We start from the raw sequence: 395,756 nt of genomic DNA, 5'->3' as shown, positions 1-395,756 counted from the left end.
TGGTAGTACATTTTCCGCCAGCGCCTGAAAATACTGAAGGAGTGTGCGATGCTACTCGAGGATTTGATAGAGAAATCGACCCAAAAACCAGAGTATGACTGGGATGGTTATTACAAATGGTTGTTCAGTGAAGACGCCGGACAGAAAGTTGCAGGTTACACCTTCTGGGAATGCAAGAAATGCCTGACAATCAATCTGCTTTATCTCCCCGCCCGGTACGGCAAATGCCGTAACTGCTCACTCATCCACATGGCCCACTCAACCAGCTCATCCTGAACAGCGAACTATCTCCTTGGCCAGCGTCCCCAGGGTCTCTACTCCCCGTTCCGACTTTTCATCCCAAAAAGCAGATGAAAGGCGGACGTAATTGCGGTACTTGTCGGAGAGAGAGAATATGGCCCCCGGCGTGATGCCGATGCGATGCTCAAGTGCCCGGTGAAACAACTTCACCGAGTCTACCCCCTGCGGCATCTCCACCCACAGCATGAAGCTGCCGGCCGGCCGTGTCATTCGCGTCCCCTCCGGGAAGTACCTCGCCACAGCCTCCGACATCTGGGACATATTCTTCGCGTAGATGCGCCTGATGGCGCGCAGGTGGTGATCGTACCCGCCATTGGCGAGAAACTCCGCCAGGGCAAGCTGGGTCGGCGAGGCGACGGCAAGGTTCGTCATCATCTTGAGCCTCTCCATCTCGTCCTGGTAACGCCCGCCTATCGCCCACCCGACACGGTAGCCTGGAGCCAAGGTCTTGGAGAAGGAGGAGCAGTAAATCACCCCACCTTTTCTGTCAAAAGATTTTGCCGCTACAGGGCGCTGCTGCCCGAAGGTGAGATCGCCGTAGATGTCGTCCTCGATGAGAGGGATGCCATGCCGCTCCAGAAGCTGAACCAGCTCGCGCTTTCTCTCGTCCGGCATCAGGCTCCCCAATGGATTGCTGAAGTTGGGTATCACCAGGCAGGCGCTGATCTTGTTGTTCTCGATGGCGTACCTAAGCGCCTCGATCGAGATCCCTTCCCTTGGCGTCGACGGGATTTCCAAGGCCTTCAGCCCCATTTCAGCTATGAGTTGCAGGAAGTTGAAGTAGAAAGGGGATTCCACGGCGATGGTGTCGCCGGCGCGGCAGGTGGCGCGCAGGGCAAGCTGAACGGCCTCGACACAACCGGCAGTCACGAGGACCTCGTCCGGGGTGACGCTGATTCCGGAAAGAAGCGAGCGCTTGGCAATCTGGGTCCTAAGCCGCTCGCTTCCCGGCGGCATCATGTAGGAAACGCTCTGCGAGCCGAAGCGCCTCAATTCGGCAGACATGATCCGGTTCAGCTTCTCGAACGGCAGGTGCTGCGGATTGGGGACCGCGCTTCCCAGGGGGACCATTGCAGGTTCCATCATGTTGCGGATCACCAGCTGGCAGAGGTCGCTGAAGGTGACCGCGGTGGCGCGGAAACCTTGCCCGCAGGAAACCGGCGTGGCGGTGATTTCCGGCGCGCGGGGGCAGACGTAGTAACCCGACTGGGGGCGCGCCTGGATCACCCGGCGGTCCTCCAGGACCGCATACGCCTGCATCACCGTGTTGATGCTGACGCTCAGCTTTGAGCTGAGCTGCCTGATAGAGGGAAGTCGCTCCCCGACCCGGAAGGTACCCCCTTCGATGAGTGCAACGATCTCGCCGCCCACTTTCTCATACAGAGGCCTGCAGTCTCTTGCCGATTCCAGAGCCATCTTTCCCCCCAGCGCACCTCACATAGTTTACTTGAAGACATCCAGACTCTACTCCATCGGCCTGATGTCGCCAGACACAGTCTACACAATTTGAAATGGGTACAGTTAGCGGTTTCTGCCAATGCCACGATAACAATTATCACAGCTGCGCGCCCGAAAAGCAGCGGCCAACACATGCGGCCGGCGCCTTTTCGCTTGGACTCCCCCCTTGCTGCTGATATGGTGCCATCGTAACTACAGGCAAATGAGGACATAGCATGACTACGCTGAACCACATTCCGGCGGTCTCCATCCTGATGCCGGTGAGAAACGAGGAGCGGTTCCTGCCGGCGGCGCTCCGCTCGATCGAGGCGCAGACCTTTACCGATTGGGAACTGGTGGCGGTGGACGACGGCTCGACCGACGGCACACCCCGCATCCTCGCCGAAGCGGCTGCGGCCGACCCGCGCATCCGGGTGCTTCACTGCGGCGAAGGGCTGGTGCCGGCCCTGAACCTGGGGCTTAACGAGTGCCGGGCTTCGCTCGTTGCGCGCATGGACGGCGACGACGTCTCGCATCCCCGAAGGCTCGCCGCGCAGGTGGCGCTCCTGGCAGCCCACCCCGAGATCGGGCTTGCTGCCTGCTCTTTCAGGCATTTCCCGCGGCAAGGTGTCGGCATCGGGATGGCCGGGTACGAGCAATGGCAGAACCGGCTCATCACTCATGAAGAGATAGCCGCCGACCTTTTCGTGGAATCCCCCTTCGTGCACCCGAGCGTGATGTACCGCAGATGCTGCGTCGAGCGGCTGGAGGGGTACCGCGACAGGGGATGGCCCGAAGACTACGACCTGTGGCTGCGGCTTGCCGCCGCTCAAGTGAAGTTCGCAAGGCTAGCCGAGCCCCTGTTCTTCTGGAGGGAACGCCCCGAGCGTACCACGCGCACCAATCCGGCCTACGCCCCCGACGCCTTCCGGCGCTGTAAGCTGCACCACCTGATGAACGGCTTTCTCAAAGGGGAAACGGAGGTCATCCTCGCCGGAGCGGGGCTGGAAGGGCGGGCGTGGTACCGCCTCCTGCGGGAGGAGGGGATCCGTGTCGCCGCCTGGCTGGACGTCGATCCCCGCAAGATCGGGCGGCAGCTGCACGGAGCCCCGGTACTTGCCACCGGCCAAGTGACGGCATCCGGGGTAAAGCTGCTGATGACGGTAGGCGCCCGGGGGGCGAGGGCGCTGGTCAGGGAATCCTCGGCTAAATCGGGGTTCGTCGAAGGAATCGACGCCGCCTGCGTCGCCTAGAAAGCGCGCTGCGACGGCCGCTCATGGCGCACGCCTCAGGGCGACGGATAGACGGCTCCCGCCATCGGCCGCGGTCCGGGTGGAAACCGCCAGTTCCTTAAAGTAGGAGAGCTGCCCGTTGTAGCTCGGATCTGAAACGGTCGTCATCCCCCCTTGCTGATCCAGAGAAACGGTAAAGCCGGCGGGTGCCGTGCTAGCGCCCCCTGCATCGCGGAAGTTACTGAAACTCATCCCTCCCAAGGCGTCCACCGCCGCCCCGCCGTAACTCCAGCCGGGGGCACCCCCGTCCAGCTCATGGCAGCCGTAATCCCCCGTCAACCCGGAAAGAAGATAGTATGAGGCGGCAAGCGACACGGAAGGGGGATGCACGAGTTGCATGATCCTGAGAAGTGGCCTCCCCCCGCTGTCGGTCGCCGTTGCGACAACGGTCATCTTGTCCGCCGACATCACGCCATGGGTGATGAGCGCAGCAGGTTGCGGCACCACTCCCGGGTAAGGAGCCTCGCTGACGATCCCATCTGGGGTTATGGAAAGCCCGAGCACCTTGCTCCCCCCGCCGGGCAGCTCCCGCGGGGTAGGCCCCTTGATGGAAAGATAGGTCACCCCCTGGTCCTGGCCCACCTGGCAGCTCGCGTACTCCCACTCCTTGAGCCCGCCGCCGGACAGCTGATGGTACACGTAGGGCAGAGGCCCCGCCGCCAGCCGTCCCGTCCCCTTTACGTCAGCCGGGCTGTAGGTTATTCCCGGTACGCTCTTTTGCAGGATCACCAGCATCCCCGAACTTCCCGCAAGCGGCGCCGTTGCCACCAGCAGGTCCTTGAAGACGCCGGCAGAGAGGACGCCATGGAACCCTGCGGCGGCGCCGTTTTGCGAGACCGTGCCGTCGGGATGCATGGTCATGGCGGTGAAGAGTTCGGCAGGCGCCGCGCTGCTGCCGTTACTGTCAAGATACGAGGCAACCGTCACCGAGCCTGCGACGTCGATGGAGGCTACACCGCGCATCCACCTGGCCCCGGCGCCGGTTACCAGCGCCTGGAAGCGCCAGCTTCCCTCGAGGTCCGACTGGCGAAAGGCCCCGGGCACCGGTGTGGCGGATGCCTCATCGGAAAAAGCCCCCTCTCCTTTGGCGTTGACTGCGCTTACGGCCAGGTAGTAGCGGGTGTTGTTGAGCAGCCCCGGAAGGACAACGGAAGTGCCGGAGACTCCGGCCATTTTCTGTGCAGTCCCTGCTGAGACACCTGGAGCAGTGGCATAGTAGACGTTATATGTGGTGGCGCCGACAGCCGGAGCCCAGCTGAGCGCGACCGCCCCGTCCTGCGCCACGGCGACGAGACCAGCGGGCTTGGCGGGAACGCCTGCGTCGTAGCGCCATGGCGAGCCGCCGCAGGCCGACAGTGACAAAGCCATTAGCAGCAGGATGAAGATCAAGAAAGGGTTGCCCACTTTAGCCATCATGTTTTTTCCTCCAGCAAGCGCTGCACGCATCAACCTCCCTCCTAGAGACGGTACTCGAATCCGCCGTAGATGAAGCGGCCGGCCTGCGGGAAGCCGTAGCTCGTCTCGTAATTCTGGTCGAACAGGTTGTTGGCTCCCAGGTACAAGGTCACCCGCTGCTGCAGCACCCGCCGGCTCAGCTTCAGGTTGACCACCGTGTAGTCGTCGAGTTTCGCCTTTTGCACCACGGCGACGCTGTCCTTGGTGTAGAAGTACTGGTTGGCTACATGCAGCAGCGACAGGTATGCAGCGTAACCGGCGCCGAACTCATAATTGGCCTCCAGGGTCGCCTTGTCCCTCGGGGTGTACTGAACCTGGTCCCTCCCCTGGCGCGATTTGTCCTCAGAGTGGAGGTAGGCGTAGCTTGCGCGCAGCAAGAGCCCCGGGACGCAGTTCGTGGACGCAGCCGCCTCGCCCCCGGCAAAGCGCACCTCGGAGAGGTTCATGTTCTTCCCAGCCGCCTGGTCGTTCTGGATCAGGTTCTCCGCCCGTGTGTAGAAACCGGTGAGGGACAACTTGCTATGGGCCGGGAGTTCTCGCTCCACCCCCGCCTCGTAGCTCTTGGAACGCTCCACCTGCAAAGAGTCGTTGCCCTTGGAGAGATCGTAGAGATCCCCAAGGGAAGGGAAGCGAACGTTGCGCTTGAATGCGGCCTTGAGCCTGGTCTGTTCGGAGACGTCGTAGCTGGCGCCGGCCAGGAGGCTGAAATCGTCCCGGTTCTCCTCGCTTCTTTGCTGCCAGTAATGGCCGTAGCCGGCCACCAATCCCAGCCCCGGAAGCGGAGCGACCTCGTACTCGAGGGAAGCGCTATAAAGCGACAGCGACCGTTGTGCCGACAGCGGGGTGAAGGTGGCGGTCCCGCCGAGTACCGGGTTGACGGTGAGCTCGCCGCTGTTTTCCCAGCGGTCCCCTTCGGCGCTCAGGGAAAGGGTGAGCCCCCCCGCTGTACCGAATGAGTACCTGGGCTGCAGGGTCGCTCCCGTCACCTGCGTCTGCACCTGTTCCCTGAAGGAGCCGTCGGTCTGGAAGGAATTGAGGTTGCCGTTGTCGTACTGGTTCAACTCTTCGTCGTGGCGATTGGTGAAGGCCCACCCCCGGATGGTGAACTGCTCGCTCGCCGCATACTCCGCCGCCAACTGCAGGTAGAGCCCGGAGTAATCCTGCACCCGCGCGTATTTGGGGGGAGATGCGAAGGGATCGTTGGGGTCGCTGATGCTGCTGGCCGGTTTACCGTAGCTCCCCGTGGAGTAGTTGACCGTCACCCCCAGCGCGAGATCCATCGTCGGTGTGAAACCGATGCTCCCGAGGAGGTTGCTCCTCTCCCTGTCGCTGTTTTTGCGGTAGCCGCTCCCTTGCTCGGGCCCCCCTGGGAATTGTCCGGAAAGGGGGAACCCGTCCACACGGGAGGCGCTGCCGCTCAGGAAATAGTTCCACCGCTCCGTAGCCGCGGAAACAGTCCCCTTCGCCACGAACGGCTCGCGGTCGCCGGTTTCTGCGGCCAGCGCCCCCTGCACGCCGGGGCGCCCCTTGCGGGTGATGATGTTGATGACCCCGCCCAGCCCCCCCTGCCCGTAAAGGACCGAGCTTGACCCGGGGGTCAGCTTGATCTGGGCGATGTTTTCCGTGGGGATGCTGGTGGGATCGAACTGCATGTCGAACGAGGAGTTCATAGGGACCCCGTCCAAAAGCAGAAGAACGTGCCGGGTACGGAAGCCTCGGATGTCGATGCGCGGCACCCCCTCGGCTCCGGTCCTGACGTTGACGCCGGGAAGGAGGCGTATCGCCTCGTCAAGCGTCTTCGCGCCGCTGGCCCGGATCTCCTCCGAGCTTACCGTGTGCACCGTCTCGGTTGCCTGCACCCCTTGTTCCGCGCCGCCCCCGGAAACCACCACCTCGCCGAGGGTGTAGATCCCGGAAAGCTCCTCCGCCTGCACCGACGGCGCATGCTGCGCCAGGAGAAAAAGCGCGCCGGCCAGAAAGGACGCTGCTGTCTTCGAATTCATAGTTCAGGACCTTCAAAAAGATAATGTTAATGGCCGTCTTCCTTCGTTTTCCGCCCCGATGGGGGAAGAAAATAAGGGGGGCTTCAGGTGGTGACAGCCCCCCCTCCCGAAGTTACAGGGGGACTGCCTTCTTCGGGTTCGTCTGCCCGCCGCTCACTCCGGCGGCGTTCACCGCCGTGACGCTGAACCAATAGTTGGCGCCGGTGGTCAGCCCCTGGACCACCAGCGGCGAGTTGGTGCTGGTGAGCTTGGTGCCGGTGCCGATCACGGTCGCGGTAGTCGGCTGGGTGGGGGACAACAGGTAATAGACGTTGTACGAATCGGCAAGGGAAGGCTCCGCCCAGGAAACGGTGACCTGGCCGACCCCGGCGGTCAGCACGACGTTGTTCGGGCTCACCGGAGGCTGAAGAGCGGCCGCCGGAGTGGCCGGTTTCTCGTTCGAGGCCGGCCCCTCACCGGCAAGGTTCTCGGCCTTGACCACGAAATAATAGGTCTGCCCGTTGGTGAGCCCGGTAAGCGCCTGGCCGCTGGTGAAATTGGCGAGCTTGTTGCCGCTGGTCGCTGCGGTTCCTGCGGTGGTGCTCCAGTAGACGTTGTAGGAGGTGGCAGCGGGATCCGCGGTCCAGGTAAGGATGACCTCGCCGTCGCTGCCGACGGGGTTGAAGCCCAGCACCTTCGCGGGCAGCGGTGGCAAGGGGGTCACCGGCTTTTCGTCCGACAGCACGCTCTCGCCTGCGGCGTTGACCCCGGTGACCACGAAGTAATACGTGGTGCCGTTTTGGAGACCGGAGATGGTCCCGCCGCTGGCGGCCCCGGCAACCTTGGTCCCGGTGGCCGCGGTGACGCCGGCGCTGGCCGAGTAGTAGACGTTGTAAGAAACCGCATCCCCTGCGGCGTCCCAGGTAAGGCTTGCCTGACCGTCGCCGGAGGTGGCGGCGACCCCGGCGACCTTGGCGGGGGGCGGCGTAGAGGTGGACGCGCTCCCGCCGCCGCATCCGGCAAGGGCAAAGATGAACAGCGCCAGCAGCACGGCCGGCAACAAGGCCGAGAATATCCTTCTTTGTTTCATTCTTCTTTTCTCCTTCTTCTCACTGAAATGGGCCCGGGCGCGCCCGGGCTAACGAAAACTCTTCGTGTCACCCCTGGCTAGGGTGAAGGTGATGGTGACGCTGAAAGGTTCGTCCCCCCCGATCCCCTCCGGCGGAGGGGGAAAACTCCCCACAGCGGTGATGGCCCTTGTCGCCGCCGCATCCAGGAAGGGGTGACCGCAGGAACTGGATGTTTCGACCCGCTTCAAGGCACCGTCCCGCCCCAGCCGGAACCGGCGCTGGCAGCTCCCCTCGATTCCGGATTTGCGCGCCGCGAGAGGGTACTCCTTGCGGGCCTCGATCAGCTTTTTCACCAGGGCCAGGTAGGCGCCGCGCCGCTCACCCCCTGGTTCGGAGCCGGCGACGGCTTGTCCCCTGGACTGCCGCTCCATCCCGGCCTGCGGCAATAAGGCTCCCCTGTTGTCGGCATTCGCCCGGGCTCCCGCCGCCCCCTCCCCCCCGCTCGATGTTTGCCTCGTTTCCGCGGCGGCACGCCCGGTGTGGGCGGCCACAGAGGGGGGAGGAGAAACTGCCGCAGGGGGAACCGGCACGGTCGCTGCAGCCGGGCGCGGCGCAGTTCCCTTATTTTCCGCCGCCGGCAGAAGTAGCGGATGTCGAGCCGGTTGCGCCGCGGCTATTGGTGCCGCCGGCCGGCTCGGCGCTGCCCCGCTTTCCACCTGTTTGTCCCCGCGAAGGTCGAGGTAGGCAACCACCGGGTCGGCTGGCGCCTGGCCGCGGGGCGGCTGCCGGCGTAACAGGCCCGCCACCAGACCCGCCAGGGCCAAGTGCAGCAGCAGCGAAAAGACCAGTGCGGGGCGAAGCCGTGCCATCGCTACTCGATGAGCCCGTTGACGCGGAGCCGGCGTATGATCGAGGGGACGGCAAGCGCCCCCATCCCTCCCCAGGCGCCGTTAAGGAGCGCGGCGATCATCGCCTTTTTCAGCATGATCTCTTCGTCCATGCCGAGGAGCCACTCCACACCCGTGTTCGCCATGGCGCGGACCAGGGAGGCGAGCACCCCGACCACAGCGCAGGCGATCATGCTGGTGACGAAGGCGGGGGCGACGAAGCCCGCCAACTCGACCACGAGGGCAGGAAGCAGGAACTTGACCAGCACCATGGCTCCCCCCGCCCCCATGCCGAGCAGGATGCTCGCCAGGCTCGTGATCAGCCCGACCAGCGTCGCAGCCCCCACCTTGGGGACGAAACCGCGCGCCAGCAGGAAGAAGAACATGGTGAAGAACATCACGTGCCCCGGCAGATGGAGGTGCAGCCGCAGCCCCGCCCTGGTGAGGATGATGAGGGTGGCGCAAAAACAGAGGAGGACCGCCTCGCGCAGAGTGAAGCGGCTCCAGAGGTAGACCCGTTGCTGGTTGTTTTCCATCATGCGATTTTTCTCCTGTAAGGTTCGTGTTCCCCGGCAGCGCTCCCTGCCGGGACGAGGGGTGCTGCGGGCTCCGGTGGCAAAGGCTCGTGGAGCCTCGATGTGTCGAGAAAAGTCCTTTCCCGCTTCAACCCGAAAGCGCGCGCCTCGGCTGAACGGGAGACTTCGTCCGCCATCCTCAACGCCCGCACCATGAGAGGGAGCAGCAGGCAGTGGAACAGGTCGGGCCAGTTGCGCGGGTCGGCAAGCTGGCGCGGCGCAAGGCGCGCGCCGCGCAACTGCTGGGCCACCATGATCTCCTCCAGCTCGCGCAAAAAAAGCGGCACGAACCTGATGCTGACGAACACCAGGAAGGAGAGCCGGTAGGGGACCACCCTGCGCAGCCCCTTCATGGCGTCGACCGTGCGGGTGGTACGCAGGAAAACGGCGCCGGGGAGGTAGAAGAGGATGATCTGGGAAGAGATCCTCACCCCGGGCCAAAGCCCCTTAGCGGGCCCTTCGAGCAGGCAGTAAAGCGGGATCACCAGCGCCGCCTGAAAGGCGAACAGGCGGATGTCGCGCCACAAATCCCCCAGGGTCAGGCGGGCGGCGAAGTAGTAGATCAGGGTCGCCGCGACCAGAAGGGCCAGCATCCCCGGGGCACGTACCCCGGCGGCAAGGAAGCTCAGCACCATCCCCAGCACGATCTTCCACCCCGCCCCCATCCGGTGTACCGCCGAGTCGTGGCAGGTGAACTGGCAGGCGTAGTCACAGCTTCTAAGCGACCTGCGTGGGTTGGCGTTACTTTGCGGCAATCGTCCCCCCTTCCAGCACGAAGCTGCAGTCGGCCCAGCGCGGGTCGGGGAGCCCGTCATGAGAGGCGATCAGGACGGTGGTGTCGTACCTGACCGGCATCCTCCCCAGGATCGAGAGGAGGCTCAGGCGCTGCGGGAAATCGAGCCCGGCAAACGGTTCGTCCAATAAAAGCAGCGACGGGCGCGGCGCCATCGCCGCGGCGAGGGCGACGCGGTGCTGTTCTCCATAGGAGAGGGTAAGAGGGGCCCGCTGCGCCAGGTGCGCGATGCCGCAGAAGGAGAGGGTCTCGGCGACGATGCGGTCGATCTCCTCACGGTCCCACCCCAGCCGCTGCATGGTGAAGGCGACCTCGTGCCAGACGCTCTCGGTGAAGAGCTGGCGCGTCGGGTTCTGGAACAGCATCCCCACCTTCCCGGTTAGCGTTCCGGCACGGGGGTTCTGCATCCCGGCGATCCGGACGTTGCCGCCGTCGGGGCGAAGCGTTCCGGCCAGGCAGCGCAAAAAGCTCGACTTGCCGGCGCCGTTGCCGCCGAAAAGGTGCACCCGCTGGCCGCGGTTTACCCTGAGATCCACCCCCTTGAGCACCTCCCCGGTTTCCGGGTAGGAGAGCGAGAGCCCGGAAACGTCGAGTATGGGCCTTGTCCCGTAAAGGGAGGTGCAGTAGGGGAGCAGCCATGACTTCGGCCGGTAGTGTACCGGGGCGGGGGGTGAGGTTCCGTCGCCCACCAGCTTGCCGCGGTCCAGAGTCAGGTACCGGTCGATGAGGGAAGCGAAAGGACGCGGGTCGTGTTCCGCCATTATGATGGTGTGCCCTTTCCGCTTCAATTCCGACAGGGTGGCGTAAAGCTCCAGCTTTCCCCGGACATCGAGCTGGGCGCTCGGCTCGTCCAGAAGCAGCAGCGAGGGTTGCATCGAGAGCACCGAGGCGATGCAAAGCCGCTGTTTTTGCCCCGCGGAAAACCGCTCCGTGCTGCGCCCCTCCTCACCTTCCAAAAGTACCGCCCGCAGCGCCTTCTTCACCCGCAAGGCCACCTCGTCCGGCGGCAGGCAGAGGTTCTCCGGCCCGAAAGCCACCTCTTCCGCCACAGTGTCGCAAAGCATCTGCGCTTCCGGGTTCTGGAAGACGATGCCGACCTCCCGGCGCATGGCTGCGGCATCCGAAGCGATGAAAAGGGAGACGCTCCCATCGAGTGAGCCTTCCTGCAAGAGCCCGGCTAGGGCGAGCAAAAGGGTGCTCTTGCCGCTTCCGGAGTTGCCGGTAAGGGCCACGAACTCACCCTGGCCTACGCTGCAGGAAATTCCCGACAGTGCCGGTTCGCAAGCCCCCCGGTGGGTGTAGCCCAGGCCCTCGACTCTGAGAAAAACATGATCCAGAAAGCCTCCTTGTCGCCTGGCAGGCGCTTAAACGCGCTCCTTCAGGCAGTTAAAGGACGTGGCGCTCCAGCGCCGAAAGCGGCAGTTGTAGCAGGAGCGCTCCTCCTCGGCGACCAGCTCCTCGTCGACGTCGGCGGCAAAGGCGGCGCACTCCTCGGCCGCCCGGGCAGCTGCCTGCCACGCGTCCCTTCCGTGAAGAAATTCCCTTCCCCCCATGGCATCGGTGCGCCACATCGGTCAGTACCCCCTGAGCCGCTTTCTGTGCAGCGTCTGCCAGCGGGCCGCAGACGCGTCATCAAGCGGAGAGACCAGCAACACCGAGCTCCCGCCCAAAAGCACCGTCTTCGGCTTCTCGCCTATCGAGACCAGGTCATCCTCGTGCGGGGCACCGCCGTCGGCGCAGCGGACCGCATCCACCAGGGGATGCTGCAGCAGCTCCGCGACCCTCAGCGTCGGGCACGGCTGCGCGAACTCCAGCGCCCCCTTGAGCCGCCCGTCGTTCCCCCAGAGACGAAGCCCGGCCCCCGCCAGCGCGCCGATCACCCCCTGCCCGGTCCCTCCGTGCTGGGAGAGGTGCACCCCGAGCCGCCGGGCGAGGCCGTAGGCCTCGTCCATGGTGATCACTTCACGCTTCGCCCGCCGCCCGAAGGCCATCAGCTCGTCTTCCGACGTCACGCGCTCCGGCACGACCACGCAGAGGCCGGGATCGGACCCCGGCGCGGACTCCCGCCCGAGGAAATCCGATACGAACTCCGTCACCGGCGCCAGGGCCCCCTCGCCGATTTCGGCGTAAAAGCACATGGCGCTGTTGTGCGAAGTGTACGGGATGTCCGGGTGGACAAAGAGCTGGTGCCTGGTGACGAAGCTGCACGAGCCCCATCCCCGCTGCTCCAACCCGTCCGCGATCAGGGAAGCGATCTCCCCGGTCCCCCGGCTCTCCAGGTTGTCGGTATCGTCTATGGCTATCAATATCCGCATGCCTGCACTCCCATTCGCTATAACCACAGGTATACAACGGTGGACAAAAAAATGCCCCGTTCCGAAGATGGAAAGAGGCCGTAAGCAACCGGAATAATTACCGGTACTGCTTCAAGGCTCTCCTTTCCAAAAGAGAGGCGCCGCCGTTTCCAGCGACACCCGTTGGCTCGGCGCCATGGGGAAAAGACCCGGTAGGCGGCAGAGCTCGGAGAGTTCGATAAATTTGGCCCAGTGGAATAACACAGGAAAACGGTATACGCTAACGATTTTTTCGAAGGCGGTCATTTTTCTTCTTCCGTGCCAAGCGGCGCCTTTTCCGCCGTCTCCTGCTCCACCTGGTCCATGGTGTCGAGGACCTTTTCCGGCTGCACGTCCCTGGCAAGCTCCTCCAGCTCCGGGTTCCTCGACTCCTCCACCCCAAGGCGCTCCCCGATGGCGGTCAAAAGGGTGATGATCCTGGTCACCTCGTGCTCAGCCAGCAGATCTATGTGGAGGTTCAGTTCCGCGCGCCGGTCGGCCAATGCCTGCATCCGGTTCTGGCTGATGAGAACGAAGGTGGAGAGAAAGATCGCCTCGACCGAGGCCACCATGGCGAGGATGACGAGCGATGGGTCGAAGGGACGCAAAATGGGGAGCCACGACACGTTGATCAGAATCCAACCGCTGAACAGGAGCACGTGGATATAGACGAAGGTCATGCTTCCGGTGAAAGAGGTTATGGCATCGGCGACCCGCTCCTGCACGGGCTTTTTCCGCTCCTCGGCCTGGCGCCTCTCCAGCAGCGCGGCGATGTTGCGGTTCACCACGGCGGCCATCGCCTCTTCCCCCTCCGTCGTCGCCTTGCGCTCTTGTTCCTTCTTGCTCATCATCCCCTCCCGAACCGCGGGTCTGGAATCCAATGCTTTTTTGCATCAGCACATTATAGCAAGCCAATCTCCCCTTGAGGCTCAGCAGTTCAACCGCCCGAAAACCTTTTACAAAAGCGCCAGATCGTGTATAGTGCCGGAACCGCGTCCTTTTTTGACAGTCATACCCTTTTGAACGGAGACAACAGAGAGTATGAAAATGTTCCAACGCCTCCCCTTCCTTCTGCTCTCCTGCCTGCTGCTCTCCTGTCTGCTGTTTCCGGTGCTTGCGGTACCGGCGTCCTCTAAAACCGGTGCAGGGCCGGAGGCGCTGCAGCACAAGAAGATCCTGCTGATCAACTCATATCACGCCGGGTACAAGGGGTCGGACGGCATCATCGCCGGCTTCAGCGAGACCCTCCGCAAAACCTACCCCGCCGCAGAAATCACCATCGAGTACCTTGACTCCAAGAACTACAGCGGTCCGGAGTATGACCGCCGGGTGCTGGATACACTCAACTTCAAGTTCCAGAAAAAACAGTTCGATTTAATCGTCGCCACCGACGACTATGCCTTCAACGTCGTGGAGAAGCACCGTGACCGGCTCTTCGGCAACACCCCCGTGGTCTTTTGCGGCACCAACGATTTCGACGCAGGTCGCATCAAGGACCGCCCGGACTTTTCGGGGATAGACGAGACCCCGAGCTTTGCGGACACGCTGGAGCTGATCTTCAGGCTCCACCCCGACAGCAGGCGCATCGTGGTCATCCACGACGACTCCATCACCGGAACCCTCAACAGCGCGAGCTTCAAAGCCGCGGCGAGCCGCTTCCAGTCGCGCGCCGCGTTCAGTTACCTGGCAGGGAAAAGGCTCGAAGAGCTGATTCGCGAGGTGCAGCAGATTCCCCAAGGGAGCGTGATCGTCTACTTCGCCTCCTTCGTCCCCGACGAGAAGGGCGTGCGCATCTCCAGCGTCGAGGCGCTGCGCCGCATCTCGGACGCGAGCCGCGCTCCGGTGTACGGGGGGTGGGAATTCAACCTGGGGTACGGGATCGTCGGCGGCCGGCTGGTCAACCTGCGCCAGCATGGAGTGGCCGCCGCGGAGATGGCCGTAGCCCTGCTCAAGGGGGAGCGCCTCCCGTCGCGCCTGCAGCCAAGCCCGAACCAGTACATGTTCGACTACACGGAGCTCAAGCGCTTCGGCATACCGGTCTCGAAGCTGCCGTCGGATAGCATCGTCATCAACAAGCCGCAGACCTTCCTGTCGCGCTACGGTTTCACCATGATGGTGCTCCTTTCCGCGAGCCTGTTCCTGTTGCTGCTATTGGCCCTTGCCAAGCTGGTGATCAGCCGCAACGAGGCGCGCGCCAGCGAGGCGCGCTACCGCGGCATGGTCGAGGCATTCGACGGTTTGATGTACATCTGCTCCCCGGACTACCGCCTCGAGTTCATGAACGAGCGCCTGATCGAAAAAACCGGCCGCGACGCAACCGGCGGCATCTGTTACGAGGTCATCTACGGCCTCAGCGCCCCCTGCCCCTGGTGCCGGGGGACAGACAGCTTCCAGGGCAGGAGCGTGCAGTGGGAGTTGAACCTCCCCGAAGACGACCGGTGGTATCAGGTGTTCAACACCACCGTGGAGAACGTCCACGGCAAAGGCTCGAAGCTTGCGATGATCATCGACGTGACCGAGCGCAAGGAGGCGGAGGAGGCCCTGCGCCAGGCGATGGACGCAGCCGAGAGGGCCAACCGGGCCAAGAGCGAGTTTCTCTCCAACATGAGCCATGAGATCCGCACCCCCATGAACGGGGTCTTCGGCATGACGCAACTGCTGGAACTGACCGAGCTGAGCCAGGAGCAGCGCGAATACGTGCACTCCCTGAAGAGCTGCGGCAAGAACCTGCTGAGGCTGATCAACGACATACTGGACATCTCGAAGATCGAGGCCGGGATGATGACCCTGGAGTCCGAGCAGTTCAGCCTGCTGCAAAGCATCAGGGACGTGGTCATGACCCAGAACCCTGTCGCCAGGGAAAAGGGGCTCAGGCTCCAGGTCGACGTGGCGCCGGGGGTGCCCGACGCGGTCCTTGGCGACCAGCTCCGTTTCAAGCAGATCCTCCTGAACCTTCTGGGCAACGCGGTGAAGTTCACCGAGAAGGGAGGGGTCACCATCACCGTCTCTCTGCAGGAGCAACCCTCTCTCCCCGCTTCGTTCCTGATTGCGGTGCGGGATACGGGGGTGGGGATAGCCCCCGGGGCCCAGGAGGAGGTGTTCAAGCCCTTCGTCCAGGAAGACGGCTCGACCACGCGCAAGTACGGTGGAACCGGGCTCGGGCTCAGCATCAGCCGGCGCCTGGCGGAGATGATGGGGGGGAGCATCTCCGTAGAGAGCACGCCCGGGACGGGGAGCTGCTTCACTGTGGCCCTTCCCCTCACCCCGGCGAAGACGCCGGTAAAGGCGGCAGATGCGGCGCGCCAGCCCCCTCCGCTGTGGGCGGGGCGCCCCCTGCGGCTGCTGCTCGTCGAGGACGACCAGACCAACATCGTCTTCGCCTCGTCGCTTTTCAAAAAGCTCGGCCTGGAGACCACGGTGGCCGAAAACGGCAGGGAATGCCTGGCACACCTGGAGCGGGGGGATTTCGACGTGGTGCTGATGGACATACAGATGCCGGTGATGAGCGGGGAGGAAGCGCTGCGGGAGATCCGGGAGAAGGAGCGAGCGACCTCGTCCCGTCAGCCGGTGATAGCCCTCACGGCGTACTCGCTGAACGACGACAGGAGGCGTTTCCGGGAGGCTGGTTTCGACGGCTACCTGTCGAAGCCTCTGGAGACGGGAGAGCTGATCCAGGAGTTGCAGCGGGTGCTGGGCGCCCAGGAGGCGAGCCATGCCTAGGCCTTCGAGGGTACTGATAGTGGATGACGAGCCGGTCAACCTGCGGCTGATCTCGGTGACGCTCGGCAGCGACTACGAGGTCGTGACTGCGCTCAACGGGCACGAGGCGATCACCAGGCTGAAGGAGCTGGAGATCGACCTGATCCTGCTGGACGTGATGATGCCCGACATCAGCGGTTTCGACGTCTGCAAGATCATCCAGGCCAACTCCAGATTCATCGACATCCCGGTCATCTTCCTGACCGCCATGGACACCCCGCAGGCTGCGCGCCAGGGTTTCGATGCCGGCGCCATAGATTACCTGACCAAGCCGGTGGACCTGGAGCTTCTGAAGCTGCGGGTCCGCAACCTGGTCTCGCTTAAACAGCGCACGGACCTGGTGCGTGAGCAGCGCGACCTGCTGGCGCGGCAGAAAGAGGAGCTGGAGGCAGCGCTGGCGCGGGTGAGGCAGTTGGAGGGGATCATCCCCATCTGCATGTTCTGCAAGAAGATCAAGGACGACAAGGAGAGCTGGCGCCAACTGGAAGATTACGTAAGCCAGCACTCGGACGTGATGTTCAGCCACAGCGCCTGTCCCGACTGCTTCGAAAAAGAGATGAAGTCGATCAAGCAGGATCTCTCCAGGCTGGACCTCCCCCCCAAGTCGGGGGAGTAGGCAGGATGACAACGTCAAGAGAGGCGGAAGCGATGTTTGACAGGACGAAGGAGCTGCTGGATATCCCGCTGGAAAAGATCGCACTGTTCAGACATGTCGCTCCCGAATCGCTGCAGGGGATCATCGACTGCTGCGGCATCAGGACCCTCGAGCGCCAGGAGACGCTGCTCTTTCCGGAGCAGGTAAACCGCGAGCTCTACGTTTTGCTGTCGGGGAGGCTCAGGATCCACCTGCAAGACCCGCAGTCGGAGCCGATCGCCTACCTCGCCCCGGGCGAAGTGGCGGGGGAGCTCTCCGTCATCGACGGCTACCCCACCTCCGCCTACGTGATCGCCGATGAGGACTCCCGGGTCCTGGTGATGGAACAGGAGCTGGTATGGTCTCTGGCGACCGTCTCGCACGCGGCGGCTTACAACCTCCTCACCATGCTCTCGGGGAGGCTGCGCAACGCGAACCGCTGCATCGGCGAAAAGATGCTGCAGGAGCATGCCTATCACAGCTACGGCACCGTCGATGCGCTCACCGGGATGCACAACCGCTACTGGCTCGACGAGGCGCTCACCCGCATGGTGCACCGTGCAAGCCGCAGCAGGGCCCCACTCTGCGTGCTGATGCTGGACATAGACAATTTCAAGGAGTTCAACGACGCCCATGGCCACCTAAGCGGCGACCGCGCCATCCACACCGTCGCCCAGACCGTCCTGGAGAGCCTGAGGCCGACGGTGATGGCTGCACGCTACGGAGGCGACGAGTTCCTGGTCGCCATACCGGACGTCGCGGTTGAGACCGCGCTGGAGATAGCCGACAGACTGCGGCAGAAGGTAGCGGCCACAGAGATTCCGCACCTCGCGGCCCCACTGCCGCCGCTCACCGTTTCCATAGGCGTCACCGGCATCGTCCCGGGCCAAAGCGCGGAAGAGGTCATCGCCGCGGCCGACGCAGCGCTTTACCGTGCAAAACTTTTGGGCAGAAATACAGTCTCCTCGTAGGCGATCCCACCCTCCCCCTCCCCCCTACTCCCTCACCCATCCTCCATCTGCACTGCTGCGTTTTTTTCTTTCAAGTCCTCCCCACACGGCGGCGATAAGTGTAGCAGTAAATGAACCTGCCACCGGCAAGCCCAGAAGGAGAGGAGTATGAACTTTTCAGGCATGAGACTCAGCGTAAGACTTGGCATAGCGTTCGCTGTCATAGTCGTGCTCATGACAGTTGTGGGGGGATATGCCATAAACAGGATGCATGCCTTCGACAAGAAGATCGAGCTGATGATCAACGACAAGTGGCCCAAGACCGTGATGTTGAACGAGGCCAAGAGCCAGGCCAACGTCATCGCCCGGGCGATGAGGAACATGATCCTCGTTGACGACCCGCAGGAGGTCCAGAAGGAGAAGAAACGGATAGAGGACGCCCGCGCGGCCATCGGCAAACAGTTCGACGAGCTGAAGAAAATCGTGCAAAGCGAAAGCGGGAAGAAGCTCCTCGCCGCGGTGGTCGATGAGCGCGCCCAGTACATCGAGTCGCAAAAGCTGGTGATAGGTCTCATCGAGTCGGGGAACAAGGCGCAGGCGACCAGCGAGCTTATGACCTCGGTGCGCAAGACGCAGACCGCGTATTTCGCCGCCATCGACAAGATGCTCGAGCACCAGCAAAAAGGGCTGGAAAACGTGGGCAAGGAGTCCGATGCCATGATCCAGCAGTCGCGCCTTGTCGTGATCGGGCTCCTCGCCGCTGCCATCTTCCTCTCGGTGCTCCTGGCGGTCGTGATCGTCAGGAGCATCACGGTTCCAGTGCGGGAGCTCATCGCCGCGAACGACCGCCTGGCCGACAAGGACCTCACCGTCTGCATCACCCTCGCCGGAAACGACGAGCTGGGGCACCTGGCGGACTCTTCGCGCAGGGTGGTGGAGAGCCTGCGGGAGATACTGGGGCAGGTCTCCGACAGTTCCGCCCAGATCGCCGCTGCCTCGAACCAGTTGCAGTCGACCGCGGTGCAGATCGCCACCGGCGCCGAGGAGGTGGCCTCCCAGACAAGCTCCGTTGCGACCGCAAGCGAAGAGATGGCCGCGACCAGCGGCGACATCGCCCAAAACTGCATGCTGGCGGCGGACACCTCGCGCCAAAGCAGCGCTTCGGCCAACGAAGGTGGAGCGGTGGTCCAGGAGACCATTGCCGGAATGGCGAGGATCGCGGAACGGGTGAAGGACAGCGCCCGCACCGTGGAAAGCCTGGGGGAGAGGTCGGAGCAGATCGGCAACATCATCGAGACCATACAGGACATCGCCGACCAGACGAACCTCCTGGCGCTGAACGCGGCGATCGAGGCGGCGCGCGCCGGCGAGCAGGGACGCGGCTTTGCCGTGGTCGCCGACGAAGTCCGGGCGCTCGCCGAGCGGACCACCAAGGCCACCAGAGAGATCGGCGACATGATCAAGGCGATCCAGGACGAGACCAAGGCAGCGGTGGGCGCCATGGAGGAGGGGGTGGCCGAGGTGGAAAGGGGGACCGAATTCTCCCAGCGCTCCGGGGAGGCGCTGCAGACCATCCTGAAGCAGATAGGCGAGGTGACCATGCAGATCAACCAGATCGCCACCGCCGCCGAGGAGCAGACCGCAACCACCAGCGAGATCACCATGAACGTGCAGCAAGTGACCGAGGTGGTGCAGCAGACCGCCAGCGGCGCCGGCGAAACGGCGGCGGCCGCGGCCCAACTCGCCTCCAACGCCAAGGTCCTCGAGGGGCTGGTCAGGCAGTTCCGGCTTTAACAGGCTTCAACGGCAATAAAAAAGGGGCCGGGCTTTTATAGCCCGGCCCCTTTGCATGGAGTCGCGAAGCTTACTTGTTATGCCCCCTGCCGTGCCCTTTATTCCCCTTCCCCTTCCCTTTTCCCTTGCCGTCGCCCCCGCCCTCTCCCCCTTCATGATGGCCGCTGAAAGAGAGGTTTCCGGCTTTCAGGTCGTGGAATTCCCGCGATCCGGGCTTTATCCCCAGTTCCTTCGCGATGGCTCCCCACCCTTTGTTACGGTTGGGCTGGTACACCGCCATTACCTGGTCGGGCTGCCTCCCCGACATCCGCCCGAGTTCGTAGATCATGAACGCATCGGCAGGCTCCGGAACCGAGCGGATCACCGCCTGTACCTGGGGGACCGGCACGCCGAACTGCGCGCCTATTCTGGCCGAGAAACCGGGAAGGTCGGCGCGCGCCTGGACGTTGAGGCTGGCGAGGAAGCTGTCGAGCCCGCCGGCCAAAACCGAAAGCGGCGACAAAAGAACAAGGGACAGACAGATCAGGATCAGGCGCTTCATGTTTGCTACCTCCGTTAATTTGTTCTGGCAGCCGCCCCTTTGCGGCAGCAGCTATAAGCATAAAGCGTAAGTGCCGATCGTCAAAGAACGGCACTTCGGCAGTCATTCGGCAATGGAGCCTGTTGTAGTACCAGCGCCTGAGACAGCGAGCTGCGACAACGACAAAAGCTGCCGGGCGTTGTGCCATGGCAGCTTTTGTCGAGACGGTTTTCTGACTGTCGCCGTTTACCTGGTGAACTCTCCGGCTTCTCTCTGCAGGATCTCTGCGAACTCCAGGAACACCGCCTCCCGCACGGCATGGCGCTGCCAGTACCTGATCAGAGTCCGGGCGCACTGCAGCATGCCCACGAGCCCCGCGGAAGTTCCGGCTGCGACTATCCCGGTCGTTTCCCCGTAAAAAACCATGACCATGCCGGAAGCAAACAGCACCAGGCTGGAAAGGAACAGGGGGAGCTCCATGTGCTTGAAGGGCGAGCTGAACATGTGGTGCACGGAGGAGTAGACCGAGGCGTGCGCCCGCACTATGCGCAGGTACCTCTCCAATTCGGCGCCGTTGCAGCGGGAGACGGCACGCAGGTAGAAGCGCCGGATGGCTTCCCTGCTGCTGGTCGCCATGCGGTCGCCATAGTAGTGTTCCAGTTCGACATCGATTGTGTAGGTATCCATCTCAGCCCTCGAATCCTGGCCCCGTAAATCCGGGCCGTTAAAGTGATGCTGGTGAAATAGCAGGATACGTACCAACCTGACGCCGGCGTCGCCCAGCCGCGCCTGGCCCGCGCCGGCGCGGCTGGGCGGGCCGGCGCAGGCGCGCAAAAACGTCGCGTCTGCTCAACTTTCTGACACCTGCGCGCCACAAAGCTGAACATCGCCGCAGCTCCGGGAGGCGCGGCGCTTCCCGGGCATGCCTTGCGCCATAGCCCCCCATCGCCGCCATTTCGCGGACCCTTCGAAAAAAAAGACCCCGGCGGCCTTTCGGCTGCCGGGGTCCTTGGTGCTGATTTTCAGCCGGTGGCTAAACTGCGGCGGAGTCGCCGATGCTCGGCTGGCGCACCGGGCGCTCGGCCGCCGCGTCGCAGAGGTCGACCTTCATGTCCCAGTTCTTGATCTTCATGGTGCCGTTCGCGGCAAGGTTCAGGTGCATCTTGAAGGCGCGGTCCCAAAGCTGCGGCTCGTGACCGACGCCCTTAGCGAGGCACTGCTTCTCGGCGATGTCGAGGTACTCGGTGAGAATCGGCTTGTAGTCGGGGTGCGCGCACTTCTCGATGATGCGGCGGGCACGCTCTTTCGGCGCCATGCCGCGCAGGTCGGCAAGACCCTGCTCGGTGACCACGCAGTCGAGGTCGTGCTCGGTGTGGTCGATATGCGAGCAGTGCGGGACCACGCAGGAGATGCCGTTGGGATCGATCTTCGAGGGGCGGGAGGACGGGGTGTGCATGATCTTCAGGAACCCGTTCCTGAGGAAGTCGCCGGAGCCGCCCAGGCCGTTGATCATGCGGGTGCCCCCGACCAGCGTCGAGTTCGCGTGCGCGTAGATGTCGATCTCGACCGGGGTGTTCATCGCGATGCACCCCAAGCGACGGATCGGCTCGGGGGCGTTGGAGATGGAGAGCGGGCGCAGCACGATCTTGTCGAAGTACTTCTCCATGTTGTCGAAGAAGCGCGGGAAGCCCGGGGTCTCGGAGAGCGACAGCGAGCAGGAGGAAGCCATGTCCAGCTTGCCGGAATCGAAGAGGTCGAGCATGGTGTCCTGCAGCACCTCGGTGTAGACGGTGAGGTTCTGGAACGGGCCCTTGGCCAGGCCGCCGATGACCGCGTTGGCGATGGAACCGACCCCCGACTGCAGCGGCAGGAGGTTTTTGGGCAGGCGCCCCGCCTTCACCTCGTGGGTGAAGAAGTCGATGATGTTGTTCGCGATCGCCTCGGAGGTGTCGTCCTGCTCGGAGAAGGCGCGCCCCTTGTCGCGGTGCTTAGACTCGACGACGGCGATCACCTTGCTGGGGTCGCAGGGGACATAGGTGCTGCCGATGCGCTCGCCGGCGCTGGTGATCCCCAGGATCTGGCGCTTGGGGGGGTGGTTGCAGACCACGATGTCATGCATCCCCTCGAAGGAGGGCTGGCCGGTGTTCACCTCCAGGATGATCTTGTCGCAGATCATCAGGATCTCGGGGACGACGCCGCAGGAAGAGGTCAGCACCAGCCCGCCGTCCTCGGTGACGGCCGAGACCTCGATGATGGCGAGGTCGAGCTTGCCGCTCGGGGTGTCCTTGGTGTAGAAGCCGTAGCCCAGATCCTGGGCGAACAGGGAGAGGTGCTTGTCGCCCATGCGGATGCGGCCGGCGTTGATCCCGGCGGCGATGTTCTTCCCGGTCTGGTAGGGCCAGCGGCGGTCGATCATGTCCAGAGTTGCCCAGCGGTCTTCGGTCTCGGCGCCGACGGAGGCGCCGATGAAGAGGTTGAACCTCAGTTTTCCTTGCAGCCCGTTCTTCTCGACATGGTCGGCCAGGGCGATGGGGACCGCCTTCGGATAGCCGGCGGGGGTGAAGCCGGACCAGCCGAGGTTCATCCCGTCCTTGAAGAATCCGACGGTCTGTTCTGGGGACATCACCTTGTTCAGCAGCGACTTGCAGCGCACGCGGTCCTGCAGGGTTCCATAGTTCGACATCACGTTCCTCCTGTTTGATTTTGACGTATACGCCAGAGGCGCAAAAAAAAAGGTACTGCTCAACCCTTAAACCCTGGAATTTTTGCGCCGCTCGTCGATGTTCTTCCGTGCGGCCCTGATGTGGCGGCGCATCAAGAGATCGGCGAGCTCCGCATCCCGCTCCTCGATCGCCTCCACGATGCGGCGGTGCTCCTTGAGCGCCTGGTAGGGGCGCGGCCCCGAGGTGGAGAACTGGTAGCGGTACATCCGCATCAACTGGTACAGCCCCCCCTTCAGTATGCCGGTCACCTTGGAGTTGCGGCTCCCTTGGAGGATGCGGTAGTGGAAATCGAACTCGCCCTCCTGCTGATAGTAGGAGAGTCCCTTGTTCTCGTTTATGTTTTTTTCGTGCTCGTCCAAAAGCCGCTTGAGGTCGTCGATCTCCTCAGCGGTCATATGCTCCGCGGCAAGCCCGCAGGCCATCCCCCCCAGCGCCTCCCGGATCTGGTAGATGTCGACCAGCTCTTCATAGGTGAGCGTCACCACCCGCGCCCCGAGGTTGGGAGAGCGCACCACGAGGTAGCGCTCCTCCAGGCGGCTCAGCGCCTCCCGCAGGGTTCCCCGGCTGATGCCGTAGCTCTTCGCCAGTTCCGGCTCCGAGATCTTGCTCCCCGACGGCATCTCGCCCTTCACGATGGCGGTTTGCAGCTGCTCGAAAATGCGGTCGGACAAGCTGAGTGTTGCGGGGTCGGACTCTATCGGCATGTTTTTCATTAATTGTCGACACCTCTAAACGTATACAACGGACAGGCCCACAAAATACTCCCTTTTCCGCCGCTGTCAACACAAAAGTGTCGACAGATCGAGCGCAAAATTAACCATAACAAATCAGATATCTACGGGCTTCTTGCCGCTTCATCGATCCTTGGCTTCGCCTTGGCGGCCACATCCGGCAACCGCGGATAAAGAAAAACCCCGGAGGTTGTCCTCTCCGGGGTCTCGGTTCGCCTGGGGCAAACGGGGTCAGGCGATCGGCCGCAGCGCCTCCACCAGCGCGTTGAGCCGGTACGGCTTCTGGATGAAGCCGGCCAGCTGTTTTCCGCTCAGTTTTCGCGTCACCTCGTACTCGGTGTACCCGCTAGACATCACGACTTTCACGTCCGGTCTTATCTTTTGCAGCTCCACCAGGCAGCGCTCGCCGTCCATGTGCGGCATGGTGAGGTCGAGAAGGACGATGCCGACCTGGGGGTTGGCCGCAAAGAGCTCGATGGCGGTCCTGCCGTCTGAGGCGGTCAAAAGGTTGAACCCCAATTGCTGCAGCATCTCCGAGGCGATGCCGCGCACCGCGTCCTCGTCGTCCACAAGCAGCAGGGTCCCGCTCCCCTTCCAGCTCTCCTGGCTGCTGACCGCCTCGCAGATATCGGCTGTGCTGTCGGCCGCGGGGAAAAGTACCCTGAAGGAGCTCCCGCGCCTTGGCTCGCTGTCGACGATGATGGCCCCGCGATGCCCCCTCACGATCCCCAGGGCTGCGGCCATGCCCAATCCGCGCCCGGTGAATTTCGTGGTGAAGAAAGGATCGAAGATCCGGTTCCTGGTCGCGCTGTCCATGCCGCAACCGTTGTCGCTCACATCGAGGCAGATGTACTCCCCCTCGGGAACGTCCACCTCGAGCCAGGCCTTTTTGAGGTAGCTGCGGTCGCACTTAAGGCTGGAGGTCTTGATCGAGATGAAACCGTTGTCGTCGCCGATGGCCTCCGAGGCGTTGATGACCAGGTTCATCACCACCTGCCGGATCTGGGTGGCGTCGGCTTCCATCTGCGGGAGAGAAGGATGGAGGTCAATTTTCAATAAAGCCCTTTTGGAGATGGACACCTCGAGCATGTGAAGCATCTCCTGCAACAGGCGGTTCAGGTCGATGTTCTCAACCACGAATTTCCCCTTCCCGGAGTAGGCGAGCATCTGCCGGGCCAGATCGGCGGCGCGGGTGGATGCCTGCTCGATTTTCTGCAGGTTGTCCACCGCGGGGGACTCCTTGTTGATACGCATCAGGGCGAGTTCGGCGTTGCCCATGATGGCCATCAGGATGTTGTTGAAGTCGTGCGCTATCCCGCCGGCAAGGACACCGAGGCTCTCCAGCTTCTGCGCGTGCAGGAGCTGGCGTTCGAGCTGGAGCTTTTCCTCTTCGGCCTTGACCTTTTCGGTCACGTCCCGGGCGGTGCCATAGATGATGTTCCCATCAGGGCGCACCGAGTGCCACTCGATGGAGCGGTAGGAGCCGTCGGCGTGCAGGAAGCGGTTGGTGAAACTCTGGATATCCCCTCTCCTTTCCAGTGTCGCGACCGCATCGGCGGTGGCGGAGACGTCGTCCGGATGGACCAGGTCCAGGAAGTTCTGCCCCACGAGCCGCTCCAGGGGAAAGCCCAGAGCCGTTTCCCAGGCCGGGTTCAACCGCCGGAAGCGCCCCCCCGTGTCGGCAATGCAGAGCAGGTCCAGGCTGTTGTTGAAATAGCGGTCCAGCTCTTCCCCCTTGGCCAGAGCTTCAGCCTCGGCTCGCTTTCTCCTCTCGATGTCGACCGACAGCTGCTGAGCCATGCCGTCGAACGCTGTGCCAAGCTCGCCCAGCTCCCCTCCGGCGACGCAGTGGTTCACGCGCACGGTGAGGTCGCCCGCAGAGATCTTCTGGGCCGCCACTCTCAGCGCCCTCACCTTGTCCAGTATCGCCCGCTTGCTGATGTACAGCGCCATCAGTGCCGTGAGCAGCACTATCGCCCCCATGACGGCGATGTTCATCATCAGCGGCAGCGATGTCTTCTTGACCACCCACTCCTCGTCGATGCCGGTGCGGACGTACATGTAAGGTTCACTCTCCCCCTTGAGGTAAACCTTGCGGTAAGCGGTGACCTTCTTGATGCCGCTGTTGTTCCTGGCGATAAAGGTCCCCTGTTCCCCCTCTTTCATGGAAGCGAAGAGGTCGGGCCTGTCCTTTTTGCCGACCAGTTCCCGGGCTTTGTTGCCGTAGAGGATGGTTCCTTCATGGTCCAGCAGCAAAAGAGAGGTGTTGGGGGGGAGATTGCGGGAGGTTAGCAGCGTATCGTAGTTGGCGAGGGTGAAGGCAGCCACCGCGACGTCCTGGACCTTTCCCTGCTGGTCCAGTATTGGATAGCCGAAGCTCAGGGTCGGTTTGGAGAGGACCTTCCCTATGGTGTACTCCCCCGAAGAGAAGCGGCCGCTTCGCAGGGCGGCTTGGAAGAACCTCCTCTCAGCGGCTTTTATCGGTTTGTGAATCGGCAGGGCCGAGGCCCAGACGTTTCCGTCGGGAGCTATGATGAGGAGATTGCTGATCTGGGGAGATTTTTTCAGTAATCCTGCGAGGATCCGGTTCACCTCGGGGACATCCCTTAGCCTTACCGCCTCGACGTAGGAAAGGGTGGCAAGGAGCTGTTCTGCGCCCGACAACAGCACTTTCTGGTCGTTATGCACCGCGGTGGCGAGGTTCAAGGAGAGGTGTGCAGCTTCTCGGAAGTCGGCCTCACGCTGTCTCTGGGCGGAATATAGGATGATGCCCATGGATCCTATGGCCATCAGCAGGATCATGATCATCATCTGGGTGCGCAGATTAAGCGAGAGAAACCGATCCATGACAGCTCCTGGCAGACGCTGCAGCACTGTTTAGACGATACTTACAGTACTCCTCTTGTCTTCGGCATACAGGGGGAGAATTTGATATAAAAATTTACTATGAAATTTTACTTATATGCAAGAAAGATATAGTTAAAACAATTTAACACGCCATCAGCAGCCTCTTGACTGGCATTTCACGTTGCGGGCAGCGACCAAGCTTTCTGTAGCGCACATCCTCAGGGTCGAGCACTTTGCTCAGGATGACCTCCCTGGTGGCCACAGCCCCCGCCAAACTTGATGTAAGCAGATCCAGCCTCTTCCGTAGGGTCCGTCGTGTCCAAAAGGACGCGGTACTCCCTGATTGCCTTTCTTTTTTTGAGTTTGAAAGACAGGTTATCTTCTTGGGTTCTTAATTCCTCGAATGTTGCCACAACGTTCCCGACAACAACGCCTATGCGGATCATCTGTAACAGGTGGGCCCTGTCGGCCTCAGGCAGGGAAGCATCATCGAGAATCGCGACATACTCGGGGAGGTCATAGGGATTGACCCTGTCGCCCAGGCGCAGGATGAGTGTACATCCCCAACAATCGCTCCGTCCTTATCCCGTGTTCCTCAGCTTCGTCCACAACCCGCGCCACATCGATGCAAAGGGTGCTGAAGTCTTTGTCCCGCGAGACGGCTTCTGTTGAAATCAAGATCTCAGCAATTTTCTTCACGAACGCTATACGTGCCAGTTGTTCCATTTTTTCCTGGCGGATGTCCATACCTCCTCCAACTTTAAAAAAAATTAAGATACGTTAAAAAAATACCCGGCAAAGTATGGAGGTCAAATGACCGGGCAATGCCCCGAAGACCTGTCCGACGTTGACGAGGGCACTACACCTGTGACACATTGGCGCCGCAGGAATCCTTCCAGATCCAGAGGCGGCGTATGAACGAATCAAACAACAAGACAGCCATCATCGGGGCGGGGGCGCTAGGCGCGGTTTACGGGAGCCTCCTCTTCGAGATGTACCCGGACTGCGTCTACTTTGTAGCAGGCGGCAAGCGTTATGACAGGCTGAAAAAGGACGGGGTCACAGTAAACGGCAAGCGCCATGCGATAGAAGTTGTGAAGCCGGAAGAAGCAACGCCTGCAGAGCTCGTCATAGTGGCTGTGAAGCACCACCAGCTCGACGAAGCGATCGCCGATATGAGAAAGGCGGTGGGGCCTGAGACGGTCATCCTCTCGGTAATGAACGGCATCGACAGCGAGGAGCGCATCGGGGCTGCCTTCGGAATGGAGAAGGTGCTCTATGGCTTGTCCTTGGGAATAGACGCGGTGAGGGAAGGTGGCGCCGTGAGCTACAAGAACCTCGGGCGCATCCTGTTCGGGGAGCGGGAGAACAAAGCGTCGACCGAGCGGGTGCGCAGCATCAGCGCCCTTTTCCAACGGGCCGGCATCGCCCACGAAATCCCGCCCGACATGGTCCGCAGCCTCTGGTTCAAGTACATGATCAACGTCGGGGTCAACCAGGTCTCCGCCGTCCTCGGAGCAACCTACGGCGCGCTGAGAGAGTCAGCAGAGGCAAGGGAGCTGATGGATGCGGCCATGAGGGAAGTCATAGCCGTCGCCGTGGCGAAGCAGGTGAACCTCTCGGAGGATGATATCGGCCAGTGGTACCAAGTGCTCTCGACGCTGAGCGCCGAAGGGAAGACCTCGATGCTGCAGGACGTGGAAGCAGGAAGGAAGACGGAAGTCGAGATGCTGGCCGGCACCGTCATCGAATTGGGGGAGCGTTACGGCATACCGACGCTGGTAAACCGCAAGCTCTTCGACGACCTGAAACTTATCGAAATATCGCAGCAGAGGTAGCAGCCTCTCTGTCAGCGCAGCTAATCAGCAGTAACAAGGCGAGAGGATATATAAGATGCAACAGATCGTCGACTTCATACTGGAACTGGACAAACTGAAAAGCGTAACCCGCCAAAGCCGGTCAAAGGGGAGCGACCGCAACGAGAACTCCGCAGAGCACAGTTGGCAGATCGCCATGCTCGCCTATTCTCTCGAGCCATATGCCGCGACTCCCATAGACATCCAGCGCGTCGTCGCCATGCTTCTCGTACACGATATCGGGGAGATAGATACCGGCGACACCATCGTCTATGCCACCGAGGGGTGGGAGGAGCGCAAGGCGGCAGAGTTGGAAGCGGTGAAGCGGATCTTTGGCCTGGTGCAGGAACCGCAGCGCTCCCAGTTCCTGGAGTTGTGGCTGGAGTTCGAAGAGGCGGCGACCCCGGAAGCACGCTTCGCCCACGCCGCAGACCGCGCCATGCCGCCGCTGTTGAACCTCGCCAACAACGGCCAGAGCTGGCGGGAAAACGGCATCAGCTACGAGCGAGTGGTCGAAAAAATCGGTCCCCCGATCGAAGCCGGATGCCCGGCGATGTGGGAGTTCTTAAAAGAACGTCTCGATGAAGAGCATCGAAAAGGGTGGTTCAAGTGATCTGAAGGTGGGACATTACGCGGATAACATCTTAAAGAGGTTTATCTGAAGTTATCGGTTTTAGATCCGCGTAATCCGCGTGCGACGCTCCTTGGGCCACTATCAATTTCTAGCTTGACTTGAGTGCAGGCAAGGAAATATGATGTGAATGTCTATTTACATGGAGTGGCGGCAATGCTGGAAAAGAAAAGCACACGTATCAGGAAAGAAGAGATCATACAGGCCGCCTTGGACGTCGTTGGCAGGAAGGGGCTCCGTTCCCTGACCATTTCCGCAATAGCCGCAACAGCCGGCATGAGCGAGGCAAACATCTACCGGCACTTCAAAGGCAAGGACGAGATCATTTCCGCCATCGCCGACTTCATCGGGAGTTCGGTCATGGGCAAGGCGGCGACGATTGCCGACGGGAGCAGAAGGCCGCTTGAAAAGCTGGAAACTGTTTTCTTCTCTCACCTCGCGCTGATTGCCGAGCACCCGGGAATCCCGCGCTTCGTCTTTTCCGAAGACGTGCTCCTTGCCCACCCCGACATTGCACAAACCCTCGCCGCCCGCATCAACGGCTATGTAGAAACCATCTCCGGAATTATCGCTGCAGGCATACAGGAAGGAGAAATGAGGCAGGGGATCTCTCCGCGGGAGACCGCCCTTACCCTTCTGGGCATGATCCAGTTCACGGCACTGCGCTCCACGGTAGGCGGGTTGCCGGGGGGCATCGCCGATGAAGGGAAGAACCTCTGGCAGAATTTCGCGCTGCTGCTCCGCTGATTTTTTTTGGCCTGAATGTGAGCAAATATTCGCATAACATTTTACTTTTGGAATAATGCGAGGCGGACATGAAACAGCTCATCCTGGTTATCTGCACACTTCTTGTACCAGCGCAGCTGCTGTACGCAGCCGAGAGCCTGACGCTGGATGAAGCGCTGGCGACGGCGCTGAAAAACCACCCTCAGGTGGCCGAAGCCAGGGAAAACATCAACAGCGCCGAGGCGAGAACCGGCCAGGCATTGGCGAGCTACTACCCCCAGATCAGCATCGCGGCTGACTGGAACAAGGGGCAGTCGTACCTCACTGCCCTGGAGCGCGTCAGGAGCACGGAAGTCACTACCGGGGCGCTGTATCTGAAGCAGACCATCTACGATTTCGGGAGGACCGCCGGGGCAGTGGAAGCGGCCCGGTACAACCGCGAGGCGGCGGACAAGAACCTTGTAGTCACCCGGCATGACCTGGCCCTGAGAGTAAAGAGCGCCTTTCACCTGCTGCTGGCTGCAGAGAAGCAAGTGAATGCCGCCACGGAGACAGTGAAGGCAAGGGAGGCGGTATACCGGCAGGCACTCGAGTTCTTCAGGCAGGGGATCAGGCCGAAGGTCGACGCGACGAGGGCCGAGGCGAATCTCCTTGCGGCAAGGACGGCTATGATCCGTGCCGCGAACAACAGGGAGCTGGCACGGATCGAACTGGCGGCCGCGATGGGGACCGAGTCCCTGGAACGCCGCCCATTGGCTGAACCGCCGGCAGACGGCTACCCGTTGCCGCAACGGCAGCAGGTGCAGCTTGAGGCGATGCGCAGCCGCCCCGAACTGCAGCAGCTTTCAGCCTTGAAATCAGCAGCCCAGTCTGCTCTGAAAACCGCCAACAGCAGTTATCTTCCGGTCTTCTCCGGCACTGCGAGCATCGGTTATGCAGACCGGGATTTCCCCCCGGGCGCCGGCGTGTGGGGAGCGGGAGTCAACCTCACCGTGCCGCTTTTTTCCGGGTTCTCCTCGGTCGAACAGGTGCGGGAAGCAACGGCAAACATGCACGCCGTGGAGGCGAGGAACAGCAACCTCAGGCTGCAGGTCGCCAAAGAGGTCGAATCAGCCTGGCTCGGATGCCAGGAGGCATCGGCGCGCATGGCTTCCACGGCGAAAGAAGTCGAGGCGGCAGAGGAAAACCGCCGGCTCGCGGAAGGGCGCTATCAGGAAGGAGTAGGCAGCATCATCGAAGTGACCGACGCTCAATCCCAAGCCCTCGACGCCGAGACAGCCCAGATCCAGGCGAGGTACGACTACTACATTGCGCGGGCCGCACTAGACCGGGCCACCGGCAAAGAATGAGAAGAACAGTTTAAGGAGAATGCCACATGAACCTGCCGCAGGCCTTGGCGCCAAAGAAAAAATATCTGGTCTGGATCATCGTTTTCGCAGCGGCAGTCATCGCGCTCAACAAGACGCTCCTGGCGCCGCCGCGGGTCAAGGTCGCAGCCGTTCAAAAGCGCGATCTGGTCGCGCAGGTGTACGGCAACGGCACGGTCGAGGCAAAGGTGATGGTCGGCATTTCCAGCAAGATCACCGGCAGGATCGCTGAGCTGTACGCCGACCAGGGTGACCGGGTGAAAAAGGGGCTGCTTTTGGCGCGGCTGGAAAACGAAGACCTGCTCCACCAACAGCAGCAGTCTGAAGCGGGGCTGAAGAAATCTGCGGCAAGCCTTACCGCAGAGGAAGCGAACCTCCAGAAGGCCAAAGCGAACCTGGCCCTGGCGGAAACGAACGCCCAGCGCTTCAGGTCCCTGGCCGCAAAGGAGATGGTCTCCAGGCTCGAATCCGAGCAGTACGACACCGCGTTCCAGCTGGCGCGGGCGGAGGTAGCCCGCAGCCAGGCCGCCATAGAAGCGATGAAGATGGAACAACGTGCCACCGATGCCGCTCTTGGTTACGCACGGAGCAAGGCAGGCGATGCGCTTATTTACGCCCCGCAGGACGGCATCATCATCACCAGGGATCTGGAAAAAGGGGCCACGGTCACCGCCGGGGTGTCGATCTTCACCATGGCCGACCCGGCGGAGGTCTGGGTCAAGGCCAACGTCGACGAGTCGCAGCTCAAAGGTGTCGGCGTCGGCAATAAGGCTGCGATTTCCCTTCGCTCCTATCCGGGCGAAGAGTTCCCCGGCCAGGTAGCCCGCCTGGGACAGCAGAGCGACCGGGTAACCGAGGAATTGGAAGTGGACGTGGCATTCACCCCCCCGTTGCAGAACTTCCGCCTTGGGGAGCAGTCCGAGGTTTACATCACAACAGGTATGAAAAAAGACGCACCGGCCCTCCCCTCCGCTGCCATCGTCACCCGGGGCCAAAAGCGCGGGGTGTGGACCGTTGCCGACGGGAAGCTCGCCTTCAAGTCCGTGACCACGGGGATAGAGGACCGCGGCAACTTCACCGAAATCGTCGCCGGCCTCGACCCGGGGGACCAGGTCGTCGTGGCGACGCCGCAGGAGATGGGCAAATTCCGCGAGGGGATGAAGGTAAGGAGCACGCGATGAACCTGGCGCTTCGCGACATACGCTACCACCAGGGGCGGTTCATCCTGACCACCGTCGGGCTCGGGCTGCTCATCGGCGTCGTGATCAGCATGGGGGGGATCTATCGGGGGCTTTCCGCCGACGCCCTGGCCATCCAGGAGTCAACCAGGGCGGATCTCTGGGTGGTGCAGCAGGGGACCAACGGCCCATTTGCCGAGAGCTCGCGCATTCCGGAGGATATTAAGTACCGGATCAAGGGGGTGCCCGGCGTTGCCGAGGCGTCGCCCCTATCCTTCCAGACCATCCAGGTCGAGCGCCAGGGAAAGCCCTTCCGGTTCTTCCTGATCGGCCACGAGCTGAACGGCCTTGGGGGCCCGCCCGGCATCATCGAGGGCCGGAACATCCGCCAGAAGCATTATGAAATGGTGGCCGCGAAGGCGCTGAAGATGGAAATCGGCGAGAAGATCCGACTGGGGCGCCACGATTATACCGTGGTGGGGATAACCGGGAAGGTCGTCTCTTCCGGAGGCGACCCGGCGGCGTATGTGAGCCTTGCCGATGCCCAGGAGATCCAGTTCAAGAAAGACGACGACGCCATCCGCAACGACCGCGCCAGGATCAGCGCCAACCTCGCAGGGATCCAGGCTCTCCCCCCGGCCCAGGCAGCCAGCCTGCAGCAGAACATCGCCGGCATCACGGAATCGACGCATACGGTGAACGCCGTCGTGGCGCGCCTGGCGCCGGGCGCCGATCTTAAGGAAGTACAGGAGCGGATCGGCCGCTGGAACCACTACCGCGCCATCTCCGCAGAAGAACAGACCAGGATCCTCACCAAGGGGATGATAGAAAAGGCCCGCATGCAGATCGGGCTGTTCCGGGCCATCCTCCTCGTCATCTCCTCGGTCATCATCTCGCTCATCATCTACACCTCGACCATCGACAAGATCAAGTCCATAGCCACCCTGAAGCTCATCGGCGCGCAAAACCGGGTCATCGTGGGGATGATCCTTCAGCAGTCGCTCCTGATGGGGCTCTTCGCCTATGGGATCGGCTACCTTCTGATGCTCCTCACCTATGAGAGGTTCCCCAGGCGCGTGGTGCTGCAGGCCTTCGACCTGCAGCTGCTCTTCTTGATCGTGGTCGTGATCTGTGCCGTATCGAGTCTTGTAGGGATCAGGAAGGCGCTCAAGGTCGAGCCCGCCGTGGCCCTGGGGGGATGAATCCATGTATGCCGTCGAAGTGGAAAAACTGACCAAGATCTACGGCAAGGGAAACACTGCCGTCACCGCCATTGCCGACGCGAGCTTCCGGGTCGAGCCCGGCGAGCTGGTAGCGATCCTGGGCCCCTCCGGATCGGGGAAGACCACGCTCCTCACCTCAATCGGCCTGATCACCGAGCCGACGCACGGGAAAGTCGTCATCGACGGAGTCACCGTCGCCGATGAAGGATGGCAGCCGGGGCTCGACCTAAAGCGTGTGCGCCGGGAGAAACTCGGGTTCATCTTTCAGGCGCACAACCTCATCCCGTTTCTAACCGCCCTGGAAAATGTGATGGTGGCGCTAGAGCTGAACCACCAGCCCAAGAAGGAAGCGAAAAGGCGCGCCGAGGAGCTCCTCGTTTCGCTGAACTTGGGACACCGGTTCAACAACTACCCTTCGGGGCTCTCCGGCGGCGAAGCACAGCGAGTCGCCATAGCCCGCGCGCTGGCGAACAGGCCTAAAGTAATCCTGGCCGATGAACCGACTGCGGCGCTGGACACCGAGAACGGGAAAAACGTCATGTCCCTGCTCAAAAAACTCGCCGTGGAAAACCATTCAGCGATCATGGTCGTCACCCACGATCATCGGATGGTGGAAGGGTTCGACCGAATTTTCCACGTCAACGACGGCCGGATCGTTCTTTAAAGAAGCCCCGGCTCATCACCGGGGCTTTTCTCTTTCTGCTTTATTCTCTTGCCCCCTCAAAGGCCTTTCCTTCAAGGTCCCAGCGCCACAAAACTGAACAAACCTCCCTGCCCCCCGCGAACCGGCGTGCGGAATTGGCTTGCAGTCTGATGTCATTTTTACCCGCGCATTCTTCTGAAAAACCTATTTTTTTGACCTTTAGGGCCGTTGCAATAAGATGAGAAGGATTTGGCTAACCGATTCCAATCGGAGCTAGCAATACTGGCAGGTAAAGGAGAACGAAATGACAAAACGGTACACGTTGGTCCTTGCCCTCGTCGCCTTCGGCTATCTCCTGCTTCCAGGCCCCGGACTGGCCGCTCTGCAACCCGGTTTCGACCAGAAGCAGGTGGCGGTGATCGATTCCGGCGCTTACAAGACCCGGGCCTGGGGACTGGCCATCGCCGACTTCACCGGCGACGGCGTCCCGGACATCGTTTCAGGGAGCACTTCCGGTTATGTCCACCTTTATGCCGGCACAGGGGACGGCACCTACGCCTCCCCAAGCACCGTGCTCTTGAACCTTGGCGTCCACAATGCCTATGGCTTGGTCAGCGGTGACTTCAACGGCGACGGCATAGCTGATCTGGTGCTTTGTCCCATCAATGGCGACAATGGCCTGGACCCGGTTGGCGACAGCCTGGTGAAACTCTACCTCGGCATCGGCAACGGCGCCTTCCGGAGCCCGGTGACTATCGGCGACGCCGGTACCGACGCCATGGCGCTTGTGGCCGGCGATGTAGACGGTGACGGCCGGCTCGACCTCATCAGCGGCGACCAGACCAACAGCGCCGGTAATACGGCCGACGTGTTGCTGTTTCGCAACCTTGGCACCGACGTGAACGGAGTCCCTGCCTGGAGCTCCCCTACGACCATCATCTCTGCTCCCCGGCGTAACACAGTCGACCCTGAGCAGCCCCCCTACTTCCCTCCCAAGTACTATTTCCAGTCTTACGGGCTAGCGCTGGCCGACATCGATGGCGACGGGGACCTCGACCTGCTGGTTTCCGACCTGGCCACCTACCTCTATGTCTACAGCAACGACGGCCTGGGCCATTTCCAACCGGTGCGCTACAACCGGATCGCCACTCGTCCTTTCGCCTATGCCCAGCTCCACGGCGACATGGCCGAGAACCAGACGGCGATCGCCGCCGCCGATCTAAACGGTGACGGCCTGGTGGACATCGTGGCAGGCGGCGACCAGGCGGGGTACAACTACAACTGGGAAGGCAAAGTAGATCTGTGGCTGAACGAAGGCTTGGACAGCAGCGGCCGCCCCACCTTCGCCTCGGTCGGCATCATCGGCGGCGACGGCACCAACGTGCGCGGCCTGGCCGTGGGACAGCTGAACCCGAAACAGGACTCGACCACAGACGTTCTGTTCGGCAACAACGAGGGTCGCCTGTCTGCCCTCTTCGCGGACACAAAGGATAGTGACGGCGACGGCATCATCGACCGCTGGGACAATGCCCCGCTCATCTCCAACGCTCCCCGCCTCGACATCAATGGTGATGGCTTTGTGAACCGCTTCGACCAGCTCGACGCGGATCACGACGGAATCGGCGACGTGGCCGACGACGACAACGACAACGATGGCGTCCCAGACACCATCGACAACGCAATCTACGTCGCGAACCACGACCAGGCTGACAGTGACGGCGATGGCGTGGGTGATGTGAGCGATCCGCTCTTTAACCGCGACACGGACGGCGATGGTGTCCCCGACGCCCCCCTTGACCAGGTGCTCCAGGGCAAAGCGCAGCAGGCCAAGGCCATTTGGTCGCAAAACGACACCCACTTCATTATCCGGGTCGATTCCCTGGGACGGCTCTACCAGAACGAGTTTGTCCAGACTTTCCTCGACGCAGCCATCCTTTCCCCCGCTGAATGGGCGCTCCGGAAGGGGGAAAGCTACAATGGCAAGGGGGATGCCCCCGCTCCAACAGGGTACACCGTCCCGGCTGGCCTGGCAGGCGGCAAGGAAACTCCTGTGTCGGTTTTCGTAATCCCGAAACAGCTGTGGGCCACCAGCGGCGACCCCGACCCGATCAACTGGATCAACGCCCGCATCACTAACAGAAACCTGGAGGTGGCCCAGCATGGCACCTACCATGCCTACCTGACCAATACGGGGGACTGGAAGGACCAGGAAGACCGCAACTGGATGGCCGTCGAGACTGCCGGTTTCACCTTTCCGGAGATGTTCGAGTACCTGCGCATCGGCAAGGAGACGCTCCTCGGCGACTACGCAGATCCCTGGATCGTCCAGTCCGGAGCAACCCCCACCTCTGCAAGGATCGACTGGAGTCAAGCCGCCCACCCGCTCATCAGCTATGCTCCCCCCTACGACGCTTCCGACATTCCGGCTCGGCAGGCGGTAGCCCACTTAGGCTACATTGCTTTCAGCGCTTCTGTCTGGGAAGAGACCAACCCCATCTTTTCTCCGGAGGGTTCCCATCACCAGACGTTTGACCAGTTCGGCATGTACCACGCCAGCGCAGACCGCCAAGTCGACCCGGTCGGCACCGATGTCGCGGGCTTTCTTGAGTATCTGGACGGCATCACCCGCAGGGGCGCGCTCAACACGTTCCTTATCGAGCAGACCGAGTGGTCGGGGCGCTACTGTAACGACCTGCCCCGGCTGGGCCCCTGTGCCACTTCGCCCAGCAACATCAACGAGGAGAACAACACAATCGACCTCGGACGCTGGGAGAAATGGCTGGCGCTGCTCGACTTCGCTAAGACAAACGGGAGCGTCATGACTATGGGGGAGTATGCCCTCGCCATGAGCTTCGACAACGCTCCGACCGCCTATAACCCCAACCAGAAAGACGCCGACCACAACGGCATCGGCGATGCCATCGATGGCGCAGCCCTCTCCAGCGGCGAGATCCGCTTCGCCTGCGCCGAAACCGGTGCCACCGGCATCCTCGCTGCCACCCTGGCGACCCCTCTAGCGGGGGTTCCTCAACAGCTCGTCTCCTTCCGGACCGACGCCGACGGGGACGGCGCTACCGAAGGGTATGACGGCGCCACCGACGGTGCTGGAAAAGTTGCCGTACCGATTGCCGTTGCCTATCCGGTTGGGAGTGTCATCCCCTACACCGCCTCGTGGGACGGCATCCTCGCCAACGCTCAGGCGGAGGGGACCGTGCGGGTGACGGCGCAGGCAAGCCTCCTGCCGCCTCTGGCCAAACTGGTGAGCCTTACCGAGGACCCTCCTCTGCCGACAGCCGCCTACCGGCAGGGACGCACCGTGCCGCTGCGCCTCCAGCTTACTTGCGGCAGCAGAGCGCTTACCGCCGCGGACGTTGCTCCGCCGCGTATCGTCGCCATCGAGCGGGCCGGAGAGTCGGTCGCGCTCGCGACTATCGACCTCGATGCCGGCCAGGCGAACGACAATGGCCTTGATTTCCGTTTTGCCGGTGACGCCTGGATATACAACCTTGATACACGGGGGCTCAGCGCCGGCGCGTACCGCGTAACGATCCTGATGCCCGATGGCGTGGGCTACCGGGCGGCTTTTGTCCTCATGTAGGCGGGGAAACTGGATGTTAAATTAATCCGCATGTTACCTTCAGTATGACGGGCGTCGCTTCGGCGACGCCTTTTTTCGTGCAACTCTGCCTCGCCTTCACTATATTCCGGCGACATTTCGCCCGCTACCTCGCGCTTGCCTCCCCTATCGGATGCGGCGCATGCGGTAAATGAACCGCCGCCTTTGTCTACCGCAATAGCTTCCGTCGCGGCGTCTCAGATTTCCAGGCTGTCCCTTCTCCCGAATGCTTATCCCTGCACGCGTCAGACGTATCGTCCTGGGCGGTAACTGAGGCGAAGCGCCAGCCGGCATTTCCCGCCTTTTGTTAAACATGTTTTTTGTTTTGTCAGACATGTTTTTTCTTTTGTAAGACATGTTTTTTTCGACCGTCCGGAATCCGCTTTGATACCGGGGAGTTGCAGCCGTAGAAAACAGGCGCTTCAGGCAAAAAAACAAACATGTTTTTTTGTTTGGCGAACGGGTCTTTCCAAAAGGAAGGTTACTTCGCCGCTTTGCTATTCATGTGACCAGAGCAGGAAAGAGATTAATCTGTTTCGTGTAATTAGGAACTTGAAAAGATAAGAGTGGGGACTAGACTGGTCGACATTGCCCGGGACGAACTAAACCTTACGGAGGTAAAGTCACTATGCCCAAGCTCAAGACCGCCTTTCCCAGAAACGTCCTCGAACTTCTCATGTTGTCGCGCAAGGTAAAGGAAGGGATATACAACAGTCCACATTTCCAGCAGAGGTCGACAGAATTCGAGATGGATATGCAACGGCTGTCCGAAGGGGTCGACAAATTGCAAAAAGCGCAGGACGAGTCGCAAACCAGGGACATGCTGAAGATCGCCTTCCGTGACAAGACCCGCGACGAGGTCTGCGTCATATTGGGGAGGGTCGCCAAACATGTGGAATTGGTTGCCAACGGAGATGTTGCTGTTCTGCAGAGCTCCGGCTTCGAGCTCACCCAGGACAGGAGCAAGCGGCTTCACTCCGCGCAACCGCTCCCCGCGCCCGCCGTTATCTTGAAGCATGGCCCCTTGTCGGGGATACTGATAGCCAGCGCGAAGCCGGTGCCGGGTGCCGCCAGTTATGAATTCCACATCACCGATTCCGACCCGACCGTTTCCGACAACTACAAGCCTTTCGGCACCTTCGCCCACGGCACCCACATCACCATCCCAGACCGCACGCCAGGGCAGACCTACTCCGTCAAAGCCCGCTGCATCGGCAGCGCCGGCCCTGGTGCCTGGTCTCCCCCCTTCACGCTCATGTCGCTGTAGATGAAATAAGCCCGGATCCCCTCCGGGCTTATTGCTTGCCATCAGGTTCCAAATTCGGATAGATGGGTGTCGACAAAAGTGAGGGGGAAATGATTTTTTTCGAACCAAGGCGACGCCCTGAGCTTTGGTCCTCGATCGTGAGTCTTGCCATCCACAATAGGTTTTTGCCTGGCGCACAAAAAGGCTCTTGGTGGATGCCAAGAGCCTTCTCTGATAATTGCAGGTACCCCCGGAATACAAGCCACAGCACTCGCGCTGATCCGGATTTATTTCCGTTGTCTTCTTTTCCCTAATACGGCACTGGTCAGCCCGAGCCCCAGCAGCAGTGTGGAAGGCTCAGGAACCAGAGCGCCGGTGACAGTCAGCGTAGAAGTCTCAATTTCACCCCACAATCGGTTCCTACTGCTACTTCAATGGGCATGGTCCAGTCCAGAAGGGACGGGTCTACAGCGAAGAACTGGTGGTCAGGTCTCCGCCAGCCCGGGCGTGTAGCCCCAGTTGGTGTAACCCGGGAGTTGCGTAAGGTAGCCCAGGGAAGTGCCATTGATGAAAACCTGGGCCAGTCCTGGTCCACATCATCGGCACATTATCTTGTAAGGTATTCCGAAAGGAATTTACTGCAAATAAAGACGGGACAAACAGGTAAAGAGCCTCTTTTACAGGGATAATAGCTCCGCCGTATCGTAGGCCACAGGTGTTAACTTATGCAACGATGTCGGGAAAACTTCCTTCCTACCTATGAACAAGTCAACCGCAACCTCCCACTCAGCCAGCATCCTGCTTCCCACCTCCCTGAACGCCGAGAAGTCATGCATGTGTGTCGTCACGGTACCTCAAAACAGTAAGCAAGGAAAAATTCTGAGGACATCCGAGAAAACTGAGAGAGAGGAAAACCATTTGCCACGGACCGGAAATGAGGACAGGGGGCGCGGGTTCAGGCGAGACATCCTGATATTTATACTACCTACAGATAATGCTTCATGGAATTGCGGGGTCCGACTAGTTTGAAACGGGTACGGAATCAACAGTCAGCAGGATCAAAATGCCTTCTCTCACAGCAGTTAATTTCAGACTTGAATCTCTTCCGGCTTTAGCCAGACCATTTTACCATCACGCCAAACCACAACAGGATTTCCGGCCTGCTTGTGCTTCTTGAGCGCTTCGCGTACTCCGGCGGCCAAGGCCTCTGTTATTCTATCCGGGTCTGAAAGTACTTCTTCAATTTTATCGCTGTACTGTGCTCCCATCGTACTCCTCCGTAATCTGCTGCCATACTACCGTATTGTTAACGAGTGTTCCAGACTCTTTTTGTCCCGACGCCATCAGAAGAGGCCCTGTGCTTTGAGAGTTGTCGTAGAAGAACCAAGAATCGGCAAGGTGTCGATAGTGGGTGAAGAAGTTGCTTAGCCCGGCTTGATAGCGTCTTCTGATGGTATCTTCCGGTACATTATGCCCACCCATTTCCACTCGCTCTGCAACGCGGGCGACTGCGAATTCAGGAACGGGGAGCCAGAGGAAAAAGAGATGAAAGGCGTAGCCGGTACCTTTCAATTCTTGGATCCAGTGGGCAAAGGTACGGCTAGCGAGCGTTGTCTCAAAGGCGAAATCCTCACGCTCTTCAGCCAACTGCTGCAACCTTTTCAACATGACCCGACCAGCTTGAAACGCTGCTCGTTCAGGGTTAAAAGCTGAAAGACCTTGTGCAATCACATCGGCATTCACGAATTCCGTTACGCCAAGAGTTCCCTGAAGCAAGGTCTGGGCGGTCGTTGATTTTCCGGCGCCATTGGGGCCTGCGATAATTATAATATGAGGTTTTTTCATTGGGTCTTCGGCACAGCAGCCGTTAATAGCTGTAGCTGATCAGGTAACAGGTCCAAAAGGGGAGCGCTGCCTTTCCTTCCCTCCCAACATCTATCGGACATAGTAGCAAAGCAGATTAAGACACCACAGGGTGTCAAGTCAAATTATAAGAAGAGTCTTTGGGACTAGGCGCTCAATTTCTCCGGCGTATTCCCCTCATGCACTCCCTGTATGGGTACAGAAGTTATTGGAGAAGGAGCAGCGATGGCTACTTAAACCAACGATCACGAATGATGTCGTTGCAACGCCATGCAATAGTTCCCCAAGCCCATGATATCAAACCTTGAACGACCAAAATTGCAGAAAGGAGCCACCCCCTCCAGCCCCATCTGTAAAGCGGAAGATTGTTCGCCGTCCTCAGATAATCAGGAATAACGCGGGCAAGAGCAAAACTGAGATACCCAGCTACCAGGAAGCCGAAAATCCCCAAGACAGCGACTTGCCAATCAGACATGTCAGAAAAGCGTCTATATCTTTTACGTGTTTCCCATCTCTTGCGAATGGATTTAAGCATGTTCCTTGCCCCCTGTTGGCCAAGCTCATCGGCACTCTCTACTTGTCCCTTTAAATCTGGCGATGCCCCCTGTGCAAGAAACCACATCTATGGGTTCTTCCGGATCTTCTCATCAGCCTCGTCAGTAAACACGGACCGCCGGTCCTCGGGGTCGCGGAGTTTGCTCAGGATAAGCTCCCTCATCGTAAGCAACTCCCGCCATCCTTCTCGTACAGCAGGATTAGCTTCTGTTATTTTAAAATCAATTTCTCGTAGTGCCGTTTCACCACGCGGTCCACGTGCAGCGACATCAGCCCCTTTTGATATGAGATCACGAGCTTGTGGGAAGTCACTGCTCTCAACCAGATAGGTCAAAAGGGACTCACCATTTTTCCTTTGTACATTGATGTTCCCGCCGCGTTTTATCGCCAGTTCAAGTCCCGGCCAATGACTGTAATCGACGAAGTAAAAGAGGTATGGCGTCCCACGGCTAAGCAACTGGTTGGGGTCGTACCCTCCGTCGAGTAATGCTGAAACAGCTTTTGTGCGCGGCGGGTTGAAGTGGTGGGTTATAGCCAGAATCGCAGGAGATCCGGCGTTAGGAATGACTTGGTTAGGATTAGCTCCTGCACGCATCAAGTTTATAATTGCCGGCGTATCGGCGGTGAGAACAGCCAAACCTAGCAAGGTCATATCTTCCTTCCCTGGGAGGTTCAGGTCAACCCCCGCATTGACAGCTTGCACTAGACGCTCTGTTTCTCCTTGTTGCGCCAGTCGATAAGAGGTCAATTGCTTCTCTGAAAAAAATTGTTCAGCGTCCATCGGTCTCCCCCTCCAAGTAGAAGAACATGATAGCCCAAAGATGCAGGTGAGAAAGGTACCTAGCTGCAAGAGCAAAAGTCGTAAGTTCCACGCTTTCCCACGCATACTACCTCCTGGACACCAACCTTAAATTTTAGTGGCGGTGTAGTCGAGCAACGCCTTTTGATCTTCCTGTTTGTCTCTCTCCATAGCTTCGATTACTTGCAGCATCGAATGTGCCTCCGTATCAGATTGTTGCATAGAAGGAACACTCCGATTAGGATCGATGGGAGCTAGTTCACGAGGTGGCCCATTTGTGATGGGCTTCTTCATGATGAATCGTGTCACCCCTTCATGTTGAGCGTAATAAAGAGGATCCGTGCAAGGCTCGGTCGTCGACATAAGCAGTTTTCCGGTGCCGTCGCGCTTCACAACCGATGTACGGTCAATCCTCATTTCATCCGCTGAAACATTATGAGTTTCTGCATACTGCTTTGGATCGAATCCAGCAGGGTTGAAGACTCGCGCTGAACATTTACAGGCGGCTGCAAATGCCTGAGCTTCTGAGCCACCTTTTGAATGTCCTGTCGCACTGATTAAATCTTGAAGTGATTTACCGTTCTCCTTTGCCCCCTTACTGAGGAAAACTGCCAAACGAGCGGCGTTCTTTTGATGTGGTGCCTCGAACCCGGCTTCATTCCGCCCGTTGTTATTCCAATCGCGCTTGTCCTTTGTTGAACCACGAAATGCAACCGTGTACTTCGGCCCGGGCCCCATAAGTTCCTCATCCCGTTCGTAAAAGACGATTTTCTGGGCTGGGTTGTCTTTATTTGCAACGAGTTCTTTGAGTTTGCCCGGGTCCACACCAAAATCCTCCGCGACCTTATCCAGGGATGCGATCTTGAATCCCGGCGGGGCCTGGTCACGCAGGGGTTTCAGAAACTCTTCTTGCGGTCCATCTTCATTGGCGGTGTAGGTATGAAGCGACAACCTCGCATCCTCCACGCGATCCATGTCCTTGGACAGGCGGTCTGCTGTTTCCAGCATTCGCATCTGAACGACATGGTTCGGCTCCCCCGCTGCATCGTTATGAACCTTCCGAATCAGATCATGCCGCTCGTTGCGCCGCTTCCCCTTTTGCGAGCTCAGACACTCCATGCAAGGATTGCCTGCCGGTTCAGTGGGGTCGGTCCTGTCCAAAAGAGCGTTGTACTCCCGGATCGCCTGCCGCTTCTTGAATTCGGGAGACCCACGATCTTCAGGGGCCTGCAGCTCCCCAAGTTTTCCTGCGATTTTACCGGCAACAGTGGCCAGCCATCTCATAGCTCGCCGATTCGGATCATCTGTAACAGGTGGGCCTTGTCGGCTTCCGTCAGAGAAGGATCATCTAGGACCGCGGCATACTTGGGGACGTCATAAGGATTCACCCGGTCGCCCAGACGCAGGAGGACGTACATCCCCATCAGCCGCTCGGTCTTGATTCCGTGCTCCTCAGCTTCGTCCAAGACGCGCGCTACATGGTAGCAAACGGTCTGGAAGTCGTTGTCCCGCGAGACAGCCTCGGTCGAAAGCAACATCTCCGCGATCTTGTTCACGAACGCTATCTTTCCCAGTTGTTCCATTTTTTCCTGGCTGATATCCATGCGTCCTCCGAACCACAGAATTAAAAGACGCTAAAATATACCCGGCAAAACATGGAGGTCAAACTTAGCCAGGTGATAAGCCCGCAAGCCCGGAAATGCTCTGCGGCATTTACGAGAGGGGAAACCCTGGCTAGGCTAGTGGACCACTATTACTGAAGCTGCTGAAATGGGTGAATAGCAGGAAGAGATTACGGACATGGAGGTGGTTGAAGTCGAGCACCTGGAGATGAAATAGTCACCGACTTAATGGGGGGGATGCTACTGAGACGCCTCTGGCTTCTGGTTCAGGGCCGGTGATCATGCCGGCTTTGCCGCGTCAGTCGAGGTCGTTCGCTCCCGAGCTCCAGACCGCGAGCCACTGCTGCTGCGGCGTCTGGCTGTTGCCGAACTGCACGATGACACCGTCCTCCCGCTGGTAGCTGCAGAACCAGCCCGGCTTGTCCGCCCCCGGAAAGGTCGGGAACTCACCCGGGTGCTCCAGGGGATCGTAGGGGGCGGAGTAGTGCCCGTCGTCCCTTGGCGGGACGCAGCGCGCGTCCCCCGTGTACCACCCTTGCCCCGCGCCGGCCGGAGAAGCGCCGCAGCAAAGCGCGGCAAGCGCCATCACCATCGCCTTTCTCATTCGTTAGTTACCTCTTCCTCCCGGGATGCCGCCTTTTTCAGGACGGGATCCCTCCACCGGGCGTCACGCCCGGGCGGCGCCGGGCGCAGCCGCCCCCTTCTCACTTCATGACCAGCAGCAGGACCTGCACCAGCACGATCTTAAGCAGCATGCTCAAGGGGTATGCCTCCGCGTAACCTCCCTCGACCCGCTCGTTGCCGCAACGCCCGACGGCGAAGCCCAGTACGGCCGGCTGGGTCTGCACCCCGGCAAGGATTCCGCCGGTGAGGGGCCAGGAAGGGGCGGAGAGCGCCCGCGACAGGATGACCGTCACGAGGCAGGCGACCGTGGTGGTGAGTGCGCCGAGCAGGACCGGGGCGGGGCTTAAGGGGGCGGTGTGCAGGAGGTTCCCCGCCTTGATCCCCGCGCACGCAAGGAACATGACGAGGCCGAGCTGCCTGAGGGCCATGGAGGCGCCGTAGGGAAGGTGCCAGGTGAGGGTCCCGGTGCGCCCTAGGGTACCAAGGGCGAGCGCCACGAAGAGGCACCCCGCCACCGGGCCGATCTCGAAGGTGCCGAGGCCAAAGGGAAGCACCACGTCGACCGCACCGAGGGCGATCCCCATGGCGAGCCCAAGGCCGAAGGTGAGCACGTCGAACTCGCTCGCGTCGTGGTAGGAATCCCCGAGGAACTCGGAGATGGCGGAAAGATGCTCGCGCGGGGCGATGACGCGGAGCCGGTCACCGGGGAGCACCTTAGTCTCGGCGTTGGGGATGAAATCCCGGTCGCCCCGCCTCACCCTGGTGACGATCCCCTCGTAGTTCCGAAACAGCCTGAGCTCCCTGAGCGTCTTGCCGTAGACCTCGGGGTTCGAGACGAAGATGCGGCGGTAGTCGAGCTGGCTGCGGTCGTTCAGGACGGACTGGTCGCACTCCAGACCAAGCTTCCCCACCGCGTCGCAGACGTCCCGCGAGGGGCCCACCACAGTGACCACGTCGCCGTTTCTGATCACCGAGCTACCGGAGATGGCGAACTGCACGCCGTCGCGCACGCAGCGGGCAAAGCGCACCGACAGGGAAAGGCGCTCCAAAAGCCCCTGGATCGATTCGCCGGGCTCGTGCACGTGCTGCGCCAGGACCGCCGCATTCACGAGGCTGTCGGGCTTTTGCCGGGTCTCACGGCGCAGGGGGACGGCAAGGATCACGATGGGGATCAGGACCCCGAGGGGATAGGCGAGGGCGTAACCCAGGGTCGCCTCCGCCCCCCGTGGGCCGAGCACTGTGGTGGCGGCGGCAAGGGACGGGGTGTTGGTGAGCGCACCGGCGAACACCCCGGATGCGGTGGCGGGGGCTATGCCCAGGAGCCGGGAGAGGACGAGGGCGGCGAAAAATGCGGCACCGATGGCGGCAGGAGGGATGAAAAGGGAGCGCCAGCCGCCGTGCGAGCAGAGGTCCACGAGAAAATCGCTCGAGGAAAGCCCGATGGCGTAGACGAAGAGGGCAAGGCCGAAGGTGGCGAGGGCATCGGGGGGCTTCACGCCGGGCTCGAGGTACCCCCAGATAACCCCAGCGAAAAGGACTCCGGCCACGCCAAGCGAAACGTTGCGCAGCGCGACGCGCCCGAGCATCGCGCCGCAGCCGATGGCGAGGCAGACCAAAAGTAACGGGTTGTTCAGCATGGCTCTCCTCCCAGGGGACCGGTCGCGCCCCCGGCGCCTTCTCCCCTACGGGCTCCCGCCGCAGCAAAAGGCGCGGCCCCACGCGGCGCTCGATCTGGTAAATTCTACAGGTGTCGGCCGAGTTTACAATCGGAAGGGCCGACTGGGGAAAGGAGAGTTGAAGTCGAGAGACTGGAGATGAAATAGTCACCGACTTAATGGGGGGGATGCTGCTGAGACGCAAAGAAAATCCCCAGTCGCTTGTTAGCAACTGGGGATCCGTTTTTGTTTGGAGCGGGAAACGGGATTCGAACCCGCGACCTTCAGCTTGGGAAGCTGACACTCTACCACTGAGTTATTCCCGCTTAAATCGAGTGGTCTTTGTACCGCATTTTACCCGTCGCTGTCAATGGTTTTGTTTAGTTACCTGTCTATCCCTTCTCTTTCTTCCGCTCCTCCTGTCGGTTAGGCGGCGTTCGGCATCACGATCTTGGAAAGCATCTTCTCTGCTACGGCACGACCGGATACTGCATAGGTTCCAGCCTGTATCTGCGACTTCAATTCCTCGACCTTCTCGGTCCTGAATTCCAGATGTCGCGCTTTGGGTGCTTCGGGCATGTAACTGGAAAGCTCTACCTTGTCGGCTGCCGGCTGCTGCTTGGCAATTGCTTCCCTGTGCGCTTCGGCCACTTCGGGCTTGTCAGCCCTTACGATCGATACTTGGGTTGCTGCCGGTTTTGGATTGAGTTCTTCGATTTTCATCTTTTTCTTGCCCCCGATGAGTTAGGTACGCAGTAAGGTTTAGTTCTGTTTCGACAGCTTGGAAAATAACTTTAGCCTTTTTTCATTGCTCATAGCTTTTTTCGTGAAAAACGGCAAATGCAGCAAGGAGGGGAAGTCGGGCACCTGGTAATGGGCCCCGGCAAGCTCGCTCGCGTCGCCATAGCCGTAACTGCAGCCGACGGTGACTACTCCTGCCCCTCCTCCCGCCGCGATGTCGTTGATGCTGTCCCCCACCATGACGCACTGAACGGGTTCTATCGCGTACTCCTTCAGCACGGCCAGCACCGGCTCGGGAGAGGGCTTCCGATAGGGGAAGGAGTCGGCTCCGAACACCTCTGTGAAGGGCTCCCCGATCCCCAGCCTGACGAGGACCTCCTTGCAGAGGGCGACGTTCTTGTTGGAGAGGACGACCATGGGGAGGCCGAAGGTGCCCAACTCCTTCAGCGTTTCGGGAACGCCGGGATAGGCACGGGTCTTGTCGGCTATGTGGGCCAGGTTGTAGTCGAGAAATACGCCCAGCGCCTCGTCCACCTCCGCGGCAGTGGCACCGGGGAGCGCCCGCTCCACCAGATTGCGCGCCCCCTTCCCTACCAGCTTGCGGACGTCCGGAATCCCTATCTCAGGGAGGCCATACCTGCCGCGAATGAGGTTGGTGGCGTCGGTCAGGTCGGGGAGCGAATCGATCAGCGTGCCGTCCAGGTCGAAGATGAGCAGCCTGACAGTTCCCATTATTCAATCTCCAGATATGAAAGAACCGCGGCAACCGGCTTCTACCCGGCTACCGCGGCGTTTGACTGCAAAAAGCGACCCCCCGGAGGGAGGACCGGCTTATTCCCACTCGATGGTTGCGGGGGGCTTCTGGCTTATGTCGTAAACCACGCGGTTCACGCCCTTCACCTCGTTGATGATTCTTGAGGAAATACTGCCAAGTAGCTCGTAGGGGAGCTTGACCCAGTCCGCGGTCATGCCGTCCAGCGAGTTGACGGCACGAAGGGCCACGGTCCACTCGTAGGTCCTGGCGTCGCCCATGACACCCACGGTCTTGACCGGGAGGAGTACGGCAAAGGACTGCCAGATGTCGCGATATAACCCGGCCTTCCTGATCTCCTCGATGACGATGGCGTCGGCCTCGCGCAGGATGTCGAGCTTCTCCGCGGAGAGCTCGCCGATGCAGCGGATGGCAAGACCGGGACCCGGGAAGGGCTGGCGGTACACCACCTCGTCGGGCATGCCGAGCTCCTTGCCCAGAAGCCGCACCTCGTCCTTGAACAGTTCGCGCACCGGTTCCAGGAGCTTCAGGTTCATCTTCTCGGGGAGGCCACCCACGTTGTGGTGGCTCTTGATCACCGCGGAGGGGCCCTTGGTGGAGACGGACTCGATCACGTCGGGGTAGAGGGTCCCCTGCGCCAGGTAATCGACCTGCCCCAGCTTCTTGGCCTCCTCCTCGAAGAGGTAGATGAACTCGTTGCCGATGATCTTGCGCTTTTGCTCCGGGTCGGAGACCCCTTCCAGCATCCCCAGGAAGCGGTCGGCGGCGTCGACGTGGGTCAGGTTGATCTTGAAGTGCTTGGTGAAGAGGTTCACCACCTTGTCGGCTTCGCCCTTCCTCAAGAGGCCGTTGTTGACGAAGACGCAGTGCAGCTGGTCGCCGATCGCCTTGTGGATCAGCACGGCGACGACGGCAGAGTCGACCCCGCCGGAGAGGGCGCAGAGGACCTTGCCGGTGCCGACCTTCTCGCGGATGGCGGCAAGCTCGGTCTCGATGAAGTTGGCCATGGTCCAGGTGGGCTTGGAGCCGCAGACGTTGAAGAGGAAGTTGCCGATCATCTCGTCGCCGCGCGGGGTATGCACCACCTCTGGGTGGAACTGCACGCCGAAGAAGTTGCGCTTCTCATCCTTCATGGCGGCAACGGGGCAGCCATCGGTGTGGGCCATGAGCTGGAAGCCGGCCGGCATAGCCTCGATGCGGTCGCCATGGGACATCCAGACCTCGGCGCCGCCGTCGAAGCCGGCGAAGATCTCGCTCTTGCCGTCGAGCGCCAGGGTGGCGCGGCCGAACTCGCGCTTGTCGCAGCGCTCCACGCGCCCGCCCAGCTGCTGGGTCATGAGCTGCATGCCGTAGCAGATGCCCAAGACCGGGATGCCGAGGTCGTAGATGCCGAGATCGGAGTGCGGAGCGTCCTTGTCGTAGACGCTGGAGGGGCCGCCGGAGAGGATGATCCCCTTCGGGGCGAACGCCTTGATCTTCTCGAGCGTCATGTTGTAGGGGTGGATCTCGCAGTAAACGCTCTGCTCCCTGACGCGCCTGGCGATCAGCTGGGTCACCTGGGAGCCGAAGTCGAGGATCAGAACCTTTTCGGAGTGGATATCGATCGTCATTGGGTATTCCTTGTTAAGGGTTAAAAGCACTCACCACAGAGGAACACGGAGGAACCACAGAGGAAAACCGAAAAGCGTGCGGGACAGCCCCGGAAACCTTTTTGAATTTGCTCTGTGTGCCTCTGTGCCCTCTGTGGTGAAAGGCTTTGGTTCTCAGCTCAGGTTATTTCTCCACCCTGTAGTTCGGGGCTTCCTTGGTGATCATGACGTCATGCACGTGGGACTCTTTGAGGCCCGCGCCGGTGATCCTGACGAAACGACCGTTTTGCTGCAGGTCGACTATGGTCCGGCTCCCGGTGTACCCCATGCCGGCGCGCAGCCCGCCCATCAGCTGGTGCACGTTGGCGGAAAGCGGTCCCCTGAGCGGAACCATCCCCTCGATCCCCTCGGGCACGAGCTTCACGTCGCTGTCGACATCGCTTTGGAAGTAACGGTCCTTGCTCCCTTCCTTCATGGCGCCGATGGAGCCCATGCCGCGGTAGCTCTTGTAGGCGCGACCCTGGTACAGGATGGTGTCTCCCGGGGACTCCTCGGTCCCTGCGAAGAGGGAGCCGATCATGACCACGTCGGCGCCGGCGGCGACCGCCTTGGTGAGATCGCCCGAGTACTTGATGCCGCCGTCGGCGATGAGCGGTATGCCGTGTCTCTTGGCGACCCTGGAGCACTCGGCGATGGCGGTGATCTGGGGGACGCCGATGCCTGCGACCACGCGGGTGGTGCAGATGGAACCGGGTCCGATGCCGACCTTGATGGCGTCGACGCCGGCCTCGATCAGCGCCTCGGCCGCGTCCGCGGTGGCGATGTTTCCAGCTACGAGCTCAAGCCCCGGGAAGTCGGACTTGATGCGGGCTATGGTGTCGATTACCCCCTGGGAGTGGCCGTGGGCGGTGTCGATGACCACGACGTCCACGCCCGCCTTCATCAGCGCGTCGATGCGCGCGTCCACGTCGGGGGTCGGGCCGACCGCAGCGCCGACCCTCAGGCGCCCGAGGGAGTCCTTGCAGGCGTTGGGGTACTTCTTGATCTTCTCTATGTCCTTGATGGTGATCAGCCCCTTGAGGTTCTTCTCGGCGTCCACCACCAGAAGTTTCTCTACCCTGGTGTGCTTCAGGTGTTCCTTGGCCTGCTCCAGCGTCGTCCCCACGGGAACGGTGACCAGGTTCCGCTTGGTCATGCGGTCGGAGATGAGCAGGTCCAGGTTGGTCTCGAAACGGAGGTCCCTGTTAGTCAGGATACCGACCAGCTTGCCGTTCGCCTTGGTGATCGGCACCCCGGAGATCCTGTACTTCGCCATCATCTCCAGAGCCTCCCGGATGCGCTGGTTGGGGCGCATGGTGATCGGGTCCACGATCATCCCGGACTCGCTCTTTTTCACCTTGTCCACCTCCATCGCCTGCTCGGCAACGGTGAGGTTCTTGTGGATGAAGCCGAGACCCCCTTCGCGCGCCATGCAGATAGCCGCCCTCGATTCGGTGACGGTGTCCATGGCGGCGCTCACCAGCGGTATGTTCAGCTGTATGTTGTTGGTGAGCCTGGTGCTGAGATCGGTGTCGCGGGGGAGGATGAGCGAGTGGGCAGGGAGGAGCAGGACGTCGTCAAAGGTAAGACCTTCCGGAAGGCTGCTTTCTAACATTAGAGAGACTCCTTTTGTTGTTTGGGGCGCACGATATTAACCGGAAAACCTATTACAAGGGGCTATCCAAGTCAACTGAAATTTGCCTAATCAAGCGACCGAAAACCATATGATTTCCCAAATTTACCGTTTACATAAACAGAGTTAACGATGATCTGGCGCCACCTTTGGGGCTGCACTCTCCACCAGTTGGTCCAGCCAAAGCAAATCCCCCCTGTCCCCCCCTTATCAAAGGGGGGAACGTGAGGCTCGTGCAGCGCCTGGGGACTTTCCGGAGGGCTCCCCGAAGCGGCTTCCCGTGCTGTTAATCACATCGGGATGAAGGCTTCCTTATGTCCCATCTTGGAGAGCGACGCCACGATCAGCTCGACCGCCCCGTCCAGGTCGGCAAGCGACAGGGTCTCGACCGGGGTGTGCATGTAGCGCAGCGGGATCTTCACCAAAGCGGTGGCCACGCCGCCGCGGGAGATCTGCATCACGTTGGCGTCGGTGCCGGTCGCCCGGGCGATGCCGGTGTACTGCACGGCGATGCCGTTATTGGTAGCGGTGTCGGAGAGGAGGTCGAAGAGGACAGGGTTGATGTTGGCGCCGCGGGGAAGGATCGGCCCCTTGCCCAGCCCCACTTCGCCGTTGTGCTTTTTGTCCACGTCGGGCTGGTCGGTGGCGAAATCCACCTCGACGCAGATCCCTACGTCCGGGTTCACCGAGTAGCTGCTGGTTGTGCCGCCGCGGAGACCAACCTCCTCCTGGACCGAGGAGACGCCGTAGAGGTCGATGGGAAGCTGGTCGGGAAGCTCGGAGACGCGGCGCAGCACCTCGGCGACCACGAAGCTGCCGGCCTTGTCGTCGAGCCCGCGCGAACTGACGCGGTCCCCGAAGAGACGTTCCAGGTTCCCGGCGAAGGTGATGGGATCGCCCACCCGCACCCACTCCATGGCCTCCTTCTTGTTGGCGGCGCCGATGTCGATGTACTGGGCGTCCAGCTTGATCACCGTGTCGCGCTCCTTGGGCTCGATCAGGTGGATGGGGCGCTTGCCGATCACACCGTTCAGTTTCCCCTTCGCGGTGTGGACGTGAACCTTCATGCCCGGAGTTATGTGGGGATCGACCCCACCGATGGCGGAGAAATAGATGAAACCGTTGTCGTCCAGGTAGCGGACCTGGAGGCCGATCTCGTCGGAGTGGCCGACGATCATGACCCGGGGACGGTTGCTCCCTGCGCCCTGGATCATGCCGAAGACGTTCCCCATTACGTCGGTAGCCACCTGGCAGAAGGGCTCTATGTAGGAGCGGAAGACCCGCTGGGCAGGCTGCTCGTACCCGGACGGGCTGGGCGCCGCCAGCAATTGCTGCAGGAATTCGAAAGATGCGTCACGCATGGAAACCTCCAGGGAAAAACCTAGATTAAGATTAAGACTTAGGACCTAAGACTAAAATTAAGATTAAGACATGCCAGTCAAAAAGAAGGCCTTGGCTTGCATGCAGTTTCTCAATCTCAATCTTAATCTTTATCTTATGCAGTGAGCAGCCTTTTCTACATGGGGTACTTCCCCATGGCGGCGGGATCCATGTGGTCCAGGAAGTCGACGAACCGGCGGGCGTTGTTCTCCTCGGCCAGGCCGTCCTCTTTCAGGTCGAGGGTGGAGACCTGGGCAAGCACTTCGGGGTCCACCAGCACGGGCTGCTGGTACCTGAGCGAGAGGAGCATCGCCTCGGTCACGTGCACCTCCAGGCGGATCTCCTCGCCCTTCCTGGGCACGAGCCGCACGGACGCGATGAATACGCCGTCTTTGAGGCTTTCGACGACGATGCGTGAAAGCGTCAGCTCCATCTGTTCCACCAGGGCGGTGAAGACGTCCTTGCGGCGGGTCCTGGCGGTCGCTTCGCGTCCCACGAACTGGGCGGCAAAGGCAACGGAATCCTGCGCGTTGATCCAGACCGGCACCGCGTGCTTTTCCTCGGCATCCTTCAGTATGATCACCGGCATCTGCGCGATGGCATCGAGCGCGAAGCCGAACACCTTCATCTCCAGATACATCTTCGTCTCTCCCATTTTGGTTTCAGTCATGGACTATCTCGCCCTTGAGCAGGGTCTGCAACCCTTCTACAATTTTCACGTCCAGCACGCGCCCGGCGAGCGCGGGGTCTCCCGCGAAGATGGTGCCGCGGTTGCCGCCGGTCCTGCCGAAGAGGGACTCCCCGGAACTGCTCAATCCCTCCACCAGCACCTTTTGCACCGTCCCCTCAAAACTGCGGTTGCGTGCCAGGGTCGTCTTCTTCTGGGCCGCCTGCAACCGTTCCAGGCGCCCCTGTTTCTCGGCCCGGGTGGCGTCGTCAGCGTACTGTGCCGCCTTGGTGCCGGGACGCGCCGAGTAGATGAAGGAGAAGAGGTCTGCGTACTGCACCTCCTCGATCAGGGCCATGGTCTCCAGGAAGGCCGCCTCGTCCTCGCCCGGAAAGCCGACTATCATGTCGCCGGTGAACTGGATCGTCGGGCAGGCCTCTTTGAGCGCAGCCACCTTGGCCAGGTACTGCGAGGCCGTGTAGCCGCGGTTCATCCGCTCCAGCACCCGGTCGCTACCCGACTGGGCGGGAAGGTGGATGTGGGGGGCAAGCTTCGGGAGATCGGCGAAGCACTCTATCAGCCTCTGCGACATGTCTTTGGGATGCGAGGTGGTGAAGCGGATGCGCTCGATCCCGTCGACCTGCGCCACCAGCCGCAAGAGCTCCGGGAAATCGGGCTCCCCCGGTTGCTTGGAGGCGTACGAGTTCACGTTCTGCCCCAAGAGGTTTACCTCGGTGACGCCGGCTTCGGCCAAAACCCTCACTTCCTCCAAGACCTTGGCCGCGCTCCTGCTGATCTCGCGGCCGCGTACGTGCGGCACGATGCAGTAGGCGCAGAAATTGTCGCACCCCTGCATCACGGTGACAAACCGGGTCACCCCCCCTTCCGCCTCGGAGTGCGGGAAGAGGTCGAAACGCTTTTCGTCGTCGAGAAAATCGGTCTGGCTGCTCCTTTTCCCTGCTTCAGCTGCGGCGACCATCTTCTGCAAAAGGTGCAGGTTATGGGTGCCGAAGACCAGGTTCACGAAGGGGGCCTTCTTGAGGAGCTTTTCCCCTTCCTGCTGGGCCACGCACCCCCCGACCCCGATGATGAGCCCGGGCTTTGCCTTCTTGATCGATTTGAACTTCCCCAGGTGTCCGTAGACCCGCTGCTCGGCGGTTGCCCTGATGCTGCAGGTGTTCAAAAGAACAAGGTCGGCCTCAACCGGGTCCTGAGTCTGCTGGTATCCCATCCCCTTCATCAGGGTCACTATCTTTTCGGAATCGCTGACGTTCATCTGGCAACCGAAGGTTTCCAGGTAGAGTTTTTTCGCTTGGCTCACGTTTATATCCTGATGCTTAAATTGCTGAATAGTACGAGAATTGCCCTAGCCCAGTCAACACCTATTACCGGCCCTTATCACACCCTGCACGAGGCGCTCCCCCAGCATTAACCCCCGCAAATCATTGCCTCTGCGATATATGCAATAAAAAACATATTGACATATAGTCCTCTCTGGATTTATAAGTTTCCTGAGGATACGACCTACGGTCGGCTCCCCTACTCCGCAGGCTGACGCCATTCCCCCAAAATAAACCACCGTTAACTGCATTGGACATTTCGCGAAATTATATTTCTCAAACAAAATTGATTTCCACTCAAACTACCGGGCAATCAGCCGATGAGGACAGCAACGTCTAGTATTTAATGAGTTACATCGGCACGGCGACGTGCCACTGCAATATTCTCTGAAGAAAGTTGGTTCAACGCCAACGAAAAGAACAAAGGAGAAGTAAATGAAAAAACTGGAAAAGCTGTTGGTGGGCGCGGCAGTCTGCGCACTGGCCGTACCTGCGGTGGCGCAGGCAGACGAACAGGAAATGCAGAGGAAAATCGACGAACTGACCAAGAAGGTGCAGAAGCTCGAAGAGCAGAAAAACGCTCCCGACCAGAAGAAGATCGAGGACCTGACCCGCAAGGTGGACCGGCTCGAGGACAAATCCCTCGGCAAGTGGCTCACCATCGGCGGCGACTACCGCTTCAGGCTCGACAGCCTGAACGGCAGCACCAAAGCGTACACCGATGCTTTCGGCTCCCTCAATAACGCTCAGAACGCCCTTCAGGGCACCATCTTCAGCGGCGGTTCGGTAGCCGGAACCCCGCTTGCCGCCCTGATGCCGCTTGTACAGACCATGCAGGGAACCACAAGTTACGCCGCCGCCAACCAGATGGTGCAGATGCTGGGTATGAACCCCGCCCTGCTTCCCCCGCAGTACCAGGCCATGCAGCAGATGGCAGGCGCCCTGCAGACCCCGACCACCGCTGGCGGCTATGCCAAGCGCGTCCCGGCCTACAAGCCTAACAACGACACCCTGTACACCAACCGCTTCGGCCTGAACATGCACGCCAAGGCGACCAAGGACGTGACCGTGAACGTCCGCCTTCTGGCATACAAAACCTTCGGGGCCAATGACGACCAGGCAGTCACCAACGGCGGCGCCACTCCGTTCTTCGCCGACCGCGTTGGTGTCTTCGACGGCACCATCGGCAGGGTTCCTTCCAGCGACTTCCTGAACGTCGACCGCGCCTACGCCACCTGGTCCAACATCGCCGACCAGCCGGTCTGGTTCTCCGTTGGTCGCCGCCCCTCCACCGAGGGTGCGCCTTCCAACCTCCGTCTGAACAACGAGCGCCCGGGCAACGGCGGCACCCCCGCCCTTCTCGTCGACTACGCCTTCGACGGCATGACTATCGGCTGGGCTCCCGACGTCGAGGCACTTCCGGGCGCCTACGCGAAGATCTGCTACGGCCGCGGCTACGAGGCAGGCTTTGAGACCACCACCAACAACCTGAAAGACACCGACATGCTCGGTCTCGCCATCGTCCCGGTAGACACCGACCCGCTGCGCGTCTGGCTGCAGTACAACCGCGGCTTCAACATCTTCGACTTCCCGACCATGAACAGCACCTACTACGGCGACACTGCTCCTGCGGTCAACCTGGGTGCGATCGACTGGTACGGCCTCGGCGCCATGAGCACCATCAAGAAGGTCGGCCCGGGTAACCTCAACTTCTTCGGCGACGTCGGGATGAGCGTCACCCACCCGAACGACAACGTGTCCGGCAATGCCGGCTTCCAGGGTCTGATGACCGGCCGCTTCTTCGCCCCGGAGGCTCCGACCAGCAAAACCGGCTGGGCCACCTACGTGGGTGCTCGTTACGACTACGAACCGAGCAAGACCAAGCTCGGCCTCGAGTACAACCACGGCTCCAAGAACTGGATCACCTTCGCACCTGCAGCCGACGACATGTGGACCTCCAAGGTCGGCACCCGCGGCGACGTCTACGAGGCATACCTCATCCAGGAGCTCAACAGCAAGCCGGTTTCCTCCTACCTCGCGAAAGCCTTCTTCCGCATCGGCTTCCAGTACTACGACTTCGAGTACACCGGGAGCAACAACTGGGTAGGCGCTCCGGTGAAGATCTCCAGCATCCAGCCGGGCGACATGATGCTGATGGCGCCTGTTAAGAGCGCCCGCGACATCTACGCAACCCTCGAGGTTAAATTCTAAGTAACAGAGGTTGCACAACAAACGGCGGGGTGGCAAGCCAGAGGCAGCCACCCCGCCGAAAAGGAGAACGAAGATGAAAAAAGCAGTATCGGTAATGGTTCTGGTAGCAGTAGCGGCACTCTCCATCCTCTGCTTCAGCGGCATCGCAAGCGCCGGTGAAGAAATCAAGATGGTTGGCGTCATCACCAAGATCGAGATCGCCGGCAAGGACGCCAAGACCGCCACCGCCACCCTCAAAGACAACAAGACCGAGGCTCTGGTGGTGATCACCGTCAACGACGAACTCACCCTGGACAAGTTCAAGGATCACAGGATCGTCGAGGGCGACGAGATCCGCTGCAAGTACGAGGTGATCGACGGCAAGAACGTCTCCAAGCTGTTCAGAAAGACGGCGGGCTGCTAGCCCCTGCACTATCCTCGAAGGTGATGCGCTGTAGTTCAAGAATTGCAGCGCTTCTTTTTGCCTACAAGTATAGATTTTCTAATATATATTAAGCATCAAATGTTCATCTGGGCGGCTCGACCGCTTCAATTACGGGAGGTTTTATGAGAGGTTTGCTGGGAATTTTGGTGGGGGTTGCGCTCTTGGCGGCTGCCGCGCAGGGGATGGCTGCAGTAGACCATTCCGAGTTCGTCAAGGGGCCGTTCAAAAGCGGCATCGAGGTGACCAAGGTCTGTCTGGAGTGCCACGAGCAGCAGGCGGCTGACTTCATGAAGACGACCCACTGGACCTGGGCCGGCACGCCGAACATGGTCAAGGGGATGGAGAAAAGCACCAAGAAGTACGGCAAGTCCAACATGATCAACTCCTTCTGCACCTCCATCCAGGGGGGCAAGGACGGGGTGGTTCACGAGTCCTGCGGCAAGTGCCATGCAGGCTACGGCTGGACCCGCACCAACTTCGACTTCACCGACAAGACCAAGGTCGACTGCCTCATCTGCCATGCGCAGAAGGGGAACTACACCCGCGCGACCGTCGGGTGCGAGATCGACCAGAAGAGCATCGACAAGAAGAGCATGGACCTGAACGAGGCTGCCAAGAGCGTCGGGCTCCCCGGCCGCAAGAACTGCGGCGCCTGCCACTTCTACGGCGGCGGCGGCGACGCGGTCAAGAACGCCGGCCTCGACTCCACCCTTGAGAAGCCGAAAAAATCCCAGGACGTCCACATGGGGACCAAGGAAAGCGGCGGCCAGGACATGGCCTGCCAGGCCTGCCACGTAACCAAGAACCACAAGATCGGCGGCGCCTCCAGCATGATGGCGCACTACGACACCCGCGTTAACTGCGAGCAGTGCCACTCCGGCGCGAAGGCCCCGCACCAGAAGGCGAAAAACGGCGCGCTCATCAACAAGCACCTCGCCACCGTCGCCTGCCAGACCTGCCACATCCCGTTCTTCGCCAAAGGGCAGGCAACGAAGATGGCCTGGAAATGGTCCGATGTGGGGAAAAACATCACCGCCGAAGAGCAGTTCGACAAGGAAACCTATGCCAAGCACAAGGGTACTTTCACCTGGGGCATGAACGTGAAGCCGGTCTACGCCTGGAGCAACGGCATGGTCGAGCGTTACATGGTCGGCGACAAGGTTAAAGATCCCACCAAGCCGGTGGCCATGATGCGCCCGGTAGGCGACATCAAGGACAAGAAGGCCAAGATCTACCCGTACAAGCTCTACAAGGGCGACCAGCCGATGGATGCCAAGTTCAAGAACCTGATCATCTTCCAGCAGTACAAGTCCCTGTGGGTCGACTACGACTGGGATAAGGCGTGCCGGTTGGGCGCGGAAGGAACCGGCCTCCCCTACAGCGGGAAGTACCAGTTCGTGAACACCGAGGCCTACATCGCAGCACAGCACGAGGTGGCGCCCAAGGAAGAGGCACTTCAGTGCGGCGAGTGCCACATGGGCGGCAACCGCCTCAACTGGAAGGCCCTTGGGTACAAAGGCGACCCGATGCAAAACGGCGGCAGGTTTTCCAAGCCGGCCCAAAAAGTGGCTAAGAAATAATTGAACTAGAAAAAGGGGGCGGGTATCCGCCTCCTTTTTCGCGTCAAAAACAATATCGTCATAGCTTGAACCGCAACCAGCAGCCAATCGCGCAGTTTCCGATTGTTTCTTTACTGTTTTGGTTAAGTCCTTTTACTTACAATTAATTTTTGCACACGGCACATCCACGCATTAAACTCAGTGGATAAACATGCCGATAACAATATGTGCTGAAGGCAAGTGAACTGAAGTAGTGAAATTTCCGGATGTGTTCACGATAGGTACTAAATACGCACACAGGAGAGATTGGATGAACAAGAAAAATGTCATAGCGACACTCTTAGCTTTGGCCCTGGCATCGACCACGGCTCTTGCGGCAGACGAGCACCCGGGCAAGGAATCGATCGCCAAGAGCGGCTACAAAGGCCCCGAGACCTGCGAGGAGTGCCATCCCGGCAGCGCCAAGGGCTTCATGGACACGGTGCACTGGAAGCACGCATCCAAGGTGACCAACGTGGAGGGCCTCGACCCGAAGAAAGAGTACGGGATGAAGAACCGCATCTACGTCATGTGCAACGGCAACGACATCGTGAACAACCTGAAGGAAATCCCCAAGAGCCCGGAAACCGGCAAGAGCAAGTTCACCGGCTGCAACACCTGCCACCCCGGCAACCACATAAGCGACGTAGGGAGCACCGGCCCCGAGGCCGAGGCGGCCGTCGACTGCCTGGTCTGCCACTCGACCGACTACGACTTCCGCCAGAGAAAACCCTCGAGAAACGAAAAAGGGCAGGTGGTGATGGGGCAGGACAGAAGCACCAAGGCGGCGCTCGCCATCGGCAAGCCGACCGTGAAGAACTGCATGGTCTGCCATGAGGCTGCAGGCGGCGGCGTCATCGTGAAGCGCGGCTTCTCCTTCACCAAGGATACCGACGCGCATGCGGCCAAGGGGATGGTCTGCGTCGACTGCCATAAGGCCAAGAACCACAAGATCCCCACCGGGCACGATCCCAACAACTGGGCCAACGACAACGTCTTCGTCTCCTGTGCCGACACCTCCTGTCACGGCGTAAAGCCGCATAAAGACGCCGACCTGAACCGCCACAGCGCGAAGATCGCCTGCCAGACCTGCCATATCCCGCGCACCGGCGGCGCCTTCGCCAAGGATTTCACCGTTTGGGAGCAGACCCCGGACAAGTTCTACGAGCCGACCACGCTGAAGAAAGAGGCCAACGAGACCACACCGGTTTACGCCTGGTACAACGGCACCGTTAAGAACACCCCTCACTTCATCGGCCCCAAAGGTAGCAGGAAGGACGGTAAGAGCAAGATCACCCCGTTCAAGATCTTCCAGGGTAAAGCCTTCTACAACAAGCAGACCGGGGAGCTCCTCTCCATGGATTTCGCCCAGCCGATGTCCAACGGCGACACCCGCGCCGGCGTCCTCTCCGCGGCGAAGACCCTGGGGATGAAGAACCCGGAGAAGGTGGCCAAGGAGGCAGTCCCCGGTTGGCAGACCATCTACTTCGGCAGCAACCACCTGGTCACCAAGAGCAAGGCGCTCTTCTGCGCCAACTGCCATGCGCCGAACGGCGTGCTCAACTTCAAGGACCTGGGCTACAGCGACAAGGAAATCGTGAAGCTGACCAGCCCCGAGCTGTACATGAAGAAGCTGGCGGAGAAACAAAAAGAAGAGTGGTAGCGTCCACCTACGCCAAGGCTACGGTGGATCAGGATAGGAAGGAAGGAGAGCCCCCCTGCATCAGGGGGGCTTTTTTATTTACAGGACGGGGCCGGCTACTTGCGACCCAGGCAAAGGAGGACGGGATAGGGGCGGGAGGCGCCATCCTCCCCCTTTTTTTCGATGACTGCGGCGGTCACCACACGCACCTCGCGCAGCCCGTTTTTGGAGAACTCTCCGGCCAGAAACGCGCGGGAGAAGCCATGGTGCAAGACACCTTTTGAATCGCTATGAAAGCTGCCGTTTTCCGTCTCCAGGTCAGCCAGCGCGAGCCAGCCTCCGGGCTTCAAAGCAGCAGCAAGCGAAGCGACCAAGGCCGGCACATCCTGCACGTGGTGCAGCGTCATCGAACTCGTGATGAGGTCGTATGAAGCGTCGAGCGACTGCTGTTCCAGGTCCAGCAGCTGCAGCGTCACGTTTTCTATCTTCCCTTGCTCCAGCTTGCGCTCAAGCACCTCCAGCATCCCCTTGGAGCTGTCGGCGCCGGTTATCCTCCCCACCAGCGGTTGCAGCCCCAGGGTGACCAGTCCGCTGCCGCAGCCGTAGTCGAGCGCCTCCATCCTTCCATCGAGAGGGAGCTCGCGGCAAAGGGCGCTGACGATATCCTGGGCGAGCTTCACGCGGCGCGGTTCCTGGTCCCAAATGCCGGCAACGGCGTCGAAATCACGTTTGTTCCCTTGCAGCGTCATGTTGTCTCCTTGCAGGCTGAATGCGGGCGCGAGGTTACCCAATTGGTCCGGCCATGGTAGTATTCAGGAATGTATATGTCAACAGTTCTCTCGCTACTTTTCATCCTGCTCAATCGTCCCCCTACTGTCACAAAGGGTGCATTCCCGAGATCGGCAAAATCACCGCAATCGATAATGAGAATTTAGCTGGTCAGCCGTAAGCAACCGTGCTATGGTGACGAGTTCGCAAGCGCAGGATGTTTTTTTAGCAGTTCCTCGACTTTGCGGTTGACAGCGAGTCGTCCTAGTGTTATATAATTCCTCTTTCAAAAAACCCTAAAAAGCTACATTTTTAAAATACCCGGAGGTGCAGTTTGGCAAATCACAAATCGGCAATGAAAAGGATCAAGCAGACGGCTAAGAGAACGGAGCGCAACAAGCACGAACGTTCCACCCTGCGCACCTTCATCAAGCGCGTCCGCGAAGCGGTTGCCACCAAGGATCAGGAGGCTGCAAAGGCCGCTCTGGCCGTGGCCATCCCGGTCATTGACGGCGCTGCGACCAAGGGGATCATCCACTCCTCCAACGCTTCCAGGAACGTTTCCCGTCTCACCAAGCTGGTCAACACCCTGGGCTAGTCCCCGGCTCGACCAAGCTGAAAAAGCTGAAAAAGGGAATTCCCTAACGGGGATTCCCTTTTTGTGTTGATTACCAGCAGGTCTCACAGCGTGGCTATGCTGCGATGACCGAAGCGCTACGGCGCGCAGGCCCGGCCAGCGGGGTGAGGGGAATCTTTCGGCCGGGGTGAGGGAGCCTGTTACTTCCGGCACGCCTCCATTACGAAACGCTCGAAGAGCGGTTCCTCGAGTGCTCCCGACTTGAAGGCCAGGTCCAGCTCCAGCATCCGCTCGAAAACCTGCTTCAGTTCACCCACCGTGTAGTTTCTCGCCTGATCGGTCACCTTCTTTAAAAAATAGGGGTTGATCCCCGACGCCTTCGCCAGTTCGGCGGGGGGAAGCCTGCGGTCCAGAAGTTCCCGCACCTGCCACAACTGCCGGTAATGACGCGCCACGGCGCCAAGGATGCGCAGCGGCGCCTCGCCGTCCTGCAGCAGGGAGGTGAGCATCCTGAGAGCGCGCGGGAGCTCCTTGGCACCCAAGGCGTCGGTGAACTCGAAGACGCTCTCCACCTTGGTGTCCGAGACGATCGCCTTGACGTCGGCTACGCCGATCGATTCCTTCTTGCCGCAGTAGATGCAGAGCTTCTCGATCTGGGAGACCAGCTCCTGCAGGTTGTTGCCGACCAGGTAGGCCAGAAGCTCAGCGGCGGCGGAATCAATCTTCTTCCCCGCGGCGCGCACCTCGTCGCGCACGTAGGGCCCCAGCTGGTTCTCGTAAGGGCGCTTGAACTCGACCGCCTCGCCGCGCTTTTTCAGCTCGGCGTAGAACTTCTTGCGCCCGTCGACCTTCTCCGCCTGCAGGATCAGGCAGGTCCCGGGACAGGGGTCCTGCACGTAGGAGAGGAGGATCTCCATGGCGCCGGCGGAAAGCTCCCCACCCTTCTTCACCAGGACGACCCTCCGTTCGGCGAACATGGGAAGCGTCTGTGCGGCGCTGAAGACCTCGTCCCCCTTGCACTCGTTGCCGTAGAAGACGTTCAGGTTGAAGTCGCGGAAGGAGGGATCCACGGCGCGCTCCAGGAGTTTCTTCACGGCGCGCTCCACCAGGTACGGCTCGTCCCCGTACAAAAGGTAAAGGGGCGCAAGCTCCCCCTTTTCGACCGCCTTGTTGAACTCTTCCGGTTTCATCCCCGCCCCTCTTTCGTTTCCTTAAGCATTGATGCCATCCGCTATTGCCGCTCCATCTCTTTGCTGTAGAGCACAACGCCCAGCCGGTCTAGAAAAAACCGCCCACCAGCCTGAGGCTGAATGGGCGGCGTTGAGGTCATCTAAAAGAGCTCGTTCGGCTTCAGAAGCGCTCCCCGATCTTCTGCCAGATACGCTCGGCAAGACGGCGCGTCACCTTGGCGATGGCGGCCTCCTCCGCGTTTTGCTGCAGCGCGATGTTGGCGTTGACCGGGTAGACCTGCTGCTCGGTGAGCTCCCCCTTCCAGAGCACTTTCTGGGTGCGCTTCTCGCGCAGGGTAGCCTGCACGGTCAGCGCCGCCGCGTACTCCTGGATGGCATCGAAACGGTTGTAGGATACCGGCGTAGTGGTGTAGGAGAGCACGGTTCCGGAGAGGTCAAGTTGAGCCTTGTCCCCGGGAAGCACCCGCTGCCCTGTGCGCAGCGCGAACTCGTCGATGAGATCACGAGCAAGGACCCCTTCCACACCAGAACGGAACGATTTGTTGGTGAAGAGGACGATGTCGACGCCGTTGGCATCGGCAAGGGGCCCCCTCTGGACCACCGGGCGGTACCCGCAGCCGCCCGCCAGAACCAGGAGCAAAAGCGCCAGGACTATCGTTCTCAGGATCGTGCTCCTTGCCGGTTTGCCGCCACGGTTACGCAACGACAATGCTCACAAGCTTGCCGGGGACGTAGACGACCTTCTTGACGTCCTTCCCTTCGAGATACGGCTTGATCTTGTCGTCGGACAGGGCAGCAGCGCGGACCTCTTCTTCCTTCGCGTCGGGGGCGACGGTCAGCTTGCTTCTGAGCTTGCCGTTCACCTGGATCACCACGGTCACCTCTTCGTCCACCACGGCGTCGGCATCGTAGCCGGGCCAGCCGGAAGCTTCCAGCACGGTCTTATGCCCCAGCTGGGACCAGAGTTCTTCGGCGAAATGCGGCACGAAGGGGGCCAGAAGGCGCACCACCGATTCCACAGCCTCGCGCACCACGGCGACGTTTTCCGGCGCGTCCTTGCCGGCAAAGGCCTGGATGGCGTTCACGAGTTCCATGACCGCGGCGATAGCAGTGTTGAAGTGGAAGCGCTCCTCGACGTCCTCGCTCACCTTCTTGATGGTCTTGTGCACCGCGCGCCTGAGTTTCTTGGCTTCGGCGCCGAGGCTATCCGGCTTCACGGCGCCCGCCTCCCCGATCACGGGGAGCACGTCGTACACCAGGCGCCATACGCGGTTCAGGAAGCGGTAGCTCCCGTCGACCCCCTGGTCGCTCCAGTCCAGGTCCTTCTCGGGGGGAGCGGCGAAAAGCGAGAAAAGACGCGCGGTGTCGGCGCCGTAGCGCTCGATGAGGGCGTTGGGGTCGACCACGTTACCCTTGGACTTGCTCATCTTGGCGCCGTCCTTGATCACCATCCCCTGGGTGAGGAGGTTGGAGAACGGCTCATCCACGTTGCAGTAGCCCATGTCCCTGAGCACCTTGGTGAAGAAGCGGGCGTAGAGCAGGTGCAACACGGCATGCTCGATGCCGCCGATGTACTGGTCCACCGGCATCCAGGCCTCGACCTTTTCCCGGTCGAGTGGGCCCGCCGTGAACTTCGGCGAGCAGTAGCGCAGGAAGTACCAGGAGGACTGCACGAAGGTGTCCATGGTGTCGGTCTCGCGGCGCGCGGCCTCGCCGCACTGCGGGCAGGTGCAGGTGGTGAAGCTCTCCACGCGGGCCAAGGGGTTACCCCCCTCTCCGGTGAACTCGGCATCCATGGGAAGCACGACCGGGAGGTCGGCCTCGGGGACCGCCACCACGCCGCAGAGGTCGCAGTTGATCACCGGAATCGGGTTGCCCCAGTAGCGCTGGCGCGAGATGCCCCAGTCGCGCAGGCGGAAGTTGACCGTCTTCTTGCCGATCCCTTCCTTCTCCAGGAAGTCGGCGATGGCCTCCTTGGCGTCGGCGTTCGCCATGCCATCGAAACGGCCGGAATTGACCATGACGCCATCGGCGGTGTACGCCTCGGTCATGGTTGCCGGATCCAGGGCCTCACCTTCGGGCTGGATCACCACCTTGAGCGGGAGGTCGTATTTCTTCGCGAACTCGAAGTCGCGCTGGTCGTGGGTCGGTACCGCCATGACGGCGCCGGTGCCGTAATCCATCAGCACGAAGTTGGCGAGGTAGATCGGCATCTTCACGTTGGTGACCGGATTGATGCAGTAGGAGCCGGTGAAGACACCCTCCTTCTCCAGGTCCTCCGCCCCGCGCTTGATGCGGTCGGTCTTCTTCACCTTGTCGATGAAGGCCTCGACCTCGGCGCGCTGGGCGCCGGCGGCGAGTTCCAGCGCCATCGGGTGCTCGGCGGCAAGGGACATGAAGGTGGCGCCGAAAAGGGTGTCCTGCCTGGTGGTGAAAACCTTGATCTTGGAAAGCCCGCTCTCCAGGGGGAAGTCGATCTCGCAGCCGGTGGAGCGCCCGATCCAGTTCCTCTGCATGGTGAGGACCCGCTCAGGCCAGCCGGTGAGCTTGTAGGTATCGTCGAGGAGTTCCTGGGCGTAGTTGGTGATCCTGAAGGACCACTGCTCCAGCTCCTTCTGCTGCACCGGGGAATCGCAGCGCCAGCAGCAGCCATCCTCTACCTGCTCGTTGGCGAGCACGGTCTCGCACTTGGGGCACCAGTTGACGGCGGAGGATTTCTTGTAGGCGAGCCCCTTCTTGTACATCTCCAGGAAGATGCGCTGCTCCCACTTGTAGTAGTCGAGGTCGCAGGTGGCGAGCTCGCGGTCCCAGTCGTAGGAGAGCCCGAGCCTTTTCAGCTGGCCGCGCATGTAGGCGATGTTCTCGTAGGTCCACTTGGCGGGATGGCTCTTGTTCTGGATGGCTGCGTTCTCGGCCGGCATGCCGAACGCGTCCCACCCCATCGGGTGCAGCACGTTGTACCCCTGCATCCTCTTGAAGCGCGCGATGACGTCGCCGATGGAGTAGTTCCTGACGTGACCCATATGGATCTTCCCCGAGGGGTACGGGAACATCTCCAACAGGTAGTACTTCTTCCTGCTGGGATCCTCGTTTGCCTTGAAGCTGTGGTGCTCAGCCCAGTAACCCTGCCATTTCTCCTCAACCGCTGAGGGAGCGTATTTCTCTTCCATTTAAAACCCGCCTTCCAGGCGTCCGGTGGGACGCGCGTTATTTGTTGAATGAATTGCAGTTGCTGTAAAACCAGTTGTTCGTTTGAAAACCCAGGGCCGGGATGAACCTGGAGCCTTGGCGCCAGGCCGCCGTCACCATGAAGGCCGCCCGCCCTGCGCTACCGGAGCAGGTTTGCGGCGGAGCCGCTGAAGGGCTCCCGGTCTTCTGCGCCTGGGCCGGAAATGCCGCGGCAAGCCCTCGCCTCTAGGCGATCCTGAGCAGGCTCTTCGCCACGTCCAGTATCTTCGTGGGCTGGATCGGCTTGGTGATGTAGTCGTTCGCCCCGAGAGCCAGCGCGCGCTCCCGGTCTTCCTGCGCCCCTTCGGTGGTGATCACCACGATCGGGATCGCCTTGTAGTTGGCGTCGTTTCTCACCAGGCTCACCAGCTTCAACCCGTCCATGATCGGCATGTTGATGTCGGTGAGGATCAGGTCGAAACGCTCCGAGGAGAGCTTTTTCAACCCGTCGACGCCGTCGTTGGCCTCGACGATGCGGACCCCGCGGATCCTTTTCAGGGCAAAGGCGATGAGCTGCCTCATAGTCGGCGAATCTTCAACTATCAAAACGTTGTAATCTGACATCTGACCTGTATCCCCCATTTCAATAGCTGATTATTTGGTCAAGAGATCGATGAATCCCTGTATGGTCGACAGCTTGCGCTCCGAATCGCTGTAGAGCCTGGAGCTGAAGATGGCGGTCGCCGCGTGCCCGGCTAAAAGCGTGAACAGCTCGTAGTCGACCGGCGCGAATTCCTTTTTCTGCATCAGGAGCTTGTAGATGGCGAGGACGCCGATCACGTGTTCCTTGATCTTGAGCGGGATGCAGACCATCGGCGCGGTGAAGTCGCGCTCGTAGGCCTCGAAGTCGGAGGCGAAATGGCTCTCGCCGGAGGTAGCCACTTCGCCGATGACGCCCTTGCCCAGCCGCACCGGCGGGATCTCGCTCCGCTCCACCCCTTCGGTCGCAACCGCCTGGATTTCGTCGCTCTTCTCGTCCAGGAGCATGATGGCGAACTCCTCGGCGCCGATCAGGTTGATGATGATCTCCGTGATGATCTGGAGCACCTCTTTGAAGTCGAGCGTCGAGTGCAGCTGGTAGCTCGCGATGTAGAGGTTGGCGAGGTTGTTGTTCTCGTCCTCGATCTCCAGATAACGCGCCGCGAAATCCTGGTTCTCCTCCTCGACGTGCCTGATCCGGTCCAGGATCTCCTGCTTCTCGGCTTCGAGGTCGGCGATCCGCTCGGTGAGCTTCCTCACGTCGGCGCCGGACGCGGCCTCGCCCCCAGAGCTCTGGAACTTTTCGAGCTCGAGCACCCGGTACCGCAGCCGCTCGTTCTCCTTGAGCAGGTCCTGGGTGAACTCGGCCCCCTTCTTGAAGACTTGCAGGAACTCTTCGCCCCTGGTGTGAACCGTACGTTCCTCGTCCTTTTGCATGCGCACTCCGGTTTCTTCTTGTTGTCAGTCAAACCGCGGCATGAAGCCGCAGCGATGCATGATCTCGCGTGCCATGGCGTCCATGGGCACCACCTTGTCCACCAACCCCGTGGCTATCGCCTCCCGGGGCATGCCGAACACCACCGCGCTCTCCTCCGACTCCGCCACGATCTGGGCGCCGGCCCGCTTCGCCTCGCGCACACCGAGCGCGCCGTCGTTGCCCATCCCCGTCAGCACCACCGCCAGCATCCGCTTCTGGTAGATTTCCGCGCAGGAGCGGAGCATGACGTCTACCGACGGGACGTAGCGGTCCTTGGGCCCAGGCGCGACGATGCGGGCCACCACCTTGTCGCCCATCCTTGCGAAGACGAGGTTCTTTCCGCCCGGCGCTATCAGCGCCCGGCCCGGGAGCACCTCGTCGCCGTCCTTTGCCTCCCTCACCTCGAAGCCGGTGCTGCGGTTCAGCCTCTCGGCGAAGGCCGTGGTGAAGCCGGCGGGCATATGCTGCGAGATCACCATGGCGAAGGGGGGCGCATCCTTGAAGGAGGCGAAGATCCGCTGCAACGCGGGAGGCCCCCCGGTGGAGGCCCCTATGGCCACGATGTCGATGGCCGCGGCCTCCCCGGCAGCCGGAGCGGGGATGGTCAGTTCCGGGGCGGGAGGCTCCGGCTCGCTCCGTTTCTGCACCCGCGCCATGTTCAGCTTGAAGACGCTCAAGACCTTCTCGTGCAGGTCCTGCTGGATCTTCAAAAGCTCGTCGGAGATCACGCTGGTGGGCTTGGCGATGAAGTCCACCGCCCCAAGCTCCAGCGCCTTGAACACCTTCTCGTCGCCGCTGGTCGAGCTGATCACGATGACCGGGACCGGCGTGTTGGCCATCAGGATGCGCAGCATGGTGAAGCCGTCCATCCTCGGCATCTCGAGATCGAGGGTCACCAGGTCCGGGGTCAGGTCGATTACCCTGCGGATCCCCTCCTCCCCGTTGGTGGCGTACCCCACCACCTGGACCCCGGGAAGCTCTTCGAGCATCCTCGTGATGGCGCGGCGATTATATGCCGAATCGTCGACTACTACTACCCGTATTCTTTTCACGTCACTACTCCGCCGCTGGTTCTGTCTGTTTTCTGGTAGACCATGTCGTTTTTCAGGTGCTTCAAGGCGAAGCTCGTCGTGATGTTCATCAGTGATTCGGAGTGCCCCAAAAGAAGGTACCCCCCGCCCCTGAGCGTGTTGTAGAAGGCCTCGATCACCTTCTTCTTCGAAGTCTCGTCGAAGTAGATGATGACGTTGCGGCAAAAGATGACGTCCATCTTCCCCAATAGCGCCAGGCGGTTCTGGTCGAAGAGGTTCATCTGGCTTATGGTGACCAGTTCCCGCACCTCGTCGTTGATCCGGTATCCCCCCTCCGACTCGGTGAAGAAGCGCTTGATGTAGCGCTCCTCGGTGGCCCGGAACGAGGCCTTGCCGTAGACCCCCTTGCGGGCGTGCTGCACCACCCTGTGGCTGATGTCGGAGCCGACGATGTCTATGCGCCAGCCGTCAAAGCACCCAAGCTCCAGAAGGAGCATCGCTATGGTGTAGGGCTCCTCCCCCGTGGAGCAGCCGGCGCTCCAGATGCGCAAGGTGCGGTCGCGCTGTTTCAGCTTCGCCAGCTCGGGGACGATCTCGTCGGTAAAGGCCCGCAGCTGAAACGCCTCACGGAAGAAATAGGTCTCGTTGGTGGTGAGGAGATCCATGATGTCCGAGATCTCCTGCTCCTTCTTGCGGTCGTACTTGAGGAACTGGTAGTACTCCCTGAATCCTGAGAGGTTGTGCAGGGTGACCCTCTGCAAAAGGCGCCGGTCCAGGAGGTATTTCGAGTCCTCGTCGAAGAAGAGGCCGCAGTGATGGTAGATCAGGTCCCTGATCAGGCGGAATTCCTCTTCGGTCAGATGCAGTTCGGGTTCGAAGAACGGCATCAGCGCAGCCTGTCGAGCAATGCTATGATCTCGTCTCGCACCAACTGGTCCGACTCCCCCGCCAGCGCCCGGTCCAAAATGGGCACGGACTCAGCCCCCTTAAGCATCGCCAGGGCACGCACGAAGCTGCGCCTCACCATCCAGTGCGGATGAGCAAGAAGTGCGTCGCAGTGGGCCGCGATCCACCCGCCGCCGAACCCCGACAGAACCTCTATCGCCGCCTCGACCACCTCTTCGTCGCCGTGAGAAAGCGCCTTTTCGACCGGGGCGAGCGCCTTTTCCCCGCCAAGCGCCGCCACCGTCGAAAGTGCCGCGATCAGCACCGGTCCGCTGGCGTGGTCCAGCAGGGCGACTACGTTCTGAAGAGCGCCGCTCTCCCCGAGGGCGGCAAGACCCTTGAGCGCCGTCGTCTGCACCCAGGGATCCGTATCGTTAAGTGCCAAAAGCAGCGGTCCCAGCGCGTCGGGTCCCCCGCGATCCGAAAGGGCATGCGCCGCAGCAAGGCGCACCTCGGGTTCCTCGTCCGAGAGCGCGAGCGCCAGGTGCGAGACCACTTGGGGAAACTCGACCCGGGCCAGCGAGGAAACCGCCGCCTGGCGCACCGAGGCGTCCTCGTCCTTCACCAGCGGGGGAAGCCGCTCCCCGTCGGAAAGGGCCCCGAGGATCAAAGCCGCGTTGCGCCTCTTGGCGGGAAGCTGCGCGTGCATCAGTTCCGAGGCGAGCGCGCTCAAGGTGGCGGGTTCGGTGGCCGCAAAGCCCCGCAGCCCCTCCAGGGCCGCCTCGCGCACCTGCGGCTCGCCGTCGTCGAGCAGCTCTGCCAGGCGCGTCACGGCCCCGGCGGGCTTGAGCCGTCCCAAGGCGAGCGCGCAGCTGCGCCTGACCTCGGCACTGTCGTCGAGGAGCCCGTCGAAGAGGAGCTTTTCGCTGCCGACGTGGCCGAATTCGGCGATCAGCTGCGCGGTGACGCCGCGTTCGATGGGAACCGCAGTGGGGAAGTGCTCCAGGAGTTCCGGCATCAGTGAGGGGCCGACACGCCGGAACGCGTCGATGCAGACGCTTCTGAGCCGCTCGCTGCGGCAGACACGCAGAAGCGGGAGCGCCGCCCGTGCGTCACCGATGGTCCCGACGATGCGGACCAGCGCGTCGAGTACCATTGGGTCCTCGCTGTGCAGCGAATCGATCAGCTTCTTCGCTACCGGTCCCCCCTCAAGTCTCTGCAGGGGGAGGTCCACCAAAGCGCTCTGCTTTTCAGCCGGCAGGCGCTCTCTTACCCGCATCAGTGCCATGGCGGCCGCCTCGCGTGCGTTCTTCGCCTTCTCCTGGAGGCCCTGCAGCAGTATGGGAAGGCACTGGGCGTCCCCCAAGACGCCGAGGCAATCGTAGGTCGCGCGCCTGAGCAGGCTCTCCTTAAGCAGCGGGGCCAGCGAGACCAGCGGCACCGGGGCCCCGATGAGGGCCAGGGCGTCCAGCACCGTGAACTTGAGCCAGATCTCCCCCCCCTCCAGCACCGTCAAAAGGTGCGGCAGGGCGCGCTCGTCGCCGATTTTGCCCAGGTTCTCGGCGGCAGCGACCCGCACGTTCATGTCGTCGTCGTCGAGCGCCCGGACCAGGAGCGGGAGGCACTTGTCGCAGCCGATGTTTCCCAGGATGTCGATGATGAATTTGCGCAGGTCGGGGTCAGGGTCGTTCAGGTGCGCGCAGAGGTGTGGAACCGCGGCGGCGCCGATCTGCTCCAGCGCTTCCACTGCCGAATTCCTGAGCCCCGCGTTCTCCGAGGCGCGCAGGGCCCCGATCAGGGCTTCGAGCACCTCCGCTTCGTGCGGTTGCGCCTTAAGGACCGCCGTGACAGCCTCCTTCCTGACGCGCCAGCTTTCGTCCCCCATCGCCTTGAAGATGAGCTGCGTGCTGCTCGGGAAAGGGTGGGACCTCAGGGCCACCACGGCAAGGCGCCGTTCCTCCTCGTCGCGGCTGCCGAGTTTGATCGAGATATCTTCCAGGACAGTAGCCAGAGGTGACTCCTAGACGCTCAGTTCGGCGCGTTTTTTGGCGATAACTTCCTCGAAGGCTTCCTCGAGGAAAGAGGTGGTGTCGCGCACCTGCTGGGACACCCTTTGCCGGTAGAGGTTTTCCCCTTCCCGGATGTCGTCGGCTAGGAGCTGGTAGAACGTTCCCTCCCGCACTCCCTGCTCGACCTTCCCCTGGTTGTAGAGGACGATGTCGGAGACAATGATCCTCGCCAGGCGCCGCGCCTTCACATGCTCCGGCGAAAGCTCCGCGATAGCCGGGGCAGCCGCGGTAGCCGGCGCGCTGTCCGACCTCTCCGGCTGGACCGCCGCTGCAGGCTCTGCCGGTGCTGCCTCCACCGTGGAGGTTTCGTCCACCTCGCACTGACGGATCTCGCTGCGGGTCTCCTCCTGCGCGGCCAGCTCGGTCTCGGTCGGGCTTTGAACCTGCGGCTCGCTACCCGAGGTGAGGCGGTGAATCATGGGAACCAGCGAATCGGGGATGTGGTGCTTCTCGATGTAGTCGTCGGCGCCGTACAGCGAATTGGGGGACCTCTTGTAGCGGGTCTTGTCGTAGATGGAGGCGATGAGCACGATCTTCACGCCGGCAAGCGCCGGGTCCTGCCGCACCCGCTCGCAGACCTCGAAGCCGAACATGGTGGGAAGGGCTACGTCTAAAAGCAGCACCTCCGGCTTCACCCGCTGCACCGTCTCCAGCGCCTCTTTCCCGTCGGTGCACAGATAAAGCTGGAACGGCTCGCTGGCAAGCACCTTCTCGACGGCCTGGCAGAACGCCGCGCTCTCGTTGGCGACCACCACCTTTAGTTTCGCCGGCGCGCCCTCGCCACGCTCCCCCTTGCGCACCAGGCGGAACACAGCCCGGCAGTTGGAGCAGCGAAGCTTTTTAGGCTGACCCGGAGTTCCCGGATCCACATTGAACCTTTTCTTGCAATTGGGGCAGACAATCAGCATGCGGAGCTCTTTTTTTCAGTGGAAGTACCCCCCTTTTTGGGGGAGAAGATGCCGAGCTCGGCCTTTTCCTGGAAAGTAAGCAGAGCGTCTATGTTGAGCAGCATGACCGGCACCTCGCGCACCAGGCAAAGCCCGACCATGTATTCGCCGCCGACGATGCGCACTCCCCGCGGCGGCGCCTTAAGCTCCCTGAGCGGAATGGTGATCATCTCGGTCACCTCGTCCACCATGAGCGCTATGGGCTGGCCGGAGATGGAGAGTATCAAAAGGCGGGCGGTTTCGGTGTTTTCGGCAGGCGGCAGCCCGAACCTCTTCCTGAGGTCCACCACCGGAATCACGTTGCCGCGCAGGTTGATCACCCCCTCGACGAAGGGGAGCGCCCGGGGCAGCGGTGCGAGCTTAGGCACCCTTATGATCTCCCTGATCCTCATGATGTCGACGGCGTAGAGCCCGTCTCCCATCTTCAGGCAGGCCACCTGTATTTCCTGCAGCTCCTGTGTCGTCAAGAACGGTCTCCCCTGCCGGTCATCCGGTTCCCCAAAAGCCCCCCGATCACCTCGAGCACCTTAACCGACTTGAAGGGCTTGGTGATGTAGGCGTCTGCCCCGGCGACGCGGCCCGCCTCCAGGTCGCGGCTGCTCTTCTTCGCCGTCAGCATGACCACGGGTATGGACCTCGTGTCGGGGTCCTCCTTGATGCTGCGGCATACCTCGAACCCGTCCATGTCGGGAAGCATGATGTCGAGCACCACGAGATCCGGCCGATCTTGCGCTATGGAACGCAAGGCATCGAGCCCGCCCCTGACGCCGGTCACCTGGTAACCCTTTGAGGTGAAGAGGATGCTCTCCAGCTTGAGCAAGCTCTCTTCGTCTTCCACAACGAGGATCCTGTTCTTATCCATGCGATTGCCTCCCCGTCTGCTACAAAAGCCCTACGTCCAGCACCTTTTCCATGTCGAGCAGGATCAGCATCCTGCCGGCAACCCGGCCGATGCCGAGCACGAATTCACGGTCGATCCCTTCCAGCACCACCGGGGGTGGCTCGATCCCCCCCTCGGGTATGCGCACCACCTGTACCACCTCGTCGACCAGCACCCCCGCGAAGCCCCCCTGGCGATTCACCACGATGACCCGTTCGCGCTCCGACGGCGCGCCGCCGGAAAGGCCCAGCCGCACCCGCATGTCGAAGATGGGGATGATGTTGCCGCGTAAGGAGAGTATGCCGCGCACGAACTCCGGCACCCGGGGCACCTCTGTCACCTCGCGCGGCTTGATGATCTCCTTGATGTCCATGATGCTGATGGCGTATTCCTCGTTCGCCACCCTGAAGCAGAGGAGCTCCACGCTCGCCGCTGCCACCTCGTCCTGCTGGGAAATCTCGCCGTCGAAGGAAGCGGTTTCGCGTCCCCTGAGGATGACGGCGGCGGGGTCGAATTCATCCGGATCCTCGTCGTCGGCCGCCCCCTGGAACTGCGGGCTCGTCTCCGCCTGCCAAAGAAGCTGGCCACTTTGCTCCAGCGGCTCGTCGAACTCCGGCGCGGGAAACTCCTCGGCGCCGAAATCCTCGGCGGGAAAGTTAAGCGGCGGTTCGTCTTCCGTTGCAGCCGGGGACGGATCGATGACGGGGATCTGCCACGAGGCGACCGGCGCGGGGCTCTCTCCCCCGGCGCTGCCTTGCGTCTCTCCCCTGAGAGCCTTCTTTCTGATCTCGGCTAGATTCATAGTCCCAAACCCGTTTTGCGTTCTGTCTGCTGCATTTTCTAGGAGAGCAGCTCCGCCGCGGTCTCCTCGACGATGGAGGCGTCGATCCAGGAAGCGTCCCGCCCGAAGCCGATGAGAAGCGCGTTGGTGGCGACGGCGTTGATCCGCCGCGGCACCCCGCCGGAAAGCTCGTAGATCCTTTGCACCGCGTCCGGGGAGAAAAGCCCCGGCTCCCCGCCGGCCGCGACCACCCGGAAATCGAGGTACTCCAGTGTCTCCTCGAGTCCCAGGGGCTCCAGGTGGAAGTTGAGCGAGATGCGCTGGCGAAACGGCTCGTAAACCGGGGAGGAAAGCATGCCGCGCAGCTCGGGCTGCCCCATGATGATGACGCTGACCAGGTTCCTGTCGTCTAGCTGGAAGTTGGTCAAAAGCCGCAGCTCGTCGAAGAGCTCGCGGTCCGGTATCAGCTGCGCCTCGTCGATGACGACCACAGGGATGCGCCCCTCGCCGTGCATGCGGTACAGCGCCCCGGTGATCTCCTGCAAAAGGAGGTCTTTTTGCAGCGGGGGGCTCTCCACCTCGAGGCCGGAGGCGATCACGCGCAGAAGCTCGTCGGCGGTGAGCCTTGGGTTGAACACGAACAGGAAGTGGTAGCGGTCCCCCATCCGGTCCATGAGCGCCCGGGAAATGGTGGTCTTGCCGCAGCCGATCTCGCCGGTCAAAAGGGCGATCTCGCTCTCTTCCACCGCGTACTCAAGCCGCGCCAGGGCCTCCTGGTGCCCGGCGCTCATATAGAGAAAGCGCGGGTCGGGGGTCTTGCTGAACGGCTTTTCGGCCAGGCCGTAAAACTCCTTGTACATCAGGCACTCCCCCGGGTCGCCTCGCTGATCACACTCCCCACGTCGAGCACCAGGATGGTGCGCTGGTCCCCCAGGTCCGCCGCCCCCGAGATCCCCCGGAAGCCGGCGAAGGTGTCGCCGATGGATTTGATCACGATGTCCTGCTGCCCCAAAAGGTCGTCGACCACGACCCCCAGGCGCTTCTCGGCAACCCCTACCACCACCACGTAGCACGACTCGGGGGGCGCCTCCCCCCCCTTCAACTGGAAGAATTCGGAGAGGCGCAAAAGGGGCAGGGTGGCCTCGCGCAGCTGGATCACCTCCTTGCGCTCCACGGTCTTGATCTCCTTTTGCTCCACGATGATGCTCTCGAGCACGGAGGTGATGGGAAGCGCGTAGGTGCGGCCGGCCGCGGTGATGATGAGCGCCTTGATGATGGCGAGCGTGATGGGGAGCGTGATGATGAAGCGCGCCCCCTGCCCGGGGTAGTTCTCCACGTCGATCATCCCCGAGAGCGAGGCGATGTTAGTGCGCACCACGTCCATGCCGACGCCCCGGCCGGAGATCTCGCTCACCTTGTCGGTGGTGGAAAAACCGGGGCGGAAGATGAAGTCGAGCGCGTCGCGGTCGCTCACCTCGTCGACGGAGCCGATGATCCCGAGCTGCAGCGCCTTCTTTTTCACCCGGGAGACGTCGATGCCGCCGCCGTCGTCGTGCACCTCGATCACAACGTGGTTACCCTTCTGGTAGGAGGAGAGGGTTATGGTCCCCTTCTCGTCCTTGCCGGCGGCAAGCCGCGCCTCGGGGGTCTCGATGCCGTGGTCGATGGAGTTTCTCACGATGTGCATCACCGGGTCGGAGATGTCCTCGATAATCAGCTTGTCCAGCTCGGTGTCAGCCCCGAAGAGCTTCAGCTCCACCTTCTTCCCCTGCTCGCGCGAGATCTTCCTGACGATGCGGGACATCTTCTCGAAGAGCTGCCCCACCGGGATCATGCGGATCTCCATGACACCCTTCTGCAGCTCGGAGAGCTTCTTCTCCAGCCCCTTGGCCGACTTGGCGAGCTCCTGGGAGGGGACGATGAGGCCGTCGCGGTGCATCCTTGCCGCCACGTCGGCGATCATGGAGTGCGACAGCACCAGCTCGCCGACGATGTTCATCAGGAGGTCCAGCTTGCCGATATCGACCCGGACCGTGCGGCTCATGCTCTTGGCGCTGATCGCGCCCGGCTCCACGGCCGCCGGGTTCGGCGCCTCCTCCTCGGCAGGCTCCCGGGCCGGTTCGGCAACGGGGGCGGGGGCGGCGGCCTGAGCAACGGAGCGCTCTTTCGGGCCGAATTCGGTGAGTTCCAGGTTGTCGCGGTCGATGAGCGGCGCGAGCTCCGCGCTATCAAGGTCGCAGCCGAAGAGGATCTCGAAGTCGATCCCACCGGAAAGTCCCCCCGACGCCGAGGGGAGGGTGCTGATCACCTCGCCCACCTGCTTCAGCTGCTCGGTGAGCTCCATCAGCTCCGAGTCGAAGCTGGCAAGCTGCAGCGAGATGTGGATCGAGTAGATCCGGCGCCCCTTCTTGACGTTCTCCAGGAGCCGGTGCTCCTCGTACTCGGTCATGGAGGATAAGACCCGCTCGGGGAGGTTCAGCCTGGCAAGCGGCGAATCGCCTCCAGCGCCGGGCTTTTTGTTGAGGCAGTCGTTTATGCGCTGCATGATGCCGGTTAGGTCGACCGGCTCCAGCACCGACTCGCCCGCGTTTCTAACCAGCGCCCCCAAAAGCTCCGTCGACTCGAAGAGCGTGCTCACCACGCCCTGGTCCAGCTCCACCTTCCCGAGCCTCAGCGCGTCCAGGAGGTTCTCCAGGTGATGCCCAAGCTCGGCGATGTCGGCAAAGCCGAACATCCCGGCGAGACCTTTGAGCGAGTGGGCCCCGCGGAAGACCGAGTTCACCAGGTCCGGGCTGCATTCGCCGCCGTCGGCGCAGTCGCTCAAGGAGACAAGGTCCAGGCTCAGCTGGTCCAGGATTTCCTCGGCCTCGGCCAGGAAATCCTTCACCGCCTTCCCTATGTTTTCGTCAACGCTCATAGACCTTCCCAAACCGGTTCAACGTTCAATGTTCAACGTTCAGCTACTGCATCTCTTCTTTTCGAGTCCATTGCGACGGCACCGTCGCGGGGCAAGTGATACGGGCACGTGTTGGGTTTTTGAACCTTGAACTTTGAACCTTGAACAGCTCCTCGGTTCTCAATCCAGGTACTTGCAGACCAGCTCCTGCAGCCGGGCCGGGTCAAAAGGCTTCACGATGTACTCGTTCGCCCCCAGTGCCAGCCCCTTTTCCAGGTCTTTCTCGCCGCTTTCGGTGGAAACGATGAAGAGCGGGATCAACTGGTAGTTCGGATTGTTGCGCACGTAGCTGATCAGTTCCAGCCCGTTTATGTCCGGCATGTTGATGTCGGTGATGATCAGGTCCACATGCTCGCGCGGCAAAAGGCGCAGGGCCTCGAACCCGCTGGCGGCCTCCACGATGGAGTACTTCTCCAGCTCATCTATCGTCGACACCAACATGGAACGCATGGTGTTGGAATCCTCTGCTATCAATATCCTCTTCACGTAAATTCTCCCCGTACCTGGTCCTGCAGCCTGCGCTGCAAGAGGGCTTTCTCCATCGCTATGCCGGCCTGGCTCAGGAATATCTCCAGCGAATCAGTGTCACCTATCGGCTTCTCCTCCGGGAGGTTGTCGCCGTAGAGCACGGCTACCACCTTCCCCTCGCTCACTATCGGCCCCACGAAGACCTCGGCCGGCCGCCCTCCGCCCAGCTGTTCCAGGAAGTGCTCGCTCCAGTGGCAGGGCTCCACCTCCCCCTTCACGGGGAACCGGGTTTCCAGCACCTCGGTGAAAAGAGAAGGCTCTCCCTTGGGTATGCTGAGATTCCTGATCCTGTAATCGGCACTTCCATCCTTGTCCTGAAGGCCGAATTGCCCAAGTCCCTGCACTGATTCCTTTTTGACCAGCAGCACCACGGCGCGGTTCACGAACTCGGCTGCGAAACGGAGCACCAACAGGATGATGCCGCCGCCCAGCTGCGGGTTGTTCAACTCCTCCAGCATCCCGCGCAGCTGCGAGATCCCGGTGCTCTGGTTTCCATGCGGCGCAGCGAGCGCAGGTTCTTCCCCCATTTCGAGCCGCAGCTCGTCGCCTATGTTGACGCTGCTGAAGCCGATTTCCTCCACGGCGCACAGGTTCGCCAAAGCCTTCAAAAGCCTCGGCGCGAAGAGGTCCAGTGCTTCCTCGAGCTCCCCCTTGAGCGGCTTGATGAGGATGGGGATCCCCATGCTGCGCAGCTTTTTCTGCGCCTCGTCGTTTTGGAAGTCGGAAAGGCCCAGAAGCGGTATCTCCGGGAAGTTGTTGCGCACAAGCTCCATCAGCTCGAGCCCCCCGAGTATCCCGGTGCCGTCCATCCTCGGCATGATCAGGTCGACCACCACTGTCGGCTGCACCCCTTCGCGGAAGAGGGTGTCGACGCGGATCAGGGCGTCCTCGCTCTTCTCCATGGCGTCGACGCGGTACCCCTGCCGCTCCAGCAACGTGGCTAGCGCGGCCAAAGTCTCAGGATCGTCATCCACAAGGACCAGGTGTTTCGCCTGTTCCGCCTCGGCAGGCTCCGAGTCCTCGAAGTCACCGGCGGGCGCTTGGGCGCCGTCTGCAGGGTCCACCGGCTGAGGCTGCGTCTCTTGATGCTCTTCTGGTTGCTGGAAGGAAGGATTGTGCGTGGGAATCGGCGCTGCGGAGGCGGCGAAGGGTTCCTGCAGCAGGTCGAAGGCTAGGTCGAGGGTCTCCTCGGGCGCGGCCGGCGCCTCCCACTCTTCCCCCGACTCGCCGCGGTGGCGCTGTTCGTCGATGATGCGGGAGCCTTCCATGGCCAGGTACTGCGGGTTCAACCCCTGTTTCAGCATGAACTGCACGGGGTCGAGCCTGGCGTTGTCCGCCTCGTTCACCTCCTGCAGCTCGAACTCGAAGGTTCCCTCGGCCCAGGCGAACAGGGAGTAGACCACGTTCTCGATCTGCTCCCTGACCACGGCTTCGATGGCGTCGGCGCTCACCCCGAAGCGGTCGATCATGATGCCGCCCAGAAGCTGGGAGTAACCCTCGTCCGCCTGGATGCTGAGGGCGCGCTTCAGGATCGCGAGGTCGATGACCCCCTGCTGGATCAGCACTTCCCCCAGGTTTTGCTGGAAGGTGGTCGAGGTGGCGCGGATCACCTGCCCGTTTCTGAAGATAACCCGCGCCTCCCTCCCCCGGCTTTCGAGGGAGAGCACGCCGGATCTCCTGCTGAGGCTGACGATCTGCAGGATCTCACCAAGCCCGAGATCTTCCAAATTGCCGACAAGACTCATGGATGCCGCTCTCTCATGGGGGGTGGGTTAAAAATTGGCATATACTAAACCATCGTTTCGGGCAAGTAAAGAATGATTTAGGCGTCTTTCTTGTCCCTGCCGCGGAAAATCAGCTTCAGAGGAGTGCCGTTGAAGCCGAAGGCCTCCCTGAACCGGTTCATTATGTAGCGCTCATAGGAGAAGTGGATCCCCTCCGGGCAGTTGGTGAACACGACGAAAGAGGGGGGCTTCACCGCCACCTGGGTCGCGTAGTAGAACTTCACCCGCCTCCCCGCGGAAAGGGGCGCGTGGTTCTCGTCCACCGCCTGAGTGAAGACCCGGTTCAGCTCGCCGGTGGTGACGCGCTTGCAGTACTGCTCCATCACCTGGTCCACTTCGGCGATGATCTTGCCGGTGCGCTGCCCGGTTTGCGCCGAGACGAAGAGGATCGGCGCGAAGGGGAGGTACTTGAAGTTGCGCCGGATCTCCTCGGTGAACTTGGCGATGCTGGAGTTGTCCTTTTCCAGCGCGTCCCACTTGTTCACCACGAAGATGCAGGCGCGACCCGCCTCGTAGGCGTATCCGGCGATCTTCGAGTCCTGCTCGGTGACCCCTTCCTCCGCGTTCAGCACGATGAGGACCACGTCGGCGCGCTCGATGGAGCGCAAGGCGTCCATGACCGAATACTTCTCCACCTTCTGGACCGTCTTCCCCTTCCTGCGGATCCCCGCCGTGTCTATCAGCAGGTAGGGTTTCTTGTTCACCGTGAAGCGGGTGTCGACCGCGTCCCTCGTGGTCCCTGCGGTCGGGTTCGCCACCACGCGCTCGTACCCCAAAAGCCGGTTCACCAAGGTGGACTTGCCGACGTTCGGGCGCCCTACCACCGCGATCTTCGTGATCTCCTCTTCCGGCTCCTTCTCCCTGTTGTAGGGGAGGGCGGCCAGCACCTCGTCCATCAGGTCGCCGACGCCGCGGTTGTGCTCGGCGGAGATGGTGTGGATGTGATCGACCCCGAGGGAGTAGAAGTCCCCCGCCTCGGCCTCCTGCTTCTCGCCGTCCACCTTGTTGATGATGTAGAAGACCGGCTTGTTGATGCGCCGAAGCATGTCAACCACGTCGCGGTCGGCAGGGGTCAGCCCCCCGCGCGCGTCCATGACGAAGAGGATCAGGTCCGCCTCGTCCATGGCGAAGCGGGACTGCTCCCTCATCTGCTGCAAGAGCCTGTCCGAGGTCTCCGGCTCGAAGCCGCCGGTATCCACCAGGATGAAGGGGATGTCGAAGCGGTTCACCTCGGCGTAGTTTCGGTCCCGGGTGACCCCGGGCATATCGTCGACCATCGCCTTGCGGCGCCCGACCAGCCTGTTGAAGAGGGTGGACTTCCCGACGTTGGGACGCCCGACGATGGCAATAATTGGTTTCATTTCGTTCCGGCGGGAAAGGCGCCCGGCTAAACCAGGTTAAAAGGCGCAGCTTTCCTTTTTAATGTATTTGACAGCTAACCGCTATCTGTAACATTTTGCAGGAGAATAAGCAACAGTTACCAGCGGATACAAAACGTCCACCCCCCTCGCCCCGTCCCCCCCCTGCGCCAGCCCCCCCGCAGCAAAACCCGATTGACGCAATTGACATTGGCCTCGTCATCTGATACGTTGGCGCTCCGCCGGCAACAGGCATATGCCCGGCCCGAGCGGCGCCGCACCTCCTCTCCCACCAACGACGCCCGAGCTGCCGACCCAGATAAATCAAACGCGACAAAAAACGGAGCGACCATGCACAAGAAGCTGTTCATCCCGGGGCCGATCGAGGTCAGCCCGGAGATACTTAGGGCCATGGGTACGCCGATGATCGGCCACCGCATGCCGGAGTACGCGCAACTGCACAAGGGCGTGACGGACAAGCTGAAGCAGCTGATGTTCACCAAGGAGCGTGTTTTCCTCTCCACCTCCAGCGCCTTCGGGGCCATGGAAGGTGCGGTCAGAAACCTGGTGGGCAAGCGCTGCGCCAACTTCTGCAACGGCGCCTTTTCCGACAAGTGGCACAACGTGACGCTTGCCTGCGGCAAGGAGGCGGACGCATTCAAGGTCGCCTGGGGCGAGCCGATCACCCCCGAACTCGTCGACTCGGCGCTTGCCACCGGCAAGTACGACGCCATCACCCTGATCCACAACGAGACCTCGACCGGGGTCATGTCTCCGCTCCCCGAGATCGCCCAGGTACTCAAGAAGTACCCGGACGTGGTCTCCATCATCGACACCGTATCCTCGATGAGCGCGCTTAAGCTCCCCGTGGACGAGCTGGGAATCGACTGCTGCGTCTTCGGCGTCCAGAAGGCCTTCGCCCTTCCCCCGGGCCTTGCCGTCTTCACCGCCAGCGAAAAGGCGCTGGAGCGCGCCAAGGGGGTCCCCGGGCGCGGCTACTACTTCGACTTCCTCGAGTTCCTGGCGGCGGACGAGAAGAACAACACCCCGTCCACCCCCTGCATCTCGCTCATCTACGCCATGGACCTGCAGCTGGAGCGCATCTTCGCCGAGGGGCTGGAGAAGAGATGGGAGCGCCACGCGCAGATGGCGCAGTTCATGCGGGCCTGGGTGCAGGAGCACGGCTTCGGCCTCTTCCCGGCGGAAGGGTACCGCTCGGTCACCCTCACCTGCGCCTCGAACGACCGCGGCGTGGACCTGGGCCTTTTGAAGAAGCAGTTGGGAGAGCGCGGCTTCGCCTTCGACGACGGCTACGGCAAGATCAAGGGGAAGACCTTCCGGGTGGCCCACATGGGCGACATGCAGTTGGAAAATCTCAAGGAAATCACAACCGAGATGGAGGGGATCCTGCAGGGTCTCTAAAACGACGAGGGGGGGAGCTGTCTGGCTCCCCCCCTTTTTGCGGCTACTCCGGCTCGAAGGCCTCCTTGCCCACCCCGCAGACGGGGCAGACCCAGTCGGCCGGCAGGTCGGCAAACGGCGTTCCCGGGGGCACCCCGTTGTCGGGGTCGCCGAGATAAGGGTCGTAGACGTATTGGCAGACGGTGCAGATGTAAGGCTCCATGTAATACCCCCTAGTTTTGGTGCGTCCTGTCGTCCCGCGGCTTAAGGGCAGGCTCGCCGCCGTTGAGCGCGGCCGGTAAAAAGCGCCTCGCAATCTGGGTGAACTTTTTCAGCGGCCGCAGCCCACTGGGTCAAGAAAAACGCCACTGACAGCGCCGCCGCGGCAAGTCCGGCATTAGTCTAACAGACGAAGACAGCGTGTCAATTCCGGCGCAAGCTGCAATTTAAACTTGATTTTGAAACCCGTTGTGTTATTTTGCAATAATTAAAATTTGGCTCAGAGAGGGGACAGAACCGTCGTTCCATGACATCAAGAAGGTGCAGGTCTCTCAGGGGCAACCAAAGAGACAGTAACAGAAGCCGCACCACGATCTCAGAGAGCGAATCGTCATAAAGGGCGAGGGCCTCACTTCCCAATACCCGCACGCGACGTTCAAAAAATCCCACGTAACTGTGTCATCCCCATTTCCCGTCATCGAAACACTAGCCGAAGACCGGAATCAGCAGCGGACCCGGCGAGAGGGATCCCGTTCCGTCTCCTTTCGGTCTTCCTGCCGGATTACGGCAGAGGAGGGCAGCCAATGGAAACGATGGAAATCGGCAGCACCACGCAGACCGCAGTCTCTTCCAAGCATGTGATTGAGTCATACCCAAAGGAGGGAGTAAAAATGAGTTACGAGGTTAAGAACAAGCAGCTGCTCGCCTGGGTCAAGGAAGTAGCAGAGATGTGCCAGCCCGACAGCATCCACTGGTGCGACGGGAGCGAGGAGGAGTACAACAGCCTGTGCGAACTGCTGGTCAAAGGCGGCACCTTCCGTAAGCTGAACCCCGAGAAGCGACCCAACAGCTACCTCGCCTGCTCCGATCCGGGCGACGTCGCCCGCGTCGAGGACCGCACCTTCATCTGCAGCCTCGCCAAGCAGGACGCGGGGCCGACCAACAACTGGATGCCCCCCAAAGAGATGAAGAAAACCCTCACCGGGCTCTTCACCGGCTGCATGAAGGGTCGCACCATGTACGTCATCCCCTTCAGCATGGGCCCCTTGGGCTCCAACATCGCCAAGATCGGCGTCGAGATCTCCGACTCCGCTTACGTTGCCGTGAACATGAAGATCATGACTCGCATGGGGAAAAAGGTCGTCGACATCCTGGGCGAGAACGGCGAGTTCGTCCCCTGCCTGCACTCGGTCGGCGCGCCGCTCGCAGCGGGTCAGAAGGACGTGCCCTGGCCCTGCAACAAGGAGAAGTACATCGTCCACTTCCCCGAGGAGCGTTCCATCTGGTCCTTCGGCTCCGGCTACGGCGGCAACGCCCTTCTGGGCAAGAAGTGCCTGGCGCTTCGCATCGCTTCCAAGATCGCCAAGGACGAGGGGTGGCTGGCCGAGCACATGCTGATCCTCGGCATCGAGAACCCGGAAGGTGAGAAGACTTACCTCGGCGCCGCCTTCCCGAGCGCCTGCGGCAAGACCAACCTCTCCATGCTGGTCCCGCCCGACCACTTCAAGAACAGCGGCTGGAAGGTTTCCACCGTGGGCGACGACATCGCCTGGATCAAGCCCGGCGCCGACGGCCAGCTCTACGCCATCAACCCGGAAGCGGGCTTCTTCGGCGTGGCCCCCGGCACCTCGTTCAAGTCCAACCCCAACGCCATGCACTCCTGCGCCAAGAACACCATCTTCACCAACGTGGCGCTCACCCCGGACGGCGACGTCTGGTGGGAGGGGATGACCGACGAGGCCCCGGCGAAGCTGACCGACTGGCAGGGGAACGAGTGGACCCCGGGTTGCGGCAGGAACGCGGCGCACCCGAACTCCCGCTTCACCTCCCCGGCCAGCCAGTGCCCCTCCATCGACCCGGCCTGGGAAGACCCCAAAGGGGTGCCGATGAAGGCCTTTGTCTTCGGCGGCCGCCGCAACAACGTGATCCCGCTGGTGTACCAGTCCTTCAACTGGAGCTACGGCGTCTACCTCGCGGCCACAATGGGGAGCGAGACCACCGCGGCTGCGGTCGGCGCCATCGGCAACGTGCGCCGCGACCCGTTCGCGATGCTCCCCTTCACCGGCTACCACGTGGCCGATTACTTCAACCACTGGCTGCAGGTTGGGCGCACCACTCCGAACCCGCCGCGCATCTTCTCGGTCAACTGGTTCAGAAAGGACGCCAACGGCAAGTTCCTCTGGCCGGGCTTCGGCGACAACATGCGCATCCTGAAGTGGATCGCCGACCGCGCCAACGGCCGCGGGGCTTCCGTGGAGAGCCCGCTGGGATGGATGCCGCGCTACGAGGACATCGACTGGACCGGCCTCGACTCCGTGAGCCGCGAGCAGTACCAGGAGCTCATGTCCATCGACCGCGACGTCTGGAAGGAAGAGATCCTCTCCCACGAGGAGCTGTTCGTGAAGATGTACGACCGTCTCCCCAAAGAGTTCCTCCACATCCGTGAGATGATCCTCTCGGGCCTGTGGCGCTCGCCGGAGCATTGGGAGCAGTTCAACCCGATGTCCGCAGAAGGGTTCAACGACTAAAAAAGAAGTGAACATCAAATGAAACAAGCTGGGGCCCCGGTCTTAACCACCGGGGCCCTTTTGCTTTGCCGCGCCGGTTGCAAAGAGACCCGCCCCTGCTATCTTTTAGCCTGTTGCACATCCAATGAGAACGAAAAGGGGGGCGCCGTGAGATTCAACGACATCACACGGGGAAGCGGACTGGAGCAGCATGGCATCACCAACCCGAACTTAATCTACTGGACCTCCCCCACCTCGGTGCTTTACGAGCAGGTGGTGAGAAGGGGCGAGGGGCTCATCTCCCACCTGGGCGCCTTGACCGTCAAGACCGGGCACTACACCGGGCGCGCCGCCAACGACAAGTTCATCGTGGAAGAACCGGAAAGCAGCGGCCAGATCAACTGGGGCAAGGTGAACCGCCCCTTCCCGCCGGAAAGCTTCGACCACCTCTACAAGAAGATGACGAGCTACATGCAGGGACGCGACCTCTTCGTCCAGGACTGCTTCGCCGGGGCGAGTCCCGAGCACAGGATCCCGGTCCGGATCATCACCGAGCGCGCCTGGCACGCGCTTTTTGCCCGCAACATGTTCCTGCGCGCAACCCCGGAGGAGCTTCTAAGCCACCGGACCGAGTTCACCGTGATCGACCTCCCCGCCTTCCACGCACAGCCCAAGATCGACGGCACCAACTCGGAGGCCTTCATCATCATCAACTTCGCCCGCAAGCTGGTGATCATAGGGGGCACGAGCTACGCCGGAGAGATCAAGAAGTCGATCTTCACCGTCTTGAACTACCTTTTGCCGCAAAAGGGGGTGATGTCGATGCACTGCTCGGCCAACGCCGGCGAGGCGGGCGACGTCGCCATCTTCTTCGGGCTCTCCGGCACCGGCAAGACCACCCTCTCGGCGGCCCCGAACCGGCTTCTCATCGGCGACGACGAGCACGGCTGGGACGACGACGGCGTCTTCAACTTCGAGGGGGGGTGCTACGCCAAGGTGATCAACCTCTCCCCCAAGAGCGAACCCGAGATCTACCAGTGCACCAGGAAGTTCGGCACCATCCTGGAGAACGTCGCCATCGACACCATCTCGCGCAGGATCGACCTTGAGGACGCCTCCTTCACCGAGAACACCCGCGCTTCCTACCCCATCACCCATATCCCCAACATCGTCAGCGAAGGGTGCGGCGGGCACCCAAACCATATCGTCATGCTCACCTGCGACGCGTTCGGGGTGCTCCCCCCCATCGCCAGGCTGACACCGCAGCAGGCGATGTACCATTTCCTCTCCGGCTACACGGCCAAGGTGGCGGGAACCGAAGCCGGCGTCACCGAACCCCAGGCCACCTTCTCTGCCTGCTTCGGCGCTCCCTTCATGGCCCTGCGCCCGGCGGTCTACGCCGAGATCCTGGGGAGAAAGATTGCCTCGCGCCAGGTGAGCTGCTGGCTGGTCAACACCGGCTGGAGCGGAGGCGGCCCGGGCGTAGGGGCAAGGATGAAGATCGCCTACTCCCGCGCCCTGGTGGATGCCGCTCTCGAAGGAAGACTCGACGGCTCCAGCTTCAGCAGCGAGCCGAACTTCGGCCTCAGCATCCCGGAATCCTGCCCCGGAGTGCCTAGCGACATCCTCAACCCGAGAAACGCCTGGACGGACAAGGGGGCCTACGACGCCGCCGCGGCGAAGCTGGTGGATATGTTCAGGAAGAACTTCGAGCAGTTCAGCGCCGACACGACTCCGGAGATCGCCTCCGTGCTCTAGTTGCGCATCGCAAAGCCCGCTGCTATCATTAAGCCAAACGAAGGAGGTCAGTCATGAAGGGACCACATTCTGAGATATGCGACACCACCGAAAGAAAAGAGCAAAGGGTACAGGTGAGGAACAAGAAGACCGGCGAGACCGGCCTCTCCTACGGCTGCACCATAGAAGGGGACACGGTCCAGGTGGAACTGTCCGACGGCAGCCTGGACAGCTGGGCCGAGGACGACTGCGAGATGCTCTCGTAGTAGACGGCCGCGGGAGGACCGGCAGCGAGGCGAGGATTTCGCCGGCTTGACCGGCGCTCCTTCTGGAGCTACAAGCATAAAGGCAAAAGGCCGTCCTGCTTCAGGACGGCCTTTATCGTTTGGGACGATGCGTACCGCAATCCAACAAATCGTATAGGTATTCGGGAATATTAGCAGCCCATTTCGTCTTTGAAGATGCTGTTTCGTACCTAAAAAGGACTTTTCGTCTGTCAAGATGACGTTTTCCTTTCCAAGATAACGTTTCCCTTTCCAAGATAACCTTTACCTTTTCAAGATGACATTTCCCTTTTCAAGATGACATTTCCCTCTTCAAGATGACGTTTCCTTCTTCAAGAAGACGTTTCCCTCTTAAGATGACGTTTCCTCTCGCCGGTTTGACCTTCCTTCGAAAAGGCGTCACTTAATCGTGCAAGATGACCAGACAGATGACATATCTCGCGGCAATACGGCTATTCACCCTCCGATAAGCTGCTTCCTGCGAGGGAAAGGAGTAACCTGGCACCCGGATGACATCTCGCATGCGGAGACAAGGGAAAACTCACAGATTTTCAATTTTCACGATATTGGACCAGGGACCTACCTTGTTACCGCGCTTGCCTCTGACCCTGAGGAAGTTGGCGTTCCTGTCCAGTCCCGGAAGATAAATCTTCTTGCAGTTGGTCGACCATGCCAGCAGACTCCAATTGCTTTCGACTCCGGGGTCGCCACCGCAACACCATATCTCATACCCTTTTGCACCGCTTACTTTCGCCAGGGCAGCGTATGGCTTCCCACTAGGTTCGAATGCAATTCTCAAAGATCCGGGAGATCCCACGGCGGTCGCTGCCGCGGACTTTTTCGAGACTAGGTGATGGAGTGCAAGCTTGCCCAACACCCCCGGATCCTTAACGGCTGCCGCTTTGCCGAAACCGGAGAGAAGGGTGAGGACTTGGCTGACAGCTACGCGATCCTCCTCGCAGATGTTCGCCTGTTCGGGGTCTCCATTGAGGGAGGCGGCGAAGCTCTCTCGATATCTGCGGCAAAGTTCGGTAAGTTCCTCCGGTGTGGGGAGAAGCGACACCAAGTATGCGTAGAGCTCGGGAGTCAATGCCCGAGCCACCGCCGTCGCCTTGTTGATCATCTCCGGATGCTGCAGGTTATCTAAGGGCATGAGCGTTGCCTTCACGAAGTGATATGACTCAACGCCCACTATAATAGAACCGGACGGCCGTTTAGCAAGAAGCTGCGGTATCAGGGAAGCCGCAACCTCTGCGCACCCCCTCGATGACTCCAAAAGCATGCTCCGAGGACACCTTGCGGTTTCATCCCGGAGTCCCTTCGGCCTTTGGAACTGCAGGAGCGGTTTCCCCAGTGCTACAGCATGAACTGTTGCACCAGCCCTTCCAATTCCTTCGAGCTTCGGTTCAACTCGCCTGTGGCGGCGGCAGATTCTTGGGCATCCTGTGAGGTCTGCTGCACCAGCGTGGTGATCATGTGTATGTTGTCGGAAATCTCGCTGGTGGTGGCGGTCTGCTCCTTCGCGGCAACGGCGATGGTGTTGACCTGGGTGCTCGCGGCGTTGATGTAGTCCAGTATGTCGCGGATCGCCTCGCCGGAGCGCGCGGCCTCCTGCTTTCCGTTTTCAACCTGCTCTACTCCCATCTCCATGGCCACAACCGCGCTCCTGGTCTCTTCCTGGATCGCCTTGATCATCGCGCCGATTTCCTTCGTGGCGCCGGTGGTGCGCTCCGCTAGCGCCCTCACCTCGTCGGCGACTACGGCGAACCCGCGCCCCTGCTCGCCGGCGCGGGCCGCCTCGATGGCTGCGTTGAGCGCCAGCAGGTTCGTCTGGTCGGCGATGTCCTCGATGGTGCTGATGATGTCGCCAATCTGGTCGCTGCGCGCGCCGAGCCCCTCGACCGTGCGCGCCGACTCCTGCACCTTGTCGGCTATCTGCCCCATCACCGCCACGGTTTTTTCCACGACCCCGGCCCCGTCGCTTGCAGCCTGCGAGGCGCGTTGGGCCCCTTCCGCGGCCATGAGGCAGTTCTGGGCTATAACGCTCGAAGTCGCGGACATCTCCTCGCTGGCGGTGGCCACGGTTCCTGCCTGCATGGCGACCTCTTCGGCCCCCGTTGCGATGCGGTCCGAGGTGGCATGGAAACCGATGGCAGCGGACGACAGCTGGCTCGAGGTGCTGGAAATGTTGGAGACCGCGAGGTGCATTTTTTTTATGAACTGGTTCAGCATCGCGCTGACCTGCGCCAGTTCGTCGCTCCCCCTCGCATCGAACTCCCTGCTGAGATCGCCGTGGGTGAGGCACTCAATTTCATCGATCATCACGGCGAGCGAGCGGACGATGGAGCGGCGCATCAAAAACATCATCACCACTGCGAAGATCCCTATCGTCGCCGCGAACCCGCCGGTGCCAAACAGGCGCCCCGTCAGCGCATCCAGGTGGGCGTCCATCTCCTTCATCTGCAACGCCCCGTCCCCCCGGGCCTTCACCGACAGGGCGCTGGCATCCCGGATGGCGACGTCGCAGGCTTTGTCATATTCCTGCATCACGGCATTGCCCTCTTCACGGCTCTTGCCGTAGGCATCAAACATCCTTATGCCAACCTGCCACATGCCGGAAACCGCCTGCTCCATCTTCGCCAGGTTTGCTGTGTGAACAGCATCAGACTTTTTAAGTGCCTTCAGCTCTGACAGTATCTGCAGCGACCTGTCATAGGCAGGCTTCGCTTCCTTTTCGATTACTCCCCGGTCCCGGGTCAAACTTGCATCGGTGAAGAACTGCCATACATTCGCCACCTGCAACTGAAGCTCCTGGGCGAGAACGACGTCACCCTGAAGCTTTTCGTAGCTCGAAAACTGGCTTCTGAGAACTTTAAGCTCTTTCGAAGTGAGCATTGGGACCATGATGCAGATAAGCACTATCGCGCTCGTCATGCACAACGCAATCATCACTTTTCTTGCAATACTCATAGCAAAGCTCCTTGTCATGTCTATTTCAACATCACGCAATAGTGCGAACATGTCTGATTTAGCTCTATCCTGTATCAGTCTTCTTCATCGGCTAGTGGGTTGTTATCTTTAGGAGTTTTAGTGAAAGGGATTGCGGAGTTTCCTAGTGGGCGAATTCGTGGCTGCTTACAAAAGAAGACCGGCCCCCCTTTTATGGGAGGCCGGTCTCTTTATGCACATGGTTCATTGCCAGCCTTGCTTCACAACTTCCGCAGCAGCGGCCTTACCTCGCCGTCAATAACTGAACTGGAAGCAGCCGTAGTGGCTTCTGTCTGAGATGTCCTGCCAACCGGTCGCGCTGACGTCTACCATCTGGGCGGCGGCATCGGTCAGCCTGTCCACCAGGAAGCCGGTAGCCCCCTGTCTCAGTTCCAGGGCCAGTTGAGTGTCGAAGGTGGAATTTCCGAAAGCGCCGCCTGAACCTGAGTATCCTCCAGCACCCGAAAGGAAGTTCCCCACCGTGGACGGGATGGAAAGCCTGTAACCGGCAACGTTCATGCCGTTCATCTTCATCACCACGTCCTTTGCCAGAGGCAGCAGGCTCTTGATATAGTATGTCGACCTCTTCTCGTCCTCCTTGGGCTTTATGGCTCCCAATTGAATCTTGAGGTAAGTGGCAAAGACGTACTTGGCCCCCTTCACAGCTACCTGCACCCCGCTCTTCCAGGCGTTCTGATACCAGTGGATGTTCTTGTAGTCCCCCACCTGGTTGTGCAGGAACCACTCGGTCAGTATCCATTGTATCCCCCTGCCGAAGCGTTCGGTCCGTATCCGGGACGGGTAGTATGCCCAGTGCCCGCGATCATCCCTGCACGCGCCGCTTTTGGTCATAAGCACGGTCTTGGCCATGACCGCCTGGCTGAACTTTTCGCAGGCGGGAACCACGGCCCCGCTCGCGGGATCGATTATGGAAACTTTTCTACCAGTGCCGTCTACCATGCAGTAGTCCCGAAGCGGTTCAAGGGAGGATGGCTGCACCGTTTCGCCGGTCAAGGCCGCTGCCACCTTCGCCGTCAGCTCGCGGCTGAAGGAAGACGGAACCTGGTAGAAGACGTTCATGGCATCGCCCTTTTTTTGCACGCTGCGGGCAGCAGCAGGCGTCACCCGCCCGATTATGGCTGTACGGGGGTTCACATGCTGCTCTACCACCTCCTGGCAGGCAGAATCCCCTGCGTCCGAAGCCTCCTCGATCACCTGTCTGTACTCGTTGCTGATCAGATCTGCATCCAGCTGGAAGCTCAAGGTGTACTCTGTAGCCGATTCGGGGAGGTTGCCGGCGGAGCCGTAGACCCACTTGATGACGTTGGCGTCGAGGGCGTTGTTGATAGCCTCAGCTCTTTGGGCCGCTTCGTAAGCCTCGGGAAGAACGGCTGCATCAGCGGCTGCGGCAACTGGCAGAGAGACTTGTTGCCGCTGGGGCGCCAGGGAATCCAGGTGCACGTACGTCGTTACTTTTACGACGTAGCGGTCCACGATGTTTCCTCCGTACCTTTGAACGCATGCATCCAATGCCGGGGCCGGGCTCCTGTGGTAATTCAACGGCTTAGCCACCTCGGTGATCATGGTGGAGTGCCGGGCAAATCCGCCGTCGTTGACATAAGAGCTGCTGCCGTCGGTGACGACGACGGAATTAAGGGAGTAACCGGAAGGGTTGAACGGGTCGAGGGAAGCCAGGTCTAGATTAGCATGGGCTGCATCATCGTTGGTTAAGTCGGACAATCTGGCCACAATGGCGTCGCGTCTGGCCTTAATGACGTTGGTTGTCAGAGTCCTGATCGTTTTGCCTGCAATGGAATCGACGACCGACGGCCCTATCTCAATAGCCAGTGTTTGCGGGTCATGCATCGAGACATGGTCCGGCGGAACCGGCTCCTGCGGCGTCGCAGGCGCCGACAGCAGTGGCTCGACACCGAATTCCGCCAGGCACTCCTGGAATTCGTCACCGGTCAACTCCGCACAGGAGCCGGGGATGGCGTTTTGCCCCTTGAGGCTCGGAATCCCGGCCAGAGAAGAACCTGGCGTTGTCCCCGCGATTGCTGAGGCAAGGCTCTTGGACGCCGGCGCAGCAGGAGCATAGAGGGCGAAATCGGACATCAGCGACTTGGAAAGTTTTTTCTGGACCGTTTCCTGGTCGGCAGCGACGAGATCAAATACGCCGGTATTCTCGGAGAAAAGCTCCCCGCTTGCCGGAAATCGGGGCTGTGCAGCGGGAAGATCCACGTATTTTCCCTGTTGCAGATAGTTCTGATAGAGAAGGTTGACGTCGTCCGTGGCGCTCTGCTGGTTGTTCTTGCTGTCGGAGCATCCAGCAATGGATGAGGCCAGAAACAGCAGACATAGTATCAACAGAACCCTGGACATGCTCATGGTACACCTCGCTTTTCAGTTATAAAGATCGGCAAAGACTTTTGAATCAATCAGCTGCTTACACAGCTGAGGGATCGAACCATCCTCCACGCAATCCGGGTAGCTTACACTTTGGGAACTCCTTGTCAATAACCCGGAAGGTTCACCAGCGGCGTCAACGCTGCGTTGAAGACAGAGAAAACAGGTTTTGCAGAGAAAGCGGCGTCCTCAGTCATCGCAGCTAAAGTTGCGTAATGCCGCCCCCCTGTTATCATTAGCCCATAGGAAGAATCGTAATCATTAACAATACAACCTGTTGAGTCGCCCCTACAAGGTGCCGCTATATTCGCGGCGCCGGTCCGCCCCTGCTCAGACACTGAAGAACCTGCCCTATGCCATGACATGTGACCGAAGCTGCGCGAGCAGTAGACAGGCCGGGAACACCCCCCGCCTTTAACTACAAATCTCGGACCGGGGAGACCTTGATGCTGACGGACGATGGCAGGCTCTGTAGAGGTCGTACCTGCAACACCCTCACCTTTTTAGCCCTGGCAGCCGCCGGCCTGGCCGGGAATTATTTCAAGTTTTCCCTCTTCCTCAACATCGACTTCCTCTTCGGCAGCATCTTCGCGCTGCTCGCGCTGCAGCTTCTCGGTCTCCGCCTCGGGACTGCGGCCGCAGCCGTAATCGGAACCTACACCTACGTTCTCTGGAACCACCCCTACGCCATCATCATCCTCGCTGCCGAGGCCGCAGTGGTAGGCCTCCTCATGGAGCGCCACAAGTGCAGCATGATCTCGGCCGACGTCATGTACTGGATCTTCATAGGGGCACCGCTCGTCTACCTGTTCTACCACGGCGTCATGAAGGTCCCGCTCGGCAACGTCCATATCATCGTGTCGAAGCAGGCCGTGAACGGTGTCGCCAACGCCATCGTCGCCAGGCTTCTCTTCACCGGTTTCGCCCTCAGGTCGCGCTTTGCCATGGTGCCGTTCAGGGAGATGATATCAAGCCTGTTCGCGTTTTTCGTTCTGGCGCCGGCTCTTTTGCTCCTGGCACTCGAGGTGCGGAATGAATTTGCGGAGACCGACCACCTGATCCGCGCCGGACTGAAGCAGGACATCGAGCGCGAGGCGGCCCAGTTGGCAACGTGGCTGACGAACAGGAAGACGGTAATACAGAGCCTGGCGGTCCTGGCCGAGTCAAAGACCCCGCAGCAGGTGCAGCCGCACCTGGAACAGGCAACCAGGTCCGATCCCAACGTCCAGAGGACCGGCTTGCTGAACCGGAGCGAAACCGTCACTGCCTACTACCCCGAGCATGACAACCAGGGGGGGGAGAACGTAGGCCAGACCTTCTTAGACGACCGCTACATCGCGAGGCTCAGAAAGACGCTGAAGCCGATAGTCTCTGAAGCTGTCCAGGCCGAGGGAGATGGCGGCAAAATGCTGGTGACCCTGCTCGTACCGGTGGTCGTCCGGGGGGAGTACCAGGGATGCGTGACAGGAGTGCTGGACCTGACGCAGGTCAGGGACAGACTGGATAGAAGCTGCAAACTGAACGGGATGCTCTACACCCTTTTGGACGGAAATGGCGCGGTCATCATGAGCAACCGCCCTGACCAGACGCCGATGACCCCTTTCCGGCGCGGCAAGGGTACCGTAAAGATCCTCGACAACGGCATCACCCAACTGGTGCCGTACGCCCCCCCAAATACGCCCATGTCGGAGCGCTGGAAGAATTCCCTCTACAGCGCCGAGTCCCGCATCGGGGAACCGGTGGAGTGGAAACTGTTGATGGAGCAGCCAGTGGCGCCGTTCCAGAAGAAGCTTTACGACAAGTCCACCAACAAACTGATTGTGCTCTCGCTGGTCATGCTCATGTCGCTGGCGCTGGCATCGTTTTTGGCGCGCCGGATAATGGCCACCATAGAGAACCTGCGCCAGGTAACCAACGACCTTCCCGCAAAGCTCGCCTCCGGGGGATCTGTCGAGTGGCCGCAAAGCGGGATAACCGAAACCAACGACCTGATCCAGAACTTCCAGGTGATGAGTGAAACCATCGAGGAGCACCTGACCGAACTGCAGCGACTCAACGACTGCCTGGAGCAGCGAGTGTCGGAGCGGACGCAGCAGGTCGAACGGCTGGCAAGCGAACAGCGGACCATATTGGCCACGATGCCCATTGGCGCGTGCCTGCTCATGGACCGGAAGATACGCATGGCGAACCCCGCTTTCGACAGGATCACCGGGTACGAACCGGGTGAGACCCTGGGGATGGACGCGGCGCTGTTCCATCCGGACTCGCAGTCGTACGAGAAGTTCTGGAGCGCCGGAAGCAGCGCTGCCGCCGAAGATGGAATTCACAGTACGGACCTGGAGCTAAGGAGAAAGGACGGCTCCTTGATCTGGTGCAACACGGTAGGCCAGATGGTGAACCCGCAGGCGCCTGGGGACGGCTTCATCTGGATGGTTCAGGACATCTCGGAGCGGAAGATGATGGAATCCCAGCTGCGTGCAAGCGAAACCCATTACCGCCTGCTCACCGAGGATGTGGCCGATGTGGTCTGGAAGCTTGATGCCGGTTACCGCTTCACCTATATAAGCCCCGCCGACGAGCGCCTGCGGGGTTACCGCGCCGACGAGGTGTTGGGGCACACGGTCCTGGAACAGACGACAGATGAATGGCATGAGGTCGTCACGGACAAGATGCGCCCCGCAGGAGAGGAGAGTGAGACCCTCGAGATACAGCAGCGTTGCAAAAACGGACAGCTCATCTGGACCGAAATCTTCTTTACGCCGGAATACGACGCCAGCGGCGCCATCACCGGCTACCACGGCATAACCCGCGACATCACACAGAGGAAGCAGGCTGTGGAGCTGGAGCAGCAGCTCCTGCACGCCCAAAAGCTCGAGAGCCTGGGGGTTTTGGCCGGCGGGATCGCCCACGACTTCAACAACATCCTGATGGCGATCATCGGCAACGCCGACCTCGCCCAGATCCGGCTCGGCGCCGGTTCCCCGGCCAGTGAAAACCTGCAAAGGATCCAGGACGCAGCGTCGCGCGCCGCCGATCTGACCAGCCAGATGCTGGCGTATTCGGGCAAGGGGAGGTTCGTGGTGGAGCGGCTCGACCTGAACCACCTGCTGGACAACATGCTGCACCTGCTCGAGGTCTCCGTCTCCAAGAAGGCTGCGCTGAAGTTCAACCTGCAGCGTCCGCTCCCCTTGATCCTTGCAGACGCAACCCAGATACGTCAGGTCGTGATGAACCTGGTGATCAACGCCTCAGAGGCCATCGGCGACAGCAGCGGCGAGATAACCATCGCCACCGGTATTTCGCCCTGCGACTCCACGAAAGAGACCCGGCAAAGGCGCAACATGGGCAAGAGACCTTGCGTGTACCTCGTGGTCGCAGACACAGGGTGCGGCATGGACAGTGAAACGGTGGAAAGGATCTTCGATCCCTTCTTCACCACCAAGTTCACCGGCCGCGGCCTCGGAATGGCGGCAGTCCAGGGGATAGTCAAAGGGCACCACGGATCCATCGAGATATCCAGCGAGCCGGGGGTAGGGACGACCTTCACCGTGTTTTTCCCTGTCGCAGAGGAGCAGGGCCAGGTACCGGCCGAACCGGGCAGGGAGACCGGCGATGCCAGCTGGCAGGGGAGAGGGACAGTGCTTATGGTGGAGGACGAAGAAACAGTGCTGGATATAGGGGTGCAAATGCTGGAGACGCTAGGCTTCAAAACGCTGACGGCTAAAGACGGCGTAGAGGCAGTCGAGGTTTATAAAAGCGCGCCGGATGTTGCCTTGGTGATCCTCGACCTGACCATGCCGCGGATGGACGGGAGGCAGTGCTTGCGGGAGCTGCGCCGACTGGATCCGGCGGTCAAGGTGATCATGTCCAGCGGCTTCAACGAGCAGGAATTGGCCCGGGAACTCGAGGGAGCCCCCTGCGGCTTCATTCAGAAGCCATACGACCTGGCCAAACTGCAAGAGGCGATCAGGAAATATATCTAGCGGCGGCTATCCGAAACGAAACAATCGGCCACGGAGAAGGCCTGAGAGGGACTTTCTCCGTGGCCGACGCTTGTTGCCTCAGATGATCTTGTTGAGGGAGTACTCCACGATCCCTTCCGCGCCGAGCTTGAGGAGCTCGGGGACGATGCGGCGCACCTCCTGCTCGGGCATGATGCTCTCGATGGAGACCCAGTCGGAGTTGTAGAGGTTGGAAACGGTCGGGTTGTTGAGGCTAGGCAGGATGGCGGTAATGGCCGGCACCTTGGTGCCCGGGGCGTTCATCTTGAGCCCCACCATCCCCTCGGCCCTGAGCGCCGACTGGAGCAGGGTGGCGATCTGCTGGATCTTCGCCCGCTTCCAGGGATCTTCCCAGCTTGCCTTGTTGACCACCATGACCGGAACCGACTCCATCAGCTCGGTCACGATGCGCAGGCCGTTGGCCCTGATGGTTGAGCCGGTCTCGGTCACCTCCACGATCGCGTCGCAAAGCCCCTCGACCACCTTCGCCTCGGTCGCCCCCCAGGAGAACTCGACGTTGACCGGGATGTTCCTTTCGGCGAAGTAGCGTTTGGTGAAACCGACGAGCTCGGTGGAGACGGTGGCGCCGCGCAGGTCTTCAGGTCCCTTCACCTTCGAGTCGCCGTTCACCACCAGCACCCAGCGCGCCGGACGGCGGGAAACCTTAGAGTACACCATCTCGCACAGTTCGATGACGTCCGACTGGTTTTCCCGCACCCAATCGCGGCCGGCGATGCCGACGTCGATGGTCCCGCGCTCGACGTATTTCGCCATCTCCTGGGGACGCATCAGGGAGCACTTTATTTCCTCATCGTCTATGGTCGGGAAATAGCTGCGCGACGAGATGGATATCTGCCAGCCGGCCTTCTTGAAGAGATCTACAGTGGCGCTTTCCAGGCTTCCCTTCGGGATGCCGAGTTTCAACTGTTCCATTGGTGCCCTCTCTCGATTAAATAGAATAGAAGCAGAAAACAGAAAAGCGTGAACCGAAAAAGCGTAAGACCTTTAGCAACAGAGAACTCTGAGAAAGACGAAAAGCCTTAAGGTTAAACCCAGAAACCACTCTTTGAAGTTCTCAGATGTTCTTCATGGCTAAAGGTTTTTGTCTCCTATTTTTTGTACACGGCGTTGGGATCGAAGAGCGGGTTGGAGTGCTCTACCCAGGCGCCGTTTTCGTATCTCACGTAGAAGCAGCTGCGGTTGCCGGTGTGGCAGGCGGCGGGGCCGTTCTGCTTCACCTTGATCACGACGGTGTCCGCGTCGCAGTCGGTCAAAACCTCGACCACGTCCTGGGTGTTGCCGGACTCCTCTCCCTTCATCCAGTACTTGTTCCTGGTGCGGCTGAAGAACCAGGTCTTGCCGCTTTCCAGGGTCAGGTTCAGGGTCTTCTCGTCCATGAACGCGACCATCAACACTTCGCCGCTTTCGTTGTCCTGGATAACGGCAGGGATCAGTCCACCCATCTTCTCGAAATCGATCTTTATCATGGTTTCTCTCAGTCCTTCCGCAGCATTATTGATAAAAAAGTGTCTTTTAATACACCGAGGGAAAGAGATGTGTCAATGATTATGTAGACACCAAAACAATCAGCTATGGAGATAGTCTGAGGGGAACAAAAAGGTTTTCTTAGAAGTTGTGACATCTTCTCCGTGGGCAACGCTGCGGTTTTTAAAAGAAAAAGGCCCGACAGAACATGTCTGCCGGGCCTTTCGATTGTCTCTGTTCTCCTACGCCTAGTCCTCCGCGAGCAGGGTCCTGTCGTTCTCGAAGCTCTTGTGACGCAGTTCGTGGAACTTCTGGATCAGCTTCTCCACGGTGAGTGCCTTTTTCGCCTCCCCCTCGACGTCGAAGATGATCTCGCCGCCGTCCATCATTAGCAACCGGTTGCCGAACTCGATGGCGTGGCTCATGTTGTGGGTGATCATCATGGCGGTCAGGTTGTACTCGTTGATGAACTTGTCGGTCAGCTCCAGCACGATCTCGGCCGCCCTCGGGTCGAGCGCGGCCGTGTGCTCGTCCAGAAGGATCAGGGCCGGCTTGGAAAGCACCATCATCAAGAGGGTGAGCGCCTGTCTCTGCCCACCTGAGAACATCACCAGGTTCTCCTTCATCCGGTGCTCGAGCCCCATCCTGAGCTGCACCAGCTCCTGGCGGAAGATCTCGCGGCTCTTGGCGTTGAGGCTGCGCCTGAGCCACTTCATCCCCTTCTTGTGGGTGATAGCCATGTTGTCTTCCAGGCTCATGTTGCCGGCGGTGCCGAGCAGCGGGTTCTGGAAGATCCTGCCGATGTACTTCGCCCTCTTGTATTCCGGATCCCTGGTCACGTTCTTGTCGTTGGCAAAGATCTGCCCCTCGCTAGGAAGGTAGGTACCGGCGATGGTGTTGAACAGGGTGGATTTGCCGGCCCCGTTGGAGCCGATGATGGTGATGAAGTCACCTTCCTTCACCTTGAGGTCGATGTTGTTCAGGGCCTTGTTTTCGTTGACGGTCCCCTGGCCAAAGACGATGGAAACGTTTTTGAGCTCTATCATTTTGCCACCTTAAAGGGAACCTTCAGTTTCTTGGCCTGGGTCAAGACGAGCAGGACGATGATCAGCACGCCCTTGATGAGGTTCAGGTCGCTCGGGGTCATGTGGATCACGTAACCGTAGAAACGCCCGACGTACATGACGGCGTAAAAGCAGATGGAGCCGGCAAGCGCGCAGAAGGTGAGCACGCCGATGCGGTTACTCTTCAGCACCAGGAACTCCCCGATCATGACGGAGGCGAGGCCGGAAACGATGATCCCCTGACCCAGCCCCACGTCGGCAAAGCCCAGGTACTGCGCGGCGAAAGCGCCGGAGACGGCGACCAGGCCGTTGGAGAGGCCGACGCCGATGGTCTTCAGCGTCTTGGGGTTCACCCCCTGGGAGATGACCATCTGCTCGTTGTTCCCCATTGCGCCAAGCGTCATGCCGAGGTCGGTGCGGAAAAAGAGGTCAAGCAGCACCTTCACCACCAGGGCTACTACCAGGAAGAAGACCAGGAGTATGTAGTCGTCGGGGATGATACCGGTGAACTTCTCGGTGACCTGCTTCAGGATGGTCGGCTGATCCAGGATCGGAACGTTGGCCCGGTTGCCGAGGATGCGGATGTTGACCGAGTAGAGCATGGTCATGGTGAGGATCCCCGCCAGGAGGTTCGGCACCCTCAAGTGGTTGTGGATAAGAGCCGTCACCACGCCTGCCAGCACCCCCCCGGCAAAGGCGACGAGGAGCGCGAGCCAGCCGTTCATCCCCATGACGAGGCACTGCACCATGAGGGCGGCCCCCAGGGGAAAGGAGCCGTCGACCGTGAGGTCGGGAAAGTCGAGGACCCTAAAGGAGATGAACACCCCGAGGACCATGATGCCGTAAATCAGCCCTTCAACAAAAATGCCTTCGATCATAACAGGAACCGTTAACCCTTCTTGAAACCGGAATCAAAAGCAAAACCCTTGGCACGGAGAAAGTCTGAGCGAATCTGAGAAAGGTAAAAAACCTCTCTGCGGTTCTTCAGATTTTCTCCGTGGCCATTGGTTCTCTTGCTTATTTCTTGGTCAGCTTGCCGTTCTGGCGTATGGTCTTGGCGCTCTTCACGATGTCCGCCGGGACGGTGAGGCCGAGCTTCTTGGCGACGTCGAGGTTGATCAAAAGGTCGACGTCGGACGCCTTGGTCATGAAGCGGGTCGGGATCTGCTCGGGCTTTTTGCCCTTGAGGATATCGATCACCACCTTGCCGGTGGCGCGCCCCATCTTGTAGTAGTCAAAGCCCCAGGCGGCGAGGACGTCGTAGGTCTCGGAGGAGCTGGGATCGGCCGACATGATGGGGATCTTCGCCTTGCTGGCGACGTCCGCCACGGCACTCATCGCGGAGACCACGGTGTTGTCGGTGCTGATGTAGAAGGCGTCGACGCGGTGCGCGATGGCCTGGGCAGCCTGCTTCACCTCAGCCGACTTGGTGACGGTGGTCTCCACGAACTCGAGCCTCTTCTCCTTGCATACCTGCTTCACCATCCCGGCGAGAACCACGGCGTTCTCCTCGGAGCTGGTGTAGATGTGGCCGATGCGCTTGGTCTTGGGCTTGATCCTGAGCAGCATCTCGATCTGCTGCCTGACCGGGGTCATGTCGGACACGCCGGTGATGTTCTTGCCCCCCTTGGTGAGGGAGGGGACGAGCCCCGCCTTGACCGGGTCGGTGACCGCTGAGTAGACGATGGGGATCCCCTTGAGGGTGTTCTTGAGGGCCTGGGAGGTCGGAGTGGCGACGCCTACGGCGAGGTTCACCTTCTCGGACTGGAACTTGTTGGCGATGGAGGCGGCAGTGTTGATGTCGCCGTTGGCGTTCTGGACGTCGAAGGTCGCGTTGATCCGGGCGCTCTTCAGCTCGTCCTGGACTCCCTTCACCACCGAGTCGAGCGCCGGGTGGGAAACGATCTTAGAGATGCCGATCAGCACCGGCTTGGACGGGGCCGCCGCGAAAGCAGCCGCCGCGCAGACCAGGGACAGAGCGAAACAGAGCATCACGCTACGAAAATTCTTGTTCACCACACACCTCCAGTTACATTAAATTAGATTCTTTTGCTGTGACTACATATGGTAAGTACGGCAAGTATAAATAAGGGATGGAAATGACCTGAAAGGGGCGAGCTGCGCGCAAGAGGTCAGACCGGTTTCGGTGCAGCAGCATAACACTCATGAAGAGCGATCGTCAACGCCATAGTGCCAACAAGCGGAACAGAGTCTCGGCGCAAACCGAAAAAAAACTGACAGTGCAGGGGCGGAAACCGGTCATCAATTAGAATCAACTATAAGAACCAGGGCGCTGACTGTTGACACCGCCGCCGGAAAAAGGGTAAAGTACCGCGAGCTGCATGGTTTTGCCCTTTTTAGATACAGTACCAGGCAAGAAGAGCCCGCCCCTGCAACGGCGTAACCGGTCTCTGGACGCCGCCCCGCATTTCCCAGCAACCTCAGATACGAAGAAAGTTAGATTAGCGGCCCAAGTGACCGCTTTCAGGTCGTGCGACCACACGAGTTACACGCCGCTTGCGGCATTGACATACCCACTCAAGGAGATACTACGTGAAGCACCCGCACCTGCCCAACCGTCAACACCCCCGCGCCATGCTGCTTTTTGCCCTTTTGGCACTGCCCATCGGCCTTTGGGGATGCAAGGATAACAAACCCAGCGCCGCCACCGCGTCCGCACAGACCGTGGCCCAGGGGCAGGCGACTTCGGCCACGGCCCAGCCGCCGGCCGCGCCCCCTGCTCCCGCTGCTGAACCGGGGCAACCGGCAGCAACGACGCCCGCCTTCGACAACCAGACCGGCGCCGCCACCCCCGCCAAGGGGGGCAAAGGGAAAGCCGCCGGTCCCAAGGTGTCGTACCGCGCCGGGGAAGACCCCGATTTCGCCGCCAGGAAAGGTTGGCCGGTGAAGACTCCGGCCACGCTCCCCGGTTCAATCCTCCCCCAGAAGAGGATCGTCGCCTACTACGGCAACCCCCTCTCCAAGAAGATGGGTGCCTTGGGCGAATACCAGAAGGACGACATGCTGCAGCGCCTGAAGCGCGAGGCCGCCAAGTGGCAGGCCGCCGACCCGGCGCACCCGGCACAGCCGGCCCTGCACCTGATCGCTGTGGTAGCGCAGGGCGAGCCGGGGAAGGCCGGCCTCTACCGCATGGTGATGCCGGACAAGATCATCAACGACGTGTACAGCTGGGCCAAGCAGGCCAACGCCATCATGTTCATCGACATCCAGACCGGTCACGACAACATCCGCAACATCCTGCCGCGCTTCGAGTGGATCCTCAAGAACCCGGACGTGCACCTGGGGATCGACCCGGAGTTCAACCTGATCAAGAGCGGCAAGAAGCCGGGAACGAAGATCGGCACCTACGACGCGGCCGACATCAACTACGCCTCCAACTACCTGAAGGACCTGGTGAAGAAGTACAACCTCCCCCCGAAGGTCTTCGTCGTGCACCGCTTCACCCGCAACGGCGTCACCAACGCGAAGAACATAACGCTGCGCCCCGAGGTGCAGATCGTGATGAACATGGACGGCTGGGGCGCGCCCTGGCTCAAGCGCGACTCCTACAAGGACTACATCGTATCGGAACCGGTCGAGTACACCGGGTTCAAGCTCTTCTACCACAACGACACCAAGAAGGGTGACGCGCTGCTCACCCCTAAAGAGGTGCTGATGCTGCACCCGAAACCGCTCTACATCCAGTACCAGTAACAACCGGTTTCAATTTAAAAGGAGCGGCATTCCTCCCGCGTCGAGCCCAGGGCCGACGCGGCGGGTGCCGCTCCTTTTCGTTTCACTCCCCGTTCAGCACCGCGGACCAATCCATGGTCACCGCGGCCTCGCTCCACCGCCCCTGCTCCAAGCTCCTCTCCACGAACCTCGCCTCCCCGTCGCGCCCCACCAAAAGCACGCTGGAAGAGCACGTCCCGTAGCGCTCACTCTCGATGAAGATGGGGGATAAAAGCCGCTCCAGCTCCAGCCCGACCCCGGTGTCCGGAAGCTGGTCGTCGGGAGGGTGGGTGCGGTCCGCGAGGATGGCGAAGAGTTCTTCCAGGTCAGGTTCGCCTGCGCCAAGCGCCCGCTTAAGCGCCTGCGTCCCCCGCACCACCTTGGGCCAGGGGGTGTTCAAAAGCCGGTTGCTGAGCCCGTGGATCCCCGGCTCCAGCTGCACGGCCTCATCGGTCTTGCTGGAATAGCAGTGAAGGCGCATAGGCGTCCCGACGACCAGGTTGTAGCCTCCGAAGGGGCCCGCCGCCGCCCTCAGGCATTCAAGGTACCCTTCGGCATCCTCCACACCCTTCAAGAAGCCGCTCACCAGCCGGCCGCGCGAAAGCCCCTGCCGAACCAGGTCGGCGGGGTCGCGGTAGTTGGTCAAGGCGGCAATCCTCCCGGTCGTGGTGATGCCGAGCCAGGTGCCGCCATGCAGGAGGTCCCGCCCTCCGAAGAGTTGCGGCGCGTCCTCCCAGAAGGAGGCCCGTGCCGTGGGGCGCTGGTAGTATTCGTCCCGGTTGGCGAGAAGGACAAGGGGGTAACGTGGATGGGCCCGGTAGGCCAGAAGCAGAGTGCACATGGGGTTTCCTGCGGGGAATGTCAGAGGTTGACGATGCGCTCAAGGTCCTGTTTCTGGCTCTCCGAGAGCGCCTCGAACTTGACCCCGGCTCCCGGAATGCAGCGGGAGACTCCCCAGCTCAAGGACCAGCAGACGGTGGCCTCGATGGGGGCCTGATCGGCGAACTCCAGAAACCGCAGCCAGATCTTTTCGCCGAGCCGGAAATCCTCCATGGTGTGCAGGAAGGCCCCGCTCGAGCTGAGGTTGATGGTGAAAGACTTGTGGGCCTCCCCGTCCAGGAACCGGTCGTCGCGGCAGTAGAGCAGGTTCAGGTTGACCAGCTTGCGCTTGTCCTTGCGCAGGCTCCTGGCGGGAAAGGCCTTGCAGCGAGTCTGGATGAAAAACCTGAGCGCCGAATCGGTGTCGGGCGAGAAGCTCTGCTCCAGCGGGGTGAGCTTGATCTTCTTTTGCCGCGGCTCCCACTTGACCCGCAATACCGGGAAGAGGTTGATGATCTCGTAGGCTATGGCTTTCTCTTCCTTGCTGCAGCGCACCAGGGTCAATACGTCGACTACGATCCCGTTGTAAAGCCTCTCCGTGGCCAGTTCGGACATGTCCTGGAAAGAGTGTGCGACGTCACAGGCGGCCCCACTCCCGGTCACAGCATCAACGTAAGCACTCGCTGTCTCAGCATCCTTTACGACTATGAGTATCCTTATTTCTGACATTGGAGCTTTTCTTCCTTTGGCGCCTGGGACGCTGCTGAAGTAATGCACGGATCGTTTCTAAGGGCCGCTGCACGTCAACGGGGGGAAGTCACCCGTACCGGAATGCTACAATATAGCTATTAAAAAAAGAAGGTCAAATGCTTTCAAACGGGAAAGCTCGGTGAACGAGATCCTGAACTTTCCGTGTCCGCAGGATTTTTTGACGTTGACCCGCTGACGGCTAAACTCTAAGGCGTCCTTTGCCCCTTTATTCTGCCAACAGTTCAACAGCGGGAGAGCGATTATGCACATAGATCATGGACTGGTAACGCTAATCGACTTCATCAAGACCAAGCTGGGAAAGGGAAAGCACGTCCATCATCTGAGTGAAGGCGACGACCTGATAGAGGCGGAGGTGATGGACTCGCTGGCGGTGATGAAACTGATACTGTTTCTTGAGGATCAGTTCGACATCAAGATCAACGACGAGGACATAGCGCTCGACAACTTCAGGTCGGTGGAAACCATCTACGCGCTGGTAGATAAAAAGCGGAAGAAAAGGAACAGGGGGTAGCCCCCGGTCACGCAGGCCTCGTGGACGTGATGGCGACTATGGTCACGGTAAGGTCGCCTGCAGGGCGCCTGATGGTGATCTCGTCATCGACCCTGCGCCCCAAAAGCGCCTTGCCTACCGGAGAGTCGACGCTGATCTTTCCGGCTGCGACGTCGAACTCGTCCGGCCCCACCAGCTGGTAGCAGCGCTCCTCCCCTTCCTCGTCCTGATAGGTGACCCAGCAACCGAAGCTCACGGCGGCGGGGTTAAGCGGCGGGTAAACCACCTTCACCACCTTGAGCCTGTCCCCCAGGTGCTTCAGTTCGCGGTCTATCTCGCGCAGCCTCTTCTTCGAATAGATGTACTCCGCGTTCTCCGAGCGGTCCCCCTCGGCGGCCGCGTCCGCCATGTTCTTCACCATGCGCGGCCGCTCCGTCTCCCAGAGGAAGTCGTAGCGCTCCTGCAGCTTCTTGCGCCCTTCCGCGCTGATCATGTTGCTCGCCATTGTCCCCACTTCCTTCCTTAAGTTGCTCGCCCAGACCGATCGGGTCCGGCAGGGGGAGCATGATAATCGACTTTGGCGCGCAAGGCAACCGGGGAAGCCTTTTTGCGGCGGCTTTCTCCTGCGCCGGTGGCGCCGATGCCCGAATCCGGCAAGGCCGTAGCCGTAGGCCTTACTGATCCTGGTGCCGGTATTTCCTGATGGATTGCTCGTAGGTCTTCTGGATCTCGTTGGAGGGGGAGTAGTTGCTGCAATACCTGGTCAGGGCCCAGGCCAGCAGCAGCAAGAGCGCGCCCCAGGCGACCCGCGCCAGGATCTGCCGCCGGGTCAACGGCGCCCGAGGCGCCCGGTCGGCGTACAAGGGCTCGCGCTTGTCCGCTATCTTGCGCAGGTGCTCTATCTGAGCCACCGAGATCTGCTTGAAGATCAGGTCGCGGTCCCGTTCGTCCAAAAGGTCGAACTGCATCCCGGTGTCGTAACGCAAGGAGCCGTCCCTGAGTTCGCGGGGAGGCTTGATGTGGATCACCCGGGCCACGGTGTGCACCACCCGCGGAGGATCCAGGGGAAGATGGAGCTCGAGGTTCAAGATCTGCTCTGGCTGGACCTTATGCGGGATTCTAAGGCAAAGCCCCCCGCCGCTTAGGTTCAGCTGCGCCCTGAGGATGTCCTCCCACTGGATCACCCTCACCGGGGGAAAGCGCGCCATCTGCGAGGCGATGACGATGTCGTCGTACCCCTGGAACCTCATGTGCTCGTGCTCTTTGCGCACCTCCCAGTCCCTTTCCACGTCCCTGCGCAGCGATTCGTCGATGATGTCGTACTTGACCCTCATCCCGAGGTCGATCCTGAAGAACTGGCGGCGCTCGCGCAGCGTGAAGGCGCCGAAGAGACGGATGCGCAAGACCCGCCCCCCCAGCTTCTCGGTCACAATGCCGCCGCAGGTGTAGACGTCGGCCCTGACCCAGACGCTGACGTCGAGGATGAAGCCGACGTCGAAGCGGACCTCGGAGGGGAGGACGTCGCGCGAGATCTGCACCACCAGTTCGTCCCGGTTCCCCTCGCTGATGATGCCCCAGTCCCGGAACACGCCCCCTCCCGAAAGCGGGATCCCGACCTCGATGCGCATCCCTTCGCCAAGGTATTCCCTGTACTCGCTGTATTCGTCTTCCATGAGAACCCGTACGGCCTTTTAATAAGAGATTGAGGTACAGACACATTAAACTCGACTAGCGCTTGATTTGCAAGGGCGAAGGCGCAGAGAATCCGGCATTCAGCGGGCGGTGACGGGGGAAGGGCCGCGCCTTGACAACGCCTTCGCCTGTGTTATCACAGGTAGGGTTGTTATTAATGAGACATTAGAGGAGAGAAGCCTTATGAAGAAGATCGCCAGATCGGCAGCCGCACTTATCGTGTTATTCGCAGCGTCCCAGGCACTGGCCGTTGGCAACGGCAAGTCGGTGGAATGGAACACCTCCATGGGGAAAGTCGTTTTCAAGGGGGACGCCCACGCGGGCAAAGGGATGAAGTGCAACGAGTGTCACACGAAGATCTTCAAGATGAAGAAGGGTGCGGCCCAGATGAAGATGGCGGACATAAACGCCGGGAAGTACTGCGGCGAGTGCCACAACGGCAAGAGGGCCTTCAAGCCCGCCGGCAACTGTGCCAAGTGCCACAAGAAATAAGCTGCATCAGCTGAAATTCAGCAGCAAACCGATCACGGCAGCCCCAAGGATCACGGCCATAGGCGCTATGGCCGTGAACTGGAGCAGCAGGAAACCTGCGGCGAGGAGGATATAGTCGCGGGCAGAGGCCAGAGAGGTCCGGCCCAGCGTGAAGGCGGCGGCGAGAACCAGCCCCACCACAGCGGGGAGTATCCCGTTCAGGAAGTGCTTCACCGCCTGCACCTGGCTGAACTGCCTGTAGCGGCTGGAGATAAGAAGCATCAGCGCCGTGCAGGGAAGGAAGATGCAGACGGTCCCCGCCAGCGCCCCGGCGAAGCCCCCAGCCTTGAACCCGGTGAAGGTGGCCAGCATCGCCAAGGGGCCGGGGGTCAACTGGGAGAGCGCCACGCCGTCCAGGAACTCCTTCAGGGAGAGCCAATGCATCTGGTCCACCATGACCCGGTGCAAAAGCGGGATCAGGACGTACCCCCCTCCGAAGAAGACCACCCCGATCTTGAGAAAGACCCAGCAGAGTTTCAGCAGCGCCCCCATCAGTTCTTCCTCCCGGCACGCCACCCCTGGTACAGCCCCCAGCACCCTGCCAGGACGAGGACGGTGAGGCCGCTCACCCCGAAGAACGCGGAGGCGGCAAAGGCGATCAGGGCCACGGCCGCGCTGTCCCAGCGGGTGGCGTTCTTGCGCGCCATGCCGAGGGCCGCCACCAGGATCAGCGCGATAACGATCGGGTTGGAACCGAGCAGCGCCGACTTCAGCTCCGGGAGCTCGTGGTAGCGAAAGTAAAGCAGGCTCAAAAGGCAGACCAGCAGGAAGGACGGTGCGATGAACGAGGTGGCGGCGACGATGCCGCCGAGAGTCCCGCGCAGATAATAGCCGACGAAGGTGCAGCTGTTGAGCGAAAAAGGGCCGAGGATCTGGCTGAAGGCGAGCCCGTGCATGAACTCCGTATGCTCCAGCCACTTTTTCTCGTTCACGCAGCGCCGCTCGACCAGCGCCACCACCGCCATCCCCCCGCCGAAACCGGTTGCCCCTATCATGAAGAAGGTCGCCGCCAGCTCGGCCAGGGTCACTCTTTGCGCCTTGTTTTCCATCCGGGCTTTATAGCAGGATCCCCGCCTTTAGAAAAGATCGATTTTGTGTTGGTCAAAGAAGGCAAAAAACATTACAAAGGACCTTCGGGGGCCCGGGCGCCTTTGCCCCCCCGTTACCAAGACCGCAGTGACCACGGCGCCCTCGATCAGCGGAAGATCAGGGGCCCTTCCCCTAAGCCGAGTTAAAGGAGATAGAGATGAGCGTAATCACCAAGAGATCGGTCTGCCCCTTCGACTGCCCGGACACCTGCGGCATGCTGGTGGAGGTGGAGGAAGGGAAGGCTGTCGGCGTCAAGGGAGACCCGCTGCATCCCTTCAGCCGCGGCACCCTCTGCCCGAAGATGCGCCACTACGAGAAAAGCGTGCACTCGCCCTTGAGGCTCACCACGCCGCTCAAGAGAACCGGCGCCAAGGGAAGCGGCGAGTTCGCCCCCATCTCCTGGGAGGAGGCGATCACGACCATCGCCGGACGCTGGCACGCCATCATCGCCGAGCACGGGGCCGAGGCGATCCTCCCCTACTCCTACGCGGGGACCATGGGGATCGTGCAGAGAAACGCGGGGCACCCCTTTTTCCACCGGCTGGGCGCCTCCAGGCTGGACCGCACCATCTGCTCCCCGGCCAAGGGGGCGGGATGGCAGGCGGTGATGGGGCAGACGGCGACACCCGCCCCGGAGAGCGCCGGCAAGAGCGACCTCCTGATCCTCTGGGGGATTAACGCGGCCGCCACCAGCATCCATTTCCTGAACCAGGCGAAGGAGGTCAAGGCGAAAGGCGGCTCGGTGTGGCTCATCGACACCTACGAGACCCCGACCGCCGCGGCGGCGGACCGCACCTTCCTGGTCCGCCCGGGAAGCGACGGGGCCCTGGCGCTGGGGATCATGCACGTCATTGCCCGCGACGGGCTCACCGACACGGCCTTCCTCGACTCGCAGGTGCTGGGGTACGAAGAGCTCCGCCGCGAGGTGCTCCCCCTCTACCCGCCCGAGGCATGCGCCCGCATCACCGGACTTTCGGTTGAGGAGATCGAGCTCATGGCGCGTGCCTATGCGGCCGCCCGCGCCCCGTTCATACGCCTTGGGAGCGCCCTGTCGCGTTACGGCAACGGCGCCATGACCGTGCGGACCATCTGCTGCCTGCCGGCGCTTGTAGGGGCGTACGGCAAGGAAGGAGGGGGGTGCTTCCCCGACACCGCGACCGGCGCCGCCTTCCCGATGGCGCTTTTGCTGCGCGAGGACCTGATTCAGGGGGCGCCGCGCCTGGTCAACATGAACCAGCTGGGGCAGGCGCTGAACGAGCTCTGCGACCCGCCGGTCATGGGGCTCTACGTCTACCACTCGAACCCCGCCGCGGTCACACCGGACCAGAACGCGGTCTTGAAGGGGCTCTCCCGCGAGAACCTCTTCACCGTGGTGCACGAGCGTTTCCTGACCGACACGGCGCGCTACGCCGACATCGTGCTCCCGGCTACCTCTTCCCTTGAGCACAGCGACATCTACCGCTCCTACGGCACCTACTGCATCCAGAGGGCACAGGCGGCGATCGACCCCGTCGGGGAGAGCAGATCGAACTGGGAGGTGTTCTCACTCCTCGCGGCGGAGCTCGGCTTCGAGGAGGAACTCTTCACCCTGTCCGCGGACCAGGTGATCGACCGGCTTTTAGCCGTCCCCACGCCGCTTAGGCAGGGGATCGACGAGGGGGCGCTCGCCGCCGGGCTCCCGGTGGAGCTGGCAGCAAGAGAAGGGGGATACCGGACCCCTTCGGGTAAGATCGAGATCCTGAACCGGAAGCTTTCGCACCCGCTCCCCTTGTATCTACCCACCCACGAGGAGAACGGCGCCCTCCCCTTCCGGCTCATGACCGCCCCGAACCCCTACGCCCTGAACGCCACCTTCTATGAACAGGAGGAACTAAGGGCCCGGCAGGGGGGGATGCAGCTCAGGATGAACCCCGCCGACGCCGCGGCCAAGGGGCTTGCCGACGGCGAGCGGGTGGTGGCCTGGAACCAGTTGGGAGAGGTGACCTTCATCCTGAAGACGACGGACAAGGTCCCCGCGGGGCTCGTGGTCGCGGAGGGGGTCTGGTGGCTCGCCTACGCGCCGGGGAGCCGCTCGGTGAACGCCCTCACCTCGCAGCGCCTGACCGACGAGGGGGGAGGAAGCACCTTCTACGACAACCGCGTCGACGTGCGCCGGGAGCTTTAATGTACATTTTTGCCTCATGCTTTTAACTATCCTGCCGAAGTAAAAAGGAGAAAGCGGACAAAAAAGCGATGCGGGGGGCACATGGAACCGAGCAACAAGATCCTGTTGGAAAGCGGCACCAACGAACTGGAAATAGTTGAATTCAGAATAGACGAGCTTGACGGCAAGGGGAACGTGGTCCCGTGCTACTTCGGCGTCAACGTGGCCAAGGTGCGCGAGATAATCAGGCTCCCCAACACGCGCAAGGTGGTGAACGCTAACCCGTCGGTAAGCGGCATGATCAAGCTCAGGGACCAGGTGATCACGCTGATCGACCTCTCCCGGGCGCTCAACAAGAACTGCGACGGGATCCTGGCGGACCGCGTCATCGTCCTTGAATTCAACAGGATCATCGTCGGGATCCAGGTCCACTCGGTCTCCCGCATCTACCGCATCTCCTGGGAGCACGTGGAGCCGCCGGTGAAGGCGATCCACGATGCGAACATCACCGGCGTGGTCAAGATGGAGGACCGCATCATCCTGATCCTCGACTTCGAAAAGATCATCGGCGAACTCTCGTCCACCATGGCGCTCTCCGCCCCCGGCGAAGACCTCCTGCTCGCCCACTCGGCGATCAACCGGCACGAGAAGACCATCCTGGTCGCCGACGACTCCTCCTTCATCCGCAAGACCATGTGCGGGACCCTGCGCGACGCCGGCTACCAGGTGGTGGAGGCGGAAAACGGCGAGGAGGCTTGGGAGTACGTCTGCAGCGTGCGCCAGCAGTGCGCCGAAAGCGGCAAGGCGGTGACCGATTGCCTGAACCTGGTCATCACCGACATCGAGATGCCCCGGATGGACGGGCTGCACCTCACCTCCCTGATCCGGAAGGAAGGGGCTCTGGAAAAGCTCCCCGTGGTCATCTTCTCCTCCCTCGCCAGCGAGGACAACAAGCTGAAATGGCGCGACCTCGGGGCAAGCGGCATCCTCACCAAGCCCGACCTCCCCCACCTGGTCGAGAAGGCGGACACGCTTGTCCTTTGACGAAGTCCCCGAGCTGTCGGTCGTCGTGCCGGTCTACAACGAGGAAGGAAACCTGCTTCCCTTCCTGGAGACGATGGCTAGCCAGCGCGAGCTGCACTTCGAAGTGATCATTTCGGACGGGGGTGCCGGCGACGGCGGAGCGGCGCTCGCCCGCGGCTTCGCGGCGCAGGCCCCGTTTGCGCTGACGCTGATCGAGGGGGGAAAGGGAAGGGGAGCGCAGATGAACCGCGGGGCGGCAGCGGCGCGCGGGGAGTTGCTCCTCTTTCTCCACGTGGATTCCAGGTTCGACGATCCGCTGGCATTCAGAAAAGCTGTGGACGCGCTCAAGGAGGCACGCCGGACCGGGCCCAGGGTCGCCGGCCGCTTCTCCCTTTTTTTCGATTTCGACGGCCCCGCCCCTCTCCCCTACCGCTTCTACGGCGCCAAGGCGGCGCTGGACCGCCCCGGATGCACCCACGGCGACCAGGGTTTCATGCTGGGGCGCGACTTCTTCGAGGAGACAGGCCCCTTCCAGAGCGCGCTTCCGCTCATGGAGGACACCTTCCTCGCCGAGAGGATCAGGGAGCGGGGGAAATGGATCCTCTTCCCCTCCCGCATCGCCACCTCGCCCCGCCGCTTCCTTACCGAGGGGCTCCTCCCCCGCCAGAGCCTGAACGCCATCCTGATGAACCTGGCCACCCTCGGCCACCTCTCTCTGATCGAATCGCTAAAGGAAAGCTACCGCAGCCAGGACGCGGCCAAGACGCTCAAGTTGCGCCCCATCCTGCACCCCCTTTACCGCAAGATGGCGCAACTGCCGCGCCGGCAGCGGTGGCGGCTTTGGTACGACACCGGGAGCTACGTCAGGAGCAACGCCTGGCAGATCGCTTTTTTTCTGGACGTGGTGACGGGTGGTGCGGGGGAAGGTAAAGGGGGAAGGTTTCTCGCGCTGCACGACCGCCTTCTCGGGCGGCTCATCGACAACAGGGGCGGCAACTGCGCCGCGGCCCTTTTAACCTGGTTCTGGTTCCAGGCAACCATGCGTTTTTCCCGCTAGGAGGCCGGAGGCTCTTCCGGCCTGAGGGCGGCTAGGAAGGACTTCAGCACCGCCGTCTCCTCTTCGCCCAATTCCAGGAACTCCATCCCGAAGCCGACCGGCAGAGAATTGTGCACCCGTTTCCCCTCCTCGTTCAGCCAGGCCACCCATCCCTTCAGCTCCAACAGCCGCGGGCGCTCCCCCTGAAGGTAAAGCGCCAGGCGGAGTTTCTGGTGCAACAGCAGCCGCTCCCTTGTCGCCACGAACACGCCCCCGTCACCGATGTCGAGGACGACGCCGCCGACGGGGGTTTTGCCCTGCAGGAAAAGGGCCGGCAGGTGGCAGGGGATGCGCGGCTCGCGCCGCTCCACCGCGTCGGTGTACTTGCGGGCGAGATCTAGGAACAAGCGGCGGTCGAGCGGCTTGGTGAGGAAGTTGTCGCAACCGGCCAGCTTCGCCCGCTCCCGGTCTTCTTCCTTCCCCGCGGTGGTCAGCATCACCACCGGAATGCCGCATAAAAACGGGTCGGCTTTCAGCTCGGCGCAGCAGGCGACGCCGTCCATGACCGGCATGTGCATGTCCATGAAGATCAGATCGGGGGGGTCCTTCCGGATCAGCTCCAGCGCCTCGGCGCCGTTGCCGGCGGTGACGATGTCAACGTGCGACAGTTTGAGGAAACTCTTCTCCAGCTCCAGTATCAGCCGGGTGTCGTCCACCAGCATTATCTTCGGATAAGCCATGCCCACTCCCCCTGTCGATTGACCTCTTCCGCGGCGAGGTCCGGCCTCATGTTGAAGAGCTGCCCGCAAGCAAGCCGCCACGAGCCCAAGGCCCGGCAGACGGCAAGTGCCACATTAATCCAATATTGCAGCCATCGTCAAGTGGGAAAGATCACAGCGGATTTCGGCTACGGCGGCGCTCAGAGCACCAGGCGGACCAAGTCCGGGAGCGTCCTGATACGCAAGGGGGTGCAGCAGAAATAGTCGCCGTCCAACTGCACCGCCTTGTCACCGGAGAGCTCCAGTTCGGTCGCGGCGAAGGAGGTCACCGAGCCGGCAACCGAGGCCCCTCCGAAAAGGAGCATGAGGCCGAGCTTCAGGTAGGCCAGCCGCCCCCCCTTGATGCAGAGCACCTGGAAACCGGGGGAGAAGAGGTCCGCCTCCGGGGCGAGGACGAAGTTGCCGCCGTACTTGGCGGCGTTGCATACGATCACCCCGTGGCAGGAGAGGCTTCGCCCGGCAGCGGTGACGCTCAGCTCCGACCGGTCCCAGGAAAGGAGCACCCTGAGCGCAGAGAGCAGGTAGGCGCCCTTGCCTAAAATCCGTTTCTCGGAAAGGCGCACACCGCGCACCACCGCACCGTCCATCCCGGCGCCGGCCATGAGCAGGAAGCGTCTTTTCTCCCCGTCCCGCTCGATCTCGCCGACCGAGATGGGGCGGGTCGCCCTGCGAGCCAGTCGGTCCAGGGCGTCGTCGACGGAAGCGATCCCCAACTCCCGCGCCAGGACGTTGGCGGTCCCAAGCGGTACCACCCCGAGCGTCGCCTTACCCGGAACCAGGCCGTTCAGGACGCCGTTCACCGTGCCATCGCCGCCGGCAACGACCATCAGCGGATCGTCGTGCTCGGCGCAAAGGCGCGCCGCGAAGAGCGCGGGGTCGGCGGCGCTTGTGGTCGGCATCAGCTCGGGGTCTAGCCCCCTTTGTCTGAGCCCGGCCATGATCCGGTCGACGGTCTTCTGGGAATAGCTTCCCGAGGTGGGGTTCACGATGAGAAAGCAGCGGCTGGGCAAGCGAGAACCTCCACAGGATTAAAATAATGATCAGCCGCCCACGCGCCCGTGCGCGCTTTGTCGCTCCGCTCTCCTTCCCCCGGAGGGGGGAGGCCGGGAGGGGGGATAGGCGGAATCGGTTTCCCCCTCCCTGTCCCTCCCCCTCCGGGGGAGGGGACTCGTGAGGCAGCTGAGGAATCCTGGTAACCGGCAACGAAAAGGGCCGCGGCGTGCGGCCCTCGCGGAAGGTAGCAAATCGCCCTCCCCTTTTCAAGTTCTCGTTATCTTAGATCCCGCAACCTCTTTTTCTCATTCCTTCAAGGGGCCGGTCCCAGGGAGCGGGAGAGCCCCCTCCTCCTTCGCCGGATCCTTGTCCTGCTGCGCCAGCCGCCGCATGTTCTCGAACATCTGCTTCAGCCTCTTTTGCACCAGGAAGTTGACGCTCCCCTCGGGGTAGCTCCCATCCTCGGCCATCTTCCCCGCCGCGACTCCGGTCAGTATCTCGATCCCCTGGTCCACCTCCTGGACGCTCCAGATGTGGAACATACCGTCCTGGACCGCCTGCACCACCTCGTCGTTCAGCATCAGGTTGTGCTCGTTGATCTTGGGAATGAGGACCCCCTGTTCGCCGGTCAACCCCTTGGCCTTGCAGACGTTGTAGAACCCTTCGATCTTGTAGTTGACGCCGCCGATGGGCTGGATCTGGCCGAGTTGGTTCACGCTCCCGGTCACCGCTATCCCTTGCCGGATGGGAAGCCCGGAGAGCGCGGAGAGCAGGCCGTAGAGTTCGGCGCTGGAGGCGCTGTCCCCTTCGACCCCTTCATAGGACTGCTCGAAGCAGATGTGCGCGGAGAAGGAGAGCGGCTGGTCCTGGGCGAACTTTCCGGCCAGGTAGCCGGTCAGGATCAGCACCCCCTTGTCGTGGATCGGGCCGGAAAGCTTCACCTCGCGCTCGATGTTGACCATGCCGGCCCGACCCTGCGAGACCCGTATGGTGAGACGGGAGGGGCGGCCGAAGGTGTAATCGCCGAGGGTCATGACGGAGAGGCCGTTGATCTGCCCGACGACACTCCCCTTGGTGTCGCACAGGATCACCCCCTTCGCCAGGTATTCCTGGATCCGCTCCTCGATCCGGTTGGAGCGGAAGGTCTTCTCGTGCACCGCCCGCTTCACCCAGCCGCGGTCCACCACCTCGGCCCCCTCGCGCTGGGCCCAGTAGCTCGCCTCCCGGATCAGGTCGGAGAGCTCGGTGAACTGTGAGGAAAGCCGCTCCTGGTCCTCCACCAGGAGCGAGGCGTACTCCAGAAGGGCCGCGACGCCCGTGGTGTCGAAGGGAAGGAGCCCCTCCTTGCAGCAGTGGGCCGCGACGAACAGGGCGTAGTCCTGCATCACCTCGGGGGTCCGGTGGATCTGGTTGTCGAAGTCGGCCTTCACCTTGAAGAACTTCCGGTAGTCCGGCTCCATGTAGAAGAGGAGGTAGTAGATCCAAAGCGACCCGATCATGATGATCTTCGCGTTCAGCGGTATCGGCTCGGGCTTGAGCGAGACCACCGTCATGAAGCGGTACTGCTCAAGGACGTCCTCGATCTTGATCTCCATGTTCCTGATGCAGCGCTTCAAGGACTCCCAGGCGAAGGGGTTGATCAGCACCTCGCGGGCGTCCACGATGAGGTAGCCGCCGTTGGCGCGGTGCAGGGCGCCCGGCTTGATCAGCGTGAAGTTGGTGCTGGCCACCCCCCCCATCTGCATGATGTTCTCGATCCGTCCGAAAAGGTTGGTGTAGGTCGGGTTGGACTCGAACACCATGGGTGCGCCGTTGTCCGGGTTGTTCTCCACCAGGACGTTCACCTCGTAGCGTTCGAAGGTCGGCTCCTGCTTGGGCAGCTTCAGCCCCGGGATCTGGGGAGGCGCCACCTGCGGCTTGAAGTCCTCCAGGTTCAAGAGGAGGTCTTCCTGAACGTCGTCCAGGTATTTCTGGACCTTCTGGAAGCCGACGTACTTTTCCTTCAGGGGGTCGAGGTGGTGCCCCACGGCGGAAAGTCCCAACTCGCGGTCCAGCTGCGAGAGGGCGTCGCGCAGCAACTTCTCGTTCTCGCGCACCTGGCGCAGGCAGTCGTTGAGCCTCTCGGTGAGTTCCCGGCCGACGGAGTCGAGCTGCTCCCGCTCGCCCTTCTCCAGCGCCTCGTATTCCTCCTGGGTGAAGTTGCGCCCCTCCTTCTGGGGGACGATGACTAGGCCGGAGACGGTGCGCTGCAGCGCGAATCCCCTATCAGTCGCCTCCTTTTCCAGCTCGGAGAAGATCTCACCGTTTTTCTCCTGGAACTGCTCGATCAGGGTGACCCGGTTGGTCTCGTACTCCTTGCTCTCCAGGGCGGTAGGGATGTCGGAGCGCATGTAATCCAACAGCTCCCGCATGTCGGCGGCAAGCTCCTTACCCATCCCTGCGGGGAGCGCGAGCGCCAGGGGGGCGTCGGGGGCGTCGAAGTTGTGGACGTAGCACCAGTCGCTTGGGGGGGAGGTGCCTTTCACGTACTTCTGCAGCATCTGCCGGATCGTCGAGGTTCTTCCGGTTCCGGTATCCCCCGCCAGGTAGATGTTGAACCCGTTGTTGGGCATGCCGAGGCCGAAGTCTATGGCGGCGGTGGCCCTGTTCTGCGCGATGTTCCCCTGCAGGCCGGCGATCTCTTCGGTGGTCTTAAAATTGAACAGGGCGGGGTCGCACACCCAGCGAAGCTTCTCTACAGGTACCCGGCAGTCGGTTTCGGACATGGGGAGCCTCCTTGCCCACGTTTTGTTGGGCTATCGTGGCAGGTGCTGGTGCAGAAGCGGTTGGAAGCGCTCGGCGACCGTTTCTTTCAGGTCGTCGACGAAAAGCTCCTCCCCGAGCTCAAGACTCAGGGAGGTGATGCGACAGTCGGGCATGCCGCAGGGGTTGATCCGGGAAAAGGGCGCGGTGTCCGGGGAGACGTTGAGCGCAAAGCCGTGCATGGAGACCCAGCGCCTCACCCCTACCCCTATCGAGGCCAGCTTACCGTTGCCGGTCCAGACGCCTGTGCGCCCGGGAACGGTATGGCAGGCAACCCCGAGGTCGGCGCAAATCTCGACCAGGAAAAGCTCCAGGAAACGAAGGTAGCGATGCAGGTCGCGCCCGCGCCGTGAAAGGTCGAGGATGGGATAGCATACCAGCTGCCCCGGGCCGTGGTAGGTGACGTCCCCGCCGCGGTTCACCCGGACCGGCTCAAGTTCCGGGTCGAGAACGTTCTCCGTGCTCCCCCCCGCGCCGATGGTGTAGACGGGGAGGTGCTCAAGCAGCAAGAGGGCCTCCTCGCCCCCCTGTTGCACCTCCACCACCAGTTGTTCCTGTATCCGGAGCGCCTCGGCATAGCCGATGACGCCTACGTCTTTGCAGATCATACGCTATCACCGAAAGCTGGGATCAGCCGTGTATCGCCCTTTTGTCCACGTCCAAGGCCGCCTCCTTCATCGCCTCGGAGAGGGTCGGGTGGGCGTGCATGATGAGGGCGATGTCCTCGCTGCTGCCGCCAAAGCTCATCACCGTCACCGCTTCGGCTATCATGTCTGAGGCGCGCGGGCCGAAGATGTGCACCCCGAGAAGACGCGTCCCTTCGACGTCGGAGAGCACCTTGACGAACCCTTCGGTCTCGTCCATGCACTTGGCGCGCCCGTTGCCCATGAAGTTGAACTTGCCGCTTTTGTAGGGAATCCCCTCCTCCTTGAGCGCGTCCTCGGTTTTGCCAACCGACGCCGCCTCAGGCCAGGTGTAGCAGACGCCAGGGACGCAGCCGTAATCGACAAGGCTCGGCTCCCCGCGCATCCTCTCGACGCAGACCGCCCCTTCCTCCATCGCCTTGTGTGCCAGCATCGGACCCGAGATCAGGTCCCCTATGGCGTAGACGCCGGGGACGCTGGTAAGGTAATCCTCGTCCACCTTGACGCGCCCGTTTTCCAGGGCGACACCCAGCTCTTCCAGCCCGAGCCCCGCGGTCAGCGGCCTGCGCCCCACCGCGACGAGGACCTTGTCGCAGCCGATCTCCTGCACCCCTCCCTCGACCTCCACCCGCGCCAGCAGTGATCCTTCGCGCTTCTCGACGCCGGCCACCTTCGCCCCCAGCAAAAAGCGCATCCCCTGCTTCTTGAGCGAGCGCAAAAGCGCCTCCGCCACCTGGCCGTCGCTCCCCGCGATGAGCCGCGGGAGCATCTCCACCACGGTGACCTGGGCGCCCAGCCTGAGCCAGACCGATCCGAGCTCGAGCCCTATGTAGCCGCCTCCGACCACGAGCAGGTGCTCGGGGACCTTGTCGAAGCTGAGCGCCTCGCGGGCGCTCACGACGGATTCCCAGTCGAAGGGAAGGGAGGGAAGCTGCACCGGGTCGCTGCCGGTGGCAAGGAGGACTTTTTTGGCCCGGATTTCCTCCCCCCCCTGCACCTCGATCTTGTGCACCCCTGCGGCGTCGCTGCCGGCAAGCCTCGCTGTGCCGTTGACGCTTTTGATCTTGTTCTTCTTGAACAAAAAGGCGATGCCGTCGGTGAGCTTCTTGACCACGTCGTCCTTTCTGGCCATCATCTGCCCGAGGTTCAGGGTCGGAGGCGCCACCTCGATGCCGTGCGCTGAGAAGCGGTGCCCGGCCAGATGAAAGAGCTCGCTTGAGTCGAGCAGCGCCTTGCTGGGAATGCACCCCTCGTTGAGGCAGACCCCACCGAGAGTACCCCGCTTCTCCACCACGGCCACGGTCATCCCCAGCTGCGCTGCCCGTATGGCGGCGACGTAGCCTCCGGGCCCCGCGCCAATCACCACCAGATCGAATATCTCTTCGGACATCTCTCCCCCCGGCTACTCCCCCCGCCTCGTCGGCAGGAGGGTTGCGTTGTCCTACCCTTCGAGCAGCAACTCCTCCGGCTCCTCGATGTACTCCTTCACCAGCTTCAGGAACCCGACTGCCCCCTGCCCGTCCACGATGCGGTGATCGTAGGAGAGCGCCAGGTACATCATGGGGCGGATGACGATCTCGTCCCCCACCACTACGGCGCGCTTTTGGATCGCGTGCATCCCCAACACCCCGCTTTGCGGCGGATTGAGGATCGGGGTGGAAAGCATGGAACCGTAGACGCCGCCGTTGGAGATGGTGAAGGTCCCCCCCTCCAGGTCGGCGATGGCGATGCGGTTTTTGCGCACCTTCTCGGCGTACTCCGCGATCCGCTGCTCGATCCCCGCGAGCGTGAGGCTCTCCGCGCCCCTCAAGACCGGCACCACGAGCCCCCTATCGCTACCGACGGCGACCCCAATGTCGCAGAAGTTGTGGTAGACGATGTCGTCGCCGTCGATCCTCGCATTCACGTCAGGGAACTGGGCCAGCGCCTCGCAGCAGGCGCGGACGAAAAAGGACATCAGCCCGAGCTTCACGCCGTGGCGCTTCAGGAAGTGTTCGCCGTACTTCTGGCGCAGCAGCATCACCTGGCTCATGTCCGCCTCGTTGAAGGTGGTGAGCATGGCGGTCTGCTGCCGCACCGAGACCAGCCGCTGCGCGATCCGCTTCCGGATCTGCGTCATCGGCTTTCGGACCACGCGCTCCGCCTCTTGGGAAGGGGACGGGGCGGGACGTGACGGGGGAGCGGGTGCCGGCTCGGACTTCACAGCCGGCGCAGGCTGTGCCTGCACGGAGGGTTGGCCACCGGCGGGAGCGGGCCCGGCCCCCTCTGCCTTCAGAAGGTCCTCCCTGGTCACGCGCCCCCCACGCCCGGATCCCTGCACATCCTGTGGCTCCACGCCCAGCTCGCGCGCCAGCTTGCGCCCAGATGGCGAGATGGGAGGTGGCGCACCCTTTGGGGCCGTCTTGGCCGGGGCGGCCTCGGCGGCAGGGGCGGCTGCAGGCGAGGACTTCGCCGAAGCGGCAGCGCCTGCGGCGGGTGCGGACTCGGCGCCGCGGGCGTCTATGGTGGCGATCACCGCGCCGATCTTCACCGTCTCCCCCTCGGCCGCCAGGGTGGTCAAAACGCCGTCCGCCTCAGAGGTCACCTCCAGGGTCACCTTGTCCGTTTCGATCTCGCAAAGCGGCTCGTCCTTAGACACGACGTCGCCCGACTTCTTGAGCCACCTGGCGATCACCGCCTCATATACCGACTCGCCCACCGCGGGAACCTTGATTTCCATTTCCGACTCCTGGACCGGCTGCAAGGTAAGGTTCATGTCTGAACTTCACCGGGACCGGATTCTTCCTATCTTGATTAACCGCGCAGCAAAAGCATGGAGCTTGATTCGTTGCGATGCGATACCGCGGGGGGAGATGCTATGGGAACTGCAGCCTGTAAAACGAAGACGGCCAGCTAACGCTGCAGCGCGTCCTCTATGATGCGCTCCTGCTCCACCCGGTCCAGCCGGTGGGAACCGGAGGCCGGCGCCGCTGCTTCCGGACGCCCGACGTACCGGGGCACCACCCCGAGTATCTCGCAAAGAGGCTCGTGCAGGAATCGCCACCCTCCCATGTTGCGCGGCTCCTCCTGCACCCAGCTGTAACGGACGCCGGAGGGGTAGCGCTGCAACTCTTCCCGGAGCAGGTCCATCGGCAAAGGGTAGAGCTGCTCGATGCGCACCAGCGCGCGCCCCTGCACCTGGTCCTTCCTGATCCGCCCCAGAAGGTCGTAGTAGATCTTCCCGCTGCAAAGAAGCACCTCCTGCACCTCTCCTGCCGCGGGGGGGTCAGCGATCACCTCCTTGAAGCCGCCGGAGGAAAGTTCCTCCAGCTTGGAAACGCAGTCTGGGTGGCGCAAAAGGCTCTTGGGGGTGAAAAGGATCAGCGGCTTGCGGAAAGGCTGCAGCATCTGCCGACGCAGCACGTGGAAGAGCTGTGCCGGGGTGGTTGGGTAGACGACCTGGATGTTGCCGGCCGCCGCCAGTTCGAGGAAGCGCTCGATGCGGGCGCTGGAGTGCTCAGCCCCCTGCCCCTCGTAGCCGTGCGGGAGCATCAGCACGAGCCCGCTGGAGCGCCCCCACTTCGCCTCGCCACTCACGATGAACTGGTCGATGATCACCTGTGCGCCGTTGGCGAAGTCGCCGTACTGCGCCTCCCAGATGGTGAGCGCCTCCGGGGCTTCTATGGAGTAACCGTACTCGAACCCCATGACGGAGAATTCGGCCAGCATGCTGTCGTAGACGCAGAAGAACGCACTTTGCGCGCCGACTCCGGCAAGCGGCAGGTAGGAGCTGCCGTCTTGCTGGTCGAAGAGGACGGCGTGCCGGTGGCTGAAGGTGCCGCGCCTGACATCCTGCCCGGAGAGGCGGACCGGAACCCCCTGCGCCAGAAGTGTGGCGAAAGCTAGGCTCTCCACGTTCCCCCAGTCAAGCGGTCCCCCCTTCAGCACGGCCTCGCGCCGCTTCTGCAGGATGCCCGCAACCTTCGGATGCGGCTGGAACCCCTCGGGAATGAGGCTGAGCTTTTCCGAGAGCTCCAAGAGCGAAGCCGCCGCAACAGAGGTGGAGACCGGGACTTTTTCCGTCCCCGGCTTCATGCCGCTCCAGCGCGCCATAAATGCGCTCTCGACCGGTTCGGCGCTTTTCCCCCCTGCCTGGGAGAGGCGCTGCGCCACCTCGTTCTCGACCTCCTTCAGCTCCTCCTCGGCGAATCCCTCCCCCAGAAGCTCCATCTCGTAGAGCGAATGCAGCGGGGGGCGCAGCTTGATCTGCTCGTACATGAGCGGCTGGGTGAAGTAGGGCTCGTCCCCCTCGTTGTGCCCGTGCCTGCGGTAGCAGATCACCTCGACCACCACGTCCTTTCGGTAGCGGTCGCGATATTCCAAAGCAAGCTGGGCGATGTGGACCACGGCCTCGGCATCGTCGCCATAGACATGGAACACCGGCGCCCGCACCATCTTGGCCACGTCGGTTGCGTAGTGGCTGGACCTGGCGTCGGCGGCCGAGGTGGTGAAGCCGATCTGGTTGTTGAGGACCACGTGCAGCGTTCCGCCGGTGCGGTAGCCGGCAAGCTGCGAGAGGTTGAGCGTCTCCGCCACCACTCCCTGTCCCGCGAAAGCTGCGTCCCCGTGGATCAATAGCGGCAGCACGCGCCCCTCCGCCCCCTCCTCCATCCGGTCCTGGCGGGCGCGGCACTTCCCCTGCACCACCGGGTCGATGGCCTCCAGGTGGCTTGGGTTCGAGGTGAGGGTCAGATGGATGGCGCGCTCGCCGGGCAAGGCGAGATCGACGGAGTACCCCTTGTGGTACTTAACGTCCCCCTCACCGACGACGCCGTATTCCCTGTTGTCGCCGAACTCGGCGAAGAGGTTTTCGTAGGGCATGCCAAAGATGTTCGCCAGCACGTTGAGGCGGCCTCGGTGCGGCATGCCGAACACCACATCGGTGACCCCGAGCTCTGCGGCCTTGACGACCGCAGCATCCAGAAGCGGGATCAGGGCGTCCCCCCCTTCCAGCGAGAACCGGGTCTGACCCGGGAACTTCTTGTGCAGCTCGCGCTCGAAAAGCGCAGCCTCCTTGAGCTTCTTCAAAAGCCTCAGCCGCTTTTCCGCATCGAAGCGTCCCCGGTTGGCCACGGGCTCCATCCGGTCGATGAGCCACTGCCGCTCCTCGGGGTTTTGCAGGTGCATGAACTCGACGCCGACCGAGCCGCAATAGGTGCTGCGCAGCACCTGCAGGATCTCTTTCAGGGTGGCGCTCTGCCTCATGAAACGCTTGGTGTGGAAGGTCTTATCGAGGTCGGACGGCTCCAGGCCGAAGGCGTCCAGGGAGAGGAGCGGGTGTTCTATTTGGCAGGGGGAAAGCGGGTCGGTGCAGGCGAGCAGGTGCCCAATGTCGCGGTAGCGGTAGATGAGGGACTGGACCCCCGAGTGCTTCAGAGCCTCCGCGGGCCCAAGAGTGGCGGCCTCTTGGGGCGGTTGGTTCACTCCCAGCTCAAAGCCGTTGAAGAAGGCCCGCCATGCCTCGGAAAGCTGCTCCGGGTCCTTCTTCCATACCTCGTACTGGTTCTCGATCCAAAGCGGGCTCAGGTTGTCCAATATCCCCATCTTCAGCTCCCATTATCATGAATGGACAGAGTGTAGCAGAGGAAGATTTCGTTTCAAGCCGAAGGGCTAGCTGGAGCGCTTCTTGGCGTAGCGCAGCACCAGCACCTTTTCCATGGTGATGAGGCCGCCGTCCATCATCCCCTCCACGGTCGGAAGCACCGCCTCGATCCGCTCCCTCTGGTCCACAACTTCCAGCACGATGGGGAGGTCGGTGGAAAGCCGCAGCAGCCGGTCCGTGTGGTACATGCTGTGGGCGCCGAAGCCGGCGATCCCCCGCAGCACGGTGGCGCCGGCGAACCCTTCCTTGCGGAACAGCTCGACCAGGGCTTCGTAAAGGGGGATGTGCTTGTATTTGTCCCGTTCGCCTATGAAGATCCTGAGCAGCACTTGCTCGCCGAGCATCGTGTTTCTGTCTTCTTCCAGGGTCATGTTCCTGCTGTTCATTCGCTCTCCTATTTTTTTAAAGCTTTGATGGTAAAGCGTGTCCCGTTTCCTGCCAGCCGGCCTAAAGCGCCCGCGCCACCATGATCCCGATCCAGGTGCAGGTAAGGCAGGCGACGACGCTGACCAGGACGTTGGTGAAAGCGATCAGGAGCGCGCCGTCCTCCAAAAGCCTGAAGGTCTCGAAACTGAAGGTAGAAAAGGTGGTGAGCCCCCCGAGAAACCCTATGGTGATGGCAAAGCGCAGGGTGGGGGGAATGGCCGCGCTTCGGACGGAAAACTCCATCACCAGCCCGATCAGGAAAGCCCCGATCAGGTTGACGGCAAGGGTCCCATAGGGAAAGGAGGAGCCGAAAATCTGGTAGACGAATCCGGACAGAAAGTAGCGGCACAGACAGCCGAGGGCGCCTAAAAGCGCTATGTAGACCAACTGCTCCATCTGGGAAGCCTCTCCCGATTCAGTGTCTTGGAAGCTCCATCCGAGGCTCGCGCCGAAGATGTCGGAGGAGGATTCGGGCTGAAGGTAGTTGCCCTGCACCTGTTTCAGCGGCGACGTCGAAATACCGGAACCCTGAAATCCTGACTCGTGAAGAAGCAGGTCGGCTTCCAGGGTTCCGGCGGTGGCAAGGCAGAAAAGCTATTCTGCGGATGATTCTTCTTTTTTCTTCCGCGGTGCCCGCGGCTTCTTGGGCTTCTCCTCGACCGGCGTGGCCGGTGCTTGCTCACCCTCCGGCGCCGCCTTTTTGCGCGGGGCACGGGGGGCGCGAGCCTTGGCAGGCGCTTGGGCCTGGGCCGGAGCGGGGGTAGCTTCTGTCGCTGACGTCACGGCCTCCTGCTCCTTTTTCTCCTTGGGAGCCTTGGCTCTGCTACCCTTGGCGGCCTTGGCCTTGACCTCTACCTCTTTCCCTTCCGCCGCGGCGGCTTTCTTTCGGGCCGGTACAGCCTTTGCCTCCCCGGCTTCGGCGGCCGGGGCCGCTTCGGCCTCCTTGGCGGCCTTGCCCCCTCGCGGTTTCCGTTTGGCCTTGGCCGGCTCCGCGGGTGCCTCGGCGCCGGTTGCTGGCTCCGCAGCGCCACCGGTTGCCGCTGCGGCGACAGCCACCGTTCCCTGCTCCGCGGCCGCTTCCTTGGCTTTGCGGCCGGAGCGCGGACGCTTCGGCTTCGGGGCGGACTCCGCCGGCGCGAGCACCTCTGCCGGAATGGTTATCGCCTCGACCTCTCCTGCGGCACCGCCGGCGACGGCAGGCTCCTCGGCGCGCGCTTTCCCCCTTTTGCGCCCCTTTTTCACTGCTGCGCCAGGTTCGGCGGAAACGGGGGAGGCGGTTATCACGGGGGTCACTTCCTGCACCGGGATGTCGCCAGCTGCGGCGAAAGCCTCCAACTGCTGCGGGAATTCCGGCGCGCCCTCATGCAGCTGCGCCTCGTGCCCCCCCTTGCCGCGCCGCCTTTTGCGCCGGCGCTTCTTCTTCACTTCTTCTCCCGCCTCGTGGTGGGGCTGTTCCACCTCGCCGGCCGCCTGCTCCGTGACCGGTCCCGGCGCGGGAAGGGTCCCGGGCTCCGCGGCCGGAAGCTCGACTTCGGCCTCGGCGCCAGCTTCGGCTGCGCCCCCCTTGCCCCGCTTGCGCTTGCGGCGGCGTTTTTTCTTGTGTTCCTCCGGCTCGCCCTCGACGGTCAGCACCAGCTCGGCGCCGCCTGGCTCCTCCACGACGGCAACCGGCAGCGCCTCGGCGTGGGGTGCACCCTCCGGCTCCGGGGTCTTTTTCCCCTTCTTCTTTTTCTTGCGCCCTTCGGCCGGCTCCTGGGCCGCTTCTTCCTTCGGCAGCGACCGCCCGTGGACCGGCTTTTCCTGCGGCAGCTCTTCGATTGCGGGTTTTTCCCGCTTGATCAGCTCCAGGTCCATCTGGTTCAGGAGGTAGGACGGTTTACCTTTCACCGTCACCTCGATGTCGTAGTCGTTCTCAATCTGGGAAAGCTCGTGACGCTTGCGGTTCAGGAGGTAGTACGCTACCTCGAGCGGCAGCCCCCCCACCACCTCGCCGATGGTCCCCTTGGCTGCGGCCGCGTGCACCTTCCTGAGGAAGGAAAGCGCCATCGCCTCGACGGACTTAACCTTACCCCTGCCGTCGCAGTGCGGGCACTCCAGGGTGGAGGCCTGGTTCAGGGTCTGGCGGATGCGCTGGCGCGACATCTCCAAAAGGCCGAACTCGGAGATGCGCGAGACGTTCACCCGCGCCTTGTCCGCCTTGAGTGCCGTCTTAAGCGTCTTTTCCACCTCGGCGTTGTGCTTGCGATCACGCATATCGATGAAGTCGATAACGATAAGCCCGCCCAGGTCGCGCAGCCGCAGCTGCCGCGCAGCCTCCTCGGCCGCTTCCATGTTGGTCTTGAACGCGGTGTCCTCGACCCCCTTCTCGCCGGTGGACTTCCCCGAGTTGACGTCGATCGACACCAGCGCCTCGGTAGGCTCAATGAAGATGGACCCGCCCGACTTCAGGGGGACCTTCTTCTCGTAGATCAGGTCGATCTGCTCCTCCAGCTGGTAGCGCGAGAAGATCGGGCGCTTTTCCTGGTGCATCTTGACCAGCTTCTCGAACGCGGGGTCTATCTCCTTCAGGCAGTCGCGGACATCGTTGTAGACGTCCTTGCTGTCCACCAGCACCTCGTCTATGTCGGCGGAGAAGTAGTCCCGGATGGTCCTTATGATGAGCGCGGACTCCTGGTAGATCATCCCCGCACCCTTCATGGCCAGACCCTGGGTGCGGATCCCCTGGTAGGTGGCAATCAGGTTGTCCAGGTCCTTCTGGAGCTCCTCGCGGGTCCTCCCCATCGCCTCGGTCCGGATGATGTAGCCGTACCCCTCGGGGATGGTCATCTCGGCGATGATTTCCTTGAGCTTCTTGCGCTCCCCCTCCCCCTCGACCTTGCGGGAAATGCCGGCGGAGTCGCTTCCCGGCATCAGCACCATGTAGCGCCCCGGCAGCGAGACGTACGTGGTGAGCGCGGAGCCCTTGTTGTCCCGCTCCCCCTTCTCGACCTGTACGATCAGCTCCTGTCCCCGACGAAGCACCTCCTGGATGCGGGGGCGGCGGTGCCTCTGGTCCTCAGGGATGTCGTCACGCCACTTCCAGTTCTCCGGGTGCAGTTCCCCCATCTGCAGGAAACCGAGCTTCTTCAGCCCGATATCGACGAAGGCGGCCTGCAGCCCCTGCTCCACGCGAACCACGACCCCCTTGTAGATGTTGCCGCGGATCTGTTCGTTGCCGGCGATCTCCACATCCAGATCCACCAGGCGGCCGTCCTCGACGATCGCCACTCGCGCTTCCTCTGGGTGCAGCGCGTTAATCAGCATTTTTTTTGACATAAATCCTTATTTCCCTTTCGTTTAGGGGCTGCGGTGCCTGGTCGTAACTGACCGGCGGCACGCCTCGCGCCTAGTATTGTTCCCGCCGGGCAACCCGGCCTGAGACTTTCTTTATATCCATCCCCCCAGATTGGGGAGCGGTCAAGATTAATGAAAACCGAGTGATTATAACAGAGATTCTGTTGATCGCACACAAAAAAGCGCAATGCCCTCGCGGTATTGTGGTCCAGCCGCAGTTGCCCCGGTTCAAATGAGAATCCTTTCGCACCCCTCTAACCAGAAGTCGGCCTACCCTCGCAAGGGAAGCCGCATCTTCGGCGAAGGTCGCTTTGCCCCCATCCCCTTGCCTATGCGGGGCCAGTGCGCAGGGCACCCCGTCCCCCTCCGCTTTCGCGGACCGAAGCCGCTACGCCCCGCAAAATGCCTTCAGCTAATTAGCTGTTTATAGCTACGTTTATTTGTGGTATTGCATTGGCTTAAATTTTTCCCAGAGGATGTGCCATGCAGGGCGTCAAGATCGATACTTCAGCACTTAACCCGCTCTATCTAGAGATGGGAGCGGCCGTGCAGGACTGCCAGCGCCTGGAGCTTTACATCTCCTTCATCGTCACCCTGCTGACCGACCTAAGCGACGGCAACCTCTCCGATCAGGAGTTCCGCGGCTCCATGGAGAATTTGGGGAGCCAGACCCTGGGCCGCCTCATGGACGAGATCAAGAAGAGGGTAGGTTTCACCGACGAGGCGGTGCTGGCGCTACGCAAGGCCCAGCGTGGGCGGAACTTCCTGATCCACCGCTTCTACAACGAGCGCTCGGACCTCCTGCTGAGCCAGGAAGGGCGCGAAAAAGCTCTCAAAGAGATCCAGGAGAAACGGGGGGCGGTAAACGTCGCCAACGCCATGCTAGACCCGGTAATGAACGACCTGATCAGGCTGAAAGGGATCGACCTGGAACAGTTTCGGTCCGAGGTCGAGCAGAGATTCGAAGGTTCATAGAAAAGGAGCAACACATGCTGCGCGATACGCAATCGCTTGGGGCTGTCGCCCACGTCATCCAACTTTCGGTCGCCCCGGTCTTTCTCCTCACCGCGGTGGGGACCATGCTGAGCGTGATGACCAACCGGCTAGCGCGCATCATCGACCGCGCCCGCTACCATGAGGGGAAGCTCGAGAACGCCCCCGAAGACATCATCCCCGAGATTCACGCATACCTGCGGGTGCTGTCGCGCCGCGCGGACCTGATCGGGCACGCGATCTTCCTCTGCACCGCCACGGCGGTCCTCGTTTGCACAGTCATCGCCATGCTCTTTCTGGGGGACTACCTCCGCTACGACATTTCGCTTCCCGTCGCCGTCCTCTTCATCATCGCCATGATGCTGATGGTCGTTGGACTGATCAGCTTCCTGCGCGAGATCTTCATCGCCAAGGGAAGCCTCAAGATAGGACCCAAATAAGGGCAGCGCCGGGAGGCATCGATGTCGAAGGTACTGAAGCTAGCAGGGGGCATCCCCGTTTTCGACAGCCATTTTCACATCGTAGATCGCCGGTTCCCCCTGGTGCCGAACCAGGGTTATCTCCCCGACGATTTCGCCTGTGGCGACTACCTCGCGCGCACCGACGGCATGGCCCTTTGCGGCGGCGCCATTGTTTCCGGCTCCTTCCAGGCCATGGACCAGAGCTACCTGCTCGACGCCCTCGCCACCCTGGGGCCCGCCTTCGTCGGCGTGACGCAACTGCCTGCGACGGTGAGCGAAGCCGAACTGCTGCGACTGGACGCGGCGGGGGTACGGGCGGTCCGGTTCAACATCAAGCGGGGGGGATCCGAAGGGATCGAACACCTGGAGGAGATGGCGCACAGGGTCCACCAGATGCTGCGCTGGCACGTGGAGCTTTACATCGATTCGAGGGAGCTTGCGGGATTGGAGCGGACCCTGCTCACGCTGCCGGCGGTGAGCATTGACCATCTGGGGCTGTCAAAAGATGGGTTCAAGGTACTGCTGAAGCTGGTCGAGCACGGGGTGCGGGTAAAAGCGACGGGCTTTGGACGGGTGGACTTCGATGTGAAGGGTGCTCTGAAGGAGATCGCCTCGGCAAACCCCGAGGCACTCATGTTCGGGACCGATCTCCCCTCAACGAGGGCGCCGCGCCCTTACCGGGACGAAGACCTGCTCCTGGTGCTGGATGCGCTGGGGGAGGATCTGGCGAGAAAGGCCCTCTACCAGAACGCCCTCGCCTTTTACAGGCCGGCGGTGGATGGCTCCGCGGCCCTTACTTCCCATTAGGCTACAGCAAGACGCTGGCAGGCCTCCTGCAACAACTCCAGCCTCTTGCTGTTGGTGATCGCGAGGAACGACTTCTCGTAGGTTTCGTCCGCGAATTTCACCACGTTCTGCCTCATGAGCCGGTCCAGTCGGGTCTCCAGTTCCATCCCTGTCTGCAGCGCCTCCCTCAACGTGGGAGGTTTTTCCTTCAGTTCCGCCATCAACCCGCGGATGTGCTGCAGGGTGTCTTCCGCCTGCTCCATCTCCAAAACCACCGAAGCGATGATGTTGTCATGCCGCAGTTTGGCCATCAAGGCGAAGAGCCGGGCCCGGTTTTCCTCCTCCAGGGCCGTCCTCAGCCAGAGGTAAAAGATCTCCCGGTCGTCCTTGAAAAGATCAGCGAATAAGTGGTAGAGCTCGGCGCAGGCAAATTCCGCCTTCTCGCACACCCCCAACACCTCGACCATGCCAGCATCAATACTGAAAGGCATTTTTCCCTCTCCTGTTGCATTCCATCAAATAACTCATTTAATCACATAAACCAGCACCGTCCGCAGAAGCGGCAGTGGTGCAGGCAGGGGCAAAGCCTGGCCATACAAGCGCCTTTACCAGCCGGGGGAGCGTCTGTAATCAGACCGTTGCAAGAGAAGTGGCGGCTACTCCCCGGACAGGTGCAGGTAACAGTCCGCGCGGTAAAGGGAAGCGTCAGCCGCGTAGCCCGAGCGCGGAAAGTTTTTCAAGAAAGCGGAAAACAGCTCGAGCGCCCTCTGGTAATTCCGGTCCAGGTAAGCCTTGCGCGCCGCACTGTAGCTCTCCGCCTCTCCAGCCTGGACAGGCATGGCGACAGTTCTAGCGTTTCCGGCGGTGATCTTTGCGCGATGTTTGGCGTGGGGCGCACCGCGATGCGAGGCATGATGCGCTGCGCGATGCGAGCGCCGACGGGAGGCAGGGGCGGGCTCCGACGTAGACTTGCCGGGGCGCACCGGCACCAGCAGCTTGTCGCCCGGATAGATCAGGTCAGGGTTCTTGATGGTATTGAAGACGAGGACCTGCGGGAACCAGCTGGCGACGCCGATGTGCTTCCTGGAAAGGTCCTTCAGCGTGTCGCCACGCTTTACCGTTACCGTCTGGACCAGCACTCCGTCCTTGGGGTCGGCCGGAGCCTGCTCCCCTGCTGCAGGCTTGGGGGAGTAGAGAAGCATCTCCTCCCCTTGGCAAGGTACGGTCCCTGAGACTGTCAGCGCCAGCAGGGAGGTGACGATCAGTAGGTTGCGAGGTGTCATCTTAGTACCTGTTTCCGATGGGATCCTGGTAGTTCAGCAGGTTCTTGAGCTGCATGTTGGTGCCGACCGCTATGCCCGGCTTGACACGATAGGTTACCTTGATGTTGCGCTTCTCACCAGCGCCGAGCTCGTCGAAGCGCCAGGTATAGACGCCGTTGTCGGCCCGGGCAAAGCCGGGGTCGGCGGCTACCAGCTCCAGCTGGGCCGGGAGGAAGCTTTGCAGGGTGACCTGCTTCGCCAGGTTGGTGCCGCGATTGATGCAGTTGAGTTCCAGTGAAGAAACCTCGCCCGGCTTGAGCCGTCCACCCTTGGCAGCCATGGTGAGCTCGAGGATGGGCCGGGAATAGGTCAGCTGCAGGTTGACTGAGGCGAACCTGTCGGTCGCGTTCTCCGGCTGGAACTGCACCGAGGCCGCGGCCACGGCTCCGTCAGCGGCGGTAACCGGCGTGGTGATTTCAAGCACTATGTACGCCTCTTCCTTGGGAGAAAGCGGGCCTACGTGGTTGATGATCGGCTCGTTGGTCTGGCGCTTCCCGTCGCGGTTGACGTCATCGAAGAAGGTGTAGCTGGCGTTCGCCGGCACCGTCGACTTGATCAGGTAGAGGTCGCGGGCGTTTCCGGTGTTGGTGACGATCAACGGAATCGCCACGGTCTGGCCGGGGATGACCACAAGCTTCCCGGCGGTGCTCCTCGCAGCGACGGAGCTGACCTTCTGGACCACGCTGGTCGCGGATACGAAGGATTCCTTCTTGTCGAGGTCGTTGTTAACGACATCGGCGCGAACGAAGAGTTCCTGGTCGGCAAGCGCTTCCTCTTTCAGTTGGAAGGTGACGTTGAAATCCTGGCTCTCCCCCGACTTCAGCTGCATACCGTCTAGCACCAGGGCGGCTTTCGCCTCCTGCCTGAACCCGTTGGGGAGGAAGCTGACCGGCTCGTACTGCGGCGGATAATTGAGCCTCAAGGTGACCCCGCGCGCGGCGGCGGTGCCGATGTTCAGCAGGGAGATCCGATAGGATACCTTCTCTCCCGGGAGCAGTTTGGTCTTGTCGTTCTTCACCACGGCACGCAGAAGCGGCGCTGAAGCAACCAGCGTGATTTCCCTCGACTGGGACACCTCACGCGCGAACGCAGAGCCGATCTTCACCGGGAAGCTGCTCTTTTGGCCGTCTATGGCGCCGCGCGGCATGACCCCTACGGCTACGGCGCGGAACTTCTCCCCGACCTCGAGAGGCGGAGTGATGTTGATAGGGGTATCGGGAGAAATTGCGGCAGCGAAGTGGAAAGCGTACTCGGACGGGAACCCGGACTCGAGGTAGAAGCTGTCACTGCCGTTGCCGTTGTTGACGATGTCCAGGGGAATGATGAACTTCTTGCCTGCCTCCTGCGTTTCCGCCGCCGGTCCGAAGTTCACGTCGAGGTCGGCGTATTGAGCCACTTCCAGGTTGAACACCTGCGTGACTTCCGCTTGGGGAGCGGCACTTGCAGCGGTCTTCTGGGCTACCGGATACTCGATACCCATCTGCTGCAGTTTAGCTGAGGCATTCGCAGCGGCGGCAGTTCCGGGATAGCGGTCGATGACATCCTTGTACGCTGCAATCGCCTTCGCGCGCATGGCGTTGGCCGTCTTCTGCTCGCGTGTTTCCTTTTTCTTAGTCTGTTTTGTCTTCTGCTGCGCAACCTTCTGGGCGGCAGCCTTCTCCGCAGCAGCCTTCTCCGCAGCAGCCTTCTCCGCAGCAGCCTTCTCCGCAGCAGCCTTCTCCGCAGCAGCCTTCTCCGCAGCAGCCTTCTCCGCAGCAGCTTTCTCGGCAGCAGCTTTCTCAGCTGCGGCTTTCTCGGCAGCAACCTTTGCAGCAGCGGCTTTCTCGGCTGCGGCTTTCTCGGCGGCAGCTTTCTCGGCGGCGGCTCTATCTGCTGCAATTTTCGCGACAGCGGCAGCTTTGTCCGCGGCAGCCTTCTCCGCGGCAGCCTTCTCCGCAGCAACCTTCTCCGCAGCAACCTTCTCCGCAGCAGCCTTCTCAGCAGCAGCTTTCTCAGCAGCAGCTTTCTCAGCAGCAGCTTTCTCAGCAGCAGCTTTCTCGGCAGCAGCTTTCTCAGCAGCAGCTTTCTCGGCAGCAGCTTTCTCGGCAGCAGCTTTCTCGGCAGCAGCCTTGGCAATGGCAGCGGTGTCCGGCCCTGCAACAGGAGCCTTTTCGGCAGGCGCCGGCTTAGCCGTTACCTCAAGGGGCTCACCCTTTTCGTATTTGTCCGCCAACGACAAAAGGCCATCCTCGACCGTCGCTTTGAGCGGGCTATCCGGATATTCCCGCAGGAACTGCGCCATGTACTTTGCTGCGTCCTGCTGATGTCCGGCTTTGTAGTGCGCCCTCGCCAGCCAGAAGATAGCCATGTCCTTGAGCGGTGTGTCAGGATACTTCTTGAGAAGTACTGACATACTGTCAATGGCGGTCTTGTATTCCTTTTTCTGATAGGCATTGAATCCTGAGATAAAGATCTGGGAATCTTCTGAATCAAGAGCAAGGACGGGCGCCGGTACTGTGAGCGCAACCAAAAGCAGGACAACGAGGATCTTTGACAATGAAGCACGGAAAATATTATAAAAATGCACGTGTGAACCTTTCCGAGCGATAGGGTATAAAGCGTTGAACGTGTCGGAAAGTATCACTATAGACAACTATTGTCAACGCAGAATGGCGGGTTTGACACCCGTTTCGAGCCCCATTTCACGGCGTTTTTGCCGTATTTGCCTCATCCCCGCGCACATGAGTTTTCCCTTTACCTCGTAAGGGATTTCAGCTACAGATTTACCCCTAAGTGCAATTCGTGGTTCACAACATAGAGTTAAAATGACGCGACTGATAATAACCGGTGTATTTTCCGCCCTCTTCTTCAGCAGTACCTTCGTCCTGAACCGGGCTATGAGCCTGCAGGGAGGGCACTGGCTCTGGAGTGCAAGCCTCCGATACTTTTACATGTTCGTCATGTTGAGCGCCTGGCTGATGATTACCGGGAAGTCGCGCCTGCTTCGCGAGGTGTTCACCACCTACCGGGATAACTGGCGCTTCTGGACCGTTGCAGGAAGTACCGGGTTCGGCCTTTTTTACTCCCTGCTCACCTTCAGTTCGTCCTTTGCCCCCGGTTGGGTGGTCGCCACCACCTGGCAATCGACCATTCTGGCCACGCCCCTGGTGCTGCTCGTTTTCCGCAAGCGGGTACCGATGCGGGGCATCCTCTTCACGCTCCTAATCTTCACCGGCATCGTCCTTGTCACCTGCGAGCAGGCAAACGCCGCGTCGTTGAGGGAAACCATGCTCGGGATCCTGCCGGTCCTCGCCGCCGCCTTCGCCTACCCCCTCGGCAACCAGATGGTGTGGGAGGCCCGGCACGGGAGCATCGGCACCAAGCCGGGCGTGGAGGGGGGAGTGCTCGACAGCAGCATCGGCCGGGTCTTGATCATGGTGGTAGGGTCCCTCCCCTTCTGGGTGGTGCTGACCGTCGTACTGCGGCCTCCCCCGCCGACCGGGGGGCAACTGGTCAACACCGCCATCGTTGCTGTGTTTTCCGGCGTCATCGCCACGACGCTTTTCTACAAGGCGCGGCACTTGGCGCGGACCCCCTTGGAGCTGTCGGCAGTCGACGCAACCCAGGCCATGGAGGTGGTCTTTTCGCTTTTGGGGGAGATCGTTTTTCTCGGGGGCGCCTGGCCGGGCTACTCGGGGACCGCGGGGGTGGCGCTGTCGCTATTGGGGCTCGTGCTCTACGTGAGGTCCCAGGCAGCCGCCGATTAAGACAGCGCCCTCCGGAGGATTGACACCTCATCCGTTGTTGGCTACAGTCGCGTCCGTCGCACCTTTTTTTGTGTAAATCGATAAAACGGAGGAAAGGCTTATGAGCAGCAAACCGACCAGGGAAGCAACCTGGGAACTGATCAAGGAGTACCTGCCCAGCGACCAGATGCAGAGGCATTCGCTGTCCGTCGAGGCTGTGATGCGGCACCTCGCCAAGAAACATGGGGAAGACGAGGAGATGTGGGGTGTGATCGGGCTGGCGCACGACATCGATTATGAGCGCTACCCGGACCAGCACTGCCACCGGGCCCCGGAGATCCTCAGGGAAGCGGGTTGGCCCGAGGAGTACATACGCGCCGTCGTCTCCCACGGCTGGGGGATCTGCAGCGACGTCGAGCCGCTCTCCCTTTTGGAGAAGACTCTTTTCACCATAGACGAATTGACCGGGCTCGTGGCTGCCTCGGCGCTCGTGCGGCCGTCCAAGAGCATCCTGGACCTCCCGGTGAAGAGCGTCACCAAGAAGTGGAAGGACAAGGCTTTTGCCGCCGGCGCCGACCGCTCCGTCATCGAGAAGGGGGCTGCCATGATCGGCGTCGAGCTTCCCGAACTGATCTCCGACACCATCGAGGGGATGCGCACCGAAGCCGAAGCCATCGGGCTGAAAGGGAACCTGTAGGCCCAGGAAAGGAGGCAGAGATGAGCCCATCGTTTCGCCCGCGCGGGCCTAAGAGCGTTGAGCCCAAGAGCGCCGAGGAGATAGACGAGCTGGTCCGCAAGATGCGCGGAGAGCAGCAGCGCCCCGACAACTACCGGGAGCGCTCGCTCAAGCTGCACGGCTGGATCTGCGCCAAGTGCGGGAGGGAGTTCGAGCTTGCCAACCTGCACCTTTTGACCGTGCACCACAAAGACGGCAACCACAACTACAACCCGCCGGATGGAAGCAACTGGGAGAACCTCTGCGTCTACTGTCACGACGACGAGCACAGCCGCACCATCCTCGCCGACTACCTCGAGGGGAAGGAGAAGAAACCCTGAGACCGCTCACAAGGAGAACTTCTGGGAAAATCTGACTTTGGTTTTCTCAGATTTTCTCCGTGGCTAAAGGTTTTGAAGTCCTCAGAAGTCCTCCTTGCCAATGGTTTGTTTGAAGTTTGACAAACTCCCGCCTCACCACCTACAATACCCCGTTAATGTGCAGGGCTTGGCCCCATCTCTCATCTCCCAAAAGGAACCTCCAGACATGCTGCACCTGAAGAAACTCTCCAAGGATTTCGCGGGCAAACCGCTTTTCACCGAGATCAGCTGGCACCTGAAAAAGGGCGAGCGCGTGGGCCTGGTCGGCGAGAACGGCGCCGGCAAATCGACCTTGATGCGCATCATCGCGGGCGAGGTGGAAAGCACCAGCGGCGAGATACAGATAGCGCGCGGCGGAACGGTAGGCTACCTCCCCCAGGATGGGATCGTGGCCAAGGGACAGCCTCTCTTCGCCGAGGTGATGACGGCGCTCTCCGAACTGCAGGATATAGAGAGGGAGATTGCGCAGCTCACGGCGCGCCTGGAGCGCGAGTCCCACGACGCCCCGGGACACGACCAGCTGCTCGACCGCTTCGGTCACCTCCAAGAGGAGTTTCGCCTCAAGGGGGGCTATTCGATGGAGAGCGAGGTGGGGAACGTCCTCACCGGCCTCGGCTTCTCCCCCGCCGACTGGGAGAAGGAGTGCGGCGAGTTCTCCGGGGGCTGGCAGATGCGCATCGCGCTGGCGAAGCTGCTCTTGAAGAAACCGAACGTGCTTCTTCTGGACGAGCCGACCAACCACTTGGACATCGAGGCGCGCAACTGGCTCGAAGGGTACCTGCAGGGCTACCCGTACTCGGTCATGCTGGTCTCCCATGACCGCTTCTTCCTGGACCAGGTCTGCTCGCGCATAGCCGAGGTCTGGAACCACGACATCTCCGACTACCACTGCAACTACAGCCGCTATCTGGTGCTTAGGGAGGAGCGGGTCTCGGCGCTCAGGGACGCGAAAAAGCGCCAGGACGAGGAGGTGGAGAAGATCGAGGATTTCATCTCCCGCTTCCGCTACAAGACCGACAAGGCGGCGCTGGTGCAGTCGCGCATCAAGCAGCTGGAGAAGATCGAACGGATCGTGCTGCCGCCGGAGAGAAAGAAGATCCGCTTCAGCTTCCCCACCCCTCCCAAGAGCGGCAAGACCGTGATGGAGTTGACCAACGTCACCAAGGCCTACGGCAGCAACGTGGTCCTGAACGGCATCGACCTCACCGTGGAGAGCGGCGAGAGGATCGCGCTCGTCGGGCACAACGGGGCAGGCAAGTCGACCCTGATGCGGGTGCTGGCAAGCGCCGACGTGAGCTCGGGGAGTGTTAAGGACGGGCACAACGTGATCAAGGACTACTTCGCACAGGACCAGGCGCAGGAGCTCGAGGCCTCCAGGAGCGCCTACGACGAACTCCTGGCGGACGCCCCGTTCGACATGGTGCCGCAGCTGCGCGACATCCTTGGTGCCTTTCTCTTTTCCGGCGACGACATCCACAAGAAGGTCGGGGTCCTCTCCGGCGGGGAAAGAAACCGCCTGGCGCTCGCCAAGCTGCTCCTGCGCCCCTCCAACCTGCTCCTCATGGACGAACCGACCAACCACCTCGACCTCTTCAGCAAGGAAGTGCTCCTGGAGGCGCTCAAGAATTTCCCCGGCACCGTGGTCTTCGTCTCCCACGACCGCCACTTCATTGACGGCCTCGCCACCAGGGTGGTCGAGGTCGGCGGGGGGAAGCTGGAAAGCTTCTACGGCGACTACGAATACTACCTGGAGAAGACCTCCGGGATGGCTCCGGCATCGGCTCCCGACGGCGGAGGGCGCCTCACCCCGTCCCCAGTCGAAATGAAGATGACCGACTTCGCCGACGCCGGCGCCGGTGGGGACCGGCTGTCGCGGCAGCAGCAACGCGAGCAGGACAAGCAGCGCCAGAAGGAAGAGCGTGCCCGCGAGCGCAAGCAGGCGGAGCTGGAACAGAAGATCGCCGCGAAGGAGGGGGAACTGGCCGAACTGGAGCAGGCGATGGCCGCGCCGGAGTTCTTCTCGGACCATGAAGCGGCGCGGGTGGCGGGCGAGCGGCACGCCCTGCTGACCGATGAGATCGCCTCGCTGTACCAGGCTTGGGAGGCGGCGTAAACGGCGCTTGCGGTTGACAGGGCAAAGGGTTCCAGTACTCTATTAAAGTTTCAAAAACCCTAACAAAAGCACCTGGAAACCGCCATGACAGAGAACATCACCATTAATATGCCGGAGATTGTCCCGCTCTACCCGTTGCGGGAGATCATCGCCTTCCCGTACATGGTCTTCACCATCTTCCTGAAGCAGGAGGACATGCCTCCCTTCGAGGAGGCGGTGCTGTTCAACAACCTGGTGGCACTGGTCAAGCTGCGGGAAGAGCCGACCGGGGAGCTGTTCCCGGCGCTACACGAGATCGGCACGCTCTGCAAGGTGATGCAGATCAACAAGCTCGCCGGCGGCGGAGCCAAGGTCGTGCTGGAAGGGGTGATCAGGGTCCGGTTGCTGGCCATCGTGCAGCAGACGCCGGTGGCGCTCTCCCGGCTGGAGCCGGTGCGCGAATTCGCAGAGAAGTCCATGGTTTCCGAGGCGCTCGTCGGGAGCCTCAACGCGCTTTTGAAGATCGCCCTCTCCTACGGCCGCCCCCTTCCCGATGACGTGATGAAGATGATCGACTTCATCGACAACCCGGCGCGCCTATCCGACCTGGTGGCTCTCTACCTTAACCTCCCCATCGACGAACTGCAAAAACTCCTCGAAACCATAGATCCCCTGGAGCGGCTGAAAAAGGTCTACATGCACCTGACCAACGAGGTACAGCGCCTGCAGATCAAGGGCGAGGTGCAGGCCGAGGTCACCAAGAAGGTTGGGAAAAGCCAGAAGGAATTCCTGCTGCGCGAGCAGATGAAGCAGATCCAGGAGGAGCTGGGGGAGGAGGACTCCCGGCTGGGCGAGACGAACGAACTGAGGTCGAAGGTCGAAAGCGCGCATATGCCCGAAGACGTGCGCAAGATCGCTGAAAAGGAGATGCGCAGGCTGGAGCGGATCAACCCGGCCTCCCCCGAGTACACCGTCTCCCGCACCTACCTCGACTACCTGACCACCATCCCCTGGCAGATCAGCACCCCGGACAACCGCGACATCAACCAGGCCGAGACCGTCCTCAACGAGGATCACTACGACCTGAAAAAGGTGAAGGAACGCATCCTCGAGTATCTGGCGGTGCGGTCGCTAAAGGACAAGATGAAGGGACCGATCCTCTGCTTCGTGGGCCCTCCGGGCGTCGGCAAGACCAGCCTCGGCAAGTCCATCGCACGGACCCTGGGGCGCAAGTTCATCAGAATCTCTCTGGGTGGCATGCGCGACGAGGCGGAGATCAGGGGGCACCGGCGCACCTACATCGGCGCCCTTCCTGGACGCATCATCCAGGAGATCAACCGGGCGGGCTCCAACAACCCTGTCTTCATGCTGGATGAGGTGGACAAGATCGGCGCGGATTTCCGCGGAGACCCGGCGAGCGCGCTCCTCGAGGTGCTCGACCCCGAGCAGAACTTCTCCTTCACGGACCACTACCTGGACGTCCCATTCGACCTTACCAACGTGATGTTCATCACCACGGCAAACCAGCTCGACCCCATCCCCGCTCCGCTCAAGGACAGGATGGAGGTAATCACCCTCTCCGGCTACACCGACGAGGAGAAGCTGAACATCGCCAAGACCTACCTGGTCGCGCGCGAGGTCGAGGAGAACGGGCTCGCCAGCATGGCACCCCGGTTCACCGACGAGGCCATCTACCGGGTCACCCACGACTACACCCGCGAGGCCGGGGTCAGGAACCTCCAGCGCAACATCGCCTCGATCTGCCGCAAGATCGCCAAGGAAGTGGCTCAAGGGAAGAAGGTGCGCGCCATGGTCGATCCGGACACCGTCTCGGAGCTTTTGGGGGCGCCGAAGTTCTTCGACGAGGTCGCCTCCGAGAAGGACCGGGTCGGCGTGGCGACGGGGCTTGCCTGGACCGAGAGCGGTGGGGACATCATCTTCGTGGAAGCGACCAAGATGAAGGGGAAAGAGGATCTGATCCTCACCGGCTCGCTGGGCGAGGTGATGAAGGAGTCGGTTCGGGCCGCCCTTTCCTTCGTCAAGGCCAACTGCGCCGAGCTCGGCATCGACAAGAAGATGTTCGACGAGACCACGCTGCACATCCACGTCCCGGCAGGGAGCATCCCCAAGGACGGCCCTTCGGCCGGGATCACCATGGCGACCGCCATCGTCTCGCTCTTCTCCGGACGCGCCGCGAGAAGGGACGTGGCGATGACCGGCGAGATGAGCCTCACCGGGCGGGTCCTCGCCATCGGCGGGCTCAAGGAGAAGGTTCTGGCCGCGCGGCGCGCCGGGGTGAAGAAGGTCCTGGCTCCGGCCAAGAACAAGAAGGACCTCGAGGACATCCCCGAGAACGTGAAGAAGGAGCTGGAATTCTTCTTCGTAGAGGATATCCGCGAGGTGTTCGTGCAGGCTCTCAACCCGGCCTCCCCTGCCCCTACCCCCGCCGCTGCTGCCCGTACTCCGGCGGGAGCGCCGCCGCCACAGTGACTCGATCTCCCCCCTCCCCGCGCCAGCGGGCGAAGGGGGGATTCCCCGCCGTAGCCGAATCCCTTTCACTCCCCCGTCCCAACACAGCCCCTCCCCCTTGCGCTTCAACAGGACTAATGTTATCTTTTTGTTCGCTTCACATTAAACGGACCAAGCTGAGGTAGTCATGAAGACCATATCAAGATGCGTCGTCGTTCTCGTCATTGTCGCCGGCGCCGCCACCAGCTTCGCACAGGGGCTCGCGGAGCGGGTGCAGGAACATACCCTGAAAAACGGAATGAAGCTCCTCATGGTGGAGCGTCACACCTCCCCCACCGTCGCGGCCTGGATCCGTTTCAGGGTGGGGAGCGTGGACGAGCGAAGCGACGAGCGAGGCCTTGCCCACCTTCTGGAACACATGCTGTTCAAGGGGACCAAGACGCTCGGCACCCGGGACTACGCGGCGGAAAAGCCGGTTCTGGACCGGATCGAGGCCACGGCCCAGAAGCTGATGGCGGAAAAGATCAAGAGGGACCTGGCGGACCCCAAGCGGGTCGAGGAGCTGACCGCTGAGCTTGCGCGCCTGGAGAAGGAGGCGGAGAAGTACGTGGTGAAGGAGGAGTTCGCCGATATCTACTCCCGAAACGGCGGGGCGGGCTACAACGCCTTCACCAGCAAGGACGGGACCACCTACCTGATCAACCTCCCCTCCAACAAGCTGGAGCTCTGGGCCGCGATCGAGAGCGACCGGATGCAGAACGCGGTGCTCAGGGAGTTCTACACCGAGAGGAACGTGGTGATGGAGGAGCGGCGGCGCTCTTATGACGCGGAACCGGAGGGGAAACTCTGGGAGACCTTTCTCGCCGACGCCTTCAACGCTCATCCCAACGGGCAGCCGACCATCGGCTGGATGTCGGACATCGAGAACCTGACCCGGACCAAGGCGGAGAACTTCCTGCACAAGTACTACGCCCCCAACAACGCCATCATCGCGCTCGTGGGAGATATCGATCCCCAGAAGGCAGTCGCGCTGGTGGAGAAGTACTTCGGGGAGATCCCCCCCGGGACGCCGGTCCCGCCGGTTGCCGTGGTGGAGCCGGAGCAGGCGGGAGAGAAGCGGACCGAGGTGGTCGGGGACGCCGAGCCGGAGCTGATGATCGGCTTCCACAAGCCGACCCTTCCCGCCCCGGACGACTACGTGTTCGACGTGATCGACATGCTTTTGACCGACGGCCGCACCTCCAGGCTTTACAAGAAGCTGGTGCTGGAGAAGAAGCTCGCCACCTCGGTCTCCTCGTTCGGCGCACCCGGAAGCCGCTACCCGAATCTCTTCATCATCAACGCCACCCCCAGGGCGCCGCACACCGTGGCCGAGGTCGAGGCGGCGATCTACGAGGAGCTGGAGCGGCTGAAGACTGAGCCGATGACCAAGACGGAGCTGCAGCAGATCCTGAACCACCTGGAATTCGAGGAATCGCGCCAGATGGCGTCAAACGGCGGACTGGCCAGAAACCTCACCGAGTACGAGGCGATCGCCGGCACCTGGCGCTATCTGATCGAGCATCGCCAGAAGGTGGCACAGATCACCTCCGAGGACGTGATGCGGGTGTCGAAACAGTACTTCACCCGCGAGAACAGGACCGTGGGCTTCATCACCCCGAAAGCACAGTAACGACAGAGCCACTGCAATTCGACAAGGGGACCATAAGTAATGATTCCAATCAGGTTGTTTAACAAGAAAAGCCAGGCGAAGTTGACCCTCTTCGCAATACTGCTGGCCTTCATCGCCGGCTGCGGCACGATGCAGACAGGCGCGGCGAAAACCGTCACACCCGAGATGCAGCAGCTGGCCCAGCCGCGCGACATGAGCTTCCCCCCGCTTGACTTCCAGCTTCCAAAGAGCGACCGGGTCCAGCTCAAAAACGGGATGGTCGTCTACCTTTTGCAGGACCGCGAACTCCCAATCGTGAACCTGACCGCATACCTGAACGCGGGGGGCATCTACGAGCCCAAGGATAAGGTGGGGCTTGCCGCCCTGACCGGCGCGGTGCTGAGAAGCGGCGGGACGCTTAAGACCCCGCCCGAGAAGCTGGACCGCGAGTTGGAGTTCATGGCCTCCTCCATCGAGTCCGCTATCAACTCCGACCACGCCGGGGTTTCCTTCACGACACTGACCAAGAACCTGGACAAGACCCTGGCGCTTTTCGCCGAGGTCCTGAAAGAGCCGGCGTTCGATCCGGCGCGGGTCGAGATCGCCAAGGGGAATGCCCTTGAAGGGATCCGCCGGCAAAACGACGACCCGAAGGAGATCGCAGGGCGCGAACTGGCGCGGGCCATCTACGGAGATCACCCGCTGGGTCGCATACCCACCGTCGCCACGGTGAAGGCCATCACCCGCGAGGACATGGTCGAGTTCCAGAAGCGCTACTTCTACCCCGCCAACCTGATAGTCGCCGTCTCCGGAGACTTCGACCGGGAGAAGCTGCTGCAAAGCCTGGAAACGCTCTTCGCGGACTGGCCCAACCAGACTAAGCCTTTCCCGCCGGTACCCAAGCCTTCCGAGGAACTCACCCCCGCGGTTTTGCACGTGCAAAAGGACGTGAACCAGTCGGTGATCCGGATGGGGCACCTGGGCATCGACAAGAACAACCCCGATCTCTACGCGATCAAGGTGATGGACTACATCCTGGGGGGAGGTTTCACCTCCAGGCTCACCCAGGAGATCCGCTCGAACCAGGGGCTCGCCTACAACGTCGACAGCTACTTCGAGGTGGGGCGGCGCTTCAAGGGGTCCTTCGTGGCCGAGACCGAGACCAAGTCAGAATCGACCGCCAAGACCATCAAGCTCCTCGATTCCATCATAACCGGGATGACCAAGGCGGAGGTCTCTGACGAGGAGCTGAAGCTCGCGAAAGACTCGATCATCAACTCCTTCATCTTCGGGTTCGAGCGGAGCAGCGCGGTGGTGAACCAGCAGGCGAGGCTCGAGTTCTACGGCTACCCGAAGGGGTACCTGGAGAATTACCGCGACAACATCGCCCGCGTCACCCGCGCGGACGTGCTGAGGGTGGCGAGACAGTACCTGCTCCCTGACGCCATGAAACTAGTGGTGGTAGGAAATGAGAAGAAATTCGACCAGCCTCTCTCCCAATTCGGGAAGGTGCAGGAAATAAAGCTCAACAACAACAAATAGGAGGCGACAATGGCAAATTGGAAATGCAAAAGCTGCGGGTACACCAAGGAAGGAAGATGCAAGCCCCAGAAGTGCCCCCAGTGCCAGGAGAAAGGGAACTTCGAGAAAGAGGAGTAATCCGGATTATCCGTAAAAAAACCAAAAACAAAAGGGCCAGGCGATTCTGCCTGGCCCTTTTTGCGTTACCAGTGCGGCGAGCAGCTCGCCTTGGCGCCGCCCTCACCCCAGCCCATCTCCCACCGGGCGAGTGGGTCCGCCCCTTGGACCCGCTGGACGACAGGGGCCGCCCACGACTACTCGCCGCTGAACACCGGCGTCCTTTTTTCCAAAAACGCCTTGATCCCCTCCGCGTAGTCCTTGCTGTCGTACACGGTGCGGCGCAGCCCCTGCACCCTCTCGAAGGTGAGCGGTGAAAGCGGGTGGGCGCTCGCCAAGAGCCGGATCTGCTCCTTGATCACCCCGATGCTGAGCGGGCTGTTCCTGGTGATCTTGCCGGCCATGGCATAGGTGAATTCCTCGAGCTGTTCGCTCTCCACGAGATGGTTCAAAAGCCCCGCCCGAACCGCCTCCTCCGCAGAGAGCGGCTCGGCGGTGAAGAACATCTCCTTGGCGAAGTTGACCCCCATGATGTTCATGAAGTGCAGGATCCCCGAGACGTTGTAGGGAACCCCGATCTTTGCCGGTGTCATGCAGAAGGTGGAACTGTGGCAACCGATCAGGATGTCGCAGGAAAGGGCCAGGTCACAGGCCCCTCCCCAGACGCTTCCCTCTATCATGGCGATCACCGGTATGGGGAGGGACTGGATCGACCTCAAGACTGTGACCAGCGGGTCGTGGTACGAAAGCGGGTCGCGGCCGGGCATGGGCAGCTCGTGCACGTCGTGCCCTGCCGACCAGACCTTGGACCCCTTGGGCGCCCGGATCACCAGCACCCGCATCTTCCCCTTCTGCAGCGCGCCGATCGACTGCAGCATTTCGCTGATCAGCGTCCCGCTCAAGACGTTTCTGTGGTCCGGATCGTTGAACGTGATGGTCCCGATATTGTCCTGCAACTGGGTACTGATGACCGCCATGGTTTCCCCCTCCGCGTTGATATCCCCGTTAGATAGGACGCCCCGCGATGATCCAGCGCCAGCCTTAGATTTTATCAGGTCAATCCGAAAAATCAGGAAGTGGAGCCCAACAATTTAATTAGCTCATCGAGCCGGTACCCTGACGCCGCGGCGCTCTCCTTGAGCAGCCCGTGCAGCGCGAGATCCTCGTCCAGCTTTAGGAACCAGTCGAGCAGGAGCTCGAAGCGCTCCTTGTTGAACCACTGCACCCCGGCGCTTTCGTGCAGGTAGATGAACCCGGCCGCCGATGGATCGGAGAAAAGCGCCGCGCAGCTCTTCACAGCGCCCAGCTCACGGCAGCGCGAGAAGAAGCGGTCATGACGCAATAGCACCCGCAGAAGTTTCCCGTAGGCGTCCGGCGAGAGGGCGGCCTCCTCTTCCGGCTCGGCCGCGGGAAGCGCGTGGAAGGCGTGGACCACCGGGCGCACAAGGCCGAGCGCGTCCACCACCTCCTCCGACTCCTCGTTCAGGAGATCGCCGATCCGGTGCAGGGCGAGATAGGCGCAAAGGAGCAGCCAGTCCGCGATGGGACGAGCGGCTTCCGGCGGTTCCCTCCGCAGCGCGTCGCCCGCTTCGGTTCCGAAGGAGGCCACAAGCAGGCGCTGCACCTTTTCCGGGGCCTGCGGCGCGACCGCCTTGAAGAACGCTGCTAGAAGGGGCTCAAGGGGGGTAAGGAGCGTCTGAGCGGTTGCACCCGGCTCCTTAGCGGCAGCGGCCGCCTTGGTCAAAAGGGACTGCAGCGCGGCGTGGGCCTGGGCGTAGCGCACCTGTTTCACTTCCTCCTCGATGCTCTCCACCCCCGCTCCGTTCATGCGGTAGCAGAGGGCGCCCCAGGTCCCGAACTCGTCGTCGTAGATCTCCTCGAAGTCGAGGAAGGCGTGGTACTCGTACCCCCCCATCTCCACGTAGAGCCCCTGGTCGCAGAGGTCGCGGCCGTTTCTCAGGTAGCTGAGCCCCGAGGCGTAATCGCGGAAGGAGTAGTAATGACGACCGTCCCCCTTGAAGCCGAGCGCCTCCCCCAGGGTGGTCTGGACCAGTGAGGTCCCACCTGCCGCGTTCTTCCGGAGCACGGCGCACGAGCTCCTGATCCACCCGGCGGTGGAGGCGAAGGCGTTGTGGAACAGGATAAGCCCGCGCTCGCCGTCGTTGCAGTTTGAGTAGGCGAAGACGTTCTCGTTCACGCTGCTGCCGCTGAAAAAATCGTACAGGGTGAACTGCTCGCTCCCGGAGAAGATGTGGCGCCTGCGCATGAGCGGGAAGATGTCGCTCTCGTGGCGGGCCACCAGGTGCTCGTCCACCGGCTCGTCCCAATAGGCCCGCTTGTACTCCATGCCGTACTTCTCGTGGAACCCCTCGATCTGCCCGTGCCCGACCATGGGGAGCCCCGGCATGGTGACCAGGAGCACCGTGGCGCCGAAGTACTTCCCTTCCTTGCCGAACTGCTCCACCGCCGTGCGCTCGTCGGGATTGTTCATGAAGTTGACGAAGCGCTTCAGGATCTCCGGCTCGAACTCCAGCACGTTCTTCACCGTCTGCCGGTACTTGGCGTTCTCCTCCATCTTCAGCATGTTCATGAAGGCGCTGTTGTAGACCCGGTGCATGCCGAGGGTCCGCACGAAGTACCCCTCCATGAGCCAGAAAGCCTCGGCCAGAAGGAGCGTGTCGGGGGCCTCTACCGCGACCCGGTCCACCACCTCGCGCCAGAACTCGACCGGGAACACCTGGTCGAAGCTCGGGCGGTCCATGCCGTGCTCCGCCCTGGAGGGGACGCCGGAGCCGTGGCCTGGAAGCGGGAACCACAGGCGCTGGTAGTGCTTTTTGGCCAGGGTCATCGCCGCGTCGAAACGGATGATGGGGAACTGGCGCGCCACGTGGAGGATGGTTCCTATCACCGCCTCGCGCACCTCCGGGATCAGGTAGTTCAGCTGCGCCGTGTCGTTCCAGGGGGTGCTGGTGCCGTCATTGCCGTGGTAGATGTAGCGCACCCTGCCGTTGCCGCGGTCGAGATGCTTGAAAACGACCGCCGCGTCGCGCTTGTCCCAGTAGCCGTCCTCGATGAAGAGACCGATGCGGCCGTCGGGGGAGAGGTCGGGGCCGTTGAACTGGTAGTCGGGATAGGGGGGGTAGTCGAGCTGGATGAACCAGTCGGGGTGCTCCACGGTCCACTTGGAGTAGAGGCCGGTGTGGTTGGGGACCATGTCGCTCGCAAGCCTGATGCCGCGCGCGGCGCAGCGCTGCCTCAGGTTGTCCAGGGCCCATTCCCCCCCGAGGTCGTGGGCGATCACGTAGTCGTAGAGCGAGTAGGCCGAGGAGATCGCCTCCTGGTTCCCCGAGATGCGCTTGATGGTCTGGGAGGCGGGGGAGCGCTCCCAGATGCCGATCAGCCACAGGGCCGAGAAGCCGTAGCGCGCCAGCCGGTCCAGCTCAGCGTCCGGGATCTGGTCCAGGGTGCGCACCTCGGTCTGGTAGGTCTTAGCCAGCTGACCCAGCCAGACGTAGACCATCTTCGCGATCATCACCACGTTGGCCATCCAGTCGGCGTCCCGGGAAAAGCGCTCGTACTCCGGGTACTCGTCGCCGCCGCGCTGCGCGTTCCTGCCGAACTTGAGCACTTTCGGCTCGCCGGGGCCGCCGAAGAAGGCGCGCCCCTCCTGGGAGACGATGTCGAGGGCAGTCACCAGCTCGCCCAGGAGCTCCTGCGGCAAAAAGGAAGACCATTTGTCCCTGATGTAGGCGATCTGGCCGGCGAGGGAGTCAGGGGAGGCCTTCAGCGGCGCGCGCAGAAGCTCCGGGAGCGTGATGCCCACCGGCTCAAAGGGGGGGGCCTTGGCCAGGCGGCGGTCAAGTTCCAGGGTAACCGCGAGGTACGGGGAGGAGGAGGCGAGCTCGGACGCGTCGAAGATGCGCCGGAACTGGTTCAAGGCCCGGTTCTCCCCGTTCAGGAGCATGAGGAGCAGCTCCGCGGTCAGAGCCTGGCGGAGCGCCAGGTCGTCTCCGTCCTCCGCGAGATGCCCTTCAGGGGTCTGGTTCCCCAGGACCATCTGCCGGGAGGGGAAGAGCTCCATGAAACGGTAAAGGGCACGGCCGGCTTCTCCCGAGAACTCGGGGTAGCCCGCCTCCGCCATCAGCGCCGTCAGTACGCCCGGCTGCTGTTTGGAGCAGTACTGGCCGAGCACGTAACGGTAGACCCGGCTCAGGATAGAGTAGAGGTGCAAAAGGCCGGGCTGGACCGGTGTTTCCTGCGGAGCCAGCCGTCGGTTCAGCTTGGCCGCGATGCGCCTGGCGTAGATGATGCCGGGCACATCCCCCAGCTCCTCGAACAGGGCGCGCAGCTCTATCCTTTCGCCGCAGTCTGCCGAGATCTGTATCTGGAAGGGGAAGTAGTCGGGGTTAATAAACCTCTGCTTCATCGGACACCTCGTGGCCTCAGTATGGTAGTGGTCGGGTCCCGGCCAGGCGGGACAGTCAGATATGATACATTGGAATACCCGGACTGTCTTTAAAAAAAATATTATTAAATTATAGAAATGTATAATGTCGCTCCTTTCCGTTCAGGGATTTGCCCTTGACACAGTTGGAGATTTCCCCTAAACCTAGTCTCTGAATCAGCAATACCCCGTTTTTACATAGGATAAGCGCCATCGTACCTTCCAGCCTGACAAACGCCCTCAAGACGCACCGCAAGTTGCTCATTGTGTTGCTTGTTACAGTCGTACTGCTGCCCGCCTCCCGTTTCGCCCTGTTCCTGTCCCTGCCGGCAGGCGACGGCAGACGGGCTGAAATCGTCGAACTCGGCAAGGGGCGCCCTCTGCGCGCCGTGGCGCAGGAGCTGGAGCGCCGTGGCATCCTTTCCAGCGGCCGGCTCTTCACGCTGTACGCCCGCCTCATGGGGGGGGACTCCCGTGTCAAGGCCGGGTTCTACCTTTTCGACGACGGGATGCGGCCGGGCCGGATCCTCTCCATGATGCTCACAGGGGAGATCTACCAGCGCCTCTTCGCGCTCCCGCAGGGGTATTCGAGCTTCCAGGCGGCCGAGATGCTGGAGAAACGCGGCATCTTCACGAAGGAAAAATTCCTAGCGGCCTGCCGCGACGGCGCGATGCTTTCCGAACTGGGCATTCAGGCTCCCAGCGCCGAGGGGTACCTCTTTCCCGGCAGCTACAACATCCTTCCCGGAAAAACGGAGCAGGAGGTGGTGCGCGAGATGATCCTGCGGCAGCAGAAGTACCTAAAGGACGAGGTGAGAGACCGTTTGAAGGTCCGCGGGCTTACGGAGAACGAACTTTTGACCCTTGCCTCCATGGTGGAAAAGGAAGCGGTACTGCCGGCGGAGAAGCCGCTGATCGCCGCCGTGTTCCAGAACCGGCTCAAGCTCGGGATGCGGCTGCAAAGCGACCCTACGGCACTTTACGGCGTGCGCGCCTTCGCCGGGAAGGTTTCCCGCGACGACATCATGAAGCAGACCCCATACAACACCTACCAGATACCCGCACTCCCCCCGGGCCCGATCGGCAACCCCGGCAAGGATGCCATCGAAGCCGTGCTGGACCCGCCCACCGTCCCCTACCTCTACTTCGTGGGTCGCGGCGACGGCAGCCATCAGTTCTCGCGGGATCTTGCTTCCCACAACTATGCGGTGAACAAGTACCTGAAGGCGCCGGCTGCGGCCCAGAGAGGGACCAGGTGAAGCGGCGCATCCTTCTGGTCGAGGACAACGCCCGCTTGGCCGGGATGCTGCAAACCTTCCTCGAATCGCTCGGCCACGAGGTGCGCAGCTTGGCGGACGCCGAAGGTGCGCTTCTTCTCTTGGGCCAGGAAAAGATCGACCTGCTGGTCCTGGACCTGAAACTGGGCGCCATGAACGGGGTGGAACTGCTGCAGCGGGTGCGCAGGAACCCGGAGCTGAAGGAGCTCCCGGTGATCATCATGACCGGCGTCTTCCGCGGCGAGGGTTACGCCCGGGCAGCCGCCAAACTCGGGGTGAAGGCCTACCTGGAAAAACCTTTCGGAAAAGAGGCGTTTCTGGAGGCGGTAAAGGGAGCTCTCGCCCCGCCGCCTGTCAAAAGGGAGTTGTTCTCCATGCTTCTCGACCTCTACCATAACGGCAAAAGCGGCGTGCTCCAGCTGGGAGGGGGAACGCGCGTCGTCCTTCTCGCCGGCGAGCCCGCCTCGTTCTCCTCACCGCGGTTCGTCCCGTTCCTGGTGGCGGAGGGGCACCTTCTGCGCAGCGACCTGGAGAAATACCCTCTCAGCCGCCCGGGCAAGCTGCCGCTTTGCGAGGCTGGCCTTTTGAGCTACGACGAACTGCAGGAGCAATCGCGCCTGTTCCTCTCCCGGATCCTGATCGAGGCGGTGCTGCAGAACCAGCCACCGCAATTTCTCCCGGACCTTGGGGCCATCGAGCCCCCGCTCACCCCTCTTTGTTTGCCGCGCCTGCTCCACCAGGCGGCGAAGCAGGGGAGCGACCGTTTTGCCGCTGGCAGCTTCCTGGAAAAAGCCGCTCCCCTCTACCCCTTGAGAACGCAGCAGTACTACCGCCTGGCGAACCTGCTCGGGCTGGGCCCCGAGGAGATCGGGATACTGGAACAGTTGGGGCAGGGGAAAAAGGTCCGGGAGATTTTCGTCCCTGGGGGAACCGCGCGACAGGCATGGTTCCTCGACTTCCTGGTGCGCATGGGGATGGTCAACCTCGCCCTGGAACCGGGAGAGGACCTCGATACCGGTTTTCCCCAGAAGATGCTCTTCAACCGCCCGATCGAAGAAGTGGTCGAGGTCGAGGTCCAGGCCATGAGCTTCGACGACCTGGTGGACGAGGTTTCAGACTCCATCGACCTCGCTGTGGGCGACACCGGCATGGCCGCGCCGCTTTCGGCAAGCGAGATCGATTTCGAGCAGGAAGTCCAGCGCGATTACGCCGCCATCCAGAACAAAAACTACTACGAGATCTTCGGGCTCACCCAGGGGAACTTCAGCTTCGCGAGCCTGAAGGACTCCTACTTTTCGAAGACGCGCCAGTACTCACCGGAAAAGTTCATGCAGCTTTCCGGCGACACCCTCTCCCGCGCCCAGGACGTCCTTTCCCACTACGCCAACGCCTACAACACACTCTCCAGCGTCATCGCCAAGGAGCGCTACGACGAGATGCTGAACGCCAACGTGATCGGCCTCGCCGGGCGCCAGGACGACGCGCTCCAGGCGCGGATACAGTTCCAGTCCGGAAAGGTCTTCCTGGAGATGGAGGACTACAACAACGCCGAGCGCGCCCTGCAGGACGCCTACACCCTCGACGCCCAGGACTCCCAGACCAGCGCCTACCTCGCCTGGTCCATCTACAAGAACCCCGCCAACCACGGCTCCCAGGTCGCGCTGGAGAAGTGCCGCATGCTGCTCTCCAAGAGCCTGCAGATGGGGCGCAGCGCCGAGGCCTTCGCTTTCCGCGGCTGGATGCTCTTGGACGAAGGTAGGGACGGGCTCGCCGAGGGGGAATTCCAGAAGGCGCTCAAGCTGAACCCGCAGGAGCAGCATGCCCTTGGGGGGATGCGCCTGATCAGGGAGAGGCGCGAAGCCGAGAAGAAGGGGCTTTTCAAGAGGATCTTCGGCTAGCCCACCCTTGTTCCGTCACCGAAATTCGCCGTTCATTGGAAGCCTGCCCTGCGCAGGCTTTTTTTGTTCATGAAAAGCCACCCGCCCCGCCAGCAGCTCCCGATCCCCCCCTACCTCATCGCTCCCCTCATCAGCTGCGAAAGCCCCCTGAGGAACTGCGCATACGCCGAAGGCATGAGAAGGCCACGCCCCTCTTGCCAACCAAATAATTAGCGTGTATTATTTTGCAGTTTTTAATTGGAGGCACCAGCCGGCCCGTTCATTGAAAGCGTGGCGTGGCGGCCCAGGCGATGCCGCGCCCCAACACGCCCTAACAAAAACAAAGGAGGATGTCATGAAGAAGGGGATTTTCCTGACCATGATGCTGATGATGGCCGCCCCGGCCGCGCAGGCCGCGGAACCCGCCGGGAGAGTGATCAAGATCGGCATGGTGAACGACCAGACCGGCGCCAACAAAGGGTCCGGACGTGGGATGAAGGTCGGCGTCGAGGCCTACTTCAAGGCCGTCAACGAGAAGGGTGGGGTCAACGGCAGGAAGCTCGAGCTGGTTGCCGTCGACGACCAGATGGTCACCGACAAGACCATCGACGGGCTCTTGAACCTGATCGAGAAGCAGAAGGTCTTCGCCGTGGTCGGCTCGGTGGGGACTTCCAACTGCGTCGCGAGCCTTCCCGTGGTCAAGGAGTACAAGCTCCCCTACATCAACCCGCGCACCGGCGCAAGCGAGCTGCGCAAGCCGGTGCTGAAAGAGGTGATCCATATCAGGGCGAGCTACCAGCAGGAGGTGGACAAGATCGTCGACCAGCTGGTGCAGCAGGGGGCCAAGCGCTTCTCGGTCTTCTACCAGAACGACGGCCTCGGCACCGACATCCTCACCTCCACCGAGAACGCGGTCAAGCGCCACGGCCTGAGCGTCGTCTCCAAGGGCTCCTTCGAAAGGAGGACCGTAGCGGTCACCGCGGGGCTTGCCAGCATCATGGCGGGGAAACCCGATGCCATCATCGTCGGGGCGGTGTACCAGCCGGGTGCGGAATTCATCAAGCTGGCCAGAAAGGAAGGGGTCACGGCGCATCTGGCCTCCGGCTCCTTCGCCGGCGGCTACAACCTGGTCAAGGCCGCCGGCCCAGCGGCAGAGGGGATCATCATGACCCAGGTGGTGCCGGAGCTGGACGACCTGTCTCTGCCCATCACCAAGGAATGCAGGGAGGCGATCGCGAAGAGCCCGGAGGATGTCGGGTTCAACACGGTGAGCATGGAAGGATGCATGGCCGCAAAATCTATCGTCATGGCGCTGGAGAAGGCAGGGAACCCGCCAACGCAGGCCGCATTCCTCGACGCCTACGAGAGCATGAAGGGGGCCGACATGGGGGGGATCAAGCTGAGCTTCTCCCCCGGCGACCACCAGGGGCAGGACAACGTGTTCCTGCAGGTGGTAAAGGACAGCAAGCTGGTCTCCCTGAAGGCGAAGTAGCTTAAGCCGCAGGCAAGTACCGAGATGGATCCGGGGACCGGTGCCAGGCTCCACAGTCTGGCGCCGGTTTTCGCTGGGACTCGAAATCAATTATCCGGGGGCGTGGCAATGACCGTCAAAAGCAAGCTGCTGGGCAATATCGCGCTGACCATCGTGGGAATCTCAGTCATAGCAGGCATCGGCCTTTTCTCCATCGGCAAGGTGAAGTCGAGCATAGAGATCCTGACCGGCAAGTCGACCCCCTTGCACCTGAAGATGCTGGAACTGCAGCAGACGGTGGAAAAGGTCTCCGCCGACTTCATGCGGCTTGAGATGTCCGCGGAGCCCGCAGAGGTGGCGCGGCTGTCGGAGACCATCACCACCCGGATCAAGCGGATGGAGACCCTGAATGAGGAGATGCTAAAGGGAGGCGCCGCGTCGAGCGGGGTCGACACCGACGTGCTCAGGGAGATCGAGAAGACCGTGGTGCAGGTTGCTTCCCAAAGGCTAAAGGACATGACGCTCTTCAAAAACGAGATCGCGACGGTCAATTCCGAGCTGCAAAAGGCGGAGGCGAGCGTGAGCGGGATGCGCAAGCAGATCAGCCAGATGGGAAACAGCGCGCTGTCGGCCATCAACACCTCGCAGTCGGCTAACCTGCAGGTCAACAGCAGCATCAAGAAGCTCCTCACCCTGCAAAGCCGCCTGAAGGACATCAACATAATCCTTAGCGACCTGGAGCTGGTGAAGAACAAGTTCAAGATCGCCCCCCTGAAGGAGCGGCTCAAGAACACGGTGGAGCTGACCCGGAACATCGAGGTCGACCCCGGGGACAACCCGGCCATCCGGGAGGTGAAGGGGGTCGCCACGGACATCCTGAACCAGATCGGCGCCGAGGAGGGAGGGCTCGTGGCGCTCCGGCTCGAGATGCTGAACAACCCGGAAAAAGCCGATGGGGAAGCCTACGCCAACAAGAGCCGCGAGATCGTGAAGCCTTTGGAGGAGAACAGCAAGAAGATCTTCAACACCATCGACGCCCTGGAGCTGCAGATCGTCAAGGACCGCAACAACGTGGTCTCCTCGCTTTCGTTCCAGAACGCCGCCAACGCGGTGATGGAGGAGGGAAGCAGCATCAGCTCCGACGTAAAGGAGCTGAACGCCGGGGTGCGCCAGATCATGCTCAGTTCCACAGACGCCGAGGTCGCAAGGCTCGCCGCTTCGCTTGCGCAGACCCAGAAGCGGATCGAGGGGAACATCGCTGTGGCGAGGAAGCTCCTGCTGGAAAGCGGACAGAAGGAGCTGGCGCAGAACATAGCGCAGGTCTCCGGAACGGTGCAGCGGGCCGGGGCCTCGATCCGGAAGATAGAGGCCACCAAGCTGGGGGTTATCAGGAGCAACCTCGCCATGCAGAAGGCGCTCGCCTCAGCGCGCGGCATCTCGAAAGAGCAGGCGCAGCGCAGCGAGGAGCAGGTGAAGAGCATCGGCGAGAACCAGCAGCAGATCCTGACCGGGGTGCGCCGCGCCGTGGAAAACGCGACGCTCCTCTCCTTCGTCATGATCGGCGTCTCGCTCGCGGTGGCCCTGGTCTCGCTGCTGATCAGCCTCCGCATCATCGCCTCCATCACCAAGCCGCTGGCGCATGCCAAGCTGGTCACGGCGGAGATCGCCGCTGGGGATCTCACCAAGCGGATCGAGCTCGGATCCAGGGACGAGATCGGCGACATCTGCGGCAGCATCAACAACATCGTGGTCCACTTCCACGAGGTGATCTCGCGGGTGTCGCACAACACGGCCCAGGTCGCCTCCGCCTCGACCGAGCTCTCCTGCGCCGCCGACCAGATGGCCTCGGGAGCCGCTCTCGTTGCGGGACAGGCGGCGACGGTCGCCACCGCCAGCGAGGAGATGGCAGCCACCTCCAACGAGATCGCGCTCAACTGCACCCAGGCCGCGGCAGGCTCGCAGCAGGCCAACGACGCGGCGGTCACCGGGGCCGACGTGGTGAGAGAGACCGTTCAGGGGATGAACCAGATCGCGGTGAAGGTGCGCGAATCGGCGGTGACCATCGACGACCTGGGGAGGAAATCGCAGCAGATAGGCGCCATCGTCAGCACCATCAACGACATAGCCGACCAGACGAACCTTCTCGCCCTGAACGCTGCCATCGAGGCCGCACGCGCAGGCGAGCAGGGGCGCGGCTTCGCCGTGGTGGCCGACGAGGTGCGCGCACTGGCGCAGCGGACCAGCAGCGCCACCAGGGAGATCGGCGAGATGATCAAGGCGGTGCAGCAGCAGACCAGGGGGGCGATCATGGTGATGGAATCCGGGGTGACCCGCGTCGAACAGGGGACGATCGACGCCGCCAAATCGGGAGAGGCGCTGGAGGAGATCCTGCGGCAGATAGGGTCGGTCGCCCTCCAGGTGAACCAGATCGCCACCGCCGCCGAGGAACAGACGGCGACCACAGGCGAGATCAGCCACAACATCCAGAACATCAACGAGGTGGTGCAGGACACGGCGAAGAACGCGCAGGAATCGGCGGCATCGGCGCAGCTTCTCTCGCGCCTGGCCGAGGAGCAGCAGAAGCTCGTGGGGCAGTTCAAGCTGAGCTGAGATGCAAAAAACAGCAGCTTTGAGGTGAATCATGGTCAAGATACTCCTCGAGAACCCGTTGATGCTTCTGCTCATGGTCGCGGCCATAGGCTACCCGTTGGGAAAGATCAAGGTGTACGGCATAACGCTTGGGGTCGGCGCGGTCCTATTCGTCGGGCTTGCCTTCGGCATGCTCCACCCCGACATGAAGGCTCCCGCCATCGTCTACATCATGGGACAGGCGCTCTTCGTCTACACCGTGGGGCTTTCGGCCGGCCCCTCCTTCGTCTCCACCTTCCGCAGAAACGGGGTGATGAACAACCTTCTGGCTGGAGGGGTCCTCTGCGCCTCCGCCGCGCTCTGCGTCGCGCTGCAGAAATACTTCATGCTGAAGCCCGGCATCGCCGCCGGCATCTTCTGCGGCAGCATGACCGCCTCCCCGGCCCTCGGCGGCGCGCTGGAGTCGATCAGGCAGACCGCCCCGGAGGAGCTCCTGGAGACGCTCCTGGCCGAGCCGGTGGTCGGCTTCTCCGTCGCCTACCCTATCGGTGTGATAGGCCTTATGCTCACCATCAACATCTGCCAGAAACTCTGGAAGGTCGACTACCAGGCGGAGTACCGGGAGTTGAGAAAGCCGGAGGAGCGGGCGGCCCTGGTGCACTGCACCATCAAGGTGCAGAAGGTGGTACCGCCGGGCGCAACCGTTCAGGAATTGAACGAGGCGCAGGAGTGCAACGTGATCTTCAGCCGGATAAAGCGCGGCGAGGAGTTCTTCTTCGCGGCGCCGGGGACCGCGCTGCAGCCGGGAGACCTGATCATGGTGGCGGGACTCCCCAAGGAGATCGAGAAGATCGCGATCGCCCTGGGAGAGCGAAGAAGCAAGGACCGACTCGGGCTGGACCGGACCGAGTACGAGTACCGCAGGGTCTTCGTCTCCAGCCCGCAGGCCATCGGCCGCACCATAGGAGAGCTCGACCTCGACAAGCGCTTTGGCGAGGTGATCACGCTGGTGCGCCGCGGGGACAACGAGTTCCTGCCCGACGCGGAAATGGTGCTGGAGTTTGGCGACGTGATACGGGTCTTGGCACATAAAACAAACATGGAAGAGGTCACCGCCTTCTTCGGCAACTCCTACCGAAAGGTGAGCGAGGTGGACGTGATGACCTTCAGCCTGGGGCTCGTGATCGGGCTCATCCTGGGGCTCATGCCGTTTCCCTTTCCCGGAGGGGGGAGCATGCAGCTTGGATTTGCCGGCGGCCCGCTCATCGTGGGGATACTTCTGGGAACCTTCGGCAGAACCGGCAAGGTCGTCTGGAGCCTTCCCTACAGCGCCAGCATGACACTAAAGCAGGTGGGGCTCGTGCTGTTCCTGGCAGGAATCGGCACCCGCTCCGGATACAGCCTGCTCACCACGCTCAGCCACGGCGGAGGGGGGAGCATCTTCATAACCGGCGTCTGCATCACTGCGATCACCGCATTCCTTGGGCTCTACATCGGCCACAAGGTGCTGAAGATACCCATGTCGCTGGTGGTAGGGATCGTCGCGGGGATGCACACCTCGACTCCGGGGCTTGGGTACATAAAGGAGCAGACCGGCAACGACCTCGCCGATCAGGGGTACGCCTGCGTCTTTCCCTTCGCCACCATAGGAAAAATCATCCTGGTGCACATAGTGCTGGTGGTGACGGGCCAGGGTTGATATGTAAAGCCCCCCAAAAAAGCCTCACCCGGAGGCCCGTTGCAACTGCGAACGGGCCTCTTTTCGTGCGGTTTTTCAGCTTTTGGCACACGTATAGCTTTTCTATACATCTCCCGGCGAATCACTAAGCGTCTACCAATAGAGAACTTATGCGTTTTCAATCCCGGCGGCAGCAGGCTCGAGAGGCCCGGTGTATATCTCCGCTATACATTTCCGGCTCCACCTGAAAGATCGGCCTCCGGCGCATGCGATAGATACGCTGCAAAAACGGATAGTTGCAAGCTTAGAAGCAGGTATCCCCGGATTAGGCACGACTGATGCTAAGAGATCGGCGTGGAAATGTTTTCGGCTACCAGAGCATAGTGACGCGGAGGCTCATAAAAAGCATACAAGGAGGATAACCATGGGATTCAGCAAGGCATTCATCGTCATGGTCGCGCTCGCAGTCGGGTCATCCGGAGCATACGCCCTTGAGATCAAGGACGTCACCTACAACACCGATGGTGGCGGGAAGGTGGTATTCAGCCATCAACAGCACCTGAAAAAGAAGACGGCCAAGAGTCCCAACGTAAGCTGCAAGAGCTGCCATGAAAACCCACGCCAGACGAAGGTGAAGTACACCATGGCGGACATGGAAAAGGGTAAGTCGTGCGGCAAGTGCCACAACGGCCAGCGGGCCTTCAGCGTAGCCAAGTGCACCGGCTGCCACAAGGTGAAGAACGTCACTTTCAAGGTCAAGGAGACCGGGCCGGTGGTCTTCAGCCATGCGAAGCACCTGCAAAGCATGCAGTGCAGCGCCTGCCACAATGCACTGTACAAGACCGGCCCCAACAAGTCCGTGTCCATGGCCGAGATGGAGAAGGGAAAATCGTGCGGTGCCTGCCATAACGGCGGCAAGGCCTTCGCCCTCGCCAAGTGCGACGGGTGCCACCCCGCCCCCAAGCAGGTCGTGTTCAAGGTGAAGGAAACCGGCCCGACCGTCTTCAGCCACGCAAAGCACGTCGAGATGTACAGCTGCAGCGCCTGCCACACCAAACTCTACCCGCTGGGATCGGGCAAGGCGGTCACCATGGCGGCCATGGAAAAGGGGAAATCATGCGGTGCGTGCCACAATGCCAAGGAAGCGTTCGCTGTTGCTCAGTGCGAGAAATGCCACCCGGTGCAGGAGGTGAAATTCCGGGTCTCCCGGGTTGGGGACGTCAAGTTCAGCCATGCTGCGCACCTGGGGATGTACAAGTGCGGCGAGTGCCATACCCGGACCTTCCCCACGAAAAGCGGCGGGAAGCCCGTCTCCATGGCGGAGATGAAGAAGGCTAAGTCATGCGGCGCCTGCCATGACGGCAAGAGCGCTTTCTCGGTCACCGGCAATTGTGACTCCTGCCACACTCGCGGCTAGTCGGCAAAAACGAAACCGGCCGCTCGATGAGGAGTGGCCGGTTTCGTATCTGTCGCTTTGTTTCCAGGGTTTCTTCACTGGGGAAGGCGCTTGAGCCTTTCGGTGGCCTCGCGAATCACCTTGTTGGCGTAGCAAACGGCAAAGCCGTGTTCCAAAAGCAAAAGGACGAGCCCCGCGCAAAAGACCGCTGGAAAGTAGCCGCCGGTGGCATCGGAGAAAACGTAGAGCGGGTAGAATGCGGTGGGAAGCGCGATGTTGCACCAGTTGTAGCCAGGCTTGCCGTCCGCCCCCCTGCGCCCCAGGATCAGCACGAAACCCGAGAGCCAGGAAACGGCCAGCGCCACGTGCAGCAGGTCGCTCGGGGGAGGAGGCCCGAAGATCTCCTTCAACTGGAGATGAATCAGGCTCAAGGTCTCCATCTGGCTCAGGTAAAGGGCGGCTGCGCTCACCATGAGGAACAGAAGCAGTCCCCAGAGCCCCCTGCGGGAAAGCGCGTGCAGTTCGTCGATGTTTCTGGCCAGCTCTTCGCGGCAGCGGTTGGAAGCAAACGAATCCTGCACGCCCCGGTCCAAAGCGGTCGCCGGCTTGGTCTTTATCTGTTCTATCACATGGCCTGACATGGCGTTTCTCCTTTCCCTAAGGCAGCGGCCTGAAGGATCAGCTATCCCTGTCGCTGCTCATGCTGCATCACCTCGTACTCCGGGTAGTGGCGCACCGGGCGGTATCCCGGTATGGCGGCCGGCGCTGCGACTGGCTTCTCCTCGTGCTCTTCCACATCCTCCCACCCGACCAGCATGGGCTTTATGTAGTTGCCCAGGGTGGCGAGGTAGACATGGGTGCAGAGGAAGGCGAGCAGCGAGCAGGCCAGCAGGAAGTGCAGCGCGACGATGAACTTGATACCGCCCCACATGAGCACCAGGACGCGCAGCGGGGTTACGTTCAAAAGCAGGATCCCGGTCAGCCCCACCAGCGGCATCAGCACGAACATCACGGCGAGGTAGGCGGATTTCTGCATCGGGTTGAACTTGTGATCGGGTGTCGCGTGGTACGGGCTCGGTCTCCCCAGGAAGTACCAGAAGCAATAGTAGAGCAACTGGCGCACCAGGCCGTGCTTCAGGTCCTCCTCGTCGGGTATGTACAGCTTGTCGAGCGTGTTCTTCACCATCTTGTAGTAGAAGAACCAGAAAGAGAACGAGATGGAGACGACGAGCCCGGTGACGTTGTGGATGTCGATGGCGCTCTTGTAGTTCGGCAAGAGGGCGACGCTTTCCGGGAAGCGGATCTGGGCGCCGGTTACTATGAGGGCGATGATGCCGCAGGCGTTGATCCAGTGCCAGATGCGGACCGGCCAGGGCTGCAGGTAGATCCTATTTTTCTCGCTTGAGTTTTCGCTCATGACTTATGCTCCTTTGTGTTCCTGTTTTTGCGCGTCAAGAAGCGCACGAAGCCGTGGCCTACCGGCATGATCAGGCCGCCGCAGATGATGGCGAGGCCGATCTTGTTCAGGGCGTTGTTCTTGGTCGACCCCATCATGTAGAAGTCCGGGGTACCGTACAGGGCGTCCAGCACCGCTCCCTTTTCCACCGGCACCCGGCTGTAGCTGCCGTCTGCTTCCGGCACAGCTATGAAACTGGTCTGCATCAGCGCGGGGCCCGAGGTGTGGCAGAAGGTGCAGTTGCGGCGATCATCCAGGATCTCGAACTTGTGCGAGACGGCAACCGGCGTCATCATGCCATGCAGGCGCAGCGAGCTCTGGCTGCGGTTGAATAGGCGCAACTCCTCGAGCGAAACGTAGTTGTCGCGGTTCTTGTCGATCAGGGAGACGATCTCGTTTCCCCCCGAGATCCGCTTCAACTCGCCGTACCCCGCCACCTCCTGCTTGCCGAAAAGCGAGTCGTTCTTGCTCTTCACTATGTACATGCTGATGTAGTATTCCTTGGCCCCGGTATGGCAGGTTATGCACGGCAGCATCCGCAGGTGCAGCTCAGACTGGGGGAGCCATTCCCCGTGCTTGGCCGTCATCTCCAGGGCGTTGTGGCAGTTGGAGCACATGGCGTTGATCTCCTGTCCGGAGACCTCCTTGGGGCTATGCACCAGATGCGGGTTATGGCAGCCGTTGCAGCTGGTCTTTTTAACGTGCAGCCCGGTCGCGTACTCCTGGTCCACGTCTGCGTGGCACTCGCCACACCCGGCGCGCGACACCTTCCCGCCATCGGGATGGGCGGCCGGGACCTTGCCGTGGCAGGCTTCGCACCCGATCCGGGCGTGGGTGGTCTGGTTGAAGTGCTCGGTGTCGATGAACACTGCTTTGGAGACCTGGGCAGGGTCGCCATGGCAGGCAAGGCAGGCGTCGTTCTTGCCGGCCTCGGTCCCGTAGGAAAAAGCCGATGCGCCGGGTTCTCCTGAGACGCTCAGGCAGAGCCATGCGGCTATCGACAGCGTAATGAAACATATGGGTTCCCTGTATCTCACGTATCCCTCCTTTGCCACTGGGCTTGCCCCCGGTGGCTATGGGTTGTCTTTTTCGCCCTTCACTTGCTGTTTTTGCACCGATCCTTGCTGGCGCATCCGCGCCGGCAGCTTGACCCGGAAAACCGGCAGCAACTGCGTCACGAGAAGCAGCGCACAGAAAGCGAGGAACAACCAGATCGCCATGCTGCTTCCCTGCTCCATGCTTGCTGCCGTCGCCAGTGCGACCAGGCTCGTGCCGCAGATGAGAACCGAGAGGGGGGCCAGCCAGGAAAGGTAACCAGCTTCTTTTGCGCGCGGATCTGTCGGGGCGGCTTGGTATCCCGCTCGCTTCTTGTCGAAAGCACACTGCACGGCCAGTCCCAGCTCTTCGTTGTCGGCCGCATCGGCCGGTTTCAAGGCGTGATAGAAAATCCCTTCCTGGCGCACCTGTCGGGCCTGGGCCAGCGGCATCTCGTCGGAGACCAGGATGACATGCAGGTGGCGGTTGCACTTTTTCAAAAGGTGGATCAGGTCCGCTGACGAGATTTTCTGGTCGAAATCGTTTCCCAAAAGTAGGACCGGCGTCTGTTTCTCGAGAATGCTGCAAAGTACATGGACTGCCGAATCGGTCGTTTCCACCCGGTACCCCGCCTTCCGGAAGTGCTCAGCCACCTGGCTGCGGAACTCGGCGTCACGGTCAGCTATCATGATTCCCCGCTCGTCCATAACTCACCTCGCGCGCCCTAGCGCCGCACCTACTTCTTCTCTTCCACAGTCGCTTTCGCCTTCTTGCCGACAAGGCCGTAGATCCCTTTGATCATGGCGCTGAAGAGCATCACGCCCGGGATCACCTGGACCACGATGATGGCGCCTATGAAGAACAGGAAGAGTTTCGCCATGATCCCGCTCCCCTCGGAGACATCAGCTATGCCGGAGATGAGAAGGGTACCGGCCAACACGACGCCTATGATCGACCAACTTGTCACTTTCCCTGCCAGTGATTTTTCGGTTTCCTTTTTCATGGCTTCCTCCTTTTCCACCTGATTCCCCGTGGGGTTACCCAGGTATTAGCATAGAGGGTGCCAGAACTGCATTTCATAGTTTTTCCTTTGAATTTCAGTCATTTAGCCTCAACAGGCAAAACGAACACCGATATTGAGCCCAAAGAGCGACCACGGGGGGAGCACCAGAAAAACCGACGTCATTCCAGAGATTTGGCTAGGAGGAGAGCAGGTTTCAGCAGCCAACGCAGGTTTCCTGCCGCACAGGAATTTCTTGCGCCGCAAGAAAGAAGTGCGGCCCGAGAGGAAAAGGCGGCTAAGGATAGGCGGCGGACGAGCAGAGGGGTCAGGGAATGGCAGGGGAAAGGGGGCGGCGGGTATGACCGGGGTAATGGCGGGGCGCTACTGGGAGCGGTGCAGCTCGTGGGTCTTCAAAAGCGCGTACAGGCGCGACTGCGACAACCCCGAGAGCCTGCAGGCGGTGGAGATGTCGTTGCGGGAAACCGACATGAGGTCGGCAAGGTACTGCTTCTCTGCCTTGGCGTAGACGGTTTCGCGGAAGTCGTTCAGCCTGGGAAGCTCCCCGCCTGCTCCCACCGGTGCGTACTGCGCCTCTGGTGCCGGCATCGTCCGGTGTCCGACCACGCTCTGGACGACCTGCGCCCGGATGCCGGTGGGGAGGTGCTGCGCGAAGAGCACCGGCTCCTCGCGCGCGGAGATGACGGTGCGCTCGATGGTGTTGATGAACTCCCGGATGTTGCCGGGCCAGATGTACGCCATGAGCGTCGCCATGAACTCGGGGCAGCTCCCCTTGGGGGATAGGCCGTTACGCTCGCAGAACTTGTCCATGTAGTATCGCGCCAGCTCCTTTATATCGTCGCTGCGCTCCCGCAGCGGAGGGAGGTTGATGACTACCGAACTGAGCCGGAACAGGAGGTCGCTTCTGAATTCCCCGGATTGCGCCATGGCGTTCAAGTCCCTGTTGGTCGCCGCCACCAGCCTGAAGTCGCTCTCGATCTCGCGCGGGCTCCCCACCGGGCGGAAGCGCCTTTCCTGGAGCACCCTCAGAAACGCCTTCTGCGCGGCAAGGGGGAGCTCCCCCACCTCGTCGAGAAAGAGCGTCCCGCCGTGGGCCTCGGCGACGAGTCCCTCGCGTGCGCGTTCCGCGCCGGTGAAGGCCCCCTTGTCGTGGCCGAAGAGGATACTCTCCACCAGCGTTTCCGGCAGGCTAGCGCAGTCGACCACCACGAACTGCTTCTCCGCCCGCTTGCTGTTCTGGTGCACGGCCCGGGCGAAGAGCTCCTTGCCGGTCCCGGTCTCACCCATGATGAGGACCCCTGCCTCGCTCCCGGCGGCGCAGGCGACGAGGTCGAGGCAGGTGGTAAGGCTCGGACTGTTCCCGATGATGCTCTCCCGCTTCAGGGCCACCACCCCCCTGGCCCCGGTGAGGGTGAGCTTCTGCTTGCGATACTCCAGGGCGCGGACCAGGGTCAGGGTGATGTCCTTGGCGGAGCACCCCTTCTCGATGTAGTCCCAGGCGCCGCTGTTGATGGCGAGTTCCGCGCCGCGCGGATCGCCGTACCCGGTCATGATGATGATGTCCGGCCTGGACGGGGCCTGCGTCAGGCGGGGAAGGAGCTCCAGGCCGTTTCCGTCCGGCATCCTCACGTCGAGGAAGACGAGGTCGAACTCCTCGCTGTTGGCAAGCTCCAGCCCCGCCGCGAGGGTTCGGGCGCAGCTCGTCTCATGGCCGCTGCGCCTTCCTATCAGCGCCATCGAATCGCAGACGGTCTCTTCATCGTCGATGATCAGGATCTTCGCCATGGCCTCATCCCTGCGCCCTTTGCGCCAGCACCCGCCGTATGGTCGAGGCGAACTCTTCCCGGTCCAGCGGCTTCAGCGCCAGTTCCCGTACCCCCGCCTGTTCGGCTTCCTCCTTCAGGAGCGCTTTCTCCGCCGCGGCCCCAAGCCCGGTGCAGAGGATGACCGGGATGTCGGGGCGTATCTGCAAAAGTTCCCGTGAGAGCTCCGTCCCGGTCATGCGTGGCATGGTCTGGTCGGTGACCACCAGGTCGAACCCCTCGGGGTTGTCCCGGAAAAGCTCCAGCGCCTGCACACCGTCGGCGCCGGTAGTGACCTGGTAACCCAGCCGCTCCAGCATCTTCTTGCAGCCAAAGACCACGTCCTCCTCATCGTCGACGAAGAGGATGTTCCCGCTCCCGGACAGATCCACCCGTTCCCCCACCGTCCCCGCTGTGGTCCCCGCCTGGTCGATGCGGGGGAGGTAGACCTCGAAGGTCGCGCCCCCCCCGGGCTTGCTGCTCACCGAGATGGCGCCGCCGTGATTTCTCACGATCCCGTGCACCACGGAAAGGCCCAGCCCGGTCCCCTCCGAATGCCCCTTGGTGGTGAAGAAGGGATCGAAGATCCGCTCCATGGTCTTTTGGTCCATGCCGTGCCCGGTGTCCTTCACGGAGAGCTTCAGGTAACGACCGGAGGGGAGGTCCGGCGAGCCGGAGACCGCCGCGGTGTCGAGCCCCACGTTCTCGACGGCCACGTCGAGCATCCCCCCCTTGTGTCGCATGGCATGGCTTGCATTGGTGACCAAGTTCATGATGATCTGGTGGATCTGGGTCGGGTCCGCCATGATCAGGCCGAGGTTCTCACCCATCTCGGTCCTGACACTGATCGAGGAGGATAGGGAGGCGTGCATCAGGTTCAGGCACTCGGTCACGATCGGCTCGATCTGCACCGGCTGCCTCTCCTGCTCTCCCTGGCAGCAGAAGGTGAGGATCTGCTTCACCAGCTTTCGGCCGCGGTAGCTCGATTTGAGCACCACGTCCAGCAGTTCGCGCAGCGGGCTCTCCGGGGGGATGTCGTCCCGCGCCATCTCGGTGCAGGTGATGATCGAGGCCAGGTTGTTGTTGAAGTCGTGGGCGATTCCCCCCGCGAGCGTGGCGATCGCCTCCATCCGCTGCGCCTGGCGCAGCTGCCGCTCCAGCTTCACCTCATGGGTAACGTCCCGGATCAGCACCGCGTAGTTGCTCACCGCACCCGTGTTGTCCGAGATGGACCAAAGCGTCGCGTCTATCTCGTAGAAGTCGCCATCGTCGCCGATGTGGATGAAGTGGCCGGTCCTGCACTCCCCCTTGTCTAGCGCGTCGAGCAGGTAGCGGTAAAAACTGCCGTTCTCCTCGTCAGCGCCGAGCGTAGCCAGGTCGTGCCCCACGATGTCGACCGCATCGAGTCCTGTGATGATCTCGATGGCGGGGTTCACGTACTTCACGGTGCCGTCGCTGTCCAAAAGGAGCAGCCCCTCCATCGACTGCTCGATCACGGAAGCGAGCAGGAGGATCTCCTTTTCCGCCTTCTTGCGCTCGGCGTCCATGCGAAGCGCCTCGATCCCGTAAGAAAGGTCCGCCGACAGTTCCTCTAGAAGCTTCACCTCCTCCTTGCCGAATGCCCTTTTCTCCGCGGCGAAAATCACCAGCGCCCCCATGGCGCGGTCCCTCCCCACCAGGGGGAGCGAAATGGAGGAGGCGAAGCCATGCTGCACCCCGGCCTCCCGCCACAAGGCCCAGGAGGGGTCGTACTTGATGTTCTGCACGATTTGCGTGGTGCAGGTCCTGATCGCGGTCCCGGTGGGCCCCCGGCCGTGGTCGATGTCCGCCCAGCTCAGGTCCAGGTCGGTCAGGTAGCCGTCCCGGTCCCCCCACTGGGCCACAGGACGGACCGTCTTGAAGGTGTCGTGCTCGGCCACCCCCACCCAGGCGAGCCGGTACCCCCCGACCTCTACGATGGTGCGGCAGATCTCCTGCATCAGCTGGAGCTCGTCGCTTGCGCGCACCAGGGCCTGGTTGCAGCCGCTGAAGGTCTTGAGCGCCCGGTTCACCCTGGAGAGAGACTCCCGGCCGCGGGAGGCCTCGCCGGTGCTGCGGCTGATCAACAGGTACAAAAGGCCTGCCGTGCCGAGTACGAACAGGGCATGGTTCACCGTTTCGACTGCGTCGTACATGAAGGATTGATGTGCGAGGACGGCGGGAAACAGACAGGACGCGGCACCCCAGGCCACGCCGATGATGGCATAGGCCATGGTGATGTTCAAAGGGGTCAATCTTCTTCTGTTCTCTAGATGACTCATGGGTTGACCTCTGTCTGGGCAACAACCGTTAGAGAAGAACAATGGGACCCAGTGTAACACAGAGATCGAATCTTGCTATTGCAGCGGGTTTTTCTGTCAAGAATGAGGAAAGAGGGGGGCAGTAGCAGGGAGGTTCATGCCACGTATTATTCCTGCGAAGGCGGCGGCAGGTCCAGTGAGAGCGGCAGCAGGCTGCAGAAAAGGGAAGAGATGAGTGTGCAATCGGGGCCGCTGATTGCCAATCATAGATCCGGCTCCGGCTATTTGCCGAAGTAATCCTTCACCGAGATCCCCAGCCGCTTCAGCATGGTCTGGAAGTTGGGGCGCAGCATCCCGGTCTCCTCGGCGGCGCGCGAGATGTTCCAGTTGCTCCTTTTGAGCGCGTTGATGACGAACGCCTTCTCGACGCTCTCCACGGAGCGGTCGCGGATGTGGCGCTTCATCTCCTTCAAAGCCTCGGCGCTGGTGGGGACGAAGCCGTCGAACCCGGTGCTGCAAAGCTCGGCGGAATCCCCAAGCTCCAGGTTCTCCTTCTGGATCACGTCCCCCTCCGCCAGAACCACGGCGCGCTCCAGGGTGTTCACCAGCTCCCTCACGTTGCCGGGGTAGGAGTAGTTTTCCAGAAACTGCATCGCCTCAGGCGAAATGCCGCGCAGGTCCTTCCCCACCTCCTCCATGAACTTGTTCATGAAGTGGCGGACCAAAAGCGGGATGTCGCCCTTGCGCTCCCTTAAGGGTGGGAGGTCCAGGGGGATGATGTTGAGCCGGAAATAAAGGTCTTCGCGGAAGGTACCCTCCGCCACCATGGTCTTCAGGTTCCGGTTGGTGGCGGCGACGAGGTGGATGTTGAAGGAGACCGGCTGGGTCCCGCCGATGGGGGTCACCTGCCGCTCCTGCAACGCCCGCAGGAGCTTAGCCTGGGTGGCGAGGCTGATGTTGGAGACCTCGTCAAGGAAGAGGGTGCCGCCGTCGGCGACCATGAAAAGCCCCATCTTGGTCTGCATCGCTCCGGTGAAGGAACCCTTCACGTGTCCGAAGAGCTCGCTCTCCAAAAGGTTTTCGGCGAGGGCGGTACAGTCTACGGCGACGAAGGGGAAGTCCCTTCTGGAGCTGTTCTTGTGGATCGCCCGGGCCGCCAGCTCCTTTCCGGTCCCGCTTTCGCCGGTGATGAGCACCGTGCTGTCGGTGGCTGCAACCTGCATGATCCGGCGGTACACCTTCTGCATCTCTCGGCTTTCGCCGATGAACTGGTCGAAGCCGTGATGGCAGTCGATCTCCTTTTTCACGTAGAGATCTTCCACCGAGCTCTTCCTCTGCTCCAGTGCCAGATGCACCTTTTCCAGGATCTGATCGGGGGTGAAAGGCTTTACGATGTAATCGACCGTGCCGTTTTTCATCGCCTCGACCGCGGTTTCCACCGTGGCGAAGCCGGTGATCATGATCACCGGAGTGTCCGGCTGCAGGGTCTTCACCGCGCCCAGGACCTCGAACCCGCTCATCCCCGGCATCTTCAAGTCCGTTATGATCAGGTCGAACTCTTTTTGCTGGAGATGCTCAATGGCGACATGGCCGCTCTTTGCCGTCTCCACCGTAAAGGAGTCTCCTTCAAGGATCCTGGCAAGTCCATCCCTGATCACAGACTCATCATCAACCACGAGAATATTCATACGACCCACCGTTACCTGCTTCAGTTATAGATGCGCCACGTTGTCATGCGGTTATTGAGGGTGCTCTCAAGCCGGGTGAGGTCTTTGTGTCGCAGGCCTTGCCGCTGTGAGGAAGCCGCTGGCACAGACCCAGTCCATCGTGCTGCTATGAATAGCCCACAATAAATTGGATGTCAACAAAAAGACATGAAAAGACATTCACCTCCAGCATTCTCTTCTGTGCCGCCCCCGGACCAACCCTCTCGTGAGCCTGACCGGGGGGGATTTAAACGGGTGTATGGCACAAGCATACACCAACAGGGCCAACCTTACTGCCTGAAATCACACATTTTTTATCTCGAAGCTCCATTTTCGGCTCCGAAGGCGGCAAATCCCGTGTATATCCCTCCTATACAATCAGCCCTGCAAAGACCCGCCCTGCCGGATCCCCACCGTCATAACCTACTAATATCACAGCATTTTTAAAATTAAAATCCTCATGGCACGGTCGATGCTATTCAGGTGGTCAAGCCGGTAAAGCTGTTATTCGCTGTCTGGAAACCTGAAAGGAAAGGAGAATTATCATGAAACTTCTATCCGCAGCAACAGCGTCACTATTGGTTACCGGAACCAAGGCTCTGGCAGCCTCCGGAGCAAGTGACTCCTCCGGGCTCGGCCTTGCCGGTATCGTCTTCATAGCCTTCATAGCCGTCGTGATCCTGTTCCAGCTGCTCCCCGGCCTGCACATGTTCCTTGACATCGTTAAAGGCATCTTCTCCTCTGAGGCCGAAAAACGCGCCCAGGACGCCGTCAAGGAGAACAAGACCGGCCTTTGACCTTTTAAACCGCCGGGCGCAACCGGTACTGGCGGCCGGCTCCGGGTACCGGGCCTGCCCGCTTGCAACGTTCCAAGCCATGTGAGGGTAAAGCCATGCAAGGACTTCTCATAGTGGATGAAGATATGGATTGCAGAAAGCAGATGGCTGAGATGTTCATCGAGTCCGGTTACAACGTGATCGTGACCAATTCCGTGGAGAGCGCGCTCTCCGGAATACTGAAGAAGACGGCCCAGGTAGTGCTTTTAGGGACCAAATTCGACGAGTTCACCGCGGCGGAACTGATACCGCTCTTAAAGCAGTGCAACCGCAGGCTGACCATCATACTGATCGCCGCCGGCGCGTCGCTGCCGCTTTCCAGAAAGCTCAGAAGCGAAGGGATCTTCTACCACGCGCTGAAACCGGTGAACGCCGAGGACCGGGAGGAGATCCGGCAGGCGGTGCGCTGCGCCTTCGAAAGCCTGAGGCCGCAGCTCGCATGACCCCTGAGGCAGGAACAAACCGGGCATAGCGCCCGGCACGTCCTTTTCAACATCAACGAAAAAAGGAGGAACACCATGAAAACGAGAATGCGCATACCGGCGGCAGTCAACACTGCCATAGTTTTTCTCATGACGACAGCTAACGCTTTCGCCGCCTCAACCAGCAAGGTCTTCGTCAGCAAGCTGGGCATCTTCATCTTCCTGGGCTTTTGCGCGCTGGTGCTCGTGGTGCAGCTGATCCCGGCCATGATGACCCTTTACGGGATGCTGAAGGGGCTTGGCAAGGAGCGGGAGAAATCGCCGTCGCGCGTCAAGTCGAACTAGCCGCCAGGCTTTCACTACTTTTCTAAAGGAGCCACTACCATGGTCGAGCAATCACTGGGGTCAATTGGACAGGTCAAGGAGGTCTTCACGCTGGTCGACTTCTACCAGTACATCAAGGGTGTCGAATACCTGATCTGCGTGGCCTTCTTCATAGGCTTCCCCATTTTCTACCGCTACCTGCACCACAAGGGACAGGAAACGAAGGCGCAGCAGTCGCATCACTAGACGCCAAAAGCTGCACGGTTCAAGGGAGTCCGCCTCCCCAACTCTACCAGCCAGGAGAACATGACATGTCCTCTTATAAACAGCTCATAGTTGCTGCGCTTTCCCTGGGCGCGATCTCGGTTTCGAACCCTCCCGCGGCTTTCTGCGCGGCGGTTCCCGACTCCGTCACCCTCAATGAAAAAGGCACGCTGTACAAGCCCTTCTCCTTCAACCATGCAAAGCACATCCAGCAGTTGAAGGAATGCGCCGGCTGCCATCACCACACGACCGGCACCCTGGTCCTCGATCCCGAGTGCGCCAGGTGCCACCAGAACTCGAGCCCCACGGCCGTGGTCTCCTGCAAGGGGTGCCACTCGTCCAAGCCTTTCTCCCCGGAAACGCTGGCCGAAAAGCACGCCGACAAGCAGCGCTACCACAAGGACAAGATGGGGCTCAAAGGCGCCATGCATCAAAGCTGCATCGGCTGCCACCAGAAGGAAGGAGCCGGTCCGGTCGGCTGCCAGGAGTGCCATCCCCGCACGGCCGCGGGCGAGGCCTTTTACAGCTCTTCGCGACTGGGGGCCAAACCCGCCCATGCCAAGGAGCACTAGACGCGACATCGATAGCAGCTCATTCATGATTTGAGGAGGACGCTGATGAAACGAAGAAATTTCCTGAAGGCGTGCCTGATAGGCGGGACCACCATAGCGATGGGGAAGACCAACAAGGGGTGGGCAAGCGGTTCCTTCGAAGGATACCCGGAGTCCATGGGGGTCCTGGTGGATACCACCCGCTGCATCGGCTGCCGCAGCTGCGAGGCTGCCTGCAACAAGGAACAGAACCTGCCTGAGCCCGACACCTCGTTCGACGACAAGTCGGTGTTCGAGGAACCCCGCCGCCCGACGGCCAAGGCTTACACGGTGGTGAACCAGTACGAGAAACAAAAGCCCGGCGGCCCCGTGTACCGCAAGGTGCAGTGCAACCACTGCAACGAGCCGGCCTGTCTCACCTCGTGCTTCGTCAACGCCTACACGAAGACCAAGGAGGGTGCGGTCATCTACAACTCCAAGGTCTGCGTCGGCTGCCGCAACTGCATGATCGCCTGCCCCTTCAACGTCCCCGGGTACGACTACGAGAGCGTGACCAACCCGGTGATCAAGAAATGCATCCTCTGCTACGACACCCGGCTCAAGGTAGGCAAGCCCCCCGCCTGCGTCGAGATCTGCCCCCAGGAGGCGCTCACCTTCGGGCACCGGGCCGACCTGATCAAGGTAGCCCACGAGCGGATCCGCTCCAACCCCGACCGCTACGTGGACCACGTCTACGGCGAGAAGGAGGTGGGGGGGACCAGCTGGCTCTACCTCTCCGGAACCGAGTTCGACAAGATCGGCTTCGACCCTTCGCTCAGCAACGACCCGATCATCTCCAACGTGAAGGACTTCCTCGGCATGGTGCCCATGGTGCTTTCCATCTGGCCGGCGCTCTTTTCCGGGATACACCTCCTCTCCAAGCACGACGCCGGGAGCGAGGGGCATGACACCGAATCCAAAGAGGAGGACCGCTAACCATGAAAAACATGATCAAGCACGGTTTGGCAGTCGTCGATTCACCCTATGACGAGTCCGGCAGGAAGCGGACCGTGGTCGAGAAGCTCCTTCTGGGGCTCACCCCGAGCCAGTACCTGCTGCAGGCGTTCAGGAACCCCTTCAACTGGATCCTCGCCGCCATCTTCGCCATCGGCATCCCGATCCTTTTGGGACGCTTCGTCTTCGGGCTCGCCTGGGCCACCAGCGGCTCCAACGACTACCCCTGGGGGCTTTTCCTCGGCTTCGGCCTCTTCGCCATGGTGCCGCTCTCCTCCTCGGGGTTCCAGCTGGGAACCGCCTGCGAGATCTTCGGCCGCCACGACCTGGAGCCGATCGAGCGGCTCGCCCTTTTGAACGGGCTCTTGGGGTACTTCTTCGCCGTGGTCTACCTCCTGGCGGACCTGGGGCAGCCCTGGAGGCTCCCCTACCCCATGGTGGTCTCCTTCGGCCCGGCCGCGGTCCTGTTCCTGGTCGCCTGGCACGTCGCCACCTACCTCTCGGTGCAGGTCGCCGAGGTGTCGACCGCGTTCTTCGAGTGGATAGGGTTCCCCGCGGGCAAGCGCGGGGTGCGCAGGATCACCCTGGGGCTCACCGTCTCGGGGATCATCCTCTCCACCCTGCACCAGGGGGCGCTCGGCGCGCTCTTCACCTACGCGCCCGGCAAGGTGCACCCGCTTTGGTACTCCTCGTCCTTCCAGTGGCTGCACTTCTTCGTGTCGTCGCTTCCGGGCGGCCTCTGCATGGTGATCACGGTCAGCACCATCGCCTCCAAGTTCATGGGATGGCGCGCCGACAGAAGGTTCCGCGAAAAGCTCGACCGCTGCACCGTGAGCCTCGCCAAGGGGGCCTGCATGGGGATCGCCACCTACATCACCATCAAGCTCATCGGCATCGCGCATGACAACAAGTGGAGCTACCTGGACAGCGGCTGGGGGCAGTGGTTCATGCTGGAGATCATCCTGGGCTTCATGCTCCCCCTGGTGCTGATGACCTACGGCGTGCACACCCGCAAGGTGAACATCGTCCGCCTTGGCGCCTTCGCCACAGTCTTCGGCGTGGTGCTGAACCGGGTCAACACCGCCATCATCACCTTCAACTGGAAGCTGCCGGAAAGGGAGATCCCCCCCTGGCGCGAGGTCGTCATCAGCCTGACCATCTTCGCCATCTACATCGTGGTGTACCGCTTCATCCTGTACCGCCTCCCCATCCTCTACAAGTGGAGGCAGCAGGAGGAAGAGGTCCCGGTAACCGAGACGGTGACTGTTCCCGCCGCAGGCCGCCGCGAGGCGAGCCCCGTGGCCGTTGCCTCCTACAGCAACATGACCAAACTGGATTGAACCTCGTGATACGAGCGGCGGCCCGCTGGACACGAAGGTCCGGCGGGCCGCCAGGGAAAGGCGCGCGACGAGCGCAAAGATGGGAGATGGCGCCATGTTCGACAAGATCGCAGGAAGGGCCCTGGTCCCCGTTGGCATAGTGGTTACCGGATTTCTGGTGGTCTGCTTCGTGCTCCTCTACGCCGCCATAAAGCAGGTGGTGATCCGCGACTCGATACTGCAGGCGAACAACCTGGCCGGGATCGTGCTCAAATCCACCCGCTACGCCATGATGAAGTCGGACGCCGAACTGAACCGGGCCATCATCCAGAACATCAGTGCGCAAAGCGGCGTGCAGCACGTCAGGATCTTCAACAAGAAGGGTGTGGTCGCCTTCTCCTCCAAGCCCGAGGAGGTGAACCGCCAGGTGGACAAGAAGGCCGAAGGGTGCGTCATGTGCCACGAGAAGGAGGCGCCGGTCACCACCTTGGGGAGCATGCAGAAGGCGCGGCAGTTCAAGACCGCCGATGGGCTCGGGGTACTGGCGATAACGGCCCCGATCTACAACGACCCCGAATGCGCCAACGCCGCCTGCCACTTCCACCCCGCATCGCAAAAGGTCCTGGGGACCCTGGATATCGGGCTCTCCCAGGAGGCGACGCAAGGGGCGCTGGCCTCGATCAGGATCCAGATGCTGATCTTCTCACTTTTGACCCTGGTGCTGACAGTAGCCGGAGTGATAACTCTGTTAAAGATGATCGTGCTGGTGCCGATGAAGAAGTTACAGGAATACACAGAGAGAAGCGCGAAGAACTCGGAGGCTACGCGTCCTAAGAATCTGCCCTATGAGCTTGACAAGATCGCCCAGTCTTACTACTTTATTAGAGTAAAATTAAATGAGATCGAACAGGAATCGTTCAAGCCAGTCAACAGTGGGACCGTCTGCCAGAATAAGCAGCTGTAACTGCGGCCAGTGGAGTGTGTAGATGGAGCAGGCGGAGAACGATAAGACAGGGGTTATGGAACAGGCGCCGTGCGACTCGCAGGCCGCGCTGCGCCAGGGGCTGCTCGACGAGATAACGCGCCTGAAGAGGTTCTCGAACCGGGGACTCTGGGCGCTTTCCCTGTTTCTGGTGCTGAGCATGCTGGCCTGGCGCGAGTTCTGGTTCCTCCCCTCGCCCCAGACGGTGATCCAGGCGCTGGGAGCGCCCCCAACGCCGCTGATGATCAGCCTGGTGCTGGTGCTCTACACCTTTTCAGCCATCATCCTGAGCCTCTCCCGGATGATGGCGGGGCTCAGGCACCCGAGCAGCTTCTGCCACGTAGGCTACCTGGCCGGCTTCTACCTCTTCTACTATTTCGCCGATGCGCTGGCTGACAACTACTGGGCGGTCTTCGGCGCCGGGTTCACCATCCTCTGTCTGGAGAGCTACCGCATCTGGACCTTCTGCAGCGACCAAGTCGGGAAAAGGACCGAACAGCTCGCTTTCCTGGACCGAAACGGCCGACTCCCCCCCGAGGAAGAACCTCCCGAGATGTAACTACCTCGCCTCAGTTCCCCGTCGCTTGCCGCTTCTCGTAGCTCTTGCAGGGCTCACCGGTCTTCATGCGCGGCACGTCCAGCACCGTGTAGATGGTGCAGTGCCCATTGATATTGAGCTTGCAATCCAGGTAGTTGCAGACCAGGTAGGCGCGATCGTTGGGACCGGTGAGGACCTTGTCCAGAGTTTCGGCGACCTCGCCGTTGGTACCGGCCAGGGCCGCCACGCGTGCCAGTTTCTCGTCCATGGTACACCTCCCGTTAGATGCGGCTTGGTGCTGCGCCGGCAAACCCAAGCCAGCCTATCATTTGCCGTCGTCGCTTGCCAGCAAAAAGGCCCCGGTCGAAAACCGGGGCCTTTTTGGTTGTGTGTGCGGATGCGCGTGCAGGGGTTATCCCTTCTCCACCCTGACCTCGGCCAGGTTGCAGCCGCCGGACAGAAGCGCGTTGGCGTTAAGCTCCCTGAAGTGCGAGGGGGCGAAGAGCAGGCCCGGCTGCAGCTTGTCGCTGATCTTGGCCGGCGCGGTGAAGGAGGCGCTCGCCGAGACCACCTTGACGCTCCCCCCTTCGGCTACGCCCAACTGCGCGGCGTCTGCCGGGTGCAGTTCCACGAACCCTGCCGGTGCGACGCTCAGGTTGGCGTCGGAGCGGGTGGTGGAGGTGCCGTTGTGGAACCCAATCGGGCCGACCAGGAGCTGGAACTTCGGCTGCGCGGGGGCGGCCGGCTTGCCTACGGGGGCGAGAGCCGGAGCTGCCTTGCCGCTGGTCGACTTCACGAAGCCGTTCCTGGAGCCGTCAAACGGCTGGTAGGCCGGGACCTCGCTCTTGATCTGCGCCATTATGGTTGCCGGTGTGAAGGACGGGACGGTCCCGGTGACCTTGCCGTAGAGTTCGGCGAGTATCGCCCAGTCCTCACGGGCGGCGCCTGGGGCCGCGGTCGACTTGAAGATCGGCTGCACCCGGTTGTCGAGCGAGGTGAAGCTTCCGCTTTTCTCCGCGGCGGCGGAGGCGGGGAAGACCACGTGGGCGTACTCAAGGGAATCCCCCTGGAACACGTCCTGAACGATGAGGAGCTCCAGCTTCGCAAGCGCCTTCCTGATCCTCTGGTTGTCCGGGAAGGAGGCCAGATCGCACCCAAGGAGGTAGAGCGCCTTGATCGAACCCTGCTCGATCCCATCCACGATCCCCCAGAGGTCCTTCCCGTCTGCTCCCGGGACGACACCCATGTCCAAAAGCCCGACGGTGTTGTTCTTCGCGTCGATCGGGAAGAGCCCGCCGCCTCCCTGGGAGGCCGAACCGGTGAGGATGGCGAGGTCGGAGAGCGCGGAGATCTTCGCGGCGGCGTCTGCGCTTCTGATCAGGTCCGCGCCGAAGATGACGGAGACCCTCGTTTTGCCGGCTATGAGAGCGGCGGCGTCGGCCACGGCCTTTTCGGTGATACCGGCCTGCTGGCAGAGGTCCGCCATCGAAAGCTGGGCCAATGCTTCCTGGATCGCCTCGGAGCCCGCCGGGAGCGCGCCGCCTGCGGCGAGGATCCCCTTCATCAGGGCGTAGATCACGGAGAGCTCGCTCCCCGGAAGGTGTTTGAGGTGCGCGTTGGAGAACTTCCTGAGCTTCACGTCGCGCATGTTGACGAGGACAAGCCGCGCGTCCTTCTTGGTGGCGGCCTTGATCACGCGGTACTCGAGGCCGGTAGCCTCGGCGTTCAGGTCGCAGCCGAAGACCAGTATGGCCTGGGCGTTATCGAGTGCGTCGATGGTGGTGCTGGCGCCGGTGAAACCGAAGCGGCGGGTCATCTGGGCCTGAGCCTGGGCGAAGCCAAGGCGCGCCTCGGAGTCGAGGTTCGCGCTGCCGATTGCCTCGGTGAGGAACTTCTTGAACAGGAAGCTCTCCTCGTTGGTGACCCTGGGGGAGCCCAGACCCGCCACGGCCTTGCCGCCGTCTTTGGAGACGATCTGCTTGAGCTTCTCTGCCGCGGTGTTGAGGGCGGTCTCCCAGTCGGCTTTCGCCAAGCGGCCGGAGCCGTCACGCAGCATCGGGTCCGCGATCCGCTCCAGCGAGTGGAGGTAGCGGTAGCCGAAGCGGCCGTTGATGCAGAGGTTGCCGTTGTTGTAGCTGCCGTCGTCGCTGGTCACTCGCTCGACGCGGCCGTTCTTCGCGTGGTAGTCGATCTGGCAGCCGGCGCCGCAGAAGGCGCAGACGCTGGGGACCGTGCTGAAGGACCAGGGGCGCCCTTTGAACTTGAAGGGCTTGGTGATGAGCGCGCCGGTCGGGCAGGCGGCGACGCAGTTGCCGCAGAACTCGCAGTTGAGGGGCTTGCCGTCCACCGTGTCGATGATGGCCGCCTCCCCCTTGTTGACCACCTCGATGGCGTCGCAGCCGACGATCTCGTGGTCCACCTTCACGCACTTCTCGCACAGGATGCAGCGGTTGGGGTCGCTTTCGATGAGCGGCCAGTCGTAGCGGATCGGTCGGCGCTCGAGGACCGCCGAGTACTCCTGCTTGGTCGCGTCGAGGGCGTAGCAGGAATCCTGCAGGTCGCATTCGCCGCCGGCGTCGCAGACCGGACAGTCCAGCGGGTGGTTCACCAGCATGAGCTCCATGATCTTCTTGCGCGCTTCCCTGAGCGCCGGGGTGTCGGTGGTTACCGCTATCCCTTCCTTGACCGGCGTGTTGCAGGCGGTCATGGTGCGCTCCACGCCGGCGACCTCCACGGCACAGACGCGGCAGGCGCCGGTCGGGGAGACCTTCTGCAGCCAGCACAGGGTCGGGATCTTGATCCCGACTGTGGCCGCGGCCTCCAGTATGGTGGTACCTTTTTCGACCTGCACGCTTTTGCCATCGATGGTTAAGCTGACCATATAAGAAACCTCAATATTTCCGTGAAATAGAATTTAACAGGTCCTGCCGGGCGTCCCTCAGACCGCCACCATGGCGACGCGGTAGCAGCGCAGGCAGCGCTCCGCCTCGCGCACCGCCTGGCTGTTGGCGTAGCCGAGCTCCACTTCGCAGTAGTTCTTGTAGCTCGCCCGCTCCTTGCCGTGCACCTCTGCCTGGTGCTCGCGGGAGGCGCTGTCCAGCCACTGGACGTCCTCGTTTTTGTCGTAGACGCCGAAGTAGGTGAGGATGTCCTCCATCCGCTCCTGGTCGGTGAGTGAGACCCCCTTTCCTTCGAGGTAGCGGGCGATCACGTTGGCGGCGCGGTGGCCGCTTCCGATGCAGGCGACGACGGTGAGCGGGCCGATCTCGGCGTCCCCCCCGGCGAAGACGCCGTCGCAGTTGGTGATCAGCGTCCTGGAGAGGTCGTTCCCCATCCCGTCCTTCAAGGGCTTGCCGTCCGCCCCCGCCAGCGGGATGTGCTTGGTGACTATGGTGCTCCACTTGGTGGTGTCGATCCCCGCCTCGGCCGGGATGAAGGAGAGATCAGCATCCTGGCCGATGGCCGGGATGATGGTGTCACACTCGATGATGAACTCGGAGCCCGGTACCGGCTCGGGACGGCGGCGCCCGGAGGCGTCAGGCTCGCCCATGGCCATCCTGATCAGCTCGACCCCGGTGACCTCGTTCTTGTCGTTGGCGACCACGCGGGTCGGAAGCACCTGGAACTCGAAGCGCACCCCTTCCTCGTCCGCCCCGTCGACCTCCCAGACGTCCGCCGGCATCTCTTTCCTGGAGCGGCGGTAGACCAGGACCGATTCCTCGGCCCCTTCCCTGAGCGCCACCCTGACGCAGTCGATGGCCGTGTTGCCGCCGCCGACCACGAAGACCTTCTTCCCCATGCCGGTTGGAAGGCCCAGGTAGACGTTTCTCAGGAAATCGATGCCGCCGGTGAGGAAGCCCTTGTAACCCTTGTCCTCCCCCTCGACCCCCATCGGCTTCGAGCGGTGCGCGCCCGGGGCGAGGAAGACCGCGTCGAACTTCTTTCTCAGCTCGTCGAGGGTGATGTCCTTGCCGATCCTGGTGTTGTAGATGATCTCGACGCCGAGCGAAGAGATGATGTCGATGTCGCGCTGCAAGAGGTGGCGCGGCTGGCGGTAGGGGGGAATGCCGACCGCCACCATGCCGCCGCCGATAGGAAGCGCCTCGTAGATGGTTACCGGGTACCCTTCCAGCGCCAGGTAGTAGGCTGCGGCAAGGCCCGCAGGCCCGGCGCCCACGACGGCCACCTTCTTGGACTTCTTCGCCTTGGGGACCATGGGGGGGAGGTGGCCGTGCTGCCATTCGTAGTCGGAGGCGCTGCGCTTAAGCACCATGATGTTGATCGACTCGTCGACGTTCTTCCTGCGGCAGGCAGTCTCGCAGGGATGCGGGCAGACGCGCCCGCAGACGGACGGAAGCGGCATGGAGTCGCGGATGGTGGACAAAGAGTCGCCGAAGCGGTAATCCTTCACCGCCTCGATGTAGGCGGGGATGTCGATGTGGGCCGGGCACTTGTCCATGCAGGGCGCCGTGTACTTCTCGATGTAGCTGAACTCCTTGGAGAGGCTCTTGGCGCCGCGGATGTAGTTGACGAAGGCGTCGCGGAAGTGGGTGACGGCGTCGATCACCGGCACCGACGAGCTCGGGCAGAGGGTGCACTTGCAGTGCTTGAGCACCTCGCCCAGGTCGAGGATGGTGTCCAGGTCCTTCTCGCTGCCGCGCCCATCGACGACCGCCGCCAGGGCGTCCATCATGACCCGCGTCCCCTTCTTCCCGGGGGTGCACTTGCCGCAGACGTACTTGGTCTGCACCCGCTTCATGTACTCGGCGACCATGGCGGGGACGTCGACGTCCTTGTTGTACAGGATGATCCCGTCCCAGCCGATGAAGGCCGAAAGCGGACGCTCTCCGTCGTAGCTGACCGGGAGCTTGAAGCTGACCTCTTTGGCCTCGCCCCCCTTGCGGTTATCAACTATGTTTCTGCCCCAGCTGGAAAAAACAACCTCTGCCACTTAGGCCTCCGAAATAGCTGTTAGATTTCACCTTTTTAACGGCTAAATGTTTACATTTATTAAGCAAATCGTACGGGTCAGATTGTATACAGTATCCAGTTTTTACCACATCACTCCCCTCTAATCAAGCGAAAAATCGCTCGGATTATCGCCTGTGTAGCACGTATACGGCACCAGGGGGCGAGCCCCGCGCGCGGCCACTTTCCCCCCGCCGAATTTAATGGTTGTTTTTAACCTGATTCCGACCTAACATCCACCCACGCTAAGGCTTCGGCCGGAAGCGCCCCCCCTCTCCGGCAAAAAAACACCCTCCTGTTTGAGCAGAGATTAAACATTTCCCGCGCAATGCCGATAATATATTGCGACAGCGCGTATAAGAAAAACGCGAGCATGGGCGGAGGAGTTATGCAGAGCAACCATCTAGAAGGGACGGGTATCACACTCAAGTTGAACGCCGAGCAAAAAGCGCTCATCGCGTCGTTCGCACTCGTACCGAACAAGGGGAGCCTCACCGAGGAGCAACTGCGCGAAGCGCTGGTCCTGGAAGGGTACGGGGAACTCTTTGTCTCTCAGGAGGCGCTCGGGCAGTTCCTGAAGAAGTGGGAGGTGGCGCCCATGCCGTTCTCCCTGCAGATAGGCGAGCGGCGCGACGCCTCCTTCACCGTCAAGGTTTCCGATGACCTGATGCAGGCAACCATGACCATCAAGCCCGCCTACGGCGGCCGCCGGATCACGCTAGAGGAGGTGGAGGCGGAACTGGCTGCCCAAGGGGTGGTCTACGGCGTCCTCTACGACGAGATCAAGCACGCCTTGGAGGCCGGGGAGGCATCGAACCTCGTCGTCGCGGCGGGAACCCAACCTGTGCCGGGCGAGGACACCCAGTTCATCTCGCTGATACCCGAGTCGACCGTCCAGGCGCCGCAGCTCTCCGAAAACGACACAGCCGACTACCGCAACGTTGGGAACATCGTGAGCGTGAGCCTTGGGGATCCGCTTTTGCGCCGCACCCACCCCACCATGGGAATCCCGGGGATGGACCTGCACGGCACAGAGATCCCCACCACAGACGGGGTCGACTACCCCTTCGCCGAAAACCTCACCGGGATCGCCTGCGATCTCACCGACTGCGACCTGCTGATCGCCGCCATCTCCGGCCATCCCATGCTCGTCACGCGCGGGGTTATCGTCGATCCGGTTTACAAGGTGAAGCGGGTGGACCTATCCACCGGCAACCTCCATTTCAAGGGATCCCTCGAGATCGAAGGGGACGTGCTGGAAGGGATGGAGGTGAGCGCCACCCACGACATCACGGTCGGGGGGATCGTGGAAGCGGCGCGGATCAAGGCCGGAGGGAACATCGTCGTCAACGGCGGGGTGATCGGCCACGGCAAGGCGGCGCAGGGAAAGGTGGAAAACCTCAAGGATATGGCGCAGCTCGACGCTGAAGGGTCGGTCTGGGTGCAGTTCGCCGAGAACACCATCATCAACGCCGGCGGCGAGATCGTGGTCAAGGAACTGGCGATGCAGAGCGAGCTCACCTCCGGGACCAGCATCACGGTCGGCGAAAAAGGGGCGCGCAAGGGGCACATCATCGGCGGGATCTGCCGTGCCGTGTCGCTGGTGCATGCCCAGGTGATCGGCTCCCACGCGGGGGTCCCCACCGTCATCGAGGTCGGGGTCGACCCGGCGCTGAACAAAAAGCTCGAGATCGTGCAGGACGCGCTCGCCGAGAAGGGGCGCCTCATCGAGGAACTGGCGAAGACCCTAGCCTACGTGCGGGACAACCCCGGGAGCATGGAGCCGGGCCTTCTGGCCTTGAAGCAGCGGATCTACGTCAAGTACGAGGGCGACATAGCCGAACTGGTGAGCGAGGAGAAAAGGCTGCAAAAGAGGATGGAGATCAACGCCCAGGCAAAGGTGGTGGTGGAGCGCGACGTGTTCCTGGGCGCACAGATCAGGATCGGCTCGACGGCGCTGCAGATCGAGGAGGACCTGATGAACCCGACCTTCGCCCTGGGAGAAGAAGGGATAATCTACTCATGAAAATCGTTTCAACCAAACCGGGTACGTTTCCCGGTCCTGCGCCATGCGCGTCATAGGGCTCACCGGGGGGATAGCCTCGGGGAAAAGCAGCGTGGCCGCCATCTTCGAGCGGCTCGGCGCACAGGTGATCGACGCGGACCAGCTGGCCAGGGAGGTGGTGGAACCCGGAGAGAGCGCACTGGCTCAGATAGCGGAGAGCTTCGGGCGGGGGGTCTTGAACCCGGACGGGAGCCTGAACCGCGCGGCGCTGGGGGAGGTGGTATTCGCGGACCCGGCGAAAAGACGCCTTTTGGAGTCGATCACCCACCCCGCCATCAGGAAGCGTGCCGAGGAGAAGCTGGCGCGGCTGAAAAGGGCGGGGGTGAAGACCGCCTTCTACGTGGCGCCGCTTCTGATCGAGGCGGGAATCACCTCGCGGGTGCATGAGGTCTGGGTGGTCTACCTCGACCACGAGACACAGCTGGCCCGGCTCATGGCACGTGACGGGCTCTCGCGCGAAGGGGCGCTGGCGCGCATAGCGTCGCAGATGCCTATGGAGGAGAAAAGGCGGCTGGGAAGGGTCGTAATCGACAACCGGGGGAGCAGGGAGGAGCTGGAGGCTGAGGTGCTGAGGCTTTGGCGCGAGGAGATATTGGCCGCGGAGGGATCCCACTCCGACGAGCCCAAGAGCTAAAACAAGAAAAGGCCCCGCGGACGGGGCCTTTTTCTTTATTTGTGGTAACCGAGCTTCTGGGAGATCTCTTCGCCGGAGCGGATCACCAGCGGGATCAGCTCCTTCTCCAGGCGCTCGTCGGTGAAGCGCATCGAGGGGCCGGAGATGCTCACCGCGCCGATGATCCTGCGGGTGTAGTCGCGGATCGGGGCGCCGACGCATTTCACCCCCACATCCATCTCCTCGTCGTCTATGGCGTACCCCTGCTCAGCGATCACCTTGAGGTGCTTCTTCAGCTCCTCGCGGTCGGTGACCGTCTTCGGGGTGTAGCGCTTCATCTCCTTGGTCGGGAGGTAGTTCTCCAGCTCCTCGTCGGTCATGTAGGCGATCTGGACCTTGCCGGCCGCAGTGCAGTAGGCGGGGAGGCGGGCGCCGACCCTGGGGACAACCCTCACGGTCAGGTCGGTCTCCACCACGTCAAGATAGACGATGTGGAACTCCTTGAGGATCGCGACGTAGGTGGTCTCGTTGCACTCCTTCACCAGCGCTTCGAGCACCGGGCGGGACTGCCTCAAAAGACCCATCTGCTTGATGAAGGTCTGGCCCAGCTCCAGGGTCTTCAGCCCCAGCCGGTAGTTCTCGGTAACCTTGTTCTGCTCGATGTAGTTTCTCGACTCAAGGGTGGCGAGAAGCCTGAAAACGTTGTTTTTATGGAGCTTGAGCCTCTTGCTCAACTCAGTCACGCCAAGCTCGTCCACCTCGTCGTGAAACTGCTCCAGCAGGTCGAGCGCGTGCGAAACGGCCTGGATGATATACTCGGATTTCTCTTTTTTCGCCATTGGCTGCACCTATTCTGTTGTGGAAAAATTTCAAACAGTATTAACTAGGCCATTTAACAAAAGGTGTCAAGAAAATAAATAGCTTGATAATCGGTTTTAATGTGATTAAACTCGCGCTAGCCGTTACACCACCAGCCCCCCCTCCCCAGCCGCCGTCAAAACAGTGCAGGCCGCTGTCCCGGCGGGAGGAAACGGGGGAAAATCCGGACGCAGTGAAAATGTAGAATAATGTTCTAAATAAGTCAAGCAGCAAAAAAGCATGTAGCATTGCGATTTTATCCAGGACCAATACGACTGCGGCAGCTTCCCATATACGGAGAGCCCTGTGCGTCTCAACCTGATTTCCAAACTCGCCATCGCCACCAGCCTGGTGCTCCTGAGCACCATGGCCCTGTACGCCTATCTGAATTTCCGCAGCCTCCAGGGCCTGCTTTTGCAGGAGGCCATCTCCGAGGCGGACCGCATCAGCGAAACCATCCTCCGCGCCACGCACAACCAGATGCTCAGGGACGACCGCCCCCTGTTCTACAAGACCATCGAGGAGATGGGGAGCCAGCAGGGGGTCGAGCGGATCAGGCTGATCAACAAGACCGGCCGCATCATCTTTTCCACCGACGGGGCCGAAACCGGGACGCTGCTCCAAAAGGACGCGAAGGTCTGCTCCGTCTGCCACGGGGGGGCGCATCTCCTTCTCACCGCCTCATCCAAGCACAGGAGCCGGCGCTTTTTCAGGGCCGGCGGCGGCGAACTTCTGGGTATCACCAACGCCATTTACAACGAGGAGAGCTGCTACACGGCGAGCTGCCACTTCCACCCGGAGAGCTTCAAGGTGCTGGGGATCCTGGACGTGGTGGTCCCGCTGGACCGGATGTACTCCGTTTTGGACGCCTATCGCAACCGCAGCATCGCCCTCACCCTGCTGGTTCTCACGCTCACCGCCCTCTGCATCACCCTACTGACCCAGAAGCTGGTGAACCGGCCGGTGCGCGAGCTTTTGGAACACACCCAGATGCTCTCGCGCGGCGAGCTGGACGGCCTGGTGCACAGCTTCGCCAACGACGAGATGGGGGAGTTGGCCGAATCCTTCAACGCGATGACCCTGAACCTGAAGAGGGCACGAGAGGACCTGGAGGGATGGGGGCGGGACCTCGAGGAGATGGTTCAGCAAAGGACCTACGAGGTGACCCAGATGCAGGCGCAGCTGATCCGGAGCGAAAAGCTCGCCTCCCTGGGGGAGCTCGTTGCGGGGATCGCCCACGAGATCAACAACCCGCTCACCGGGATCCTGGTCTTCTCCTCGCTGATCCAGAGCAACCAGAAGCTGGACGAGACGCTCAAAAACGACATCGAGACGGTGATCCGCGAGACCAAGCGCTGCGCGGGGATCGTGAAGGGGCTCCTGGAATTTGCCCGCTGCTCCACGCCGCAAAAGGAGCTCCACTGCCTGAACGAGATTTCGGAGGCCGCCCTCACCCTGATCCAGCACCAGATACTGTTCCAGGACATAACCATCATCAGGGAGTACGACGAGGGGCTCCCCCTGCTTTTAATCGACGCGAACCAGATCGAGCAGGTGCTGGTCAACATGTTCGTCAACGCCGGCCACGCCATGCTGGGCGAGGGGGTGCTGCACATAGCCACCGGCGCGGACCCGGACCAGCGGCAGGCGTACATCGCCATTCACGACAACGGCTGCGGCATCCCGCAGGAAAACCTCACCAAGATCTTCGACCCCTTCTTCTCCACCAAGGCGAACAAGGGGACCGGCCTCGGACTCTCGGTCTCCTATGGCATAGTCCAGGAGCACGGCGGCCACATCGACGTCGTAAGCGAGGTCGGGGTGGGAACGTCGTTCACGGTGACGCTCCCTCTCCCTGAGCAAGCAGCTACTTCCCCAGCCCATACTTCCCGGCAAGCTTCGCTCGAGGAAAGCTCCTCCCCCCCCTGCGCCTGACCGCGTATACAGTGGAGGACACCCCCCTCTTCCCCACCCCGTGACAGCGCAACTGCGCGGAAGAAAACGATTGACAGCGGCAAGGCATATTGATAGTTTACGGCATTCGCCCCCTCGGCCTGCGGGCCCTGAGAAGGCCCCGGGGAGGGAGAACCGCCAACCGCAGCGCGCAACACCGGAGCAGCAGTGAACATCACCACCAACGGCGAAGCCGTATCCATCGATCCCCTTACCGTTCAAGAGTACCTCCTCTCCCTGGGCATCGACCCGCGCCGGGTCGCCGTCGAGCTGAACCTGGAGATCCTCCCCAAGGCACAGTACCCGACCACGCACCTCAAAGAGGGAGACACACTGGAGATCGTCCAGTTCGTGGGAGGGGGAAGCCTGCCGGCTTCCCTGCCCAAGGCAGGATAACGAGCGCCCGCCGCACCCGGCCCTGGGGGTCTCCCCGGAGCTTTCCGTACATACCAGATTGGAGAATCGAGATGACCCAGACAAACGACAAGCTCGTCATAGCAGGACGCGAATTCGACTCCCGCCTCATGGTCGGCACCGGAAAGTACGCCGACTTCCAGCAGATGGTGCGCGCCATCGAGGTCTCCGGGGCGCAGATCATCACCGTCGCTGTGAGAAGGGTCAACATCTCCGACCGCAGCAAGGAGTCGCTGCTCGACCACATCGACCTGAAGAAGTACACGCTGCTTCCCAACACCGCCGGCTGCTACACCGCCGAGGACGCCATCCGCACCTGCCGGCTGGCCCGCGAGGCGGGGCTTTCCGATTTCGTGAAGCTCGAGGTGCTCGGGGACGAGAAGACGCTCTACCCCAACAACGAGGAGCTCCTGAAGGCGGCCAAGGTGCTTCTGGCCGAAGGTTTCACCGTCCTCCCCTACACCAGCGACGACCCGATCATCTGCAAAAAGCTCGAGGACATGGGGTGCGCCGCCGTGATGCCTCTGGGGGCCCCGATCGGCAGCGGACTCGGCATCCGCAACCCCTACAACATCCAGATCATCCTGGAGACCGTCAAGGTACCGGTCATCGTGGACGCCGGCGTCGGGACCGCCTCCGACGCGGCCATCGCCATGGAGCTTGGCTGCGACGGGGTGCTCATGAACACCGCCATCGCCGGGGCGAAGGACCCGGTCGCCATGGCCGAGGCGATGAACTGCGCCGTGCGCGCGGGAAGACTCGCCTACCTCGCCGGACGCATCCCCAGGAAGCTCTACGCCAGCGCCTCGTCGCCACTGGCGGGGCTCATCGGGTGAAAGAGCTGGAATCCCCCTGGATAGACTTCAACCTCTACCTGATCACCGGGAGGGAGGAGACCAAGGGGCGCCCCCTCGAGCTGGTGGTCGAGGAAGCGCTCAAGGGGGGAGTGCGCGCAGTACAGTACCGCGACAAGGATGCCTCCAGCAAGGAGCTCTACGAGACGGCCCACGAACTGCGCCGCCTGACCTCGCGCTACGGCGCCAAACTCATCATCAACGACCGCGCCGACATAGCGCTCGCAGTCGAGGCGGACGGCGTCCACATAGGAAGCGCGAGCCTCCCCATCTACAAGGTGCGGCGCATCCTCGGGGAGCGCAAGCTGATCGGGGTCTCCTGCCACAACCAGGCGCAGGCCATCACCGCGCAGGAGATGGGGGCGGACTTCATCACCTTCGGCCCGGTCTACTACACCCCCTCCAAGGCCCCCTACGGCGACCCGGTGGGGACCGCGAAGCTCGCGGCCGTGGCCAGGACGCTGCAGATCCCGGTCTTCGCCCTCGGAGGGATCAAGCTGGAAAACTGCGTCGAGGCCGCAGGGTGCGGGGTGCGCGGCGTGGCGCTCATCTCGGCCGTCCTCTCGGCCCCCGACCCGCGCGAGGCGGCGAAGAGGCTCATCGCCCTTCTCCCTCCCCTGGAGCATGCCGAGTAAATGACCGATTCCCAGATCCATAGCGAACTCCGCATCAACTCCTACGGCTCCTACCTGAGAAGGCGCTTTTCCTGCCGTGTCTCCAAGGTGAACGTGGACGGCGGCTTCACCTGCCCCAACCGCGACGGCAGCCGCGGCACCGGCGGCTGCATCTACTGCGACAACAGCTCCTTCTCCCCCAAGGACACGCTGGCCGTCATCCCCATCGAGGAGCAGATGGCGGCGGGGATGGCCTACCACCGCGACCGGCTGGGGAGCCGGAAGTTCATCGTCTACTTCCAGAAGTTCACCAACACCTACGCCCCGGTGGAGAGGCTCTCCGAGCTGTACCGGCGCGCGCTTTCGCATCCGGACGTGGTGGGGATCTCGGTCGGGACCAGGCCCGACTCCATCGACGACGACGCCATAGATCTTTTGACCGAGCTGGCCCGCGACCGCTACGTCTGCGTCGAGCTGGGGCTTCAGTCCATCGACGACGCCATCCTCGCCGGGATCAACCGCGGCCACAGCTTCGCCGAGTACCTCGCCACGGTGGAGCGGCTCGCCGGCCGCGGCATGGACATCTGCACCCACCTGATCTACGGCTTCCCCGGCGAGAAGAGGAGCGGCTTCGTCAAGGGGGCGCGGCTCCTGTCGTCGCTCCCGGTGACCTCGGTGAAACTGCACCAGTTGCACGCGGTGGAAGGTACCAGGCTCGCCAGCATGTACCGCGACGGGAGCTACGTCCCCATCTCCCTTGCCGAGTACCTCGGGGGGGCCTGCGACTTCCTGGAGGAACTTTCCCCCAGGATCTCCATCCAGAGGCTCTACGGTTCCGCGCCCCTCTCCATCCGGGTCGCCCCCAACTGGAACCTGAAGAACAACCAGATGTGGTACGCCGTCGTGAACGAGCTGAAGAGGCGCGGCAGCTGGCAGGGTTGCCGGCTTGAGCGCGAGATGCGAGCGGCGAACGGCTAGCCAAAGCGAGGAGGACCATGAAGACGGCAAGGCTAAAGGGAGAGGCGAAGGAATACCGGATCGGCAAGATCCTCTGCATCGGGAGGAACTACGCCGACCACATCAAGGAGCTGGGCAACGAGACCCCGGAGCGCCCGGTGATCTTCATGAAACCTGCCTCCAGCGTCATCGGCGAGGGGGAGGAGATCGTCATCCCCCCCTACTCCAGCGACTGCCACCACGAGGCGGAGCTGGCGCTTCTGATCGGCACCGGCGGGAGCAATATCCCGGCCGCCGAGGCGCTCGGGCATCTGGCGGGTTACGGCGTCGCCATCGACCTCACCTTGAGGGACGTGCAGGCGGAGCAGAAGAAAAAGGGGCTTCCCTGGGAGATCGCCAAGGGTTTCGACACCGCCTGCCCCCTCTCCGACTTCGTCCCCAGGGACCAGGTGCCCGACCCGCAGGCGCTCAACATCACCTTGAGCGTCAACGGGGTCAAAAGGCAGGACGGCTCCACCGGGCTCATGATCCACCGCATCCCCGAACTTGTCTCCTACCTCTCCTCCATCTTCACCCTGGAGCCGGGGGACCTGGTGCTGACCGGCACCCCGGCCGGCGTAGGCCCCATCAAGAGCGGGGACCGGGTGGTTGCGGAGATCACCGGGGTGGGGAGACTTGAGGTGTCTGTAAAATAACAATTAAAGGAGAAAAAGAGGATGAAAAACGAACAGCAATGCCCCGACTGCCAGGGGCTCATGGTGCTGATACCCGGTTGAGGCGGCCTCTTCTGGCGGTGCCAGAAGTGCGGCAAGAAGGCCCCCCTGGATCCCAAATCCAAAGGATGCGGCTGCGGTGAATAAAAAAAAGGGGGGCTCTGAAGAGCCCCCCTTTTTCCGTTTTATCTGCCTCTATACGCGCCATCCGTCGCATCCGCGTGCGGCGCCCTTCACCTTGTCTCTAGGCCTGAAGCTCAAGCCACGATGCCTCTTCGCCGGGAGGAGCGCCGGCAGCAGCCTCGCTGGAAAGGACCTCCAGGAGCTTCTCCTCTGAGAGCGGGCGGTAGAAGTAGTACCCCTGGAACTCGTCGCAGCCGCGTCCTGCCAGGTACTCCGCCTGCTGCCTCGTCTCGACCCCTTCGGCTATCACATGGAGGTCCATCGCCTTCGCTATGCCGATGATCGCGTCGACTATGGCCCGGTCATCCGGGAGGTCGCAGAGTTTATTGATGAACCCCCGGTCGATCTTCAGGTGGTCGATGGGGAAGTTCTTCAGGTACTGCAGCGACGAGTAGCCGGTTCCGAAGTCATCGATGGCTAGCGAGACGTTCAGTCCCTTGAGGCGGAAGAGCTTTTTCACCGTATCCTCGACGTTGTGGATCAGGCAGGTCTCGGTGAGCTCCAGCTCGAGCCACGAGGGGTGGACCCCGCTTTGCTGCAGGGCCTCCTCCACCGTCTTCGAGAGGTCCCCCTGGGTGAACTGCTTCCCGGAGATGTTCACCGCCATCCGCACCGGCATGACCCCTGCGTCCTGCCACTGCCTGACCTTGGCGCAGGCGGTGCGGAGCACCCATTCGCCCAGGGGGAGGATAACGCCGGTTTCCTCGGCGAGCGGTATGAAGGAGTCGGGCATCACCCTCCCCTTTTCCGGATCGTTCCAGCGCAAAAGCGCCTCCACCGCGTTGATGCGCCCGGTTTTCCCGTCCAGTATGGGCTGGTACTCCAGGAAGAACTCCTCCCTATCCAGGGCGCGCCTGAGCCTGAACTCCAGCTGCATCCGCTCGTGCAGCCTCTCGTTCAGCTGCGCACTGTAGAAGCAGAAGTCGCCACTCCCCTTGCTCTTCGCGTTGTACATGGCGATGTCGGCGTTTTTCAGCAGGGTCTCCGGGACGTCGCCGTCATCGGGGAAAACGGAGATCCCCACGCTCGCCCCCACGTAAACCTCCCGGTCGCAGACCTCGTAGGCGGGAGTGATGCAGCCGATCAGGTTCTTGGCGATGCTGCTCGCGTTGTCGTCCTTCTCGAAGGTCGCCACCACCACGAACTCGTCCCCGCCAAGCCTCGCCAGCGTGTCCCTCTTTCGCACCGACTTCTGCAGGCGTTTTGCCACCTCGATCAGGATCTGGTCCCCCGCCTTGTGCCCCAGGGTGTCGTTGATCACCTTGAAGCCGTTCAGGTCCATGAACAGGGTCGCCACTTTCAACCCCTCCCGATGCGCCATCCCGATGGTCTGCTCCATGCGGTCCAAAAGCATGCTGCGGTTCAAGAGCCCCGTCAGGCTGTCGTAATAGGCGAGCCGCTCCAACTGCTCGGCGGTCCTCTTCTTCTCCGTGACGTCCTCGAGCAGCGTCGCCACCATGCCGTAACCCATGGGGAAGGCGGTGAGCGCGAAGATGCGCCCGGTGGTGTTTTGCTCAAGCTCCAGGGTCACCTCGCCCCGGGCCTGCAGCGCCGAAAAGATCAGCTCCGCGCTCTCCACGAAGAGCCCGTCCAAAAGCTCCGTGATCCAGCTGCCGATGTCGTCCCTGCGGAAGCCGAACACAGTGATGGCCGCGGGGTTCACGTCGGTAAGCACCAGATCGGCGGAGCCGTCCTCGCGCCTTGAGGCGCGGTAAAGCGCGAGCCCCTCGTTGAGCGACTCGTAGACCGCGCGGTACTTCTCCTCGCTCTGCTTCAGAACCTTGTACGCCTCGTCGAGGGCGCGCAGCGGCACGGTCCTCAGCCGGAAGAAGGCGTAGCCCCCCACCAGGGCGCCCCCCAGAAGGAAGAGCAGGGTCCTGAGCAGGATCGGGAAAAGGGAGCGGGAGACCTCGAGGAAGGCCACCTCGTGCCCGGCGTCGTGAACGGGGAAGGAGAGGGAAAAAACCGGACGCTGCAACGGCTCCCCGCTCTCCGCGATCACCTCGTGCTTCAGGTTGAAGAGCCTTCTTACTTCCTTCACGTCCGGCTTGGAGCGGCGCCCCAGCAGTTCCTTAAGGCGCAGCTCCTCGAACTCCCACATCCGTGGGTTCTCCACCACGAGGGCGCCGACGACGCGCGCGTTGATCTCCCCTTCGGCCTCGATGACGCCCCTCATATGCGAGAAGGACATGACGAAATAGATGGCTGGCGGGACCACCGTCAGCATCGCCGAAACGATTAAGGCGATGAACGTGGTCCTGCGCCTGATGTTTTGGCTCTCCTGGGTCATTTATTCCCGGCCGTCAGCAGTCCGTGCCTCGCTGCAATCGACTTTCCTTTCTTCGAATTGAGAAAACTTACGAATTTGTCCACCGCCGGCGCAGCCCCCTTCCTGGTCACCAGGTACAAGGGCTTCACGAAGGGGTACTTCCCTCTGGCCATGGCGGTAACGCTCCCCTGCCTGCCGTCCAGTTGCATGATCTTGATGCCGCCGGGCTGGGAGAGGGGAAGGGTGAGCGCCATGAAGGCAATGGTCCCCGGGGTCTTTTTCACCGACTCGAAGGCGTCGTTGTCGGTGATACCGAGCAGCATGTCCTTGCGCGCCTGAGCTGCGGTCACGGCAAGATCCATCTCCGGCGAAATGGCGCGCAGGATCTTGGTGTCGGAATCCTCGTTGGGCCGCAGCACCACGCGGACGTAGTCGCCGTTGGACCACTTGGGGATCTTCCCGGAGAACATGCCTGCCACCTCGTTCAGCGAAACGTTGCTTTCCTTGGTGCGCAGGTTGGTGACCACCACGAAGGGACTCTTTCCGTATTCGGACACTAACAGCCCCTCGGCGCTCTCCGCCGGCTTCAGCTGACGGCTTGTTATGGCGAGGTCCAGGGCGTTTTTGGCGACCGCCTTGATCGACGCCGAACTCCCGAGGCTTTTCTCCAGATGAACCCGGACCCCCCTGTTTTCTTTCTCGAAGGCCTCGATGATCGGCCCCATCAGGGCCACTCCTGCTCCGGTGCCGCTGACCCTGACGATCTCCTGGGCCGACGCTGCCCGCCCCCCCAAAAGCGACAGACAGAGCGCCAAAGCGATGGGGACAAACCGCTTCTCGAAAATGCTCATGCAACTTCCTCCGCAATTATCCTTTTATGAACAGGCGATAAACCGCCGCTCAACTTATCGGCCTTAAGGCCTCCGCGCTTGAGTTTTTTTGCTCATGAAAAGCCTCAAGGCCGACATTCATGAGCGGGCGAACTGCACGAAACTGCCCCCCTCCCCTACCTGGCGGCTGAGGTAAGCAACCCGTGCTTCTGCGCCAGAGCCCGCGCCTTCTTCGACTCGAGGAACTGCAGGAACGCCTTCACTCCAGGGGAGGGGTCCTTCCTGGTCACCAGGAAGATCCTTTTGGCGTAGCTGTACTTCCCGGCGGCGAGTTTGGGCAGGGTCGCCGGCACCCCGTTCAGGCGTGCGACGTTGACCGTGCCGGGCTCGGAGAGGGGCATGATGAGGGGGATGAAGGAGACGGTTCCTGCGGTCTTCTTGAGGTGTTCGAAGGTCTCCTGGTCGGTGATGCCCATCAGCATGTCCGGTCGCGCGTGCGCGGCGGTCACCGCCCGGTCCATCTCCGGGGAAAGCGAACGCAGCACCGTTGTGTCTATGTCGTCGTTCGGACGCAGAACCACGCGCACGAAGTCGCCGTTCCCCCATTTGCCCAGGGTCCCGGCGAACATGGCGGCGAGCTGTCCCGTCGTCACGTTGTCGAGCTTGGTGTCGCGGTGGGTGACGACCGCATAGGGAGTCCTGCCGTACTCGTACCAGGCCAGGGTGGGGAGCTTTTCTTGCGGCTTGAGGTCCCGCCCCGGGACGGCGATGTCCAGGGCGCCCTTGGCGATCGCCTTCAGCGAAGCTGCGGAGCCGACGCTTTTCTGAGCCTCGAAAGTCACGTCCGGGTGGCTCTTCTGGAAGGCAGCGATCAAGGGCTTCATCAGGGTCACGCCGCAACCGGTGCCGTTGATCCTGATGGTTTCGGCGGCCGAGGCTGACTGCCAAGACAAAAGGAGAAGGAGCAAGGCGGAAGCGACCCTGCGGGTGAGATGCGGGTGAGACATGATGCGCTCCTTTTTTGTTGGTTCACGGGATGCTTTTTATAGCAGGAAGTCCACCACGAGCCCCTTGATCCTGATGATCTGGGCGACGATGCGGATGTGGTCCTTTTGCTCCCGCATCACCAGGTGGTAGAGGAGGTCCGCCTCCTTGTCGATGACGGAAATAACCTCGTGGGCGCGCCCGGTCACCCCGCCGCTCAGAAGTTCGACCCGGTAAGCTTCGGCCGAGACCTTGCGGGCCATGGTGCCCAACAGTTCGCGGAAGGCCTTGAAGTTGGCGATGGTCGGCTCTTTCTCCAGGACCTCCCCCGCCTTTTCGATCTCCTCCTTCAGGCGCTGCAGCTCCCCTTCGTACTCGGTGCTGCTCTTGGCGATGGCGCTGAGCCGGCCGGCGAAGAGCTCGCCGGAGGAACCGGCAACCCCTTTGGCCGGCACCCCCTTCCCTTTCTTGGCGATGGAGCGTGATTCCGATTTTTCGTTGATGCGCATCAGGCGGCACTCCGCGCCCCCGGCGCCCGCGCCGGGAGGGAAATGAAAAGGGCCCCGGAGGTCCCGGGGCCCGAGGAAGGTAGACAGGGTGGCTAGTTCTTTACCACGTTGGCGGCCTGCGGCCCCTTGGCGCCCTGCACGACCTCGAAGGTGACCGAGTCCCCCTCGGTGAGCGACTTGAATCCGTCTCCCTGGATCGACGAGAAGTGCACGAACACGTCCACCCCGTTGTCCTGCTCGATGAAGCCGAATCCCTTAGCGTCGTTGAACCATTTCACCACACCGTTTGCCATTACTTTTTCTCCCCTTGCTGCTTCGTGTTATATGGGGCGGCGGGCTCGCGCCGGCCGCCCCTTTTGCGTCTTGGACGCATCTGCTGCCTGCCGTATTACACGTTTATGAAAAGCGTGTCAAGTTTGCCGGCTACAGGAGACGCCTTTGCCGGGTGCCGCCTGCCGGAGTCAGGCGGTCGCCGCGGGCTGCTGCAAGGCGTCACTCCCCTTTCCCGCGCAGCCGCATCCCTTGCCCGCGGAAGCGGCCTTGGCCTCGGCGTTCAGGGTCGCATGGGCGGCCGAGAGGCGCGCGATGGGGACCCTGAAGGGGGAGCAGGAGACGTAGTCGAGACCGACCGAGTCGCAGAAGATGACCGAGGCCGGGTCGCCGCCGTGCTCGCCGCAGATGCCGAGCTTGATCCCGGGACGGGTCTGGCGCCCCTTCTGGCACCCCATGCGCACCAGTTCGCCTACACCCTGCTGGTCCAGGGTCACGAACGGGTCGTCCTCGAGGAGGCCGTTCTCCACGTAGAAGGGGAGGAACTTGCCGGCGTCGTCGCGGGAAAGGCCGAAGGTGGTCTGGGTCAGGTCGTTGGTGCCGAAGGAGAAGAAGTCCGCCTCGGCTGCGATGGCGTCGGCGGTGATGGCTGCGCGCGGCAGCTCGATCATGGTACCGATCAGGTACTGCACCTTAACCGCGTAGCGCTTGATCACGTCCTCGCAGACGGTGACGGCGTTGGCGCGCATGACCGCGAGTTCCTTGGTGGTAGCCACCAGCGGGATCATGATCTCGGGGACGATCTCGAAGCCCTCTTCCTTCACCAGCTCGCAGGCGGCTTCCATGATCGCCTGGACCTGCATGTCGTAGATCTCCGGGAAGGTGATGCCGAGACGGCAGCCACGGTGCCCCAGCATCGGGTTGAACTCGTGCAGGAACTCCACCTTGTGCTTCAGGGTCTGCACCGACACCCCCATGGTGGCGGAGAGCGCCTCGATGTCCTTGTCCTCCTGGGGGAGGAACTCGTGCAGCGGCGGGTCGAGGAGGCGGATGGTGACCGGGAGCCCCTTCATCTCGCGGAAGAGCCCCTTGAAGTCTCCCTTCTGCATCGGGAGGATCTTGGCGAGCGCCTTCTTCCTTCCTTCGAGGTCCGCGGAGAGGATCATCTCGCGCACCGCGGCGATGCGGTCCGCTTCGAAGAACATGTGCTCGGTGCGGCAAAGGCCGATCCCCTCGGCGCCGAAGTCGCGGGCGGTCTTCGCGTCGTGCGGGGTGTCGGCGTTGGCGCGGACCTTCATCCTGCGGAACTTGTCGACCCAACCCATCAGGGTGCCGAAGTCGCCGCCGACCCCTGCAGCCACGGTCGCGACCGCCCCTTTCATCACCTCGCCGGTGGAGCCGTCCAGGGTGATCACTTCACCCTTCTTGATCACGCTGCCGTCCTTGGCCACGAACTGCGCCTGGGCGTAGTCGACCTTGATGTCGCCGCAGCCGGCGACGCAGCATTTGCCCATGCCGCGGGCGACGACCGCCGCGTGCGAGGTCATGCCGCCGCGGGCGGTGAGGATCCCCTGTGCGGCGTGCATGCCGTGGATGTCCTCGGGGGAGGTCTCGACGCGAACCAGGATCACCTTGTGCCCCAGCTTCGCCAGGGTCTCGGCCTCGTCGGCGGTGAAGACCACCTCGCCGGACGCGGCGCCGGGCGAGGCAGGGAGCCCCTTGGCGATCACCTTCTTCTCGGCGTTGGGGTCAAGGGAGGGGTGCAGCAGCTGGTCCAGCTGGCTGGGAGCCACGCGGAGCACCGCGGTCTTCTCGTCGATCAGCTTCTCGGCCACCATGTCGACCGCGATCTTGATGGCGGCTTTCGCCGTCCTCTTGCCGCTTCTGCACTGCAGCATGTAGAGGATCCCCTTCTCGATGGTGAACTCGATGTCCTGCATGTCCTGGTAGTGGCGCTCCAGGATGTCGCGGATCTCCGCCAGCTGCTTGTAGCAGTCGGGGAGCACCTCCTCCATGCTGGGGAGGTCGCCCGGCTTGTACTTGGCGCGGTTGATCGGCTGCGGGGTCCGGATGCCGGCCACGACGTCCTCGCCCTGGGCGTTCACCAGGTACTCGCCGTAGAAGTAGTCCTCTCCGGTCGAGGGGTCGCGGGTGAAGGCGACGCCGGTGGCGCAGTCGTTCCCCATGTTGCCGAAGACCATGGACTGGACGTTGACGGCGGTACCCCAGTCGGCGGGGATGCTGTTGAGCCTTCTGTAGGTGATGGCGCGCTGGTTCATCCAGGAGCCGAACACGGCGCCGATGGCACCCCAGAGCTGCTCTTTCGGATCCTCGGGGAACTCGACCCCGAGGGTCGCCTTGATCTTAGCCTTGAACTCGCCCACGAGCTCCTTCCAGTCGCTGGCCTTGAGGTCGGTGTCGAGGTGCACGCCGCGGGCGTCCTTCTTCTGCTCCAGAAGGTGCTCCATCTCGTCCTTGGGCATCCCCATCACCACGTCCGAGTACATCTGCACGAACCGGCGGTAGGCGTCGTAGGCGAAGCGCTCGTCGCCGGACTGCGCGATGATCCCCTGCACCGTGGTGTCGTTGAGACCCAGGTTCAGGATGGTGTCCATCATCCCCGGCATGGAGGCGCGGGCGCCGGAGCGGACCGAGACCAGGAGCGGGTTCTTGGCGTCGCCGAACTTCTTGCCCATGAGCGCCTCGACCTGGGCCAGGTTCTGCTCCACCTCTGCGGCCAGCGACGCCGGGTAGTTCCGGTCGTTCTTGTAGTACTCGGTGCAGACCTCGGTGCTGATGGTGAACCCGGCGGGGACCGGGAGGCCGATACTGGTCATCTCGGCCAGGTTAGCGCCCTTCCCCCCCAGGAGCTCCTTCATCTTGGCGTTGCCGTCCGCCTTGCCAGCGCCGAAAAAGTAGACGTACTTCGTTCCCATTGAAACCCTCCTTGGATGTTTTTAATAAGTTTGAAGCTTAGAGTATACACATTATTTTTTACAAAGGCAAACAGCCGCAGGCCTGTCTTTCCAGGCGCCTACGGCTGTTTACGTGAGCGTTATTGCTAGTCTTCTCTGCTGCGGATGTAGTCGTCATCTCTGCCTTCATCTGCTTCCGCTGCAGCTTCTTCATCAGGGCGACAACCTCGAGAAGTCCGCCAGGCGTCCGAAGAGCCTCGCTATCGCTGTGAGGAGCGCCAGGCGGTTCTGGCGCACCCGTTCGTCCTCGGCCATGACCATGACCTTTTCGAAGAAGAGGTCGACTGCCGGCTTCAAGGTGGCTATCTCGGTGAGCGCCGCGAGGTAATCGGCCTTTTCCAGCGCCCCTGCGACCTTGCCGGTCACCTGGTTCAGCGCCTGGAGCAGTTCCCCCTCGGCCGGTTCCTGGAAAAGCTCAGCCGAGACCGGGGCGTCCACCCCGTCCTTGACGATGTTGCAGACCCTCTTGAAGGCGACGGCCAGCGGGCCGAAGTCGTCGCGGTTCCTGAACCCGGCGAGCGCCTCGATCTTCGCGGCAGCCTCGACCAGGTCGTCGAAGGAGACCGACACCACCGCCTCGACCGCATCGGCGGGGAAGCGGTCCGCCATCAGGTTCACGAAGCGCCCGCGGAAGAAGTCGAGGACGTCCTTTTGCACCTCGGCAAGCGGCCGGGTCGCCTTGGCGGAGAGGAGATCGAGCGACGCCTTGACGAAGTCGGAGAGCGGCTCGCGGTACCCCTTGTCCAGGATGATGTTGATGATCCCCAGAGCCGAGCGCCTGAGGGCGTACGGGTCGGCGGAACCGGTGGGGATGAGCCCCACGGAGAAACAGCCGCAGATGGTGTCCATCTTGTCGGCGAGCGAAACGAAGGCGCCGATGTCGGAGGCGGGAAGCTCGCCGCCTGCCTGGGTCGGGAGGTAGTGCTCGGCGATGGCGTTGGCCACGGCCGGCTCCTCGCCGTCGTGAAGCGCATATTCGCGTCCCATGATCCCCTGCACCTCGGGGAATTCACCCACCATGCCGGAGACGAGGTCAGCCTTGCAAAGCGTCGCCGCGCGCTCGACCTGGCTCGTCACGGCCGGGTTCAGCCGCTGGGCCAGGCGCTTTCCGAGTTCCCGGAAGCGCTCCATCTTTTCGTAGGAGGTGCCGAGCTTCGCCTGGTACACCACGCTCTTAAGGGACTCGACACGGGACTCAAGCCTCACCTTGTGGTCCTCGTCGAAGAAGAAGCGGGCGTCGGAGAGGCGGGCGCGGAGCACCCTCTCGTTCCCCTTGACCACCACCTGCGGGTCCTCGGTGATGGTGTTGTTGATGGTGATGAAGCCGGGGAGGAGTTTCCCCTCATCGTCCACCAGCGAGAAGTAGCGCTGGTGCTCGCGCATCGAGGTGATCAGCACCTCGCGCGGCACCACCAGGAAGTCGGGGGAGAAGGTGCCGTGCACAGCGCTCGGGTACTCGACCAGGTAGCTCACCTGCTCCAGGAGCGCCTCGTCGGCAAGGACGTTCCCCTTGGCCTGCTTGGCCACCCGGTCGATCTCGGCGCGGATGATCTCCTTGCGCTTGTTGGGATCGGGGATGACGAAATGGCGCTCGCACTCCTCTAGGTAGTGGGCCAGGTCGCGCACCGGGAAGGAGGTGTTGGCCATGAAGCGGTGGCCGCGAGAGGCGCTGCCGCTTTCGATGTTGCCGAAGGAGAAGGGGACCACCTTGCCGTCGAAGAGCGCCACGATCCAGTGGATGGGGCGGGCGAAGCGGACGTCGAAGTCGGCCCAGCGCATCGACTTCTTGAACGGGATGTTCCCGATCAGGCGCGGCAGGATTTCGGGGAGGAGCTCGGCAGTCTCGCGGCCGATCTCGCTTTTCACGGCGGCGAGATACTCGCCTTTCTCGGTGGTCACGAGCTTCAGCTGCGAGACCTCGATCCCCTGGCCGCGGGCGAAGCCCTGCGCTGCCTTGGTGGGGTTGCCGTCGGCGTCGTAGGCGTGGCTTTTGGCCGGTCCCATCGCGGTCAGCTCCGCGTCGGGCTGCCTCTCGGCGACCCCCTTAACGGCCAGCACCAGGCGGCGCGGGGTGCCGAGCGTCACGATCTCGCCGTACTCAATGCGCGCGCTGTCGAATTCTTTCTTGATCAAGAGCTCCAGGTCGGCCATCGCCTTGGGGACGAAACCGGCCGGGATCTCCTCGCATCCTATCTCCAGAAACAGATCCTTAGCCATTAGCGCCCTCCTTTCAGAAGCGGGAAACCGAGCCGCTCGCGCATCTGCAGGTAACCCTCGGCGCAGAGCCTTGCCACGTTTCTAACCTTCCCGATGTAGGAGGCGCGCTCGGTAACCGAGATGGCGCCGCGGGCGTCCAAAAGGTTGAAGGTGTGGGAGCATTTCATCACGTAGTCGTAGGCGGGAAGGACCAGCCCCTTCTCCACCAGCCGCACGCACTCCTTCTCGTACATCTTGAAGAGCTGCAAGAGCATGTCGACGTCCGCCTCTTCGAAGTTGTAGGTGGAGAACTCCACCTCGCTTTCGTGGTGGATGTCGCCGTACTTGACCCCCTTGACCCACTCCAGATCGTAGACGTTGTCCACGCCCTGCAGGTACATGGCGATCCTCTCGCAGCCGTAGGTGATTTCGGCGGAGACCGGCTTCAGGTCGATGCCGCCTGCCTGCTGGAAGTAGGTGAACTGGGTGATCTCCATTCCGTCCAGCCAGACCTCCCAGCCAAGCCCCCAGGCGCCGAGCGTCGGGCTCTCCCAGTCGTCCTCGACGAAGCGGATGTCGTGCTTGCCCGGGTCGATGCCGAAGGCGCGCAGGCTGTCCAGGTAGAGGTCGAGGATGTTCATGGGCGAAGGCTTCATGATCACCTGGAACTGGTAGTAGTGCTGCAGCCGGTTCGGGTTCTCGCCGTAGCGCCCGTCGGTCGGGCGGCGTGAAGGCTCCACGTAAGCCACCTTCCACGGCTCGGGACCGAGCACGCGCAGGAAGGTCGCCGGGTTGAAGGTGCCGGCCCCTTTTTCCGTATCATATGGTTGCTGGATCACGCATCCCTGCCCTGCCCAGTACCCCTGCAGGGAAAGAATCAGCTCCTGAAATGTCAACACGCCGCCTCCGATGAACTCGTTATTTCAGTCTCTGCGCCATGGCAAAAAAAGTTTACTGTATCCAAACAGTTAGGCTCGCCAGATTACAATACCTGGGAAGGGGCTGTCAAGGAATATCGCCCGTCATTCCGGCAAAAACCACGCCTTTCCCCCCCGCCCAAAAGCAAAACGGGTGAAAACCTCGCTTATTCTTCCGGTTTACCCGAACAGGCGTTCACGGTACACTGAGGTGGGGGAAAATTCAAATGAGCCAGCAACCCGAAATCATCATCATAGGCTCGGGCTCCACCGCCTTCGCCGCGGCCCTCAGGGCGCAGGAGAGGGGTGCGGCCTCCATCATGATCGAGAGGAGCGCCCTGGGGGGGACCTGCATCAACTGGGGGTGCATCCCCAGCAAGACCCTGATCCATGCGGCCCTTTTCCGGCACGAGGCGAAGCTTGGCGAGCGGCTCGGGCTCGGAGCCCTGAGCCAGGCGCTCGACTTCCCGCTTCTGGACTCCCACAAGCTGGACGTAGTGCAAAGGCTCAGGGAAACCAAGTACCTGGACGTGCTCAACAATGTCCCCGGCCTCACCCTCATAAAGGGGATGGCCTCATTCACCGCCCCCGACGCGGTCCGGGTCGGCGAGAGGAAGTTCTCCGGGAGCCGGTTCCTCATCGCCGCCGGCGGTATCCCCCGCGTCCCCCCCATAGCCGGCCTGGACGAGACCCCCTTCTTGACCAGCAAGAGCGCGCTCATGCTGAAGAAGCTCCCCGCCTCGCTCACCATCATCGGCGGCGGCGTCATCGCCCTGGAACTCGGGCAGATGTTCCTAAGGCTCGGGGTCGAGGTGACCGTCCTGGAGCACGGCTTAAGGGTGCTCCCCGCGGTCGAGGCCGAGCCAGCACTGGCGCTGCAGGACGTGCTTGTCTCCGAAGGGATGCGCCTGGTCCTCAACGCCTCGGTGCTGAACGTCTGCCGGCACCGAGACGGGGTGAGGGTCGAGGCGCTGGTCGGGGGGGAGAAAAAGTGCCTTGAGTCGCAGCAGTTACTGCTGGCGGTCGGCACCGCTCCCGCAACCGAGGGACTAGGGCTCGAACAGGCCGGGGTCCAGGTGGACCAGCGGGGTTTCATCGTGGTGGACGAGCAGATGCGCACCTCCGCCCCCGGTATCTGGGCCGCGGGCGACGTCACCGGCCGCATGCAGATCGCAACAGTCGGCGCCCGCGAGGGGATCGCCGCCGTCGACAACATGCTGGAGACCGGCTGCAGTTGCGCCCTCGACTACCAGGCCCTCCCCATGGCCATCTTCACCGACCCCGAGGTCGGCATCGTCGGCCACTCCGAAGAGGGTGCGCGTCAGGCAGGGTTCCAGGTCGAAAGCCACACCATCCCCGCCTCCGCCATAGCCAAGGCCCACGTCACCGGTGCGCTCGCCGGCGCCGTGAAGATCGTGGCCGAGGCGGGAACCGGGAGGATTCTCGGGGTGCACCTTTGCCTGCACCGCGGGGCCGACATCATCAACGAGGCCGCCCTCGCGATCCGCTGCCGCATGACCGTCGCCGAACTTGCCGACACCCTGCACGTCTACCCCTCCATGGGTGAAGGTTTGCGCCTTTGCGCCCAGGCCTTCACCAGGAACCTGGACCAGCTCTCCTGCTGCGCCGAATAGCCCCACCCCCCTCCCCGCCCCAGGTTTCCCATTAGATTGAAATTGACAATAAATTCATGAAAGATTACCATGCTTCAAAATCGGCCGCGGCTAACGGACTTACCCGTCAGCCGCGGCCGCATCAGCGTCGCGCAGGCGGGGGCACGAACATGGCGGCAGAGATACTCTTCGTGGACGACAACAGGCTGGTACTCCAGGTGCTCGGCGACCTGCTCAGGTCGCACGGCATCGAGGTGCTCACCGCAAGCTGCGCGGAAGAAGCACTGGAGCTCTTCAAAAGGCATGAGATAGCGGTGGTGGTCTCGGACAACCAGATGCCGGGGATGTCGGGGCTCGAGTTCCTGCGCGAGCTCAGGAACGTTTCGCCGGACACGGTGAAGGTGCTCATCTCCTCCTATGTCGACCTCCCCACGGCGCTTGCCGCCATCAACAGCTCCGAGGTCTACCGTTACCTGCTGAAACCGTGGAAGGACGAGGAGATCGTCGAGGTGGTGCAGGAAGGTTTGCGCCGCTACCGCACCATCCACGACATACGGCGCGAGGACGAGGCGGTGCTCCGCTCCCTGGCGCAGACCATAGAGCTCAAGGACCCGAGCACCAAGGGGCACTGCGACCGGGTCGCCGTCTACGCGCTGCTGATAGCGGAATCCATGGGGATAGCCAAGGAGATGCAGCGGCAGATCAAGTACGGCAGCTGGCTGCACGACTGCGGCAAGATCGGGGTTTCGGAGTTCATACTGAACGGACCGGGCAGCTTGAGCGAGGACGAGTTCGAGACCATGAAGATGCACACCGACTGGGGCGTCGACGTGGCGGAGAAGGCCGACCTCTCCGAGGTGGCGCGCAACATCATCCACTACCATCACGAGAAGTACGACGGCAGTGGCTATCCTTCGGGGCTCAGGGGGGAGGAGATACCGATCGAGGCGCGCATCGTCTCGGTGGCCGACGTCTACGACGCGCTCACCATGGACCGCTCCTACCGCAAGGGGTACCCCTGCGAGAAAGCACGGGAAATGGTGCGCGAGATGGCGGGCACGGCGCTCGATCCGGCCGTGGTCGAGATGTTCCTGGCGGTGGTCCCGGACGGGCCGCTGCCGTCAACAGACGAGCTGCGGGAGTGCGACGCGCTCCCGGCAAGGGGGAAGAAGGCCCTGGGCCTGTTGTTTCCAGCCGCGAGCTGCTGACTGTCGCCGCGGTTAGGCTAGGGAAGCCAGCGGCGCACCACGAAGCTCTTCTCCCCCGCGCTCCCTTTCGGGTAGCGGTCCGCCGGCTCCCTGGTCCGCATCAGTTTCTTCAGGGTCTCCTCTCTTGGGGAGACCACCACGCCGCGCTTCCCGCCGCCGCACCCCATCACGCTCTGGATGATGGAATCCTCGTCCAGCACCATCATCACGTGCCCCCTGTAGACCACGAGGTCCAGCGGCTCCAGCTTCTTCGCGATCTCCGCCGCGGTCAGCCCCGCCACCTTCACCCCCTTTCCGTAGCGGGTAAGGTAGGAGCTGTTCCTCGGGGTGTAGCCGTCGGTCGCCTCGTAGAGGAGCCCGGTGCAGTCCACCCCGTAGAGCGGATCCCCCTTGGGGTAGAGCGTCCTTAAAAGCGGCACCCCCTCCTTGAAGTTCCCCCCCCAGACGTAGGGCCTCCCCACCGCGGCGAGGAGCCTTTTGCGTATCTCCGCCGGTTCGGGGAGGGTCCGTTGCCGCTCGCGGGGCGCACCCTCCACCTTTTCCAGGAAGCGCGCGTCGACGAAGAGGCCAGTCTTCGTCGGGTAGGGGTAGTCGTTGGTGGTGACCCGGTACACCTTGACGCCGTCCGTTTCCTGCTCCCCCTCGATCCGGAAGAGGGTGCCGGGGAAGGCCACGAACTCGACCGGGCGCACCCCCTTGCAGGGGTCGAGCTTCACCTTGCCGCTGAAGGTCTTGGCGAACTCTGGGGTGTTGAGGACGGGGGTGGCGGCAATGGCGACGGCGTAGCGGGGGAGTTCTGAGGCATGGGCTGCCGGGGTCAATATGGGAAGCGCCAAGAGCGCAAGGAGCATCGTCTTCATCTTTTTATCCTATAGGGCTCCGGTGTTCGGCCCGAAGGCGACCGGAAGCGGCAAAAGGCGCGGCGCCTTGTCCTTCAAGATCGGCAAGAGCAGCTTCACTCCTTTGGGCTCGTTGCCGTTGCCGTGCACCAGGATGAAGCTGCCCTGGCGCGGGACCTCTCCTTTGGCAAGCCAGGCGTCGCTTCCGACCGGGATCAGCGAGAGCTCCTTGAGCCGCTGCATCAAGCCCCCGTCCGACACTAGTCCCGGGAAGCGGAAAAACGGGGAAGGGACTAACCCCTGGGAGAGCAGGAGCTCTTCGGTCTGAAGCACCTCCTGCAGCGGGTCGGTGCCGGGCGCCAGGAGGAAGTTCTCCGGCAGCGGCACCTTGGGATCGTAGTGGTGGTGGTAAGAGTGGTTCACCCAGGTGACGGCCAGCCTCCCTGCCGCAATCTCATCTTTGAGATAGGCAAGCTCCTGCGGATGGGTCGACAGCCACACTCCTGAGATCATCACCGCCACCGGGACGGCGCGGCCACGGCCCAGCGCCGCCGCGGCCTCGAAGAGGTCCCGCTCGAAGGGGCGCTTGGAGGGGCAGAGATCGACGGTGAGGAAAAGGCCCTCCACCTCGGTCTCGGCGCGGACCGCCCCGCCGTTTTGCAGCCGGTACGGAGGCGAGTTGTACCTCTCCAGCGCCCGGGCGAGCCTCGTGGAGCGGAAGAGGTCGGCGCCGGCGTCGCCGCTTTTTTTCACCGAGTCTGCAGGAAGGTCGTAGCTTGCAAGCGTTTCCGGGTCGACGACCAGAAGGCGCGGCACGCCGTCGCGTTCGAAGCTGCGGACCGCGAGGAGCCTTTTGCCGGCGCGGTCGCAAACCGGTTCCCGGATCACGCGGTAGCCGGTTATGCGCGCGGCATGGGCCGGGAGGACGCAGAAAACAAGCAATAGTGCCAGGGAAAGGCAAAGGGGGGGGAGTTTCGCCAGGAGGGTTCTGCTCATCATTTTTATTCCAAAACGCTGCGTAGCGCTGCCTCTATCTTGTCGACGTCGACCCGCGTGTCGATGCAGGGGCCGTAGGGGCGATCGTTCAGGACCCCGATCACCGGGAGGGGGTAACAGTCCTTGATGCCGGAGGTTAAGTCGCGCTCGCAGGCGACGGCCAGAACCAGCTTGGGGCGCTTCTCGATGATGACCTTGCGGGCCAGCGTGCCGCCGGTGGCGACGGACATCTCCACCTGGTACTTCTGCGCCAGGCCGGCGAGCCCCGTGATGTCGCACCTGCCGCAACGCAGACACTTGTTGATGTCGCCGGTGACCTTGATCTCGCACTGGGAGAGCTGCAGGCAGTGCGGGAGCAGGATCAGGATCCGGTCCGGCTTGACCTTGAGGCGCTGCGAGAGGACCAGGGAGTTGTTCATGGCGACGAAGGACTGGCGGATGGTGTCCTTGGATATGCCGCAGAGTTTGCCGATCTGCTCGATGAGCGGCAAAAGGAACTTGATCACCACCCCGCGCATGAACCTGGTGCCCAGGATGTCCTTGCCAAGGGCCGTGGTGAGCACCAAAAGGAGCGTGCCGAGGACCGCTGTCCCCGAGAGGACGGCGAACACTGTGCCGACGATGCGCGGCAGGTCGGGGTGGATGTTGGTGAGCCCCATGGTCGGGATCCACCACCCCAGGTAGATGAGCCCCACCACCAGCAGGCAGGTCACCCCCATGAGCGCCACGAAGAGGCGCTTCTGGGGAGGCCTCTGGTATGGCCCCTTATACCCCAACCGCAGCTTCCTTCTTTCCGAGGAAGCCCCCCGGCTGGAGTTTGTAACCGGCGAGGAAGTCGCCGGCAGGCAGGCGCTTCTTCCCTTCGAGCTGCAGCTCGGTTATCACCAGGCTCCCCTTGCCACAGGCGACCTCCAGCCCGTCGCGGCCGCAGGAGAGGATCTCGCCCGGAGTGCCGCTGCCGGAAGCGGTCTGTACCCGGAAGACCTTCAAGAACTTGTCATCCAGGAAGCTGTAGGCGCCGGGCCAGGGGGTCATGCCGCGGACCTGGTTCTTGATGGACTGCGCGTCGCGGCTCCAGTCGATCAGCCCGTCCTCTTTCTTCATTATCGGTGCGTAGCAGGTGAGGGCGTCGTCCTGCTTCTCCGGGACCAGTTCGCCCCGGGCCAGCCGGTCCAGCGTCTCGGCCAGGAGCTCGGCGCCCAGCTGCGACATCCGGTCGTGCAGGCTCTGGGTGTCCTCGTCCGGGTCGATGGGGGTAAACCGCTTCAGGAGCATGTCGCCGGTGTCGAGACCCACGTCCATCATCATGGTGGTGACCCCGGTCTCGGTCTCGCCGTTGATGATGCACCAGTTGAGCGGCGCCGCGCCGCGGTAGCGCGGCAGAAGCGAGGCGTGCACGTTGATGCAGCCGTACTTGGGGATGTCGAGCAGCGCCTTGGGCAGGATCTGCCCGAAAGCGATCACCACGATCAGGTCGGGCTCAAGGGCCCGGATCTCTTCGATCGACTCCGGGAGCCGCACCTTCACCGGCTGCAGCACCGGGATCCCGTGCTCCTCGGCCACGACCTTCACCGGCGGGGGGAGGGTCTGCTGCCCGCGTCCCTTGGGACGGTCGGGCTGCGTCACCACGGCCACCACCTGCTCGCCGCGATCGATCAGCGTGCGCAGCGTAGGGCAGGCGAATTCGGGGGTCCCCATGAAGATGATGCGCATTCCGGTCATCGATCGAGCTCCTTTGCTTCGTCCAGGGCGCGCTGGTAGCGCTTGCGGAAGATCCCCTTCTTGAGCGGGGAGAGGTGGTCTATGAAGAGGATGCCGTCCAGGTGATCGATCTCGTGCTGGAAAGCGATAGAGAGGAGGTCGTCGGCGCGGAAGGTGATTTCCTCACCGTCCAGGTTGAGCGCCTTAACCACGATGCGGGCGTGCCGGCGCACGTTGGCCGAGAATTTCGGGACCGACAGGCACCCTTCCTCCTCGAACGCCTCCCCCTCGGCGTGGACGATCTCGGGGTTGATGGCCACGATCAGCTCGGGCTTCTCGTCCTTTCCCGATACGTCGATGACTATGATGCGCTGGTGCACCCCTATCTGGGGGGCGGCCAAGCCCACTCCAGGCGCGTCGTACATGGTCTCGGCCATGTCCTGTGCCAGCTCGCGTGTCTTTTCCGTGATAACTGTAACCGGCAGTGAGCGTTTTTTAAGCTCGGGGTCCGGATAGGTGAGTATTCTTCGTATCATACTGTCCTTCCTTTGTCTTCAGGCTGTCGCGCCACTATATAAACTTGCCGGCAAAAAATCAACGAGATACTCATGAGCAAGGCCGCTGCAGCAGGGGGGAATACGGAGGCCGCCGGCACCTTCCCTGCCCCGTTGAAAACCCTGCCTAGAGGATTCGGAAAGGGGATTACGAAATATCACATAGAAATTTTCCTGTTGCCGGAAGCCTGCAGAACTGTTAGTCTATAAATCGGCACCAATTCAACGCTTGTACGAAATGGTCACGAGTGCCCCACCCTCTGTGTGTGATATGAAGTAATACCTTCGGAGATAATGATGCCGTCAACTGACTACCATGCAGAAACCGGAGTGAGGATCAAGAAGGCAAGGCTCGCGCTTGGGCTCACCCAGAAGGAGTTCGCCGCCTCCCTGGGGATCGTCCAGGGGTTTCTGAGCGGCATCGAAACCGGCAGGAAGCGCCCCTCGGACACGCTGCTGATCGCCCTCTCGCACACCTTCGGCATCAACGCCCAGTGGCTGCGGGACGGCAGCGGCGAGAGCTTCAAGAACGATCTCGCAGCGGACCAGCCCCAAAGCTGCCGCGCTCCGCTGCTGGACGTGATACCGGACAGCTTCCCCGAAGACCCCGGCACCATACGCCGCTACGTCTCGGTGCCCGACCTGCCCGAAGGGTGCTACGCCATCGTCTGCTACGGAGATTTCATGTCCCCGACCATCCGTGACGGCGACGTGGTGATCTTCAAGCCTTATAGCGAACAGAAGAAAAGCGGCGACATCATCATCGTCCACAACCGATGGGGAGAGCCGATCCTGCGCAGGTACCGGATCAAGGACGACGAGGTGTACCTGGCCCCCGACAACCCCGCTTACGCCCCCTTCCGCCCCGACGACGGCACCCGCACCATCGGCATCGTGGTGGATGTCTGGCGCAAGGTGATCATCTAAACCATTGCCTCCAGGAGAGTCCGGGCGCACACTTTCGGCGCCCGGGCCTTCAACCGGCAAAGAGCCGGAACTCCACTCCAGACCATGGCGGCGAGGACGGCGGAAGCCGTCTCCCGCGTCAAAATCCCGTCTCACTCCCCATTAAAGTCAAAAAAACCTGCGCCGAAAAAGAGGGAACCCCCAACCGAACCCCTTCAATTCCAGCAACTTACCCAAAAGGAACGCATCTTGCTTCTCATGAAACGCTAAAGCCGGCATGACCGCCTGGAGGGTTTGCGTGAAACAGCAAGAAACCGTGGAAACTCTGAGATCTTTTGGAAGCAGCGCCCTTTTGGACGCCGATGCGGCGCTGCCGCGGCTCCTCGCCGCAGGGCGGGCCGACTCACCCTCAGCTGCCGTAAACCGCAGGCTTACCCGCTCGCGCCACCTCTGGACCCGCGAAGACGGCTTCACCATGGCCGGGGCCAGAAGGTAACCCTCCCACAGAATCCCCGTTACGACACCAGCTTCTTCCCCAAAAGGCGCGCCTTGGCCCGGATACCCGGACCCGGCTCCTGCCGTTTCTCCCGGGCCGCGAGGCCGACCATGATTACCCCAACCGTCCTCCCCCCCAGAAGTTCCGCAGCCTGACGCAGCACCTTCACGATCGGGGTCAGAAACCGCGCCATGAAGGCGGGCGCCGCGCTGGAAGCGATGAGCACCGCGCGCCGCGGCCTCTCCTTGCTGCGCAGCTTGGGCGCGGCCATCCCCCAGGGCCAGTAGGCATAGCAGACCAGGCGCTCAATGAAGCGCTTCATGAGCGCCGTGACGGTGCCGAAGTTCATGGGCGAGGCGAGCACTACTGCGTCCGCACTTTCGACCAGGTCCAGCACCCTCACCATCTGGTCCGCGATGGGGCAGATGCCGCGCGCCCCCTCCCTTTCCTGTGTGCAGAGCCGGCAGTTGGTGCAGAACTCGATCTGCGTGTCCAGGAGGTAAAGCTTCTCGACCTGGGCCCCTTCACTTGCGGCCGCAGCCAATAGCTCGTCCACGACCTGGTCGACCACGCCCCCCCTGCGGTAACTGCCGACTATGGCGACTACCTTCCTCTGGCCAGCCATGGCGCCTCCGGGGTGAAGCAAGGGATCTTCACTTGAGACCGCGTCCCTTCTATTGTCCCTGCTCCTCACGCGCCTTTTGCTCCTCGCGCGCCTTCTGCTCCAATTTCCGCCTGCGCCGGCCTCCGACAAACGACTCCTCGATCACGATGGCGACGAACAAAACCACGAACAGGGCGAAGATCACCCCGAGAACCTTGAACAGCAATGTCATACTGCGGCACTCCTTTTCCGATGAACCCTTTTGCCACCGGGAAAATCCGGGAAAGCAAGAAAGAGAAAAGCTCATGTCTTGCGGGTTCACCGGTTTTCTCAGATGTACTCAGAGCTTTTCCTTGCCAGTGATCCGGCTTTCCCGGCGCAAGCAAGGGACGTTAATACCCCGGCCCGGGAACGGTGTCAAGGCAAAGCGGCTAGGACCCTCCGGTGAGCTTCTTCCAGCCGTTTCCGGCAAGCTCCAGTACCCCGCTCATGCTTCTTTGGTAGAACTTCCGGACCGGGATCCGGTTCACCAGTATCCCCTCTTCGCCCTGCTCCAGGCTCACCTGGTCCCCGGACCTCAGCTGCACCACCTCCCGGTAATGCTCGCCGCCCACCCCGAAGAGGAAGGAGTGGCGGACAGCGTCCACCAGGCAGGAAACGATGATGATGATCCCCTCGGGGGCGCCGGTCTTGAAGTCGAAGCGGGTGGTGGCGGCGACGAAGCGTCCCTGCACCTCCCCCGCGCCTTTCAGGAGTTCGCCCACGGTCATCTGCTTTGGCTTCATGCGCCCGAGAGGCGGCAGCCCCCAGGGGGAGAGCGCCGGGCGGGGGCGCTGCCGGTAGTGGCTCGCCCGCTCCAAAAGCGTCACCACGTTGTTGTTGATCGGTCCGCCGATGGAGTGGGCGAGCCCCATGTCGAAGCGCCCCCCGGTGATGAGCCGGTGGTTCTCGACGATCTGGATCATGCCGGTCGCCCCCAGCGGATGGCCGCGCCCCTTGAGCCCCCCCGTTATGTTGGTCGGGAACGCCCCATTCTCGCCGGTCAATTCGTCGTTCAAGAGCCCTTCCAAGATCCGTCGCCGGTGCACGAAGCCGAGATCGACCATATTGATCGGCCCGAAACCGTTGAACGGATCGTGCATGTTCACGTGGATCTTCCCGGCGAAATCGGTGATCTTCTTGATCCCCGCCATGGCGTAGGCCTCGGCCGCGGCGCGCACCGTGGCGGGGAAGCTGTGGAAGTAGGGGCGGTCGGCGATGGTGGGGATGTCTGTGGCGCTTCCGACGCCCGAGACGATCACCTCGTGCGGGGTCGCTGAGAGGAGCACCGCCGCCACCCCGTCGGACATGGGGCAGAAGTCGTGGTAGCGCAGGGGCCACCAGTAGCGGTAGTTCTTGCCGGTGACGATCTGGCGGTAGTAATCCTCGAGCGGGATCTCGAAACCGAGGTGCGCCTCGGGGTTTTTCGCGGCAAAGCGGTGCGCCCGCTGGGTCAAAAGGGCGGAGAAGGCGGTCCACTCCTCTGTGGAGAGCTTCAGCCGCTCGATCAGGGAGCGCGCCACGAGCGCGCCGCAGGCCGGCATGGAGAGCCCGAACTCCGCCTCGTCCTTGTCGATCACCCCGGCGACGATGCGGGTGGCCTGCCCGGTGGGGACGTCGCTCATCTTCTGGATGCCGATGGCGAGGACGTGGTCGCAGCGCCCGGAGGCGATCTGAAGGTAGGCGTACTCGAGGGCCGACGCCCCGGAAGAGGAGGCGGTGTCGATGAGCACCGATTTGGCGCCGGAGATCCCGAGGACCCCGGCGATCTTCGCCGCGGTGTTGTCGACCCCGGAGAAAGCGACCGGGTTCTGGCAGCCGACTATGACGGCATTTATATCGGAGCGCTTGAGCCTGCTGCCGGCAAAAACCTCCCCCGCCTTTTCGGCCATCTCCAGAAAGCTCAGCCCCTCGCGCTCGCGCCCGTTGTAGCGCCCGACCGGAGCCATGAAAGAGGAGGCGACATAGACCTCCCGAGGCTTGAATTGCTGCGTCACATGCCCCCCTTTAAGCGGGCCCGCGGCCCGGCAAAACGGCCGAATACCGCTTGCCAGCGCCCGCCCACTCTGCTATGTATTGAAACGCTTTCGCACAATATCATCTAAGGCGGTTCCAATGGTAGAAAAAATTAAGAATATCGTGGTATTCGTCAACGACTTCCCGGCTGCGCGCAGGTTTTACCGCGAGCAGCTCGGTCTCGCCCCCGGGCAGGAGACCGAATACATGATGGAGTTCCTTCCCGCCGAGGGGACCGCACTCGGCGTAGCACTTGCCATGCACGAGGACGCGAAGAAGCTCGTCGGCCGCCACACCGGCATCACCTTGAACGTCAAGGGGCTCGAGGAGCTCTGCGCCAAGCTGAGCGCCGCGGGGGCCCGCTTCACCGAGCCGCTGATGGTGACCCCCTACGGGAAGATGGCCGTAGTGGCCGACCCGGACGGCAACGAGTTCGCTCTGGTGGAGATGTGAGGCTTTCCGCCTCTCTGCTCCTGATAGCGCTTGCCGCAGGCGCGGCCTACGCGGCCCCTCCCGCGCCGCGCCCCTATAGCGGCTGCGGCATCCTTAAGCTGAGGCAGTGGGGGGCGCTGGAGCCGGAGCCCCTTGCGCTTTACCGCGAGCCGGGGCTTTTGCGTGTCGCCGAAAAGAGCGCAGCTGCGCTGCCGCGGTTGGCGGGCGACGGACTGGAGCCGCTTCTGGCCGCAAGCGAGCGGCGCGGCAGATGGACAAGGCTCTCGCTCGACGACGCGGGACGGCAGGGGTGGCTGGAGCAGCAACGCGGCTGGGACTATGCGAGCTGGGACGAATTCCTTCCCGGCCGCACAGTCCGCGTGCTCCCTGGGCTCAAGAAGGGGTGGTACTCGCTGAAGGGTGCGCCCGCAGAAGATGCGGCGGAAATCGCCTCGCTTACCCGGGACCAGCTGGTGCAGGTTATGGAAGTCGAGGAGGACTGGGTGAAGCTGGAGCGTCCCTCCGGCTGGTTCAGGTGGCGCGACCCCGACGGGCGTCTCACCGTATCCTTGCAGAGCTCCCGCTAATCACCCTGAATCCCCCTTACGGAGAGGGACTTTTTTCGGGTCCTCCGGAGTAAGATCTCCAGATTCATGAAAAACATTGACATCCAGATATCCTCATGCTATTTGAGGCGTCATGTATACTAACAGCGTTACATCTCGTGGCTCCGTCCACGCGGCAGCAGCGGCCAGACCCTTCTAGAGCCGCCACTGCTGATTCAGAAAACAAGAAACTGAAGGCCGTGGGGGACCCCCGCGGCCTTTTTTTATACAAAATCCGGCTTCGGCTGTAATAAACGCATAACGTCCTAGGGGGAAAAAGAATGCGCAACGAGATCGTCGCTCCCGGCGCGGGAGAACTGACCTACGAAATCAGGAACATCGTTACAGTTGCCGAGAAGGTGCAACGCTTAGGGGTGAAGATCAACTGGGAGAACATAGGCGACCCCATCGTCAAGGGCGAGAACATCCCGCTCTGGATGAAGGAGATCGTGGCTGCCGAGGCGATGAACGACGACAGTTACGCCTACTGCCCGACCCGCGGCGTCCTGGAAACCCGCGAGTTCATCTGCGAGCTCACCAACAAGCGCGGCGGCGCGCAGATCACCCCCGACGACATCATCTTCTTCAACGGCCTGGGCGACGCCATCGCCAAGGTGTACGGCAACCTGCGCCCCGAAAGCCGCGTGCTCATGCCCTCCCCCACCTACACCACCCACTCCATCGGCGAGGCGGCCCACGCCAACGCGGTGCCGGTCTGCTACCGCTTGAAGCCCGAGGACAACTGGTACCCAGACATGGACGACCTCGAGTGCCACGTGAAGTACAACCCGCAGATCGCGGGGATCATGATGATCAACCCGGACAACCCGACCGGCATGGTGTACCCGGTGGAGGTGCTGAAGCAGATCGTCGAGATCGCGAGGAAATACGACCTGTTCATCATCGCCGACGAGGTGTACAGCAACATCGTCTACAACGGCGAGAAGACGGTCCCCATCTCCGACGTGATCGGAGAGGTCCCCGCCATCGCCATGAAGGGTATCTCGAAAGAGCTCCCCTGGCCCGGGTCCCGCTGCGGCTGGATCGAGGTATACAACGCCGACCGCGACGCGCGTTTCAACAAGTTCGTCAACGCCATCCTCTCCTCGAAGATGAACGAGGTCTGCTCCACCACGCTGCCGCAGCGCTGCCTGCCGGCCGTGATGAAGCACCCCGAGTACCACAACTACCTGAACGAGCGCATCACCCGCTACGAGCGAATGAGCAACATCACCTACGAGGCGCTCTCGAAGGTGCCGGAGCTGGCGGTGAACCGCACCAACGGCGCCTTCTACATGGCGGTCCCCTTCAAGCCGGGGGTCCTGAACGGCACCCAGACCCTCCCCATCAAGAACCCGGAGATCCGGGAGCTGGTGGAGGGGATCGTGAACCAGCCGGGGGTGGCGCCGGACAAGCGCTTCGTCTACTACATCCTGGCGCACACCGGGATCTGCGTGGTTCCCCTCTCCTCCTTCAACACGGAGCTTCTGGGGTTCAGGGTCACCCTTCTGGAGCGCGACGAGGCGGAATGCCGCAGGATCTACCGTACCTTGACCGAGAACATCGCCACCTACCTCGCCTCGTCGAAGTAGCCGAAAAAGCCCCGCCGCAAGCGGGGCTTTTTCTTTGCTGGACCAGCGACGGCCCTCCGCTAGTTCGTCCGCGAAGAGGCCAAAAAACAAATCCCCCCTGCCCCCCTCCCGCCTTCGCGGACCGAAACGCTACGGCGCGCAGGCCCGTCGCGAAGGGGGAACGTCAGGCCTGGCGCGCGCTTCGTGGGCAAAAGTGATCCACGTTCCTCACAATTACCGAAGAACCTTTTCAAGGAGGAATCGGCCCCTTTTCCCCGGGGGAAAAGAGGAGGTGGGAGCGTGCAGGAAGCGCCGGCTGGAGAAGGGGGACAAGGCTGCGTGTTGATTGACTTTAGCGGCGCAACTATGGTATTCCTTTTTCCATTTGCGCTCGCGTCCCACCAATTTCCCCAGCAGAGGTTCCAATGTCCTCGAGCAAGCGAGGCAGGCGGCAGTGCCCGGCAAAGGGCGACCCACGATGGTAGACGGTTTGAAAGGCGGCACCGAAGCCGACATCGCCCCGGAAACCTTCGACGTCATAGGCCGCGTCCTGAAGGCGCGCTCCGGCTTCACCCTGGACGGTTACAAGGACAAATGCGTCAAAAGGCGCATACACATCAGGGTCCGCGCCACCCAGTCCCCCTCCCCCGAGGCGTACGGCCTGCTTTTGACCGAGAGCCCAGCCGAGCAGGAGCGCCTGCTGCGGGTGCTCACCATCCACGTTTCCCACTTCTTCCGGAACCCCACAGTCTTCGAAAGGCTTGCCGTCGAGATCCTGCCGCAGCTCCTGGCCGAGCGCGGGGAACTCAACATACTGAGCGTCGGCTGCGCGGGGGGCGAGGAGCCGTACACGCTGGCCCTGATCCTCAGGGAGCGTTTTCCCCAGGCGCTGGAAGAGGGGCGCATCTCGCTTCGCGCCGTGGACGTCGACGCCTCGACCCTGGAGCAGGCAAGAGAAGGGCTCTACCACCCGGACCGGCTGGCCGAGGTCCCGCCCGAGCTCTTGTCGCGCTGGTTCACCCCGCACGACGGGCGCTTGCGCCTGGCCCGGGAGATCCGCTCCCTGGTAAGCTTCAGCCAGGCTGACCTGAACCAGCCGCAGGAGTGGCCGCGCTGCGACCTGGTGCTTTGCCGCAACGTGCTGATCTATTTCGAGAGAGAGCGCCAGGAGACCGTCCTGAACGGCTTCGCCGATGCACTGGTCCCTGGCGGTTACCTGGTGCTGGGGAAGTCGGAGACGCTTTTTGGCACCCCCCGCCACCGTTTCAAGACCTTCTGCCCCGTGGAGCGCATCTACCGGGCCATCGCCTAACCAGCAGAAAAAGGAGTTCGACCCAATGTACATTCAGATCGGGTACAAGTTCATCCTCGGATTTTTGACCGTCGTCGCGGCCGTAGCCTTTGTCCCCTCGTGGGTGGCTGCCTTGGAATACTCCCCCGAAATCACCAACGTGCTCTCCTACGTGGTCGCGCTCACCATAGGGCTCATCCTGGGCTCCTTCTTCTCCAAGAGCTTCACAAAGAACATCGCCCTTCTGCGCGGGGCCACCGAGTCGATCAGCGAAGGGGACCTCTCCAGCGACCTCGAATTCCCGGTCACCCGCTTCCCCGACGAGACCCACAGCATGGCCGTCTCCATCAACGCCATGCTGGCGAGCCTGAGAACCCTGGTGCTCCAGATCAGGGAGACGGCGGAAAGGGTGTCGGAATCCTCCAGGACCCTCAACTCCACGGCGCTGGAGATAAACGCCTCCACCGAAGAGGTGGCACAGGCGATCGAGCAGATCTCCGGCGGCGCCGAGACCCAGGCTGAAATGCTCTCCCGCAGCTCCAAGGTGATCCACGAGATGGCCATCTCGGTCGACCTCGTGGCGCGCCGGGCCAGGGAAACAGCCAAGGCCGCGCGCGAGACCAGCATCACCGCGCAGCGCGGCGGCGATCTCGCCAACGACTCGCTGGAGCGGATGAAGAGCTTCTTCGACAGCGTCGAGCTGATCGGGATGCAGTTCATGGACTTGAACGGCAAGCTGCAGCAGGTAGGGAAGATCGCTGACTTCATCGTGGACATGGCGCGCCAGACGAACCTCCTAGCCCTGAACGCCTCCATCGAGGCGGCCCGCGCCGGCGAATACGGCAAGGGGTTCGGCGTCGTGGCCGAAGAGGTGAGAAAGCTCGCCGACGGCAGCGCGAAGAGCGCCACCGACATCGTCGAGATGATCGACCTGGTGAAGATGGAAAGCCGGAAGCTCCAGGAGACCATCACCGACAGCTCGCGCGGCATCATCGCCGGCAAGAAGAACGTCGACACCACGGCGGAAGCGTTCCGGGAGATCCTCGCCACCGTCGTCGACACCGAGCGCAAGGCCAACTCCATCGCCGACCTGTCGCAGATGCAGACCACCGGCGCGGAAAAGATGGTGAGCATGGTCGACGAGATAGCCAAGGTGGCCGAGGACAACGCCGCCTCCACCGAGGAGGTCTCCGCCGCGACCGAGGAGCAGCATTCCGCCATGCAGGAGATGGTGTTCCAGACCCAGGAGCTCTCCAAGCTCGCCGAGGAACTGCTCCGCTCCGTGGAGAGGTTCCAGGTGCAAGGGGAGCCGGGGCTGTGATCCCGGAGCGGCTGATCCTTTTCACCCTGGGGGGAGAGGAGCTCGCCTTGAGCCTGCAGCAGATAGGCGAGGTGATGGAGCCCCAGAGAAGCTACCCGTTCGCGGGCGCCCCGGCGCATTACCTCGGGCTGATCAATTTCCACGGCAACCTCACCGCTCTCGTGGACCTGGCGCTTTACCTGGGCCTCAAGAGCCGGCCGCTTCCCGGCAAGCTCCTCGTGCTCGACCCGAGGCTCGCCCACCTGGCGCTCAAGGTCGACGCGGTGAGCGCCATCATCGCCTCCGACCTCGTCACCGGTGAAGAGCCCGGGGACGGCCCGCTCACCGAGGCGTACCTGGAGACCCCCAGGGGGCGCGTGCGCCTTTTGCAGCTGGAGGCGCTGATCAGCGGACTGGAGGAGGGACTTTCCCAGTCCCCGCCCCGCATGCAGTCGTAGTGGCTCAAGATTCGAAGCAACCAGGAGGAAAGCTATGGCCACGACGGTCATGATAGTTGACGATTCTTTATTCATGAGAAAGATGCTCCGCGACATCCTCAGCGAAGAGGGGTACGAAGTGATCGCCGAGGCGTCCGACGGCGACGAGGCGGTGGCAAAGTACCGGGAATGCCGCCCAGACCTCGTCACGCTGGACATCGTGATGCCCAATAAGACCGGCATCGAGGCGCTGCAGATAATCATGGCGCTCAACCCGCAGGCGCGCGTGGTGATGTGCTCGGCCATCGGGCAGGAATCGATGACCGAGGCGGCCGCCAAGGCCGGGGCCAAGGCGTTCATCCTGAAACCGTTCAACCCCGAGCTCGTGGCGCGCACCCTGAAGGAAGTGGCCGAGGGATAGCGGATGGACATGTCGCAGTACAAAAGCCTCTTCCTCTCCGAGAGCAGGGAGTACCTGAAGACCATCGCAGACCAGGTGGTCGCCCTGGAGCAGTCCCCGGTGGAGAGAAGCGCCGTCGACGCCCTGTTCAGGGGAGCCCATTCGCTCAAGGGGATGGCCGCCTCCATGGAGTACGGCGACGTGGTGGTGGTCGCACACAGCATGGAGGACCTGATGGCGCGGGTCCGTGAGGGGGCGCTCTCTTTCGAGGCGGGGGTGGCCGACCTGCTCCTTGAAGGGGTGGACCTGATCGACGCCATGCTCTCCGACGTGGAGGCGGACCGCGAGTGCACCCGCCCCCCGGGGGACTTCGCCGAGAGACTCAGGGGATACACGCCCGCGCCTGCGAAGCAGCAGGGAGCGCCGGCGGGAGAGCCCCCGGCGGAGCACCCGGCGCCCCAGGCGGGGACAGCGCCTGCGGCCGAGCCCGAGAAGGCGAAGGAGCCGGCGGGCGAGGCGAGCGGCACGGTGCGGGTGCATACCGAGCTCCTGGACCACCTGATCAACCTGACCGGCGAGCTGATCACCAACAAGCACCGGCTCTTGAACGTGGCGCAGGAAGTGGCTAGCCCAGCCTTGAACGACGCGGTCTCCGAAACGGGAAAGCTTCTGCGCGCCCTGCACGACGAGGTCATGAAGGTGCGCCTTATGCCCTTCGAGGCGATCTGCGACCGCTTCCAGCGCTCGGTCCGAAGCCTCGCCAAGAAAAGCGGCAAGGAGATCAACTTCGAGCTCTCCGGCCGCGAGATCGGCATGGACCGTGGCATGCTGGAGCAGCTGGTCGACCCGCTGAACCACATCCTCAGAAACGCCGTCGACCACGGCATGGAGGAGAGCGCCGAGCGGGCGACGCAGGGCAAGCCCCCGCGCGGGACGGTGAGGCTCACGGTCTCACGCGACCGGGACCGGATCTCGATCCAGGTAAGCGACGACGGCCGTGGGATGGAGCCGCAGAAGATGATCGAAGCGGCTATCGCCAAGGGGGTGATCACCCCCGAGGAGGGGGCGCTCCTGTCGCCGCGCCAGGCGCTGATGCTCTCCTGCATCCCCGGCTTCTCTACCGCCAAGGTCGTCACCGACATCTCGGGGCGCGGCGTCGGCATGGACGCGGTCAACGCGGCGATCCAAAAGCTTGGGGGGACCCTGGTGATCGAGAGCGAGCCCGGGCAGGGGAGCACCTTCACCCTCAGGCTCCCCATGATCATCGCCATCATCCACGGGCTGGTGGTGCAGTGCGGTCGGGTGAAGGCAGCGGTGCCGGTGACCGCGGTGCTGCGCACCGTGGAGCTCGCACGCCACGAGATCGAGACCATGGGGAAGCGGCAGATGTTCCAGCTGGAGGGCGAGGCGATCCCGCTTCTGAGCCTGAACCGGATCCTGGGACTCCCCCTGGGGCGCTTTCCCAGCGGGATCCTGCCGCTATTCGTGACCGAGGCGAAGGGGCGGCGGGTCGGCATCGTGGTGGACCGGTTCCTGGGACAGCACGAACTTTTCGTAAAACCGTTCGGCAGGCCGCTTTGCAAGATGGCCGGTCTTGCCGGCGGGGCGACCCTCGGCGACGGGGAGATCGTCACCATCCTCGACCTGGCGGGCCTTTTGTGATCCTGGCGGCGCAAAAACTGCCACCCCGCGGCTTCGGCCGGGGCAACGTCTAACCCGGAGGCTTACACCATGCCCAACCCCGCCCTGCAACAGGCCGAACTGGCCGCACTGACCGAGGTCTGCAAAATCGGGATGGAACATGCCGCGACCGCCCTGTCGCAGTTGATGGGGAAGGGGGTTTCCATCGAGGTCCCGCGCCTTAAGTTCGTGGACAACGCGAAGTTCGCCGGCCTGATCGAGGGGCAGGAGGTGACCGCGCTGCACCTGCAAATCCTGGGCAACGTGCGGGGCAGCATCCTGATCCTCCTCCCCCACAAAAACGCGCTGCGCGTCGTGGAGCTTTTGCTGGGGACCGCGCCTAAGCCGGGCGCCCCGCTCTCCGAGCTGGAGCGGGCGACCCTGATGGAGGTCGGCAACATCCTCGCCTCCGCCTGCCTGAACGCCTTGGGAAACACGCTGAAGATGACGCTGCTCCCCTCGGTCCCGACGCTTATGAGCGGCAGCGGCGAGGCGCTCTTCGCGCGGATCAAGGAACAGGGTGGTGAAAGCGAGAGCATCGTCATGATCGACACCATGTTCTCCGTTTCCGACGCCTTCTGCGGCGGGAGCATCTTCCTGGTACCGGCCACCTCCTCGCTGGAGGCGATGCTGGCTGCGCTGGAAAAGCAATGAAATGGTTGCGCGCCATCGGGTTGTGTGTCAAAATGCCCGGTCAAATCGCTGCCACAGCAACACACTGAGAGGTCCCGAGCCCTTGCCCGAGACCTTCACTACTTTTCAGAGGTCAACATGAAATCGATCAGAGTGTCGATGCTAGTCTTCGCGCTGGTTGTACTTTCCGCCACGCTCTCCTTTGCTGCCGAACTTTCGCAGGTGGTCCGCACCCTGGAGCAGGGTTACGCGAATCTGAACGACCTGCAGGCGGAATTCAGCCAGCGCAGCGTCATCAGGGCGATGCGGCGCGAGGAGAAGGGGGGAGGCGAGCTCCTGATCAAGAAGGGTAGCGGCAAGGACTCCATGTTCCGCTTCAACTACACGAAGCCCAAGCAGCAGATCGTCTCCAACGGCAAGACGGTGTGGTACTACCTTCCGGACCAGAAACAGGTGATGATCATGGACCTTTCCCAGCTCTTCGAGGCGGGAAACGGCATCGCCATGAACTACCTGGCCGGCCTGGGGCAGGTCTCCAGGGACTTCAAGATCGGCTTCGCCGACCAGCAGCGTGATAAAAACGGCAACTACCAGCTGGAGCTGATCCCCAACAGGAAGAGCCCGGCCATGGCGAAACTCCTGCTGGTCATAGACGGCAAGGCGGTGGAAACCTTCGTGGCCAAGGGGCGTCCCGGCACCCCGTTCCCCGTCGTCTCCTCCACCGTGGTGGACCAGGCCGGAAACAGCACCCGGATGGAGTTCAGCGACGTGAAGACCAACCGCGGCATCTCCAGCGGCAAGTTCAGCTTCAAGATCCCCGCGGGGGTCGAAGTGGTGAAGAATAGATAAAGAGATGAAGCAGATTGAGAATGAAACAGATTAAGATTGAGTAGGAACCAGGGAAGCCTTAAAGCGGGTTGGTTTTCTTAATCTTAATCTGATTTTAAGGAGGGGTTCTATGCCGTCTTTCGACATCGTTTCCAAGGTCGACATGCAGGAGGTCGACAACGCCATCAATCAGACCGTGAAGGAGATCTCCCAGCGCTACGACTTCAAGGGGTCGAAGTGCGAAGTGACCCTGGAGAAGGAAAGCATCAAGGTCCTAGCCGACGACGACTTCAAGCTGAAGGCGGTCATCGACATCCTGCAGTCCAAGTTCATCAAGCGCAACATCTCCCCCAAGGCGCTGCAGTACGGAAAAGCCGAGCAGGCTTCCGGCAGCATGGTGCGGCAGATCATCACCCTGCAGGTGGGGATCTCCAAGGAGAAGGCGAAGGAGATCGGCCAGGTCATCAAGGAGACCAAGCTCAAGGTGCAAAGCCAGATCCAGGACGACCAGCTCCGGGTCACCGGCAAGAACATAGACGACCTGCAGGAGGTGATCCGGGTGCTGAAAGGCAAAGACCTCGACATCGACATGCAGTTCGTGAACTTCAGAAGCTAGAAAAGTAAGAGGGGTTTTTTTTGAGCGAGAAGATTAAGGAAAAAGTGAGCCTGGTGAGCCTGGGCTGCCCGAAGAACCTGGTGGACGCCGAGGTGATGCTCGGGTACCTGTCGCAGGACGAGTACGAGGTGACCACCGACGAGACCCAGGCCGACATCATCGTGGTCAACACCTGCTCCTTCATAAAAGAGGCCAAACAGGAGAGCATCGACACCATCCTGGACCTGGCCGACAGGAAGCACGATGCGCGCTGCAAGCTCCTCATCGTCACCGGATGCCTGCCGCAGCGCTACCAGCAGGAGCTCGCCAAGGAGCTACCCGAGGTGGACATCTTCATCGGCACCGGCGACTACCCGCGCATCGCGGAGATCATCGCCGAGAAGAAAAAGACCGAGGAGCAGCTCTGCTACACCGGCGACCCCAACTTCGTCTACAACGACGAGGTCCCGCGGCTGCAGTCCTCGCCGCACTACACGGCCTACCTGAAGATAGCCGAAGGGTGCTCCAACAACTGCTCCTACTGCGTCATCCCGTCCTTGCGCGGCGCCCACCGCTCGCGCCCTCTGGCGACGCTCCTGGCCGAGGCCAGGGCGCTGGTCGAGGGAGGGGTGAAGGAGCTGAACCTGATCGCCCAGGACATCACCGCCTACGGACGCGACCTTGAGGACAAGCCCACGCTGGAGCTACTGATCAAGGAGCTGGCCAAGATGGAGAAGCTCAAGTGGATCAGGCTTCTCTACGCCTATCCTGACGGGGTGACCGACTCGCTGATCCAGCTGATCAAGGACGAGCCCAAGGTCTGCAAGTACCTCGACCTCCCCATCCAGCACATAAGCGACCCGGTGCTCACCAACATGAAGCGCAGAAGCGGCGAGAACCACATCAGGACCCTGATCGCCAAGCTGCGCCGGGAGATACCGGACATCGCCATCAGGACCTCGCTCATCGTCGGCTTCCCTGGCGAGACCACGGAGGACTTCAAGAAGCTGCTGCAGTTCGTCGAAGAGACCCGCTTCGACCGCCTTGGGGTCTTCTGCTACTCCAAGGAGGAAGGGACCCCCGCTGCCGATATGCCCGACCAGGTATCCGAGCGGGTCAAGAGGGAGCGCCACAAGAAGCTGATGCGGACCCAGGCGCGGGTTTCCTTCAAGCACAACAGGACGCTCGTGGACAGCGAAGAGGATGTACTTGTCGAGGGCTACAGCGAAGAAACCGAGCTCTTGCTCAAAGGTAGATCTTCAAGACAGGCACCCGATGTCGACGGTCTCGTATATATCACCGCAGGCAATGCCAATGTCGGTGACATAGTAAGATTGAAGATCACAGATTCCTCTGATTACGACCTGATAGGGGAAATCGTAGACTAGGCTTTCTACTTGACATGAACCTCTATTGCTGTATTATTGCGTCGCTTTGAGGGACACCAACAGTACGGAGTGTATTTTTACATGAATGAAAAACCGGAAGAAATGAAAGCGATGCTCCTCAAAATGAAAGAGGAGACGCTTAAAGAGATCAACAAGACTGTGAAGTCTGGTTCCGATATCCCCGTTAACGAACCGAGCGGCGATATCTACGACCAGGCTTCCAGCGAGCGCGACCGCGAGCTCGGCCTTTTGCTGGGGGACCGGGAGCGTGAAAAGCTGCGCCACATCGACGAGGCGCTGCTGCGGCTCGAAGAAGGTGAATACGGCATCTGCGAGGAGTGCGAGGAAGAGATTCCCATCGGAAGGCTCAAGATCGTCCCCTTTGCACGCCACTGCGTCAAATGCAAGGCAGATCTCGAGAAGCAGCAGGCACAGACCAAGCGTTTCGAAGAAGACCGCGCCTACCGCGAGATTGCACTGGGCGAGGAAGAAGAAGGTTAAACCAGACGAAAGGCTTTCACCACAGAGGACACAGAGGAGAATCTGAGGAAAGGCTTTAAAGCTTGAATAAACGAAGAGGGGACGGTAGCGATACCGTCCCCTCTTCGTTTACAAAGTCCAACTTTGAAAAGTGGGATCTAGGGGGATTTCCATCTGGCTCACCAGTGGTGGGTCAGGGATGCTCTATCGGCGGGCCGTTGTTGATCAGCCTCTGGTAGTCGGCCTTGGGGATCTCGCTGTGCCAGTGCCCGGTCACCCTCCCCACCAGGGTCCCGCCAACGAAAATCACTACCACCAGCGCCGCGAACACCATGCCCGGGACCACCTTCCCTCCCTTGACGCGCACCTGCAGCGCCTCGGGTTTCGGGCAGGAGCTCACGCAGCGCAGGCAGCCGATGCACTCCTCGGAGCAGACCCGCTTCGCGTTCATGACGTCGAGGTGGGACGGGCAGGCCTTGTTGCAGCTGCCGCATGAGATGCAGGCGCTCTGCATCCTTTCCACCTTGGCGGGAGCCAGGCGGGAGAGCACACCGAGGAGCGCGCCGTACGGGCAGAGGAAGCGGCAGAACGGGTTCCGGAAAAAGAAGGACAAGAGCAGGAAACCCGAGATGAAGGCCAGCGGCAGTCCGGAAAGGTTCAGGAAGAAGTCGAGCATCTTCACGTCGGCCGTCTTGTTGTAGTCGGAGACGATGAAGGAGGCGACACTGTCCGGCGCCATCAGCACCAGGATCGAGAAGAGGAAGAAGAGGACCAGCAGGTACTTTATGGGGCGCAAAAGCCAGTCAAGCCAGAGCCAGACCCGGAAGTTGCGCCCGAAGAGCTTGTGCCCCAGCTTCCAGCAGAGCTCAGTGATGGTGGATACCGGGCAGATCCAGGAGCAGAAGGAGCGCTTCAGAAGGACCGATACCGCGATGACGGAAAGGAGAACCACCAGCGCCGCGGGATGGACCGAGTTAATGGAACCTGAGGTGAGCCACCCCTTGAGGCTGACCAGGCCGGAGATGGGGAGAAAGGCCTCGACCCCGTCCGGGCGCTCCACGAAGGGGGTGGCGCCGCCGGAGCGGAAGTGCTGCACGAAGCGGTAGAAGGTCACCCCCAGGTAGAGAGAGAAAAGAAGAAAACCCCATTGAACCGCGATTCTTACCCGTTGTACTTTTTTCTCAGCCATTTCCTCACCTTCGCTTTTTATATAGAGGCCTACCCCGGAACACGGAGGTCCCGGAGGCACACAGGGGGCACAGAGGAAAACATCGCCTCCACCCTACGTTGCCACTTCGGCATTTGCGACTTATTTTGTCACTGCCCCCTGATATGGTTGCATCATCAAAGGATGGAGGTGCAAACATGGAACCGATGGTCATAGGAGCAGTTCCCATTGTCATCTACTGCGGTTACCTGACCGTGAAGGACATCGTCGCCGACCTGCGTCAGGAGGGCTTCCTGGTCAACCCCTTGTCCAGCAAGTGGCGCGGATGCACGTTGGAGAGCGCGGTCAAAAGGCTCTTCTTCACCAGGGGGTTGTCACGCTCCAGGGTCTCCAGCAACTCCTTCATCTTCTTTCGCTGCAAATCGGCGGTGCCGCAGACCGGGCAACAGCAGCAGACCACGGGGAAGCGGTTGTTGCGGGAGAACGGGATTATCTCCTTCTCGGGGACGTAGACCAAGGGCCTGATCACGGTGGTGACGCCGTTGTCGGCCAGCATGCTCGGCGCCATCGCCTTCAAGGAGCCCACGAAGAACTGGTTCAGGAGCAGCGTCTCGATGAAGTCGTCCATGTGGTGCCCGAGCGCCAGCTTGTTGCAGCCGTACTGCTGGGCCAGGGTGTAGAGCGTCCCCCGCTTGAGCCTCGCGCAGATGGAGCAGTACGAGGAGTTGGGGCGCCGCTTCTCCGAGATGATGTCGTAGTGGTCGGTCTTCTCCATGTGATAGGTGAAGCCGTGCTCGCGCAGGTGTTCCTCGATGATGTCGGCGCGGTAGCCGCGGTAGCCGGAGTCGATGTTGATCGCCACCAGTTCGTAGCGTACCGGCGCGCGCCTTCTCAGGGTCTCCAGCATGTGCAGCATGGTGTAGGAATCCTTCCCTCCCGATACCGCAACCGCGACCCGGTCCCCCTCGGAGATCAGGTCGAATTCAGCTATCGCCCTCCCCACCCGGTTCTTGATCCGGGTGAAGGCGGCGTCCTCAATAAGCGCCACGGCAACCTCCCGCGCATAACGCCTGGTTCTGCGTCATTGCGTCCATGTTACTTGGCGCTCCCTGCAGTCGCGGCAGCGGTTCCGAAAACCCTGGCGCGGAAGGCCTCGATCCCGATATCCTCGATGATCTTGCCGATGCGCCCCTGCTGCGGGTCGTTCTTGTAAACCTCGACGACCTTGGCGACGATCTCCAGCACCTCTTCCTCAGTCTGCACGTTGTCCACCAGCATCTCGCCCAGGCGCGGCCGGGGGCCGGCGTTGCCGCCCACGAAGATGCGCCATCCCTTGTTGTGCCCGACGATCCCGATGTCCTTGACGCCGGATTCCGAGCAGGAGAGGAGGCAGCCGGAGACCCCCATCTTCATCTTGTTGGGAAGTTCCATGGCGTGGTAGATCTGGTCCAGCTTGAGCCCGAGCGATGCGGAATCGAGGACCGCCCTCTTGCAGTGCTGGGTCCCCGGGCAGATCTTGACGCTCCTGACGCAAAGGCCGATGGCCGCGCCGGGGTTCTGCGCCAGGTCGCTCCAGATGGCGTCCAGGTCCTCTTCTTTCGCGCCGATCATGGCGATGCGCTGCGCCGAGGTGATCTTCAGCTCCAGTTTGTACTTGTCCGCCACGTCGCAGATCCTCCTGAGCGTCGCCGTATCGGTGAAGCCACCCGGGATGTGCGGCGCGATGGCGTAGGTTTCGCGGTCGCGCTGGAGGATTGCGCCTTTGTTGAGGATATCTTTCTTGATCATCGCTTCGGTCATCATCTGCTCCTTTGTCCGTTATTAAATTGATGCAGGTCAAATACGACAAAATTAAAGGCACTCACCACAGAGGGCACAGAGGTACACAGAGGAAAATCTGAGGAACGGCAAAAGCAAAAGGCCTTTTTGGTATAAACCAAAAGTCTTTCGGCTCTCTCTGTGCCCCCCCGTGAACCTCCGAGTCCTCTGTGTTCCGCAGTTGATTCAGCCTCTGGATTTTATGAACTTCACCAGCTCGACGGCGATCTCGTATTTCCCGAATGGGGGTATCAGGTAGTATCCACCCACCTTCCCCATGGTCGCCTCGATGAACTCGCGGGCGATGGCGAGCCCCTCGCGCACCCCTTCCTCCCCCACCTTCCCGGCCATCCGCTCCCGAATGCTGTCGGGGATGGTGATGCCGGGGACTTCGTTGTGCAGGAACTCGGCGTTGCGCCCGCTCACCAGCGGGAGGACACCGGGAAGTACCGGTATCCCCAGGTGCGCCGTCTGCTCCATCATCTGCTCGAACCGCTCCAGGTCGTAGATCGGCTGGGTCTGGGCGAAACAGGCGCCGTTGGCGACTTTTTTGGCGAGCCTCGCCACCTGCACCTCCATCTTCTGGGTGTTGGGGTTGAACGCGGCCCCGATGGTGAAGCCGGTGCCGGCGCCGATCGGGTTTCCCAGCGCGTTGACGCCGCGGTTGAGGTCGCTCAAAAGCTTGATCAGTGTGAACGAGTTGAGATCGAAGACGGAGGAGGCCCCTGCCTCCTCGCCGAGACTTGCCGGGTCGCCGGTTACGGCGAGGATCGAACTCACCCCGAGAAGGCTCGCCCCCATCAGGTCCGATTGCAGCCCGATCAGGTTCCGGTCGCGGCAGGTGATGTGGGCGATGACCTCGATCCCCACCTCGCGCCTGATCAAGGAGGCGAGCGCCAGGTTCCCCATGCGCACCCGCGCCAGCGGGTTCTCGGCGAGGTTGATGGCGTCGGCCCCTGCTTCTTTGAGGGCGCGGCTTCCGGCCAGAATCCTGCTGCAGTCGAGACCCCTGGGGGGGTCGAGCTCGACCGTGACCACCATCTCCTTGCCCCAGCGGTCGAGAAAACTGGACCCGAGCGCCTGGGCCTTTTCCGCAACAGGGGTGCGGCTCACGGCTCCGACGGCGACGCGAGCGGCAGGGCGAGCTCCCTTCAGGCGCTGGGCCATGACCCGGATATGCTCCGGAGTGGTGCCGCAGCACCCCCCCACCAGCACGGCGCCTGCCGCCACCATCTCCTCGGCCCGGGCGGCGAAGTAGTCGGGCGTGGTCCGGTAGATGTAGCGCCCGTCGACGTACTCGGGAAAGCCGGAGTTGGGGTAGGCTGCCAGCGGCAGGTCGGTGACCGCGGCCATCCGCTTCAAGGTGGCCAGAAGCTCCAGGGGGCCCGCGCCGCAGTTGGCGCCCACGAGGCTCGCGCCCGCCGCGGCGAGCCTCAGCGCCGCGTCCTCGGCCTCGATGCCGCCGGCAAGTCTCGAACCTTCCCCGAAGGCGAGGTTCGCCACCACGGGTAGCCCGGTCTCGCGTGCCGCGGCAAGCGCCGTTTCCAGCTCGTCCAGCTCGGAGAACGTCTCCAGGATCAGGAGATCCACCCCACCCTCGGCCAGGGCGGCGGCCTGGAGCCGGAAAGACTCCTGCACCTGCTCGTCGCTCTGCTCCTGCTTGCCGCGACCCAGGGGGCCCATGGAACCGGCGACGAAGACGTCGCGCCCGTTGGCGGCGCGGCGGGCGAGGATCGCCCCCTGGCGGTTTATCTCCGCCACCTTGCCGCCGATGCCTATGGCGGAGAGCTTGGCGTAGTTGGCGCCGAAGGTGTTGGTCTCGATCACCTGTGCTCCCGCCGAAAGGTACTCGGCGTGCAGGTCGAGTACCAGCTGCGGCCGCACCAGGTTCAGGTGCTCGAAGTTGGCGTCGAGCGCCACCCCCTTGGCATAAAGCATGGTTCCGATGGCGCCGTCGCCGATCAGCACCTCATGCGCCACCCGCTCCAGAAAAGATCCGCCCATGTTAGCGTCCTCCCAGCACCTTGATCAGGTGCGGCACCAGCTGTTTCTTGCGCGACATGACCCCTTTCATCTCGAAGACCTGGGGCTCGGGCTGGGGGTACCCCATGAAGCGGCTGTATCCCTGCCCGCCGTCCATGAGGAACATGGTGCTCTCGCTGGAGATGTCGGTGACCATGAGCCCCGCCACCTCAAGCCCTTCCTTCTCACGCAGCGAGGAGAGCGCGCCCCTCAATTCGGTCTTCATCTCCTCGAACTCGGCGAAGCCGAACACCTCGACCTGCCCCACGCCGAAGCGGATCTCCCCCTGGCTGAAGAGCTTGAAGTCGGAGCCCACCACCCGGTCGGGGCTCCCGTAGCCTGAGAGCGCCCCCGAGGCGGCGAAGATCTCGGCGCCGAAGGCCTGCCAGTCGAGCCCCGCCAGCACGGCGAGCCGGGAAACCGTGTCGCGGTCCTTTGCCGTGGTGGTGGGGGACTTGAGGATGACGGTGTCGGAGAGTATCCCCGCCAGGAGCAGCGCCGCGGTCTCCGCGGAGGGGGTTACCCGGTGCTCCTCGTAAAGCGAGGCGACGATGGTGCAGGTGCTCCCGACCGGGGCGGTGATGAAGGGTATGGGGTTGCTCGTCGGAGGGTTCCCGAGCTTGTGGTGGTCGACTACCTCGAGTATCTCCAGGTCCTCCGCCCCGGGCACCGACTGCGAGAGCTCGTTGTGGTCCACCAGTATCAGCGCGTAAGGAAGCGGCTCGAAGAGCGAGGACTTGGTGGCGACGCCGGCAAGCGTCCCGTCCTCCTCGAGGACCAGCACGGCGGTCTCGCCGGAGTGCAGGAGCTTCTCTCTCAGGCGCCCAAGCGGGGCCCCCACGGAGACGCTCTCGAAGCCGGTGTCGGCCAAGTGCCCGGCGGGGGTCGCAAGCCGCGCCCGCGACACGGTCGCCGCGGTGTCCAAAGGTGTGGAGAGAAGCGCCACGCCGTTTTGCTCCGCCAGGCGCACCACATCCGCGTCGACCGCGAGCCCCCCGGTAACGACCAGAAGACGCACCCCCCGCTCGATGGCGGATAGCTGGATGGAGCGCCTGTCGCCGGTCACAACCACGAGGTTCACCGGGTCGAACCCGGATATCTTGGCGGTGAAGGACTCCTCAGCCATAGCCCCCACGAAGAGGTGCAGCGTCTCCACCGCACCGTCGCCGGAGCCGGCGAGAAAGCTCGCCTCGAGGCAGGCGGCGAGCGAGTCGAGCGACGCGGTGACGAGTCTCAGCGACGCGGGTCCGGTCGCCAGCGAGCGCTCCGCGATCTTCAAAAGCGGTATCACCCCGGTCGGCGCCCCCCTCTGGTCGAGGACCGGCAGCACCCGGATACCGTGGTGATGGAAGAGTTCGAGGGCAGTGAGAAGCGGCGCCGTCTCGGCGACCGAGACGGCGGTGCGCCGGATCACGTCGCGAACCTTGGGATGCACGTCGGCCAGGTAGAGCGGCGCCTTGATCCCGAGCCGGGAAAGAAGCCAGGTGGTCTGAGGGTTGAGCGCTCCGGCCATGGCGGCGGTGACCCTCTCCTCGCCCAGCTCCCGCTTCAGACGGGCATAGGCGATGGCCGAGGCGACCGAGTCGGTGTCGGGATTCCTGTGGCCGATTATGTAGATTTCTTTTTCCATGGTCCCCTGGATGATCAAAAAGGCGGCGCCTTCTGAAAAATAATTAATTTTGTCGTTTTTTTGCCGCGATCTGTACTAGAATGGCGCCGCGGATGAAAGCGAAAAAGGAGAGCAATAAATGCATGCAGTAGTGGATTGGCTGTTACAGACCATCGGGGCGCTGGGGTATCCCGGCATCTTTCTCCTGATGGCGATGGAAAGTTCCATCATCCCCATACCGAGCGAACTGGTGATGCCGCCGGCAGGGTACCTGGCCCAGCAGGGACAGATGAACATGACCGTGGCGATACTCTGCGGCACCGCGGGTAGCCTGGTAGGCGCCTACGCGAACTATTACGCCGCGCACTACCTGGGGCGCCCCCTGGTGCTCAAGTACGGAAAGTACGTCTTCATCACCGAGGAGAAGTTCGCCAAGGTGGAGCGGTTCTTTTTGAAGCACGGCGAGATATCGACCTTCATAGGGAGGCTCTTGCCGGTGGTCAGGCACCTGATCTCGCTCCCGGCGGGGCTCTCCGGGATGAACCACCTGAGGTTCTCCCTCTACACCCTGCTCGGCGCCGGCATCTGGTGCACCGTACTCACCTTCATAGGGTACGTCATCGGCAGCAACCAGGAGCTGATCATGAAGTACTCGCACCAGGCGGTTCTAGGCGTGGTGGCGCTGAGCGCCGTCATCATCGCCGTCTACGTCCGGTGGCAGCGCAGAAACGGCAACTGCGGCGCCGACTGAGCCCGGACCAGGTAGCCGGGTAAAACAAGGGCGGGTCCAGGACCCGCCCCATCGCTCACTTTCCCCCTGGATACCCTGTTTGACAAGGGCGTCCAGGGGGATTGTTTCTTTATCCGTAAAAGAAGACTACTTGGGAACCTTCTCCCAGTCCTCCAGGAACTTCTTGATCCCGGCGTCGGTCAGCGGGTGCTTGGCGAGCTGCAGCATCACGGAGTACGGGATGGTGCAGATGTCGGCCCCGATCAGCGCGGAGTCGAGCACGTGGATCGGGTTCCTGATGCTGGCCACGATGATCTCGGCGTCCATGCCGTAGTTGTCGAAGATGGTCCTGATTTCCTGGATGATCCCCATGCCGTCCTGGGAGATGTCGTCCAGCCTCCCGACGAACGGGGAGACGTAGGTGGCGCCGGCCTTGGCGGCCAGAAGGGCCTGCATCGGGGTGAAAATCAGCGTCACGTTGGTCTTGATGCCGCGCTTGTGCAGCGTCTTCGTGGCTTTGAGACCTTCCGGGGTCATCGGCAGCTTGATGACGATGTTCGGGTGGATCTTGGCCAGCTCGGTCGCCTCGGCGATCATGCCGTCGTGCTCGAGCGAGATCACCTCCGCCGAGATGGGGCCGTCGACGATCTCGGTGATTTCCTTGATGACTTCCTCGAAGCGCCGGCCGCTCTTGGCGATCAGGGACGGATTGGTGGTAACACCGTCTACCAGCCCGAGCTCGTTTGCCTCCCGAATTTCCTTAACGTCCGCTGTGTCGATAAAAAACTTCATCTTTCCTCCGCTTGGTTTGTTGTTACCGCTGCTGCTGAATCTGCTCGAACCGCCTTAGGCAGTCCATGGAGCAGAAGTGATAGCGTTTTCCTTCGAGGTTGCCGACCACCGCGTCGGCCTCCGATATGTACACACCGCAGACCGGATCCTGGAAGGTCTCCGCCACGGCCGGCTCCTTTTTGGCGATCTTCGCCTCGGACTTCCCCTTGAACATCCGGTACGCCAGGTAGCCAAGGAGCACCCAGATCAATATCTTCACGGCTTCCCCCTAAAGCTTGACCACCTTCTCGGTCGTGGTGAGTGCTGCCAAAAGTTGCGCGACGCTTTTGCCAAGGACGGGATGCACCAGGTCGGGGGCGAGGTCGGCCAAAGGCTGCAGCGCAAAGCGCCGCTCCGCCAGGCGCGGGTGCGGGATGGTGAGCTGCTCCGAGTCGAGCACCAGCTCCCCGTAGAGGAGGATGTCCAGGTCCATGCTGCGGGGGCCCCAGCGCTTCGAACTCTTGCGCTGGAAGACCTCGGTCTCTACCCGCTTCAGTTCGTCGAGAAGCAGAAACGGCGAAAGCGTGGTGACTATGCGCGCCACGGCGTTGTAGAAGTTGTCCTGTGGAACTCCCCCCACAGGCTCGGTCTCGTAGAACTGGGACACGCCGGTGACCCTGGTTCCCGGGAGCTTCCCCAGCTCCGCTACTGCCATCAGGAGCTTCAACTCGCGGTCACCCAGGTTGCTCCCCAACCCTATGTAAGCGCACTCTTCCACAGCGTGGGATTAGAGCATAAATCCTTATTTTTTTCAACCCCGACCGCTCATTAGCTAAAAGCGCTCCAGGGGCGGCGGCACCCCGCGCCAAGGCTGTCTTTGCCCAGATTAAATGCTATAGTATACATTCCTAACGCGGCAGGGGGCGGTTGCCTTGCCTGCCGCGGCGGTCAACGGAAACCGGGGGCGGGACCATGAACAGATCCGAGATCCACCAGAAAACAGCGGCCACCGGGAAGCCCGGAGCGGCCGATGCTGAAGAGTTGTACCGGCAGGGAACCGAGGCGCTTCAGGCGAGGAACTTCGCGGCGGCGTTCCGGCTCCTCAGGGCCGCGCTGGACCAGAAACGCTCACCTGAGCACCTTTCGCAGTTCGCCCTGGCGCTCACCCAGTACACCGGCAACGACAAGGCCGGCGTCGCGCTCTGCCAGGAGGCGATCAGGAGCGAGCCGAGGAACCCGAACCACTTCCTGCGGCTGGGAACCATCTACCTGGTTGCCGGGCGGAAGAAAGAGGCGGTGCGCATCTTCAACCTGGGGCTCAGGGTCGGGCGCCACCCAGGCATCACCAGGATGCTGCAGGCCCTGGGGCAAAGGGACAAGCCGGTACTCCCTTTCCTCGCCCGCACCAACCCGCTCAACAAGTACCTGGGCAAGATGAGGAGCAACATTTTCAAGAAGGACCGCTAGCGTTCGCTGCTGCCGGGGCAAGGGCTGAGATGACCGGAACAGCCGCGGCATAGCCCGCAGCGCGCCTGTTATGGGATCAATGGAAAGAAAAAGGGGGGGGGAGAATGATACATTACCTGACGCTGAAAAGCAGGGAGAAGACGGAGCTGATCGACATCACGGCGCGGGTGGAGGAGATCATCGCCGCCTCGCGCATCGGCACCGGATGCTGCGACGTCTTCGTCCTGCACACCACCGCGGCGGTCACGGTCAACGAAGGGGCCGACCCGGCGGTCAAGCGCGACATCAGCAACTGCCTGGACCGCATGGTGCCGGACGCGCACTACTTCACCCACGCCGAAGGGAACTCGGCAGCGCACGTGAAAGCCAGCATGATCGGCTGCTCGGAAAGGCTCATGGTGGACCGGAGCAAGCTGCTATTGGGGACCTGGCAGGCGCTTTACTTCTGCGAGTTCGACGGCCCCAGGGAGCGCCGCGTCGCGGTGAAACTCTGCGGGGAGTAGCACCCATCACCCGAAATGATCGAAGCCTCCGCGACCGGGGGCGTAGGCGCCGCCGTCGGGGGTGACGAGGGTCGTCTCCCGCACGGCGGTGATCTCCCCGATCACCGAGAGCCTCAAATCCAGCCGCGCGAAGAGCGCCTCCACTTCACTTCTCTTTCCCGGGTCGATGCAGAACAAAAGCTCGTAGTCCTCCCCGCCGGTGAGCGCCAGCGCGTAAGGGTCGTCGGGACAAAAGGCCAGGTACTCGTCGGAGAGCGGCAGCCTGGCCAGCTCCAGTTTCGCGCCCACCCCCGACATCTCGCGGATGTGCCCCAGATCCCCCAAAACGCCGTCGCTTACATCGATCATCGCGGTGGCAAGTCTCCCCTCGGCGACCGCGACGCCGGCGGCGACCCTGGGTGTCGGGTCCAACTGGCGCGACACCAGGAAACCGTCCCGCATTCCGCGCCGCAGCGCCTCAAGCCCTGCCGCGGCGTCCCCCACGGTCCCGGTGAGGCAGATCAGGTCCCCCGGGCGCGCCCCGCTGCGCTTCAAGACCAGCTCCGGGCGCTGCTCGCCCAAGGCCGTAATGGAGATGGCGAGTCCCCCCTTGGAGGCGCAGGTGTCCCCTCCGACCAGCGTGGCGCCGAAGCGCTCGGCCTGCTCCAGGATCCCCGCCATGAAATGGTCCATGAACTCGATCGGGACTTCCTTGGGGAGGGCGATGCCGAGCAGAAACTGGCGCGGGCGGGCACCCATCGCCGCAAGGTCCGAGAGGTTAACCGAAAGCGATTTCCTGCCGAGGCTTTCCGGGTCGCAAAAGGAGAGGTCGAAGTGGACGGCTTCGAGGAGCATGTCGCAGGTGATCAGGGTGACGCATCCTGGGGCAGGAACGAGAGCCGCCGCGTCATCCCCGATGCCCAGAAGCACCGAGGGGGACGCGGCGACGTTTTTCTTGATGCGGTCGATCAGGCCGAATTCGCCCAGTTCCGCCAGTCTCAAGCCTTGCCCCTCACCCCGGTGGGGGGGACGGAGACCCGGCTCCTGGGAACCTTGGCCTTGGGTGGCTCGGTCTTAGAGGGCTTCGGTTTCGAGGCCGCGGGAGGGGGATAGACCTCCAGCGCCACGGCGAGGACGTCGTCGATGTTGGATGCCGGGACGATCTTCAGCTTCTTGAGGATGGTCTTCGGCACGTCCTCGAGGTCCTTCTGGTTCTGCACCGGGATCACTATGGTGGTAACCCCCAGCCGCGCCGCGGCGAGGATCTTCTCCTTCAACCCGCCAATGGGGAGGACCTTGCCGCGCAGCGTGATCTCCCCGGTCATGGCGACTTCTTTTCTCACCGGGATCTTGGTGAGCGCCGAGACCAGGGCTGTCGCCATGGTTACACCTGCGGAGGGGCCGTCCTTGGGGATGGCTCCCGCGGGAACGTGGACATGGATGTCGGTGGTGGAGTTGAAGTCCTCGGGGATGTCGAAGTCGGCGGTCTTCGAGCGGATGTAGGAGAGGGCCGCCTGCACCGATTCCTTCATCACGTCGCCCAGTTGCCCGGTGAGGGTCAATCCCCCCTTACCTTTCATTACCGTCGCCTCGACGAAGAGTACCTCGCCACCTACCGGGGTCCAGGCAAGCCCGGTCACGACACCCACCTCGTTTCTCTCCATCTCCTCTTCGCGCAGGAACTTCGGCGGCCCAAGGTACTTGGCGACGGTACCGGCGGTGATGGTAAAGTGCTCACCCTTCCCTTCGGCTACCTTCCTGGCCACCTTGCGGCAGATGCTCCCGATCTCGCGCTCCAGGTTCCTGAGACCCGCCTCGCGGGTGTACTTGGAGATCACTGTCTTAAGCGCCTCGTCGGAGAAGGTGACCGTCTCCTCGGTGATGCCGTTTTCCTTCACTTGGCGCGGCACCAGGTAACGCTTGGCGATGCCGAGCTTTTCCTCCTCGGTGTAGCCGGAGAGGCTGATCACCTCCATCCTGTCCCGCAAGGGGCCGGGGATGGTGTCCATCTGGTTCGCCGTGGCGATGAACATCACGTTGGAGAGGTTGAAGGGGAGGTTTATGTAGTGGTCCGAGAAGCTGTTGTTCTGCTCCGGGTCGAGCACCTCCAAAAGCGCGGAGGAGGGGTCTCCGCGGAAATCGGAGCCCAGCTTGTCCAGCTCGTCCAGCATGAAGACCGGGTTGTTGGAGCCGGCCTGCTTGAGCCCCTGGATGATGCGCCCGGGAAGCGCCCCCACGTAGGTGCGGCGGTGCCCGCGGATCTCGGCCTCGTCGCGCACGCCCCCAAGCGAGATGCGCACGAACTTCCTACCCATGGCGCGGGCGATGGACTTGCCGAGCGAAGTCTTACCCACCCCCGGGGGACCGACGAAGCAGAGGATGGGCCCCTTCATCTTCTTCTTGAGCTTTCTCACCGCCAGGAACTCGAGGATGCGTTCCTTCACCTTTTCCAGGAAGTAGTGGTCCTCGTTGAGGATCTCGGAGGCGCGGTTGATCTCCAGGGAGTCCTTGGTTGATTTCCCCCAGGGGATGTCCACCATCCAGTCGAGGAAGGTGCGCAGCATCCCCGCCTCTGCGGCGTCGGGGTGCATCTGCTCCAGGCGCCCCAACTGCTTCAGGGCCTCCTTCTCCACCGACTGGGGCATCTTGGCGCTCTCGATCGACTTCCTGAGCTCGGCGATCTCCTCGCTTCTCGCGTCGGTCTCGCCCAATTCCTGCTGGATGGCACGCAGCTGCTCGCGCAGGTAGTACTCGCGCTGGCTCTTCCCCATCTCCTCTTTGGCGGCGGACTGGATGCGGGCCTGCATGTTCAAGAGCTCGCTTTCCTTGTTCAGCAGGTCGTTCACCCGCTTCAGGCGCTCCAGGGGGTCTATCACTTCTAAGAGCCCCTGCGCCTCCTCGACCTTGAGCCCTATGTTGCTGGCGACGAGGTCGGCCAGGGAGCCCGGCTCCTGCATGTTCTCGACTATGACCATCACCTCGGGGGAGACGGCCTTGCCCAGCGCCACGATCTTACCCAGCTCTTCCTTCACGGTGCGGATCAGCGCCTCGGCCTCCAGGGTGTTCTCCTGCAGCGCCGGCTCGACGATCCTGTCGATGCGGACCGAGTAGAAGGGCTTCTCCGCCAGGTACTCAGTGATGCGCGCCTTGGTGAGTCCCTGGACCAGGATCTTCACCCTCCCGTCCGGGAGCTTCAGCATGCGCATGATCATGGCCACGGTGCCTACTTCGTAGATCGCCTCAGGGGCCGGATCCTCGTCGCCCACGTCCCTCTGGGTCGCCAGGAAGATCATCCGGTCCTTGGAAAGGGCGTAATCGACGGCGCTGATGGAGATCTCGCGGCCGACGAAAAGCGGCAGAATCATGTAGGGATAGACAACCACGTCCCTCACCGGGAGCAGCGGCAGAACATCCGGTATGTTAAGTTCTTCGGTCTCCTGCCTGTTTTCCATGTACCTCTCCTTACTCTTCTATCTGGATCTCCCGAATATGCGGCTTTTCCCCCTTGCACCAGGGGATGACCACGGTGAGCAGCCCCCGCCGGTAGCGCGCCGTGACCCGGTCCAGATCGGCTCCGGGCGGGAGTTCGACGGCGCGGCAAAAGCGGCCGGTAAAGAGCTCGAGGCAGCTGTAGTTGACGCCGGGAAGCGCCCCCTCGCGGGTGACCCCTTCCACCACCAGGGTGGAGCAGCAGATACTCAGGGAGATGTCCTTCAGGTCGCAGCCGGGAAGTTCCGCCTCGACCACGAAGGAACTGTCCGTCTCGTAGATATCCACCAGGGGGGAGTGCTCCTTCTCGGCGCCCCCCTCCCGCCCTTCCAGCGTGGTGAGGTAGCGGAAGATCTCGTCCATCTGCTGGCGGAACAGCCCCAGCCACTCCAAAGGTTCTTTGGGAATCACCGCCATTTGGCCCTCTAGGCGGCCGGTCGACGCCTGGTGGCAGGACGCGCTCCGGGCCGTTAGCACATACAAAAAGACCGGCCCCGTGGTGGCCACGGCTGACCGGGTGCAGAAGATTTAACCATCTTTATCATGAAAGTCAAGGTAATCCGCCCTAACCTGGCACCCCCCCACTGTTTGCAAGGGTTGCCGGGCGCAAAGCTCCGTCATCGTTAATGATTGGCGTTTTGCAATTGAATTTAATAGTGCCGATGTGTATAATCCGCCAACCGCACGGGGGCCCTCACGCCCCGCAGCGCCCGGCACGCTCGCCGGGAAGCCTGTGGCGCCCGACTCGGCGCCTCCTTTACAACATTGAAAACAAAGGGCCATACATGAAAAGATATGCAGCGCTATCCTCGCTTCTTGCAGTGACCCTGTTCACCACAGGGTTCAACTGGCCGTTTCCTTCGGGCAACAGCTGCCGAGACGCCAAACGCATCATCGTCGAGCTCTCTCCGCAGGCAGGTGAGCAGAAGAGGAAGGAAGCAGAAAAGCGGGTGGCTGAGCTGTGCCCTACCGGCCCGGCCGGGCACTACCTGAAGGGACTCACCTTCGAGAGAAGCGGCAACGTCGACGCGGCCATAAGCGAGTACCGCGAGGCCCTTTCCCTCGACCCCGAGTTCTACCCCGCCAGCGGCAACCTCGGGCTTTTGCACCTGCAGAAGGGGGCGGGCGAGGAGGCAGCCGTCGAGCTCGCCGCGGGGCTCAAGACCGGCGACCCCCGCTACCACGCGGGCCTTGCCCGGGTCATGGCGGAAAAGCAGATGCACCTGCTCGCCATCTTCCACTACAACGAGGCGATAGCCGCTTTCCCCGACGACGCCGCGCTTTATACCGGCGTGGCCGCATCCTACAACGCGGCGGGACAAAAGCAGAAGGCGGAGGACGCCTACCGAAGAGCCCTGGTGCTGCAGCCTGACAACGCACAGGCGCGCTCCGGTCTGGGCGCCCTTCTCCTGGAGCGGGGCGAGGCCGACAAGGCCGTCGGCGAGTTGAAGCTCGCGGCCATAGCAGAGCCCGGCAACAAGGAGATCCACCGCCTGCTCGCCGAGGCGTACTCCCGCAAGGGGGACGCGAAGAGCGCGGAGTACGAGCGTGGGCTCGCCGGCGCCAGCTCGAAGCTCAAGGAGCTCCCCAAGGTAGACCACATGGCGCTGGCGGAAAAATACCGCCAGGGGAAAGACTACGAGATGGCCATCAGCGAGTACCGCCTGAGGATCGCCGCCGAGCCCGACGACGCGGTGGCCCAGCAGCGCCTGGGCGACACCCTGCTTGCGGTGGGACGCGAGGACGAGGCGATGTCGTACTACCGCGACGCGCTGAGAAACAAGGGGGAGAACGCCGAGCTCCACTTCAACCTGGCCGGGATCTACGAACGCAAGGCGCTGCTCGACGAGGCGGTGGTAGAGTACCGCCAGGTGCTGGCCACCAACCCCGACAACCAGCAGGCGCGGCAGCGGCTGGCCGACATCTACACGCTGCGCGGCAGCTTCAACCAGGCGCTGGAGCAGTACCAGGCTCTGATCAAGACCAACCCCGCCGACGCCACCCTGCAGCTGAAACTCGCCCGCGCCTACGTCAACAGCAAGGATCTGGACGCCGCAGCCGAAGCGTACCAGGGGGCCCTCAAGCTGGACGGCGAATCGCTGGAGGCCCACCGCGAGCTGGCCAACCTGCAGCGCAAAAGAAACATGATGGACGAGGCCGCAGCCGAATACCAGGAAGTGCTCAGGCTGAAAAAAGACGACCAGGAAGCACGCACCGCCCTCACCGCCATCTACGTAAAGAACAAGAACTACGACGCCCTGGCGAAGCTGTTGAAGGACGGGGTGGAGCTATCCCCCAACGACCCCAACGCGCACTACAAGCTAGGCCTCGTCTACGAGTTCCAGAAGGACTATGCCGCTGCCACGGCCCAGTACAAGGAGGCGGTGACCCTCAAGCCCGACCACGCCAAGGCGTTGAACGCCATGGGACGGGTCCAGATGAAGGACGGCCACCTTGCCGAGGCAAAGGAGTCGCTGGAGGCGGCGAGGAAGGTGGACCCCGACCTGGAGGAAGCCCAGGTCCTCCTGAGCAACATCAAGGACGAGTTCACCCCCGAGCCCAGGAGCTACCACAAGCACAAGTCCAGTAGCGGGAGCAAGAGCAAGAAAGGGAAGAAGGGGAAAAAAGCGAAAGCGGGGAAGAAGTCCAAGAAGGACAGCGACGACAAGCCTGCCAAGAAAAGCAAAAAGAAAAAATCCAAGAAAAAGAGCAAGGAAGATTAGCAGCGCCGCAAACGCGGCAACTGTCAGCGCCAAAGGCAGCCCCAAGACGGGCTGCCTTTTTTTTCGCAAGCTCCCCCGCTTGCGCCCGACCGGACGGAGGCGGCTTGGCAGGAAAGCGCCCGGAACTGCCGTCACCAACGAGAAAAGGCCGGGACTTTTAGTCCCGGCCTTTTCCGTCTGTTCGCCCAGATGTATGAATTTTCCTAGGATTCGCCCTCGGGCAGGGGGATGATGGCCACTTTGGTCACCCCCGAACCGAGAAAACCCAGTTTCCTTGCCGCGGCCCGTGACAAGTCGATGAACGGCACGGACTTCTTGCGACAGCGGTCGTTGACTACAACCGTGACTTCCTTATCGTTGGCAAGGTTCCTTACCAGAACCCTGGTCCCCAACGGGAGGCTTTGGTGGGCAGCGGTCATCTTCTCAGGATGGTACCGCTCCCCGGACGTGGTCCGTCTCCCGTGGAACTTCTTGGCATAGTACGAGGCTATGCCGACCAGCTTATTTACCACCGATTTTTGCTGCGGTTCTACTTTTTCAACGGATGTCTCTACAGCGGGTTTTTCAACTTTTTCTGCAGCCAGCAGGGGAAGCGTGTGGATCGGGAGGAGCATCAAGAGCAACGCGCAAATGCGTGCCGCCCTGCCGCTCCGCTCGGGTGATGCCATGCGCACCTCCTTTGTTGGGCGAGGCACCCGTATAGCACGATCAGGCGCTGAAGTCAAGCTCAGGGGAGGCGGGAGCGACCTAACCTGCCGTGTTGCCGTGGTTTTCTAATTAACGACAGAAAGCTCCGGTTCCGCCTGCGGGGCCTCGTAACCGTTCCTGCGCCTTATGCCGGTGGTGTCACTAATGATGACGACCTCGCGCGAAGAGCCGTCGACCTCGGCGTTGGGGAAGGCATGGCGTTTCACTACGAGCCACTTGCCCGATTCCTTGTGCAGCAGCTCCAGCCCCGGCGATTCGAGGTGCTCTCCCAGGCCGTGCTCTTCCAGGAAGGCGAGGCAGTCCCTCCCCACGATGTCGCGGTGCGCCTTGCCGGTGAAGGTCTCGACGGCGCGGTTGAACCTGCGGATCTTGCCGAACTGGTCCGCGAGGATGAACATGTCGCTGATGCAGTCCATGATCTCCTCCCACTCGCGCCGGATCACCTCCATCTGGTGGAAGACGTTCTTCAGCTCCTCGTGCTTCATGTAGAGGCGGGCGTCGCTTTCCAGCAGCTCCTTCTCCATCTGCCTTTGATCCGTGACGTCCCGTGAGATGGCGATCAGGCAGGCCTCCCCGTCGTACTCTATGACGTCGGCAGACCAGAGCATCTCGCGGACCTCCCCCGACTTCACCCGGAACCGGACATCCAGGTTGCGCACGTGCTCGTGCTCGTTCAAAAGCTTGAGCATCACCATGCGCGCATCGGGGTCGGCCCAGAGCCCGATTTCGGTGGAGCTCTTGCCGATCACCTCGCTGCGCGAGTAGCCGGTGATCTCCTGGAACGCCTCGTTCACGTCGATGTAGGTTCCGTCCACGGCACGGGTGATGACGATGGAGTCGGGGCTTGCGTGGAAAGCCTTGGAGAACTTCTCCTCCGAGCTTTTCAGCGCCTCTTCCGCCTCGATGCGCCAGGTGATGTCCTGGTTGGTTCCCACCATGCGCAGCGGGGTCCCCTGCGCGTCGTAGGTCACCTCGGCGCTGGCCGAAAGGGTGCGTACGGCCCCGCTCGGGAGCATGATGCGGTAGTCGAGCTGGTAGGGCTTGCTGTTGTAGATGGCGTCGTTTATCGAGCGGACCACCCGCTCCAGGTCCTGCGGGTGCACCGTCTGCAGGAACCATTCGTAGCTGGGGGTGAATTCCGTCTGGTCCATGCCGAAAATCCGGTACATCTCCTCGGACCAGCTGAGCGCGTTGCTGCAGAGGTCCCAATCCCAGTTGCCCAGGCGGGCTATGCGCTGGGCGACCGCGAGTGTCGCGCGGCTCTTCCTGAGCTCCTCCTCCGCCTCCTTGTGCGCGCTGATGTCGAGCAAGGAGAGGACGGCCTGCTGGGTACCCTCGACCGGCGCCCAGTTCCCGGCCATGCTGCGCAGCATGCCGTCCCTGTCCCGCAAAAGCGCCTCGAAGGTGCGGCGCTCAGCTCCCGTTCCCTGGTCGAGCCCGGCCCCCTCCGGGCTTTGGAGAAATTCGGTCCAGACCCTTTTCCCCTCGATCTCGCTGCGGCTGAACCCGCTGACGGCCTCGAAGCCGCGGTTCACCGTCTGCAGCGTCCCGCCCGGCTCGATGATGGCCATGGCCGTTCCGGTGTTCTCGAAGATGGCGCGGTACCTCGCCTCGGAGGCCTCGAGCATCTTCTGCGACCGCCTGCGCACCGTGATGTCCCTCGCCACGTAAAGCACCGTCTCAACATCCTGCTGCTTTTCGCCCACCGGGTGAAGTGAGACTTCCTCGTAGCAGGTGCCGCCATCGCCCCCGCGGTAGCTGATCTCGAAGCTGACCGGAGCGGCGCCCCCGGCGCAGGCCGCTACCTGCCCCAGGACCTGCTCGGTGAGCCCGTTGCGGGCAAGGAGTTCGGGGAAACTGCCTACGGACTGCGCATCCTTGAGCGCGTATTTCTGCAGGAAAACGCTGTTGGCGTCGGAAACGGACAGGGTGTCGGTCTCGATGACGCAGATGGCGTCGCGGGAGGAACCGAAGAAGATCTTGGAGAGGTCGTCTGAATGCCGCAGGGCCGTTTCCACCTTGCGCCCCTTCTCCCAGAGGATGAACAGGAAGGTGAAGAAGACCGCGGCCAGTGTGGCGTAGAAGACGCGCAGGGATATCTCGAACGGCTCCGGGTCCAGGAACTGTTCGGCGAACGACCTCCTGCCGAAGACGAAGGAGTCGACCAGCGTGTCCCCGAGCCAGAAGAGCAGGGATAAAACGGCTGCCAGCAGCGCATGCCGCTTCCATTTCAACGTCTTTAACATCCTAACCAACCTCCAGACAGCCAGCGCTGCCGGTTCAACGTATCGACAGGGGAAAAAATAACTTTAATTCTCCTTACCGCGGCGAACTAGGCCAGGAGCGGCTCCCGCAAGGGGGGTATGATGCCTGCCGCCTCGGCGCGGCCTAAAAGCAGCCGTACCGCCGCCTCTCCTTCTTCGCCCAGCCCGCGGGAAAAGTCGTTCACGTAGAGGCCGATATGGGCGTCACAGACCTCGTCGCTCATCTCCTGGGAATGGGCCCGGATGTAGGGGCGCGCGAGACCAGGGTTCTTGAAGGCGAGGTCCACGCTCTCAGCGATCGCACGCTCCAACGCCAGGAGGGTCTCCCGCCCCAGGTCGCGGCGGGCCGCGATGCCGCCGAGCGGGATCGGGTGCCCGGTTTCCTCTTCCCACCACTGCCCGAGGTCCAGGATTTTCTCCAGCCCATAGCCCTGGTAGGTGAAGCGCGACTCGTGAATTATGACCCCGGCGGCGACCGAGCCGTCGGCCACCGCAGCCATGATCCTGTCGAAGGGGAGGTAGACGAATTCGGAGAGGGACGGGTTGAAAAGCCTCAGCAGCAAGGCCGCAGTGGTGTAACGCCCGGGGAGGGCGATCTTCTTCCCTGCAATGCTCCCCGGGTCGAGCTTCTCGCGCGCCACGAGCAGCGGCCCACAGCCGCGCCCCAGCGCCCCGCCGCTTCTCAGGAGCAGGTAGTCATCCAGGATGTGTCCCAGCAGATGATAGGAGACCTTCGACACATCGAGGGTGGCGGAGAGCGCCATGCGGTTCAGGGTTTCCACGTCCTCCAAACGCTCTCTGAATGCGTAGCCGCAGCTCACCCTTCCATGCACCAGCGCGTCGAAGATGAAGGTATCGTTGGGACAGGGAGAGAATCCCAGCGACAGTATCGGAGAGGAAGTTCTCTCAATCTGCTCGGGGTCAACGTTGTTCATTCTGGCTTTGCTCCATGTATTCTCTGTCACGGGCCGGGATCACCGGTTGTTGCGGAACTTTTTAATATACTTATTCTATGACTGGAGTGCAAGAGAAGGTTGCAATTTTCTGAGGCGGTTGGCTTTGACCCATGCTGTCGCCACGCTTTTCACAGCGCCGCCGGCCGGATGAGACGCCGAAAGTGCGTCACCTAGAGCTTGGGATGCTCAAGATAGGATACAAGGAAACTCTGCGCCCGGGAGACCGCCAGCTTCAGGTCCCAGCGCGCGAGGTCCCGGTCCTCGACCAGGTTGCTGATGCCGCGCACCTCGAGCAGCGGCACCGCGTACTGTAGCGCCACCTGCGCCACGGATCCCCCCTCCATGTTCTCGCAAACGCCCTGGAAGCGACGCAAAAGCTCCTCCCCCTGCTCGGTGCTGCCGCTGCAGGTGGAGACGGTCAGGAAAGGGCCGCTGACCGCAGCAAAGCCAAGCTCCAGGGCCCGTTCCCCCGCCCTCCGTGCCAGGTCCGGGTCCAGCGGGAAGGTGTTGAAGAACCTCCTCCCGCCTTCCTGGAACACGGGAATACCGATCAGCTCCAGGCTGTGCCACCCGTTTGGCGTCTGCACCCCTTCGTCCGCGAAACTTTCGCTCTGAGCTACGGCCAGGTCCCCGATGCCCAGGCCGCAGCCGGGAAAGGCACCGCCGCAACCGGTGTTGATCAGCATTTTGGCACCGAAGCGCTCCAACAACAGCGTGGTCGCGCACGCCGCGTTCACTTTCCCGATGCCGGTTGCGGCGATGACGAGGTCGCGGTCGCAATACCGGGCGCGGTAGACCTGCAGGTGCCCGACATGGGGGACGGCGACGGCGGAGGTGCCGGCGATAAGCTCGGAGAGTTCCAGCATAGTCGATGCGGTTACGATGATTGGCTTCATGCGCTTTCTCCAAAGGGTGCTCGATGGGGCACGCGCAGTTTAGCACAGCAGGGAAGCGGACGGCAACCTCCCGGGCCGGCTACGTCAAAGATCTGTCGCGCGTCAAAAACGAGGGCGGCATCGTGAGTCAATTCCGATGGTTAATTTTTACCAACCCAAACGGTTCCCTTTAAAAAACGCGCAATAGGCGGTGACGCTTTCAGGCTGAAGCCGCTCCAGGCGCAGCGGCACGGCTCTTGCTGACACTGCAGGCGCACCAATGAGAAAGGCCAACCCGTGAAGATTAATTAAGGGTTTTTCGAACCTGGCCGGAAGGGTGCGGGAAGGCGCCGCGGCAGCCGGCGCGAAGCGTCCGCAAGGCGGTATGGCGCCCCGTTTTTTGTTGCATAACTCAAGGCCATCTAATATATTCGCTTAGTTTTAACTACTCAGCAGACAAAGGGTCTTTCATGCCGCGCTGGATTCTCCCCCTCAACATATCGCTTGGCCTTGCGCTCATCGCGGTCTCGGCACTGATAGCTGCGGACCTGCTCAGCTTCAAGATCTCCGGGCTTTATCCCAGGACGGCCCAGAAGCAGGCGCAGGCGACGGCCGAAGCCCCCGCGGACGGCCAGGACCTGCTCGCTTTCGCACCGATATTGGAGCGCGGGCTCTTCGGCAAGGCAACCCAGGGAAAGCTCAGCGCCATCCTGCAGCCGGCTGCGGCTCCGGGGCAGGCTGCGCCCCTCGCCCCGTCGGTCGGCGACCTCACCCTGCTGGGTACGGCGGTCGGCTCGTTCCGGGAAAGCTTTGCCCTGGTGCAGAAGGGGACCACTCGCGAGGAGCGGGTGTTCCGGCTGGGGGAGACGGTGTTCTCGGCGGGGCCGCTCGTCTCGGTGAAAAAGGACGTGGTCGAGATCCTGATCGACGGCAAGAGGGTCAAAATTCTTACCCCTACAGCGGCGGCCGCAGCGGCGGCGCAGCCGGCCGCGCCCGTCTCCTCCCCACCTCAGGGCGGACTCGCGGCGGCGACCGGTTCCGGCAACTACGTGGTGGACCAGCGCGCCCTGAACGCCGCGCTGGACAACATAGGGCAGGCCATGACCGACGCGCGCCTTCTGCCCAGCATGAAGGACGGCAAAGTCGAGGGGTTCCGCGCCTCCGAGGTGAAGCCACAGGGGATCTTCGGGACCATCGGCATCAGAAACGGCGACGTGCTGTTGAGGATGAACGACTTCCCCATCGATTCCCCGGAGAAGGCGATCCAGTCCTTCGCCTCGCTCAAGGGGCAGAGCAGGATCAAGCTGGACCTGATCCGCGACGGGCAGCCGACCACCTTTAATTACGACATCAGATGAAAAAGGGCCGGGCCTGCTTTTCCCGGTGCTCGAAGTAATGGATTGATTACCTAGCCTTGCAGGGGGGTTTTTCTTGAAAAGAAGATGTGCGCTCATCACAGCCATGCTCATGTTCCTGCTCGCCGCACCGACCTTGGTCTTCGCCAAGGGTGTGGTACTGAACTTCACCGACGTGGATATCGCCACCATGGTGAAATTCGTCAGCGACCTGACCGGGAAGAACTTCATCATGGACGACCGGGTGAAGGGGAAGATCTCGGTGTTCTCCCCGGCGAAGCTCTCCAACGAGGAAGCTTACAACGTCTTCACATCGGTCCTCGAACTCAAGGGGTTCACCGTGGTTCCGGCGGGAAAGGTGCTGAAGATCGTTCCCACGGCCAGCGCCAGGCAGTCGGGGATGAAGGTCCTCTCCGAGGGTGAACGGGGGGTGGTGAACGACAGCTACCAGGCCCGCGTGATCCAGCTGGAGCACGTGGCACCCCAGGACGCCGTCGCCTTCCTGCAGCCGCTGGTCTCCAAGGACGGACAGATCTCCGCCTTCGGCGCGGCGAACATGATCCTGGTCGTTGACTCCGCGTTCAACATCCAGAAGATACTGGGCATCCTCAAGCACATCGACACGGACCAGGTGCGCGAGGGGGCCGAGTTGGTCTTTCTCAAGAACGCCGCCGCCGAAAGCGTGGCGACGCTGGTCAAGGACTGGCTGAGCGGCAAGTCCTCCAGAGTGACAACCCCGGGTGCTGCGCCCGCCTCCGCGTCCTCGACTGTAGTGGCCGACAACAGGCTGAACGCCCTGATCATCTTCGGCAGCGACAAGGACAAGGCCGACGTGAAGAAACTGATCGCGATGGTCGACGTGGTCCCGCCCACCACCAGCAGCAAGGTCAACGTCTACTACCTGGAAAACGCCGAGGCCGCCGAGGTCGCCAAGGTGCTGGAGGGGCTCATCAAGGGGGCCCCGGCCACCCCGACGCCCGTAGCGGGCGCTGCCGCCACGGCGCCGCAGCAGGCCGTCTTCGAGGGTGGAAAGATCACCATCACCCCGGACAAGTCGACCAACTCCCTGGTCATCATGGCCTCCCCCACCGATTACCAGAACCTCTTACAGGTGATCCAGAAGCTGGACCGCCGCAGCCGCCAGGTCTTCGTGCAGGCGATGATCGCCGAGGTCTCGGCCAACAAGGCGAAGGAACTCGGCCTGCAATGGGGGGTAGTGGCGGGAGCCTCCAACGGCACGCTCTCTACCGTAGGGACCTTCGACCCCTTCGGCGCCGTCGCCGGCCTGAGCGGCGCCCTGAAAATCGCAACCGACCTAGGAATTACGCCCGACCCCGGCGTCGCCCTGTTCCCCGCGACGCTCAAGGCGCTGGCCAGCAACGGTGCGCTGAACGTCCTGTCCACCCCGAACATCATGACAAGCGACAACAAGGAAGCGGAGATATTCGTGGGCGAGAACGTCCCCTTCCTCTCCGGCACCAGCCTGGTCGCCGGTGGCCTGTCGCAGCAGTCGATCGAGAGAAAAGACACCGGTATCATCCTGAAGATCAAGCCCCAGATCAGCGAGGGCGAGTACATAAAGCTCGACATCTACCAGGAAATCTCGGCGGTGAAGGACTTCGGCACGGCCACCGCCCCGAACCTCGGGAGCACCAAACGCTCGGCGAAAACCTCCGTCGTGGTGAAGAACACGGACACGGTGATCATCGGCGGGCTGATCCAGGACACCGACCAGGTGACCGAGAGCAAGATCCCGCTTCTGGGCGACATCCCGCTCCTGGGCTGGCTTTTCAAGACCAAGAAGACGACGCACGACAAGACGAACCTCCTCATCATGCTCACCCCGCGCATCATCAAGGACGCGCGCGACATGGCCGAGGTTTCGGTCAACCAGAGAAACAGCTTCAGCGAAGCGGTGAAGAACACAGGCCCGATCGACTTGGAACAGGCTCTCAAAGACAAGCCGAAGTCGGTGACCGAGGACAAGCCCTAATACCGGCGCGGAGCTGACCCTCTCGCCGCAACGCAGCATCTACCTTCAAGCGAACAGGCCCGACATGGCAGAAAGCTTAGACATAGAAGAGATAGCGACACGGCTCGGCCTCCCCTACCAGGCCGAGATCGACGACTCCAAGGTGGACGGGGCCCTGGTGAACCGGGTCCCGCTCAACTTCGCCCGCAACAACCTGCTGCTGCCCTTGCACGAGGAGAACGGCGCCATCGTCGCCGCCAGCGCCGACCCGACGAACCTGCTGGCACTGGACGAGATGGCGGGGCTTTTCTCGCAGCCGGTCTCCGTGGTCGCGGTCCCGCGCCCGGCCCTCCTCGACGCGGTGAACCGCCTCTACTCACGGCTCTCCGGCTCCGCCCAGGAGGTGGTCGAGGAACTCGAAGGTGAGGAGCTCTCGACCCTCGCCACCAGCTTCAACGAGCCGCGCGACCTGATGGAGTTGACCGACGAGGCGCCGGTGATCAGGCTTTTGAACTCGATCCTGTTCCAGGCGGTGAAGGAGCGCGCAAGCGATATCCACATCGAGCCTTTCGAGCGCGAGCTCGAGGTCCGCTTCCGGATCGACGGCCTGCTCTACAAGATGCTCTCCCCCCCGAAGGTGATCCAGGAGGCGCTCACCTCCCGCGTGAAGATCATGTCCGGGCTCAACATCGCCGAAAAGAGGCTGCCGCAGGACGGGCGCATCAGGGTCAAGGTGGCCGGGCGCGACGTCGACATCCGCGTCTCGCTCATCCCAACCTTCTTCGGGGAACGGGTGGTATTGAGGCTTTTGGACAAGCAGCGCGGCGTGCTCTCCTTGAAGGAGATCGGCCTTTCCGAAGGCAACGACAAGCTGATGGACCGGCTCCTGTCGAGGACCAGCGGCATCATCCTGGTCACCGGGCCTACCGGCAGCGGCAAGACCACCACGCTCTACGCGGCGCTCTCCCAGATCAACTCGCCGGAGAAGAACATCATCACTGTCGAGGACCCGATCGAGTACCAGTTGAAGGGTGTGGGGCAGATCCAGGTGAACCCGAAGATCGACCTCACCTTCGCGGCGGGGCTCCGTTCCATACTGAGGCAGGACCCGGACATCGTGATGATCGGGGAGATCCGCGACGCAGAGACCGCCGAAATCGCCATGCAGGCGTCCCTCACCGGCCACCTGGTCCTCTCGACGCTGCACACAAACGACGCCGCCACCGCGGTGACCCGCCTGATCGACATGGGGATCGAGCCGTTCATGGTCGCCTCTTCGCTGTCGGCCGTGCTCGCCCAAAGGCTCGTCCGCGTCATCTGCCCGCACTGCAAGGAGTCCTACGTCCCGGACAGAAGCTACCCCGGGGTCCAGCTCCCGCCGCTTTTGTACCGCGGCCGCGGCTGCGAGAAGTGCTTCAATCTGGGGACTATCGGGCGGGTCGGCATCTACGAGCTGCTTCCCATCGACGCCGAGCTCTGCTCCATGATCATCCGTCAGGCCTCCTCCGGCGCCATCAAGGAGTACGCGGTCTCCAAGGGGATGCGCACCCTGCGCGAGGACGGGCTTGCCAAGGCGGCCGAGGGGATCACCACCATCGAGGAGGTCCTGAGGGTGACCCAGGACGATTATGCCGACCTTTCGCTATAGCGCGTTCAACCAGAAGGGGGCCGAGGTCTCCGGCACCGTGGATGCTGCCAGCGAAACCGAAGCGCGGCTGCAGTTGAAACAGAAGGGGCTCTACGCCAAGGAGATCGCTCCCGCCGTCGAAGGGGGCAAGCGAAAACTCTTCAGCGCCGGCGTGAGCGTCCCCGACCTTTCGCTTGCGACCCGCAGGCTCGCCACGCTCCTCGGGAGCTCCGTCCCGGTCTACGAGGCGGTGGCGACCCTTTGGGAACAGGAAGCGCCGGGCGAATTGAAGAAGGTACTCGGCCGGGTGCGGGACCGCCTCGCCGAGGGACAGGGGCTGGCACAGGCGATGGCCGCCGAACCCTCAGTCTTCTCCGAGAGCTACATCGGGATGGTTGCGGCCGGCGAGGCGAGCGGCGCCCTGGAAGTGGTGCTGGAGCGGCTGGCCGAGTTCCAGGAGGACCAGGCCGAGGTGAGAAGCCGGGTCATCACCGCGCTCATCTACCCCGCCATCATGGTGGTCGTGGGAACCGGGGTCATGCTGGTGCTTTTGGGCTTCGTGGTCCCCAAGATCGCCGCCGTCTTCGAGACCAACAAGGCTACCCTTCCCATGGTTACCATCATCCTCATCAAGGCGAGCGCCGTGGTAAGGAAGGGGTGGTGGGTCCTTTTGGCCGCAGGGATCGCGCTCTACGCGGGGTACAAGCGGCTGGTCAAGAACGAGGAGCTGGTTAGAAAGCGCGACCGCCTGCTTTTGAAGCTCCCCGTGGCTGGGCAGCTTTGGCAGCGCCTGGTCTTGTCGCGATTTGCCAAGGTGCTTGGGCTGTTGCTGCAAAGCGGCGTCCCGATCATCAAGGCGATGGACATAACCGGCGAGGCGGTGGTGAACCGGGAGTACAAGGCGTTTCTGGTCGAGGCCAGGGAGAGCCTGATGCAAGGGGGAAGCCTCTCCGCGTCGCTCAAGGCGAGCCCGCTCTTTCCGCCGCTTTTGACCCACATGACGGCCGTGGGCGAGAAGAGCGGCGAGCTGGACGGGATGCTGATCAAGGCAGGCGACGCCTTCCAGAAGGAGTTCAACGCCACGGTCACGAGGTCCATGGCGATGCTGGAGCCGCTCCTTATCCTGGGAATGGGTCTCACCATCGGCTTCATGGTCATAGCGGTGCTCCTCCCCATCATGCAGTTGAACGAGCTGGTGAAATAACGGCAAGGCACAGGCTTTCTGTCGGAACTTGCATACGAGGCAAGTATTCCCTCTTTCATCCGACATGAATCCCCTCCCCTTTTCTCAAAGTGGGGAGAGTGCAACTGCTGATCAATAATGTCATTTGCGAATACAGGAGGTTTAGCAATGTTCAAAACTCTTAAAGACAGCCGCGGCTTCACCCTCATCGAACTGATGGTGGTCATCGTTATCCTGAGCATCCTTGCCGTCATGGTCGGACCGAAGATCATCGGCCGCAGCGACGACGCGAAGATCGCCGACGCCAAGGTGCAAATCCGCAACATCGAGACGGCGCTCAAGCTGTACAAGCTCGACAGCGGCAGCTACCCCAGCACGGAACAGGGGCTGCAGGCGCTGGTGGCGAAGCCCACCACCGGGAAGATCCCCAACAACTACAAAGCGGAAGGGTACCTGGAGAACAAGAATGTTCCCAAGGATCCCTGGGGCAGCGACTACGTCTATCTCTCCCCCGGCGAGCACGGCGACTACGACCTCTCCTCCTTCGGCGCCGACGGCGCGCGCGGCGGCGAAGGGAACAACGCCGACATCCAGAGCTGGAACATGAAGTAGGGAGCAGGGTTGCGGGAGAGGAAGGTTAACGGGGGCAGCGAAACTTTGGCGGGTAAGGGTACGGGTAAAATTCTAAGCCGCTGCAGTGCCGGGTTCACGCTCCTGGAGCTCATGGTGGTGATCTTCATCATCTCTCTCGCAGCGGGACTCGTCTTTCCGCGCCTGCCCGACACCGAGGCAACCAAGCTGAAAAACTCGGCGCGCAACCTCGGCAGCGGGATCAGGTTCCTGAACGACCAGGCCATCATCACCAAGAAGGTCTACCGCCTGCACTTGGACCTCAACGACAACAGCACCCGCATCACCCGGGTTTCCCCCTCCGGGGAGGAGTTGCAGCCGGATGACCAGTTCATGAACCGGCGGTTGGTCGAAGAGGGGATCGACATCGAGGACGTGAACGTCCCGTCGCTGGGCCTTCTGACAGAGGGCGAAGCGACTGTCACCTTCGGCCCCGGCGGAATCGCCGACGGCATGACCATTCACCTGAAGGGTGGGGAGAAGCAGTACACCGTCATCGCCTACCCTTCCGGCGGTAAGGTGAAGGTGCTCGAAGGGTACCAGGAGGTTGGCGCATGAGAGGATTTACTCTCCTGGAGGTGATGATCGCGCTCGCCATCACGGCCGGGGTGCTCCTCACCGTGATCTCCTCGCTGAACCACCACCTGTCCCAGGTGGGTAACGACGCCGAAGAAACGACCGCCGTCCTTTTGGGGCGCGCAAAGCTCGAGGATCCCGAGTTCGCCAAGGTCGCCGAAGACAAGGGGGACTTCGCGCCGAACCACCCGGGGCACAAGTGGGTGCGCGAGATCACCAAGACCGAGCTCCCGGGACTGAACCAGATCCGCCTCACGGTGACCTGGGACGACGACGCCAAGAGGCTTACGCTTGTGCAATACGCACCGCAAAATGCGCAATAACAGGGGTTTCACCCTCATAGAGCTCCTGATCGCGCTGGCGCTCCTGGTTATCCTCGCCGGCGCCCTCTACGGCACCTACTTTTCGGTCGTTGCCGCGCGGGAGAAGGGGGGACAGCGGATCGAGCAGCGCCGGGAACTCTCCACCACGCTCGGGAAGCTGCACGACGAGCTCTCCTCCTGCTTCTTCAACAAAAACAACGAGAGGCTGCATTTCGTGGTCGAGGACCGGGACAGCTTCGGAAAGCCCGCTTCGCTTTTGCAGTTCACCGCCATCGCCCCTCCCCGCGTCGATCCTGCCCCCGCTTCGGGCATCGTGGTGCTGCGCTACTCGGTTCTGGAAAAGGGTGAAGATCAGGCGCTTTCGCTGCAGCGCGAGGCGCGTGACCCCTATCTGGACGTAAAGGTGAAGTCCGCCCCCTACCCCGTGGTGGACGAGATCGAGGGGTTCCTGGTCGAGTGCTGGGACGGCAACAAGTGGGTGAAGAGCTGGGACACCGCGCTGAATGGCTTCCTTCCCAAACAGGTGAGGGCCACCATCACGCTCAAGGGAGGCGAGGAGCTCAGCACCATCGCCTCGCAGAGGCTCACGCGATGAGGGGGGAAAAAGGGTTCGCCCTGGTGATAACCCTGATCGTCACTACCCTGCTCGTGGCGCTCCTGGTGGAGTTCGTGAACGAAGTCTACGTCGACACCTCACACAGCCACAACTTCGTCGCCTCGCAGCAGGCGGGGATACTGGCGGAATCGGGGGTGGCGGGCGGGATCAAGCTGCTGCAGGTCTCCAGCGCCATGAGGCTCGGCGCAGCGTACAGCTCCCTTCTTGAGCCCTGGGCAAAACCGCAGTCCTTCGAGACCGACAACGGTACGGTGACCATCACCATCGAGGAGGAGAGCGGGAAGCTGAACCTGAATTCAGCTACCACAACCAACGGCACCTCGAACGAGCAGACGCTGATGCTGGTGCGCCTGCTGACCAGGTTGAAGCTCCCTACCGACCTCGGCGAATCCCTTATGGACTGGGTGGACGAGAACGACACTCCACTTCCCGGCGGTGCCGAAAGCAGCTACTACGGTAACCTCAAGCTCCCTTACGCCGCGAAGAACAGGCCTTTGGAGACGGTGGATGAATTGGCGTTAGTAAAGGGGTATACGCCGGAAGTGTTGATGAAGCTCAGAGCTTTGGTGACCACCTACGGCGCCAGCACCAACGGGGAGCATGAGGCAGGAACGAAGATCAACGTCAATACAGCGAATCGGGATTTGCTCGCAGCCATTGATGACAAGATGACCGATGACCTCGTGGACAGGATAATCGACTACCGCAAAACCCATCCCATCAAGGATGGGGATCTCAACAAGATCCCCGGCGTAGATTCGATAGCCGCGTTCATCTCCCTGAAGGTCTGCTACATGGGGAACGTGTACCGGATCCGCTCCGAGGGAAAAGTTGGAGAAAGCGTAGCCGTGGCCGAGGCCGTCGTCCGCACCGGCGGGACGACGCCAGAAGTTCTTTATTGGAGAGAGTATTGATGGATATGCTGATCGTGCAGCTTAAAAGGACCGAGCTGGTCCTCGCCTCCTTCAAGCCCCGCAAGGGGGGGGTGAACTTCCTCTCCGCGGAGCGCCACCCCCTGCAGGGCGAGGAAGGGGAGCTTTCCCGCATCCTGAAGACGAGCCTGATCGCCGAAGGGGAGCACCGGGTGATCCTGGCCGTTCCCCCCTCCCAGCTCTTCATGCGGGAACTGGAGCTCCCGATTACGGACCGCTCCAAGGTGCGAGACCTCCTCCCCCTTGAGTTGAAGGGCGAGACCGCTCTGGACACCGACGACCTGGTCTTCGACGCGCTGCCGCTTCCCGAGGGAAAGGTGCTCGCCATCTGGGGGCACGCGGGCGAGCTCTCCGGGATGATCGAGACCCTGAAGGATGCCGGGCTGGAGCCGGAGATGGTGACCGCATCGCTTTTCCACTGGAACCGGCTCGCGCCAGCCCACGGTACGGTGGCGGTGAGCGACGGCGAGGCCCTCTCAGCATACAAGGACGGCGGCGCCATCTTCTTCCGGGCCCTTCCGCCTAACTCCGGCGATGCCGAGATCTCCAGGACCGTCGCTGCGGTGGAACTCGCCCGCACCGTCAAAGTGGAAAAGATCATCACCCACGCGGCAGACACGCAAGGAGGGGGAGGACTCTCAGCTGCCCCCGGGCTCTTCGAGGCTTTTGCCGACAACAGCCATGCGGCTCATGACCTGGCCGGCGCCTATGCCGTCGCCGCCGCGGCGGCGGACGGTTCCGCCATCAACCTGCGCCGCGGCCCGCTTGCCTACACGGCTGGAAGCGAAAAGCTGTACCAGCGCCTGCGTGTGACCATGATGCTCGCGGCGGCCCTGGTGCTCCTCATCATCGCCGAGAGCGGGGTGCGCTACTACCTGGTGAAAAAGGACCTGGCCTCCCTGGACCGCTCCATCGCCGCGATCTACAAGGAGGTCTTCCCCACCAGGAAGAAGGCGGTCGACGAGGTGTCCGAGATCCGCTCCGAGATCAAGAGGCTGGAAGGGGCCAAGACCTCCAGCAACGTGCTGCAGCTTTTCAAGGACCTTGCCCAGGCCAAGAACGATGACGTCGGGGGTATCTACGAGGCCGAAGTTACCGGGACCGAGGTGCGCCTCAAGGGGGACGCCAAGAGCTTCCAGGCCGCCAACGATTTCAAGAGCCGTGCGGCCGCCCTGCTGGATAAGGCCGAGGTGAGCGAAACCAAGTCGCGCCCGGACGGCAGCGTCTCCTTCACGCTGAGCGGTACCATGAAGGAGGTGACCCGATGAGCCGGGAAGAGATCATCAATGCTCTGCAGGGGCTGGATTCCCGCAGCAGGCAACGCCTGGGTATAGCCGTCGCCGTGGTGCTGGCGGTGATCGTCGCCGTTTCCGCCATGAACGGCAAGATCAAGGCGCTGGAGAGAAAGCGCGCGGCCCGCGAGGCCGACATCGCCGAGATGATGCAGTTGAAGCTACGTTACCAGAGCGCCAGCGCCGGCGCCGAGCGCCTGGCCAACCGGCTCCTCGCCACCAAGCCCGATGACTCCCCGGCCAAGATCGTGGAGGAAATCGGCATCAAGGGGCGCAGCAGCCAGATCAAGCCGGTGAAGGGGGAGGAGATCCCCGGCTACGTCGAGGACGCCGCCGAAGTTCGCATGGAGGGGCTTAGCGCCAACGAGGCGGTGAACCTGATCCACCGCCTGGAGAAGGGGGCGCGCCCGGTGACGGTCAAGAAGGCCCTGATCAAGCAGCGCTTCGACGACCCGGCAAAGCTCGACCTGGCGCTAACCATCGCGCTCATCAAACCTGCGCCGGCGGGGACGAAATGAAAAGACGCACCCTTTATCTCGCCTGCGGCATCCCTGTGGCGATCGCATGCTTTCTCTTTCTGACCATCCTCTTCGTACCGAGCCGCTCGGTCGAGGGGCTCCTCACCCGGATCTGCGCGAATGCCGGGTACACCCTGCGCTGCACCGGCTTCGGCAAGAGCCTTCCAGTGGGGTTCTCGGCCCGGACCCTGGAGCTCGGCTCGGAGAAGGGGGCGCTGCTGCAGCTGCGCGACGCCAAGGTGCGTCTTGAACTGCTCCCGCTTTTGACCGGCAAGGTCGCAGTCGCCTGCAGCGGGGGGATCGGCGCGGGAGAGGTGAAGGGGGAAGTCACTCTCGGCAAAAAACCAGGCTGGGACCTCAACTGCCGGGGCGTGCGCCTGGAGGAGATCCCCTTCTTCAAGAATGTGGCCGAGGCCAACGTCAAGGGAGAGATGCGTCTCACCGGGAAGCTCACGCCCGGCAAAGGGGGGGGCCACGGGGAGATGCAGCTGGAGGTGAAAGGCGCCGAGGTCGCGGGGGTCAAGGTGGGTACCATGCCGCTTCCCGACGCGGCCTACCGCGAGGTGCGCGGCGCGCTCAGCATCGACAAGGGGCGCGCTACCCTCAAAAGCTTCACCCTGAACGGCGACGGCATCTACGTGCGCATCTCGGGGGACACCCAACTCGGCAAGCCCGTTGGGGCTTCGCCGCTCAACCTAACCATGGAGATGATGCCCAAGCCCTCCTTCCTGGAGCGCCAGAAGTTCGTTTTCCTGCTCCTCACCAAGTACCAGAGTTCCCCCGGCGCCTTCCGCATCCCGATCCGCGGCACGCTGGCACACCCCACCATCTGAATCGGGAGGTGTTAATTCCCGCTGCGGATGCTATCAGGACAGTGCGCGGATTGTATTTTCCGGTCCGGAATATACTGCCCATCGTCACCCGTAACAAGCGCTGAACTAGCACCCGGAAGAAACCTCTTCGCCTATGTCATCCAGCTTGTCAGAAGCTGAAGAACGTTCCCGGCAACCGGCTATTCCTGTCCGCTCTGATTTTCCCTCCGGCTATTCCTGTTCCTTCCCCGAAATCGGCGCCAAGAAGCACGATCTACGGCTCCTTTTACTCCCTAATATCTTGACAACTCCCCTTGAGACGTTATATAAATCCATGCTTATAATTAACTCTGTTTTAAACCTAAGGAGGGGGCAATGAGAGTAGCAAAGATTTTGAATCTAATATCGGCCTTAGCGCTGTTCGCGTTTGTGGGAACGGCAGCTGCAGCCGATACTGCACCTGCTGCTGCAACACTGACCAATGCAGACTGTGCGAAATGCCATGACGCGGCACCCAAGGCCATCGCCCAGGCAGGCGGCAAGCACAAGACCGAAGTGACCTGCCAGGACTGTCACGTAGGCCACCCGCCCAAGGTCAAGAAGCCGATCCCGCAGTGCAGCCAGTGCCATGAAGGCAAGCCGCACTACAAGCTCCAGGGCTGCCTCGGCTGCCACTCCAACCCCCATACTCCGAAGAACATAAAGTTCGGCAACAACGTCACCGATCCGTGCCTCACCTGCCATACCAACCAGATCGAGCAGCTGCGCCAGTTCAAGAGCAAGCACACCGCTCTTAACTGCTCCTTCTGCCACAACGTCCACGGCAGGATCCCGGACTGCACCCAGTGCCACAAGTCGCACTCCGCCGACATCGTGCAGAAAGACTGCAAGGTCTGCCACCAGGCCCACAAGCCGACCGACGTGACCTACAAGTCCGACACCCCGTCGAAGATGTGCGCCGCCTGCCACAAGAAGGCGTTCACCCTGCTGGCTGCAAGCCCGGCGAAGCACAGCAAGCTCGCATGCGTCTACTGCCACCAGAACAAGCACAAGACCGTGCCGCAGTGCACCCAGTGCCACGTCAAACCGCACCCGGCCGCCATCATGGCTAAGTTCCCGAAATGCGGCGAGTGCCACAGCATCGCTCACGACCTGAACCGCTGGAGCGAGCCGGCAGCAGCACCGGCTGCCGCCAAGCCCGCGGCCAAACCGGCCAAACCGGCCAAGAAGTAACGACTCCTGCAGCAACCGGGGAGGCCGCGCTTGCGGCCTCCCCGACCTTTTTTGCCCCCTTCCATTGAGCCTTACCACGCCGACAACCAGTTCCAACAGTACCAGGAGGATTGCATGCTCTTACTACAGATAACCTCGGCAGTGACAGCGGTGACACTCGTGGTGCTGGCAATGTGCCTGATACCTGTCCTTGCTGAAATGAAAAAGGCCGCTGTCTCACTGCAAGAGGCCACTGACTCGCTGCAAAAGGAGCTGAAGCCGCTCATCAACGATCTGCGCGAGACGGTCGCTGACATTCAGGTCGTCACGAGCTCAGCCGCAGCCAACGCCGACGGCGTCAACATGCTTTTGAGCGAGCTGGGCCACGCCGGACACAACATAAGGATGATCAACAAAGTACTAGGCATCGCAACAGACGTTGCCCGTAACTCCACTGTCTGGCTTACGGGCGCGAAGGTTGCGGGGAAATTTATTGCTGATAGAATTGTCAGATCAAAAATCAGGGGGTGACTTCATGTCCAAAGATAAAGATATCGGAACCGGTACCATGCTTCTCTCCTTCGTTGCCGGCGCCGCCGTAGGGATCGGGGCGGCTTTGCTGCTTGCCCCCAAGACCGGCGAGGAAATGCGCGGCAAGATCAAGGAGTTGGCCGACGACGCGGTCGACAAGATCAAGGAATACGCCAACGAGGCGCAGGACAAGATCAGGGCCAGCTATGAAGACGGCAAGGACCTGGTCCTCGAGAAGAAAAGCATCATCACCTCCGCCATAGAGGCAGGCAAAGAGGCGATGGAGCGGGAGAAGGAAAAACAAAAAGCGGAGCTCTAACAAAGACCGCCCCTTTGAAAGCCCACTTCGGTGGGCTTTTTTCTTGGCGGCTCGTCAATTCCCGGGCGGCCCCGCCCCCCGGCCAAGGTAATCGGTGCTTCAGGCTATGACAGAATCCAGCTCAAAAAGGCCCTTCTCCACCGGGCGCATCTGGGAATACGATCCCTCAGCCGTCGGCGGCTTCAAGGGGAAGATGGTCCGGCTGCTGCAGTTTTTAAGCTTCACCTTTTCCAACTTCATGGCCAACAACTCGCTTCTGCGGGCCACCGCCCTCTCCTTCACCACGGTTTTGTCGCTGGTGCCGCTTCTGGCCCTTGCCTTCTCGGTCCTGAAGGGGCTCGGGGCCCAGAACCGGCTCGCCCCCCTGATCCTGAAACAGGTGACTGCCGGTTCGGAGGAGGTGGTGAACCGGGTGGTCTCCTACATCGGCAACACCAACATGGGCTCGGTCGGCGCCATCGGCCTCGCCGCGCTTCTCTTCACCGCCATCAGCATGCTGGGAAGCGTCGAGGAGGCTTTTAACGTCGCCTGGGGAGTCCAGGAGACCCGTTCCCTGTACCGCAAGTTCAGCGACTACCTGAGCGTCCTGATCAGCGCGCCGCTGCTTTTGCTCGCTGCCACCAGCATCACCACCACCCTGCAGAGCAAGTGGCTCATCGGGTGGCTGATGGAGCGGACCTACCTGGGCGATCTCTTCCTTTTCATGCTAGGCCTCACCCCGTACCTGAGCGTGTGGGTGGCCATCTTCCTGCTCTACACCTTCATACCCAACACACGGGTCCGCTACACCTCGGCCCTGATCGGGGCGGTCTTTGCCGGGACACTCTGGCAGTTCGCCCAGTGGGCCTACATCCACTTCCAGGTGGGTGCCGGCAACTACAACGCCATCTACGGTACGCTGGCGGCGCTCCCCATCCTGATGGTCTGGATCTACGTCAGCTGGATCATCGTCCTTTTTGGGATGGAGGTGGTGGCGGCGCACCAGAACCGGGCCTATTTCCGCCGGGACATCCGGGGGAGGAGCATCAGCCCCACCCTGCAGGAACTGGTGGCCCTGGCCGCGCTCAGACACATCGGGGAGGCTTTCTACCAGGGAGCCCCGGGGTGGGGAGAGCAGCACCTGGCCGCCAGACTGAACATGCCGCTGCGCATCGTGCGCGACACCCTGGAGCACCTGCGCGAGGAAGGCTTTCTCGTCTGCGCCGGCGAGGGGGAGTGCTACTACCCGGCGCGGGACCTGAACCGGGTCACCATCTCCGAGGTGCTCCTTTCACTTAGAAACCGAGGAGCCTACTCTTCCATCGAGGGAGAAGACGAGGCCGAAGAGATCGTGCAGACGGTCGACGCGGCGCTGACAAGCGCCCTGGAGGGGCGCACGCTGATGGATCTTGCGGTTCCAGAAAAGAGCCCGGCCGGCGTTGACAAAGAGGGAGCAGTTGACATATAGTGGCCCGATTAAACTTCAGTTGCGAAGCGGGTTATGCAAGATTTCAAAGACATAGACAAGCAGAAGCGAAGCAATAGATCAGGCAGGGCCAAGAGACCTGAAGGGCGCAACGCCTTCAAGAAGATCCTGGACGACGACAAGCCGCGCAAGAAGCGCTACGGCATCGCCCTGGGGGTCATCGCGGTACTGCTCGCCTCCTACCCGATTATCTCCCTGTTGAACTCCTCACCCTCCAAAACTGCCACGACGTCAGCCGCGGCGGCCACGGTTTCCCTGAAGAACCTTGACCAGGGGAGCGCCTTCCGCCTGGCGGCCGAGGCCTACCCGAAGGCCCAGGTGCAGGGAGATTCCTACGTCGCCCCGCTGCCGCAGGGGGGACAGGTGGTGTACGCCATCAACGATGAGGTGCAGAAGCGGGTCGAGAAGGTGCTGACCGACTACAAGGTCCCCTACGGGCTCTTCGTCGCCATGGAGCCCAGGACCGGGCGCATCCTCGCCATGGTATCCCACTCCTCGATTGAGCCCGGGTGGGAGAAGGACGGGAACTACCACCTCTACCCGCTCGCCTCGCTCTTCAAGATAGTCACCGCGACAGCCGCGCTGGAAAGCAAGAAGGTAACGCCGGAGACCCCCTTCGCCTTCAACGGCAGGCTCACCTCGGAAAGCCCCAAGTACTGGCGGGTGCACCCCGGGCGCGGCAACCAGCAGATGCCGCTCGCCATCGCCATGGGTAAATCGGTGAACCCCGTGTACGGCAGGCTCGCCGGCGAGGTGGTGGGACGCGACCCGCTGCTTCTGTACGCCGGACGTTACGGCTTCAACCAGGCGCTCCTCCCCGGCGCCCCGATAATGGCCAGCACCGCTCCCACGCCTGCCACAGTCGACGAGCTGATGCGGATGGGAGCCGGGTTGAACCGCGAGGTGAAGGCATCTCCGTTCCATGCCGCCGCCATTATGGCCGCGGTCGCCAACGGAGGCGTCATGATGGCCCCGGGCTTCGCCCGCGAGATACGCGACGCCAAGGGGAACCTGGTGTTCACGCACCAGCCGCAGGCGCTGCGGACCGTGATGACGCCGGAGACGGCATCGGCTATGGCGCGCATGCTCGCCACCACGGTGCAAAGCGGCACCTCGCGCCGGGCATTTCACGACAGGAGGGGAAGGCGGATGCTCGCCTCGGTCAGCATCGCTGCCAAGACCGGGTCCATCGACGGGACCGATCCCGCCGGCCATTACAGTTGGTTCGCGGCCTACGCGCCGATGGAGGACCCGCAGATAGCTCTGGCGGCGCTGGTAGTAAACGGGAACAAGTGGCGCATCAAGGCGACCTCTGTGGGCGAGCAGGCGCTGGAGGCATTTTTCAGGTAGGGGGATGGAAATGGGTTGTTCAGGATGCGGCACCTGCTGTGTCGCCCCGGACATCAGCGCGCTTGGAAAGAAGGTCGGGCAGAGATGCCCGCACCTCACGGAAAACCTCTCCTGCGGCATTTACGAGGAACGCCCCGCGGTCTGCCGCGGCTACCGCCCCGACGACATCTGCCTGGCCATAGCCGCCCCCACCCTGGAGCTGCGGGTAGCAAACTACCTGAAGCTCTTCGGGATGGGCTAGTCCTCCCGGTAGCTCTCCAGGGTGAATTCGCCGTCCAGCCACTGCGCGTAGGAATAGTGGGTGATCCAATCGCCCAGGGAGATGAAGAGGCGCCCCGGCTCCCGCTTCAGCATGGGAAGGTGGTAGTGGCCGGTGATCACCGCGTCGCACCCCGAGTCGAAGCGGCTGCGGGCGAAGGAGTTGAGGATGGCACCGTAATCCCAGCGCCTACCGCGGTGTGAGTGCTTGCTGCTTGAGCGCTGCGACAAGGTCGCCGCCGCCTGGTCCGCAAGCCTTCTGGAGAAGATGGGAACCAGCGCCTTTACCAGAGGGTTATGCAGCAGCAGCCTGAAGACCCTGTAGCGGTAATCCTCGCGGTTGATCTGGTCCCCGTGGCACAGGTAGACCTTTTGCCCGCCGATTTCCAGCATCGCGCCGGAGCGGTGGACCTCAGCCTGCAGTTTTTCCCCGAAGAAGCGCTCCAGGTGGAAATCGTGGTTCCCTTCGAAGTAGACGATGCGCACGCCGCGCCCCCTCACCTTCTGCAGGCAGTCGACGATTTCCACGTAGTGGCCGTACACGGGGCTTGGGTTGCCGATCCAAAACTCGAAGATGTCCCCCAAAAGATAGAGCGTCTCCGTGTCGGCGGGGAGGTTTTCCAGGAACCGGACCAGGGTCCGGTAATTGGGGTCTTCCGGTCTTTTCAGGTGGGCGTCGGCGATGAAGATCTTGCGCATGCGCGCAATATATACAAAAAAGCACCATTGGTAAAGCGAACAGGCGCCAAAGGCTCATTTAGCCCGCGCTCCTTCTCTGTTAATCCCAAGCGGGCTTCAACCCGCTGTTGAAGAGGTATAGATGCACGCGATGCGCAACCTGGAGATCGTCTGGGAAGACCTGATGGAGGCCTTCGAAAACGGCGATACCGAGATGATCTACTTTCTCGACCGCGAGACCGGCGAGGTGTTCTCCGTCCCGGCCGACTACGACGACGAACCTTTCTGGGAGGAGGTGGGAGCGAACCGGGAGCGCTACCTTGAGATCCCCCCCTTCGACTATGGGCAGGAGCGCCAGATGGTGCACGCTTTCATCCAGGGGATAGCCAACGACGGGCTGAAGGCGATGCTGGTGCGGGCATTCACGGGGAAACATTCGCACGGAAAGCTCAACGAGATCCTCTCCTTCTATCCCGAGGAGCAGGAGCGCTTTCAGGCGCTTAGGGAGGAACTCCTCACCACGCGCGCCGCGCATTGGCTGGAAGAGCATGACATCTACCCCCCCGAGCGAGGCTTCGACTAGCACACCTTTTCCACCACACTGTTGACCTCGGCATCTCTTTTGCGTAACATCTGTCAGGTGAATAGTCCCCGGCCCGGGGAGCAGCCGCCCCTGAACCGGGGTGCAGATGCGGTAAAGAGTGCAGACCAATGTCCAAAAGTACCCTCGCTTCAATAATAGAAATCTCGCTCATCGTCCTGGCCGCCGTGGCGCTCGGAGGGATCTGGAACCGGACGCTGCTGGCCGACGCCTGGCGAGGCGCCCCCACCAGTCAATCCTCCCCAGCGCAGGCGGGCGAAGTGCTTCCCATGCCGGTCGGTCTCGCCCAGGTCAAGGAGATGCTGGACGGCGGACAGGCTGTGGTGGTGGACGCGCGCAGCACGGCGAGCTTTCGCGAGGAGCACATAGCCGGCGCGCGGCCGCTCCCGCTGGAGGAGGCCAAGCAGCGCACGGAGAAGAGCCGGCTGCTTGATGACGTTCCCAAGGATGCTGTCGTCATCGCCTACTGCAACGGCTTCTCCTGCCACGACAGCACGGAACTCGCGAAGCTCCTGATCGCAGCCGGTTACGGCTCGGTCTACGTCTTCGAGGGGGGGCTGCCGGAATGGCGGGATGCCGGCTACCCGGTATCCAAGGGGGAGCGATGAACAGGCTGAAGCGATACCTTCCTGTCGCCGTCAGGGTCGCCCTGGGCGGGATATTCATCTACGCCGCGCTCCCGAAGATCGCGGATCCCGTCTCCTTTGCCGGGACCGTGGCCAGCTACCAGATACTTCCCTACTTCTGGAGCTACTTCATCGCGGCGGTGCTTCCCTTCCTGGAACTGATCTGCGGCGTGCTGCTGCTGTCGGGATACCGGGTCCGGGCCGGCGCGCTCATCGTCGCAGCCATGAACGCCCTCTTCATGGTGGCGCTCGCATCCCTGATCGTGCGCGGGCTCGACATCGACTGCGGCTGCTTCGGGGGAAGCAAAACCTCCCCCTGGCTCGCCTTGGCCAGGGATGTCGTCTTTCTCGCGATGGCCGGAGCCGTGCTCCGGTTCGAGGCGAAAAGAAACCCTTCCCCCGCTGCCACCACCTGACACAACCCTCACCAAACGACTTCCCAAGGTGTTGTCTTTTCAAACGGATAGCCCATGGAGCGGGAAACACTTCAGCTGCGGTGCCGCCCCCGCCCTTGCGGTTTTGGGCGAAATACTGTAGGATGCCGCCGTATTTTCATTAAGCAGCAGGGGGACCTTTCTTTGAACGAGACATTGCTCCTGGTAGGCGCCTACCTCCTCGGCTCGGTACCGACCGGCCTGCTCCTGGCTAAGAGCATGGGGGTGGACATCAGGGAGGCCGGCAGCGGCAACATCGGCGCCACCAACGTCTACCGGACCATCGGTCGCAAACTCGGCATACTCACCCTTCTCGGGGACTGCCTGAAGGGGCTTATCCCGGTGCTCGTCGCCAGGTGGCTGGGGCTTCCCGACCTCTGGGTCGCGGCAGCCGGCCTCTGCGCATTCCTCGGGCACGTGTACACCATCTTCCTGGGGTTCAAGGGGGGCAAGGGTGTGGCGACCGCCCTTGGCGTCTTCCTCGGCACCTCTCCGCTCTCGGTTCTCTTCGGAATAGTCATCTTCGGTTCCGTGCTCTACAAGTGGCGCTACGTCTCGCTTGCCTCCATCACCGCGGCGGCGCTGATCCCGGTACTGGTGTGGGCAACCGGCGGGAGCGTGAAGCTCGTCGTCATGGCCGTCGTCATCGCCTGTATCGTCATCTTCAAGCACCGCGAGAATATCGCAAGGCTCACCTCAGGGACCGAGAACAAGTTCAAGGCCTAGCGCAACGCAGCCAATCCCTGCCACAGGACGCACACCAGCCGACAGGGAAAGGGATAAAGACACAGAATAGAAAAAGGGCGCTTCCGTTGACGGAGGCGCCCTTTTTTCAATCAGGCCTGCTAGTGGCGGCGGCTTCTGGTTACGCCGCCTCGGCTTCCATCACCAGCGGGGTGAGGAGGCGTTTCATCTTCTTGAGCGCACCCTCTTCGATCTGGCGCACCCGCTCCCGCGAGATGGAGAAATGATCGGCTATTTCCTGCAAGGTCATCGGGTTTTCCGCGGCTACGCGCTGTTCGATGACGAAGCGCTCTTTCTCGTTCAGGTTTTCCAGCGCGCTGGCGACGTTCTGCTCCAGGATCGTGGTCTCCTGGCGCTCGGCCAGCATCTCCTCCTGGTTCTGCCGCAGATCCGGAAGGCTCTCCAGGAAGGTCCCTCCCCCCTCGCCTTCGAACATCTCCACGTCGAGTGAAAGCTCACCCCGGAGGCGTTGCTCCATCTCCTGTGCCTCGGTGTCCTTCACGTCCAGCGAGATGGCTGCAGCATGCAGGTCCCCTTCGCCGGTCATGTTGATGATCGCCTGCTTGGCCTGGTTCAGCTTGAAGAACAGCTTTCTCTGTGCCTGCGTGGTCCCGATCTTCAACAGGCTCCAGGCGGAGATGATGTGGTTCTGGATGTAGGCCCGGATCCACCAGACCGCGTAGGAGATAAGGCGCACCCCCTTCTCCGGGTCGAACTTCCTGACCGCCATCATCAGCCCGATGTTCCCCTCCTGGATCAGGTCGAGCATCTTCATGCCGTAGGAGCGGTATTCGCCTGCTATTTTCACCACGAAACGAAGGTTGGAGGTGATCAGCCGGTGCGCCGCCTCCAGGTCTCCCTCGCGACGGAACCTGGTAGCCAAATCCATTTCCTCATCCGCCGAAAGCAGCGGAAACCGGTTGATCTCCGTGAGGTAAAGGGTCAGGTTGTCAATAGGTACCGGCATGGTGTGTGTCATAGTACTTTTACCCCCTGTGAGTGCAGGTTTTGCCTCCTGCCGTTAGCACTCTGCTCTGGTGAGCGCTAACAATATAACAAGCAGCATATAAAAAATCAAGGCCCTGCGCGAAATAACCGTGGCCGAAACAGGTGCTTGCGCCGGGTTAAATTGCTTGCGCCGGCAACGGGGAATATGGTAAACGAAAAGATCGAATTAAAAGCGACGCCTGGCGCCGAAAACCGGAGGTTCTGCCACATGGAGATCAGGATTGTGCCCCTAAGCGAGGGGGAGAAGAAGCCGAAATTCACCGACGAGTCCCAGCTTGGCTTTGGCAAGATTTTTACCGACCGCATGCTTTTGGTCGAGTGGAAAGTCGGCCAGGGGTGGGTGGACGCCAGGATCAAGAAGTACGAGCCGTTCCTTCTCGACCCGGCGGCGCTCGTGTTGCATTATGCACAGGAAATCTTCGAAGGGCTCAAGGCCTACAAGTGGAAGGACGGCTCAATCGCCCTCTTCCGCCCCGAGATGAACGCCCGCCGCTTCAACCACTCCGCCGACAGGCTCTGCATGCCCGAGATCCCCGAGGAACTCTTCGTGGGCGGGATCGAGCAGCTGGTGGCCGCCGAGCGCGACTGGGTCCCGGCAGCCGAAGGGACCTCGCTCTACATCCGCCCCACCATGATCGCCGTGGAACCGCTGGTCGGCATCAAGCCTTCGGACCACTACTACTTCTACGTGATACTCTCCCCGGTCGGCGCCTACTACGCCAACGGCTTCAACCCGGTCAAGATCATGGTCGAGGACCAATACGTCAGGGCCACCCCCGGCGGCACCGGCGAGGCCAAGACCGGCGGCAACTACGCCAGCTCACTCAAGGCGGGCCTGGAGGCCAAGAAGAAAGGGTTCGACCAGGTGCTTTGGCTGGATGGCGTGCACAAGCGCTACATCGAGGAAGTGGGCTCCATGAACATGTTTTTCGCCTACGGCGACACCATCGTCACCGCGCCGCTTGAAGGGAGCATCCTGCACGGCATCACCCGCGACTCGGTGCTGACCCTGGCCAAGTCGCTGAACCTGAAGGTCGAGGAGCGGCGCATCGACGTGAAGGACCTGATGGCGGACCTCAAAAGCGGGAAGATCACCGAGGCGTTCGGCAGCGGCACCGCCGCGGTCGTCACCCCGGTCGGCACCCTTAGCTACGCCGGCGATACGGTCCAGGTAGGCGACGGCGGCGTCGGCAAGCACACCCAGGTGCTCTACGACACACTGACCGGGATCCAGACCGGCAAGATCGAAGACAAATTCGGCTGGATCAGGAAGATCTAGCCTGATAAATAGAAAGCCGCGCGGGTTGAGTTCCCCGCGCGGCTTTTTTTATTGCGCTCAATAAAGAGGAGCTCCCGCCCCTCCGCCACTTTTCCAAAACGTCCTTAATCTCCCCCAATCCTCAAAACAGGTCCATCTGTCCCTTCAAAAGGTCGCCCGGCGGCGGCGCCACTTTCCCTCCACCCTCCACCCCCTTCCAGCTCTGGCCGGTCCGGATCATCTCCTGGAGCCACTTCTTCGGGACGGAGTGGTAGCGGCATTTCTTCAGGGCTCCGACGGTGATGGTGGCGGAGACGACCCCGCGCCGCAGCCGCGGCACGATCTCCGTGACTTTCCCGATGAACAGGAAACAGCGGGTGGCGTCTTTGTGCTCCAGGAGCACTTCGTCGCCGATGATGGCGAGGCAGATGGCGTGGTGGCGCTTGTTGTCGGCGAAGAAACTGACGGCACATCCGGGCGTCGGAACCACGGGCTTCGACAGGTCGTCGCCGTCCCACACCAGCTCCTCGGCGTCATCCTGGTCATCGTCGAAAAAATCATCCGGCTCATCGCCGTAGTAAAGATCGTCATCAGGAATGGGGTCGTCCAGGTCATCGTCGACAGCGGCAGCGGCTTCGCCCCCGGCGTCTAGTTCCAGATCTTCCCCGACGCCATGTTCCGCGTCGTTCAATGTCAGCTTTGCCACAATTTATTCCCCTACCAATCTCAAAGCGTCATCACTTGTGCCTGATGCAGGTATCTCGCGCCCGCGACCATGCTTCGGGTCGCCGGTTGCCCAGCGGATAATGCCATATCTTGCCGCGCACCACAAGCATTGCCAAAGCGGCAGACATTCAAGTCGCCCTCCCACACTCTCAAGCTAAAAAAACTCCCCCGCCTTGACACTACCCTCCCCCCTCCTTATCTTCTTTTAGGACTTTAGGAGGCACTACCATGATACGACCGGAAAAGATGACCGTTAAAACACAGGACGCGCTGGTGACGGCGCAGGAGAAAGCAGCAAGCATGTCCGCCGGCAGCATCGAGGCCGAACACCTGCTGCTCTCCCTAATAGACCAGGAGGGTGGGTTCGTCCCCGACCTTTTGAAGAAGATAGGGGCGCCGCTGCCAAGGCTGCGCGAGAGCGTCGAGGAGATGCTGAGGCGCCTGCCCAAAGTCACAGGCGCGGCTCAGGTGTCCATGTCCGCCACGCTGAACCGTGTACTGGACCAGGCGCAGAAAGAGGCGGACTCGATGCACGACTCGTTCGTCTCCACCGAACACCTGCTTCTGGCCCTCGTGGCTGCCAAGGACGCACCCAGCTCACGGCTCTTGAGCCAGAGCGGGGTCACCCGCGATGGGGTCCTCTCCGCGCTCAAGGAGCTGCGCGGCGGCGAGGCGGTGAACGAGCAGAACCCGGAGGGCAAGTTCCAGGCGCTCGCCAAGTACTGCCGCGACCTCACCGACCTGGCCCGCCAGGGGAAGCTCGACCCCGTGATCGGGCGGGACGACGAGGTAAGGAGGGTGCTCCAGGTCCTGTCGCGCCGCACCAAGAACAACCCGGTGTTGATCGGGGAGCCAGGCGTCGGCAAGACCGCCATCGTCGAGGGGCTCGCCCAGCGTATCGTTTCTGGAGACGTCCCGGAAACGCTCAAGGACAAGGTGGTCATGGCGCTGGACATGGGGGCGCTGATCGCAGGAGCCAAGTACAGAGGCGAGTTCGAGGAGCGCCTGAAGGCGGTGATCAAGGAGGTGGCGCGCTCGGAAGGAAAGATCATCCTCTTCATCGACGAGATGCACACTCTGGTGGGAGCCGGAGCAGCTGAAGGGGCGATGGACGCCTCCAACATGCTGAAACCGGCCCTCGCCCGCGGCGAGCTGCACTGCATCGGCGCCACGACCCTGAACGAGTACCGCAAACACATAGAAAAGGACGCGGCGCTTGAGCGGCGCTTCCAGCAGGTGTACGCCGGCGAGCCGAGCGTGGAGGAAACCATCTCCATCCTAAGGGGGCTCAAGGAGAAGTACGAGAACTACCACAAGGTCCAGATCAAGGACAGCGCCATCATCGCGGCCGCGACGCTCTCGGACCGCTACATCACGGATCGCTTCCTCCCCGACAAGGCGATCGACTTGATCGACGAGGCGGCTTCCCGGCTCAGGATCGAGCTGGACTCGAAGCCGACCGAGATCGACGAGATCGACCGGCGCGTCATACAACTGCAGATAGAGCGGGAGGCCATGCTGCGCGAGCACGACCCGAAGGCGCTGGAAAGGCTGAAAAAACTGGAAGAGGAGCTGGCAGCGCTGAAAGCCCAGTCGGACGAATTGAACAGCCACTGGAAGCGGGAAACCAACCTCTTGGCCGAACTGGGCGAGTTGAAGCAGCGCAAGGAGGACAAGGCCGAGGAGGCGAAACGGGCCGAGCGCGACGGACTTTTGGCCCGCACTGCTGAGATCCGCTACGGCGAAATCCCGGCAATCGAGAAGGAGATCGAGGACAAGCGCCTCACCCTGGAACAGATCCAGAAGGAAGGAAAGATGCTTCCCGAAGAGGTGGATGCCGAGATGGTGGCCGAGGTGGTGGCGAAGTGGACCGGCATCCCGGTGAACCGGATGCTGGAGACTGAGTCCGAGAAGCTGGTCAAGATGGAGGAGCGGCTGAAAAGCCGCGTGGTAGGCCAGGACGAGGCGCTCACCCTGGTGGCGAACGCGGTGCGGCGCGCCAGAAGCGGCCTCTCCGACCCGAACCGCCCCATAGGCTCCTTCATCTTCCTGGGACCTACCGGCGTCGGCAAGACCGAGACGGCCCGGGCCCTGGCCTCGTTTCTCTTCGACGACGACCAGGCCATCGTCCGCATCGACATGAGCGAGTACCAGGAGAAGCACACGGTGGCGCGCCTGATCGGTGCTCCTCCGGGGTACGTCGGCTACGAGGAGGGAGGGCAGCTCACCGAGGCGGTTCGCCGCCGCCCCTATTGCATCGTCCTTTTCGACGAGATCGAGAAGGCCCATCCCGAGGTGTTCAACGTCTTCCTGCAGATCCTAGACGACGGCAGGCTAACCGACGGCCAGGGCAGGACGGTCGATTTCAAGAACTCGGTCATCATCATGACCAGCAACCTAGGCTCCCAATGGATCCAGCAGTACGGCGCCACCGACTACGGGAGAATGCAGAACGAGGTCATGGAGACCCTGCGGGAGGCGTTCAAGCCGGAGTTCCTGAACCGGGTCGACGAGATCGTCATCTACCACGCGCTGCCGCTGGAACGGATCAAGGAGATCGTCTCCATCCAGTTGCAGTCGCTCGTCAAGAGGCTGGAGGAAAAGGGAATCGGCCTGGAAGTGACCGAGCAGGCCCGGGAATTCCTGGCCCAGGAGGGTTACGATCCGGCTTACGGGGCGAGGCCGCTCAAACGCGCCTTGCAGCGCAAGATCCAGGACCCGCTGGCGCTCATGCTGCTCGAGAACAAGTTCGCCCCAGGCGACGTAGTTGCGGTCGACCTCTCGACGCAGGGAGACTCGCTGACCATCGGGAAAAGGGGCAACACCGTAAACGGCAATTAATAAATTGCTTAGTTTTGGCAAAACTGATAATGTACGCGGCGCAAAGCTCCAGTTTTGCGCCGCGCCTGCGGTACCTACCTATGGGGGGAGTTCCTAGATGAAACGTTATTCAACCATCATGTCGGTCTTACTCACACTCGCGCTGCCGGTAGCCGGCACCTGCGCTGACGCACCGCAAGCCCCCGAAAAAGCCGAAAAATCAAAAGTCGAGGCCATAAAGGAATCGGTGGTGAAGAGCGGTCATATGATGATGGGCGGAGCGGCGGCAGCCCCCGCTGCGGAGGGCGCCGCTGCAGCTCCCGCACCGAACCCCGATCCGGTAGGCAAGGTCCTCGAAACCATGGACGGTGGCGGGTACACCTACGCCTTCATCGACAGCGCCGGGACCAAGACCTGGGTGGCCTATCCCCCCCTCGAAACCAAGGTCGGTGACACCCTCTCCTTCAAGGGTTGCCTCCCCATGGGCGGATTCCAGAGCAAGGCGCTCAACCGCAAGTTCGACAACATTCTCTTCTGCAACGCCCCCGAGATCGCCGGCGCGAAGAGCGCATCGGCCAAGCCTGCCCCGGCCAAGAAGAAGGCAGCTGCCGGCCCGATCAAGGTGGAAAAGGCCGCCGGCGCCAACGCATACACCGTCGAGGAGATCTTCTCCAAACGCGGCTCCTTGAACGGCAAGCAGGTCGTCGTCAAGGGGCAGGTAGTGAAGGTCGCCTCCGGGATCATGAACAAGAACTGGATTCACCTGCAGGACGGCACCGGCAACGCCGGCAAGAAGACCAACGACCTCGTGGTCACCACGACCGACCAGGCTGAGGAAGGTGACATCATCACGGTCTCCGGCACCCTCGCCAAGGATAAGGATTTCGGCGGCGGCTACAAATACACCGCCATCATCGAGAAAGGGAGCGTTAAAAAGTAACGCTTTCTCTCCAGAGTAAAGAAGGCCCCCCGCCGATGACGGGGGGCCTTTTTTACTCGCACCCCGGCAGCGCGATGCTCCCGCCGCTCACTGAAGGCGCGGCGAGAGGCAATACCGGCCCGATCATAGAGGGAGCCATGAAGACAGTCCTGATATCGCTGTTCCTCGCGCGCTTTGCCGCCGCATACCTTTTGCGTTACCTGAACCTGCGCCATCTCAAGCGGCACGGAGCCACCGTCCCTGAAGGGTTTACCGGGGCCATTGACCAGGAGGCGCTGGAAAAATCGGCACGCTATACGATGGAGCAGCACAGGGTAGGGCTCGCGGAATCGGTCTACGACAGCGCCCTGCTCCTCGCGTTCCTGTTCACCCCCCTGTTTCCGCTTTATGACCGCTTCATCGCCTCCCTGTCCGGCTCCTACCTGGTCCAGGGGCTGCTTTTCATGCTCATTATTTACCTGGCGCAGAGCATCCTGGAGATCCCGTTCTCGCTCTACAACACCTTCCACCTGGAGCGGCGCTACGGTTTCAACACCATGACGCCCGGCCTCTGGGTCTCGGATTTCCTCAAGTCGCTCCTCATCTCGGCGCTTCTCATGGGAGTCCTGGTGAGCGGCGCCCTTTTGCTGGTCCGGCACTCCCCCGAGCTTTGGTGGCTCTGGGTCTGGGCTTTCTTCGCGCTTTTCTCCATAACCATGATCTACCTCTCCCCCTACGTCATCGAACCGCTCTTCTCGAAGTTCGAGCCGCTCTCCGACCCTGGGCTCGAGGCGGAGATACGAGTCATGCTGTACAGGGCGGGGATCGAGGTGAAGGGGGTCCTGCAGATGGACGCCTCCCGCCGCAGCCTCCACTCCAACGCCTATTTCACCGGCATAGGGCACGTGAAGCGGATCGTTTTGTACGACACACTGCTGAAGCAGATGGATCGCCAGGAACTGCTGGCCATCCTCGCGCACGAAACCGGCCACTGGAAGAAGGGGCACATCTGGAAGCAGCTTCTACTCATGGAGAGCGTGGCGCTAGCGCTTTTCTTCCTGGTGCACCGGTTGATCGCCTGGGGGGGGCTCCCCGGGCTCTTCGGCCACCAAGACGCCTCCTTCCCGGCCCAGGTGCTTCTGGTAAGCTTCATCCTCTCTATCGCCTCCTTCCCGTTCACCCCAGTCGGCTCCTGGCTCTCGCGCAGAAACGAACGCGAGGCGGACCGGTTCGCAGTGGCACTAAGCCGGGCCCCGCAGGCACTTGCCTCCGCCCTGGTCAAGCTTGCCTGCGAAAACCTCTCTAACCTCCACCCCCACCCGCTCTACGCCGGTTTTTATTACAGCCATCCTCCCGTGGTGGAGCGGGTGGCAGCCCTCAGAGCGATGAAGGAGCCCGATCCGCGTCGGAATAATTAACACGAACCAATTGCGCCGTTCATTTTGCATGGTATTTTTTCTGAGGCCTTGGCCACCACAGACTAGCCACAGGAGCCGATCCATATGCGTCTGAACATCCTCATCACCGCATCCGAAGCCGTTCCCTTCGCCAAGGAAGGAGGGCTTGCCGACGTCGTCGGCGCCCTCCCGAAATACCTTGAGGCCCGTGGGCACGACGTCCGGGTGGTCATGCCCCGCTATTACAAGGTCGACCGCGACCGCTACCGGCTGCGCCAGCTCCCGGGGTTGCTGGTCGTGCCGATGGGGATCATCGGCGACATGTACTGCGGTGTCTACGAGGGACGCATCCCCGGCAGCGACGTTCCCGTCTACTTCCTGGAGCACGAGGATTTCTACGGCCGCGACACGCTCTACGAGCGGGACAACAAGGGGTATCTCGACAACGACAACCGCTTTATCTTCCTCTCCAAGGCTAGCCTTGAGCTGTGCAAGATGATCCACTTCACCCCGGACCTGGTGCACGCCCACGACTGGCACACAGCCGCGGTCCCGGTCCTCATGAACACTTGGTACCGCCACGGCCAGTATCTCTCCCAGTCGGCGTCTCTGCTCACCATCCACAACATGCAGCACCAGGGAAGCTTCTACGAAGGGGCCATGGACGTGCTCGGCATCGGCTGGCAGCACTTCACCTATCTGGAGCTCGAGAAGGAGAACCAGGTGAACCTCCTCAAAGGGGGGATCTACCATGCGACGCTGCTGAACACGGTGAGCCAGGGGTACGCGCGGGAGATCCAGACGCCTGAGTACGGCTGGGGGCTGGAAGGGGTGGTACGGGAGCGTGCAGGGGAGCTCTCCGGGATACTCAACGGAGTCGACTACGAGGAGTGGAACCCCGAGACCGACCCGCTGCTTCCCGCCAACTACAGTGCGGCCGACCTTGCCGGAAAGGGGATTTGCAAGCGCGAGCTGCAGCGGGCGCTGGGACTTCCCGAACGGGATGACGTGCCGCTGATAGGGATGGTTTCGCGCCTGGTGAAGCAAAAGGGGATAGACGTGCTGGCCCAGGCCCTCCCCAGGATCCTCGAACTCGATATCCAGCTCGTCCTTCTGGGCGCCGGCGAGCCCTGGGCGCATTTCTACTTCGGGGGGATGGCCGCCAGCCGCCCCGACCGCTTCGCCTGCCGCATCGGCTACGACAACGCCCTGGCGCACCAGATAGAGGGGGGGTGCGACTTCTTCCTGATGCCCTCGGCGTTCGAGCCGTGCGGCCTTAACCAGATGTACAGCATGCGGTACGGCACCATACCCATCGTGCGCGCAACGGGGGGGCTTGACGACTCGGTACAGAACTACGATGCGCGCAACAAAAGCGGGGACGGCTTCAAGTTCTGGGACCTGAACGCCGGCGCCCTGTTCGACACGGTCGGCTGGGCCGTCCACACCTGGTACCACGACCGCCAAGGGATCAAGGCCCTCAGGCAGAATGCCATGGGCAAGAGGTTCACCTGGGAGGACGCGGCGGCGAAATACGAGCGGCTCTACCTGGAGGGGATGAGAAGGAAGCTGGGCGAGGAGAGGTTCCGGCAGGTGACAGAGAGGCGGAGTAAAAGAAGAGAAAAGAGCAGTGAGGACACGCGGGAGAAATACCAGCTCCCTGCTTAGCTCTCTGGAACAGCCTCCCCGCCTTTCCGATTGCAGCGACGGCATCTGAAAAAGCGGATTGCTCTCCTGCGGAAGCCGGTTTCTACTACTGCCGCCCGAATAGCACTATTCCCAACACGAATTGAAGATTCCCGGGTGAAATTTTACTATTCCAAAACGAATAGCACTATTACGGACGCGGATTGCAAATTCCTGGGTGGAATTTAACTATTCCGCGTGGAAATTGCACTATTCGCGATCAGAATTGCATAATTCCAAATCGATTTTCACTGTTCCCGATGGGAATAGCACTATTCCAAATCAAAATTGCAAAATCTCAAACGAAAATTCACTATTCCGAACAGGAATTGCAAAATTCCAAATCGAATTTCCTTATTCCCGACCGAAGTCAACGATTCCAAGTGAGATCGCAATCGAGCGAGAAAAGCTCCTGGCTCGACGGGCATCCTCCCTCGCTTTAGGGCGGCTTCTGAAGAACAAAAAAAGGCGCCCCGGAACCCCGGGACGCCTTTTTGTTTCAGCCAAAGCCTTTGCTACATCTTGTTCAGCAGCGGAACGATGAGCAGGGAGACGATGTTGATGATCTTGATCATCGGGTTGACCGCAGGGCCTGCGGTGTCCTTGTACGGGTCGCCTACGGTGTCGCCGGTAACCGCAGCCTTGTGAGCCTCGCTACCTTTGCCGCCGTGATAGCCGTCCTCGATGTACTTCTTGGCGTTGTCCCATGCGCCGCCGCCGGTGGTCATGGAGATAGCCACGAAGATGCCGGTGACGATGGAGCCGACGATCACGCCGCCCAGTGCCTTGGGGCCGAGGGTGAAGCCGACGAGGATCGGGGCGAGGATCGGGATGAGGCCCGGGACGACCATCTCCTTGAGAGCGGTCTTGGTGACGATGTCGACGCAGGAAGCGTAGTCCGGCTTGCCGGTGCCTTCCATGATCCCTTTGATGGTGCGGAACTGGCGACGGACCTCGTCTACGACCGCGCCGCCTGCCTTGCCGACAGCTTCCATGCACATAGCCGCGAAGTAGTAGGGGAGCATGCCGCCGATGAAGAGACCGACGATGATGTACGGATCGGAGAGGGAGAAGGTCTTGTCGGCGATGGTCAGCTCCTGCACGTAGGAGGTGAACAGGATGATCGCGGCCAGACCAGCGGAGCCGATGGCGTAACCCTTGGTGACTGCCTTGGTGGTGTTGCCGACTGCGTCCAGCGGGTCGGTGACGGCGCGGACGGAATCGTCCAGTTCAGCCATCTCGGCGATGCCGCCGGCGTTGTCGGTGATCGGGCCGTAGGCGTCCATGGCGACGACGATGCCAGTCAGCGACAGCATGGATACCGCCGCGATGGCGATGCCGTAGACCCCGGCGCAGCTGGAGGCGACCACGATGCCGGCTGCGATGACGATGACCGGAAGTGCGGTGGACTTCATGGAAACGCCGAGGCCGGCGATGATGTTGGTGGCGTGGCCGGTTTTGGAGGCTTCGGCGATGTGCTTGACCGGAGCGTACTCGGTGGAGGTGTAGTACTCGGTGATCCAGAAGATGGCGCCGGTTACCACGAGGCCGACGATGGCGGAGATGAAGATGTTGCTGGCGGAGATCACGGCGCCTGCGGCGTCGGCGAGCCCCTGCGGGAACATCTGCACGGTGACGAAGTAGAAGGCGATGCAGGCGATTACGGCCGAAGCGATGAGCCCCTTGTAGAGGGCGCCCATGATCTTGCCGGAAGAGCCGAGCTTGACGAAGTAGGTGCCGATGATGGAGGCAACGATGGAGATGCCGCCCAGGATCAGCGGGTAGCTGACCGCTGCGGAGTTGGAGAAGGTGATGGCGCCCAGCAGCATGGCGGCGATCAGGGTTACCGCGTAGGTCTCGAAGAGGTCGGCGGCCATGCCGGCGCAGTCGCCGACGTTGTCGCCCACGTTGTCGGCGATGACGGCCGGGTTGCGGGGGTCGTCTTCGGGGATCCCTGCTTCGACCTTGCCCACGAGGTCGGCGCCCACGTCAGCGCCCTTGGTGAAGATGCCGCCGCCCAGACGGGCGAAGATGGAGATCAGCGAGCCGCCGAAGCCAAGGCCGACCAACTGGCCGACTACGTCCTTGACAGGAGCGCCCGGCATGATCTGCTGAAGCACCATGTAGTAGCCTGCAACGCCCAGAAGGCCGAGACCTACGACCAGCATGCCGGTGATCGCGCCACCCTTGAACGCCACGTTGAGCGCCTTGTGGATGCCGGACTTGGCAGCCTCGGTGGTCCTCACGTTGGCACGAACCGAGACGAACATCCCGATGAAGCCGGTGAGGCCGGAGAAGACGGCGCCGACCAGGAAGCCGACCGCGGTCATCCAGCCGAGGGTCGCGAAGAGTGCGACGAACATGAGGACGCCGACCACCGCGATGATGGTGTACTGGCGCTTCATGTAGGCCCCTGCCCCTTCCTGGATGGCTGCTGCGATCTGACGCATCCGCTCGTTACCCTGGGGAAGCCCCAGGATCCACTGGGCCGAGATAAGACCGTAGGCCACTGCCGCCGCGGCACATGCCAGGGCGAAGACTACTGCATACTGTTCCATTGAAAAAAATCCTCCTATTTAGATATGCCTCGAAAAGGCGTGACTTCCCTTTGCACAGTACAAATCCATTCATAAAAACGGGTGATTGTTATCGAAAAGAGGACCTTTTGTCAATCTAATTCATCACCTGCGCCGCAGCAAGATTAGAGCGGGTTAGCGCTAACCGTCTAACCAGCCGCCACCATAGCGTATACGCTCACGCCAGTCACAAAGGGGAAGCAACGACATAGCAACGCTGCTCCTTCTCCGGATGTTGTTCCAACTAAAGCGGCTCGACTGAGATTGCTCTGCCATCCGGAATCCGCATTTCTCGTCTGCTGCCAGTCATGCAGCGTCCTTGACAGAGTCCAGGCCCCGTAAACAGTTGCGCATTGAAGTTCGAATATGTATCATAACTCGATGCTCGATCTTAAATGCGGCGATCAAACTTACCCTCTGCAGATCTCTGCCGACCGTGTTCTTTCGGTGCTGCGCCCTCGTCCCTTCATCCCGCAGGGTACGCCGTCCCAACTGATAGAGAAAGCAATCAACGGCTGCGAGCAGACCCTTTCCGCTTTCAGACCAGGCGAAAAGGTCGTCATCGTGACCTCCGACGTCACCAGGCCGACCGGGAGCGAGGTCTACCTCCCCCTGCTGGTGTCCCGGCTGAGCCAGGCGGGAATCCGGGACCGCGACATAGAGATAGTCATCGCCTTGGGGATACACCGCAAGCAGACCGAGGCTGAGCAGAGAAAGATCGTCGGCAGCGTGTACGACCGGGTCAAGGTCAGCGACCACGACTGCGACGACCCGGGTGCGCTAGTGTACCTGGGGGATACCTCCCGCGGGGTACCCGTCGAGATCAACCGGCGCGTCGCCGAGGCGGACCGGCTCATCCTCACCGGCGCCATCACCTTTCACTACTTCGCCGGCTTTGGCGGCGGGAGAAAGAGCATGCTTCCCGGCGTCTCCAGCCGGCGCAGTTGCATGGCAAGCCACTTTGCACTCCTCAACCCCGAGGAGGGAAGCGGCAGACATCCCAAGGCGGTCACCGGGAACCTCGACGGCAACCCGGTGCACGAGGCGATGCTTGAGGCCTGCGGCAAGCGCCCCCCCGAACTCATCCTGAACACCGTGCTCGGCCCGGACAAGAAAATCGTCGCCGCCTTCGCCGGAAACTGGCGCGACGCCCACCTGGCTGGGTGCCGCTTTTACGCCGACGCCTTCTCGGCGCAGGTCGATGAGCTCGCCGACCTGGTGCTGGTGTCCTGCGGCGGCTTCCCCAAGGACATCAACCTGATCCAGGCGCACAAATCGATGGAGTACGCAAGCCGAGCCCTGAAGCCGGGAGGGGTCATGGTGCTTCTTGCCGAGTGCCGCGACGGCTACGGCAACGCCACCTTCTTCAACTGGTTCGGCTACCCCACCTGCGGCGAGCTGGAGTCGGCACTGAGAAAACGCTACGAGATCAACGGACAGACGGCCTGGTCGGTGAAGGAGAAGGCGGAGCGCTTCCGGGTGGTGCTGGTATCCCGGCTCCCCGGGGAAGAGGTGAGGACCATGGGGATGACCCCGGCGGGTACGCTGGAAGAGGCGCTGGGCATCGCGCTCCCGATGCTCCCCGAAAACTATCGCGCCTACGTGATACCCGAGGGGGGTAACGTGCTGCCGGTGTACCGCCCGGCCTGACTGCGGCCATGTATATAGATATAGATTCGAAAGACGAAGCGAAAGGAAGATAGATGCTCGACGCACGCATACTGCAGCAACTTACCGAGATCGTCGGCAGCGAAAACATCGCTGCAACCCCTCAGGACCTGATCTGCTACGGCTACGACGCAACCCAGATGGAATTCCTTCCCGATTGCGTGGTGCATCCCGACGGGAGCGAAGAGGTATCGCGGATATTGAAGCTCGCCAACCAGGAAGGCTTCCCCGTCTTTCCCAGGGGAGCCGGCAGCGGCTTCACCGGCGGCGCCCTCCCGAAAGGGGGGGGAGTGGTGCTGGTGACCACCCGCATGAACCGGATCCTCAGGATCGACACCGACAACCTTGTTGCCGAGGTGGAGCCGGGGGTCGTGACCGAGACCTTCCAGATGGCGGTGGAGAAACTGGGGCTCTTCTACCCTCCCGATCCCGCGTCGCTCAAGTTCTCGACCCTTGGGGGAAACGTCGCCGAGTGTGCCGGCGGGCCACGTGCCGTCAAGTACGGCGTGACCAAGGACTTCGTGATGGGGCTGGAAGTGGTCCTTCCCACCGGGGAGGTAATCCGCACCGGCGGAGAGACGGTGAAGGGGGTGGTGGGCTACGACCTTACCAAGCTGATCTGCGGCTCGGAGGGAACCCTCGGGGTGATCACCAAGATCATCTTCAAGCTCCTCCCCTACCCCGACGCCAAGAAGACCATGCTGACCGTCTTCGATTCCATCGACGGCGCCGCCCGCGCGGTTTCGACCATCATCAAGAACAAGATCATACCTACCACGCTTGAGTTCATGGACCACGCGACGCTCACCTGCGTGGAGCGCCGCTTCAACCTGGGCCTTCCCGACAGCGGCCGCGCGGTGCTCCTGATCGAGGTGGACGGCGACCGCGAGCTGATCGAGAAGCAGGCGGGGCAGATCCATAAACTGATAGAGCCGCTGGGCCTCGTGCAGTTCCGAGTCGCCAAGGACGCCGCCGAAAGCGAGGAACTGTGGCGGGTGCGCCGACTGGTCTCCCCGTCCTTAAGGGACGTGAACCCGGACAAGTTCAACGAGGACATTGTGGTGCCGAGGAGCAAGGTTCCCGACGTCATCAGGCGCATCGAGGTGATCCAGAAGCGCTACGACATCCCGATCGTCAACTTCGGCCACGCAGGCGACGGCAATATCCACGTCAACATCATGATCGACAAGCGGGTGCCGGGGGAGCTGGAGAAGGCGCACGAGGCGATCAAGGAGGTGTTCCAGGCAGCGCTCGACCTGGGCGGGACCATGTCAGGCGAGCATGGCGTGGGGCTTGCGAAGCAGCCGTACATACCGATGGAGCTTTCCGCCGACCAGGTTGCCGCGATGAAGGCGATCAAGGCGGCCCTCGACCCGAAGAACATCCTCAACCCCGGCAAGATGCTGCCGGTGTGAAACCAATTGACTATTGACAATGGACAATTGACAACGGGTGCAACGTCCATGCAGTCCACCCAGTCCATTCCGTCCATAAGGTCCATGCAGCCCATTGCAGCAGCCGAAGCGAGAACCTAGATGACCAAGAAGCAGATCGACCCGCTCGAGCGGGTGGCAGCAGAGATGAAGAAATGCGTGAAATGCGGCGCCTGCCGCGCCCACTGCCCCGCCTTCAGCACCTTCCAGCGCGAGCCAGCCACGGCCCGCGGCAAGGTTGCCCTGGCGCAGCACCTTTGCAAGGGGGACATAACGCTGGACGACGGGACCTACTCCGCCATGTCCAAGTGCCTTCTGTGCGGCAGCTGCGTGGAGAAGTGCCCGAACCAGGTACCAACCGACGAGATAGTGATCGCCGCACGCGAGGCGCTGGCGCAAAGGCGCGGTCTCACCACCTTCCACAAGGCGGTGGGACAGGTGATCAAAAACCGGAAGGTGATGAACTTCGGCGCCCTCGCAGCCGCAGTCCTCGGCCCCCTCTTCTTCCGGAAGGTCCCGGCCACCTCCGGGCTCAGGCTCCGTTTCCCCATGCCGTTTCTCGGGGGGAGCCGCCATATCCCGCAGATCGCCAAGAAGCCGTTTATGAAGCGCCACCCCGAGGTGATCCAGGGGGAGCCGGGTAAACCGAGGATCGTCTTCTTCGTCGGCTGCATGACCAACTTCGTCTACACCGAGATCGGTGAGGCAACCCTCGCCCTGTTCCGCCACTTAGGCTGCACCGTCATCATCCCGAAGGGGCAGCAGTGCTGCGGGCTTCCGGGCATGTCCGGCGGCGACCTCGACACGGTGCGCGAACTGGCCGAGATGAACCTCGCCGCCATGGAGGCGCATGAGGCCGACTACGTGATGACCGCCTGCGCCACCTGCGGCGGCGCGCTGCACAAGCTCTACCCCCTGGTGGTGGGCAAGCGCAACCCCGAACTGAAACAGCGGCTCCAGGCACTCGCCGACAAGACGGTGGATGCCGCGGTCTTGCTGCAGAAACTCGGCCTCGCACCGGAAGAGACCGGCGCCGGCGCCGGCATGCGCATCACCTACCACGACCCCTGCCACCACAGGACGGCCGGCATCACAAAACAGCCGCGCGCGCTCCTCAACAAGACGCCGGGACTGGAACTGGTGGAGATGGAAGGGGCCGACCGCTGCTGCGGCCTGGGCGGGACCTTCAACGTCTACCACTACGAAAGCTCGCTCGACATCAACGCAAGCAAGAGCGCCGCGATCATCGCAACCGGCGCCGACGCCGTGGTCACCGGCTGCCCCGGCTGCATCATGCAGCTCTCCGACGGCCTGAAACAGGCCGGAGATAAAACGAAGGTATTGCATACCGTGGAACTTTTGGCCCGCAAAATGAGGCGCTGACAGGGCTACCCTGTCAGCCGCCTCCCCCCCGCTTTTTTTCCGCAATTTTTCCCTGCTTCACAACCCCCTGTAATCCCTATACGAAGGGCGTATACACGCTTTTTCTTATTGACATTTGCCAAGCAAATCTTTATGTACAGTACGGTCATTTTTTTAGTAAAACAACAGTTCGTTTACTGAGACTATAAGAGCAGCAGGCCAAGTTCGTTCTGCATTAAATGCAGTTTGACGATACCAACCCCTTGGCGCCAGGCTGCTGGGGCTCATCCTCCCCCGGCTCGGCTAACCGGACATCTTTCTCCACTGCAGCACCCCCTCCCGTTCCACGTAAAACCTGAGAAGAAGCGCCAGTCCCCTTGTCTGCACCGAAGCGTATACGTTTCCGCGGGAGCAACGGGCCTTTCCCCCGCCGCCTGCCATGGCTTTGCGGGATGCTTCACGAAAACGTGCAACTGCTCCCTTCTGCGGACCGCATCTTACGTTTTCGCTAACTGAGGCAGGGGGATTTTTAGCGATACTCAAAAAGTACAACACTTTTTTAATATCAATCAACAGGAGGACGTAGATGAGTTCCGCAGTGACCCCGCACGAGATGCAAAATCCCAACGACCAGAAGGATGCCAGCAATGTCTAATACCTTTATTCAGCCCTCATTGAAAAACCCGTTCGACGCCGGCGAGAAGGTCGAGTTCAACATCCCGGGGGAGATCTCCCGCGCCACTGGCGGCTACGAAGAGGCGATGCAGGCAGGCTACGACCTGATCCAGCGCCCGGTCAAGTCGGTGAGCATCGACCAGATCGAAAAACAGCATTTCAAGAAGCGCATGACCGTCTGGGAAAGGATCCGCGTCCTGACCGAGGAGGAGCCGAACATCCTGTTCCAGAACTGGGGCAAGAACCTGGACGGCGCTTCGCTCGTGACCGGCATCCTCAACATCCACGGCCGCGACGTCGCCGTGTACGGCCACGACTTCACCGTGCGCGCCGGTTCCATGGACGCCACCAACGGCAACAAGCTGGCCCGCCTCTTCTACATGGCAGGCGAGAAAGGGATCCCGGTCATCGGCATGAACGACTCCGCGGGCGCCTTCGTCCCCGCCGGCGTGGGTGGTCTTGACGGCTACGCCGAGGCGTTCACCGCGCTGAGAAAGATCAGCGGCGTGGTCCCCTCCATCATGTGCATGTTCGGCTTCAACGCCGGCGGCGGCTCCTACCTGCCGCGCCAGGGAAGCTTCGTGATCCAGCCGAAAGACACCTTCTTCGGCCTCACCGGCCCGGGCGTCGTCAAGAGCGTGCTCGGCGAGGACGTGACCCCGGAAGATCTGGGCGGACCGAAGGTCCACGGCCAGTCCGGCGTTGCCGACCTCACCGTAGAGGACGAGGTTGGGGCGCTCAGGACCGCGCTGCAGCTCCTCAACTACATCCCCGACAACAACTCGGTGATGGCGCGCCACCAGGAGACCAGCGATCCCTTGGACAGGAAGACCTGGGAGATCAACACGCTGCTCAAGAAGGCGTTCAACTCCCCGACCGGCTTCAACACCCCGTTTGACGTCTCCATCATCATCCAGCAGATCTGCGACCACGGCGATTACTTCGAGATGCAGCGCGACCGCGCCCGCAACGTCGTCACCGCATTCGGCCGCCTGGGCGGAAACGTGGTCGGCTTCGTCGCCAACAACTCGGCCGTAGACTCCGGCCAGATCGACTGCGACGCCGCCTACAAGATCGCCCGTTTCAACCGCTTCTGCAACATCTACAACATCCCGATGATCTTCATGGAGGACACCACGGGCTTCCTCCCGGGTCGCGAGCAGGAAGCGCGCGGCATCGTACAGGCCGGCCGCGCCATGCTCGACTCCATCGTCGACATCAGGACCCCGCGCATCCTGTTGATCCTCAGGAACGCCTACGGCGGCGCTTACGCCTCCTACAACAACTACCCCACCGGCGCCGACCTGGTCCTCGCCCTTCCCACCACGAGGCTCGCCGTCATGGGTCCGGCCGGAAAAGAGTTCGTCTACAAGGACGAGCTTAGGAAGATCAGGAACGCGGTCATCGAGCGCGTCAAGCGCGGCACCCAGGAGCGGGTCGAGGCAGGCGTGAAGCCTGAGCTCGCAAAACTCGACGCCGAGAAGGAAGCAGCCGACTGGCTCAAGGCCGAGGAGGCGCTCCTCAACACCCGCTACGAGAAGGAACTGATGAACCCGAAGGAGGCCCTCTCCCTTGGCTCCATCTCCTCGCTGGTCATGCCGACCGACCTCAGGAAAGTGCTCGGGGAGAACATGAACTTCTTCCTGCGACACTACAAGCCGGGCCCCATGCAGTCCGTGCAGAGGGAGTTCCACTAATGGCGACCACAGACATGGGACTGGGAACTACGCAAGCCGGGGGCATCGCGCCCGAATTGCTGGCAGGATTGGGCGGGGCGAAAGCCGAGCCCTGCTGCGGGGTGGCAGGACAGCGCCCGTCGCCGGCGATATCTAAAGTAACGGAGATTAAACCGATGGCATACACGTCTGAAAAATACACCAAGAACCCGCTGATCCACAGGGATCGCCGCCTGAGCCTGTCGCCTTCCGCCTGGGTGCGCTCCTTCTCCTGCGAGGATCTCAAACCGCTCATCGTCTGCCGCGGACCGATCCGCAAAGAGGCGATGGACGTCTACCAGGAAATGGGGATCACCCACTACGGCATCCTCCTCTCCGAGAAGGACTCGATCGTCTACCCGAACGCACTAGCGCCGGAGCTTAGGACCCTTACCGATTCCAAGCGCGTGCACCGCGTGCCCGACTACAGCGGCGCGAGCAAGGAGGAGCGCGTCGAGCGCATCCACCAGATCATCAGGATCGCCCTCGACAACGGCTACGACTCCATCTTCGCCGGCTACGGCTTCATGGCCGAGGACGACGAGTTCGTAGGCGCCATCGAGCAGGCCGGGCTCAACTTCATCGGCCCCTGCGCCGCCACCCAGACCGGCGCCGGGAAAAAGGACGAGGCGAAGAGGACCGCGCTGTCGGTCAACGTCTCCGTCACCCCCGGTATCGACAACGTCACCGCCCGCACGCTGATCAAGAAGCACCCCACCCGCGAGAAGCTCCTGGCGCTGGTCAAGTCCGACGGACTCGACTGCGACCCGAAGGTCCTCAGCAACGAAAAGCTCTCCCTCGAGGAGTTGGCCGACCACATCCTCTACGCCTCCTACAGCAAGGGTGTCGACCTCTTCTCCATCGAGGAGCTCTGCGCGCAGGTCCAGACCGAGTGCGTCGCCATGCTGAAGAAGTACCCGCAGAGCAGGGTGCGTCTTAAGGCGATCGGCGGCGGCGGCGGCAAGGGGCAGCGTCTTCTGGGCGCGGGCCTTTTGAACCTGAAAAACGCCGACGACAAGACCATCGAGAAGGAAGCGGCAGAGGCCCCGGGCCTTGTGCGCGAGATCCTGAACGAGGTGAAGGCAAACGGCATCGGCGACAACAAGAACATCCTGGTCGAGCTCAACATCGAGCAGACCAGGCACAACGAGATCCAGCTGATCGGCAACGGCGACTGGTGCCTCGCTCTTGGCGGGCGCGACTGCTCGCTGCAGATGCACGAGCAGAAGCTCCTCGAGGTGTCCGTGACCCAGGAAGGGCTCATGGCCGCCATCGAAAAGGCCAAGGCTGCTGGTAAAAAGGCCGAGGTGAAGGCCCTTGAGAGCGACCTCAAGGTGCTGAAGAGGATGGAAGAGGAATCGGAGCGCTTCGGCAAGGCGGTAGGGCTTGACTCCGCGTCCACCTTCGAGTGCATAGTCGACCGCGACCGCCACTACTTCATGGAGGTGAACACGAGGATCCAGGTGGAGCACCGGGTAACCGAGCTCTGCTACGTCCTGAAGTTCGTGAACCCGGACGATGCAAACGACTTCTTCGTGGTCGAGAGCCTGGTCGAGGCGATGGCCATCCTCGCCCGCCACAGAAAGCGGGTTCCCAAGCCGGAGCGCATCGTGCGCTTCAACGCCGCCGTCGAGGCGCGCCTGAACGCCACCGACGCCTCCCTCTCCCCGCACGCGGGGGGGATGATCCGCTACTGGTCCAAACCGATCGAAGGCGAGATCCGCGACGACCAGGGTATCAGCATGCTGAACCCGGACACCGGCGTCTTCATGAAGTACAAGGTCGCCGGTGCCTACGACTCCAACATCGCCCTGCTCCTCACCAAAGGCGAAGACCGCCTGGAGAGCTACGAGAAGATGTCCGAGGTGCTGCGCGCAACCACCCTGCGCGGCTCCGACCTTGCCACGAACCTCGAGTTCCACTACGGCCTGGTGAACTGGTTCCTGGGGAGAAACGTGATGGCGAAGCCGACCACCCGCTTCGTGGTCCCCTACCTCACCTTGGTCGGGACGCTGAAGGAAGTCGCCAACAAGATCGACCCGGTCTACGCCTTCCTGCAGATGAAGAAGCACTACGCCAAGATGGTTACCGACTCCCTCGCCGGAGAGCCCGAGCGCCAGGCGAAGGAACTGAAGAACATGTCGAGCCTTCTGGACCGCAAGGGGACCCTGATCATCCGTCCCATCGAACGGCTTTTGGGCGACCCGCACCTTCTCTCTGGCTGGCTTTCTATCAACACCAAGAACTTCCGCATCGACAACGGGAAGGTGGTCTGGCTCAGGAACCCGGTAGGGGTCTTGAACGAGACCTACGAGTACCTGCACATGAATCACCGCCCGCACAAGCCTGCGGCCGAGATCATCTGGGGGCACGACAACGAGCTCCTGCAGCAGGCGCTCCACTTCTCCCGGACCCTGCGCGAGAAGTTCGGCCTGGCGCGCGACGAGTACTTCACCCTGCATGAGATCCTGAAGAACGACGCCCCGCAGGGTGGCTTCGACCAGGCGACCTGGGACCACGTCCGTTCCGCACACTTCGGCTACGAGGCCGGTCTCGAGCTCCTGGGTATGCTGTTCCTGATCGGGCAGACCACCAAGTTCTGGGACCTGCGCGTGGAGGAAGACCTGGAGATCACCATCCCCGAGTACCTGAACGATCCCGAGCTTCAGGCTCGGATGAAGAAGGTGCTGGTACCGCCGCCGGCGACCAAGGCGGACGAGATCGTGTCCGTGTGCGGCGGCATGTACTACGGCCAGGAAGCTCCCGGCATGCCCGCCTTCGTAACCGAGGGGATGCACTTCGAGAAGGGGCAGCCGCTCTACATCATCGAGGTCATGAAGATGTTCAACAAGGTGTACGCCCCCTTCTCCGGGACCATCGACAAGATCCTGGTCACCTCCGGCGACGGCACCATCGTCTCCAAGGGGCAGCCGCTCTTCAAGGTCACCCCGGACGAGAAGTTCGTCGAGGTCGATGTCAACGCCCTCGAGAAGGAAAAGCGCAGCATCACCTCCGACTACCTGAAAGCGGTCCTCTAGGGGCGCGTCAGGCGATCGGCAGAGAGACGAAAAAGGGGCTCCGGAATAAAATCCGGAGCCCCCGCCTCACCTACTGACCCCGCCTCGCAGCCAGGGTCAGTTTCTTTTTTTGTGGGTCATGCAGCGAAGCAGATGTTGTCGCCGGAGAGAGCTTCCAGGAAGCTGTCCTGAAGCGGGTCTTTTACAATGGCCATATGGCCATGGTTCACGGACCACATAGTGCCGCAGCTCGGACATTCCACGATGTCCTCATTGAAGCTGCCGGAACGAAGGTCCATGCCGATCTGTTCGTCGTTTTTGCACACGGGGCATTGCATTTTGTTTCTCCTCTAGCCTTTGCAGGACTTGTCTCTTGTTTTTTTTCGCTGTCGAAAATATATGGGGCTCCCCCGTGTTTTACAAGTGAAAAATTCTGAAAAAACGTCTTAAAACACTATGTTACACGACGATAACTGTTTTGTATGACAAATCGACATTTTAGGGTTTGCGCAAAAAATAAAACAACGGCGACGGCGGCCGCCAGCGGCGTATACAGTAAATCCTTGATATTCTATTTGTTTTGAAATATAAATCATCATTCTAAAAATAAAACAAAAATTTCCTAATCTGGGCCCTGTGCCGCACCATCCGGTTAGGCAAAAATAATTTTCCGCAACGCCGGCAACCGGGCAAACAAAAACCGTCTTCCCAACACCGAGGCTTCGCAACTACATTTTTATGGCCAGGAGAGCATCATGAGCATTGACGAGAAAAAGCAGGCATGGCAGTCAGCAGTCGAGAAGAGCATGGCAAAAGCGCCGGAGCGCAAAAGCTCCTTCCGTAACAGCTCCGACATCGAACTGGATCGCTGCTTCGCCCCCGAGTTCGAGTATCCGGGGTATGAGGAGAACCTCGGCTTCCCCGGGCAGTTCCCTTTCACCCGCGGCGTCCAGCCGACCATGTACCGGGGCAGGTTCTGGACCATGCGCCAGTACGCCGGGTTCGGCAACGCGGCCGAGTCGAACGAGCGCTACAAGTACCTGCTCTCCGCCGGCCAGACCGGCCTCTCCATCGCCTTCGACCTCCCCACCCAGATGGGTTACGACTCCGACGCCTCGATGAGCCGCGGCGAGGTGGGCAAGGTCGGGGTAGCCATCGACTCCCTGGCGGACATGGAGGTCCTCTTCGACGGCATCCCGCTGGACAAGGTCTCCACCTCGATGACCATCAACTCCACCGCGTCGATCCTGCTCGCCATGTACATAGCCGTGGCCGAGAAGCAGGGGGTTTCCGCCGACAAGATCTCCGGCACCATCCAAAACGACATCCTCAAGGAGTACATGGCGCGCGGCACCTACATCTACCCACCGAAGGAGTCGATGCGGATCATCACCGACATCTTCGCCTACTGCAAGGACAACGTCCCCAAGTGGAACACCATTAGCATCTCCGGCTACCACATCCGTGAGGCCGGCTCCTCCGCCGTGCAGGAAGTCGCCTTCACCCTGGCAGACGGCATCGCCTACGTCGAGGCGGCGGTCAAGGCAGGTCTTGACGTGGACGAGTTCGCGCCGCGCCTGGCCTTCTTCTTCAACGCGCACAACGACCTGCTCGAGGAGGTGGCCAAGTTCCGCGCCGCCCGCCGCATGTGGGCCCGCATCATGCGCGACCGCTTCAAGGCGAAGGACCCGCGCTCCCAGATGCTGCGCTTCCACACCCAGACCGCCGGCTGCACCCTCACCGCGCAGCAGCCCGACAACAACATCATGCGCGTCACCCTGCAGGCGCTTGCCGCCGTGCTCGGCGGGACCCAGTCGCTGCACACAAACTCGCGCGACGAGGCCCTGGCGCTTCCCACCGAGGAATCGGTGAGGATTGCCCTGCGCACCCAGCAGGTCATCGCCTACGAGTCCGGCGTCGCCGACTCAATCGACCCCTTGGCCGGCTCCTTCATGGTCGAGGCGCTGACCGACAAGATCGAGGCGCAGGCGCTTGCCTACATCGAGAAGATCGATGCCCTGGGCGGCGCAGTCGAGGCGATCTCCAGGGGATTCCAGCAGAAAGAGATCCAGGATTCCGCCTACGCCTACCAGCGCTCCATCGAGAAAAACGAGACCATCATCGTCGGCGTGAACAAGTTCACCGTCGAGGAGGGGGCGCCGCAAGGGCTTTTGAAGGTAACCGACGAGGTCGAGGTGAAGCAGAAGGCTTCCCTTGCCAAGATGAAAGAGGGACGCGACAGCGCCAAGGTCGAGGCATCCCTCAAGGCGCTGGAGCAGGCGGCCCGCGGAACCGACAACCTGATGCCGTTCATCCTCGACGCGGTGAAGACCTACGCCACCCTGGGCGAGATCGCCAACGTAATGAGGGGGGTCTTCGGCATCCACAGGGAGACCGTTGTTCTTTAAACAGGACGACAATTAGCTGAAAAATCGACACAATCAGACACGCTGGCGGGAGCGGTGTTCCATTCCGAGATGATGCAAAATCATGATCGAAGAGAACCGCTCCCGTCAGAAGTTAAACTGTTTCTCCTACAGTTCGAACCTGCCTTGAATCTCTCTTTTTATCTGTTTCGTCAACCACAATAAGACATACGGAAAAGCCTGAATGTCACAATTTTGATAAACTTTAGCTCTGCTACTTGCACTTTATTTTTTATCGGCTATCATCTATTTCCGTCAGTCAATGACCGACGATGAACAAAAGGAATATTAATGCTATCTAAGATAAATCACATCGGAGTTGCCGTCACTTCTCTTGAGGAAGCTCTACCTTTTTACCGCGACAGCCTTGGGATGACCTTCTCAGGTACAGAAGAAGTTCCCAGTCAACTAGTACGCGTCGCCTTTCTGTCTGTGGGCGAATCCAAGATAGAACTGCTGGAGCCGACCTCCCCGGAGAGCCCGGTGGCCAAGTTCCTTGAGAAGAACGGGCCGGGGGTGCATCACGTGGCCTACGGGGTCGAGGATATCGAGGCAGCCATTGCCTCCCTGGTGGCCAAAGGTACCCGCATGATCGACGCCGTTCCCCGCAACGGCGCCCACGGCGCGCGTATCGCCTTCATCCACCCCAAAAGCAGCGGCGGTGTGCTGACGGAACTGTGTGAGGCTGACCACCACAGTCACTGAGACATTCAGAAACTGCAATTTCATGAGTCGGGATTTTTTTATTGACTTTTGTTTGAATAATTATATAGTGGCGACAGTTTTATATAACAGTGGTTTGCTCATTGGGAAAGGCTGTACTGGCTGATTGGCGAGATCTTCTTTCAGGAAGTGGAGGACTATATCGTTGCAAAGACAAACAGGCCGCTCAAGTAGTATATTAAAGCTCTCAAATTTGTCAGGGTTATTAGCCGTGACTTAGGTGAGAGCTTTTTTTGCAAAGATATGAGTATCCGTTTTTCGGATAACTGTACCAAGGCGGTAACTTCAATCGAGTTTTAACAACCAACCCAGGAGGTAAACGATGAGCTTTCAAAAGAAGATGCTTGCATTTGCAGCAGTCACTGCTCTCTCCGCAGCAACCGCCGTACCGGCGATGGCGCTGGAGAACGAGTTCCACGGGATGTTCAAGTTCATGGGTTATCAGTCCAACAGCCTCACCGGCGGCAACAGCGGGACCGTGAACCTCAACAGCGACGCCCACTCCGGTTTCTTCGCTGAGCAGCGCGCACGCCTTATGTACATCGCCAAGGCCAACGACAACCTGAAACTCGTAACTCACTTCGAGCTCGACACCCGCTTCGGCGGCGTGACCGGCGGCTACAAGGGCATCGGCACCGGCAACGACTCCGGCAACCTCGACGCCGACCAGCTGACCCTCGAGACCAAGAACATCTACCTCGACTTCAACGAGCCGAACACCTCCACCAACTTCAAGGTCGGCATGCAGCCCTGGACCGACGCCTACGGCAGCCTCTTCCTCTCCGCCGACATGACCGGCGTGTACGCCACCAAGAAATTCGACCCGGCTACCGTGTCGCTTGGCTGGTTCCGCTTCGACGACAACACGCTGCCCACCGGGACCAACACCGGCGCCGGCCAGTTCACCGCCGACCTTATCGTCCTCGATGGCAAATTCGCCCTCAACAAGGACATGACCGTGGGTGCGTCCTACTACAACATCCAGAACGATACTGGGGCTAGACTTGGCGCAGCCGCCACCCCCGGCGTTGGCGACTTTGAGCTCTTGCACATGCTCGGCGTGAACGCTGACCTTAAATTCGGCGACGTAGTCGTCAAACCTTTCGCAGCTTATCAGTTCGGCGAACTGAACGCCAACGACGACATCTCTGCATACGTCTTGGGCGCCTCCGGCAAAGTAAAGGTCGGCCCGGGTGCTGTCAACTTCGCTGGCTACTACCTCTCCGGCGACAAGAACACCACCGGCGACACAGATTCCTTCCAGACAGTCACCGCAGCAACCACCTACTTCAACCCGGCTAACATGTGGCTGCTGGTCCGCCCCAACCAGGCGACCAACACCTCTACCTCTGTGCTCAACAACGACATGACCGCAGAAGGGCGCGGCACCTACGGTGTCTTCGCAGGGTACGAGGGTACCGCCAACAAGGTCTTCTACAACGCCAACCTCGGCTACATGGCAACTTCCGAGAAGCGCGCCGGCGAGAAGAGCAGCCTCGGTACCGAGGTCAACGCCCAGGTCGGCTACAAGATCTATGACAACCTGAGCACCAGCGTGGCTGCTGCTTACGTCTTCCTCGGCGACGCCTTCGACGATCCCGCAGGCAACCCGGACGACCCGTACCTCTTCAACGTACAGGTGAGCTACCTGTTTTAACTGAGACAAACTACGCCTGATCAACAGGCGGAAAAAGTCTGACCAAGAAAAGGCCGGAGAGGTTACTCTCCGGCCTTTTCTGCGTTCGGCACTGCGGCTTGGTTAATCCCCAGTTACGTTACCCCTTCCTGTGTGAGCTACGGAACGTGCTCGCATTGAAGGGCCCTCCCCCGATAGCCCGTGATAGCCACTGCAGCGCCCGTACTTGCAACTTGGCTGCTTTCATACTGAAAGCTACTTTTTGCTTTGCCTGTTGACAAGAAAAACTTCCGTGTTTTAATGCTTTGGTGCTTTATAACCCATTCTGCAAAGGAGTCTTTATGAGAAAGATGGCAATGATTTTGGCAGCAACCCTCTTCACGCTGTCTTCGGTCCCAGCTTTCGCCCAGACTACCTCCGACCAGAAGGACGAATGCCTCCTCGCTTCGAAAAACTGCATGGACCAGGTGGACGACATCAGAAACAGGATCCACAAGCTCAACAAGGAGATCAAAAAAGGGAACAGGGTCTACTCCCCCCAGGAGCTGAAAAAGCTTCAGGACAAGCTGAGGGAGACCAGCGAGATTCTCCGCACCTTGGAAAAGCCAGACAGCTGATCCAACTCTAAGACATGAAATAAGGAGGGCTTATCATGCGTAAAACAATAGCTATGCTGACGACGGTACTGCTGGTTGGAACTGCTGCCACGGTACCGGCACAGCCGACCCAGTCCCAGAAAAACGAGTGCCTGCTCGCGTCAAAGAACTGCACCGACCAGGTGGACGATATTTACAAACGGATGCAGCGATTAGACAATGAAATCAAGAAAGGAACCAAGGTCTACTCCCCTCAAGAGTTGAAAAAATTGCAACAGAAACTGACTGAGACTCAAGAGCTCCTGAGAGACCTGGAAAAACCTGGCAAGTAAGGCGATCAAAGACACTTTGAGGTGCCGAAAAAGGCGGGCTGTGCGGCCCGCTTTTTTTATCTGTCATTGCTTAATCCAACCGTGCTTCAGGCGCGAAACCGTTTGACTAAAGCGGGCCGCTCTGCGATAATTCCGGGTCTTTAAATTCCCGGAATAAGCGGAGCAATCATGAAAAAAACATTCGCCCTCACCCTGATTCTCCTCAGCTCTCTGTTCATCCCGCTCGTAGCATCTGCAGAAAATATCCGCGCCTACGTCGCCGACTTCACCGTCTCCGGCGGCGACTCGGCCGACCTCAAAACCACATTGAAGCGCCTTATATCCTCGCGCCTCTCCGGAGACGGCCTCGTAGCCGTCGAAACCCCCGCCGAGGCAGACGTGGTTGTAAACGGAAGCTACACTCAGCTCGGCAAGATGTTCAGCCTGGACGCCAGCGCGAAAAGCGCCGCAGGGAAACCGCTTGCAGCCGCTTACGAGCAGGGAGAGAGCATCGACGCATTGATCCCCGCGGTCGGGAAGATCTCCGCCAAACTCAAGGGGGAGATCGTGAAGCAGTACCAGCTCCCCGCAACTCCGGCCGCGCCCGCCGCAATACAGCCCTCGGTTTCCTCCCAGATCATCAAGGCGCCCGCCTCCGACCTGCTGCGCAGCGAAGTGACGCCCGGCTGGACCAGCCAACGCATCGCCGGCGCCAAGAGCGCGATCACCTCGTGGGGGAGCGATGAAATCCTCGTCGCCGGCGAGGATGCCCTCTACCTTTACAAAAAAAGCGACAAGCTGGTCCTTTTGGCGCAAGCTGCGCTCCCCGAGCGCCAAAAGCTGCTGGGGATCGACGCCATCGGCCCCGACCAGGAGGGGAAGGTGCTGGCCTTCGTGACCATCGTTGACCGCGAGGCCCCTTCTTCCCGCGTCTACTCCATCCAGAACGGCACCTTGAAGCTGGTTGCCCAGGATCTCCCCTACATGTTCCGCGGCCTTGCCCCCTACGGCGGGAAGAAGCTGCTCTTCGCCCAGCAGATGGGTCGCAGCGAAGACTACTACGGCGACGTTTACGAGGCGACCTTCGCCGACGGCGCCATCAAGCTCGGCAACTCGATCAAGATGCCGCGCTTTGCCAACATCTTCAACTTCAACCTGTTCCGCGACCAGTCTGGCAAATCGTACCTCACCTGCTTCAACGACAGCGGGTACCTGCTGGTCTATGGGGACGGAGACGAGATCTGGAGAAGCAGCGACAAGTTCGGCGGTTCCGAGACCTACTTCCAGCGCCGCGACATGGAAAACGAGAGGAGCTCGGGAACCCCGTTCCGTACCAGGTTCATCGACCAGCGGATCACGGTCACCGAAAAGGGCGAGGTGCTGGTACCGCAGAACGCCGGTTTCTTCGTGCTTGGCAACGCCCGCTCCTACTCCAGGTACTCCATGGTCTCCTTCGCCTGGAACGGATCCTCTCTGGAGGAGGCCTGGAGAACCAAGGCAAGCCAGAACTACCTGGCCGACTACGACTTCAACCAGCGCACCCGCGAAATGGTACTTCTGGAGGTAACCCAGAAGAGCGGCCTGGGCGGCAAGGGCGGAAGCCTGGTCAGGATCATCCGGGCAGAATAGGGGACAGTATGGCAGGGGGAATTAATCGTTGACTTCCCCCTGCCATACTGTTACGATTTCTCGTTTTTTCGCCAGCTTCAGCGGTACCGACATACCTTAGGACAACCCCGTGACTAACCCCTCATGTATTGAAGCTCCGCTCCCCAAAGGGGTGAGCGACTTCCTCCCGGAAACTGCCGACAAGATCACCTTCATCGCGGACAGCATCCACCGAGTCTTCGAGCTCTGGGGCTTCAGGCGCATGATCACTCCGCTGCTCGAGTTCGAGCAGGTGCTCGCCCTGGGCATGGGCGACGAACTGCGGAGCAAAACCTTCCGCTTCGACGACCGCCAGACCGGACGGCTCCTCGCCATTCCGCCGGACATCACGCCGCAGGTGGCACGCATTGTCGCCACGCGTATGCACTCCCTCCCCCTCCCCCACCGCATCTACTATTCCGGGCGCGTGCTCAGACAGGCCCAGATGCAGTCGGGCAAAAGCCGCGAGATCTTCCAGTCAGGCGTGGAGCTGATCGGCCTGGACTCCCCGGAAGCAGACGCCGAAATGGTCGCGATGGCGGTGGAGGTACTGAAGAACCTCGGCTTCACCGGCTTCAAGATCGACCTCGGGCAGGTAGAGTTCTACCGCGGCATCATGGACGCCTCCGGCCTCTCGGTTGAGGTGCAGAAGCAGTTGCAGGAGGCGATCAGCAAGAAGGAAGTCAGCGCGGTGCGCACCATCCTCGAATCCGCAGGCGCTCCCGACCGGGTCAAGGAGGAAATCGCCCTGCTGCCGAGACTCTACGGCGGCCGCGAGGTGCTGCAGGAGGCGCGCAAGATCGCCGGGAACGAGCGCTCGCTGCGGGCCCTGGACAACCTTGCCCAGGTGGTAGACATCCTCGATATCTACGGGGTCGCCGAACATTTGACCATCGACTTGGGCGAGATCCGCGGGCTGGACTACCACAGCGGTATCACCTTCGAAGGTTTCGTGCCAGGCGTCGGGGAAGCGATCTGCAGCGGCGGGCGTTACGACGACCTCACCGCCAAGTACGGCTACCCGGCGCACGCCACCGGCTTCGCCTTCAACATCCTGGCCCTTCTCTCCAGCATGTCCAAGAGACCTGAGGTCGAGGCGTCGAGCAGCCGCGACTTCCTGATCTTCAACAACAGGGACGATCGCCGCGAGGCGCTGGAAGTGGCTCAGAAGCTGAGAAGCCTCGGCTACACCTGCGCCAGGGATATCATCAAGCGCGACTTCGACAGTTCGCTTGAATATGCAAAGAAGATGAACATCCGATTGCTGCTTGTGATCGGCGCCGACGAGTGCGCGGCCGGCCAGCTTTACCTGGTACGGGTGGCGGACCGTCAAAGCATCACCGTGAGCGTAGAGGAGTTGTTCGACAAGGATCTCGATTTGAAATTCGATCTGCAGGGGGAGAATCATGGCTAACGTCGTTGTAATAGGTGCCCAGTGGGGCGATGAAGGCAAGGGTAAGGTCGTCGACATTTACACGGAATTCGCGGACGACGTGGTGCGCTACCAGGGCGGGAACAACGCCGGCCACACACTGGTCGTAGGCGACGAGAAGGTCATCCTGCACCTGATCCCGTCCGGGATCCTGCACGACGGCAAGCGCTGCGTGATCGGCAACGGCGTGGTGCTCGACCCGGAGGTCTTCATCATGGAGATCACCAAGCTCAAGGCCAACGGCTACCTCAAAGACGATAAGATGCTGCTCCTCTCCGAGGCGCTGCACATCATCATGCCGTACCACAAGAGGATCGACATCGCCCGCGAGAGAAAGAGCGGCGCCAAGAAGATCGGGACCACAGGGCGCGGCATCGGACCCGCCTACGAGGACAAGATCGGCCGCCGCGGCATCCGGCTCATGGACCTTCTCGACGAGAAGACCTTCACCCGCAAGGTCAAGGAGGTGCTCGAGGAGAAGAACCTGATTCTGACCCAGCTTCTCGGGGACCAGCCGTTCACCTTCGAGGAGATCTACGAGGAGTACATGAAGTACGCCGAGACCCTCAGGAAGTACGCGGCCGACACCTCGCTCATCCTGCACCAGGAGATCAAGGCCGGCAAGAGCCTCCTCTTCGAAGGGGCCCAGGGAACCCTGCTCGACGTCGACCACGGCACCTACCCCTACGTGACCTCCTCCTCCACCTGCTCCGGCGGCGCCTGCACCGGAAGCGGCGTTTCCCCGAGGGAGATCCACGAGGTGATCGGCATCTCCAAGGCCTACGCCACCCGCGTGGGTAGCGGCCCCTTCCCGACCGAGCTCGAAGACGAGACCGGCGAGCAGTTGCGCCAGGCAGGGCGCGAGTTCGGCTCCACCACCGGGCGCCCGCGCCGCACCGGCTGGTACGACGCGCTGGTCGCGCGCTACGCGGTCAGGGTCAACGGACTCTCCGGCATCGCCATCACCAAGCTCGACGTCCTCTCCGGGCAGGAAACGGTGAAGATCTGCACCGCCTACAACTACAAGGGCGAGGTACTCACCGAGGTCCCGGCGAACCTGGAAGTGATGGAACAGTGCACCCCGATCTACGAGGAACTCCCGGGGTGGAACGACGACATCACCGGCGCGAAATGCATGGACGAGCTCCCGAAGAACGCCCGCGACTACGTGGCGCGCGTGGAACAGCTCTCCGGCGCCCCCGTGGTGCTGGTCTCGGTCGGCCCGCGCCGCGACGAGACCATCGTGCTCAGGAACCCGTTCCAGCGCGGCTAAGTTTTTAATAAAAAGTGTTGACTGGCAGAAATCGATTTGCTATAAGGTTGTTCTTGCTTCGCTGCACTGTTTGAGCCGCTAGCTCAGTTGGTAGAGCACCTGACTTTTAATCAGGTGGTCGTTGGTTCGATCCCAACGCGGCTCACCACCCGTCCCCATCGTCTAGCCCGGCCCAGGACACCGCCCTTTCACGGCGGCGACGCCGGTTCAAATCCGGCTGGGGACGCCACTCAAACAACAGCTCTCGTGCTTCGGCACGAAGTGATAGCGAGCCGCTAGCTCAGTTGGTAGAGCACCTGACTTTTAATCAGGTGGTCGTTGGTTCGATCCCAACGCGGCTCACCATTTTCACTGTCGCCAGTCTGGGCCTGACGACAGCCCCCTGCCCGATCGGCGCACGGGATGCAACAATTTGGTCCCATCGTCTAGTGGTTAGGACACCGGCCTTTCACGTCGGTAACAGGGGTTCAAGTCCCCTTGGGATCACCATCTACAAGAAAGGCCGCTCTCCTCACGGAAGCGGCCTTTCTTCTTTTCGACTCTGTCTGTCCCGCCCTTACCTGCCCCTTTCAATCCTCAGGGTTTCTTCCCGGCCACAGTTTCATACAGTAAGGGCATTGCTGGACGTCCCGCGGGATGGTATCGCGCAGTTGCTCCTGCTCATAAACCTCGGCGCACCCATTTTTAACCGGGTACGTGTGGATGATGTTCTGCTTGATGAAGTAAAGCATGTCCTCCTCCTTTCGTGCAATGAGATCGCAGCGCGACCTGATACAGTCATAAAGCTTAGGGCAAAGAGAACTGATGTCAATCGGCCCGCAGCGCCCGGACAGGGCAGGCAGCGGCGCAGGCAAGGCAGCGTTTGCAGCGCTTGGAAATGCCGATCTGAGCGTACTTGCGAAACCCGTCCACCTCCAGTGAGAGCAGCCGGCTGCCGCAGGCGGCGACGCATCTGCCGCAGCCGGTGCAGCGGACGGTATCTACCACAGGTGGGGACTCCTCCTGGAGAGGGTCGTTCATGGCGCAGGCTCCTCGGTGACAGGCGTCGCACAGCTTAACAACTGGCTGACACGGTACACATTAAAGACCTTGACAGTGCAAACTCATCGCCTAGAATAGCGCAACTGACGTGAAATCTACAAGACAGGAGGTAGCGGGGATGAAGAAGATAGGCGTGGTACTTTCAGGCTGCGGAGTTCGTGACGGAAGCGAGATACACGAGGCGGTGCTGACCCTTCTGGCCATCGACAGAAGCGGCGCCAAGGCCGTCTGTTTCGCCCCGGACATCGACTGCGACGAAGTTAATCACCTGACCATGCAGGAGACCGGCGCCAAGAGGAAAGTCCTGGTGGAATCGGCCCGCATCGCGCGCGGCGAGGTGAGCGACATAAGGAATGCCAAGGCCTCCGAACTCGACGCGGTGGTCTTCCCCGGCGGCTTCGGCGCCGCGAAGAACCTCTGCAGCTTCGGGCAAAAAGGGGCCGACGGTGTGGTTCAGCCCGACGTGCTCAGGCTGGTGAAGGAGATGGCGGCAGCAAAGAAGCCTATCTGCGCCATCTGCATAGCCCCTTCCGTGGTGGCGCTCGCGCTCGGCAAGGAACTCTCCCCCCGGCTCACCATAGGTAACGACCCCGGCACCGCGGGGGCCATTTCAGCCACCGGAAGCAAGCACGTCGATTGCGCCGCGGACGACATCGTCGTGGACCGGGATCACCTGATCGTGTCGACCCCGGCCTACATGCTGGCGGGAAGCATCTCCGAGGCGGCCCGGGGAATCGAGAAGGCGGTGCAGGCGACCCTGGAACTGGTCAAGTAGCCCTTGTCTGTCAGTCCGTTTTGTCTTAATATGCCCCCTCTGCAATGACACTTTTGGAGGATTAAGACATGCGTAAACTGTTCATGCTCTCCGCCGGCGCGCTGCTGCTGGCTGCCACGCTCACCGGGAACGCCGCGGCGGAAGAGCTCAGAGGGAGGCTGGCCCTGACCGGCAAGATCGGCATCATCAACCCGGCACAGGGCGAACTCGACACCCCCCAAGGGACCATGGTCGTCTCCACCGATGCGGGACTGACCGGCGGCCTCGGCCTGCTGTTCGGGGTGGACGACAACGTCGCCGTTGAGCTCGAGGTCTCCAGGGCCTCCTTCCACACCTCCCATTTCGGGACCGCCGAGGTCACCGACGTTTCCGTCGGCGCCCAGTACCGCTTCCCGGAAAGGCAGCGTCTGGTCCCCTACCTCGGCGCCGGCATGGACGTCCTGGTGAACGACCTGAGCAGCAGGTACACCAACACCACGGTCGGCGCGCATCTGAGCGCCGGGGTCGACTGCATCATGAACCGCCAGCTGTCCCTCACGCTGGAAGCCAAGGGAGTCGAATCCTTCAGCGCCGATGTCGATACGCCCAGCGGCCAGCGCGGCGAGTTCGACCCCACCAACCTCTCGGTGACGGTAGGCGCCAGGATCTTCTTCAACTAGCCCGGAAAAGAAAAAGGCGGCAGGGTTACTTCCCCTGCCGCCTAAGTTCCTGCGATCTTAAGTCACACCTCTCTTTAACTCCCTTCCTCGAACGCCCTAAGGTACTCCCGCTTGAGCCTGTCGCAGTCCCCGCCATCGATGAAATCCCACGGCAGCGCCTCGTCCAGCGCCACCTGGCGATACACCTCGGCGTCGGCATCAAACTCCGCCTCGCGCAGCGCCTGCTTCCAGTTCCCGGACCTGTCGGCCAGCACCAGGAGCTGGGCGAGCCTGCGGTCTCCCCGCGACAAGAGCGCCTGCTGGTAGGCCTCCCGCGGGCTCTCCATCTGCAGCTTCACGTTGGAGAGCTTCCCCAGCGCCTTCTGCAGGTACTTCCACTTGGCTTCCAGCGACTTCACCGGCTCCATGCCGCACCACTGGAAGGGGGTGAAGGGCTTGGGGATAAACGGGTTCACCGAAAGCTGCACCTCCCCCAGGCGCTTGTTCTTTTTCGCCGCCGCCAGCACCCGCTCCCTGATCCGCGTCACCAAAAGGACCAGCTCCTCCAGGTCCTGCTCGGTCTCGGTGGGAAGGCCGATGATGAAATAGAGCTTCAGGTTGAGGATGTCGTGGCCGATCAGCTTGTCGCACGCCGCCAGGATCTGCTCCTCGTCGATCCCCTTTTTCACCAGGTCGCGCAGCCGCTGGCTTCCACCCTCCGGCGCCAGCGCCACGGTTTTCTGACCGCTCGCCTTCAGCGCCTCGATCATACCGTCGTCCAGGTGGTCGATGCGGAAGGAGGAGACCGAGAATTTCCCGCCGGCGCCCACTATCTCGCCGCAGAGGTCCCCGATGCCGGAGAAGTCCGATACGGCGGCGGCAACCAGTCCCACTTTTCTCCCCTGCGCCACCCCCTTCAGCACCTCCGCCCTCACCCCTTCCAGCGATCGGCTGCGGTACGGGAGGTAGATGAAGCCTGCGGCGCAGAAGCGGCAGGCACGGGGGCAGCCACGGGACAATTCAACCAGGTGCATCCCGGAGAACTCGGTGGCCTCGGTATGAATCTCGGTGACAGTCGGCCTGCGGTCCAGCTCCTTTTCCCACACGCGAAGCACCCTGTCCGGCGCGCCCGGCTGCGGCTTTAGCCCGGCGAACCGGCCGTCAAGGTACTGCGGCTGGTACAGCGAAGGTACGTAGATGCCGGGGATCTTACAGGCCTGCAGCAAGAGCTCGGCGCGCGAGCCCCCACCCTCCTTCAAAAGTTCGAGCAGATCCGCGAGGATCGGTTCAGCCTCGCCGATGCATACCAGGTCGAGGAAAGGGGCGACCGGCTCGGGGTTCAGAAAGAGCGCCGCTCCCCCTGCCAGCACAAGCGGCTCCCGCGCGGAACGCTCCGCGGCCCAGGGGCTCATGCCTGAGAGCCGGAAAATTGTGGGGATGTTCAGGTAGTCGCTTTCGAAGGAAACGGAGAAGGCAATGACGTCGAAGGAAGAAAGTGCGCGCTGCCCCTCCAGGGAGAGAAGCGTGCCGCCGGTCCGCTCCAGTTCCGCCAACTCGTCTCGATCCGGGAGGAAGGCGCGCTCGCAGAGCACCTCCGGGTGCGCGTTCATCATGGCGTGCACGGCCTGGAAGCCGAGGTTGCTCATGGCTGAGTGGTACCGGTTGGGGTAGACCAGGCAGCAAGAAAGTCTGCCGCCGCTGTTTCTTTGCTCTCCGCCGCTTTCGCCGGCCAAAAGGGCGCGTCTTCTTTCAATGCTTTTGCGTGACATTGCGCCAAAGTACCATCTTTGGGAAGCGCTATGAAAGGAAAAAAGCACCCTTAACCGCACTCCCCCCCGCGCTTGACACAACGACCCCTAAATGTACACTAGGTGACGTGTTAAATTACAACTTTTTAATCTATCAAACAGCACAGCGCCCTGCCCCGCCGCCAGTGCAGCTTGCAACCGGCAACATCAGCACCTCATACAAAACACACAGCAAGGACAACGCCTGCGGCTCGAAGCTTCCACCAACGTGCCTGTTGGTCACAAGAGACGCCAGTGCCAGATCCAACGGGAGGCAGCCATGGTCGACTTCACAGAAACAGTCAGAAGCTTCATACAAAACGAGATGATGACGCACGGCTCCAAGGTCACGCTCTCTCCCTCCGACTCCCTGATAGAGAAAGGGATCGTCGACTCGCTGGGGGTGCAACGGCTGATAGCTTACCTGGAGCAGGAATTCGACCTTCAGATCGCGGACACAGAGATCGTTCCGGAGAACTTCGAAACCATCGGCTCTGTGGTCAACTTCATCAACTGCAAGCTGACAGCCAAGGAGTGACGCGGCAAAGGAGTGGGAGCCAATGCTACAGTACTGCAAGATGCGCCTGGTCCAGGTCTTGGATACGGTAATACACGGCAGTATTCACAGCCTGCTGCGGGAGACTATCTACCTGAACCGCGAGGCGGTGCCGGTGGAGATAGAGCTCGAAAATCTGAGGCCGGTAGCGGATTTCACCCGCCCCCAGGACGAGGAGGTCGTGGAGCTCACCCGGGAACTGCTGCAGAACCGGCAACTGGCCTATCCGATGAAGAGCAGGCAGCTGAAGACGCTCAACTACCTGAAGCGCGGCTACCGTGGGTATGCGCTCGTAAAGGGAAACAAGGTTTACGGAGATATATGGTGCGCCGACTCCAGCGCGGGCAACGACGGCTACAAGCACCCGGACGAGTTGTGGCTGGGGGTGAAGTGCGCCCCGGAAGAGGTCTACACCTTCGACATGTTCGTCGATCCGGCCAACCGCGGTGGGAATCTCGCCGCCGCGCTGCAAAACGGCGCGCTCCACCTGCTGAAGAGGCAGGGGTACACCAAGGCTTACGGCTTTTTCTGGTCGGACAACGTTCCGGCGCTGTGGGTGCACCGGACCCTGCGCTGGCGTGAGTTGAACCGGGTGAGGGCGACCCGGCTGCTCTTGTCCAGGAAACTGCACGTATCTGGCGATACGACGGATTGAGACCGCGGCAAGCGGAAAGGAGTCACGATGAACCGCAAAGAGATCCCGATGGTTCCAAACAGGAAGGCATCGCTCCCCACCGTATATGGCGACACCCCCTCCTTTCTCGGCGTACCGGTCCTCAACTTCAGCAAACCCGCGGCAGGCTATGACGTCGTCATCGCCGGGGTCCCCTGGGAGGGAACCGTCACCTGGGGCTCCTTCACCGGATGCGAGCTGGCACCCAGGAGCATCCGGCACGCATCGGCGCGCTACGGCGGCTTCCTCCCCGAATACGAGATCGACCTGTTCGACCACCTGACGCTCGGCGACATCGGGGATGTCCCGGTCCACCCCAACGACCCGGCCGAGACCATGCGCAGCGTGCATGCCGCGATGCAGCAGATCTACCGCAGCCAGAGCATCCCCTTCGTCTTGGGAGGCGACCACTCCTTCACCCCCGAGATCATCAGGGCGCTCGCGGAGGGAAGCGACGGCGAGATCGGCATCATCCACCTGGACGCGCACCTGGACAACGCAAAATCCTTCGGCAGCGACCAGCTGGCCCGATGCGGCCCGATCCACAGGATTTCCCAGATCCCCCAGGTCCGCAAGGAGAGCATCGTGCACCTGGGCATCCGCGGTCCGAGGAACTCGCCGGCACAGTACGAGTACGCCCAGAGCATGGGGGCGCGCGTCATCACCACCAGGGAAGTCAGGGAAAAGGGGATGACCGCTGTCACCGAGGAGGCGATAAGGATCGCGCACCAAAACACCAGGCACGTCTTCGTCACCATCTGCAGCGACTGCATCGATGCCGGCTACAACCCCGGTGGGCCCGCCGATTTCAACGGGCTGCTCCCCAGTGAGCTGCTGCCGGCGTTGCACAGTATCGGAGCCTCCGGCATCAGCGGACTCGACTACGTCGAGGTCTACCCGGGGCAGGACCCGCAGGGGTATTCCTCGCACCTGGCTGCGTGGGCGATGATCTACGCGCTCGCGGGTATGGCCAGGCGCAAGCGCGACCGGGCGGGGCAGGACCGGTAAAAGGATGCGGCCATGGCCAAGGACCTGCACGATTTCTGGCATTTCTCCCGGCGCTACCGGCAGTTCCAGAGGATCTCTGCCCTGACGCAGGGAATCCTGGACAAAGAGCACGAGGTATCCGAGCCGACCAGGAAGGCGCTGCAAAAGCTGAACGCAAACCGCATCAGCTGCCACGAGCGGATCGCTCGGCTCGACCTTCCCTCCTTCGCAGGATGCCACAGCTGCCAGGGCGCCTGCTGCGGCGAGCCTGCAGAGCAGTATTTCACCGCCATCGATTTCTGGCTGAGAAAGTACAGCCACAAGCAGGTCAAGGCGTTTTCTGTGCAGCCGCTCCAGCCGATCCCCGCCTACTACCGGCTCCGCATCGAGTCCGCGCTGGCCGGGCTGAAAAAGCCGACAATGGCGGCTCCAACCGGCCGCTTAAGAAAGGGTAGATGCACCCACCTCGGAGAGCGGGGCTGCCTGCTGCCGCACGCCGAGCGACCGCTGAAATGCCTGATCTACGCCTGCCCGAATCTGAAAGAGTCGCTGGACCAGGAGACAAGACGGGCTTACATCGAGTCGGTCCGGGAGCTGCTGGGGATTTCCCTGGCCACCTTCAACGCCTTGAAATGCGAGGCGGGGCTTCCCCCATACTACGGACTGGCCTCGCTTTTACTCACCCTGTGATTCCACTTACCCGGCCTACCCGGCCGCCCGAGGCCAGCCATGGAAGCGATCTTCAACGAGGAGCAAAGGAACTTCAAGCAGATGGCCGTCGAGTTCGCCCGGCGCGAGCTGAACCAGGGGGCCAAGGAGCGCGAAAGAAGGGGTGAATTCTCGCAGCGCGGCTGGGAGAAATGCGCCGAGTTCGGCATCCCCGGGATCACCATGCCGGAAGAGTACGGGGGACTCGCGCTCGACACCATGACCGCCATCGCCACCATGGAGGGGCTGGGCTACGCCTGCCTCGACAGCGGCCTTCTTTTCTCGCTGAACTCCCACGTCTGGACCTGCGAGTCGCCCATCAACCGCTTCGGGACCGAAGAGCAGAAAAGACGCTACCTCCCCGGGCTCATAGCAGGGAGCCTCAGGGGGGGGCACGCCATGACCGAGCCCGATGCCGGCTCCGATGCCTTCAGCATGAGGTGCCGCGCGGAAAAGCGGGGGAACAGGTACATCCTGAACGGCTCCAAGACCTTCATCACCAACGCACCGATCGCCGACCTTTTGCTGGTGTTCGCCGTCACCAACAGGGATAAGGGGTTCGCAGGCGTCTCCGCCTTCATCGTGGAAAGAGGGTTCCCCGGCTTCTCCACCGGCACCCCCCTGGAAACCATGGGGCTGCGGACCTGTCCTTTGGGGGAGGTGTTCCTGGAGGATTGTGAGGTTCCCGAGGAGAACCGGCTAGGGCAGGAGGGAAGCGGCGCGGCGATCTTCAACTCCGAGATGGAGTGGGAGCGGAGCTGTCTTTTCGCCGCGCACCTCGGGGCGATGGACAAGATCCTCGAGGACTGCGTCGCCTACGCCAAGGAGCGGCAGCAGTTTGGCCAGGCGATAGGTAAATGCCAGTCCATCTCCCACAAGATCTCCGACATGAAGGTCCGCATCGAGCTCTCGCGCCTGATGCTGCACCAGGTGGCGGCGCTCAAGGGGCAGGGGAAAAGGGCGCCGCTCGAATCGGCGATGGCGAAGCTCTTCATCAGCGAAAGCTACGTGCAAAACTGCACCGACGCGCTGCAGATACACGGTGCCTACGGCTACAGCGCGGAGTACGACTTCGAGAGGAACCTGCGCGACGCCATCGCCGGGAAGATCTACTCGGGGACCTCGGAGATCCAGCGCAACATCATCGCCACCTTCCTGGGGCTCTAGCAGAAGGGGCCAGCGAGGCAAAGTATGTACCTACTGCAACGGTTACTCACCGAGAGCGCCGCCACCTTCCCCGACAACACAGCCGTCTCCTTCCGCAACCAGGAGCTCTCCTATGCCGAGCTCGAGGCGCAAAGCAACCAGCTGAGCGCACTCCTCAAACGGCGCGGGGTGGCGCGGGGAGACCGGGTCGGGATCCTTCTCAACAAGTCGCTGGAGTCCATCGTCTCCGTCTTCGGAATCCTCAAGGCGGGGGCGATCTACGTGCCGTTGGACCCGGCGGCGCCGGCCGCGAGACAGGCCTCCATCATCAGGCACTGCGGCATCGAGATCGCCATCGCCGCGCCGCAACTATTGGAGCGGCTTGTCGCCGAGGCAGAGGAGCCCCTGCCGCTTCGGGCAGCCATCGTCACAGGTTCTTCGGCGGGAGTCCTCCCCCCGGATCAAAGCGTGAGCTGCAGCGGCTGGAACGAAATGCTGGGCGAGAGCTCCGGCTCCCCTGCCGACGACGGTGTTTGCGGCGCGGCTCCCGCCTATATCCTGCATACCTCCGGCTCCACCGGCTCGCCCAAGGGGGTGGTGATCTCCCACCTGAACGCCCTCACCTTCGTCGAGATGGCGGCCCGCTTCTTCGGGATCTCCCCGCGCGATCGCCTGGCCAACCACGCGCCCCTGCATTTCGACCTCTCCATCTTCGACATCTTCTGCGCCGTGAAAAGCGGCGCCACCGTGGTGCTGGTCCCCGAGGCGCTCTCGGCCTTCCCGGTGCGCCTGGCGGACTTCATGCAGAACGAGGGGATCACGGTGTGGAACTCGGTGGCGTCGCTTCTGACCAAGCTCGCCGACCAGGGCGCGCTGGAGCGGCTCACCCTGGAGAAGCTGCGCCTGGTCCACTTCTCCGGGGACCTGATGCCGGTAAAATACCTGCAGACCCTGAAGCAGTGCATGCCTTCGGCCGCCTTCTACAACATCTACGGCCAGACCGAGGCCAACTCCTCCCTTTGCTTCAGGGTTCCCGACCTACTGGAGCAAGGAGAATGGAAGATCCCGATCGGGACCCCCTTCCCCAACTTCGAGGTTTTCGCAGTCGACGAGGGGGGGAAAGTGGTGACCGAACCGGGAGAGGAGGGGGAGCTGCATGTCCTGAGTTCCACCGTGGCACTGGGATACTGGAACGACTGCGGCAGGACCCAGGCGCAGTTCGCACCGGACCCGCGCAACCCTTCCGCCCACGCCAGGGTCTACAAGACCGGGGACCTGGCCCGCGTGGACGCCGCCGGCAACTTCGTCTTCGCCGGCCGCAGAGACCACATGGTTAAGAGCAAGGGGTTCCGGGTGGAGCTGGACGAGATCGAGATCGTCCTGAACAGCCACCCCGGCGTCAGGCAGGCGGCCGTCGTCGCCGTCCCGGACGACCTGGCCGGGAGCAGGATTGTGGCCTACGTCTGTCCGCGCGAGGGGGCCACGCTCGAACCCCGAACGCTCGCAGCCCTTTGCAGTGAACATCTCCCCAAATACATGGTGCCGGAGCTCATCAGCTGCCTAGCCTCCCTGCCGGTCAATTCCAACGGCAAGATCGACCGCAAGGCACTGGAACGGGCCTTTCTCGAAGGGGCTGCCGACTGACGCGGCGGGGCAACCCGCCCTCCCCTCCTTCCTCTCCCATTTATCCCTTCCCGCCCGCAACTCCGTTCGAGTCAAAGCTAATTAAAGTACAATTAATTGATTTCACGGAGAAAATTTGCTATCGTTCCGCGGCTTGAAACAAAAGTTTCCAAGGAGCGTCAATGTTACTGAAAGACATGGAGGACATCCGGCAGAAGGCCGACTGTCTGAAGTCCGCACAGGAAGTCGACGCTGCGCTGTCACGCATGGCGCAGCAGATAACCGAGCGGTTGGCGGGAACCGACCCTGTGGCGATTTGCATCATGAACGGCGGGCTGTTCGTCACCGGCAAGCTGGTGGACAAACTCCCCTTCGCGCTGGAGCTCGACTACCTTCACGCTACCCGTTACGGCGCGGAGCTGACCGGCGGAAGCCTGCTTTGGAAAGTAAAGCCGGAGCGGTCACTCAAGGGGCGCACGGTGCTCCTGGTGGACGACATCCTGGACGAGGGGGTGACCCTCGCAGAGATCGAGCGCTACTGCCGCGAGGAAGGCGCCGCCGCGGTCTACACCGCGGTGCTGGTAGACAAGATCCACGACAGGAAGGCGCCCGGCGCCAAGGCCGACTTCGTCGGTCTGGAGGTAGAGGACCGCTTCCTCTTCGGTTGCGGCATGGACATCGCAGGCTACTGGCGCAACCTCCCCGCGCTCTACGCAATGAAGGAGCAGAACTAGCATGACCTCCCGCATAGCAGCTTACTTCCAGTTCCAGCGCTACGGCACCGACATGAAGCGTGAGGTCATCGCCGGACTCACCACCTTCCTCACCATGGCGTACATCATCATAGTCAACCCGGCCATCCTGGAAAACGCGGGGATCCCGCGCGGCCCCTCAACCACCGCGACCATCATCGCCGCCGTCTTCGGCACCGTGCTGATGGCGTTTTTCGCCAACCGCCCCTTCGCCATCGCCCCCTACATGAGCGAGAACGCCTTCATAGCCTTCGTGGTGGTGAAGGTGATGGGATATTCCTGGCAGACCGCGCTCACCGCCGTCTTCTTCGCCGGGGTCCTCTTCACCCTGCTCACCCTGTTCAAGGTGCGGAGCTGGCTCGCGGAATCGATCCCCCTGTCGCTCAAGTGCGCCTTCGCCACCGGGATCGGCCTGTTCCTCACCTTCATCGGCCTGAACGAGACCGGCATCGTGGTGCTCGGAGTCCCCGGGGCGCCGGTGAAGCTGGGGGATCTCTCCCAACCCTCGGTGCTCCTGGCCGTGTTCGGCCTCCTCCTGACCGTGGTGCTCATCTCCCGCAAGGTGCTGGGCGCGATGATGATCGGCATCGTCGTCACCACCATCGCCTCCATCGCGCTCAAGGTGACACCGCTGCCGCAGTCGTTCGTCAGCCTGCCGCCCGACATCTCGCCGATCCTGTTCCAGCTCGATTTCGCCGGGGCGCTGTCGCCCGGCTTCTTCCCGATCATCCTGACCATCTTCATCATGGCCTTCCTCGACACGGTCGGGACGCTCCTGGGCCTGTCCATGCGGGCGGACCTTCTGGACGAGAAGGGGAACCTTCCCGAGATCGAGAAGCCGATGCTCGCCGACGCGCTGGCGACTGTCGCGGCGCCGCTTCTTGGGACCACCACCACCGGCGCCTACATAGAGAGCGCGGCCGGCATCGAGGAGGGGGGGCGCACCGGCTTCACCGCCCTCGTCACCGCGTTCTTCTTCCTTCTGGCCCTCTTTTTCGCGCCCCTTTTCACCGTGGTCCCGGCGCACGCCTTCGGCATCGCCCTGATCGTGATCGGCTCCTTCATGATCAGCCCGCTGGCGAAGATCGACTTCGACGACTTCACTGAACTGATCCCCGCCTTCCTGACCGTAGTGCTGATGATCTTCACCTACAACATCGGGGTCGGCATGACCGCAGGCTTCATCGCCTATCCGCTCATGAAGGGCGCCACCGGGCGCATCAAGGAGATGAAAGGGGGGATGTGGGTGCTCGCCCTGCTCTCCCTCTCCTACTTCGTCTTCGGGGCGAAATAATCCGTTCCATCCGCACTTTTGGTCCCCCTCCAGCAGGAGGGGGACGCTTCCTCTCCAAGCCAAGCTTCCTCATCCAATGAAGATTCCCACCCCAAGGGGAACTCCCGCGCAATTATTGAAAAAACTTTTTCCATCCTCTCATTGACAGAGACAAACCCTCCCCTATAATAAGTCAAAATTCTCTAACAAGGAGAGGAACATGAAAAAACTTCTGCTGGGATTTCTTCTGAGTCTTGCTGTATCAGGCGCATCTTACGCCGCCCAGGCTCACACCAACACCGGTTGCGGTCTCGGAACCTTGCTGTTCCAGAACAAGGCTGACAACTCCATCGTGCTGCAAGTCCTGCAGTCCACCACCAACGGCAGCTTCGGCTCCCAGACCTTCGGCATCTCTTCCGGCACTTCGGAATGCCAGCAACCGAGCAAAATTGCGCAAAACGAGAAGCTGAACGAGTTCGTCCGCGCCAACATGGACAACCTGGCCAAGGAAATCGCCATGGGCAAGGGCGAGACCCTGGACACCTTCGTCGAGATGCTGGGGGTCACCCCTGGCCAGGGCGACGCCTACAAGGCGACGCTGCAGGCGAACTTCAACAAGATCTTCACCTCCGACAAGATCGTCCTCGCCGAGGTCATCGACAACTCGGTGGCGGTCACCAGGTAGCACTCTGTTTCCCATTGGTCAATGCAGGGTGCACGGCGTTCGCCGTGCACCTTTTTTTTAATGCGGGCGAATGCCGCCCGACTTCCTGTCCCGAAAGCAGGTTCATTCCATGGCCATCACCCGCAGCGCCGTTTTCGCCACGCTCTGGCTCTTGCTCCTCGTTTCCCCCGCAGCAGCAGCGCCTCCCTCCCAGCCGGACCTCCTCATCGCCCGCGCCCGCAGCATGGGGCTTGCCTCCGAAAGGAACTGGCACATCCTCCTGCACTACAAGAAAACCTTTGGCGGCGGCTTCCGGAGCAGGATCTCGGACCCCAACTTCTTCCTCTCCCCGCAGGGGCGGGAAAACCCCGAGGCGGAACTGGAGGCCACCATCGCCGGGTTCTTCCTCCCCCGGACCGGTGACGGCGAGCACCCCATCTGCCGGTTCCCCGCAAGGCTCCAGTGGCTCAAGGATCGGCTCGGCATCCCACCGGGGGATCTCCCCGAGACGGCCTGCACGGAGCAGAAGGAGCTGCTGCAAACGGTCGACGCACGCTCGGCGGTGCTGGTCTTTCCCGTGGGGCACATAAACAGCCCGGCTTCGATGTTCGGGCACACCCTGCTCAGGTTCGACGGCCCCACCAAGAGCAACCTCATCTCCTTCGCCGTCAACTACGCGGCGGACGCGAACGACAAGAACGGGCTCCTGTACGCCTACAAGGGGCTTTGCGGCAAGTACAAGGGGTACTACTCCCTGATGCCATACTACTTGAAGGTGAAGGAGTACGGCGACCTGGAGCACCGGGACATGTGGGAGTACCGGTTGAGGCTCTCCCAGGAAGAAGTGGACCGGATGCTTTTGCACACTCTGGAGCTGGAGCGGATCTCGTCGCAGTACTTCTTCCTCGACGAGAACTGCTCCTTCAACCTGCTATTCCTGATCGAGGCGGCACGCCCTACCCTGCACTTGAGCGACCGGACCGGCCTCTGGGTCCTCCCCACCGACACCATTGAGCTCGCCAGGGAAAACGGGATCGTGGACGAGGCGGTCTACCGCCCGTCGCAGGGGGCGCGTATCGTGAAGATGGCCTCTCTACTTGACGCTGAAGGGCAAAAGGCGGCGCTGAAACTGGCGCAGGGGAAAAGCGAACCGTCAAAGGCGGCACGAGCCGGCGCGTCGGTGCAGCAGCAGAGGGAAGTACTGGACCTGGCGGCGGAGATGGTCCAGCTGCGGTACGCCCGCAAAGAGCTGGAAAAGGACGACTTCAACAAGCTGTACCTGAAGATACTGGCGCAAAGGAGCCGGATGGGCAAGGGGGAAGACGATCTGTACACGGTCGCCCCCCCGCCCCCTCCCGACGCCGGCCACGGGACCGTCAAGCTGGGAGCGGGGGGCGGCGTCCGGCGGGACGAGTGGTTCGGCGAGTTGCGGCTGCAGCCCGCGTTCCACGACATGCTCGACCCGGACCAGGGGTACATCCGGGGAGCGCAGATAAAGTTCCTGGACACGGCGCTGCGCTACGCGCCGGAGCATGACCGGTTATGGCTGAAGAGCCTGCACCTTTTGGACATCGCCTCCACCTCCCCCAGGGATCGCTTCTTCACCCCTCTCTCCTGGAAGGCGGCCGCCGGCTGGGACACCGAGGCGATGAAGGACGGCAGGGACTCCCTCATCTTCCGGGTCAACACCGGCGGGGGGTTCGCCGCGCGCTCCCCCTTCGGCGGGATCCTGCACGCCCTTGGGGAGGTGGACCTGAACGCGGGGCGAAGGTTTGCGGGGAACGTCGCAGCCGGACCGGGGGTGAGCCTGGGAGCACTGGAGCAGGTGACCGACTGGTGGAAGCTGCAGCTCAAGGGGGAGGCGTTCTACTACCTTTTGGGGGACGAGCGCGTGGCAGTCAAGGGAACCGTGGCGCAGAACTTCCGGCTGACGCGAAACGACTCGGTGAATTTGGAACTTAGCTATCAGGAGGTCGAGGGGCACTCAGTGCGGGAGGCGACGCTGCTCTGGAACCGTTATTTCTGATGTAGCCTACTGTCTGAGCGGGTCAGGTTGATCTCTCAGCAAAAGCCATTGACATAATTTTCCCGCCTGTGCATAATCTGAACAACATAACCTTCCCTAACAGGGATAGACGATAATACTCAACCATCCGCGAGGATGGGGCGGAAAGCCTACAGGGTCTCCCAGAGACAGCCGGGTTGCCGAAATATCCTTTGATATTCCGCTCCCGGCTTTTTTTGCGTTCTGGACCCAGCCGTTCATCTGACTGGGGTCCGGATGAGGAGGTATCGTCCATGTACTGTCACATACTCGGGCCAATCGGATCTATCTACCCTTTGACAGTCGTGCGCCGCAGCACGACCGCAGTAATGACAGTTGCCCCAGGCAAAGCAAACCTCGCCGGGCAGGACGCTGGGGTTCACCTGCACCGTTTGCCCCAGGAGATCTTTTTCTCCCCCAAACGCCCCGCAGCAGCCATATGGGGGCTATCATGGTGAGCGACGAAAACACCATCGCCATTCCCCAGCTCCTTTATGAGGCGGTCAGCCGCGGCAAGCGCGAGTGGGAGCAGACCTTCGACTCCATCCCGGACCTGATCTTCATCACCGACACCAACCACACCATCTCGCGCGCCAACCGCGCCATGGCCAAGTACTGCGGCATCCGGCCGGAGGAGCTTCCGGGACGCAAGTGCTACGAGGTCTTCCACAACCTGTCGTCTCCCCCGCCCTATTGTCCGCTCCAGAGCCTGAAAGAGGGCCGGGCGCCACGGGCGGAGGAAGTCGAGGTCGGCAACCTGGGCGGCTTTTTCGACATCTCGTTATCCCCTTTGTACAACGAGGAGGGGACCCTCGTCGCCTGCGTCCACGTGGCCCGCGACGTTACCGAGCGGAAAAAAGCCCAGGAATACCGGCTGGAGTTGGAGCAGCAGCTGCGGCAGGCCCAAAAGCTCGAGAGCCTCGGCGTGCTCACCGGCGGAATCGCACATGATTTCAACAACATCCTGATGATAATCCTCGGGCACTGCACGCTTGCCAAGGACAACGAATCCAGTGCCCAGATCATCAATCACCTGGACCAGATCGAGTCGGCAGGCAGTCGGGCCGCCGACCTTTGCCGGCAGATGCTTACCTATGCGGGGAAAGCGCCGCTGGTGCAGACGCAGATCCACCTCCCGGCGCTGGTACGCGACATGGTGCAGATGCTGCAGCCCGCGTTCAACAAGAAGGTGACGGTCGAATGCGATTTCGTAACCGGCCTGCCGAAGCTGACCTGCGACGAGGCGAAAATCCAGCAGATCGTGATGAACCTCGTGGTGAACGCGGCGGAATCGCTGGGAGAGCAGGGGGGCGAGGTCAAGGTGGCCGTACTGCAAAAGACGTTGCTCAAGGCGGAGCCGAAGGTGGATTGCTTCGGCAACCAGATCCCGCCCGGAGCCTATCTGTGCCTGGAGGTGGCCGACACCGGGTGCGGCATGGACCCGGAGACCCAGAAGCGGATCTTCGAGCCGTTTTTCAGCACCAAGTTCACCGGGCGGGGACTGGGGCTTTCGGCGCTAAGCGGCATCATCAAGTCCCATAACGGAGCGCTGCAGCTCCGCAGCACCCCCGGGGCGGGGACCACTTTCAGCGTCTACTTCCCCCTTCCCCCAGACACACACCCCGAAAGCAACGGCATCGCGCCCCCCTCCTCGCCGCCAGAAGCGGCAATGCTCCAAGGCACTATCCTTTTGGTCGACGACGAGGAGGAACTTCGTGCTGTAGGGGCTGAACTTCTCGCCAGCATGGGGTTCAGCGTGATCGCCGCCAAAAACGGCAGCGAGGTGCTCAGGATCTGGCAGGAGCGCAAGCGCGAGATAGACCTCGTGCTGATGGACCTGACCATGCCGGAGCTTGACGGCATCGAGACCTACCGCGCTTTGCGCAAGGATACCCCCTCGCTCCCGGTGCTCTTTTGCAGCGGGTACGGGGATCAGGACATCCGCCCCTGCATTGGCGAAGACGCCCACGCCGGCTTCATCTCGAAGCCGTACCGGTTGGACCTCCTGCAAACGGTGCTGGCGACCCTATGGAGAAAGGGCTGAAGGGGTCAGAACTGGATCTGGCAGCGCTTGGAGTCCCCTTCCACCTTGAGCCACAAAAGGATCTTCCTGGCCCGGGTGCACCAGTCCCGCACGTCCTTCTCGAAGGTGGGGCAGTTCGCCACCACCTCGAGCACCTCGCCGGGCTTCATCTTGGTGGCCAGCACTGTTATCTTCAAAGTCGGTTGCGGGCACTTGAGCCCGCGCGCATCGAGTACCTGAACGCTCATATTTCGCCTCCCGCGGATACTTTTTTCAATGGGCCCAGCATGCGCACCGACTCCACCATGTCGGTGACGAGCTGCGCGTACTTCTCCCCCTCCCCCGCCGAAACGTAGTCGAAGCGGCAGCGCTCCCGCTCGACCCCCATCTGAAGCATCACCCTGGCGAGCAGCGCGTGCCGCTGGGCCGCGCGGAGGTTCCCTTCCTTGTAGTGGCAGTCCCCCGGATGGCAGGCCAGCACGATGACGCCGTCGGCCCCCTGCTGGAAGGCCTTCATGATGAAGACAGGCTCGATCCTCCCGGTGCACATCACCCTGACGATGCTCACGTTGGGGGGGTAAGGCGTCTGCGCCAGCCCGGCCCGGTCCGCCCCGGCATAGGAGCACCAGTTGCAGAGAAAACCGATGATGCGGGGCTCGAACGGCTCCGCCGCCCGCCGTTTTTCGCCCTTGCGGGCGTTTATCGATCCCTTCATTTCAAGGCCCCCTCTATCTCCGCGAGGATCATTTCGCCGGTGAAATGCTGCGCCCGGGAAGCGCCCGCCGGGCAGGCGGCGACGCAGGTGCCGCAGCCGTGACAAAGGACGGAGCTGACGCAGGCCACCCCCTTTTCGCTGTCAAAGGAGACCGCCCGGTAGGGGCAGACCTTGAGGCAGACCCGGCACCCGGAGCAAAGTTCCGGATCCACGCTGGCGAAAAGCGGTTCGAGCCGCAGCTTGCGCCCCTCGACCAGTTCGCAGAGGACGGAGCCTGCGGCGGCAACCCCCTGCAGCGCGGCGCGCTGGATGTCGGCGGGTCCCTGGCAGGCCCCGGCCAGGTAGATCCCGCGCATCTTGCTGGAGGAGGCGTCGATCCTGCCGTGCATCTCCTCGTAGAAGCCGAACCGGTCCAGCGAAACCTCCAAAAGCGCCCCCAGCGCCCCGGCGTCCTCCCCAGGGACCACCGCCGGGCAGAGCACCACGAGATCGGCGCTCAGACTCTCCCCGCCGGCCACGAAGACGCGGGCCTCCCCCCCTTCTTCCCGCACCGAGAGCCCGGCGAGACTCCCGTACCGGGAGAGAGCGGTGCCGGGATCCTCACGGGCGGAGAGGTAGAGCGCCGAGGCCTCCTTGCCGGCGGCGGCGATCTCACGGTAGAGATGATGGATCCGCGCCTGCGGCAGCCGCGAGCGCAGCAGGCGGTTCAGCTTGAAGGCGTACTGGCAGCAGATCCCGGAACAGTAGGGGCGGTGCCCCTCGTCCAGGCTTCCCACGCAGTGGATGAAAAGGACCCTTTCCGGGAGTCCGGACGGGTCCCCGGCAAAGGGACCGTTGGAGGCAAGCATCCGCTCCAGTTCGTGCGCCGTCTTCACCTGGGGCAGGACTCCATAGCCAAGCTGCGGGAAAGTGGTGCAGTCGTAGAGCGAGGCGCCGGTCGCGACGACGATCGCCCCCACCTGCCGCTCCACCAGCGTCTCGGCGTCCTGGTAGCGCACCACGTCTGCTCCCATGGGGCAGGACTCGCTGCAGAGACGGCACTCACCCCCCTCGGTAAACCGGGTGCAGAGCGCCGGATCGAGGTAGGGGAGGTTGGGGAGCGCCCCGGGGAAGGCGAAGGCCATCGCCTTCTTCTCCCCCATGCCGCAGTCGAAGGGGTTCTTCCCCGCGACGGGGCAGGCCTCGACGCACTCGCCGCAGCCGATGCAGGTGGCCTCGTCCAGGTAGCGCGGCCGTCTTCGGATGGTGGCGCTGAAGTTGCCGAAGAACCCCTTCACCTCGGCCAGCTCGGAGAGGGTCAGAAGCTCGATGTTGCCGGCGTACTCGCCGTGGAGCAGCTCCCCCATGAGCGGCTCCAGCATGCAGGGGCCGCACTCGAGGTCGGGGAAGAGCTCCTCGTAGAGGACCGGCAGCCCGCCTATGGCTGGCCCCTTCTCGACGAGGACCACCTTGCGCCCCGCCCGGGCCAGGGTGAGGGAGGCCTTGAGCCCGGCAGGGCCGCCCCCCAGAACCAGCACCGAGCTCGCGACCTCGAGCTCCTCCCTCTCCAGCTCCTGCTGCAGCGCGACCCTGAGGAGCGCCCCCCGGATCGCCAGTACCGCCTTGCGCACGGCTTGCTCCGGCTCCTTGGTGACCCAGGCCACCTGCTCCCGGAGGTTCACCATCTGCATCAGGTAGGGGTTCATCCCGGCCTGCTCCAGCACCCGCATGAAGGTCGCCTCGTGCTCCCTCGGGGTGCAGGCGGCGATCACCACCCGGTCCGGCCGCTCGTCCCTCAGGTCCTGTTCAAGGAAGGCCTTCCCCTCCTCGGAACAGAGGAAGGGGTAGGTCTTGAAATAGGCGAGGCCGTCTTGGGCCAGCCCCAGGCGTACCTTTTCCGGGTCGACCAGCTCCGCTATGTTGCTCCCGCAGTTGCAAAAATAAAGACCGATCTTCATGAACGCTCCCCCGCCCCGCCCGCAGTCGCGGCGTCCCCCAGCCCGCCCGGGTCCATCCCGGGTGCTGCGGCTGCCATAACCGCCGCCACGGCCTTAGGCAGCGCCGCGCGCACCGCTTCGCTCAGCTCCTCGCCAAAGGTCTCCACGTCCCCCGCCTCCACCCCGACCAGCTCGACCAGCTCCGGCAGGTTAAGACCCAGCTCGCGCCCCAGCCGCAGCGCCCCCGCCAGGTCGCCGTCGTGGCTGCTGTGCAGGTTGCGGGTACCCCTCCCCTCCAGCGCACCGATGCGGAGCACGGTCCCGGGGGGAAGGCCCCCGGTCATGGCGTCCACGATCACGGCCCGCCGGTAGCCGGAGATCGCCTCCATGAGCCTGAGCCCTCCCGAGTACGCCTCCACCACCTCGACCCCGGTCCCCGCCAAGAGCTCCCGCACCGCCGCCGCCACCTTGATCCCGACGCCGTCGTCGGTAAGGATCGGGTTCCCAAGCCCCACCACCACGGTCCCCATCACCCGCGCTCCACTTCATGGACCACGGCGCCCGACGCGTCCCGGACCGTGACCTTGAGCGGCATCTTGCCGAAGGCGTGGGTGGCGCAGGAGAGGCAGGGGTCGTAGAGCCGGAAGGCCATCTCGATGCGGTTCAGCATCCCCTCCTCCACGACCTTGCCGCCGGTGATGATCCGGCTCGCCGCCTTCTTGATTGAAAGCGCCATCGGTGCGTAGTTGTTGGTGGTGCCGACGATCAGGTTGACGCGGGTGAGCACCCCCCGCTGGTCCGCCTCGTAATGGTGCGTGAGTATCCCCCGGGGGGCCTCCACGCATCCCACGCCGCGGCCGGTCACTGGGCCCGGCTTGGCGCGGAGGTCCGTCGAGGTGATCTCCGGGTCGAGGGCCAGTTCCAGCATCCGCTCCGCCGCGTAGAGGAGCTCCACGAGCCTCGCCCAGTGGGTCGCCAGCCGGGAATGCACCGGGAGGTAGCGCCCCCCGGTCCTGCCGCTCCCCAGGGTATCGAAGAAGCGCTCGAACTCCTGCTGCGCCAGTGGGGTCGCCATCTTGTCCGCGACGTTCAGCCGCGACAAGGGGGACGCGGTGTAGACCCCGCTTCCCGGTCCGTCCACCACCCCCTGCCACCCCACCTTTTTCAGGTAGGGGAACTTCAGGTAGCTCCAGGGGACCACCCGCTCCGCGATCTGCTCCGCGTACTGGTCCGGGTGGTAGCGCGAGAGCTCCGAGCCGTCGGGAGAGACGACGCGCACCGTGCCGTCGTAGAGGTTCGGCCGTCCCTCGCCGTCCACGAGCCCCATGTAGTAGGTCCTGTGGGTGTAGGTTTCGGAGCCGAGGAGCTCGCGGTAGACGGGGTTTTTCAGCACCAGGTCGTCGAAGAGCTTCAGGGTGAAGCGCGCGAACTCCACGTTCTTCCGCGCACTCGCGACGATCTCGTCCCTCTCGGCGTGGCTGATCGGGCGGCTCCACCCCCCGGGGATCCCCGCGACCGGGTGGATGCTCCGCCCCCCCACGGTCTTGATCACCTGGTGGTTCCTGGCGCGGCAGGCGATCACCTCCTTCCCCACGTCGAGCCCCACCTTCCTGATCACCCCCAGCATGTTCCGCTCCGCGGGGGGAGCGTCGGGGCCGATGATGAAGTCAGGCCCCCCCAGCGCGTAGAAGTGGGTGGTATGGTCGGTGACGAAGAAGGCGCAGTAGAGGAGCTCGCGCAGTTTTTTCGCGGCGGGAGGCGGGTCCGCGGCAAAGAGGGCGTCAAGGGCCTTGGAGGCCGCCATGTGGTGCGCCTCCGGGCAGACGCCACAGATGCGGTTGGTGATGAGGGGCATCTCCTCGGCCATGCGCCCCACGCAGAACTGCTCGAAGCCGCGCAGCTCCGGCACCTGGAAGAAGGCTTCCGCCACCTCCCCTGCCGCGTCCAGGAAGATCTCGATCTTCCCGTGCCCCTCGAGCCTCGTGATCGGGTCGATGCTGATGCGGGTCATCTTTTCACCCTCCCCCCCAGGACCGATCCCGGCAGGGTGTACTTGTAGAGGAGCCCGGCGTAGTCGGGGACCTGGTCCAGGAACTCCTCAAGGCGGAGGGCCAGCTCCTTCTCCCCTTTCCCCCTGTGCTCCCCGGGGTCGATGATGGAACCCAGGGCGGCGATCATGGCGCCCCCCTGGTCGGCCACCCCTTCCGGGGGGCCGTAGCAGCCGCTGCAGGGCATGTTGGCGTCGGGACAGGGAGCGCCGCAGCCCCCCCTCGTGGCGACGCCGAGGCATATCATCCCCTGCTCCAGGAGGCACTTCCCGTCCACAGGCTCGATCTCGTGGTTGCGGTAGAGCCGCCCGATGCTCTTGTCCTCCTTGGTGCGCGCGCAGTCGCGGCAGACCGTCCCCTCCCCCGCCCCGAGGAAGCTCCCGGGAGCGGGGAGCTCGCCCAGTATGACCGCCTCAAGCGCGTTCCAGAGCTGGTGCGATTCCGGCGGGCAGCCCGGGATCAGGTAGTCCACCGGGACTACCTCCCGCAGGGTCTTCACCCGCGGCAGCAGGGAGGGAAGCTCCAGCGCGCCCAGGGGGGTGAGAGAGGAGCCGACCGGGAGCGTCCCCTGCGGGTTGTCCAGGGTGGGGCTGTCGAGGTAGACCCCCTCGATGAGCTCCTCCCGGCTCCGCAGGTTGGCGAGCCCCGGGATGCACCCCTCCACCGCGCAACTCCCGGTCGCGATCAGAAGGCGAGACTTCCTCCTCAAAAGGCGCGCCATCTCCTCGTTCTCCGAGCTGCGCAGGGCGCCGTTGAAGAGGGTCACCGCGATCGCCCCGTCGGGGAGCGCCTCGACATCCTTCTTCTTGGTGTCCAAGAGGCAGGGGCAGAACATGAAGTCGAAGGCGGCGTCGACATCGAGTATCCGCTCGTGCAGGTTCACCAGCGCGATCTCGCACCCCCCGCAGGACGCCCCCCAGTACATGGCTAGCTTCGGCTTTCCGGGCTTTCCCCCCCCTCGCCCGCCGGTCACTTGCCGGCCTCCACGCGGTTGCGCCCGAGCTTCTTCGCCTCGTAGAGCGCCTCGTCCGCCGCGGCGCAGAGCCTGTCCCCCTTCTTGTGGGTGGCAAGCGCCGCCACGCCGCAGCTGAAGGTGGCCTGGAACGATTCCCCCCCGGCCGGGAACTGGATGGCCCCGAAGCTCTCCCGCAGCTGGTCCAGCCGTTCCCGCGCCGCGGCGAGGTCGCATCCGGGGAGTATCAGGGCGAACTCCTCGCCGCCGTAGCGGCCGATCGAGTCGGTCTTCGCGAGCCTGGTGCGCAGGAACTTGGCCAGCGTCACCAGCACGCGGTCCCCGGTGGGGTGGCCGTACTTGTCGTTGATCTCCTTGAAGCGGTCCATGTCGAGCATGGCGAAGCAGAGGTCCCCCTCGTTCTCGGCGATCGCCCCGTCGAGTTTCGCCTTGATCGCCGTGTGGTTGAGAAGCCCGGTCATGCTGTCCCGGACCATCAGCGAGCGGAGCACCTTCATCCTCTCGGCACGCACCGCGACTGCCGAGATCAGGTGCTCGGGCTTGATCGGCTTGGTAAGGAACTCGTCCCCCCCCATGCGCATGGCGTTTCTGTGCAGGTCGGTGTCGGTCTCGGTCGAGAGGAAGACGATCGGGATGCTGACGCAGTCCCCCGACTGCCGGATCGTCTTGGCGAGCTCCATCCCGTTGCAGCCCGGCATGTTCATGTCGGTCAGGATCAGGTCCGGCTTGAACTCCTGGAGGCTCCCCATGGCCAGCAGGGGGTCGTTGATCTGCCTGGTCACCATCCCCACCCCTTCGAGGATGGTGGAGTACAGCTCCAGGAGGTGGGCGTCGTCGTCCACGATCATGATCCGGTACGGCTCCGGCGGCTCCACCGTGGTGAGCTTCGTTAGGACGGAGCAGAGGTCGATGGCGTTGACCGGCTTGACGAAGTAGGCGCTGGAGCCCGCCCGGACCGCGGAAAGGCGGTACGAGAAGTCGTCGACCGAGGAGACGAACACGGCGGGTATCGGCGCTTTCCGTTCGGACTGGATCTTCGCCACCATGTCGGCGCCGGCAAGCGGCCTCCCCGAGAACATCATGTCCATGACGATGGCGTCCGGAGGCGAGTTCTGCACCGCCTGGTAGAGCTGCTCCACGTCGGGAAAGGCCATGGTGCGGAAGCCGAAACAGCCGATCTGGGTGGAGAGGGCCATGCGCTGGAAGGAGTCGTCCTCACAGAGATACACCACCTTCTCCTCGCGGCAGGCCGCGTTCTCCGAGGCCGCCACCAGGTCCAGCGCCTGCAGGTCGGCAGCCTCCTGGCACTCCAGCTCAGCCGCCGCCCGCTCGATGGCGGCAAGCTGCCCCCGCAACTGGGGCACCAGCCTCTTGGCCGGCAGCGGCTCGACGTACATCGCCTCCTTGGCCAGTTGCTCCCCGACCGCCGCGGCGGCGCTCACCCCCTTAAGCCCGAAGGAGGCGCTCCCCCCCCTGAGGGTGTGGATGGAGCGGTGCAGCCCCTGCAAGTGCTCGAAGTCCGGCTTCTCCTCGAAGTCGTCGAGCGCTGTCCGCAGCGCCTCCAGCTGGGCCGGGAGCTGCTTCAGGAAGGCCTCCCGTATCCGTTTCAGCCTCGCGGCCGTTGAAACCCCTTGTGTCGTCATGGCTTTCCCCCCGCTGTCAGCCCACGATGGAGGCGAGGAGGTCCGGCAGGTTCTCCTGCAGTTCCTCGTCCTTGGTGAGCACCGCGCTCATCTCGGGATACTGCCCCCTGAGCTTTTCCGCCTCCTCCCCGGTGATGAGCAGAAACGGCTGCCGGAACCCCTGCCGGCGCAGTTCCCCGAAGAGTTCGGCCCCGCTCATCATCGGCATGTTCATGTCGGAAACCACCGCCGCGAGGCCCGGCTGCGCCTCCAGCTTCTCCAGCGCGTCCACCCCTCCTTCCGCCAGCACGGTTTCGTATCCCGCCATCTCGACCAGCATGGCGGTGAGTTCCGCGGTGAACGGGTCGTCGTCCACCACCAACACGGTTTTCGGGCTATCTGTCATGTCTCTCTCCTCTGGCTGCTCGATTTTTTATCAACCGATAAGGCTCCGCACCGTGTCCAACAGGTTGGACTGGTCGAAGGCCCCCTTGACGATGTAGGCGTTTGCCCCCACGGCGATCCCCCTCTTCTTGTCCTCCACCTTCTCGCGCGAGGTGACGATGATGACCGGCACGCCGCCGTACTCAGGGTCCGAGCGGAGGCGTTCGGTGAGCGAGAAGCCGTCCAGCCTTGGCATCTCGACATCGGTGATCACCAGGTCGAAGCGGGTGCCGCGGCTCTTGAGCCAGGCGTCCTCGCCGTCCTCCGCGGTCACCACCTTGTAGCCGTAGGCTTCCAGGAGGCTCTGCTCCAGCTCGCGGGTATTGATGGAATCGTCCACCACCAGCACGGTCGCATCCTGCCGCGGCGCCTCCCCGTGCGGCCGCTGCCGCGGCTGCGCGATCTCGCGGGCGAGCCTGATGATCTCGGGGGGGTGCAGCACGTTGATGATGCTGTCCCGCTCGCCGATGGTCGCCCCGGACACCAGGCGCAGGTCCTTGAGATGCTGCGGCAGCGACTTGACCACCATCTCCTCGCGGCCGACGATGGCGTCCACCAAAAGCCCGAGCTTCTCCTCGCCGTCCCTGATCACCACAACGGTGACCTCGCACCCCGCCCTCGGCTCGCGCTCCACCCCCACGATGGCCGAAAGTTCCTCCACCGGGATGATCTGCTCGCGCAGGCGGATGGCCCGCTTGTTGACGATGTCGATGATCTCGTCCCGGCGGATGGAGAGCATCTCCACCATCGAGGTTGCCGGCAGCGCGCAGATCTTTCCGCCCACCGAGAGCAGGAAGAGCGGGAAGACGGCCAGGTTCAGCGGCAGGCGCAGCAGGAAGGTGGTCCCCTCCCCTTCCCTCGTTTCGATGACTATGCTCCCCCTAAGCTCGTCGACCACGCTCTTGCGCACCACGTCCATCCCCACGCCGCGCCCGGAGATGTCGGTGATGATGGGGGAGGTGCTGAAACCCGGGAGGAAGATCAGGTTAGTCACCTCCGCCCTCGACATGGACTGGAGGGCGCTTTCGGTAAGGAGCCCCTTGGCCAGCGCCTTCTGGCCGATCTTCTCGACGCTGAGCCCCTTGCCGTCGTCGCTAAGGGAGATGGTGACGCAGCCGCTGTCGTAATAGGCGTAGAGGGAGATGGTTCCCTTGGCCGGTTTTCCCGCAGCGGTCCGCTCCTCGCCGCTCTCCAGGCCGTGATCCAGCGAGTTGCGGATCATGTGCAGGAGGGAGTCGCCGATGCGGTCGATGATCTTTCGGTCCAGTTCCGTGTCCCCGCCGTCCACCACGAAATCGACCTCCTTGCCGACCTCGCGGGCCAGGTCCCGCACCGTTCGGCGCAGGGGGTCGAAGACGGTGGAGAGGGGCTGCATGCGCAGCGTGAGGGAGCTCTGTTGCAGGTCCCCCACCAGGTGCTCCTGCAGGAGGGAGGCGTCCTGCATGCCGCGCACCGCCTGGCGCAGGGAGAGCTGCAGCGCGTCCCCCGCCTCAGCCAGCGCCTCGTTGCCCGAGTCCGTGCCGGAGAGTTCCGACACCGCCTTCAGGTGCCGCGTCACGCTCCGTTCGATCTCCCGGAGAGAAGCGATGTCCCTGCGGTACCTGTTGTGCTGGGAGACGATCTCCCCCATCAGCTTGATCAGGTCGTCCAGCTTCGCCGCATTGATCCGGAGGTACTCCGCCGGTCTGTCCTTGGCCCCCGCGGGGTGCTTCTCCGGAGCGCCCCCTGCCTCCGGGGCCGCGCAGGTGGCGACCGAAGGCCGCGACCCGTCCGGGCTGTCCGGGCTGTCCGGGCTGTCCGGGCTGTCCGACCTGTCCGACTTGTCTGACTTGTCTGACTTGTCTGACTTGTCTGACTTGTCTGACTTGTCCGAGCTGTCCGGGGTGTCCGGGGTGTCCGCCACGGGCGCTGACGCCTCCGGCGCCGGCTGGGCTGTCTGGGCCAGCTCCCGGCAGAGCTCCGCGGGCGCCTCGGGGGACACCTCCCCCGCGGCCATCGCCTCCAGCATCCTCCCCAGGGCGTCCAGGCCGCGGAAGAGCACGTCGCAGACCGCGGGGGCGGCTTGCAGACTCCCGCCGCGCACCGCGTCCAGCACATCCTCCATCCGGTGGGCCAGTTCGGTGACGCCGGCAAGCTTCATCATCCGGGAGGAGCCCTTGATGGTGTGGGCAGAGCGGAACAGCCCGTTCAGAAGCTCGGCATCCCCCGGTGAGTTCTCCAGGTTCAGCAGCCCCTCGCTCAAGCGCGAACAGTGCTCCCGCGCCTCATCGATGAAGCGCGCCAGAAATTTGGCATGATCGAAGGCCATCTCACTCCTTCAGCTGCGACAGCTTGTGCCGGCATATCGCCTGAAACTGCCCGGCGTTGAAGCTAAGCGGGAAGAGGGCGCCCTCGCGGAACTCACCCTTCTCCAGGAGCCGCAAGGCCGTCTCGTAGCCACTGCGGGCCCTTTTCAGGTCCTTGCGCCCGGCGAGGATCTCGGCGCTGTAAAACTGCGCCAGCCAGCATCCCGGCGCCAGGTAAAGAGCCTCGCGAAACCGCTTCAACCCCTCCTCCTCGTCCCCCAAGTGCCGCGCTATCACCCCCAGCATGAGGTACCCCTCCAAGCAGAGCGGGTCGCGCGCGACGAGCCCCTGGCAGAGCCCGGCCGCCTCTTCGAGATGCTGCGCGTTCACCAGGAGGCTCGCCTTCAAGGTGAGCGCCTTGGCAAACCCAGGGTGGCGCGAGAGGACCGTTTCCAAAAGCTCCAGCGGCTCGTCGGCCTTCCCCTGGCAGGCGAGCTCCAGGGCAGTGTCGAAGAGCGCCTTCGTTTCGCCAGGGTCCCAGGCTGCCTTTTGCTTCCCCTCCCCCGGCTGGGGCCGAACACCCTCCCGGGAGTGCGGGGAACGCGGCACCGCGCCAGGCGCGCTACGGGTCACCGGCGGGCCGTTGCGCCGTGCCTCCCTGCGCTCGACGAACCTGAACTGCAGCGGCTCCTTGCGGTAACAGAAAAGGGCGTTTCGCTGCACCAGGGAAAGGACGCCGATGTCGTGATGGATGGTCTCCGTCGCCCCCACCACGAGATACCCCCCCCCGTTCAAGAGCCCCGCAAGGTTGCTGAAGATCCTGCGCTGCACCTCCTGCGGGAAGTAGATGGATACGTTGCGGTACAAGATGACGTCTGAAAGCTGCATCGCCTGCGGGTAGAACGGGTTCAGGAGGTTCACCACCTCGAAACGGACCAGCTTCCTGATCTCCTCCCGCACCCGGTACTCCCCCTGCCCGACCGGATCGAAATGACGCTGCAGCTGCTCCGCGCCGGTGCCGCGGAAGGAGCCCCTGCCGTACACCCCCCTTAAGGCCGCGGCTACCGCGCCCGAATCTATGTCCACGCCGGTGACGGTGAACAGGCGCTCGCTTTCGGCGCCCCAGCGCTCCCGCAGCATCATGGCGATGCTGTAAGCCTCCTCCCCCGTGGAACAACCTGCGCTCAGGATCTTCACCGGCCGCGCCTCACCCGCCGCCATGATTTCCCCCAGGAGCAGGCCCGCCACCAGGTTCAGGTGATCGGGCTCCCGGAAGAAGTAGGTCTCGTTGACGGTGAGGAGCTCCACCAGGGCGTTCAGTTCTTCGCGGTCTCGGGCCACGAGCGCGTGGTAGGCGCTGTGACTGTCGACCCCTCTCTCGGCCATCCTGGCAGCCACCCCCTCCGCGAGGCTCCGTTCGCGCCCCTGCTCGAAGGTGAAGCCGCAGGTGCGCAGGATCAGCTCTTTCAGCGGGCCCAACTCCCCCCCGTCCCGGTTCTGCACGGCCTCCCCCGTCATCTGCCGCACACCAGCGACAAAAGCTCGCCCGGGATCTCCGACAGCGGCAGCGCTCGGTCGATGCACCCCCTTTGCAGGGCGAGGGCGTTCATCCCGAAGATCGCCGAAGTGCCAGCGTCCTGGGCCAGGGTGGCCCCGCCGGCTTTCTTGATCGACTCCATCCCCAGCACCCCGTCGTCCCCCATCCCGCTCAGGATCACCCCTATCGCCCTCTCCCCGTAGGCTTCGGCAACCGCGGTCAAGAGCGTGTCGCAGGAGGGGTTGTAGACCAGGCGCGGGTCCCTCTCCCCGAGGAGCACCATCCCCTGCCTGCTTACCCTCATGGCCTGCTGGGGCGGATTGACCGAGACCTCTCCCGGGGTAAGGTAGTCGCCGTTGCAGGCGATCTTGACGGCGAGCCTGGAGGTGGCGTTCAGCCAATCCACCATGCCGCCGATGAACCCCTCGGCCATGTGCTGGGTCACCACGATGGGAGCGGGAAAGTCCGCGGGGAGCTGCGACAGGATATGCTGTATCGCCTGCGGCCCTCCGGTGGAGGCGGCGATGGCGACCACACTCGCGCCGTGCGGCCGCGGCCTCTTCCCGGCCGCTTTAGCCGCCAAGGGAGCGGACACCTTCCCCAGCTGCCGCAGCGCGTTCAGGTCGATCGCCGAGAGCGTCCTTATCTTTTGCGCCAGTTTCTGGGGGTTGTCGCGCAGCTCCGGCTTCAGCATCACGTCCAGCGCCCCCTTGGTGACTGCGGTGAAGGCGGTCTGCACCCCGCTTAACGCGGTAAGAGCCAGGATCGGCACCGGGTGCCGGGACATGATGGTCTCGATCGCCTCGAACCCTCCCATCACCGGCATCTCGATGTCCATGGTGACGACGTCCGGGTGAAGCTCGAAGACCTTGGACACGGCGTCGGCGCCGTCGACCGCCTCGCCGACCACCTCGATCCCCGCCTCCTTTTTCAGCAGGGAGCGGACCATGTCGCGCACCGGGCGGCTGTCGTCGACCACAAGGACCCGTATCTCCCTTTTGGCTTTCCACAGGGTCATCAGGCAAGCCCCGCTTCGGCCTGTTTTTTGCCTTTGCCACCCCCAGGGTTCAGTGCCTGCACCACCCCCCGCAGTTGCTCGGCCAGAACAGCTAGATCCCGGGTGACGCTCCCCGCCTCGTGCACGGAGTTGCTGGAGAAGCGCACCCCCTGCTCGATCTCCTTGAGGGCCACAACCACCTGGGAGCTCGCTATCTGCTGCTGCTGCGTCGAGAGCGATATCTGGCGCGCCGCATTGGTGGTCTCCTCGACCCCGTCCACGCTCTCGATCAGCATCATGACCGTGTGTGAGGCGTACTCCTGCCCCTCCTGGATCAGCTGGGAGCTCTTCTCCGAGGACATCACCAGCCGGTTCACCGAGTCCAGTATCTCGGTGATCTTCCCTTCGATCTCGGCTGTCGACTCAACCACGCTGTCAGCCAGGCGCCGGATCTCCACCGCCACCACCCCGAAGCGCTTCCCCGCCTCGCCGGCGCTCGCCGCCTCCAGGGCCGCGTTGAAGGCGATCAGCTTGGTCTGGTTGGCGATGTTGTTGATGATCTCCATCACCTTGGTGATCTCTTTCGACTTTCTCCCCAATTCCACGATCTCGCCCAGGTTCGCCTGGATGTTCTGGCTGATGTCGTTGACCTTGAAGGTGAGGTTCTCCACCTCGGCGGCGCCGTTCTTGCTGTCATCCAGCGTCTTGTCGGCACGCTCCACCACGCTCTGGCTGTGCTGGGCGATCTGGACCGCGGTGGAGGAGAATTCCTCCATGGTCGATGATATCTCCACCACCGAGCTGGAGAGCTGGTTGGCAAAGCCCGACTGCTGGTCCAGGCTGACCGCAATGGCGCCGGCGTGATGGTGGATCCGGTCCGTGATCCCGGAGACCTCGCCGATGATGGGTGAGAGGGTCCTGCGCACCAGCACCCAGGTGATGAGCGAGAACACCAGGGCGACGGCCACGGTCATGGCGACGACGCTGCTTCTGAGGCTGTCATAGGCGGCGAAGTAGTCCCCCTTGTTCACCCCGACGTAGAGCGCGCCGATCACCTCTCCCCTGGCGTTCCGGATCGGGTCGTAGGCGGTCAGGTACGGGGCGCCCAGGATCATCGCTTCTCCCCGGTACGGCCTTCCCTCCTTGAGCACCGCGTCGGCTGCGGGGCCGCTGAGCTTCGTGTCGACCGCCCTGCTGCCGTCTGGCTTGAGCACGTTGGTGGAGATGCGGGTGTCGCCCAAAAAGACGGTGGCAGTGCCGCCGTACATCTCCTTGACCGTGTCGGGAAGCTCGTAGTTGCCGTTGAGCAGGTAGTTGCCCGCCATCAGCTTCCCGTTGACCGCCCGCATTTCCTTTCCCTTGCTCCCCAGAAGTTTCCAGAAAGACTTCAGTATCCTCTCCTGGGATACCCCCGCCTGCCTCTCGATCTCGGAGCGGATGCCGGCAAAGATGAAGCAGCTGGTTATGGCCACGGCCAGGGTCACGATCACCATGTTTACCAGGATTAGCTTTGTGGTCAGTCTCATGCGTTTCTCCGCTTGGTTGGAATTGCCTGAACCGGCGCCCTTTCAAGCTTCCCCTTCGTCTCGAGCCCGAAGCTCGCCGTGAAGGAGGGGAAAGCCCGGCGCTGCCGGTCAGGTATTTCTATGGCGCTCACTGCTGCATGGCGCCTTGAGTGTCGTCGGTATCCACTTGGGGAGGCTTGGGTGCCTCTTGGTCCCTGCGGCCGAATAACGCCAGCAGGTCGAGCAGCAGCGTGAGTTCCCCCCGGCGCGGCAGCACCCCCCAAATGCCGTTACGCAGGCAGAGCTTCTCGCATGCGGCGGGAAGCGGCCGCATGTCGGAGATCGCGTACTCCGCTATCTCCTCCATGCCGTCGATGATCACCCGGCGGCGCGCCCCCTGCCTAGCACCCACGGTGACGACTGCAGGCGCAAGATAGGGGGAAACGGGGATGCGGTACTGCAGCAGTTCGTGCAGCCAGAACAGGTCCTCGGCCTCTTCCCCGCTGTAGAGCGCCGTTTCCAGCGCCTGTTCGGCCTCGATGCCGAAGCGCACCCCCTGCACCGAGAAAAGGAGCAGGTTCAGGTATCCCTGCGGGCCGGCCGTCATAGCGTGATCTTCGCGCCCAGCTTACCTAGGTCGAGCAGAGGGACCAGGGCCCCTTCGTACTCCAGTTCCCCGGCTACCAGTTCGCGCGCCGCGCCGCTGAGCGTGGAGAGGGGGGGCTTGATGCTGCCGGCCGGGACGTCCACCACGTCCTCGATGGAGTCGATCATCACACCGGAGCGGAAATCCTCCCGGACGGCCATGGCGACCAGGCCGCGGAACGCCTCCTTTTTCCCTTCTCCCAGAAAGGGGGTGATGTCGATGACGGATTCGATGTCGCCGCGCACGTTGATCAGGCCGGGGAGGTAGTCAGGAAGTCCCGGAACCCAGGAGATCTCGCAGTTGGGAATGAATTCGCGCACGTCCTCGCCGTAGAAGGCGTAGCGGTTTCCGCAGCAGGTGAAGACCACCACCTTGACCCGCTCTTCCTCGACGTCCACGATTTCCTTGCTGCGCTGCCTGAGTTTCAACTCGTTCAGAATCAGCTCGCTGTTCAGGGTTTCCTTCGATGGCGCCATGGGAATTGACCTTCTCGTAATTAACGGAAAATTAAATCAGACGGCGGAGCGCCGCTGTTCGCAGGAGAAATCTGCCTTGATACAGGCAGTTGGCGGGGCGAGAGGTATCCTGCATGACAAAACTTTAAATTGTATACACAGTAGTTTCGGTACCAATAATGACAACTTGAGAGATAGTTCGATTTTTTGACTCAAAAGGTGAGAAAATGGCAGTTACAACTCTCAAGGGACAGCGCTCACACAGAGAAGCACCCGCCTTCACTCTCATAGCCTGAAGGCTTCTTTAGCCTTGGCGGCTCCGAGTGGACCATCAGACCCAGAAGCGGACGATTTAAGCCTTTCCGGCCAGCGCCGGGTCCCGCTCAAGCGCCTCCGTTTCCCGCGCCACCGTTTGATCCCCCGAAGCTGGCCCCTCCCGATCCATCTGCTAAAATAGGCCGGCACACTAACATCCTCCAACAATCCAACACCATCACACCGCCCCTCGACCACCCCTGCGCCGCCGCAGAAACGGACGGCCCTGGCGGCAAGGACGCACGCAAAGGAGGTCCACCATGTCCCGCGCCGCTTCCTACGTGTTCCTGCTGGCGCTGATCTCGCTTTTTTGCCTGAGGGTCGAGGCCCGCGCCCACACGTTGATAACCCGGACCAGCGACGGCGAGACCGTCACCGTCGCTCAACTTGCCGCAACGGCCAAGGAGTCCAGGGTGATCATAGTAGGTGAGTCTCACGACAACGAGTACCACCACGAGTTGCAGCTCGACCTGATACGCTCCCTGAACGAGAGCAGCGTGCCGCTGGCGGTAGGAGTGGAGATGATCCAGTCGGACTTCCAGCCGCAGCTGGACGCCTGGAGCGCGGGAAAACTGAGCGAAAAGGTGATGCAGGCGGTATTCGAGCTCAACTGGTCGGACTGGCCCCTGTACCGGGAGATATTCCTCTATACCCGGGACCACCACATCCCGATGATCGCGCTCAACGTCCCGCTTCACATTGTCAGGAAGGTCTCGCAGCAAGGGTTCAACTCCCTCACACCAGAAGAGAAGGGAGACCTGCCGGCCGGAACCAGCTGCGACCTGAGAAACCCGCAGATCGCGTTCCTAAGGAAATCGTTCCAGGGGGTCAGGCACCATGGAGAGAACGAGAAGATGTTCAGCAACTTCTGCGAGGCGCAGACGGTGCGCAACAGCGGCATGGCCTTGACCATGACGCGCTACCTGGAAAAGGAACCGGGGCTGAGGATGGTCGTTTTGACCGGCATCTGGCACGCGGTGAGGTACGGCATTCCCGATCAGCTCCAGCGCGTGGGGAAGCTGAACTGCACGGTGATCCTCCCCGAAACCCCCTTCATCAACAAGGAGAACGCTGGAAGCGCCGAAGCGGACTACCTGGTGGAGCAATGACCGACCAAACGTAAAGGGGGACAGACGATTTCGCCTGTCCCCCTTTACCGGTGATGCCGCGCCGCTTCGTCCCGTCCCGAACGGGGCCTTTTTCACCCGCTCCTTCTCCTCGTCATGCACCTTCTGCACTTCGAACCTGTGCATCTTCTCCGCCTTTTCAAAAAGCTTTTCCAGCGTCAGTTCGTGCTCTTCCCGAAGATATTCCAGCGAATGCGCTCCAAGTTTGCGATAGCTTTCGAACTGCGCCTCGTCGAACCACTGGTCGCCGGTCGGCTCGTGCGGGAACTCGTCATGCATCTTGTCGTAGTTGAAAATGTCCACCGACCCGATATCTGTACAGACTGACTTTAGTTTTGCCCTGTCTTGACGAGTAGTATATGAGCGGGCGCGACGAGCGGCTCAGAGGATGGCATGAAGTCTTCCAGGACGGTTGAGAGTACGGCGGAAGACACTAAGAGATTAAGAGAGGGTGTTATGAAAGACCTTTACTGGAGGGCCATAAGCATTGACAGTATTGACCCGGACTACTTCCCGTCCGTGCCCCTTTTCATGAAGACAGCGGGTAACTACGTCCTTTACAAAGACGCCGAGAGAAAGTTTTCCTCCGCAGACCACAGTAGAATGGAGCGAAACGGCAGCAAGTTCCTGTACGCAAGGTCCGGGGATATGGCTGATATTTCCTCCTATCTGGAGAACAGCCTGAAGGAAATGCTGAACAGGGACGACCTCGACAGCGAGAGAAAAGGGAGGATCCTCTACCAGACTTCCATCAACTACCTGGTGGACGCCTTCGAGGCCCCCGAGGAGGCGTCGAACCTGGAGCGCTGCCGGCAACTGGTGCAGCACATGATGGAATATATAAGCAACGACCCCCACGCCCTGAAGTCGATCGGATCCGTGGTGGCGCACAACCTGTACATATTCACCCACAGCGTCCAGGTTGCCGCCCTCAACCTGCTCGCCCACGAGAAGCTGTTTCAGGTCCACCCGGACGAACTGGTCGACGTGGGAATCGGTTCCATGCTCCACGACTACGGGATGATATTCGTCACCAATGATATCCTGAACAAGCCTGACGCCCTCTCCGATGTCGAGTACTACAAGATCAAGCAGCACACCCAGAAGGGGTACGAATACCTGAAAGACAGCGGCAGATTCGGCGACATGTCGCTGACCATCGTGCGCCACCACCACGAAAGGTACGACGGCAACGGCTACCCCACAGGAATCAAGGGGGACGAGATCCCCCGCAGCGCCCAGCTCTCCGCCATGTGCGACATGTACAGCGCCCTCACCTTGGACCGGGTCTACCGCAAGGCGGTTTCGCATCAGGAAGCGATCAAGGCGATGCGGGAGGAACCAGGAGCGTTCAACAGCTCGCTGCTAGGAAGCTTCATCGAGCTGGTGACCGCCCAGAAGGAGTAGCAGAGTCGTTGCATCGTTACACGGCAAAAAAGCCGCCTGTTTGTGCAGGCGGCTTTTTTGCGTCATCGCAGGTACCACCGTCAAAAAACCATCCCTACTTCGCCCACTTCCACACATTCCGACAGGGAAGCCACACGGAGCAGCGGCAAGAGCGCAAGCAACAATAAGTCAAAGTTTCCAATAACTTACACACCATAACGCTCGTTGCCTTTTTAAACTTCGTGTGTTACCGTTAAGAAAAGGTGCGGGGGGAGATGTATGCAATCTTCCACTGCATCCCTAGTCAAAAGCAGTGAAGGCGGGGTGTGAGCGGTATCGGCTTATGCCCATAAGCAGAACGGACTGGAGTTGGTGATAAACCAACAGAAACGGCATCGCAGGTACAACAAGAGGAGTGGTACATGTGATGCCCCCCGGGCTGCGCGTCAGCCGGGGTAACGGAGGTCCCCAAATGAGAACAGTAAGAAGGGCGTTATTCACCGCGATAGCCATCGTAGGCATGATGGGACTGACAACAGGCACAGGCTACGCTGACAGCACCAGGACCCATTCGGCTACACATCACAAAACCGGCACAACGAGCAACGCTTCCAAGACGCATCACGAAACCACCACCCACAAAGCAGGTAGCGCAAGAGGGACGGCTGGTGGCGGCTTGACGGAATCCACAATGCCCAGTGGCATGGGGGCTCACACAACAACCAGACAGGACTTCACCGTGGAAAAAGTGGGGCCAGAGACCGGTAGCGGCGGGACCATGGGCACCGGCGCCGGTGGCAGCGTAGGCACTGGGACTTACGACCAGGGTACCGGCGGAACCATGGAGAGAGGCACCGGCGGAACCTATGACCAGGATACCGGCGGAACCATGCAGAGGGGCACAGGGACCTACGATCAGGGGACTGGCACCTACAACCAGGGTACCGGTAGCATGGGTACTGGCGGAACCATGGGAACCGGTAGCGGTGGCAGCATGGGCACCGGCGGAACGACAGGAACCGGCGGCGGCATGGGCACCGGCGGAACCATGGGAACCGGTAGCGGCGGCGGCATGGGCACCGGCGGAAGGTAACAGCCTCCTGCCTGCCATGTAAGATGGCAGCAAAAAGGGTTACAGATTTCTCTGTAACCCTTTTTTTATGCTCCGGCTAAATGCGTTTCGCGGCCAGGTAGTATGGCGCCTTGCGTCTCCCCGTGCTTTGTCTCGTCGTCGTATTCCACCTGCTTTTCTTTCAGCACCTTGAACTTGTCGTCGGTGATCCGGGTGATCTCCGCAGCCAGTGCATCTGCAGTCGGGAACGCCGGCAACGATGCCAGGAGTTCATTTATCTCTGAAGCAGCCTGGAGCGCCAAATTCTTGTGGCCGAACTCGTGTTGTTGCAGGCGCTCAAGATAGCGCGCCCAGGCCAGGTTCAGTTCCGGGTCGGCGCAAGCCGCCCCTATTCGCGGCAGACGGTACTCGATATCGACCGTGGTGTTTGCTGTTTTGACCCGGTAACCGCCCGAATCTTGTGCTATGTCATAAGCGAAGTTGATGTCCCAACTGGTAAGGGCAGAATAGACCCGGCCGTCGGTCCCTACCGTTCCCCTCAGGTTCATCTCCCTGCGCAGGTCATCCAGGTCTTTACCGTTTATCTCGTAGTAGGTGTAGCGTTCCTTCGCAGTCAACTCACAGGATGGAGCGCTCTTTGTACCGGCGAAAAGTGGCGACGCGCAGAGGATAACGATAGCGGTAATTCCCGCAAGCAGGGTAAGGCGCCGGAACATTCGTGGTCCCTCCTATCTAATTAAAGTGCGAGGCAAACATAACTCATACGTAACGAGCCTGGCGTGACCCAGGTCACCAAAGTCTCGCTTTTTCATACCTTTGCAAACGCGCAACCGACGTACAGGACAGGCAGACCTCCCTTTGGTGCTTGAATGCCTGAGTCGGTCTGGGTTGCCGGTCCTTTTGACGGAGGTGGTACTGTAAATCCCCCCCAGGTGAGGCGGCAACCAGAGCTGGACAAAATTGACATAATTCAATCTGTGGCTATGATCTCCAAGGTGTCCAATAACCACTAAAAGGAGTGGAAACTATGAAAAAAATGTACGTTATAGGTGCTTTGCTCTTAGTTGCCATGACGTGGGGCTGCAGCAGCCGCGGCGGTAGTGCTGCAGGCGGGGCCTTAGGCGGGGCGGTGCTCGGCGCAGGAGCGTACGAGTACAACGCACACCGCCAGATGCAGCAACTCGATCAGGATTACAAGGCAGGAAAGATGAATAAACAGGAATACGAGATCCGCAAAGATCAGATCGAAAAAGGTTCACTCTTCCAGAGGTAACCCGGCAAGAGCAAGGGCTAGATGCGCATCTAGCCCTTGCTTGCGCTGCAAGCTCCGCTTTCCCATCCCCCCGACCTGCAGGTTCCCACTAAACCGCAGCTACCGGCGAAACAGTTGCAGAACAAAAAATCCAATTGGAGTGAGCCATGTTCAAAAGGATCCTTGCAACCCGCGACGACATCAACCTCGCCATAGTCAGAGTGTTCCTGGGCATCGTGTTCTTCCCCCACGGTGCGCAGAAGATGCTGGGCTGGTTTGGCGGCCCCGGCTTCTCCGGCACCATGCAGATGTTCACCCAGAACATGAAGGTCCCGATGCTGTTCGCATTCCTCGCCATCTGCGCCGAATTCCTCGGCTCGCTCGGCCTCATCCTGGGCCTTTGCACCAGGATCGCCGCCTTCGGAATCCTCGCCAACATGGTCGTCGCCGTTTTCATGGTTCATCTCCCGAATGGCTTCTTCATGAACTGGGCGGGCAAACAGGCTGGAGAAGGTTTCGAATACCACCTGCTGGTTGTGGGAATGGCGCTGGCTCTTATCGTCGGCGGGGGCGGGAAAGCATCGTTGGATCGGAAGATCGCGCCTGTTCCAACTGCCACGACGCCGCGTTGATCCTTTGATACCGACTGGCAGGACAAATCTTCAACTCGATGAAGCCCGTTCCGCGCGCCCGGAACGGGCTTTTTTGCTGGCATAGTATCACCAGCTGCTCTTTTAACCGCTGTTAGAGGTGCGTTATCAGACAATCCATGCTAGCTTATAATAAGAAAGACTATCGTACGACTCTCTCTGGCGTGAGGTGCATGTGTCTAAACGAACAAAATACTTGCTTATATCTGCGGCAATAGTCATTTCGGCTCTCGTATTTGTGACAGCAGTCCTGCCGATCATTGTCAGGAACAAGGCGGCCAGCGCGCTGAAGGAGGCGACGGGGCGCGAGGTGCGCATTTCTTCTGTCAGTATCAACCCCTTCACCCTGACCGCCACGGTGAGGGATTTCGCCATCGCCGAAAAGTCCGGCCCACCGTTGTTCGCTTTCCGAGAGGCGACGGCGTCACTCGCCCTGGCATCTGTGTACAAGCGGGCCTTGATCCTTTCCGAGCTCGCGCTCGATACGCCCAGCGTCAGCCTGGTCCGCACCGCACCCAACCGTTTCAACTTCAGCGATATCATCGAACGGCAACCCAAGGGGGGAAAACCGGAGCAAGGAAAGCCCCTCCTTTTTTCCTTGAACAACATCATCGTGAAGAACGGGTCCATCGACTTTGAGGACCGGGCGGCAGGAGGAAGAAAACATGACGTCCGCAACCTGCAGCTCACCATCCCATTCATAAGCAACATCCCCTACCTCGCGGACAGGTACGTCGACCCCCGGTTGGCTGCCGTAGTGGACGGCGCCCCCTTCAGCTTCGCCGGAAAGCTTAAGCCCCTCAGCAAGTCGCAGGAAATGTCGGTGCGCATCGGGCTCAAGGGGCTGAACCTCCCCCAATACCTTGCCTATGCGCCGGTCTCCCCTCCGGTCGCACTGACCTCGGGGCGGCTCACGCTCGACTTGGATCTCGCCTACCGCGTATCCGCGGAGAAGAAACCGGAACTGACCCTGAAAGGGGGGGCGGGGCTGGCGGAAGTCCGGGTGGATCTGCCGGATGGCAAACCGCTGCTGCGTCTCCCCTCGCTGGAGCTTAAGGCCGACAGGCTCGAAGTGCTCGCCGGATCTTTCGAGTTCGGCTCCATCGCCCTGAACGGAATCGAGCTCTTTGTCGACCGCGACAGCAAGGGGCGCTGGATGTACCAGCGGATACTTGCGGGCAGAGAAAAGCCCAAGGATCCAAAGGAATCAAAGGAGGCCAAGGGTGAGAAGGGGAACGAGAAATCGGCCTTTGCAGCGAAATCCTTTGTCAGCAGCAATGGAACCGTTCACTTCCGGGACGCCGTCCCCAAAGGCGGCTTCAGCAGCACCGTCTCCAACCTCGAAATCGCGCTGCAGAACTTCGACACCAGGCCTGGCCGCTCCTCCGGCTACGACCTTTCGCTTATGGCTGACGGCAACGCATCGCTAAAAAGTCGCGGCGGGTTCGCCGTGAACCCTGTGTCGCTGAACGCATCGCTCCAGATCGCCGGAGTAAGGCTTGGGCGTGTCTGGCCCTACCTGCAACAGTACCTGACCGCGCCGGTGCAGGGGACGGTCGGCCTCTCGGCGGCAATCCTCTACGCCGAGCCGGACGGGCTCAGGGTACAAAAAGGAGATCTCTCCATTGACGGGCTCTCCGCCCGCTACGGCAGCAATGACGGATTCGACCTGGCGACGCTCCAGGTAAAAGACGCGAGCTTCCAGCAAAACTCCAACCGCCTGGAGGTCGGCGAGATCAAGCTTTCACGAGGGAATCTCTCCCTTTCCCGTGAGGCCGACGGGTCGCTGTCGCCCCTCTCGCTTCTGGCGAAGCAGCCAGAGGCCAAGCCGGCCACGCCCCACAAAATACGCAAGGAGACCGCCGGCAAATCCAGGGCGTTCAGTTACCTGGTCAAACGCTTCCAGCTCGACGGCTTCAAGCTCGCCTTCGTGGACAAGACCTACGAGGAGCCTCCCCGCTTCACGCTGCGTAACACGAGCCTCACCCTCTCCAACCTGCAGGGGCCGAAATTTGCGCCGATGCCGATGAACTTCGTCTCTAGCTACGGAAAAGGCGCCGCGCTCAAGGCCAGGGGAACGCTGACGCCGGCCCCGTTTCGCTACCAGGGGATGCTGAGCGTCGCGCGGCTCCCCATCCGGGATTTCGAACCGTACTTCCCCGACTCCTTCAACTTCTTCGTCATCGGCGGCAACGCAGACCTATCCCTAAACCTCGACGTCGCCTCCAGAAACGGCAAGACCACGGGACGCTTCAAGGGGAGTGCGGGGGTGCGGGACTTCCACAGCATCGACTCGGTGGCCGACCAGGATCTATTGAAGTGGGAGAGCCTGCAGTTCGACGAATTCCAGGGCGAGCTGGAACCGTTCTCTTTGAGCATCCGGCAGGTCGCCCTGAACGACGTCTATTCCCGGATCATCATCAGAAAAGACGGCAGCCTAAACCTGCAGGACCTGATAAAGGAAGAGACGCCACAGCAGGCGGCAGAACGGCCGGCGACCGCCACAAAGCCGCCGGCCGTTGCCACTGCCGCGCCCCCGGCTGTTGCGGTGGCAGACGGGGCGTCGTCAACTCCTGCCGCCGCGCCGCCGCGTCGGCAGGTATCTGTCGGCAGCGTCACCATCCAAAACGGCACCCTGTCCTTCACGGACAACCACCTGCCGCAGACGTTCAACAGCACCTTCTACAATCTGGGAGGGCGCGTGAGCGGGCTGTCGTCGGAGGAGTCGAAGTTCGCCGACGTCGACTTGAGGGGGAACCTGGAAAATCACTCCCCCATGCAGATCACCGGGCGCCTCAACCCGCTGCGGGACGACCTGTTCGTCGACCTGAAGGTCTCCTTCCGGGATATCGAGCTCTCCCCCGTGACCCCGTACTCGGGGACCTACCTCGGCTACGAAATAGACAAAGGGAAGCTCTTCCTCGACCTCAAGTACCTCATCGAGAAAAAGCAGCTCTCCTCGGAAAACCGGATCTTCATCGACCAGTTCACCTTCGGGAACAAGGTGGAGAGCAAGGAGGCGACCAATCTACCGGTGCGCCTGGCCATCGCCCTGCTAAAGGACCGCAAGGGGGAGATCCATCTCGACCTGCCGGTCACCGGCCGCACCGACGACCCTCAATTCAGCATCTGGAGGCTGGTCGGACAGGTGTTGAAGAACCTTTTGGTGAAGGCGGCGACCTCGCCGTTTGCGCTTTTGTCCTCGCTCACTGGGGGGGGGCAGGACTTCAGCATGGTCCAGTTCGAGCCCGGTTCCAGCTCGCTTTCGCAGGGGGAGAGCCAGAAACTCGAAAAACTGGCCAAGGTGCTAGCGGACCGCCCCGGCGTGAAGATGGAGGTCAAGGGTTTCGTGGACAAGGCAAAGGACCCGGAGGGGTACCGGCAGGAACTGCTGGAGCGTAAGCTGCAGCACGAGAAATACCTGTACCTGGCAAAGGAACAGAAGTCGGCCGAGGGGGAGAGCGGCGCGGCGGTGAAACTTTCCGAAGAGGAGTACACGAGGCTACTGAAAGCGGTCTACAAGAAGGAGAAATTCCCCAAGCCGCGAAACGCGCTGGGGCTGGTAAAGGAGTTGCCCGCAAACGAGATGAGGAAGCTGATCATCGCCAACACGGTCGTTGCGGAGACCGACCTGCAGTCTCTCGCCCGGGAGCGGGCAGCAGCCGTCTTCAACTACCTGGTGTCAAGAGGAGGGCTGCCAGCCGAGCGGCTGTTCCAGGGGAGCGAGGACATCTACCGCCCCCCCGCGCAGGAGAATGCCCCCCGCAGCCGGGTCGAGTTCAGCGCCATCGCCCGTTGATGGCTGGCTTGCCGCTAGGTGACGTTAAGCAGCAGCGGATGATCGAAACCTGCCCCGGCGATGCAGCCGACAGCCGCATCTTTTCCGGTCAGACAAGCCTTTGCAAGGTCGTGGCTGCGGCATAGATGAACCAGGACACCAAGGTTGCCGTAGAGGGAGAAGCCGAAAAGCTCGCGCATGGTCTTTGCGCCGGCAGACTCCAACTCTTTGCCGCTTTCCTGCAGCACCGCGACGTAGTGGCTCGGGAAGGCGACCACCTTTTTGTCCAGCGCGGCCACGAACGCTTCACGCTCAGCCGGAGGGACCTGAGCAAAGTCGGCGCCGCACCATACGCTTTCCCGTGTGGAGATGAGCGAGCGGCAGGAGAGCGGACGGACCGGATAGACGCCGCAGTCGCCGCCATCGGTCAGAAACGGGCAAAACCCCATCTCCTGCCGGTGCAGGCGCAGGTAGTCGGGGAGTTCGCTCACTCCCTGCAACAGGTCCCGCAACCTGACCGCGTAGCTCTCGACCGCCCTTCCCTGTGTCTCATCCAGGTTGCGGGCGACGGCAAGTGCCTCGGCAAAGCCGGTATGGACGGCAAGACTGCAGCAGTTGCGGCACCCCTTGCCGCAGAAGATTGCGCCGCCGCTGCAGCGATAGTCGTCGATCCAGGAACGGACGAACATCTCCAGGAAAACCTGCTGCTGCTTGACCAGGTCCAGAAGTTCGTCGATCGCCTTTTCCCCCCTCATCTCTTTCCTTTCTCGGATCATCCCTTGACGGGACGTCCAGTTCAGCGTCTTTTTTTCTTCCTGTGGGACTTTTTCGCCTGGCTCCCGTGTTCGTGCCGCGGCTCGTCGATTGGCTCCTGGCCCGACTTCGCCATCATCAAAGGTATTAACACGACGGCGAATACCGCGAGAATCACTGCCAGAGCAATCAGTGGTGTCGACATAATCCCTCCTAGCTGTTCTTGAGATCGAGGCGGGCAGGTCCTGCCCCAGGAAAACGGCAATTAAAATAAGATAATTGCGGGCGGAAGGCAAGCAAAAGAGGGACAGCCTGGATTAGGCGCTGGGAAAGACAAATGCGGTGGGCCGAATGGCCGCCGAACCGGGTCGGATTCAGCCCAGTTCCTGGAGCATGCGGCTCAGATTGGCAAGCCTGTACGGCTTCTGGATGAAACCTGCCAAACCTCTCCCGGTGAACCTCTCGGCGATGTCTTGCTCGCTGAAGCCACTGGACATTATCACCTTGACTGCAGGGTCTATGCTGTGCAGTATTCGGAACGTCTGTTCCCCGTCAAGATTCGGCATGGTCTGGTCCAGGATGACGCAAACGATGTCGTTGTGGTGTTTCTGGAAAAGGTCGACGGCAACCACCCCATCTTCCGCAGTTAGCACGCTGTATCCCAGAATTTGCAGCATTTCCGTCCCCAGGTTGCGGATGGTTTCCTCGTCGTCGACCAACATCACGGTACCGGTACCGGTGGTCAGCTGAGCCACCTCCGCCTCCTGCTCCCGGCGCGGCGTGCCCGGAGGAAGCGCCGGCAAGAAGACCGTGAACTTGGAGCCTTTGCCCGGCTCGCTGTGAACCTCGATGGTACCCTTGTGCCCCCTTACGATGCCGAGAACAGCAGCCATACCAAGCCCCCGCCCGGTGAACTTGGTGGTGAAGAAGGGATCGAAGATCTTGGTCAAGGTAGCCTGTTCCATGCCGCACCCGTCGTCGGCAACCTCGAAGTAAACGTATTTTCCTTCCTTCAGCGTGTCGTTTAGCCACAACCGGGTGAGAAAGGCGGCATCGCACTCCATTGCGCCGGTGGAGATCGATATCACACCGCTGCGATCCCCTATGGCTTCGGAAGCGTTTATCACCAGGTTCATGATCACCTGCCGGATCTGCGTCGCATCGACCGAGACCAGCGGCAGATGGCTGTCGAGGCTGAACCGCATGGTCACCTTTTTGGAGATGGACACTTCCAGCATGTGGTTCATCTCCTCAATCAGCCTGTTGACGTCGGTTTCCTCGATGACGAAATTCCCTTTGCCGGAATAGGCCAGCATCTGCCTGGCCAGGTCAGCCGCGCGCTGGGAAGAGATCTCGATGTTCTGCAGGTTGATTCGGGCAGGAGACTCAGGTGGGAGATTCAACAGCGCCAGTTCAGCGTTCCCCATGACGGACATCAGGATGTTGTTGAAATCGTGGGCGATGCCACCGGCAAGCACACCGAGGCTCTCCAACTTCTGGACATGCAGCATCTGGGCTTCCATTTTCTTCTTTTCCGCAGTCAGCCGCTTCTCATCGGTGACGTCGCGGCCGACGACGAGCAGATGTTGTTTGTCCTTGATGAGGAGCCTGGACAGGATGTAGGACATCACGACCGCTTTTCCAAAGCTCGTGCGGATGTCGGCCTCGACTACCCTGACGATGCCGTCGCTCAGCACTTTTTCCGCAGCGGCGAGCATGCCGCTTTCCTGCCAGGACTTCAACTCGCGAAAGTTCTGTTCCTGCATCGTCTTTATGTCGCCGCCCGCGATATCGGCCGTGGCTTTGTTAAGCAGGATGCACTTGCCGGAGGCGCCGTCAAAGATGCGGATCGCCATGGGCGAGTGACGCATAAGCGACTCGAAAAGCACCAGGTTCTCGCGACGCTCCTCCTCCGATTTCCGAAGCTCAGTCACATCGCGGGTGATGGAGAGAAGCGACACAATCTCCCCCTGGTCGTTGCGGAAAGGGACCGCATGGCTATCGAGCCAGAGGTGTCGCCCCTTGAGACCAACCACCTCAAACACCAGGTTGCCGGCCACGCCTTCGAAAACGCGCTCGGTCAAACGGATGAATGCGTCTCGATACTCGGGACTTATCAGCGAATAGACGCACTGTCCCTGAACCTGGGCCAGCGAATCGGCCTCAATCATCTTCAAGCCGGCCCGGTTCATCATCTGCAGCCTCCCCTCTGCGTCGAGGAGTTTCACGCATTCAGGCTCCGTCTCGATTATCGTGTTCATGAACATCTTGCTGTGAGCCAGTGCATCCGTCCTCGCGCGAAGCTGCTCCGCCATGCCGTCCAAGGTCTGGGCGAGGCTGCCAAGTTCGCCGCCTACCACCGCGCCGGAGACGCGTATACCCAGGTCGCCGGCGGCGACCCGCCTGGACGCTTCCTCAAGAAGCCGGAAGCGGTCCGCGATGCACCACTTGCCGATGAGCACCGCGGCCAGACAGGCCAGGGCAAGAAACGACGATAAAAGCAAGGCGCTGAAAAGAAGCGAGCGGTTCGCCTTCTGCGTCGCCACCTCCACCGGGATACCTGCGGTCACGTACATGTACGGCGTCTTTTCCCCGGGCAGGTACAACTTGCGGTAGGCGATTATCCTTGTGTCACCCGCCAGCCCCTTCCTGACGCGTACACCTTCGTCCGGCCCCTCCGCCATCGCACGAAAGGAATCCGCCGTGTACGCCTTCCCTGCAAAATCTCCCTGGGTCAGCCCACGGGCAAGGATGATGCCGCGGTGATCGATGATGACGAAACTGGATCCTTTCGGCAGCCGCATCTGCTGCAACAAATGCCGGTAGTTCTCGAGGTTGAAGGCGACTCCGATGACCCCGGCGATTGCCCCCCTGTCGTCTCTTACCGGGTATCCCAGGTTGATTATGGGTTTGGTGGTGATGCGGCTTACGATGTATTCGCCGGAGGAGAGTTTGCCGGTGGCGAGGGCGCTCTTGAAGAATTGCCGGTTGGAGACGTTTAGCGGCATGAGTGCCGGGACAGCCGAGGCCCAGACTCTACCATCGCGGTCGGCGATGGTGATGTTCGCATACATACTGTTCAACTTGAGCAACTCTTTAAGGACCGACTCAACCTTCGCCCTGTCGCGTACCTTCACCTCGGGAAGTTGTGCCAATGCAGTCATCAACTGTTCGGCGGCGACAACTAGGTTCCGCTGCTCGTTTACTATTGTCTCTGCAAATTTGACGGTATCTTTTTGAGCTTCTCCGAGCATGGCATTGCGAAACTCGATCCCCGAATAAAGGATTATCACCGCCGCAGGCAATGCCACAACGAATGTAATCAGCAGCAAAAGTGACCGGATTGAGAGAGACGCAAGACGTGACATTAACAAGCCCCGAAGCATGAATAATCTTTACCCACATGAGACACATTGTTAAATATTGATGTTTGCATAAAAATAACTCGTGAAATTATCACATGGATGAAATTCTATCAATATGCTTTCAGCCAATTAGTTTGCCCAGGAAAATGCGGTAAGGTAATGAAATACAGTGAGAGCGAGGCTCAAAGGCTAAGAGTTCTTAAGTTGTAGACATTGAAATATACTCCACAGAGACTATCTCAGCAAATTTTATCAGAGATAGGCACCTAAATAACAAGTCATTACGCAGCGGCGGCTGCCAATTTTCTTAAAAACAGACAGCAGCAAGCTCTCGCTTCTCATCGACATTGGCAACTGGCAATCAATCGAGCGGGTTGCTCGAAAAAAAACCACTCATTGACACAGAAAAGGCGGGTACCCTGGGCAGGTAACCGCCTTTTCTGATCGCCTCGCCACGTATCCGCCCGGCGGTGCTGCCACCCCCGCCCCCCCGCAGTCACAAATGAAAGCAATGAGTACGAGAAACGGAACAGACCTTTTCACCAGTTGACCCTGCTTTTGCCTAACCTGTACCAAATGCTTTGCTCACACGGCACAAGCTTCACTTACTGCTCAACTGGCGAAGAGCACGTTCGATGGCAGGGATGTCCCCTCCGTCGACGACCACCTTGCCGCCATCGAAGACGGTAAGGGGAACGATGTCGCCGTGGTAGCGGTCGCGCCATTCGCGCAAAGCTTCCCTGTCGGTCCGTATGTCCCTGCAGGTGAAAGGGATCGATTTGCTGGTGAAATAACTTTCCACCTCGGCGCAGTAGCTTCAGCCGCTGCCGACGTAGATGGTGATGGAGGGAACGTGCGTAGCGCGGGCAAAGTGTGCATGGTGCGTGGCGCAACAGCCTAGAGAAGGTGTGAGCAGCGCAAGGCAAAGCACCACCCCCCTCCTTGTCCGCAGGCAGAAACGAAGAGAAGTGGAAACCAACGAAGCGGCCGCGAAGAACGGTACTGCTATGTTTTGAAGAGGGGACATGGAAGCCAATATATAAATATTTAAATTATATGTCAAAGGTGAAGATGGCCTGTTGAGTCGTTGTGCCGTCTTCGTGCTTTCAGACCTCTTCCACGGCAGATTCACCTTCTGAACAACCACCGCAAGTCCAACGCCATTTCTCATTCAGTCTGATGCGGCCATCCTTCAGCAGCTGCGGAGTTGATCGACATACGCCTGTCATCATCTCGCCATCGCGGTTTACATGGCTGTACCTCATTTCAAGAGAAGAATCTGGAAGAACTTTGGCGACAAGCGTACCGAACTGTACTTGCCCCCCTTGGTATGTGCCCCACACGAGGTTGTCAGTTTGCCGATAATGGAAGATGGTGTTTTCATCCACCTCGCCGTTTTCAGAGTTGCTCACCGCCTTAAAGAACCTGTCATTGTAGTTTATGGTCATCACTCGCCTCTCTTGCTGTCGTGCGCTTGTATTCTCACAAACCGAACCTCAGATTAGGCGACACTATAGTGAGGTATTTTTCACCTGTCAAAGCTAAAGGTTACCGCCCAGGGGACTCTCTGCGGTTGACCGCCAAGCTCATTGAAGTAGAATCTCCTTTGCCCACCGAGGTGGCACCCACACAATCAGCAAAAGGAGGCAACATGCAACGTGAAAAATGCTTTATCTACACACTATTAGCTGTTGTTTTTGCTGTGTACGTGACCGGATGCGGGGGAGGAGGCGGCTCTCCTACACCTACGGTTTCCGGGGTGGCAGCGACCGGTGCGCCAATGACCGGTACCGTTTTTTTAAAGGACGCTGCGAACAACCCGGAGATGAGCCAGCAGATCGCTTCCGGCAGCGGCGCTTTTTCCTTCAACGTGAGTGGAAAAACACCGCCCTTCCTGTTGAGAGCCGGCTCTATGTATTCCATGAGCAACGGTCCAGGGCGGGCTAACATCAATCCGATGACAAACCTGATGGTCGCCCAAGCCGGTGCCTTCACTAACATGTCTTCTCTGAACGGCTTCTACATGAACCCCAACGGGACGCAGATGAGGTCGATGTTCACCAACATGAGCACGGCGCGTCTGACGGTGCGGCAGAAACTGGCCCCCCTGATGACCGCCTATGGCGTCGCCAACCAGGACCCCATGACGAGCAATTTCACCATCGGCAACGGCATGGACAGGATGTTTGACGACGTGAAGATGAGTGTCGACGCGAACGGCAACGTGACGATGATGTACGTCAACGGTACGCCCCTGTTCACCGGCCAGATGGGGAATATGGCGGGCGGAAACATGATGACGGGGAACATCGTCTCTCCTGGCAACATACCGGCGAGCACTTTTACCGTGACGCCTAATACAGCTCGACTCCAGGCCGACGGCACCCAACAGTTCACAGCAAGCATTCCGGTGACGTGGTCCGTGGTGAACACAAACGGAGGGACTGTGACGCAGACGGGTCTCTACACTGCTCCCGCCGTCCCCGGTATGTATCTTTTGAAAGCGACCAGTGCCGCGGACACCTCACAATCGGTAACGGTCACCGTCATGGTCTCGAACAGGGGAATGATGATGTAACCTCACTTTTCACCCTAAAAAGAAGGGGACCCCTTGGGTCCCCTTCTTTTCAACTCTTCCTCTACCGCGCATGGCCGCCAAACTGGCGACATCAGAACCTTCAGCCCCTAGGGGTACAGGAATCTGATGACGCAGTTTTTTTCGCCGCCTGAACCTCGGCTGAACCACAGGCGGGGCACGTCGCGGCACCGTCAACTCCATCGCGCGGCTTATCGAACGCATTGCCGCAGTCCAAACAAACCCACTCAAGAAAAGGCATAACAGTAAAACCTCCCAAATTGCTATCGGCATCGCCGGATCGCGACGCTTTAGAACCCGTCGCGGACTTACAACTAGATGACGTCATAGATCCGAATATCAGGATCGGCCTCGAGATAAGGGGCAAGGGCTTTCACCACGTCGCCATTGAACAGCTCGCTTTCGAGGTAGGCTTTGGCGTCGGCGGTGCTGGCAAAACCATGCAGAACCTGAACGTCTTCGTCACGAATGAGCAGTTCCTTCGACTGGGCCCCCTTGATCTGTTTCAAGAACGGCTCTTTGTAATCGGTGTACACCTTGGCGGCAAAAGGACGGTTGTTGCTGGAGATCTTCAGCGTGATTTCGAGGTAAGCCATTTTCGTTCTCCTTTTCCCAGGTTTGGTAGATCCGAAGGATCTCACTGCATATCAAGATACCGGCAGCTCGCAGAAGTATGCACCTTGCTATCTCATTCACAGCCGTTTATGGCGTAGAGGATGTTTTTTGAATGTGTCGGGTGCGCATGAACCGTGTTCCCCACCTGCTGCAGGGTCAGGCCGTTTTCCACCGCCAACGCCATCTCGTGTATGATTTCAGTCGCCGCCTCTCCGATGATGACGGCTCCCGCGATCTCAGAGGACTCCTCTTTCAGAAAAAGCTTCACGAAAGCCGGCGCCACCTTGTCTACCACTGAACGCCCATTGGGCACCTGGGGCAAGGTATAGGCCCTGATGCCGTCACCTTCCGTTGACGTTCCCACCGCAGCCACTTCGGGATAACTGAAAGCTATCCGAGGCACAGCCAATTCCTTGAGAACGCGGCTATTGCCCTTTAGCAGGTTTTGGACAAGCAGTTGCGCCTCCCTTTCCGCCGCATGCGCCAACGTGAGCCCCCCGGTCACATCACCGATGGCGTAGATGTGCGGGACATTGGTCTGCATCAGTGCATTGACCTTGATGGCGCCACGTTCGGTCCGCACGCCGGCCGCCTCGAGGTTGAGCCCCTCGGTATTGGGGCTGCGTCCGATGCCGACCAGCACCTTGTCGATGGCGTCGACGCCTACTCCTTTTTTCGTTCAGCCTGCCTGGGCCTCTCATCCAAGGACTTCACGGCCTTATCGATCAACCGTTTGAAGGTGTCCCGCTCTTCAACCGACATGTCCCGCAACATCCAGGAGATGACTTCATCCCTTTTTGCCTGCAGAGACTCAAGAAGGGGCCGGACTTCGCTCGATATGAAAATCTGCGACTGGCGGCCGTCGTGCTCGCTGGGAGTTTTGCATATCAGGCCGTCTCGCTCCATTCTCCGCAACGTGTTGGCCATAGTCGGCTGTTCAACCTGGATGTTTTTGCAAAGTTCTGACTGGGTCTGCCCTTCCTTGTCGTTTAAGCAGCAAAGCACAGGCAGCTGCCCCTGAGTGACGCCGTAACTACTTGTTTCCTCGTTCACTTTGGAGAGCAGCAAACGGGCCAGGTAGTTCAGCTTGGAACAAAGATTTTCGTGCATTTCGACCTCCCCCAAAGTTACATAGCTGGCTATATTAATACATAGCAGGCTATGTTTGTCAAGAGCATCGGGACCAGCAGGAGGCTCTTTTTAAGTTCGGCACGCCGGAAATCTTCAACACCGACCAGGGCTGCCAGTTCACCAGCGAAGCGTTCACCGCCATCCTCAAGGCCTGGAACGTCAAGATCAGCATGGACGGCAAGGGGCGCTTCAAAGGCAACATCTTCAGCTGCAAAATATTGGGTTTGCGATACAAAACGAGTCGAAAATTTGGAGATTTGACGATGGCAGGTTGGGGAGCAGGTTATTCTGAGAACTTGACATCACTGATGGCTCCATCGTAATTTTGGGAAAGGAAATTTTAAAATCTAAATCATCATATATGGGCACCCCCCCAACGACAGCGCAGGCACATATCGTGCAGATCAGTTTTGGCCGCCATGATAAATTTCGATACGCTCAAGACAAGGTAGTAGGTATGCAGGAAAATAAAATCAGACGCCAAGTATTTATCCCCTTAACGTTAACCTTCCTCATCCTGGCAGGGACATTTATATACAGTAGCTACTGGTTGCGCATGGCTCACTATGAGGAAGGCATGCAAAAACGTCATGTGCAGGTTCAGCAAATATTAAAGAACCTTGTTGCCGACCGCACAAGATTTATGTCCTCGACCATTGAATTTATTGCAGATGAGAAACAGTTTCAGCATGCCATGCAGACACACAATCAAGCAGCACTCCTGCTGCATGCGACCCCCATATTCAAGCGGTTGTTCGATTATGAGCAGATCACCCATTTCTACTTTTACGACAGAAACGGTGCCATGGTTCTGCGGGTGTACAATCCCGAAGATACAACCCCGGTAAAGCCACGTTTCACCAAAGAACAAGCGATGGTACTGGGCAGAACCGTTTCGGGCCTGGAACTGGGACACAGCGGAAGCTTCACGCTTCGAGTTGTCTCTCCATGGAAGGTCAACGGCAAGCTGATCGGCTACATCGAGCTGGGACAAGAGTGCAACCACATCCTCCAGGAGCTTAAATCCATCACGAAGGCCGATTATGCCGTATTACTAGAAAAAAAATATCTTGATCGTGGCGCATGGGAAGCGGAAATGAAGGCGATGGGGCGCACCGCCGACTGGCATCTTCTCCAAGACATGGTTCTGGCCGATATCACGACCCCTATACCGTTCCCTGATGTTGCAAATCTTTTTAAGTCTGACTCCGACTCAAAAAAATATGGCAAAAGAATCAATATCAATGATCGTACCTACCGGGTCGAATCCTTCCCCCTGCAAGATGCTGCACGAATGACCGTCGGGGAATTTGTCACGGTGATGGATTCTACATCTAAACTCGCTAATATACGGGCATTTGCAGCTCAGGTAGCTTCTTTCAGCCTGCTGCTGTGTGGCAGTTTTTTCATCTATTCCTACCGAGTGCTAGGCCGGGTTGAACGCCGTCTCCTGAACCAGCGGGAGCAATTGGAGAGGGAATTTGAGAAACAGGCCAGCACGAACAAGCAGCTGGAACGTGAAGTTGCGGAAAGATGGCGGGCAGAGGAAAAACTTGTCGTTCTGAATGAACACCTCGAACAGCGGGTTGCAGTACGTACCACAGAGTTGAGCGAGTTGAACCTGAAACTTGCCGCGAGCAACCAGAAACTGGAAGAGGCCTACAATAACCTACAGGTTCAACAAGGGACCATATTGCAGCAGGACCGGATGGCATGTATCGGCCAACTTGCGGCAAGCGTCGCCCATGACATCAACAATCCAATCGGTTTTGTGGCAGGCAATTTGGAGGTTCTTAAAAATTATTGGGGCAAGCTTACCGCATTTATTGCAGTTCAGGACGAAGCTTTGCACTCCTCGGCCCCCCCAGAGTTGCTAAACAGCCTTGCAGAGCAACGCAGCAAACTGAAGGTGGATCATGTGCTGGATGAATTCAATGATGTCCTCGACGAATCGTTTGAAGGAACGGAGCGGGTAAGCCGGACTGTGATGAACCTGAAGGGATTCTCCCGTCACGACGAAAAGGAAGCATGCATGGCAGACGTCAACGAATGCCTGGAAAGCACACTCAACATCGTGATGAATGAGCTACGTTACAAAGCTGATATTGAGAAGGATTACGGGAAAATACCACAGCTTCTCTGTTATCCGCAGCAGCTAAACCAGGTGTTCATGAATTTGCTCATCAATGCCTCTCAGGCGATCGAAGGGTGGGGCGAAATCACGATCCGGACCTGGGCGGAGCGCCAGAGCATCTATGTGGCTATTGGTGATACCGGTGCCGGCATTGCCGAGGAAAACGTCGGCAAGCTGTTCGAACCGTTTTTCAGCACCAAAGAGGTGGGGGACGGCACCGGATTGGGGCTGTCAATCGTCAAAGAGATCGTTAAAAAACATCAGGGTGACATAACCGTGGAAAGTGAACTGGGCAAAGGCTCCGTTTTCACTGTGCGACTTCCGTTGGGAGTGTGATGCTCGGAGAACAAGGATGTTTGAGGCCATCAAGGTCCTTTGTGTGGACGATGAAATAAATATCCTCAATACCGTTCGCAGACAATTGTGCGACTTGGACGTTGAAGTGCACGGAGTGCTTTCTGCGGAAGAGGGGCTGCGCTTTCTGCGCCAAACGCAGCGTATCCATGTGGTCGTGTCTGATTTCCGGATGCCGGGCATGTCAGGAATCGACTTTCTCAAAATCGTTCTTCGCGAGCGACCGGAGGCCCGTCGAGTTCTTTTGTCTGGCTATGCCGATGCAGTTGCCGTTCAGGAAGCCTTGGCAGAAAACAAGCTGTTTACCTTTTTGCATAAACCATGGAAAGCAGACGAGCTGATAGGAATTGTCGCGGAGGCAGTTTCCTTCTACGGCAAATGCCCCCTTGAGAAAAGGTGAAAAACAACATGAACCAGGACAAGTGCCGGATATTGTACGTTGATGACGAACCGGCGTACGGGCGCCTTTTCAGCCGCGCCATGGAAGACGATGACCGTTTCTTGATCAGGACGGCAGGCAATGGCAAGGAAGCTTTGCATATACTGCGAGAATATCCTGCCGAGGTCGTTCTTACCGATATTTTGATGCCACACATGGGCGGTTTGGATCTCTTGGAAGAGATCAAACGCAATTACCCGGAGATATTCGTACTGATTCTGACCGGCGTGGATTCATCGAATAATGCGGTGAAAGCGATGAAAGCGGGGGCCTATGACTATATCTTGAAACCACTTGACATCGAGATGATCCGGAGACAATTGGGAAAGATTCTCGAACACCGCCGGTTGTTGAAAGAACCACCCCCGACAGATGATGAATTCCGTTTTGAAAACATGATCGGCAAAGATCAGATCATGTTCAAGCTTTTCGAAAAAATCCAGCAAGTGGCCCAGAGCGACGCCACGGTGCTTATAAACGGAGAAAGCGGTACCGGCAAGGAACTTATTGCTGAGGCTATTCACGCCAGAAGCGCCCGGTGCGCTAAACCATTTGTACGAGTAAACTGCGCGGCGTTGACCGAAACCCTCATCAACAGTGCGCTGTTCGGGCATGAAAAAGGTGCCTTTACAGGGGCGACTGCAAGAAAGCCCGGCTTTTTTGAATTTGCCTCAGGGGGGACGATTTTTCTTGACGAGATCGGCGATATCCCGATTCAGACCCAAGTGGCGCTACTACGGGTTCTGGAGGTGGGGAGCTTTCAGCGGGTCGGCGGCAACGAAACGATTCATGTTGACGTCAGGGTTATCTGCGCCACCAATAAAAATCTGGCGTGCAGCGTCAAGGACAAACTGTTCCGCGAGGATCTTTATTACCGCATCAACGTCGTGTCACTTACGGCGCCACCACTTCGCGAGCGGAGAACCGACATCCCTTTGCTCGCTCGTTTCTTTCTCGAATTATATAATAAGAAGACTTGTAAGCAGGTTACTGGGTTCAGCAAACAAACAACCGCCATCCTGAGTAATTATCAATGGCCTGGCAATGTAAGGCAGTTGGCAAACTGCATTGAGCACGCCGTAGTGTTCTGTTCAGGGCATCAGATCCTGCCGGAACATCTTTCTGAAGAGTTGCAGGCAGAGACGAGCGATGATTTTACATTGACTCTGTATGACAGCTCTCTCGCATCTGCTGAAAAAACTCTTATACGTAGAGTTCTTGAAGCGAAGGACTGGCATCTCAGCCAAGCTGCCGAAGCCCTCGGTATCGCCCGCGGCACCCTCTACAGTAAGATGGAGCGTTACCAGATTCACAAGCCCGACTGAAACTGACTTAGTCACCACTGAGACCGCCTGCAACCCGACCCGCACCTATCCCACCCCGTCGTATTTTGAACAAACCCCTTCACTGGATTTACCACACAAATTCGGGACGTTACTTCCAGCACCCCCCAAACGAACTCCACGCGTCGTCGGATATTGAACATCCCCTCTTTGCAAATTCCACATCACAGACTTAAGCCTCTAAAATCATTAACATCTTTCGCAGGGCACAGTGGTTGCTATGCCAATGATTTCAAATGCAATGGCAGTAGAAAACCAACCACAGGATTAAAGGAGAGGTGTATGAAAATGAAGTTTTTGAGACGTTTGTGTTTGATGTCCGTTCTAGCGGTAACTCTTGGTGGGTGTGGTAGCGACAGCAATGAAAGCACCAACAATAACACTACCCCCATCAATGCCGCTGAGTTGTTTAAAGAGCAATGGAGAGATCTCACTTTTGATGCAGATTCCGGCATAATTGGCGTCCCCACCATCAGCAACGGCAAGGCGACAGTAAATTTCAAAGTGACGTCCAACGGCAGACCAGTTGTAGGTGTACCGATCGGCAACCTGAGTTTCGGGATAGCCAAACTGGAGCCTGGCACAAACGGAGGGGGCAGCCAGTGGGTCAACTACAATGTCTATGATGCCGCTTCAAACAAAGGCAAATACCCATCCGTAGAAAGGGCTGGAGTATTTAAGGACAACAATGACGGTACATATTCATACACATTCGCACTTGATGTTTCTGCTGTTAAGGGGTTAGTTGACGCAGCAGTCCCGCCGGCAGCCGGCGATTACAACATGAAGGATCTGGGAGACCTGACCTATAATCCGGACCGGACCCACCGCGTGGTTGTTGCCATAACCAGCAAAAAAAGTGTCGATACCTGGGCCTATCCGTTATTAGAGACTTACGAGCGGGTGATAGATTTCGTACCGGCAACTGGCAAGGTTGCCGCTGACGAAAGCAAGCGTGAAATAGTATCTCGTGACTTGTGCTTGAAGTGCCACAGCGGCTCAGCCAGATTCACCGCCCACCACGGCACACGCCAGAATCCACAGTTTTGCGTCATATGCCACACCGAGCAGATCAAAGTAGGCCACCACGAAGCCCCTCGCGCCATCAATGACAATACTATCTTAGCGCCTGAACCTATTCTTGATGCTAACGGTGTTCAAGAAACTAACGAAGCTGGCGGACCAGCAGTTTTGGGGACACATGTCGTCAACGGCTCCGCGGTCGCAAGCTTCACAGCTTTCATGCACAGAATTCACATGGGTAAGAGATTGACGCTGAAAGGATACGACTACAACGATATGGGAGCACTTGTTCCCTCAATGTCCTTTGGCGACAATGCCTCGAACCCAAGATGTGCCAACTGCCACACAGCGGCAACCGCAGCTACCCCACAGGGTGACAACTGGAAAAAAGTTCCCAACAGAGCGGCCTGCGGTTCCTGTCATGACGGCGTCGATTTTGCCACCGCAGGCACAATAACTCACCAAGGTGCTCTCGGCGATGGCGGCCAACAGACTAGCGACAAATTGTGTGCATCGTGCCACGCAACTCCGGGGTACGCCACGCCCCCCTCATTGCACAGTGACCTTTAAAATTCCGAAGACGTTCGAAGGGGTACAGACGTCATAGCTTTAGGCGCCCCCCTGGCAAAGACAGGGTACCGCCGGAACACGAGTACGTTTACCAGGAAATGGGGGCCACTGCCGGCCCCCATTTCCATAAAAGGAGGAATACCTTGAAAGGTCCGAGGTTAATTAGGTCGTGGCACCAACTTTCAGGCGACCTGAGAATTGTGGGCGGAATCGCCGCAACTGCATGCACGCTGCTTGGCGCCGTTCCGACCCACGCCGAAACATCATTTTCCGGCAGATCGGACACGCTTCTGCGTATCAGGGAGTCTTTGGGCAACAAGACCGACTTGCGGCTGTACGAATATTTACAGCTGTCTACCGTTACAGGGAACAAAGATGGCAGCGCGACTTCGCTGCATATCGGCGGATGGGGGCGTGTTGGCGAGCAGCAGACATACCGGGACGAGGATGCGGAAGGCGACCTGCAGTACGGTTACATCAGCTATCAAGGGGCCAAAAACAACATGGCAATAAATGCCGGCCGGCAATTTGTGGTTGAGGGTGTTGCCGCCCAGCGACTTGACGGCCTCTACGTCCGCAACGACTTCGCAAACGGCTTCGCTGCAGCCGCATTTGTCGGGTCGCCAGTCAACACAGATCAAAGTGAGTTGGAAGGCGACGACTTTATCTACGGCGGGCGCATAAGCCAAGGCGACAACAAGCATTACTCTCTGGGTGTCAGCGCTTTGAAGTCATTTGCAGATGGCGACCGCTATCGCGAAGAGGAAGGCGTAGACATTTGGCTGCACCCAACGAACAAACTCGACATCACCGGCCGGTCAAACTACAACTCGCTGACATCGGGGTGGATGGAACATAACTATGCAGCATCATATATTCCGCGCGACGACCTCTCCCTGAGCGTCGATATCGCTAAAATCAACTATGAGGACTATTTCTACCGTGTCACTACAAGCGCCTTGAGCCTGAGACACGGGGTTTTGGGAACCCTGGATCCGAAGGAAAAATCGTTGGCGCTAGGTGCCAGCGCAGTTTATTCGCCGTCAAAACAAGTCACGGTTACCGCCGATTATCGCAACTACGATTATGAAATAGAGGAATCGGCTCAGTACTTTGGCGGCAAGATCGCCTACTCAGCCCCACAATCATTCGCGGCTGGCATCTCTTTACATCGTATGGATGGCAATGCAAGCAAGCTGCAGTATTACAAAACACGCATATACGCTTCCAAGAAACTGGGGCAGACTGACGTGTATGCTGATTTAATCAACTTGCGGTACGACAACAGAATAAACGACGTGAAGAATTCACTTTCTGTTTCCGGGGGTGCCTCTTGCGAGATTTCTGAATGCCTGAAAGTCGGCGCCAATCTCGACTACTCCAAAAACCCTTATTATGACGATGAGGTGCAGGGGCTTGTCAAACTCACCTACATATTCGATTCGAAAGGCGCTGCTGAAGGGAGGGAAAAGTGAGATTGAGCAGATTTTTACAACTAATATCGGTTTCGGTCACCGTTACGATGCTCTATGCCTGCGCAAACAGCGCGAGCATTGCCAGGGTTCACCCGGAAACGGTGACAGGACTCCCAAACTGCGCAGAGTGCCATACTGATTCCTGGGGTGCTCTGAATCACAAAGCACCTGATTTCATGATCAAACATAAAAATTACTCGAACACCAAATTCGCCTGCGATACCTGTCACCAGGAGGCGTTCTGCTCGGACTGCCACGCGCACCGGGAGGAGATCAAACCAAGCAGCAAGTTTTCCAATGCCGTTGAGCGTAACCTGCCACACCGCGGCGATTATCTCCGCCAGCATAAGATCGACGGCAAGATCAACCCCGCATCGTGCGTCAAGTGCCACGGAAGACAAAACAACGAGGGGTGCAAGTCATGTCACAGATAACAGCCAAATCCATAGCATTAACCCTACTGCTGGCTGCATCGCTTCTATCGCTTCCGGGGTGTGGCGATCCAAACTCCCAGGCTAGTTTGGATCCTTACACGGGCAAGCATCCGAAATCATGGCCCTTTGACCATGCAGCAGTGGCCAAGGCTAACCATGAGCCCTGCAAAGAATGCCACGGAGCAGACCTTGCGGGTGGAATTTCAGGAATTTCCTGCACTCAATGCCACATTGGCGGTCCATTGTCTGTTCATCCAAGCGAATGGACAAACCTGAAAGATCATGGATCAAACTTGCCTGCCAATGGTCTCGAATCATGCAACACTGCGGTGTGTCACGGAATCAATGGTGAAGGTGTTCCATCGAGCGGCATGGCATGTTCGATCTGTCACCAATAAACAACAGTGGTTGTACCAAATGCTCTATTCAGACACCTTAGCGGAAACGCTGAGGTGTCTGTCCTTTGAGAAAAACCAATCGCGTTAGCTGCTTCCGAGGCGCATCGACTCGTACCTAAACCCATCCTCTCCTGCCATGTGCCACCCACCTCATCACACACCACCAACAACAAACAAACAACACACAAATGGTAAATGCCATAACAGGATACAAGAGCACATTTAGAGAAAACAGCTCGTTAGCATCGTATGCTCCCCTCTGCCTGACGACATAGAAGACGCTAAAAAATTGGAATAGACAACAAGAGGAGCCGAAATTTTAAACGAGAAGATGAGATTACCAGAAGGTACTCTCACAGGTGGATTGTTAGTGAAAGAGGAAATAGCAGTACCTCAACCTAATGAACACTGAGGCGTGGTGTCGACCTGTGTAAACTTGCTGCCTGCATCAGCCTTGACGCTTTCCCATCCTATGAATGTCCCGCGCTTCCAGCACGTGAATGTCGGCTCCCTTGCGCGCCAACTCAAGCATAGCTTGCCCCATTAGTTCGGTGCTTAGTACCATCCTCGGAGCGAGCCAGCGCACCAATGGAAACAATGGACTAAGCACCTGATACAGCATTCGGTATGACAACGTCTTCGAGCGGATGCCGTGAAGCGGCTGAATTATGGCAGGGCGAATTGAGTAAACCTGAGCGAAGGGAAGACGAAAAAGGGCATTCTCCGTTTGTCCGCGAACTCTCGCCCACATGCTAGGGCCGCGTTCGGAACTGTCAGCGCCTGCACCTGAGACATAGACAAAGGTCATCGAGGGGGTAAGGCGCGCCAGCAGGGAAGCCACGTCCAAAGTAAGATCGTAGGTCAGGCGTCGGTATGCCTCTTCGCTCATCCCGGAGGAGCTGCCCCCTAAGCAGAAGAAGCACGCGTCGAATCCCTGGAGTTCTTTTTCGTGCTGGTGTAAGGTCATCAAATCGGCCAGCAGTAACTCCTGCAGCTTGGGATGCACCTGCTCCACGGACGTGCGCTCGACCACCATGACCTGGCTGACATCCGGAGCAGCAAGGCACTCCCGAAGCACCCCTTGTCCAACCATTCCTGTCGCACCGAATACCAGTACCCTCATGGCCTCTCCTCTCCACCCATGAATGATGGCCTGTGATTTCGCGAGCCATCATTCACGGGTAAACCTATCCCTACTCCTCAGCCCTGTTAGTCAACAGCCACCGAAACGCTGAGGTCACGCCACAGGGCATCCGACTCGGCCAGCGCTTTAGCCGCAGCCCCTGCGTATTGCACCGCATCTGTTCCTAGCAACAGATGAAGAGGTGCATCCGGACGGTTAGCAATGTTCAGGATGACCTGGGCGACTTTGACCGGATCAGAGACTTCGTTCCCGGTCAAATCCCGCAGCATTTGGGCAAAGAGGCCAACGGTCTGCTGGTACGGTGCGCTGATGGGAGGGATGGACATCGAAGCTCCGGCCCAATCCGTCCGCATGCCCCCCGGCTCAAGAATGGTGACTTTTACACCAAAGGGCGCGACCTCCTGCGCAACGCTGGTCGAAAAACCACCAACGGCCCACTTGGCGCTTTGGTAAGCACTTAACCCGACCGAACCGATACGCCCACCAATGGAGGAGACCTGGAAAATATGGCCGCTGCCCTGTTCGCGCAGGATCGGTATCATCGCCTTCGTTACATAGACGACACCGAAAAAGTTGGTATCCACCTGGGCACGAAAATCTTCGATAGTCATGTCTTCAACGGCAGCAGTGTTCCCGTAGCCCGCGTTATTTACGACGACATCATACTGACCGAAGCGCTCGTGTCCGATCTTTACGGCACGGTGTACCGCGTCGATGTCGGTGACGTCAAGAGCGAGCGGCAGCACTCGATCTGCATGCTTGTCGACCAATGCGGAAAGGTCTTCCACCTTGCGTGCGGTGGCAACTACCGAGTCTCCTGCGTCTAAAGCGGTTTCAGCGATCTTGCGGCCGAGGCCGCGGGAACTACCGGTAACGAACCAAACTTTTGCCATTTGATGCTCCTTTAAATAGGTAAAGGGTGGTGGCCACCTGCAAAGGCAGTTGGCGTCAAGGACAGAAATCAGCGTCAACTCTGTGTGTCAGGCTGAAGCCGGGCCTGGTGGCGTTGTTGGGCACGCCAGGCCGAAGGAGTCTGGTTTTCCCAGAGGCGGAATGAGCGGAAAAAGGAGTTCTGATCGTCGTAGCCCAGCATGTAAGCCACTTCTATGATGGTGAGCGTTTCGTCTGCCAGATATTCAAGAGCAAGCTGATGGCGGGTTTCGCCGAGGAGCCCTTGAAAGGTCAACCCCTCCTCGGTCAGCTTGCGCTGTAATGAACGCTCGCTCATGGCCAGTTCGGTCGCAACAGAGCGGATATCGGGACGGCCCGCGGTCAGTCTCCGACGCAGAACCCATTTGATCTGCTCGGCTAGCGTGGCCCGGTGCGACTGCTGCTCTAGCCTTCGATCCAATTCGGGGATCAGGATGTCGAGTAGTTCAGCGTTGTAGCTCGCAAAGGGTTTTTCGAGGTCGGCGGGGTGGAAGCTCAGAAGGTTGGCCTCCGCACCGAAACGGACGCGACAGCCGTAATATTGTTCGTAGAAGTCTCTTGCGCTTTCGGGACGTGCCAACTCCACCGAAAAGGGGACGAGCGGCGCAGCCGTTCCCTTTCGCCCCAGCTCAAGTATGGAGGCGAAGGTCGCGTCTATCAGTGCAGGAGGTGCGGCCAAGCCCTCGGCGTGCGCCCATTTCACCGCTATATCACAGCGCTCCTCGCGCTCATTGATGACTATCTCTTCCGGGGCACATAGGCGTTTGAATCGTGCCACGCGCTGCAAGGCGTCACGGAAGTTCCGCGCGTAATAAGCCGCGAGGAAGGATGGGGGCATAACGGCACATTCCAACCCGATTGCTAAGCGAAGACCGATTGCGGGGTCGTTGCTGATGTCCACCAGAGTTCGCCACATGGCAAAGAACTGCGCTGTCGAGACTGATGCACCGTCTTGAATGGCACTCACAGGAATCTGTGCAGAGCCTATCAGGTTCGCAGGCGCAATTCCCACACGTCGCAATCCTTCCCAGAATGCTGTAGGAATCTTTATTTTGTCCAGGGAGCGGTTAGCGGGCATCATTGCGCCTGATACCCGCCATCGATATTCAGGATGTGGCCAATCACAAAACTTGCCTCATCCGACAGCAGCCACGCGATACCATTGGCGATTTCTTCCGGCTTGCCGATGCGCTTGATTGGGTGCATCATTGCAAGCCCTTGCTCATCCGCGTCGATTTGCGCCGCTATTATGTCGGTCCTGATGGCGCCAGGCGCCACTGCATTGATGCGGATCCCCTCAGCGGCATGATCAATGGCCGAGGCTTTGGTCAGGCCTACCACAGCGTGCTTCGTGCTCACGTAGGTTCCCGTTTGTGGGATGCCGTTTAAGCCAGCGATTGAAGCCAGATTTACGATGGCGCCCGAGCCTTGCTTCCTCATCTGCTCGATTTCGTACTTCATACTGTAGTAAACCCCAAGGACATTCACTTCAAGCATGTCCTGGAAGTTCTTTGTGTTTGACTTGTCAATAGTAGCCGCTTCGTTGTACAGGCCCGCATTGTTCACTGCCATATCGAGACGACCGAACTCAGCGACGATCTGGGCAATTAGCTCCTTTACGGCTCCTTCATCGGTGATGTCATTCTGGATGAAGCGCACTTGAGCTCCGTTTGTGGCGACCGCCTCGATTTCCTTGACGGCGTCCCTCCCCAACTCCTGGCGACGGCCGCTGATCACAACTGATACACCTTTGCTGGCGAGTTTTTTGGCGGTGGCTTTGCCGATGCCAGTAGCACCACCGGTAATGAGAGCAACTGAATTTGTCATAACGTACTCCTTTGTCGCTTAGTGGAAACCTAAAATGCTTACCCCGAGGTAAAACCAGTATAGCAACTTGCCTCTGGCGATAATATGCACATAACGCCAAAAAACCTGCAAAAGACGCCAAATCACTAACCAGAGGATTCTCTCCAGGAACATCCCACTCTCATCCTCACCTAATGTGAACTTCCGACATCTGCCGGTCCCCATTCTGATCCACTTGTATCCCGTGGGATCTACTTGGAGATTTTACCCACACAACTGGTAGATGGTAGGAGATAATGAGACCGGCACCATGTGATATCAGTGAATTAGGATTGAGGCTATTTGCTGCCAACGGAATAAGAAGGCGAGACCATCTTTCTTTCTGGCATAACTAAGCGCGACTGTATGCCTTGGCGGGTTTTGATCTTACCTGCCGGAACTCAATGAAGGGAAACGCGCTAGGTTAGCGCATTTGCTTCGGGAACAGGCGGCGGAGGTTTGAATTCTCTCATTCCGATCATAATAAAGAAGGGTTACGGTAAAAACGGTGACCCCTTTTCTTTTGTCACCGATCCGATTCCGGTCCACATAAAAGAAACCTTTCCTCACCTAGCCTCTCTCGAATTAGCCCCCGACTACCGCCTCGGCTGTTCAAACTTCAGTCCCGTAACCACTTTCGCCCACAAGGCTCCTTTTTCCCCTCCGGGTCATCCGGTCCTTTTCCGGTACCCTTCCCCCTTTCCCCCCAAGGTGTCCTTGTGCCTCCTGCACCAAACTATCCCCTCCGTGCGCCGCCTCCCAGGGCTTGCACTCCGCCTGACCGTTGTGAATGGGGAAGGCCCGAAGGGCTCTCCTTTTTACTTCCCCCGCGCGCAGCCATCGTCCTCCGCGCCCGCCGCCCCACGTTCTGTCTTGCCTGATACAGTCGCAGTTGGGCACGGTCGAGGAATCGTAACCGGCTGGTTTAGCTCCCACTACCACTGCCTCAAATAGATCTTTATGAGCCATCATTTATGTGTTATAGGATCACTCTATCTCTTCCGTAACCATCAGAGGGCGAACACCATGAGGACCATAATCATCATTCTTGCTATGCTAACAGCACTGCCTTCTGTTTGCTTCGCGGACCTCACTACCTTTGTGGAAAAAATATTTCAAAATGATCGAACGGACCTCACCGTCCTGGAGGAAAAGCTCCTTTTGCGCGACCGACAGGGCGCTCATGACGTACTCCAACAGATGCTGCGGCAAGACTCCGACACCTTTTACAAGATACTGGACATGTATGATCCCATCTTGGGCATGTTTGAGACCTACGATAAGCTTCAGAACGCTACCGGATTCAACGAACAACGCCTCATAGATGAATTTCACGAATACTCACGATTATTACCTCTTCAGATTCCCTTCAGCAACAAGTTGGTCGACGCCATCAATGGGGTTAGGGATAAAGTTAACGTACGGATTCAAAAGCGGAAAGAGGAAGCTCGACTAGCAGCGGAGCAGAGGAAGCTTGAACAGGAGGAGCGGGAGCGGGCTCAGGTTGCAAGATTTGAGGCAATTCGGAAATACAGAGAAGAGCAGCGCCGTAAGGATGACGAAGCCAGAAAGAAAGCTCAGGAGGAACAAGAGGCGCTGGCTGCTGAGCAAGAGCAACAACGCCTGTACCACGAGAAGGTGGCAACGGCGCAAGAGTGGGCCTGTGCAGAGCCGGACTACATCAAGCAGTCCCTGATATGTCAGGTGTGCGGAAGCATCGAAGGTAAGAGGCAGTTAAGAGAGGGCTTGAAAAGGTATCAGTCATATGAGAGGAAATTTGCAGTTGTAAATCCGATCGCTCGGCTTGATGCCGTTAACATGGATATCGAGTACGACTCTCAAATCGCTGACGGAAAAGGACAGTACAAGAGCAAATTCAGGAAGAATTTTCCGATGAGCGCTTGCCAGAAATTTGATGCCGATGTGTGCCAAAGTAGACTGAATGCCATCGAAAAGCAGCTAGTGCAAAAGCACCTTACCGCTACAAATTGATTACGGAGAATGAAAAGGATGTGCTTGTGAAAATCGATCAGGATTATTTGAAAGCTCTTCTTGAGGCTTTTCAGGATTCGTCAGGTCCGCTTACTGATATCGAAGAGCTAGCCACCAGAGGCTTTCCATATGAAACCGATGAGTTCACCTTTCACATGGAGATACTTTTAGACAAAGGTTTTATCGAAAGTAAAAGCTCAAAAGGTGGCATTGGTTATATCCTCGGTGGAAATGGTTGTCGCACCTGGTCCGTTGTGCCGTTGCGGTTGACGGCTACGGGTCACGAATTCATCGAGGCACTTCAACAGCCGGGTGTAATGGATCAGATCAAAACAAATTTCAAAGGGGCTGGCCTGAGTGTTATCAAAAATGTTGCTGTAGATTTGGCTACGGGATATGCAAAGCAGAAGGTTCAAACGCTATTAGGCTGTTGATTGTTCTGCATGGTTCAGCACCGTCCATCTTGGTACCCGGCAGAAAAACCTGTTCCTCTTCCATCCTGGCTTGGTTCCACCTCGGAGCCATCACGTCCCCTGTCACCCAGTGGATCAAGCGCGGTAGCTGTACGGTTGGCTTTGCCAGGCTAGACTGACCAGCTGCAATTCCCCCCTGCCCTTACGAGGGCAGGGGGATAAGCATCTCACGCAACGTTGTCCAGCATCGTCACGACGCCTGCTGTTGCCCTCTTGAGTCCGTTGTCGCTAACATGGGTGTGAACCGGAATTCATATCCGACCCGATCGGCACTGTGGTGACCCACCCCCAAAAGGTTGTAACTCACTGGACCTCGATAACCAGGTGGGTCACGGTTGGACGCCGACCCGGGTTAGATTTCGACGCTGGTCCACACGAGGAAAAATCCGCGCCGCAATTTTTCCAAGGCCTCTCTTCCCCCTCTTTTCAGTCGCATCCACTTCTACCGAGTCGCATCCTCTTGTTCCGAGTCGCATCCACTTCTACCATCTACCAACAACAAATGCTGCTGACCATTTCTCCCCCTCTTGACTTGCGATAAACTTACGAGTATTCTCGCAAGCCTGATCAGGGGGGAGAGAGATGACGCCTAAACAGAAGAGGGTCCTTGATTTCATTCTTTCATTCGTGGAGCGGCACGGGTTCCAGCCTTCGCAGCAGGAGATCGCTTCGGGATGCGGCTTCGGGTCGCTGGGGACGGTGCAGCATTACTTGCGCGCTCTGGAGAAAGACGGGCACCTGACTCGCCAGTGGAATGCGAAACGGGGACTGCAACTGGCAAATCCCCCCTTCGCAAAGGGGGGAACGCGAGTTCTCGGACAGAGCTTCCTGGGCAAATCCCCCTCAAGTTCCCCGGAATTACGAGCAGAATCTTTTACAAATCTGGGAGTCGAGCTGCAGCCTTTTACTGAGAGCAATGGCGATACTCTGCAAACGCCGGCTGCAGCACCGGTCATAGGAATGGAACTGCCGCTGGTGGGGATCGTGGCGGCGGGGAGGCCGGTGCAGGCCTTCCAACTGGCGGACGCCATCGAGGTTCCTTCGGCGATGGCGGGACCGGGAAACGTGGTGTACGAGGTGCGCGGCGATTCGATGGTGGAGATGGGCATCATGGACGGCGATTACGTTGCGGTGCACCCTCAGGCCGTGGCGGAAACGGGCCAGACGGTGATCGCCGAGGTAAACGGTTCGATCACGATCAAGAAGTACGTACGTAAGGGGAACTCGATCCAGTTGCTGCCTGCTAACTCGGCGATGAGCCCCATAACTGTGACTGAAGACGACGAGTTTCATATCAGGGGCGTGCTGGTGGGCTCCATGAGGTTTTATAAGAAGTGGACCGGGAAATCCTCCACATAACGGTTCCCGCTTTTCCCATCGCGCTGGCCCGGGTAGTCGACTCGAGCCTGCGCGGCCGGCCGGTGGCGGTGGCTCCGCTCAACTCGGAACGGGCACTGCTCCAGTGCATCTCTGCCGAGGCTGCTGCGGAGGGGGTGCACCCGGGGACTCCTATCTATCACGCACGCAAGTCCTGCCCTGCGCTCATAGTGATAGCTCCCGACCCTCACCTGATGGCGAAGGGAAGCCAGGCGCTCCTTGATCTCTCTGCCGAATTCACGCCCATCGTCGAACCAGGGGCGGGCCGGGCGTTCCTTGATCTCACGGCCTCGCGCAGACTCTTCGGGCCGGCGCGGGACGTGGCGGCGCGGTTGGAAAAGGCCATAGCCAACCGGATGGGGCTTGAGGCGATGGCGGGGGCCGGGGTGAACAAGCTGGTCTCGCGAGTGGCTGCGGATGTCATGCAGGAGCCTGGGGTCTACGACGTTTTTCATGGGGCGGAGCGGAGCTTTCTGGCCCCCTTTCCGGTTTCGGTGCTTCCCGGGGTGGGTGAATCGCGGCAGACCCTGCTTTTCCGTGATCTGAACCTGCAGCGGGTGGAGCAGGTGGCCTCGCTGTCGGTGCCGCAACTGCGCCTGGCGGTAGGACCTTTTGCGCCTCTTCTGCATGACCGCTCCTGCGGCATCGACAGGTCTCCGGTACAGCCTCCCAGGCTTTGTACAGAGATCGTGGAGGAGGGGTTGCTGGACCAGGAGGAGAACGATGATGCGGTTCTGCTGTCGGAGTTGCTGCGTCTGGTCGAAGCGTGCGGGCTCAGATTGCGGCGGCTGCGCAAGGGGGCACGCAAGCTGACGCTTTCGGTGATGTACGCGGACGGTGTGAGCCAGCAGGGAAAGAAGGTGCTGCCGGCGCCGACCTCTCTCGACCTGCAGTTGCTGGCGGCGGTGGAGGATCTCTTCTTCACTACCTGCAAGAGACGGCAGAGGGTGAAGGGGTTGCGGCTTAGCTGCGACCAGGTGGCGGGGGAAGCGGGACAGATGGACCTGTTCGCGCCGGTTACGGCCCAGGTGTCGCAGAAGCAGGCCGATTTGCAGGAAACACTGGATCTATTGCGGGAAAAGCATGGGCGGGACGCGGTGCGCTGGGGCAAGGGGCTGGCGCCACGCCGTGAGGCGACCCTATCCAGCGAGCCGCCCCCTGAGTGGGATCCGGAGCAGAACAAATACATGACGTTGACCAGTAGAAGCTAAAAGCACAACCGAAAGGCGGAACACAGAGGTCACTGAGGATCACGGAGGTCTCAGAGAGACTTTGGGGTTACCAGAAAAAGCTTTTCCTCAGATTTTCCCCCATGTGCCTCTGCGCCCTCTGTGGTGAGAGGTTTTTTGCCGTCCTCAGATTTCCCTCTGTGTACCTTTGTGTCCTCTGTGGTGAGAGCCTTTAAGGTTTTAAGTACTTATGTTCATCCATCTCCATGCACATTCTTCGCTCTCGCCCAACTGGGGGGTGCACTCACCTGAGGCGCTCTGCTCTCACGCGGCTCTCCTGGGCTTCAAGACGCTGGCCATCACGGACCGCAACGGGCTCTACGGGGTGCCGCGCTTTCTGGATGTAGCACGGGAGGCCGGCATCGCCCCTATCATCGGGACGGAGGCGGTTACACAAAATAACCGGGCGGTCCTCCTTGCCAGCAACGAGGAGGGGTACGCCAACATCTCCCGCCTCATCTCTGACCTGCACTGCCAGAAGAACTTCGACCTCGTCCAGGCTATTTCCGAGTACCGGCGCGGCATCATCGTTTTGAGCGACGACCGGAAGCTCCTGTCGGTTCTCAAACAGCAGTCCGACGAGGGGCTGTTCGTCGAACTGTCTCCGGGTCACGCCATGCACACCGCCCTGACGCTGGCACGGGACCTCAGGCTGCCGCCTGTGGCGACTTCAAGAGCCCTCCTTCGCGCTACGCGCTACGGACGGCAAGCTCCTCCTTCGGATGCATTTAGCTCCGTCACTGTCGGGTCGGACACCCTCACCCCACCCCTCGACGACTTCCACCTGCATCGGGTGCTGCGGGCGATTCATTTGAACACGAAGCTCTCACGCCTCAAGCCGGAGATGACGGCGACGGAGTCGGACGTGCTATACCCGCCCCAGAAGATGGCGGAGTTCTTCCCCCATTGCCCGGAGGCTTTGCAAAACACCCTTCGCATCGCTTCGCTTTGCAAGACGGATTGGGATTTCTCCAGCATCATCTTCCCCGCTTTCCGAGAACTCGGTACGGAGGCGGCCTTCGAAACGCTCCTGGAGCGCGCACGCCAGGGGGCAATCTGGCGCTACGGCTGCATCACCGACCAAGTGCAGGCCCGCCTCGACAAGGAACTCTCCATTATCCGCGACAAGGGGTTCTCTCATTATTTTCTGGTGGTAGAGGAACTAACTAAACAGTCGGAAAGAACCTGCGGCAGGGGGAGCGCTGCGGCCTCTCTCGTCGCCTATTGCCTGGGAATAACGCATGTCGACCCCATCCGGCACAACCTATTCTTCGAGCGCTTCCTGAACGAGGGGAGAAGCGACCCGCCGGACATAGACGTCGACTTTCCCTGGGACGAGCGCGACGCCATCCTGGACTTCGCCTTCGCGCGCTACGGCGCGAGACGGGCGGCCATGGTGGCGAACCAGGTGGGCTTCAAGGGGAGATCGGCGCTGCGCGAGGTGGCGAAGGTCTACGGCCTGCCGGACTACGAGATCAAGGAGATGACTGAGCGTATCTCGGGCTTTTGGCGCGCGGAACAAAGCGCCGCTGCGGTGAACGGGCACCCGCTATTCAAGGGGGAAACGCTTTCGTCGGACTGGCAGGAGATCATCTCCACGGCCCGGCGTCTGAACGGGCAATTGCGCCACCTGTCGCTGCATTGCGGCGGGCTCGTCATCGTGCCGGACGAGATCCGCAAGTACGTCCCGGTGGAGATCTCGCACAAGGGTCTGCCGCTGATCCAGTGGGAAAAGGACCAGACCGAGGACGCGGGGCTCGTTAAGATCGACATCCTGGGCAACCGGTCGCTCGCGGTAATCCGCGACGCAATGGCTGCGGTGAAGGAACAAAAAGGAATCGACATCGATTACGCAACCTGGCGCCCGCTGGAGGATGAGAGAACGCAAAGCCTGTTACGCCGCGGCCTCACCATCGGCTGTTTCTACCTTGAATCGCCTTCGGTGCGACTGCTGCTGCGAAAGATCTGGAGCACGACGGCGCCGCCGGAGACCTTCCGGCACGACCTTTTCGAGGTGCTGGTGCAGGCCTCGTCTATCATCCGGCCCGCGGCCAACAGCTTCATCCAGGAGTACGTGGCGCGGCTCCAGGGAAAGCCCTGGTCGCACCTGCACCCGCTTTTGGAGAGCGTGCTGGGGGAGACGCTTGGAATAGCGATCTACCAGGAGCAGATCACCCAGATCGCCATGGAGCTAGCCGGCTTCTCCGCCAGCGAAGGTGATCAGCTTCGGAAGGTGATCACCAAGAAGCACCGAGAGAAGCGGCTGGCGGATTTCCGCGCCAAGTTCATGGCGGGGGGGGCGGAGCGCGGGGTCTCGGAAAAGGTGCTGCTCGGAATTTGGGACCAGATCCTCTCCTTCGCCGGCTATTCCTTCTGCAAGCCGCACTCCGCGAGCTACGCGCTTTTGAGCGGGAAGGCCGCGTACATGAAGGCGAACCACCCGGCGCAGTTCATCGCGGCGGTGATCTCGAACCAGGGGGGGTACTACTCGCCCTTCGCCTACATCTCTGAGGGGCGGAGACTGGGGCTTGCCATCCTCCCGCCGGACATCAACGAGAGCGAGTACCACTACACCGGTAAAGAGAAGACGCTCAGGGTCGGCCTGATGCAGATCGACGGCCTTACCCGGGACGGCGCGGACCGTCTCCTCAAGGAGCGCCGGGAACAGGGCCCCTTCGCCTCATTCAAGGAATTCCTGCACCGGGCGAGACTGCAGCGCGCCGATGCCGAGCGGCTGGTCAAGGCGGGGTGCTTCGACGCGCTGGAAGGTGAGGAAAAGCGCCCGGCCCTTCTTTGGGAGCTGCTTCACTTCCAGCAACAGGCGACGGCACTTCTCTTCGAGCAAAAGACGGAGCTGCCGCATCCCCCTCCCTACGATGCGCAGCTGGTGCTCAGGCAGGAGGTCGAGGCGCTCGGTTTTCTGGTGTCGCGCCACCCGCTGGCGCTCTACAAGGAGCAGTGGCAGAGGCACCGCCCCATCAAGGCGTCGGAACTGATCAGACACTCGGGGAAATGGGTGACCATGGTGGGGTGGTGGATCACCACGAAGACGGTGGAGGACAAGCACGGCAGGCCGATGGAGTTCATCTCCTTCGAGGACGTGACCTCCATATTCGACGCCACCTTCTTTCCTGACGTCTACGCGAGGTTCTGCCGGAAGCTCTCGCAACGGCGCCCCTACCTGCTCAAGGGGATTGTGGAAGAGGAGTTCGGGGTGGCGACGCTCAGGGTGAAGTGGGTTGGTTTTCTGGACGGGTGAGTAAATGGACGCCAGGACCGTCGACGTGTCCGCCGTAGCTCGTAGAGCGAAGGTGGATCAGCTAATGAGCGGGAGGCAGACGTTGAAGGTGGTCCCTGCGCCGGGCTCGCTGCTGATTTCCAGGTACCCTTCATGCTGCTTCACGATCCCGTACACGATGGCGAGACCCAACCCGATCCCCTTCCCCACCTCCTTCGTGGTAAAAAACGGTTCGAGAACGTGCGCCCTGGTCACCTCGTCCATGCCGGTCCCGGTGTCGATAACGGACAATACGGCGTAGGACCCGATACTGCCGTAGCCGTGCGACTCGACCCAATCCTCGGTCAGCTCCATCGCCTCGGTGGTGATGGTGAGCGTCCCTCCGGCGGGCATGGCGTCCCGCGCGTTGGTGACGAGATTCATGACCACCTGGTCGATCTGGCCTGCGTCGGCTACGACGGGCAACACGCCTTCGCACGGCTCGACCTTAAGCTCAATCTGCGCGGTGACCAGCCTGCTCAGCAGCTTTTTCAGATTGTTCACGATGTGGTTCAGGTCGACCGGTTCCGGGTGGTTGATCTGCTTCCTGCTGAAGGCCAGCAGCCTCTGGGTGAGGTCGGCGGCACGGTCGGCGGCAGAGACGACCTGCTCCAGGTACTTTGCCGCGGGCTCTCCCTCCTTAAGGGTCAACTGCGCCAGGCTGACGTAACCGATCATCCCGGTAAGCAGGTTGTTGAAATCGTGTGCAATCCCTCCCGCCAGCAATCCCACGGCCTCCATCTTCTGCGACTGCTGGATCTGCTCCGCCATCCTCCTTTCACGTTCTAGGTGCATGGCGTTGCGGAGGCTCATGCCGATGACGGGGGCGAGACCGGTCAAAAGACTCATGTCACTTTGAGTCAGCGGCCTCTGGGTCTTCATGTTGTCCACCGCCAGAACCCCCAGCGACTCTCCCTCGTAGACGATGGCGCAGCAGATGAAGGATTGCGCTTCCAGCACCTCGGAGAGGTTGACGCTCTGCTCGGAGTGAAGCTGCTTCACCTGTGAGAAATCGACGAACATGGTCCTTTGTTCCCGGAAGCTGGTTACGAAAGCCCCTTTGGCGCCGGGGTCGGTGAGATCGAAGGAGGCTCTTTCCAGCGCGTTCAACTGCTTGTCGTTGATGCCGAATCCGGTGCGGAACCTGAGGCACGATTTCCTCTTGTCGGCCAGCATGATGAGGCAGCGGTCATACCCGAGCCGCTTCTCTATGGCGCCGATGACGTTCCCCAGGACCTCGTCGATGCCGCTTTGCTTGCTGAGGGCCTGCCCCACCTCGTTCACCATCCGCGCGTTGTTGTAGTTGACGCCGATCTGCCCGACCATCTGCTCCGTTGACTCCTGCAAGCTGACGAGGGTGGTCAGTATCTCTTTCTTCTCCAGCCGCTCGGCAAGGTAGGAAGCCCCCAGTTGCATGAAGGCCAGCGCTATGAGCGTCTCCGCAAGGTGCCCGACCTGGTAGAAGTGGTTGAGCACCACGTAGAGGATGATCACGACCGGCACCTGGAGGTTCCTGATCAGCCTGACCCTGCCGTACCAGGTCTTTTTCCAGGAAACTACGTACCGGCAGCACGAGCCCCCCGTGAAGATGCACTCGGGGTGTTCTATGGCGGGGATGGCGTAATTGAACATCTCGACGATGGCCTCGAAAAAGCCGATGCGGTTTTCACACTGGAAAGGCTTTTCTTCGACATCGGGGTGAGGGGTGACGGTGATCTCGACCTTGTTTTCGGCTATCCTGCGTGACTGATACACTGCGGAGCGGGTGAAGTTGGAGGCGCATTTGCCTATGGCGACCAGGGTGTTGGCCGGCCCGATCAGGCCGAAGGTGTATTTGGCCATGACACCCATGGCTTCTTCCGAGGCGGCGTAGCGACCACCTTCTCTGGCGAGGTCATCCCCCCCCAGGAGTTGGGACAGCTTGTCGTGGAAACAGTCGACCTGCTTCTGGGTGAACCAGTGCCCCTCGTCGCTCAGCTCGTAAGGAGTTATCTCCGCGTAGCCCAGCAGTTCGCGCACGTCCACGTCCGGATGCTTTTTCTTCAGCAATGAGACGAAGTTGTTGATTATCTTGCTGTTGTAAAGCGGTTGATCGGACATCTCGTCGGGTCCCCGAACCGGAGGTTTCCGGCAGTGGTCCATTGGATTTAATGAAGACCATTGTTACCTATCGGTATCTTCGCCTTTTGCTTTAGGGGCTTAATGGCAACAAAGGAATCCGACCTTTCCGTACTGCAAATCCCCCTGTCCACCCTTGCAAAGGGGGGAACGCTAGTTCACGTCCACCTTTGGTGGAGACATAAACCAGTTTTTTGAATGTTCCATGCTGCAGGCTCTCAGAGAACGGACGCAGCAGCCTCACCTTTCATTCCAGGGCAGACCCACTCGCGCCCCGGAGCGCTCCGCGCAAAATAAAAAAAGCCCGGCTTCCTTGAGGAGGCCGGGCTTTCATTGCTTGTCTGTGGGGGATTAGTCGACGGACTTCCTGAGGAAGGTCGGGATGTCGTACTGATCCTCGTCGTCGGAGAGGAAGCTGCGCTGGCGCACCTGGGTCTCGCGCTGCTGCTTCTCGCGGATGAAGGTCGGGACCTCCAGCCTGCTCTCGACCGGCTTCACCATGGTGGCCACGTTCTTCATCTCGTGGCGCCCCTTCTCCAGGTCGAAACGGTCGCCGAAGCCGGTGGCGATGGCGGTGACCTTGATGGTCTCGCCCAGGGTCTCGTCGATGACCAGACCGACGATGATGTTGGCGTCTTCGTGCACCTTCTCGTGGATCACCTTGCTGGCCGCATCGAACTCGTCCATGGTCATGGAGGCGGACCCGGAGATGTTGACCAGAACGCCCTTGGCGCCGGAGATGTCGATGTCCTCGAGCAGCGGGCTGGAGATGGCCTTGACGGCGGCGTCGATGGCGCGGTTCTCGCCGGAGCCGATGCCGATCCCCATCATCGCCATGCCACGCTCGCTCATGATGGACTTCACATCGGCGAAGTCGACGTTGATCAGGCCCGACTGGGTGATCAGGTCGGAGATACCCTGCACCGCCTGGCGCAGCACGTCGTCGGAAGGCTTGAATGCGTCGAGGATGGACATGGACTTGCCGGCCAGGCCGAGCAGACGGTCGTTGGGGATGACGATCAGGGAGTCGACGTGCTTCTTCAGCTCCTTGATACCGTCCTCGCCCTTGGCCAGACGCTGGCGCCCTTCACGGGAAAACGGTTTGGTGACCACGCCCACGGTGAGCGCCCCGTGCTCGCGGGCAACCTCGGCGATGATCGGTGCCGCACCGGTCCCGGTGCCGCCCCCCATGCCGGCCGCGATGAAGATCATGTCTGCGCCTTTGAGCGCCTCGTGGACCTTGTCCCTGTCCTCGAGAGCGGCATCGCGCCCGACGTTCGGGTTGGCGCCCGCCCCAAGTCCCTTGGTAAGCTCGGTGCCGATCTGGATCTTCACCTGGGCCTTGGACAGCCTGAGCGCCTGGGCATCGGTGTTGGCGACGATGAAATCGACCCCCGCGATACCTACGCTCATCATGGTGTTGACTGCGTTCCCGCCGGAGCCGCCTACGCCAATTACCTTTATCTTCGCACTTTGATCGATGCTCTCATCGAAGTGAAACATGAACTCCTCCCTGGTCGCGCCCCCCGGCGGTGGCTAAAAAATATTAGCCGGATTTATACTACGTTTAGTTGTGTAATGGAAGTCCTAAATCACTACATATTGTGTTTCTCTTAAAAAAATTCTCCAAACCAATCCTTCATCCTGCGGCTCACCCTGCGGAACACCGTCTCGTCGCTTTGCTGGGTCGGGAACTCGTGCACGCCGACGTTTTTGCTGCCGTAGACGACGAGGCCTACGCCGGTCGCGTAGACAGGCGAATTGACGACGTCGGTGAGCCCGCCGATCCGCTGCGGCAGCCCGCGGCGCACCGGGAGGTTGAAGATCTGCTCGGCCAACTCCGGCATCCCTTCGAGGATAGTGGAGCCGCCTGTGACGACGACGCCCGAGGCGATGGAGTCCTCGAGGCCGCTCTTCACGATCTCGCGGTTCACCAGGGTGAAGATCTCCTCGACGCGCGGCTCCAGGATCTCGCAGAGGAGCTGCCGGGACAGGATGCGGGGCTTTCTCCCCCCGACGCTCGGAACCTCTATGGTCTCGTCTTTTCCCACGAGCGAGGAGAGGCAGCAGCCGTACTTCTGCTTGATCCGCTCGGCCTCGGCCATCGGGGTCCTGAGGCCTACCGCGATGTCGTTGGTCAGGTGGTTCCCGCCAAGGGAGAGGACCGAGGTGTGCTTGATGGCGCCGTCGACGAAGATGGCGATGTCCGTGGTGCCGCCGCCGATGTCGACGAGGGCCACGCCGAGTTCCTTCTCGTCCGCGGAGAGCACCGCCTCGGAGGAGGAGAGCTGCTCAAGGACGATATCGGCGACCTCGAGGCCCGCCCTGTTGCAGGACTTGACGATGTTCTGGGCACTCGCCACGGCGCCGGTGACGATGTGCACCTTCGCCTCCAGGCGCACGCCGCTCATCCCCAGCGGTTCGCGGATGCCGTCCTGGTCGTCGATGATGAATTCCTGGGGGAGGATGTGGATCACCTCGCGGTCCATCGGGATGGCGATCGCCTTCGCGGCCTCGATGACGCGCTTTACGTCCTCAGTAGAGACCTCGCGGTTTTTGATGGCGATGACGCCCTGGGAGTTGAACCCCTTGATGTGGCCGCCGGCGATCCCCGCGTAGACCGACTTGATCTCGCAGCCGGCCATGAGCTCGGCCTCCTCGATGGCCTTCTTGATGGCGGCGACGGTGCTCTCGATGTTGATCACCACCCCTTTTCTGAGCCCCTTGGAAGGACTGGTGCCGATGCCGACGATGTCGATGCCGTCCTCGGTCAGATTCCCCACTATGGCGCAGATCTTGGTAGTGCCGATGTCGAGGCCTACGATCAGATTATCCCTTCTTGTGGACATGCTCCCCCCCTTTTCCCTACACTTTTTTAACTATGATTTTGTCAGCGTAATCAAGATCTATGTAGTCGAGCGCCTGCATCTGCGGCTGAAGTTCCTTGTAGATGCCGGCCAGTCGCGTCAGCTTCTCGCTGAACCCGCCGTTGCCTACCTTCACCGGCACCCCCCCCTGCATTGTGAACAGGGTGAATCCGTACCCCTTGCTGTAATGGATCTCCGAGATGTCGTCCAGGCTGAAGACGCCACCCTTTTTGAGGGTGTCGATCAGGGCCAGGGCGTTTTTGAGCGCGTCCTGGGACCCCTTAGGGTCCTGCGCCAGATCCTCCTCGGTGAAGCCGGTGATGAGGGGGTAGTCCAGACGGTCCCCCTCGACCAGCGACTTGAAGAGCACCCCCTTCTCGTCCAGGTAGTAGAGGCACCCCACGTTGGCGACGGCCTTGGGCGTCCTTTCCGAAACAGTGATGGACAGGGTGTGCGGGAAGAAGCGCCGCACCTGGACCTGCTCGAGCCAGGGGTTCTTGGAGAGCCTCGCCACCACGGTCTTCAGGTCGACCTTCAGCATCGAGTCGCCGGGCCTGACCCCTGCCAGGGTGACGACCTCCTCGCGCGATACGCGTTTCAGGGGGGAGACCTCTATGGCCTCCAGGCGCAGCAGCGTCATCCGCGACACGAGGTCGTAGAGCTGCCACCCCCCGAAGCCGAGGCCGGCGCAGAGAGCGGCGCCGCCGACACCCCTGGAGGCGAACTTCAGGATCGGCGCCCAGTTGATGGGCTTGCGTTCCTTGGGCGGTTTCTTGACCCTGTTGTGGGGCACCCGCTGTTTTTTGGCATGGAGATCGCGCATTCGGTTACCGTCGAAAAAGTTATTTCATGGAAGCATTGAATAACATCGCAGCTTATTCGTGCCGCTAGATCTTCAGCGAAGCAGCCTGCAGTATGCGCAGCACCAACTCGCCGAAGGAAATTCCGGCTCCCCCCGCTATCTCGGGAAGCAGGCTTAAGTCCGTCATCCCCGGGAGGGTGTTCACCTCGAGGAGGAAGCAGTCGCCCGTCTCGGTGACCAGGAAGTCGACCCTGCTGTAGCAGTCGCACCCAAGCGCCGCGTGCGCCTTCTCCCCCTGCCGAAGCACCTCCGCGTACACCGCCTCGGGGAGGCGCGCCGGGAGTATGTGCTGCGCGCCGCCGTCGGTGTACTTGGCCTCGTAGTCGTAGAACTCCCCCTTGGGGATGATCTCGATGGCGCCGAGCGCCTTGCCGTCCAGTATGCCGACCTGCACCTCGCGGCCGTCGATGAACCCCTCGATGAGGATCTCCGAATCGTAGCGGAACGCCTCGTCGAGCGCAGCCTGCATCCGGGAGGGGTCGCGCACGATGCCGACTCCGACCGAAGAGCCTTCACGGGAGGGCTTCACCACCACCGGGAGCGGGTTGGCGAGCTGAAGCTCCTCGCCCCGGCGCAGCACCTGGTAGGGGGCGAGCTTCAGCCCGGCGGAGGCAAAGATCACCTTGGAGGCGATCTTGTCGATGGCAAGCGCGCTGGCGAGCACCCCGGAACCGGTGTAGGGGATCCCCATCAGCTCCAGGAGCCCCTGTACGGAGCCGTCCTCGCCGAAGCGTCCGTGCAGCGCGATGAAGGCAACCTCCACCTGCTCCTCGGCCAGCCGCTTAGGAAGGTCACGACCGACGTCGATACCGACCGCCTGGAACCCCTGCCTGACCAGGGAAGCAAGGACCGCCTTGCCGCTGTTAAGGGACACCTCGCGCTCGGCGGAAAGTCCACCCATCAGCACCGCGATCTTCTTTTTTTTCAGCTCCTCTACCGTCATCGCCAACCATCCTCTCGTATTTGTCTCCTCCCACAGCGGGGGGAGGGGACTTTATTCACCGTCTGCAACCTGCTAGCACGGCGAGCCCTACTCTTCGCCCACCAGTCGGACCTCTTCCTCGAGCTCTATGCCGCTGGTCTCCTTCACCCTCAGCTTCACCAGCGCCGCCAGGGAAGTGAAGTCCGCGGCACGCGCCCCGCCGCGATTGACCAGGAAGTTCGTGTGTGCCTCCGAGACCTGGGCGCCGCCGACGGTCACGCCGCGCATCCCCGCCTGGTCGATCAACTCCCAGGCATGCCGCCCCGCAGGATTCTTGAAGAAGGAACCGGCGTTGGGATAGGTGACCCGCTGCGTCCCGCTTCTCTTGGCGATGTTGGCGGCCATGCGCTCCTCGATGACCCGGCGCTCGGCAGGCTCGAGCCTGAGCTTCGCCCCCAGGACGATCTCCCCTGGCAAGAGCCTTAAGTAGCGGTAGCCGAATTCCAGCTCCGAGGCCTTACGTACCAGGAGTTTTCCCTCACGCAGTGTGGTCAGCGTCTCGACCCGCTGCAGCGTTTCGCCGCCCTGGGCGCCGGCGTTCATGGTGAGCGCGCCGCCGAAGCTGCCTGGAATGCCGCAGAGAAACTCCATCCCACCCAGGCAGTGCTCCGCGGCGAAGCGGCAGAGGGTGGAATTTGTCACCCCGGCGCCCGCCTCCAGTCTCGCGCCCGGCTGCGTCTCCAGGGTGTCGAGCTTCTTCAGGGAGATGACGCATCCCCTGATGCCGCCGTCGCGCACCAGCAGGTTGTACCCCCCGCCCAGCACCAGGTAAGGGATCTTGGCTGCGATGAGCCTCTCCACGCTCTCCTGGAGGTCGGCCAGATCGGCGGGCTCGAGGTAGAGGTCCGCGGGACCCCCGACCTTGAGCGAGGTGTGCTGCCACATCGGCTCGTCCCACTTAACCGTGCCGCGCACACCATTAGCAGCCTGTTCCAGCTGGCCCCGGATCAACTCAGCTCTCCGACGCGGCTTTGAGCCGCTGCAGCATGGTCTCTCCCACCTGCCAGACGTTGCCGGCCCCGAGGGTGAGCAGGATGTCGCCGGGAGCAAGCACGCGCTCCAGGTGCTCGCAGAGCTTGTCGCGGTCGGAGATCCAGGTGACGTCCCTCTGGCCGTGCCTCCTGACCCGGTTGGCGAGCGCCTCGGCGGTCACTCCCTCGATCGGGGCCTCCCCCGCCGGGTAGATGTCGGTGAGGATCAGGACGTCTGCGTCGTGGAATGCCTTGACGAAATCCTCGAAGAGCTCCTTGGTCCTCGAATAGCGGTGCGGCTGGAACACGACGACCAGGCGGTTTTCAGCAAAGCCGGACTTGGCCGCGGCCAGGGTCGCCTTGATCTCGGTCGGGTGGTGCCCGTAGTCGTCCACCACCATTATGCCGTTCGCCTCACCTTTCAGGTGGAAGCGGCGCCCCACCCCGCCGAACCCGGCGAACCCTTCCTGGATGGTCTCGAACGGGATGTCGAGTTCCATCGCCACGGCGATCGCGGCCAGCGCGTTCAGCACGTTGTGCGCCCCGGGCATGGAGAAGGTGATCTCTCCCAGACGCACCCCCTTGTGATGCGCCACGAAGCTCGTGGAGAAGCCGGAGAGGCGCACGTCGGTGGCCCGGAAGTCCGCCTGGGCCGACAGCCCGTAGCTCGTGAAGCGCTTCTTCACCCGCGGCAGGACGTCGGCCACGTTGCCGTTGTCCAGGCAGAGCACGGCCAGCCCGTAGAAGGGGATCTTGTTGATGAACTCGACGAAAGTGTCCTTGATCTCCTCGATGCCGCTGTAGAAATCGAGGTGGTCGGCGTCGATGTTGGTGACCACGGCGATGGTGGGGGAGAGGAGCAGGAAGGAGCCGTCCGACTCGTCCGCCTCTGCCACCAGGAACTGCCCCTGTCCCAGCCTCGCGTTGGTCCCAAGCGAGTTGAGCCTTCCGCCGATGACGATGGTGGGGTCGATCCCCCCCTTGGAGAGGATGGTCGCCACCATGGACGTGGTGGTGGTCTTGCCGTGGGTCCCCGCCACCGCGATGCCGTACTTCATGCGCATCAGCTCGGCCAGCATCTCGGCCCTGGGGATCACCGGGATCAGCCTCAGTTGCGCCTCGACCACCTCGGGGTTGTCGTCGTGGACGGCGCTGGAGATGACCACCACGTCGGCGTTGGCCACGTTCTCGGCTGCGTGCCCGAAGAAGATCTCCCCTCCGAGGCTTTCGAGCCTTTGGGTGATCTCCGAGCCGCGCAGGTCGGAGCCGGAAACCTTGTACCCCAGATTCAGGAGCACCTCGGCGATCCCGCTCATCCCGATGCCGCCGATGCCGACGAAATGTATTCTCTCTATTTTTCCGTACACGGTACGCTCCCTTCGGTCGCTAACTTATTAGTCTCAGTCTCAGCCTTAGTCTCTGCTTCCCGTCACCATTGCCGCGACTATGGCTTGCGCTGCGTCTAGCTGGGCCAAAGCCCTGGCGTTTTTCTCCATATCGGCAAGCAGGGCCGGATGCTCCATGAGTTCGAGGATCTTCTCGGCCAGCCGCTCCCCGGTGAGATCCTCTTCCAGGATCATCACCCCGGCGTTTTTGTGCACCAGCGACTCCGCGTTCCTCCTCTGGTGGTCGTCGGCCGCGTAAGGGAACGGTATGAAGATGCACCCCTTACCGCAGGCGGTGATCTCGGCGATGGTCGTGGCGCCGGCCCTGCAGATCACCAGGTCGGCAGCGCCGTAGGCCGCGGACATGTCGTCGATGAAGCTGAGCACCTGGGCCTGGACCCCCTGGGCCTGGTACCCCGCCCGCACCCGGGCCGCGTCCTTCTCGCCGGTCTGATGGGTGATCCGGAGTTTCCCCTTCACCCCCGCCAGGTGCGGCAGCGCCTCCAGAAGCGCGCTGTTGACCCGCTGGGCGCCGGCGCTCCCCCCGAAGACGAGGATGCTGAAGGTGTCGCCGACGCTTCTCACCCGCTCCTGAAATCCCCACAGGATCTCCTTCCGGATGGGGTTCCCCGTCATCTGGGTGCTCTCCTTGGGAAAGAAGCTCTCGGATTCGGGCATGGAGATGAAGACGCCGTCCACGAAGCGCCCCAGCACCTTGTTGGTGAGGCCGGGGAGCGCGTTTTGTTCATGAATGAAACGCCTGATCCCCATGCCTCGCGCGGCGAGGACTATGGGCGCCGAGGCGTAGCCGCCGACCCCCAGCACGAAGTCGGGGCGAAACTCCTTCAGGATCTTTCGCGACTGGGAGTAGCCGTAAAGCAGGCGCCCCGCGCTCATGATCTTCTTCACCGTCCCCATACCCTTCATGCCGCTTGCCGAGATGAGGGCGAGCTTGTAGCCGAGCTTCGGGAGCAGGCGCGCCTCGATGCCGCGCTCGGTGCCGACGAAGAGGACCTCGTTCTCGGGGCTGCGCGCCAGGAATTCGTCGGCGACCGCTATCCCCGGGAAGAGATGCCCCCCGGTCCCTCCACCTGCGATAATGAGCCTCATGCCGGGTTCCCCCTCATTCTGGTCGATACGTTCAGAAGGACCCCCACTGCGGTCAGCGAGATGATGAGCGACGAGCCGCCGTAGCTCAAGAAGGGAAGCGCTATCCCCTTGGTGGGGAGCATCCCGGTCACGACAGCCATGTTGATGAACGCCTCAAGCCCCAGCAGCACCGCTATGCCGAAGGCGAGGAAGCGCCCGAAGCTGTCCTCGGCCGCGATGGCCACCCGGATGCTCCGTTGCACCAGCACCAGGAACATGCAGGCGATGACGACCACGCCGATGAACCCCATCTCCTCCCCCAGCACCGAGAGGATGAAGTCGGTGTGCGCCTCGGGAAGGTAGAAGAGCTTCTGCTTCCCTTCGCCCAGCCCCTGGCCGAAGAAGCCGCCAGTCCCAAGCGCCAGCCAGGATTGGATGATCTGGAAGCCGGTGTCGGTCGGGTCCTGCCAGGGGTCGAGGAAGGCGGTGATGCGGCGCATGCGGTAGGCCTTCGTCACCACCAGGTAGACGATGCCGGGAAGCGCTATGAGCCCCATCCCCAGGATGTACTGCACCCGGGTGCCGGCGGCGAAGAGCATCACGATGGCGACGGCGAACATGGTGAGTGCCGCCCCCATGTCGTGCTGCGCCAAAAGGACCGCGATGAAGACACCTAGTATCAGCATGTAGGGGAGAAAGCCGGACAGAAACTGCTTCAGCTTGTCCTGCCGCTTCTCCAGCGAGTAGGCCATGTAGATGATGAGCGCCACCTTGGCGAGTTCGGAGGGCTGGAAGTTGAAGAAGGGGAGCCTGATCCAACGCGAAGCGCCCTTAGCTGTCCCGCCGATGCCGGGAACGAACACTAAAAGCAGCAGGAAGAAACAGCCTAAAAAAAGCGGAACGGCCCATTTCTTCCAGAGGTGGTAGTCGACGTGCATCGCCACCGCCATCCCGGCAAACCCCATCAGCGCGTAGAGGGACTGGCGCTTCAGGAAGAAGAAACCGTCGTGGAACTTCTTTGCCGCCATCACGGAGGACGCCGAATAGACCATGACCACACCGAAACAGGTGAGGATCACGGCCATCAGCAGCACGATCATGTCGTACCCCTCCAGTTTCCTCACGCCTCCCCCTTCTTGCCGGCGCGCACCGCGGCCTTGAAGCGCTCGGCGCGCTCCTCGTAGTTCTTGAACATGTCGAAGCTGGAACAGGCCGGCGAGAAGAGGACAACGCCGCCCGGCTTGGTGAGCCTTCTGGCTATCTCCACCGCCTCCTCAAGGGTCTGGGCGAGATGGGTATCGGTAAGCGCGCCGAGCGCCTCGTTCATGCGGGCCTTCGCCTCGCCGATCAGCACCAGGTGGCTCACCCGGCTCTCGACCAGGGGGGCGAGCGGCTCATAGGAGCCTCCCTTGTCCTTGCCGCCGGCGATCAGGGTGATGCCAGACTCGAAGCTCTCCAGGGACTTCACCACGCTCCCGACGTTGGTCCCCTTGCTGTCCTCGTAGTAGGCGACGCCGTCGATCTCCTCCACCAGTTCCATCCGGTGCGGGAGCCCCTTGAAGTTCTTCACCGCCTGGTAGGCGCAGTCGCCGTCGCAGCGCATGAGAAGCGTCGCCGCGAGGCTCGCCATGATGTTATCCAGGTTGTGCACGCCTTTCAGCTTGAAACCCTCGGTGCCGAAGCGGAGCACTTTCCCCTTGTGGGAGAAGGTGATGAAACCGTCGCGGTAGCTGATCCCCTCCTCCAGCTCGTGCTCACGGCTCATGGGGAAGAACTGCGCCTTGAGCTTCGAGGCACAGGCGGCTACCAGCGGGTCGTCGATGTTCAACACGGCGAAGTCGTCGGAGGTCTGATTTTCGAAGATGCGGAGCTTCGCGTCGATGTACTCCTGGAAGCTGTGGTAGCGGTCCAGGTGGTCCTCGGTGATGTTCAAGAGTACCGCTACCTCCGGCCGGAAGCTTTCCACCCCTTCCAGCTGGAAGGAAGAGAGCTCCACCACTACCCGCTCCACCTGCTGACCGCTTTCGGCCAGCTCGATCAGCGGGTTGCCGATGTTGCCGCCAACGAAGGTCTCGAAGCCGCAGGCTTTGAAGACCTCGCCGGTCAAGGTCGTCGTCGTGGTCTTGCCGTTGGTCCCGGTGATCGCGACCATGGGGGCCTTGATGAACCAGGAGGCAAGCTCCACCTCGCTGACCACGCGCCGCTTCTGGGAGCGCGCCATCTCCAGGGGCTTTATGTCCATGGGGACACCGGGGGAGACCACGATCAGGTCCGCCATTAGGAAGCTGTAGGGGACGTGCCGCCCGAGCTCGTAAGTTATGTCCAGGCCGGAGAGCTCGGCCAGGACGTCGGAGAGCGCCTCCTCCTCGCGCATGTCGGTAACGGTGACCAGGGCTCCGGCCTGGGCCAGGAAGCGGGCCACCGCCACGCCGGTCTTCGCCAGTCCCACCACCAGTATTTTCTTGTCCTTTAATTCCATGACGACCTTTCTCTCTAGCGCATCTTCAGGGTGGAGATCGCCACCAACGCCAGGATGATGGTGATGATCCAGAAGCGCACAATGATCTTCGGCTCCGCCACCCCTTTCAGCTCGAAATGATGGTGGATCGGGGCCATGCGGAAGATCCTCTTGCCGCGGTACTTGTAGGAGCCGACCTGGAAAATGACCGAAAGCGCCTCCACCACGAAGACGCCGCCCACTATCACCAGGAGAATTTCCTGCTTGGTCAATACCGCCAGGGTCCCGAGCGCGCCCCCGAGGGACAGGGAGCCGACGTCGCCCATGAAGACCTCGGCGGGATAGGAGTTGTACCAGAGGAAGCCAAGCCCCGCCCCCACCATCGCGCCGCAGAGAACGGCGAGCTCCCCCGCGCCGGGGACGTAGGGGATCTGCAGGTAACCGGAGAGCCTCGCGTTACCCGCTATGTAGCAGAAGAGCAGGTAGGTGGCGGCGTTGATGGCCACGGGGCCTATGGCGAGGCCGTCGAGGCCGTCGGTTAGGTTCACCGCGTTGCTGGCACCCACGATCACCAGGGTCACAAACGGAATGAAGAGGATGCCCAGCTCGGGGTGCACCCTCTTGAAGAACGGCAGGTAAAGTTCTGTGGAAAAGCCCGGGAGGTAGAAAAGGAAGATCCCGACCCCGGCGGCGAGGAGCACCTGCCAGAACATCTTCTGGCGCGGCGAAAGCCCCTTGGGGTTTTTCTCCACCACCTTCTTGTAGTCGTCCACGAAGCCGAGCACACCATACCCGACCAGGATGAGCAGGGTGATCCAGATGAAGACGTTCTTCAAATCGGCCCACAAAAGGGTGGGTAGCACGATGCATACAAGGATCAGCACCCCTCCCATGGTCGGGGTCCCCTGTTTTTTCAGGTGCGATTCGGGACCGTCGGTCCGTATCACCTGGCGCGCCTGCAGCGCCTCCAGCTTCCTCACCACCCAGGGCCCCACGATGAAGGCCAGAAGCAGGGCCGTGATCATGGCGTAAATGGTGCGGAAGGTCAGGTACTTGAATACGTTGAAGAGCTTGTAGTCGGAGGCGAGCGGGTAAAGGAGATGGTAAAGCATCAGTCAAGCCCCCCTTTTCCTGCGGCTGCCAGTTCCTGCCGCACCGCTTTAGCCACCTTGTCCATTTTCATGCCTCGTGATCCCTTGAAGAGAATGCAGTCTTCCGGCTTTATGAAGGAGAGAAGCTCCCCGGCCAGCTGGTCGTGGTCTTCCCCCAGCACGACGTCCGCGGGGGAAAGCCCCGCTTCGAGCGCGCCCTTGGCGGTCTCCTGTACCAGGCTGCCCAAAAGGTAGAGCCGGTCGACGTGGGCTGCCGCCAGTTTTCCCAGTTCGCGGTGCGCCTCCTCGGTGCCGAGTCCAAGCTCCAGCATGTCGCCCAGAACCGCGACCAGGCGCCCCTCCCCACCGATTTCCTTCAGGGTGGTGAGCGCAGCCGCCATGGAGGCCGGGTTCGCGTTGTAGCTGTCGTCGATCAGGGTCACCCCAGCGACCTCCTCCAGCTGGAAGCGCTTGTCGTAGGGAGAGAACTCCTCCAGCCCCTGGCGGATCAGCTCGCCCGGGACGCCGAGCGCGTGCGCCGCGGCTGCTGCGGCCAGGGCATTGTAGATGTTGTGCCTTCCGTAGGCCGACAGCGTCACCTGCTGCTCTCCGTCAGGAAGCCTCAGGGTGAAGCTCTCCCCCCTCTTGCCGAGGCTCTGGATGGAGGCGGAGGAGACCTCGGCCCCCCGCAGGCCGAAGGTGAGACGGGTCACGTTCAGATGGGTCGGGCAGGCGGAGACCAGGGGGTCGTCCACGTTGTAGACCGCGACCGAGCCCGACTTTAGGCGCAGGAAAAGTTCCCCCTTGGCCCGCGCCACACCCTCCACGCTCCCCAGGGTCTCCAGGTGCGCCGGAAAGGCGTTGGTGATGATCCCCACCTGCGGCTCCGCAATCTCAGCCAGCCGGTCGATCTCGCCGAACTCGCTCATACCGATCTCTAAGACGGCCCAGCGCTCGCGGCCGGTGAGCCTGAAGATGGTGAGCGGCAGCCCGATCAGGTTGTTGAGGTTCCCCTCGGTCTTCAACCCCGGTCCCGTCTGGGCCAGGATCGTCGCCAGCATTTCTTTCGTCGTGGTCTTGCCGTTGCTGCCGGTGACGCAGACGGTCTTCAGGTCGAAGCGGCGGCGGTGGTAGGCGGCCAGGTCCCCCAGGGCGCGCAGCGTGTCAGGCACCAGAACGGCGCCGGCCCCTGTCGGGAGCTCGTTTTTTTCCGCCCAGCTCTCCTCGGCGAGGAAGATGGTGATCCCTTTAGAGACCGCCTTCAGTATGAAGTCGTGACCGTCGAACCGCTCGCCCCTAAGTGCCACGAACAGCTCTCCCGGGGCCACCTGGCGCGAATCGGTGCTGACAGCAGAGGCCTCGCCCCCTGTCTCCCCGATCATCCTGCCGCCGGTCGCCTCGGCTATTTCCTTAAGCGTGAACATCGCCATATTACGTCAGGTTTCCTTTTGTTTTCCGGCGCGCGAAGCGCCCGATTTACCTGCCCCGGTCCAGGACCGAAACATTGTAATTTGCCGCAAAAATGCGGAAAAGGGAACCTAATTTTCCCCAATTACTGTCCTCTCAGCTTCAGCGCAGCCGCAGCCTCTTCCCGGTCGTCGAAGTGGAATTTCTCGGTCCCGACGATCTGGTAGTCCTCGTGCCCCTTGCCGGCCAGAAGCACGATGTCGCCCGGGCGCGCGGCCAAAAGCGCGGCCCGGATTGCGGCGCGGCGCGACTCGATGGTGGCGAAACCTTTTTCGTGCAGTCCCGCCGCGAGCTCCTCCAGGCTGTACTCGCGCAGCCCCAGCGGCAGAATGCCCGCCCGGACGTCCTCCAGGATCGCCTGCGGGTCCTCGGTACGGGGGTTGTCCGAGGTGATGACGGCAAGGTCGCTGTAGCGGGCGGCGATCTCCCCCATCACCGGGCGCTTCCCTTTGTCGCGGTCGCCGCCGCAGCCGAAGATGGTTATGATGCGGTCCGTCTTCAGCTCGGAGATGGTGGCGAGGACGTTCTCCAGAGCGTCGCCGGTGTGGGCATAGTCGACGAGGACCGTGATCCCCTCTTCGCTTTCCACCCGCTCCAGGCGGCCCGGAACCCGCTTGTGCCCCTCGATGCCGGCGCGGATCGCCTCCTTCGAGTAGCCAAGGGCAAGGCCCGCACCAACGGCTGCCAGGATGTTGTACAGGTTGAAGCGCCCCAAAAGCTCGGAGGCAAGGGAGATCTCTCCTACCGGCGTTTCGATGCGGCAGCGGATGCCGTCCACGGAGAACTCGGTCTCGGCCACGCGGATGTCGGCTTTCCCCGTCAGGGAGTAGGTCAGGACCGGCGCGCTCGCCTGTTCCGCGATGCGCGGGCCGAAGGGGTCGTCCAGGTTCACCACGGCGCGCCGAAGCGGCTTCTCTGCGCTCGGGGTCAGGAGGTCGGTGAAGAGCCTCAGTTTGCTATTGAAGTAGGACTCCATGTCGAGGTGGTAATCGAGGTGATCGCGGGTCAGGTTGGTGAAGAGGGCGACGTCGAAGAGGCAGCCGTCTGCGCGGCGCTGCTCCAGGGAGTGGGAGGAAACCTCCATCACCGCGCCGCGGGCGCCGAGGTCGACCAGTTCCCTCAGGATGCGCTGCAGGTCGACCGACTCGGGGGTGGTGTTGGGTGCGGGGATGTCGGTAGCCGCGAAGCGGTAGCTGATGGTCCCGAGCACCGCGGCAGGCACCCCGGCCTTTTCCATGATCCCCTCCACCAGGTAGGTGGTGGTGGTCTTGCCATTGGTCCCGGTGATCCCCACCACCGGGATGCCGCGGGTGGGGGTGCCGTAGAATGCCGCGGCCATGAGGCTCATGGCAAGCCTTGCGTCCGGTACGGTCACGACCGTTACCCCGGCACAAGCGCAGGGGCGGTCCGCAACGATTGCGACCGCCCCCCCCTTTACAGCGGCTTCCACGAATTCGGTCCCGTCGCTCTTCACTCCGCGCAAGGCGAAGAAGAGTGCTCCGGGCGCGACCTTTCGCGAGTCGTAGCAAAGCGACTTTATCTCTACCCCTGCGTCTCCCGAGACCTCGGAGGCGGCGAGACATTCCAGAAGTTGTGCGAGTTTCATGCTACCCCCATTTTCAGGCCGAAGGGACGAACCTGACCCAGACCTGGTCCTGCGTGGTGATGCGGCTTCCCGGCGCCGGGTTCTGTTCGACGGCCCTGCCGCTTCCCTGCAGCTTGACGTTGAGACCGCGCTTTTCCATCACCTTGAGCACTTGCCGCATGCTCATCCCCCGGAAGTTCGGCATGGCGCCGGCTTCCAGACCTTGCACGCTCCCACCTTCGACGCTCCCACCTTCGACGCTCCCCCCCTCGGCGGCCGGCTCCGGCTTGGGCGCGACTTTCTCGGGTGCCGCCCCCTTCTTCCTGGCAAGTAGGCTCTTGTCCGGCGGGACGTTCAGGTAACAGAGAGTCTGCTGCGCTATGGCACTGAAGGCCGGGGCTGCGACCACGCCGCCGTAGGAACTGGTGGTCGGCTCGTCGACAACTACCATGATGGCGAGCCTGGGCTTTTCCAACGGGACGAAACCGACGAAGGAGGCGGTGCGCTTGCTGGCCGAGTATCCGCGACCCTCGACTTTCTGGGCGGTGCCGGTCTTCCCCGCGACCCGGTACCCTTCGACCGCGGCGCCGGTGCCGGTCCCCCCTTCCACAACGACCCCCTCCAGCATGCGGGCCACGGACTTCGCCGTCTCCGGCGAGATGATGCGCCTTTTCACCTGGGGAGCGAACTGCTGCAGCACCACGCCGTTGTCGTCCACGATCCGGTCCACCAGGTACGGCTTCATCAGGTTGCCGCCGTTGGCTACAACCGACACCGCGTTGGTGATCTGCAGTGCCGTGGCGGTCACACCCTGGCCGAAAGAGATGGTGGCGAGGTCGATGCCGTACCACTTGGACTGCGGCCGCAACATCCCGGACGCCTCTCCCGGGAGATCTATGCTGCTTTTCTCGCCGAAGCCAAATCCGGTGAGAGCGGCGTAGAGCCTTTCTGGTCCCAGCCTGCTGCCGATCTTGGCGGCACCGATGTTGCTGGAGTACTTGAGTATCTGCGGTACGCTGAGCGCCCCGTACTTGTGCGTGTCGTGAATGGTCCTGCCGTACATGCGGTAACTGCCGTTTTCGCAGTTGAACATGTCGCCGGATCTGATCACCCCCGCCTCAAGCGCCGAGGCTACCAGGAAGATCTTGAAGGTGGAGCCGGGCTCGAAGCTGTCGGCGATGGCGCGGTTTCTAAGCGCCGCCTGCCCGTAGTCGGCAAAGCTGTTCGGGTTGAAGGAGGGGTAGTTGGCCAGGGCCAGGACCCGCCCGGTGTCGGGCTCCATCACGATGGCGATGCCGGCCTTGGCGCCGTTTTTCACCACCGCGTTGGTCAGCTCCTTCTCCGCAATGTACTGAACGTTCTTGTCCAGGGTGAGAACGACGTTGTTTCCCTTAGAACCGCTTTTCCCCTCGCTCCCCTCTTTCAGGGCGATGTCGCGCCCGAGCGCGTCGCGCTCGGTCACCAGGAAGCCCGTGTTGCCGAGGATGGTGGCGTCGTACTTCTTCTCCACCCCCTCCAGGCCGCCCGGATCGACACCGGTGAAGCCTACCACGTGAGCTGCCACCTGAGAATTGGGGTAGAAGCGTTTGCTTTCTTTTACGAAGCCGACCCCCTCGAGCCCCAGCGCTTTCACCTTCTGGGCCTGCTCAGGCGGGATGCGGCGCGCGAGCCAGACGAAGTTTTTGGCCCCTTTGAGCTTCGCCTCCAGTTCCTGCACGCTGTAACCCAAAAGAGGCGCAAGCTGCGCCGCCTCCTGCGGGATGTTGTCCATGTTGCGCGTCTCGGCGTAGCAGGAATCCATCTCGATGGAGACGGCGAACGGTGCGTTGGTCCTGTCGTAGATGGTGCCGCGGGCCGGGGTCAGCGCCACGATCCTTTGATGCTGTTTCTCCGCGAGTTTCACCAGCCGGTCGTTGTTGAGCACCTGCAGGTAAAAGGCGCGGCCGGTGGTGGCCACGAAGACGATCGCGAACAAGAGGGCCACAAAACGCATCCGGACTCTGGCCCATTTCTCCCGTTTCTCGATCACTTGACCAGGACCACCTGCTGATCGGAGGGAAGCGCCATGCCGAGCTCGCCCTTGGCCAGCGCCTCGATCCTGGCCGGCGCCTTAAGCGAGGCGACTTCGACCCGGAGGCGCTTGTTTTCCTGCTGCTGTTCCTTCAGCTGCTTCGATGCCTCCCCGATCTTCAGGTTCATGTCGATCACCTCGACCCGGGACCAGACGTGAAAGATCGAGACCAGCGTCAGGAGCACCATCACTCCCGTGAGATAGGGAAAGCTGACCCAGCTCTCCCTCGCGACCGCGCCCGGTCTTGCCGGTGCGGCGACCTTGCCGTAGGCGACTTTGCTTTGCGACATGATGCTACCTCTCTAAATCTTTTCCACTACCCGCAGCTTCGCGCTCCTGGAGCGCGGATTCGCTGCCACTTCGGCCTCGCCGGCCGTAATCGGCTTCCTGGTCACCAGCTTGAACCTCGGAACGCGCCCGCAGATGCAGACGGGAAGCTCCTTCGGGCAGGTGCAGCCGGTCGCCGCGGTTCGAAAGCTCTCCTTCACGATGCGGTCTTCCAGCGAGTGGAAGGAGATCACCGCGCCGCGTCCCCCCGGCTTCAGCAGTGAGAGCAGGCCCTTAAGCCCTTCTTCCAGGCTCTTCAATTCCTCGTTTACCGCGATCCTCAGCGCCTGGAAGGTCCGGGTGGCGGGGTGGAGCCGCTCCTCCCACTTCGCCTTGGGGATCGACCCCTTGATCACGTCCACCAGCTCCAGCGTGGTCTCGATGGGACGCTCGTCCCTGGCCTTGACGATGAAGGAAGCCACCCGTTTGGCCCAGCGCTCCTCGCCGTACTCGGAGATGATCCGGTAAAGCTCCGATTCGGGGAGGGTGTTCACCAGGTCGGCCGCGCTCTGGCCGGAACTGCGGTCCATGCGCATGTCGAGCGGCGCGTCGTGCATGAAGCTGAAGCCCCGCTCCTCGCGGTCCAGCTGGTGGCTCGACACACCCAGGTCCAGCACGAACCCGTCGATCCCTTCCACCCCTATTTCCGCCAGCGCAGCGGCGATCCCGGCGAAGTTCCGGTGGAAGATCCGGACCCGGTCACCGAAAACGGAGAGCCGCTTTCTCGCCACCGCGATGGCTTCCTCGTCCCGGTCGAAGCCGATCAAGAGGCCGTCCGGGGAGCTAGCCGTGAGGATGAGCCCCGCGTGCCCCGCCCCTCCCAGGGTGCCGTCCACGTACACCCCGCCCGACCTCGGCGAGAGCGCCTGCAGGACCTCGTCCGGCAAAACCGATATGTGATGAAAGTCTTCCATCTAGAGACCGAGCCCGGCGAGGGCTGCGGAATCCACGGGGAAATTCTGCTCGTCCTGCTCGCAGACCCGGGCCCAGACCGCCTGGCTGTAGATGTCGACCTTGTTCTGCATCCCAACGAAGTGGATCTCGCGCTCGAGCTGCGCCGTCTTTCTGAGGTCGTTGGGAACCAGCACGCGCCCCAGCTTGTCCGCAACGCACTCGACGGCGGGGACAAGGATGGTGCGCCGTACCGCGGCCAACTGGTTCACCGTGAGCCCCAAAGCCGTGCCGTCTTTGAGCTTCTCCTCGAGCGCCAGGAACTCGTGATAAGGGTAGATCACCAGGCCGTAGCAGACCTGTTCCCCGTCCAGCCGCACCGGGCTCGACTTGGTGAGGAAAAAACGCTCGTCTCCAAAGGTGTCCAGCAAAACCTCGCGGAATTTCGCAGGGATGCTGGTGCGCCCTTTGGCGTCGATCGTCGTATCGAATTTCCCTCTGAACATGATTTCCCCGGCATCGGTTGCCACTTTATACCACAATATACCACTTTCGTGCACGAACTATACGGTAGGGGAGTCATGTTGTCAAGGCAAAATTAGCGCCAAATAGGGAATTTTTTGGAGGTTTTACGGGGATTTATCGGCGTCGGGGCGGGGAAGTGGCAAGAAGTGGCAGAACGGGGTGCGGCGCCGGCGAACTGGAACCTGCGGGCCGGGGTTAGAGCGCGAAAAAGGCGGAGGGAGGGGCCCCTCCGCCCTGGTATGGGGAGATATTTTGCTTACTTTTTCCTGTCGAACAGGGAGACCACGTTACCCCCCTTGCGCGGAGCTTCCTTGCTTGCGCCGTTACCCTCCTTGCCGACGGAGGCAAGAGGCTTCGGAGGCGGTTCCGGGGATACCACCTTTTCCAGTAGGATCGGGGTGCCGGCCATGGTGAAGGGGGCACCGTTCACCTGGCTTTCGTCCAGTATCCAGGTGTACACCTGCAGCGGCACGGTGAGCACCAGCAGCTGCACCTTCCACCAACCCGGCTTCACGTCCGGGGAGATGTCCTCGATTCTCGCGTAAAAAGCAGGTTTGTTGTCGATATGGACCAGCACCAGGTCATTTACGGTAGCCATCAGTAGTATCCTCCGATCAGACAACGGTAGTGCTACGGAGTTAAGGGGCCGGGACGGCGTGCCTCAGCAAAGGCCCGTCCATCGCGCCGCCGGGGAAAAGCGACCGGATCTCGGCGTAGAGCCCCTTGAGCTCGCGCTCCATGAGGTAGAAGCGGGAGACATCGCTGTGCGCCAGCCGGTCCTCGATCAGCTCGCAATTGAAGGTGATGCAGTTGAAAGGGCGGTAACCGGGCGGAATGAGGCAGCCAGGCTCCCCCAGGTAAGGACAGAGGCCGTTGTCGAACCGTGGGGAGAAAAGCGGTTCCCCGGTCGCCCGGTACGCCAGGAGGTCGGCCGCGCTGAAATGGTACTTGCCGCAGACGCAGCAGGCCCCGCCGCAACCGGCGCACGACTCGGCTGCTTCGACCTGTTCCACCAGGCGCTGCATCCTCTCCTTGAGCGCGACCATAGCACGTGAGAGTTCGTGCAGCCGGTGCGCTTTTTCCTGAGGGAGGGCCTGGAAAACCGCGTCCACCGCGGCTACCGCCTTCACCCACTCCCTCTCCCACTCCATCGGTACCCTGCCCTCGTGCGTCCTGGCGGACGAAAAAAAGCCGTTCGAGCTCTCGCCCGAAGGGCCGTTCGTTAAGTCAGTTCAAGGTTTCAAAGTTCAAAATTCTGCGTTGGAGGGTTCGCCCCCCTCTTGGTCGGTACAGGTACGCCCCCAGTCTCCGAGTAGACGGCAGAAGAGGAGAGCGGGGGCGAACGTTGAACTTTGAACTCTGAACGGTTTAAAAAAATTGGCCGAAGCAGCCCGTAAGCCGGGTTCTGTTCCCGCAGCCGGTTACCCGGAGGCGGGCGATGGTCATTCATCTAGGAGCGCCGTTACCGACGCCCTCAAGCAACCAACCCGGAAGCACGGACGGGCCGTCCTTGACGCTTCCCTATTTGGTCTTGCTCCTGGTGGGGTTTACCTGGCATCCGGCGTCGCCGCCGAACCCGGTGAGCTCTTACCTCACCCTTTCACCCTTACCCCCCTTCGCTGAAGCTTCGGGGGGCTAGCCCCTTTGGCTTCAGTTTTGGACGGCGGACTTCTCTCTGTGGCACTTTCCCTGAGGTCACCCTCGCTGGACGTTATCCAGCACCATGCCCTGTGGAGCCCGGACTTTCCTCCCCCCACCTTCGCACAAGGCTACGGCGGGCGGCGGCCATCTGGTCTGCTTCGGCCAAAACTTAACGGCAGCTTAAGATAAAGATCAAGATTAAGACAAAGCGCAGCTGGAGACTTAATCTTGATCTTAGTCTTAATCTGCCTCTTCTATCCTTCCACTTCCTGCTTCATGACCAGGATGCGCTGGCAGTGCGGGCAGGTGATCACATCGTCGGCGCGGAACAGGGTGTTGTAGAGCTGCGGCGGCAGGTGCATGTTGCACCCCATGCAGTTACCTTCCTTGGCCTCGACCACGGCCACGCCGCGGCGCTGGTCCCGCAGCCTGCTGTAGCGCTTCATCACCGAGGCGGGGAGCCCCTTCACGGTCTGCTCGCGGGTGGCGACATCGACGGCGATGCCGGAGTCGAGGCTCTGCACCTTGGCTTCCACTTCCCCTTTCTGGGTGGCCACGTTCCCCTCGAGTTCGGCCAGGTCGGCCTCCTTCTTGGCCACGTCGACGTTGATTTCTTCGATCGCATTTATCTTCTGCAGGATCTGGTCCTCCAGCTCGGCGATCAGCTTCTTCGCGGTGGAGATTTCCTTGGAGACCGCCTGGTACTCCTTCTGGGTCTTGATCTCCTTGAGGTGCGCCTCGGACCTGGTGATGTTCTCACCTTCCGACTTCAGGTTCGCCTCCAGCGCGCCCTTCTCCTCTTCCAGGGTACGCGCCTCCTCGCGCCTCGCCGCGATCTTCTCGCGCGCGTCGGCAAGCTTCGCCTCGAGTGCCTGAGCCTCGCTCAGAAGCTGTGCTTTCTCGCTGTCCAGACCGTCGATCCTCAGGTCGATTTCCTGCAATTCGTATAACGACTTCAGACTGTTACGCAAAATCTGCCTCCCCAACTCCCTGTTTTATGTGCACAAAGAGCGCGAACCTACCAGAAACTGAAAGGTTCGCGCTCTCCTTGGTACTCCAAAACTTCTGTTTCGAACCGCTTTGCCTGCAAGGCGGCTTTGAGCTGCCCGGCCAGGCCGTGAACCATGGGAAACTCTGTGGAAAAATGACCGGCGTCTAGCAGCGCGAGCCCCAGCGCTTCCGCCTCGCGTGCCTCGTGATACTTCACATCTGCGGTGACCAGGATGTCGGCCCCCTTGCGCTGCGCTTCGTGCATGAGCGATACGCCGGAGCCGCCGCAAAGGGCGACCTTCTTCACCTGCCGCGCCGGGTCGCCCACCAGGCGCACCCCGGTCGCAGCCAGGGATCCCTTAACCCTGAGCGCATAGTCGCCGGCGCGCATCGGCTCCGCCAGCCTCCCGATCCGTCCCAGGCCGTAGCTCTCGCCCCGGTTCAGCACCGGGTAGAGATCGTAGGCGGGTTCCTCGTAGGGATGCGCACTCTTGAGCGCCGCGACGGCCTGGGCTACGCGCTCCTTGACCAGCAGGAGCTCGAGCCGGCTCTCGGGCTCGGCATGGCTTTTCCCAACCTCCCCCACGAAGGGTCGCGCCCCGGAAAGTGCCGTGAACCTCCCGGTCCCCTCCCCCTGGTAGGAGCAGTCGCGGTAGTTGCCGATATTGGGCATGAACGGCGAAAGCGCTCCTAAAAGCTGCTCCTCGCAGCCGTGCGGCGCGAAAAAGACCAGCTTCACGTACTCCTCGCCGCCGGTGATCCTGAGCGGCTGCGCCTCCTGGACACCGATGAGCCCGGCCAGAAGGTCGTTCACGCCACCCTGGGCGATGTCGAAGTTGGTGTGCAGCGAGATGATGGAGAGGTCGTTCTTAAGGGCGAGTATGGCGAGGCGGCCGGTTTCGTCCGCGGTGGAGATCTTCTTGAGCGGGGTGAAGATGAAGGGGTGGTGCGTTATCAGGAGCTGGCAGCCGGCCTCGATCGCGGCCTCGACTGCTGGGCGTCCCGGATCGAGCGCCACCATGATCCTCGAGACCTGGCTTGAGGGGTCCCCTAGCTGCAGCCCCACGTTGTCCCAGGACTCGGCGAGGTGGGATGGGGCAATTTTGCCAGTGATTCCGGATATATCTGAAACTCTAGGAGTAATCATCGCGCACAAAAGAAAAAGAGTGCAACCGCTTGGTGTGCACTCTTTCTCCCCACTTTAGGTGTATTGTTTCGTCTGACCAGGTGCTTTAAGGGCATCCCTACATCATCCTAATTGTAAGGTGGTGGGCCCACCAGGACTCGAACCTGGGACCGACCGGTTATGAGCCGGTAGCTCTAACCAACTGAGCTATAGGCCCGAAAAGCGAAATTAAAACATATAGTAAAAGGATTAACGTGTCAAGCTTCAATTTATAATGATCCCCGCCGCTTTTCCTAATACATCTCGTACTTGAGCAGCCTGCACTCGATCGGCCCGTTGTAGAGCACGATGCGCCTGGCGGCCTTCAGCCCCACGGACTTGGCGAGCTCCAGATTGCCGGTGAAGAGAAAGGCCGTATACCCCTTGCAGCGCTGCTTCAACACGTCCCCGATCTCCTTGTAGAGCGGCCTGAGAGCCTCCTCCTCCCCGAGCCTCTTGCCATAAGGGGGGTTGAGGATGACCACCCCCGGGCCGGGCGGAGGGGCGAGCTCCGAGAGCTGCTGCCGCCCCAGGGTGATCTGCTCCAGGACGCCGGCGCGCTTGGCGTTCTGGGCGGCCATCCCGACGGCCGAGTGCGAGATGTCCGTCCCCTGCACCGGTGCGGGAAGGTCGGTGAGGATGCCGTTGCGCGCCTCGGCGACGACGCGCTCCCAGAGTGCTTTGTCGAACCCTCTCCAGCGCTGGAAACCGAACCCCTGGCGCGACAGCCCCGGGGGGATGCGCAGTGCCTTCATGGCCGCCTCGATGACGATGGTGCCGGTGCCGCACATGGGGTCGATAAGCGGGGTGGTGCCGTCCCAGCCGGACAGCTCGACGAGCGCTGCCGCCAGGTTCTCCTTGAGCGGCGCCTCGTGCCGGTCCAGGCGGTAACCGCGCCGGTCCAGCGGCGTCCCAGAGCAGTCGAGGCTCACGGTACAGCGGTTGCGGAACAGCCTCAGGTTCACCCGCAGGTCGGGGTCCTTGGTGTCGACGTTGGGCCGGCTGCCGAAATGGTCCCGCAGCACGTCCACTATGGCATCCTTCGCCTTCAAGGCGACGAAGCCTGAGTGGGTGAGGGCCGAATCCCTCAGGCTGCAATCGACCGCAAGCGTCATCGCCGGCGTCAGATACTTGACCCAGGGGAGCCCACTCACACCCCGGTAGAGCTGCTCCGGGGTCTCGCAGGGGAACTCTCCCAGCGGCATCAGCACCCGGCTCGCGCTCCTGAGCCAGAGGTTGGCCCGATACGCCGCTTCCATACCCCCGCCGAAACGGACCCCGCCGCTGTCCACGGCGACCTCGCTAGCGCCCAGCCGCGTCAACTCGGCGGCGAGCACCTCTTCCACCCCCTTTGCGGTGGTGGCGAAAAAACGCTCCTCACTCATCGGAACTCCTCGCAGGCCTTGGGCTCTGCACCAGCTATGGGCCCCGCCAAACTCCACTTTTGCGGCAGGGCGGTACGCCTCTTGCTGTTAACAGCCGTCGCCAGCTTTCGTCAATAAGAAATTTTGTTGTTTAGTCAAAGCTAACGCCCAACCGAGCCACTGGGACACAACCAAGGGTCCTTCAACCCTTTAGCCGCTTCGCGAGGGGCGTCCAATTGATGAGCATGAAACCAGTCGCTTGCCTTTACACATTAGTACAGTACAATTCCTCACTTGATTGTTCCGCGTAGGGATATCGCGTTTCAGGGAGAAGCACTCCATGGGAAGACTGCTCAGAGTACTGATGGTGGAAGACGCCCCCGACGATGCGCAGCTCATCGTGATCCGACTGGAACAGGGAGGGTTCGACGTACAGTTCCGGCGCGTCGACAGCGCCCAGGCCATGTGCGAGGCACTGGATGGACCCCAGTGGGACGTCATCATCTGCGACTACGTGATGCCCGGCTTCAGCGGGCTGCAGGCCCTGAAAATCCTCAAGGAGAAGGGCACGGACATCCCCTTCCTGATGATCTCGGGCAAGGTCGGGGAAGAGGCCGCGGCCGAGGCTATCCGCTGCGGTGCGGACGCTTTCCTGCTCAAAGGGAACCTGGGCGGCCTGATCCCGGCGGTGCAAAGATCTATCGCAGATGTGGCGCTGCGCGAACAGAACCGTCGCCACGAGCAGGAATTGAAGGATAAGCTCACCTTCATCCAGGTTCTCATCGACACGCTCCCGACCCCCATCTTCTACAACGACCCCAACGGCCTCTACCTCGGCTGCAACAAGGCGTTCGAGGAGCAGATCGGGATGAAGCGGGGCGAGAACATCAACAAGAGCATCTACGACATACTCCCCCCGGACCTGGCGGCCCTGTACACCCGCGGGGAAGAGGTCGCTGGAAACGGCGGCGGCCCGCGCAGCTTCGAGGGAACCATCACCTGCGCCGACGGTGAAAGCCGCGACGTCATCTTCTACAGCGCCTCCTTCAGCAACTCCGGCTCCACAAGCGGCGGCGTCGTCGGCGCGCTGCTCGACATCTCTGAGAGAAAGCGCGCGGAGAACAAGCTCCGCTACCTGAGCACCCACGACATGCTTACCGGCATCTACAACCGCGCCTACTTCGACGAGGAACTGGAGCGCCTGAAGAAGGGGCGCAAGTTTCCGGTCAGCATCGTCATGGCGGACGTGGATGGCCTCAAGGAGGCCAACGACCGGTTCGGTCACGCGGCGGGGGACGAACTGCTTAAACATGCCGCTGAGGTGTTGAAGAACGCTTTCAGGAGGGAGGACGTAGCGGCGCGCATCGGCGGCGACGAGTTTGCGGCGCTGCTCCCCAATACGGACGAGGTAGCCCTGGTCGAGGCGATGGAGCGGCTACAGCAGCAACTGCAGCTAAGCAACAAGGAGCACCACGGCTTCCCGCTACCTTTAAGCCTTTCGATAGGCGCGGCGACGGCATTGAACGGCGAGGACCTGACCGCCGCCTGGCGCGTCGCCGACCAGAGGATGTACCGCGAGAAGAAAGGGCGCAGTGCCTGCACGCCGCAGTTCAGACAGCGCCACATCAGCGCCTGATATTCTCCGCTATGGTGCGGCGCCTCCCAGGCTATGCCCCTTGCGAGGAGTAGCCGGCGAAGCCTTTCTGCAACAGCAGGGAGGCTTCCTTGTTCCGGGGGCTTGCCGGATACTCGGCGGCGAGCCTCTGCAAAGCGACCTTACCCTGCTGCAACTCCCCCGCCTTCAGATATGCCTTCCCAAGGTAGAAAAGCGTGTCGTCCAGCCTGGTCAGCCCAGGGAAGCGCACCAGCGCCTCGTTCAGCCTCTTAATCGCCGACTGGTACTTCTCGGTCCTCAGGTAGAAGTTGCCGACGTAGTTCTCGTAGGCCAGCTGTTTGTCGCGGCAGTCGGCTAGCTTTTTGGACAGCTCCGGGGCGTACTCCGACCGTGGGAACTGCCCCAGGAACGCCTCCAGTGTGGCCACCGCGTTCTTGACCGGGGTCTGATCGGTGTCTGTCCCGGCGATCTGCTGGTAGTGGCTCAAGGCCAGCCGGTAAAGCGCGTAAGGGGCCTGGGGGTGGGTCGGGTGCAGCTTGCGGAAGTCTTCATAGGCTGCCGCAGCCTCGATGTAGGCCTTGTTCTCGAAATGGGCGTCCGCGATCTTCAGCTCGGCCTGGCTGGTCAGAGCCGGGGCGGTGTCGCTTTCCTTCACTTTCTTCCAGCTCTCGATCGCCTCGTTGTAGTTGCGCTTGGCGAAAGCGGCCTCGCCTTCCTTGAAATAGGTGTCGGCGCTTTTTACCGGCGCAGGCGCCGAGGCGCAGGCGCTGATCAGGCACAGTGCGGAGCAAAGGGCAAGGTGACGCAGGGGTCGAAGCTGCATGAGGTGACTCCTTTCCAAGTGGTTGTGGCCCAGCGACAAAGTCCCCGGGACGGCTCACGTCCCGGGGACCTCTTGTTTTAGCTGCGGTTGGCGCGCTTGCGCATGGTGGGGTCGAGCACCTTTTTCCTGAGGCGGATCGACACCGGGGTGACCTCGACCAGCTCGTCCTCGTCGATGAACTCGAGCGCCTGCTCCAGAGTGAGGACCCTGGGAGGGGTGAGCTTGATGGCGTCGTCGGAGCCGGAGGCGCGCACGTTGGTGAGCTTCTTCCCCTTGCAGGGGTTCACCTCAAGGTCGTTGTCTTTGGCGTGCTGCCCGACGATCATGCCGCCGTATACTTCCACCCCTGCGCCGAGGAACAGGATGCCGCGCGGCTGCAGCGCATCGAGCGAGTAGGCGGTGGTCTCGCCCTGCTCCATGGCGATCAAGACGCCGTTCTTCCTCCCCGGGATCTCCCCTTTGTAGGGGGCGTACTCGTGGAAGGTGTGGGTGATCACCGCGGTGCCGCGGGTCTCGGTGAGGAACTCCCCCCTCAAGCCGATCAGGCCACGGGCTGGGACGATGAACTCGAGACGGATGGTGTCGCCCATAGGCGTCATGGCTGCCATCTCACCCTTGCGGGGGCCCATGCGCTCGATTATGGCGCCCTGGTACTCGGCGGGGACGTCCACCACCAGGTATTCCATCGGCTCGTGGCGCACGCCGTTCACCATGCGCATGATGACCTCAGGCTTCGAAACCGCCATTTCGAACCCTTCGCGGCGCATGTTCTCGATCAGGATGGAGAGGTGCAGCTCACCGCGGCCCGAGACCTGGAAGGTGTCGGCGTTGGAGGTATCGGATACCCGCAGCGACACGTTGGTCCTAAGCTCCCGGTCCAGGCGCTCGCGGATGTTCCTGGAGGTCACCAGCTTCCCCTCGCGCCCGGCGAAGGGGGAGGAGTTGACGATGAAGTTCATGGACAGGGTTGGCTCGTCGATGGCAACGTAGGGAAGCGGAATCGGGTTGTCGGCCGCGGCGAGGGTCTCGCCGATACCAACCTCGGTGAAGCCCGCGATGGTGACGATGTCCCCGGTAAAGGCCTCGGCAATCTCGACCTGCTTCAGCCCCTCGTATCCCAGGAGCTTGGTGACGCGCGCTTTGGAGATGGCGCCGTCGCGCTTTATAAGGGCGACGGTCTCGCCGGAGCTCACCTTGCCGTTGAAGATCTTCCCGGTGGCGATGCGGCCGATGTAATCGTTATAGTCGATGTTGGTGACCAGGAGCTGGAAGGGAGCGGTCGCGTCCCCTTCGGGGGGATGGACGTTCTCCTTGATCAGCTCGAAGAGCGGCTCCATGTTCTCGGAGGGCTGCTCCATCTCCCGCATGGCGTAGCCCATCTTGGCGCTGGTGTAGCAGATGGCGAAGTCGAGCTGGGCGTCGGAGGCCTGCAGTTCGCAGAAAAGGTCGAACACCATGTCCACCACCTCTGCGGGGCGGGCACCGGGACGGTCGACCTTGTTGATCACGACGATCGGCTTAAGCCCCAGGTCGAGCGACTTCTTGAGTACGAAGCGGGTCTGCGGCATCGGGCCGTCGAGGGCGTCCACCAGCAAAAGCACCGAGTCGACCATCTTCAACACGCGCTCGACTTCGCCGCCGAAGTCCGCGTGCCCCGGGGTGTCCACGATGTTGATCTTGTAGTCGCCGTGGTGGATGGAGAGGTTCTTGGCGAGGATGGTGATGCCGCGCTCCTTCTCCAGGTCGTTGGAATCCATCACCCTCTCGGTGATCGCCTCGTTTTCTCTGAATACGCCGGACTGCTTAAGCATCGCGTCCACCAGGGTGGTCTTGCCGTGGTCGACGTGTGCGATGATCGCTATGTTTCTGATCTTCTCCTGCATGGGTTGCAGCTCCTCTTACTTCGACGCCTAAAATAAAAAGACGAGCATGACGCCCGTCTTAAAAACGACCCAATATGGCATGTTTCGCCACAGTTGACAAGTTATTTTCTTATGATACGCCGCCTTCCGCCCATCGCGGCCATCTGCTGCTTCTGGATGGTGCCGAGGCTTTCCAGGTGGAACTGCAGCCACATCTCGCCGTACCCCTTCATCTTCATCTTCTTCCCTTCGCGCAGAAGCTCCAGGTTCTGCTTCAGGTTCTCGTCCCCCGGGAGCTTGGATACCCCCTTGGCCAGCACCTCGCACCCCTTCACCGTCTCCCCGATCTCGTTGAGGCAGTAGGCGTAGAGGGCGTAGAGGAGCGACTCCTTGGGCGAGCCCATAAGCGCCTTGTCGAAGGTCTCCTTCATCTTGTCGTGCTTGTTGCGCTTCATGTAGGTGACGGCGAGCATCCCCATGGTGACCCAGTTCTTGAAGAAGCCCTTCTCCAGGTAGGGAAACGCCGTCGAGAAGTCGCGTCTCACGAAGTAGACCATGCCGATGGCGGAGTTGATCTGGCTCTCCACGTAGATCTGCCACTTGCCGAAGCGCAGCGCGCTCTTCAGATCGCGGATCCCCTTCTCGAAGCGCTGGGCCTGGATGTCCTTCATGGCAGGTTCCATGATCGCCTCGAGCTTCTTGGTGACGATGCGGGAGATGACGAGGAAGCTCCCCAGAAAGACCAGCAGCGCGGCAAGACCTGCGGCCCACCAGTACTGGAAACCTGCGGAGAGGGAGACGATGAGAAAAACGGCCACGGCCGCGCCTGCGGAGATGAGAAGGTTGTACATGGTATGGCTTGTCCTTTCGTGCTGCTTGAGGGGTGATTGTTGAATGTGGAGGTCGGCGTGCGGGTCTAGCCCGAATCCCTGCCCGGGGCGCCCTTTTGGTACTTGGCAACGATGATGCGCTTGCCGGGCTTCAGCGCCACCCTGGTCTTCAGGTTGTTCCAGGCCGAGAGCACCCGAGCCGTGACGTTGAACCGTTTTGCCAGGGAAGCCAGGGTGTCACCCTTCTTCACGGTGTAGTACTTGTGCAGCTCCTTTGGCTCCGCCGCGGCCGGCGCCGGCTTCTCCTCTACCCGCGCCGCGACCTGGACCGGGACGGTCAGCATCCGTCCGTGGAGCTTGGCGGCCTTCTTGCGCCCCAGGTCGTTCAACTCGGCTATGGCCTGCGGGGTGGTCTTGAAGCGTCTGGCAATGGAGATCAGGGTGTCCTTTTTCTTGGCGCGGTAGCGCACGTGCTTCACCTTCTCGGTGTAGCGCTCGGACTCGGGGATCTTGGCGTACTCGACCTCGAAGACGACTGCCGTCCCTTTGGGAACCTTCAGCTGGTATCCCGGGTAGTCCGGGGGG

At 61.5% G+C, this 395,756-nt stretch carries 345 protein-coding genes, 6 tRNA genes, 1 other RNA gene, 1 pseudogene and 2 riboswitches (1 of these 355 running past the window's edge); of the genes and pseudogenes, 164 read left to right on the top strand and 189 right to left on the bottom strand.

Annotated features, from left to right (window positions below):
* Positions 1–48 precede the first annotated feature (48 nt).
* The gene (locus tag GEOBRER4_RS04135; protein WP_185244345.1) at positions 49–276 is read left to right on the top strand and encodes a hypothetical protein; all 228 of its coding nucleotides are present in this window, start codon (positions 49–51) and stop codon (positions 274–276) included.
* On the opposite strand, the gene GEOBRER4_RS04130 is transcribed toward GEOBRER4_RS04135, so the two are convergent.
* A complete protein-coding gene (locus tag GEOBRER4_RS04130) occupies positions 268–1,716 on the bottom strand; it encodes an aminotransferase-like domain-containing protein (RefSeq protein WP_085813742.1) in 1,449 nt (482 codons plus the stop codon). The genes GEOBRER4_RS04135 and GEOBRER4_RS04130 overlap by 9 nt on opposite strands.
* 257 nt (positions 1,717–1,973) lie before the next feature.
* Here GEOBRER4_RS04130 and GEOBRER4_RS04125 point away from each other — a divergent pair, with 257 nt between their 5' ends.
* Entirely contained in the window at positions 1,974–2,990 is a 1,017-nt protein-coding gene (locus tag GEOBRER4_RS04125) for a glycosyltransferase (RefSeq protein WP_185244344.1), read from the top strand.
* 21 nt (positions 2,991–3,011) lie between these two features.
* Here the strand turns inward: GEOBRER4_RS04125 and GEOBRER4_RS04120 are convergent, their stop codons facing one another.
* The 10 genes from GEOBRER4_RS04120 to GEOBRER4_RS04075 all read right to left on the bottom strand — a co-directional run bounded on the left by GEOBRER4_RS04120 (position 3,012) and on the right by GEOBRER4_RS04075 (position 12,972).
* On the bottom strand, positions 3,012–4,445 hold the full coding sequence (locus GEOBRER4_RS04120; RefSeq protein WP_185244343.1) for a fibronectin type III domain-containing protein: 1,434 nt from the start codon (positions 4,443–4,445) through the stop codon (positions 3,012–3,014).
* Between the two features lie 41 nt (positions 4,446–4,486).
* Positions 4,487–6,487, bottom strand: coding sequence for a TonB-dependent receptor (locus GEOBRER4_RS04115; protein ID WP_185244342.1), 2,001 nt, complete (start codon positions 6,485–6,487; stop codon positions 4,487–4,489).
* A gap of 112 nt (positions 6,488–6,599) precedes the next feature.
* Positions 6,600–7,556, bottom strand: a complete 957-nt coding sequence (locus GEOBRER4_RS04110; protein WP_185244341.1) for a fibronectin type III domain-containing protein — start codon at positions 7,554–7,556, stop codon at positions 6,600–6,602.
* Between the two features lie 48 nt (positions 7,557–7,604).
* Positions 7,605–8,405 (bottom strand): energy transducer TonB, encoded by an 801-nt coding sequence (locus GEOBRER4_RS04105; RefSeq protein WP_185244340.1) that lies wholly within the window; start codon positions 8,403–8,405, stop codon positions 7,605–7,607.
* A 2-nt stretch (positions 8,406–8,407) separates the two neighbouring features.
* Positions 8,408–8,962 (bottom strand): hypothetical protein, encoded by a 555-nt coding sequence (locus GEOBRER4_RS04100; protein WP_226377881.1) that lies wholly within the window; start codon positions 8,960–8,962, stop codon positions 8,408–8,410.
* Positions 8,959–9,753 carry an energy-coupling factor transporter transmembrane component T family protein gene (locus GEOBRER4_RS04095; protein WP_226377880.1) on the bottom strand — a complete coding sequence of 265 codons (795 nt, stop codon included), beginning with the start codon at positions 9,751–9,753 and terminating at the stop codon, positions 8,959–8,961. Before GEOBRER4_RS04095 ends, GEOBRER4_RS04100 begins: the two co-directional genes overlap by 4 nt.
* Positions 9,740–11,098, bottom strand: coding sequence for an ABC transporter ATP-binding protein (locus GEOBRER4_RS04090; protein WP_318842570.1), 1,359 nt, complete (start codon positions 11,096–11,098; stop codon positions 9,740–9,742). Before GEOBRER4_RS04090 ends, GEOBRER4_RS04095 begins: the two co-directional genes overlap by 14 nt.
* A 57-nt stretch (positions 11,099–11,155) precedes the next feature.
* A complete protein-coding gene (locus GEOBRER4_RS04085; protein WP_185244338.1) occupies positions 11,156–11,362 on the bottom strand; it encodes a hypothetical protein in 207 nt (68 codons plus the stop codon).
* A 3-nt stretch (positions 11,363–11,365) separates the two neighbouring features.
* Positions 11,366–12,106: a hypothetical protein gene (locus GEOBRER4_RS04080; protein ID WP_185244337.1), complete on the bottom strand. Its 741-nt coding sequence runs from the start codon at positions 12,104–12,106 to the stop codon at positions 11,366–11,368.
* A 103-nt stretch (positions 12,107–12,209) separates the two neighbouring features.
* Positions 12,210–12,329, bottom strand: a riboswitch (molybdenum cofactor riboswitch).
* Positions 12,330–12,387: 58 nt separating this feature from the next.
* Complete coding sequence (locus GEOBRER4_RS04075) at positions 12,388–12,972, bottom strand: DUF1003 domain-containing protein (RefSeq protein WP_185244336.1); 585 nt, start codon at positions 12,970–12,972, stop codon at positions 12,388–12,390.
* Between the two features lie 193 nt (positions 12,973–13,165).
* On the opposite strand from GEOBRER4_RS04075, the gene GEOBRER4_RS04070 reads away from it, so the two are divergent.
* The 4 genes from GEOBRER4_RS04070 (at position 13,166) to GEOBRER4_RS04055 (ending at position 19,261) form a co-directional block, all read left to right on the top strand.
* A complete protein-coding gene (locus GEOBRER4_RS04070) occupies positions 13,166–15,844 on the top strand; it encodes an ABC transporter substrate binding protein (RefSeq protein WP_185244335.1) in 2,679 nt (892 codons plus the stop codon).
* On the top strand, positions 15,837–16,499 hold the full coding sequence (locus GEOBRER4_RS04065; RefSeq protein WP_185244334.1) for a response regulator: 663 nt from the start codon (positions 15,837–15,839) through the stop codon (positions 16,497–16,499). Before GEOBRER4_RS04070 ends, GEOBRER4_RS04065 begins: the two co-directional genes overlap by 8 nt.
* 32 nt (positions 16,500–16,531) lie before the next feature.
* Entirely contained in the window at positions 16,532–17,488 is a 957-nt protein-coding gene (locus GEOBRER4_RS04060; protein WP_185244333.1) for a GGDEF domain-containing protein, read from the top strand.
* Between the two features lie 147 nt (positions 17,489–17,635).
* The gene (locus GEOBRER4_RS04055; protein ID WP_185244332.1) at positions 17,636–19,261 is read left to right on the top strand and encodes a methyl-accepting chemotaxis protein; all 1,626 of its coding nucleotides are present in this window, start codon (positions 17,636–17,638) and stop codon (positions 19,259–19,261) included.
* 70 nt (positions 19,262–19,331) lie between these two features.
* Here the strand turns inward: GEOBRER4_RS04055 and GEOBRER4_RS04050 are convergent, their stop codons facing one another.
* The 6 genes from GEOBRER4_RS04050 to GEOBRER4_RS04025 all read right to left on the bottom strand — a co-directional run bounded on the left by GEOBRER4_RS04050 (position 19,332) and on the right by GEOBRER4_RS04025 (position 26,829).
* Complete coding sequence (locus GEOBRER4_RS04050; protein WP_185244331.1) at positions 19,332–19,802, bottom strand: hypothetical protein; 471 nt, start codon at positions 19,800–19,802, stop codon at positions 19,332–19,334.
* A 225-nt stretch (positions 19,803–20,027) separates the two neighbouring features.
* On the bottom strand, positions 20,028–20,468 hold the full coding sequence (locus GEOBRER4_RS04045) for a GSU0071 family protein (RefSeq protein WP_085813749.1): 441 nt from the start codon (positions 20,466–20,468) through the stop codon (positions 20,028–20,030).
* A 346-nt stretch (positions 20,469–20,814) separates the two neighbouring features.
* Positions 20,815–22,464: an acetyl-CoA hydrolase/transferase C-terminal domain-containing protein gene (locus GEOBRER4_RS04040; RefSeq protein WP_185244330.1), complete on the bottom strand. Its 1,650-nt coding sequence runs from the start codon at positions 22,462–22,464 to the stop codon at positions 20,815–20,817.
* A 66-nt stretch (positions 22,465–22,530) separates the two neighbouring features.
* A complete protein-coding gene (locus GEOBRER4_RS04035) occupies positions 22,531–23,217 on the bottom strand; it encodes a GntR family transcriptional regulator (protein ID WP_085813751.1) in 687 nt (228 codons plus the stop codon).
* A 249-nt stretch (positions 23,218–23,466) separates the two neighbouring features.
* Entirely contained in the window at positions 23,467–26,082 is a 2,616-nt protein-coding gene (locus tag GEOBRER4_RS04030) for a hybrid sensor histidine kinase/response regulator (protein WP_185244329.1), read from the bottom strand.
* Positions 26,083–26,598: 516 nt separating this feature from the next.
* The gene (locus GEOBRER4_RS04025) at positions 26,599–26,829 is read right to left on the bottom strand and encodes a hypothetical protein (protein WP_185244328.1); all 231 of its coding nucleotides are present in this window, start codon (positions 26,827–26,829) and stop codon (positions 26,599–26,601) included.
* A gap of 167 nt (positions 26,830–26,996) precedes the next feature.
* Here GEOBRER4_RS04025 and GEOBRER4_RS04020 point away from each other — a divergent pair, with 167 nt between their 5' ends.
* From GEOBRER4_RS04020 to GEOBRER4_RS03980, 9 genes are all read left to right on the top strand, one after another.
* Positions 26,997–27,920: a ketopantoate reductase family protein gene (locus tag GEOBRER4_RS04020; protein ID WP_185244327.1), complete on the top strand. Its 924-nt coding sequence runs from the start codon at positions 26,997–26,999 to the stop codon at positions 27,918–27,920.
* Positions 27,921–27,975: 55 nt separating this feature from the next.
* A complete protein-coding gene (locus GEOBRER4_RS04015; protein WP_185244326.1) occupies positions 27,976–28,551 on the top strand; it encodes an HD domain-containing protein in 576 nt (191 codons plus the stop codon).
* A gap of 174 nt (positions 28,552–28,725) precedes the next feature.
* Positions 28,726–29,316: a TetR/AcrR family transcriptional regulator gene (locus GEOBRER4_RS04010; protein ID WP_185244325.1), complete on the top strand. Its 591-nt coding sequence runs from the start codon at positions 28,726–28,728 to the stop codon at positions 29,314–29,316.
* 68 nt (positions 29,317–29,384) lie between these two features.
* Positions 29,385–30,644, top strand: coding sequence for a TolC family protein (locus GEOBRER4_RS04005; protein WP_185244324.1), 1,260 nt, complete (start codon positions 29,385–29,387; stop codon positions 30,642–30,644).
* 26 nt (positions 30,645–30,670) lie between these two features.
* Entirely contained in the window at positions 30,671–31,843 is a 1,173-nt protein-coding gene (locus GEOBRER4_RS04000; RefSeq protein ID WP_185244323.1) for an efflux RND transporter periplasmic adaptor subunit, read from the top strand.
* On the top strand, positions 31,840–33,042 hold the full coding sequence (locus GEOBRER4_RS03995; RefSeq protein ID WP_185244322.1) for an ABC transporter permease: 1,203 nt from the start codon (positions 31,840–31,842) through the stop codon (positions 33,040–33,042). The genes GEOBRER4_RS04000 and GEOBRER4_RS03995 overlap by 4 nt, the downstream gene beginning before the upstream one ends.
* A gap of 4 nt (positions 33,043–33,046) precedes the next feature.
* Positions 33,047–33,727 (top strand): ABC transporter ATP-binding protein, encoded by a 681-nt coding sequence (locus GEOBRER4_RS03990; RefSeq protein ID WP_085813758.1) that lies wholly within the window; start codon positions 33,047–33,049, stop codon positions 33,725–33,727.
* Positions 33,728–34,010: 283 nt separating this feature from the next.
* Entirely contained in the window at positions 34,011–37,304 is a 3,294-nt protein-coding gene (locus GEOBRER4_RS03985; RefSeq protein WP_185244321.1) for an FG-GAP-like repeat-containing protein, read from the top strand.
* A 646-nt stretch (positions 37,305–37,950) separates the two neighbouring features.
* Positions 37,951–38,589: a hypothetical protein gene (locus GEOBRER4_RS03980; RefSeq protein ID WP_185244320.1), complete on the top strand. Its 639-nt coding sequence runs from the start codon at positions 37,951–37,953 to the stop codon at positions 38,587–38,589.
* Positions 38,590–38,855: 266 nt separating this feature from the next.
* Here GEOBRER4_RS03980 and GEOBRER4_RS20320 read toward each other — a convergent pair whose 3' ends face one another.
* The 18 genes from GEOBRER4_RS20320 to miaB form a co-directional block, all read right to left on the bottom strand.
* The gene (locus GEOBRER4_RS20320; RefSeq protein WP_185244319.1) at positions 38,856–38,981 is read right to left on the bottom strand and encodes a PEP-CTERM sorting domain-containing protein; all 126 of its coding nucleotides are present in this window, start codon (positions 38,979–38,981) and stop codon (positions 38,856–38,858) included.
* A gap of 264 nt (positions 38,982–39,245) precedes the next feature.
* Positions 39,246–39,416, bottom strand: coding sequence for a hypothetical protein (locus GEOBRER4_RS03970; protein ID WP_185244318.1), 171 nt, complete (start codon positions 39,414–39,416; stop codon positions 39,246–39,248).
* Between the two features lie 240 nt (positions 39,417–39,656).
* Positions 39,657–39,836 (bottom strand): V-type proton ATPase subunit F family protein, encoded by a 180-nt coding sequence (locus tag GEOBRER4_RS03965; protein WP_185244317.1) that lies wholly within the window; start codon positions 39,834–39,836, stop codon positions 39,657–39,659.
* A complete protein-coding gene (locus tag GEOBRER4_RS03960; protein ID WP_185244316.1) occupies positions 39,814–40,413 on the bottom strand; it encodes a zeta toxin family protein in 600 nt (199 codons plus the stop codon). The genes GEOBRER4_RS03965 and GEOBRER4_RS03960 overlap by 23 nt, the downstream gene beginning before the upstream one ends.
* Positions 40,414–40,660: 247 nt before the next feature.
* Positions 40,661–41,053 carry a hypothetical protein gene (locus GEOBRER4_RS03955; RefSeq protein WP_185244315.1) on the bottom strand — a complete coding sequence of 131 codons (393 nt, stop codon included), beginning with the start codon at positions 41,051–41,053 and terminating at the stop codon, positions 40,661–40,663.
* Positions 41,054–41,767: an ankyrin repeat domain-containing protein gene (locus tag GEOBRER4_RS03950; RefSeq protein WP_185244314.1), complete on the bottom strand. Its 714-nt coding sequence runs from the start codon at positions 41,765–41,767 to the stop codon at positions 41,054–41,056. It lies immediately after the preceding gene.
* A gap of 126 nt (positions 41,768–41,893) precedes the next feature.
* Positions 41,894–43,069: a DUF2974 domain-containing protein gene (locus tag GEOBRER4_RS03945; RefSeq protein WP_185244313.1), complete on the bottom strand. Its 1,176-nt coding sequence runs from the start codon at positions 43,067–43,069 to the stop codon at positions 41,894–41,896.
* Positions 43,066–43,389, bottom strand: a complete 324-nt coding sequence (locus GEOBRER4_RS03940; protein WP_185244312.1) for a hypothetical protein — start codon at positions 43,387–43,389, stop codon at positions 43,066–43,068. Before GEOBRER4_RS03940 ends, GEOBRER4_RS03945 begins: the two co-directional genes overlap by 4 nt.
* Before the next feature lie 316 nt (positions 43,390–43,705).
* Positions 43,706–44,011 (bottom strand): hypothetical protein, encoded by a 306-nt coding sequence (locus tag GEOBRER4_RS03935; protein ID WP_185244311.1) that lies wholly within the window; start codon positions 44,009–44,011, stop codon positions 43,706–43,708.
* 100 nt (positions 44,012–44,111) lie between these two features.
* A complete protein-coding gene (locus GEOBRER4_RS03930) occupies positions 44,112–45,668 on the bottom strand; it encodes an aspartate:alanine exchanger family transporter (protein WP_185244310.1) in 1,557 nt (518 codons plus the stop codon).
* Between the two features lie 269 nt (positions 45,669–45,937).
* Positions 45,938–46,012: transfer RNA gene (locus tag GEOBRER4_RS03925), tRNA-Gly, on the bottom strand.
* Positions 46,013–46,112: 100 nt separating this feature from the next.
* A complete protein-coding gene (gene flgM / locus GEOBRER4_RS03920) occupies positions 46,113–46,409 on the bottom strand; it encodes a flagellar biosynthesis anti-sigma factor FlgM (RefSeq protein WP_085813769.1) in 297 nt (98 codons plus the stop codon).
* 39 nt (positions 46,410–46,448) lie between these two features.
* Positions 46,449–47,159: an HAD family hydrolase gene (locus GEOBRER4_RS03915; protein WP_185244309.1), complete on the bottom strand. Its 711-nt coding sequence runs from the start codon at positions 47,157–47,159 to the stop codon at positions 46,449–46,451.
* A 99-nt stretch (positions 47,160–47,258) separates the two neighbouring features.
* A complete protein-coding gene (guaA, locus tag GEOBRER4_RS03910; protein ID WP_185244308.1) occupies positions 47,259–48,809 on the bottom strand; it encodes a glutamine-hydrolyzing GMP synthase in 1,551 nt (516 codons plus the stop codon).
* Positions 48,810–48,972: 163 nt separating this feature from the next.
* The gene (gene guaB, locus GEOBRER4_RS03905) at positions 48,973–50,442 is read right to left on the bottom strand and encodes an IMP dehydrogenase (protein WP_185244307.1); all 1,470 of its coding nucleotides are present in this window, start codon (positions 50,440–50,442) and stop codon (positions 48,973–48,975) included.
* 308 nt (positions 50,443–50,750) lie between these two features.
* Positions 50,751–51,821 carry a M42 family metallopeptidase gene (locus tag GEOBRER4_RS03900; protein ID WP_185244306.1) on the bottom strand — a complete coding sequence of 357 codons (1,071 nt, stop codon included), beginning with the start codon at positions 51,819–51,821 and terminating at the stop codon, positions 50,751–50,753.
* 155 nt (positions 51,822–51,976) lie between these two features.
* A complete protein-coding gene (locus tag GEOBRER4_RS03895; protein WP_226377879.1) occupies positions 51,977–52,510 on the bottom strand; it encodes a bifunctional nuclease family protein in 534 nt (177 codons plus the stop codon).
* Positions 52,503–53,828, bottom strand: coding sequence for a tRNA (N6-isopentenyl adenosine(37)-C2)-methylthiotransferase MiaB (gene miaB / locus GEOBRER4_RS03890; protein ID WP_185244305.1), 1,326 nt, complete (start codon positions 53,826–53,828; stop codon positions 52,503–52,505). Before miaB ends, GEOBRER4_RS03895 begins: the two co-directional genes overlap by 8 nt.
* 454 nt (positions 53,829–54,282) lie before the next feature.
* On the opposite strand from miaB, the gene GEOBRER4_RS03885 reads away from it, so the two are divergent.
* The 4 genes from GEOBRER4_RS03885 (at position 54,283) to GEOBRER4_RS03870 (ending at position 59,743) form a co-directional block, all read left to right on the top strand.
* The gene (locus tag GEOBRER4_RS03885; protein WP_185244304.1) at positions 54,283–56,058 is read left to right on the top strand and encodes a DUF3373 family protein; all 1,776 of its coding nucleotides are present in this window, start codon (positions 54,283–54,285) and stop codon (positions 56,056–56,058) included.
* Between the two features lie 73 nt (positions 56,059–56,131).
* On the top strand, positions 56,132–56,461 hold the full coding sequence (locus tag GEOBRER4_RS03880; RefSeq protein ID WP_085813777.1) for a hypothetical protein: 330 nt from the start codon (positions 56,132–56,134) through the stop codon (positions 56,459–56,461).
* 143 nt (positions 56,462–56,604) lie between these two features.
* Positions 56,605–58,062, top strand: coding sequence for a tetrathionate reductase family octaheme c-type cytochrome (locus GEOBRER4_RS03875; protein WP_185244303.1), 1,458 nt, complete (start codon positions 56,605–56,607; stop codon positions 58,060–58,062).
* A gap of 289 nt (positions 58,063–58,351) precedes the next feature.
* Positions 58,352–59,743: a cytochrome C gene (locus tag GEOBRER4_RS03870; protein WP_185244302.1), complete on the top strand. Its 1,392-nt coding sequence runs from the start codon at positions 58,352–58,354 to the stop codon at positions 59,741–59,743.
* Between the two features lie 95 nt (positions 59,744–59,838).
* Here the strand turns inward: GEOBRER4_RS03870 and GEOBRER4_RS03865 are convergent, their stop codons facing one another.
* Complete coding sequence (locus GEOBRER4_RS03865) at positions 59,839–60,471, bottom strand: class I SAM-dependent DNA methyltransferase (RefSeq protein WP_185244301.1); 633 nt, start codon at positions 60,469–60,471, stop codon at positions 59,839–59,841.
* 353 nt (positions 60,472–60,824) lie between these two features.
* Here GEOBRER4_RS03865 and rpsT point away from each other — a divergent pair, with 353 nt between their 5' ends.
* Positions 60,825–61,088 carry a 30S ribosomal protein S20 gene (gene rpsT, locus GEOBRER4_RS03860; protein WP_012529189.1) on the top strand — a complete coding sequence of 88 codons (264 nt, stop codon included), beginning with the start codon at positions 60,825–60,827 and terminating at the stop codon, positions 61,086–61,088.
* A 179-nt stretch (positions 61,089–61,267) separates the two neighbouring features.
* Here the strand turns inward: rpsT and holA are convergent, their stop codons facing one another.
* The 3 genes from holA to leuS form a co-directional block, all read right to left on the bottom strand.
* Entirely contained in the window at positions 61,268–62,257 is a 990-nt protein-coding gene (holA, locus tag GEOBRER4_RS03855; RefSeq protein WP_185244300.1) for a DNA polymerase III subunit delta, read from the bottom strand.
* A 160-nt stretch (positions 62,258–62,417) separates the two neighbouring features.
* Entirely contained in the window at positions 62,418–62,960 is a 543-nt protein-coding gene (gene lptE, locus GEOBRER4_RS03850) for an LPS assembly lipoprotein LptE (protein ID WP_185244299.1), read from the bottom strand.
* The gene (gene leuS, locus GEOBRER4_RS03845; protein WP_185244298.1) at positions 62,953–65,427 is read right to left on the bottom strand and encodes a leucine--tRNA ligase; all 2,475 of its coding nucleotides are present in this window, start codon (positions 65,425–65,427) and stop codon (positions 62,953–62,955) included. The genes lptE and leuS overlap by 8 nt, the downstream gene beginning before the upstream one ends.
* Positions 65,428–65,528: 101 nt before the next feature.
* On the opposite strand from leuS, the gene GEOBRER4_RS03840 reads away from it, so the two are divergent.
* On the top strand, positions 65,529–65,675 hold the full coding sequence (locus GEOBRER4_RS03840) for a hypothetical protein (RefSeq protein WP_185244297.1): 147 nt from the start codon (positions 65,529–65,531) through the stop codon (positions 65,673–65,675).
* On the opposite strand, the gene GEOBRER4_RS03835 is transcribed toward GEOBRER4_RS03840, so the two are convergent.
* From GEOBRER4_RS03835 to der, 14 genes are all read right to left on the bottom strand, one after another.
* Positions 65,672–66,049, bottom strand: coding sequence for a response regulator (locus GEOBRER4_RS03835; protein WP_085813784.1), 378 nt, complete (start codon positions 66,047–66,049; stop codon positions 65,672–65,674). The genes GEOBRER4_RS03840 and GEOBRER4_RS03835 overlap by 4 nt on opposite strands.
* Positions 66,050–66,079: 30 nt before the next feature.
* Positions 66,080–66,901, bottom strand: coding sequence for a GAF domain-containing protein (locus GEOBRER4_RS03830; RefSeq protein ID WP_085813785.1), 822 nt, complete (start codon positions 66,899–66,901; stop codon positions 66,080–66,082).
* 24 nt (positions 66,902–66,925) lie between these two features.
* The gene (locus GEOBRER4_RS03825; RefSeq protein ID WP_185244296.1) at positions 66,926–67,993 is read right to left on the bottom strand and encodes a protein-glutamate methylesterase/protein-glutamine glutaminase; all 1,068 of its coding nucleotides are present in this window, start codon (positions 67,991–67,993) and stop codon (positions 66,926–66,928) included.
* Positions 67,990–68,859 carry a CheR family methyltransferase gene (locus tag GEOBRER4_RS03820; RefSeq protein WP_185244295.1) on the bottom strand — a complete coding sequence of 290 codons (870 nt, stop codon included), beginning with the start codon at positions 68,857–68,859 and terminating at the stop codon, positions 67,990–67,992. The genes GEOBRER4_RS03825 and GEOBRER4_RS03820 overlap by 4 nt, the downstream gene beginning before the upstream one ends.
* Positions 68,859–70,841 carry a HEAT repeat domain-containing protein gene (locus GEOBRER4_RS03815; RefSeq protein ID WP_226377939.1) on the bottom strand — a complete coding sequence of 661 codons (1,983 nt, stop codon included), beginning with the start codon at positions 70,839–70,841 and terminating at the stop codon, positions 68,859–68,861. Before GEOBRER4_RS03815 ends, GEOBRER4_RS03820 begins: the two co-directional genes overlap by 1 nt.
* Before the next feature lie 36 nt (positions 70,842–70,877).
* Complete coding sequence (locus GEOBRER4_RS03810; RefSeq protein WP_185244293.1) at positions 70,878–71,834, bottom strand: response regulator; 957 nt, start codon at positions 71,832–71,834, stop codon at positions 70,878–70,880.
* Entirely contained in the window at positions 71,828–72,340 is a 513-nt protein-coding gene (locus GEOBRER4_RS03805; protein ID WP_185244292.1) for a chemotaxis protein CheW, read from the bottom strand. Before GEOBRER4_RS03805 ends, GEOBRER4_RS03810 begins: the two co-directional genes overlap by 7 nt.
* A complete protein-coding gene (locus GEOBRER4_RS03800; RefSeq protein WP_185244291.1) occupies positions 72,337–72,735 on the bottom strand; it encodes a response regulator transcription factor in 399 nt (132 codons plus the stop codon). Before GEOBRER4_RS03800 ends, GEOBRER4_RS03805 begins: the two co-directional genes overlap by 4 nt.
* Before the next feature lie 19 nt (positions 72,736–72,754).
* Positions 72,755–73,555 carry a chemotaxis protein CheW gene (locus tag GEOBRER4_RS03795; RefSeq protein ID WP_185244290.1) on the bottom strand — a complete coding sequence of 267 codons (801 nt, stop codon included), beginning with the start codon at positions 73,553–73,555 and terminating at the stop codon, positions 72,755–72,757.
* A gap of 38 nt (positions 73,556–73,593) precedes the next feature.
* Positions 73,594–74,394: an ExeA family protein gene (locus GEOBRER4_RS03790; RefSeq protein ID WP_185244289.1), complete on the bottom strand. Its 801-nt coding sequence runs from the start codon at positions 74,392–74,394 to the stop codon at positions 73,594–73,596.
* A complete protein-coding gene (locus tag GEOBRER4_RS03785; protein ID WP_185244288.1) occupies positions 74,394–76,451 on the bottom strand; it encodes a chemotaxis protein CheA in 2,058 nt (685 codons plus the stop codon). The genes GEOBRER4_RS03790 and GEOBRER4_RS03785 overlap by 1 nt, the downstream gene beginning before the upstream one ends.
* Before the next feature lie 159 nt (positions 76,452–76,610).
* On the bottom strand, positions 76,611–76,976 hold the full coding sequence (locus GEOBRER4_RS03780) for a response regulator (RefSeq protein ID WP_185244287.1): 366 nt from the start codon (positions 76,974–76,976) through the stop codon (positions 76,611–76,613).
* The gene (locus GEOBRER4_RS03775; RefSeq protein WP_185244286.1) at positions 76,973–78,763 is read right to left on the bottom strand and encodes a DUF4388 domain-containing protein; all 1,791 of its coding nucleotides are present in this window, start codon (positions 78,761–78,763) and stop codon (positions 76,973–76,975) included. Before GEOBRER4_RS03775 ends, GEOBRER4_RS03780 begins: the two co-directional genes overlap by 4 nt.
* A gap of 77 nt (positions 78,764–78,840) precedes the next feature.
* Complete coding sequence (der, locus tag GEOBRER4_RS03770; protein WP_085813797.1) at positions 78,841–80,163, bottom strand: ribosome biogenesis GTPase Der; 1,323 nt, start codon at positions 80,161–80,163, stop codon at positions 78,841–78,843.
* Positions 80,164–80,511: 348 nt separating this feature from the next.
* On the opposite strand from der, the gene GEOBRER4_RS03765 reads away from it, so the two are divergent.
* Positions 80,512–81,582: a pyridoxal-phosphate-dependent aminotransferase family protein gene (locus GEOBRER4_RS03765; protein WP_085813798.1), complete on the top strand. Its 1,071-nt coding sequence runs from the start codon at positions 80,512–80,514 to the stop codon at positions 81,580–81,582.
* Positions 81,583–81,625: 43 nt separating this feature from the next.
* On the opposite strand, the gene rd is transcribed toward GEOBRER4_RS03765, so the two are convergent.
* A complete protein-coding gene (rd, locus tag GEOBRER4_RS03760; protein WP_012774443.1) occupies positions 81,626–81,784 on the bottom strand; it encodes a rubredoxin in 159 nt (52 codons plus the stop codon).
* 580 nt (positions 81,785–82,364) lie between these two features.
* Between rd and GEOBRER4_RS03755 the strand changes: the two genes are divergently transcribed.
* The 3 genes from GEOBRER4_RS03755 to GEOBRER4_RS03745 all read left to right on the top strand — a co-directional run bounded on the left by GEOBRER4_RS03755 (position 82,365) and on the right by GEOBRER4_RS03745 (position 86,290).
* A complete protein-coding gene (locus tag GEOBRER4_RS03755; protein ID WP_185244285.1) occupies positions 82,365–84,308 on the top strand; it encodes a phosphoenolpyruvate carboxykinase (GTP) in 1,944 nt (647 codons plus the stop codon).
* A gap of 147 nt (positions 84,309–84,455) precedes the next feature.
* Entirely contained in the window at positions 84,456–86,045 is a 1,590-nt protein-coding gene (gene pckA / locus GEOBRER4_RS03750; RefSeq protein WP_185244284.1) for a phosphoenolpyruvate carboxykinase (ATP), read from the top strand.
* A 53-nt stretch (positions 86,046–86,098) separates the two neighbouring features.
* Positions 86,099–86,290, top strand: a complete 192-nt coding sequence (locus tag GEOBRER4_RS03745; RefSeq protein ID WP_185244283.1) for a hypothetical protein — start codon at positions 86,099–86,101, stop codon at positions 86,288–86,290.
* A gap of 559 nt (positions 86,291–86,849) precedes the next feature.
* Here the strand turns inward: GEOBRER4_RS03745 and GEOBRER4_RS03740 are convergent.
* The 3 genes from GEOBRER4_RS03740 to GEOBRER4_RS03730 form a co-directional block, all read right to left on the bottom strand.
* Positions 86,850–87,584, bottom strand: a complete 735-nt coding sequence (locus GEOBRER4_RS03740; protein ID WP_185244282.1) for a hypothetical protein — start codon at positions 87,582–87,584, stop codon at positions 86,850–86,852.
* 80 nt (positions 87,585–87,664) lie between these two features.
* Entirely contained in the window at positions 87,665–89,278 is a 1,614-nt protein-coding gene (locus GEOBRER4_RS03735; protein WP_185244281.1) for a methyl-accepting chemotaxis protein, read from the bottom strand.
* Between the two features lie 273 nt (positions 89,279–89,551).
* The gene (locus GEOBRER4_RS03730; RefSeq protein ID WP_185244280.1) at positions 89,552–91,684 is read right to left on the bottom strand and encodes a hypothetical protein; all 2,133 of its coding nucleotides are present in this window, start codon (positions 91,682–91,684) and stop codon (positions 89,552–89,554) included.
* Positions 91,685–92,148: 464 nt separating this feature from the next.
* Here GEOBRER4_RS03730 and GEOBRER4_RS03725 point away from each other — a divergent pair, with 464 nt between their 5' ends.
* Complete coding sequence (locus tag GEOBRER4_RS03725) at positions 92,149–95,685, top strand: PAS domain S-box protein (protein WP_185244279.1); 3,537 nt, start codon at positions 92,149–92,151, stop codon at positions 95,683–95,685.
* Positions 95,686–95,763: 78 nt separating this feature from the next.
* Here GEOBRER4_RS03725 and hisG read toward each other — a convergent pair whose 3' ends face one another.
* The 5 genes from hisG to GEOBRER4_RS03700 all read right to left on the bottom strand — a co-directional run bounded on the left by hisG (position 95,764) and on the right by GEOBRER4_RS03700 (position 100,268).
* Positions 95,764–96,636: an ATP phosphoribosyltransferase gene (gene hisG, locus GEOBRER4_RS03720; protein WP_185244278.1), complete on the bottom strand. Its 873-nt coding sequence runs from the start codon at positions 96,634–96,636 to the stop codon at positions 95,764–95,766.
* A gap of 176 nt (positions 96,637–96,812) precedes the next feature.
* Positions 96,813–97,190 (bottom strand): phosphoribosyl-AMP cyclohydrolase, encoded by a 378-nt coding sequence (gene hisI / locus GEOBRER4_RS03715; RefSeq protein WP_185244277.1) that lies wholly within the window; start codon positions 97,188–97,190, stop codon positions 96,813–96,815.
* Positions 97,191–97,436: 246 nt separating this feature from the next.
* On the bottom strand, positions 97,437–98,234 hold the full coding sequence (locus tag GEOBRER4_RS03710; RefSeq protein ID WP_185244276.1) for an ABC transporter ATP-binding protein: 798 nt from the start codon (positions 98,232–98,234) through the stop codon (positions 97,437–97,439).
* Positions 98,231–99,130 carry an ABC transporter permease gene (locus tag GEOBRER4_RS03705; RefSeq protein WP_185244275.1) on the bottom strand — a complete coding sequence of 300 codons (900 nt, stop codon included), beginning with the start codon at positions 99,128–99,130 and terminating at the stop codon, positions 98,231–98,233. Before GEOBRER4_RS03705 ends, GEOBRER4_RS03710 begins: the two co-directional genes overlap by 4 nt.
* A 139-nt stretch (positions 99,131–99,269) precedes the next feature.
* A complete protein-coding gene (locus tag GEOBRER4_RS03700) occupies positions 99,270–100,268 on the bottom strand; it encodes an ABC transporter substrate-binding protein (RefSeq protein ID WP_185244274.1) in 999 nt (332 codons plus the stop codon).
* A 537-nt stretch (positions 100,269–100,805) separates the two neighbouring features.
* On the opposite strand from GEOBRER4_RS03700, the gene GEOBRER4_RS03695 reads away from it, so the two are divergent.
* Positions 100,806–101,966 (top strand): hypothetical protein, encoded by a 1,161-nt coding sequence (locus tag GEOBRER4_RS03695; protein ID WP_226377878.1) that lies wholly within the window; start codon positions 100,806–100,808, stop codon positions 101,964–101,966.
* Positions 101,967–102,048: 82 nt separating this feature from the next.
* Here GEOBRER4_RS03695 and GEOBRER4_RS03690 read toward each other — a convergent pair whose 3' ends face one another.
* Positions 102,049–102,825, bottom strand: a complete 777-nt coding sequence (locus GEOBRER4_RS03690) for an NRDE family protein (RefSeq protein WP_185244273.1) — start codon at positions 102,823–102,825, stop codon at positions 102,049–102,051.
* Positions 102,826–102,845: 20 nt separating this feature from the next.
* Entirely contained in the window at positions 102,846–103,532 is a 687-nt protein-coding gene (locus tag GEOBRER4_RS03685; protein ID WP_085813810.1) for a PilZ domain-containing protein, read from the bottom strand.
* 283 nt (positions 103,533–103,815) lie between these two features.
* Between GEOBRER4_RS03685 and GEOBRER4_RS03680 the strand changes: the two genes are divergently transcribed.
* Positions 103,816–104,085 carry an acyl carrier protein gene (locus GEOBRER4_RS03680; protein WP_185244272.1) on the top strand — a complete coding sequence of 90 codons (270 nt, stop codon included), beginning with the start codon at positions 103,816–103,818 and terminating at the stop codon, positions 104,083–104,085.
* A gap of 7 nt (positions 104,086–104,092) precedes the next feature.
* On the opposite strand, the gene GEOBRER4_RS03675 is transcribed toward GEOBRER4_RS03680, so the two are convergent.
* Positions 104,093–104,569: a GreA/GreB family elongation factor gene (locus GEOBRER4_RS03675; protein WP_085813812.1), complete on the bottom strand. Its 477-nt coding sequence runs from the start codon at positions 104,567–104,569 to the stop codon at positions 104,093–104,095.
* Between the two features lie 169 nt (positions 104,570–104,738).
* Positions 104,739–105,737 carry a PilZ-like domain-containing protein gene (locus GEOBRER4_RS03670; protein WP_185244271.1) on the bottom strand — a complete coding sequence of 333 codons (999 nt, stop codon included), beginning with the start codon at positions 105,735–105,737 and terminating at the stop codon, positions 104,739–104,741.
* Positions 105,738–105,939: 202 nt separating this feature from the next.
* Between GEOBRER4_RS03670 and GEOBRER4_RS03665 the strand changes: the two genes are divergently transcribed.
* The gene (locus tag GEOBRER4_RS03665; RefSeq protein ID WP_085813814.1) at positions 105,940–106,248 is read left to right on the top strand and encodes a cytochrome c3 family protein; all 309 of its coding nucleotides are present in this window, start codon (positions 105,940–105,942) and stop codon (positions 106,246–106,248) included.
* Between the two features lie 6 nt (positions 106,249–106,254).
* Here the strand turns inward: GEOBRER4_RS03665 and GEOBRER4_RS03660 are convergent, their stop codons facing one another.
* Together GEOBRER4_RS03660 and GEOBRER4_RS03655 are read right to left on the bottom strand one after the other, a co-directional pair.
* On the bottom strand, positions 106,255–106,779 hold the full coding sequence (locus GEOBRER4_RS03660) for a chromate transporter (protein ID WP_185244270.1): 525 nt from the start codon (positions 106,777–106,779) through the stop codon (positions 106,255–106,257).
* Positions 106,779–107,336, bottom strand: coding sequence for a chromate transporter (locus GEOBRER4_RS03655; RefSeq protein ID WP_185244269.1), 558 nt, complete (start codon positions 107,334–107,336; stop codon positions 106,779–106,781). Before GEOBRER4_RS03655 ends, GEOBRER4_RS03660 begins: the two co-directional genes overlap by 1 nt.
* Before the next feature lie 197 nt (positions 107,337–107,533).
* Between GEOBRER4_RS03655 and GEOBRER4_RS03650 the strand changes: the two genes are divergently transcribed.
* From GEOBRER4_RS03650 to GEOBRER4_RS03640, 3 genes are all read left to right on the top strand, one after another.
* Entirely contained in the window at positions 107,534–109,540 is a 2,007-nt protein-coding gene (locus tag GEOBRER4_RS03650; protein ID WP_185244268.1) for a molybdopterin oxidoreductase family protein, read from the top strand.
* 81 nt (positions 109,541–109,621) lie between these two features.
* Positions 109,622–110,563 carry a chemotaxis protein gene (locus GEOBRER4_RS03645; protein WP_185244267.1) on the top strand — a complete coding sequence of 314 codons (942 nt, stop codon included), beginning with the start codon at positions 109,622–109,624 and terminating at the stop codon, positions 110,561–110,563.
* Complete coding sequence (locus GEOBRER4_RS03640) at positions 110,553–111,599, top strand: TIGR04283 family arsenosugar biosynthesis glycosyltransferase (RefSeq protein ID WP_185244266.1); 1,047 nt, start codon at positions 110,553–110,555, stop codon at positions 111,597–111,599. Before GEOBRER4_RS03645 ends, GEOBRER4_RS03640 begins: the two co-directional genes overlap by 11 nt.
* On the opposite strand, the gene GEOBRER4_RS03635 is transcribed toward GEOBRER4_RS03640, so the two are convergent.
* The 10 genes from GEOBRER4_RS03635 to GEOBRER4_RS03590 all read right to left on the bottom strand — a co-directional run bounded on the left by GEOBRER4_RS03635 (position 111,596) and on the right by GEOBRER4_RS03590 (position 126,178).
* The gene (locus GEOBRER4_RS03635; protein ID WP_185244265.1) at positions 111,596–112,318 is read right to left on the bottom strand and encodes a response regulator; all 723 of its coding nucleotides are present in this window, start codon (positions 112,316–112,318) and stop codon (positions 111,596–111,598) included. The genes GEOBRER4_RS03640 and GEOBRER4_RS03635 overlap by 4 nt on opposite strands.
* Positions 112,319–112,497: 179 nt before the next feature.
* Positions 112,498–113,367: a diacylglycerol/lipid kinase family protein gene (locus tag GEOBRER4_RS03630; protein ID WP_185244264.1), complete on the bottom strand. Its 870-nt coding sequence runs from the start codon at positions 113,365–113,367 to the stop codon at positions 112,498–112,500.
* A 288-nt stretch (positions 113,368–113,655) separates the two neighbouring features.
* Positions 113,656–116,115: a Lon protease family protein gene (locus GEOBRER4_RS03625; RefSeq protein WP_185244263.1), complete on the bottom strand. Its 2,460-nt coding sequence runs from the start codon at positions 116,113–116,115 to the stop codon at positions 113,656–113,658.
* 30 nt (positions 116,116–116,145) lie between these two features.
* On the bottom strand, positions 116,146–116,760 hold the full coding sequence (gene lipB, locus GEOBRER4_RS03620; protein ID WP_185244262.1) for a lipoyl(octanoyl) transferase LipB: 615 nt from the start codon (positions 116,758–116,760) through the stop codon (positions 116,146–116,148).
* Positions 116,761–116,782: 22 nt separating this feature from the next.
* Positions 116,783–118,186: a dihydrolipoyl dehydrogenase gene (lpdA, locus tag GEOBRER4_RS03615; protein ID WP_185244261.1), complete on the bottom strand. Its 1,404-nt coding sequence runs from the start codon at positions 118,184–118,186 to the stop codon at positions 116,783–116,785.
* Positions 118,187–118,237: 51 nt separating this feature from the next.
* Positions 118,238–119,515, bottom strand: coding sequence for a 2-oxoglutarate dehydrogenase complex dihydrolipoyllysine-residue succinyltransferase (odhB, locus tag GEOBRER4_RS03610; protein ID WP_185244260.1), 1,278 nt, complete (start codon positions 119,513–119,515; stop codon positions 118,238–118,240).
* Between the two features lie 173 nt (positions 119,516–119,688).
* On the bottom strand, positions 119,689–122,379 hold the full coding sequence (locus GEOBRER4_RS03605; protein ID WP_185244259.1) for a 2-oxoglutarate dehydrogenase E1 component: 2,691 nt from the start codon (positions 122,377–122,379) through the stop codon (positions 119,689–119,691).
* A 66-nt stretch (positions 122,380–122,445) separates the two neighbouring features.
* Positions 122,446–122,823 (bottom strand): DUF190 domain-containing protein, encoded by a 378-nt coding sequence (locus GEOBRER4_RS03600; RefSeq protein ID WP_085813826.1) that lies wholly within the window; start codon positions 122,821–122,823, stop codon positions 122,446–122,448.
* A 61-nt stretch (positions 122,824–122,884) separates the two neighbouring features.
* Positions 122,885–123,259 (bottom strand): fluoride efflux transporter CrcB, encoded by a 375-nt coding sequence (crcB, locus tag GEOBRER4_RS03595; RefSeq protein ID WP_185245276.1) that lies wholly within the window; start codon positions 123,257–123,259, stop codon positions 122,885–122,887.
* Between the two features lie 198 nt (positions 123,260–123,457).
* Positions 123,458–126,178 carry an Rne/Rng family ribonuclease gene (locus GEOBRER4_RS03590; protein ID WP_185244258.1) on the bottom strand — a complete coding sequence of 907 codons (2,721 nt, stop codon included), beginning with the start codon at positions 126,176–126,178 and terminating at the stop codon, positions 123,458–123,460.
* Between the two features lie 501 nt (positions 126,179–126,679).
* Here GEOBRER4_RS03590 and GEOBRER4_RS03585 point away from each other — a divergent pair.
* Genes GEOBRER4_RS03585 through GEOBRER4_RS03575 form a run of 3 tightly spaced genes read left to right on the top strand, consistent with a single transcriptional unit; the run spans position 126,680 to position 128,457 of the window.
* Entirely contained in the window at positions 126,680–127,171 is a 492-nt protein-coding gene (locus GEOBRER4_RS03585; protein ID WP_185244257.1) for a hypothetical protein, read from the top strand.
* 14 nt (positions 127,172–127,185) lie between these two features.
* Positions 127,186–127,629, top strand: a complete 444-nt coding sequence (locus tag GEOBRER4_RS03580) for a DUF2721 domain-containing protein (RefSeq protein WP_085813830.1) — start codon at positions 127,186–127,188, stop codon at positions 127,627–127,629.
* Between the two features lie 21 nt (positions 127,630–127,650).
* Complete coding sequence (locus GEOBRER4_RS03575) at positions 127,651–128,457, top strand: amidohydrolase family protein (protein ID WP_185244256.1); 807 nt, start codon at positions 127,651–127,653, stop codon at positions 128,455–128,457.
* On the opposite strand, the gene GEOBRER4_RS03570 is transcribed toward GEOBRER4_RS03575, so the two are convergent.
* The 3 genes from GEOBRER4_RS03570 to GEOBRER4_RS20415 form a co-directional block, all read right to left on the bottom strand.
* The gene (locus GEOBRER4_RS03570) at positions 128,454–128,927 is read right to left on the bottom strand and encodes a rubrerythrin (protein WP_185244255.1); all 474 of its coding nucleotides are present in this window, start codon (positions 128,925–128,927) and stop codon (positions 128,454–128,456) included. The genes GEOBRER4_RS03575 and GEOBRER4_RS03570 overlap by 4 nt on opposite strands.
* A 165-nt stretch (positions 128,928–129,092) precedes the next feature.
* On the bottom strand, positions 129,093–129,719 hold the full coding sequence (locus GEOBRER4_RS03565) for a LysM peptidoglycan-binding domain-containing protein (protein ID WP_185244254.1): 627 nt from the start codon (positions 129,717–129,719) through the stop codon (positions 129,093–129,095).
* A 1-nt stretch (position 129,720) separates the two neighbouring features.
* A complete protein-coding gene (locus tag GEOBRER4_RS20415; RefSeq protein ID WP_264177103.1) occupies positions 129,721–132,381 on the bottom strand; it encodes a tetratricopeptide repeat protein in 2,661 nt (886 codons plus the stop codon).
* A 181-nt stretch (positions 132,382–132,562) separates the two neighbouring features.
* Here GEOBRER4_RS20415 and GEOBRER4_RS03555 point away from each other — a divergent pair, with 181 nt between their 5' ends.
* The 8 genes from GEOBRER4_RS03555 to GEOBRER4_RS03520 all read left to right on the top strand — a co-directional run bounded on the left by GEOBRER4_RS03555 (position 132,563) and on the right by GEOBRER4_RS03520 (position 142,449).
* A complete protein-coding gene (locus GEOBRER4_RS03555; RefSeq protein WP_185244252.1) occupies positions 132,563–133,504 on the top strand; it encodes a DMT family transporter in 942 nt (313 codons plus the stop codon).
* A 100-nt stretch (positions 133,505–133,604) separates the two neighbouring features.
* Complete coding sequence (locus tag GEOBRER4_RS03550) at positions 133,605–134,180, top strand: HDIG domain-containing metalloprotein (protein ID WP_185244251.1); 576 nt, start codon at positions 133,605–133,607, stop codon at positions 134,178–134,180.
* Positions 134,181–134,200: 20 nt separating this feature from the next.
* Entirely contained in the window at positions 134,201–134,539 is a 339-nt protein-coding gene (locus GEOBRER4_RS03545) for a YajD family HNH nuclease (RefSeq protein ID WP_185244250.1), read from the top strand.
* 205 nt (positions 134,540–134,744) lie between these two features.
* Positions 134,745–136,691, top strand: a complete 1,947-nt coding sequence (locus tag GEOBRER4_RS03540; protein WP_185244249.1) for an ABC-F family ATP-binding cassette domain-containing protein — start codon at positions 134,745–134,747, stop codon at positions 136,689–136,691.
* Between the two features lie 84 nt (positions 136,692–136,775).
* Positions 136,776–139,160 carry an endopeptidase La gene (gene lon / locus GEOBRER4_RS03535; RefSeq protein WP_185244248.1) on the top strand — a complete coding sequence of 795 codons (2,385 nt, stop codon included), beginning with the start codon at positions 136,776–136,778 and terminating at the stop codon, positions 139,158–139,160.
* A 166-nt stretch (positions 139,161–139,326) separates the two neighbouring features.
* Positions 139,327–140,811 (top strand): M16 family metallopeptidase, encoded by a 1,485-nt coding sequence (locus GEOBRER4_RS03530; protein WP_185244247.1) that lies wholly within the window; start codon positions 139,327–139,329, stop codon positions 140,809–140,811.
* A gap of 39 nt (positions 140,812–140,850) precedes the next feature.
* Positions 140,851–142,332: a M16 family metallopeptidase gene (locus GEOBRER4_RS03525; RefSeq protein WP_185244246.1), complete on the top strand. Its 1,482-nt coding sequence runs from the start codon at positions 140,851–140,853 to the stop codon at positions 142,330–142,332.
* A gap of 9 nt (positions 142,333–142,341) precedes the next feature.
* Positions 142,342–142,449, top strand: coding sequence for an RCKP-type rubredoxin-like domain-containing protein (locus GEOBRER4_RS03520; protein ID WP_085813842.1), 108 nt, complete (start codon positions 142,342–142,344; stop codon positions 142,447–142,449).
* Positions 142,450–142,625: 176 nt separating this feature from the next.
* On the opposite strand, the gene scpB is transcribed toward GEOBRER4_RS03520, so the two are convergent.
* Both scpB and GEOBRER4_RS03510 read right to left on the bottom strand, forming a co-directional pair.
* Complete coding sequence (scpB, locus tag GEOBRER4_RS03515; protein WP_085813843.1) at positions 142,626–143,405, bottom strand: methylmalonyl-CoA decarboxylase; 780 nt, start codon at positions 143,403–143,405, stop codon at positions 142,626–142,628.
* Positions 143,406–143,497: 92 nt separating this feature from the next.
* Positions 143,498–146,854, bottom strand: coding sequence for an alpha-amylase family glycosyl hydrolase (locus GEOBRER4_RS03510; protein WP_185244245.1), 3,357 nt, complete (start codon positions 146,852–146,854; stop codon positions 143,498–143,500).
* A 284-nt stretch (positions 146,855–147,138) separates the two neighbouring features.
* Here GEOBRER4_RS03510 and mltG point away from each other — a divergent pair, with 284 nt between their 5' ends.
* From mltG to GEOBRER4_RS03480, 6 genes are all read left to right on the top strand, one after another.
* Entirely contained in the window at positions 147,139–148,131 is a 993-nt protein-coding gene (mltG, locus tag GEOBRER4_RS03505) for an endolytic transglycosylase MltG (RefSeq protein ID WP_226377877.1), read from the top strand.
* A complete protein-coding gene (locus tag GEOBRER4_RS03500) occupies positions 148,128–150,047 on the top strand; it encodes a response regulator (protein ID WP_185244243.1) in 1,920 nt (639 codons plus the stop codon). Before mltG ends, GEOBRER4_RS03500 begins: the two co-directional genes overlap by 4 nt.
* 334 nt (positions 150,048–150,381) lie before the next feature.
* Entirely contained in the window at positions 150,382–151,518 is a 1,137-nt protein-coding gene (locus GEOBRER4_RS03495) for an ABC transporter substrate-binding protein (protein ID WP_185244242.1), read from the top strand.
* 108 nt (positions 151,519–151,626) lie between these two features.
* A complete protein-coding gene (locus tag GEOBRER4_RS19990) occupies positions 151,627–154,107 on the top strand; it encodes a methyl-accepting chemotaxis protein (protein WP_226377876.1) in 2,481 nt (826 codons plus the stop codon).
* A 31-nt stretch (positions 154,108–154,138) separates the two neighbouring features.
* Entirely contained in the window at positions 154,139–155,785 is a 1,647-nt protein-coding gene (locus GEOBRER4_RS03485; RefSeq protein WP_185244241.1) for an aspartate:alanine exchanger family transporter, read from the top strand.
* 403 nt (positions 155,786–156,188) lie between these two features.
* Positions 156,189–157,181: a cytochrome c3 family protein gene (locus GEOBRER4_RS03480; protein WP_185244240.1), complete on the top strand. Its 993-nt coding sequence runs from the start codon at positions 156,189–156,191 to the stop codon at positions 157,179–157,181.
* Positions 157,182–157,255: 74 nt separating this feature from the next.
* Here the strand turns inward: GEOBRER4_RS03480 and GEOBRER4_RS03475 are convergent, their stop codons facing one another.
* The 8 genes from GEOBRER4_RS03475 to GEOBRER4_RS03440 all read right to left on the bottom strand — a co-directional run bounded on the left by GEOBRER4_RS03475 (position 157,256) and on the right by GEOBRER4_RS03440 (position 166,441).
* Entirely contained in the window at positions 157,256–157,801 is a 546-nt protein-coding gene (locus GEOBRER4_RS03475; protein WP_185244239.1) for a hypothetical protein, read from the bottom strand.
* A 41-nt stretch (positions 157,802–157,842) separates the two neighbouring features.
* On the bottom strand, positions 157,843–158,577 hold the full coding sequence (locus GEOBRER4_RS03470; protein WP_185244238.1) for a cytochrome b/b6 domain-containing protein: 735 nt from the start codon (positions 158,575–158,577) through the stop codon (positions 157,843–157,845).
* The gene (locus GEOBRER4_RS03465) at positions 158,574–159,653 is read right to left on the bottom strand and encodes a cytochrome c3 family protein (protein WP_185244237.1); all 1,080 of its coding nucleotides are present in this window, start codon (positions 159,651–159,653) and stop codon (positions 158,574–158,576) included. The genes GEOBRER4_RS03470 and GEOBRER4_RS03465 overlap by 4 nt, the downstream gene beginning before the upstream one ends.
* A gap of 36 nt (positions 159,654–159,689) precedes the next feature.
* A complete protein-coding gene (locus GEOBRER4_RS03460) occupies positions 159,690–160,340 on the bottom strand; it encodes a DNA-binding transcriptional response regulator (RefSeq protein ID WP_226377875.1) in 651 nt (216 codons plus the stop codon).
* A gap of 47 nt (positions 160,341–160,387) precedes the next feature.
* The gene (locus GEOBRER4_RS03455) at positions 160,388–160,654 is read right to left on the bottom strand and encodes a hypothetical protein (RefSeq protein ID WP_085813854.1); all 267 of its coding nucleotides are present in this window, start codon (positions 160,652–160,654) and stop codon (positions 160,388–160,390) included.
* Between the two features lie 381 nt (positions 160,655–161,035).
* Positions 161,036–162,457, bottom strand: a complete 1,422-nt coding sequence (locus GEOBRER4_RS03450) for a sigma-54-dependent transcriptional regulator (protein ID WP_085813855.1) — start codon at positions 162,455–162,457, stop codon at positions 161,036–161,038.
* A 4-nt stretch (positions 162,458–162,461) separates the two neighbouring features.
* Entirely contained in the window at positions 162,462–164,774 is a 2,313-nt protein-coding gene (locus tag GEOBRER4_RS03445) for a hybrid sensor histidine kinase/response regulator (protein ID WP_185244235.1), read from the bottom strand.
* A gap of 260 nt (positions 164,775–165,034) precedes the next feature.
* Positions 165,035–166,441: a sigma-54-dependent transcriptional regulator gene (locus GEOBRER4_RS03440; protein ID WP_185244234.1), complete on the bottom strand. Its 1,407-nt coding sequence runs from the start codon at positions 166,439–166,441 to the stop codon at positions 165,035–165,037.
* Positions 166,442–167,004: 563 nt separating this feature from the next.
* Here GEOBRER4_RS03440 and GEOBRER4_RS03435 point away from each other — a divergent pair.
* The 9 genes from GEOBRER4_RS03435 (at position 167,005) to GEOBRER4_RS03395 (ending at position 172,709) form a co-directional block, all read left to right on the top strand.
* Positions 167,005–167,256, top strand: a complete 252-nt coding sequence (locus GEOBRER4_RS03435) for a hypothetical protein (protein WP_085813858.1) — start codon at positions 167,005–167,007, stop codon at positions 167,254–167,256.
* Between the two features lie 95 nt (positions 167,257–167,351).
* Entirely contained in the window at positions 167,352–167,738 is a 387-nt protein-coding gene (locus tag GEOBRER4_RS03430) for a response regulator (RefSeq protein ID WP_012774376.1), read from the top strand.
* 75 nt (positions 167,739–167,813) lie between these two features.
* Positions 167,814–168,062, top strand: coding sequence for a hypothetical protein (locus tag GEOBRER4_RS03425; protein WP_085813859.1), 249 nt, complete (start codon positions 167,814–167,816; stop codon positions 168,060–168,062).
* 39 nt (positions 168,063–168,101) lie between these two features.
* On the top strand, positions 168,102–168,287 hold the full coding sequence (locus tag GEOBRER4_RS03420) for a hypothetical protein (RefSeq protein ID WP_185244233.1): 186 nt from the start codon (positions 168,102–168,104) through the stop codon (positions 168,285–168,287).
* Positions 168,288–168,352: 65 nt separating this feature from the next.
* Positions 168,353–168,877 carry a cytochrome c3 family protein gene (locus tag GEOBRER4_RS03415; protein WP_085813861.1) on the top strand — a complete coding sequence of 175 codons (525 nt, stop codon included), beginning with the start codon at positions 168,353–168,355 and terminating at the stop codon, positions 168,875–168,877.
* Between the two features lie 45 nt (positions 168,878–168,922).
* Complete coding sequence (locus tag GEOBRER4_RS03410; protein ID WP_085813862.1) at positions 168,923–169,831, top strand: 4Fe-4S dicluster domain-containing protein; 909 nt, start codon at positions 168,923–168,925, stop codon at positions 169,829–169,831.
* Between the two features lie 2 nt (positions 169,832–169,833).
* A complete protein-coding gene (locus tag GEOBRER4_RS03405; RefSeq protein ID WP_185244232.1) occupies positions 169,834–171,189 on the top strand; it encodes a polysulfide reductase NrfD family protein in 1,356 nt (451 codons plus the stop codon).
* 94 nt (positions 171,190–171,283) lie between these two features.
* Positions 171,284–172,132: a cytochrome C gene (locus tag GEOBRER4_RS03400; RefSeq protein WP_185244231.1), complete on the top strand. Its 849-nt coding sequence runs from the start codon at positions 171,284–171,286 to the stop codon at positions 172,130–172,132.
* Positions 172,133–172,154: 22 nt separating this feature from the next.
* The gene (locus tag GEOBRER4_RS03395) at positions 172,155–172,709 is read left to right on the top strand and encodes a menaquinol oxidoreductase (protein ID WP_085813864.1); all 555 of its coding nucleotides are present in this window, start codon (positions 172,155–172,157) and stop codon (positions 172,707–172,709) included.
* Positions 172,710–172,719: 10 nt separating this feature from the next.
* Here the strand turns inward: GEOBRER4_RS03395 and GEOBRER4_RS03390 are convergent, their stop codons facing one another.
* The 3 genes from GEOBRER4_RS03390 to GEOBRER4_RS03380 all read right to left on the bottom strand — a co-directional run bounded on the left by GEOBRER4_RS03390 (position 172,720) and on the right by GEOBRER4_RS03380 (position 177,639).
* The gene (locus GEOBRER4_RS03390) at positions 172,720–172,956 is read right to left on the bottom strand and encodes a hypothetical protein (RefSeq protein WP_185244230.1); all 237 of its coding nucleotides are present in this window, start codon (positions 172,954–172,956) and stop codon (positions 172,720–172,722) included.
* Positions 172,957–173,100: 144 nt separating this feature from the next.
* Positions 173,101–175,569 (bottom strand): molybdopterin-dependent oxidoreductase, encoded by a 2,469-nt coding sequence (locus GEOBRER4_RS03385; protein WP_185244229.1) that lies wholly within the window; start codon positions 175,567–175,569, stop codon positions 173,101–173,103.
* A gap of 57 nt (positions 175,570–175,626) precedes the next feature.
* The gene (locus GEOBRER4_RS03380; protein ID WP_185244228.1) at positions 175,627–177,639 is read right to left on the bottom strand and encodes an FAD-dependent oxidoreductase; all 2,013 of its coding nucleotides are present in this window, start codon (positions 177,637–177,639) and stop codon (positions 175,627–175,629) included.
* A gap of 405 nt (positions 177,640–178,044) precedes the next feature.
* On the opposite strand from GEOBRER4_RS03380, the gene GEOBRER4_RS03375 reads away from it, so the two are divergent.
* Positions 178,045–179,682, top strand: coding sequence for a DUF342 domain-containing protein (locus tag GEOBRER4_RS03375; protein ID WP_185244227.1), 1,638 nt, complete (start codon positions 178,045–178,047; stop codon positions 179,680–179,682).
* Between the two features lie 43 nt (positions 179,683–179,725).
* Complete coding sequence (gene coaE, locus GEOBRER4_RS03370) at positions 179,726–180,355, top strand: dephospho-CoA kinase (RefSeq protein WP_185244226.1); 630 nt, start codon at positions 179,726–179,728, stop codon at positions 180,353–180,355.
* A 35-nt stretch (positions 180,356–180,390) separates the two neighbouring features.
* On the opposite strand, the gene GEOBRER4_RS03365 is transcribed toward coaE, so the two are convergent.
* Complete coding sequence (locus GEOBRER4_RS03365) at positions 180,391–181,173, bottom strand: IclR family transcriptional regulator (RefSeq protein ID WP_085813870.1); 783 nt, start codon at positions 181,171–181,173, stop codon at positions 180,391–180,393.
* Positions 181,174–181,498: 325 nt separating this feature from the next.
* Here GEOBRER4_RS03365 and GEOBRER4_RS03360 point away from each other — a divergent pair, with 325 nt between their 5' ends.
* From GEOBRER4_RS03360 to GEOBRER4_RS03335, 6 genes are all read left to right on the top strand, one after another.
* Positions 181,499–183,127 carry a sensor histidine kinase gene (locus GEOBRER4_RS03360; RefSeq protein WP_185244225.1) on the top strand — a complete coding sequence of 543 codons (1,629 nt, stop codon included), beginning with the start codon at positions 181,499–181,501 and terminating at the stop codon, positions 183,125–183,127.
* Positions 183,128–183,313: 186 nt separating this feature from the next.
* Positions 183,314–183,541 (top strand): sulfur carrier protein ThiS, encoded by a 228-nt coding sequence (gene thiS, locus GEOBRER4_RS03355; protein ID WP_085813872.1) that lies wholly within the window; start codon positions 183,314–183,316, stop codon positions 183,539–183,541.
* Positions 183,542–183,612: 71 nt separating this feature from the next.
* Complete coding sequence (locus tag GEOBRER4_RS03350; RefSeq protein WP_085813873.1) at positions 183,613–184,395, top strand: thiazole synthase; 783 nt, start codon at positions 183,613–183,615, stop codon at positions 184,393–184,395.
* Positions 184,392–185,048 (top strand): thiamine phosphate synthase, encoded by a 657-nt coding sequence (gene thiE, locus GEOBRER4_RS03345; RefSeq protein ID WP_185244224.1) that lies wholly within the window; start codon positions 184,392–184,394, stop codon positions 185,046–185,048. The genes GEOBRER4_RS03350 and thiE overlap by 4 nt, the downstream gene beginning before the upstream one ends.
* Entirely contained in the window at positions 185,049–186,005 is a 957-nt protein-coding gene (locus GEOBRER4_RS03340; protein ID WP_085813875.1) for a TIGR01212 family radical SAM protein, read from the top strand. It abuts the gene before it with no gap.
* A 17-nt stretch (positions 186,006–186,022) separates the two neighbouring features.
* Positions 186,023–186,679: a fumarylacetoacetate hydrolase family protein gene (locus GEOBRER4_RS03335; protein WP_085813876.1), complete on the top strand. Its 657-nt coding sequence runs from the start codon at positions 186,023–186,025 to the stop codon at positions 186,677–186,679.
* Positions 186,680–186,941: 262 nt separating this feature from the next.
* Here the strand turns inward: GEOBRER4_RS03335 and GEOBRER4_RS20260 are convergent, their stop codons facing one another.
* The 8 genes from GEOBRER4_RS20260 to glyQ form a co-directional block, all read right to left on the bottom strand.
* The gene (locus GEOBRER4_RS20260) at positions 186,942–189,170 is read right to left on the bottom strand and encodes a putative bifunctional diguanylate cyclase/phosphodiesterase (protein WP_185244223.1); all 2,229 of its coding nucleotides are present in this window, start codon (positions 189,168–189,170) and stop codon (positions 186,942–186,944) included.
* Positions 189,167–190,000 carry a PstS family phosphate ABC transporter substrate-binding protein gene (locus GEOBRER4_RS03325; protein ID WP_185244222.1) on the bottom strand — a complete coding sequence of 278 codons (834 nt, stop codon included), beginning with the start codon at positions 189,998–190,000 and terminating at the stop codon, positions 189,167–189,169. The genes GEOBRER4_RS20260 and GEOBRER4_RS03325 overlap by 4 nt, the downstream gene beginning before the upstream one ends.
* 155 nt (positions 190,001–190,155) lie before the next feature.
* Positions 190,156–190,986: a PstS family phosphate ABC transporter substrate-binding protein gene (locus GEOBRER4_RS03320; protein WP_185244221.1), complete on the bottom strand. Its 831-nt coding sequence runs from the start codon at positions 190,984–190,986 to the stop codon at positions 190,156–190,158.
* A gap of 36 nt (positions 190,987–191,022) precedes the next feature.
* Positions 191,023–191,472, bottom strand: a complete 450-nt coding sequence (locus GEOBRER4_RS03315; protein WP_185244220.1) for a YaaR family protein — start codon at positions 191,470–191,472, stop codon at positions 191,023–191,025.
* Positions 191,473–191,564: 92 nt separating this feature from the next.
* Entirely contained in the window at positions 191,565–191,765 is a 201-nt protein-coding gene (locus GEOBRER4_RS03310) for a cold-shock protein (RefSeq protein ID WP_085813881.1), read from the bottom strand.
* Between the two features lie 168 nt (positions 191,766–191,933).
* Positions 191,934–194,678, bottom strand: a complete 2,745-nt coding sequence (gene ppdK, locus GEOBRER4_RS03305; RefSeq protein WP_185244219.1) for a pyruvate, phosphate dikinase — start codon at positions 194,676–194,678, stop codon at positions 191,934–191,936.
* 192 nt (positions 194,679–194,870) lie between these two features.
* The gene (glyS, locus tag GEOBRER4_RS03300) at positions 194,871–196,934 is read right to left on the bottom strand and encodes a glycine--tRNA ligase subunit beta (protein WP_185244218.1); all 2,064 of its coding nucleotides are present in this window, start codon (positions 196,932–196,934) and stop codon (positions 194,871–194,873) included.
* Positions 196,934–197,809 (bottom strand): glycine--tRNA ligase subunit alpha, encoded by an 876-nt coding sequence (gene glyQ, locus GEOBRER4_RS03295; protein WP_143424339.1) that lies wholly within the window; start codon positions 197,807–197,809, stop codon positions 196,934–196,936. The genes glyS and glyQ overlap by 1 nt, the downstream gene beginning before the upstream one ends.
* A gap of 248 nt (positions 197,810–198,057) precedes the next feature.
* On the opposite strand from glyQ, the gene merA reads away from it, so the two are divergent.
* Together merA and GEOBRER4_RS03285 are read left to right on the top strand one after the other, a co-directional pair.
* Positions 198,058–199,464: a mercury(II) reductase gene (merA, locus tag GEOBRER4_RS03290; RefSeq protein ID WP_185244217.1), complete on the top strand. Its 1,407-nt coding sequence runs from the start codon at positions 198,058–198,060 to the stop codon at positions 199,462–199,464.
* Between the two features lie 149 nt (positions 199,465–199,613).
* On the top strand, positions 199,614–200,651 hold the full coding sequence (locus tag GEOBRER4_RS03285) for an HD-GYP domain-containing protein (RefSeq protein WP_185244216.1): 1,038 nt from the start codon (positions 199,614–199,616) through the stop codon (positions 200,649–200,651).
* Positions 200,652–200,668: 17 nt separating this feature from the next.
* Here the strand turns inward: GEOBRER4_RS03285 and GEOBRER4_RS03280 are convergent, their stop codons facing one another.
* Genes GEOBRER4_RS03280 through def form a run of 5 tightly spaced genes read right to left on the bottom strand, consistent with a single transcriptional unit; the run spans position 200,669 to position 204,723 of the window.
* The gene (locus tag GEOBRER4_RS03280) at positions 200,669–201,511 is read right to left on the bottom strand and encodes an NlpC/P60 family protein (RefSeq protein WP_185244215.1); all 843 of its coding nucleotides are present in this window, start codon (positions 201,509–201,511) and stop codon (positions 200,669–200,671) included.
* A 9-nt stretch (positions 201,512–201,520) separates the two neighbouring features.
* Positions 201,521–202,489 carry a polysaccharide deacetylase family protein gene (locus GEOBRER4_RS03275; RefSeq protein WP_226377874.1) on the bottom strand — a complete coding sequence of 323 codons (969 nt, stop codon included), beginning with the start codon at positions 202,487–202,489 and terminating at the stop codon, positions 201,521–201,523.
* Between the two features lie 2 nt (positions 202,490–202,491).
* Positions 202,492–203,262 (bottom strand): DUF116 domain-containing protein, encoded by a 771-nt coding sequence (locus tag GEOBRER4_RS03270; RefSeq protein ID WP_185244214.1) that lies wholly within the window; start codon positions 203,260–203,262, stop codon positions 202,492–202,494.
* Positions 203,252–204,208, bottom strand: a complete 957-nt coding sequence (gene fmt / locus GEOBRER4_RS03265; RefSeq protein WP_185244213.1) for a methionyl-tRNA formyltransferase — start codon at positions 204,206–204,208, stop codon at positions 203,252–203,254. The genes GEOBRER4_RS03270 and fmt overlap by 11 nt, the downstream gene beginning before the upstream one ends.
* On the bottom strand, positions 204,205–204,723 hold the full coding sequence (gene def / locus GEOBRER4_RS03260) for a peptide deformylase (protein ID WP_185244212.1): 519 nt from the start codon (positions 204,721–204,723) through the stop codon (positions 204,205–204,207). Before def ends, fmt begins: the two co-directional genes overlap by 4 nt.
* Before the next feature lie 315 nt (positions 204,724–205,038).
* On the opposite strand from def, the gene GEOBRER4_RS03255 reads away from it, so the two are divergent.
* Positions 205,039–205,668, top strand: a complete 630-nt coding sequence (locus GEOBRER4_RS03255) for a LexA family protein (RefSeq protein ID WP_085813891.1) — start codon at positions 205,039–205,041, stop codon at positions 205,666–205,668.
* Positions 205,669–205,945: 277 nt separating this feature from the next.
* A complete protein-coding gene (locus GEOBRER4_RS03250; RefSeq protein WP_185244211.1) occupies positions 205,946–206,143 on the top strand; it encodes a hypothetical protein in 198 nt (65 codons plus the stop codon).
* Between the two features lie 19 nt (positions 206,144–206,162).
* Here GEOBRER4_RS03250 and GEOBRER4_RS03245 read toward each other — a convergent pair whose 3' ends face one another.
* The 3 genes from GEOBRER4_RS03245 to GEOBRER4_RS03235 form a co-directional block, all read right to left on the bottom strand.
* On the bottom strand, positions 206,163–206,768 hold the full coding sequence (locus GEOBRER4_RS03245; protein ID WP_185244210.1) for a flavodoxin family protein: 606 nt from the start codon (positions 206,766–206,768) through the stop codon (positions 206,163–206,165).
* A gap of 49 nt (positions 206,769–206,817) precedes the next feature.
* Positions 206,818–206,979, bottom strand: coding sequence for a hypothetical protein (locus GEOBRER4_RS03240; RefSeq protein WP_162843108.1), 162 nt, complete (start codon positions 206,977–206,979; stop codon positions 206,818–206,820).
* A gap of 199 nt (positions 206,980–207,178) precedes the next feature.
* The gene (locus GEOBRER4_RS03235) at positions 207,179–208,783 is read right to left on the bottom strand and encodes a thiolase family protein (RefSeq protein WP_185244209.1); all 1,605 of its coding nucleotides are present in this window, start codon (positions 208,781–208,783) and stop codon (positions 207,179–207,181) included.
* A gap of 118 nt (positions 208,784–208,901) precedes the next feature.
* Here GEOBRER4_RS03235 and GEOBRER4_RS03230 point away from each other — a divergent pair, with 118 nt between their 5' ends.
* From GEOBRER4_RS03230 to GEOBRER4_RS03170, 13 genes are all read left to right on the top strand, one after another.
* Positions 208,902–209,255 (top strand): VOC family protein, encoded by a 354-nt coding sequence (locus GEOBRER4_RS03230; protein WP_185244208.1) that lies wholly within the window; start codon positions 208,902–208,904, stop codon positions 209,253–209,255.
* The gene (locus tag GEOBRER4_RS03225; RefSeq protein WP_185244207.1) at positions 209,252–209,821 is read left to right on the top strand and encodes an SH3 domain-containing protein; all 570 of its coding nucleotides are present in this window, start codon (positions 209,252–209,254) and stop codon (positions 209,819–209,821) included. Before GEOBRER4_RS03230 ends, GEOBRER4_RS03225 begins: the two co-directional genes overlap by 4 nt.
* A gap of 299 nt (positions 209,822–210,120) precedes the next feature.
* The gene (locus GEOBRER4_RS03220) at positions 210,121–211,431 is read left to right on the top strand and encodes a pyridoxal phosphate-dependent aminotransferase (RefSeq protein ID WP_085813896.1); all 1,311 of its coding nucleotides are present in this window, start codon (positions 210,121–210,123) and stop codon (positions 211,429–211,431) included.
* Positions 211,432–211,888: 457 nt separating this feature from the next.
* On the top strand, positions 211,889–212,722 hold the full coding sequence (locus GEOBRER4_RS03215; protein WP_085813897.1) for a CheR family methyltransferase: 834 nt from the start codon (positions 211,889–211,891) through the stop codon (positions 212,720–212,722).
* A gap of 25 nt (positions 212,723–212,747) precedes the next feature.
* Positions 212,748–214,022 carry a methyl-accepting chemotaxis protein gene (locus tag GEOBRER4_RS03210; protein WP_185244206.1) on the top strand — a complete coding sequence of 425 codons (1,275 nt, stop codon included), beginning with the start codon at positions 212,748–212,750 and terminating at the stop codon, positions 214,020–214,022.
* Positions 214,019–214,459 (top strand): chemotaxis protein CheW, encoded by a 441-nt coding sequence (locus GEOBRER4_RS03205; RefSeq protein ID WP_085813899.1) that lies wholly within the window; start codon positions 214,019–214,021, stop codon positions 214,457–214,459. Before GEOBRER4_RS03210 ends, GEOBRER4_RS03205 begins: the two co-directional genes overlap by 4 nt.
* A gap of 34 nt (positions 214,460–214,493) precedes the next feature.
* Positions 214,494–214,859: a response regulator gene (locus GEOBRER4_RS03200; protein ID WP_185244205.1), complete on the top strand. Its 366-nt coding sequence runs from the start codon at positions 214,494–214,496 to the stop codon at positions 214,857–214,859.
* Positions 214,860–214,868: 9 nt separating this feature from the next.
* The gene (locus tag GEOBRER4_RS03195) at positions 214,869–216,500 is read left to right on the top strand and encodes a chemotaxis protein CheA (protein WP_226377873.1); all 1,632 of its coding nucleotides are present in this window, start codon (positions 214,869–214,871) and stop codon (positions 216,498–216,500) included.
* Between the two features lie 69 nt (positions 216,501–216,569).
* Entirely contained in the window at positions 216,570–217,172 is a 603-nt protein-coding gene (locus tag GEOBRER4_RS03190) for a chemotaxis protein CheC (RefSeq protein WP_085813902.1), read from the top strand.
* 117 nt (positions 217,173–217,289) lie between these two features.
* The gene (locus GEOBRER4_RS03185; protein WP_185244203.1) at positions 217,290–218,000 is read left to right on the top strand and encodes a LolA family protein; all 711 of its coding nucleotides are present in this window, start codon (positions 217,290–217,292) and stop codon (positions 217,998–218,000) included.
* A gap of 109 nt (positions 218,001–218,109) precedes the next feature.
* A complete protein-coding gene (locus GEOBRER4_RS03180; protein WP_185244202.1) occupies positions 218,110–218,595 on the top strand; it encodes a YajQ family cyclic di-GMP-binding protein in 486 nt (161 codons plus the stop codon).
* 20 nt (positions 218,596–218,615) lie between these two features.
* Entirely contained in the window at positions 218,616–219,962 is a 1,347-nt protein-coding gene (gene rimO / locus GEOBRER4_RS03175; protein WP_185244201.1) for a 30S ribosomal protein S12 methylthiotransferase RimO, read from the top strand.
* An 81-nt stretch (positions 219,963–220,043) separates the two neighbouring features.
* The gene (locus GEOBRER4_RS03170; protein ID WP_085813906.1) at positions 220,044–220,463 is read left to right on the top strand and encodes a TraR/DksA family transcriptional regulator; all 420 of its coding nucleotides are present in this window, start codon (positions 220,044–220,046) and stop codon (positions 220,461–220,463) included.
* Positions 220,464–220,635: 172 nt separating this feature from the next.
* On the opposite strand, the gene GEOBRER4_RS03165 is transcribed toward GEOBRER4_RS03170, so the two are convergent.
* The 5 genes from GEOBRER4_RS03165 to GEOBRER4_RS03145 all read right to left on the bottom strand — a co-directional run bounded on the left by GEOBRER4_RS03165 (position 220,636) and on the right by GEOBRER4_RS03145 (position 227,080).
* On the bottom strand, positions 220,636–221,631 hold the full coding sequence (locus GEOBRER4_RS03165; protein ID WP_185244200.1) for a 4Fe-4S binding protein: 996 nt from the start codon (positions 221,629–221,631) through the stop codon (positions 220,636–220,638).
* 259 nt (positions 221,632–221,890) lie between these two features.
* Positions 221,891–222,658 (bottom strand): tRNA 2-thiocytidine(32) synthetase TtcA, encoded by a 768-nt coding sequence (gene ttcA, locus GEOBRER4_RS03160; RefSeq protein WP_085813908.1) that lies wholly within the window; start codon positions 222,656–222,658, stop codon positions 221,891–221,893.
* 47 nt (positions 222,659–222,705) lie between these two features.
* Positions 222,706–223,410, bottom strand: a complete 705-nt coding sequence (locus GEOBRER4_RS03155; protein WP_185244199.1) for an NAD(P)/FAD-dependent oxidoreductase — start codon at positions 223,408–223,410, stop codon at positions 222,706–222,708.
* A gap of 204 nt (positions 223,411–223,614) precedes the next feature.
* The gene (locus GEOBRER4_RS03150; RefSeq protein WP_185244198.1) at positions 223,615–225,432 is read right to left on the bottom strand and encodes a bifunctional homocysteine S-methyltransferase/methylenetetrahydrofolate reductase; all 1,818 of its coding nucleotides are present in this window, start codon (positions 225,430–225,432) and stop codon (positions 223,615–223,617) included.
* Between the two features lies 1 nt (position 225,433).
* The gene (locus tag GEOBRER4_RS03145) at positions 225,434–227,080 is read right to left on the bottom strand and encodes a putative manganese-dependent inorganic diphosphatase (protein WP_185244197.1); all 1,647 of its coding nucleotides are present in this window, start codon (positions 227,078–227,080) and stop codon (positions 225,434–225,436) included.
* A 118-nt stretch (positions 227,081–227,198) separates the two neighbouring features.
* Here GEOBRER4_RS03145 and GEOBRER4_RS03140 point away from each other — a divergent pair, with 118 nt between their 5' ends.
* Positions 227,199–227,810 (top strand): DedA family protein, encoded by a 612-nt coding sequence (locus GEOBRER4_RS03140; protein WP_085813910.1) that lies wholly within the window; start codon positions 227,199–227,201, stop codon positions 227,808–227,810.
* A 126-nt stretch (positions 227,811–227,936) separates the two neighbouring features.
* On the opposite strand, the gene fsa is transcribed toward GEOBRER4_RS03140, so the two are convergent.
* Genes fsa through folK form a run of 3 tightly spaced genes read right to left on the bottom strand, consistent with a single transcriptional unit; the run spans position 227,937 to position 229,275 of the window.
* The gene (fsa, locus tag GEOBRER4_RS03135; protein ID WP_085813911.1) at positions 227,937–228,581 is read right to left on the bottom strand and encodes a fructose-6-phosphate aldolase; all 645 of its coding nucleotides are present in this window, start codon (positions 228,579–228,581) and stop codon (positions 227,937–227,939) included.
* Between the two features lie 22 nt (positions 228,582–228,603).
* Complete coding sequence (locus GEOBRER4_RS03130; RefSeq protein ID WP_185244196.1) at positions 228,604–228,840, bottom strand: YHS domain-containing protein; 237 nt, start codon at positions 228,838–228,840, stop codon at positions 228,604–228,606.
* 9 nt (positions 228,841–228,849) lie between these two features.
* On the bottom strand, positions 228,850–229,275 hold the full coding sequence (gene folK, locus GEOBRER4_RS03125) for a 2-amino-4-hydroxy-6-hydroxymethyldihydropteridine diphosphokinase (protein ID WP_318842565.1): 426 nt from the start codon (positions 229,273–229,275) through the stop codon (positions 228,850–228,852).
* 257 nt (positions 229,276–229,532) lie between these two features.
* Here folK and GEOBRER4_RS03120 point away from each other — a divergent pair, with 257 nt between their 5' ends.
* Positions 229,533–230,027 (top strand): tetratricopeptide repeat protein, encoded by a 495-nt coding sequence (locus GEOBRER4_RS03120; RefSeq protein WP_085813914.1) that lies wholly within the window; start codon positions 229,533–229,535, stop codon positions 230,025–230,027.
* 104 nt (positions 230,028–230,131) lie between these two features.
* The gene (locus GEOBRER4_RS03115) at positions 230,132–230,530 is read left to right on the top strand and encodes a secondary thiamine-phosphate synthase enzyme YjbQ (protein WP_185244194.1); all 399 of its coding nucleotides are present in this window, start codon (positions 230,132–230,134) and stop codon (positions 230,528–230,530) included.
* A 6-nt stretch (positions 230,531–230,536) separates the two neighbouring features.
* Here the strand turns inward: GEOBRER4_RS03115 and thiL are convergent, their stop codons facing one another.
* The 3 genes from thiL to GEOBRER4_RS03100 are packed head-to-tail and all read right to left on the bottom strand — an operon-like array spanning position 230,537 to position 234,415.
* Positions 230,537–231,511 (bottom strand): thiamine-phosphate kinase, encoded by a 975-nt coding sequence (gene thiL, locus GEOBRER4_RS03110; RefSeq protein WP_185244193.1) that lies wholly within the window; start codon positions 231,509–231,511, stop codon positions 230,537–230,539.
* Positions 231,508–233,961 carry an endopeptidase La gene (lon, locus tag GEOBRER4_RS03105; RefSeq protein WP_185244192.1) on the bottom strand — a complete coding sequence of 818 codons (2,454 nt, stop codon included), beginning with the start codon at positions 233,959–233,961 and terminating at the stop codon, positions 231,508–231,510. The genes thiL and lon (GEOBRER4_RS03105) overlap by 4 nt, the downstream gene beginning before the upstream one ends.
* 10 nt (positions 233,962–233,971) lie before the next feature.
* Entirely contained in the window at positions 233,972–234,415 is a 444-nt protein-coding gene (locus tag GEOBRER4_RS03100) for an Hsp20/alpha crystallin family protein (protein ID WP_185244191.1), read from the bottom strand.
* Between the two features lie 368 nt (positions 234,416–234,783).
* On the opposite strand from GEOBRER4_RS03100, the gene GEOBRER4_RS03095 reads away from it, so the two are divergent.
* Positions 234,784–236,721: a tetratricopeptide repeat protein gene (locus GEOBRER4_RS03095; RefSeq protein ID WP_185244190.1), complete on the top strand. Its 1,938-nt coding sequence runs from the start codon at positions 234,784–234,786 to the stop codon at positions 236,719–236,721.
* 203 nt (positions 236,722–236,924) lie between these two features.
* Here the strand turns inward: GEOBRER4_RS03095 and GEOBRER4_RS03090 are convergent, their stop codons facing one another.
* From GEOBRER4_RS03090 to mqnB, 4 genes are all read right to left on the bottom strand, one after another.
* Positions 236,925–237,389, bottom strand: coding sequence for a septal ring lytic transglycosylase RlpA family protein (locus GEOBRER4_RS03090; protein WP_185244189.1), 465 nt, complete (start codon positions 237,387–237,389; stop codon positions 236,925–236,927).
* Positions 237,390–237,494: 105 nt separating this feature from the next.
* The gene (locus GEOBRER4_RS03085) at positions 237,495–239,675 is read right to left on the bottom strand and encodes a PAS domain S-box protein (protein WP_185244188.1); all 2,181 of its coding nucleotides are present in this window, start codon (positions 239,673–239,675) and stop codon (positions 237,495–237,497) included.
* Positions 239,676–239,761: 86 nt separating this feature from the next.
* A complete protein-coding gene (locus tag GEOBRER4_RS03080) occupies positions 239,762–240,628 on the bottom strand; it encodes a 1,4-dihydroxy-6-naphthoate synthase (protein ID WP_185244187.1) in 867 nt (288 codons plus the stop codon).
* Between the two features lie 191 nt (positions 240,629–240,819).
* Entirely contained in the window at positions 240,820–241,545 is a 726-nt protein-coding gene (gene mqnB / locus GEOBRER4_RS03075; protein WP_185244186.1) for a futalosine hydrolase, read from the bottom strand.
* Positions 241,546–241,994: 449 nt separating this feature from the next.
* Between mqnB and gspC the strand changes: the two genes are divergently transcribed.
* The 18 genes from gspC (at position 241,995) to GEOBRER4_RS02985 (ending at position 258,478) form a co-directional block, all read left to right on the top strand.
* Positions 241,995–242,882, top strand: coding sequence for a type II secretion system protein GspC (gene gspC, locus GEOBRER4_RS03070; protein WP_185244185.1), 888 nt, complete (start codon positions 241,995–241,997; stop codon positions 242,880–242,882).
* Positions 242,883–242,955: 73 nt separating this feature from the next.
* Positions 242,956–244,872 (top strand): type II secretion system secretin GspD, encoded by a 1,917-nt coding sequence (gene gspD, locus GEOBRER4_RS03065; RefSeq protein WP_185244184.1) that lies wholly within the window; start codon positions 242,956–242,958, stop codon positions 244,870–244,872.
* Between the two features lie 64 nt (positions 244,873–244,936).
* Positions 244,937–246,499, top strand: a complete 1,563-nt coding sequence (gene gspE / locus GEOBRER4_RS03060; protein ID WP_185244183.1) for a type II secretion system ATPase GspE — start codon at positions 244,937–244,939, stop codon at positions 246,497–246,499.
* Entirely contained in the window at positions 246,480–247,682 is a 1,203-nt protein-coding gene (gene gspF / locus GEOBRER4_RS03055; RefSeq protein WP_185244182.1) for a type II secretion system inner membrane protein GspF, read from the top strand. The genes gspE and gspF overlap by 20 nt, the downstream gene beginning before the upstream one ends.
* 147 nt (positions 247,683–247,829) lie before the next feature.
* The gene (gspG, locus tag GEOBRER4_RS03050) at positions 247,830–248,273 is read left to right on the top strand and encodes a type II secretion system major pseudopilin GspG (RefSeq protein ID WP_085813928.1); all 444 of its coding nucleotides are present in this window, start codon (positions 247,830–247,832) and stop codon (positions 248,271–248,273) included.
* Positions 248,274–248,318: 45 nt separating this feature from the next.
* A complete protein-coding gene (locus GEOBRER4_RS03045; protein WP_185244181.1) occupies positions 248,319–248,849 on the top strand; it encodes a prepilin-type N-terminal cleavage/methylation domain-containing protein in 531 nt (176 codons plus the stop codon).
* Positions 248,846–249,190, top strand: coding sequence for a type IV pilus modification PilV family protein (locus tag GEOBRER4_RS03040; RefSeq protein WP_185244180.1), 345 nt, complete (start codon positions 248,846–248,848; stop codon positions 249,188–249,190). The genes GEOBRER4_RS03045 and GEOBRER4_RS03040 overlap by 4 nt, the downstream gene beginning before the upstream one ends.
* The gene (locus GEOBRER4_RS03035) at positions 249,180–249,785 is read left to right on the top strand and encodes a type II secretion system protein GspJ (protein ID WP_085813930.1); all 606 of its coding nucleotides are present in this window, start codon (positions 249,180–249,182) and stop codon (positions 249,783–249,785) included. The genes GEOBRER4_RS03040 and GEOBRER4_RS03035 overlap by 11 nt, the downstream gene beginning before the upstream one ends.
* The gene (gspK, locus tag GEOBRER4_RS03030; RefSeq protein ID WP_185244179.1) at positions 249,782–250,720 is read left to right on the top strand and encodes a type II secretion system minor pseudopilin GspK; all 939 of its coding nucleotides are present in this window, start codon (positions 249,782–249,784) and stop codon (positions 250,718–250,720) included. The genes GEOBRER4_RS03035 and gspK overlap by 4 nt, the downstream gene beginning before the upstream one ends.
* Positions 250,720–252,006 carry a type II secretion system protein GspL gene (gene gspL / locus GEOBRER4_RS03025; protein WP_185244178.1) on the top strand — a complete coding sequence of 429 codons (1,287 nt, stop codon included), beginning with the start codon at positions 250,720–250,722 and terminating at the stop codon, positions 252,004–252,006. Before gspK ends, gspL begins: the two co-directional genes overlap by 1 nt.
* Positions 252,003–252,548, top strand: a complete 546-nt coding sequence (locus tag GEOBRER4_RS03020; RefSeq protein WP_185244177.1) for a general secretion pathway protein GspM — start codon at positions 252,003–252,005, stop codon at positions 252,546–252,548. Before gspL ends, GEOBRER4_RS03020 begins: the two co-directional genes overlap by 4 nt.
* Positions 252,545–253,381, top strand: a complete 837-nt coding sequence (gene gspN / locus GEOBRER4_RS03015; RefSeq protein ID WP_185244176.1) for a type II secretion system protein GspN — start codon at positions 252,545–252,547, stop codon at positions 253,379–253,381. The genes GEOBRER4_RS03020 and gspN overlap by 4 nt, the downstream gene beginning before the upstream one ends.
* A 354-nt stretch (positions 253,382–253,735) precedes the next feature.
* Entirely contained in the window at positions 253,736–254,593 is an 858-nt protein-coding gene (locus GEOBRER4_RS03010) for a cytochrome C (protein WP_185244175.1), read from the top strand.
* A 114-nt stretch (positions 254,594–254,707) separates the two neighbouring features.
* Entirely contained in the window at positions 254,708–255,103 is a 396-nt protein-coding gene (locus tag GEOBRER4_RS03005; protein WP_185244174.1) for a DUF948 domain-containing protein, read from the top strand.
* Between the two features lie 4 nt (positions 255,104–255,107).
* On the top strand, positions 255,108–255,422 hold the full coding sequence (locus GEOBRER4_RS03000; RefSeq protein WP_185244173.1) for a YtxH domain-containing protein: 315 nt from the start codon (positions 255,108–255,110) through the stop codon (positions 255,420–255,422).
* A 106-nt stretch (positions 255,423–255,528) separates the two neighbouring features.
* Positions 255,529–256,869: a YihY/virulence factor BrkB family protein gene (locus tag GEOBRER4_RS02995; protein ID WP_185244172.1), complete on the top strand. Its 1,341-nt coding sequence runs from the start codon at positions 255,529–255,531 to the stop codon at positions 256,867–256,869.
* 33 nt (positions 256,870–256,902) lie between these two features.
* Entirely contained in the window at positions 256,903–258,237 is a 1,335-nt protein-coding gene (locus GEOBRER4_RS02990; RefSeq protein WP_185244171.1) for a penicillin-binding transpeptidase domain-containing protein, read from the top strand.
* Positions 258,238–258,247: 10 nt separating this feature from the next.
* A complete protein-coding gene (locus tag GEOBRER4_RS02985; protein ID WP_085813940.1) occupies positions 258,248–258,478 on the top strand; it encodes a CxxCxxCC domain-containing protein in 231 nt (76 codons plus the stop codon).
* Here the strand turns inward: GEOBRER4_RS02985 and GEOBRER4_RS02980 are convergent.
* The gene (locus GEOBRER4_RS02980; protein WP_185244170.1) at positions 258,475–259,194 is read right to left on the bottom strand and encodes a UDP-2,3-diacylglucosamine diphosphatase; all 720 of its coding nucleotides are present in this window, start codon (positions 259,192–259,194) and stop codon (positions 258,475–258,477) included. The genes GEOBRER4_RS02985 and GEOBRER4_RS02980 overlap by 4 nt on opposite strands.
* Before the next feature lie 121 nt (positions 259,195–259,315).
* Between GEOBRER4_RS02980 and GEOBRER4_RS02975 the strand changes: the two genes are divergently transcribed.
* From GEOBRER4_RS02975 to plsY, 4 genes are all read left to right on the top strand, one after another.
* Positions 259,316–259,756 carry a UPF0158 family protein gene (locus tag GEOBRER4_RS02975; RefSeq protein WP_185244169.1) on the top strand — a complete coding sequence of 147 codons (441 nt, stop codon included), beginning with the start codon at positions 259,316–259,318 and terminating at the stop codon, positions 259,754–259,756.
* 128 nt (positions 259,757–259,884) lie between these two features.
* The gene (locus GEOBRER4_RS02970) at positions 259,885–260,382 is read left to right on the top strand and encodes a rhodanese-like domain-containing protein (RefSeq protein ID WP_185244168.1); all 498 of its coding nucleotides are present in this window, start codon (positions 259,885–259,887) and stop codon (positions 260,380–260,382) included.
* Positions 260,379–260,816, top strand: a complete 438-nt coding sequence (locus GEOBRER4_RS02965) for a MauE/DoxX family redox-associated membrane protein (protein ID WP_185244167.1) — start codon at positions 260,379–260,381, stop codon at positions 260,814–260,816. Before GEOBRER4_RS02970 ends, GEOBRER4_RS02965 begins: the two co-directional genes overlap by 4 nt.
* 162 nt (positions 260,817–260,978) lie before the next feature.
* The gene (gene plsY, locus GEOBRER4_RS02960; protein ID WP_185244166.1) at positions 260,979–261,560 is read left to right on the top strand and encodes a glycerol-3-phosphate 1-O-acyltransferase PlsY; all 582 of its coding nucleotides are present in this window, start codon (positions 260,979–260,981) and stop codon (positions 261,558–261,560) included.
* 139 nt (positions 261,561–261,699) lie between these two features.
* Here plsY and rpoH read toward each other — a convergent pair whose 3' ends face one another.
* Positions 261,700–262,557, bottom strand: coding sequence for an RNA polymerase sigma factor RpoH (gene rpoH, locus GEOBRER4_RS02955; RefSeq protein ID WP_185244165.1), 858 nt, complete (start codon positions 262,555–262,557; stop codon positions 261,700–261,702).
* A gap of 237 nt (positions 262,558–262,794) precedes the next feature.
* Between rpoH and GEOBRER4_RS02950 the strand changes: the two genes are divergently transcribed.
* Positions 262,795–263,865: a branched-chain amino acid aminotransferase gene (locus GEOBRER4_RS02950; RefSeq protein WP_085815166.1), complete on the top strand. Its 1,071-nt coding sequence runs from the start codon at positions 262,795–262,797 to the stop codon at positions 263,863–263,865.
* Positions 263,866–263,986: 121 nt separating this feature from the next.
* Here GEOBRER4_RS02950 and GEOBRER4_RS02945 read toward each other — a convergent pair whose 3' ends face one another.
* Positions 263,987–264,550, bottom strand: a complete 564-nt coding sequence (locus tag GEOBRER4_RS02945) for a hypothetical protein (RefSeq protein ID WP_185244164.1) — start codon at positions 264,548–264,550, stop codon at positions 263,987–263,989.
* Between the two features lie 248 nt (positions 264,551–264,798).
* Between GEOBRER4_RS02945 and clpB the strand changes: the two genes are divergently transcribed.
* From clpB to glgA, 4 genes are all read left to right on the top strand, one after another.
* Positions 264,799–267,411: an ATP-dependent chaperone ClpB gene (clpB, locus tag GEOBRER4_RS02940; protein ID WP_185244163.1), complete on the top strand. Its 2,613-nt coding sequence runs from the start codon at positions 264,799–264,801 to the stop codon at positions 267,409–267,411.
* Between the two features lie 97 nt (positions 267,412–267,508).
* On the top strand, positions 267,509–268,330 hold the full coding sequence (locus tag GEOBRER4_RS02935) for a DNA-binding protein (protein ID WP_185244162.1): 822 nt from the start codon (positions 267,509–267,511) through the stop codon (positions 268,328–268,330).
* 137 nt (positions 268,331–268,467) lie between these two features.
* On the top strand, positions 268,468–269,727 hold the full coding sequence (locus GEOBRER4_RS02930) for a M48 family metallopeptidase (protein ID WP_185244161.1): 1,260 nt from the start codon (positions 268,468–268,470) through the stop codon (positions 269,725–269,727).
* 84 nt (positions 269,728–269,811) lie between these two features.
* Positions 269,812–271,374, top strand: coding sequence for a glycogen synthase GlgA (gene glgA, locus GEOBRER4_RS02925; RefSeq protein WP_185244160.1), 1,563 nt, complete (start codon positions 269,812–269,814; stop codon positions 271,372–271,374).
* A gap of 533 nt (positions 271,375–271,907) precedes the next feature.
* On the opposite strand, the gene GEOBRER4_RS02920 is transcribed toward glgA, so the two are convergent.
* A complete protein-coding gene (locus GEOBRER4_RS02920; protein WP_185244159.1) occupies positions 271,908–273,950 on the bottom strand; it encodes a sodium-translocating pyrophosphatase in 2,043 nt (680 codons plus the stop codon).
* Between the two features lie 384 nt (positions 273,951–274,334).
* On the opposite strand from GEOBRER4_RS02920, the gene larA reads away from it, so the two are divergent.
* From larA to GEOBRER4_RS02895, 5 genes are all read left to right on the top strand, one after another.
* Entirely contained in the window at positions 274,335–275,618 is a 1,284-nt protein-coding gene (gene larA, locus GEOBRER4_RS02915) for a nickel-dependent lactate racemase (RefSeq protein ID WP_185244158.1), read from the top strand.
* 53 nt (positions 275,619–275,671) lie between these two features.
* On the top strand, positions 275,672–277,051 hold the full coding sequence (locus GEOBRER4_RS02910) for an FAD-binding oxidoreductase (protein WP_185244157.1): 1,380 nt from the start codon (positions 275,672–275,674) through the stop codon (positions 277,049–277,051).
* Positions 277,052–277,171: 120 nt separating this feature from the next.
* Positions 277,172–278,452: a (Fe-S)-binding protein gene (locus GEOBRER4_RS02905; protein ID WP_185244156.1), complete on the top strand. Its 1,281-nt coding sequence runs from the start codon at positions 277,172–277,174 to the stop codon at positions 278,450–278,452.
* A 626-nt stretch (positions 278,453–279,078) separates the two neighbouring features.
* Positions 279,079–280,803, top strand: a complete 1,725-nt coding sequence (locus GEOBRER4_RS02900; RefSeq protein ID WP_185244155.1) for an acyl-CoA carboxylase subunit beta — start codon at positions 279,079–279,081, stop codon at positions 280,801–280,803.
* Between the two features lie 155 nt (positions 280,804–280,958).
* Entirely contained in the window at positions 280,959–283,859 is a 2,901-nt protein-coding gene (locus GEOBRER4_RS02895; protein ID WP_185244154.1) for an ATP-binding protein, read from the top strand.
* Positions 283,860–283,975: 116 nt separating this feature from the next.
* Here GEOBRER4_RS02895 and GEOBRER4_RS02890 read toward each other — a convergent pair whose 3' ends face one another.
* Positions 283,976–284,176: a hypothetical protein gene (locus GEOBRER4_RS02890; RefSeq protein ID WP_185244153.1), complete on the bottom strand. Its 201-nt coding sequence runs from the start codon at positions 284,174–284,176 to the stop codon at positions 283,976–283,978.
* Between the two features lie 417 nt (positions 284,177–284,593).
* Between GEOBRER4_RS02890 and GEOBRER4_RS02885 the strand changes: the two genes are divergently transcribed.
* From GEOBRER4_RS02885 to GEOBRER4_RS02830, 12 genes are all read left to right on the top strand, one after another.
* Positions 284,594–286,246, top strand: coding sequence for an acyl-CoA mutase large subunit family protein (locus GEOBRER4_RS02885; protein WP_185244152.1), 1,653 nt, complete (start codon positions 284,594–284,596; stop codon positions 286,244–286,246).
* Between the two features lie 309 nt (positions 286,247–286,555).
* Positions 286,556–286,969 carry a methylmalonyl-CoA epimerase gene (gene mce, locus GEOBRER4_RS02880; RefSeq protein WP_185244151.1) on the top strand — a complete coding sequence of 138 codons (414 nt, stop codon included), beginning with the start codon at positions 286,556–286,558 and terminating at the stop codon, positions 286,967–286,969.
* A 340-nt stretch (positions 286,970–287,309) separates the two neighbouring features.
* On the top strand, positions 287,310–288,644 hold the full coding sequence (locus GEOBRER4_RS02875) for an alginate export family protein (RefSeq protein ID WP_185244150.1): 1,335 nt from the start codon (positions 287,310–287,312) through the stop codon (positions 288,642–288,644).
* Positions 288,645–288,964: 320 nt separating this feature from the next.
* On the top strand, positions 288,965–289,240 hold the full coding sequence (locus tag GEOBRER4_RS02870) for a coiled-coil domain-containing protein (protein ID WP_185244149.1): 276 nt from the start codon (positions 288,965–288,967) through the stop codon (positions 289,238–289,240).
* Positions 289,241–289,275: 35 nt separating this feature from the next.
* The gene (locus GEOBRER4_RS02865) at positions 289,276–289,551 is read left to right on the top strand and encodes a hypothetical protein (protein WP_185244148.1); all 276 of its coding nucleotides are present in this window, start codon (positions 289,276–289,278) and stop codon (positions 289,549–289,551) included.
* A 168-nt stretch (positions 289,552–289,719) separates the two neighbouring features.
* The gene (locus GEOBRER4_RS02860; RefSeq protein WP_185244147.1) at positions 289,720–291,159 is read left to right on the top strand and encodes a hypothetical protein; all 1,440 of its coding nucleotides are present in this window, start codon (positions 289,720–289,722) and stop codon (positions 291,157–291,159) included.
* A 109-nt stretch (positions 291,160–291,268) separates the two neighbouring features.
* A complete protein-coding gene (locus tag GEOBRER4_RS02855) occupies positions 291,269–292,591 on the top strand; it encodes an ATP phosphoribosyltransferase regulatory subunit (protein WP_185244146.1) in 1,323 nt (440 codons plus the stop codon).
* Complete coding sequence (locus tag GEOBRER4_RS02850) at positions 292,584–293,882, top strand: adenylosuccinate synthase (RefSeq protein ID WP_185244145.1); 1,299 nt, start codon at positions 292,584–292,586, stop codon at positions 293,880–293,882. The genes GEOBRER4_RS02855 and GEOBRER4_RS02850 overlap by 8 nt, the downstream gene beginning before the upstream one ends.
* Positions 293,883–293,954: 72 nt before the next feature.
* Positions 293,955–294,030, top strand: a tRNA-Lys gene (locus tag GEOBRER4_RS02845).
* A gap of 3 nt (positions 294,031–294,033) precedes the next feature.
* Positions 294,034–294,111, top strand: a tRNA-Glu gene (locus GEOBRER4_RS02840).
* A gap of 40 nt (positions 294,112–294,151) precedes the next feature.
* Positions 294,152–294,227, top strand: a tRNA-Lys gene (locus tag GEOBRER4_RS02835).
* A gap of 69 nt (positions 294,228–294,296) precedes the next feature.
* Positions 294,297–294,371, top strand: a tRNA-Glu gene (locus tag GEOBRER4_RS02830).
* Between the two features lie 80 nt (positions 294,372–294,451).
* Here the strand turns inward: GEOBRER4_RS02830 and GEOBRER4_RS02825 are convergent.
* Together GEOBRER4_RS02825 and GEOBRER4_RS02820 are read right to left on the bottom strand one after the other, a co-directional pair.
* Positions 294,452–294,613 carry a hypothetical protein gene (locus tag GEOBRER4_RS02825; protein ID WP_162843125.1) on the bottom strand — a complete coding sequence of 54 codons (162 nt, stop codon included), beginning with the start codon at positions 294,611–294,613 and terminating at the stop codon, positions 294,452–294,454.
* A 76-nt stretch (positions 294,614–294,689) separates the two neighbouring features.
* Entirely contained in the window at positions 294,690–294,902 is a 213-nt protein-coding gene (locus GEOBRER4_RS02820; RefSeq protein ID WP_185244144.1) for a 4Fe-4S binding protein, read from the bottom strand.
* A 139-nt stretch (positions 294,903–295,041) separates the two neighbouring features.
* On the opposite strand from GEOBRER4_RS02820, the gene elbB reads away from it, so the two are divergent.
* Together elbB and GEOBRER4_RS02810 are read left to right on the top strand one after the other, a co-directional pair.
* On the top strand, positions 295,042–295,698 hold the full coding sequence (gene elbB, locus GEOBRER4_RS02815; RefSeq protein ID WP_185244143.1) for an isoprenoid biosynthesis glyoxalase ElbB: 657 nt from the start codon (positions 295,042–295,044) through the stop codon (positions 295,696–295,698).
* 68 nt (positions 295,699–295,766) lie between these two features.
* Positions 295,767–296,357 (top strand): porin family protein, encoded by a 591-nt coding sequence (locus tag GEOBRER4_RS02810; RefSeq protein ID WP_085813970.1) that lies wholly within the window; start codon positions 295,767–295,769, stop codon positions 296,355–296,357.
* 74 nt (positions 296,358–296,431) lie between these two features.
* On the opposite strand, the gene GEOBRER4_RS02805 is transcribed toward GEOBRER4_RS02810, so the two are convergent.
* Positions 296,432–298,105: a radical SAM protein gene (locus tag GEOBRER4_RS02805; protein ID WP_185244142.1), complete on the bottom strand. Its 1,674-nt coding sequence runs from the start codon at positions 298,103–298,105 to the stop codon at positions 296,432–296,434.
* 298 nt (positions 298,106–298,403) lie between these two features.
* Here GEOBRER4_RS02805 and GEOBRER4_RS02800 point away from each other — a divergent pair, with 298 nt between their 5' ends.
* The 11 genes from GEOBRER4_RS02800 (at position 298,404) to GEOBRER4_RS02750 (ending at position 310,593) form a co-directional block, all read left to right on the top strand.
* Positions 298,404–298,661 carry an acyl carrier protein gene (locus GEOBRER4_RS02800; RefSeq protein WP_085813972.1) on the top strand — a complete coding sequence of 86 codons (258 nt, stop codon included), beginning with the start codon at positions 298,404–298,406 and terminating at the stop codon, positions 298,659–298,661.
* A gap of 22 nt (positions 298,662–298,683) precedes the next feature.
* Entirely contained in the window at positions 298,684–299,334 is a 651-nt protein-coding gene (locus GEOBRER4_RS02795; protein ID WP_185244141.1) for a GNAT family N-acetyltransferase, read from the top strand.
* A 27-nt stretch (positions 299,335–299,361) separates the two neighbouring features.
* Positions 299,362–300,360 carry an agmatinase family protein gene (locus tag GEOBRER4_RS02790; protein WP_185244140.1) on the top strand — a complete coding sequence of 333 codons (999 nt, stop codon included), beginning with the start codon at positions 299,362–299,364 and terminating at the stop codon, positions 300,358–300,360.
* Positions 300,361–300,372: 12 nt separating this feature from the next.
* Positions 300,373–301,029 carry a hypothetical protein gene (locus tag GEOBRER4_RS02785; RefSeq protein WP_185244139.1) on the top strand — a complete coding sequence of 219 codons (657 nt, stop codon included), beginning with the start codon at positions 300,373–300,375 and terminating at the stop codon, positions 301,027–301,029.
* 39 nt (positions 301,030–301,068) lie between these two features.
* The gene (locus tag GEOBRER4_RS02780; protein ID WP_185244138.1) at positions 301,069–302,214 is read left to right on the top strand and encodes an acyl-CoA dehydrogenase family protein; all 1,146 of its coding nucleotides are present in this window, start codon (positions 301,069–301,071) and stop codon (positions 302,212–302,214) included.
* A 24-nt stretch (positions 302,215–302,238) separates the two neighbouring features.
* Positions 302,239–303,837 carry an amino acid adenylation domain-containing protein gene (locus GEOBRER4_RS02775; protein ID WP_185244137.1) on the top strand — a complete coding sequence of 533 codons (1,599 nt, stop codon included), beginning with the start codon at positions 302,239–302,241 and terminating at the stop codon, positions 303,835–303,837.
* 161 nt (positions 303,838–303,998) lie between these two features.
* Positions 303,999–304,550 carry a hypoxanthine-guanine phosphoribosyltransferase gene (locus GEOBRER4_RS02770; RefSeq protein ID WP_085813978.1) on the top strand — a complete coding sequence of 184 codons (552 nt, stop codon included), beginning with the start codon at positions 303,999–304,001 and terminating at the stop codon, positions 304,548–304,550.
* A gap of 1 nt (position 304,551) precedes the next feature.
* Positions 304,552–305,862, top strand: coding sequence for an NCS2 family permease (locus GEOBRER4_RS02765; protein ID WP_185244136.1), 1,311 nt, complete (start codon positions 304,552–304,554; stop codon positions 305,860–305,862).
* Between the two features lie 199 nt (positions 305,863–306,061).
* Entirely contained in the window at positions 306,062–306,526 is a 465-nt protein-coding gene (locus GEOBRER4_RS02760; RefSeq protein ID WP_185244135.1) for a DUF3015 family protein, read from the top strand.
* A 70-nt stretch (positions 306,527–306,596) separates the two neighbouring features.
* On the top strand, positions 306,597–308,531 hold the full coding sequence (locus tag GEOBRER4_RS02755; RefSeq protein ID WP_226377872.1) for an Lnb N-terminal periplasmic domain-containing protein: 1,935 nt from the start codon (positions 306,597–306,599) through the stop codon (positions 308,529–308,531).
* A gap of 107 nt (positions 308,532–308,638) precedes the next feature.
* A riboswitch (cyclic di-GMP riboswitch) is annotated at positions 308,639–308,715 on the top strand.
* 285 nt (positions 308,716–309,000) lie between these two features.
* A complete protein-coding gene (locus GEOBRER4_RS02750) occupies positions 309,001–310,593 on the top strand; it encodes a hybrid sensor histidine kinase/response regulator (RefSeq protein WP_185244134.1) in 1,593 nt (530 codons plus the stop codon).
* A 5-nt stretch (positions 310,594–310,598) separates the two neighbouring features.
* Here GEOBRER4_RS02750 and GEOBRER4_RS02745 read toward each other — a convergent pair whose 3' ends face one another.
* The 14 genes from GEOBRER4_RS02745 to GEOBRER4_RS02680 all read right to left on the bottom strand — a co-directional run bounded on the left by GEOBRER4_RS02745 (position 310,599) and on the right by GEOBRER4_RS02680 (position 325,736).
* Positions 310,599–310,820: a sulfurtransferase TusA family protein gene (locus GEOBRER4_RS02745; protein WP_085813983.1), complete on the bottom strand. Its 222-nt coding sequence runs from the start codon at positions 310,818–310,820 to the stop codon at positions 310,599–310,601.
* On the bottom strand, positions 310,817–311,287 hold the full coding sequence (locus GEOBRER4_RS02740; protein ID WP_185244133.1) for a hydrogenase iron-sulfur subunit: 471 nt from the start codon (positions 311,285–311,287) through the stop codon (positions 310,817–310,819). The genes GEOBRER4_RS02745 and GEOBRER4_RS02740 overlap by 4 nt, the downstream gene beginning before the upstream one ends.
* Positions 311,284–313,224 carry a CoB--CoM heterodisulfide reductase iron-sulfur subunit A family protein gene (locus tag GEOBRER4_RS02735; RefSeq protein WP_185244132.1) on the bottom strand — a complete coding sequence of 647 codons (1,941 nt, stop codon included), beginning with the start codon at positions 313,222–313,224 and terminating at the stop codon, positions 311,284–311,286. The genes GEOBRER4_RS02740 and GEOBRER4_RS02735 overlap by 4 nt, the downstream gene beginning before the upstream one ends.
* Positions 313,221–313,733, bottom strand: a complete 513-nt coding sequence (locus GEOBRER4_RS02730) for a hydrogenase maturation protease (RefSeq protein ID WP_185245272.1) — start codon at positions 313,731–313,733, stop codon at positions 313,221–313,223. Before GEOBRER4_RS02730 ends, GEOBRER4_RS02735 begins: the two co-directional genes overlap by 4 nt.
* Positions 313,733–315,214: a Ni/Fe hydrogenase subunit alpha gene (locus GEOBRER4_RS02725; protein WP_185244131.1), complete on the bottom strand. Its 1,482-nt coding sequence runs from the start codon at positions 315,212–315,214 to the stop codon at positions 313,733–313,735. Before GEOBRER4_RS02725 ends, GEOBRER4_RS02730 begins: the two co-directional genes overlap by 1 nt.
* Positions 315,211–316,224 (bottom strand): NADH-quinone oxidoreductase subunit B family protein, encoded by a 1,014-nt coding sequence (locus GEOBRER4_RS02720; RefSeq protein WP_197971392.1) that lies wholly within the window; start codon positions 316,222–316,224, stop codon positions 315,211–315,213. Before GEOBRER4_RS02720 ends, GEOBRER4_RS02725 begins: the two co-directional genes overlap by 4 nt.
* Positions 316,221–317,867: a response regulator gene (locus GEOBRER4_RS02715; RefSeq protein WP_185244130.1), complete on the bottom strand. Its 1,647-nt coding sequence runs from the start codon at positions 317,865–317,867 to the stop codon at positions 316,221–316,223. The genes GEOBRER4_RS02720 and GEOBRER4_RS02715 overlap by 4 nt, the downstream gene beginning before the upstream one ends.
* A 16-nt stretch (positions 317,868–317,883) precedes the next feature.
* Entirely contained in the window at positions 317,884–318,252 is a 369-nt protein-coding gene (locus GEOBRER4_RS02710) for a response regulator (RefSeq protein ID WP_185244129.1), read from the bottom strand.
* Between the two features lie 30 nt (positions 318,253–318,282).
* Positions 318,283–320,598: a hybrid sensor histidine kinase/response regulator gene (locus GEOBRER4_RS02705; protein ID WP_185244128.1), complete on the bottom strand. Its 2,316-nt coding sequence runs from the start codon at positions 320,596–320,598 to the stop codon at positions 318,283–318,285.
* A gap of 1 nt (position 320,599) precedes the next feature.
* Positions 320,600–322,078: a CheR family methyltransferase gene (locus GEOBRER4_RS02700; protein ID WP_185244127.1), complete on the bottom strand. Its 1,479-nt coding sequence runs from the start codon at positions 322,076–322,078 to the stop codon at positions 320,600–320,602.
* A gap of 11 nt (positions 322,079–322,089) precedes the next feature.
* Positions 322,090–323,130: a chemotaxis-specific protein-glutamate methyltransferase CheB gene (cheB, locus tag GEOBRER4_RS02695; protein ID WP_197971391.1), complete on the bottom strand. Its 1,041-nt coding sequence runs from the start codon at positions 323,128–323,130 to the stop codon at positions 322,090–322,092.
* Positions 323,130–324,635 carry a methyl-accepting chemotaxis protein gene (locus GEOBRER4_RS02690; RefSeq protein ID WP_185244126.1) on the bottom strand — a complete coding sequence of 502 codons (1,506 nt, stop codon included), beginning with the start codon at positions 324,633–324,635 and terminating at the stop codon, positions 323,130–323,132. The genes cheB and GEOBRER4_RS02690 overlap by 1 nt, the downstream gene beginning before the upstream one ends.
* Before the next feature lie 127 nt (positions 324,636–324,762).
* Positions 324,763–325,221, bottom strand: a complete 459-nt coding sequence (locus GEOBRER4_RS02685; protein ID WP_185244125.1) for a hypothetical protein — start codon at positions 325,219–325,221, stop codon at positions 324,763–324,765.
* Positions 325,218–325,736 carry a chemotaxis protein CheW gene (locus GEOBRER4_RS02680; protein WP_185244124.1) on the bottom strand — a complete coding sequence of 173 codons (519 nt, stop codon included), beginning with the start codon at positions 325,734–325,736 and terminating at the stop codon, positions 325,218–325,220. Before GEOBRER4_RS02680 ends, GEOBRER4_RS02685 begins: the two co-directional genes overlap by 4 nt.
* A 554-nt stretch (positions 325,737–326,290) precedes the next feature.
* On the opposite strand from GEOBRER4_RS02680, the gene GEOBRER4_RS02675 reads away from it, so the two are divergent.
* The 3 genes from GEOBRER4_RS02675 (at position 326,291) to GEOBRER4_RS19970 (ending at position 329,636) form a co-directional block, all read left to right on the top strand.
* Positions 326,291–327,139 carry a ChaN family lipoprotein gene (locus tag GEOBRER4_RS02675; protein ID WP_185244123.1) on the top strand — a complete coding sequence of 283 codons (849 nt, stop codon included), beginning with the start codon at positions 326,291–326,293 and terminating at the stop codon, positions 327,137–327,139.
* 474 nt (positions 327,140–327,613) lie between these two features.
* Positions 327,614–328,564 (top strand): HD-GYP domain-containing protein, encoded by a 951-nt coding sequence (locus GEOBRER4_RS02670; protein WP_085813997.1) that lies wholly within the window; start codon positions 327,614–327,616, stop codon positions 328,562–328,564.
* A gap of 718 nt (positions 328,565–329,282) precedes the next feature.
* The gene (locus tag GEOBRER4_RS19970) at positions 329,283–329,636 is read left to right on the top strand and encodes a hypothetical protein (RefSeq protein WP_226377969.1); all 354 of its coding nucleotides are present in this window, start codon (positions 329,283–329,285) and stop codon (positions 329,634–329,636) included.
* 65 nt (positions 329,637–329,701) lie between these two features.
* On the opposite strand, the gene GEOBRER4_RS02660 is transcribed toward GEOBRER4_RS19970, so the two are convergent.
* Entirely contained in the window at positions 329,702–330,331 is a 630-nt protein-coding gene (locus tag GEOBRER4_RS02660; RefSeq protein WP_185244121.1) for a DUF922 domain-containing Zn-dependent protease, read from the bottom strand.
* 311 nt (positions 330,332–330,642) lie between these two features.
* Between GEOBRER4_RS02660 and GEOBRER4_RS02655 the strand changes: the two genes are divergently transcribed.
* The 3 genes from GEOBRER4_RS02655 to GEOBRER4_RS02645 all read left to right on the top strand — a co-directional run bounded on the left by GEOBRER4_RS02655 (position 330,643) and on the right by GEOBRER4_RS02645 (position 335,316).
* The gene (locus tag GEOBRER4_RS02655) at positions 330,643–330,888 is read left to right on the top strand and encodes a hypothetical protein (RefSeq protein WP_185244120.1); all 246 of its coding nucleotides are present in this window, start codon (positions 330,643–330,645) and stop codon (positions 330,886–330,888) included.
* A 146-nt stretch (positions 330,889–331,034) separates the two neighbouring features.
* Positions 331,035–331,499 (top strand): DoxX family protein, encoded by a 465-nt coding sequence (locus GEOBRER4_RS02650; RefSeq protein ID WP_185244119.1) that lies wholly within the window; start codon positions 331,035–331,037, stop codon positions 331,497–331,499.
* A 187-nt stretch (positions 331,500–331,686) separates the two neighbouring features.
* Positions 331,687–335,316 (top strand): DUF748 domain-containing protein, encoded by a 3,630-nt coding sequence (locus GEOBRER4_RS02645; RefSeq protein ID WP_449727633.1) that lies wholly within the window; start codon positions 331,687–331,689, stop codon positions 335,314–335,316.
* Between the two features lie 14 nt (positions 335,317–335,330).
* Here the strand turns inward: GEOBRER4_RS02645 and GEOBRER4_RS02640 are convergent, their stop codons facing one another.
* From GEOBRER4_RS02640 to GEOBRER4_RS02620, 5 genes are all read right to left on the bottom strand, one after another.
* Positions 335,331–336,071: a YkgJ family cysteine cluster protein gene (locus GEOBRER4_RS02640; protein WP_226377870.1), complete on the bottom strand. Its 741-nt coding sequence runs from the start codon at positions 336,069–336,071 to the stop codon at positions 335,331–335,333.
* A gap of 20 nt (positions 336,072–336,091) precedes the next feature.
* Entirely contained in the window at positions 336,092–336,253 is a 162-nt protein-coding gene (locus GEOBRER4_RS02635) for a hypothetical protein (RefSeq protein ID WP_162843126.1), read from the bottom strand.
* Between the two features lie 169 nt (positions 336,254–336,422).
* Entirely contained in the window at positions 336,423–339,416 is a 2,994-nt protein-coding gene (locus tag GEOBRER4_RS02630) for a cache domain-containing protein (RefSeq protein WP_185244117.1), read from the bottom strand.
* A gap of 598 nt (positions 339,417–340,014) precedes the next feature.
* Positions 340,015–340,215: a thioredoxin domain-containing protein gene (locus GEOBRER4_RS02625; RefSeq protein WP_185244116.1), complete on the bottom strand. Its 201-nt coding sequence runs from the start codon at positions 340,213–340,215 to the stop codon at positions 340,015–340,017.
* 304 nt (positions 340,216–340,519) lie between these two features.
* Positions 340,520–340,861, bottom strand: coding sequence for a n-acetylglutamate synthase (locus GEOBRER4_RS02620; protein ID WP_185244115.1), 342 nt, complete (start codon positions 340,859–340,861; stop codon positions 340,520–340,522).
* A 203-nt stretch (positions 340,862–341,064) separates the two neighbouring features.
* Between GEOBRER4_RS02620 and GEOBRER4_RS02615 the strand changes: the two genes are divergently transcribed.
* On the top strand, positions 341,065–341,991 hold the full coding sequence (locus tag GEOBRER4_RS02615; protein ID WP_185244114.1) for an Ig-like domain-containing protein: 927 nt from the start codon (positions 341,065–341,067) through the stop codon (positions 341,989–341,991).
* A 332-nt stretch (positions 341,992–342,323) separates the two neighbouring features.
* Here the strand turns inward: GEOBRER4_RS02615 and GEOBRER4_RS02610 are convergent, their stop codons facing one another.
* The 3 genes from GEOBRER4_RS02610 to GEOBRER4_RS02600 all read right to left on the bottom strand — a co-directional run bounded on the left by GEOBRER4_RS02610 (position 342,324) and on the right by GEOBRER4_RS02600 (position 343,734).
* Positions 342,324–342,605 carry a hypothetical protein gene (locus tag GEOBRER4_RS02610; RefSeq protein ID WP_185244113.1) on the bottom strand — a complete coding sequence of 94 codons (282 nt, stop codon included), beginning with the start codon at positions 342,603–342,605 and terminating at the stop codon, positions 342,324–342,326.
* A 92-nt stretch (positions 342,606–342,697) separates the two neighbouring features.
* Complete coding sequence (locus GEOBRER4_RS02605; protein WP_226377869.1) at positions 342,698–343,267, bottom strand: FAD-dependent oxidoreductase; 570 nt, start codon at positions 343,265–343,267, stop codon at positions 342,698–342,700.
* 20 nt (positions 343,268–343,287) lie between these two features.
* Entirely contained in the window at positions 343,288–343,734 is a 447-nt protein-coding gene (locus tag GEOBRER4_RS02600; protein ID WP_185244112.1) for a MarR family winged helix-turn-helix transcriptional regulator, read from the bottom strand.
* Positions 343,735–343,811: 77 nt separating this feature from the next.
* Between GEOBRER4_RS02600 and GEOBRER4_RS19965 the strand changes: the two are divergent.
* The 7 genes and pseudogenes from GEOBRER4_RS19965 to GEOBRER4_RS02570 all read left to right on the top strand — a co-directional run.
* Positions 343,812–343,961 (top strand): annotated as a pseudogene (locus GEOBRER4_RS19965) (IS3 family transposase); the annotation flags it as partial.
* 191 nt (positions 343,962–344,152) lie between these two features.
* Positions 344,153–346,225, top strand: a complete 2,073-nt coding sequence (locus tag GEOBRER4_RS02595) for an ATP-binding protein (RefSeq protein WP_185244111.1) — start codon at positions 344,153–344,155, stop codon at positions 346,223–346,225.
* 16 nt (positions 346,226–346,241) lie between these two features.
* Positions 346,242–346,643, top strand: a complete 402-nt coding sequence (locus GEOBRER4_RS02590; protein ID WP_185244110.1) for a response regulator — start codon at positions 346,242–346,244, stop codon at positions 346,641–346,643.
* Positions 346,644–346,651: 8 nt separating this feature from the next.
* A complete protein-coding gene (locus GEOBRER4_RS02585; RefSeq protein WP_185244109.1) occupies positions 346,652–348,007 on the top strand; it encodes a sigma-54-dependent transcriptional regulator in 1,356 nt (451 codons plus the stop codon).
* Between the two features lie 300 nt (positions 348,008–348,307).
* The gene (locus GEOBRER4_RS02580; RefSeq protein ID WP_185244108.1) at positions 348,308–349,618 is read left to right on the top strand and encodes an OmcA/MtrC family decaheme c-type cytochrome; all 1,311 of its coding nucleotides are present in this window, start codon (positions 348,308–348,310) and stop codon (positions 349,616–349,618) included.
* A 143-nt stretch (positions 349,619–349,761) separates the two neighbouring features.
* A complete protein-coding gene (locus GEOBRER4_RS02575; protein ID WP_185244107.1) occupies positions 349,762–351,093 on the top strand; it encodes a hypothetical protein in 1,332 nt (443 codons plus the stop codon).
* Positions 351,094–351,269: 176 nt separating this feature from the next.
* On the top strand, positions 351,270–351,527 hold the full coding sequence (locus GEOBRER4_RS02570; protein ID WP_226377868.1) for a hypothetical protein: 258 nt from the start codon (positions 351,270–351,272) through the stop codon (positions 351,525–351,527).
* Positions 351,528–352,373: 846 nt separating this feature from the next.
* Here GEOBRER4_RS02570 and GEOBRER4_RS02565 read toward each other — a convergent pair.
* The 4 genes from GEOBRER4_RS02565 to GEOBRER4_RS02550 form a co-directional block, all read right to left on the bottom strand.
* Positions 352,374–353,048, bottom strand: a complete 675-nt coding sequence (locus tag GEOBRER4_RS02565; RefSeq protein ID WP_185244106.1) for an NAD(P)H-binding protein — start codon at positions 353,046–353,048, stop codon at positions 352,374–352,376.
* 86 nt (positions 353,049–353,134) lie between these two features.
* On the bottom strand, positions 353,135–353,962 hold the full coding sequence (locus GEOBRER4_RS02560) for an SDR family NAD(P)-dependent oxidoreductase (RefSeq protein ID WP_185244105.1): 828 nt from the start codon (positions 353,960–353,962) through the stop codon (positions 353,135–353,137).
* A gap of 74 nt (positions 353,963–354,036) precedes the next feature.
* Positions 354,037–355,077 (bottom strand): AraC family transcriptional regulator, encoded by a 1,041-nt coding sequence (locus tag GEOBRER4_RS02555; RefSeq protein ID WP_185244104.1) that lies wholly within the window; start codon positions 355,075–355,077, stop codon positions 354,037–354,039.
* Positions 355,077–355,826: an SDR family NAD(P)-dependent oxidoreductase gene (locus GEOBRER4_RS02550; RefSeq protein ID WP_185244103.1), complete on the bottom strand. Its 750-nt coding sequence runs from the start codon at positions 355,824–355,826 to the stop codon at positions 355,077–355,079. Before GEOBRER4_RS02550 ends, GEOBRER4_RS02555 begins: the two co-directional genes overlap by 1 nt.
* A gap of 1,044 nt (positions 355,827–356,870) precedes the next feature.
* Here GEOBRER4_RS02550 and GEOBRER4_RS02545 point away from each other — a divergent pair.
* The 5 genes from GEOBRER4_RS02545 to GEOBRER4_RS02525 all read left to right on the top strand — a co-directional run bounded on the left by GEOBRER4_RS02545 (position 356,871) and on the right by GEOBRER4_RS02525 (position 364,174).
* Complete coding sequence (locus GEOBRER4_RS02545) at positions 356,871–357,836, top strand: hypothetical protein (RefSeq protein ID WP_185244102.1); 966 nt, start codon at positions 356,871–356,873, stop codon at positions 357,834–357,836.
* A 26-nt stretch (positions 357,837–357,862) separates the two neighbouring features.
* Entirely contained in the window at positions 357,863–358,270 is a 408-nt protein-coding gene (locus GEOBRER4_RS02540; protein WP_185244101.1) for a DUF2513 domain-containing protein, read from the top strand.
* A gap of 621 nt (positions 358,271–358,891) precedes the next feature.
* A complete protein-coding gene (gene lexA / locus GEOBRER4_RS02535; RefSeq protein WP_185244100.1) occupies positions 358,892–359,668 on the top strand; it encodes a transcriptional repressor LexA in 777 nt (258 codons plus the stop codon).
* On the top strand, positions 359,644–360,897 hold the full coding sequence (locus GEOBRER4_RS02530) for a DNA polymerase Y family protein (RefSeq protein WP_185244099.1): 1,254 nt from the start codon (positions 359,644–359,646) through the stop codon (positions 360,895–360,897). Before lexA ends, GEOBRER4_RS02530 begins: the two co-directional genes overlap by 25 nt.
* 208 nt (positions 360,898–361,105) lie before the next feature.
* Positions 361,106–364,174 carry a DNA polymerase III subunit alpha gene (locus tag GEOBRER4_RS02525; protein ID WP_185244098.1) on the top strand — a complete coding sequence of 1,023 codons (3,069 nt, stop codon included), beginning with the start codon at positions 361,106–361,108 and terminating at the stop codon, positions 364,172–364,174.
* A 57-nt stretch (positions 364,175–364,231) separates the two neighbouring features.
* Here GEOBRER4_RS02525 and GEOBRER4_RS02520 read toward each other — a convergent pair whose 3' ends face one another.
* The 24 genes from GEOBRER4_RS02520 to GEOBRER4_RS02405 form a co-directional block, all read right to left on the bottom strand.
* Positions 364,232–366,292, bottom strand: a complete 2,061-nt coding sequence (locus GEOBRER4_RS02520; RefSeq protein ID WP_185244097.1) for a sensor histidine kinase — start codon at positions 366,290–366,292, stop codon at positions 364,232–364,234.
* 369 nt (positions 366,293–366,661) lie between these two features.
* The gene (gene ftsZ, locus GEOBRER4_RS02515) at positions 366,662–367,813 is read right to left on the bottom strand and encodes a cell division protein FtsZ (protein ID WP_085814011.1); all 1,152 of its coding nucleotides are present in this window, start codon (positions 367,811–367,813) and stop codon (positions 366,662–366,664) included.
* A 110-nt stretch (positions 367,814–367,923) separates the two neighbouring features.
* Positions 367,924–369,159, bottom strand: a complete 1,236-nt coding sequence (gene ftsA / locus GEOBRER4_RS02510) for a cell division protein FtsA (RefSeq protein WP_185244096.1) — start codon at positions 369,157–369,159, stop codon at positions 367,924–367,926.
* 16 nt (positions 369,160–369,175) lie between these two features.
* Positions 369,176–370,000, bottom strand: a complete 825-nt coding sequence (locus GEOBRER4_RS02505) for a cell division protein FtsQ/DivIB (protein ID WP_185244095.1) — start codon at positions 369,998–370,000, stop codon at positions 369,176–369,178.
* Positions 370,001–370,064: 64 nt separating this feature from the next.
* On the bottom strand, positions 370,065–370,982 hold the full coding sequence (locus GEOBRER4_RS02500; protein ID WP_085814014.1) for a D-alanine--D-alanine ligase: 918 nt from the start codon (positions 370,980–370,982) through the stop codon (positions 370,065–370,067).
* 87 nt (positions 370,983–371,069) lie between these two features.
* On the bottom strand, positions 371,070–371,972 hold the full coding sequence (murB, locus tag GEOBRER4_RS02495; protein WP_185244094.1) for a UDP-N-acetylmuramate dehydrogenase: 903 nt from the start codon (positions 371,970–371,972) through the stop codon (positions 371,070–371,072).
* Between the two features lies 1 nt (position 371,973).
* Positions 371,974–373,359 (bottom strand): UDP-N-acetylmuramate--L-alanine ligase, encoded by a 1,386-nt coding sequence (murC, locus tag GEOBRER4_RS02490; protein ID WP_185244093.1) that lies wholly within the window; start codon positions 373,357–373,359, stop codon positions 371,974–371,976.
* Between the two features lie 45 nt (positions 373,360–373,404).
* Positions 373,405–374,487 (bottom strand): undecaprenyldiphospho-muramoylpentapeptide beta-N-acetylglucosaminyltransferase, encoded by a 1,083-nt coding sequence (gene murG, locus GEOBRER4_RS02485; RefSeq protein WP_185244092.1) that lies wholly within the window; start codon positions 374,485–374,487, stop codon positions 373,405–373,407.
* Positions 374,484–375,566 (bottom strand): putative lipid II flippase FtsW, encoded by a 1,083-nt coding sequence (gene ftsW / locus GEOBRER4_RS02480; protein ID WP_162843146.1) that lies wholly within the window; start codon positions 375,564–375,566, stop codon positions 374,484–374,486. The genes murG and ftsW overlap by 4 nt, the downstream gene beginning before the upstream one ends.
* A gap of 20 nt (positions 375,567–375,586) precedes the next feature.
* Positions 375,587–376,945 (bottom strand): UDP-N-acetylmuramoyl-L-alanine--D-glutamate ligase, encoded by a 1,359-nt coding sequence (gene murD, locus GEOBRER4_RS02475; RefSeq protein WP_185244091.1) that lies wholly within the window; start codon positions 376,943–376,945, stop codon positions 375,587–375,589.
* 14 nt (positions 376,946–376,959) lie between these two features.
* Positions 376,960–378,036, bottom strand: a complete 1,077-nt coding sequence (mraY, locus tag GEOBRER4_RS02470) for a phospho-N-acetylmuramoyl-pentapeptide-transferase (protein ID WP_085814020.1) — start codon at positions 378,034–378,036, stop codon at positions 376,960–376,962.
* Positions 378,036–379,445, bottom strand: coding sequence for a UDP-N-acetylmuramoyl-tripeptide--D-alanyl-D-alanine ligase (locus tag GEOBRER4_RS02465; RefSeq protein WP_226377867.1), 1,410 nt, complete (start codon positions 379,443–379,445; stop codon positions 378,036–378,038). Before GEOBRER4_RS02465 ends, mraY begins: the two co-directional genes overlap by 1 nt.
* Positions 379,446–379,567: 122 nt before the next feature.
* Positions 379,568–381,088, bottom strand: coding sequence for a UDP-N-acetylmuramoyl-L-alanyl-D-glutamate--2,6-diaminopimelate ligase (locus tag GEOBRER4_RS02460; protein ID WP_185244090.1), 1,521 nt, complete (start codon positions 381,086–381,088; stop codon positions 379,568–379,570).
* A 13-nt stretch (positions 381,089–381,101) separates the two neighbouring features.
* Positions 381,102–383,096, bottom strand: a complete 1,995-nt coding sequence (locus GEOBRER4_RS02455; RefSeq protein ID WP_185244089.1) for a penicillin-binding protein — start codon at positions 383,094–383,096, stop codon at positions 381,102–381,104.
* Positions 383,093–383,428 carry a cell division protein FtsL gene (ftsL, locus tag GEOBRER4_RS02450; RefSeq protein WP_085814023.1) on the bottom strand — a complete coding sequence of 112 codons (336 nt, stop codon included), beginning with the start codon at positions 383,426–383,428 and terminating at the stop codon, positions 383,093–383,095. The genes GEOBRER4_RS02455 and ftsL overlap by 4 nt, the downstream gene beginning before the upstream one ends.
* A gap of 12 nt (positions 383,429–383,440) precedes the next feature.
* Entirely contained in the window at positions 383,441–384,379 is a 939-nt protein-coding gene (rsmH, locus tag GEOBRER4_RS02445) for a 16S rRNA (cytosine(1402)-N(4))-methyltransferase RsmH (protein WP_185244088.1), read from the bottom strand.
* A complete protein-coding gene (gene mraZ / locus GEOBRER4_RS02440; protein WP_085814025.1) occupies positions 384,380–384,862 on the bottom strand; it encodes a division/cell wall cluster transcriptional repressor MraZ in 483 nt (160 codons plus the stop codon).
* A gap of 275 nt (positions 384,863–385,137) precedes the next feature.
* Complete coding sequence (locus GEOBRER4_RS02435; protein WP_085814026.1) at positions 385,138–385,479, bottom strand: hypothetical protein; 342 nt, start codon at positions 385,477–385,479, stop codon at positions 385,138–385,140.
* Between the two features lie 40 nt (positions 385,480–385,519).
* The gene (locus tag GEOBRER4_RS02430; RefSeq protein ID WP_185244087.1) at positions 385,520–386,032 is read right to left on the bottom strand and encodes a hypothetical protein; all 513 of its coding nucleotides are present in this window, start codon (positions 386,030–386,032) and stop codon (positions 385,520–385,522) included.
* Positions 386,033–386,260: 228 nt separating this feature from the next.
* Positions 386,261–386,682: RNase P RNA component class A (gene rnpB / locus GEOBRER4_RS02425), an RNA gene on the bottom strand.
* A 94-nt stretch (positions 386,683–386,776) separates the two neighbouring features.
* Positions 386,777–387,493, bottom strand: coding sequence for a zinc ribbon domain-containing protein (locus tag GEOBRER4_RS02420; protein WP_185244086.1), 717 nt, complete (start codon positions 387,491–387,493; stop codon positions 386,777–386,779).
* 47 nt (positions 387,494–387,540) lie between these two features.
* Positions 387,541–388,659, bottom strand: coding sequence for a Nif3-like dinuclear metal center hexameric protein (locus GEOBRER4_RS02415; protein ID WP_185244085.1), 1,119 nt, complete (start codon positions 388,657–388,659; stop codon positions 387,541–387,543).
* A 119-nt stretch (positions 388,660–388,778) separates the two neighbouring features.
* Positions 388,779–388,855: transfer RNA gene (locus tag GEOBRER4_RS02410), tRNA-Ile, on the bottom strand.
* A 76-nt stretch (positions 388,856–388,931) separates the two neighbouring features.
* Complete coding sequence (locus GEOBRER4_RS02405) at positions 388,932–390,062, bottom strand: THUMP domain-containing class I SAM-dependent RNA methyltransferase (RefSeq protein WP_185244084.1); 1,131 nt, start codon at positions 390,060–390,062, stop codon at positions 388,932–388,934.
* 319 nt (positions 390,063–390,381) lie between these two features.
* On the opposite strand from GEOBRER4_RS02405, the gene GEOBRER4_RS02400 reads away from it, so the two are divergent.
* Positions 390,382–391,677, top strand: coding sequence for a GGDEF domain-containing response regulator (locus GEOBRER4_RS02400; RefSeq protein WP_185244083.1), 1,296 nt, complete (start codon positions 390,382–390,384; stop codon positions 391,675–391,677).
* A 31-nt stretch (positions 391,678–391,708) separates the two neighbouring features.
* On the opposite strand, the gene GEOBRER4_RS02395 is transcribed toward GEOBRER4_RS02400, so the two are convergent.
* From GEOBRER4_RS02395 to GEOBRER4_RS02380, 4 genes are all read right to left on the bottom strand, one after another.
* The gene (locus GEOBRER4_RS02395; protein WP_185244082.1) at positions 391,709–392,479 is read right to left on the bottom strand and encodes an outer membrane protein assembly factor BamD; all 771 of its coding nucleotides are present in this window, start codon (positions 392,477–392,479) and stop codon (positions 391,709–391,711) included.
* A gap of 77 nt (positions 392,480–392,556) precedes the next feature.
* Complete coding sequence (typA, locus tag GEOBRER4_RS02390) at positions 392,557–394,362, bottom strand: translational GTPase TypA (protein ID WP_085814031.1); 1,806 nt, start codon at positions 394,360–394,362, stop codon at positions 392,557–392,559.
* A 101-nt stretch (positions 394,363–394,463) separates the two neighbouring features.
* Positions 394,464–395,192, bottom strand: coding sequence for a tetratricopeptide repeat protein (locus GEOBRER4_RS02385; RefSeq protein ID WP_185244081.1), 729 nt, complete (start codon positions 395,190–395,192; stop codon positions 394,464–394,466).
* Between the two features lie 65 nt (positions 395,193–395,257).
* A protein-coding gene (locus tag GEOBRER4_RS02380; RefSeq protein WP_185244080.1) for a lytic transglycosylase domain-containing protein crosses the window boundary here: on the bottom strand, positions 395,258–395,756 show its end. It continues 938 nt past the right edge of the window; the window shows 499 of its 1,437 coding nt (coding positions 939–1,437); its start codon lies off the right edge, out of view; its stop codon occupies positions 395,258–395,260.

Origin of the sequence: Citrifermentans bremense, from assembly GCF_014218275.1 — a bacterium.
In the GTDB taxonomy this organism is placed as follows: Bacteria; Desulfobacterota; Desulfuromonadia; order Geobacterales; family Geobacteraceae; genus Geomonas; species Geomonas pelophila.
The sequence above is the reverse complement of the archived record's forward strand: the minus strand, read 5'-3'. Positions and strand labels throughout refer to the sequence as shown.

Coding starts and splice junctions, on each gene's coding strand:
- GEOBRER4_RS02920 (WP_185244159.1), bottom strand. CDS start 273,950: ATGGAACAGTATGCAGTAGTCTTCGCCCTGGCATGTGCCGCGGCGGCA.
- GEOBRER4_RS03180 (WP_185244202.1), top strand. CDS start 218,110: ATGCCGTCTTTCGACATCGTTTCCAAGGTCGACATGCAGGAGGTCGAC.
- GEOBRER4_RS04035 (WP_085813751.1), bottom strand. CDS start 23,217: ATGAAAAACATGCCGATAGAGTCCGACCCCGCAACACTCAGCTTGTCC.
- GEOBRER4_RS03310 (WP_085813881.1), bottom strand. CDS start 191,765: ATGGCAAACGGTGTGGTGAAATGGTTCAACGACGCTAAGGGATTCGGC.
- GEOBRER4_RS03425 (WP_085813859.1), top strand. CDS start 167,814: ATGAAAACGAGAATGCGCATACCGGCGGCAGTCAACACTGCCATAGTT.
- GEOBRER4_RS02725 (WP_185244131.1), bottom strand. CDS start 315,214: ATGACCCGCATCAGCATCGACCCGATCACGAGGCTCGAGGGGCACGGG.
- GEOBRER4_RS03210 (WP_185244206.1), top strand. CDS start 212,748: ATGTACATTCAGATCGGGTACAAGTTCATCCTCGGATTTTTGACCGTC.
- GEOBRER4_RS03280 (WP_185244215.1), bottom strand. CDS start 201,511: ATGAAGACGATGCTCCTTGCGCTCTTGGCGCTTCCCATATTGACCCCG.
- GEOBRER4_RS02795 (WP_185244141.1), top strand. CDS start 298,684: ATGCTACAGTACTGCAAGATGCGCCTGGTCCAGGTCTTGGATACGGTA.
- leuS (WP_185244298.1), bottom strand. CDS start 65,427: ATGGAAGAGAAATACGCTCCCTCAGCGGTTGAGGAGAAATGGCAGGGT.
- GEOBRER4_RS02800 (WP_085813972.1), top strand. CDS start 298,404: ATGGTCGACTTCACAGAAACAGTCAGAAGCTTCATACAAAACGAGATG.
- mraY (WP_085814020.1), bottom strand. CDS start 378,036: ATGCTTTACCATCTCCTTTACCCGCTCGCCTCCGACTACAAGCTCTTC.
- GEOBRER4_RS03510 (WP_185244245.1), bottom strand. CDS start 146,854: ATGAAGCAGAGGTTTATTAACCCCGACTACTTCCCCTTCCAGATACAG.
- coaE (WP_185244226.1), top strand. CDS start 179,726: ATGCGCGTCATAGGGCTCACCGGGGGGATAGCCTCGGGGAAAAGCAGC.
- GEOBRER4_RS02825 (WP_162843125.1), bottom strand. CDS start 294,613: ATGCTTTACTTCATCAAGCAGAACATCATCCACACGTACCCGGTTAAA.
- GEOBRER4_RS19990 (WP_226377876.1), top strand. CDS start 151,627: ATGACCGTCAAAAGCAAGCTGCTGGGCAATATCGCGCTGACCATCGTG.
- GEOBRER4_RS03145 (WP_185244197.1), bottom strand. CDS start 227,080: ATGGAAAAAGAAATCTACATAATCGGCCACAGGAATCCCGACACCGAC.
- GEOBRER4_RS03670 (WP_185244271.1), bottom strand. CDS start 105,737: ATGGAAGACGAATACAGCGAGTACAGGGAATACCTTGGCGAAGGGATG.
- GEOBRER4_RS02905 (WP_185244156.1), top strand. CDS start 277,172: ATGACCAAGAAGCAGATCGACCCGCTCGAGCGGGTGGCAGCAGAGATG.
- GEOBRER4_RS02910 (WP_185244157.1), top strand. CDS start 275,672: ATGCTCGACGCACGCATACTGCAGCAACTTACCGAGATCGTCGGCAGC.
- GEOBRER4_RS04125 (WP_185244344.1), top strand. CDS start 1,974: ATGACTACGCTGAACCACATTCCGGCGGTCTCCATCCTGATGCCGGTG.
- GEOBRER4_RS03935 (WP_185244311.1), bottom strand. CDS start 44,011: ATGAGAAAGGCGATGGTGATGGCGCTTGCCGCGCTTTGCTGCGGCGCT.
- GEOBRER4_RS04025 (WP_185244328.1), bottom strand. CDS start 26,829: ATGGACATCCGCCAGGAAAAAATGGAACAACTGGCACGTATAGCGTTC.
- GEOBRER4_RS02705 (WP_185244128.1), bottom strand. CDS start 320,598: ATGGCCTTCGATCATGCCAAATTTCTGGCGCGCTTCATCGATGAGGCG.
- GEOBRER4_RS03400 (WP_185244231.1), top strand. CDS start 171,284: ATGTTCGACAAGATCGCAGGAAGGGCCCTGGTCCCCGTTGGCATAGTG.
- GEOBRER4_RS03950 (WP_185244314.1), bottom strand. CDS start 41,767: ATGGACGCTGAACAATTTTTTTCAGAGAAGCAATTGACCTCTTATCGA.
- GEOBRER4_RS03745 (WP_185244283.1), top strand. CDS start 86,099: ATGAAGGGACCACATTCTGAGATATGCGACACCACCGAAAGAAAAGAG.
- GEOBRER4_RS02430 (WP_185244087.1), bottom strand. CDS start 386,032: ATGGAGTGGGAGAGGGAGTGGGTGAAGGCGGTAGCCGCGGTGGACGCG.
- GEOBRER4_RS03885 (WP_185244304.1), top strand. CDS start 54,283: ATGAAAAAACTGGAAAAGCTGTTGGTGGGCGCGGCAGTCTGCGCACTG.
- GEOBRER4_RS02435 (WP_085814026.1), bottom strand. CDS start 385,479: ATGGCTACCGTAAATGACCTGGTGCTGGTCCATATCGACAACAAACCT.
- GEOBRER4_RS02760 (WP_185244135.1), top strand. CDS start 306,062: ATGAAAAAACTTCTGCTGGGATTTCTTCTGAGTCTTGCTGTATCAGGC.
- gspE (WP_185244183.1), top strand. CDS start 244,937: ATGGCAGAAAGCTTAGACATAGAAGAGATAGCGACACGGCTCGGCCTC.
- GEOBRER4_RS03810 (WP_185244293.1), bottom strand. CDS start 71,834: ATGCTGATTGTCTGCCCCAATTGCAAGAAAAGGTTCAATGTGGATCCG.
- GEOBRER4_RS03365 (WP_085813870.1), bottom strand. CDS start 181,173: ATGGCGAAAAAAGAGAAATCCGAGTATATCATCCAGGCCGTTTCGCAC.
- GEOBRER4_RS03840 (WP_185244297.1), top strand. CDS start 65,529: ATGAACCTGGAGCCTTGGCGCCAGGCCGCCGTCACCATGAAGGCCGCC.
- crcB (WP_185245276.1), bottom strand. CDS start 123,259: ATGGAGCAGTTGGTCTACATAGCGCTTTTAGGCGCCCTCGGCTGTCTG.
- GEOBRER4_RS03325 (WP_185244222.1), bottom strand. CDS start 190,000: ATGAGCATTTTCGAGAAGCGGTTTGTCCCCATCGCTTTGGCGCTCTGT.
- GEOBRER4_RS02505 (WP_185244095.1), bottom strand. CDS start 370,000: ATGCGCGATCTCCATGCCAAAAAACAGCGGGTGCCCCACAACAGGGTC.
- GEOBRER4_RS02780 (WP_185244138.1), top strand. CDS start 301,069: ATGGAAGCGATCTTCAACGAGGAGCAAAGGAACTTCAAGCAGATGGCC.
- GEOBRER4_RS03880 (WP_085813777.1), top strand. CDS start 56,132: ATGAAAAAAGCAGTATCGGTAATGGTTCTGGTAGCAGTAGCGGCACTC.
- GEOBRER4_RS03945 (WP_185244313.1), bottom strand. CDS start 43,069: ATGAGATGGCTGGCCACTGTTGCCGGTAAAATCGCAGGAAAACTTGGG.
- GEOBRER4_RS04075 (WP_185244336.1), bottom strand. CDS start 12,972: ATGAGCAAGAAGGAACAAGAGCGCAAGGCGACGACGGAGGGGGAAGAG.
- GEOBRER4_RS03580 (WP_085813830.1), top strand. CDS start 127,186: ATGCTGCGCGATACGCAATCGCTTGGGGCTGTCGCCCACGTCATCCAA.
- GEOBRER4_RS02980 (WP_185244170.1), bottom strand. CDS start 259,194: ATGCGCAAGATCTTCATCGCCGACGCCCACCTGAAAAGACCGGAAGAC.
- GEOBRER4_RS02975 (WP_185244169.1), top strand. CDS start 259,316: ATGCACGCGATGCGCAACCTGGAGATCGTCTGGGAAGACCTGATGGAG.
- GEOBRER4_RS04070 (WP_185244335.1), top strand. CDS start 13,166: ATGAAAATGTTCCAACGCCTCCCCTTCCTTCTGCTCTCCTGCCTGCTG.
- GEOBRER4_RS02820 (WP_185244144.1), bottom strand. CDS start 294,902: ATGAACGACCCTCTCCAGGAGGAGTCCCCACCTGTGGTAGATACCGTC.
- def (WP_185244212.1), bottom strand. CDS start 204,723: ATGATACGAAGAATACTCACCTATCCGGACCCCGAGCTTAAAAAACGC.
- GEOBRER4_RS02585 (WP_185244109.1), top strand. CDS start 346,652: ATGAACCAGGACAAGTGCCGGATATTGTACGTTGATGACGAACCGGCG.
- GEOBRER4_RS03320 (WP_185244221.1), bottom strand. CDS start 190,986: ATGTCTCACCCGCATCTCACCCGCAGGGTCGCTTCCGCCTTGCTCCTT.
- GEOBRER4_RS02785 (WP_185244139.1), top strand. CDS start 300,373: ATGGCCAAGGACCTGCACGATTTCTGGCATTTCTCCCGGCGCTACCGG.
- GEOBRER4_RS03605 (WP_185244259.1), bottom strand. CDS start 122,379: ATGGGGATATTGGACAACCTGAGCCCGCTTTGGATCGAGAACCAGTAC.
- lpdA (WP_185244261.1), bottom strand. CDS start 118,186: ATGTCCGAAGAGATATTCGATCTGGTGGTGATTGGCGCGGGGCCCGGA.
- GEOBRER4_RS02670 (WP_085813997.1), top strand. CDS start 327,614: ATGAAAGACCTTTACTGGAGGGCCATAAGCATTGACAGTATTGACCCG.
- GEOBRER4_RS20260 (WP_185244223.1), bottom strand. CDS start 189,170: ATGACCCAGGAGAGCCAAAACATCAGGCGCAGGACCACGTTCATCGCC.
- GEOBRER4_RS03940 (WP_185244312.1), bottom strand. CDS start 43,389: ATGGATATCAGCCAGGAAAAAATGGAACAACTGGGAAAGATAGCGTTC.
- GEOBRER4_RS02405 (WP_185244084.1), bottom strand. CDS start 390,062: ATGAGTGAGGAGCGTTTTTTCGCCACCACCGCAAAGGGGGTGGAAGAG.
- GEOBRER4_RS04010 (WP_185244325.1), top strand. CDS start 28,726: ATGCTGGAAAAGAAAAGCACACGTATCAGGAAAGAAGAGATCATACAG.
- GEOBRER4_RS03665 (WP_085813814.1), top strand. CDS start 105,940: ATGAAGAAGATCGCCAGATCGGCAGCCGCACTTATCGTGTTATTCGCA.
- GEOBRER4_RS03000 (WP_185244173.1), top strand. CDS start 255,108: ATGTCCAAAGATAAAGATATCGGAACCGGTACCATGCTTCTCTCCTTC.
- GEOBRER4_RS04115 (WP_185244342.1), bottom strand. CDS start 6,487: ATGAATTCGAAGACAGCAGCGTCCTTTCTGGCCGGCGCGCTTTTTCTC.
- GEOBRER4_RS03375 (WP_185244227.1), top strand. CDS start 178,045: ATGCAGAGCAACCATCTAGAAGGGACGGGTATCACACTCAAGTTGAAC.
- GEOBRER4_RS03915 (WP_185244309.1), bottom strand. CDS start 47,159: ATGGGAACTGTCAGGCTGCTCATCTTCGACCTGGACGGCACGCTGATC.
- GEOBRER4_RS03385 (WP_185244229.1), bottom strand. CDS start 175,569: ATGGTCAGCTTAACCATCGATGGCAAAAGCGTGCAGGTCGAAAAAGGT.
- ppdK (WP_185244219.1), bottom strand. CDS start 194,678: ATGGGAACGAAGTACGTCTACTTTTTCGGCGCTGGCAAGGCGGACGGC.
- GEOBRER4_RS03390 (WP_185244230.1), bottom strand. CDS start 172,956: ATGGACGAGAAACTGGCACGCGTGGCGGCCCTGGCCGGTACCAACGGC.
- GEOBRER4_RS02570 (WP_226377868.1), top strand. CDS start 351,270: ATGATCAAACATAAAAATTACTCGAACACCAAATTCGCCTGCGATACC.
- GEOBRER4_RS02555 (WP_185244104.1), bottom strand. CDS start 355,077: ATGCCCGCTAACCGCTCCCTGGACAAAATAAAGATTCCTACAGCATTC.
- GEOBRER4_RS04065 (WP_185244334.1), top strand. CDS start 15,837: ATGCCTAGGCCTTCGAGGGTACTGATAGTGGATGACGAGCCGGTCAAC.
- lon (WP_185244192.1), bottom strand. CDS start 233,961: ATGGAAAACAGGCAGGAGACCGAAGAACTTAACATACCGGATGTTCTG.
- GEOBRER4_RS03530 (WP_185244247.1), top strand. CDS start 139,327: ATGAAGACCATATCAAGATGCGTCGTCGTTCTCGTCATTGTCGCCGGC.
- GEOBRER4_RS03475 (WP_185244239.1), bottom strand. CDS start 157,801: ATGTCAGGCCATGTGATAGAACAGATAAAGACCAAGCCGGCGACCGCT.
- GEOBRER4_RS03690 (WP_185244273.1), bottom strand. CDS start 102,825: ATGTGCACTCTGCTTCTGGCCTACCGGGCCCATCCACGTTACCCCCTT.
- GEOBRER4_RS03155 (WP_185244199.1), bottom strand. CDS start 223,410: ATGACCGAAGCGATGATCAAGAAAGATATCCTCAACAAAGGCGCAATC.
- glyS (WP_185244218.1), bottom strand. CDS start 196,934: ATGGCTAAGGATCTGTTTCTGGAGATAGGATGCGAGGAGATCCCGGCC.
- GEOBRER4_RS02950 (WP_085815166.1), top strand. CDS start 262,795: ATGGAGATCAGGATTGTGCCCCTAAGCGAGGGGGAGAAGAAGCCGAAA.
- GEOBRER4_RS04055 (WP_185244332.1), top strand. CDS start 17,636: ATGAACTTTTCAGGCATGAGACTCAGCGTAAGACTTGGCATAGCGTTC.
- GEOBRER4_RS04100 (WP_226377881.1), bottom strand. CDS start 8,962: ATGATGGAAAACAACCAGCAACGGGTCTACCTCTGGAGCCGCTTCACT.
- GEOBRER4_RS02730 (WP_185245272.1), bottom strand. CDS start 313,733: ATGGGGACCGTGGTGGTGGGGCTTGGGAACCCGATCCTTACCGACGAC.
- GEOBRER4_RS02395 (WP_185244082.1), bottom strand. CDS start 392,479: ATGCAGCTTCGACCCCTGCGTCACCTTGCCCTTTGCTCCGCACTGTGC.
- GEOBRER4_RS02415 (WP_185244085.1), bottom strand. CDS start 388,659: ATGATTACTCCTAGAGTTTCAGATATATCCGGAATCACTGGCAAAATT.
- GEOBRER4_RS02620 (WP_185244115.1), bottom strand. CDS start 340,861: ATGACCATAAACTACAATGACAGGTTCTTTAAGGCGGTGAGCAACTCT.
- GEOBRER4_RS02675 (WP_185244123.1), top strand. CDS start 326,291: ATGTCCCGCGCCGCTTCCTACGTGTTCCTGCTGGCGCTGATCTCGCTT.
- GEOBRER4_RS03275 (WP_226377874.1), bottom strand. CDS start 202,489: ATGATGAGCAGAACCCTCCTGGCGAAACTCCCCCCCCTTTGCCTTTCC.
- GEOBRER4_RS02985 (WP_085813940.1), top strand. CDS start 258,248: ATGGGTTGTTCAGGATGCGGCACCTGCTGTGTCGCCCCGGACATCAGC.
- GEOBRER4_RS02935 (WP_185244162.1), top strand. CDS start 267,509: ATGAAACGTTATTCAACCATCATGTCGGTCTTACTCACACTCGCGCTG.
- GEOBRER4_RS04005 (WP_185244324.1), top strand. CDS start 29,385: ATGAAACAGCTCATCCTGGTTATCTGCACACTTCTTGTACCAGCGCAG.
- GEOBRER4_RS03230 (WP_185244208.1), top strand. CDS start 208,902: ATGGTAGAAAAAATTAAGAATATCGTGGTATTCGTCAACGACTTCCCG.
- GEOBRER4_RS03170 (WP_085813906.1), top strand. CDS start 220,044: ATGAATGAAAAACCGGAAGAAATGAAAGCGATGCTCCTCAAAATGAAA.
- GEOBRER4_RS02710 (WP_185244129.1), bottom strand. CDS start 318,252: ATGACAGATAGCCCGAAAACCGTGTTGGTGGTGGACGACGACCCGTTC.
- GEOBRER4_RS03460 (WP_226377875.1), bottom strand. CDS start 160,340: ATGATAGCTGACCGTGACGCCGAGTTCCGCAGCCAGGTGGCTGAGCAC.
- GEOBRER4_RS03730 (WP_185244280.1), bottom strand. CDS start 91,684: ATGAGCATGTCCAGGGTTCTGTTGATACTATGTCTGCTGTTTCTGGCC.
- GEOBRER4_RS03795 (WP_185244290.1), bottom strand. CDS start 73,555: ATGAATCTAGCCGAGATCAGAAAGAAGGCTCTCAGGGGAGAGACGCAA.
- GEOBRER4_RS02525 (WP_185244098.1), top strand. CDS start 361,106: ATGTTCATCCATCTCCATGCACATTCTTCGCTCTCGCCCAACTGGGGG.
- GEOBRER4_RS02740 (WP_185244133.1), bottom strand. CDS start 311,287: ATGAAGGGATCGATAAACGCCCGCAAGGGCGAAAAACGGCGGGCGGCG.
- GEOBRER4_RS03200 (WP_185244205.1), top strand. CDS start 214,494: ATGGCCACGACGGTCATGATAGTTGACGATTCTTTATTCATGAGAAAG.
- GEOBRER4_RS02765 (WP_185244136.1), top strand. CDS start 304,552: ATGACCTCCCGCATAGCAGCTTACTTCCAGTTCCAGCGCTACGGCACC.
- GEOBRER4_RS03525 (WP_185244246.1), top strand. CDS start 140,851: ATGATTCCAATCAGGTTGTTTAACAAGAAAAGCCAGGCGAAGTTGACC.
- clpB (WP_185244163.1), top strand. CDS start 264,799: ATGATACGACCGGAAAAGATGACCGTTAAAACACAGGACGCGCTGGTG.
- GEOBRER4_RS03420 (WP_185244233.1), top strand. CDS start 168,102: ATGGTCGAGCAATCACTGGGGTCAATTGGACAGGTCAAGGAGGTCTTC.
- gspG (WP_085813928.1), top strand. CDS start 247,830: ATGTTCAAAACTCTTAAAGACAGCCGCGGCTTCACCCTCATCGAACTG.
- GEOBRER4_RS03765 (WP_085813798.1), top strand. CDS start 80,512: ATGCACAAGAAGCTGTTCATCCCGGGGCCGATCGAGGTCAGCCCGGAG.
- GEOBRER4_RS03020 (WP_185244177.1), top strand. CDS start 252,003: ATGAGCCGGGAAGAGATCATCAATGCTCTGCAGGGGCTGGATTCCCGC.
- GEOBRER4_RS02685 (WP_185244125.1), bottom strand. CDS start 325,221: ATGACGGCCGGCCCGCAGGGATACCTGAACCTGCTCCTTTTCTCGGTG.
- GEOBRER4_RS02560 (WP_185244105.1), bottom strand. CDS start 353,962: ATGGCAAAAGTTTGGTTCGTTACCGGTAGTTCCCGCGGCCTCGGCCGC.
- ftsZ (WP_085814011.1), bottom strand. CDS start 367,813: ATGTTTCACTTCGATGAGAGCATCGATCAAAGTGCGAAGATAAAGGTA.
- GEOBRER4_RS03875 (WP_185244303.1), top strand. CDS start 56,605: ATGAGAGGTTTGCTGGGAATTTTGGTGGGGGTTGCGCTCTTGGCGGCT.
- GEOBRER4_RS03570 (WP_185244255.1), bottom strand. CDS start 128,927: ATGCCTTTCAGTATTGATGCTGGCATGGTCGAGGTGTTGGGGGTGTGC.
- GEOBRER4_RS03140 (WP_085813910.1), top strand. CDS start 227,199: ATGCATGCAGTAGTGGATTGGCTGTTACAGACCATCGGGGCGCTGGGG.
- larA (WP_185244158.1), top strand. CDS start 274,335: ATGTATCATAACTCGATGCTCGATCTTAAATGCGGCGATCAAACTTAC.
- GEOBRER4_RS02590 (WP_185244110.1), top strand. CDS start 346,242: ATGTTTGAGGCCATCAAGGTCCTTTGTGTGGACGATGAAATAAATATC.
- GEOBRER4_RS02930 (WP_185244161.1), top strand. CDS start 268,468: ATGAAGACAGTCCTGATATCGCTGTTCCTCGCGCGCTTTGCCGCCGCA.
- elbB (WP_185244143.1), top strand. CDS start 295,042: ATGAAGAAGATAGGCGTGGTACTTTCAGGCTGCGGAGTTCGTGACGGA.
- lexA (WP_185244100.1), top strand. CDS start 358,892: ATGACGCCTAAACAGAAGAGGGTCCTTGATTTCATTCTTTCATTCGTG.
- GEOBRER4_RS03410 (WP_085813862.1), top strand. CDS start 168,923: ATGAAACGAAGAAATTTCCTGAAGGCGTGCCTGATAGGCGGGACCACC.
- GEOBRER4_RS03395 (WP_085813864.1), top strand. CDS start 172,155: ATGGAGCAGGCGGAGAACGATAAGACAGGGGTTATGGAACAGGCGCCG.
- GEOBRER4_RS03540 (WP_185244249.1), top strand. CDS start 134,745: ATGCTGCACCTGAAGAAACTCTCCAAGGATTTCGCGGGCAAACCGCTT.
- GEOBRER4_RS03900 (WP_185244306.1), bottom strand. CDS start 51,821: ATGCGTGACGCATCTTTCGAATTCCTGCAGCAATTGCTGGCGGCGCCC.
- GEOBRER4_RS02735 (WP_185244132.1), bottom strand. CDS start 313,224: ATGAAGATCGGTCTTTATTTTTGCAACTGCGGGAGCAACATAGCGGAG.
- GEOBRER4_RS03705 (WP_185244275.1), bottom strand. CDS start 99,130: ATGATCGAAGGCATTTTTGTTGAAGGGCTGATTTACGGCATCATGGTC.
- GEOBRER4_RS04045 (WP_085813749.1), bottom strand. CDS start 20,468: ATGGATACCTACACAATCGATGTCGAACTGGAACACTACTATGGCGAC.
- GEOBRER4_RS03485 (WP_185244241.1), top strand. CDS start 154,139: ATGGTCAAGATACTCCTCGAGAACCCGTTGATGCTTCTGCTCATGGTC.
- GEOBRER4_RS03555 (WP_185244252.1), top strand. CDS start 132,563: ATGACGCGACTGATAATAACCGGTGTATTTTCCGCCCTCTTCTTCAGC.
- GEOBRER4_RS03575 (WP_185244256.1), top strand. CDS start 127,651: ATGTCGAAGGTACTGAAGCTAGCAGGGGGCATCCCCGTTTTCGACAGC.
- GEOBRER4_RS02465 (WP_226377867.1), bottom strand. CDS start 379,445: ATGGCGATGTTCACGCTTAAGGAAATAGCCGAGGCGACCGGCGGCAGG.
- GEOBRER4_RS02850 (WP_185244145.1), top strand. CDS start 292,584: ATGGCTAACGTCGTTGTAATAGGTGCCCAGTGGGGCGATGAAGGCAAG.
- GEOBRER4_RS03470 (WP_185244238.1), bottom strand. CDS start 158,577: ATGAGCGAAAACTCAAGCGAGAAAAATAGGATCTACCTGCAGCCCTGG.
- flgM (WP_085813769.1), bottom strand. CDS start 46,409: ATGAAAATCGAAGAACTCAATCCAAAACCGGCAGCAACCCAAGTATCG.
- GEOBRER4_RS03340 (WP_085813875.1), top strand. CDS start 185,049: ATGACCGATTCCCAGATCCATAGCGAACTCCGCATCAACTCCTACGGC.
- GEOBRER4_RS04015 (WP_185244326.1), top strand. CDS start 27,976: ATGCAACAGATCGTCGACTTCATACTGGAACTGGACAAACTGAAAAGC.
- GEOBRER4_RS03635 (WP_185244265.1), bottom strand. CDS start 112,318: ATGGCTTATCCGAAGATAATGCTGGTGGACGACACCCGGCTGATACTG.
- GEOBRER4_RS02400 (WP_185244083.1), top strand. CDS start 390,382: ATGGGAAGACTGCTCAGAGTACTGATGGTGGAAGACGCCCCCGACGAT.
- GEOBRER4_RS03830 (WP_085813785.1), bottom strand. CDS start 66,901: ATGCAAAAGGACGAGGAACGTACGGTTCACACCAGGGGCGAAGAGTTC.
- lipB (WP_185244262.1), bottom strand. CDS start 116,760: ATGATCTGCAAAGACGTAGGCGTCATCGGCTATGCCGAGGCGCTCCGG.
- GEOBRER4_RS03440 (WP_185244234.1), bottom strand. CDS start 166,441: ATGAATATTCTCGTGGTTGATGATGAGTCTGTGATCAGGGATGGACTT.
- GEOBRER4_RS03820 (WP_185244295.1), bottom strand. CDS start 68,859: ATGCCGTTCTTCGAACCCGAACTGCATCTGACCGAAGAGGAATTCCGC.
- GEOBRER4_RS03195 (WP_226377873.1), top strand. CDS start 214,869: ATGTCGCAGTACAAAAGCCTCTTCCTCTCCGAGAGCAGGGAGTACCTG.
- GEOBRER4_RS03930 (WP_185244310.1), bottom strand. CDS start 45,668: ATGCTGAACAACCCGTTACTTTTGGTCTGCCTCGCCATCGGCTGCGGC.
- GEOBRER4_RS03985 (WP_185244321.1), top strand. CDS start 34,011: ATGACAAAACGGTACACGTTGGTCCTTGCCCTCGTCGCCTTCGGCTAT.
- gspL (WP_185244178.1), top strand. CDS start 250,720: ATGGATATGCTGATCGTGCAGCTTAAAAGGACCGAGCTGGTCCTCGCC.
- GEOBRER4_RS02890 (WP_185244153.1), bottom strand. CDS start 284,176: ATGCAATGCCCCGTGTGCAAAAACGACGAACAGATCGGCATGGACCTT.
- GEOBRER4_RS02770 (WP_085813978.1), top strand. CDS start 303,999: ATGTTACTGAAAGACATGGAGGACATCCGGCAGAAGGCCGACTGTCTG.
- GEOBRER4_RS02790 (WP_185244140.1), top strand. CDS start 299,362: ATGAACCGCAAAGAGATCCCGATGGTTCCAAACAGGAAGGCATCGCTC.
- GEOBRER4_RS02715 (WP_185244130.1), bottom strand. CDS start 317,867: ATGACGACACAAGGGGTTTCAACGGCCGCGAGGCTGAAACGGATACGG.
- GEOBRER4_RS03645 (WP_185244267.1), top strand. CDS start 109,622: ATGGAACCGAGCAACAAGATCCTGTTGGAAAGCGGCACCAACGAACTG.
- GEOBRER4_RS03085 (WP_185244188.1), bottom strand. CDS start 239,675: ATGTTAAAGACGTTGAAATGGAAGCGGCATGCGCTGCTGGCAGCCGTT.
- GEOBRER4_RS03495 (WP_185244242.1), top strand. CDS start 150,382: ATGAAGAAGGGGATTTTCCTGACCATGATGCTGATGATGGCCGCCCCG.
- GEOBRER4_RS02565 (WP_185244106.1), bottom strand. CDS start 353,048: ATGAGGGTACTGGTATTCGGTGCGACAGGAATGGTTGGACAAGGGGTG.
- ftsL (WP_085814023.1), bottom strand. CDS start 383,428: ATGTCGCAAAGCAAAGTCGCCTACGGCAAGGTCGCCGCACCGGCAAGA.
- GEOBRER4_RS02965 (WP_185244167.1), top strand. CDS start 260,379: ATGAACAGGCTGAAGCGATACCTTCCTGTCGCCGTCAGGGTCGCCCTG.
- GEOBRER4_RS03725 (WP_185244279.1), top strand. CDS start 92,149: ATGCTGACGGACGATGGCAGGCTCTGTAGAGGTCGTACCTGCAACACC.
- GEOBRER4_RS02655 (WP_185244120.1), top strand. CDS start 330,643: ATGAAAAAAATGTACGTTATAGGTGCTTTGCTCTTAGTTGCCATGACG.
- GEOBRER4_RS03335 (WP_085813876.1), top strand. CDS start 186,023: ATGAAGACGGCAAGGCTAAAGGGAGAGGCGAAGGAATACCGGATCGGC.
- GEOBRER4_RS03315 (WP_185244220.1), bottom strand. CDS start 191,472: ATGCGCATCAACGAAAAATCGGAATCACGCTCCATCGCCAAGAAAGGG.
- GEOBRER4_RS03785 (WP_185244288.1), bottom strand. CDS start 76,451: ATGAGCGTTGACGAAAACATAGGGAAGGCGGTGAAGGATTTCCTGGCC.
- GEOBRER4_RS04135 (WP_185244345.1), top strand. CDS start 49: ATGCTACTCGAGGATTTGATAGAGAAATCGACCCAAAAACCAGAGTAT.
- GEOBRER4_RS02580 (WP_185244108.1), top strand. CDS start 348,308: ATGAAAATGAAGTTTTTGAGACGTTTGTGTTTGATGTCCGTTCTAGCG.
- GEOBRER4_RS03040 (WP_185244180.1), top strand. CDS start 248,846: ATGAGAGGATTTACTCTCCTGGAGGTGATGATCGCGCTCGCCATCACG.
- GEOBRER4_RS03240 (WP_162843108.1), bottom strand. CDS start 206,979: ATGACATTGCTGTTCAAGGTTCTCGGGGTGATCTTCGCCCTGTTCGTG.
- GEOBRER4_RS03755 (WP_185244285.1), top strand. CDS start 82,365: ATGGAAACGATGGAAATCGGCAGCACCACGCAGACCGCAGTCTCTTCC.
- GEOBRER4_RS02900 (WP_185244155.1), top strand. CDS start 279,079: ATGTCTAATACCTTTATTCAGCCCTCATTGAAAAACCCGTTCGACGCC.
- GEOBRER4_RS04080 (WP_185244337.1), bottom strand. CDS start 12,106: ATGCGGATATTGATAGCCATAGACGATACCGACAACCTGGAGAGCCGG.
- GEOBRER4_RS03660 (WP_185244270.1), bottom strand. CDS start 106,779: ATGGGGGCGCTGCTGAAACTCTGCTGGGTCTTTCTCAAGATCGGGGTG.
- GEOBRER4_RS03080 (WP_185244187.1), bottom strand. CDS start 240,628: ATGAACAACGTTGACCCCGAGCAGATTGAGAGAACTTCCTCTCCGATA.
- GEOBRER4_RS02615 (WP_185244114.1), top strand. CDS start 341,065: ATGCAACGTGAAAAATGCTTTATCTACACACTATTAGCTGTTGTTTTT.
- GEOBRER4_RS03190 (WP_085813902.1), top strand. CDS start 216,570: ATGCCCAACCCCGCCCTGCAACAGGCCGAACTGGCCGCACTGACCGAG.
- GEOBRER4_RS03775 (WP_185244286.1), bottom strand. CDS start 78,763: ATGAGTCTTGTCGGCAATTTGGAAGATCTCGGGCTTGGTGAGATCCTG.
- hisG (WP_185244278.1), bottom strand. CDS start 96,636: ATGGAACAGTTGAAACTCGGCATCCCGAAGGGAAGCCTGGAAAGCGCC.
- GEOBRER4_RS03255 (WP_085813891.1), top strand. CDS start 205,039: ATGCCGTCAACTGACTACCATGCAGAAACCGGAGTGAGGATCAAGAAG.
- GEOBRER4_RS03005 (WP_185244174.1), top strand. CDS start 254,708: ATGCTCTTACTACAGATAACCTCGGCAGTGACAGCGGTGACACTCGTG.
- GEOBRER4_RS03565 (WP_185244254.1), bottom strand. CDS start 129,719: ATGACACCTCGCAACCTACTGATCGTCACCTCCCTGCTGGCGCTGACA.
- GEOBRER4_RS03675 (WP_085813812.1), bottom strand. CDS start 104,569: ATGGCGAGCAACATGATCAGCGCGGAAGGGCGCAAGAAGCTGCAGGAG.
- GEOBRER4_RS03520 (WP_085813842.1), top strand. CDS start 142,342: ATGGCAAATTGGAAATGCAAAAGCTGCGGGTACACCAAGGAAGGAAGA.
- GEOBRER4_RS03120 (WP_085813914.1), top strand. CDS start 229,533: ATGAACAGATCCGAGATCCACCAGAAAACAGCGGCCACCGGGAAGCCC.
- GEOBRER4_RS03995 (WP_185244322.1), top strand. CDS start 31,840: ATGAACCTGGCGCTTCGCGACATACGCTACCACCAGGGGCGGTTCATC.
- GEOBRER4_RS02805 (WP_185244142.1), bottom strand. CDS start 298,105: ATGTCACGCAAAAGCATTGAAAGAAGACGCGCCCTTTTGGCCGGCGAA.
- GEOBRER4_RS03450 (WP_085813855.1), bottom strand. CDS start 162,457: ATGGCGAAGATCCTGATCATCGACGATGAAGAGACCGTCTGCGATTCG.
- GEOBRER4_RS02990 (WP_185244171.1), top strand. CDS start 256,903: ATGCAAGATTTCAAAGACATAGACAAGCAGAAGCGAAGCAATAGATCA.
- typA (WP_085814031.1), bottom strand. CDS start 394,362: ATGCAGGAGAAGATCAGAAACATAGCGATCATCGCACACGTCGACCAC.
- cheB (WP_197971391.1), bottom strand. CDS start 323,130: ATGACCCTGTGGAAAGCCAAAAGGGAGATACGGGTCCTTGTGGTCGAC.
- GEOBRER4_RS02995 (WP_185244172.1), top strand. CDS start 255,529: ATGACAGAATCCAGCTCAAAAAGGCCCTTCTCCACCGGGCGCATCTGG.
- GEOBRER4_RS02755 (WP_226377872.1), top strand. CDS start 306,597: ATGCCGCCCGACTTCCTGTCCCGAAAGCAGGTTCATTCCATGGCCATC.
- GEOBRER4_RS03800 (WP_185244291.1), bottom strand. CDS start 72,735: ATGGATAAGAACAGGATCCTCGTTGTGGAAGACGAAGAGAGCTTGCTC.
- GEOBRER4_RS02460 (WP_185244090.1), bottom strand. CDS start 381,088: ATGAAACTCGCACAACTTCTGGAATGTCTCGCCGCCTCCGAGGTCTCG.
- GEOBRER4_RS02630 (WP_185244117.1), bottom strand. CDS start 339,416: ATGTCACGTCTTGCGTCTCTCTCAATCCGGTCACTTTTGCTGCTGATT.
- odhB (WP_185244260.1), bottom strand. CDS start 119,515: ATGGAAATCAAGGTTCCCGCGGTGGGCGAGTCGGTATATGAGGCGGTG.
- GEOBRER4_RS03545 (WP_185244250.1), top strand. CDS start 134,201: ATGAGCCCATCGTTTCGCCCGCGCGGGCCTAAGAGCGTTGAGCCCAAG.
- der (WP_085813797.1), bottom strand. CDS start 80,163: ATGAAACCAATTATTGCCATCGTCGGGCGTCCCAACGTCGGGAAGTCC.
- GEOBRER4_RS03790 (WP_185244289.1), bottom strand. CDS start 74,394: ATGTACAAGGAGTTTTACGGCCTGGCCGAAAAGCCGTTCAGCAAGACC.
- GEOBRER4_RS03710 (WP_185244276.1), bottom strand. CDS start 98,234: ATGATAGAGCTCAAAAACGTTTCCATCGTCTTTGGCCAGGGGACCGTC.
- GEOBRER4_RS02690 (WP_185244126.1), bottom strand. CDS start 324,635: ATGAGACTGACCACAAAGCTAATCCTGGTAAACATGGTGATCGTGACC.
- GEOBRER4_RS02680 (WP_185244124.1), bottom strand. CDS start 325,736: ATGGCGCCATCGAAGGAAACCCTGAACAGCGAGCTGATTCTGAACGAG.
- GEOBRER4_RS04040 (WP_185244330.1), bottom strand. CDS start 22,464: ATGTCGAACTATGGAACCCTGCAGGACCGCGTGCGCTGCAAGTCGCTG.
- GEOBRER4_RS03010 (WP_185244175.1), top strand. CDS start 253,736: ATGAGAGTAGCAAAGATTTTGAATCTAATATCGGCCTTAGCGCTGTTC.
- GEOBRER4_RS03185 (WP_185244203.1), top strand. CDS start 217,290: ATGAAATCGATCAGAGTGTCGATGCTAGTCTTCGCGCTGGTTGTACTT.
- GEOBRER4_RS02865 (WP_185244148.1), top strand. CDS start 289,276: ATGCGTAAAACAATAGCTATGCTGACGACGGTACTGCTGGTTGGAACT.
- GEOBRER4_RS02600 (WP_185244112.1), bottom strand. CDS start 343,734: ATGCACGAAAATCTTTGTTCCAAGCTGAACTACCTGGCCCGTTTGCTG.
- GEOBRER4_RS03350 (WP_085813873.1), top strand. CDS start 183,613: ATGACCCAGACAAACGACAAGCTCGTCATAGCAGGACGCGAATTCGAC.
- GEOBRER4_RS03480 (WP_185244240.1), top strand. CDS start 156,189: ATGGGATTCAGCAAGGCATTCATCGTCATGGTCGCGCTCGCAGTCGGG.
- glgA (WP_185244160.1), top strand. CDS start 269,812: ATGCGTCTGAACATCCTCATCACCGCATCCGAAGCCGTTCCCTTCGCC.
- GEOBRER4_RS02500 (WP_085814014.1), bottom strand. CDS start 370,982: ATGACGGTAGAGGAGCTGAAAAAAAAGAAGATCGCGGTGCTGATGGGT.
- murG (WP_185244092.1), bottom strand. CDS start 374,487: ATGAGGCTCATTATCGCAGGTGGAGGGACCGGGGGGCATCTCTTCCCG.
- GEOBRER4_RS02775 (WP_185244137.1), top strand. CDS start 302,239: ATGTACCTACTGCAACGGTTACTCACCGAGAGCGCCGCCACCTTCCCC.
- GEOBRER4_RS02520 (WP_185244097.1), bottom strand. CDS start 366,292: ATGTCCGATCAACCGCTTTACAACAGCAAGATAATCAACAACTTCGTC.
- GEOBRER4_RS02810 (WP_085813970.1), top strand. CDS start 295,767: ATGCGTAAACTGTTCATGCTCTCCGCCGGCGCGCTGCTGCTGGCTGCC.
- GEOBRER4_RS03835 (WP_085813784.1), bottom strand. CDS start 66,049: ATGTCAGATTACAACGTTTTGATAGTTGAAGATTCGCCGACTATGAGG.
- murD (WP_185244091.1), bottom strand. CDS start 376,945: ATGGAATTAAAGGACAAGAAAATACTGGTGGTGGGACTGGCGAAGACC.
- holA (WP_185244300.1), bottom strand. CDS start 62,257: ATGAAACCGGAAGAGTTCAACAAGGCGGTCGAAAAGGGGGAGCTTGCG.
- GEOBRER4_RS02610 (WP_185244113.1), bottom strand. CDS start 342,605: ATGGCTTACCTCGAAATCACGCTGAAGATCTCCAGCAACAACCGTCCT.
- GEOBRER4_RS03965 (WP_185244317.1), bottom strand. CDS start 39,836: ATGGGAGCACAGTACAGCGATAAAATTGAAGAAGTACTTTCAGACCCG.
- GEOBRER4_RS02970 (WP_185244168.1), top strand. CDS start 259,885: ATGTCCAAAAGTACCCTCGCTTCAATAATAGAAATCTCGCTCATCGTC.
- GEOBRER4_RS03245 (WP_185244210.1), bottom strand. CDS start 206,768: ATGGCTGGCCAGAGGAAGGTAGTCGCCATAGTCGGCAGTTACCGCAGG.
- rsmH (WP_185244088.1), bottom strand. CDS start 384,379: ATGGAAGACTTTCATCACATATCGGTTTTGCCGGACGAGGTCCTGCAG.
- GEOBRER4_RS03685 (WP_085813810.1), bottom strand. CDS start 103,532: ATGTCAGAAATAAGGATACTCATAGTCGTAAAGGATGCTGAGACAGCG.
- GEOBRER4_RS02650 (WP_185244119.1), top strand. CDS start 331,035: ATGTTCAAAAGGATCCTTGCAACCCGCGACGACATCAACCTCGCCATA.
- rd (WP_012774443.1), bottom strand. CDS start 81,784: ATGGAGCCTTACATCTGCACCGTCTGCCAATACGTCTACGACCCTTAT.
- GEOBRER4_RS02870 (WP_185244149.1), top strand. CDS start 288,965: ATGAGAAAGATGGCAATGATTTTGGCAGCAACCCTCTTCACGCTGTCT.
- GEOBRER4_RS03405 (WP_185244232.1), top strand. CDS start 169,834: ATGAAAAACATGATCAAGCACGGTTTGGCAGTCGTCGATTCACCCTAT.
- GEOBRER4_RS03870 (WP_185244302.1), top strand. CDS start 58,352: ATGAACAAGAAAAATGTCATAGCGACACTCTTAGCTTTGGCCCTGGCA.
- GEOBRER4_RS03435 (WP_085813858.1), top strand. CDS start 167,005: ATGAAACTTCTATCCGCAGCAACAGCGTCACTATTGGTTACCGGAACC.
- GEOBRER4_RS03550 (WP_185244251.1), top strand. CDS start 133,605: ATGAGCAGCAAACCGACCAGGGAAGCAACCTGGGAACTGATCAAGGAG.
- guaB (WP_185244307.1), bottom strand. CDS start 50,442: ATGTTAGAAAGCAGCCTTCCGGAAGGTCTTACCTTTGACGACGTCCTG.
- gspF (WP_185244182.1), top strand. CDS start 246,480: ATGCCGACCTTTCGCTATAGCGCGTTCAACCAGAAGGGGGCCGAGGTC.
- GEOBRER4_RS04120 (WP_185244343.1), bottom strand. CDS start 4,445: ATGATGGCTAAAGTGGGCAACCCTTTCTTGATCTTCATCCTGCTGCTA.
- mce (WP_185244151.1), top strand. CDS start 286,556: ATGCTATCTAAGATAAATCACATCGGAGTTGCCGTCACTTCTCTTGAG.
- GEOBRER4_RS03980 (WP_185244320.1), top strand. CDS start 37,951: ATGCCCAAGCTCAAGACCGCCTTTCCCAGAAACGTCCTCGAACTTCTC.
- GEOBRER4_RS03455 (WP_085813854.1), bottom strand. CDS start 160,654: ATGAAAAAGGAAACCGAAAAATCACTGGCAGGGAAAGTGACAAGTTGG.
- GEOBRER4_RS03865 (WP_185244301.1), bottom strand. CDS start 60,471: ATGACGCTGCAAGGGAACAAACGTGATTTCGACGCCGTTGCCGGCATT.
- GEOBRER4_RS04020 (WP_185244327.1), top strand. CDS start 26,997: ATGAACGAATCAAACAACAAGACAGCCATCATCGGGGCGGGGGCGCTA.
- GEOBRER4_RS04110 (WP_185244341.1), bottom strand. CDS start 7,556: ATGAAACAAAGAAGGATATTCTCGGCCTTGTTGCCGGCCGTGCTGCTG.
- GEOBRER4_RS02385 (WP_185244081.1), bottom strand. CDS start 395,192: ATGTACAACCTTCTCATCTCCGCAGGCGCGGCCGTGGCCGTTTTTCTC.
- GEOBRER4_RS04030 (WP_185244329.1), bottom strand. CDS start 26,082: ATGGATCGGTTTCTCTCGCTTAATCTGCGCACCCAGATGATGATCATG.
- GEOBRER4_RS03165 (WP_185244200.1), bottom strand. CDS start 221,631: ATGGCTGAGAAAAAAGTACAACGGGTAAGAATCGCGGTTCAATGGGGT.
- GEOBRER4_RS03100 (WP_185244191.1), bottom strand. CDS start 234,415: ATGGCGGTGATTCCCAAAGAACCTTTGGAGTGGCTGGGGCTGTTCCGC.
- GEOBRER4_RS02545 (WP_185244102.1), top strand. CDS start 356,871: ATGAGGACCATAATCATCATTCTTGCTATGCTAACAGCACTGCCTTCT.
- hisI (WP_185244277.1), bottom strand. CDS start 97,190: ATGATAAAGATCGATTTCGAGAAGATGGGTGGACTGATCCCTGCCGTT.
- GEOBRER4_RS04130 (WP_085813742.1), bottom strand. CDS start 1,716: ATGGCTCTGGAATCGGCAAGAGACTGCAGGCCTCTGTATGAGAAAGTG.
- GEOBRER4_RS02885 (WP_185244152.1), top strand. CDS start 284,594: ATGAGCATTGACGAGAAAAAGCAGGCATGGCAGTCAGCAGTCGAGAAG.
- GEOBRER4_RS03990 (WP_085813758.1), top strand. CDS start 33,047: ATGTATGCCGTCGAAGTGGAAAAACTGACCAAGATCTACGGCAAGGGA.
- folK (WP_318842565.1), bottom strand. CDS start 229,275: ATGGCAGTAGCGGAGCTGGGGAAGCTCCCGGGAACCAGGGTCACCGGC.
- GEOBRER4_RS03895 (WP_226377879.1), bottom strand. CDS start 52,510: ATGACTGAAACCAAAATGGGAGAGACGAAGATGTATCTGGAGATGAAG.
- guaA (WP_185244308.1), bottom strand. CDS start 48,809: ATGACGATCGATATCCACTCCGAAAAGGTTCTGATCCTCGACTTCGGC.
- GEOBRER4_RS03215 (WP_085813897.1), top strand. CDS start 211,889: ATGGTAGACGGTTTGAAAGGCGGCACCGAAGCCGACATCGCCCCGGAA.
- GEOBRER4_RS04050 (WP_185244331.1), bottom strand. CDS start 19,802: ATGAAGCGCCTGATCCTGATCTGTCTGTCCCTTGTTCTTTTGTCGCCG.
- GEOBRER4_RS03285 (WP_185244216.1), top strand. CDS start 199,614: ATGGCGGCAGAGATACTCTTCGTGGACGACAACAGGCTGGTACTCCAG.
- GEOBRER4_RS03585 (WP_185244257.1), top strand. CDS start 126,680: ATGCAGGGCGTCAAGATCGATACTTCAGCACTTAACCCGCTCTATCTA.
- merA (WP_185244217.1), top strand. CDS start 198,058: ATGAGCCAGCAACCCGAAATCATCATCATAGGCTCGGGCTCCACCGCC.
- GEOBRER4_RS04000 (WP_185244323.1), top strand. CDS start 30,671: ATGAACCTGCCGCAGGCCTTGGCGCCAAAGAAAAAATATCTGGTCTGG.
- GEOBRER4_RS03095 (WP_185244190.1), top strand. CDS start 234,784: ATGAAAAGATATGCAGCGCTATCCTCGCTTCTTGCAGTGACCCTGTTC.
- lon (WP_185244248.1), top strand. CDS start 136,776: ATGACAGAGAACATCACCATTAATATGCCGGAGATTGTCCCGCTCTAC.
- GEOBRER4_RS04060 (WP_185244333.1), top strand. CDS start 16,532: ATGTTTGACAGGACGAAGGAGCTGCTGGATATCCCGCTGGAAAAGATC.
- GEOBRER4_RS02745 (WP_085813983.1), bottom strand. CDS start 310,820: ATGAGCGTTCAGGTACTCGATGCGCGCGGGCTCAAGTGCCCGCAACCG.
- GEOBRER4_RS04085 (WP_185244338.1), bottom strand. CDS start 11,362: ATGTGGCGCACCGATGCCATGGGGGGAAGGGAATTTCTTCACGGAAGG.
- gspC (WP_185244185.1), top strand. CDS start 241,995: ATGCCGCGCTGGATTCTCCCCCTCAACATATCGCTTGGCCTTGCGCTC.
- GEOBRER4_RS03445 (WP_185244235.1), bottom strand. CDS start 164,774: ATGAGTCATCTAGAGAACAGAAGAAGATTGACCCCTTTGAACATCACC.
- GEOBRER4_RS03035 (WP_085813930.1), top strand. CDS start 249,180: ATGCGCAATAACAGGGGTTTCACCCTCATAGAGCTCCTGATCGCGCTG.
- GEOBRER4_RS03220 (WP_085813896.1), top strand. CDS start 210,121: ATGCGCAACGAGATCGTCGCTCCCGGCGCGGGAGAACTGACCTACGAA.
- GEOBRER4_RS02640 (WP_226377870.1), bottom strand. CDS start 336,071: ATGATCCGAGAAAGGAAAGAGATGAGGGGGGAAAAGGCGATCGACGAA.
- GEOBRER4_RS03430 (WP_012774376.1), top strand. CDS start 167,352: ATGCAAGGACTTCTCATAGTGGATGAAGATATGGATTGCAGAAAGCAG.
- gspN (WP_185244176.1), top strand. CDS start 252,545: ATGAAAAGACGCACCCTTTATCTCGCCTGCGGCATCCCTGTGGCGATC.
- GEOBRER4_RS02895 (WP_185244154.1), top strand. CDS start 280,959: ATGGCATACACGTCTGAAAAATACACCAAGAACCCGCTGATCCACAGG.
- GEOBRER4_RS03115 (WP_185244194.1), top strand. CDS start 230,132: ATGATACATTACCTGACGCTGAAAAGCAGGGAGAAGACGGAGCTGATC.
- mqnB (WP_185244186.1), bottom strand. CDS start 241,545: ATGAAGCCAATCATCGTAACCGCATCGACTATGCTGGAACTCTCCGAG.
- GEOBRER4_RS04105 (WP_185244340.1), bottom strand. CDS start 8,405: ATGGCACGGCTTCGCCCCGCACTGGTCTTTTCGCTGCTGCTGCACTTG.
- GEOBRER4_RS03680 (WP_185244272.1), top strand. CDS start 103,816: ATGCACATAGATCATGGACTGGTAACGCTAATCGACTTCATCAAGACC.
- gspK (WP_185244179.1), top strand. CDS start 249,782: ATGAGGGGGGAAAAAGGGTTCGCCCTGGTGATAACCCTGATCGTCACT.
- GEOBRER4_RS03600 (WP_085813826.1), bottom strand. CDS start 122,823: ATGAACAGCAGGAACATGACCCTGGAAGAAGACAGAAACACGATGCTC.
- GEOBRER4_RS02550 (WP_185244103.1), bottom strand. CDS start 355,826: ATGACAAATTCAGTTGCTCTCATTACCGGTGGTGCTACTGGCATCGGC.
- GEOBRER4_RS03415 (WP_085813861.1), top strand. CDS start 168,353: ATGTCCTCTTATAAACAGCTCATAGTTGCTGCGCTTTCCCTGGGCGCG.
- GEOBRER4_RS03960 (WP_185244316.1), bottom strand. CDS start 40,413: ATGAAAAAACCTCATATTATAATTATCGCAGGCCCCAATGGCGCCGGA.
- GEOBRER4_RS03735 (WP_185244281.1), bottom strand. CDS start 89,278: ATGAGTATTGCAAGAAAAGTGATGATTGCGTTGTGCATGACGAGCGCG.
- GEOBRER4_RS03090 (WP_185244189.1), bottom strand. CDS start 237,389: ATGGCATCACCCGAGCGGAGCGGCAGGGCGGCACGCATTTGCGCGTTG.
- rpoH (WP_185244165.1), bottom strand. CDS start 262,557: ATGACACACACCATGCCGGTACCTATTGACAACCTGACCCTTTACCTC.
- GEOBRER4_RS02875 (WP_185244150.1), top strand. CDS start 287,310: ATGAGCTTTCAAAAGAAGATGCTTGCATTTGCAGCAGTCACTGCTCTC.
- fmt (WP_185244213.1), bottom strand. CDS start 204,208: ATGACCGGAATGCGCATCATCTTCATGGGGACCCCCGAATTCGCCTGC.
- ftsW (WP_162843146.1), bottom strand. CDS start 375,566: ATGATCGTGCTGCTGATGGCCGTGATCCTCACCTGTTTCGGTGTGGTC.
- mraZ (WP_085814025.1), bottom strand. CDS start 384,862: ATGTTCAGAGGGAAATTCGATACGACGATCGACGCCAAAGGGCGCACC.
- scpB (WP_085813843.1), bottom strand. CDS start 143,405: ATGGCGGTCATCAGTACCCAGTTGCAGGACAATATCGGGACCATCACG.
- GEOBRER4_RS03625 (WP_185244263.1), bottom strand. CDS start 116,115: ATGTCCGAAACCGACTGCCGGGTACCTGTAGAGAAGCTTCGCTGGGTG.
- GEOBRER4_RS02860 (WP_185244147.1), top strand. CDS start 289,720: ATGAAAAAAACATTCGCCCTCACCCTGATTCTCCTCAGCTCTCTGTTC.
- GEOBRER4_RS03590 (WP_185244258.1), bottom strand. CDS start 126,178: ATGTCAAAAAAAATGCTGATTAACGCGCTGCACCCAGAGGAAGCGCGA.
- GEOBRER4_RS03150 (WP_185244198.1), bottom strand. CDS start 225,432: ATGGGCGGATCTTTTCTGGAGCGGGTGGCGCATGAGGTGCTGATCGGC.
- GEOBRER4_RS03650 (WP_185244268.1), top strand. CDS start 107,534: ATGAGCGTAATCACCAAGAGATCGGTCTGCCCCTTCGACTGCCCGGAC.
- fsa (WP_085813911.1), bottom strand. CDS start 228,581: ATGAAGTTTTTTATCGACACAGCGGACGTTAAGGAAATTCGGGAGGCA.
- GEOBRER4_RS03655 (WP_185244269.1), bottom strand. CDS start 107,336: ATGGAAAACAAGGCGCAAAGAGTGACCCTGGCCGAGCTGGCGGCGACC.
- GEOBRER4_RS03955 (WP_185244315.1), bottom strand. CDS start 41,053: ATGTGGTTTCTTGCACAGGGGGCATCGCCAGATTTAAAGGGACAAGTA.
- GEOBRER4_RS02750 (WP_185244134.1), top strand. CDS start 309,001: ATGGTGAGCGACGAAAACACCATCGCCATTCCCCAGCTCCTTTATGAG.
- ftsA (WP_185244096.1), bottom strand. CDS start 369,159: ATGTCCACAAGAAGGGATAATCTGATCGTAGGCCTCGACATCGGCACT.
- GEOBRER4_RS02635 (WP_162843126.1), bottom strand. CDS start 336,253: ATGTCGACACCACTGATTGCTCTGGCAGTGATTCTCGCGGTATTCGCC.
- GEOBRER4_RS02660 (WP_185244121.1), bottom strand. CDS start 330,331: ATGTTCCGGCGCCTTACCCTGCTTGCGGGAATTACCGCTATCGTTATC.